Source organism: Aggregicoccus sp. 17bor-14 (assembly GCF_009659535.1).
Classification (GTDB): Bacteria; Myxococcota; Myxococcia; order Myxococcales; family Myxococcaceae; genus Aggregicoccus.
The window spans coordinates 57,672-505,680 of sequence record NZ_VJZZ01000003.1; the positions used below are offsets into that span (position 1 = coordinate 57,672).

Consider the following 448,009-nt stretch of genomic DNA (forward strand, 5'->3'; position numbering starts at 1 on the left):
GCGAGGCTCTCCTGGGTGAGCAGCACCTTCGCGCCCGCGTCCTGGACCATGAAGCCGAGGCGCTCGCGCGGATAGCTCGGCTCCAGCGGCAGGTAGGCCGCGCCCGCCTTGAGGATGCCCAGCACGGCGACCACCGTCTCCACCGAGCGCTCGAGGCACAGCGCCACGCAGTCGCCCACCGCCACCCCGCGCGCCGCGAGCAGGTGCGCGAGCTGGTTCGAGCGCGCCTCCAGCTCCCCGTAGGTGAGCGCCCCCCGCGCGTCGACCACGGCCACTGCGCCCGGGCGCCGCGCCGCCTGTTGGGCGAAGAGCGCGTGCACGGTGGCCTCGTTCTGGTGGTCCACCGGCGCCGGGTTCAGCGCGTAGACGAGGCGTCGCTGCGCCTCCGTCAGGACGGCGGTGCCAGTGCGCTCGGATGCGCTCATGTCGGTCTCCCCCCTCACGAACTGCTCCTTCGACGTTTCCAGAGGCCCCCGCCCCGTCCTGCCGGGCTGGATACTTACGAAGAGGCGCAAACATCCTACCCTGTCGCCTGCCGCCGAGTCGATGCCCCCGGAAAGCGCGGACTTCGGGTGGCGGACAGGGGGGGCCTGCCGGGGCAGCGGGGGCGTTTGGTATACGGCGGGGCCCCCCTCCTCCAGGACCCTTGCGCTGGATCAGCCCTCGAGCGGCAGGCGCCAGAGGCTGAGCGCGGGCGGCGGGCCCTCGCAGGCGAGCGCCGCGGCGTAGCCGGGCAGGGCCAGCGCCACGTCGCACAGGCTCCAGCGCGCGACGGCTGCGGGGCGCGCCGCGTGCGCGAGCAGGCGCGGGGGCTGCTCCGGGTCCACCGTGAGGGTGAACTGGGCGCTGGGCTCGGCGAAGCCGGTGCCCTCGGCCTTGATCAGGGCTTCTTTCCGCGCCCACAGCTGGAAGAAGGCCACGCGCACGCGCTCGGGCGGCAGCGCGAAGAGCGCCCGCTGCTCCTCGGCCGAGAAGACCAGGCGCGAGACGCCCGGCACGTCCACCCCGTCCTTCGCCCGCTCCAGGTCCACGCCCAGCTCCCGCCCCTGCGCGAGCGCGAGCAGCGCGTGCTCGCCGGAGTGCGAGAGGTTGAAGCGCACGGGGCCCGCGTGCGCAGGGGCGAGCGCGGGCTTGCCCCACTCGCCCTCCACCAACTGCAGCGCCTCGGGCGGCTCCCCCAGCGCGGCGCCCAGCAGCCTTCGCAGCGTGCCGCGGGTGAGCACGTAGCGGTCGCGGTCTCGCGCGAAGGCGAAGGCCCCGGCGCGCACGCGCTCGGCCTCCGAGAGCAGCGGCGCCTCGCGCGGGGCGAGCTCCGACGCATGCACCAGGGGCAGGTGGACCAGGTGCACCCGCTCGGGCGAGAGCGCGGGCAGCAGCGCGGGCTCGGCGAGCGGGGTCCAGGTCATGGCGTACAGGCTAGCCCGCGGCGCTGGCCGCGGCCGCCTGGCGCAGCTGGGGCGCGGCGGAGAGGAACTTGAGCTCGGGGTGCTTCTCCTCGGCGTGCTGCAGGGCCCAGTCGTCGCGGAACAGCACCAGGGGCAGCCCGTCGCGGTCCTGCACCGTCTGGCGGTTGCCCTCCCAGTCGAAGGCACGGGGGTCGAAGTTCGGCCCCACCACCCAGCGCGCGTGGCTGAAGGGCAGCCGGTCCAGGGCGATCTTCGCGCCGTACTCGTGCTCGATGCGGTACTGCAGCACCTCGAACTGCAGGGCGCCCACCACGCCGACGATGGGATCTCTCATGCCCATCTGCAGCTGCTGGAAGATCTGCACCGTGCCCTCCTCGGAGAGCTGCTCCAGGCCCTTCTCCATCTGCTTGCGGCGCAGCGGGTCCTTCGAGCGCACCACCGCGAAGAACTCGGGGCTGAAGCGCGGCACGCTCTCGAAGTGCAGGTCCTCGCCGTCCGCGAGCGTGTCGCCGATGCGGTACTGGCCGGGATCGAAGAGGCCGATGACGTCCCCGGGCCACGCGTCCTCGATGGCCGTGCGCTCGGCCGCCATGAACTGGCTGGGCTTGGCGAGCCGCACGTCCTTGCCCAGGCGCGAGTGGAAGGCGTTCATCCCCTTCACGTAGCGGCCGCTCACCACGCGCAGGAACGCGATGCGGTCGCGGTGCGAGGGGTCCATGTTCGCCTGGATCTTGAAGACGAAGCCCGCGAACTTCGGGTTCGTGGGCAGGCGCGGCCCCTCGGTGGTCTGGCGCGAGGTGGGCGCGGGCGCGAGCTCGAGGAAGGCGTCCAGGAAGGGGCGCACGCCGAAGTTCGTCATCGCGCTGCCGAAGAACATGGGGGTGATCTGCCCCGCGTCGCTCTTCTCGCGGTCGAACACGTCCCCGCCGATGTCCAGCAGCTCGATGTCCTCACGCAGCTGGGCGAGCTGCGCCTCGGGGACGATCTCGGAGATCTCCGGCGAGTCGATGGAGATGCTCTTCTCCTCCACCTCGCTCTCGCCGTGGCTGCCGTGGGCGGCGAACACGTGCACCACGCGCGCCTGGCGATCGTACACGCCGCGGAAGTCCGGCCCCATGCCGATGGGCCAGTTCATCGGGTAGGCGCGGATGCCGAGCACCTGCTCGAGCTCGTCCATCAGCTCCAGCGGCGCGCGCCCGTAGCGGTCCAGCTTGTTGACGAAGGTGAAGATGGGGATGCCGCGCATGCGGCACACCTTGAAGAGCTTCTTCGTCTGGGGCTCCACACCCTTGGCCGCGTCGATGAGCATCACGGCCGCGTCCGCGGCGGCGAGCGTGCGGTAGGTGTCCTCGCTGAAGTCCTGGTGGCCCGGGGTGTCCAGCAGGTTCACCGCGTGGCCGCGGTAGGCGAACTGCAGCACCGAGGAGGTCACGGAGATGCCGCGCTCCTTCTCCAGCTCCATCCAGTCGCTCGTCGCGTGGCGGCGCGCGCGCTTGGCCTTCACGCTGCCGGCCAGGTGGATGGCGCCGCCGTAGAGCAGCAGCTTCTCGGTGAGGGTGGTCTTCCCCGCGTCGGGGTGACTGATGATGGCGAAGGTGCGCCTGCGGGCGACCTCCTGGTCGAGCTCGGATGCCATGGCGGTGCAGGCCCTATCATGAGCGCACGGGACGTGCAGCCCTCCCCTGCCGGGCAGGCAGGCAGAGGACCCCGGCCTCCCCCCTCGCCGGGGCTCCGGGAGGCAGGCGGGCGCGGGGCTCGGATGCTCGGACTAGAACGCCCGGCGGCCCGCACGCCCTTCCCGCTGCCCTAGCCTCCCAGCGTGAAGCTCGCGAGCAGCTCCACGTCCGAGCGCAGCTGCACCTCGGCGAAGTCCCACTGCAGGATGCGCTCGCGCAGGCAGGTGGCGAGCGGGGCGGGGAGCGCCGGGGTGGAGGTGAAGGCGACCGAGCGCGTCTTGCCCGCCTGGGCGATGCGCAGGCGGGTGGCCACCCGGCCCGGAGCGCCGGGGGGCAGCTCGCAGCTGCGCAGCTGGGGGGCGCGCTGCTGCACCGCGGCCATCAGGAGCGCCCGCTGGGAGTCGCTCGGCGGGGGCGCTGCCTGCGGCGGGGCCGGCTTCTTGCGCGGCGGGGCCCGGTGCGCCGGCGCAGGCGCCGGAGCAGCGGCCACCGGAGGCGGCTCGGGGGCCGGCGGCGGCGGCGGAGGCGCGGGCCAGAGCAGGAAGAGCGCGAGCGCGAGCAGGGCGAGCAGCAGCAGCCAGCGCCCCCACTTGCGGCGGCGCGGGGCCCCCGCACGCCCGGGGCGAGCGCCGCGCACGGGAGGGACGCCGCGACGCCGGGCCAGCGGGCGCTGTCCGGGGCGCGGGCGCGCCGGGCGGGGCGCCGCGGCGGGCGAGGGCCTGCGGGCCGGGGTGGCGGAGCGGGCCCTCACTTCGTCCCGTCCGAGGGCTGCAGCGCGCTCGCCCAGCTGCGCGCGAAGGCCGACGCCGTGGGCGCGAAGTCCTGGCCCAGGGCGTTACAGAGATCGTAGGAGGTCGCCAGCTCCGAGCGGTGCTGCACCATGGCGCTCGCGAAGGGCCCGTAGAAAGGGTTGGACGAGGGGGCGATGACGTCCAGCGCGCTGCGTGGGAAGGCCGCGAGCGCCGCGCAGCGGCTGCGCTGCGCGCTCGCGCTCTCCGACTCGGAGGTGGAGACGAGCGCGAAGCGCGTCTGCTTCAGCGGCAGGCTCCAGCTGAACGTGGAGCGGTTGAGCCACACCATCTGCGAGCTCGTCTGCACCCCGAAGTAGCTGTCCGGCAGCTGCCCGAAGTGGGTGCAGGCGCCGCCGTAGTAGGACACGGGGCGCGCGCGGTGGTCGAGCACGCCCACCAGCAGCGCGCCGCGCGAGGGTGCGAAGGGCGGGGAGCCACTGCTGCCCGACTCCGGGTAGACGGTGGACAGGCGCGCGCCGAGCCCCGCGAGCGACGCGGTGCTGCAGGCGGTGGGCGCAGCCGTGCTCGCGCTGGCCGCAGCGCTGCTCAGCGCCGAGGAGAGCCCGATGGTGAGCCCGTCCGAGCGGGCCCACAGCAGCCGCTCGTCGTACAGAGAGGCCACGGCCGTGGTGCGCACGTCGAAGCCGGCCGCCTGCAGGCCCGCGTTCATCTTCGCCACCAGCGAGGCGTAGGACTCCGCCAGGTTCGCCGTCCCCGGCTCCACGCGCACCAGCCAGAGCACGCCGGTGCCCGGGTCGCCCGAGAGGCCGCTGCCGGGCATGGGGGTCACGGGCGGCGGGCCCGCGTCCGGCGGAGGCGGGTCGATGGGGCCCGCATCGCCCCCACCGCCGCCACCGCCACCGCCACCGCCACCACCGCCTCCGATACCGCCGCCGCCGCCGCCGTCCCCGATACCTCCACCTCCCCCGCCACCGCCGCCGCCGGTGCCACCCCCACCGCCCCCGTTGCCCGGGTCCACGATGATGATGACCGGCGGGGGCTGCCCCGCATCAGGCTCCGGCGGCTCCGGGATGACCGGAGCATCCATGAGGCAGCCCGTGAGGCTGACGCCCAGCAGCATCGTGGTGAGTGTGCGCATCGACTCTTCCCTCCCCTTCAGTCCGGCCCGGGTGCTTCTCGGTGCTCCTCGGTGTTCCAAGCCCTGCAGCGCTAGACCGCCTTGCGCGCCAGCTCCTCGCGGAGGCTGACGAGCAGCTCGCGGCGCGCCGCGAGGAACTCGTCGCGCGCGCTGCTGCCGCGCAGCTTGAGCTCCTCGCGAAGCTCGCGCTGCAGCTTCGTGGGGCAGGCAGCGAGCAACTGCTCGCGGACCGACACCTCGGCCCCGCCCAGGTAGCTGACGAGCCGCGCGGGCGGCAGGCGCAGCAGCGCCGCGCTGAGCTGCTCCACCGGCGAGCGGGTGAGGGTGGACTCGGTGATGAGCGAGCGGGTGGCGCGCGTGTCGCCCTCGCGCCGCAGCTGCTCCACCAGCCGGTCCTGCTCCTCGAGCGGCAGCGTCTCCAGCAGCTCGCCGAGCATGGCGTCCACCTGGCTCGCGCCGCCGGCGCTCTCGGCGAGGCGCGAGCGCAGCTCCTCGGCCACGGCGAGCGCGTGCGCGGTGCTCACCTCGGGCTGGCGCGCGAGCGCGAGCGCGAGTGCGGTGCGCTGCGCGTCCGAGAGCTCCTGCAGCGCGGCGGTGCGCGCCGCGGCCGGGGCGAAGCGCAGCGCCACCTCGAGCGCCGCGGAGGGCAGCGCCCGCACGGCGGAGGCGAAGCGCTGCGGGGGCACGCCCTGCAGGAAGCTGAAGGCCGCGTCCGCGGAGTCCGCCGCCTGGACGAGGCGCGCGGCGAGCGTGCGGCCCTCGAGCTCCGAGAGCGCCTGGGCGCGCGCCGCGGCGTCCAGCGCCGGGACGCGGCCCAGCTCCGCCGCCACGCCGGCCACCGCGGGGCCGAGGTCCGCATCGCCGCGCAGGTCCTCGAGCAGGAAGTCGCCCAGCTCGCGGGTCCACAGGGCCACCGGGCGCAGCTCGCCGCGGGTGAGCGCCTCGCGCACCACGGCGTTTCGCACCGCGCGCTCCTCGCGCAGCGTGCGCTCGAGCCGGCGCGCGCGCGCCGCCGGGTAGTCCAGCGCGGGTGCGGCCTGCGCGTTCGCGGGCGCGGCCTCGGGCAGCGGCTCGGGCTCGAGCCACGCGCCCCCGCCGCTGCCGTCCGCCGGGCGGCGCAGCGCGAGCACGAGCAGGCCGCCCAGCACCATCAGGCTGAGGGCGAGCAGCAGCACCACCGCGAGCAGGGGCGCCGCGGGCAGCAGGCTCTCCTGCAGGCGCTCACCCATCGTGGGCACCGGGGCGTCCGGCGCGCTGGGCGCGGCCGCGGCGGGCTGCGGCGGCGTGGGCGCGGGCGGCTGCGCCTCCAGGTGCGGGGCGTTGCGCGGCGGGAAGGCGAGCGCCTCCACGTTCACGTTGGACTGGCCCGCGACCTCCTTCAGCCGCTGGGCGACGAGCCCCTTGAGGCGGGTGCGGAAGGGGGCCGGCAGCTGGCTGTCCACCAGCACGCTGGCGTTCACGCTGCGCACGGTGGGCAGCTTCGCGCCGCCCGAGAGGCTCTCGAAGCCGGGGACGGCGCCGCCCACGGCCTCGTCCTCCACGCGCGCCTCCACGGAGACGAGCACGCACTGCTCGGGGCAGAGGGTGCGCAGCAGGTCGTTGACCTCCGCGCGCGAGCGCTCCTCGGCGTCCGCACGGGTGCGGCCCAGGGGGGTGGCGGCGGGGTCCGCGGCGAGCGCGGCGCTCGCGCACAGCGCGGCGAGCAGGACGGAGAAGGTACGGAAGGGCTTGGCAGGGAGCATGGCTATTCGACCCGGATGACCACACGACGGTTGGCGGCGCGCTGCTCCTCGACGGAGAGCGAGCCATTGGCCTTGAGCGCGCGCACGTCGGCGTAGCCGCGCACGGACATCAGCTCACGGGAGACACCCGCGCCCTCGAGCGCGGCGCGGACGTTGATGGCGCGCTGGGAGGACAGCTCCCAGTTCGAGGCGAAGCGCGCGGTGCTGATGGGGCGGTCGTCGGTGTGCCCCTCGATGATGACCGCGCGCGTGGGCAGCGTGGCCACCAGGCGCGCCACCTCCTCGAGCGTGCCCCGCCCTTCCGCGCGGATGTCCGCCGCGCCCGAGTCGAAGAGCAGCGCATCCTTGAACTCGATGGCGAGCCCCTCGTTGTCCTCGGTGGTGCGCACGCGATCCTGCAGGTTCTTCTCCGTCACCAGCTTGTCCACCCGCTCCTTCAGCTCCACGAGCGGCGCCTGCTGGTGGCCGTTCATGGAGGCCGCGAGCTTCTCGAACTGCGCGAGCTTCACCGGCGAGACGGCCAGCAGCAGCACGAAGAAGCCGATGAGCAGGGTGAGCAGGTCCGCGTAGCTGATGAGCCACAGCTCGTCGTGCTGCGGCTCGTTGAGCAGCGCGTCGAAGTCGTCCGCGGCCATGGGCTAGCGGCTCCCGCCCACCGAGACGTCCGGAGACACCGGCGCCGCGGCGGCCTGCGGCGCGCCCGCCAGCTCGAAGAGGCGGCGCACGTCCGACAGCGGCTTGTCCTGCACCGTGAGCACCAGCGCGCGCGTGAGCAGCTTCGCCTCCTCCACCCGGCTCGCGGTCTGCGAGTGGATGACGCGCGCGAGCGGCTGGTACACGGCGTTGGCCAGGAGCAGGCCGTAGAGCGTGCACAAGAGCGCGAGCGCCATGGAGGGGCCCAGCTGGTCGAAGCGCGCCAGGTCCTTGAGCAGGTTGATGAGGCCCAGCACCGTGCCGACGAGGCCGGTGGCGGGCGCCACGCGCCCGAGCGTCCCCAGCACGTCCTCGCTGCGCTTGCGCTCGCTCACCAGGCAGTAGAGCGCGGTGGAGGCGGTGCTCTCCAGCTCCTCGGCGGAGTACTGGCGCACCACGAGCGGGCCCAGCTGGCGCAGCAGCGCGTGCGAGGAGGCGTCCGCCACCTCCAGCGCGCGCGCAGGGCGGCGCGCGCGCAGCTCGGCGGCGAACTGGGTGAGCTCCTCGTAGAGCCGCAGGCGGCTGCGCGCCGCGTCGAAGCGCAGCGCCTCGGCCACCGCCTTCACCGCGTTGAACAGGTCCGTGAAGCGGTAGGCCACCATGGCCATGAAGAAGGGCGCGAGCCCCAGCAGCAGCAGCGAGGGCGGGTGCACCACGCCGGAGAAGCCGGCCGCGTGCCCCAGCTGCAGGATGTAGGCGATGAGCAGGCCCAGGCCCGCGAGTCCGATGATGACGTGCATGGTTGCTACTCCTCGCCCAGGGCGGCGCTGCGCAGCGCTTCGGCCACGCCTGCGTTGTCGGGGTTGATGGTGAGCGCCTTCTCCCAGGCCTCGCGCGCGAGCCGCGTCTTGCCCAGCTTCAGGTACAGCGAGCCCTTCATGGACAGCAGGCGCGCGTCGTTCGGGTAGTCGTTCTCCAGGTTCACCAGCTCGATGAGCCCGAGCTCGTAGCGGCGCGCCGCGTACATCTCGCTCACCTTGGCGATGCCGCCCAGGTAGCTGCGCTTGCGGGCCGCCGCGCGCGCGTCCAGCGCCGCCGGCGCGGAGCCCGCGGCCTTGGCGTCGCCCTTCGCGACCGGGGCCTTGTCGCCCTTGTCGCTCTTCTCGGCCTTGTCACCCTTCTGCGCGAGGGCGTCCGAGAGCATCTCCTCGTCCGCGGCGGTGAGCTGCTCGGCGGGGCCGCCCATGCCGGCGAGCGGCACGCGCACCTCGTAGCCGCCGCTGGCCTCGGGCAGCTCCATCTCCCACACGCGGCCCGCCTCGGCCATGCGGATGACGTACTTGCCGGGCGCCGGGGCGGCGGCGGTGCCCGCGCCAGAGGCCGCGCCTGCGCCAGCGGCCGCGCTCGCGGCGCCGGGGCGGGCGGGGGACGTGGGCGCCGCGGGCTGCGCGGCCTGGCGGCGCATCTCCGCGGGGATGACCAGCGTCTTGGAGGGGCTGCTGGCGCAGCCCGCGAGCGACAGCAGCGCGAGCGCGCCCAGGGCGCGGCGCTTCGTGAAGGTCACCATACGAGTGCAACTCCCGCCTGCGGAACGATGCCGCCGACCTTGTAGGAGCCCGTGTCGCGCTCCACCTTGAAGGGGATGAGGTAGTGGACGCTGGCCTGCAGGGTGAAGCGGTGCGTGAGGGTGCACTCGGCCTGCGGCCCGAAGAAGGGCGAGTTGTTCTCCTTGCCCGTGATCAGCGCGCCCGCCGAGCCACCGAGGAAGCACTGCACCTTGTAGATGTTGTCCTCGGTGAGCCGCGAGAGCATCGTGGCCGCCAGCGTGAGGCCGGCCATGCGGGCCGGGTTGATGAGCCCGCCCACGGTGACGCCCGCGCGCCAGTTGCGCTCCTCGCCGAAGGCCTCGGTGAAGCGCGCCGCCACATAGGCCGCGCCGAAGGAGCCGTCCGGGTGCTCGGAGACGGGCACGTACGCGGCGCCGGTCTGCAGGGAGTACTTCCACTGCGGGCGCGCGTTCACCCGGTCCTCGAGGTCCTTGAGCTTCGCCTCGCGCGTCTGCACGCGGTCCGCGGTGCGGTAGAGCATCGCGGTGTAGGGGTGCACGCGGTAGCCCTCGGCGAAGGCGACCGTGGCGTCGCTCGCGCGCACCATCTCCACGTCGAGCGCGAGCGAGTTGGGGGCGGTGTTGAGCGTGAGGTTGGCCTGCAAGAGCATCTGCGCGCTGTACTTGTCCGCGAGCTGCGACAGCTCCTCCTTGCGGGTGACGCCGCGCTGCACCACCCACTGCCCGTCCTTCACCTCGCCGCGCGTGGCGTAGCACTCGAAGCAGCGCACCACGGCCACGTTGGCCGCGCGGTACACCGCGGCGACCAGCCGGGCCTCGAGGATGGCGGCGAACTCCGGGTTCATGTTGTCCGAGACGCGGATGCGCTCGAGCAGGATGGGCGAGACGCGCGCGGCGCCCATGCGGGCGATGTCCGCGGCGAACTCGTCCAGCATCTCGTCCAGCGCGTCGTTCGCGTCCACGGTGCTGCCGGGAGCGACGAGGCGCCCGTCCTTCGCGAGCGGCTTCGGGGGCGGCGCCTTCTTGCGGTAGATGCTCGCGTTCGCGGGCATCTCCTCGGTGGCGTCGCTGGACGCGGTGGGGCTCTGGGCCTGCGCCGTCAGCGCGCACAGCAGCGCGGGCAGCAGCAGGAGGTGGGGGACTTCACGGCGCATGCGTGACCTCGGTTCCCGCGCCGGCAGCGGGGGTTGCGACAGGGGGAGACCCGGCGGCCCCGGCGGGGGTCGGCGGGCTGAAGCCGTCTCCCGGCGTGCCATCGGGCCGGGGAAGGGAGAGCAGCGAGTAGGGCTCGGGCCAGGGCACGGTGACGGCCGGAGGCGCCACCGCCTCGCGCGGCGCGCCCACCGCCACCTCGCCCACGCTCACGTAGGCGGGCGCGCGGCGGCCCTTCGCGCCCGGCTCCGCCGGACGGTCCGCGAGCGCCGCGTAGAGCGGGATGAAGCTGCGCGCGTTGCGCGAGTGCACCCCCTCCTCCAGCGTCTTGAGGCGCGCGCCCAGCACGGGCTGCCAGCCGGGGCCGGTGAGCCGCGCGCTCGCGAGCACCAGGGCCTGCGCCACCTGCATCGCCACCGCGTCCACCTCGGCCTGCTGGCGGGGGCTCACGCCGGGCGCTGCGCGCAGCGCGAGCAGCGCCGTCACGCTGCGCTCGAGCCGGGGGCGGTCCTCCTGCTGCAGCGAGAGCTCCGCCTGCAGCGCGAAGCCGCGCGCCTGCGCGAGCGCGTCCTTCTGGCGCAGCAGCTCGGCCGCCACCTCCTCGGCGCCGCGCGCGTTGCCCACCGCGAGCGCGCGCCCGCCCAGCGTCACCAGCCGCTGCAGGCGCGCGGAGGTGGGCCCCAGCGCCGCGAGCAGCGCGAGGTCGTCCGCATCCAGGCTGGAGCGCGCGAGCGCCTCGAGCGCGAGCCCGCGCAGGCCCTCGAGCGCGGGGCTGGCCGGGGCGCTGGCGCTGGAGCCGGCGGCACTGGAGGGCGCGGGCTTCGGGGCCTCGGTGATGAGCGCGCGCTGCAGCAGGCTGCGCAGCGCCTCGCGGTTGCCCAGGGCCTCGTAGGCGAGCGCGCGGCGCAGGAGCAGATCCTCGCGCAGCTGCGCCGCGTCCTCCGGCGAGCCCGCGAAGGCGGGCTCGTCCCCGCCTTGCGCGGCGAGGCGCAGGAGCGGCAGCCACTTGCCGCCGGCCGCGAGCGTCGCGGCGGCGCGCTCGTGCACCAGCAGCCGGACGGGCGCGAGCGCGGGCGCGTCCACCAGCGCGAGGTAGCGCTCGGCCGGGTCCAGCCCCAGCTCCAGGCGCATCAGCTGGGCCCACGCGGCGAGCTCCGCGTGCAGGCTCGCGGGGGCGACCGTCTGGGCGGCCTGCAGGGCCAGCTCGCGCTCCCCGCGCGAGAGCAGCCGCACGCTGCGGTGATAGCCCAGCCGGGCACCGGCCTCCGCGGGCAGCGCGCGCTGCAGCTTCGCGAGCTCGGCGGCGCCCAGCTGCGCGAGCTCGTCCCCCGCGGCGACCGGGGAGCCGCAGCTCCAGGGGCGCACGCCCACGTCCGTGGCCTCGTCCGACCAGCGCTCGTCCTCGAGCGGCCAGCGCAGCAGCGGGCCCTGGGCGGCGAGCGCCGAGGTGCGGCGGAAGAAGGTGGGGTCGAGCAGGTCGCGCCACAGGGTCTGGGAGCGGGCGGCGCCCGCCCCCAGGCGCGCGCGGCGCTGGGCCTCGAGCCTCAGCAGGCTGCGCGCGGTGGGCGCGCGCAGCTCCTGCGCCGCGAGCGGCGGCAGGGGCTCGCACTGCGCCAGGCGCACCACGTCGCCGTAGAGCGCCTGGGCCTCGCTCTCGGCCTCGCTCTCCGGGTGCTCGGAGAGCAGCAGCACGAGCGCGTGGAGATCCCGCTCGCCGAAGGCGCGGTCGTACTGCGCGGGCCCTGCGGCCAGCGCGGCGAGGAGCACTGCGTGGATCACAGCTGGAACCCGAGCGAGAAGGCCGGCAGCACCCCGAGCGCCACCGAGCTGCGGCTGCGCTTCTCCAGCGAGCCGACGAAGGGCACGTCCACCTGCAGGAACATCGTGCGGGTGCGCACCAGCAGGCCGGGCCCGAGCGCGAGCGTGGGGTTGGTGGCGCGGTCGGTGAAGGTGAGGCCCAGGTGCCCTGCGAGCTGCAGGTCGAAGTGCACCAGGTTCGTGAGCTCGCTGCCGCCCAGCAGCGCCTTGCCGTAGCCCACGCTCTGACGCCAGCCGGCGGCCGCGAGGAAGACGGGCTTGTGGGCGTCCGGCACCAGTCCCGTGCGCTCGAAGACCTCGCTGCCCGCACCCGTGAGCGAGGAGAAGAAGAGCGCGAGCCTCAGCTCGGGGCCGCCCGACTCGTGCGGGTAGTAGGACGCGGTCGCCGTGAGCCCCGGGCTGCGGTAGTAGTCGCCGCGCGCGAGGTAGGTGGGGCCGACGGTGAAGAGCGCGTGGTGCTCCTTGAGCAGGCGGCGGCGCTCCACCTTCACCGGCACCCCGTCCGCCCCGGGGGGCACCGCGGGCGGCGGAGGGAGGCTCGCCGTGGACGCGAGCACGGGGGCAGGTGCAGCGGCAGCCGGGGCCACGGCGCCGGAGCCCGCGGGACCCGCAGCGGCCGTCTCCGCCGGGGCCGCCGTCGGTGCCGCAGCGGCAGCGGCTGCGGCTGCGGTGGGCGCGGAGGTCTGCGCGGCCGCGTCGGGAGACGCCACCGTGGGCTCGCTCGAGGACGCCGCGGTCGCGGCAGGAGCGGCCGCGGGCGCTGCCGCCGGGGCCTCGGCGCCGGGTGCCGCCTCGGCCGCCGGGCTCGCGGGAGCCGCGGCGTCGGAGGGCGCGGGGGCGCGGGGCGCCGTGGGCGCGGCCGCCTCCGGCGGAGGGCCCGCGGGCGGAGCGGAGGGCGCGGTCGGCACCGAGCCGAGCGCGAGCAGTGCGAGGAAGAGCGCGCTCATGTGGAGGTCTTCAGCATGCAGCCGGAGGTGGTGTTCCAGATGGCGGCGTCGCCATCCGGCGGCTCGTAGGTGCGCTCGCAGTTCGCGTGGCACACCTCGATCTCGTAGCGCGCGGCGGCCTCCTGGAGGGAGCCGTGCGGGGCGGGGAGGCTGGAGGTGGCGGCGGCCGCGAGCGACACGCGCGGCGGCGAGGCGGGGCTCACCTTCACCGCCTTGGGACCGAAGGTGAAGTTCAGGCCCGTCACCTGCCCCGCGCTGCTGCACACCTTGAACTCGCGCGCGGTGCTGAGCTCGCTCGCGCTGAAGACCGGGAAGCCCTCGAGCGGCGGCTGCTGCATCAGGTCGAAGGGGAGCTGCGCACGCGCCACGCGCTCGAGCGGCGAGGTGAGCGCCGCGTCCGCCGAGTAGGTCCACGTCTCCGAGACGTCGAAGGGGAGGCTCGTGCCCGCCCCCGCCTGCAGCGTGAGCGCCCAGACCAGCGGCTGGGTGGCGCTGCTGCGCAGCGTGCGCAAGTCGCCCGCGAGCCCGGTGGGCAGCGGGAGCGCCAGGTTGTTGAAGTACACGAGCACCGGCCGCACGCGCCCCGCGCCGTAGCGCGCCTGGGCCGCGGCAATGGCACGGTTGTAGGCCAGCAGGTCGAGGCGCTGGGTGCCGGGCTGCGCGCTGCAGTCGGGCGAGAGCTCCTGGGCGGCCAGCTCCTGCCCCTCGCGACCCGCGGGCAGCATCAGCGTGCGCAGCGCGCTCGTGAGCTGCTGGTGCACGCGCGCGCACTCGGCGGAGTCCGCCAGGTAGAGGTCGAAGATGAGGCCGTACACCACCGGTGCGGGGGTCACCTTCAGGCTGTGCGTGCGCTGCAGGCGCTCGAGCTCCGCCGGGTGCGGGTCCACGAAGCGCCCCTCGCAGCCCGGCCCGAGCAGCAGTCCGAGCGCGCAGAGGATCAGAGGCCGGAGAGGTGGGAACGCGAGCACAAGGCCGTATACCCCGAACTCCCGGTGCCAGCGCAAGGGGGGTACAAATCTCTACTCGCAGTGCGTGTGAGTCTCACGGCTAGGCGGCGATGTGCGCTGCCACTAGGCTGTTCACCCATGAACTTCGACTTCTCCGGGGTGCTGCACGGCGTGCTGCTGGGCGCCGGCCTCTACCTCTTCCTGCGCTGCGTGGTGGGCGGCTTCTTCACGGTGGACCAGAACGAGCGCGCGGTGAAGACCGCCTTCGGGCGCGCCGAGCGGCTGGGGCCCGGGCTCACCAACCGCACCGGCCCCCTGAGCGAGGGGCTCGCCCGCACGGACGAGGAGCGCTACGACTACCCGCGCCTGCGCGTGATCCCCCCCGGCGGCCCCTACTTCAAGTGGCCCTGGGAGAAGGTGCACAAGGTGAGCGTGGCCACCCGCACGCTCAACATGGCGCAGGACCCGGAGAGCCCGCGCGCGAACCAGGGCGGCAAGGTGCTGGAGGCGGTCACCAAGGACCAGCTCAACACCGGCCTCACCGGGCAGATCCGCTACCGCGTGAGCGAGAAGAACCTGTACGCGTTCCTCTTCGGCGTGAAGCAGCCCATCGTCCACACCATGGCCTACTTCGTGTCCATCCTGCGCGAGCGCATCGCCAACTTCGAGGCGCCCCCGCACTCGCCGGACGAGCAGCGCGCGAGCCAGCCCGCCGAGGCCGCGGTGGTGAGCGGCGTCTCCATCAACGACCTGCGCAAGAACATGCGCGACCTCAACGAGCACATGGACCGCGAGTGCAAGGGCAGCGAGGCGCGCTACGGCATCGTGCTGGACGCGAGCCTCATCACCAGCATCGACCCGCCCAACGAGGTGGAGAGCGCGCTCGCCGCCATCAACACGGCGCACAACCACGTGAGCAGCGAGGTGAGCCTCGCGCAGGCCAGCGCGGACCAGAAGATCGTCCAGTCGCGGCGCGCGGTGGAGATCGAGACCCTGCGCGCGCAGACGGAGGTCGAGCCGCTGGTGGCGCTCTCCAGCGAGCTCGCGCTGCTCAAGCGCAGCGGGCCCGCGGCGCTCGCCGGCTACGTGCGCAACATTCGTCTGGGGCTCTACTCGAAGGCGCAGCAGGTGGTGCTGGGGGTGAAGAATGGCTGAGACGCTCTTCGGGATGGTGCTGGGCTTCGTCGCCACCGCCATCGGGTTGCCGGTGTTCTTCACGCTGCTCAAAATGCTCGGCTTCTACACGGTGGTGGAGGAGCGCACCTGCCGCGTGTACGTGCTCTTCGGCAGCGTGGTGGCGGAGCTGCGCGAGCCGGGCCTCAACTTCCTCTGGCCCAAGCTGGGCTGGCGCGCGCTCATCGTGCACTGGGTGGGCCGCGTGCACGTGGTGGACCTGCGCCTGGACCAGCAGTACCTGCGCAGCCTCGCGGTCAACAGCGAGGAGGGCGCGCCCATGGGCATCGGGGTCTGGTACGAGATGTACGTCAGCGACCCGGTGCGCTTCCTCTTCGAGAACGCGGACCCACGCGGCAGCCTCGCGGCCAACGTGAGCAACGCCACGGTGCGCAGCCTCAGCAACATGAAGCTCTCGGACATGCTGGAGAGCCGGCACACCATGAGCCGCACCGTGCGCGCCGAGGTCAGCCCGCAGAGCCACGCCTGGGGCTACAAGCTGGGCAGCGTGTACATCCGCAAGGTGCACTTCCGCGACACGGAGATGATCCGGCAGATCGAGGAGAAGGTGGTGAACCGGCTGCGCCAGGTGACCAGCGCCATCCGCCAGGACGGCGCGAACCAGGTGAGCATCATCACCAGCACCGCGGACCGGCAGGCGGCGGTGGAGTTCGCCAAGGCGGCCGCCCTGCGCCCGCAGATCGTGGGCGCGGCGCTGCGGCGCATCGGGGAGGACCCCGAGGTGCTGAACGTGATGTTCGAGGTGCTCGAGCTGCAGCGGCTGATGGCGAGCAACGCCGCCGTGACGCTGGTGCCCCAGGAGCCCACGGGCGGCGGGCTCATCGGCCAGCTGCTCGCGGCGCGCGGGGTGCCCGAGCCGGTGAAGGGGCGCTAAGCCCCCGGACAAAGTTTGTGTCCACCCCCAGGACGGACTCGCTGCGGGTGGACGGGGCAGAGCAGGAGCGGCTGCGAGGCATCGGCCACTCCTCGGGGGCATAGGACAAACAGCCCGTGTTTCTCGCGCAGCGGCCCGTCGCGCGCGTGTCCGTGGAGCCCTGCCCTCCGCCGAAGTCCCCGCCTCGCGGCCACCGCACGGGCGTCCTCGGCCAAGCCGCAGGCGCACCTCGGGACTCGAGCGCCCCCGTTGCGCCCGGCCAGCCCACCTGCACTCCACCGCGTCTGCGCGCGGCCCTACTCCCACCCCGGCGGTCCCTGCGCGGCCGCCAGCGGCGGCACCCCCGTCGCCTCGCCCACGTGAGCGAGGATGGCCCGGACGACGGGTGGGTCCGCCAGGTACGACAGCACCCGGCGCTTGCCCCCGCAGCGGGTGCAGAGGAAGACGTCCAGGGCGAAGGTGCGCTGCAGCAGCCCCGCCCAGTCCAAGCGCGGAGCGCGCTCCCGCCGGGCGGCCTCCACCCGCGGGGCATGGACTGTCGGCGCAGTGAGCGCGGATGCTTCGGATAAGGGTACCGGGGTGACGCCCCTGCGCAGCTTCGACCCCGGTGCGAAGACGCCGTGGAAGCGCACCAGGTTGCTGCGGGGCGGCGGCACCAGGGCCGCGAGCTTGCGTAGGAGCTCGAGCCCGGTGAAGTGCAGGTGCGTGCGCCCGCCCGGCATTGCCCGCTTCATCCGGTAGGCAATTCGCCCATCTGCAAGGCGCTCGAAGCGCTCCAGGGCCAGCGGCCCCCCGGGCGCCGTAGCGGCAGAGACGCTCCAGGCCCTCTCTGTCATGCGAGTGCAGGTGCGTGTTGGCGTGGAGACTGAAGCCTTCCTGGAAGGAGCAGCGCGGCTGCTGACGGGGCGGAGCGCGCACGTCCAAGCCCAGCAGCGCCAGCTGCCCGCGCAAGCTGTGGGCCCGGTAGCCCTCGAGCGCATCGTCCTCGGCTTCTCGTTCCAGCACCCCACGCGCGGCGAGGAGCGCCAGCACCCGGCGGCGCACCTGCGCGAGCAGTCGCTCGAGCTCCTCCTGCGAGGGCGCTGGCAACGGGACGAAGGCCGCCTCAGGCGAGAAGACCCCGTCCGGCAGCAGCGCGTGAAAGTGGGGCGTCAGCTGCAGCGCGCTGCCGAAGCGCTGCACGAAGGTGACGGCGCCCGTCTCCCTTGCGCGCACGCCCCGGCGCCGTGCGCGCCGGCGCTGCAGCGCGAAGACGGCGCGCAGGAAGAGTGCGAGCACCTCCGAGAGAAGCCGCGCGTCGCGCGCGAGCGCCAAGCGGACTGCGAAGGGAAAGGACAGCGTCCACTGCCGCCACGGCACGTGGGGTAGCACGCGCTCCACCAGGTGCGCCGCCGTCCCGTGCGCCCGCTTCGCGTTGCACGAGGGGCATACGCCGCGCCCCTTGCAACTGAAGGCCACGAGGAGCTCATCGTGACACGTGTCACAGCGCACGCGTGCGAAGCCGTTCGCCAGCTGACCGCAATCGAGATAGCGCGAGAAGTCGCGCGTCACGTAGCGCGGCAGGCCCCGGCCGACCGCGTCCGCCTCGGCCACGAGCGTGGCCAGGTTCTCCCGCACCGCGGCGTACAGCGGCGTGCCCTCCGGCTGCCTGCGCCGGTAGATGCGTGCGCCCCCCTCGCACGGTCTTGCTGCCCCCGCCTCGCCCATTCCGCTCCAGCCCCGAGCAGGACACTACGGGAGGCGGCCGACAGTGCACCTGGGCGCCCCCCCGCGGCGCCGCCCTCCCCGCAGCGAGTCCATGGGAGGGGGGACAATCCCTCTGTCCGGGGGCTCAGGCGCGCAGGGCCGGCCCGCACATCGAGTCCGCGAGCGCCTGCAAGAGCGCGCCGCCCTCCCCCGCCCACGCGCTGCCGTGCATGCACGCGAGCGTGCGCGGGTCCACCCGGGCGAGCCGCGCGAGCTGTCCCCGCGCCGTGTCCGAGTGGCTGAAGTAGTCCAGCGCGCCGCGAAAGGCCTCGCTGGGCCCCAGGATGTCGCCCTCGGTGAGCGGCGGGCACGCGGCGCCCCCGGGCTGGGTGAAGAGGTCTCCGCACAGGAGCGTGCGGGTGCTCGCCTCGAAGAGGTAGCCGCACTCCCAGCCGTGCGGCAGGTGCGGGGTGTCCAGCCAGGTCACGCTGTGGCGCCCCAGCGACAGGGTCTCGCCGTCCGCGAGCGCGCGCGGCGGCCGGTCCGCCATGTCCTCCAGGGAGGTGAGCGCCGCGACGCGCGAGCACACTGGCTGCGCCTGGGGCGCCACCGTGAGCAGCGCGTTGAGCGCTCCGCACTCGTCCGCCTCCACGTGGCTGACGCCCAGCCAGCGCAGGCGCTCGAGCGGGAGCACGCTCGCGATGGCGTCGCGCACCAGCGGGAAGAAGCGCCGGGGGCCGGTGTGGAAGAGCAGCGGCTCGTCGTCCACCACCAGGTACTGGTTGAAGCTGAAGCCCCCGGGCACCACCGAGGGCGGCAGGGGCGTGCTGATGCGGAAGATGCCGTCCGCCACCTCGTCCACCCGCGTGCCCATCTCCACGTTCACGACGCCCATGGCGCCCTCCTTGCGTCAGAGAGCCCGAGCCTGGGCACCGCGGCGCGCCCGGGCCCATGCCCCTGCGGGACGACGCGGCGGGGCTCGCCCGGCCGCAGGCACGCGGGGCGTGCGGCCGCCTCAGTGCGCCGCGGCCGCCGCCAGGACGAGGAGGTAGTTGAGCCCCACGCCCACCGAGAGGTGCAGGGGGCTGCCGCGCGAGGAGCCCACGGCGAAGTTCAGGTGGCCCAGCGGCCCCAGCGCGAGCTTCACGCCTCCCTCCACCCCGGCGTCGAAGAAGCCGCTCTCGCCGTAGCCGCGGCTCCCCCACCCCGCCTGCACGTTCGCGTAGGGCACGAGCCAGTCGGTGGCGAAGTGCTGGTAGCCCACGAAGCCGGTGAGCTCGGTGGGGTTGGGCGTCAGCGCCCACTGCACCCCGAAGTTGAGCCGCCGCGAGCGGGCCCACATCGGCTGGATGTTCAGGGCGAGCACCGCGCCGGGGCCGTGCGCCTCGCTCGCGCGGTACCACCAGAGGACCTCGGCGTCCGGGTGGTCGATGGAGAGCACGTCGCGGCGCAGCTGGTGCGCCGTGGCGAGGTCCGCAGGCGTGGCGCGCGCCTCGTGCAGGCGGGCCAGGGGCGCATACGCGCCGCTCCACCCCTCCTGCTTCGCGCGCTCGAGCGGCGGCTCGGCCGCATCCAGCTGCCCGTCCTCCAGCAGCAGCTCGCCCTGCTCCACGCAGTCCGTCACCAGGCCCGCGCCGCAGCCGCGGCCCAGCGCCTCGACCGCCTGCGGGCGCTCGCCGCGGGCGAGGTGCTGCGTCGCCTCGAAGCGGCAGAGCCCCGCGTTGCCCTCCGCGCAGGTGCTCGGCGGCGGGCGCGTGGGCACCGTGGCGCAGCCGGCGCAGAGCAAGGAGGCGAGGAGCGCGGGGAGGAGCAGACGCATGCGCCTGCGCAGCCTAGCGCGGGGAGCCCTCGCGTGCTCGCGGGTGCAAGCGGACCCACTGTCCCCTCTCCCCCTGGGAGAGGGACGGGGTGAGGGATGTGCGACTCCGAGCCTCGAGCCTCGAGCCTCGTACGCTCAGGGCGGATGGCGACCCGGTCCTGCTCCCCGCGAGCGCCCTACGCCTGACGCTCGCAGTCGCGCGGCCCCTCGAAGGTCCACGTGGTCTGCAGGAGGAGGCTGAAGGCGCCGAGCACCGCGGCCTCGCGCTCCTCGGGGCGCAGGGAGGGCGAGAGCCACAGCTGCAGGGGCTTCTGCGTCTGCACCACGCCCACCACCTCGCCCCCGCGCAAGAGCTGGAAGCCGGGGTACGGCACGCTCGCCACGCCCTGCGTGTCGTAGCCCAGGCTCTCCGCGCTCAGGTGCACCGCGCCCACCGTCACCTGCCCCTCCACGCGCTCCGTCCCGACCCACGCGCTGCCGGGAGCCGGCTGGAGGTCCACCTGGCCCGCGCCGCCCCTCACGCGGCAGCTCACGCGGTTCTGCGCCGTGCCCATCGTCAGCTCGCCGTGGAACGCCGCGAGCTGCACCTGCTGCCCGGTCATCTGCTCGCGGCACTCCACCTCGAGTGGCGCCGCGCGCCCGGCCGAGGCGAGCGCGAAGCGGTACTCGCGCTCGGTGTGGCACAGCTGCGCGTCGCCCACCCCGAGGCGATTCGTCGTCGCGCCGTCCTCGTCGAAAGCGGCCTCGTACTCACCGGCCTTCAGGGTGCCGCGGGTGGAGAGCAGGTGGCGGTACTTCTTCTCCACCTTGAGGGGGGCCGCATCGCGTGCGAGCGGCTCGGGCACCTCGAGCCGCACGGGCGCACAGCCCGCCATGGCCATCATCCCCACCAGCACTGCGCACAGCCGCTTCGCATCCATGTCCGGCTCCCCTTCCGTGGGTTTCAGGAGGAAGACCGGACGGGGCGCAGAAAATGGGAACCGCCCTACCGCAGCCCCTCCTGCACCAGCCCGCGGCGCATCAGGTCGGCCATCTGCCCGCCGTCGTGCGCCACCACCTGGTGCACTTGGGGCGCGGTGCGCAGCAGGGTGTGCAGCTCGCGCAGCTCGCGCGCCATCGCGTCCGCGTCCTCCTGGCCGAGCCAGTTGGCGAGCCGCGGGTGCATCACCGGCTGCTCGATGTTCTCGCGCTGCCAGGCGACATCGCCCACCAGCAGGAACTCCTGGCCGCCCGCGAGCTGCACGTAGACGAGCTGGCTGCCGGGCGTGTGGCCCGGCGCCGCGATGAGCACCACGCCGGGCCGCAGCCGGTGCAGCCCCTGGTAGCGCAAGGGGGTGAAGTGCGCGCACACCTCGGGGGTGAACCCCGCCCGCTCCGCGTGGTGCCCCACCAGCTGCGCCTCCGTCAGCGCGACGTGCGGGGCGAGCTCGGCAAGGTAGGGCGAGTGGGCGATGCCCGAGGCGTGGTCGAAGTGCTCGTGCGTCACCGCCACCACGTCCGCCTTGCGCATCGCCTCCTGCATGCGCGCCCACGCGGCTGCGTCGAACTCCTTCACGGGGAGGTTCTCCGCGAAGGTCTTCTCGTCCGCCACCGCGTCCAGCACCGCCGTGCGCCCGTCCTCCCAGACGAGCTGATAGGTGAAGAACTCGAAGGTGACCGGCCCGAAGCCGCCGCCCGCCACCGCCAGCACCCGCGCGGGCAGCTCGCCGCTCGCCACCCGCTGGGCGCGCAGCTCCTTCGGCAGGGGCCCCTCGCCGCTGCGGGCGAGCGCGCGCACCGCCTCGAGGTCGAAGAAGGGCGGCGCGTCCTCGGGGATGGACTTCGCGGTCAGCCCCACTGCCAGGAAGAGGCCCAGCAGCACGAGCAGTCCCAGCACTCCCCACCCCAGGCGTTTCCAGATGCGCGATCGGCTCATGCGGGCGGAGATAGCACCGGGCCTCGGGACGGCACAGGAATGAAGCCTCTTCCCTCACCCCGACCCTCGCCCAGAGGGAGAGGGAGGACGCGGTCAGCTGCTCGCGCTCGTGTAGCGCCCGATGCTGCGCAGCCACACGCGGCGGCTGAGCCACGAGAAGGCCAGCGAGCCCACCACCGCCACCACCAGCGAGCGCGGCGGGAGCCGACCCAGCAGCGCCTGCGCCGGATAGGTGGTCATCAGCGCGAGCGGGATGACGAAGGTGAACACCACCGACAGCACCCCGCGGAACACGGTGGAGGGCCAGCGCGCCGCATCGAAGATGGAGGTGAAGAAGTAGGTCAGGTTGTCCACCTTCACCACGTAGAAGGCCGCGCTGATGGTGAGGATCCACAGGGAGTAGAGCAGCAGCACGCTCGCGCACAGCAGCACCAGCGACTCCAGGATGCCGAGCGCGGACGGCAGCCGCCCCAGCCGCGCGAACGCATACGCGAAGAGCCCCAGCGCCGCGACGCCGTTGATGGCGCGCCAGGGCAGGAAGCGCGAGGTGGAGACGAGGAACTGCGCGTCCGCGGGCTTGAGCAGCACGAAGTCCAGCGTGCCCTTGCGGATGTGCTCCACCACCCCCGCGAGCCCCGGGTTGATCGCGCCCTCGAGGATGCCCTGCAGCAGCGTGAACCAGCCGATGACCAGCAGCGCCTCGCCGAAGCTCCAGCCCGGGATGCTCTGCTCGCCGCGGTAGACCACGAAGAGCGGCGCGAGCGCCGTGCCCATCCAGAAGAGGCTGATGACGCCGTCGATGAGGAAGTCGCCGCGGTACTGCATGGCGAGCAGGCTGCTCGCGCGAAGCTGCACACCGAAGAGGCGGAGGTAGCGCTGCATCCGTCTAACCCCCGTACGCCGCGAAGCGCTTGAGCCCGCGGCGCCACAGCACTGTGCACAGCCCCGCCATCAGCGCCACCCACAGCCACTGCCGCGCGAGCAGCGCCGCCGACTCGCCGAACCCGTGCGCCCCGGTGAGCAGCTCCACCGGGAGCCCGATCTGGTAGCGGAAGGGCAGCCAGTCCGCGAGCACCCGCAGCGGCGTGGGGAACACCTCCAGCGGGTAGAGGTAGCCCGAGAGCACGAAGAAGAGCGCGAGCCACACGTCCATCACCTTGGTGCTGCTCTCCATGTAGAGCGCGAGCGTGCCGATGGCCACGTTGGCGAAGAAGGTGATGAGCCAGCCGCCCAGCAGCGCCACGAGGAAGAGCCCCCAGCCCCACGCGTGCGCGGGCACCGCCCTGCCCCCCACCGCGAAGACGCTGAAGAGCAGCACCGGCACCGCCACGATGAGCCGCAGCGGCACCGCCGCCAGGTTCTCCGCCGCGTAGGCCCACAGCGGGCTCACCGGGCGCAGGAGGCGCATCGCGAGCGTGCCCTGGCGCACCTCGAAGTTCATCTGCCACGCGGCCCAGGCGCCGGTGAGCTGGCGCACCACGAAGGTGGCGAGGAAGTAGCCCACGAAGTCCTTGCCGCCGAAGCGCCCCACCGGGCTCACCCGCGCCACCTCCGTCCACAGCGCCATCATCACGAAGGGCATGGTGGTGCTGAGCACCCAGATGAAGAGCTCGGCGCGGTAGGCCACCGCCTCGCTGAAGCCGATGCGCAGCATCGTCGGGAAGGCACGCACCGTGCTGCGCACGCTCATGCCACCTCCGCCGAGGACTCCGCCGGCGCTGCGAGCCGGGCCGCGCGGTTCTGGGAGAACAGCTCGCTCATCACCTCCTCGAGCGGGGCGTTCTCCACGGTGAGGTCCAGCACCGGCAGCTGCCCCAGGGCGCGCGCCACGGTGGCGTTCACCGCCTCCTGGGACACCTGCAGCACCGCCATGCCGGCCTCGTGCGTCACCACCTTGCCCAGGGGCGCGAGCGCGGCCGCGTCCACCTCGCGCTCGAGCCGCAGCACCACCCGCTTCTCCGGCCGCACGCGCTGGGCGAGCGCCTCCAGGCCGCCATCGTAGGAGAGCTGCCCCTTGTCGATGACGACCACCCGCGGGCACAGCGCCGCCACGTCGTCCATGTAGTGGCTGGTGAGGATGAGCGTCGCGCCGGTGCTCTCGTTGTAGGCCTTGATGAAGCGGCGCATCGTCACCTGCATGCTCACGTCCAGGCCGATGGTGGGCTCGTCCAGGAAGAGCACCTTGGGGCGGTGGATGAGGGCCGCCGCGAGCTCGCACTTCATGCGCTCGCCGAGGCTGAGCTGGCGGGTGGGCTTGCCGATGAGGTCTCCCAGCTCGAGCAGCCCCACCAGCTCGTCCACCGTGCGCCGGTACTGCGCCATGGGCACGTCGTAGATGGCGCGGTTGAGCTCGAAGGTCTCGCTGGGGGGCAGGTCCCAGAGCAGCTGCTGCTTCTGGCCCATCACCAGCATGATCTTCTTGAGGAAGGCGTCTTCGCGGTGGCGCGGCACGTGGCCGTCCACCCGCACCTCGCCCTCCGAGGGGTGCAGGAGCCCCGAGAGCACCTTGAGCGTGGTGGTCTTCCCGGCGCCGTTGGGCCCCAGGAAGCCCACCCGCTCGCCGGGGCGGATGTCGAAGCTGATGCCATCCACCGCCTTGACGGTGGTGTAGTCGCGGTGGACCAACGAGCGCAGGGCCGCCTTGAGGCCAGGCGGGCGCTTGTGGACCTGATAGTGCTTGCGCAGGCCTTTGACGGAGATCATGAGCGTGCGTGGGTTTAACGCGGTCGGCCCCTCCGGGCGACCCCAGTTTCGTGAGCGATTGACGGATGAGTGACGCGTACGCCAGAGACCTCGAGCGCTGGATGCCCCGGCTGATCGCCGTGTGGCGCGCGCAGCGCAAGCAGAAGGGCTCGGCCGAGCTCCCCGAGACCCGCCTCACCCCCCAGGAGGTGCGGGAGGTGGCGGCCGGGGTGAAGCAGCTGTCCATGGGGCTCACCCGCGAGCGCCAGCTCGCCGGCGCCCGCTACATGGACGACCCGAAGCTCCTGGGCGCCTACCTGCTCTTCTACTGGCCCGTCTCCTATGCCCAGGCGCGCCAGGCCCTGGGGGAGCTGCCCAGCCGCCCCCGCAGCGTGCTGGACCTGGGCAGCGGCCCCGGACCCCTCGCCTTTGCGGCGATGGACGCGGGCGCCTCCGAGGTGACGGCGGCGGACCGCAGCAAGCCCGCGCTCACGCTCGCGCGCGCCCTCGCGCTGGAGGCGGGCGAGGCGCTGGCCACGCGCGACTGGGACCCGCTCAAGAAGAGCCCGCTGCCCGAGGGCCAGTTCGACCTCATCACCCTGGGCCACGTGCTCAACGAGCTGTACGGCACGGGGGACGGCGCCACGAACCCGCGCGCCGCGCTGCTCGAGAGCGTGCTGGAGCGGGTGAAGAAGGGCGGCAGCCTGCTCATCCTCGAGCCCGCGCTGCGCGAGACGAGCCGCGGCCTGCTCAAGGTGCGCGACGTGCTCGTGGCCAAGGGCTACGCGGTGCGCGCCCCCTGCATGTTCCGCGGCCCCTGCCAGGCGCTGGTGAAGGAGACGGACTGGTGCCACGCGGAGCGCGCCTGGCCGATGCCGCGGGTGGTGGAGGAGCTCGCGCGCGCGGCGAGCCTGCACAAGGAGAGCCTCAAGATGAGCTACCTCGTCCTCGCGCCGAAGGGCGAGGCGTGGGCGGAGCCTCCCTCCGGGCGGCTCTTTCGCATCGTGTCCGAGTCGCTCGAGGGCAAGGGGCGCCAGCGCTACATGGGCTGCGGCCCGGAAGGCCGCGTGGGGCTCGCGCTGCAGGAGCGGCACAAGAACGAGCAGAACGCCCCTTTCTTCAAGCTGCAGCGCGGCGACGTCATCTCCGTCACCGAGACCGAGCCCAAGGGGGATGGCCTCGGCCTGAGCGACAAGAGCGAGGTGCGCGTCGTCGCCCCGGCGGGCCGCGGCGTGCCGCCGTTCAAGCCCTGAGTCCTCCCATTCATGCGCTCCAGTAGCGCTGCGCACAGTCCCGCCCCCACTTCGCTTTGACTCCGCGCGGCGCGGCCGACAACTCTGACCCCTCCCATTCCGACGGCGCAGCGCCTCCCCGGCCTCCCCCTGCGACCGCGTTGACCACAGGCTCCCCGAGCAGCGCACGGGCCTGCGGGCGGGTGGAGGCCGGCGTGGTCGTGGCGTGTGATCGAGCTTCAGGATGTCCACAAGGTGTACCGGCAGGACGGCCGAGAGGTGGCTGCCCTGCAGGGGGTCTCGCTGCAGGTGCGGGCGGGTGAGGTGTTCGGAGTGCTCGGCCAGAGTGGCGCGGGCAAGAGCACGCTCATCCGCTGTGTGAACCTGCTCGAGCGGCCCAGCGCGGGAAGCGTGCGGGTGGAGGGGCGCGACCTGCTCTCGCTCAGCCCGGCCCAGCTGCGTGAGGCGCGGCAGGGAATCGGGATGATCTTCCAGCACTTCAACCTCTTCGGCTCGCAGACGGTGGCCGGCAACGTGGCCTACCCGCTGGAGGTGGCGGGCTGGGACAAGGCGCGCATCCGCGCGCGCGTGGCCGAGCTGCTCGAGCTGGTGGGGCTCCAGGACAAGGCACAGAGCTACCCGGCGCAGATCTCGGGCGGACAGAAGCAGCGCGTGGGCATCGCGCGGGCGCTCGCGGCGGGGCCGCGGCTGCTGCTCTCGGACGAGGCGACGAGCGCGCTGGACCCCGAGACCACGCGCTCCGTGCTGCAGCTGTTGCGCGACATCAACCGCCGCCTCGGCGTCACGGTGCTGCTCATCACCCACCAGATGGAGGTGGTGAAGGCCATCTGTGACTCGGTGGCGGTGCTGGAGCGGGGCCGCGCCGTGGAGCAGGGCCCGGTGCTCGAGCTCATCAGCCGCCCCGGCACGCGGCTGCACGAGCTGTGCTACCCGCCCTTCGCCGCGCGCGACTGGCAGGTGCGCGAGGGCGGGCGCCTCGTCGGCGTGTCCTTCGTGGGCGAGCGCGCGACCCAGCCGGTGGTGACGACGATGGCGCGCCGCTACGGCGTGGACGCGAACCTGCTGGAGGGCTCGCTCGAGCGCGTGGGCGACGCGCGCATCGGCCGGCTCCTCTTCGAGCTGCACGGCGCCCCCGAGGCGGTGGACGCGGCGCTCGGCTTCCTGCGCGAGCAGGGCCTGACTCCAGAGCCTCTGGAGGCGCTCACCCCATGAACGCCCAGCTGCTGCAGTCCCTGTGGGTGGCCACGGGGGAGACCCTGTACATGACGCTCGCCGCGGCGCTGCTGGTGCTGCTGCTGGGCGTGCCGCTCGGCGTGCTGCTGGTGGTGACGGACCGCGGCGGCCTGTGGGAGCGCCCGGCGCTCGCGCGCGCGCTGGGCACGGCGGTGAACGTGGGGCGCTCGGTGCCCTTCATCATCCTGATGGTGGCGATCGTCCCGCTCACGCGCCTGCTGGTGGGCACCACCATCGGCACCACGGCGGCGATCGTGCCGCTGGTGGTGGCGGCGATTCCCTTCATGGGGCGCATCGTGGAGCAGAGCCTGCGCGAGGTGGAGCACGGCAAGGTGGAGGCCGCGGTGGCGATGGGCTCCACGCACCGCCAGGTCATCCTGCGCGTGCTCATCCCGGAGGCCCTGCCCTCGCTCATCCGCGGCGTCGCGCTGATGGTGATCAGCCTGCTGGGCTACAGCGCCATGGCGGGCGCGGTCGGAGGCGGAGGCCTCGGCGACCTCGCGGTGAAGTACGGCTACATGCGCTTTCGCACCGACGTGATGCTCGGCTGCCTCGTGGTGCTGCTGGTGCTGGTGCAGGGGGTGCAGCTCGTCGGTGACGGGCTCGCCTCCCGCTTCGACCGCAGCGCCCGCCGCAGCGCGCGCAGCGACTCCTGATCCTTCCTTCCCTCCCGGAGCACCTTCGATGACGTCTTCTCGCCTCGTCTCCCGCTTCCTCGTCACCCTGCTGCTGGGCCTCTCCGCCTGCAAGAAGCCCGAGGCCGCGGGGCACACGCTGAAGGTGGGCGTGAACCCCGTGCCGCACGGGGAGATCCTGCGCGAGGCGGCGAAGCTCGTGGAGAAGCAGGGCCTGCACGTGGAGATCGTGGAGTTCACCGACTACGTGCAGCCGAATATCGCGCTCACCGACGGGCAGCTGGACGCGAACTACTTCCAGCACGTGCCGTACATGGAGCGCTTCGCGCAGGACCGCAAGCTCGCGCTGCAGAGCGTGGGCGCGGTGCATCTGGAGCCGCTCGCGCTCTACTCCACGAAGTACGCGAAGCTGGAGGAGCTGCCCGAGGGCGCGCGCGTCACGATTCCGGCGGACCCCACCAACGCGGGGCGCGCGCTGCACCTGCTCGCCGAGCAGGGCCTGCTCACCCTGCGCGACGGCGTGGGCGTGGGCGCCACCGTGCAGGACGTGGTGGGCAACCCGCGCAAGCTCGAGCTGCGCGAGATCGACGCGGAGCAGCAGCCGCGCACGCTCGAGGACGTGGCGGCGGCCGTCATCAACGGCAACTACTTCCTCGAGGCGCAGAAGAACCTGCACCTGGACGCGAAGGTGCTCGCGCGCGAGGCCGCGCAGGGCAACCCGTACGCGAACGTGCTCGCGGTGCGAAAGGGCGACGCGCAGCGCCCCGAGGTGCAGCAGCTGCTCAAGGCCCTGCAGTCCCCCGAGGTGCGCCAGTTCATCGAGCGCACCTACGGCGGCGCCGTGACCCCCGCATTCTGAGGCCCGTCAGCGCGGCATCGGCACTTGCGGGCGCAGCAGGAGCTCGGTCATCGCCCGGAACGCGCGCACCCCGTCGCGCGCAGCGCGCAGCGGGGACACGGTGAGCAGGCTCACCTGGGCGCGCAGCACGCGCAGCCGCGGCAGGCGGCGGCGGGAGCGTGGGTGGTTCACCAGCAGGGCGACGTTCATGTGCGGGCTCCTTTGCGGGACGCACCCACCCTGCACCCACCGCGCCACAGGTCCATGGACGCCCTGTCAAACTCCGGTGAACACCTGCGGGCGCTCGGCGGGCCCGGCGGGCGAGCCTGCGAGCAGCCCCGGTAACACTCGCGCGGGACTGCGCTGGCCTCCCGCGCCGCAGTGCGCTGCGCTGGGACCATGAAGCAGGCCTTTCGCCAATTCGCAGACCGGACGGCCCTCATCGCGGGCTCGCCCTGGACCTTTCTCACGATGGTGGTGCTCACGGGCGTGTGGTTGGTGTGCGGGCCCCTCTTCGGGTTCTCGGACACCTGGCAGCTGACGATGAACACGCTCGCGTCCCAGCTCACCTTCCTCGTGGCCTTCCTGCTGCAGAACACGCAGAACCGGGACACGCGCGCGCTGCACCTGAAGCTGGACGAGCTCCTGCGCGCGGTGGACGGCGCGCGCCCCGCGCTCATCAACCTCGAGCGCCTGAGCGACGCGGAGCTGGATCGGCTGCAGGAGGAGTTCGAGCGGGTGCGCCGGGGCCGTCCGGTCGCCGGACCCTAGCGGGCACCTAGAACATGTCCGTCATGGTGGGCGCGGGCCCCGCGAAGAGCGCGGTGGCCTGCGCGAGCGAGCCCTCGTCCGCCTCGAGCGCGCCCACGGCCTGCAGCGCCGCGGGCGAGAGGTGCCCCGTGTAGAGCGGCGCGAGCGCGCGCACATCCAAGCGCAGCCGACCTTCCCCGCCGGGTCGCACGCGCGCCGTACCGTCCTCCACCTCCAGCAGGAAGCGCCCGCTGTTGTGCGGCAGCAGCGCGTCCTCCACCTCCAGGTGCAGGCTCGCACGCGCGGCCGCGGGGTAGCCGCGCGCCACCAGCGCCGCCGGCACGTCCAGCAGCCGCACCATCCACTGGAACACCAGCTTCACCTGCAGGCTCTGCTCCTCGAGCAGCAGCAGCATCGGGTCCTGCGGCCCTGCGTGCCACACCACGTCGCGCGCGAGCGAGCGGTGGTCGCCGAGGAAGCTCAGGAGCCTGCGCGCGGCGCGCGGCGTGAGGGCCACCAGGTCCGGCAACGCGAGCTCCTGGGTGAGGTCCGCCTGGCGCCGGCGCGTGAGGTAGAGGTAGCCCTCCACCTGGCTCCCGTCCTCCACGAGGTAGCCGTACGCCGTCTCGCCGCGTGGGTGCAGCACGCGGTTCCACACGTAGTCGCCGCGATCCAACAGGCCCGGGCGCAGCTGCGCGTGGCGGCGGTAGGCCGCCTGTACCGCCAGGGCGTCCGCGGGCGCGATGGGGCGCAGCGTGAGGGCGCGCTCGCGCAAGGCGAGCGCGGAGCCCGGCACCCGCACCTCGAAGCGCGAGCCGGCCACCTCGAAGCCCACCCGGCGGTACAGCGGCTGGGTCGCGGGGTAGAGCGTGGCGAGCGGCACACCGCGCGCGTGCAGCTCGCGCAGGCCCGCCTGCATGAGGCGCGTGGCTGCGCCGCGCCCGCGGTGCGCCGGCGCGACGCCCACCCCGGCGATGCCGGTCGTCGGCACGCGCCGCCCGCCGAACCACTGCCCCATGTGCACGTAGAGCAGCGTCGCCGCCACCTCGCCCCGCTCGCGCAGCACCCGCACGTGCGAGAGCCCCGACTTCTCCAGCCACGCGGGGCCCTCTGCCGGCGCGAGCGCGAAGGACTGGGCCACCACGTCCCCGGCCGCAAGCAGCTCCCGGTCACGGTCGAGGGGGCCGAAGTCGACGGAGGGGGACAGGGTCACGCGCAGGCTCCCGGGCAGAGGCGGGCGAGCCTAGGGCATGCCGGGGCGCGAAGGGGTGCCGTGATGCCGCCTGCCCCCCGGGGGTGGGGCCGGGTGGACGAAGGGCCCCCGGCTGCGCGCGCAGCACGTCGCGCTCGAGCTCTCGCGCTCGGAGCTCGGCGGGCTGCAGGTGGAGTTCCTCGGCTGACCCGGCGCGGGCGGGACGCGCTATAGCGTGGGGATGCGCCTGCCCGCTGCAGCCCTCGCCGTCGTCCTCGTGGCCAGCGCCGCCGTGGCGCAGCCCGCCTTCGAGCCCCTGCCCGGCGGGCCCGAGCGCTACCGCATCGACTTCGCGCGGCACTTCTACGCGACTCCCGCGGCGCTGGAGGCCGAGCGGCGCGCGCTGGACGCTGCCTTGCGCGCCCTCGCCACGCGCGAGGGCCACCTCGCGGAGAGCGCGCCCGCGCTCGCGCGCACGCTCGAGCAGCTGCAGGACGTGCTCCTGCGCAGCGAGCGGCTCAGCGCCTATCTCACCCTGCGCGCCGCCACCGACACGCGCGATGCGGCCTCGCGCGAGGAGGACGCCGCCCTGGAGGCGCGGGTGGAGGCGCGCACGGACGCGGTGCGCGAGGAGCTCGCCCGCCTCGCGCCCGCGCGCGCCGAGCGCCTCGCCGCCCAGGTCCCCGCGCTGCGCAGCGCCCTGCCCTTCCTCGCCCGCGTGCGCGCGGAGACCCGCCCCCTGCCCGCGGGGGCGCTGAAAGTATTGGAGGCGACGCGGCCCTCGATGGACACCTGGCAGGCGGAGCTGCGCGAGCTGCTGCTTCAGCCTGTACCGCCCCTGAAGCCGGACGCGGCGGACGAGCGCGCGCGGCAGGAGGCCTTCACGCGCCACTACGCCGCGCTGCAGGAGCGCCGCGAGCCCCTGGCCTTCGCGCTCGTGCGCCTCGCGCGGGCGCGCAACGCGCTCGCCCAGCTGCGCGGCTACGCGGACGCGGCCGAGGAGGCGTACGCGCAGCGCGGCTGGAGCGAGGAGCAGGTGCGCACGCTGCTCGCCCAGCTCGCCTCCCGCGCGGACCTCTACGCGCGCTACCAGCGGCTGCGCGCCGAGCCCCTGGGCCACCCGGCGCACGCCTGGGACGTGGGTGCGCGCACGGCTGCCTCCGCGCGCCCGCGCTTCACCTACCCGGAGACGCGCGCGCTCCTGCAGGAGGTGCTCGCGCCGCTGGGGCCCCGCTACGGCGCGGAGCTCTCGCGGCTGCTGGACCCGGAGGAGCGGCGCCTGGACATCGCCCCGGGGCCGAACCGCCAGCGCGGCGGCTTCTCCAAGGGCTTCCCGGGAATGACGAGCGTCTTCTACACCTCGGGCTTCAACGGCGAGTACCGCGACGTGCGCGTGCTCACCCACGAGTCCACGCACGCGGTCCACCGCCAGCTGATGGCCGCGCGCCCCGCCGCGGCGCTTTACGCGAGCGGCCCCAACTTCCTGCTCGAGGCGACGGCCATCTTCAACGAGCTGCTCCTGCCGGCGACCCTCGCCGAGCGCGCCGCCCGTGCCGGAGACCCTGCGCTGCGCCGCTACTACCTGGAGCAGTTCCTGGAGGGAAAGGGGCTCGCGGTGGTGTTCATCACCGCGGCGGAGGCCGAGCTGGAGCAGCGCGTGTACGAGGGCGTTGCGGCAGGAAGCGTGCGCAGCGCGGACGACCTCGACGCACTCACCCGCGAGTGCTTCACCCGCTACGCCGTGTGGCCGGACGCGCGCGCGGAGCTCGCGGCCCACTGGATGGAGATCCCGCTCCTCTACGAGGACCCCTTCTACGACGTGAACTACACCTGGGCCGGCCTGCTCGCGCTGCGCCTCTTCGCGGCCTACGAGCGCGACCCGAAGCGCTTCGCCCCGGGCTACGTGGCGATGATGGCCCAGGGCTTCGATCGCCCGGTGGAGGCGCTCCTGCGCGACTTCGTGGGGGTGGAGCTGCACTCCCCGGAGCTGGTGGAGGCGGCGCTCGCGGCGGCCGGCAGCCGGCTCGAGGCGCTGCAGCGCGTCGAAGCTCCCACCCGGTGAGCGCCCGATTCAGGACGGCCTGAGGGAGCTCCCTCATTCCCATTTTTCCGTCGCCGGAGGATGTTGCGGGCCTTGTTGTTGCGGAGGGCAGGCCGATGGCGACTTCCCAGACCCAGAAGCCGGAGGGCCTCGCTGCGGGCCGCCCCACCCCCCTGCCCCGCCTCCTCATCGTCGAGGACTCGCTCACCATGCGCGAGACGCTGCGCATCCTGCTCTCGCAGGACTTCGACTGCGAGGTAGCGGAGGACGGCGCACGCGGCCTGGTGCTGGCGCTCGCCTCGCCGCCGGACCTCCTCCTCTCGGACGTGGAGATGCGCGGGGTGGACGGCTACGAGCTGGTGCGCCGCGTGCGCGCCCAGCCGACGCTCGCCCACTGCCGCATCGTGCTGCTCAGCGGCCACGCACCGCGCACCGAGGAGCACGGCGCAGACCTCTACCTGGTCAAGCCCGTGCGCCCCGCGCTGCTCATCGAGCGCCTGCACGGGCTGCTGCGCGCGCGCCTGAGCGCGCCATGACCCAGCACACCCTCTCGGACGCGCACCGCCGCGCGCTGCTCCAGGCGATTGCCGAGGCACACGCCCGCGTGGAGCAGGCCTACCCGGAGGGGGCGAGCCCCGCCCTCTCCCAGGGCTGGGTGGACCGGCGCCGCGTGCTGCTGGTGGACCTGGCGCTGCACCTGGCCGAGGAGGCGGTGCGCGGCGAGGCGCTCGAGGTGCGCACCCTGGTGGAGAAGCTCTACCAGGTGCTGGAGGTGGCGCGCGTGCTCGCCCCCGGGCACCACGTGGACCGCGCGGCGGACGCGGTGCTCGAGGGGCTGAGCGAGGGCGCGCCGGAGGGCGAGCTGGACTAGGCCTTGCGCCGGCGCGGGCGCGCCGCGAGGTAGGGGTCCGGCCAGAAGTGCGCGTCGAACTCCTGCATCGCCGCCTCGCGCTGGGTCCAGTTCGGGTCCGAGAGGTGTGGGCGCGCGAGCGCCACGAGGTCCGCGCGGCCCGCGGCGAGGATGCTGTTCACCTGGTCGCCGGTGGTGATGTTGCCCACGGCGATGGTGGGCACCTGCGCCTCGTTGCGCACCTGGTCCGCGAAGCGCGTCTGCCACATGCGCCCGTAGATGGGCTTCGCCTCCGCCACCGTCTGCCCGGTGGACACGTGCACGATGTCCGCGCCGCCGGCCTTGAGCGCGCGCGAGAGCACCACCGCGTCGTCGCCGTCGAGGCCGCCCGGCGCCCAGTCGGTGGCGCTGATGCGCACGGAGAGCGGCTTGTGAGCGGGCCAGGCCTCGCGCACCGCCGCGAGCACCTCGAGCGGGAAGCGCATCCGGTTCTCGAGCGAGCCGCCGTACGCATCCCTGCGGCGGTTGGCGAGCGGGGTGAGGAAGCTGGAGAGCAGGTAGCCGTGGGCCATGTGGACCTCGACCATGTCGAAGCCCGCGGCGAGCGCGCGCCGGGTGGCCTGGGCGAACTGCTCGCGCACCCGCTCCATGTCCGCGCGGTCCATCTCGCGCGGGGCGGGCAGCTGCGGCGCGTAGGGGATGGCGCTGGGCGCGAGGCACTCCCAGCCGCCGTGCTCGGGCGGCAGGGGCACGTCGTCGCCGCGCCAGGGCACCTCGGTGCTGCCCTTGCGCCCCGCGTGGCCCAGCTGCAGGCACACCTTGGCGGGGGAGCGCGAGTGCACGAAGTCCACCACGCGCTTCCATGCCGCCACGTGCGCGTCCGAGTACATGCCGGCGCAGCCCGGGGTGATGCGGCCCTCCGCGGACACGTCCGTCATCTCCGTCACGATGAGCCCGGCGCCGCCCAGCGCGCGCGCCCCCAGGTGCACGAGGTGGAACTCGTCCACCGTGCCGTCCGTCGCGGAGTACATGCACATGGGGCTCACCACCACGCGGTTCTTCAGCTCCATGTCGCGCAGGCGGAAGGGGGTGAACATGGGCGGCGGGGCGGGCTCCTGCCCTCCTGCGAACCAGCCCTGCACCCGCGCGACGAAGGCCGGGTCGCGCGTGCGCAGGTTCTCCCAGCCGATGCGCAAGCTGCGCGTGAGCAGGCTGAAGGCGAACTGCAGCGGGGCCATGTGCCAGTAGCGGCGCACGTTCTCGAACCAGAGCAGGCTGTCCTGCGCGGCCTTCTGGGTGCGCCCCACCACCGGGCGGCGCGCCTCCTCGTAGGCCACGAGCGCCTCGCTCACGCTGCCCGGGTGCTCCTTCAGCGCGGCCGCGAGCGCGATGGAGTCCTCGAGCGCGAGCTTGGTGCCCGAGCCGATGGAGAAGTGCGCGGTGTGCGCCGCATCCCCCAGCAGCACCACGTTGCCCGCGTGCCAGGTCTCGCACTTCACCGTGACGAACTGGATCCACCCCACCTTGTTCATCATCAGCCCCTGGCCGTCCAGGTGCGGGGCGAAGACGCGCTCCAGCTCCTTCACCGCCTCCTCGGGGGGCTTGGTGTCGAAGTCCGCGCGCCGCCAGGTGCCCTCGTCGCACTCGACGATGAAGGTGCTCAGCCCCTCCTCGAAGCGGTACGCGTGGGCCTGAAAGATGCCGTGGGGGGTCTCCTCGAAGGCGAAGGTGAAGGCGTCGAAGCGCTTCTTCGTGCCGAGCCAGATGTAGCGGCAGCGGCGCAGGTCCAGGTCCGGCTTGAAGGTGTCCTGGAACGCGGCGCGCACGCGGCTGCGCACGCCGTCCGCGCCCACCACGAGATCGTACCCGGCGAGGTCCGGCAGGGCCTCCACCTCGGTGGAGAAGCGCAGCCGCACGCCCAGCTCGGCGGCGCGCGCCTGCAGCAGGCCCAGGAAGCTGCGGCGCGAGATGCCCGAGAAGCCGTGCCCGGTGGAGCGCAGCGTCTCCCCCTTGTACTTCACGTCGATCGCGTCCCAGTGCGCGAAGGTCTCGGTGATGGCGCGGCCCGTCTCGGGGTCTGCCTCGAGCAGGTTGCCCAGGGTCTCGTCGGAGAACACCACGCCCCAGCCGAAGGTCTGCTCCGGCGGGTTGCGCTCGAGCACGGTGATGTCGTGGGACGGGTCCGCGCGCTTCATCAGGATGCTGAAGTACAGACCGGCGGGTCCGCCGCCGATGCACAGGATCTTCATGGGCCCTCCGGGCCGAGCCGCCGCTTCACCGCGCCTGCCTGCTGTCATGCCAGAGAAAGCGCCGGGCTCCCAGCGCCGGCGCTCGTCGCGGCGCCGGGAAGGTGCAGCGCACTGCGTCGCCTCCCTGGTCGGCCTGGGATGGAACGAGCGCGCGCAGCTTCCAGCGGCGCGCGCTCCGGCGCGCTGCTACGGTGCGCCTTTGCGTTTTCCCCTCTCCCGGAGGCTCCCCGCGTGACTCCCGCGCCCCTGCGCACCCTCTACCCGCCCCTCGAGCCCTACCGCACCGGCCGCCTGCGCGTCTCGGCGCTGCACGAGCTGTACTTCGAGGAGTCCGGCAACCCCCAGGGCAAGCCGGTCGTCTTCGTGCACGGTGGTCCCGGCGGCGGCACCGAGCCCAAGCACCGCCGCTTCTTCGACCCGAAGGCCTACCGCATCGTGCTGGTGGACCAGCGCGGCTGCGGGCAGAGCACCCCGCACGCGGAGCTGGAGGAGAACACCACCTGGCACCTGGTGGCGGACCTCGAGCAGCTGCGCGAGCACCTGGGCATCGGGAAGTGGCAGGTGTTCGGCGGCTCCTGGGGCAGCACGCTCGCGCTCGCGTACGCGCAGAAGCACCCGGAGCGGGTGACGGAGCTGGTGCTGCGCGGCATCTTCCTCTTGCGCAAGCAGGAGATCGACTGGTTCTACCAGCGCGGCTGCAGCGCCCTCTTCCCGGACGCGTGGGAGGGCTACCTCGCGCCGATTCCCGAGGCCGAGCGCGGCGACCTGCTGCACGCCTACCACCGGCGCCTCACCGGGCCGGACCCCAAGGTGCGCCAGGAGGCGGCGCGCGCGTGGAGCGTGTGGGAGGGCAGCACCAGCTGCCTGCTGCCCAACGCGGACCTCATCGCGCGCACCGGCGGCGACGAGTTCAGCCTCGCCTTCGCCCGCATCGAGTGCCACTACTTCGTGAACCGCGGCTTCATGCGCTCGGACACGCAGCTGCTCGAGGACGTGCCGAAGATGCGCCACATCCCCGGCGTCATCGTGCAGGGCCGCTACGACGTGGTGTGCCCCATGGAGAGCGCCTGGGCGCTGCACCGCGCGTGGCCCGAGGCAGACCTCAAGATCATCGCGGACGCGGGCCACAGCGCGAACGAGCCGGGCATCACCTCGGCGCTCGTCGAGGCCACCGACCGCTTCCGCGGGAAGTAGCGCCCCTGCTCCACGAAAAGTGAGTGCCCGGCCGGAGACCCTCCCCGGCCGGGCACCCTTCGAGCACGCGCGCGGGTGGGCTGCCAGGTGGCTCCGCGCGGTCACTCCCCACAGGAGGAGCGCGCGGCGCAGCGCCGGTGGACGAAGGGGCGCGGGCGCGCGGCCTGCGCCCGCCCGAGCAGCAAGCGGCTAGGCTCCGGCCGTCGGCTGATGGCTCACCACGCGCTCGGCCTGCTTGCCCACGAGCTCCGAGTAGTGGTCCGGCCGCGCGACGAAGCTGCCCAGGCCCGCGGACGCCGAGCGCAGCTCCACGATGAAGCCGGGCAGCTCCGCCTGCGGCACGTAGGCGGCGAGCACGTCCCAGCCGGGAACCTCCGGGTGCACGTCCAGGCCCAGTATCTGCCCGCGCCGTCCCGTCACCAGGCGCTGCGCGCCGGCCGTGGCGCTGCGCGGCACCTGGATCTCCACGTGGAGGATGGGCTCGAGCAGCACGGGCTCGAGGCGCGGCAAGATCTCCACCATCGCGAGCCTCCCCGTGGTGCGGAAGGCCTGGTCCGAGCTGTCCACCGAGTGGTAGGTGCCGCCGGTGAGCGTGACGGCCACGTCCACCACGGGGAAGCCGAGGGGCCCGCGGCGCAGGCCGTCCTTCACGCCCTCCTCGATCGCCGGCACGTACTGCTTGGGCACCACGCCGCCCACGATGGCGGAGCGGAACTCGAAGCCCTCGCCCCGCGCGCGCGGCGCCACGCTCACCACCACGTCGCCGAACTGGCCGTGCCCGCCCGACTGGCGCTTGTGGCGCGCGTGGTGCGTGCCCTGGCGCCGCAGCGTCTCGCGGTAGGGCACCGGCGGCGGGCGCGTGGCCACCGGCAGCCGCAGGTGCGTGCGCAGCCGCTCGAGCGCCTCGCGCAGGTGCACCTCGCCCTGGCCTCCGAGCAGGAGCATCTGCGAGTCCGCCTCCTGGTCCACGACGAGCGCCGGGTCCTCCTCCACGAGCCTCCCGAGCGCCGCCGTGAGCTTCACGTCGTCGCTGCGCCGCTCCGCCGTGATCGCCACCACGTGCATGGGCGGAGCCGGCAAGGGCCAGCCCTCGGCGCGCCGCACGCCCTCGAGGTCCGCGAGCTCCCCGGTGTGCAGCGCCTCCACGCGCCCCAGCGTCACCACCTCGCCCGCGCGCGCGGCGCCACTCCCGCGCGTGCCGGGCGGCCGGTGCAGGCCGTTGATGCGGCTGCCGGCGAGCGTGTCGCCATCCGAGACCTCGCCGCGCCACACCCGCACCAGCGAGTGCTTGCCCACGTGCGCCAGGTGCTGCGTCTTGAAGGCCTGCACCAGCACGCCACCCTCCGCACCGCCCAGCCCCAGCCGCTCGCGGGTCTTCTCCACACCCGGCACCTCGTGGCGCAAGCCCTTGAGCAGCCGCTGCAGGCCGACCCCGCGCGCCGCGGAGCCGAGGAACACCGGCACCAGCCTGTCCTCGCGCAGCGCGTGCTCGAGCTCGCCGTAGAGGGCACCGGCCTCGGGCACCTTGTCCTCGAGCAGCTGCTCCAGCAGGGCGTCGTCCAGGTCCGCGAGCCGCTCGAGCAGCTGCCTGCGCGCCACCTCCTCGCGCGGCCGCTCCGCCTCCGGGAGCTGCAGCGGCACCGCGCGCCCCTCGGGCTCGGCGCCCCAGGCGCGCTCGCTCACCAGGTCCACCACGCCCACCAGCCGCCCGCCGTCGCGCAGCGCGAGCTCGCGCATCACCAGGGGCCGGGAGCTCGCGCCCTGCAGGGCATCGAAGAGCTCGGGCAGGGAGGCGTCCTCGTCGTCCAGCACGTTGAGGAAGAGCAGGTGCGGGATGCGGCGCGCGTCGAGGAAGGAGAGCAGCGGCGCGAGCGCCGCGGCGCGCTCCACTTGCGCGTCGCACACCACCAGGGCCGCGTCGCACACGCACAGCGCGTGGCGCGCCTCCAGCGCGAGCTCGGGCGCGCCCGGGCAGTCCAAGAGCGTCCAGCTCTCCCCGTGGTCCTGCAGCCCCACCGCGGAGAGCCCGAGGGTCATCTCGCGCGGGGGGCCTGCGCCGTGGCCGTTGCCCGCGCCTCCGGATGGGCGCCCACCGTCGCCCCCCGTGGCGCGCAGCAGCGCTCCCAGCAGCGTCGTCTTGCCTACGCCCTGCGGCCCGACGAGGGCCACGACTCTCGGCGAAGCGGGATGGTTCATGGACGGCCTCCCCGGCTCCCGGGAAGGTGGGGCGCGCCCGCGCGCGCGAGAAGAGGCCGTGCAGCCTCGCTCGGATGGCGCCCCCTCTCCTGCTCGTCCCTCCCTTCAGGACGAGCCCTTCGGTACGAGCCCTTCAGGACGAGCCCGGCGTCACTTCGCGAGCGCCGCCGCCAGCTCCTCGTAGATGTGGATGGCGCTCTGGATGCTCTTCTCCCAGTCGCCCAGGTGCAGGCTCTCGTTCTCCGAGTGCGCGTTGGTGTAGGGGTCCTCCACGCCGATGAGCAGCGCGGGCACGCCGCCCAGCTCGCGCGCGAAGGGCTCCACGAAGGGGATGGAGCCGCCGCTGCCCATGGCCACCGCGTCCCGCCCGTAGCCCTTCTTCAGGGCGCGGAAGGCCGCCTGGAAGGCCGGGTGGCTCGAGTCCGTGTACCACCAGCCCGCCGCCTGGTCCTCCTCGACGTGCACCTCGAGCCCCCAGGGCGCGCTCGCCTTGAGGTGCGCGACGAGCCGGCGCTGCACGTCCGCCGGGTCCAGGTCCGGCACCAGGCGGATGCCCACGCGCGCCCAGGCGCTCTCGCAGATGATGTTGCGCGCGTCCTTGCGGCTGCTCGCCTGGATGGCGTTGACCGCGAGCGAGGGCTGGCGCCAGTTCGTCTCCCACGGGTGGCGCCCGCCGCCCATCAGCTCCACGCCGGGCAAGAGCCCCACCTGGCTGCGGAAGTGCGCCTCGTCCCCGGGCAGCGCCTGGATGCTCTTGCGCTCGTCCGCGGTGAGCGGCTTCACCTTCTCCAGGATGCCGGGAATGGCGATGGTGCCGTCCGGGTGGGTGAGCCCCGCGAGCATCTTCGCGAGCCCCATCACCGGGTCCGGGATGGGCCCGCCCCACATGCCCGAGTGCACGCTCTGCTTCAGCGCGCGCACCTCCACGTCCACCGTGACGAGCCCGCGCAAGGAGGTGGTGATGGAGGGCAGGCCCGTGTCGAAGTTCGTGGTGTCGGTGAGCACGATGGCATCCGCGCTCAGCAGCTTGCGGTGCTGCTGCAGGAAGGCGGTGAGGTGCGTGCTGCCGATCTCCTCCTCGCCCTCGATGAGCACCTTCACGTTGAGCGGGAGCTGGCCTGCGCCCTTGAGCCAGGCGTCCACCGCGCTGGTGTGCACCACGATGCCCGCCTTGTCGTCCGCCGAGCCGCGGCCGTACAGGCGGCCGTCGCGCTCGGTGGGCTCGAAGGGGTCGCTCTTCCACGCGGAGGCGTCCCCGGCGGGCTGCACGTCGTGGTGCGCGTAGAGCAGCAGCGTGGGCTTGCCCGGCGCCGAGAGAACCTCGCCGTACACGTAGGGGTGCGCATCCCCCGTCTCCAGCAGCTGCACGTTCTGGAAGCCGCGCTTGCGCAGCAGCGCCGCGGTGGCCTCGGCGCTCTCGCGCACGCGCGCCGGGTCGAAGCCCGGGAAGGACACGCTGGGGATGCGCACCAGCGCCTTCAGGTCCTCGAGGTAAGAATTCTTCTGGGAGGCGAAATGTGTGAGCGCTTTGTCGGTGGGCCCAGTGGTCATGGCGTTTCCATACATCAGCCCCGACGCCTGCGGGCGCGGGCCATGGCTACAATCGGCGGCAGATGAACAGCTCCGACTCGACACCGCCCTGCGTCCTCATCGTGGATGACGATCTCTTCGTCCGTAGGCTCCTGGAGGACGCGCTGAGCGCGAGCGGCCTCGAGCTGCGCGTGCTCGAGGCGGCGGACGGCGAGGAGGGGGTCGCGGTGGCCACGCGCGAGCGCCCGCAGGTCGTGCTCCTGGACCTCTTCATGCCGCGCATGAGCGGGCTGCAGGCGCTCGGGATGCTGCGCGCCGCGGTGCCCGAGACGCGCGTCGTGGTCATCAGCAGCATGGATGCCGAGCCGGTCATCGAGCAGGCGCTGCAGGCAGGCGCCGCGGGCTTCATCGCCAAGCCCTTCCACCCGCTCGAGATCGCCGCGGCCGTGCGCGAGGCACTCGCGGGATGAGCGGCATCGGGAAGCCGCAGGGCTACTGGATCGGAGACAGCTCGGGCCGCGTGCTCGGCCCCCTGAGCCTGCAGGCACTGCGCGACCTGGTGGCGAGCGGGCGGCTCAAGGGCGCCTCGCGCGCCTCGCGAGACGGCAGCGCCTGGGAGCCCTTGCCCGAGTTCGCCGAGGTGCGCGACCTGGTGCAGGCGCCCAAGCCCAATGCCGCCTTCGAGCTCGCCCAGGCCGAGCGCGTGCGCACGCAGCTGCGCGCCCTGCGAGATGCGAACGCGTACGACACCTTCGGCGTGAAGCCGGGCGCGAGCCTCGACGAGCTGCGCGGCGCCTTCTTCCGCCTCGCCAAGCGCTACCAGCCGGACCGCCTTCCCCCGGATGCGCACGCCGAGCTGCGCAGCGCGAACGCCGAGATGTTCGACCTGCTCTCGCGCCGCATGCGCGAGGCCGAGCAGCGCGCGGGCGGGGCGCCCCAGGCCATGCCGCCGGCGTCGCGCCCTTCGTTGACGCCCGTCCCGGGCTCGCTGCCGACGGTGTCCCGCCCTTCGTTGACGCCGGTCCCGGGCTCGCTGCCGACGGTTTCGCGCCCCCCTGGCTCTACGCCCGTCCCAGGCTCGCTCCCGACCGTGCCGCGGCCTCCGGGCGCGACGCCCGTCCCGGGCTCGCTGCCGACGGTGCCCCGGGCCGCGGCGCCAGCCGGCGCGGCAGCGCGCGGCGCGACCCCGCCGCCGCGGTCCACGCCCACCCCAGCACCCCGCGCGCCCGCAGCACCCGCGCCCTTCACCTACGACGCGAGCGAGTTCGTGGGCCTGCAGCGCCGCGGCGAGGAGCGGCTGCACGCGGACATCCGCTGCACCACCCAGAGCGTGGGCATCTTCACGGACCACCGCGTGGTCAACATCTCCTCTGGCGGGATCTTCATTGCCACGCCCACGCCGCTGCGCCTCGGCACGAAGCTCAACGTGACGCTGCACTTCGAGGAGCCGCCCGGGAAGATGGAGCTCCTGGGCACCGTGGTCTGGGAGCACACCCTGGAGGACGGCCGGCAGCCGCGCGGCTACGGGGTGCGCCTCGACGCGCGTGCCGCGGAGCGCAAGGTCCTGGAGGAGTTCGTGCGAAAGCACCGCAAGGACCAGGACCAGGAAAAGAAGTAGGGCGGGCACTCTCGGCGGGCGCGGCGGCGCGGGGACTTGCTCGCGCCGGCATCGCACCCGGGTACTAAGAAACAGCGGAACGGCAGGTGAGTCGGTGAGGCGTACGCTGCTGCGACTGCGACTGCGGGTCCTGCCGCCGCCTTACATCATCGAGCTGAAGAGGCTCGCCGCCGTGACGAAGAAGCCCGCCAGCACCACCGCGACTGCGTTGAGCTCGAGAGCGCTCGGGTTCATCACGTTACCGAAGAGAGAATTGAAGGTCATGGTCCTGCTCCTTGTGAGGGGGCGCCGTGTGTTCAGCGCCTTCGCCCTTTCCTACGGGGAGGGGATAAATCCATTGCGTCGGATCGGATTCGCCCGCGCTTCCGGGCACTTGGCGCTCTCGGAGACCCCGTGAAATTGCCCCCGGAGCACCGCGCCTTCGAGGCCCTCCCGCTCCCGGTGGTCATCCTCGAGGGCCCGCGCGTGGTGCACGTGAACCCCGCCCTGGAGGCGCTGGGGGGCGTGCCGCGCGAGACGCTGCTCACCTGGTCCGCGGAGCAGCTGATGGCGCACTTCCTCCCCCAGGAGCGCGCCTGGATGGAGCCGATGCGCGAGGCGGACGTGCGCGGCGAGCCCACCCCGCAGGAGCTGTGGCTGCGGGTGCGCACCGCGGACGGGAGCCAGCGCCTCTTCTGGCTGCGCTGGTGCGAGGGGCCCCGCGAGGGCGAGCGCACCATGCTGATGCTCGACGCGGAGGGCGAGGCGAACACCCGGAGGCTCACCGAGGCGCTCGCCGCGGCGGCCGGCGAGCTGATGGGCTGCCGGACGGAGGAGGCCGTGCTCGAGGCCACCGTGGAGACCATCCACCGCCAGGGCTTCTGGGTGGCCACGCTGCTCGTGCAGGGCGAGGCGCTGGTGCACGGCCCCATGCGCCAGGACCCCGACACGGTGGCGGCCGGCGAGCAGCTCTACGGCATGCCCATCCAGCAGGTGCGCTTTCCGCGCGGGAGCCTCCCGCACCTCGAGGAGCTCTTCAGCTCCGGGCGCATCGCCTTCCACCAGGACATCCACCGGGTGCTGGACAGCTTCCACTCGCCGGAGGTCGCGGCTCTTTTGAAGCGGACCTTCCCCAGCATGCGCGCCCTGGATGCGCCGCTCTTCGTGGACGGCCGGGCCTACGGCGTCCTCGCGCTGCACGGAGATGCACTCAACCCGGCGAGCGCTGCCACGCTCGGCCTCTTCGCGCGCCAGGTGGGCAGCGCGCTGGAGAACGTGCGCCACCACGCGCAGGCCGCGCGCCAGCTCACGGAGCTGCGGCGGCTGCAGGGAGAGCTCGTGGACCGCGAGCGCCTCGCGGTGCTCGGTGAGGCGGCGGCGGTCGTGGCGCATGAGGTGCGCAATCCGCTGGGCGCCATCCTCAACGCGGCGGCCGTGGTGCGCAGAGACCCCGCGGGGCCCTACGCCGCGCGCGCCGCGGCGATGCTGGAAGAGGAGGCGCTGCGGCTCGAGACCGTGGTGCGGGACCTGCTGGACGTGGTGCGCCCGCTCGAGCCGCGCCCGCGCCCGCTGCAGCTCGAGGAGCTCGCGCGCCGGGTGCTGGGGCTCTTCGTGGAGCGCGGCGAGGCGGCGGCGGACCAGCTGCTGCTGGACGAGGAGCCGCAGTTGCCAGAGCTGCACGCGGACCAGAGCCTCCTGCAGCTCGCGCTGGAGAACCTGGTGCGCAACGCCGTGCAGGCCTCGCCGCCCGGAAGCCCCGTGCACGTGCGCATCACCCGCACGCAGGACGGCGTGTGCCTGAGCGTGGAGGACCGCGGCACCGGCCTCGCGGAAGCCGACGCCGAGCGCGTCTTCGAGCCGTTCTTCACCACGCGCGCCACGGGCACGGGCCTGGGGCTCTCGGTGGTGCGCCGGGTGGTGCACGCGCACGGAGGCAGCGTGCGCGCGGCGCCGCGCGATGGGGGCGGCGCGCGCTTCGAGCTGCGCCTGCCGCTGCGCTGCGCGACCCCTTGAGGGCCCGCGCATCGGAGTGCGCGGCTTCTCGAGTCCACCCGCACAGGAGGCAGCTCCCATGAAGGTCATCCTCTTCGGCGCCACCGGCATGGTGGGCCAGGCCGTGTTGCGCGAGTGCCTCCTCGCGCCGGATGTGGAGCAGGTGCTCGCGGTGGGCCGCAGCCCCACGGGCCAAGAGCACCCGAAGCTGCGCGAGCTGCAACACCGGGACTTCACGGACTTCGCGCCCGTTGCCTCCGAGCTCGCGGGCTACGACGCGTGCTTCTTCTGCCTGGGCGTGTCGTCGGCCGGGATGAGCGAGGCGGAGTACCGGCGCGTGACGTACGACTTCACGCTCGCGGCCGCGGAGACGCTGGTGAAGGTGAGCCCCGCGATGACCTTCGTGTACGTGTCCGGTGCGGGCACGGACAGCAGCGAGCGCGGGCGCAGCATGTGGGCCCGCGTGAAGGGCCAGACGGAGAACGCGCTCTTGCGGCTGCCCTTCCGCGCCGCGTTCATGTTCCGGCCCGGCTACATCCAGCCGCTGCACGGCATCAAGTCGAAGACGCCGCTGTACCGCGCCCTCTACACCGTGATGGGCGGGCTCTACCCGGTGTGGCGCACCGTGTTCCCCAAGTACGTCTGCACCTCGGAGCAGGTAGGCCGCGCGATGCTGCGGGTCGCACGCGAGGGTGCACGGACGCCCATCGTGGAGAACGCAGAGATTGCGCGGCTCGGGAGCGAGGAAGGCCGGGACAACTGAGCCGGTTCCCTCTGAGCCTCCGCACGTCGCGAGCATTCGGAGATGGCGCCAAGGGGGAGCGCGCCCTGCGCTTGCGCCTCCCTGGTGCAACCTGAGTAGGCAAGACGCGGTGTGCCGTCGAAACTGCGGGCAAAAAAGGTGGGCGGCCAATGGACTCACTGCCTTCGCGATGGCCCGCCTGCCAAGATGGCTTCGGTACCGACGCAAGGCGCGGCAGGAAGCAATGACGACGACGCTCGAAGTGTCAGCCCAATTTGGCGGTCGAGACGCCGCTCAGGCAGTCCTTCCCCATTTCCGTGCATTGAAGTCGGCGCTCGAAGGGAAGTCCTTCGAAGGCTTCCCCTTCCCGCAGCTCGCTTTCATCCTGCGCGTAGATGGCGAGATCAGTTCCTTTGATTTCTCGGGCGCAGGAAGCATCGATTTCGACAAGAAGCGTCGGTATGTCTCCGTCCATATCGGCATCACCCGTGAGGATTGGACGGAGCGAAGGCCGGTCGAAGTTTCGGCCCTCGTAGCCGACGCAATCATGTCGAGCGTCGATCTCTTGCGTGGGTGCGGGAACGCCCGGCTGCGAGGAGTTGATTGGATCTCATTGGAGAATGCCCTGAAGGCATTCTCTGCTGCATACAGAGCGCAGTTCTCGCACGCCTAGCAGCGCGACGACACACGGCGCCGCCACTTCAAGATTGGTGACGTGGACCGCCAAGGCTCTGGACGCGCCAGGGTCTAGTCAGCGCCCGGTCTGCAGCAGTACGCAACGCAGGCCGCCGTTGCGCAGGGGTACTCTCGAGGAATCGGGCAGCGCGAGCGCCTGGAGCAGCGCGGGGTCGTCTGGAACGAGCAGTGCTGCACGCCAGCCTGCGAAGGCGCCACGCACCGTGGCGCCGAGCGCGCGGTAGAGGCCGGGCAGGTCCTCCGCCTCCCCTACCCGCTTGCCGTAGGGCGGATTCGCGACGAGCAGGCCGGGCCCCGGCACGGGCGGCGTGAGCACGCGCACGTCCCGGCGCTCGAGCGCGAGCGTGAGCCCTGCGCGCCGGGCGTTGCGCCGCGCAGTGCCCAGTGCGCCCGCGTTGAGATCGAAGCCGTGCAGGCTCCCACGCGGACGCTCCAGAGCCTCCCCCTTCGCGCGCGCTCGGCGCTGCTCCCACGTTGCGGGCACGTGCTGCGGGAAGGACTCGAAGGCGAAGGGGCGCGAGAGCCCGGGCGCGATACCCTGCGACATGCCGCCCGCCTCGATGAGGAAGGTGCCGCTGCCGCACATCGGGTCTACGAGGGGCTCGCTGCCGTCGTAGCCCGCGAGCCGCAGGACGCCTGCGGCGAGCGTCTCGCGCAGCGGCGCGCGGCTCACCTCCTGGCGGTAGCCGCGTCTATGCAGGGGCTCGCCGCTGGTGTCTACGCTGAGGGTGAGCCGGCCCGCGGCCTCGCGCAGCAGCAGCGTGCAGCCCGCGGCCACCTCCTCCGTCTCCCCGCCGTCCAGCCCGCCGGCGCGCGAGAGTCCCGGCGCCCTCCACGCACGCGCGGCCGCTGAGAGTACCGCCGCCGGCGCGAACGCGCGCGAGAGCGCGAGCGAGAGGTGCAGCGGCGTACGCCCGTCCCACACGCGCGCGAGGGACACAGAAGCGAGCGTCCGCTCGAGCTGCGCGGGAGGTGGCGTGGGCAGTTCCGCGAGCCGCAGGAGCACTCGGCTCGCGAGCCGCAGGCGCAGGTTCGCCTCCTCGTGCAGGCCGGGCTCGCCCTCCAGCTCCACGCCGCCCGTCACCGCCCGCACGGCTGCCGGGCGCAGGACTGCTCGCGCCTCGTCGGCTAGTGCGGCCTCGAGGCCAGGGAGCGAGGAGACGAAGAGCTGCTCCCTCTGATGGACGTCATTCACGGGCAGGGGCATTGTGGCCGGGCGCCCCCCGCAGGGCCAGGGGCAAAGGATTAGAGAGACCGCATGAGCGGAGTGATCACGACCGAGCGCAAGAAGGCGGTGGAGTACGAGGCCACCGTCGCCGAAATCCGCATGGAGACCGCCGACACGGCGACCCTGCTGCTGGACCTGGGCGACGCGCGTCCCGAGTACAAGGCCGGGCAGTACCTCAACATCGACCCGCGGCAGTTCCCTGCGCTCGTCGCGCTCACGGCCTTCCTCGAGGACAAGAAGGGGCGCAGGGAGCCCCTGCGTTCCTACAGCATGGCCTCCGCCCCGCACGAGCGGTACGTCGCCATCACCGTGAAAGACGAGCCCTACGTGCCGGGCGAGAGCCAGTATCCGCCCCTGCTCAGCCCGTACCTCGTGCACGCGGGGCTCGTGGGCAAGCGCCTGCGCTTCACCGGCTTCATGGGCCCGTACATCCTCCCGCCCGACGTGGACGAGCGGACGGCCGAGGTGCTGCACCTCGTCGCGGGCTCGGGTGCCGTGCCCAACTTCGCTCTCATCAAGGACGCGCTGCACCGCGGGCTGAAGGTCCGCCACACGTTGATCATGGCGAACAAGACCTGGGGCGACGTGCTGTTCCGCGAGGAGCTGCATGCGCTCGAGCGCGCGCACCCGGAGAAGCTGCGCATCGTGCACACGCTGACCCGCGAGGCGGAGGGCTACGGCTACTCCGAGCGCGTGCGGCAGGGACGCATCAGCAAGGAGCTCATCGGCGAGCTGCTGCCTGCGGATCCCGCGGTTCGTGAGAATCTGCTCGTCTACGCGTGCGGGCCCGCGATTACGCCGTGGGACCGGAGAAAGGCGCTCGAGACGCGGACCACGGCGACGCCGCGCTTCATCGAGGCCGTCATTGCCCACCTGCACGAGCTGGGCGTGAGCGAGAAGCGGATCAAGCGCGAGACGTACGGGTAGAGGCGGCAATCCCTCACCCTGACCCTCTCCCAGGGGGAGAGGGAAGACGCATTACCCGACCTGGCGGCGGCGCGCGGAGCGCAGCGCGGGCGGACGCACCGGGACTCCCGTGTGCGCGGAGACCGCGAGCAGCACGTGCCAGTCCGTGCCGTTGATGCCCTGCCAGCGGCAGCGCACGGGGAGCCCGTTGCGGTCGCGCAGCGTGCGCTCGCCCTGGCCGCCGTTCTGCGCGAGCTGCGCGGGCGTGAGGCTCGCGAACTCGCCGCCCAGTGCCCCGAGGCCCACGTCGTACACGGTGCCCACGGGGGTCTGCGCGCCGAAGAGCGAGGGGTGCGAGACGAGCCGGCCGTCCCCATCCACCACGAACACCAGCTGCTCGTCCGCGAGCTGCTCCTCGTCCTGGGCGCCGTGCAGCCAGCGCACCGGCACGTCCAGCGCCCACACGCCCGCGAGCTCGCCCCGGCCCGGGAAGAGCGCCGGCAGGCACGCCGTCGTCACCAGCCCCTCGCCGCCGCCGTCCACCGTGGGCGGCGTCCAGCGAACGGTGAGCGCGGGGTTCTGCTGTGGGTGCGCAATCCGGTACGGCCGGTAGCCCGTCCAGTCGAAGCGCGAGGGCACGTTGCGCTCGAGCCCAAGGTACGGGTGCACCAGCGCCGCGTTGCCCGCGTCCATGTAGTAGAGCCAGGCCACGCCGGGCAGCCCCTCGCGCAGCTGCTGCAGCTCGGGGGCAAGCTCCGCGAGCGCGCACAGCCGCGCGCGCAGGGCCTCGTCGTGCGCGCGCTCCGCGCTCCAGCCGAACTCCACCGGGGCGCTCGCCTCGGCGGGCTGCGGCCGGAAGAAGCCCGAGGCGTCCTGCCCGAAGCGCTGCTGCACCAGCCACTGCGCCACCTCGTCCGGGGCGCGCAGGCCGTGGCCCAGCTGCCGCTGCGTGAGGGTGCGAAGCCGCGCGAGCGCGCCGAGCACGCGCGAGACCCGCTCGCCCAGGATGCGCGAGGCCCGCTCGAGTGCTTCGGTCGCGAGGTTGCTGCCGGACATGTCGGAAATCCCCTGCACTGCAGAACCGGGCGCGGCCCCCGGTCGCGTGCTTCCGGGGACCAGTGTACCCCAGGCGCGCGCGCCGCGTTCAGCCGGCGCGCGCGAGGCTCAAATCACGTCGGAGGGCTCGGCGGCCGGAGCCACCTCAGGCGCCGGCTCCGAAACGACCTCTGCAGCCGCCGTCGGGGACGCAGGCACCACCCCGAGCACGCGGGTGAGCTTGGGGTTCACCCCGCTCGAGCCCAGGAGCCGCTCCAGCTTCAGGCGCGCGCGCCGGTTGTCGCGGTGCACGCGCCGGCCGAGGATGAGCTCGTTCTTGAGCGAGTGCTCCCAGCCGGTGAGCTCCGTCACGGTCACCTGGTAGCCGAAGGCCTCCAGCGTGAGCGCGCGGATGACGTTGGTGAGGTGGCTGCCGAACTCGCGCCGGTGCCAGGCGTGCTCGTGCAGCAGCGCGAGCGCGGGGTCCGGGCTGCCCTTGTGCTCCTTGAGCTGCTGGGCGACCTCGGCCTGGCAGCAGGGCACCACGGCCACGTAGTCAGCGCCCTTCTGGATGGCGGCCACGAGCGCATCGTCGGTCGCCGTGTCGCAGGCGTGCAGCGCGGTGAGCAGGTGGAAGCGCTCGGGCCACTGCGCGGTCTCGAGGCTCGCGGTCTCGAACTGCATCCGGGAGAAGCCCAGCCGCCCCGCGCGCTCCTTCGCGCGCTGGGTGAGGTCCGGGCGCCCCTCGATGGAGACGAGGCTCCCCCCTTCCGCGTCCTTGAGGAACAGCTCGTAGAGGATGAAGCCGAGGTACGCGTTGCCGCTGCCCGCGTCCACGACGACGGGGGCCTGGGTGCGCTGCTGCAGGTCCTCGAAGGCCGGGCGCAGCAGGCCCATCAGGTGGTTCACCTGCTTGAGCTTGCGCAGCGCGTCCGCGTTGAGGTGCCCCTCGCGCGTGAGCAGGTGCAGCTCGCGCAGGAGCGCGGGGCTCTGCTCCGGCAGCAGCTCCTTGCGGACCGCTGCCGTGCCCTTGACCTGGCGCCTCAGACCGCCACCACCTCGAGCACCTCGGGGATCAGCTCACGCAGCCGCCCCTCGATGCCCATCTTCAGCGTGGCCGTGCTCGAGGGGCAGCCGCTGCAGCTGCCCTTCATGTGCAGGTACACGAGCCCGTCCTCGAAGCGGTCGAGGGTGATGTCGCCGCCGTCCTGCGCGACCGCGGGGCGGATCTCCGTGTCCAGGATGTCCTGGATGCGCTGCTCCACCGAGCCCGTGGCGCCCATCGCCGTGCGCGCGGCCTGGATCGCGGCCTCGTCCACCACCGGCTCGTTCGCCGTGAGGTGGGTGTCCAGCGTGTCCATCACGCGGTCGTTGAGCTCGTCCCACTCACCGTCCTCGCCCTTGGTCACGGTGACGAAGTTCGTGCCCACCATCACCGCCGTCACGCCCGTGATGTCCATCAGGCGCTTGGCGAGCGGGCTCTTCTCCGCCGCCTGCTCCCTGCTGGTGATGTTCACGGCCCCGGACGTCAGCAGCTTGCGGTCCACCACGTACTTCAGCGTGCTGGGGTTGGGGGTCCACTCGAGCTGGATGTTCACCGACATGAAAAAGTCTCCCTTTGCCCCTCCTCTAAGCCCATGGCGCCCCCTTGGCAACCCGCACGCGCGGTGGGGAGGCGGGCGAGGGGGGCCCGGGGGCGGAGGCGCCGAAAACCCTTCGGATTCGCGGGACCGTCTAAGGTTTCGCCGCGGCGCGGCGCGGCCGGTCAACACCTGATCCGGGAGGCAGGTACACGGAGCGCCCCCCGTGTGGGATGCCTTCGTGTAGAGTGCCCCACCCTCTGCCGCCCGCCCGCCGTCACCCCCTGGGACTCCCCTGATGGCCTACCCTCCGCGCCTCTCGCACCTCGCCACGCGTGCCGTCACGGTCGCGAAGCTCGTGCCCACCTTCGCGGCGGCGCACCACATCGACGAGGAGGAGGCGGCCGAGCGCCTGGACGCCGCGCTGCGCGGGCGTCTCCTCGGAGACCTGCTCGACGCCACCTGGACGGCGCTGCTCGCGGGCACCAAGCGCCTGGACGAGGAGGGGCTGCTGGAGAAGGTGGCCACCACGCTGCGCGACCGGCCCCAGCGTCCCGGGCGCCTCGCCACCCTCACCCCCGGCTGGAGCGCCTTCCTGGTGCTCGCGGACCTCGAGGCCGGCACCGCGAGCGATGCGGTGCGGCGCGTGCTCAGCACCGACGAGGGCCGCAAGCGCGCCCTCGCCGGGCTCGCCGAGGTGGGCCGCTTCCTCGCAGCCGAGCTGACCCGGGGGCGCTGACCACGTGAGCGCGCGGCTGCTCCTGCTCACCAGCTGTGCCTGCTGCGCCGCGCTCGCGGCCGGCTGTGACGCCTCCGTCCCCGCCGCCTCCACGCCGCCCCCCGTTCGCCGCAGCAGCGCGGCGCTGCGCCAGGCCTCGGCGGACAGCGGCAAGCTGCGCACCCCGCGGCGCGACCATGCGGCGGTGCTGCTGGGCGACGGGCGGGTGCTGCTCGTGGGCGGAGAGACGGCGAACGGCACGCCGCTCGCGGACGTGGAGCTCTACGAGCCCCTCAGCGGCGAGTGGGTGGAGGCCTCTCCCCTGCTCACCCCGCGCTCGCGCGCCGCCGCGGTGCTGCTGCCGGACGGCCGCGTGCTGGTGAGCGGCGGCCTGGGCCTGCAGAAGGACGGGAGCGTGGCGCCGCTGGACTCGCAGGAGCTCTTCGACCCGGTGACGGGCAGCTGGAGCGAGACCGGTCCCCTCACCCGCCCGCGCGCGGACCACAGCGCCACGCGGCTGCTGGACGGGCGCGTGCTGCTCGCCGGCGGGCAGACCACCGCCGAGCGCACCGGCGTGTCGGACGCCGAGGTCTACCAGCCCGAGACGGGCCTCTGCTCCGCCCTCAAGAGCCCGATGGCGGGCCCGCGCTTCGCCCACTCCGCGCTGCGCCTGCGCTCGGGCGCGGTGCTGCTCGCGGGCGGCGACGTGGACGACATCGTCTACGGCACCGCGCGCGCCGAGCTCTTCCAGCCCGAGGCCGGCACCTTCTCGCTGCTCGCCTCCCTCCCCGACCTGCGCTTCCACCACACCGCCACGCTGATGCCGGACGGCAGCGTGGCGCTCGTGGGCGGACGCGGCTCGGGCGTGCGCGCAGGGGCCAGCACGAACACCACCTTCGACTGGCGCGGCGAGGGCACCTCCTGGACTCAGGGTCCCTTCCTCGCGCACGCCCGCGAGCAGCACACCGCGGCGCTGCTGCCCTCCGGGCGCCTGCTCGTCGCGGGCGGCTGGAGCGTCACCAGCCCGCGCTCCGGCACGCGCTACGCGCAGGTGCCCACCTGGGAGCTGCGCACGGCGGACGGGGGCCTCTGGGAGGAGCACCCGCTCCTGCGCGCGCGCGCCCGCCACTCCTCCACCCTGCTGCCCACCGGCGGCGTGCTGCTCGCCGGCGGGGAGGCGCCAGGGGCCAACGGCACCAGCGCGCTCGTGGTGCCCACCGAGCTGCTCGAGGTTGCGGACGACGGGTGGCAGGCAGCGCCCGGCCCGGGCGCCACGCGCGGGCACGCCCAGAGCCTGCTGCTGCTCGACGGGCGCGTGCTGGTGCTCGGCGAGACGAAGGACGGCGGCCCCGCGGAGCTCGTCTCGGGCGCCTGGGGCAGCGCGCGCCCCGAGGTGCTGCAGCTGCCGGACGCCCCGCCGCAGCCCGAGGCCAGCGCCACCCTGCTGGAGAGCGGCGAGGTGCTCGTCGCCGGCGGGCTCGCCAAGGGCGCGGGGCTCGAGGACGCCGCCCTCTTCCTCCCCTCGGACGCGAGCTTCGTGCCGCTGCCGCCCATGCCGGAAGGGCACGCGCGCCACAGCGCGACCCTGCTGCCCAACGGCAACGTGCTGGTCGCCGGAGGCGTGGGGCCGGAGGGCCGGGCGAGCACGGCCTGCGCGCTCTACGATCCGATGCAGCGCGCCTGGCGCTCCCTCGTGCCGCTCACCGAGGCGCGCGCGGGCCACAGCGCCACGCTGCTGCCGGACGGGCGCGTGCTGCTCGCGGGCGGCGTGGACGCGGACGGCGCCGCGCTGCACAGCGTGGAGCTCTTCGACCCGGGCAGCGAGCGCTGGGAGCTCGTGCCCCTGCCCGGGCTGCTCGGCCGCGAGCAGCACCAGGCGCTGCTCGCCCCGGACGGAAGCCTCCTGCTGGTGGGAGGCCGCGAGGGCGCGACCGCGCGCCTCGAGGTCGAGCGCCTGAGCGGTGCGCCCCTCTCGGCGGACTCGGCCTTCGTCGAGGTGGTGGACACCCTGCCCGAGCCGCGCATCGCGCCTGCCACCATGCTGCTGCTCAACGGCCACGTGCTCGTCGTGGGCGGCGAGGACCTCCAGGGCAACCCCAATCCCTCCGCGCTGCTGCTGGACGGGCGCAGCGGGCGCGTGCTCGGCCCCGCCGCGCCGCCCGCCTACGCGCGCGCCGCGGGCGCCGCAGCCACGCTGCTGCCGGACGGACGCGTGCGCCTGGTGGGCGGCGGCGCCCCGGCCGAGCGCTACGACGAGGGGCGCGGCGCGCCCGAGGCCCTGCGCCCGGCCATCGAGGTGCTGCCCGCGGCGATTCCCCACAAGCAGCCGCTCGCGGTGCGCGGCAGCGGCCTCACCGGCGCGGGCGAGGCCTCCGGCGGCACCGCGCGCTCGAGCGCCACGGACGTGCCCCTGCTGCTGCTGCGCCGCGCGGACGGCAGCCTGCAGGCGCTCGCGCGAACCACCTCCTTCAGCGACCGCGCGCTCTCGGCCCAGCTCCCGCTGCTGCCCGGCGGGCCCCACTGGGTGTACCCGGTGACCAACGCCGTGGTGGGCGAGGCGCGCGCGCTGCAGCTGGGGCTGCCGCGCGGCGAGGCCTGCGAGGCGGACAACGCCTGCGCGAGCCACGCCTGCTCCACCGGCGTGTGCTGCGACCACGCCTGTCCGGACGGCAGCTGCGCCAGTGGCACCTGCCAGGTGGGCTTCGCGCCCACCGGCTCCCTCTTCGACGGCGGCATCGCGAGCATCCCGGGCACCTACGCGCCCACGTTGCCCCCCGACCCCGTCCCGCCCCACTTCGCCTCCGCCGCGGACAGCCTGCAGGCCCACTGCGCCCAGGCGCTCGCGGTGCCCGCGGCGGTGCAGGGGGACGGGCCGCTCACCTTCGCGCTCGGCGGCGAGGTGCCCGAGGGCATGGAGGTGGATGCGGCCTCCGGCGAGCTGCGCTGGAGCCCCTCGCGCGCCCAGGTGGGGCACTACCGGGTGGTGCGGCGGGTGAGCAGCGCCGCGGGCGAGGACAGCGAGGTGCTGGACGTGGACGTGGCCTGCGACGCGATGCAGCTGGGCGTGCGCTGCGGCTGCAACGGCGGGGGCGAGGCCGGCTCGCTCGCCACGGCCGGAGCCCTGCTGGGGCTCCTGCGCCGGCGGCGCCGCAAGCGTGGCCCGGGCGACCTGTCGGCCTGACGGCTGGCGCACCCCCCACTGCCCCCGTTATAGGCTCGCCCACCGCGCCGCGGCCTCCGCGCCCCGTCGCGGAGGCGCGGACGTCGAGTCCCGCCGTCGAGCCCCGCCCGAGAGCCCGCCCCGATGTCCGCCCCGCTGCCCCTCAGCTTGCGCGTGCACCACGCCATCACCGACGTCGCCGAGGCGGCGTGGGATGCGCTGCTGGACGAGGCGGGGCTGCCCTTCCTCGAGTGGGCCTTCCTCGCGGCGCTGGAGGAGACGGGCTGCGTGTCGGCGGCGGCCGGCTGGCACCCGCGCCACCTCACGCTCTGGCGCGGCGCGCGGCTCGTCGCCGCGGCGCCCGCCTACCTCAAGGACGACAGCCACGGCGAGTTCGTCTTCGACTTCTCCTGGGCCACCGCCGCCGAGCGCGTGGGGGTGCGCTACTACCCGAAGCTGGTGCTCGCGGTGCCCTTCACCCCGGCCACCGGCCGCCGCGTGCTGGTGGCCCCGGGCGAGGACCGCGCGGCGCGCGAGGCGGAGCTGTACGCGGCGGCGCTCGAGTACGCGCGCGCGAGCGGCCTCTCCGGCGTGCACGTGCACTTCCCCACCGCGGACGAGGCCTCGCGCCTCGAGGGCTGCGGCTTCGCGCTGCGGCTCGGCGTGCAGTACCACTGGCTCAACGCGGGCTACGGCGGGATGGAGGACTTCCTCGCCCGCTTCCACGCCAAGCGCCGCCACCAGCTGCGCCGCGAGCTGAAGGGGCCGGAGGCCCAGGGCCTCACCGTGCGCACCCTGCGCGGGGACGCGCTCAGCAGCGTGGACCCCGAGGCGCTGTACCAGCTCTACGCCGCCACCGTGGACCGCTACGGCTGGAGCCCGCGCGCGCTCAACGCCCCCTTCTTCCGCCGCATGCTCGAGCGCTTCGGGCACCGGGTGGAGTGGGTGGAGGCGCGGCGGCGGACGGACGGGAAGCTCGTGGCCGGGGCCTTCAACCTCGCCGCCCCGCGCGTGCTCTACGGCCGCTACTGGGGCACCTCCCAGGCGCCCGAGACCCACCCCTTCCTGCACTTCAACGTCTGCCTCTACGAGCCCGTGCGCGCGTGCATCGAGCGGGGGCTCGAGCGCTTCGAGCCCGGGGCCGGGGGCGAGCACAAGCTCACGCGCGGCTTCGAGCCGCAGCTCACGTACAGTGCCCACCGCCTCTTCCACGCCGGGCTGGACCGGGCCGTGCGCGCCTTCCTGCTCCACGAGCAGGCGGCCGTGCGGCAGGGGCTGCCCTTCTGGCGGGCGGAGACAGGTTTCAAGCAGGCCGCGCTCCCCGAGCCGCGTTAACCCTCCCGCGTTACATCCCGAGGACGCCCACACGATGCCGCAGAAGTACGAGCCCGATTCGAACGTCGCCACGGAGCTGGAGCCGAAGCAGAAGCTCAAGCGGCCCACGCGCTACAAGGTGCTGCTGCACAACGACCACTACACGACGCGCGAGTTCGTGGTCGCCGTGCTCAAGGAGGTCTTCCACCGCTCGGAGACGGACGCGGTGCAGATCATGCTCCACGTTCATTACAACGGCATCGGCGTGGCGGGCGTTTATACCTATGAGGTCGCAGAGACCAAGATCAAGGTTGTGGAGGCAGCGGCCAAGGACAATGGCTTCCCGCTGCGCCTCAGCATGGAACCGGAGGAAGGTTAGAACGTGGCGGGACCGCTGATTGCCAAGGAGTTGCAGGTGAGCTTCCGGAACGCGCTCGAAGAGGCGCACCGGATGAACCACGAGTACCTCACGCTCGAGCACCTGCTGCTCGCGCTGACGAAGGACCCGCGCTCGCGCGAGGTCCTCAAGGGGTGCGGAGCCAACGTGAAGCGCCTCCAGGAACGCCTGGAGACCTTCCTCGAGGAGACCGTCGAGCGGCTGCCCGAGGGGGTGGAGGCCGAGCCCCAGCAGACCATCGGGGTGGAGCGGGTGCTGCACCGCGCGGCGGTGCACGCGCTGAGCGCGGAGCAGAAGGTCATCGACGGCGGGGACGTGCTCGTCGCCATGTTCCGCGAGGAGGAGAGCCACGCGCTCTACCTCCTGCAGCAGGAGGGCATCACGCGCCTGGACCTGCTCAACTTCATCAGCCACGGGGTGGGCAAGGACGGCAGCCCCGGCGCCGAGGGCGCGGGCAGCCCCCAGGGCGCCGGCGAGGACGAGGAGGGCGAGCCGCGCCCCAAGAGCCCGCTCGAGGCCTACACCACCCAGCTCAACCTGGAGGCCGAGGCGGGCCGCATCGACCCGCTCATCGGGCGCGACCGGGAGCTCGAGCGCACCATCCAGGTGCTCTGCCGCCGCCGCAAGAACAACCCGCTCTACGTGGGTGAGGCGGGCGTGGGCAAGACGGCCATCGCCGAGGGGCTCGCGCTGCGCATCCACGAGAAGAAGGTGCCCGAGGCGCTCGCCAACGCCGTCGTGTACTCGCTGGACATGGGCGCGCTGCTCGCGGGCACCAAGTTCCGCGGCCAGTTCGAGGAGCGGCTCAAGGGCGTGCTCAAGGAGCTGCAGGAGCAGCCGGACGCCATCCTCTTCATCGACGAGATCCACACCATCGTCGGGGCGGGTGCGACGAGCGGCGGCTCCATGGACGCGAGCAACCTGCTCAAGCCCGCGCTCGCGAGCGGCCGGCTGCGCTGCATCGGGAGCACGACCTACCAGGAGTACAAGTCCGCGTTCGAGCGCGACCGCGCGCTCAGCCGCCGCTTCCAGAAGATCGACGTGCTGGAGCCCTCGGTGGAGGACACCGTGCTCATCTTGGAAGGGCTCAAGGGCCGCTACGAGGAGCACCACGGCGTGAAGTACGCGGAAGGGGCGCTCAGGGCCGCGGCGGAGCTGTCGGCGAAGCACATCAACGACCGCTTCCTGCCGGACAAGGCCATCGACGTCATCGACGAGACGGGCGCGGCCGACCGCCTCAAGCCGAAGGAGCAGCGCACCCACACCGTCACGGTGACGGACGTGGAGAACGTGGTGGCGAAGATGGCGCGCATCCCCGCCAAGAGCGTCACCGCGACGGAAGGCATCGCCCTCAAGAACCTGGAGGGCGAGCTCAAGCAGGTCATCTTCGGCCAGGACAAGGCCATCGAGGACCTGGCGAGCACCATCAAGCTCGCGCGCTCGGGGCTGCGCAGCCCGGAGAAGCCCATCGGCTCCTTCCTCTTCAGCGGCCCCACGGGCGTGGGCAAGACGGAGCTCGCCAAGCAGCTCGCGCAGGTGCTGGGCGTGGAGTTCCTGCGCTTCGACATGAGCGAGTACTCGGAGAAGCACACCGTGAGCCGGCTCATCGGTGCGCCCCCGGGCTACGTGGGCTTCGACCAGGGCGGCCTGCTCACGGACGCCATCCGCAAGGCGCCCTACGCGGTGCTGGTGCTGGATGAAATCGAGAAGGCCCACCCGGACCTCTTCAACATCCTGCTCCAGGTCATGGACCACGCCACGCTCACGGACAACAACGGCCGCAAGGCGGACTTCCGCAACATCGTGCTCATCCTGACCACGAACGCGGGCGCGAGCGACATGGCCACGAGCGCGCTGGGCTTCGGCGCGGGCGTGCCCGGCATGGACGCGAGCCGCGCGAAGAAGGCCATCGAGCGCACCTTCACGCCGGAGTTCCGCAACCGCCTGGACGGGTGGATCCTCTTCAACGGCCTGCCCCCCGAGGTCATCCTCAAGGTGGTGGACAAGGAGGTGAAGCTGCTCAAGAACCTCCTCGCCGAGAAGCGCGTGCAGCTGGAGCTCACCCCGGCCGCCCGCGGCTGGCTCGCCGAGCACGGCTACGACCCGGCCTTCGGTGCGCGCCCCATGGCGCGCCTCGTGGACAACAGCCTCAAGAAGCCGCTCGCCGAGGCGCTGCTCTTCGGGGACCTGAAGGACGGCGGCGTCGCCCGCTTCGACGTGGTGCGCGATGAGACGGACGGCAAGGAGCGCCTGAAGCTGCAGGCCGTGCCGGCGGCGCGCGAGCCCGAGCCCGCGTAGCTAGCGGCTCTTCCGGGGGGCCTCGCCGCAGGCCTCCCGGATGCAGTCGGGCACCTCGCCGAGCGCCAGGATGCGCTCGGCGGCCTGCAGCTCGGCTGCGGCGCGCGGCATCCCGTACACCACGCTGCTCGCCGCGTCCTGGGCGAGCGTGAGGCCGCCGGCCTGCCGCAGCGAGAGCAGGCCGCGCGCCCCGTCCTCGCCCATGCCGGTGAGCACGACGGCGCCCGCGCGCCAGCCGTACACCCGCGCGAGTGACTCGAGCAGCGCATCTCCGGAGGGGCAGGGCCCGGCGCGCGAGCGCGAGAGGCGCGCGACGCCCCCCGGGCCCACGAGCAGGTCGTGGCCATCCGGCGGGAGGTACACGTGGCCCGGCTCGAGTCGCTCACCCTCGCGCGCCAGCTGCAAGCCCAGTGCGGTGAGCCCGTCCAGCCAGCGCACCAGCCCCGGGGTGAAGCCCGCCTGCATGTGCTGCGCGACGAGCAGCGGGGCGGCGAGCTCCCCGGGCAGCCTGCCCAATATCTCCGCGAGCGCCGGGGGTCCCCCCGTGGAGGCCACGAGCGCGAACACGTCCACGCGCGCCGGCCCCGCCGCGGGCAGGGGCGGCCCCACGCGCGGGCGCCGGGTGACGACGGGGATCTCCGACACCAGGCACACGGACTCCGCGAGCTGGCGGCCCCAGCGCCGCAGGTCCTCGAAGCCCGTCGCCGCCGGCTTGCCGATGAGCTCGAGCGCCCCGGCGCGCATCGCCTCGAAGCAGAGGCTCGCGCCGCGCTCGTCTGCGCCCTCCCCCGCCATCGAGCTCACCACCAGGATGCGCGTGGGCGCCTCCGTCATGATGCGCTCGATCGCCGCCGGCCCATCCAGCGCGGGCAGCAGCAGGTCCATGGTGATGACGTCCGGGCGCAGCAGCCGCGCGAGCGCGACGGCGCGCTGCCCGTCGGCGGCGCGCCCCACCACCTCGATGCGCGGGTCCTCGGTGAGCAGCGCCGTGAGCGCGCTCGCCATGGTGGGCGAGTCGTCCACCACGAGCACCCGGACGGGCCGCCTCACCGGCGCCCCGCAGTGCCCGCGTGCGGCGCCTCCGCCTCCCCGTCACCCCTGCGCCTGCTCACGCGCCGTCCACCCTCGCTCCCGCCGCGGATGCGGCCGGGACGCGAGTCTAGCCAAGCCGTGCGCGCGCCCCCAACTGCGGGCCCCGCCGCCCCGCTCCCCCGCCCGGTGGGGCTAGAACTGCCCGCCGAGCGCCAGCGTGGGTCCGCCGCTACCCGCCCCCACGCCGGCCACCAGCCCGCTGTAGCGGTTGGGGTCCTCGCCGGAGAGCCAGAGGTAGGCGGCCGTCACCCCGGCGCCGAGGCCCACCACCGCGAGCCCCGCCGTGCCCCACTGCTGGCGCTGCAGGCGCCCGCTGAGGGAGTCCAGCTTCTGGCGGCAGGCGGTCTCGTCCTGGCCGCACGCGGCGTAGACGGCCTGCGCCTTCGCATCCAGCTCGCCGGGCGAGGGCACGCCGCCCGCCAGCGCGAGCTGACGCGGGTGGAACTCGGTGCGGTACAGCGGCGCGGTGCTCTTCTGGTCCAGCAGGTAGGCGCCCGCGAGCGCGCCGACCGCCGCGCCCGTGGCCAGGTACGCCCCGATGCGCAGGCGCCCGTGGCGCTCGTGCCAGGCCTCTGCGTAGTCGGGCGAGGGCAGCAGCGTCACCTCCTGGCGGGCGAGCTGCGTGGGCTCGATGCGCACCGCGGCGGACTGCGAGATGAAGCCGTCCTTGCGCACCACCAGCCGGTGCACGCCCTGCGCGAGCGGCAGCGGGGCCTTGAGCGGCGTGGAGCCCAGCAGCGCGTCGTCCACCAGCACCTCGGCGCCCTCCTCGCTCGCGTGCACGAGGAGGCTGCCCTGGCGCTCGCGCAAGAGCGGCGCCATCAGCGACTGGGCGAGCCCGGGCAGCACGCCGGCGAGCTGCTCGAGCCCCGGCACCGGCCCGTAGGTCTGCTGGCTCACCACCGCGCCGCCGCTCACGTCCAGCAGGCGCAGCTCCACGCTGAGGCCCGCGCCCGTGCGCGTGAGGGTGCCCACCACGGTGTGCTGGGCGCCCAGCGCGCGGCTCAGCTGCAGGTTGCCCGAGCCCTCGGCGCCGAAGAGCTGCCGGTTGCGCTCGAGCGCGAGCAACTGGCGCACGTCGTCCGCGCTGAGCACCTGGAACACCTCGAGCTGGCGCAGGCCGCGCACCACGCCCAGGGTGGCCGCCTGGGCCTCCGGTGCGCCCGAGCCCTGCGCCGCGAGGTCCAGCACCACCAGGGGCGGGTGCTCTTCGGTCGCGCTCGAGGGCGCCGCGCTGGAGGCCGCCGCGCTCGGGGCGGCGGGCGCGGCGGCGCGCGCGAGCGTGGGCGCGAGGAGCAGCGGGCCCAGGAGAAGGCAAGGCAGGGTGCGGCGCAGCGGGCTGAACACGGTGAAGTCTCCCCCCCCGGTTTGAAGCCCGGGCACTTGGCTGTATATGTCGGAAAGTGTTCGGAGCGCGAGAGGGCGCCCGATGGAGGGGGGCTGTATGCGGAGTCGCATCGTGCGCAGTGCCGCGGGTCTGCTCGGACTCGCCGCGTTTACGGGTCTCGCGGGCTGCCGCGACCTGGATGTACCCCCGCCCGGCCCGGGCGCGCCGCCCGTGGTGCGCTTCGTCAACCCGGACGTGGCGGCCTCGGGTGCGCGCGTGTCGCAGACCCTCCCCGTGACGCTCGAGGCCCAGGACGCCAACGGCATCCGCTCGGTCACCCTCGTGTGCGGCGCCACCCCGCTCTTCAGCTGGACCTCGGCGCCCTACGTGGCCACCGTGGACCTGCGCCCGTGCACGGCCGCCGCTGGCGCGGACGCGGGCACCGTCGCCGTCACGCTGGTGGCGCGCGCGGTGGACGCGACCGGCATGGAGGGCAGCGCGAGCGCCGAGGTGCAGGTGGACGCGAGCGCGCCCGCGGTGGAGCTGGTGCTGCCCGAGCGCGTGGCGCCCGGGCGCGCCTTCACCGTGCTGGTGAAGAGCGACCGGCCCATCGCCGGGCCGCTGGTGAGCGTGGAGGGCGTGGGCGTGCAGGCGGTCCCGGTGGACGCCAACACCTTCAGCGCCACGGTGCCTGCGGCGCCGGGGCTGGGCGTGGACACCTGGGACGCGGACGCAGGCGCCCCGCCGCTCGCGCTGCTCGAGCAGGTGGAGCGCCCGCTGGACGTGGCGGTGGAGGCGCGCGGGCTCAACGGCAACCCGGCGCCGCGCGTGGTGGCGCGCACCTTCGTCTCGCGCATCGCGTGGGAGCGCAGCATCCCGGGCGTGGCGCTGGGGCGCGCGAACGGCGACGGCACGGTCATCCCGCAGCTGCCGGTGGCGACGAAGGAGGGCCTGGTGCTGCCGGTGGTGAGCGCGGGCGGCCGCAGCGGCACGGAGTGGGTGCCGGTGCTGATGCGCGCGGCCGCGGGGGAGGTACGCACCGTGCCCCCCGAGCAGCTGGACGGCGGCTACCTGGGCGCCGGCGTGGACCTGCTCGGGCGCACGCTGCTCGCCAACGGCAACGGCGACGCGCACTACTACGACCTCGTGCAGGGCACCACCGCGCCGAGCAAGCCCCTCTCCGCGAGCGCCGTGCGCGTGCCGGCCGCCGTGGGCGACGAGCTGTGCTTCTCGCAGCTGGGCGCCACCTGCGGCCTGCTCGAGCTGCACTGCCTGCGCCCCGGGGGCAGCGAGCGCATCGCCCAGCTCTCCACGCCGGGGCTCGCGCAGCTGCGCAACCCGAGCGCGATGGTGGTCTCGGGCGGGCGCGTGCTCGTGATGGGCATGGCCCAGGGCAGCAGCATCTGCTGCAGCGGCAGCGCGTGCTCCTCGGAGGCCCAGGACATGTTCGTGGACGCGGACGGGAGCAAGGGCATGGTCACGCTCTTCCCCAGCCCCGGCGGCCAGAGCGTCCCCGCCGTCTCGCGCGCCCTGCCGCTGGGTGGGGGCGCCTTCGCGCTGGGCTCGGAGACGCCGGGCTTCCTCAAGCCGGGGGGCGTCTACCGCTTCGGCAGCGACCGCGCGGTGTCCCAACCCTGGCCCGCGCTGGCGAGCTTCCCGGACTTCAACGCGCTCGTCAGCGGGCAGCTGGGCAGCGAGCAGCTGCTCACGCTCGAGGCGCAGGGGGCGACGCAGACCGCGCTCGCGCGCCACGCGCCTGGCCTCCAGCCCGCGACGAGCCTGCTGCCCGCCTCCTTCGAGCAGGAGACGCCTGCTCCGCTCGAGGCGGACAACAGCGCGGTCCCCACCGCGCAGGGCGTGGCGGTGCTGCTGCGCGTGACCAACGACGTGGGCGCGCTCGCGAGCGTGGACGCCCGCGGCAACCCCCGCTGGATCTACCGCTACGACCGCAGCTTCGGAGGCGACCTGGCGGTGGCCACGCCCGACTCGGGCCTCGTGTACCTCGTGGACCTGCGCCGCCAGCGCGTGGTGGCGCTGTATCCGTGATGCCGCGCGCTGAGCGCCGAACGAACGCTGGCGTGCCGGTGGGAGCGTCAGGACCGGAAAAGTGGCGGAGCGCTGAGGTTCTTCGCGAGGGGGCGATGCCAGTCCGCGGCGCTCAGGGGTGACACGCTGGCCGGCGCGGCCCCTCGCGTGGAGCGAAACGCCCGTTCCACGCACCCATGCTCCGGCCCCGAGCGCAGCTTCACTCTGCGTGTGTCCCCCCTCGGGAGCGGCGGCCCGCGTCGCGCAAAAACGTAAAATAGGATTTTACCTTTCTGCAGCGCGCGCCGGTCCGCGCCCGGGAGGGGCGTCTCTCTTCGAGACACCTGTCCCGCGAGTCTTGGACGGCTTCACCCGCCCTGAGAAGCCCCGTTCCCTCCCGGCCTCTCCCTCTCGAGGCCGTGCCTCTCGCGCCACTCTCGCGCGCCCTGCTCGAAGCGTGCACCGGGGCCGCGAACGCGGCGCATGCGAGCTCGCTCCGTGCATCGATGCGCCCCACGGCCCCTCCGCCGAGTCTCGCCAGGCACGGTGGCCCGAAGCCCGCGAGCCCTGTCCCGGAGGGACGCTACTCCGCCTTCTTCGGCTCCGCCGGGGCCTCGTCGAGGCTGGGGTCCACCGGCGGCGCGCCGATGGCGTGGTAGCCGCCGTCCACGTGGACGATCTCGCCCGTGGTGCTGGGCATCCAGTCGCTCAGCATGGCGCAGGCGGTGCGGCTGACCATGTCGTGGCTGTCCTTGGCGCTCCAGCCCAGCGGGGCCTGGGTGCCCCAGCCCTGCTCGAGGCTCTTGAAGCCCGGGATGCCCTTGGCGGCGATGGTGGCGAGCGGCCCCGCGGCGAGCGCGTTGACGCGGATGCCCTTGGGGCCCAGGTCGCGCGCGAGGTAGCGCACGCAGGCCTCGAGCCCCGCCTTGCACACGCCCATCCAGTCGTAGATGGGCCAGGCGACGTTCTGGTTGTCGAAGTCCAGGGTGACGATGGAGCCGCCCGCGCTCATCAGGGGCATCACCGCCACGGCGAGGTCGCGCAGCGAGAACGTGGAGATGCGGAAGGCGGTCTGCACGCTCTCCCACGGGGTGTTGAGGAAGTTGCCGCCCAGCGCGTCCTCGGGCGCGTAGGCCACTGCGTGCAGCGCGCCGTCCACCCGGCCCCACTTCTGGCGCAGGCTCTCGGTGAGCGCGGTGAAGTGCGCGGGGTTGGTCACGTCCAGCTCGAGCACCTCGGTGCCGGACTTCAGGCGCTTGGCGCTGCGCTCGGTGAGGGAGCGGGCGCGGCCGAAGCCGGTGAGCATGATCTCGGCACCCTGCTCCAGCGCCCGCTCGGCGATGCCGTAGGCGATGGACTGGGGGGTGAGCACGCCGGTGATGAGGAGCTTCTTGCCCTGAAGCAGCATGCGGACTCTGCCTTTCCGTGTGAGGAGCGGGGGTGCGCCTTTATCACCTCTGCCCACCTGCGCGACAAAGCGATTGCGTCCATAACCCGGAGCCCCGGAGGAGCAGGGGCGCAGGGGCCAACAAATCGTCGGGAAAGTCTCCCATCTGCGCCCCCATCCAGTAAAAGACGCAACCGCCATGTCGAACTTCCAGGACACGCACCTCTCCGGTGCCAACATCGACTTCATCGAAGGGCTGTACGCGCGCTTCCTCGAGGACCCCGCGAGCGTGGATCCGAGCTGGCGCGAGCTCTTCGCCGGCAACGCGGGCGCGGGCCGCCCCATCGTCGGCGTGGTGCCCCCCGAGTTCCGCCCGCCCCCGCCCCCGCCGGCCGTCCCCGGCAAGGGCGCCAAGGGCAACGGCGCCGCCGCCGCCGCGCTGCAGCAGGCCGCGGCTCCGGCCGCCGGCACGGCCCCCACGGCCCAGGCCGCGCTGGACATGGACCTGCAGGCGCGCGTCACGCAGACCATCAACGCGTTCCGGCTGCGCGGCCACCTGCGCGCGAACCTGGACCCGCTGGGCCGCCAGCGCCCGCCGCTCGAGCACGTGGCGGACGTGGGGCTGGTGAAGGACAGCGCCTTCAGCGAGCGTGAGCTGGACCAGCAGGTGAACACCACCGGCGTGTTCCCCGAGGAGCGCGTGCGCCTGCGCGACCTGCTCGCGCGCCTGCGCCGCACCTACTGCGGCAGCATCGGCGTGGAGTTCATGCAGATGCTCGACAGCGAGCGGCGCCGCTGGCTGATGAAGCGCATGGAGCACGCGGAGAACCGCACGCAGTTCTCCCCCGAGGACCAGCGCCACATCCTCACCAAGCTCAGCTACGCAGAGGGGTTCGAGAGCTTCCTGCACACCAAGTACATCGGCGCGAAGCGCTTCAGCCTCGACGGCGGCGAGGCGCTGGTGCCGATGATCGACGCGATGATGGAGCAGGCCGCGCCCATGGGCGTGCGCGAGGTGGTCATCGGCATGGCCCACCGCGGCCGCCTCAACGTGCTGACCAACATCCTGGGCAAGCGCCCGGACCAGATCTTCAGCGAGTTCGAGGGGCCCAAGGACCCGAAGGCCTACTTCGGCCGCGGCGACGTGAAGTACCACATGGGCTTCTCCAGCGACCACACCACGCGCGCGGGCACCGGGGTGCACCTGAGCCTCGCCTTCAACCCCAGCCACCTCGAGGCGGTGGACCCGGTGGTCGAGGGGCGCGTGCGCGCGAAGCAGGACCGCGGCGGGGACACCGAGCGCGCCAAGGTGCTGCCGCTGCTCATCCACGGCGACGCCGCGATGATGGGCCAGGGCATCGTGGCCGAGACGCTGAACCTCGCGGGGCTGCGCGGCTACACCACCGGCGGCACCGTGCACGTGGTCATCAACAACCAGGTGGGCTTCACCACCGACCCGGACGACAGCCGCTCGAGCATCTACGCCACCGCGATCGCGCAGATGCTGGACATCCCCATCTTCCACGTGAACGGGGACGACGCCGAGGCCTGCGTGCACGTGGCGAAGCTCGTCGCCGAGTACCGCCAGGTGTTCAAGAGCGACGTGGTGGTGGACCTCATCTGCTACCGCCGCTACGGCCACAACGAGGGCGACGAGCCGCGCTTCACCCAGCCCAAGATGTACGCGCTCATCGACAAGCACCCCACGGTGCGCACGCTCTACGCGCAGGAGCTCGCCAAGGCGCAGCGCCTCAGCGCCGAGGACGCAGAGGCCATCAAGCAGAAGGCCTACCAGGACTTCGACGCGGCGCTCACCCGCGTGAAGCAGGAGAACCAGTACAAGGAGCCCAGCGCGCTCGAGGGCCTGTGGAAGGCCTACAAGGGCGGCTCGGAGAAGACCACCCCGTCTCCCGAGACCGGCGTGGACAAGGCGCGCCTGAAGGACTTCCTGCAGAAGCTCGGCACCGCGCCCGAGGGCTTCCACGTCCACAAGGACGTGGAGCGCACCGTGCTCAAGAGCCGCCAGGGCATGCTGCAGACCGAGACGCTCAACTGGAGCGCCGGCGAGAGCCTCGCGTACGCGACGCTGCTCGCCGAGGGCTACAGCGTGCGCATCACCGGCCAGGACGTGGAGCGCGGCACCTTCAGCCACCGCCACGCCGTCATCAACGACACCCAGACCGGCCAGAAGCACGTGATGCTGAAGCAGTTCGCCCAGGGCAACGGCAGCTTCCACATCTACAACAGCCCCTTGAGCGAGTACGCCTGCCTCGGCTTCGAGTACGGCTACAGCCTGGACGTGCCGGACGGCCTCACCATCTGGGAGGCGCAGTTCGGAGACTTCGCCAACGGCGCGCAGATCATCATCGACCAGTTCATCGCGGCCGGTGAGGCGAAGTGGAAGCGGCTGAGCGGGCTCACCCTCTTCCTGCCCCACGGCTACGAGGGCCAGGGCCCCGAGCACTCCAGCGCGCGCCTCGAGCGCTTCCTGGACCTGTGCGCGGACGACAACATCCAGGTCTGCTACCCGAGCAGCCCCGCGCAGATCTTCCACCTGCTGCGCCGCCAGGTGCTGCGCCCCTTGCGCAAGCCGCTGGTGGTGATGACGCCCAAGAGCCTGCTGCGCAAGGCGGAGGCGGCGAGCCACCTGGACGAGCTCGCGCAGGGCAGCTTCCAGAAGGTCATCTTCGACAAGCCGGAGATCGACCCTGCGAAGGTCACGCGCCTGCTCTTGTGCAGCGGCAAGGTCTACTACGACCTGCTCAAGGCGCGCGACGAGCGCAAGGACTCCTCCGTGGCCATCGTGCGCGTGGAGCAGCTCTACCCGTACCCCGCGGACGAGCTCTCGGGGCTCGTGGCGAAGATGCCGAAGCTCGCCGAGCTCCTCTGGGTGCAGGAGGAGCCGCGCAACGCGGGCGCCTGGCACTTCATGTTCCCCCGCCTGCACGACCTGGCTTCCGCGCGCGCGGGGGGTGTGCCGCTCAAGGTCGGCTACGTGGGCCGTGCGGAGGCCGCGAGCCCCGCCACCGGCTTCACGAAGACGCACGACCTGGAGCAGCAGCTGATCGTCGAGCAAGCCGTCCTCCGAGGAAATACGAATGGCCGTTGAGATCAAGGTTCCGCCCCTGGGCGAGTCGATCACCGAAGCCGTCATCGGCAAGTGGAACAAGAAGGCCGGCGACGCCGTGAGCGCGGACGAGCCGCTCGTCGTGCTGGAGACCGACAAGGTCACCATCGACGTGCCCGCTCCCGCCGCCGGCACCCTGGGCAGCATCGCGTTCAAGGACGGTGACAAGGTCACCGTGGGCGCCGTGCTCGGCACGATCGAGGCCGGCGCCGGCGCTGGCGCTTCTGCGCCCGCGGCCGCCGCTGCGGCTCCGGCCGCTGCGCCGGCGCCTGCGGCCGCCGCGCCCGCGGGCCAGGACGGCCAGCGCATCACCCCCACCGCGCGCCGCATGGCCGAGGACCACGGCCTGGACCCCGCGCAGCTCAAGGGCTCGGGCGCCGGGGGCCGCATCACCAAGGAGGACGTGCTGGGTCACGTGAAGGGCGGCGCCCCCGCTCCGGCCTCCACGCCCGCCCCGGCCGCAGCGCCCGCCCCGGCCGCGCCCTCCGGCCCGCGCGCCAACGCCGCGCGCGAGGAGCGGGTGAAGATGACCCCGCTGCGCCGCCGCGTCGCCGAGCGCCTGGTGATGGCGCAGAGCACCGCCGCCATCCTCACCACCTTCAACGAGGTGGACATGGGCGGGGTGATGGCGGTGCGCAAGCAGTACAACGAGAAGTTCCAGGCCAAGCACGGCGTGAAGCTCGGCTTCATGAGCTTCTTCGTGCGCGCCGCGATCGAGGCCCTCAAGGCCTTCCCGCAGATCAACGCGGAGATCGACGGCGAGGACGTGGTCTTCAAGAAGTACTACGACATCGGCGTGGCGGTGAGCGGCACCCGCGGCCTCGTGGTCCCGGTCATCCGGGACGCGGACCAGCTGGGCCTCGCGGACCTGGAGAAGAAGATCGCCGAGTTCGGCCAGAAGGCGAAGAACGACAAGCTCGCGCTGGCGGACCTGCAGGGCGGCACCTTCACCATCTCCAACGGGGGCACCTTCGGCTCCATGCTCTCCACCCCCATCCTCAACCCGCCGCAGACGGGCATCCTGGGGATGCACAACATCGTGGAGCGCCCGGTGGCGCGCGACGGCCAGGTGGTCATCCGCCCGGTGATGTACCTCGCCCTGTCCTACGATCACCGCCTGGTGGACGGCCGGGAGGCCGTGCAGTTCCTCGTCCGCATCAAGGACTGCATCGAGGACCCCACGCGCATGCTGCTCGAGGTCTGAGCGAGCCGCCTCCTCCCCCCTCGGCCCCCGGGTCGGGGGTCCGATCAAAGCGTTGGCGATCCGGTGTTCTGGAGATGAAGTTTCCAGAAAACCGAAAATCGCCCCGGTGTGGCTGGACTTTCGGCCTCCCGGGTCACTAGAAGAGGGCTGCTCTTCCGAATGTGCGGAAGGGCGTAATGAGGGGGCCGCCCAACGGGCGGGCCCCGGTAGACAAGGAAGCGAAATGGCAACTGGTACCGTGAAGTGGTTCAACGACGCGAAGGGCTTCGGCTTCATCACCCAGGACGGGGGCGGCGAGGACGTGTTCTGCCACCACACCGCCATCCAGACCCAGGGCTTCCGCACCCTGGCTGAGGGTCAGAAGGTGGAGTTCGACGTCGGCCGTGGCCCCAAGGGCCTGCAGGCCCAGAACGTCCGCCCGCTGTAAGGACGTTCAAGCCACGCCTCACGGGCTGGCTTGTCTGAGAGGCTCGGTACCCTTCGGGGCACCGGGCCTCTCGCTTTTTGCAGGAGGGGTTCGCAAGCTGTACGAGCGTGAGGACACCCGCGTGAAGCCACCTGCCTCGCTCAAGGCCCTGGCCGCCCGCCTGGAGGCCTGTGGAGTGGACCCTTCGGGGCTCGCCCTGCTGCCCGGCGCGCGCGAGCCCCTGCCCCGGCTCGTGGTCCCGGGCGCCGGCGCGCGCGCCCTCTGGGAGCGGCTGCGCGAGGCGAGCTCCGACACCGGGCACTACCCGCTGCTGCTCGGCCCCGAGGACGAGCTGGAGCTGCTGCTCGAGCAGCTGGGGGCGAGCGAGGACGAGGACACCGCCGCGCTGCTGAGCGAGGCGGAGCAGCTCGCGCCCGAGCCCGCGGGCTGGGCCGGGGCGCGGCTCGCCGGGCTCGTGCAGCTGATGCAGGCGGCGGGGCTGGAGCCGCAGCTGGATGCGCAGGAGCTCGCGGACGCGGAGGCGGCGCTGGAGGCCGAGGAGGCCGCCGAGGCGGGCGAGGCGGGCGGCGGAGGCCGGGCAGCGGCGGGGGGCCTGCGCTTCACGCACGAGGCGGGCACGGGGGCGCCCTTCGCGCGCGTGGCGCTCGCGCTGGTGCCGGCGTGCGCCGAGCCCTGGCAGGCGCCGGTGCGCCTGCGCTTCGGGGGCTTCAACGAGTGCCCCTCCCCTGCCCAGCACGGCGCCATGCTGCGGCACTGGCAGGGGCGCTACGGGGCGGAGCCGGTGGCGCTGGGCCACGACACCCTGGAGCTGCGCGTGCTGCGCCCGCCCACCGAGCCCGAGGCCTGCCTGCAGCTCGCGCGCGAGCAGGCGGCCTACTGCGCCGAGCTCGCCGCCCCCGGCCCCGAGGCGCTCGCCCAGCTCGCCGGGAGGCTGCAGGGCGCGGGCAGCTGGCGCTTCTGGTGGGAGTGATCAGCAGGGCTGTGCACACATGTGGGCGTGCCCCCCCGGCGCGGTGATAAAGGGAGGGGCCATGAGCCAGCCGAGCTTCGACCCTTCCATCGCCAACGCCTCCTCCGAGCGCATCTGGGAGCAGGAGATCCTGCCCGCGCTCGAGCGCTACATCCGCATCCCCAACAAGAGCCCCGCCTTCGCCCCGGACTGGAAGGCCCAGGGCCACATGGACGCCGCCGTGCAGCTCATCGCTGGCTGGTGCCGCGAGCAGGTGGCGCACATCCCGGGGCTGAAGGTGGAGGTGGTGCAGCTCCACAACGAGAAGGGCGAGGCGCGCACCCCGGTCATCCTCCTCGAGGTGCCGGGCTCCTCCGCCAGCAGCGACACCGTGCTGCTCTACGGCCACCTGGACAAGCAGCCGGAGATGACCGGCTGGCGCAAGGGGCTGAGCCCCTGGGAGCCCAAGCGCGAGGGCGACAAGCTCTACGGGCGCGGCGGCGCGGACGACGGCTACTCGGCCTTCGCGAGCCTCGCGGCGCTGCGCCTGCTCAAGGAGCAGGGCCTGCCGCACGCGCGCTGCGTGGTGCTGGTGGAGGCCTGCGAGGAGAGCGGCAGCTACGACCTGCCCGCGTACATCGAGGCGCTCGCGCCGCGCATCGGCAGCCCCAGCCTCGTGGTGTGCCTGGACTCGGGCTGCGCGAACTACGAGCAGCTGTGGATGACCACGTCCTTGCGCGGCCTGGTCGCCGGCAACCTGCGCGTGGACATCCTCACCGAGGGCGTGCACTCGGGTGACGCGAGCGGCGTGGTCCCCTCCTCCTTCCGCATCCTGCGCCAGCTGCTCAGCCGCGTGGAGGACGAGGCGACGGGCCGCATCAAGGTGGACGCGCTGCACACGGCCATCCCGCCCGAGCGCCAGGCGCAGGCGAAGGCCGTGGCGGACACGCTGGACAAGGATCTCTTCAGCCGCTTCCCCTGGGTCGAGGGCAGCCACCCCGTCTCCACGGACCACACCGAGCTGGTGCTCAACCGCACCTGGCGCCCCGCGCTCTCGCTCACCGGCGTGGACGGCATGCCCCCGCTCGCGAGCGCCGGCAACGTGCTGCGCCCCGGCACCGCGCTGAAGCTCTCCATGCGCATCCCGCCCCGGGTGGACCCGTCCGCGGCGAGCCGCGCGCTGAAGGAGGCGCTGGAGAAGGACCCGCCCTACGGCGCCAAGGTGCGCTTCGAGGGCGAGAAGGCCAGCGCCGGCTGGGACGCGCCGCCGCTCGAGAAGTGGCTCGAGCAGGCCGTGGACGCCGCGAGCCGCACCTACTTCGGCAAGCCCGCCATGGCCCTGGGCGAGGGCGGCACCATCCCCTTCATGGAGATGCTCGGCCGCAAGTTCCCCAAGGCCCAGTTCCTCATCACCGGCGTGCTGGGGCCCGGCAGCAACGCGCACGGCCCCAACGAGTTCCTGCACATCCCCACCGGCAAGAAGCTCACCGCCTGCGTGGCCAGCGTCATCGCCGCGCACGCGAAGCGCTGAGGTCGCAGCCGCCCTCCTCCTTCACGAAGGAGGAGGGCGAGGCGGTCCCCTCTCCCCCTGGGAGCGGGGACGGGGTGAGGGACGTGCGGCCCTACCGCGCTCCCCGCTCCGCCCGGTACGCCGCGAGCACCGCCTCCGCCGAGCGGTCGATGTCCGCCTCCCGGGTGCTCGCGTTGGACACGCTCAGCCGCACCGCGGCGACGCCCTGCCACACGGTGCCGCCGAGCCAGCAGGTGCCCTCCTGCTGCACGCGGGCGATGACGGCGCGGGTGAGCGCATCTGCCTCGGCCGCCGAGAGCCCCGCGGGCGCGAAGCGCACCAGCGCCTGGTTGAGCACCACCTCGTTGAGCACCTGCACGCCGCCTTCCGCCGCGAGCCGCTCGGCGAAGCGCGCGGCGAGCCGGCAGCAGCGCTCCACCAGCTCGGCCACGCCCTCGCGCCCCAGCGAGCGCAGCGCCGCGTACACGGTGAGCCCGCGCGCGCGCCGGGACATCTCGAGCCCGTACTCCAGCGCGTTGCGCTCGCCGCCGCCCTGCGGGAGGTAGGCCGCGCTCACCGAGATGGCGTCCTTCAGCGCGCTCGCGGGCTGCACGGCCACCATCGCCGAGTCGTAGGGGACGTTGAGCCACTTGTGCGCGTCCAGGGCCCAGGACTGGGCGCGCTCGAGGCCGCGCACCAGGTGCCGGCGCGCCGGCGCCGCGGCCGCCCACAGGCCGAAGGCGCCATCCACGTGCAGCCAGGCCCCGCGCCGCTCGCAGGCGTCCGCGATGGGCTCCAGCGCGTCGCAGGCGCCGGTGTTCACGTTGCCCGCCTGGGCGCAGACGAGCACGGGCCCCTCGAGGCGCGCGAGCACCGGGCCCAGCGCCTCCGCGCGCAGCCGTCCCTGCGCGTCCACCGGCACCGCGTGCACGTCCCGCGTGCCCACGCCCAGGTAGCGCAGGGCGCGCTGCACCGAGGAGTGGGCCTCCTCGCCCATCACCACGTGCAGGGGCGGGCTGCCGCGCACCCCGTCGCGCTCCAGGTCCCAGCCCGCGCGGCGCAGCAGGGCGTTGCGCGCGGCGAGCATCGCGGTGAAGTTGGCCACCTGCGAGCCGGTGACGAAGCCCACGCCCGCCTCCTGCGGGATGCCCAGCAGCCCCTTCACCCAGGTGCCCGCCACCTCCTCGAGCACCGAGACGGCCGGGGACATCACCGCGAGGCAGCCGTTCTGGTCCCACGTGGAGGTGAGCCAGTCGGCGGCGAGCGCCACCGGGAGCCGCCCACCGGTGACGAAGCCGAAGTAGCGCGGGCCCGCCATGGCCACCACGCCCGGGTCCGCGTCGCGGGCGAGCGCGGTGATGACCCGCCGTGGGTCCTCGCCCCGCTCCGGCAAGGGCCCGCCCAGCACCTCGCGCAGCGCCGCCACCCCTGCCCGGGGACCGACGTGGCGCTCGGGCAGGCCCTCCTCGTAGGCCGCGGCGAGCCGCAGCACCTCCTCCAGCAACGCACGCGTGCTCATCCCTCGTGCCTCCTCTCGGGGTCCGCGGGCCATTGAGGCAGGCCCCCCGGCCCGCGGCAATCCTCTTCTCGTCCCGCCCTCCCGGGTGAAGACTGCGGAGCGACATGGATGCACGAGACAACGCACGGGACCTTCTGGATGGCGCGGCGCGCGCGGCGCTGGAGGCGCTCTACGCGCAGGCGGACGCGCGTGCCCGGGCGCTCGCCGCCGAGCGCGCCTCCTGGCCCTGCCGCCGCGGCTGCGACCACTGCTGCCGCCACCTCGCGGGTCCCCTGCCCGTCTCGGACGTGGAGTGGGCCTACCTGTGGGAGGGCTTCCTCGCGCTGGACGCAGGCACCCGGGCGGCGGTGCGCGAGCGCGTGGCGCGGATGGCGGAGGCGGGGGCGGCGCGCCCCTACACCTGCCCGCTGCTGGACCCCGCCACCGGCGCCTGCAGCGTCTACGCGCACCGCCCGCTCGCGTGCCGCACCTACGGCTTCGCGCTCGCCCGCGGAGAGGGGCTCTGGTGCCACCTCATCCTCGCGATGCTCGAGCGCGAGGGCGATGAGGGCCTGGTGTGGGCAAACCACGACGCGCTCGAGGACGCGGTGCACAGGCTCGCCCGCCGCCCCGCGCTCGGCTTCTTCGAGTGGTTCGCGGCGCATCCGCCCGAGCCCGCTCCGGAGCCCGGGGGGCCCTGAATGCAGCAGGGGCCCGGCGCTCTCGCACCGGGCCCCTGGGTCCTTCAGTCAGCGGGTCTCGTTACGGCACGAGCTCCCACACGGAGCGGCCGAAGGTGGCCGCGCGCACGAGGCTGGAGTCCGGGAGGATCTCCACGTCCGTCACCTCGACGAGCGGCATGCCGGCGCCGAAGCGGGCCCAGGTGGCGCCCGCGTCGGTGGAGCGGTACACGCCCAGGTGGGTGGCTGCGTAGAGCGTGGTGTTGCTGCCCGGGTCCACCGTGATCTGGTTCACCGGCACGCCCGCAGGCAGGCCGTTGGAAAGCACCGTCCAGCTCGCGCCGAAGTCGGTGCTCTTCCACGCGTGGGCCTTGGTGCCGTCCGGCGCTACCGAGGCCACGTACACGATGTTGGGGTTCGCCGTGTCGAAGGCCACGTCGCTGATGCTCAGGCCGTTGTTGGGCAGCGCGGCGACCTGGGTCCAGCTGGTGCCACCATTGTTGGTGAGGAACACGCGGCCGCTGTTGGCCGCCACGCCGATGATGTTCACGTTGGACTTGGCCACGCCCACGTTGCGGATGAAGAGGCTGGTGGTGGGCAGGCCCGTCACGCCCAGCGCCGTCCAGGTGGTGGCGAAGTTGGTGGTCTTGTAGACCTTCGTGTTGGAGAAGGTGAAGACCGTGTTGCCCGTGGTGTCACCGGTCCAGCGGGTGAGCTTGGTGGTGAAGGGCGCCGTGCTGCTGTTGTTGCACTCGGTGATGCCCGAGCACGCGGAGGCGAAGTCGAGGCCCGCGTTGGTGCTCTTGTACACGCGCGCGTAGTACAGGGTGCCGAGCATCAGGCTCGCGTTGGTCGGGTGGATCTCCACGTCGAAGCCGTCGCCGCCGATCTCCTGGTTGAACACGCTGGTGTTGCCCACGCGCACGCGGGTGCCGTTGTCCTGCAGGCCCACGATGGAGGCGTCGCGGTTGGCCGCCGACATGCCCACGTCGTAGATGAGGTGGCTGGCGATGCCCACGTTCATGCTGTCGCTGAAGGTGGTGCCGCCGTCCTTGGAGACGAAGAGGCCGCCGTCCGAGCCGACGTACAGGTTGCCCGCCGCGTCGTAGGTCGCGGTGTGCATGTCCGCGTGGACGTAGGGCAGGCTGAACTGCGCGAGCCAGTTGGTCACCTGGGAGTAGGTGCCGCCGCCGTCCGTGGTCTTCGCCAGGTGCAGCGCGCCGCCGAAGAACACCAGGTTCGGGTTCGTCGGGTTCACGATGAGCAGCTGGTCGTACCAACCCTGGGTGTTGAACACGGCGCTCACGGTGCGCGCCTCGGTGTTGCCGTTCTTGTAGCGCTTGCTGGCCGCGCCGAGCGCCGTCCAGGTCGCGCCACCGTTGGTGGACTTGAAAAGGTCCGCGAGGTCACCGGCGTGGTTGTCGGCGAGCGCGTACAGCGTGGCGGTGGTGGGGGTGCCGCGCGTGCTGGGGGCCGCGGCCACCGTCATGCGCTCCACGCCGGCGGTCACGCCCGTGGAGCGGGTCCAGGTGGCGCCGTTGTCGTTCGTCAGCCAGATCTGGCCCTCGGTGTTGCCGCTGGTGGCGCTGGGCTCGGCCTCCAGGGTGGCGACGAAGCGGCTCCCGCCGGCCCACGCGATGCTCCAGCCGTACGGGACCTCGTTGTAGCCGGTGGCGAGGCTCACCTGCGCCCAGGTGGCGCCGGCGTCCACCGAGCGGAAGAGGCCGCGGTTGGTGGTGGCCATCACGATGTTGCTGTTGCCCGGGGCCACCTGGATGTCGGTGATCTGGGTGGAGTCACCGAGGTACACGGTGTTCATCCAGGTGTTGCCGCCGTCCGTGCTCTTCACCAGGCCGATGCCGGTGCCGTCGAACGGGTCGCCGAGGCCCAGGTACAGGGTCTGGCTGTTGTTCGGGTCCATCTCCAGGCTGCCCACGCTGAGGCTGCCCAGGGTCTCGGTCTTGGGCGTCCAGGTGGTGCCGCCGTCGGTGCTCTTCCACACGCCGCCGCCCGCGAAGGCCGCATAGATGGTGGAGGGCGCGGAGGGGTCCACGATGATGTTGCGCACGCGGCCCGAGTCGGACTTGGTCAGGCTGGTGCTGCCGTTCTGCTCGTAGTTCGCCTTCGTGGGCCCGATGTTCACCCACGTGGTGCCGGTCGCCGCGATGGAGGCGGTGGGGTCCGTGCTGGGGCTGATGGTGGAGCCGGTGCCGGGCAGCGTGGAGGCGTACTTCGCGCGCTCCTTCGCGGCGGCGTCGTTCATGAACTTCATGAACTTCGGCGAGAAGGGGCCGCCCTTCTTGGGGTTGGCGTTCCCGTGGCCGTAGTTGTCGTTGTACCACTCGTCACGGGCCGCCCGGCGCGCGCCAGGATCATCCGCGTCCTTGTCCTTGTCCTGCTCCTTCGCCACGGCGGGGACGGCAAGGCACAGCGCCACTGCTGCTGAAAGAATACGCTGCCACGAGCTCTGCTTTTGCATCACGCAACTCCCTTGGCCCTTGGGGCCACCCAGGTGAGGGCGCTGAGGGTAAGGGTGCGGCGTTCTGTCGCACCAGTTGCGGGGGCGGTGCGGGCGGTCGAATTGCGACATTCTGCCGCACCGAACGGCCCCGTTGCGGGTTACATCGTCCAGTGCCGGACACTCCACTTCCCGCCTGCGCGGCCCGGCAGCGGCGCCAGGCTTCTGGTACGAGGGCAGTGTCGATGACCGCGCGGCTGCTCAACGTCCGAAGGCTGCTCCGCTGGGCAGGCCCTGCCGAGGAGGCGCTCGACTTCCGCCCCGGCGTGAACGTGCTCGTGGGCGAGCCGAACACCGGCAAGACGCAGTGGCTGCGGCTGCTGGACTACCTGCTCGGGGACACGGGCGGCGTGGAGGACGCGCTGGGCGAGGAGTGCGCGCAGAAGTACGAGCGCGCCCAGGTGCAGCTCTCGGTGGACGGCGAGCCGCTGGTGCTCGAGCGGCGCTGGAAGGAGCGCGGGGCGCGCCACAAGGTGTTCGTGGACGGGCGGCCCGTACCCTCGGCGGAGTTCAGCGCCCTCTTCCTCGAGCGGCTGCGCATCCCCCAGGTGCGCATCCCGCGCGGCAACCCCTACTCGCCGCACACGTGGCCCGAGCTGAGCTGGCGCATGCTGCTGCGCCACCTGTACCGCGCGGAGGGGGCGTGGGGAGACCTCGCGCCGAAGCAGCCGGAGAGCGAGCAGTTCGCCGTGCTGCACCAGCTGCTGGGCACCGCGCCCACCGTCTTCTCGCCGGCCTTCGCGCAGCTCGTGGAGCGCCAGAAGCAGGAGGCGCGGCTCGAGGCCCAGGAGGCGGGCTTCGCCGAGGTGCTCGACGACGTGGGGCGCGAGCTCTTGAGCGAGGCTGAAGCCGAGGGGGGCCTCTCGCGCGAGGGGCTGGGGGCCTCGGTCGCGCGCGTGCAGGCGGCGCTGCAGGAGCTGGAGGCGCGGCGCGAGGCCGCGCTGCAGCGGCTGCGCGAGGAGGCCGGCGCGCAGGCCGCGAGCGCGCTCTCACCCGAGGCTGCGGAGGCGGGCGCGGAGTTCGTCCGTCTGGGCGAGGCGCTGGATGCGGCGCGCGCCGAGCGCGAGCGCCAGGCGGCTGCGCGCGATGCCGCCACGGCGCGCTGCACGCAGCTCACGCGCGAGCTGGACGCGCTGCAGGCCCCGGCGCCCGCGCCCCCTCCCCTCGCCCACTGCCCCGCGTGCGAGCAGGTCGTGCAGTTGGCCTCCACGCCTCCGGGCTGCTGTTACCTGTGCCACCAGCCGGCGGCGAGCGCGCCCGTGGCGCCGGTGCTGAGCGCCGCGGCGCTGCAGGCGCAGCTGCAGGCGGCGCAGGAGGAGGCGGCGCTCGCGTACCGGCGCCTGCTCGAGCAGGAGGAAGAGGTGGCGCGCCTGGAGGGGCTGCTGCGTCCGGTGCGCTCGGCCGCCGCGTGGCTGCTGCCGCCGGAGCTCGGGGTGCTGGAGCAGGAGGCGGGGCGCCTCCAGGAAAGGCTGCGGCAGCTGCAGCGCCTGGAGCGCGCGCTCTCGCGGCGCGACGCGCTGGGCGAGCAGCTCGCAGGCTTGCGCGCGGAGATGGCCGCGCTCGAGGCGCAGGCGTCACGGCGCGACTCCGAACCGGACTTCGTCGCGCTCGGAGACCAGCTCGCGGATGCGATGGCCGGGTACCTGAACGCCCTGGACGCGCGCGACCGCGAGCGCTGGGGCGGGCGCGCGGTCTCGGTGACGCTGACGCGCCAGACGGCGCAGCTGCTGGTGGACCGCAAGCCGTGGAGCCGCAAGCTGGGGGCGAACCTGCGCGCCTACTTCCTGCTCGCGTATCACTATGCGTGGCTGCGGCTGTGCCGCACCGAGCCCTTCACGCACCCCGGGCTCGTGGTGCTCGACTTCCCCGCGAACCTGGGCGAGTTCACCTCGAGCACCTCGGACCAGGAGCGCTACCTGCTCGCCCCCTTCGTCGGGCTGCTCAGCCGCCCGGACATGCAGGGCATGCAGCTCATCGCCGCGGGCCGGGCCTTCACCCGCCTGCCCGGTGCCCACCGGGTGGACCTCTCGCGCCGCTGGCGCTGAGGCGGAAGGACGCACATGACGAGCGACGTGCAGTGGATCTGGAGGCGCTTCGGCGAGCTGAGCGTGGACGAGCTGTACCGCGTGCTCGCCCTGCGCTCGGAGGTCTTCGTGGTGGAGCAGAAGAGCATCTACCAGGACCCGGACGGCTACGACCGCGACAGCTTCCACCTCCTCGCCCAGCTGCCGCGCCCCGAGGGCCCGCTGCTCGGCGCGTATCTGAGGGTGCTCCCGCCCGGGCTCAAGTACCCCGAGGCGAGCTTCGGGCGCGTGGTGACCGCGCCCTCCGTGCGCAGGATGAAGCTGGGCCACGGGCTCGTGGAGCGCGCGCTCGCGTTCCTCGCCGAGAAGTATCCGGGGGCGCCGCTGCGCATCGGAGCGCAGCACTACCTCGTGCGGTTCTACGGCGGGCACGGCTTCCGCCAGGTGGGCGACGTCTACGACGAGGACGGCATCCCGCACGTGGACATGGTGCGCCCCTAGTCAGGGGTGAGGGTGCCGGGCGCAGCTGCGTGAAGGTCCCCGCTCCCCCTGGGAGAGGGACGGGGTGAGGGATGTCCGTCCGCGTGGCGCGCCCCTTCGCGCCCCGGCGTCAGGGCTCGAGAGAGCGCGCGAGCGTGAGCCGCGTCACGCCGCCGAGCGTGACGCGGTCGCCTCTGCGGCTCTTCTCGAGCTCGGCGCAGAGGGCGTCCTCCCATGCTCTGCGCTGCGGCTCTGGCAGCTCCGCGGCGAGCTTCACCACTGGCCCGTTCAACGTGCGCAGCCAGGTGAGGATGCCCGCTGCGTCCGGCGCTTCGACGACCGGGACCTCGAGCTCCTCCGAGGCCTCCACGTGAAAGCCCGTCCGCTCGAGCGCGGCCGTGAGGCGCGCAGGGTCCGCGTAGCGGAAGGCTCCCGGTGCGTCTTCACTGGGCAGCGGCGGGACGTCCCGGAAGCGCGCGAGCACCTGGCGCGGGAGCACCGCGTACGGCACGCGCTCGGGCTCGGCCCACGAGGCGATGACGAGCGCGCCGCCGGGCTTCAGCGCGCGGTGGATGGACTGCAGTGCTCGCTCGGGCGCAGCCATGTACATGAGGCCCCAGCGCACCGTGGCCACGTCGAAGCGCTCGGGCAGCTGCAGCGACTCCGCGTCCGCGGCCCGGAACTCCACGTTCGTGAGCCCCTCGCGCGCCGCGCGCTCGCGGGCCATCGGGAGCATTCCTTCGATGAGGTCCACGCCGAGCACCCTGCCCTGCGGACCCACCCGGTGCGCAGCTGGGAGGGCGGGCTCGCCGCGGCCGCAGGCCACGTCCAGGACGTGCATTCCTTCGGTGAGTCGAGCGAGCTCCAGCATGCGCTCGCTCACCGGCCGCGTGAGCCGCGCCTCCAGCTCGTCGTACTGGCGCCAGGCGTCCACCGTGCGCGCCCACGTGGACTCGACCTGGCGGTGCGGGTCTTCGCTCATGGGCGCAGCCTCGCTAAGCCTCGATGAGGATGCGGTGGCGGTAGAGCTCGAGCAGCACATCCTCCCCGAGGTCCGCCTGCCTCTGCGTGCGCAGGCGCTCGCGGGTCTGGGGCACGCTGTCCCGGCCCGTGAACTCCACCAGCAGCGGGTAGGCCTCGCCCGGCAGCGCCACCGCGTCGTTCTCGCTGTACGAGCCCAGCGCCACGCTGCCGTCCGGCATCCAGCGCACCGTCGCATCGGGGTTGAACTTGAGCGCGCGCGGCAGCGTGGGCTTCACCGACGCCTGGTGCAGGCGCTCGAGCACCGTCTGCTCGATCACCCCGTCGAGTCCCAGCAGCCGCTCGAGGTCCTCGGCCTTCAGGCCCTTCACCAGCGCGTGCGCCTCGAGGAAGAACTGCGCCTCGCGCCCCGCCCATGCGCCCCAGAGCGCGCGGTACTCCTTCTCCGGCAGCCCCCGCTCGTCCAGGTCGTCCGCGCTCAGGAGCGTGCCCGCAGGCTCCGGCTTGTCGCGCCGCGCGTGGATGTACTCGGGCGCGAGCTTCAGCACCGCGTAGCGCGAGAGCTGGATCTCCGCGAGCGACAGGTACGTCTTCAGCGTCATCCAGAACTTGCGCCCGTCCGCCCCCGCCACGTACTTGCAGAAGAACGTGGAGCACACCGCCTCGCGGTAGCGCCAGATGGTGCAGTTGCCTTGGGCCCGCTCGTAGTACGGGCACAAGAGCGAGGTCGAGCGCCCGAACGCGCGGTTCGCGTTGCCGTACAGCAGCGTGTACCTCGCCGGCGGGTTCACCCACTGCGGCGTCACGCCCACGCGCGAGGCGAGCTTCTCGCCGATGCGCCGGCGACCCTCGGCCATCGCGGGGTCCGTGTCCGCGAGGATCGCCCCCACCAGGTAGTTGGGCAGGCGCGGGTGATAGGTGCAGCACTTGGTGTCCGGGCGGAAGAAGCGGCTCACCCCGTCCACCGGCGCCACTGCGTTGCCACACGAGCTCTCGCACATCGCGCACGAGGAGCAGGTGGCCTTCTCCTCCACGGGCACCTCGCGGTGGAAGAACTCGGGGAACAGGTCGCGGTAGAGCTCGGGGAGGCTGTCGAGAATCTGTGGCATCGCAGGGCCACCCGTACCACGCCCCGCGCGCCCCTTCGCCTCCGAAGCTCGCGGCGCAGGCCTGCCCGGCCCACGGGCGGCCCTACTGCGGCGTGCCCTGCAGGCGCGAGAGCAGCGACTCGAGGTGTGCGACCTCCAGCCCCGCCTCGCGCCCCGCCCGCACGTACTCCCCGAGCATCAGCCGGTTCTGCGCACCCACCTTGGTGAAGTGCACGCGCAGGTAGGTCTCCAGGTCGAAGGGCACGAGCCTGCTCGCGCGCGGCAGGAGCCGGAAGACGCCCGGACGCAGCAGCGCGAGCACGGCCCGCGCGCTCGCCCCCGTGCGCGCCGCGGCAGCCCGCGCCGCCTCGCGCGCGGCCGCGTGGGTGAGTGCAAGGTGGGAGGGCTCGAGCAGCGCGGCGAAGCGCCAGCCCGAGAGCTCCAGCCCCGCCACGAAGGCCGTGAGCACGCCCGCGGGCACCGCCACCGCGCGCCCCGCGTCACGGCTGCGCGAGGCCGGGTAGCCTCCCGCGCGCAGCGCCCGCACCACCGCGTCGCGGCGCGCCGCAGGCCCGCTGAACGCGCCGCGCGCGAGCGGCGGGAACCAGTACGCGGTGCCCGAAGAGGGCGATGCGCCCGGGGCGAGCGGCGCCGCGTAGCTCAAGAAGGGAATGGCGCCCGTGACGAGCCGCTCCGCCGGCACGTGCTGCAGGAGGAAGGCGCGGTCCTCGAGCGCCGGCTGCACCATCACCCACGTGGCCTCCCCCGTGCGCGCGGCGAGCGCCTCCACCCAGCCGCCTGCGCGCAGCGCTGTCGAGGAGACGCACAGCCACACCTGCTCGAAGGCGTCCGGGCGCACCTGCTCGGGTGAGGTGAGCACCTGCGCGGCCTGCAGCGTCTCGGTGCGCAGCGAGCGCCCGCGGTGCGCGTGCAGGGTGAAGCCCTCGCGCGCCTCGGCTGCATGGGACTCCTTCACGAGGAAGGACACCTCGCAGCCGCCGGCCTTCAGGAAGCGGGCGTACACCTGGCCGACGGCGCCGGCACCGACCAACAGGACGCGGGGACTCGTGTGCATGAGCCCCCCTCTACACCCTTCAGGGCAGTCGCAGGCGCGCGCCGAACTGCAGGGTGAGGCGGTTCTGGTCGTAGCCGTCCGGCGCCGTGAAGAAGTGGCGCGCGCCCAGCTCGGCGAAGGGCGAGAGCCACGGGTTCACGGCGTACTCCGCACCGGCCGCGCCGCCGAGGCCCACCGCCAGGTCACCGCCGGGGAAGAGCACGGGCAGCTCCCCGGACACGTAGCCGCTGAAGCGCCCCGTCACCGGGACGATCGCCGCGCCGCGCAGGGTGAGGCCGAAGTCGCTGTAGAGGCGTGCGTCCAGCGTGGCGCGCAGGTGCTCGGTCTGCACGCCGCCGCCCACCTCGATGCCCGGGCCCTCCTTGATCTGGAAGGGGTCCAGCGCGAGCCGCACGTCCGCCACCGGGTGGATGGCCTCGCGCGAGAGCGGCACCGGCGCGGGCTCGCTCTGCGCCGCGGGCGCCGGGGCGAGCGGCTGCGCGGGGGCCACTGCCGCGGGCTCGGGTGCGGACTCGGGGAGCGAGAGGGACACCTCGCTGGTGCGCCCTGCGCGCACGAGCACCTGCTCGGAGTCGCGCTGACGTCCATCCGGCGAGCGCACCTCCACCGCGTGCCGCCCGATGGGCACGCTGGTGCGCACCGGGGCGTTGCCTACCGGCCGGCCGTCCACCGTGACGCGGCCCCCGGCGCGTCCGCTCACCCGCACGCGCAGCTCACCGCGGGTGCGCGCGCGCAGGTCCTCCAGCTGCTGCACCAGCGCGGGGTCCACGCGCTCCGGGTCCAGCGCGGCCTCGGGGTCCGCCTCGAGCGCCCGCGCCAGCGCCTCCTCGCTGCGCGCCGAGTCCCGCAGGGCGGCGTAGCACTGGCCGCGCAGCAGGTGGATGCGCCCCAGCGTGCGCTCGTCGCGCGTCTCGGCAGCGGCCGCGTCCAGCGACTGCAGCGCCTGCTCGAACTCGCCGCGGTTGAAGGCGGCTTGCGCCACCTGCAGCCGCGCAGGGGGCGTGCGCGGCGGGCGGGCCCCCGGCGCCGAGAGCAGGAGCAGCGACAACAGCAGCGCGTGGCTCATCGCCGCAGCTCGATGCGCAGGGAGGTCGGCGCGTCCGGGCTCACCGTCACGCGCCGCTCCTCGCGCCGGAAGCCCGCGCGCTGGATGACGATGCGGTGCTCGCCCGCGGGCAGCTTCAGCAGCGCGGGCGTCGTGCCCTGGGGCGCGCCATTCACGAGCAGCGAGGCCCAGTACGGGCTGCCCTCGTGCGTGGTGATCACGTTCACCGTGCCCTCCAGGGGCGGTGCGGGGGGCGGCGCCGGGGTGGGCGCGGCCGCAGTGGGTACGCTGACGATGGCCACGGGCGCGGGCGCAGCGGCGGGGGCCGTGACGGACGGAGGCGCAGCAGGCTTCGCGCCGCGGCTCGCCAGCGCGAGCCCCGCGGCGCACGCGAGGACGAGGCCCGCCACGGCCGCACCGCGCGCGGTGCGCAGGGCGCGCGAGCGGGGCCTGGACGCGGGCGCGGGCGTGAAGAGCGGGATGGGCAGCTCGCCCGGGAGCGAGGGCGTGGGCGTGCCCTGCGCGGCCTCGGCGAGGGCGTAGAAGAGGTCGCCCGCGCTCTCGTAGCGCTGCGCCGGGTCCTTGCTCAGCGCGCGGTGCACCACGTCCGCCACCGCGCGCGGCAGCCCGGGCGCGCGCTCGCAGAGGTCCGGCGGGGGCGCGCTCGCCTGCAGGTGGATGACGGAGAGGTCCGCCGGCGCGTCGAAGGGCAGCGAGCCCGCGAGGCACTCGAAGAGCACCACCGCGAGCGCGTACAGGTCCGCCCGGTGGTCCACCGTGGAGAGGCCCAGCGCCTGCTCGGGCGCCATGTAGTGCGGCGTGCCGATGACCAGCCCCGCGAGCGTCACCGGGTCTCCGGCGCGGCTCGAGCGCAGGATGCCGAAGTCCAGGATGGTGGCGTGGCCGTCCCAGCCCACGAAGAGGTTCGCGCTCTTGATGTCGCGGTGCACGAAGCCGCGCGCGTGGATGAAGTCCAGGCCCGCGCACAGCTGGCGCATCAGCGCGAGCACCTCGCCGAGCGGCAGCGAGCCGCGCTCGCGCACCAGCGCCTGCAGGGTGCGCCCGGACAGGCTCTTCATCACCATGAAGGGCCGCCCGCCCGTGCGGCCCACCGCGTACACCGGCACCACGTGCGGGTGCTCCAGGCCCGCCGTCACGCGCGCCTCGCGCTCGAAGCGCGCCACCAGGTCCGCGTCGTGCAGCAGCGCCGGGGACATGAGCTTCACCGCCACCTTGCGCTCGAGCTGCACGTCGTGCGCGAGGTACACCGTGCCCATCCCGCCCTCGCCCAGCTTGCGCTCCAGGCGCCACTTGCCCTCGAGCAGGCCGGGCTGCAGCGCCTCCGCGTCGAAGCCGGGCAGCTGCGACGCGGGCGTGGGCAGCGTGGGCGCCACCGCGCCACAGCGCGAGCAGGGCGCATCGCCCGCGGGCAGCAGTGCACCACAGCCCGCGCAGGTCACGGCCGCGACGCCTCGGCGCAGCAGGCGCGTGCGCGATGGGAGCTCGGGCGGCGGGAGGGGGACATACCGCCCGCCATCATACTGTTCCGCTGCAGCCAGGGGCAGCTTGCAGCGAGCGGGCGCAGGCCTGCGCGCCACACCCACCTCCACCTCCCTGCGCTACAGGCCTGCAGCCTCGCGCAGGGCGCGGAACATCCGGGCGAGCGCCTCGGGCTGGTAGTGGGCGTTGAGGCCGCTGGGGTTGGGCAGCACCCACACCCGGGTGTCCCCGAGCGGCTCGGGCTGCAGGCCGAGCGCCGCGCGCGGGGCGGCGAAGGCGCTGCGGTACGCCCCCACCCCGAGCACCGCGAGGAAGCGCGGGGCGTAGCGGCGCACCTTGCGGCGCAGCGCCTCGCCGCCGCGGGCGAGCTCCTCGGGCGTGAGCTCGTCCGCGCGGGCGCTCGCGCGGGCCACCACGTTGGTGATGCCCAGGCCGAGCTGCAGCAGCTCCCCCTGCTCGTGGGGCTGCAGCAGGCGGGGCGTGAAGCCGGAGGCGTGGAGGGCGGGCCAGAAGCGGTTGCCCGGCCGCGCGAAGTGGTGCCCCGTGGCGGCGGTGTAGAGGCCGGGGTTGATGCCGCAGAAGAGCACCCGCAGGCCGGGCGCGATGACGTCCGGCAGGGTGCGGTCCACGGCCGCGAGCAGCTCGGCCTTCGTCGGCTTGGGAGGCTTCGGCATGCTGCGGCATGATGCACCCATGCGCGAGCCCCCGGAAGCACTGCTGGTGGGACAGGACGAGGCGCCCATGGTGCCCGTCCCGGGAGGCGAGGCGCGCGTGCACCGCGAGGTGCTGCCCGCGCTGCAGGCGCTGCAGGCGGAGGCCTCGCGCGCGGGCTTCGCGCTCGAGGTGGGCAGCGGCTTTCGCTCCTTCGCGCGGCAGCTGCACATCTGGAACGCGAAGGCCCGCGGCGAGCGCCCGGTGCTCGATGCGCAGGAGCGGCCCGTACAGCTCGCCGCGCTCCCGCCGCTCGAGCGCGTGCACGCCATCCTGCGCTGGAGCGCGCTGCCGGGCGCGAGCCGCCACCACTGGGGCACCGACCTGGACGTGTTCGACCGCGCAGCCCTCGCCCCCGGCGCCGCGTTCGAGATGCGCGCGGAGGAGACCGCGCCCGGAGGGCCCTTCGCGCCGATGCATGCCTGGCTGGATGCGAACCTGCACCGCTTCGGCTTCTTCCGGCCCTACGCACAGGACCTCGGCGGCGTCAGCCCCGAGCGCTGGCACCTGAGCTATGCACCGCTCGCCCTGCCCCTTCAGCGCGCGCACTCGCCCGGGCGACTCGCGCGTGCCCTGGAGGCGGCGCAGGTGGAGCTGGGGGACGTGGTGCTGCGCGAGCTCGATGCTCTCTACGCGCGCTACGTGGACAACGTGAGCCTGCCGGGCGTGGCTTGAGGTCCACCGCGGGTTTGCGCGGCACGCCCTGCGCGGGCAGCATCCGCAGCCCCATGCTCCGCTCCCCCTTCCTGCCCCTGCTCCTCGTCCTCGCGGGCTGCGCGTCGCACCGGCGCGCGCCCGCGAACGCTCCCGCCCCGCGCTACGTCCTGCTACTCGCGCCCCTGCACGCGAAGTCCCCCGAGGCGCAGGCCGAGGCCCAGCGCCAGCAGGAGCAGGTGGCGGCGACCTTCGCGCTGGTGGCCGAGGGGATGCCGGTCACGCTGGTGCAGCGTGCGGCGGCGGCGCCCGCGAGCGAGGCCGAGGCCGCGGCGCTCGCGCGGGCCCAGGGCGTGGACGCCACGCTCTGGGGAGAGGTGGGCGTCACCGAGGGCAAGTTGACGGTGCACCTGCGCTCCACCCTCGCGCGCGGCGACGATCTCGGCAGCTGGATCCCCGCCACCTACGCGCCACAGGACGAGGCCGCTGCGGCCGCGCGCGAGCGAGACAGCATCATCTTCGCGCAGAGCACGCTGTACGGCGTGAACCTCTGGCTCATGCTGCGCGACCAGCCGCGCGAGGCCGCGCAGCTCCTCTCGCAATACCGCGTCCTGCGCGCGGGCGACTTCGTGGACTGGAACCCGGACCTCATCTCGCGGCGCTGGGGGATGCTCGGGCGCCTGGAGCGCGACGGCGTCGCGGCCGAGAAGGCCTACCGGCGCGCGCTCGAGGACATCGCCGAGGTGCACCGCCGCCACCCGGAGACCTCGCCTCCCGTGAACAAGGAGGCCTTCTACAAGGTGGGCCTCGCGCGCGCCTTCCTCCTTCAGGGCCGGGCGCAGGAGGCTGTCTCGCTGCTCCAGGCCGTGCTCGCGCAGCCGCCGACGGTGTACGACGGCGAGGTGCGGCGCATCCTCGGCCGCGCGCTGCTCGCTGTGGGGGATGCGCCCGCGGCCGCGCAGGTGCTCGAGCCCGTGCGCAGCGCCAAGGACCCGGACACCGTGGCGCTCCGGCTGTACGTCGCCACGGGCCAGCCGCGCTTCGAGCGCAAGGACGCGAGCGACTTCGAGCGGCTCCTGCTGGGCATCGTGTGGGGGGACGCAGCGCGGCTCGCCGCGCTCGTGCAGGAGCGTCCCGCGGGCGAGTGGCCCGTGCCGCTCGCGCGCCAGCTTCAGGAGCGCAGGGTGGACGAGCGCGCGCTGGAGGCAGCGGCGCACGCAGCGGACCCGGTCATCGCGCGCGCCCATCGCTGCGAGCTGCACTACCTGCTCGGGGAGGCGGCGCTCGCGGGCCTCGTCACGGGCAAGCGCGACCCCGAGGCGGCGCGGCGCCACTTCGAGGCGGCACTCGCCACGCGCGCCTTCGCCAATGACGGCTACGAGCTCGCGGACGCAGCGCTCGAGCAACTGCGACGCTGAACGAGCGCGTCGCTCTCTCCGTTGCGGCGAAGCCGGAGTCCCCTCTCCCCCTGGGAGAGCGTCAGGGTGAGGGATTGTCTGCCGCCCGCACGCACGGCATCCATGCAGGCGCCTGCCAGACGCACGGCCACTGTGCATCTTGTGCTGCAGCGATGGAGTGCGTGCACCACACCTTCAACCCCTGGTGGGGCTGTACCCGGGTGAGCCCGGGCTGTGACCACTGCTACGCGGAGGGCATCGACGCGCGCGCAGGGGGCGGCCACTGGGGCAAGGGCGCTCCGCGCCGCACCTTCGGAGAGAAGTACTGGGCGGGCCCGCTCGCGTGGGAGCGCGAGGCCGTGCGCCGCGGCGAGCGCCAGCGCGTGCTCTGCGCCTCGATGGCGGACGTGTTCGACGCCGAGGCTCCCGAGGGCGAGCTGCCGAAGCTGTGGGCATTGATCCAGCGCACCCCGCACCTGGACTGGCTGCTGCTCACCAAGCGCCCGGCCCGCATCGCGCGCAGCCTCCCTTCGGACTGGGGCGAGGGCTACCCGAACGCATGGCTGGGCGTGAGCGTGGAGGACGCGGACACGGCTGCCCAGCGGCTACCGGTGCTGCTCTCCGTGCCGGCCCGCCTGCGCTTCGCCTGCTGCGAGCCCATCCTCGGGCCACTGCCCCTGCGCCCCTGGCTCTCCGGCCTGGACTGGGTCATCGCCGGCGGCGAGAGCGGGCCGCACGCGCGCCCGCTGCACCCGGACTGGGTGCGAGACCTCCGCGTTCAGTGCGTGGAGGCGGACTGCCCCTTCTTCTTCAAACAGTGGGGCGAGTACCTGCCGGGGGACCCGCGCTCCGCCGCGCCGGGCCGCCGCACCGGCCTGAGTGCGCGCCACCCTGGCTTCTACCGCGTGGGAAAGGTGCGCGCCGGCAGCGTGCTGGACAGCGTCACCTGGGAGCAGCTCCCCCGCGCCGCGCAGGCGTCAGCAGCGGCGGAGGCCCACGCGTGAGCGGCTGGCGCGACGCGGAGTCCTGGGCCCGGCTGCTGCGCCCCGAGGGCTGCCCCATCTGCCAGGCCGGGGCCCCTCGCGACGTGCTCGCCGAGCTGGAGGCGTCCCGGGTGACGATGGACGAAGGCGCGCCGATGCGCGGGTACTGCTGCCTCGTGCTGCGCCGCCACGCGGTGGAGCTGCACGAGCTGGAGCCGCCCGAGGCCGCGGCCTTCATGCGCGACCTGCAGCGGCTCTCGCGCGCCGTGCAGGAGGTGACGGGCGCGGTGAAGCTGAACCTCGAGCTGCACGGCAACACGCTCCCCCACCTGCACGTGCACGTGTTCCCGCGCTACGTCGGAGACCCCTTCGAGGGCGGCCCCATCGACCCGCGCCGAGCCGGCGGGCCGGTCTACGGACCCGGCGAGCTCGCCCCGCTGCGCGAGCGGCTGCGCTCCCTGCTCTAGCGCGCCGCCTGTACCAGAGCCCCTTTGACGCTCCGCGAGCGCTGTCCTAGGCAATCGCGCAGCGGGGTCCTGCGTAGCCCCTGGCGAGCCGTGCACCCGAAGCCCCCTCGTGGAGGACTCATGAAGCGTCCCTCGTCCCTCGCTCTCGCCGCGCTGCTGCTGCCGGCGCTGGCGCTCGCAGCTCCCCCGACCGCGCCCGCGCCCAAGCGCCCCAGCCGCCAGTACTCCATCGAGCAGTTCATGGCGACCACGCGCGTGATGGGCGCGTCGTTCAGCCCGGACGAGAAGAGCGTGCTGCTCTCCTCCAACCAGACCGGCGTGTTCAACGCGTACACGGTGCCCAGCGCGGGCGGGAAGCCCACGCCCCTCACCCGCTCGAAGACGGACAGCACCTACGCCGTCTCCTACTTCCCCAAGGACGGGCGCATCCTCTACACGCGCGACCAGGGCGGCAACGAGGAGAACCACCTCTACGTGCGCGAGCTGAACGGGCGCGAGAAGGACCTCACCCCGGGCAAGAAGCTCAAGGCGGACTTCCGCGGCTGGACGGGCGACGACAGCGCCTTCTTCGTCGTCACCAACGAGCGTGACCCGCGCTTCTTCGACCTCTACCGCTACGACGCGAAGACCTACGCGCGCACCCGCGTCTTCGAGAACAACCAGGGCTTCGAGGTGGGCGACGTCTCCATGGATGGCAAGTGGGTGGCGCTCGACAAGCCCAACACCACCGCGGACAGCGACATCCACCTGTACAACGTGGACACGAAGGAGACGAAGCACCTGAGCCCGCACAAGGGCGTGGCCAGCTACACCGTCTCCAGCTTCGATCCCGAGAGCCGCGCGCTCTACTTCCTCACCAACGACGGCAGCGAGTTCACCCGCGTGCAGCGCTACGTGCTCGCCACCGGCGCGAAGGAGGACGTGGAGAAGGCCGACTGGGACGTGATGTACACGGTGTTCTCCAAGCACGGGAAGTACCGCATCACCGCCATCAACCAGGACGCGCGCACCGTCATCCGCCTCTACGACGCGAAGACCAACCAGCCCATCGCCCTGCCCGACCTGCCCGAGGGTGACGTGACCAGCGTCGTCGTCTCGCCGAGCGAGGCGCGCATGGCCTTCTACGCCTCGAGCGACCGCAGCCCCTCGAACCTCTACGTGCACGACTTCGCGAGCGGGAAGACCACCCGCCTCACGGACACGCTGTCCAAGGCCATCGACCCCGAGGACCTGGTCGACGCCGAGGTGATGCGCTTCAAGAGCTTCGACCAGATGCAGATTCCCAACATCCTCTTCAAGCCGATGCAGGCCAGCGCCCAGGCCAAGGCCCCCGCGCTCGTGTGGGTGCACGGCGGCCCCGGCGGCCAGACGCGCAAGGGCTACAGTCCTTTCATCCAGTACCTGGTGAACCACGGCTACGTGGTGCTGGGCATCAACAACCGCGGCTCGAGCGGCTACGGGAAGACCTTCTTCACCGCGGACGACCGCAAGCACGGCGCCGAGCCGCTGTGGGACTGCGTCGCGGCGAAGAAATACCTGCAGTCGCTCCCGTACGTGGACGCGGAGAAGATCGGCATCATCGGCGGCAGCTACGGCGGCTACATGACCCTCGCCGCGCTCGCCTTCCAGCCCACGGAGTTCAAGGTGGGCGTGGACCTCTTCGGCGTCTCCAACTGGCTGCGCACCCTGGAGAGCGTGCCCCCCTACTGGGAGAGCTTCCGCAAGGCGCTCTACGAGGAGATCGGCGACCCGAAGACGGACGCGGAGCGCCTGCGCGCGACCTCGCCCCTCTTCCACGCGGACAAGATCCAGCGCCCCCTGCTCGTGCTGCAGGGCAAGAACGACCCGCGCGTGATCAAGCCGGAGAGCGACGAGATCGTCCAGGCGGTGAAGAAGAACGGCGTGCCCGTGGAGTACGTCGTGTTCCCGGACGAGGGGCACGGGTTCACCAAGAAGAAGAACGAGGTGCGCGCGTACTCGACCACGCTCACCTTCCTGGACAAGTACCTGAAGGCGGAGCCGCCGGCCGCGCGCAACTGAGGCGCGGGCTTCCCTCCGCAGAGGACCGTGGGCACCTTCCGGCGTGATGGAAGGTGCCCCCCTCATCGGCGTTGCCGGCTGGAGCCTCTCCAGCTCCGTCTTCGAGCACTTCCCCACCGAGGGCAGCCACCTCGAGCGCTACGCGCAGGTGCTGCCCGCGGTGGAGATCAACTCCTCCTTCTACCGGCCCCACCGCCCCGCCACCTACGCGCGCTGGCGCGAGAGCGTGCCGGCCACCTTCCGCTTCTCCGTGAAGGTGCCCAAGGTCATCACCCACGAGCAGCGGCTGAAGGACTTCCGTGAGCCGCTCGAGCGCTTCCTCGCGGAGGCCGCGCACCTCGAGGAGAAGCTGGGCTGCCTCCTCGTGCAGCTGCCGCCGAGCCTGCAGTTCGACGCGGCCGCCGCGGGCCCCTTCTTCGAGGCCCTGCGCGAGCGCACGGCGGTCGATGTCGTCTGCGAGCCGCGCCACGTGACCTGGACGAGCGACGCCGCGCAGGCGCTGCTCGCGGGCTTCCGCGTGGGCGTGGTGCGCGCGGACCCGCAGGTGGTGCCCGAGGTGCCCGTGGGCGCGCAGGTCGCGTACTACCGGCTGCACGGCTCGCCGAAGATCTACCACTCGGAGTACTCCGAGCCGTACCTGGACGCGCTCTCGCGCGAGCTCGCGGCGCACCGGTCGGCGGGCCGTCGCACCTGGTGCATCTTCGACAACACGGCGAGCTTCGCCGCGGTGCCCAACGCGCTCTCGCTCCTGCGCCGCCAACGCGACAGGGGCGCCCCGGGAGTGAGCCCGGGACGCCCCCTGGAGCCGCATCAGGCGCGGTGAGCTACCAGATCTTCACGCGCTGGTCGGCGGGCAGGAACACCTTGTCGCCCTGCTTCACGCCGAAGGCCTCGTAGAACTCGGGCATGTTGCGCACCACGCCGTTCACGCGGAACTCGCCGGGCGAGTGCGAGTCGGTGAGCAGCAGCTGGCGCAGCGCATCGTCGCGGTAGAGACCGCGCCACACCTGCGCCCAGCCGAGGAAGAAGCGCTGGTCGCCGGTGAAGCCGTCGATGACCGGCGCGGGCTTGCCGCCGAGCGAGAGCTTGTAGGCCTTGTACGCGACGGTGAGGCCGCTCAGGTCGCCGATGTTCTCGCCCAGGGTGAGCTTGCCGTTCACCTTCATCCCGTCCAGCGGCGAGAAGGCGCCGTACTGGTCCGCGAGCATCCCGGTGCGCTGCTGGAACGCGGCCTTGTCCGCGCCGGTCCACCAGTCGCGCAGGTTGCCCTCGCCGTCCGAGCGGCTGCCCTGGTCGTCGAAGCCGTGGCTGATCTCGTGGCCGATGACGCCGCCGATGGCGCCGTAGTTGGTCGCGTCGTCCGCCGCGGGGTTGAAGAAGGGAGGCTGCAGGATGGCCGCCGGGAAGACGATCTCGTTCATCGTCGAGCTGTAGTAGGCGTTCACCGTCTGCGGCGTCATGTTCCACTCGCGCCGCTCGATGGGCCCCCCGAGGCGCTTCACGTCGCGGCGGAACTGGAAGGCGGCCGCGCGGCGCAGGTTGCCGACGAGGTCATCGCGCTTCACCACCACGCCCGCGTAGTCCTTCCACTTCTCCGGGTAGCCGATCTTCACGTTGAAGCGCGCGAGCTTCGCCTGCGCCTGGGCCTTGGTCTCCGGGCTCATCCACTCGAGCCCCTCGATGCCCTGCTGGAAGGCCGCGCGCAGGTTCGCCACCAGCTGCTGCATGCGCGCCTTGGAGTCCGGCGAGAAGTGGCGCTCCACGTAGAGCCGGCCCACCACCTCGCCCAGCGAGTCCTCCACCGCAGCGACGCCGCGCTTCCAGCGCGGGCGGTTCTCCTGCAGGCCCTGCAGCGTCTTGCCGCGGAAGGCGAAGCTCGCGTCCTCGAAGGCCTTGGAGAGGTTGGGCGCCGAGGCGTCCAGCACCTTGAAGGTGAGGTACTGCTTGAGCACGGGCAGCGGGAGCTCGGCGAGCTTCGCGCCGGCGGCCTGCAGGTAGTCCGGCTGGCGCACGATGACGGCCGGGGTCTTCTGCGCCTCGGCGGCCTTCAGGTACTGGGCCCAGCGGAAGCCCGGGGTGAGCTGGTCCAGCTCCGCCACGGTCTTCAGGTTGTAGGTGAGCTCGCGGTCGCGGTTCTTCGCGCGCTCCCACTGCTTCTCCGCGAGCGCGGTCTCCAGCGCCACGATGTCCTTCGCGGCCTGCGCGGGCTGCTTCTCGCCGGCGAGCCCCAGCAGCGTCTCGACGTACTTCGCGTACGCCGCGCGCGTCTCGACGAACTTCGGCTCCTGCTTCAGGTAGTAGTCGCGGTCGGGGAGCCCCAGGCCGCTCTGGTTCACGTAGACGATGTAGCGCGTGGCCTGCTTCGCATCCTGGCCCACGTACATGACGAAGGGGGTCTGGATGCCCACGCGCTGCAGCTCGGCGAAGAGCGCGGGCAGCTGGGCCTTGTCCTTCAGCGCCGCGACGCGCGCGAGGTCGCCCTGGATGGGCTTGAGGCCCGCGGCCTCGATGCGCTCGGTGTCCATGAAGCTGAGGTAGAGGTCACCGACCTTCTGCGTGTCGCTGCCGCCCTTCTTCACCTTCGTGTTGGCGGCCTCCTCGATGATCTCGCGCAGCGCGGCCTCGCTCTTGTCCGCGAGCTCGATGAAGGTGCCGTAGCGCGCGCGGTCCGCCGGGATCTGCGCCGTCTTGAGCCAGGTGCCGTTGACGTAGCGGTAGAAGTCGTCCTGCGGGCGCACGCTCTTGTCGAAGTTCTGGGCGTCCACGCCCAGCGCGAGCGCCTTCTGCGCGGGCACCGGCTGCTGCTGCGCGCCGGCGGCGCTGCCGAGCAGGAGGCAGGCGCCGAGGGCGCCCGAGGTCCAGGGGGTACGGAGTCGCTTGCGAAGGCTCATGGAATCCCGAAGGGTTGAGGTGAGGGGCACACATGCTCCCGCCTCTGCGGGGCCTGCGTCCAGGCCCCGCGAACGGCAGGCCCCCCTGCCCCATTCCCTGCGCGGTTGCTAAGACGGGCGGTGCGCCCATGAGCCCTGCTCTCACCGTCCTGACCCTCGTCCTCACTGCCGCCAACCCGCGCATCGCCGTGCTCCCGCTGGAGGCCGGCGAGGGCGTGAGCGCCCCGACTGCACGCGCCGTCACCGAGGCGGTGGTGGCCGAGGTGCGCAAGCGCCCCGGCACGTCCTTGCTCACCCCGGACGAGGTCCAGAGCCTGCTCGCCGTGGAGCGCCAGCGCGCGGTGCTCGGCTGCGGGGATGGGGCCTGCGCGACCCAGGCGACCAGCGCACTGGGAGTGGACCAGCTGCTCGCGGGCAGTGTGGCGCACCTGGGGCAGAGCTGGCTGGTGAACCTGAAGCTGCTCGATGCGCGCAACGCCGGGCAGGTGGTGCAGGCCACGCGCCGGCTCAAGGACCGCGGCATCGACGACGTGCTGGACGTGCTGCCCGCCATGGTCGCGGAGCTGTTCGGCCCCCAGCGCGCGGACACGGTCGCGGCCGCGCCGAGCGCGCCCGCGCCCACGGCGGAGGCCGCGAAGGCCTCGAGCGGCGGTGAGGACACGCCCTTCACCCCGCGCCCGGAGAAGCTCACGCTGCTCACGGATGGGAGCGGGCACTACGTGGCCGTGGCGCCCTACGGGAGCACGGAGACGCCGCTGTTCGCAGGCGATGCGCAGCGGCTCTACGCCCAGCGCGTCATCGGCTCGAGCGCGAGCGGGGACACGGAGTTCGACTACGTGTTCTGGGATCCGCGCATCCGCGACGGCTGGCAGCGCAGCCTTTCCTTCAAGGAGAAGAAGTACGCGCTGCAGTGCGGGGACAAGGCGGTGGCGTACAAGGCCGTGCCCGCGCCCGAGGCGAAGAAGCTGCTCGCAAAGGCGCAGCTGCTGCGCCCGCGCTGGCGGCGGCAGGTGCACGCGCTCGCCCGCGACGAGAGCGGGACGTACTACCTGGTGGATGCACCTCGCGAGACGGAGGGCGTGCCCACGCCGTCGGCGGACGATGGCGTCGTCTACCGGCTCTTCGTGGGCGCCAAGGGGAAGATGCGCGAGCTCGCGCTCAACGACGCGGTGAGCGATGCGGCGGGCACGCTGCTACTCACGCCCGAGGGCTCGCTGCAGTTCTCTTCGGACGGCGCGAAGGCCACGTGGAAGGCCGGGGGCGCGGTGACGCAGCTCACCCCGGTGCCGCTCGACGAGAGCGCCGCCGCGGTCGCCTACGGCAAGCAGGGCCCCTATCGCGACGACCCGCTGCGCACCGCCTGCGACCCGCACCGGTAGCGTTCGCGAAGCGGTCCCCTCTCCCCCTGGGAGAGGGACGGAAGACCCGATGCCCGACCTTGCCCACTTCACGCAGTCACTCGCGCAGGAGGGCTTCGCGCTCGTTCCCTCAGCGATCTCTCCCGAGACCCTCGCGGACCTCTGCACCGCGCTCGCAGAGCCCCTACACGACGACGACCGTCGCCGCGGCGGACAGCGCGACGTCCTCGACCGCGTCCCCGAGGTGCAGTCCCTCGCGAGCTCCGAGCCCGTGCGCCGCCTCGCCGAGGCAGTGCTGGGCAGCGGCTGCTTTACCGTGCGCGCCCTCTTCTTCGACAAGACGCCGCGAGCAAACTGGAAGGTCCCCTGGCACCAGGACCTGACGATCGCCGTGAGGGAGCGCCGCGAGGTCGCGGGCTTCGGTCCCTGGACGACGAAGGCCGGTGCGACGCACTGCCACGCGCCGCGCGAGCTCCTCGAGCGAATGCTCTCTCTGCGCATCCACCTCGATGACTGCGCCGCGGACAACGGCCCGCTGCGCGTCATCGCGGGCTCCCACCGCGCGGGAATTCTCAGCGCCACGCAAATCGATGCGCTGAAGACCCGGCCCGAATCGGTCTGCACCGCGCAGCGAGGCGAAGTGCTCGCCTTCCACCCGCTCTTGCTGCACGCCTCCTCGCCCGCAGTGAGGCCGGGACATCGGCGCGTACTACACCTCGAGCTCGCGTCCGCATCGCTCCCGGAGGGACTCTCCTGGCGGTGGCAGCACGCCTGAGCCCGGCTGCGGGCCTGGCTCCTCCCCCTCCGCGTCGTCGTTCGCTGCGTCGCGGGGCTCCTCGAATGAGCGGCGCGGCGGGACGTAAAGAAGCATCAGCAGCACGAGCAGGTCCATCGGGTTCTCCGGTCGCCGGGGTGCATACGACGAGAGGAACAATGGACCCGGGCCGTGACAGGGGGATGTCAGGTTTGTGCGCGGAGCGCGGCGCCAGGAGTGCACCTGTCACGCTGCGGCCGGTCGCCTCGTCTCGTGCGTGAAGGGTGCCGGAAGGGCCGGCACCGCACCTCGGGAGGAGCGAGCACATGCGGGTCTTCGTCACGGGCGCCACGGGCGTCATCGGTCGGCGGGTGGTTCCCCAGCTCGTCGCGGCAGGAGTGGACGTCACGGCGGTGGGGCGCACCGCCGAGAAGCGGGCGCAGCTGGAGCGGCTGGGCGCGCGCAGCGTGGCGGTGGACCTCTTCGACCGCGACGCGCTGCGCCACGCGCTCGCCGGGCACCAGGCGGTGGTGAACCTGGCCACGCACATCCCGGCCCCCGGGGCGCGCATGCTCCTGCCCAGCGCGTGGCGGGAGAATGACCGCGTGCGGCGCCTGGGCTCAGCGGCCCTGGTGGATGCCGCGCTCGCGGCGGGCGTGGAGCGCTTCGTCCAGGAGTCCTTCGCGCCCCTCTACGAGGACGGGGGCGAGGCGTGGATCGACGAGCAGTGGCCGATGCGCCCCGTCCGCTACAACCGCTCGGTGCTCGACGCCGAGGCCTCGGCCGAGCGCTTCACCCGGGCGGGCGGCATTGGAGTGGTGCTGCGCTTTGCCGCCTTCTACGGCCCGGACGCCCTGCACGTGCCCAGCACGCTGGACGTGCTCCGCCGCGGCTGGATGCCCCTGCCGGGACGGCGCGAGGCCTTCCTCGCCACCGTGTCGCACGACGATGCGGCGAGCGCCGTGGTCGCGGCGCTGCGCGCGCCTGCTGGGCGCTACAACGTCGTGGACAGCGAGCCCCTGCGCCGCGGCGAGTGGGCCGCGCTGCTCTCGGAGACGCTCGGCGTGCCACCCCCGCGCTTCCTGCCGGCGTGGACCTCGCGCCTGGGCGGCTCACTGATGGAGCTGCTGTCGCGCTCGCAGCGGATGTCCAACCGGAAGCTACGCGAGGCGACCGGGTGGACGCCCCGCTACGCGAGCGCACGCGAGAGCTGGCAGGCCCTGGTCACTCTAGTGACTGCAGGCGCAGCTTCTCCGGATTCACCACGTTTCGCAGGGCGTGGATCTGCGCTCCATCCGTCTCGATCGTGATGACGAACTCCGCGGTGCCGCCCACCCTGCCCACGATGGCGGGCCAGCCGTTGACCTCCTCCGTCCCTACGGTGAGGCCCGTGGGGGCGGGGAACTTCTGGCGCAGGCCCACCAGGAAACGGGCGATGGCGGCGGCACCGTGCACGGGCTTGCTCGCTGCGCCGCGCACCTTGCCGTTGCTGTCTGCCCAGAGCGTGGCGTCCTTCGTCAGCGCGGCCTCGACTGCCTCCACGTCGCCCTTCCACACCGCCTGGAAGAAGGCCTCGAGCATGCGCTGGTGCTCCTCGCGCGAGGGCGCGAAGCGCGGCCGCCCCTCCTGCACGCGCGCGCGGGCCCGGTGCACCAGCTGGCGCACGGCGGCCTCGTCCTTGTCGAGGATGCGCGCAATCTCCGAGTGGCGGTAGTCGAACACCTCGTGCAGGAGGTAGGCGGCGCGCTCCACCGGGCCGAGGCTCTCGAGCAGCACCAGGAAGGCGAGCGAGATGGCGCCGGAGTCCACGGGCTCGCGCGTGAGCACGGGCTCCGGCAGCCACGGCCCCACGTACTGCTCTCGCCTCGCACGCGCCGACTTGAGCTGGTCCATGCACAGCCGGCTGACCACGGTGGTGAGCCAGCCCTCGCTGGACTCCACGGTGGACGGGTCCACCGTGCTCCAGCGCAGCCAGGCCTCCTGCAGCACGTCCTCCGCCTCGGCCTTGGAGCCGAGCATCCGGTACGCGAGCGAGAGGAGCTTGCTGCGGTGCGCGACGAACTCGTCCTGCGTCTGCATCTCGTGCCTCCCTGGCCCCGGGGGCCAGGACACTAGACGAGCGCGGGCGTTTGCACGTGACAGTCCGCCCCTGCAGCCCCCCTCCGGGGGCCGCGTCCCGCGGGGGAATCCTCTGGCGCCACCTCCCGGTCGTCGTTCGCCACGCTCTGCGAGTCCGGGACGCCGTGGCGAGGGGCAGGGGACGGCAGCAACAGCAAGAGGAGCAGGTCCATCGGGTTCTCCGGGAATGAGTCGTCCATTCGGCACCCGCGGATCTAGGGCTGCACCGTGACGCGGGGATGTCCGGACGGTGAAGAAGTGTTGCGGCGGCCCGCACGGTGCCGGTGCCGGTTGCACGCCTACCCCGCACCCGGCCGGCAGGCGCTCCCGAAGTCCATGCGTACCTTGCCTCGTGGCGGCGGACGCGGCGGCCACACCGCACGGGGAGCACGCATGAAGAGCGAGCGCCAGAAGATGCTCGACGGGGAGCTCTACGACCCGATGGACGCGGAGCTGGTCGCGGGGCGCGTGCGTGCGCGCGACCTCTGCCAGGCGCTCAACGCCACCCGCGAGGCGCAGGCGGAGGAACGGCGGCGCATCCTGCGGGAGCTCTTCGGCCGGGGTGGCGACTCCGTGTGGATGCAGCCGCCCTTCTTCTGCGACTACGGCACGAACATCGAGCTGGGAGAGCGCGTCTTCTTCAACTTCAACTGCGTCGTGCTGGACGTGTGCCGCGTCAGCATCGGTGACTTCACGCTCTTCGGGCCCGCGGTGCAGATCCTCACGCCCATGCACCCGCTCGACGCCGAGCTGCGCCGCAAGCAGGAGTACGGCAAGCCGGTCACCATCGGCTCGGACGTGTGGGTGGGCGGCGGCGCCCTCATCCTGCCGGGCGTGCGCATCGGCTCGCGCGCCGTCATCGGCGCGGGCAGCGTGGTGACGCGCGACATCCCGGACGGGGTCTTCGCCGCAGGCAATCCGTGCCGCGTCGTGCGCGAGATCACGGAGTAGCTGCGCTCAGCGCTTCGCGAGTCCGGGCGCGAGCGCGGAGACGCGCGGCAGCACCGCGGCGTGCGCCCACGGCGTGCCCGCGAGCAGGCCGCGCAGGTTCTGCAGCTCGCTGCCGTCGTAGGAGTACGGCTTCCCGGCGAGGTCCGTGAACACGCCACCCGCCGCGCGCAGCAGGGCCTCCGGCGCACACGCGTCCCAGCGGTAGCTCTGGGGGCTCGTGTGCACGTAGATGTCCGCCTCGCCCTCGGCGATGAGGCCCGCCTTGAGGCCCACCGAGCCGCTCTCGCGCACCGCCCCCACGCCCAGCTGCTCGCGCAGGACGGGAGAGGAGACCGTGCGGTGCGAGCGCGAGACGACGAGCCGCGGCGCGCCCTCACCGGTGTCCTGCACGCGCAGGAGCTTCCGCGCACCCTCCGCCTCGAGCCAGCAGCCCTCGCCGACGACGCCCGCGTAGAGCCGGTCGCCCACCGGCCGGTACACCACGCCGAGGCGCGCCTCTCCGTCCACCGCGAGCCCCACGTGCACCGCGAACTCGCCGTTGCGCCGCACGAACTCGCGGGTGCCGTCCATCGGGTCCACGTACCAGCAGCGCGAGAAGCGGCGCGCGTCCGAGGTGTCCTTCGTCTCCTCGGCCACCACGCCGTCTCCGGGGAAGTGGTGGCGCAGGCGCTCGAGCAGCAGCGCGTTCGCGCGGTGGTCCGCCTCCGTCACCGGCCCCTGCCCTCCCGCCTTGTCCACCACGGCGAAGTCGGTCGCGTACACCTCCAGCAGCAGCGCGCCCGCCTGGCGCGCGAGCAGGGAGGCCGTCTGGAGCTCGGTGTCGAGGGAGGCCATGGCTGGGCTCTCTTATGCACCTCGCCCCCGGACCTGTCACCCCGCATCCCGCGGCGCTGGCATCCCGCGTCCGCTCCGCGTCACGATGCTCGGCATGGGTGAGCAGGAGACGCTGGAGCAGAGGGCGGCGCGGGTCATCGCGGGGCTGCGGGCCCGTGGGCTGCGCGTGGCGCTGGTGGAGGCGAGCACCGGCGGGCTCACGGCCGCGAGCCTCGCTGCCGTGCCGGGCGCGTCCGCGGTGCTCGAGCGCGCGCTGGTGCCCTACTCCAACGCCGCGAAGGAGGAGCTGCTCGGCGTGCCGACCCAGCTCTTCATCGACCACGGCGCGGTGAGCGCGGAGGTGGCGCGCGCGATGGCAGAGGGATTGCTCGCCCGGTGTCCCGCGGACGTGGTGCTCGCGGAGACCGGCATCGCCGGGCCCGGCGGAGGGACGGCGCAGAAGCCCGTGGGGCTCACGTTCCTCGCGCTCGTGCACCGTGGCGTGGGCACGCGGGTGGAGCGGTTCCAGTTCGAGGGCGAGCGCCGTGAGGTGCAACGTTCGACGGCGCTCGCGGGGCTCGGCTTGTTGGAGGCCGTGGGGGGCGCGGGGTAGGAACCCGGCACCCTCACCCCGACCCTCTCCCAGCGGGAGAGGGAGGAAACGGTGGTTACTGGGGCTGGGCGTGCCAGGCGTCGACGAGCGGGCCCACCTTGGGGCTCGCAATCGCCGCGTCTCCGGCGAGCAGGGCCTGCACGCGCTCGCGGTGCTGCTCCGTCGCGCTGCCGCGGTGATCGAGCGTGACGAAGCCGTCGAGCCCCGCCGCGCTCGTCCCGCCTCCGAAGGCGAGCCCCTCGCGGGCGACCGCGTCCACGAAGCGCTCGAGGAAGGCATCGCGCCCCGCCGCGTCCACGCCCCCGCGGAACTGCGCCCCCACCTCGAAGCCCAGCTCGCGGAACTCCCCCAGGTACAGCTTCTTGCGAATGCGCTTTTTCATGGCGCGCACCTATACCCGGCCGCGCTCGGCGCGCAATGGTTCAGGTGTCGCCCGCCGCAGCGCGCGCTGCCCGCTCGCGCGGAAGCAGCTCGGCGTAGAGCGCGCCGCACACGGGCGTGGGCACGCCCGACTGCGCGCCGAGCCGCACCACCGCCCCCATCCACTCCTCGAGCTCCGACGGACGCCCCGCCACGATGTCCCGGTGCAGCGAAGCCGTGGCCTCGGGCGGAAGCGAGTCCAGCCGCGCCATCGCCGTGCCCACCACGTCCTCCGGCAGGCGCACCCCGCGCGCCCGGGCGAGCTGGGCGATCTCCGTCATGGCGCCTTCGAGCTGCGCGCGGGTGCGGGGGTCGCTGCGCATGCCGCCCGCAGGCTTGCCCGCCGCCGCGCCCACCGCACCGTAGGGCCCGACGAAGAGCAGCTTGCTCCAGAGCGCCGCCTCGAAGTCCTCGGGCAGGAGCGCGCTGATGCCCGCGCGCTCGAAGAGCTTCTGCAGCGCGGCGAGGCGCGAGGCCTGCGCGGGCTGCAGTGCGCCGAGGGTCACGCTGAGCGGCCGCGCCGACCACCGCACGACACCGGGGGCCTCGAGGTAGCTCAGCATGTGGCACAGGCCGCCGGCCACCGGGCCCGGACCGAGCGCCGCCGCGAGGTGCGCCGCGGCCTCCACGCCGTTCTGCAGTGGCACCACCAGCGTGTCCGGGCCGAGCACGGGCTTCAGGCGCGGCGCCATCGCGGGCAGCTGCCAGGTCTTGAGCGCGACGAGCACGTAGTCCACCGTGCCGAGCTGCTCCGGCGATTCTGCTGCCCTGAGCGGTCCGGTGCGCTGCTCTCCCGCGTCACCGCGCAGCACCAGGCCCTCGGACTTCAGGGCCGCGAGGTTCTTGCCTCGCACCACGAAGGACACCTGCTCTCCGGCGAGGGACAGGAGGCCTCCGAGAAGGCCTCCCACCCCGCCCGCACCGACGATGAGGAAGCGCGCCATGGGCCTCCTTCTATCTCTTACGAGGGACGCGCGCCCACGTAGCGAGAAGCAGGACGGATGAGGCGGGCGAGGGCCCGCTGCTCCTGCACGTGTGCGTACCAGCCCGCCACGCGGCCCACCGCGAAGGTGGGGGTGAAGAGCGTGCGCGGCAGCCCCACCGTGTCCAGGAGGACGGCGGTGTAGAACTCCACGTTCGCGTGCAGCGAGCGGTTCGGATAGCGCGTGCGCAGCACGCCCTCCGCCGCGCGCTCCACCGCCCGCGCGAGCGCGACCCGGCCCGTGGTCACTCCCGCGCGCTCGAGCCGCTCCACCTGCGCCTCCAGCACCGCGGCCCGCGGATCGCGCACCCGGTACACCCGATGCCCCATGCCCATGATGCGCCGCCCCGCGGCGAGCTCGCCCTCGAGCCAGCTCTGCGCGCGCGAGGGCTCCCCGATGGCATCCAGCATGTCCAGCACCGGCCCGGGCGCCCCGCCGTGCAGCGGGCCCTTGAGCGCGCCCACCGCGGCGGTGATGGAGGACACCGCGTCCGAGCCGGTGCTCGCCACCAGCCGCGCCGCGAAGGTGGAGGCATTCATCCCATGGTCCGCCACCGTCACCAGGTACGCGTCCAGCGCCTGCGCGAGCGCCTCGGGCGGCCGCTCCCCCGTCACCATCCGCAGGTAGTCCTCTGCGTGGCCGAGCGAGGCCTCGGGCGCTACTGGCGCGAGCCCGCGCTGCACCCGCGCCCACGCCGCCGCGAACACCGCCACGGCTGCCGTGAGCTGCTCGGCCTCGCCTGCGTCGGGGCGCAGCGGGAGCTGCGCGATGCAGGCGCGCAGTGCGTCCATCCCGTCCGGCATCGCGAGCGCCCCCGAGAGTGCGGGCACCTGCGAGAAGGCGGCCACCCGGGCCGCGCCGAGCTGCGCAGGGGCGAGCTTCCCGGTCCACAGGAGCCCGCTCACCTCCTCGAAGCGCCGGCGCCCGGCGAGCGCCTCGATGTCGTGCCCCGCCACGATGAGCTGACCGCGCTCGCCGTCCACCTCGCTCAGCACCGTCTCGGCCACCACCACGCCCTCCAGCCCACTCGCCACTGCATCCCGTCTCGCTTCCATCGTCGTCCTCCCTCACCAGGTCCTGCGCCTGTGTCTAACGGGAGGCCCTGCTCCATCAACGTTGATTCGACAATCCACCTACGCGGCCTGATACACCCTCCGTGCAGAGTGAGCGCACTGGTCCGCGCAAGGTTGATTCGACAATCCACGTTGGCCGCCGGAGGCACGCCATGGCGAAGGATGACGGTGACGCGGAGCTCTCCTCGGCCGAGGCCGCGGCGCTCCTCGACGTGAAGCTGCCCACCCTCTACGCGTACGTGAGCCGGGGGCTCCTGCACAGCATCCCCAGCCCGGACACGAAGAAGCGGCGCTACCGGCGCGAGGACGTGGTGCGGCTCAAGGCGCGCCACGATGCGCGCTCGGGCCACGGCCCGGTGGCAGCCAGCGCGCTGCGCTGGGGCGAGCCGGTGCTGGACTCGGCCATCACCTCGGTGAGCGGCGGGCGGCTGCGCTACCGCGGCCACGACGCGGTGGAGCTCGCGACGGGGGGCACCCACTTCGAGGCGCTCGCCGAGCTGCTGTGGACGGGAGCGCTTCCCGCGGAGCCTCCCGCGTGGAGCGCACCGGGGCTGGGGCTTCCCGGCGCAGTGCTCGCCTCACTCGTGGGCAACGCCCCCGCGCCCGTCTCCGTGCTGCAGGTGCTGGTGCCGGCGCTGGGGGCGCGCGATGCAGACCGCTTCCTCGCCACGCCCGAGGCGGAGCTGCCCCGGGCGCGCGTGCTCCTCCTGCGCATGGCGGCGGCGCTCGCCCTGCCCGCTTCGCCGTCGCGGGCGCAGGCGGCGCTTCAGGCGCCGAGCGTCGCGCACGCGGCCGTCGTCGCGCTGGGGGCGCGTCCCACGCCGGGGGCGGTGCGCCTCGTGGACCTCGCGCTGGGGCTGTTCGCGGACCACGAGCTCAACGCCTCCACCTTCACCGCACGCGTCGCCGCCTCCACCGGGACGGACCTCTACGCGTGCATCGCGGCGGCGCTCGCCTCGGTGTCCGGCCCGCGCCACGGGGCGAGCTGCGACCGGGTGGAGGCGCTGCTCGCGGAGGTGGGCCGCCCGGAGCGCGCCGCGAGCACCCTGCAGGCACGCGCGCGCCGGGGCGACGCGCACTTCGCCTTCGGTCACCTGCTCTACCCTGCGGGCGACCCACGCACCCAGCCCCTGGTGCAGGCGGCGCTCGCGCTCGCCCCCAAGCTCCCGGCGCTGCGCACCCTGGAGGCAGTGATTCAGGTGGGCGAACAGGCGACCGGGCAGCGGGCTGCGGCGGACTTCGGCCTGGTGGCGGCAGCGCTCGCGGCGGGGCTGCCTCCGGGCTCGGCCACGGCCCTGTTCGCCCTGGGGCGCACCGCAGGCTGGGTGGCGCACGTGCTGGAGCAGCGGGCCGCGGGGTTCCTCCTGCGGCCGCGCGCCCGCTATGTAGGCCCGTGAAGCGGGGTCTCCGAGGCCCCACCCCGTGGCAGGCGGGGGCGAGTGTGATAGAGCCGCGCGCCCCATGCAGTCCATCCTCCTCGTCCTGCTCGGCGCCTGCAGCTACGGCGCGCTCTCCACCCTGGTGAAGCTCGCCTACGGGCGCGGCTTCGGCACGGGCCAGGTCGTCGGCAGCCAGATGCTGCTGGGGGCGGCCCTGTGCTGGCTGCTCGCGCTCGCGAAGGGCCGCTCGCGCGCGAGCCCGCGCCAGGCGCTCGCGCTGATGGCCGCGGGCGCGCCCGTGGGGCTCACCGGCTGCCTCTACTACGCGTCCCTGCGCTACCAGGGCGCGGCGCTCGCGGTGGTGCTGCTCTTCCAGTTCACCTGGATGGGCGTGCTGGTGGAGGCGGTGCAGGCGCGGCGCTGGCCGGGCAAGGAGAAGCTCGCGAGCCTCGGAGTCCTCGCGCTGGGCACGCTCTTCGCGAGCGGCGTGGCGGAGGGCGGGGCGGGGAGCCTCAGCCTCATCGGGCTGGGCCTCGGACTGCTCTCGGCTGTCTCGTACACGGCCGTCATCCTCGCCAGCGGCAAGGTGGCGCTCGCCATCGATCCCTTCGTGCGCAGCGCGTGGATGGTGACGGGCGGGCTGGTGGTGGCGCTCGCGGTGTTCCCGCCGGCCTTCCTCGTGGACGGGTCGCTCACGCACGGACTGTGGCCGTGGGGGCTCGCGCTGGGCTTCCTCGGGATGGTGGTCCCCACGGTGTGCTTCGCGCGCGGGATGCCGCACGTCGGCCCGGGGTTGGGCGCGATCCTCGGCGCCGCGGAGCTACCCACCGCGACGCTGATGGCCACTGCGGTGCTCGGCGAGCAGATGACGGCGCTGCGCTGGGTGGGCGTGGTGCTGGTGCTCGCGGGCGTGGCGCTGCCCGAGCTGCGCGTGCGGCGCGCGGCCGTGCAGGCGTAACCGAGCGCCTTCGGATATTTCGCACCCCGAGGCAGCCGCCCGCTTGCGCTTCCGCTGCGGGCTCGGGCATCGTCGCGCGGGAAAGGGCGGCTCGGGTCGGCGAGCCGCGCAGCTCCATGCGCACGCTGCATCGCTCCCTCGCCCTCGCCTCGCTCGCTCTCGCACTCGCCGGCTGCAGCAACTCCCTCAGCGTCCAGGAGCGGGCTGCGGTTCGGCAGGACGCGCTGAAGTTCATGAGCGGGTCCCGCATGCATCTCGACTCCGGGCTCGCGCTGTACTGGCTCCTGGAGCGCGACCGGGTCCTGCCCACGATGACGCCGGAGCAGGCGCTGGACGCCATCCAGGCGAGGGGAGACACGGGGTGCGAGATCTACACTCGCGCGACCTCGACGACGCTGCGTGTGGAGGATGGGCCGCAGGTCAACGGCTGCTACTTTGGAATCGACAAGGGCGCGCTCTACACGGTGACGGCCGCCCGGGACACCGCGGGCGAGCTGGAGCTGAACGTCCAGGCAGAACTTGCGGACGGGAGCACCTGGTCTGGGCGGCACGTCGTACGCCCCTCGTCTGAGCACTCACCTTTCGAGATCGAGGCACCTTCGCTGAGCTTCAAGGGCACGGCGCGGTGGGCGCCCTCGGGCGGGCGCTTCACGCTCGACGGGACGGGCGAGGCGCTCTGGTCCGGCGCCGCTGCGCGCCCGTACCGCATGGAGGAGTTCATCCTGTCGCCCGGAAGCTGCGCTCCCGCCTGGGGCGACCTGGTCATCGAGTACCAGGACGGGCTCGAGTACGCGGATCTCGATGCCCCGGACCGGCCCCAGCGCATCGACGGCCCGCTCGAAGCGGCCCTGCACTTCGAGCCGGGCGTGGTCGCCGTCACGCTCGATGGCAAGCGCGAGTCGCGCTACTTCGACGAGCTTCAGTGCACCAACCCCTGGGCCTTCTAGGCCTCCCCTCAGGCCGTCTTGCTCAGCACGAAGGCCGCGAGGAAGCCCAGCACGGTGATGAGGCCGCTGAGGTTGTGCGTGCCCTCGAAGGCCTCGGGAATCATCGTGTCACTGAGCATCGCGAGGATGGCCCCGGCCGCGACCGCGTTGGTGACGGCGACGGCCGCGGGGCTCACACCCTGGAAGGCCACGTAGCCCACCAGCGCGGCGAGCCCCGAGGCGAGCGCGATGCCGCCCCACACCCCGAACACGTAGCCGCGGCTGCGCCCCGCGCGCCGCATCCCGGCGCTGCTGGAGAGCCCCTCCGGCACGTTGGAGAGGAACACCGCCGCCACCGCCACCAGGCTCACGGTGCCGCCCGCGAGCAGGCTCACTCCGATGACGATGGACTCCGGGATGCCGTCCAGCAGCGCCCCCAGCGCGATGGCGAGCCCGCCGCCGCCCTCGCCCTGTCCCGAGGCCTTTCGCTCCTCGGCCTGCTGGGTCCCGGAGCGCTTGCGGTGCTTCGCTCCATGGCGCGCGAGCAGGATGCTCGCGGCGCTGTACACCCCGGCGCCCGCGACCGCGCCTCCCCCTGCGCTCCACGCTCCGCCCTGCTGGAAGGCCTCGTCCATCAGCTCGAAGGAGAGCGCCGAGATGAGCACCCCGCTGCCGAAGGCCATGATGCCGGCGATGAGCCGGCGCGGCAGAGGCGCGAAGTAGCCCACCGCGGCCCCGAGCAGGAGCGCGCTGCCCGCGAGCAGCCCCCACAGCCCCGCCTGCAGCCACCCCGGCATCACGCCTCCTGCTCGAAGCTCCACACGGTCTTCACGTCGTCCGGCCGCCGCTCGAGCGCCTCCTGCCAGCGCGAGAGCGGCACCTCGCGGGTGATGAGCCGCGAGAGCCAGGCCGGGTCTGCGCGGGCGAGCGCCTCTGCGCCCTTCTCATAATGGCGCCGGTTCGCGTTCACGCTGCCGAACACCGCGTTGTTCTCCAGCACCAGCTCGCGGTTCAGCATCCCGAAGTCCACCGCGATGTTGCGCCCGCCCGAGGAGACGCCGGTGAGGCACACGATGCCGTTGGGGCGCACGAGCGTGAGCGCCTCCACGACGAGTTCGCCCACGCCGGTGCACTCCAGCACCACGTCCACCTCGCCCACCTCGCGCATCGTGGCGCAGTGGTAGTGCGCCCCCAGCGCGCGCACGAGCCCCGGCTTGGGCCCCTCCTTCACGCGGTCCAGCACGTGCACCTCGAGGCCCCGCTGCACGCCCATCAGCGCGCCCAGCAGCCCGATGGGCCCGGCGCCGGTGATGAGCACGCGCTCGGGCGTCCAGCGCGCGCGCTCGCCGATGCGCTCCACGTGCTCCCACGCCTTGGCGAGCACGCTCGCGGGCTCCAGCAGCACGCCGCGCAGGCCGAGCCCCGGGTCCACCTTCACCGCGAACTCCGGGTGCAGCCGGAAGCGCTCGCTCGCGTAGCCGTGGCGCTCCTTGATGCCGCGCTCGGTGTACTGGCCGTTGCGGCACATGTCCCATTCATTCACGGCGCAGTTCGCGCAGGGCACCGGGTCCGGCCTGCGCACGATGCCCACCACCAGGTCCCCGCGCGCGAAGCCGCTGCCGGGCGGCGCCTCGAGCACCTCGCCGAGGGACTCGTGCCCCAGCACCAGGCGCCTCTCTCCGGGCGGCGCCCAGCCGTAGGTGCCGCCCAGGATCTCCCGGTCCGTGCCGCACACGCCCACGGCCCGGGTGCGCACGAGCAGCGCGCCCTCGGAGGGGGGCGGCTCGGGCACCTCCTCGAGGCGCGCGCTGTTCGGGACCTTCGGCTCGACGGTGAGGGCTCGCATCGCGCGGGTCTCCTTTCAGCACCCGTTGCGCCGCTGCTGCGCGGGCCCAGGCTCGGCCTGGGGAGTGAGGTTGAGGGCGGTGTTGATGAGGCCCACGTGGCTGAAGGCCTGCGGGAAGTTGCCGAGCTGCCGCTTCCCTCGCGCGTCGTACTCCTCGCTCAGGAGCCCCACGTCGTTGCGCAGCGAGAGCAGGCGGCGGAACAGCGCCTCGGCCTCGGCGGTGCGCCCCATCAGCGCGTAGTTGTCCGCGAGCCAGAAGGAGCAGGCGAGGAAGGCGCCCTCCCGGCCCGGGAGCCCGTCCACCGCGTGGCCGCTCGTCTCGGAGTCCTTCGCGGGCGAGTAGCGCATGACGAAGCCGTCCTCCAGCAGCTCGCGCTCGATGGCCGCGACGGTGCTCGCGACGCGCGGGTCCGTCGCAGGGAGGAAGCCGACCAGGGGCATCAGGAGCAGGCTCGCGTCCAGGCGATCCGAGCCGTAGGCCTGCGCGAAGGCGCCCTTCCCGGAGTGGAAGCCCTTCGCGCACACCTCGCGGTGCACCTCGTCGCGCAGGGCGCGCCAGCGCTCCACCGGCCCCTCCAGCCCGCTCTTCTCCACCGCCTTCACCGCGCGGTCGAAGGCCACCCAGGTCATCATCTTCGAGTGGGTGAAGTGCTGGCGGGGCCCGCGCACCTCCCACAGCCCCTCGTCCGGCTGCTGCCAGGCGCCCTCCAGGTACTCCATCAGCGCGACCTGCATGCGCCAGGAGTTCGCGTCCGAGTCGAGCGTCGTGCGGCGCGCCTGGTGCAGCGCGTCCATCACCTCGCCGTAGACATCCAGCTGCAACTGGGTTGCAGCAGCGTTTCCCACCCGCACGGGGCGCGAGCCCGCGAAGCCGGGCAGCCAGTCCACGGTGTACTCGGGCAGGCGCCGCTCGCCGGCCAGGCCGTACATGATGCGCAGCTGCGAGGGGTCTCCGGCCACCGAGCGCAGGAGCCAGTCGCGCCAGGCGGCGGCCTCCTTGCGGTAGCCGTTGAGGATGAGCGCGGTGAGGGTGAAGGTGGCATCGCGCAGCCAGCAGTAGCGGTAGTCCCAGTTGCGCACCCCGCCCAGCCACTCGGGGAGCGAGGTCGTGGCCGCCGCGACGATGCCGCCGGTGGGGGCGTAGGTGAGGGCCTTGAGGGCGACGAGCGAGGAGAGCACCTCGTCCTTCCACGGCCCCCGGTACGTGCACTGGTGCGCCCAGCGCTCCCACCAGTGCTGGGTCTCCCCCACCTCGCGCACGGCATCCAGCGCCGGGGGCAGCGGCGTGTGCGAGGGGTGCCAGGTGAGCACGAAGGGCACGCGCTCCCCTTCGCGCACGCGGAACTCCGCCACGGTGGTGAGCCCCTCGCCGTGGGTGGGCACGGGCGTGCGCAGGAGCAGCGCGTCCGGCCCCGCCACCGCCTGCAGCGCGCCGTCCTCGCGGCGCACCCAGGGGACGACGGAGCCGTAGTCGAAGCGGATGATCAGCTCCATGCGCAGCGTCACCTCGCCGCTCACGCCCTCCACCAGCCGCACCACGTCCGGGTCGTGGCCGCGCGGCGGCATGCAGTCCACCACCCGCACGCGCCCCGTGGGCGTCTCGTGCTCCGTCTCCAGCACCAGGGTGCCGGGGCGGTAGCGGCGGCGGGTGGAGCGCACCTCGCCCACGGGCGCGAGCAGCCAGCGGCCGTGGCCCGGCTCGCCGAGCAGCGCCGCGAAGCAGGCCGCGGAGTCGAAGCGCGGCAGGCACAGCCAGTCGATGGAGCCCTCGCGGCTCACCAGCGCCGCCGTCTGCGTGTCCCCCAACAGCGCGTAGTCCTCGATGCGCGGCGCCATATCCCTCCCTGCGCTAGTGCAGCAGCGGCTTCGTGCGCCCGTTGGGCGCGGGAGCCCCTCCCGTGAGCTCGTCTCCCAGCGCGCGGCGCACCTCGCGCGGCAGCGCGTCCAGCGACGTGGCCACGCCGGCCGGAGCCGCGCTGGCGGTCGCCACGCCGTCGTGCGCAGGGGGCGGCCCCTGCGGCGCGCGCGCGTGCAGGGACATCAGGCGCAGCCCGGGCCGCAGCGCGGCGAGCTGCGCGGAGAGCCTCTCGCGCTCCGCCTCGTCCAGGTCCGCGACCGCGAGCGCCACCCGGCCCCGGTGCGCGCGCAGGCGGGCCTCGGCGTCCGCCGCGTCGTGCGCGGGCAGCACCGTGAAGCCCTCCCCCTCCAGCACCCGCTGCACGAGGGCGCGCAGCTCCGGCTCGCGCTCGATGACCAGCACGGCCTCGGGGGCCGCGGCGGCGCGGGGCGCGGGCGCGGCGAGGCGGGGGAAGTAGAGGCGGAAGGTGGTGCCCTGCCCGGGGGCGCTGTCCACGCGCACGTGGCCGCCGCTCTGGCGCACGATGCCGTACACCGCGGGGAGCCCGAGGCCGCTGCCCTCGCCCAGGCCCTTGGTGGTGAAGAAGGGCTCGAAGAGGTGGCTGCGCGCCTCCTCGCTCATCCCCTCGCCGCTGTCCTGCACCTCGAGCACCACGTAGTCGCCCTCGGGCAGCCCCTCGCGCGCGCCGGCCTCCGCGTGGGAGGTGACGAGCGCGAGCTGGCCGCCGTGGGGCATGGCGTCGCGGGCGTTGGCCGCGAGGTTCACCAGCACCTGCTCCAGCTGCATCGGGTCCACGCGGATGCTGCCCGCCTCGAGATCCAACCGGTAGTCGAGCCGGATGCCCTCACCCAGCAGCGCGCGCAGCGCGGGGCCCAGCTCCCACAGGGCGCTGCTCGCATCCAGCACCACCGGGCGCAGCATCTGCTTGCGCCCGAAGGCGAGCAGCTGCCGCGTGAGCCCCGCGGCGCGCGCGGCCGCGCGCTGGATCTGCCGCGCCGAGCCCTCCACGGTGCGGTTGCCCCCGCCGAGGCGCTGCAGGCGCTCGCAGTGGCTGAGGATGACGGTGAGCAGGTTGTTGAAGTCGTGCGCGACGCCGCCCGCGAGCTGTCCCACCGCCTCCATCTTCGCCACCTGCCGCACCCGCTCCTCGAGCTGCTGGTGCTCGGTGATGTCCTCGGCGAGCGCCACCACGCAGTCCTCGCCCAGCAGGCGCACCTGCACGAAGGAGGCGAGCACCACGCGCTGCTCGCCGCTCTTGCGCCGCAGGTGCATCTCGCGCTGCACGAGCCTCCCCTCGCGCCGCAGCACGCTGATCAGCTCCTCGCGCTCCTGCGGCTCCATCCACAGCGAGAGCTCGCGCGTGGTGTGGCCCAGCAGCTCCGCGCGGGAGTAGCCGCTCGCCTCCACGAAGCTGTCGTTCACGTCCAGCACGCGCCCGTCGTGCAGCGTGGCGAGCAGGATGGGCAGGGGCGCGGCGTGGAAGATGCGGCTGAAGCGCTCCTCGCTCTGGCGCAGCGCCTCCTCGGCGCGCCGGCGCAGCGTCACGTCCTTGCTGAAGCCGCTCACCCCCACGATCTCGCCGCCGTCGCGGATGGGGTAGAGCGAGACGAGGTAGGCGCGCCGCCGCCCGTCCACCACGTACTCCTGCTCGTCCGTCACGTGCTCGCCGGCGCGGGCGCGCGCATACAGCGCCTCCCAGCGCTGGGCGGCCTCCGGGTGCTGGGCGCGCAGCATCTCGGGGAAGGCGCTGCCGGGGCGCAGCTCCACGTCGAAGGCGTCGCGCGCGAGCTCGCGAAAGAAGCTGTTGGCCACCACCACGCGCCCCTCGCGGTCCACCGACCAGAGCGCGTCCTGCGTGTTCTCGAGCAGCGCGCTCAGGTCCGCGCGCGAGCTGCGCAGCTCGCGCTCGCTGCGCTTGAAGTCCGTCACGTCGTGGGCGAGCCCCAGCACGCCAGGGCCCCGCCCGCCCGCGCCCGGCAGCGGCTCGAGCACCACGCGGAAGGTGCGCCCCTGCACGTTCACCTCGGAGCTCACGTGCTCGCCGTTGAGCGCGCGCCGGTGCTGGGCGCGCAGGGGGCGCAGCGCGGCGCCGTCCAGCAGCCCCTCCCCCACCCGCCGCTCCATCAGGCCCTGCGCATCCAGCCCCAGCGAGGCGAGCGCCGTGCCCTGCACGCTGGTGAGCCGCAGCCGCTCGTCCGTCGTCCACAGCACCGCGGGCAGCTGCTCGAGCAGCAGGCGCTGGCGGGCCTTGTCCTCCGCGAGCTCCTGCTCGCGGCGCTGGCGCGCCGTCACGTCGGTGCCCACCACGAGGAAGCCCGCGGGGCGGCCGCCCGAGTCCCTGCGGGGCCGGAAGCGCAGCTCCAGCACCCGCGGGCCCCCTTCCGCCTCCTCCTCCACCACCTCGGTGAAGCGCTCGCCGCGCAGCGCCCGCGGCGCGCTCGCCGCGAGCCAGGGCAGCAGCTCCATCAGCCCCGCGGCCGGCTGGCCCACCAGGCGCCGGGGCGGGACGCGCAGCGCCTCGCCCTCCGCGAGCACCACGCGGCCCCGGCCGTCGCAGGTGACCAGCAGCAGCGGCGCCTCCTGCAGCGCGTCGAGCGCCTCGAGCGCCTCGGGGGCGCGCGCGGGCAGCAGGGCTTCCGGTGCTTCAGCGGTGCGCGGCGCCTCGGGAGCGGGCTCGTCGGCGAGCCGGGGCGCGGCCTCCTGCTCGCGGCGCAGCCCCCAGGCCCCCCAGAGCAGCAGCGCCACCGCGAGCGCGAGCAGGGGTCCCGCGAGCGGCGAGCGCAGGCCCGTTCCGGCCCCCGCCCCCAGGGAGCTGGCCAATGCCACCAGCCCTCCCAGCAGGACGAGTCCGAGCGGGAGCGCCTTGTGCTGCGCCGCACGCGCGCTCATGCATCCGGCCCCAGCACCTCCCGGACGCGGCCGGTGAGGTCGTCGAAGGTGAAGGGCTTGGAGAGCACCTCGGTGCCGTGCGGCAGCTCCCCGTCGTCCGAGAGGGCCCGCCCGCTGAAGCCCGTCATGAAGAGCACCTTCAGACCGGGGCGGCGCTCGAGCAGCCGCTGAGCGAGCGTGGGGCCGTCCATGCGCGGCATGAGCACGTCGGTGAGCAGCAGGTGGATGGGGCGCGGGTAGTCCGCCGCGAGGCGCACGGCCTCTTCGCCGCTGCCCGCCTCGAGGATGCGGTAGCCGCGCTCGCGGAGGATCTCCGCGGTCAGATCCCGCACGTCCGGATCGTCGTCCACGACGAGCAGGGTCTCGTTCCTGTCTGTCTGGTCTCCGACCGAGTGGGTGAGCATGCGCGCAGCTCCAATGGCACTGCGCGTTGAAACTATGAACCCCCGGTGTCGAAGGTGAGCGCCCCCACGCTCCCGCGGGCGCTATTCGCCGCGCCCGGGTGCTCGCCTGCCCTGCCGGGGCCCGCGCTGGCGGGGAATCCCCCTACTCCACGCGCATCGCTTCCACGGGATCCAGCTTCGCGGCGCGCGCCGCCGGGTAGATGCCGAAGCCCAGGCCCACCACCGAGCTCATCAGCAGCGAGACGCCCACGGCCCAGGCGGGCACGGTGGCCGGCAGCCCCATCATCCAGCGGGCGAGGAAGGCGAGGAAGTAGCCGAGCAGCACGCCGAGCACGCCGCCCACCAGGCTGAGCATCACGGCCTCGGTGGCGAACTGGGCGAGGATGCGCCGCTTGCGCGCGCCCAGCGCCTTGCGGATGCCGATCTCCCGGGTCCGCTCCGTCACGCTCACCAGCATGATGTTGAGGATGCCGATGCCGCCCACCACGAGCGACAGCAGGCACACCCCGAAGCTCGCCGCGCTGATGACCCGCGAGATGTTGTTGAACATCTCCGTGCTGCTCTCGTTGGAGAAGAGCGCGAAGTTGTCCTCCTGGTCCGGCTTCAGCCCGCGCCGCCGCCGCATCAGCTGCACCACCTCGTCCTGGGCGCGCTGCATGACCTCCCCGCTCTGGGCGCGGATGCTGATGAACACCGAGCGGTTCTGGCCGTAGAGCGGGTAGAAGGTGGAGAGCGGGATGACCACCTGGTTGTCCATGCTCCCGCCGCCGAGGAAGGAGCCGCGGCGCTTGAGCGTGCCCACCACGCGGAAGGTGCGGCCCTTGATGCGCACGTCCTGGCCCAGCGGGTCCGCGCCGGGGAAGAGCCGGTCGATGACGTCCGCGCCCAGCACCGTCACGCGCCGGCCGTCCAGGTACTCGGCGTCGCTGAAGGCGCGGCCCGTCTCGAGGGACACCGCGTTGGTCTGGAAGCCCTCCGGGGTGATGGCCCACACGCTCACGCCGTTCTGGGTCTCGCGCTCGGCGGTGGAGATCTTCTGCCCGCCCTCGCTGTCCTCGCCCGCCGCCGTGAGGATGTCCGGCAGGCTGAGGATGGCGGCGCGGTCGTCCAGCGTGAGGTTGGGGCGCTTGGAGAGCTTCTCGAAGTCGAAGCGCCCGAAGCCGCGCGGCATCTTCTGGATCTGGAAGGAGTTGGCGCCCAGGTCCGAGAGGTCCGTGCTCACCTTGATGCGCAGCCCCTCGATCATCGCCATCATCGAGACCACGGTGGTGACCCCGATGACGATGCCCAGCAGCGTGAGCACCGAGCGCAAGGGGTTGCCGAGGAAGGTCCCCAGGGCGAGACGGAAGTTGTCGTAGGCGAAGGTGAGCATGGCTACTCGTAGCGGAGGGCTTCGACGGGATCGAGGTGCGCGGCGCGCGCCGCCGGCCAGATGCCGAAGACGAGCCCCACGAAGGCGGAGAAGCCGATGCCGAAGGCCACCGTGCCCGGGCGCACCGTGGCGGCGAGCGGCGTCACCATGGCGAGCAGCACCGCGATGGCGAGCCCCAGCGCGGTGCCCAGCGCCCCGCCCACGGCGGACACGGCGCTCGCCTCCATCAGGAACTGCAGCACGATGGTGCGGCGCTTGGCGCCCAGCGCGCGCCGGATGCCGATCTCCCGCGTCCGCTCGCGCACGCTCACCAGCATGATGTTCATGATGCCGATGCCGCCCACCAGCAGGGTGATGAGCCCCACGCCCAGCGCCGCGCCGAACAGCGCCTGGGTGAGCTGGGCGAAGGTGTTGGCGAGCTGCTCGGGGCGGTTGATGGAGAAGTCGTCGGCCGACTCCGGCGGCGTGTGGCGCGCGCGGCGCAGCGCCCCGATGAGCGCGTCCTCGGTGGTGATGACGTTCTCCGGGCTGTCCACCGCGGCCGTGATGCTCAGGGGCCGCTTCATGCCGAACTGGTTCAGGAAGGTGTGCAGCGGGATGATCGCGGTGAGGTCCTGGCTCTGCCCGAGCACCTCGCCCTTGGGGCTGAGCACCCCCACCACCCGGAAGCTGCGGGTGTCCACGCGGATGCGCTGGCCCAGCGGGTTCACCGTGGGGAACAGGCCGCGCGCCACCTCCGCGCCGATGACGGCCACGCTGCTGCGCGCGTCGTCGTCCGCGTCACTGAGGAAGCGCCCCGCGGCGAGCTCGTAGTTGGAGACCTGCGCGAACTCCTCCGTGGTGCCGGTGATGCGCACGCTCGCGAGTTCCTTGCCCAGGAAGCTCACGTCCGCGGTGCGCCCCGCCGTGGCCGCCACCGCCACGATGTGCGGCTGCGCCCGCACCACGTCCACCAGCTCCAGCTTCAGGTCCTTGCGGTTGCGGAACTCCCACCAGTCCCCCTTCATCACCCAGGGGAACTTGGAGACCTGCATCGAGTTCGCCCCGATGCTCGCCAGCTGGTCCGCGAAGGACTTGTTGAGCCCCTGGATGATGCCGACGATGCACAAGAGCGTGCACACGCCCACCCCGATGCCGATGGTGGTCAGCACGGTGCGCATGCGGTTGGCCCTCAAGGAGAGGGCGGCGATGCGCCCCCCCTCCACCACGTCCACGCGAAAGCTCACGGCCGGCCCCCCGGGGGCGTCAGGAATGGCAACGGGAAGGGTGACGCCCGCGGCCCAACGCCCGGGCGTGCCCTCTGTTCCCGAGATACGCGCCTAGCACAGGGCGATTGCACCTGCCCGAAAGGACGAGGCGACGCCTAGGGCAGGAGCGGCAGCAGCTCCGCTCCGTCCCGCTCCGGGTCCAGCTCGAGCTCCGGCTCCCCGCCCAGCTGCCCCAGCCCGTCCGGCCCCACGCAGGCGGCCACCCGCCCCGGCGGGCAGAGGCCGAAGCAGCCCGAGGCGAGCACGGGGACAGGCCTCCCCGCGGCCGAGAGCGTGTGGCGGATGCGCCGGGGCAGGTCCACCCCGCCCGCCCGGGTGGGCAGCCGGGTGAGGCACTCGTGGCACACGTGCACCGCGGTCTGCGGAGCCCCGGGGGACGCGCCGCTCACGGGCGCCCCAGCGCCGCCGCCACCCCGGCCACCAGCGCATCGAGCTCCTCGGGCGGCGTCCCGGGGTCCAGCAGGAGGTAGCGGTCCGCCCCCGCGCCGCTCGCCACCGCGCAGATGCGGCCCCTGGGGCACACGTCCAGGCAGCTGCTCTGCGCCACGCGGACGCGCTTGCCCAGCGCCCGCTTGAGCCGCTTGCGCAGCGCGCCCGCCCCGCCCGCCTTCTTCGCGCACTTGCGGCACAGCAGCAGGAGGGCCTCGTGGGGCGGCGGAATCTCTCGGAGCGGGGCCATGGGGAAGCGCTTCCCTAACGCGGGCGCGCGGCCGGGGAAACGCCGCAGGCGGCAGAGCGTGCTCCCGGCGGCGGTTCCCCTCCCCAGCGGGCAGGCGTCGCGCCCCGGGCGGCTCGCACCTGCGTGCCATGTGCGGCGCGCCCGGCATTGCCACCCTTGAGGCCCTACGTGCGCCGTCACGACCCGAGGAGACAGGCTCCCCCCGCCGCGCCGGGCGCCTTCCCCGCGAGGTCGAACCCCATGGCAGGCATTCAAGTGAAGCGCTTCAACGCGCCGGACGAGGCGCGCAAATTCCCGCACGGCAACGTCGCGCTGCTGCAGTTCGGCTCGGACACCGTAGGGCTCGCCACCTTCGAGCCCGGCTGGAAGTGGTCCAAGGACGTGATGCCCATCGCCGGGACGTCCAGCTGCAAGGCGGCCCACAGCCTCTACGTGCTCTCCGGACGCATGCATACGGTGATGGACGACGGCGAGACGGTGGACGTGGGCCCCGGCGACTTCGCCACCATCGCGCCGGGCCACGACGCCTGGGTGCTGGGAGACGAGCCCTGCCGCATGCTCGACTTCACCGGCATGGAGCACTACGCCCAGCCGGGCGCGGGCGCCGCGCGCGGTGCCAACGCTCCCCGCCCCGAGGCGCGTCCGCACTAGGCCGCTCCCGAGCGCCCGCCCGAGCGGGGAGGCTGGCTGTCCGCCTCCCCGCCCGGAAGCCTAGAGGGGCGCCTTTTTGCGCTTGTGCAGGGGGCGATTGCTGTAAGTCTCCGTCCCCAGCCCCATGCGCCCTCTCGACAAGAACGTCCTCTCCCAGGCCGCCACGGTTGCTCGCGGCCTTGCCATCGACGCCGTCCACGCCAGCCAGAGCGGCCACCTCGGCCTGCCCCTGGGCTGCGCGGAGATCGGCGCGGTCCTCTACGGCGCGCTCCTGCGCCACTCGCCGGAGCACCCGGCCTGGATGAACCGCGACCGCTTCGTGCTGTCGGCGGGCCACGGCTCGATGTTCCTCTACGCGTGGCTGCACCTCGCGGGCTACCCGGACATGACGCTGGAGGAGGTGAAGCGCTTCCGCCAGCTGGGCAGCCACACCCCGGGCCACCCCGAGCTCACCCACGCCCCGAGCGGCGTGGAGACCACCACGGGCCCGCTGGGCCAGGGCATCGCCAACGCGGTGGGCATGGCGCTGGCCGCGAAGATGGCCGAGGCGCGCTTCAACACCCCCGAGCACCGCATCTTCGACCACCACGTGGTCTGCCTCGCCGGCGACGGCTGCCTGCAGGAGGGCGTGGCGCTGGAGGCGGTGGAGTTCGCCGGGCACCAGCAGCTGGACAACCTCACCCTCATCTACGACGCCAACGCCGTCACCCTGGACGCGATGGCGAAGGTGACCCAGAGCGCCGACACCGCGAAGCACTTCGAGGCCATCGGCTGGGACGTGCAGACCATCGACGGCCACGACATGGACCAGGTCCAGATGGCCGTCACCCGCGCGCGCAAGGCGGGCAGCGGCAAGCCGCAGCTGATCATCGCCAAGACGCTCATCGGCAAGGGCATCCCCGAGGTGGAGGGCACGGCGAAGGCTCACGGCGAGGGCGGCGCCAAGTTCGGCGACGCCGCGCGCAAGGCCATGGGCCTGCCCGCCGAGCACTTCTACGTCTCGCCCGAGGTGCGCCAGTTCTTCGACGCGCGCAAGAAGGAGCTCGCGGCCGAGCACGCCGCGTGGCTGAAGACCTTCGAGGCCTGGAAGAAGGCGAACCCCACGCTCGCCGAGCAGCTCGCGGTGAGCCGCGCCTACGCGCACACGGTGGCCAAGGACACCGACAAGCGCACCCCGGACACCAAGGCGCTGTTCGACGTGATTCCCCCCTTCGCCGCGGACAGCAAGATTGCGACGCGCAAGGCGGGCCAGGACGTGCTGCAGCCGCTCGCCAAGGCGGACCCGCTGCTCATCGGCGGCAGCGCGGACCTCTACGGCTCCACGCTCAACTACATCGGTGACCTGAAGGCGCGCGACGACGACTTCAGCCCGGCGAACCGCACCGGCCGCAACATCCCCTTCGGCATCCGCGAGCACGCCATGTGCTCCGTGATGAACGGCATCGCGGCGCACGGCATCTTCCGCCCCAGCGGCGCCACTTTCCTCGTCTTCGCGGACTACTGCCGCCCGCCCATCCGGCTCGCCGCGCTCAGCCACCTGCCCGTGCTCTACGTCTTCACCCACGACAGCGTGGGCGTGGGCGAGGACGGCCCCACCCACCAGCCGGTGGAGACGGTGCCCGGCCTGCGCGTCATCCCCAACCTGGACGTCATCCGCCCCGCGGACCCCGAGGAGACGGCCGGCGCCTTCGTCGCGGGCCTCGAGCGCACCGACGGCCCCACCCTGCTCGCCCTCACCCGCCAGGCGGTGCCCCTGCTGGACGAGGTGCCCGTGCAGACGCGCCGCGAGGGCGTGCTCAAGGGCGGCTACATCCTGAAGAAGGAGACCGCGCCGCTCGAGCTCATCCTCCTGTCCGCGGGCAGCGAGGTGCAGCACGCGCTCGCCGCCGCGAAGCAGCTGGGCGCGGGCACGCGCGTCGTGAGCATGCCCTGCTTCGAGCGCTTCGACCGCCAGCCGGCCGCGTACCAGGAGTCGGTGCTGCCGCGCTCCTGCCGCCGCCGCGTCTCCATCGAGGCCTCGGTGCCCAGCAGCTGGGCCAAGTACGTGGGCCTGGACGGCGCCACCATCGGCATCGACCGCTTCGGCCTCTCCGCCCCCGGCGCCACCGTCATGAAGGAGCTGGGCATGACGGCCGAGCACGTGGTGCAGGTGGCGAAGAGCCTGCCGAAGAGCTGAGCCGCGCTCCCTTCCGAGCTTCACACCGAGGCCGCCCGTGCCCCCCGCACGGGCGGCCTCCGTATTTTTCAGATGCAACTCTGTTGCAGAGGTCGCTACAGCCGCTCGCCGCCGGGGCTGCTGCTGCCCAGGTCGACGATGTAGCGCAGGCTGCCATCCGCCTCGCGCACCCACACGGAGAAGTACTTCCCGTAGGCCAGGCCGCTGCGGCGCTTCTGCACGAAGGGGCCCACGGTCCAGGCGAGGTCGCCACTGCCCGCGGCGCCGCCCAGCTCGGGCGCCCAGGTGAGCGCGGAGGGCGGGCCGTCGGGCACGGGCGCGCCGCGGTCGCAGGTGTCGCCTCCGTACGTGTCGTCCGCGGCAAAGGTCCAGAAGGCCGCGCCGATCCCGTGAGTGGCCGCGTAGGTGTTGAAGGCCGCGTCGGTGGCGAAGGCCTCCGCCACGTAGGGCGCGGGGTCCTCTGGCCGGCCGTGGTCGCGCTCGCGCGGGTGGAAGGCGGCGCAGCCCTCGGGCAGGTCCGGCAGCGGGCCGGGACCGGGAGCGTGGTCGTTGCTGACGAGGCCGCGCAGCGAGGCGCTCAGCCGCCACGTGTTCCCGTGGTCCCGCTTCCACACCGAGACGTACTGTCCGTACCAGCGCCACACCGTGCCGTCGGGGCGCTGCTCGTCCTGCCACACGCGGCCCGTGGTGTAGCCCAGCGTGCCGTCCGCGCTCACGTCCCAGCGCAGGGGCTCCCAGCTCATGCGGCCGGTGGCGCTCTCCAGGGGCGTGGTGGCGAGCCGCTCGGCGATGGCCTCGCGCCCGCGCAGCGCGTACTCGCCGTCCAGCAGCAGCACCGCGTCCTCGGCGAGGAAGGGCGTGAAGCCCCGCGCGGAGCCCAGTAGCTGCGTCGCCGAGGACTGCGCCACGTCGGTCGCGTACAGGAGCTCCCGCTCGCGCCACAGCCCGTCTCCAGGCTTCCCCCTCCCCTCGCGGGCGGCCGCCGGCAGCGCAGCGAGACACAGCAACAGCGCGACGGCCAGCCGCGCGGTGATCTTCCTCTTCATGTCGAACCCCTCCGTTGCGCGGGGAGAGATGTCCCCGCGCGGAGCACCGTACGGAGAGGCGCGCACACGCTCCGCGACTATCCCGGGGTGCGGCCGGCGCGTGCCGCGAGCCGGCCCGCCGGGGCGGCGAGGCGGTGCGCTCAGCGGCCGGAGAGCAGCGCGTCCAGGCGGTCGCGGAAGCTGCGGCTGAGCTTGAGCTTGTGCCCGTCCTGCAGCACCACCCAGTACTCGCCGTGGAAGAGCGGCTCGAGCGACTTCACCCGCGCCACGTTCACCAGGGTGGAGCGGTGGATGCGCAGGAAGCGCTGCGGGTCCAGCTGCGTCTCCAGCTCGCGCAGGCTCTGGCGCAGCAGGTGGCTCTTCCCGCCCGCGTGCACCTGCACGTAGTAGTCGTCCGCCTCCACCCAGTCCACCTGCTCCACGGGCAGCAGCGTCACCCTTCCCGACTCGCGCACCACCAGGCGCTCGAGGTGGCGCGGCGCGCTCGGCGCGGGAGGTGCTGCGGGCGAGGCGACCATGCCCGCGAGCTGCTGCGCGAGCGCCTGCAGGCGCTGGCCGCGCACGTGCGCCTTGGCGCGGGCGAGCACCGTGGCGAAGCGCTCGTCGTCATACGGCTTGAGCAGGTAGTCCACCGCGCGCACCTCGAAGGCGCGCAGCGCGTGCTGCTCGAAGGCGGTGACGAAGACCACCGCAGCCTGCGTGCCCGCGGCCTCGAGCAGCTCGAAGCCATCCATGCCGGGCATCTGCACGTCGAGGAAGAGCAGGTCCACCGGGCGCTGCTTGAGCAGGCGCACCGCCTCCTGCGGCCGGCCGCACTCGCCCACCAGCTCCACCTCCGCGTCCGCGGAGAGCAAGACCTGCAGGCTCTTGCGCGCGAGCCGCTCGTCGTCCACCACCAGGGCGCGGATGGGGGCTGCGGGGGGCGTCATGCGGCCTCCGGGGTGGCGGCGGCAGGGCGGAAGGGCAGCGCCACCTCGGCGAGATGGCCCTCGCCGCTGGGGCGCAGCGCGAGGTGGTGCGCCTCGCCGTAGAGGTGGCGCAGGCGCGCGCGCGTGTTGCTCAGGCCGATGCCGCCCGGGTCGTCCGCCCCGTCACCCTCCCGCGCCTTCGCGCCTCCTGCGCCCCAGTCCTGCACCTCGAGCCAGAGCTGGTCGCCCTGGCGGCGCACGCGGATCTCCACGCGCCCCTCCCCTTCCGCGCTGGTGCCGTGGTGCACGGCGTTCTCCACGAGCGGCTGCAGGAGCAGCTGGGGCACCAGCGCATCGGCGGCCGCCGGGTCCACGTGCACCCGGGTGCTGAGCCGGTCCTCGAAGCGCGCGCGCTCGATGCGCAGGTAGCGCTCCACCAGCTCCAGCTCCTGGCGCAGGGGCACCTCCTGCACGCCTTCTGCGCGCAGCACCGCACGCAGCAGGTCCGCGAGCCCCGCCACCACCTGCAGCGTGCGCTGGCGCTCGCCCGAGCGCACGAGGCCCGAGACGGTGTTGAGCGCGTTGAAGAGGAAGTGCGGGCGCAGCTGCATCTGCAGCGCGGTGAGCTGGCTGCGCAGGAGCTGCGCCTGCAGCTCGGTCGCGCGCACCTGCCGCTCCACCAGCAACCGGTGGAAGCGCAGCGCGTGGCCCAGGCCCAGCACCGCGAAGTAGCTGAGCAGGTTGGCCATCACCCCGCCGAGCAGCATCGCGAGGAAGCCCGGGCTGCGCCGGCCCATCAGCGCCATCGTCGCCGCGGCCTGGGCGCCGTCCACGGTCCACGCGAGCGCGAACACGCCCAGGTGGGCGCTCACGGCCCGCAGGCTGGGCCGGTCCAGCGGGAAGCGCTCCGTGGCCCGGATGATGAACGGCGTGGCCAGCGCCCACACCCAGCAGCTCTGCAGGACGCTGAGCAGGTAGTCCCAGCGCGGCAGGGGACGCCCCGCCGCGAGGCCCGAGAGCACCGGCTGTAGACAGGCCACGGCGCCCACCGCCGTCCACGCGGCGAACACGAGCAGGGCGCGGCGGAGGCGGGCGGAGGGCGCAGGAGCGGGCATGGCGGGGCCGGGAGGATTCCCGGCGCGGGTGCGCCGAGTCAACCCGGGTGGCCACCCTCCTCCGGGCAGCGGGACGGGAGCGGGACGGGCGCTCCGCTGCGCGGCAGCCACACGCGGAAGGTGCTGCCCTCGGCGGGGCGGCTGTGCGCCTCCACCCGGCCGCCCATCGCGCTCACCAGCTGCTGGGTGATGTAGAGCCCGAGGCCCAGGCCGCCATAGTGGCGCACGCTCACCGCGCGCTCGAACAGGCCGAAGATGCGCGGCAGGTCCTCCGGCGCGATGCCGATGCCCCCGTCCTGCACCTCGAGCAGCGCGCCGCCGTCCGCCGCGGCCGCCACCCGCACCTGCACCGGCGTGCCCGCGCCGTACTTCGCGGCGTTGGTGAGCAGGTTCTCGAGCACCTGCCCCACCCGCATCACATCCCAGCTGCCCTCGACCGGCAGGGGCGCCTCGAGCGACACGGCGCACCCCGCCTGCTCCAGCAGGCCGCCCAGCCGCTCGAGCGCGCCCTGCGCCGCGGCGCGCAGGTCCATGGGCGCGGGGCGCAGCTCCAGGCGCCCGCCGCGGATGCGGCTCACGTCCAGCAGCCCGCCCACCCGCTCGCTCAGGCGCACCAGCTGCCGGTCCACCACCTGCAGCCGCTGCCGCGCCCGCGCGTCCCCCTCGCTCGCGCGCGCGAGCAGGGCCACCTGCAGCTTGAGGCTGGTGAGGGGCGTGTTCAGCTCGTGGCTCGCCACCGCGAGGAACTCGTCGCGCAGCCGCACCGCCTCCCCCAGCTCCTGCACCAGGGCCTCGCGCTCCTGGGCGGCGCGGCGGCGCTCGGTGACGTCCTGCATCGTGCCGGCGAGCCTCACCAGTCGCCCCGCCTCGAGGTGGCGGCGCCCGGTGCCGCGCACCCAGCGCTGCTCCCCGGCCGCGCCGAGGACGCGGTACTCCGCCTCGTAGCGCTCGGGACCGGCCGGGTCGAGCAGCTGGTCCATGAGGCCCTGCAGCGGGGCCCGGTCCTCGGGGTGCACGCACGCGAGGAAGCCCTCGAAGCCACCGATGGGAGCGTCCGGCGCGAGCCAGAAGAGAGACCGGCAGCGCGCATCCCAGCTGTGCTGGTCCGCCCGGACGTCGTACTCCCAGATGCCCAGCTCCGCCGCCCGCACCGCCAGCTCCAGGCGCGTGCGCTCGCGCTCCAGCTCGCGCCGATCCGCCTCCGCCGCCTCGCGCAGCGCCCGCTCGGCGGAGAAGAGCGCGGCGCGCTCGAGCGCCTGGGCACACTGGCGCGCGATCGCCTCGAAGAGGGCGCGCTCCACCGCGGAGAAGGAGCTTGGCGTGTCCCAGCCCAGGGTGAGGAAGCCCTGCAGGCCGCGCTCGCCGAGCAGCGGGAGCATCGCGCGCCGGCCCTCGCCCGTGGCCTCCGCGTGGCCGCTGAAGGCGGGCGCGGTGCGCTCCAGCTCCTCGATGCCCGAGAACCACAGCGCCTCGCCCCGGGCGAGCGCCTGCGCGGTGGGGGCGTCGTCGCTCAGCTCGATGGGAAGCGCTTGCACGGCCTGCATGCCGTAGCCGTGCAGCAGGTGCAGCTGGTCGCCCGCGGGCCTGCGCACCCACACGCCCACGCGCGGCGCGCCGCTCGCACGCTGGGCCTCGGCGACGACCGCGGCGGCCACCTGCTCGGCCGAGACCGCACGGGAGAGGGCACCGGTGAGCGCCTGCAGCCGCTCGGTGCGCTCGCGCGCCTCCTGGGCCTCGCGGTAGAGGCGGGCGCGGGCGAGCGCGTGCGCGCAGTGCGTGGCGAGCTGGCAGAGGAAGCCCTGCTCCTCGGGCTCGAAGGGGTGCACCCCCTCGAAGCTGACCGCGAGCACGCCCGCCACGCTCCCATCCACCAGCAGCGGCAGGCTCACCGAGCTGAACTGCGCGGAGGTGCGGGCCACGGCCACGGCCGCCTCGGGGAAGCGCTGCTCGCAGTCCTCGCGCGAGGCGATCCACACGGGGCCGCCCGTGCGGGCGGCCTCGGCGATGGGAGCGTGCGCGGCGAGCGGCACGCGCCGGAAGCGCTCGAGGGTCGAGTCGGGGTAGCGCGCGGCGCGCAGCAGCGTGAGCACGCCCTCCTCGCGCCCCAGCTCCCACGCCGCCGCGCCTCGCGTGCCCTGCACCTCGAGGGCGTGCTCGAGCACCACCCCGGTCACCTCCAGGGGCGTGGCGGCCGTGGAGAGGGCGGCCGTGAGCCGCTGCAGGCGCAGGGCCCGGTCCGCCGCGCGCTCGGCCCGCTCGCGCGCCGCCTGCTGGGCGGCGTGCAGGCGCGCGCGCTCCAGCGCCTGGGCACACAGGTGCGCGAGCGCACCGGCCACCTCGCGCTCCTCCGGGGAGAAGCGCTGCGGGGCCGCGAAGCCGAACGAGAGCGCGCCCAGCACGCGCCCCTCCAGCACGAGCGGGAGCAAGAGCCAGGCCTCGCGCTCGATGGACGAGGCACCGCGCGCGGCCACGGCGGGGTAGCGCGCGAACAGCGCCTCCCGCGACTCGAGCCACACCGGCGTGCGCCCGAGCATGGCGTCGCCGAGCGGGAAGTCCCGGGTGAGGGGGAGGCGCCGCCAGCGCTCGAAGGCCTCACTGCCGTTGCCGCGCTCGCCCACGGCGAAGGCCGCGTCTCCCTCCGGGGTCGTGGCCCACACCATCCCCGCCGCGCCGCCGAGCGCAGGGACGGCGTGCGCGAGCACCGTGTCCGCCACCTGCTCGGAGGTGAGGGCCTCGGAGAGGGCGGCCGCGAGCTGGAAGAGGCGCGCGGCGTAGGGCCGGGGCGGCTCGCAGGTCCCGGCGGGAGCAAGCGGAAGGGACGCGGTCGTCATGGGGATGGGGGCGGACGCTCGGAGCGCGGGGGAGAAGGCGGCGCACCATGGCCGCGGCCGTCCCCCACGACAAGGCCCCGCCCCCGGGGGTGCCGCACACCCGACGTTCGCCGCCCGCGAGACGCTAGGGCGCGGGGCGGAGCGGGTGCGCCGATGGCGGGGGAGGTGCGGGCTCGGCGTCGTCGTTGGCCGCGCGAGGGAGCGGCCGCGTGGCGGGGGCGAGCGCGGGGCGGAAGTCGGCGAGCAACAGCAAGAGGAGGAGGTCCATCGGGGACTCCGGCGCGCTCCGGGTCGGACGCCGACACCCCTCCGGAAGCGCAGGCGGAGGGACCCGGGGCTGCAGGGCAAGGCGCGTGCCGTACCTGCACCGCGGTGGCGTGCACCCGGTGTCGCAGGGGCGCGTGACAGCCCTCTGTCAGGAAATCCGACGGCGCCGTTCGAAAGGCCTGACACGGCCGTGGTACCGGGCGGCAGGAAGCGATGTTCAGCCCCGCACGGGCGTCGCGCGGCCTGCTTGAAGGGCGCTGCGCCCGGCCCCATTCGGAACGGCATGCGCGCCCCCCTGCTGCTGCTCTCGCTCCTCGTGCTCGCTCCCGGCTGCGGTGACTCCGCGGCCAAGGACACCCTCGACGTCCCCGAGAACCAGTGGACCTGGGTGCCCTTCGCGGAGTCGCGCTGCATGAACGGCACCCCCACGGGCATCGGCGTGTACCGCGCCCCCCAGTCCACCGAGCTGCTCATCTACCTGGCGCCCGGCGGCGCCTGCTTCAACGCGGAGACCTGCGCGCGCGCGAGCTATCCGGATGGCTACGGAGAGCCGGAGTTCCGCCTCGAGGTGCTGCTCGCGGGCAACCGCGGCGTCTTCTCCCGCAGCGCCGCGGACAACCCCTTCCGCGACTGGAACGTGGTGTACGTGCCGTACTGCAGCGGCGACGTGCACGCGGGCCGCAACCCGGCCGGGCCCGAGGGCCGGGTGCACGTGGGCTACGAGAACCTGGGCGCGTACCTCGCGCGCGTGGTGCCCACCTTCGGCGGAGCCACGAAGGTGGTGCTCGCGGGCTCGAGCGCCGGGGGCATCGGCGCCGCGCTCAACTTCGACCGCGTGCAGCAGGCCTTCGGCAACACGCCCGTGCAGCTGCTCGACGACTCGGGCCCCATGTTCGACGAGGCCTTCCTGCGCCCCTGCCTGCAGGAGCAGTGGCGCCAGGCGTGGAACCTCGACGCGGCCTTCCCTGCCGACTGCAGCGACTGCACCGGCCCGCAGGGGGACTACGTGAACCTGTTCGGCTTCCTCGCGCGCAAGTACCCCGAGCGCCGCTTCGGCCTCATCTCCTCCACGCAGGACCAGACCTTCCGCTTCTACCTCGGCTTCAGCGACCTGGGAGACAACCCCGACTGCACCGTGTCCGAGCCCATGGATGCCGCGACCTTCGAGGCCGGGCTCGCGGCGCTGCGCACGCGGCTCTCCGCAGACACGAACTTCCAGTTCTTCTCGCCCGCGAGCGAGAAGCACGTGTACCTGCTGGACCCCTCCCTCTCCGCCACGCAGGTGCAGGGGGTGAGCCTCTCCACCTGGCTCGAGGGGCTCGCCGAGGGCCAGCCGGGCTGGGGAAGCGTCGTCGGCGCCGGCACGGGCAGTCACGAGCGTGCGGCGCCCGGAGCGCCGCGCTAGCGCGCGCCGGTGGACGCCTCCAGGCCGCCGAAGCGGCGCTGGCGCCGGCCGAGCTCGGTGACGGCCGCGCCGAGCGCCGCGGCATCGAAGTCCGGCCAGGCGACGGGGGTGAAGTACAGCTCCGCGTAGGCGCTCTCCCAGAGCAGGAAGTCGCTCAGCCGCTGCTCGCCTCCGGTGCGGATGAGCAGGTCCACGTCCGGCGCGGGACGGTCCGAGCCCGGCGCGAGGCCGCAGGCGAGCTCCCTGCGGCTGCGCGGGCCACTCTCCGCGGCCCTCACGATGGCATCGCGCGAGGAGTAGTCGATTGCCAGCCGCAGGCACAGCACGGTGCCCGCGGCCGTGGCCGCTTCGGCCGCGGCAATCTCCGCCTGCACGCGCGAGGGCAGCCGGTCGCGCCGCCCCAGCACCTCCACCCGCACGCCCTTCTCGACGCAGTTCGCTCGCTCCGTGCGCAGGTAGGTCTCCATCAGGCGCAGCAGCGCGCGCACCTCGGGGCCCGGCCGCTTCCAGTTGTCCGAGGAGAACGCGTACAGCGTGAGCACGGCGATGCGCTGCGCCGGCGCGGCCTCGACGACTCGACGCACGGCTGCGACGCCCGCGGCGTGCCCTGCCGTGCGCGGCAGCCCGCGCGCCTGCGCCCAGCGCCCGTTGCCATCCATGATGATGGCGACGTGCAGCCCGGCGTCCTCCTGCGCCGCGCGTGGAACCTCCGCGACGGGCCGCAGCGGCGCCCTCTGCATCGAGTCCTGCGCATTCGAACCGAAAGCCATGAGCCCTCCCGCGGTGTGTCCTGGAGGGTAGGCAGAGCGCCGCCGCGCAGCGCCCGCGCACTGCGCGAGCGGTCGGCAGCGGCGGCCGAGTGGTCGATGCGTCGGCGTGCTCCGTCCCCTCCCTCGCGGAGAGGGCCGGGGTGAGGGATTGCCTCCCCGGGCTCAGACAGTCCGGCGCGCCACGCGGAAGGGAAGCCGCAGCCTGATTCCGTCCGCCGTGGCCAGCGCGCCCGCCCCTGCCGCCATCAGGTACACGGCGTACTCGGCCTGCGAGAGCCCGGAGAGCACCATCGCCGTGGCGAAGGCGAGCAGCAGCAGCGCTGCGCCCGCTGCGGCAAGGCGCGGGCGCACCCCCAGCAGGAGAAGGACCCCGAGCGCCCCTTCGGCCAGCGTCGCCAGGACCGCGAGCGCAGGCGCCCAGGAGGGCGGGGCGAAGGCGTTGACCTCGGCGGTGTAGGTGACGAAGTGCGCGAAGTCGCCCCACCCCACTCCCGGCGTCCCCGGGGGGCCGCGCAGCCCGAGGCGGTCCGCCACGTTCCACACGAACGAGAACCCGATGAGCAGCCGCGCGGGGAGTGCGAGCAGCGGCACCCGCCCGCGCGAGGCCCACAGGGCGAGCGCCGCAGGAAGGAACAGCAGCGGGTAGAGCAGCTCCGAGGGACGCGCATGGCCACGCAGCAGCGCGTGTGCAGTCCACGCTCCCTGCCCGAGTACGAGCACGCCGAGCAGGCCGAAGGCGAGCGGCCGTGCGTGCTGCAGCCGCGCGCTCACGCCGGCACCCCGGGCGCGGAGAGGTCCCGCGCCTGCAGGCCGTGCTCGGCGCAGTAGCGGCGGTAGGTCTCCACGAGCGAGGCCGCGGTGTCGCGGCGCAGTACCGCCCCGCTCGCATCCAGGTACTCCATCGCCCCGTGCGCGACGATGTGCACCACCACGGGCTCCTCGCCCACCGCGCGCCAGCTGTCCACGTTGCCCGCGGGCTCGTACACGTACCCGCCCGGCCCCACGCGCTCGCCCGTCTCGCACAGCTCCCGGTAGCCCGAGAGGTTCACCGCGTGCACCTCGCCCTGGTGGCGGTGCAGCGGCACGAGCGTGCCCGGCTCGAGCCTCAGCAGCAGCACCCGCCCGCGCTCCTTCTGGAAGATGCACAGGGGCTTGAAGCTCTCCCCGGGGCCGAGCGGAATCCAGGGGAGCGAGGCGTCATCGACGGCGTGGGAGGCGTGGTGCGCAGGCAGGGTCATGGGCGGTTCTCCAGCTTCGGGACACGGCCATGCTGCGCCCGGGCTTGGTTCACCTGAAGGGCCAGGATTGACAATTCCTGCTGGGCCAAGTTCCCTCCCGTCCCATGGAGCTGCACCTCACCCTGCAGGGCCGGGGAGACCTCGTCCGGCAGATCCACCGCCAGCTGCGCGACGCCATCCTCGAGGGGCGCCTCGCTCCGGGCGAGCGGCTGCCGCCCACGCGCGAGCTCGCCGCGCGGCTCTCGGTGGCCCGCAACACGGTGGCGGTGGCGTACGAGTGGCTGAGCGCGGAGGGGCTGCTGAGCGGCCGGGCCGGCGCGGGCAGCTTCGTGGAACAGCCGCCCGGGGCTTCGCGCCCAGCGCGGGTGCGCAGCGCAGCGGGCGCGCCGCTCGTTCCGCGCCCGCAGTGGCGCCACCTCGAGGCCCCGCTCGACCGGGGCCCCGCCCCGCCCTACGACTTCGATGCGGGCGTGCCCGACGCGCGCCTTTTTCCCTACGACGCGTGGCGCAGGCACGTGGCCCGGCAGCTGCGCGCCTCGGCGCTGAGGGGCGGTGACGCGGACCCCGCGGGGCTGCCGCGGCTGCGCGCGGCGCTGGCGCATCACGTCGCCCTCGCGCGCGGGGTGCGCGCGGCCGCCGAGGACGTGCTCGTCACCAGCGGGGCGCAGGGGGCGCTGGACCTCATCGGCCGGGTGCTGCTCGAGCCAGGCGCACGCGTGGCGGTGGAGGAGCCAGGCTATCCTCCCGCACGCCGCCTCTTCGAGTCCCTCGGCGCCCGCATCGCGCCCGTGCCGGTGGATGCGCAGGGCCTGCGGGTTGACGCGCTGCCGGAGGACGCGCGGCTCGTCTACGTGACGCCCTCGCACCAGTTCCCGCTGGGCATGCCGCTCTCCCACGCGCGGCGGGTGGCGCTGCTCGCGTGGGCGGAGCGGCGCAACGCGGTGCTCGTGGAGGACGACTACGACAGCGAGTTCCGCTTCGGGGGCCGTCCGCTCGAGAGTCTGCAGGGCGCGGACCGCACCGGTCGCGTGCTCTACGTGGGCTCGCTCTCCAAGGTGATGCTGCCCTCCCTGCGCCTGGGCTTCCTCGTGGCGCCGGCCTCGCTGCAGCCCGCGCTCCGGGCGGCGAGCGCGCTGGGCGTGGGGCACTGCCCCCTCCCCGAGCAGGCCGCGCTGGCGCGCTTCATCGAGGACGGACTGCTCGCACGCCACGTGCGCCGCATGCGCCGCGCCTACGCCGCCCGCCACGCGCGCATCCTCGCGGCACTGCAGGGCGACTTCGGCGAGTGGCTCGAGCCCGTGGCGAGCGAGACGGGGCTGCACCTCACGGCGCACCTGCGCGCAGGGGGCGTGGCGCGGGAGGCGGACATCGTGCGGCGCGCGCTGGAGGCAGGCGTTCGCGTGGGCCGGCTCTCCGCGCTGTGCGCCGCGAAGGTGCCTGCGGCCGGCCTCGTGCTCGGCTACGGCGCCATCGCCCTGCCCCGCCTCGACGAGGGGCTGCGCCGCCTGCGTGCGGCCTGTGCGGCGGCGGCAGTGTCGCGTCACCCGGCGCGTCCCGCGCGAGGCCCGCGTCGCTAAGGCCCGCCACCGAGGGGCGCTGCGCCCGCCAGCCCCTCGACGAGGAAGAGGCGAGAGAGCACCTCGTTGTAGCTGTACGCGTACGAGGTGCCGTCCGCGCTGAGCGAGAGCGTGAGCACCGAGACGAGCCCGGGCCGCTCGAGGCGCGCAGGCAGGGAGAGGTGGGGCGTCAGGGCGCCAGTGCGCAGCTCCACTCGCGACACGCGCACCGGCAGCGAGATGCTGCGCAAATAGAGCGCGGCGCCGCCCGCCTCCCACCCCACCACCGACTGCTCCGCGAAGCGCCCCGGTACGTGCTCCGGCGCTCCGCCGCGCGTCGGGATGAGGCGCAGCCCACCCTCCTCGTCCACTGCCGCGAGCCGCTCCCCATCCGGCGAGAGCACGGCCTCGGGCGCGAAGCCCTCCTCGGTGAGCGGCTGCGCGGGGCCGCCCGCGAGCCCCTGCACCCACCAGCGCGCGGGCCTCCCGGGCGCGCTGCCGCGCAGCAGCAGGCGCTCGCCGTCCGGAAAGAAGCGCGCCCCGAGCAGGACCTGGAGCGGCGCCATCGACAGCTGCCGCGCCGCGCCGGGCCCCGTGGGCAGGAGCGACAGCTGCGCCTCGTCCCCGTAGCGCAGGGTGAGCGCCCAGCGGCCATCCGGGGACAGGGCGTAGGGGATGCCGTCCCCGAGCCGCACCGGCGGCGCGCCGTCGGTGGTGCCCAGGTACGCGCCGTAGCTCGCCCCCTCGCCGGCGCTCATCTCCGTGAAGAGCAGCGTGCGCCCGTCCGGAGAGAGGTACGTAAAGAAGGAGCCGTCGGCGAGCGTCAGCTCGCGCTCCTCGCCCCCGCGGCCGAACACCATCCCGGTGCGCAGCGCCTGGTGGTCCAGGAGCACGGCCCCGCTGCGGGCGATGTCCTGGAGCACCACGCGCCCGGGTACCCGGTCCACCAGCCGCGGCTCGCCACCGGGGCGCACCGCGTAGAGCGCGTAGTCCACGTCCGTGCGCGAGCCGGTGAACCACACCTCGTCGCCTCCGGGAGCCCACGCGAGGCCTCGCACGCTGGCCCAGCCGGCGGAGAGCTCGCGCGGAGGACCCTCGCCCTCGAGCAGCATCACCGCGCCGCGGTCGTCCTTCGCGTTGGGGTGCAGCAGGAAGGCGATGCGCCCGCCGCGGGGGGCCACGCGCGCGTGGCTGATCCACCCCTCGGACTCGAAGCGCACGCGGCCCACGGGGTGCTCCAGGCGGAAGCGCCCGCCCTCGCGGCGCACCACTGCGAGCTGCCCGTCGCCCCAGTCCGCTTCGAGCACCTCTTCGAGCACGGGGCGCGGCGCGCCGCCGGCGAGCGGCACCTGCGCGAGCGTGCCGCTGCCGTGGTCGGCGTCGAAGGTGCGCGGCGAGAGCAGCACCGCGAGCTCCCCCGTGGGCGAGGTCCCGAGCACGTCCGCGCCGAGCCCCAGCGGCTGCGGAATGGGGCGCTCGGTGCGGGCGCTGAAGAGCTGCGCGGGCTTCCCATCCCAGGCCGCGCCGTACACCACCGTGTGGCCGTCCTGGGAGAAGCGCGCCGAGAGCACGTGCCCACGGCGAAAGGTCATCGGCCGGTACTGGGGCCGCTCGGCGGATGCGGCCGCGGGACGCAGCCTCCACGAGAGCAACGCACCCGCTCCGAGCAGCCCGAGAACGCCGAACGCGAGCAGCGCCGGCCGGCGCCACGCCACGGGGGGCCGGGGAAGCCGCAGCCGGCTGCGCGCCGCGTCCGTGCTCCCGCCGTCGCGCAGCGACTCGAGGACGAAGGCGAGATCCTGCGCGGACTGGAAGCGCTGCGAGGGGGCCTTGGCGAGCCCGCGGGCGAGCACCCGCCCCAGCTCCCCCTCGAGCGCCGGAGGCTCGTCGCGCAGCGTGGCGCCGAGCCGCTCACCCGCGCTGCCGCCCGCGAAGGGAGGGCGCCCCGCGCAGGCCTCGTAGAGCACCGCGCACAGGCCGAAGAGGTCCGCGCGGGGGTCCACCGCCTCGCCGCGGATCTGCTCGGGCGCCATGTAGCCGACGGTGCCGAGTACCTCGCCCGAGCGCGTGCCGGGTTCCTCGTCCTCCACGCTCTCCACGAGCTTCGCGAGCCCGAAGTCGAGCAGGCGGCAGCCGCCGTCCTCGCACAGGAAGATGTTCGCGGGCTTGATGTCGCGGTGCACGATGCCGCGCTCGTGCGCCGCGGCGAGCCCTCGCGCGAGCTGTACGCCCAGCTGCAGCGTGGCCTCGCGCGACAGGGCCCCCTGGGCGAGCTGCGCGCGCAGAGTGCGGCCCTCGAGCCACTCGCTCACGAGATACGGCGTGCCCTCGTGCACGCCCACGTCGAAGACGCGCAGCAGGTGCGGATGCGACAGCGCCCCCGCGGCGCGCGCCTCCTGGCGGAAGCGCGCGAGCCGCATCGGCTCCTGCGCGAGGTGCGCGGGCAGCACCTTGAGCGCCACGTCCCTCCCGAGGCGCGGGTCGCGGGCGCGGTACACGTCCCCCATCGCGCCGCTGCCCGCGTGGGCGAGCACCGCGTAGGGGCCCAGCTGCTGCCCGGGCGCGAGGCGGCTGCGCTCGCGCGTGGACGGCGCGCGCAGCCGCCCCTCGGCGTGCCAGGCCCCGGCCACCGCGGCGAGCAGCGCACCGCAGCTGTCGCAGCTCGCCACGTGCGACTCCGTGAGCGAGCGCTCCACCGGCTGCAGCCGGCCCTCCACGAAGGCGAGAATGTTCTCCTCGGTTGGACAGGCCTGCATCGCGTCTGCCGACTGTACGCCCGCGCGCCGTGGGAGTGCGAGCTAGGGCAGCGCCACGCGGTAGGCGCGGAAGGGCAGCGAGGGGCGGCCCGGAGCGCCGAAGAGGTAGCTGAGCTGTCCCTCCAGCACCCACGCGCTGCCCTGGTACACCGCCGCCGCGGTGGGCTCGGTGTAGCCGTTGGCGAGCACCGCCTTCGCGCCCTTGCCGTCCGCGAGGCGCACGAGCGAGGCCTGTCCCGCCGGGTTCTCCACGGCGAGCAGCGTGTGCGTGTCCACGAGCTCGAGCCCGTCCGGCCCGTCGAGCGCGGGCGTCACCGGCACGTCCACCGCGGTGCCCGCGCTGCCGTCCGCCTGGATGGGCACGTGGATGAGCTTGTTCGTCGTGTAGTTCACCACGTAGAGCCCCTGCGCCCCGTCGTACGCGATGCCGGTGAGGCTGAAGTTGCCGGGCTCGACCTCGTAGAGCGCGCTGGTGGACCAGGTCTGCAGCGCGCTGCCACCGAGCGGCAGGCGCACGATGGCGTTCGCGAAGGAGTCGGTGGCGTACACGTTGCCCGCGGGGTCCAGCGCCACGTCGTTGCAGCCGCCGTTGTCCCCCGGCAGCTTGAAGGAGGCCACCTGCATGCCCGTCGCGAGCGAGTAGCCGGTGAGGTAGGCGGGCTGCGCGGGCGCGAGGTTGTCGTCGTAGGTGCAGGCCCAGAGCGTGTTGTGCGCCGCGTCCACCTCCATGCCGTACACGCCGAAGGCGGCCTTGCCCTCGACAAAGGGCACGGCGCCCAGCGCGTGGGGCGGCACCCGCGCGATGGCCCCCGTGCCGACGCTGCCCACGTAGAAGGTGCCGTCGCTCGAGACCGCCATGCCCTCCGGGTAGAAGGTGGCGCCCGGCAGGTGGATGGCAATGCGTCCGTCCGGCGCGGGCGCACCCGCGGGGCCGGCCGCGCCCTGCGGACCCGCCGGGCCCTCGGGACCCGTGGGTCCGGCGGCGCCCGCCTCCCCGTCGCAGGCGATGAGATTGAGGATGAGCAGCAGGGACAGCGCAGAGGGGCTTCGCATCGGTTCTTCTCCCGGTGGTGGGTGGACCGCGGAGCGCCCCCGGCGGGGTGCTCCGTGTCTCTGACACCGGTCCGGAAAAACTTTGCAGCGCGCCCTTCAGTTTCCCCGGCCGAGCAGCTGCGCGAGGCTCAGGTCCAGCTGGCTGAGCACCAGCGCCGCGAGGCTGTCGGCCTCGGAGGGCTCCAGGTCCAGCCGCTCGCGCAGCGCCTGGGTGGTCTGCTCCGCCAGCCGTGCGCGCGCCCTGCCGAGCCAACGCGAGACCGTGGAGAGGTGGACAGCGTAGAGCGCCGCCAGCGCCTCCAGCGAGAGGCCCTCCAGGTGGTAGAGGCGCAGCAGCGCGCGCTCGCGGTCGCTGAGCTCGCCCACGGAGGCCCGCAGGGCCTCGGCGAAGTGCTCCCGGTAGTGCGCCTTGAGGAAGGCGCGCTCGGGGCCCGGCGTCACCCCGGCTTCCTCCAGCGTCGCGCGCCGCTCGCTGGCGTCCGCGCGCTGGGCGCCGCGGCGCAGGTTGAGCGCGATGCGCAGCGCCGCGACGCGCACCCATCCGCCCAGCGCACCGCTGCCGCCGTACTCCGAGATCCGCTTCTCCCCGGTGAAGAGCCGCTCGCGCAGCGCCTGCCGCACCTCGTCCGCAAAGGCCGGCGTGCGGTCCAGATGCGCGACGAAGGCGCCCACCTCGCGCAGGTGGGCGCGCTCGAAGGCGGCGAGCGCGCGTGGGTCGTCCCGCAGGCAGCCCAGGGCGAGATAGAGGTCCTCGGCCGCGACTGCCTCGAGCGCTGCAGCATCGTCCGGCGAGTCGGAGGGAAGGCGCTCGGCGAGGTGCCGCACGAAGTCCACCGGGTCCACCGAAAGCTCGGGCCAGCGCGCCTGGACGCCCGCCACGAGCCGCTCGAGGGCGCGCTCGTGAGAGGCGTCCAGCGCGACGGCCTCCATCGAGGCGCGCGCCGTCCCCCCGGCACGGGCCTGCAGGAAGGCACGGCTCAGCGGCAGGGTCGGCGCGCTCAAGGTGGGCCGAGCCTAGCAGAGGCTCGCGGGCTGCGGCCTCAGCTGCCGGGCGCGCGGCAGACGTCGTCGTAGGTGGTGCGCTCGAGCAGCACGGCGGGCTCCGCGTCCAGGTTCCAGGTCGCGATCTCGAGGGGGCTTCCGGCAGCGTCGTAGCGGTAGCGCACCTCGCTGTGCAGCACGCTCTGCGGCTCGGGTCGGGAGAGCTGGCGGCGCCAGTCGATGAGCACGAGGCGCCCCGCCGCGTCGTAGCTTCGCTCCTCCACCACGGTGCTGCTGGGCCCGGAGCTCTCCCAGTGGCTCTCCTCGCGCAACAGCTCACCGCGGGGGCCGTAGCTGCGGTTTCCGTGGGTGAAGCTGGCCGCGACGTAGTCGGACGTGCTCCAGGCCACCTCGCGTCCCTCGGCGTCACGCGTGGAGCTCGCCTCCGGTCCCCAGCCGTAGTGGGTGTCGAGGGTCACGCTCCCATCCGCCGCGTAGCTCCAGGTGCGGTGCTGATCCGCAGGCAGCTCGAGCGTGCCGTTCTCGTGGCTGCCGGTGAAGTGCTCGGTCATGCGTCCCTGGGCGTCGTAGGTGTAGAGCTCGAGCCTGCCGACGGCACTTCCCTGCTGTGAGGTCTGCTCGCGCAGCAGGTGTCCTGCGGCGTCATAGGTGTACTCCACTGCGCTCAGGCGGCCATCGATGCTCACCTCCACGCGCTTGCGCCGTCCCGCAGCGTCGTAGGTGTAGCGGCGCGTCTCGCCCGGCTCCACCACGCCGTCGCGAGCGAAGGTGGAGGACTCCTCGAGCAGCTGGCCGCTCGCGTCGTAGCGGAGCATCTCGACCTGCTCCGAGCTGTGACCCGCGTGCTCCCACCGCGTGGTCCTGCGCACGAGGTGGCCCGCAGCGTCGTAGGCGAGCTGGATGCGCTGCACCATGTCCACGGCGTTCGACGCGTCACCGACACTGTTCACGGTGGAGCTCACGCGCCCCGCCTCGTCGTAGACGTACTCGGAGCGCTGCCAGCCCGAATCGTTCCACCGCTCCAGCAGCACCCGCCGGCCACAGGCGTCGTAGGCGTACTGCTCGCGGCCATCGCGGTCCGTCTCCTTCGACGTGACGCGGCCGTTCGCGTCGTAGCCGAAGCGGTCGAAGGCAAGGACCTCGCCATGGGCGTCGTACTCCTGTCGCTCGAGCAGGCGCCCCGCGGCGTCGTAGCGGCGCACGGTGCGCCGGAGCTCCGTGCCGTCCGCGTCGAGCCGGGTCTCGGTGCAGGGCAGCGGGTCGGCCACGGCCGGCGTCGCAGCGACGATGGCGTCCCCAAGACACTGCTGCGCCGGCTCCCCCGGAGGTGCAGGCGGCGTCACGGGCTCCGTGGGCGTCACGACCCCGGGCGTACCGGGCGCCGGGACGACGGGCGGCTCGGCCTCGGGACCCCGGGTGCGATCCTCACCACAGCCGAGCCCGCCGAGCGCGAGCACCACTCCGAGTCCCCACCCCAGTCCCCTGCCCATGCCGACCTCCCTCGCCCCCGCCCACCCTGGAGATGACCCGCGAAACCGGCAAGCCCCGGCTTCCGCTTCAGCCCAGCCCCTGCTCACGGAGTGACGGAGCGCCTCAGCGCAGCAGTCCCCTCCACTCCTGCGCGCGCGGCACTCGCGCTGCTGCAGCACCGCTGCGCATGCCCCGGCGCCCTCGCGAACGAGCAGGCAGCCGTGAAGCGCGAGAGAGGGGACTCTCGAAGAGCGTCACGACGCGCGCGATGCCAGGGCGGACTTCGGGTAGGACCCCCTTGGAGGCCGCACCATGCCCTGGACGACACTCGTCGACGTGGACTCGCTTGCCCGTGCCCTGAATGCTCCGCACGAGCGCCCGCTCGCGCTCGTCGATGCCCGCGTGAACCTCAAGGATCGCTCCGCCGGAGCGCGGCTCTTCGCCGAGGGTCACATTCCGGGCGCGGTACGCGTGGAGCTCGAGACGGACCTGTCCGGCCCCCACTTCCCCGGTGCGGGCCGCCATCCGTGGCCCGAGGGTGCGGCCTTCGCGGCCGTGCTCGGGCGCCTGGGCATCACGCCGCGCCATCAGGTGGTGGTCTACGATGATGCGCAGGGCGCGCTCGCCGCGGCGCGGCTGTGGTTCATGCTCCGGGCCTGGGGGCACCCGGCGGTGGCCGTGCTCGATGGCGGATGGTCCGCGTGGACGGCCAGCGGCGGCCCCGTCGAGAAGGGGGAGGCCCGCGTCCAGGACGTGGGCCCCTACTCCGGTGCCTTCGAGCCGGCGCGCCTGCTGCACACCGCCGAGCTCGAGCCCGCGCTGAGGCGCGGCGGGACCTTGATCGACGCGCGCGCCGCCGAGCGCTACCGCGGGGAGACCGAGCCGCTGGATCGCAAGGCCGGCCACATCCCCGGGGCGCTCAACCGTCCCTTCGCGCTCAACCTGGAGTCCGGGCGCTTCAAGCCGGCGGCGGCACTGCGCGCGGAGCTCGAGCTGCTGCTGAAGGGTCGCGCGCCGGAGAGTGTCATCGCCAGCTGCGGATCCGGCGTCACCGCGTGCCACCACCTGCTCGCGATGGAGCACGCGGGCCTGCACGGCGCGCGGCTGTACACCGGCTCGTGGAGCGGCTGGATCGAGGACGACGCACGGCCCATCGCCACCGGCTGAGGCACGCTTCCGCAAATGAAAAGGGCCCGGCGCGAGGTGCGCCGGCCCGTTCTCTACGCAAGGCTGCAGTGCCCCCCGGGCGCTACTTCGCGGCGCTCACGCCGGGGCGCGGCCCGGTGAGGTGCTCCTTGAAGTAGCCCGCCATGCGCTCGTACTCGCGCTGGATGACCACGGGGTCCGGCACCATGTGGGTGAGGCCCGCGAGCGGCAGGAAGTCATAGGGCTTGCCGGCCTTGAACAGCGCGTCCGCGAGCTTGAGCGAGTGGAAGAAGTACACGTTGTCGTCCGCGGTGCCGTGGATGAGCAGCAGCGGGCGCTCGAGCTTGTTCGCGTACGTGAGCAGGCTGCTCTTCTCGTAGGCCTCGGGGTGGGCCTCGGGGGTGCCGAGGTAGCGCTCGGTGTAGTGCGTGTCGTAGTCGCGCCAGTCCACCACCGGCGCACCCGCCACGCCCGCCTTGAACACGTCCCCGCGGCTCAGCGTCGCGAGCGCCGCCATGTAGCCGCCGAAGCTCCAGCCGTTGATGCCCACGCGGTCGAGGTCCACCTCGGGCATCACGGCGGCGAGCGAGCGCAGCGCATCGACCTGGTCCGCCACGGTGGTGGTGGCGAAGTCGTACTTCACCACCCGCTCCCACGCGGCATCGCGGCCCGGCGTGCCGCGCCCGTCGAACTTCACGACGAGGAAGCCCTGGTCCGCGAGCCACTGGTTGATGAGGTTCTCCCCCATGGTGTGCCGCACCACGGTCGTCGTGGGGCCGCCATACACGTAGACGATGACCGGCAGCTTCTGGCCGGGCTTGAAGTCACGCGGGCGGATGATCTGCGCCTGGTAGTGGCGCTGGCCCACCTCGCGCACCTCGCTGCTCACCTTGAGCGTGGGCTCCTTCGCCACGCTGGGCAGCTGGCCCACGCGGGTGCCGTCCGCGCGCAGCACCCAGGTCTGCGGCATCTGCGTGTCGCTCTGGGTGTTGAGCACGACGAGGTTGCCCGCCTTGGACACGCTGCCCATCTCGTACGCGGGCTCCTTCGTGCCGGTGTTCACGCGCTCAGGAGCGCCGCCTGCGCGCACGCGCCACAGGTAGCTCTGCGTGGGGTTCGCGCCGCCGTTGAAGTAGAGCGTGTCCGTGGCGTCCACGTAGCGCGCGAGGCTGCGGAAGCCCGCCTGCGGCTTGACCACGCTGCCCTTGAGGCTGCCGTCCGCGCCGCGCAGCTCCACCTCGGTGCCGCCGTTGCGCTCGGTGTACCAGAAGAAGCCGGAGCCATCCTCCTTCCACAGCGGGAAGTCCTGGTCCAGGTTGAGCCAGGCCTTGTCCTTCTCGGTGAGCAGCACGCGCGTCTTGCCGGTGGCCACGTCCGCGGCGAGCAGCACCTGCTCGGTCTGCTCGCGGTTCTGCACCAGCAGCGTGAGGGGGCCCTTCTTCGGCCACACCACCGTGGCGAGGTACGGGTAGGCCTTCTGGTCCCACGCCACCCAGGTCGTCTTGCCACCGGCCGCCGGCGTCACGCCCAGGCGCACCACGGCGTTGGGGCGGCCCGCGCGCGGGTAGTGGAAGCTGTCGCCGCCCTTCTCCGGGTGCATGGGGTCCACGATGGTGAACTGCTCCACCGGCGCGTTGTCGGCCTCGGCGTAGGCGACGAACTTGCCGTCCGGGCTCCACCAGTAGCCGGAGAAGCGGCTCATCTCCTCCTGGGCCACGAACTCGGCGAGCCCGTGCGTCTTGGTCTCGGTGCCGCCGCGGGTGACGGGCTGCTCCACGTTGCGCGCGAGCTCGATGCGCTGCAGGTCGTGGTTGCGCACGTAGGCCACCTGGCGGCCGTCCGGGCTGAACTTGGGGTCGATGACGGCGCCCTCGCCCGTCTTGAGCGCGGTGACCTTGCCGCTCGCGCGCTCCACCACGTAGAGCTTGCCGCTGAGCGTGACGAGGATGCGCTCGCCGTCCTCGGAGAGGCCGTAGGCGGTGAAGCCGCGCGCGCTGATGCGCATGCGCTCGAGCCGCGCCTTCTCCTCCACGGAGAGCTCCGCCTGCGCGCCCTTGAGCAGCGTGTCCGGGTTGAGCAGCTCCTTCGCCTGGCCGCTCGCCACGTCGAAGGCGAACAGCGTCTGCACGGGGCTGGTGGCCTGGCCGCGCAGGAAGAGCACGGTCTTCTCGTCCGGGGTGGCCTTGGCGCCCACCGGGCGGCCACTCATGTAGCGGCGGGTCTCGGCGAACTCGCGGAGGAAGGCGTTGTCCTGGGGGCTGTTCATGGCGGCGGCGGGGGCAGCAGGCTTCTGCTGGGCGAGGGCGACCGGGCCGGTGAGGACCGCGAGCGCGAGGAGGAGTCGACGCATGCTGGGAGAGCTCCTGGTGCAGAGGGGGGCGTGGCGCGCCGGAGCCTAGCGTTCCGGGCGCCGCGGGCACTTGGGAAGATGCTCCCCGCGTGCCAGGGTGGCAGGGGTGAACACCTCGTCCGACCCCCTATTCCACCTGCGGCTCGCCGGCGTCATCCGCCTGCAGCTGGGTGGAGGCACCGGGCGCCCGGGCCCCCGGGACGCCTACGTCTTCGACCCGCACCGCCTCGCCCTGCCCTCCTGGGCCTGCGCGCTCGCGGACGGTCCTCCCGCCCTGCTCGTCACCCTGGACCGCCACCACGACCTGGTGGTGCCCGCGCACCCCGAGCGCGTGCCCGACCGCAGCGCGGGGCTGCAGGCGCTGGACGAGCACGCGCGCTGGGGCCTGGACGTGCGCAACTACGATCACGTGCTCGCCGCGATGGAGGCGGGGCTGGTGACGGACGCGCTGGTGCTCGCCCGCGGAAAGCCGCGCGGCACCTTCGAGGGCAGCCTCTACACGGACACGCGCGGGCGACCGCACCGCCTGCTCACCCTGCCCACCGTGGACCGCGCCGCGGAGGCCTTCTCGCTCGGCGAGCCGGTGCGCGCGCTGCTCGAGGACGCGCCGCGCGTGCTCCTGGACGTGGACCTGGACTGCTTCACCAGCCTCTCGGACGCGGACCCCACCACCGTGCTGCCCTGGCCGCGCGCCGTGGTACGCCAGTTCCTCCTGCCCGAGGGCTCCGGCCCCTTCTGGGACGCGGTGCTCGCGCGCTGCGTCGCCCTCACGCTCGCGCGCGAGCCGCACCACTGCGGCGGCCTGCTCGCCTCGCAGGCGCTCTTCGCGGACGTCGCAGAGGTGCTGTTTCGCGAGCTGCTCGGTGTCGAGCCTCCCTAGCACCCGCCTGGCTGCTCGCCCGCCCTGCTCCCCGGTACCCCGGAGCTCTGGAGCACGCTAGGCTGCGCCCCCGTGTGACGCGCCGCCCCTCCCCCGGGGGAGCCGGCGCGCCTTCGAGCCCTAGAAGGACCGTTCTTGATGAAGCTCCGGTTGACGAAGCCCCTCTCCCTGCTCGGCCTCCTCACTCTCGCCAGCTGCTCGCACTCCGCCAGCAACGGCCCCCTGTACGCCGGCGCGCCGGAGAAGCGGGAGGCAGAGCACCTCTACGCCTACTCCGTGGACGAGGCGCTGGAGGCCACGCGCGGCCTGCTCAAGGACCTGGGCTACTACGCGATGCCCTACCGTAGCTCCACCACCGAGCTGATCACCGCGTGGCGCTTCAACGGCCGCAGCGTCTCCTCGAGCTTCAACTCCACCACCGAGCAGGCCTACTACGTCCAGGCCAAGGCGCTGGGGCCCCGCCTCTCCGTGGTGCGCATCTTCCGCATCGTCAACACCGCCGAGGGCAACGCCCCCACCACGGTGGCCGACAGCACGGTGGACCTGGAGGGCCTCCCCTCGATGCTGCCCGGCGCGGGGCGCACCTCGCCGGACGGCCAGGAGCAGACGGAGCAGGAGCTGAACCAGGACCTCGCCACCTCCTCGGCGCGCGAGCGCAACTGGGCCACGGGTGACCGCAACGCGCTCGAGTACGACTCGCGCCTGAGCGGCCAGCACCGCATGCCCAGCCAGGACGACCTGCGCGGGCGCAACGACCGCGGCGTGCGCGACGCCTCGGTGGAGCGGCTGCTGGTGCAGAAGCTCGAGCAGTTCGCCTCGCTCGAGTTCACCGGCGGCGCCTACGACCCGCCCGAGCCCAAGGGCACCCCCGAGAGCCCTCCGCTCACCCGCGAGTGGGAGCAGGAGTTCGGCGGCACGCCCTTCAGCGCGGGCGGCCCCTGCGGCACGCCGGTGCAGGGCGCCGAGGCGCTCGCCACCCCCGGCAGCGCGCTGCTCGTGGGCGAGCAGGTGGGAACGCGCGAGGTGCCCGCCGCGCTGGGCAACCTCGCCTGCCAGCTCGCGCGCGCCGGCCGCCCCGTGCTGCTCTCGCTCCCCATGCCCCGCGACGAGCAGCAGGGCCTGGACGCGTACATGGCCAGCGCCGGCACCCGCGCGGACCAGGACTCGCTGCTCGCCGGCAACTTCTGGCGCCTCACCCCGCGCGACGGCCGCAGCAGCCGGGCGCTCGCGGTGCTGCTCGAGCGCGTGCGCCGCTGGCGCGCCGAGGGGCTCGCCATCACCCCCGTCGCCTACGACGTGAAGGACCTCAAGGGCGACGCGCGCGAGGAGGCCATGGCCCAGCTGATGGCCGAGCGCCTCAAGGCGCACCCGGACGCGGTGCTGCTCGCCAGCGGCGGCAACTACCACATGCGCGTGCAGGACGGCGCGCCGTGGAGCCGCCGCTTCCAGCCCACCGGCTCTCGCCTCGCCAAGGCGGGCCTCGCGGTGAAGAGCCTGGACGTGGCCTTCAGCCGCGGCACCCGCTGGGCCTGCGCGAACAACACCGCCCGCGGCCCCGACTGCCGCATCTACGCGGCGAGCCCCAGCGAGGCGAGCTACTCCGCGCCCACCACGCCGCTCTCCGTGACCCTCTTCCCGCAGCGCTCGCCCGAGGGCTTCGACGGCCTGCTGCACGTGGGCCGCATCACCACCGCGCTGCCCGCGCTCGCCCCGCGCGACGCCTTCTCCGACCCCGCCACGACCGCGAGCAGCAAGAGCCCCGCGGGCACGGACGCCCCCGTGACGCATCCCGAGGCCGGCTCAGCGCAGGGGCGCGTCCAGAAACGAGGGGCGAATCTCGGTAATCTGCTCCGCCCCACCCTGAATCCGTCCGGTGAAGGGGGGACGCGCCCCGTTCAGGACGTACCCCAGGTCGAACCGGAACGGAGCGATGTTGAACTGGGGAAAGAGCAGCCGTAGCCCCACGCCCACGCTGTGCACCGGCGCGGGGGTGGTGTCGAAGGCGCTGCCCGCGTCCCAGAAGAGCACCCCGCCCGCGTGCACCGTGCGCACCACCACGGGCCGCGTGCGGTACTCCAGGTTGAGCAGCGCCACGCGCCTTCCCGCGTAGGCGTCCACCAGGGCGCCGCGCAGGCCGTTGCCGCCGCCCAGCAGGCTCACGCGCTGCTGCAGGTCGTCCACGTTGACGTCCAGCAGCGCGCGCGCCACGAAGCGCCCGCCCAGCACCTTGGGCGAGGCCTGCCAGGCCTCCACCGCCCAGCGCCCGTTCGTCCACCCCGCGTCGCCTCCCGGCTCCGGCTGGCCCTCGCGAAAGGAGCGGCGCACCGCGCCTGCCACGGTGAGCGAGGAGAGCCCGTCGCCCACCTGCACTCGGTAGCGCAGGCTCGCCCCCAGCTCCACGTAGTGCGTGGCCGTGGGCCCCCCGCCCAGCACGGGCGGTGCGTAGCGCGCCGTCACCAGTGCCGAGTGGCCGAGCTGGAAGTCCTCGGACAGCGCGTAGGTGTCCACGTCCCTGAGGGTGACGTAGCGGGCCTCGTAGGAGCGCACCGAGCCGGTGAGGTACACCGCGTCCTCGCTGCGCGGCAGGTAGTGCACGCGGAAGTAGTCCGCGCGGGGCCCGTCCAGCCCTGCGTCCGGCGGGGGCAGGTAGCGGCCGTAGTAGCCGCCCACCCCGGCGCCCACGTCCGTCTTCAGCCGCTCGCCGTAGGAGGAGACGTGCAGCACGCGCGCCTCCACCTCGCGCGTGTCATAGGCGTAGGGGATGGGCTCTCCCTCAGGGTAGGGCAGCTGCCAGAGGCCCGCGCCGCGGAAGATGCGCGAGCGCAGGAAGCGCCAGCTCACATCCGCCTGGAAGCCGCGCGTGACGAGCACCGAGTACAGCGGGCGCGAGAGCGACACCGAGCCGCGGCTGCCCTCGAGCGCCTGCGTGTGCCGGTCGAAGACCAGCAGCGCCTGCTCGCGCAGCTGTAGCCGGCTGCCGAAGAGGCGCCGGTCCACGTAGGTCTGCCCCAGGCTGAGCGAGCCCTGGGTGAGGATGAAGTCCGCCGCGACGCTCTTGTTCAGCCCGAGGAAGTTCAGCTCCGTGGGCTGCAGCTGCAGCAACTGCACGAGCGAGCCCACCACGCTGAAGGTGCTGTTGAGGCGCAGGCTCCACAGGTCCTTGGTGACGATGAGCAGCGCCACCCCGCCGGGGCTGCGCCCGCGCACCGCCACCGCGCGCACCACCGCGAAGGCGCGCAAGCCGCGCAGGTTGCGCACGCTCTCCTCCACCCGTGCGTCGCTCCACGGTGCGCCCACCTCCAGCAGCACCTCGCGCCGGATGACGTGCTCGCGGGTGCGCCAGTGGAAGGCGTTGAGGAAGTTCGGGTAGGGGTCCGACTGCGCCACCACGTCCTCGGCGGAGACGAGCACCTCCTCCAGCCGCTTGCCCTCGGGCGAGGGCTCGAGCTCGCGCCCGTGCTGCGCGAGCCCCCAGGCCACGAGCGCGTCCTCGTAGCCCTTGCCCCGCGGGGCCTCCGCGGCCTCGGCCTCGCCGGGCGCCTGCGCCGGGGCGGGGGGCGCGGCGGCGAGCAACGCGAGGAGCAGGAGGGCGGACACGGGGGCGGCATCCTCGCACCGCCCTGCCCGCCCCCCAAGCCCGCTACCTCACCTGCAGCGGCCCCTCGTAGGCCACCTTGCCGGCAACCTTCGAGGAGGTGCTCTTCGCCCCCTCGCGGGTGACGACCTTCAGCGTGTACTGCCCCGGCTCGAGGCGCACCGCGGCGCGCACCGTGGAGCTGCACAGGCAGCGGCAGCTCTCCCCGGAGAGCGTCTCGGTGAGGGTGAGGGTGCGCCCCTCGATCGCCGAGCTCACGCGGCCCTGCAGGCAGCAGCCGTGGGTGAGCTGGTGCGTGACGAGCGCGCCGGTGCCCAGCGCGCTCACCTGCACCGCGGGCTCCGCGGCGCCCCTGCGCGTGGGAGCAGCCGCGGGCGGCGGGAAGCGGCTGCCGGCCTCCGCCGAGGCCGTGGGCTCGGCGAGGCAGCCGGCGAAGGCCACGTTCGCCTTGCCCACGGTGGAGGGGGGCAGCAGCACCCCGGCGAACGCACCGGCCGGCACCTGCGGCAGGTGCGGCGCGGAGGCGCCGTGCGGGGCCGCCGCCTCGGGACGAGCCGTGGGAGCCTCGCCTTCCGGGCGCGGCGCGCCGGCTTCCAGCCCGGCCAGCTCGGCGCTCGAGGGCGGCGTGCCCCCGTCCGCGAGCGTGCGGGTGAGCGCAGGCGCAGGCGCGCCCGAGCCGCCCTCGCTGCTCGAGGCGTCGCGCGCGTCGGTGTGCTGACGGGTGCCGCAGGCGCCCAGCAGCAGCGCGAGCGAGGCAACAAGAGAGGCGACGGACGTGCGCGCGCTCACGGGACCACCCGGCTGTCGTAGACGCTGTCGCCCTCGCCGGCGTAGTTCTCGGCCGTCACCACGCCGAAGGCCGTGTTGCCGCTGGGCAGCTTCGAGCTGAAGTCCAGGGCGATGGCCTGGGTCGCGTCGAACGCGTCGCCCGAGGGTGCGAAGTCGACCGCGCCCGTGGTGGTGTCCAGCACCTGCACCAGGGGCTGCAGGGTGGAGCCCCCGGGGGCGTGCAGCTCACCGTAGCCGCCCTCGCTCTGCAGGTAGAAGGTGTCCTGCAGGCCGCCCGTCCCGCTCGCGGGCACCACGACGACGCGCAGCGCGAACTGCTGCGGCGCGCTGCTGCTCTCCTGGTAGACGAAGGGGAAGGTGAGCACGAACTCGCTCTGCGTCATGGACACGCTCATGTACACGAAGCCGCTCGCGGCGGTGGTGCCGCCGGCCGCGCGGCCCGAGAGGCGCGCGTAGGTCAGGTCCCAGACCTGCCCCACCGCTCCGGGCGCGGGGTTGGAGACCACCTGCGCGGGCTGGTCGCCGAGCACCACCAGCTGGTCCCCGCTCTGGAAGCCGAAGTACATCGTCGCGCGGGTGATGGCGTTGAACGAGGCGCTGTCCTTCAGCGTGCCGAGCACCGTGAGCCCGTCCGCGTCCATCGCGCTCTGCACGCCCGCGAAGGCGGGCACCGCGGCGGTGCTCGCGCCGCCCTGGTGGTAGGCCGCGAGGAAGTCGCGCCACGCGGGCGCGTCCGTGAGGGTGTTGTAGCTCGCGTCGAAGTACGCGGCGGACCTGGGGAAGTACACCGAAAGGCCCGTGGAGGCAGCCGTCACCGAGCCCGCGGTGTGGGCCTTGACCGCCTTGGCGAGCGCGGCCTGCACCGCGCTGCTCGCCTGGGCGAAGCGGCTGTCGCCCCCTTCCGCCGCGAGCTTCGCGGCGAAGTCGCCGAGGTCCACCATGTTGAGCGACTGGCGCGGGTCCGGCATCTCGCCGAACGCGAGCGCCTTCTCGCGCGCGCGGCCGAAGGCGGTGGCGTTGCTGCTGCCGTAGAGCTTGGCGAGCCCGTCCACCGCGGCCTTCAGGTCATCCAGCGCGTAGAGGTCCGTCACCGCGAGCGTCACGCTCTTGTCCGTCTTCATCTCCACGGCCTGCGCCTTGAAGCCGGTGACCAGCGCCTGGGCGAGCTCCAGCGGGCCCGCTTTGGGGTTGTCCTTCACCACCGAGAGCTTGCGCCAGTCCCAGCCGTGCCCCGGCTCCAGCTCCTCGGAGGCCACCAGGTACTCGCCGTAGGGGCGCAGGCCGAGCGCCACCTCGTAGGTGGACATGAGGCAGGCGTCGAAGCCGATGAGCGAGAACTGCTTCAGGTTCGCCGCCGCCATGCCGTCCTTCAGCCCGCGCTGCAGCTCCGCGATGCTGAGCACGTCCATCTGGCTCGTGGACTCGTCGCCGCCGAAGCCCGGCCACGAGCCGCCGTGGTCCCAGAACACGAGGGCGTAGCGGTCCGCGGGGTAGGCCTTCACGCCCCAGCGGATGAAGTCGCTGAGCGTGTCCGCACTGCCCATGTTCAGCTCGCCCAGGTCCGAGAGCTCCTGGATGGCGCCCGGCTTCACCAGGATGCGCTTGGTGCTGGTCCAGTTGGGGAGCGTGCCCCAGCCGCTCTCGTCGTAGCCCTCGGCGCGGTCGATCTGCACCGCGATCTTCACCTTGTCGCTGCTGCCCACCTGGGCCATCTCCGCGAGGTCGTCGAACGCGAAGGGCTCCAGGTTGTTGTCGCCCACCATGTAGACGAGCACGGTCCAGCTCTCGCCCGTGGTGGGGTGCGTCTTGCCGCCGCCGACGACGACCGGCCCGCCTCCCCCCGTGTCCGGGTTGTCGGTGCCCTTGTCGTCGCCCGAGCAGCCCGCGAGCGCGCCCAGCAGCGCCAGCGCGAGCGCCGCCCGGCGCCATCCGAATCCCTGCAGTGCCATGTGCTCCCCCCTCGAAACGGCGAGCCCCGTCTAACGCGCGGGCCCCGCAAGTCGCGCAAAATCAGCGACGGGAGCATCCTGCGTCAAGAGCCGTGACGGGGGCGTGACCGCAGGGGCCGCTTCAGGCCGTGCGCAGCTCTCCCTCGCGCGGAGGCGGGAGGCGCTCGCCGCGCGCGATGGCGCCCACGATGCGCGCGAGCTGCTCCACCCCGTCGCTCAGCGCCGCGGGGCCCGGCTGCAGGATGAGGCTGCTCTTCACCTCGTAGAGCTGGTCGTCCTTCACCGCCTGGACCTCGGCCCAGCCGGGGCGCTGGCGGATCTTCTCGCGCTTCGCCTTGCGCCCGCACCAGCTCGCGATGACGCCCTCGGGGTTGCGCCGCGCCACCTCCTCGGGCGCGTAGATGCGGCCCTTCGCGCCCTGCTGGCTGCGCGTCTCGGCGCACACGTCCTCGCCGCCCACCAGCTCCACCAGCTCCGAGCACCAGCGGATGCCGGAGATGAGCGGCTCGTGCCACTCCTCGAAGAAGATGCGCGGGCGGCGCGGCAGCGCCCGGGCCGCCTCCGCATGGCGGCGCAGGTTGCCCTCGAGCTCCTGCGCGAGCTGCTCGCTGCGCTCCGGCAGCCCCACCAGCGCGCCCACCACCCGCACGGTCTGGAGGATCTGCGCGAGCGAGCGCTGGTTGAAGAGGTAGACGGGCACCCCGCGCTTGGCCAGCTCGCGGCCCAGGTCCGCCTGCAGGTCGCTGAAGCCCAGCACCAGGTCGGGCGCCAGCTCGAGGATGCGCTCGAAGTTCGCATCCAGGAAGGAGCTCACCCGCGGCTTCTTGCGCGCCTCGGGCGGGCGCACCGTGAAGCCGCTCACCCCCACCACCCGGTCCTCCGCCCCGATGCGGTAGAGGATCTCGGTGGTCTCCTCGGTCATGCAGACGATGCGCTGGGGGTAGCGCGGTGCGGAGGAGAGCAGCTGCTCGAGGCGGGCGTCCATGCCCGCCCCTATGCCAGACCCGGGGCCGCTAGAACACCACGCCGGGGCACGCCGAGGCGCACTTCGCGCCCACCTCGTTGCAGGCGTTGTCCTCGTCGTTGATGCACTTGGCGCAGTCCTTCGCGTCGCACGACTCGTCGCAGCTGAAGCCGGAGGAGGACAGGTTGCACTCCTGCAGCCGCACGCAGGCGTCCTTGCAGCTGTCGTTGTCCCCCGAGCAGCCCGCGAGCGCCGCTCCCAGCACCACCACTGCCATCAGACGCTTCATCACGTTGCTTCTCCTTGGAAAGCCCTGCCCCAGAGGTAGTGCGTGTGCGCCTGCGCGCACAGCGCTGCATCGGCCAGATGTTATGAGGTGCATGCTCCCGGGGGTAAGCTGCGCGCTCTGCCCCACGCACGTGTGCGCACCCGCCCCGACGCGGACGCACCGGACGGAGGTACAGGCGCATCCGGGGGGGCTTTCCGGCGCGTACCGTTGTGGTGGTAGATTTCAATTATTCGCGCGTGGACACTTTGGGTGGGGCCCACTGCGCGCCGGGGACTTCCAGATGATCGAGCGCAACACCATTCCCAAACTCGCTCCGACCGAGGTGGGTGACCCGTTGATCGGGCGCGTGCTCAACGACCGCTTCCGCATCATCGAGGTGCTGGGCTCGGGCGGCATGGGGCGCGTGTACAAGGCGATGCAGGCGCCGCTCGACCGCCTCGTGGCGCTCAAGGTGCTCAACGCGAGCTACGCGGGCAGCACGGACCCGGGCTTCCAGAAGCGCTTCTTCCTCGAGGCCAGCGTCACCAGCAAGCTGCGCCACCCGAACACCATCACCGTCATCGACTACGGCAAGACGGACGACGGCATCTTCTTCATCGCGATGGAGTACCTCGAGGGCAAGACGCTCGCGCAGGTGCTCACCCAGCTGGGGCCGCAGCCCTGGGGCCGGGCGCTGTCCATCGGCATGCAGATCGCGCGCTCGCTGCGCGAGGCGCACAAGGTCGGCCTCATCCACCGCGACCTCAAGCCCGCCAACGTGATGGTGATCAACCAGGAGGAGGCGGACACGGACCTGATCAAGGTCCTCGACTTCGGCCTGGTGAAGAGCTTCACGCCGGACGCGGCGGTGAAGACCCCGAGCGACACCGAGCTCACGCAGAACGGCGTCATCCTGGGCTCCCCGCAGTACATGGCGCCCGAGCAGGCGCGCAACATCTCGGACCCGCGCTCGGACGTGTACAGCCTGGGCGTGCTGCTCTACCAGACGCTCACCGGCCGCCCGCCCTTCCAGGCCGCGCAGAGCATCGACGTCATCATCAAGCACCTCAACGAGCCGCCCCCGCCCTTCAGCAGCGTGTGGCCCAACCACGCCATCCCCCAGGAGGTGGAGGCGCTGGTGATGAAGTGCCTGGAGAAGCGGCCCGACCAGCGCTTCCAGTCCATGGAGGAGGTGCTCGAGGGGATGAAGCGCGCGAGCACCAGCGCGGGGATGAGCGGCGCCTTCAACACCAGCCCGCAGATGATAGGCAGCGGCCCCCTGCAGGTGAACACGGGCGCCCTGCGCGTGAGCTCCACCGCGGCGTCGCGCCTGAGCCAGACCGGTGCGCAGCGCCTGCAGCAGGCGGCGGCCGCTGCGCAGGGCGGCACCGGCGCGCACACGCTCGCGCTGGACGTGTCGCTCGACGACGAGGCCCCCAAGCGCAAGCTGCTGCCGCTCGCGCTCTTCGGCGGCGCGGCCCTGCTGGGCGTGGGCGCGGCCGCCCTCTTCTTCCTGCGCTCGCCGGCCCCTGCGCCCGCGGCGCCTGCGCCGGTGGCCCAGGCGGCTGCCGCGCCCGCGACGCAGCCCGCCGCCCCCGCGCCGCAGCAGCCGGCGGTGGCCGCCGCGGCGCAGCCCGCGTCCACCGAGCCCGTGCAGCCCGCGAAGCCGGTGAAGCCTGAGGTGGTGCCGGTGCGCTTCCTGGTCGCGAGCGAGCCCTCGGGCGCGCGCGTCCTCTACCGCGGCCGCAGCCTGGGCGAGACGCCCGTGCAGCTCGAGGTGGAGCCGGGCGCGCGCGGCCGCGCCGAGGCGGAGCTCACCTTCGTGCTCTCCGGCTACGAGCGCACCGTGGCCACCGCCGAGGGGCGCGGCCCCGAGGTGCGCTTCACGCAGAAGCTGAAGAAGAAAAATGAGGCGAAGCCGAAGCCCGGCTCGCCTGGTTACAAGGACGACCCGTACCAGTGAAACCCTCCCAGGTGGTGAAGAGAGCAGGTCTCGTCGCGCTGATCCTCGGCTCGACGCAGGCCCTGGCGGACGAGCGCCTCGAGGCGCGCCGTCACTTCCGCAACGGCATGGCCCTGGTCGCCCAGGGGCAGCTGGACAGCGGCGTGGCCGAGCTGCAGGAGGCGTACGCCATCAAGCCGCACCCCAACGTCCTCTACAACATCGCGCGCGCCTACCACGACGCGGGCCGCATCCCCGAGGCGGTGGACTGGTACAAGCGCTACCTCACGTACAACCCGGCCGACAGCGAGCCGGTGCGCGTGACGCTCGCGCAGCTGGAGAAGAGCCTGCAGCCGGCAGCGCCCGCTCCCGGTGAGCTCGCCGCCGCCGCCGTGCCGCAGCTGCAGCAGCCGCAGCAGGCCGCCGCTTCCGCAGCAGCGGGCTCGGCCGCGGGCTCCACCACGGGCAGCGCGAGCCTCAAGATGCCTCCGCCCCCGGCGGGCATGACGGCGCTGATGAGCGAGGAGCGCGCGAAGCAGCTCGCGAGCCTGCTCGAGCGCCTGGAGAAGGCCGTGGACCGCGCCGAGGCGACGCAGCAGGCCCAGGCCCAGGCGCAGGAGCCGGCCGCGCCGCTGTTCCCGGTGGTCACCGGCGCCGAGGTGGCGCTGAGCGGCGAGGAGGCGGCGAGCGCGGTGCCCTACGAGGAGCAGGTGGTGACGGCGAGCCGCCGCGCCCAGAGCTCGCTCGAGAGCCCCAACGCGATGACGGTCATCACGGCCGAGGACATCCGCCTGTCGGGCGCCACCAACCTGGTGGAGCTGATGCGGCGCGTGCCGGGCGCGGACGTGATGGCGCTGGGCGTGGGCAGCGCCAACGTGTCCTTCCGCGGCTTCAACCAGCGCATCGCCAACAAGGTGCTGGTGCTGGTGGACGGGCGCAGCGAGTACCAGGACTTCATGGGCACCATCCTCTGGGATGGCTTCACCATCGGGCTCGAGGAGATCGAGCGCATCGAGGTGATCCGCGGCCCCGGCTCCGCGCTCTACGGCGCGAACGCGATGCTCGGCGTGGTGAACATCATCACCAAGGCGCCGGGCTCGGGCCCCCGCGGGCAGTTCAACCTCGCCGCCGGCGCCGGCAACACCGCCAAGGGCTCCTTCGTGAGCTTCGGCGGCGACGGCGCCATGCGCTACCGCGCCAGCGTGGGCTACGGCCAGGCCAACAAGTGGAGCCGCGACTACGCCTCGGACCGCCCGGACATGGAGGAGGTGGCCCCCAGCAGCTGGGCCCGCGACGCGGACATGGGCAGCCGCACCGCGCGCGCCAACGTGAGCAGCCGCATCGCGCTCAACAAGCAGTCCGCGGTGGACCTGAGCGCGGGCGTGAACCGCTTCTACTCCGAGGTCTACCCGCTCGGCACGCTGCGCAACTACAACCTGGACGGCTACAGCATCAACGGCAAGGCTGACCTCTCGGTGGGCCCGGTCAAGCTCAAGACCTTCTGGAACCACCTGGAGACGGACGCGGGGCCCGAGTACGAGGCCATCGGCACGCGCTCGCTCGCCACGCGGCTCAACGCCAACGTCGTCAACACGGAGCTCGTCTACAGCGACGGCTTCCAGCTGGTGGGGGAGCACCAGGCCACGGTGGGCGTGGAGGGCCGCCTCAAGCGCGTGGACTGGGACTACGTGGGCGGCAAGCACCAGGAGAACCACTTCGCGGCCTTCCTCCAGGACGAGTGGCAGCTCTCCAAGACCTTCCGGCTCGTGGGCAGCTACCGCGTGGACAGCCACCCGCTGCTGGACAACGGCAAGCGCGGCCTCGCGCACAGCCCGCGCGTCTCGGCGCTCATCTTCCCCTTCGAGGGGCAGGCCTTCCGCGTGAGCCTCGCGACCGCGTTCCGCGAGCCCACCTTCCTCGAGAGCTACACGGCGCTGCGCGTGCCGGCCCCGGGCGTGAACGGCGCGAGCGTGCAGACCGTGGGCAACCCGGCGCTGCGCCCCGAGCGGCTCACCGCCTACGAGTTCGGCTACCGCGGCGAGGCTCCCACCCTGGGTATGGAGTGGGACGTGGCGCTGTACCAGAACACGGTGAAGGACCTCATCGTGCTCTCGGCGGTGGAGCGGCTGCCGGCCGGTGACTCCTACGATCCGGTGAGCCAGAGCTTCCTCATCGGGCGCTCGGCCTTCACCAACGAGGACGACACGTACGTGGCGCGCGGCGGCGAGGTGAGCCTCTCGGCCGCGCCCCTGGACGGCCTCGGCGTGAAGCTGGGCACGGGCATCCAGAAGATCAGCTCGGACTTCCAGCGCGGGGACGCGTGCGTGCCTTGCCGCCAGGCCCCGGGCCTGAAGCTGTTCGGCGCGCTCACCTACCGCACCCGCCGCGGCCTGGAGCTGGGCACGGACGCCACCTACACCTCCTCCACCCGCTGGATCGAGCGCGAGCCGTCCGCCGCGGACCCCACGCAGATCAACCTCAACGCCAACGCCCTGCCCTCCTACACGGTGATCAACGCGCGCGTGGGCTACGAGGCCATCAAGGACCGGCTCACCGTGGCCCTGGTGGGCACGCAGCTGGGCAACGACCACTTCGAGCACCCGTTCGGCAATCGCATCGAGCGCCGCGTCCTCGGCCTCCTGACGGTGACCCCGTGATGTACGCCATGTCCTCCTCCCGCAGCCTCGTCGCCTCCTCCCTCGCCGCGCTGCTGCTGGCCTCCGCCGGCTGCGACTCGCCCCCCGTGGTGCCCACGGCGGACCTGCGCCAGAACACCGAGACCGCCCGCATCGAGGGGCAGGTGGTGGTGCAGAGCCAGGTGCGCGGCGACGTGATCGTGCTCCTGTACGCGAAGGACCGGCCGCCCCCTCCCGCGGGCAGCGGCCGCCCCATCTCCTTCACCATCGTCCCGATGGAGAAGGTGTTCGGCCAGGAGCTGGACAAGAAGGACGCGACCGGCAAGTACACCGCCGGCCCCTTCGTCGCGCCCTTCGCCTTCAGCCTCGTGCCCGAGGGCAAGTACCTGGTGCGCGGCTTCGTGGACGCGGACACCTGCCGCCGCGTGGCTGCGTCCGCGAGCTGCCACGGCGCGGACTTCAACCCCTTCTACGGCGTCACCGGTGAGCCCAACCAGTTCGACGTGGGCGGCGCCGCGGTGGACCTCAACGACCCCAAGCGCGGCATGCTGGTGGTCAGCGTGGAGCGCGGCTCGGACGGCAAGCTGGTGCCCGCGCTGGGCGTGAGCGTGAGCTTCTCGGACACGGCCACCGTGCCCTTCGACCGCCCGGCCTTCGAGGCCTCCGCGCCGGTGACGCTCGCCCCCGGCACGCAGGGCATCACGCTCAAGCCGCTCAAGGTGGCCGAGGGCGGCGTGAACGAGGCCCCGCCGGCCTTCTTCGTGCGCTACGTGGACGACAACGGCGACGGCGTCCCGGACGATGCCAACGGCGACGGCGCCCCGGACCTCTGGCCGCGGGTGGTGGTGCGCAAGCTGTCCTCGGACAAGAACGCCGTCCCGCTGCTCACGGACGAGAACGACCTGGACCGCAATGGCATCCTGGACGCCGAGGGGGCCTCGTACACCACGACGGACGGCAGCCCGACCGGCCCCGCCCTGGTGGTGATGGCGGCGGGCCTGGTGCCCAACAGCCTGTACCCGCTGCTCAACAACGACGACGGCACGCCGAAGAAGAACCCGGACGGCAGCTTCTACGTCGCCGCGGTGCCCAGCCTCACGGTGGCCGTGCGCAACCTCGCGCTCAACGCCGCGAGCGGCGCGCCCAAGCCCCTGACGTCGGTGCCCGTGGGCAACTACAGCGTGCTGCTGATGAACTTCACCGGCCAGACGTGGAAGGTGCCCAACGAGCTGGCGCCCCCGCTCGCGCCGAACATGGGCTTTCCCAGCGTGCAGACCCAGGCCTTCACCTACGCCGTCACCGCGGCCCCGTGACGCAGCCTCCCCTGCCCCGCCCTCCCTCCGTCAGCCTGCCCGTGCCCGGCGCCCTGCGCGCCGGGCCGGGCGCCCAGCGGGTGCTCGTCGTGGACGACAGCCGCTCCATCCGCACGCTGCTGAAGATCTACCTCGCCGGCCGCGCCTTCGACTTCGTGGAGGCCGAGAGCGCGGAGGAGGCCCTGCAGCTCTTGCAGGCGCAGCCGGTGGACCTGGTGCTCACCGACCTCTACCTCGAGGGGATGAGCGGCGCGGACCTCGCGGCGCGCATCCGCGGGGACGCGCGGCTGCGCCGCACGCCGGTGCTGATGATCAGCGGCGAGCGCGACCCGCAGCGCCTCGCGGCGCTCGCCCGCAGCGCCGGCGTGGACGCCGTCCTGCCCAAGCCCATCAGCTGCAACCAGCTGATGGGGCTGGTGGACCGGCTGCTGCCCCCGCAGCGCCGCGTTTGAAGATCCGGCTCGGCGGAGAAGCCGGCTGTCCCCTCTCGCTCTGGGAGAGGCTCGGGGTGAGGGACGTGCGTTAGTCTGCGCGCCCGTGAGCACCGCCCCTCCCCTGCTGGACGACATGCTGCTGTTCACCGAGGTGGTGGCCGCGGGCATCACCGGCGCGGCCGCGCGCCTGGGCGTGCGCAAGAGCACGGTGAGCCGAAGGCTCGCGGCGCTGGAGGCGCGCCTGGGCGTGCGGCTGCTGGAGCGCACCACGCGCCGGCTGAGGCTCACCGAGCCGGGGCGCGGCTACCTCGCGCAGTGCACCCGCCTGGTGGCCGAGGCGCACGCGGTGAACGAGGCGCTCGCCGCGGCGCGCGGGACGCCCTCCGGCACACTGCGCGTGGCCACGCTCTCGCTGCTGGGCGAGCTGCTCACCCCGCTCGTCTCCGAGTTCCTCCTGCGCTACCCCCAGGTGCAGGTGGAGCTCTCGCTCGCGCCCGGCGCAGTGGACCTGCTCGCCGGGGACTTCGACCTCGCGCTGCGCACCGGGCCCCTGCCGGACTCGTCCCTGGTGGCGCGCCGGCTGGGCAGCGTGCGCACCGGCTACTACGCGAGCCCTGCCTACCTGAGCCGCCGCCCGCCCCCGCGCAGCCCGGACGCGCTGCGCGAGCACGAGTGCGTGCTGCTCGCGGAGGCCGGCACGGACGAGGTGTGGTTCTTCACCGGCCCCCGCCGCGCGCGCACCGTGCCCGTGCAGGGGCGGCTGCGAGTGCCCAGCGTGCGCGCGGGCCACGCGGCGGTGCGCGCGGGACTCGGCCTCGTGCAGCTGCCCACCTCCCTGGTAGCGGAGGACGTGCGCGCCGGGCGCCTCGTGCCCGTGCTCGAGCGCTACACACCGCCGGGCATCCCCGTCTTCGCCGTGTACCCGAGCAGCCGCCACCTGCCCTCCAAGGTGCGCGCCTTCCTGGACCTGCTCGCCGAGCGCCGCGCCGCGCTGCCCTGGGAGGAGACGGCGTAAGGGTCCCTGGCGGAACAATCTGGTGCGCCCCGGCCTCTCGCGCCCGGGCGGGCCCCGCCCTACTCCTTGTGCTGTCCACGGGCCTCCAGCGCACTCCCGCGCCGGGCCCGCAGAGGACGCCGAGGAGCCCATGAGCGACAACATCGTCACCCTGAGCGATGCCACCTTCCAGCAGGAGGTGCTGCAGGCCGAGGGGCCCGTCATCGTCGACTTCACCGCCCGCTGGTGCGCGCCCTGCCGCGTGCTCGGCGTGACGTTGGAGGCGCTCGCGCAGGAGCACGCCGGCAAGGTGAAGGTGACGAAGCTGGACGTGGACGACCACCAGCTCACCGCGCAGCAGTTCGGCATCCGCTCCATGCCCACGCTGCTCTTCTTCAAGAACGGCCAGGTGGTGAACCAGGTGGTAGGCGCCGTGCCGCGCGCGCGCCTGGAGGCGGCGCTGAGCCAGGTGCTCTGAGCCGCCGGGGGTGAGGGAGCAGGCGTGCGCGGCCTACATCCCGCAGCGCTCGCCCGTGCGGGCGGGGCCAGCTACCCTCGGCCCCCTGCCCATGCGCCTCCACGCCCGCTCCCGCCTCGTCCTCGCGCTCGCCGTTCCCCTGCTCGCACTCGCTGGCTGCCGCACCGCCGCTCCGGAGGCCACGGCCTCGCAGCAGCCGCAGTCCCAGCCGCGCATCGCGCACGACCCGCACTCCTTTGCACGGCCCGAGGAGGCGCGCGTGACGCACGTGGCGCTGGACCTGGGCGTGGACTTCGCCGCGCGCACGCTGAAGGGCAGCGCCACGCTGGACCTTCAAGTACAGCCGGGCGCGAGCGAGGTGGTGCTGGACACGGACGGCCTGCGGCTGCGCAGCGTGACGGACGAGGGCGGCAAGGCGCTACCCTGGACGCTGGGCACCGCGCACCCGCGCCTCGGCCAGCCCCTCACCGTGACGCTGCGGCCGGGCACGCGGCGCATCGTGGTGCGCTACGAGACGCGGCCCGAGGCGGGCGCCCTGCAGTGGCTCACCCCCGCGCAGACGGCCGGCAAGCAGCACCCCTACCTCTTCTCCCAGGGCGAGGCGATCCTCACCCGCACGTGGGTGCCCACGCAGGACAGCCCCGGCATCCGGCAGACCTACAGCGCGCGCCTCACGGTGCCGCGCGGCCTGCGCGCGGTGATGAGCGCCGAGCAGCTCACCCCCGAGGGCGTGCCCGTGGACGGGGGCCACACCCGCTTCGACTTCCGCATGCCGCAGGCCATCCCGCCCTACCTGATGGCGGTGGCGGTGGGCGACATCGCGTTCCAGCAGCTGGGGCCGCGCTCGGGCGTGTACGCGGAGCCCTCGGTGCTCGCGCGCGCGGCGTACGAGTTCGGCGAGGTGGAGCAGATGATGGCGGCGGCCGAGCGGCTCTACGGCCCCTACCGCTGGGGCCGCTACGACATCCTCGTGCTCCCGCCCTCCTTCCCCTACGGCGGCATGGAGAACCCGCGCCTCACCTTCGCGACGCCCACGGTGCTCTCCGGAGACCGCTCGCTGGTGAGCCTCATCGCGCACGAGCTCGCGCACTCCTGGTCCGGCAACCTCGTCACCAACGCCACCTGGTCCGACTCCTGGCTCAACGAGGGCGTCACCAGCTACTTCGAGCTGCGCATCATGGAGGCGCTCTACGGCCGCGAGGTGGGCGCCATGCTCTCGCGCCTGAGCCTTCAGGAGCTGGAGCGCACCGAGAAGGAGGTGGGTGAGCAGAGCCCCCAGACCCAGCTCTACGTGCAGCTGAAGGGCGACCCCGAGGAGGGCGGCAGCCGCGTCATCTACGAGAAGGGCGCCGCCTTCCTGCAGACGATGGAGGAGACGGTGGGGCGCGAGCGCTTCGACGCCTTCCTGCGCAGCTACTTCGACCGCCACGCCTTCCAGTCCATGGATACCCGCGGCTTCCTCGCCGAGGTGCGCGAGCACCTGGTGAAGGGCGACGCCGCGCTGGAGCAGAAGCTGCAGCTCGACGAGTGGGTGTACCGCCCCGGCCTGCCCGCGAACGTGTACCGCCCGCAGACGGACCGCTTCGCGCACGTGGAGGCGCAGGTGAAGGCCTTCCTCGGCGGCGCACCCGCGAGCGCGCTGAAGACGCAGGGCTGGCTCACGCAGGAGTGGCAGTACTTCCTCGGCCTCCTGCCGCGCGAGCTCACGCCTGCGCAGCTCGCCTCGCTGGACGGCACCTTCCACTTCACCCAGACGGGCAACAGCGAGGTGCTCTTCGCGTGGCTCGAGAAGACCATCGCGAGCCGCTACGAGCCGGCGCTGCCCGCGCTCGAGCACTTCCTCACCTCCCAGGGCCGCGGCCGCTTCGTGCGCCCGCTCTACCGCGCCCTGATGGACCGCGACTGGGGCAAGCCGCTCGCGCAGCGCATCTACGCCGAGGCGCGCACGGGCTACCACCCGGTGGTGATGGGCGCGCTGGACAAGATGATGAACTAGGGCGCGCGCACGCCCAGCGTGCGCAGGCGCTCGGCGAAGTCCACCTCGGCCTCGTGCCGCGCGAGCTGCGCGCGCACCAGCGCATCGGCGGCCGCAGCATGTTGGCTCTCCAGGTCGGAGAGCCGTGCCTGCAGCCGTCCCTTGAGGTCTGCGGCGCGGCTCTTCGCGAGCGAGCGCAGGCTCTCGCGCGCCTCGTCCGCCTCCTCGGACAGGGTGTCGCCCTGCTCCGTCCACTTCGCCTCCTCCGAGCGCTCCCGGACGATGGCGTCGCGCACCTTCCACAGCGCCGCCAGCGCCTCCTTCGCGGTCCGGTCCGCGCGCGGGTCCTCGAGGTAGCCGTTCACCGCGACGTCCGCCGCCGGGTCGAACCAGTCCGCCTGCACGCGAGCGCTGGTCCGCTCCTCCACCTTCGCCTCGGCGCTCGCGTGGGCCGCCACCTCGGCCGGGACGAGCGCGAAGCCGGCGCCCACCTGCTCCTCGGTCCCCTTGGGGCTCGCGGCGAGCCGCGCCTGCGCACTGCGGGCGTGGCGCAGCAGCACCCGCGCCGGCTTCGCCTCGCCGTTCTGCACGCGGTAGGTGGTGCGCAGCACGGTGTCGCGCTCGAGCGTCAGCACCCCGGCCTCCACGAGCGCGAGGCGCGCGCCCTCCTGCACGCTCTCCGAGCGCGACTCCACGGCGACGCCGCGCTCGAGCGAGAAGGGCACGGTGGCCTGCGCCCCGGCCGGCAGTGACTCGAGCACGCCCTGGCCGAGGAAGGCTCCCTCCTCGAAGACTGCGATGGGACCGCGCTCGAGCAGGCCCGCGCTGTCATTGGTGAAGCGCGCCACGCGGAACGGGTGGCGCGCGGAGTCGGGCGCCCCGGGGTCCGGCGAGAAGAGCAGCACGGCCTCTCCCGGCACGGTGCGCGAGGCGAGCAGCACCATGGAGGCCGACGCGTCCGGGATGCTCACGGGGTGCGGCAGCTCGTAGCGGGTGGTGCCGCCGGCCGCGCTCGCACGGGCCACCGCCGCGAGGGCCTCGAACGAGCGCCCCGCGCCCGCCTTCCCCGTGGGGCGCACCACCGCGATGTTGCGAACGAAGTCCTTGCCGACGTTCACGCCGGTGCTGGTGCTGCCGACGTCCACGGTGGGAGCTTCTCCGGGAACGACGAGGGTCCCGGGCGCCTGGGCGAGCACGCTCTCGCCGCGGGGCACGCCCGCGAACACCTCGCCCGAGTCCTCGAGCAGGGGCCGCCCGGGCGTCACGGGTGCCTCCAGCGTCGCGCGGTAGGCGATGGGCGCTCCGGCCACCAGCGAGAGCTGCACGTCGCGCCAGTCCTCCCCGGAGAGGTTCTGCACGATGCCCCAGGCCTGCAGCTCGAGCCCGCTCTTGCCCACGACCACCCTATACGTGGGGCGCCAGATGGGCTGCTCCACCACGTAGCCCACGGCCAGCTGGTGCGCGCGGCCATCGAGCGCGAGCTCCACCGTGCGCCGCTCGCCCTGGGCGGCGGTGGGAAAGGCCGCGGAGCGCACGGCGCTGCGGCCCTCCTCCATCACGGCGAGCGTGGCGAGGAAGTCGCCCACGTGCTCGCGCTTCACCTGGAAGGCCACCCGCTCGGACTCCACGTGCCCCGCGCGTTCGAAGTAGCCCACGCCGTTGCGGTAGATGACCACGCGCCTCAGGGGCAGGCCCTGCTCGGAGCTCACGGCGGCGTGGTGGGCGCAGCCCGAGAGGAGCAGCAGCGCGGCGAGGGAGTTGAGGTGTCGGTTCATGCGGCTCACGCTACGAACGCCTTGAGAGACGTTCGTCACGGAAGCCGCATGGTCTGCTCATCGTTCTGCGGGGATGCGCCCGGGCCCTGTCACCCGGGCGGCGAAGACCGTCTCCTCCCCTACTCGGTGCGCTTGGCCGGCATCTCGCGGCCGCCCTGCTGCAGCACCAGCGAGGTCGCCTTGTGCGCCGCCTCGTCCACGGCGAACACGAGGCGCGCTGGCACGCCGACGGCCGCGAAGGCAGTGTCACCATCGGCCGCGAGTGGGAACTTCGGCTGCCCGGTGCCCTGCGCCGTGAGCTGGCCCTGCTCCACCGTGACCTTCAGGGCGAAGTTGGGCGCGAGCGCGTAGCTGCCCACGTAGGCCTCGAGCGGGTACTTGGACTTCTTCGCGCTCTCGGGCCTCTGCAGCCGCTCGATGACGCTCTTCGCGTTGCTGTTCTTCGGGTCCAGCTCGAGCGAGCGCTGGTAGTTCTTCAGCGCGAGCTCCTTGTTCCCCGCCGCGAGGTACGCCTCACCGAGGCTGTCGTAGGGGTTTCCGTTCTTCGGGAACATCTCCACGTTGAGCTTGAAGATCTCGATGGCGTCCGGGACGCGCCCCTGCTGCAGCAGCGAGTAGCCCACGCCGTTCAGCGCGTTCTCCTCCTCGAAGTCGTAGGCGTTGGGCTGGCTCGCCTTGAGCGAGCGGTACTGCGCGATGGCCTGCGCGACGCTGCCCCTGGCGGCGGCAGCGCTCACCACCTCTCCGATGGAGCGGCGCGGGCCCTTGGGCTGCACTCCGTGCAGGATGCCGAGCAGGTCCGCGCCCAGGGCCTCCAGCTTGTCGCCGCGCGAGGTGTTGTCGAGCAGCACCACCAGCTCGTGTCGCTCGGGCACGCGCAGCAGCAGCGTGTTGAAGCCGTTGATGCCGCCGGTGTGGCTCACGGTGGCCACCTTCGTCTTGCCGTCCGCGAGCGTGACGTCCTGGATGAACCAGCCGTAGCCGTAGTTCGCGAGCCCCGGGGTGAACATCTTCTGCTTCAGCGCCGCGGGCAGCAGCTTCTCGCCGTAGAGCGCGCGGTCCCAGAGGAAGAGGTCGCCCACCGTGGAGTAGAGCGAGCCCGCGGCGTACGGGATGCTCATGTCGAGGTAGGGCGCGTTGACGTAGCCCTCGGGCTTGAGCACGTAGCCGCTCGCGCGCTTGGGGATGAGGGGCGCCGCGAGGTCGTAGCCCGAGTGCTTCATGCCCAGCGGCGCGAAGATGCGCTCCTGCACCACCTGAGCATAGGGCTTGCCCTCCACCTTTTCGATGATGGCGCCGAGCAGGAAGTAGCCCGAGTTGTTGTACTGGAACTTCGTCCCCGGCTCGAACTCGAGGTCCCCACTCGCGAACTTCTTCACGAACTCGGCGACGGTGTACGGGTTGCGCGACTCGTTCTGGAAGAAGCCCGGCAGGCCCGTGTAGCTGGGGATGCCCGAGGTGTGGTTGAGCAGCTGGTGCAGCGTCACGCGGCTGCCGGTGTCCTTGCGGTAGTCGGGCAGGTAGGTGACGAGCTTCTCGTTCAGCTTCAGCTTGCCCTCGTTCACCAGCTGCATCACCACCATCGCGGTGAACTGCTTGGTGATGGAGCCGAGGCGGAAGCGGGTGTCCAGCGTGTGGGGCAGCTGCCACTCGAAGTTCGCCGAGCCGTAGGGCTTCTGGAAGACGATGCCCTTCTCGTCCGCGACGAGCACGGTGCCGTTGAACTGCTTGAGGGCGTGGTAGCGCGTCACCAGCTCATCGAGCTGCGCCTGGCGGCTCGTGGCCGCCGAGGCGGTCGATGCGGTCGATGCGAAGAGCAGCCCTGCGAGCAGCAGCGCGTGAAGCCCAAAACCCCGGTTGCGGTGCATCCGTGTTCCCCCAGTAGGTCGCCGGCGTGGCGCTCCCCCTGCAAGGAACCCTACTCCGCCTGCGCCGAACGATTGCCAACCTTCGGCGCTGCGGCGGCCCTGGCCGCGCGGGCCCTCGACGCGCGCCACTCCTTGCGCCAGCCGGGAACGCGCAGCGCGATCAGCACCAGCAGCACGAAGCCGTAGAGGAAGGGCTCGGTGTGGTCCTTCTTCACGCGCCACACGAAGTGCACCACGCCCAGCGCGCCCGCCACGTACGCGAGCCGGTGCAGCCTCTGCCAGGCGGGAAAGCCGAGCCTGCGCACCGAGGCATTCGTGGAGGTGAGCGCGAGCGGCAGCATGAGGGCCCACGCGGCGAAGCCCACGGTGACGAACTTCCGCTTCGCCACGTCCTCGAGCAGCGTGCCCCACGCGAAGTGCTGGTCCAGCACCACGTAGGTGAGCAGGTGCAGGCTCGCGTATGCGAAGGCGAAGAGCCCCAGCATGCGCCGCAGCCGCACGGGCCAGGTCCAGCCGGAGAGCTTCTTGAGCGGCGTGACGGCGAGGCTCGCGACGAGGAAGACGAGCGCGAGCAGCCCCAGCTGGTTGAGGGCGCGCTCGACAGGGTTCGCGCCCAGGGTGCCCTGCTGCCAGTCGAGCAGCAGCATCCCGAGCGGGGCGAGCCCGCCCGCGAGCACAGCGGGCTTCAGCCACGGATGCGGAGCGGCCATCAGTAGTTCTTCCGGAGGTCGAGGCCGCGGTAGAGGCTCGCCACCTGCTCGGCGTAGCCGTTGAAGGGCAGCGTGGGGCGGCGCTTGAACTCGCCGATGCGCCGCTCGGTGGCCTGGCTCCAGCGCGGGTGGTCCACCTCGGGGTTCACGTTCGCGTAGAAGCCGTACTCGCTCGGGCCCGCGAGGCTCCACGTCGTGGGCGGCTGCTCCTCGGTGAGCCGGATGCGCACGATGCTCTTGATGCCCTTGAAGCCGTACTTCCACGGCACCACGAGCCGCAGCGGCGCGCCGTTCTGGTTCGGCAGCTCCTTGCCGTAGAGCCCCACCGCGAGCAGGGTGAGCGGGTGCTGGGCCTCGTCGAGGCGCAGGCCTTCGACATACGGCCAGTCGAGCACGCCGCTCTTCTGCCCCGGCATCTGCTCGGGGTCCAGGAGCGTGGTGAAGGCCACGTACTTCGCGCTGCCGGTGGGCTCCACGCGCGCGAGCAGCTTGCCGAGCGGCAGCCCCAGCCACGGGATGACCATGCTCCAGGCCTCCACGCAGCGCATGCGGTACACGCGCTGCTCGAGGGGAAACAGGCGCTTGAGGTCGTCGATGTCCAGGGTGAGCGGGCGGTGGCACGCGCCCTCGATGCGCACCGTCCAGGGATGCGGGCGCAAGCTGTGCGCGTGCTGGGCGGGGTCGTTCTTGTCGAGGCCGAACTCGTAGAAGTTGTTGTAGGTGGTGACGTCCTCGTACGGGGTGCGCGCCTCGTCCGTGTCGAAGGGGCCCCGGGCACCCGCATCCGGTGCCACCGGCAGCTCCGCGAGCCCGCCGTCCGGCACCAGGCGCTCCAAGGGATGGCGCTGCTTGAGCCCCAGCGCCCACAGCGCGCCGCCCACGCCGGCCGCCGTGGCGGTGAACAGCCCCGCGTTCTTGAGGAACTCCCGGCGCCGCAGGTAGAGGCGCTCGGGGGTGTGCTCGGACGAGGGCGGCTCGGGGGGGATCAGCTTGTCGCTCATGCGGCGCTTCCTCCGGAGGGTCTCAGGCAGTACGCGCGGGAGGCCCGGGAGGTTTCACCCGCGCCTCCTTCACCCGCCAGAGCGCCCACCAGGGCGTGCCCGGCGACTCGTGGTGCTCCCAGTGGTAGCCGAAGAAGTAGCAGGAGAGCATCGCCCACAGGTGGTTGGGCACGAGGCTGCGCGCGTGGTGCGGCGCCATCTGCGGGGCGTCCGGCCCGTGCGGCTCGCGGTGGGGCCGGTAGGTGCCGAAGTAGAAGAGCTGCAGCGTGGCGGCGAGGCTGGGGGCGACCCAGAAGGCCCACACCCGCCACTGCGGGACGCCCAGCCACAGCATCACGTTGAAGCTGAGCGCCATCACCGCGAGCTGCAGGAGCGTGGTGTAGCGGCGCATGAAGGCGAAGAACCACACGGGGAAGGAGCCGGGATGGAAGTCCGGGTCGCTCGCGTGCGTGGGGGCCGCGTGGTGGGCGCGGTGGTGCTGCACGAGGCGCCGGTAGGAGAGCCCCGCGAAGAGGAAGCAGGCCAGGGTGCCCACGAGCCGGTTCACCCCCGCGCGCGGACTCACGGTGCCGTGCATGGCGTCGTGGCCGGTGATGAAGAGCCCGGTGAAGAGCCAGGCCTGCAGGGCCGCGTGCAGCCACATGCCCGGGCCCCACGGCGCGAGGCGCGCGAAGCCGAGCAGGTACACGAGGTGCGCGGCCCAGGCGCCCATCACCCCGAGGGCGATGGGGACACCGTACGCGTTGGAGGCCGCGGGCCGCGTCATGGACGTGCAGTAACCCTGGGGCAGGCCCCCCGCCGCGAGCGACGGGCGGCCAGGCAGGCTACGGCTTCGCTGCCACCGCGCCGCTGCCGTACTGCTGCACCAGCTGCTCGGCGGTGACGAAGCGCGGGTCGATGTCCACCGGCACGCGGGTGAGCCTCTCGAGCACGCGCTGCACCTCGGGGCGCACCACGCCCATGCGCTCGAGCAGCGCCTCGGCGCCCGCGCGGTCACCCTTGGCCTGCAGCTGCATCAGGTCGCGGGTGAGGCCCTCGACCGAGGCCTTGATCTTCCCCGGCACCACGCTGAAGGTGCCGTCCTTCGCCACCACCACCGCGCCGTCGTCGAGGAAGCGGTTGAGCTGCAGCGCGATCCCCTTGCCGTGCGCCTCGCCGGTGCCGAAGCGGATGGAGCGGAACGCGCTCGCGAGGAAGGTCGTGTACATGGTGCGCTCCATCTCCTTGCCCAGCACGCCCTTGTCCACCAGGTACTGCAGCGCCCAGAGGCCGGAGATGTCCGCCTTGGCCTCCTCGATGGCGCTGCTGGAGACCTGCAGCGCCTGACGCACGGTGGTCTGCTTGCCGCCCACGGTGATGTTGTGCGGCCCCAGCCCGTGCATCAGCTCGTGCATGAGGATGTGGGTGAAGAAGGCGTCGAAGGACACGTCCTTGCGGTCCTTCGCCGCGAGCGCCACCTGGGTGATGGGCAGCAGCACGCGCTCGAACTTGGCCTCCTGCACGTTCTTGAGCATCACGCGCTTGGTGCCCTTCTCCGCCGCCACGCGCTCGTCGTTGGGCAGGTTGTAGGCGGCCGTCTGCACGCCCTTGTTGCCGTCGCCCGCGCTGAAGAGGCTGTTCACCACGCGGATGGGGGCGAGCGCGCCGAGCTTCGGGTTGCGCAAGGAAGCCGCGATGGGCAGGTGGTTCTCGATGTCCTGCAGCTGGCCGCTGAACTTCTGCAGCTTCGCCGTCTCGGCGTCGTCGCGCACCGCGATGAAGGCCTCGAAGGCGGCCTTGTAGTTGAACCAGTTGTCCTCGTAGACCTCGTAGGGCCCGAGCGTGGGCTCCACGCTCGCGTCCAGCTCCATCCACGCGACTTCGGACGCGTAGTAGTCGTTGCTGAGGAACGCGGCCGCGCGCGCCTCGAGGAAGCGCTTGAGGGTGGGCTGCTGGGTGAGCTCGGCGGCCTCGCGCAGGAGCTTCGCCGCGTGCCCCAGCTCCGCCTGGTACTCGAGGCTGTACGGCACGGTGACGAACTTGCCGTCCGGCCCGCGGCGGAGGGTGGTGAAGAAGCCGGTGGCCTCCTTCGCCTGCGCCTCCGGGAGCCCCTTCACCCACGCCTCCACCTGCTCCTTCGTCGCGCCGGGAGGATAGAAGCTGCCCTCGGCGGGCTTCTCCGGGACGCCGGGGACGAAGGGCGTGTCGTGGTCCAGCCGGCTCCACGGCCCCTTGTCGAGCAGGAACGCGTGCAGCCGCTCACGGCCGAGCGGGCTCTGGTCCGCCACGAGCTGCAGCAGGAGCGCCTCGTTGCCCGCCCACACCTGGCGCAGGAAGAGCGGGTCCATCACCTGCGCCGCCTCGAGGATGCGGGCGAGCGCGCGGCGCTCCACCTCGGGCAGCTTCGAGACATCCACCTTCAGGTCCACCGGCGCAAAGCGGGCGCTCGCCTGCTTCAGCTGGGCGGCCGAGGGGGCGCCCCGCGAGGCAGCAGGGGTGGAGGGTGGGGCCGCGCCGGCGAGCAGCGCCGCGGCCAGGGGCAGGAGGAGCAGTCGGGTCGTTCGCGTCATGCCTCCGCTTGTAGCCCGCCGAAACCCACTTGGGGATTGCGCATCTCTGAGCCGGGAGTTAATTAGGCCGCTAAACAATTTACTTAGGCCCCGTACCAATTCATGTCCGACGCTGCTTTCACCCTCCTGAACCTGCCGAAGTTCGAGACGCTGCAGGAGCACGCCCGGCGCTTCCCGATGCTGGACGCCAGCGCCATCCGCACCAGCCTCGCGCTGCGGCGGGTGGGCCAGGCGCTGGATGACGCCTACGACGCGCACTACGCGCGCCACGGCCTGAGCCCCGGGCGCTTCACGGTGCTGATGATGCTCGCCAAGGCGCCCGAGCACACGCTCACGGCCGGCGAGCTCGCCGAGTGCTCGAGCGTGACGCGCGCCTCGATGACGGGGCTGCTGGACACGCTGGAGGCGGCGGGCCTGGTGCAGCGAGAGTCCTCCTCGGAGGACCGGCGCCGCACGCTGGTGCGCCTCACGCCGGCGGCGCTCGAGCAGCTGGAGCGCATGCTGCCGGACCACTTCCGGCGCACGGCCGCCCTGATGGCCGGCCTCAGCGAGAGCGAGCGCACCACGCTCGTCGAGCTGCTCACGAAGATCGCCGCGGCGGTGCCTGCGGTGCGCGACCCCTGAACGCCTTTCGCATCTCCATCACCTCTTCACCCCGACTCCCCGCTTGAGCCCTCCTATGGATTCCGCTGCCACCCCGTCTCCCGTCTCCACCCCTACCGCTGCCCCTGCGCGCAAGGCGCGCGCGAAGGTGGTGCTCCCGGCGCTGATCGGCGTCGCACTGCTCGCCGGCCTCATCTTCTGGCTGGTGGGCCGCGGCAAGGAGTCCACCGATGACGCCTTCGTCGAGGGGCGCGTGGCCAACGTGTCCGCGCGCGTGGGCAGCCAGGTGGCGCGCGTGCTCGTGAAGGACAACCAGGTGGTCAAGGCCGGCGACGTGCTCGTCGAGCTGGACCGCACCGAGCTGGACGCGCGCCTGCAGGCCGCCGAGGCCGACGCGCTCGCCGCCCAGGCGCAGCTGTCCACCGCCCAGGCGCAGCTCGCGCTCACCGAGCAGACGGCGAACGCCAACCTGCGCCAGGCGCGCGGCGGCGTGACCCAGGCCAACAGCGGCGTCTCCGGCGCGAAGGCGAGCCTCGACCAGGCCCGCGCGGACGTGCAGGTGGCCCAGACGAAGCTCGCGCTCGCGGAGAAGGAGAACGCGCGCGCCGAGTCCCTGGTGGAGCAGAAGGTGATCAGCCAGGCCGAGCGCGACGCGCGCCAGGCCGCCTACGACACGGCGAAGGCCGGGCTGCTGCAGGCCCAGGCGCGCCTGCAGGCCACCGAGGCCAGCGTGGGCGGCAGCTCCGGCGGGCTCGAGCTCGCCCAGGGCCGCCTCACCCAGGCGCAGACCGGCCCGCAGCAGGTGGCCGCGGCGCAGGCCGCGGTGAAGGCCGCCGAGGCGAAGGTGAAGCAGACCGAGGCCGCGCGCCAGCTCGCGCAGCTCAACGTGAGCTACGCGCTGGTGAAGGCCCCGGTCAACGGCACGGTGAGCCGCCGCACCGTGGAGCCCGGTCAGAACGTGAGCCCCGGCACCAACCTGATGGCCCTGGTGCCCACCGACGACGTGTGGGTGGTGGCCAACTTCAAGGAGGACCAGGTGGGCGAGATGCAGCCCGGCCAGAAGGCCAAGGTCGAGGTGGATGCGTTCGGCGGGCGCGAGTTCGAGGCGCACGTGGACAGCCTCGCGGGCGCAGCCGGCAGCCGCTTCAGCCTCCTGCCTCCGGACAACGCGAGCGGCAACTTCGTGAAGGTGGTGCAGCGCATCCCGGTGCTGCTGCGCTTCAACGATCTCCCCAAGGACGTGCAGCTGCGCCCCGGCATGAGCGTGGAAGCCACCGTCTACACGAGCAAGTAAGGGCGGAACGACCTTGAGAAGCGAGCACATCGAAGGCAGCAAGGTGGGCATCACCATCGCGGTGATGCTCGCCGCCCTGATGTCCGTGTTGGACATCTCCATCGTCAACGTGGCGCTGAGCGACATCCGCGCGAGCTTCGGCACGCCGCTGGATCAGATCGCCTGGGTGTCCACCGGCTACATGATGGCCAACGTGGTCGTCATCCCGATGACCGGCTGGCTGCAGCGCAAGTTCGGCTACCGCCGCTACTTCACCTTCAGCATCCTGCTGTTCACCGCAGCCTCGGTGCTGTGCGGGCTCTCGTGGAACCTGCCCTCGCTGGTGGCCTTCCGCATCCTGCAGGGCGTGGGCGGCGGCGCCATCATCCCGACCTCCCAGGCGATCCTCTTCGCCCGCTATCCGCAGGAGGAGCACGGCATGGCCGGCGCGCTCTTCGGCCTGGGCGCCATCACGGGTCCCCTGCTGGGGCCCACCCTGGGCGGGTACCTCATCGAGTGGGCGAGCTGGCACTGGATCTTCCTCATCAACGTGCCGGTGGGCTTGCTCGCCGCGTCCATGGCGTGGAAGGAGATCAAGCAGCCCTACTTCGAGCCCACGCGCGAGAAGGTGGACACCTACGGCATCGGCCTGCTCGCGGTAGGCATGGCCACGCTGCAGTACACGCTCGAGGAGGGCAACCGCGAGGGCTGGTTCGACTCGGTGCTCATCACGGTGACGGCCGCCATCGCCGCCATCTCGCTCATCACCTTCATCGTGCACGAGCTGGAGGCGCCCCACCCGGTGGTGGACCTGCGGGTCTTCGCGAACAGATCGTATTCCGCCGCCACGGGGCTCAACTTCCTCACCGGCACGGCGCTGTTCAGCGCGAGCTTCCTCTTCAGCCTCTACGCCGGCACGGTGATGCGCTACTCGGCGCTCGACATCGGCCTGCTCTTCCTCAAGGGCAGCGCCATCCAGGTCGCGATCATGCCGCTGGTGGGCCGCTTCGGGAACAAGGTGGACGGCCGCTACCTCATCGGCTTCGGCGTGCTGATGATGTGCTGGTCCCTGTGGACGAACGCGCACCTCACCGCGCAGTCGAGCAACCTGCAGATGATGGCGCCCATCTTCATCCGCGCCTGCGGCCTGGGCTTCCTCTTCGTGCCGCTGAGCGTGTTCGCGCTCTCCGGGCTGCCCGCGCACCAGCGCGGCAACGGCGCAGGCCTCTACAACCTCACCCGCGAGCTCGGTGGCAGCATCGGCACCGCGTGGATGAGCAGCGCGCTGGACCGCCGCACCAAGCTCTACCACCTGAGCCTGGGCGAGCACGTGGACGCCTTCAACCAGTACGCGCAGGAGCAGCTGCGCATGCTGCAGGGCGCGTTCACCGGCCGCGTGGCGGACCCCTTCAGCGCGGCGCTGCAGGTGCTGAACCAGAAGGTGAGCGCGCAGTCGCTCATCCGCGCGTTCAACGACAACTTCGAGGTGCTCACCTTCCTCTTCGCGCTCTCGCTCGTGCTGATCTTCATGCTGAAGAAGCCGGTGCCGGGTGTGAAGATCGAGGGCGCGCACTAGCGACTCTGCGCTTCCGTCCGTCGGCCGGGGCCCGTCCATCCGCGAGGTGGACGGGCCCTCTGCCTTTTCAGGGGATGCTGAAGCGGTAGGTCTGCGAGCTGCCCGCGTACTCGAAGTCGCGCACGTTCTTCGTCGCGCCGCGCTCGTTGCGCTGCGCGAGCTTGAAGGAGCCGATGCCGTTGCGCACCTGGAAGCGGAACTCGTAGCTGCCGGGCTCGGTGGGCAGCGCGAGCTCGGACATGCGCGAGACCGCGAGGTTCTCGAAGCCCGCGAGCGGCTCGCCGGCTTCCGCGCGCCGCACGAAGCCCACCGCGCGCACGAACGGAGAGCCTCCCGTGAGCACCAGGAACTGCGGCTCCGCGGCGGGGCGCGCGGGGGCAGCGGGCTCGGAGGACGCCTCGGGCTCTGCCGCCCGTGCGCTCCCCTTCCCCGCGCGCCGGCCCTTCGACTCCTCCGCGCCGGTGTCGGCGGTCTCGTCGGGTGCGGCGGGCTCCGCCTTGCGCTTGGCGCCGCGGCCCGCGCGCGCAGGGGCCTCGGATGCCGCGGGAGCCTCTTCGGACGAGGGGCTGGCGGAGGCCTCCCCGGACGACGCCGCGGCCGCCGCGCTCGCGGAGGCAGCGCCTTCCTCCTCCGGAGCCACCGCACCTGCGGCCTGGGCATCGGAGGCCTCCGGGCCTGCAGGGGGCGCCTCTGCGTGCGATGCCGCGCCCTGGGCCTTGCGCGCCCGCTTCGTCGCCGTGCCCTCGGCAGGCTCCGCGGGAGACGCCGCGGGCCCGCCCTGCTCCGCCGGGGGCGCTTCCGGGGCGGGCGGGGACTCGGAAGCTGCGGGGCTGGCGGCGGACTTCCCCCGCTTCGAGGCCGGGGCCTTCTTCGCCGGTGCCGTCTGCTCCGGGGAGCGCGGCTCTGCGCGCTCGGAGGCCCCCGCCTCTCCGGCGGGCGCCTCCTTGGCCTTCGTGCCCTCCGCCGCCGCGGGAGTCTCCTGGGCCTTCACGCCCTCCGCCGCGGGAGTCTCCTCGACTGCCGCGCCCCGCTGCTCGAAGGTGGTGCCCGTGTCGGGTGCCGCGGCCTTCTTCGGGGCAGCGCCCTTCTTCGCGGCGGGGCTGCTCATGTCAGGGGTGGGAGCCTTCTCCGAAGCGGCGCCCTTCCCGGAGGGAGCCTTCGTCGCGGGTGCAGCCTTCTTCGCAGACGCTGCGTCCTTCGCCGCGGCGTTCCCCTTCTTCGCCGCCGGCGGCCTGCTCTCGGGTGCAGCCTTCTTTCCAGCGCTCGCCCTGCTCACGGGTGCAGCCTTCTTCGCAGCAGCCGGCACCTTCATCGCGGGCGCCGTCTTCTTTGCGGCGACAGCCTTGCCCGCAGGGGCAGCGTTCTTCGCAGCGGGAGCCCTCCCCACGGATGCGCCCTTCTTCGCAGCGGGCGCCTTCTTCGCAGGCGTGGCCTTCCCGGTGGGAGACTTCTTCGCAGCGGGCGTCTTGCCCGCGGGGGAGGCCTTCTTCGCGGTCGGAGGCGCCTTCTTCGCAGGCGCAGCCTTCTTCGCGGCGGGCGGGGCCTTGCGGGCGGTGGGTCGGGGGGTCGGACGACGCTGGGCCACGGAGCTCCTCCTCGGGTGGGGCGGTGCGGGCGGCACCGTCCGCTGCTTCGAGGTGGGTAGTGCAGCGGCCCGGACGCCGCAAGGCGCACGTTCGGCCCGCGTCCGCCCGAGGGCCTTTCTGCCCCCTACTCGCCCGCCTCGCGGCCCGAGGTCGCCCGGCCGGCGTGCCAGGCGCGCAGCTTCTCCAGGTCCACCGCGATGCCGCCACACACGACGAGCAGCGGCCGCTGGAAGGGCGCGAGCACGTCCAGGCGCCCGTAGGCGACCGCGAGCGCCGCCCCGCACGCGGGCTCCACCAGGACGCGCAGGTCATCGGCAAAGCACAGGCAGGCCTCGGTGGCCTGGGCGTCCGTCACGGTGACGCTGTGCACGCGGTGGCGGCGCGTCCACTCGAGGGCGGCCGGCGCCACGCGCTTGGCGCCCAGGGTGGTGGCGATGGAGGTGATGGCCGGCAGGGTGACGAGCGCGCCCGCTTTCACCGAGGCGTGGAACGAGGCCGCGCCCTCGGTCTCCACCGCCACCACCGGCACGTTGGGAAGGCCGTTGCGGTGCAGGCCCTCGAGCACGCCGCACAGGAGGCCGCCTCCGCCCACGGAGCACACCACCGCGTCGAGGCCGCCCTCGGCCTGGCGCACGGCCTCGTCGATGAGCGTGGCATTGCCGTCCCAGATGTCCGGATGGTCGAAGGGCGGCACGTACACGCCGCCCTCGCGGCACAGGCGCAGCGCCTCCTCGTTGGCCTCGTCCCAGACGCTGCCGTGCACCTTCAGCGTGGCACCGATGGCCTGGATCTGCCGGCGCACGGACTCCGGGGTGGTGTGCGGCACCACGATGGTGGTGGGCACGCCGAGCGAGCGCCCCGCGACGGCCGCCGCGAAGCCCGCGTTGCCCCCCGAGGGGCACACCAGGTGGCGCGCGCCGGCCTGCACCGCGCGTTGGCACATGCGCCCGATGCCGCGCAGCTTGAAGGAGCCCGAGGGCTGCAGGCTGTCCATCTTGAGCAGCACCTGCTTGCCGAGGGCGGCGGAGAGCGGGTCGTGGCGCAGCAGCGGGGTCGTGATGTGCAGGTCGGCCATGGGGGCTCACTCTATGTCCGAGGCGAGCCGGGCGCGGCTTCGGTTAGAGTGGGCTGCCCTCCGGCTCCTCTGGTCGGACGGCCGGGGACCCTCCATGCATTCGTCAGCGTCCGGCGCCGCCTCGGTGACAGTCGGCGGCGCAGCCCGTCACTGCACCCAGTGCGAGGCCGAGCTCCACGGCTCCTACTGCGCGCAGTGCGGCCTCAAGCGCTTCGAGCGGCACGACCTCTCGCTCGAGCACTACGCGCACGAGGCCTTCCACGAGATCTTCCACGTGGACGGGCGGCTGTGGCGCACCCTGCGGCTGCTGTTCACGCGGCCCGGTCAGCTCACGCAGGAGGCGGTGTCGGGGCGCCGCGCGCTGTCGGTCACGCCGATGCGGCTCTTCCTGCTCACCAGCGCCCTGTTCTTCTTCGTCGGGCACACCAGCTACTTCACGCTGGACACCATCGTCCGCTACGAGCCGGGCTCGACGCCCGAGGCCTCGATGGCGAAGGCAGAAGGGTTCTACGCCTGGAAGGGCAAGAAGCTCGGCCAGCCGCCGGAGCTCGTGAAGGAGCACCTCGAGGCGCAGTTCGCGAGCCGCAACAAGCTCGCGCAGATCGCGACCGTGGGGCTCTTCGTGCTGCTGCTCGCCGGGCTCTACCTGGGAAGCGGGCACTACTTCGTCGAGCACCTCATCTTCGGGCTGCACGTCTACAGCTTCCGCTTCATCTTCAGCACGCTCACAGAGCCCCTGATCGTGAAGCTGAAGGTGCCATGGCAGGTGAGCCTTCCCATCGGCACGCTCGTGATCGCGAGCTATCTGTTTCTCGCGCTGCGGCGCGTGTATGGCGGCCACCCGCTGGCGACCGCGCTGCGCACGCTGGTGCTGGTCGCTGCGTTCCAGGTGTTCACCTTCTTCGCCGTCTACCTCTCCATCACGAGCGTGATGCACTGAGACGGGCGAGCGCGCTCGGAGGAACCTCGCGTCGTGACGGGTGCGCCTCGTGGATGCCGAGCGCGCTTGGGCGCCGGCCTGCGCGACGCTCCGGGGGTGCGGAGCCGTCGAACGAGCGACTCTCGCTGCGCCCAGGGGTGTTACGGCTTCTCAGCCAAGGGCTCCCGCACCCTGAGGCAGGACTCTCTCTCGCCTGCGAGGTACCTCGCCTGCCACCTCCGCGCGCACCGAGGCCGCACCAGAATCTACATGCACCCTGGTGCGGACCTCATCCCGGAGGAGGGGCCTCGGGGCCCGTAAGACGTACCGGAAAAGCCCCGACATCTCAGAACAGGTGCGCGCGACTCCGCGGCCGGAAGGGTGCCCCTCCCGGGCGCAGGTCGGTGTGGTGCTGAATACGAACCTCGGGACTTTTGAAATCTCCCGAGGTTCGTACACAGGGGCGCGCACGACCGAGCCCGACACCCCTCTGGTGCATCCCCGGAGCGCCTCGAAGGGCAGCGCCCTCTCGCGCTCGGCGCATCCGAGGGGAGCCCGTCCCGTCGTGGCTTCCCCCTGAGCCGGTGCGTGAAGGGCACAGTGCTGCGGATCCACTCCTCTGCCGGGGACAGCTGCGCCCCATTGGCTCAGGGCCAACTCGAGCGAGCGACACAGAGCGACTCCGCGCTCACGGCGTGACGCCCACGCACTTGCCCGCCTCGCAGCGCGCGGAGCCGGGGTTCGCGCAGCGCACCACCGCGCCGCCGCACTCCACGCGCGCCGCCGCGGCGTCCACCTCTGCGGCGCGCGACGCGTTCACCGGCTGCGCGCAGGTGCAGGTGCCCGCACCGGCGAGCGCACACGCCTCTCCCTCACGGCAGGCCTGCGCGGACTGGACGAGGTCCTGGAGCTGCTCGGAGCTCATCGCCCCGCCGCCTGCGTCCTGCTGCACGGCCGCCGCAGGCGCGCTGGCGGGCGCGGCGGTAGGAGCCGGTGCGGTGGGCGCGCTGGCCTCGGGCGCACGCGCCGAGCGCTCGCAGCCCGCGAGCCCTCCTCCGAGCAAGAGCAGCGTCGCGAGTGAAAGGGTGCGCAGAGAGGTCTTCATGGCCGGGCTCCTCGAGCATGCGAGATGGCAGCTGCGGAGGGCAGCTTGTCCCCTCGCTGCCCGGCAAGGAAGCACGCAGCGGCGCCCCGCCCCTTGCTTCGAGGCCCCGGGGCTGGGGCGCACCGTGACGTGGGAGGTGCTTCGGGTGAGGGCCACGGGCACCGAGCGCGGGATGGCACGAGAAACTCCGGGCAATTAGGTGCAGTGGCTTCACCCGCAGTGGGGCCCGCTTGCTCCCACCCGCAGCAACGGGGGAGACTCGCTCCCCTGGACTCAAGTTCCTCCCACGGAGGTCGAAACCAGTCACGGGGTGTTCCCCGTACTCGTAGCCCGCAGCACCTCGTCGCCGAATCCTCGGCGCGAGCCACTCATAGGACCAAGGCACTTCCATGTTGATCGTGATGCGACCCGACGCGACGGCCCAGGACATCGAGCGTGTGAACGACGAGATCCGCCGCCGTGGTTGGCGTCCCCATCCGATCCCAGGAGGCAGCCGCACCGCGATCGGCATCACCGGCAACCCCGGTGCGGTGGAGCCCGAGCCCTTCCGGGTCCTTCCTGGCGTTGCGGACGCAGTGCCGATCAGCCAGCCCTTCAAGCTGGTGAGCCGCGAGGTGAAGCCGGACGACACCCGCTTCTCCATGGGCAACCTGGAGATCGGCGGCAACGCCCTGCACGTGCTCGCCGGGCCCTGCTCGGTGGAGAGCCGCGAGCAGATCCTCTCCACCGCGCACGCGGTGAAGGCGAGCGGCGCCACCTTCCTGCGCGGCGGGGCGTTCAAGCCCCGCACCAGCCCCTACGAGTTCCAGGGCCTGAAGCTGGACGGCCTGGAGCTGCTCGCGGCGGCGCGCAAGGAGACGGGCCTGCGCGTGGTGACCGAGGTGAAGGACGTGGAGACGCTCGCGTCCGTCGCCGAGCACACGGACATGCTGCAGATCGGCGCGCGCAACATGCAGAACTTCTCGCTGCTCGAGGCCGTGGGAGACCTGCGCAAGCCGGTGCTGCTCAAGCGCGGCATGAGCGCCACCCTCAAGGAGCTCTTGATGGCGGCCGAGTACATCGTGGCGCGCGGCAACACCCAGGTCATCCTCTGCGAGCGCGGCATCCGCACCTTCGAGACGATGACGCGCAACACGCTGGACCTCAACGCGGTGCCCATCCTCAAGAACCTCAGCCACCTGCCGGTGTTCGTGGATCCCTCCCACGGCATCGGCGTGCGCAAGGCGGTGCCGGCCATGTGCCGCGCCGCGGTGGCGGTGGGAGCGGACGGCCTCATCATCGAGGTCCACCCGAACCCGCCGATGGCGAAGAGCGACGGCTTCCAGTCGCTCGACTTCGCCGAGTTCGAGCGGACCATGGCCGAGGTGCGCGCGGTGGCGCAGGCCGTGGGCCGCACCGTCGCCCGGCTCGGCGAGCGGCCAGGCGCTGTCTGACCCATCCGGGGCCGGATGCGCTTGCACCGGCCCCGGAATCCGAAGGACACTGACGTCAACCTTCACCTCCTGAAGAGGGAACGAGGCAACTCCATGTCGATCGTGAAGCAGACCCACCCGGCAGCCCAGGACTTCTCGCGTGCGAACGACGAGTTCCGCGGCTGGCGTTGGCGTCGCTAGCCCATCGACTGAGACCCCCGCAGCACCGGCCCGCGCGCCCAGCGCGGGCCTCCCCATCAAGGAAGCACTCGGCAAGGTCGTCTGCCGGCGAGACCTGACCCGCGAGGAGATGGCCCACGTCATGGGCCAGCTGCTCGCCGGCGAGGCCACGCCTGCGCAGGTGGCGTCGTTCGCCACGGCGCTGCGCATGAAGGGCGAGACCGAGGACGAGCTGCTCGGAGCGGCCGAGGCCATGCGCGCCTGCGCCGCGCGGCTCAGCCCCTCGGCCGAGATCGTGCTGGACACCTGCGGCACCGGGGGTGACGGCGCGCACACCTTCAACATCTCCACGGCCGTGGCCTTCGTGGCCGCGGGCGCGGGCGTCACCGTGGCGAAGCACGGCAACCGCGCGGTGAGCAGCCGCTGCGGCAGTGCGGACGTGCTCGCCGCGCTGGGGCTCACCCTGGAGCGTCCCCACGCGGACGTGACCCGGGACATCGACACGCACGGGCTGGGCTTCCTCTTCGCGCCCAGCCACCACTCCGCGCTGCGCCACGTGGCGCAGGCTCGGCGCGAGCTGGGCTTCCACTCGGTGTTCAACCTGCTCGGGCCGCTCACCAACCCCGCGGGCGCGCGCTACCAGCTGCTCGGCACCTTCGCCGGGGAGCGGGTGGAGCAGACGGCGCGCGTGCTGGGGCGGCTGGGCAGCCGGCGCGCCTGGGTGGTGCACGGGCACGACGGGCTGGACGAGCTGTCGCCCTGTGGGCCCAGCGACGTGGCGGAGCTCGGCGAGGACGGGCGCGTGCGGCTGTTCACGCTGCGCCCCGAGGACGCAGGGCTGCGCCCCGTGCCGCCCGAGAGCATCAAGGGCGGTGACGCGGCGGAGAACGCGCAGCGGCTGCGCGCCCTGCTGCGGGGCGAGGAGCGCGACAGCGGCGTGCGCACCGCGGTGCTGCTCAACGCGGCGGCGGCGCTCGTCGTCGTGTCCAAGGCGGTGGACCTGAAGGACGGCGTCGCCCGGGCGGCGCACGCCATCGACTCGGGCGCCGCGGCGGCGAAGCTGCAGGCGCTCGTCTCCGGAAGCGGAGGCCCCACCCCATGACCCCGTCGACCTCCCCCACCGTGGACCTGCTCGCCGCCATCTTCGCCCGCAAGCGCGAGCAGCTGGCCCACCGCGCCCCGCTCCAGGCGCCGCGCGCCGTCCCCGCGCGCCGCCCCTTCCTCGAGGCCCTCACCTCCCCGCGCGCCCACGTGCACGTGATTGCGGAGGTGAAGCGCAAGAGCCCCAGCGGGGGCCTCTTCCCGCACCCGGACCTGGTGGCGGTGGCGCGCGCGTACGCGGCCGCGGGCGCGAGCGCGCTCAGCGTGCTCACGGACGCGGAGGACTTCGGGGGCAGCCCCGAGGACCTCCTGGCCATCCGCGAGGCCGTGGCGCTGCCCGTCCTGCGCAAGGACTTCCTCTGCGCCCCGCAGGAGGTGCAGGAGAGCGCGGCGCTCGGCGCGGACGCGGTGCTGCTCATCGCAGACGCGCTCGAGGACGCGCTGCTGCAGGAGATGCTGCACGCGGCGCGCGAGGCGCGGGTGGATGCGCTCGTGGAGGCGCACACCCTGCAGCACGCCGAGCGCGCGCTCGCGGCCGGGGCGCTGCTCGTGGGCATCAACAACCGCAACCTCGCCACCCTGCGCACCGACACGGCCACGGCGCTGCAGGTGCTGCCGGGGCTGGTGGGCCGGGCGCGCGGGCTCGTGGCGGAGAGCGGGCTGCGCACGCGCGAGGACTTCGCGGCGGCGCGCGCCGCGGGCGCCCACGCGGTGCTGGTGGGCGAGTCGCTGCTGCGCGACGCGGACCCGGGCCGCGCGCTCTCGCGCCTGCTCGGAGGTGCATCTTGAGTGGGCTCATCAGCGGGCCCACCCGGGTGCGCGTGAAGGTGTGCGGCGTCACCCGGCTCGAGGACGCGCAGGACGCGTGGGAGGCCGGCGCGGACGCGCTGGGGCTGAACTTCTGCGCGCGCTCGCCGCGCTGCGTGTCCCCCGAGGCCGCGGCGGCGCTCGCCCGCACGCGGCCTCCCTTCGGCAGCGTGGTGGGGGTGTTCGTGGACGAGGCCCCCGCGCGCATCCGCGCGCTCGTCGCGCAGTGCGGCCTCGGCGCCGTGCAGCTGCACGGGGAGGAGCCGCCGGAGCAGTGCCGGGGCTACGGCGTCCCCGTCATCAAGGCCGTGCGCGTGCGCGGCCCCGCGGACGTGGCGCGGGCGCGCGCGTACGTGGGGGCGGGCGACGTGCGCGCGCTGCTGCTGGACGGCGCCTCGCCCGGCCAGGGCGTGGGCTTCGACTGGGCGCTGCTCGAGCCCTTGCGCGGCTGCGGGCTGCCCCTGCTCGTGGCCGGCGGCCTCACCCCCCAGAACGTGGAAGCTGCCGTGAGGGCCACGCGCCCCTACGGCGTGGACGTGGCCAGCGGCGTGGAGCGTGCGCCCGGCCTCAAGGACCCCCGCGCGGTGCGCGCCTTCGTGCGCGCCGCCCAGACCCCCTTCATGCAGGAACCCCACCCATGAGCACGCAGAACGACCCCCAGGCCACCCCCGGCCGCTTCGGCCCCTTCGGCGGCCGCTACGTCCCCGAGACCCTCGTCCCCGCGCTGCAGGAGCTGGAGCAGGCCTACGACGCGGCCCGCCAGGACCCGCAGTTCCAGGCCCACGTGGCGCAGGTGCTGCGCGAGTTCGTGGGGCGCGAGACGCCGCTCACCCCCGCGCGCCGGCTCACCGAGGCGTGGGGCGGTGCGCAGGTGTGGCTCAAGCGCGAGGACCTGGCGCACACCGGCGCGCACAAGATCAACAACACCGTGGGCCAGGTGCTGCTGGCCCGGCGCATGGGCAAGCGGCGCATCATCGCGGAGACGGGCGCGGGCCAGCACGGCGTGGCCACGGCCACCGCGTGCGCGCTCTTCGGCCTGCCCTGCGAGGTGTTCATGGGCGCCTCGGACGTGGAGCGCCAGGCGCTCAACGTGTTCCGCATGCGCGCGCTGGGCGCCACCGTGCACCCGGTGGAGAGCGGCAGCCGCACCCTCAAGGACGCGATGAACGAGGCGATGCGCATCTGGGTCGCGCGCGTGCACGACACCCACTACGTCATCGGCAGCGCGGCCGGGCCCCACCCCTTCCCCACCCTGGTGCGCGACTTCCAGTCCGTCATCGGGCGCGAGGTGCGGCGCCAGGCGCAGGAGGCCTTCGGGCGGCTGCCGGACGCGGTCATCGCGTGCATCGGCGGCGGCTCCAACGCCATCGGCGCGCTGCACCCCTTCGTGGAGGACGCGGGCGTGCGGCTGGTGGGCGTGGAGGCCGGCGGCCGCGGCCTGCACACCCGCGAGCACGGCGCCTCGCTCACCCTGGGCAGCACGGGCGTGTTCCACGGCATGCGCTCGCTCGTGCTGCAGGACGAGCACGGGCAGATCCAGGAGGCCCACTCCATCAGCGCGGGCCTCGACTACCCGGGCGTGGGCCCCGAGCTCGCGCACCTGGCGAAGGCGGGCCGGCTCGAGGTGCGCTCCGCCACGGACGAGGAGGCGCTCGCCGCCTTCTACGAGGTGAGCCGCACCGAGGGCATCCTGCCTGCCCTGGAGACCAGCCACGCCTTCGCGCGCGCCGCCGAGCTCGCGCGCGAGCTGGGCAAGGGCAAGCACCTGGTGGTGAACCTCTCGGGCCGCGGGGACAAGGACATGGGCATCATCATGAAGCACCCCATGCCGCAGGCCCCCAGCGCCGAAGGGAGGGTGCACTGATGGCGCGCTCGGAGAAGGCGCTCGGACCCCTGCAGGCCGCGTTCGCGCAGGCCCGCGCGCGCGGCGAGTGCGCGCTGGTGGGCTACGCGATGGCTGGAGACCCGGACCTCGCCGCTTCGCTCGAGGTGTTCTGCGCCATGGTGGAGGGCGGCGCGGACGTGCTGGAGCTCGGCGTCGCCTTCAGCGACCCCATCGCGGACGGGCCGGTCATCCAGGCCGCGAGCGAGCGCGCGCTGAAGGCCGGCGCCACCCTGCCCCGCGTGCTCACCGAGCTGGTGCCCGCGCTGCGCAAGCGCTGCCCGCACACGCCGCTGGTCATCATGACCTACGCGAACGTGGTGCTCGCCTACGGTGAGCAGCGCTTCGCGGAGACCGCCGCGGCCGCGGGCGTGAGCGGCGCCATCCTGCCGGACCTCCCGCCCGAGGAGAGCGGCGCCGTGCGCGACCTCTTCGACCGCGCGGGGCTGGACCTCGTGCCGCTGTGCGCCCCCACCACGCCGCCCGCGCGCGCGCAGGGCATCGCCCGCGAGGCGCGCGGCTTCCTGTACTGCGTCTCCGTGGCGGGCGTCACCGGCATGCGCGCGGAGCTCCCGCCGGAGCTGCGCGGGCGGCTGGACCTGGTGCGCGCGGCCTCGCGCGTGCCGGTGGTGGCCGGCTTCGGCATCTCCACGGCGGAGCAGGCCGCCTCGCTCGCCGCCCACGCGGACGGGGTGGTGGTGGGCAGCGCCATCGTGCGCGCGGCCCACGCCGGGGGCCCCGCCGCGGCGCGCCAGGTGTGCGCCGAGCTCAAGCGCGGGCTGCGCCGTGCGCCCTGAGCGCCCGGGCCGGCCGATTGCAGTGGAGGAGCAGCGTATGTCCGATTACCACGTCCCCAAGCGCCGCCTCCCGGTGCAGCTCACCCTGGTGGGCGGCAGCCGCGTGCACGTGCAGCTGTTCCTCTCCGCGCGCGCCAGCGGGCACGGCGGCGAGGAGCGGCTGGAGGACCTGCTCAACGGCCCGCACGACTTCCTGCCCGCGCAGGAGGTGGGCAGTGGTGAGACCCTCCTGATCAACCGCGCGGCGCTGGTGGTGGCGCGCGTGACCCACGGTGAGGTCACCGACCCACCGGAGGAGGTGGGCGCGGGTGCGGAGCACGCGGTGCAGGTGCACCTCCTGGACGGCAGCGTGCTCGCGGGGCGCATCTGTTACGCTCGCCCCGAATCCAGCGCCCGTCTGAGCGACTTCCTCAACGAGCCGGCCCCCTTCCTCGAGCTGCAGACTTCGGAGGGGACGGTGTTCGTGAGCAAGCGGCACGTGGCTCGCATCACCGAGGAAGCACGCTAGTCCCGACCCATGCCCAAGCTCGACGCTGCCATCGAAAAACTCTTCCGCCAGGGCGCCACGGAGTTCGTACTGCGCACCGGTGAGCTCCCCCAGATGCTCTCGCCCTCGGGTGCGCAGCCCGTGCTCAAGCAGAGCCTCAACAGCGCGCAGGTGATCGCGCTCATCGCCGAGCTCGCGCCGTACCCGCTGCAGGAGGCGCTGGCGCGTGAGGGGACGCAGGTGTTCAGCTACGCGAGCACCCCGGGCCGCGTGCGCGTGCAGGTGGAGCTGGTGGGAGGCCACGTCATCGCCTCCGTGCGGCCCGAGGCCATGGCCATGGCCCCGCCGCCGAGCCCCGCGCCTGCGGCCGCGCCCGCGCCTGCGCCTGCGCCCCGGGCAGCCGCCGAGCCGGTGGCGCCGCTGCCGAACGTCGTCGTGCCGGTGGGCGAGCAGTCCCAGCGCAAGCTCCCGCCTGCCGACGCGCGCGGCGCGATGGAGTTCCTGCTCAAGGAGATGGTGAGCCGGCGCGCGAGCGACCTGCACCTCTCGAGCGATACCGGCCCCATGTTCCGCATCGACGGGGACATCTGCGCGGACCCGGCGCTGCGCCCGATGACGCCCGAGCGCCTCAAGGAGCTGCTCTGGAGCATCGCCCCGGAGCGCAACCGCGAGGAGTGGGAGCGGACCAAGGACACCGACTTCGCCCACGAGACGGCGGACGCGCGCTTCCGCGTCAACGTGTTCGCGGACCGCCGGGGCATCGGCGCGGTGCTGCGGCAGATCCCCACCAAGATCAAGAGCGCCGAGGAGCTGGGCCTGAGCTCGCACCTGCTCGAGCTCTGCCACCTCACCAAGGGCCTGGTGCTCGTCACCGGCCCCACCGGCAGCGGCAAGAGCACCACGCTCGCCGCGATGCTCGACTACGTCAACACGCACCGCTCGGACCACATCATCACCATCGAGGACCCGATCGAGTTCGTGCACCCGAACAAGAAGTGCCTCGTGAACCAGCGCGAGATCGGCGTGCACACCCAGGGCTTCAAGAACGCGCTGCGCGCCGCGCTGCGCGAGGACCCGGACGTGGTGCTGGTGGGCGAGCTGCGCGACCTGGAGACCATCTCCATCGCCATCGAGACGGCGGAGACCGGCCACCTGGTCTTCGGCACCCTGCACACCAACACCGCTCCCTCCACGGTGGACCGCATCATCGACCAGTTCCCCACCGACCGGCAGGCGCAGGTGCGCACCATGCTCTCCGAGAGCCTCAAGGGCGTGGTCTCGCAGACGCTGTGCAAGCGCATCGGCGGCGGGCGCGCCGCGGCGCTCGAGGTGCTGCTGGGCACCGGCAGCGTGGCGAACCTCATCCGCGAGGGGAAGACCTTCCAGCTGCCCTCCATCATGCAGACCGGCAAGGCGGCCGGCATGGTCACGCTCAACGACGCGCTCTTCGACCTGGTGAAGCGCGGCGTGGTCGCGCCGGCGGACGCGCTGTCCAAGGCCGTGGCCAAGACCGAGTTCAAGGCCATGCTCGAGCGCGGCGGCTTCAAGCTGGAGCAGGCCGCCGCGGCCTAGCGTCCTCGAGGGTCCCGGGGCCCGCGCGCTCAGCGCCGGGCCGTGGAGCGCTTGCGCGCCGGGGCCTTGCGCGCCGTCGTCTTGCGTCCCGGGGAGGCCGCGCGGCGCTTGCCCGCGGCGGCGCTGGCCGCGCGGCGCTTGCCGCCCGCGGCGCCCTTCCCCTTCGACTTCGTGCGCGCGTAGCGCTCGAGCAGCTGGTGGCCCTTCTGGGCGAGCTTGCGCGCGGCGGCGAGCGTGCGCGGCACGGGCTCGCCCCACGCGTGCGCGGAGAGGGCGAGCCGGGTGGGCTGCCCCTTCGCATCCAGCATGGGGCCGCGCGGGTGGGCGAAGTGGCGGCGCAGGAAGCTGCCCTTGCGCCGCAGCTTCTCCGGCGTGTCCGCCCGGCCCTGCACGCCGGGCTTGAGGTGGGCCCCCTCGGTGCGCCGGAAGTGCGCGCGCCCCGCGGCGGTGAGGCCTCCCTTGGGGTTCTTCAGCGCGCTCCCCGCGCGCTTCGTGCGGGTCTTCGCCCTGCTGCTGCTGCTCGTGCTCCGGCTCCGGCTCGCTCGACGGCTGGCCACGGCGCTCTCCTCCTGAAGGGGTGGGCTCGCACACCAAGGTGGCGGTGCGGGCGGCCTTCGGCAGCGAGGAGGCGTGCGAGCGCGTGCGGGTCTGGCCCTGCGCCAGCGCGAGGAGGAGCCGCGGCGCACGGCGCGCAGATCCGCGCGGCGGGGCAGCTCCGTAGCGGGGGGCCCTGCGCTAGTCCTCGTGCACGAGCACGGCCTCGAGCCGGTGGCCCGCGTCCGCGGGCACGTCCGTGAAGGCGAGGCCCACCTCGTAGCGCGCGGGCGCATCGGCGGGCAGCGTGACGGTCCACACCACGCGCGCCTTGCACTCCATGGAGGTTCCGTCCGGCAGGAAGAGGTCCAGCACCAGCTCGGCGCCGTCGCTCTGCTTCTCGTCCGAGTAGATGCGGGCGCCGCCGAGGCTCACGTCCAGCACCTTGTTCTTCGCCGCGAAGGACAGCCGCGCGGGGCGCGAGTACACGGGCGCCTGCAGGCGGGGGAAGCGGCGACGATCCGGGGGCGTGTCGGAGGGGCTCACGCGCGCGATGCTACGCGAGGAGCGCGCCCCCTGTATCTCCCCCTGCCCGGCGCGGCTTCGACTGCTCGACGGAAGACGCGCCGGGTGGGAGCGAGCCCTACTCCGGGCACTCCTCGACGGCCCTGGCGGGGCTCACCCCGCCAGGGCCGCGGGGCACTACCACATGTGCACGCGCTGCTCGGGCGTCAGGTACAGCGCGGTGCCCGGCTTCACGTCGAAGGCCTTGTACCAGGCGTCCACGTTGCGCACCGTGGAGGCGCGCTGCTCGCCGGGGGAGTGCCCGTCGGTGAGCAGGAGGCGGCGCAGCAGGGGCTCGCGGTACTTGGTGCGCCACACCTGGGCGAAGCCGAGGAAGAAGCGCTGGTCGCCCGTGAAGCCGTCCAGCACCGGGGCCTCCTTGCCGCCCAGCGACATGTGGTAGCCGCCGAACGAGGCCGCGATGCCGCCCAGGTCCGCGATGTTCTCGCCGAGGGTGAGGTTGCCGTTGATCGCCAGGTCCGGCAGCGGGTGGTAGCTGCTGTACTGGTCCGCCAGCTCCTTGCCGGCCGCCTTGAACTTCTCCCCGTCCTCCTTCGTCCACCAGTTGGCCAGCTTGCCCTGCGCGTCGAACTGGGCGCCGGTGTCGTCGAAGCTGTGGACGATCTCGTGGCCGATGACCGTGCCGATGCCGCCGTAGTTCACCGCGGGGTCCGCGTTGGGGTCGAAGAAGGGGGGCTGCAGGATGGCGGCCGGGAAGATGATGGCGTTGAGCTGCGGCGCGTTCAGCGCGTTCACCTCCTGCGGCACCATGAACCACTCGCTGCGGTCGATGGGCTGCCCCAGCTTCGCGAGCTGGCGCTTCGTCTCGAAGCGGCTGTAGCGCTCCAGGTTGCCGTACGCGTCGCCCGGCTTCACCTCGAGGCTCGAGTAGTCGATCCACTTGTCCGGGTGGCCGATGCCCACCTTGAGCGTGGTCAGCTTCTCCTTCGCCTTCACCTTGGTCTCGGGCGTCATCCACTCCAGCCCGTCGATGCGGGCGGCGAGCGCCGCGATCACGTTCTTCACCATCGCGTCCGCCTGGGCCTTGGCCTCGGGCGGGAAGTACTTCTGCACGTAGAGCTTGCCGATGGCCTCACCGAGCGCCTCGTTGGTCAGGTCCACGCCGCGCTTCCAGCGCGCGCGCTGCTCCTTCGCGCCGGAGAGGGTCTGGCCGAAGAAGGCGAAGCTCTCGTCCACGAAGGCCTTGGGCATCACCGCCGCGGCGCGCTCGACCGCGTGGTAGGCGAGGTAGTCCTTCCAGCTCTGCATCGGCTCCGCGCCCACCAGCTTCGCGAGGCCGGTGATGGCGCTGGGCTGCCAGACGATGAAGTGCTGCTGGTCCCCGAGCCCGCCCGCCGTGAGGTACGCGTTCCAGTCCAGCCCGGGGGCGCGGCGCGCGAACTCGCTGCGCTTCCACGGGTTGTTGGTGTGGGCCACGTCCTGCGTGTCCTCCTGCTTCCAGTGCACGCGGGCGATCTTCGTCTCCAGCGCCATCACGCGCTTGGCCGCGGCCTCCGGGTTCTTCACGCCGGCCAGGCCGAGCATCTTCGCCACGTGCTGCACGTACTGCTGGCGCACCTCCTGGAACTTGGGGTTGTTCTCCAGGTAGTAGCTGCGGTCCGGCAGCATGAGGCCGCCCTGCATCAGCACCGGCGCGTAGCGGCTGGGATCGTTGAGGTCCAGGGTCACCCACACGCCCATGAGGCGCTCGGTGTTGACGTCGCCGGTGTTGAGCGCGTCCACGTCCGCGCGCAGCGTGTCACCCAGGTACTGCGAGAGCGCCTTGCGATCCTTGAGCCCCTGGATGCGCGCGAGCTCGGGCTGGAGCGGCTTCGTGCCCTGCTGCTCGATGCCCTGCTCGTCCATGTACGTGTTGAAGTAGTCGCCGATCTTGCGCGTCTCGCTGCCCTCGGGCGCGTCCGCCTTGGCCGCTCCCTCGATGAGCGCGCGGTTCACCTTGGCCGCGTCGTCCGCGAGCTTCGTGAACATCCCGTACGACGAGCGGTCCGCGGGGATCTCCGTGTTCTTGTCCCAGGTGCCGTTCACGAACTTGTAGAAGCTGTCGCCCGGGGGCACCGAGCGGTCCATGCCGGCGGTGTCCACGCCGAAGGTGCCGTAGGTGGGCTTGGGGCTCGCCGCGGGCGGCGGCGGCGCGGGCGTGGCCGGCGCGGCCGCGGGCGCGGTGGAGGCGGTTGCGGCCGAAGCCTTGTCGGCCGAGGCCTTCTCGGCCGGGGCCGAGCTGGCGCACGCGGCGACGAGCGCCGTGGCGGAACCGGCCAGCAGCGCGCGCAGGGCGGCCGTGGCCAGGGGGTTCTTGCGGAGGATCATGTGTCGGGCTCCTGAGGGGAAACGGGACGGCGGGCAGAACAAAGCGCGCCGCGAACAAAGTGCCCAGAGCCTTGTTCCCGCCCTGCTCGCCAGAAAGCACGGCGCCCCGGTCCCATTCGTGGGACCGGGGCGCCATGGCCCGGTGCGTCAGGGCCCGCGGCCTAGAACAGGAGGTAGGGGTCTCCGGCGCTCCAGAAGTAGCCGCCGCTGATCACGTCCGTCAGGTACATCTGCACGCTCTGCACGAGGCCGATCTCGAACTCGCGCTGCGGGTAGTAGGTGCTGCCGATGACGAAGGGCTGGCCCTGGATCCACGACTCCACGTCGTTGGGGTGCACGTCGTACCAGGGCAGCTTCTCGCTCAGGCCCGCGCGGTAGAGGCTGCGGCTCGCGATCTGCCCGCAGTTGCGCGTGATGAGGTTGTACACACCGAAGATGGCGTCCGGCTCGTTGAAGTCGGTGCTCTCGAGCAGCGTGTACTCCAGCTGCGACTCTTGCAGCGGGGTGAAGTCCAGGATGTAGCCGTTGCCCTCGCGGTACTTCTGCGCCTCCAGGTACTCGGAGAAGGGGATGGGCTTCTTCATGCCGCCCGTCTCCCAGGAGTAGGACATGTCGTTGATGCGCATGGAGACGTGGCCGCCCGCGGACTTGTAGTGCTCGATGGCGTAGACGGGCTGCCAGATGATCATCTCCGTGTCGAAGCCGAAGGGGTCGCGGCCGGAGACGGGGTTGCCGCGCGCGAACGCGTAGAGGTTGAAGCCGTCCGCCATGCCGCGCCGGTCCGGCTGGGTCCAGCGGCCCAGGGCCGGGCTCGCGTAGCGGTCGCGGTGGTAGCGCAGGCCGCTCGCGTCGTGCTCGCGGCCCATGAAGCCCAGCGCCAGCTGCGGGCCCCCGCTCGTGCTGCTCGTGCGCTCGCCGAAGGCGTCGTAGCCGTAGCTCTTCACCACGCGGCCGCTCGCGTCCGTGACGGCGTAGATGCTGCCCAGCGCGTCCGCGAGCGGGAAGTAGACGCTGCCCGCCTGCTCGAAGGAGAGCAGCTCGTCGATGGCCTGCGGGTGGCTGAGGTAGCGGGTGCGCGTGGCGCCCGCCCCGTCCAGCTCCGCGAGCACGCTCACGCCGTCGGTGAGGTAGCGCTGGGTGGCCTGCGGGGACTGCTGCGAGACGCGCTGGCCGTTCGCATCGTAGGTGTACTGGTACTTCGTGCCGTCCGGCAGCTGCAGCTCGCGCAGGCGGTCCTCGCGGTCGTACACGTGGCGGCGCACCTGGGTGCCGGTGGTCTCGGTGCTCAGGTTGCCGTCCGGGTCGTAGGCGAAGGCGGTGCTGCTGGTGGCGCCGCCCGCTCCGGAGCTGGTCAGCGCGGTGACCTGGTTGAAGGTGTTGTTCGTGTACGTGGTGGTGCGGGTCTGGGGCGCGCCGTTGAGCACGCCGCTCATGTCCGCCATGGCCTGCCGCGTGCCTTGCGCGGTGAGGGTGTAGCTCACCTTGCGGCCGTTGCCGTAGGACACCGAGGTGAGGCGCAGCGCCTCGTCGTAGCCGTAGGTCTCGAGGCTGCCGTCCACGCTGCGCTTGCTCGCGAGCGTGCCGTCCGCGTTGTAGGTGTACGCGAAGCCCGCGAGCGCCGCGTCCCCGCGGGTGTGCACCAGCGAGAGCAGCTGGCCTGCGGCGTCGTAGGTGTATACCGAGCGCACGCCGTTGGGGCGGCTCACCCAGGCGCGGCGGCCCAGGGCGTCGTAGCCGAAGGTGGTGGCGCGGCCGGCCGCGTCCGTCATGCGCACCAGGCGGTTGTCCGCGTCGTACGCGTAGGTCGTGGCCACGCCGTCCACCGTCATCTTCGTGCGGTTGCCCGCGGCGTCGTACGCGTACTCGATGACGCTGCCCAGGGTGACGTCCTCCACGCGGGTGAGGCGGTCCACCGCGTCGTACTTCAGGTGGCGCTCGTGGCTGGGGGTGCGCTCGAGGGTGCGGTTGCCGTGCGCGTCGTAGTCGAAGGTGTAGACGGTGCCGTCGTCGAAGCGGCGCTCCTTCAGGCGGCCCGCGGCGTCGTACACGCGGGTGTGCACCTGGCCGCTCGCATCCGTGCGCGTCTGGGGGCGGCCCGCGTCGTCGTAGCCGTAGCGGGTCTCGCGGCCCAGCGGGTTCACGTCACTGACCACGCGGTTGGCGAGATCGTACACGCGATGGGTGTTCTGGCCGCCCGCGCGCACGTCCGAGCGGTTGCCGCGCGCGTCGTAGCCGTAGCTCACGCTGAGCAGCGGGCTCGCGGCGGACTCGATGCGCCCCCAGGTATCGTAGCCGTAGGTGACCTGGGCCATGCCCGGGCCGCTCTCACTGGTGAGGCGGCCGCCCGCGTCGAAGGTGCGGGCGGTGAGCCGGCCGAGCGGGTCCACCACGCGGGTGATGCGGCCCGCTGCGTCCAGCTCCGCCTGGGTCACGTTGCCCAGCGCATCCACGCTGGCGCAGGGCTGCGCGCCGACGCTCGCGTTCGCGCAGTACAGCTGCGTGTTGCGCGCGCCGTCCGGCTCCACCGTCTCCACCACGCGGCCCAGCGGGTCGCGCGTCCAGACGGTGCGCCCGCCGCGCGGGTCCACCTGCGCCCGCATGCGGCCCTCGCCGTCGTACTCGTAGCGGGTGACGGCGCCCGTGGGCTCGGTGCGCTTCACCATGCGCCCGCCGGCGTCGAACTCGAAGGTGGTGCGCGCCGTGCCCTGCACCATCGCGGTGCGGTGGCCCGCGGCGTCGTACTCGTACTCGGTGCGCACGCCCGCCGGGTCCACGTGGGCCTTGATGCGGCCCAGCGCGTCCGGCTCGAAGCGCTCCACGCCCTGCAGCGGGTCCGTGCGGGAGGTGAGGAAGCCCGCGGGGTCGTAGGCCATGCGGGTGACCTTGCTGTCCGGGCTGGTGTACGTCTCCACGCGCCCCTCGGGCGTGTACGTGAAGCGCTCCACCGCGTTGCCCGGCGCGGTCACGGTCTCCAGCATCCCGCGCGCGTCATAGGTGTAGCTCGTGGTCTGGCCCGCCTCGGCGCGGGTCTTCAGTCGCCCCGCGCTGTCGTAGGTGAGGAACACCGCGCTCTGGCCCGCGAGCGTCTGGGTGCGCACCACGCTGAAGGTGGAGTCGTAGCTCCAGGTGGAGAGTGCGCCGGTGGGGTCCTTGATGCTCAGCACGTTGCCGCGCGCGTCGTACGTGGTCTGGGTGAGGCCGCCGCGCGCGTCCTTCTGGGTACGCAGCAGGCCCCCCTGCCAGGTGTTCTCGGTGCGGTTGCCCAGCGGGTCCACCACCGCGACGGGGTTGCCGTCCGCGTTGTGGTAGCGCACCCACTGCCCGCCGTTGCGGTCCGTGTACACGCTGGCGCGCTTCACGGCGTCGTAGGTCGCGCTGGTCTGCTCGCCCAGCGGGTTGCGGCTGCCGATCCACCGGTCCTGGAAGTCGTAGAAGTTCTGGTAGCGCTTGCCGCGCTTGTCCACGCGCGCGGTGAGGTTCAGGTCCCCGTCGTACTCGTAGCGCTCGGTCTCGCCGGTGGCGTCCGTGGCGGCCACCAGCGCGTCGCCCTCGTACGCGTAGCGCACGCTGCGGCCCGCGCGGTCCTTCACCTCGGTGAGCTTGCTGCCCACGTGCGTGAAGGTGAGGGCCGGCTGGCCGTGGGTGTCCAGCACCTGCGCGAGCAGGCCGCCCGCATACACGAGCGTGGCCTTGTGGCCGCTCGCGTTCTGCATGCGGGTGAGGCGGCCCGCCGCATCGAAGTCGAACTGCACGCCGTCCGTGGAGCGCAGGTTCCAGCCGCCGCCCGCCACTGCGGCGAGCGCGAAGAACTGGCCCGCGGGGGTGACGAAGGTGCCGTTCGCCTGGCGGTCGAAGCGGATCTCCCGCCAGTCGTCCTGCACGTAGGTGACGTCGCCGTCGGCCTCGGGGCGCAGGAAGACGCCGTAGGTGGAGATCCACCCGTAGCCCAGGTCCGTCAGGCCGCGCGCGCGGCTCGCGTAGGTGCGCTGCAGCAGGAGGGGCAGGCGCAGGTTGGGCAGCTTCAGGTCCACGAAGTACTCGCGCCAGTTGCCGCTCGCCATGTCCACGCGGGAGTTGTCCACCTCCTCCGAGGAGCCGCAGGCGTTGCAGCCGGACTCCGGCGTGGGGCTGGGGCCGGTGGACGCGCCGCCGTTGAGCAGCTGCCCGATGCGGTAGCCGCCCTCCCCCGTCACCGGGTTCTCCAGGATGTAGCCGATCTGCTGCGTGTACTGCAGGTAGTTCACCGGGCGCTCGGGGATGGTGACGCGCCAGCCGGCGGCCAGCGCCTCGTCCACGTGCGAGAGCGTGTCCTGCGGGTAGCCCGTGAGCGCATCGCGCCCGGCGGGGTGCGCGCCGCTCAGGTGGTACACCTTCACGCCCTGGCTCGCGGCGGCCTGCAGCGTGCGCACCGCGGACACGCTGGGGGTGCTCAGCGTCTCCTCCCACGTCTTGTGCTCGAGCGCGCTGCCCTGGTGCCCGATGAGGCGCAGCAGCGCGGGGATGCCCGAGCTGTCCGCGTCACGGCTGAGCAGCGCCTGGTAGAAGTTCACGTCCAGCACGTAGAGGCCGCGCGCGAGCGCCACCGGCGTGCCGTTGCTGCTGCCGCCCGTGGCCACCTTGAGGTCGCGCCCCGCCATGCCCTCCACCGCGAGCGGCACCACCACGTGGCCCTGCATGCCGGTGATGCGGCGGCTCGCAGTGTTGAGCGACTGCGCGTAGCGCGCGAGCGCGAGCTGCGCCTGCGCGTCCTCGCGCTCCTCGCCCTTCGCGTCCGTCGCCTGCTGGCGCAGCTGGGTGATGCGCTCGGCCGTGGGCGTGCCACCCACCGAGCCCAGCGCGTACACCGAGCCCGCGATGGGCTGGTGCGCGGAGAGCGCGGGGCTGGTGCCGGGCAGCGTGGTGCGCACGGTGAGGCTCTGGGTGATGCCGGGCATCACGGGGGCGAAGCGGCGCACCTCCACGCCGTCCACGCGCAGGGAGGGCGCCACCTTCACCTGGTAGGGAGCCACGTTCTCGAGGCCCCCGGCCTGGCTGATGCGCGCCTCGTCCGCCGGGGTCGCACCGGGGTAGCGCAGGGAGAGCGAGCGCCCCTCGAGCTCCGCCATCTCGAAGCGCTGCGCCTGCCCGTCCAGGGTGAGGTCCACGAAGTGGCGCATGTTCTCGGGGGGCCGGGAGAAGAGCAGCAGGCTCTGCTCCACCTTCGCCGGGTGCTCCGCGGGCAGGAGGCGCAAGGGCTCCTGCACCATCTGCGCGTGCAGCAGGGCGTCATCCAGCGTGTTGCACAGGTTCTTCGCCTGCGCGGCCGCGAGCAGCTGCGCTTCGAACACGTCCAGGGGCGTCTCGGCCTTCGTGCCGGAGAGGTAGGCGTCGAAGTCGAAGGTCACCAGGCCGCGCAGGTTCACCCGCTGGGTGTAGGCCATGCGCTTGAGGCCGGGGTCGAGGCGCACCCACAGCCTCTCCGCGCCGCTGCCGCCGCCCGTGCCTCCGCCGCGGTACTGGCCGTAGGAGACGAAGGCGCGCACCCACGCGCGCTCCGCGAGCACGCCCTTGCCGTCCTCCGTCACCTGCGCGGGGATGCCCGCGCGGCTCATCAGCGAGGCGGCGAGCGCGGGGGCCTCCAGGCCCGTGAGCGACTGGGCCTGCGCCGCGGAGAGGCGCACCGCGCCGTACTCGTAGCGCGCCGGCACGCCCGAGGCGCGCAGGAGCGCGATGAGCAGCGAGGCCTGGTCGAAGTCGTTGCCGCGCGCCTCCGCCAGCGTCGCCGCGGCGCCCTTCTTGCTGCCGTAGTACAGCTCCGGCTCCACGCGGGTGTGCACCCAGTTGTAGAGCGCGAGCGGCGTGCCGCCGAGCTTCGCGGCCAGGGCCTTCACCTCCTCCGTCTGCAGCGTCTCGGGCGTCTGGGCGAGGTCCTCGTCCGCCGGGGTGGGCAGCGCGGCCATCACACCCGCGAGCGCACCGGCCCCGTACGAGGCCACCTGCACGCGCGGCGCGCCGTGGCCCTGCAGCACGTCCTGCACCGGCACCAGCGCGCCGTTCCACTGCTCCACCCAGGTCTGCCCGCCCTGTGCCTCGGCGTAGAGCTCGCGCAGCTGCGGGGTGAGCGCGCCGTGGCGCGGGGCGAGCCGCGGCGTGCGCTGCTGCACCTTGAGCTGCTGGGCGCGCGAGGGCGCAAACGAGCGCTCCGGCGGGCGCGGGGCGCCGCGGCGCAGGGCCTCGCCGAGCCCGGGGGCATTGAGCGCCGCGAGCTTCGCCTGCGTCTGCGCGTCGCTCAGGCGCTGCGCGCGCGCCTCGGCGAGGGCGCGCAGCACGGGCGCGTCGGGGTCGGCGGCGCCCACGCGCTGGGCCTCGGCCTTCGCGCGGGCGAGCCGCTGCTGCTGCACCTGCGCCTGGGCGTAGGTGCGCGCCTCGTCCAGCGCCGCCTTGCGCCGCGCGGTGGCCTCGCTGCGCTGCTGGGCGAAGTAGGCCTCGGGGTCCGCGAGCTGCGCGGGCGAGAGGCCCAGCTGCTGCGCCGCCTCGGCCAGGGACTGGCGCTGGGCGCGCTCGGCGGCGAGCGCCTGCGAGAGGGGCTGGCCGCTGAGGAAGAGGGTGGTGAGGACTGCGAGGGTGGACGTCAGGGCCCGGAAGCTGGCCGTCTTGCGATTGAACATGGCGCTGCCTCTGTGTGGGGAGCTGGGGCGCCCCCGCCCGCTCGGGAGCGGGGGCGCCCACAGGAAGGTGGGAGAAGGGAGGGGAGCTACTCGCAGCGCAGCCGCGGGGCGCCTGCGGGCGCTGCGGGCGTCTGCACCAGGGCCTGGCTGCCGCGCACGGCCACCTCGTTGGCGACCACCGCGCCGAAGATGCGGCCGTTGCTCGCGAGGTCGAGGTTGGCGGTGGGCGCGTAGACCTGCAGCGCGATGTCGCCTGCGTGGGGCACGGTGACGTAGTCGCCATTGCGCTCGAGGTCTGCCGCGGACACCAGCACCAGGCTGCTGCCCTCGGCGGGACGCGCCTGCAGCCGCGAGTCTCCGCTGACGGCGAAGCTGCCCTCCACGTAGAGCTCCACGTGCGCGCCCGGTGCGGCGCCGAGGGTGGAAGTGCCGTCCACCCACACGTAGGGCAGGAAGTAGCGCCCCGAGGGCAGCAGCAGCGTGCGCTTGCCGCGCACCACGAGGCCGCCGTCCCACCACAGCCACTTGCTGCTCTCGGGCAGGGTCTGCAGCTTCGCGTTGTCGTTGCTCTCGCGCACGCGCAGCATCGCCGCCTGCACGTCGTAGCCGCAGCCGCAGGGGCTGGGCGCCGGCGTCACCCGCTCGGAGCCCAGCGCCAGCTTCGCGGTGCGCGCCACGGCGAGCTGGTTGCCGTAGTAGGCGCGCCCGTCCACCCCGCTCGCGCCCTGCAGCGAGAGGCTGCCGCCCACGACGAAGTCGCCGCCCAGGTGCGCAGTGCTCAGGATGTTGGCCGCACCGTTGGCCCCCGCGCTCGCCTTCTGCCCCGGCTCCGCCGCGCTCAGGTTGGCCCGGTCCTTGATGGCCAGGTTGTTGAGCGCACACACCGCGTAGTCGAAGCGCGGCAGCGTGCCGCCCTTGACGGTGAAGCCGATGCGCTGCTCCCGCACGTTGCCCGCGCGGTCCTCGGCGCGCACCCGCAGCTCGTGGGCGCCCGGGGCGCTCACCGTGTCACCGCTGTTGAAGGGGCTCCCGTCCAGCGTCGCGGAGACGCCCAGCAGCGCCGCGTCCGTGGCGGCGAAGGTGATGGTGAAGCCCTCGGCCACCTGGCCCTCGCTCACGCCCGTGACGTTCAGCTCGGGCAGGGTGAAGTCCAGCGTGAAGGCGAGCTGCTGGGCCGTGCGGTTGCCCGCCGCATCCAGCGCCTCCACCTCGAGGGTGTGGGGGCCCTCGGCGGACACCTGCGCGCCGGGGGCGAGGGGGCTGCCGTCCACGCGCACCGTGGTGGTGCCCGGGTGCGCATCCGTCACCTGCACCGTGGGCTGCACGGGCAGGCGGTAGGAGGCACCTGCGCTCACGCCGGCCACCTGCAGGGTGGGCGGGGTGGTGTCGAGCGCGAAGGCGCGCGAGGCGGTGGCGCTGTTGCCCGCCGCATCCGTCGCCGTCACGGTCCACAGGTGGTCGCCTTCGGCCGACACGCTCGTGCCCGAGGAGAAGTCCCCCGTGCCATCCAGCGTGGACTTCAGCGTGACGCTCAGCGCGTCGCTCGCGCTGAAGGTGAGCGTCACCGGGCCGTGCACCACCGCGCCCTGGGCCACGCCTGCGAGCAGCAGCGCGGGCGCCTGGCGATCCAGCGTGAAGCGCAGCTGCAGCTCGCTGGCGTTGCCCTCCACGTCCACCGCCTCCACCGCGAGCACGTGCGTGCCCTCGGCGCTCACCGGGGTGCCGTTCGCGTACGGCAGGCCGTCCAGCGTCATCAGGGCGCTGAAGCGGCTCTCGTCCTCCACCTGCACGTCCGGAGTGACGGCGGCGGCGTTCGTCGCCTGGCCGTCGCTCACGCCCGCCACCCGGATGGTGGGGGGCGTGGTGTCCACGTGCAGCGCGGCGGAGACGAGCACGCGCTCCAGCGTGCGCCCGTCCAGCTCCACCACCAGCAGCTTCTGTCCCTCGGTGACGGCCGCGGTGGGCACGCTCAGGGTGCTCACCGCCGTGCCACCCGCGGGCACGTCCACGCCCTGCGCGGCCGCGCCCTGCTCGGCGAGCGCCGCGGCATCCAGCAGCCGCACCTTCAGCGTGCGGCCCGCCACCGGCAGCGCGCCCGTGTTGCTCAGCGTCACCTTCACGGGGAGCGTCGGGCCCAGCGGGAAGGGCGAGCGCACGCTCACGGCCGCGCGCACGGTCTCCTCGGCCGCGTACTGCAGCGCGAAGGTGGCCTCGCGCGAGTCCATCACCCCACCCTGCGCATCGCGCACCTCGGCCTGCACGGTGTACGTGCCGGGCGGGAGGCTCGCGGAGAGGGCGAAGAGCTCGTTCGTGTCGAAGTGGCCCGCGGGCGGCAGCGGCGGCACAGGGCGCGTGGAGGCGAGCAGCTGCGCGCCTGCGGCATCGCGCACCGTCACCCGCACGGTGGCGCCGTTGAGCCAGGTGTTGAGGCTCAGGTTGCTGGTGCGCTGGCTGATGAGCACGTCGCGGCCGGGGGCGTACACGCCGCGGTCCGTCACCACCTCGGTGCTCGCGCCCGCTGCGCCCGTCACCGCCACGCGCGCCTCGGCGCGCGCGAGCAGGCGCCCGCTCTCCGTCGCCTCGGCGACGAGGCGGTAGGTGCCCGGGGGCAGCCGGCCCGTGTTCCAGGAGAGCGGCTGCCGGGCGCCGCCCTGGGGCTCGAGCAGCAGCTGCGTCGCGGGCAGCAGCGTGCCCAGCACGGTGCCGTCCTCGGCGAGCGCCCGGGCGCTGAGCCACACCTCCCGCGCGGAAGGCAGCACGTTGGTCAGCTGCACCTCGCCCGCGATCGCCGTCTCCGGGCCCGCGGAGGCGGGATTCGCCGCCACCGCGAGCGCGAGGCCCGAGGCCTCCACGGCGAGCGGCAGCGCCGCGCGGTTGTTCGTCTCGAGGAACTCCGGCACCTGGTCCGCCGGGTCCACCTCCAGCAGCACCTGGTTGCTCGCGGAGGGCGCGCTCAGCTCGGCCGAGAGCGCCACCGACTCGCCGTCCAGCAGCGCGGGCAGCACGCCCTCCTGCACCACGGCGCCGTCCATCACGAAGCGGTAGGCCGCGGCGGGCGCGCTCGCGCCCTGGTTGCGCACGGTGGCCTGCACGCTCACGCGCTCACCCTCGCGGGCCGAGCGGGGGCTGAGCGACACGAGCTGGGCGACGAGGTCCGGAAGCTGTGCGTCCGCGACGTCCAGCAGGAAGACGGCCTGGTTGTTCGAGCGGTCGCCGTCCAGCGCGAGCCCCTCGGGGTCGGCGGCGAGCTGCAGCTGGCGCTGCGAGGGCAGCGCGGTGAGCTGCACCGCCACGCGCGCGGCCTCACCGGCAGCGAGCGCCGGCAGCGCCGTGCGGCCCTGGCCCTTCACCTCGAGCGCGCTCGCGGCGCAGGCCTGCTGGCCCACGTTGCGCACGCTCGCGGCGAGGGACACCGGAGCGCCCGCGGCCGGAGCGGCGGGGCTCGCCTGCAGGCTCGCGGCGTCCAGCGCGAGGTCGCACACCGCGGTGCCCGCGCCCACGAAGAGGCGGAAGGAGGCGGTGTTGTTCTCGTGGCCGGACTCCTCGATGGCGCCCTCGGCCTCCTCGGGGTTCACCACGGCCCAGATGCGGTGCTCGCCCTCCGGGTACGCGTCCCAGAGGAGGCTCGCCGCCGCCTGGCCGGTGCGCGGAGCGAGCGGCCCCGCGGCGCGCGCCTCGCCCAGGCGCTTGCCGCCCTGCGCGGGGTCACCGTCGTAGAACACCACGCGCACGTCGGAGGCGCTGAGCCCGCCCACGTTGCGCACGTTCGCCGTCAGCTGCACCTGCGCGCCCACGCGGCCCTGCGCGGGCAGCGCGGTGAGCGGAGTGGCGGCGAGCGCGAGGTCCGCCAGCAGGCGGCTCGGCTCCTTGTCGAACTGCTGGTTGTAGGTGTTGCCCTCGGGCTTGAGCCACCAGCGCAGGTCCGGGCTCACGCGCAGGTCGTCGCCCACCTGACCGCGGCGCAGGCTGCGCGTAGGCCAGGTGCTGGGCAGCTTCTTCCAGTGCGGGCTCGCGTACACGAGCACCTGGTTGCAGCCGTACACCGGGAACTGGTTCGCCTCCCACACCGCGCCGTCACCGTTGAGGCAGTCGCTGCTGCGCGAGACCACCACCTCGGCGCGCGCCTCGGCGTCCGCGCCCAGCGCGGCCACCACCGGCACCTGCCGGTCGCTGTAGGCGAGGTCCCCGTCGATGGCGCCGCCGCTCACCGGCATGGGGCTGGGGAAGGCGGTGAGGGGGCGGCCGCTGCGGCCGTCCAGCAGGAAGAGGCCGCGGTTGAGCGACTGCGGCAGCAGCTGCGGGCGGCCGAGCCCCAGCAGGTCCGCCGCCGAGGCCACCGACACGTCCGTGGACTCGAAGGGGACGATGGGCGTGTTCCACAGCGTCTGCAGCTCGGGCGAGAAGGCCGCGAAGTTCGGCTGCGTCGAGTTGTTGCTCACCGCCGGGTAGCTCAGGCCGTCCTGGCGCAGGGCGGCCGCGAGCATGCCGCGGTCGGAGGCCTCGTAGGCCACGCCCTGCCACTTGCGGTTGCCGGTGCGCAGGTCGTAGGCCTCGAGCGCGCCGCGGTACACGGGGATGACCAGCTCCGGCTGCCCGTCCAGGTCCAGGTCCACGATGGCGTGCTCACCCGCGCTGCTCACCGCGTCGCGCTTCCACAGCAGGCTGCCGCGGTGGTCCGTGAGGAACAGCTGCTGCGCGGCGACGAGCAGCTCCACGTCCCCGTCGCCGTCCACGTCCAGCGCATCCACGCGCACCGGGCTGCCGGTGCACGAGGCCGGCACGGGAGCAGCGTCCACGAGCGCGTGGCCGTCCTTGCCCGAGAAGCCGCGCAGGCGCTCGCCGTCGTAGTCCACCAGGTCGCTCACGCCGTCGGCGTCCAGGTCCGCGAGGCCGAGCGTGGCCCGGCGGCGCCAGCAGGCCCCCGCGTTGGAGACGGTGTCCTGGCTCCACTTCACCTGCCCGTCCGCGTCCAGCACGCTCAGGCGCTGGGTGCGCGCGGTGCCCGAGAGCCGCTCGGAGGCCACCACCACCTCCCCCTGCCCGTCACCGTCCAGGTCCGCGAGCACCACGTCGTCCAGCATGCTCAGGGCCTGGTGGCGCCAGCGCAGCGTGTGCCCGCCCTGCGCCGTGGGCGCGTACACGACGACGCCGCCCGAGACGCCCGCGGGGTCCAGCGTCACGGGCACGCTCGCGCGGTAGCCCACCACCAGGTCCGGCGCCGCGCCCGGGTGCAGGCGCCCCACGCGCACCTCCTGCCCCGTCACGTAGCGCACGCCCGCGTAGGCGGGGCCCAGGTCCAGCTTCAGCAGCTCGCGCAGGAAGAGGTGGCGGCCGGCGAAGGTGCCGGTGGTGCTGTCGGTCAGCTGGCGCGCGCTGAAGCGGGTCAGCTTCGCGAACACCTCCACCGGGCCCTCCTTGCGCAGCCAGTCGAAGCTCGCGCTCGCGCTGCCGCTCGCGGGCACGGTGAGCGGGCTCTCGCCCAGCTTGCGCCCCTCGGAGAGGCCGGGGCGGCCCTGCCACCACTCCACGACGGTGCTGCCGGCGGTCGCCGCCCGGTTGTGCACCGTGGCGCTCAGGTGCACGCGCTCGCCCACGTCCGCGCCGGCGGGCGCGAAGGCCAGGTCCTCGGGCTGCAGGCTGAGCTGGATGGCCTCGGGCGAGACGGTGAGCTCCGCGCAGTTGTCGTTCTCGTTCTGCTCCTGCAGCGCGTTCTCCACGTCCACGCAGGCGCGCAGCGAGGGGGCCTGCGCGGGGCGCACCAGGGAGCCGAAGTCCACGCGCGCGCTGTCCCCGCCGGCGAGCTGCACCGGCAGCCGCGCCCACACCCGGCCGTCCACCTGGTTCACCAGCTCCACGCTGCTGCTCACCGGCTCGCGCCCGCTGTTGCGCACGGTGGCGGTGAGGGCGAAGGTCTCCCCGGCCTTGGCGCTGCTGGGGTTCGCGCTGAGCTGATCGAGCGCCACCTCCACGCCCGGCTGCAGGCTCACGCTCACGCTGTGGGTGGCGGAGTTGTTGTTGCGGTTGGTGTCGTTGAGGCGGCGCTCGGGGTCCACCTCCACGCGCAGGCTGGTGCTCTTCTCCAGCGCGAGCTGCAGCTCCGCCTGAGCGCTCCCGCGCGCGGGCACGCTGGGCAGCTCCACCAGGCCCAGGGGCTGGGTGCTCACTCCGCCGGACTCGTACACGCCCACTGCCACGCGGTTCGCGTCGTTGGCGCCGGGGTTGGTCACCTGCACGCGCAGCGTGAAGGGCTGGCGCGCGCCCACCTCTCCGGGCGCGTGCGTGATGCCCGCGCTCACCACGGCCAGGTCCACCGGGAGGCTGGTGCCGGGATCGTAGAAGCGGAAGGCCGCGTTGTTCGTCTCGTCGCGCTCGGCGAGCACGTTGGCCGGGTCCACCACCGCGTGGATGGCCGTGGCGCCGTTGGCCCCCGCGGCATCCCAGAGCACCGACACGGTGGTGCTCGCGTTGGAGGCGAGCCCCGCCGCCACGGTGGCCGTGCCCAGGCGCACCCCGCCCACCGAGCCCTTGTACACGTCCACCGCCACGTCGCGCGCGAGCGTGCTGCCCACGTTGCGCACGGTGACGTCCACCCGCACCTGCGTGCCGCTCTGCTGCACGAAGGAGAGGGAGGTGTTGGAGACGCTGAGGTCCGAGCCGCGCTGCACTTCCATGCGCGCGGAGGCCGTGTTGTTCAGCTCGTCGAACTCCACCACGCTGCGCTCCGGGTCCACGAGCGCCTGCACGGTGTACGCGCCCTCGAGCCCATCGGTGGGGAGGCTCGCCGTCACGTGCGTGCGCGCGCCGCCCGCAAGCTGCGCGAGCGCGGCCTCCGCGAGCACCACCGGCTCACCGCCCGCGACGCTCGTGGCCACGAAGCGCACGCGGCCCGCCGGGGCGGCGAAGCCCGAGCGGTTCTCCACGTCCAGGCTCGCGAGCACGGGCTGCCCCTGCAGGGGCGCGGTGGGGCTGAGCAGCACCACGCCGCGGCCCGACTCGTCCGGCACCACGCGCCAGTCGGGGCTCGCGCTCGCGAGCGCGCGCACCGCGATGGCGGTGAGCCGCACCGAGCCCGCCCAGCTGCCGTCCAGCGCCTGCAGACCCTCGAGGTTCGCGCGTGCGCGGGCAATGGCCTGTGCGTGGTCGCCGGGCGCGCCCACCAGCGCCACCACGGCCATGGCCGTCGCATCCGGCGTGCCGAAGGCGCCGTCCGCTCCCTGCGCGGCCTTCATGCAGGTGAGGGCGTGCTGCAGGGCGCCGTTCACCAGCACGTCGTGGGTGAAGTGGCGCAGCGCGAGCACCACCTCCGCGGTGAGCGGCACCGAGGCGCCGTTGTCCGCGTACGCGTAGCAGCCATCGGGGCGCGCGGAGAGCGCGAGCTGCCACGCGAGCGCGGAGTAGCTCGCGTACGTCGCCTGGGGCAGGCCGCGCAGCGCACGCAGCGTGAGCGCGAGGTGCAGCGCGTCCGGCGCGTCGAAGCCGTCCGCGTGGCTCGTGCGCGCGACGACGTAGGGGGCGAGCCCCGCCACCGCGAGCTGCTGGCGCAGCACCAGCTCCGCGTCCACCTGGGCCGGCAGGTGGGTGAGGTACTGCTCGGCCCACAGCGCGGGCTCGCCCTGGCCCTGGCCCACGGCGCGCAGCGCCTCGAGCACGTCCGGGGTGGTGAGCGCCGGGTCCTCGCCGAGCGAGGCGCCGTAGCTGCCCGTCTCCGGGTCGCGGTACTGCTGCAGGAAGGCGAGGCCTCCGTCGATCGGCGCGGCGGCAGCGCCCGTCGCAACGGCCAGCGCCAGGCCGGCGGCTCCCCACAGCTTCAGTCCCTGCAGCGTCCTCGTCCTCACGGGTGCATCCCCCCTCGGCTGGCTCCAAGCGCGCGCACTCCCTTGGCGCGGCGCCCCTCTGGGCCAGCAGGCGGGCGGCAAGAAACAGTGTGCGGATGTGCGGGGAAAGGGGCCCCGGCAGTCCGGTCCTGGGGTGCGCCGAAGTGGCCGCAGCGCGCGCCCAGGCGCACCGCCCCCTCGGCGCCGGGGCAGGGAGGCGCGCGAGCGAGGGGGCCTCACGCGGCGCCCCACGGGGGCTCCCTGCCCGCCTAGACTGCCCGCCCATGACGACCGGCTACCTGTGCACCCGCTGCCGCGAGCAACACGCGGAGCTCCCCTTCTCCTACGAGGCCCCCGCTCCCACCGCCTGGAGCACCATCCCCGAGGCGGACCGCGCCAAGCGCGGCGTGCTGGGCGGCGAGCAGTGCGTCATCGACGGGCAGCACCACTTCGTGAAGGCGCGGCTGCTGCTGCCCGTGGCGGACTCGAAGGTGCCCTTCGAGTGGGTGGTGTGGGTGGCGCTGGACCCGAACGACTTCAAGCGCATGAGCGACCTGTGGAAGAAGTCGGGCCGCGAGAAGGAGCCCGGCTACCCGGCGCTGCTCGCCACGCGCCTGCCCGGCTACGCGCGCGACACCGTGGCGCTGCAGGGCCTGCTGCGCACGCGGCCCGTGGGCGAGCGCCCCGTGCTGGAGCTCGAGCAGGTGGACCACCCGCTCGTGAACGAGCAGAAGGGCGGCATCACCCGCAAGCGCGTGCAGGAGCTCGCCGAGCTCGTGCGCCACGGGCCGCAGCAGTAGCGGCCGTGTCCTCCCTCTCCCCTGGGAGAGGGTCGGGGTGAGGGAATCTCGCCCTACCCCGCCACCCGCAGCACGACCTTGCCCACTGCGCGCCGCTCCTGAAGCTCGCGCAGTGCCTCCGCGCCCCGCTCGAAGGGAAACACGCTCCCCACCAGCGGCCTCACCACGCCCGCGGCGGCGAGCTTCGCGAGCTCTGCGGCAATGTGCGGCGTGAGCGCGGGGTCCTGCGCGGCAAGGGCCCCCCACGCCACGCCGACCACGGACACGTTCTTGAGGAGCAGGCGGTTCACGGCGACCTCGGGGATGCGCCCACTGGTGAAGCCCACGACGAGGAGGCGGGCCTCGGGGGCGAGCACCTTGAGGCTGCGGTCGAACACGTCCCCACCCACCGGGTCCAGCACGAGGTCCGCGCCGCGCCCCTGCGTGAGCGACTTCACCTGGGCCACCCAATTCCCGGTGGACAGCACCACCTCGTGTGCACCGGCGCGCCGGGCGACCTCGGCCTTGCGCTCGTCGCTCACCACGGCAATCACGCGCGCCCCGCCGCCGCGCGCCACCTGCACGCTCGCGGTGCCCACGCCACCCGCAGCGCCGTGCACCAGCACGGTCTCTCCCGCGCGCAGGCCTCCGCGCCGGTGCAGCGCGAAGTGGGCCGTGTGGTAGTTCATCACCACGCCCGCGGCCTCCTCGAAGCTCCAGTCGGCGGGAATCGGGAACACCTGCTCGGGCGCGGCGACCACCTGCTCCGCGAAGCCGCCGAGCCAGGTGAGCGCCATCACCCGGTCACCTGGGTCGAAGCCCGAGCCCGCGGGCGCCTCGCGCACGGTGCCCGACACCTCCACGCCCGGCACGAAGGGCAGCTCCGGCTTCATCTGGTAGCGGCCCTGGGTGAGCAGCAGGTCCGGGAAGCTCACGCCCGCGGCCGCGACATCGATGAGCACCCCGCCCGAGGCGTCCGGCGCGGGCACCTCCACGAGGCGCAGGGAATCGGGTCCGCTCAGCTCGGTGCAGTGCAGGGCGCGCATGGGTGCCTCCCGGGTGCGTGGGGCCCGGAGCATGCGCGGGCCCCGCATCGCCCTGCCAGCGACTTCTGGCGCGCCGCGCTCACGGCTTCACGGACGAGCCTGGGAGCAGCATGAAGATGCAGAGCGGTGGGGCATCTCTGACAGGCGTGTCGGGGTTCGCGTCGCGCCGGCGCCTTCTGGAGACCCGTGTCACCTCTGTAGGTGCCTCGGCGCAGCTCTTGCTGAAAGCGGGAGTTCCTCACCTCCCGGAGCCTCCATGTTCAGAGCTTCCTCGCCGTTGCTCGTCGTGCTCGCACTGGTCGGCTGTGGCTTCGAGCCACTGGAGCCGGAGGGGCCACAAGAGCTGCGCAGCCCCGAGTGTGACCAGGGACTGCCCGTCATCGCCTCGGGGCAGATCGCCGTCGGGGAGCGCTACACTCGCGCCGAGGATGCAACGCAGGTCGATCTCGAGCTGGTCAAGACAGACGGCGTCGATAGGCCGAAGACTTTGACCCGCGCAGTCTTGAAGAAGCCGCGAGCATTCCCCATCTCCTTCACGCTGTGCGCGGACTCGAGCGGCCTGAAGCCGGAAGACACCATCAACTGGGTGGTCGAGGTGCACGACGCACCCGGCGAACAAACGACCAGGGTGTACTCCAATCAGCCGTACAGCGGCGCACCCTTCACGGATTACGTGATCACCATCAACTATGATGGGTGGCCCTTCACGGACACGGTCGGGGGCGCCGGGGGGGCGGACCCGGGGCGCCCCTCGTCGAGGTGAGTGCGAGGGCCGCCTAGAGCCGCCCCTCGAGGAAGTTCCTCTCCCGCCGCGGCCCTTCGGGCGTGAGCACGCTCAGTGGATGGAACTGCACGCCCACCCCTGGGCACTCGCGTTGGCGCGGCGCCATGACCGGCCCCACCCTCGCGCGCGCCCCGCAGCCTCCCGCCAGCGCCCTCTCGCACCCGCGTTGCGCGCTGCGCCCGCGCGCGCTCAGGGCCCGAGGCGTGGGAGCAGCCAGTACGCCACGCCGTTGAAGTCGGCGAGCGAGACGCTCACGAAGAAGTTGCTGCTGCCCAGGGGGAAGTCGCGCGTCCCCAGCGCCAGGCCGAGCCGGTCCTGCAGCACGCTCACCCGCAGCTCGGCGCCCGTGGCGATGCGCCCGTCGCGCCAGTACACCGAGGCCCGGGGCCCTGCACTCAATGACGTGCCGCGCAGGTGCAGCGTGGGGAGCAGCCCCACGGTGGACGAGTACCGGCTGCGGCCGATCTCGAGGTCCAGCGGGGTCACTGCCGAGAGCACCGAGACGTGCGGCGAGAGCCGCAGCGCGGGCTCGAGCCAGGAGAGCGAGACCCCACCGTTGCTCACGTCCAGCCCGATGCGGTACGGCAGCAGGTGCGCGAGCGCCCGGCGCCCCACGTCCGGCGCCGCGAGCGAGGCGCCGGGGATGGTGGAGGGGTCCAGGTCCAGCCGGGGGTAGCGGCCCCCCGGGCCCGGCCCCCGCATCCACAGCTCCCCCAGCCCGTGCGCGCGGAGCACCGCCCCCGAGAAGGGCGCGTCGCCGTGATACCTCCGCTCGGTGTCCAGCGAGCGGTCCAGCACCTTGCGTACGGTGTCGCGCGACCAGCCCTCGCCCTGCGCGAGCAGCTCGGACATGTTGCGCTCCACCGGCCGGTAGCCGCGCTCCCGGAGCGCCTGCACCAGCGCAACGAAGGAGACGTCGCGCACGCACAGTGGCTCCCGGGACTGCGGGTGGCAGGGCGTGCGCGCGGCGAGCAACGCGTCCGCCACCGCCGCGACGTTCGCGTCCGCGGGGCGCGGCGGCGCCCCCTGCTCGAGCCAGGCCCACGCGGGCTCGGCGAGCAACGCTGCGGCGCGAGCACGGTCGTCCAGGGCCGCTGCCAGCTCGGCGCGCGCGAGCCGGCGCAGCACCAGGCTCGCCGGCGGGGAGGCCGTCAGGCCGAGGCTGCGCGCCACCACCTGCATCGCCTCGCCGAGGCAGCGCTGCGTGTCGGGCTCGGCCAGGTCCAGCGCCTGCGGGGCCTCGCGCCTGCGCACCGGCGCGGTGAGCCGGGGCCAGGCCGCGGCGCCGCACACGCTCTCCGCGATGGCGTGGGCCGCGTCGTACACGCCCGCGTAGTAGTCGAACTCGCGCAGCGGCCGGTCCAGGAACGCCCCGAAGTAGCCCAGCTGCGCGCCGGCGATGGGCGCGAAGCGGCTGGAGGAGACCAGCACCCGCTCTCCTCCGCGCTGAGCGCCCAGCGCCTGCGCCTCGCGCGCGAGCGCATTCACCCGGGTGATGGCCCGCTGCAGCGGCGGACCCAGCTTCGCGAGCGCGCGCACCCGCTCGGCCGCCTCTGCCGGCGCACCTGGCACCTCCTCGAGGGCCTGCAGCGCCGGCTGCAGGTCGCGCGCGGTGAACAGCTCGCCGAGCGGCACCGCGGCCACCGCCGCCCGCACCCGGGCCGCAGCCTCCGCGTGCGCGGGCGAGCGCGCCACGTCCGCGAGCGCTGCATCCAGCAGCGTGTGGGCAGCCTCGGCGCTGAGCACCCCGAGCACGCGGCCCGCGCGCACCGTGCGCAGCAGCTCGTCGCGCAGGCGCAGCAGGCGCCGGGCATCGAAGGGCCCGCGCGACACGCGGACCATCTCCTCGCTGAGCACGTCGAAGGCGGTGGCCGCCAGCACGAGCCGCGCCGAGATGGCCTCGCTGTCGGCGAGCAGGTCTCCCGAGCCGTCACCCAGGCGGGCCAGCTCGCGCTCCGCCCGCGCCGCCACCTGCTGCGCGAGCTGCTCCACCTCCTCGTCCGTGAGCGGCGCAGCCTCCGCCACCCGCGCTCCGCCGGCGATGGCCGATACCGCCTGCGCGCAGGCCTGCAGCCGCTGCTGCTCCTCGCGCGCCCCGGCCGCCCCATCCGCCTGGCATCCGAGCAGCATGCGCCCCACCGCAGCGCGCAGCCCCCGCCCGGACAGGCCGCGCGGCACCGCGAGCATCGGCAGGGGCGCGGGCTTGCCCACCGAGAGCGCCTGCAGCTGCTGGGAGAGGTCGATGAAGGGCACCAGCGCCACGCTCGCCTGCAGCAGCAGGCTGCGCGTCGTGCGGTTCCAGCCGCCGGCGCGGATCGCCCGCGCGAGGTCCGCGCTGCGTCCGGTGCTCACCAGCTCTCCGAGCAGCTGCAGCGCGCCCTCCACCCCCTCCCGCGAGGGGGCCGGCGCGCTGGCGCCCCCGGGCGCGAGCCGGCGCAGCTCCGGGTCCACGAAGAGGTAGGTGGCGGGCTGCAGCGGGGCGGGCTCGAGGCTGGACTCGGTGAGATCGATGGCGAGCCCCACCGGCGCGTTGTCGAAGATGCCGCCGTCCACGTAGCTGCGCCGACACAGCGTGAGCGGCTCGCCGCGCACCGAGCGCGCGGGACAGGTGAGTGCACCAGAGCCTCCCGCCGGCGTCGGACAGCGCTCGGGCGTCACCTGCTGCGAGGCTGGGCAGCGCGCGCTGCAGTCGCACAGCACCCGCGGCGCGAAGGCGGCCGGAAAGGCGGCCGAGGCGAGCACGCCCTGCGACACCTGGCTCCACGGCAGCGCGCTGCCCCCGCCCGGCTCGGGGCGCTCGGCGAGCCACAGCACGTCGTCCTCCTCCTCGCGGGCCTGCTCGAGCGGCAGTCCCCCGAAGCGGGGCCTCCCGTCCGGCGTCACCTCGAGCCGCCAGGGCACGACGAAGCGCTGGGTGCGCACGGAGATGCCCGCCACCTCCCGCTCCTCGGCGCCGCTGCGGGTGACGGTGATGCCCACGGGCAGCTGGCAGCCGGGGCGGAAGGTGCGCCCGCCGCGCGCGGTGAGCAGCGAGGCGCCGAGCGCGTCCAGCGTCTGCACCAGGGGCCGGCTCGCGAGCAGCCCGTCGCCGGGCTGGTACGCCGAGGCCTGGTCCGGCAGCAGCCGGTCCAGGCCCACGGGCACCCACGTGTCACGCAGCAGGTTGTGGTCCACGGAGCTGTCGGCGCGCGACTGCGGCGCGGCGCACCAGAGCAGCGCCGAGAGCAGCGCGTTGATGCTGCCGGCCGAGGCGCCCGTCGCCGCGACGAGGCGCGGCCGCCCGGCGCGCGCGTCCATGGTGAGCTCCGGCACGCGCCGCGCGAACTCCACCACCGTCCAGCCCAGCCCCGCCTCGTAGGAGCCCAGGCTCACCCCGCCGCTCAGCACCAGGGTGAGCGGCAGGTCGGTGCGCTGCGCCGGAGCGGCCGGCGCCGGCGCTGGCTGCGCCCCAGCCGCCAGCGCTCCGCCGAGCGCCAGCGCGAGCGCGAGCGCGAGCAGCGTGTGCCGGCCGGTCATGGTCGCTCCCTGTCGGCGCGGGTCCGGAAGCCGGGCGCCGGCCTCCGCGCGCGCCCGCCCTACCTATGCCGGCCCCAGCCGCGGTGCAATGGAACCGCGCGGAGCTACAGCCGCCCCTCGAGGAAGTTCTTCACCAGCCGCGGTCCCTCGGGCGTGAGCACGCTCTCCGGATGGAACTGCACGCCCACCACCGGGCGCTCGCGGTGGCGCAGGCCCATGATGAGCCCGTCCTCGCTCCACGCGGTGGGCTCGAGCTCCCGGGGCAGGTCCTCGGCGCGCACCACCAGCGAGTGGTAGCGCGCCGCCTCGAAGCCGGGGCTCAGGCCCTCGAAGAGCCCCTTCCCGCCGTGCCGGATGTGCGCGGACTTCCCGTGCACGGGCTCGGGCGCGCGCACCACCTGGCCGCCGAAGGCCGCACCGATGGACTGGTGCCCGAGGCACACTCCGAGCACTGGCACCTGCGCCTCGCGGATGGCCTCCACGCTCACCCCGGCCTCGTGCGGCGTGCAGGGGCCGGGAGAGACCACGAGGTGGCTCGCGCCGCTCGCGCGCACGCCGGCCGCGTCGATCTCGTCGTTGCGCACCACCTGCACCTCGGCGCCCAGCGTGAAGAGCAGCTGCACGAGGTTGAAGGTGAAGGAGTCGTAGTTGTCGATGACGAGGATCACGCGCCCTCCTCCTCGCGCGCGAGCCGCAGCGCGGCCGCGAGCGCTCCTGCCTTGTGCTCGGTCTCGTCCGCCTCGTGCGAGGGCACCGAGTCCGCGACGATGCCCGCGCCGGCGGTCCACATCGCGCGCGTGCCCTCCACGAAGAAGGTGCGCAGCGCGATGGCCAGGTCCAGCGTCCCGCCAAAGGAGAGGTAGCCCACGGCGCCCGCGTAGGGGCCACGACGAATGGGCTCCAGCTCGTCGATGATCTGCATCGCGCGGATCTTCGGCGCACCGGACACCGTGCCCGCGGGGAAGGCGCACGCGAGCGCATCGAGCGCATCCTTCCCCTCGCCCAGCCGCCCGCGCACCTGACTCACGATGTGCATCACGTGGCTGTAGCGCTCCACCGTCATGAGCTCTTCCACACGCACGCTGCCCGGCGCGGCCACGCGGCCCACGTCGTTGCGCCCCAGGTCCACGAGCATGGTGTGCTCGGCGCGCTCCTTCGGGTCCGCGAGCAGCTCGCCCTCGAGCGCCCGGTCCTCCGCCTCGCTCGCGCCCCGCCGCCGCGTGCCGGCGATGGGGCGCACCACCACGTCGCCGTCGCGCACCTGCACCAGCAGCTCGGGCGAGGCGCCCACCAGCGCCCGCGCCTCACCGCGCGGCTCCCCGAGCTCGACGAGGAACAGGTACGGGGACGGGTTCACCCGCCGCAGCGCGCGGTAGAGCGCGAGCGGGCGCGGCGCCCCGCGCGCCTCGAAGCGCCGCGCGAGCACCACCTGCATGCAGTCGCCCGCGCGGATGTACTCCTGCGCGCGCGCCACCGCGGCCTCGAAGCCCGGCCGGTCCCACGTCGCCTGCGCTCCCTCCGCGCCCGCGACTCCGCCCGCGGCGCGATAGGCCTCCTCCGGCAGCGGCCGGCGCAGGCGCGCCACCAGCTCCTCCACCTGTCCCTCGGCGGCCCGCAGCGCCCCCTCCGCGCTCGCATGCTGCGCGGGCCTCGCGAGCGCCGTGACCTTGAGCGTCTGCGCGCGCGAGTCGAGCGTGACGAAGGCGTCCTGCAGCATCCACTCGGAGTCGGGGAAGGCGAGCGTGTGGGGGTGGCGGTCCGGCACGTGGCGCTCGAACCACGAGGCGCAGTTGTAGCCGAGGTAGCCCACGAGCCCGCCCACGAAGGGGGCCTCGCCCGGCAGCGTCGCCACCGCGTGCTCGCGCCAGAGAGCGCGCAGCACCTCGAGCGGTGCGCCCTCGCGCCGCTCCTCGCGGCCTCCGCGGATCAACGTGGCGCCCTTCGAATCCAGCCGCACGCGCCCCGAGGGCGAGGTGCCCACGTAGCTGTAGCGGCCGAAGCGCTCGCCGCCCACGCAGCTCTCGAGCACGAAGCCGCGCTCGTGGCCTCCGCCCAGCTTCAGGTAGGTGGAGAGGGGGGTGTCCAGGTCTGCGGGCAGCTCCCGGGACACGGGAACGGCCTCGCCCTTCAATGCGCGCTCGCGGTACACCCGCGCGCGCTCCTGCTGCGCTGTCATGAGAGCCCCCCTCGCCCCCTGCGCACGCAGGGGGACGGGGTGAGGGGTTGGCGCCTCACGTCGCAGCGCTGGGGGGGATCCTCAGCGCCGCCGCGAGACGAGCACCACCGCGCACGCCGCGTGCTGCGCCCGCCAGCGCGCCCACGCACCGCAGGTGGCGAGCGTGAGGCACAGCGCAGGGAGCAGGGTCGTGATCACGGGGCACTCTCCAGGAGGCGAATCAGAAAGAGGCGAACCAGCAGAACCGCAGGACCAGATGATGACAGAGGCGAGCGCCGCATTGGAAGCGCCCGTTGCAATCCCGTTGCGTGCGAGTGACTGGAATCGGATCTCCTACCTGCACCGCTGCTCGCCTGCCCGCTCGCTCTCCCCCATCCGCGGCGCCGCTCCTGCTGGAGCACCGAAGCCGAGCAACCGTGGGCACTTGGAGCCTCGCGCGCCTCGGGAGCCTGGGTCTCAGTGCTCCGGGGCCGGCTCGCTGCGCAGCGCCCTCAGCTGCCTCTCCAGGGCATCGCGCGTGCGCGTGGGCACCTGCACCCGGCTGAGGTCCTCCGCGTACGTGAGCGCCTCCTCGAGGGTGCGGATGGCCTCGGCGCGCCGTCCCGCCATCTCCAGGAGGGTGGCACGGTCCCGGAGCACCCGCAGCCGCCGTGGGCCCTGCACCTTCGTCACGGCGCGGCCGCTCGCCGCAATGGCGTCCGCCAGCCGGCCCTGCGCGTGGTAGAGCCCCGCGAGCCGCGTCGACGTGTTCGGGTCGCCGGGAAGGTCGCGCTCGCTCTGCTCGAGGGCCGCCACGGCGCGCTCCGGCGCGCCGAGCGCCACCGCGGCGCTCACCCGGTGCGAGTCGAGGGCGGCGCGCGCCTCGGCGGTGGGCGCGCGCGCCGCCTCCTGCTCGAGGAAGCCGAGCCACGCCTCCGCCGCCGCGCGCACGCCGGGCGCGTCGCTCGCCGTGCGGCGCGCGCGCACGAGCGACTGGTGGAGGGCGGAGCGGTCCTCCGGCACCAGCTCGATGAGGGGCGGGGCGAGCGCCTCGCGCACCCGGGCCTCGAGCGCGCCCTGGAGGCCCGCGTCCTTCGTCTCCAGTGCGCAGCCGAGCCCGCTCGCCGCGACGGCCGCCCACCGGGGCGAGCGCTCCAGGCGCGCGAGCTCCGACTGGGCCGTGCGCGCACAGGCCTCGTGGGCGCCTGCACGGCCCTGCGCGGAGAGCAGCGACTCCAGCGCGCGGCCGCGCCGCTCCCAGTCGGGAGGGGCGAGCTGCAGCGTGCGGGCGTAGGCGTCCACGGCCTCCGCGACGTGGCCCGCCCCGAGCAGCGCATCGGCGCGCGCGAGCTCGGCCTCGAGGCCTGCGCCCGGGCCCCAGTAGGCGCGCTCGCCGCTCTCCAGGAGCGCGGCGACCTGCGTCACCGTGGCGCTGCCGGGCGAGCGCACCAGCACCTTGCCGCTGCGGGGGTCGAGCACCGTGAGGGTGGGCAGCACGTCGAAGGGGTACTCCTCCAGGAAGGCCGCGTTCTGCGCCAGCTCGGTGTTCAGCTCGAGCCACACGAAGCGCCGTCCGTAGCGCGCGAGCGCCGCGTCCGTGAACACGTTCGCGCGCATCGCGAGGCAGGGGCGGCACCAGGGCGCCCACAGGTCCACGAAGAGCGGCACCCCCTGGGCCTTCGCCGCCGCGAGCGCCCGCTCCGCGTCGTCCACCACGAAGGGCAGCGCGTGGGCGGCTGTCTCGACCGGTGCCTCCGGGGCCTGCACGCGCGCCGCGGTGCAGGCGGGTGCAGTGGCGAGCAGCAGCAGCGGGAGCAGTGCGGAGCGCATGCTGCGCAGCATAGCGCCCGGCGGCCGGCGGCAGCAGGCCCCCCCGGGGGAGGCCGCGCTTCCCTGGACGCTGCCTTCCTCCAGTCCACGGGCAGGCTCCTGCCGGGAAGGTGACCCCGGAGGGGCGCCCGCGCTTAGATGGCTCCGATGAGACCCCTCTCCCCTGCCCTCCTCGCCCTACTGCTCGCGCTCTCCACCGCTGCCCTCGCTGCCGCGCCGAAGAAGAAGGCCAAAGCCCCGGAAGCCAAGGCCTCCCCGGTGCGGGTGGTACTCCAGACCGAGAAGGGTGAAATCGAGCTGCAGCTCGACGCGGCGCGCGCGCCGCAGACGGTGCGCAACTTCCTCGCCTACGTGGACGCGGGCCTCTACGACGGCGGGCTCTTCCACCGCACGGTGAAGCCCGACAACCAGCCGAACAGCGCGGTGAAGATCGAGGTCATCCAGGGCGGCACCGACCCGGCCCGCGAGGCCGAGCTGCTCCCCCCGATTCCCCTGGAGCGCACGCGGGTAACGGGACTCAAGCACCTGGACGGTACGCTCTCCATGGCGCGCGGTGCGCCCGACAGCGCCCAGGCGGACTTCTTCATCTGCCTCGGCGCTCAGCCCGAGCTCGACTTCGGCGGCAAGCGCAACCCGGACGGCCAGGGCTTCGCGGCCTTCGGCAAGGTCGTGAAGGGCATGGACGTGGTGCGCGCCATCCAGCAGGCCCCTGCGAGCGGGCAGCAGCTCACCCCACCCGTCCGCATCCTGCGCGCGGCGCGAAAGCCGTAGGCGCGGGCGCGTCCCAGCGGAGACAGTCGGCACCCGCGTCCACGTGCACGCCGCCCCCCGGGAGGCGCTACAACCGGCCTTGCCATGACGCCCTCACCGCTCGACCTCCCGGAAGCCGACTTCCGCCGCCTCAGCCAGCGCGTCTCGGAGCTCGCCTCCGGCTGGCTGCAGGGGCTGGACGCGCGCCCCATCACGCCCGCGGCGCGCGGGCAGGAGACGGAGGCGCTGTTCGACGGGGCGCTGCCGGAGGAGGGGCTGGGGGACGCGGCGCTCGACGCGCTGCTGCCCCTGATGGACGCGTGCCGCGCCTACAACGCGCGCTTCCTCGGCTACGTGTTCGGCGCGGGCAGCCCCATGGGCGCGCTGGGCGACTTCCTCACCAGTGTGCTCAACCAGAACACCACCGCGTGGCGCAGCGCGCCCGCGGCGGTGAGCCTCGAGCGCGCGCTGGTGCGGGAGCTGGCACGCGCGGTGGGCTGCGAGGGCTTCGGCGGCAGCCTCTGCGGAGGCGGCTCCGCGGCCAACCTCATGGGGCTCGCCCTGGCGCGCGAGGCGCGTGCGCCCGCGAACGAGGACGGCGTGCAGCCGGGCGGCGTGGTGTACGCCTCCAGCGAGGTGCACATGTCCATCCCCAAGGCCATGGCGCTGCTGGGACTGGGCCGCAAGGCGCTGCGCCTCCTGCCGGTGGACGCCGGGATGCGGCTGGTGCCCGGGGCGCTCGCGCGCGCGGTGGAGGAGGACCTGGCTGCGGGGCGCCGCCCCATCGCGGTGGTGGCCAGCGCGGGCACGGTGAACACGGGCGCGGTGGACCCGCTCGAGGCGGTGGCGGACGTGGCCGCGGCGCACGGGCTGTGGCTGCACGTGGACGGAGCCTACGGAGGGCTCGCCGCGCTCGCGCGTCCGGAGCTGTTCCGGGGCCTGCAGCGCGCGGACTCGCTCTCGCTGGATGCGCACAAGTGGCTGCACCAGCCGGTGGACTGCGGGCTCTTCCTCTTCAAGGACGCGGGCCGCGCGCGCGCTGCGTTCAGCCACACGGGCGACTACGCGGCGGTGCTGGGCGGCGCCGGGGACGTGGAGGGCTTCGCCTTCTTCGACGAGTCCCTGGAGCTGAGCCGGCGCTTTCGCGCGCTCAAGCTGTGGCTCTCCCTGCGCTACCACGGGCTCGCCGCCTTCCGCGACGCCATCGGGCGCGACCTTGCGCACGCGCAGGCCCTGGGCGAGGCCATCCGCCGCGAGCCGCGTCTGCAGCACGTGGGGCAGGGTCCCTTGAGCGCAGTGTGCTTCCAGTACGTGGGGCGCGTGCCGGAGGCGCAGCGCGACGCCTTCAACGCGTCGCTGCTGCCCCGCCTCAACGCGCGCGGACGCGTGTACCTCTCCAACGCCGTGCTGGGCGGGCGCTTCTGCCTGCGCGCCTGCTTCGTCAACCACCGCACCCGGCCCGCGGACGTGCAGAGCGTGGTGGACGAGGTGCTCGCCACCGGCGCGGCGCTCGAGTCCGGGAGCTCCGCGTGAGCGCGTCCGAGGCCTTCGCCACGGGGCGCTGCGTGACGGAGGGCCGATGACACGGAGGACGAGCCTCGGGGTTACCTGCCTCCTGGCGGTGGCCCTGGGCGCGCTGCCGGCGGCCGCGCGCGACGCCGGAGCTGCGGCGAGCATCGACGGGCCCTACGTGTTCCTGCAGGACGGCAAGCGCGAGCAGCTGCGCGTGCGCCGCAATGACCAGGGCGTGGTGGAGGCGACGCGCAGCGCGCTCGCGGGGGCCGAGGTCGAGGTGGAGGTCGACTCCGCCGGGGCGCACCGCTTCGAGGTCCCGCTGCGCAAGGCCCATCCCCGCGGGGCGACGCACTTCCCGATGCCGTCCCGCCTGCTCGTCGCCTCCGACCTGGAGGGACAGTTCGACGCCTTCACCTCGCTGATGCAGCACAACGGGGTGCTCGATGCGCGGCTGCACTGGCGCTTCGGCAGGGGCCACCTCGTGCTGGTGGGCGACCTGGTGGACCGTGGCCCCCACGTGCTGCCGCTGCTCTGGCTCGTCTACCGGATGGAGGCCGAGGCGCGCGCCGCAGGGGGCGCCGTGCACTACGTGCTCGGCAACCACGAGCAGATGCTGCTCACCGGCCAGACCCGCTACCAACACCCGAAGTACCTCGAGACGCTGCGCCTCACGGGGCAGGCGCCGCAGGCGCTGTGGGACGAGCACAGCGAGCTCGGCCGCTGGCTGCGCAGCAAGCCGGTGCTCCTCAGGGTCGGCGACTACCTGTTCATGCACGGGGGCCTCAGCCCCGAGGCGCTGGCGCTGCGGCCCACGCTGGACGAGGTCGACCGGCTCGCGGCAACGTCGCTGACCCGCGACCCGCGCGAGCTGACCGATGCCCGGGCGAAGGCGGTCATCCGGGGGCCGCTCGGGGTGCTCTGGTACCGGGGCCTCGCCATGGACATGCCCGGCATCCCGAGGGCCACCCCGGCGCAAGTGCAGCAGGTGCTGCAGCACTTCGGCGTCCGCCACCTGGTCATCGGCCACACGCTGGTGGAGCACGTCGGCTCCGACTACGGCGGCGCCGTCCTGCGCGTCGATGTCGGGCATGCCGCGGGCACGCGGGAGGCGCTGCTCATCGAGAGGGGGAAGGCGTTTCGAGTGGATGCGAGCGGCCAGCGCGGCGCGCTGGAGCAGGCGGTCAACGCCGACTGAAGCTCCGCGGACGCACAGCACTGGAGCGCCGTGCTCAGTCGTTGCGGCGCAGCGCCGCTCCGAGAGCCCAGCCCTTCGCCTCGTCGAAGCAGCTGTCCACGGAGAAGAGCAGCATGTCGTCTCCCTGGCGCAGGCCGATCCAGCACCGCTCACGCGCGGGCTCCGCGCCGACGAGGCTCATCACGAAGGCGTTGCGGTAGCGCTGCTTCCAGCGCCAGAGCGCGCCATCTGCCGTGCGGGCGGTGCCGTCACCCTGGAAGGTCACGGCCTCCCGCCCTTCGCCCCAGCTGCCCACGAGGTCCTGCGCGGAGACGGCGCGGCTGACCCTCGCGGGGTCGTCGATGCCTGTGTCCGGGGTCATCTCCCTGACGAACCGGACGACGATGGAGACGGCGAACGTCAGCGCACAGAGCGACGGCACGGCGAGGAGGGCCACCGCCACCCGGTGCCGCCTGCGGAAGCAGACGACCGCCGCCACGGCGTAGGCCACGCCCATCAGCGACAGGCCGAACAGGAGAAAGCCGGTGAGGACGACGCCGAAGGCGAAGGACATCGCCTCAGCGTAGCCAGCCTCACGGGGGGGCGCACGCCTCTCGCTGCACGAGCACACATTGCACCCCGCGCGCCGCTCGCGAAGGAGGGTCGTCCACTTCAGGCGCTTGGTTCCGGACCGCGGTGAGCACGGCTCCCGGTCGTCACGCTGGACGACGTGCCGTGGCCCGAGCGGATTCTCTGCACGCAGGACTGCGTGGAAGAGGGCGTCCTCTTCCCGGACATGGACCTTCGTACCAGTCTTCGGGGGCAGCGCAGCGCTGCATCCAGAGCTCTGCCGACGCAGCCTCGTGCGAGCGGCGAGCCGGTCCTCACCTCCTCAGCTGACTGCGTGCACGTCCGGACGCAACCTGGGGGCATGGCACTGACTCAGAGAGAGCAGCAAGAGGTCGAGGCTGCGAACGCATCGGGGCGGACGCCGGTGGTGTTCGTGCATGGGCTGTGGTTGCTCGCCGGAAGCTGGAAGCCCTGGCGCGAGCACTTCGAGAAGCAGGGGTATGCAACGCTGGCACCGGACTGGCCCGACGACCCACCGAGTGTGGAGGAGGCGCGCGCCCACCCGGAGGCCGTCGCAGGACAGTCGCTCGGCAGCGTCACCGCTCACTTCGAAGAAGTGATTGGCCAGCTCCGCCAGAAACCCATCGTGATCGGTCACTCCACCGGCGGCCTGATCACCCAGATCCTCGCGGGCCGCGGCCTGGCCGCCGGCGCGGCGGCGATCGATCCCGGGCCGTTCCGCGGCGTGCTGCCGCTGCCGTACTCCTCGTTGAAGGTGGCATCGATCGGCTTGCGCGATCCCCGGAACCGGCATCGCGGGGTGCCGCTGACGTACGAGCAGTTCCGCTACGGCTTCGCCAACGCCCTCCCCGAGGAGGAAGCGAAGGTCCTCTACGAGCGCGAAGCGGTCCCCGCCCCCGGAATGGCGCTGTTCCAGATGGCGTTCGCGAACCTGAACCCACGCACCGAGGCGCACGTCGACACCCGACGGAGCGACCGCGGCCCGCTGCTGGTGGTCTCGGGGGAGCGCGACCACACGGTCCCGTGGGCCATCGCCCATGCGTCGTACGGGCGCTACAAGCACAACCCGAATCCCACCCGCCTCGTGAAGATCCCCGGCCGAGGCCACTCGCTCACCATCGACCACGGCTGGCAGGAGGTCGCCGACACGGTGCTGCGCTTCCTCGACGAGAACGCCGTGCGGCACTGAAGAACGCCCGGGCGCCCTCGTCGTGCGCGAGCGGCGCGCCTCAGTGCACCGTGGGCTGCGGGGGCAGGCTGGAGCTGAACATGTCGCGGTGCATGCGCCACGTGCCGTCCGCCTCGCGGTGCCACACGACCAGGTACTTGCCCTCGTCCGTCACCTGCGCGCCGCCCGGGGGCGCGAGGGTGAGCCGGTAGCGCCCGGTCTCCACGGCGAGCGCGCCGCCGGCCTCCACGTCCAGCGTCTCCAGGCGCCCCGCCTTGAAGCCGGCCTGGATGAGGCCTGCCCAGAACGCCTCGATGTCTCGCGGGCCCTGGACGGGTCCCGCGTTGGCGGGCAGCACCTGGGCCTGGGCGGTGTAGAGCGCCGCCAGGGCGCCTGCGTCCCCGCGCGAGACCGCCTCCATGAAGCGCGCATTGTTCTGCGCGATCGCGGCGCGGGCATCGGTGGGCTGGGACGCGGTCATCGGCTCGGCAGTGGACATGGCATCCTCCTCGGCAGTGAGCCCGGGTGGGCCCGCTGCGGCCGCTAGCACCGTGTGCGGCACCTGCCCCTCACCCCTTGGTTCAGGTGCCCGCCCGCGCTCGCCCTCACGCAGGGCAAGGGGCGCGCGCAGCCCCGAACCCACGCCACACTGTTCACCGTCAGGGAAGACGCGGTTCACGGCTTGTGCCGCTCCCGGGCAGTATCTACCTCGCAGCGTCCACGTCCGTGGAGGGGAGCTGCTCGTGAATCGGTGCGGTCTGGGAGTGCTGGCGCTCGTCGCAGCGGTGCTGTCGGGGTGCGGGGGGGGGGGGGGGGGGGGCGGCAGCCCGGAAGGAGCGGACGGTCGTCAGACGCAGCGCCTCATCGTGAGCGGAAGCGGACAGACGGGCCGCATCGGTGAGGCCCTGGCGGAGCCGCTCGTCGCGCGCCTCGTCGACGAGCGTGACGAGCCCATCGCGGGTCAGACCATCTCCTTCGTGGTGACGTCTGGCGGCGGCAGCGCGTTCGCAGGTGCGGGGACCACCAACAGCGATGGTTACGTGCGCGAGCGCTGGACGCTGGGCATGACCACCGCCGAGCCCCAGAAGGTGGAGGCGCGGATGGTGGACAGCGGCACCGGCGAGGCGCGGGTCCTCGCAGAGTTCACGGCCACGGCGCTGCCGGGCCCCGCGGTCGGGCTCCGGGTGGCGCCTTCGTCGCCGTCGACCGGGCCCGCCGGAGGCACTGCCACGCTGGCGGTCGAGGTCCTGGATGCGCACGGCAACAGGGTCCCCGACGTCCAGGTCGGCTGGGAGCGTGTCACCGCCGATGCGACGCCTGCTGCCGCGACGAGCGTGTCCGGTGCGGACGGCGTCGCGCGCATGGACTGGGCGCTCTCGGGGACGATCGGTACGGCGGGTGCCGCGGCGACGCTCGGTCAGGTACGCGCGAGCCTCAGCATCTCGATCATGCCCGGCCCGGGCGTCCGCTTCGAGCACGTGGTCACCGAGCTGGTGGGCGGCGCTCCCGGCGGCAAGCCTGCGGTCGCGCCGAACTTCCGGGTGTTCGATGCCTTCGGCCACGCGACGAGCACGGACGTGACGCTGACCGTACTCGAGGGGGGCGGGCACCTGGCGCTCGAGGGGAACCCGACGCGTGCGACCGTGCGCACTACCTCCCTCGGCTGGCTGGTGGAGGACGCGTGCGTCCCGGGCTCCTGCAACCCGCTACAGGGGAACAGCTACTGGGTGCTGGGGCCGACGCCGGGGCGGAACGTCCTCGCTGCGACGCTGGCGAATGGAGAGGAGATCCGCTTCACCACGTACGCGCAGGCCCCGATGGCTGCGTTCGCGCGGCGTGACGACGGCCAGCCGAATGGGTGGATCGACTGGGAGCGCGACGTCCTCACCTTCCGCGTCCACGCCTGTCAGACGGACACCTCGTTCCGGCGCACCCTGCAGGTGGGGGATCGGATCTCCGAGATCGTCTTTCGCCAGGGCATCCCGTACTTCGACGCACCGGTGCACCTCGAGGCGACGCCGTGCCACTGGGTTGCGCAGGTCGACGTCACGGGCCTGCCGCCGCCGTGGACCGTGACCCTGCGCGCCGAGGACGCGGGCAACGCCTCGAGCACGGAGACGGTGAAGGTTGCACGCTGCACGGACAACAGAATCCAGCTCTGCCCCGTGCCGTAACCCAGGGCAAGAGGGCCCGCTGCGCCGCCCGCGCTCACTCGCGGGCGAGCAGCTCGGCAGGCGGGATGCGGGCGGCGCGGCGCGCCGGCACCCAGCAGGCCAGCATCGCCACCCCCAGGAGCGCAAGCGCCGCGGCGGCGAGCGCCAGGGGCTCCGTGGGCCGCACCTCGAAGAGGACGGACTGCAGCGCGCGCGTGCCCGGCAGCGCCGCGGCGAGCCCCAGCACCAGGCCCGCCAGCGCGCGCAGCGCCCCCTGCCTCATCACCCCGCGCACGATGGCCCCGGGGGCTGCCCCCAGCGCCATGCGCACGCCGAGCTCCCGGCGCTGCTGCGCGACCGCGTACGCCATCACGCCGAAGACGCCCAGCGCCGCGAGCGCGACCGCGACCGTGGCGAACGCGCCCACCAGCCACGTGAGCCGCAGCGGCGTGGCGACGGAGGTGGCGAGCCGCTCCTCCATTGGCGAGAGGTCGCGCACCGGCGCGTCCGCGTCCACCGCGCGCACCGCCTCGCGCAGGGGCCCCGCGAGCGCTGCGGCGCTCAGGCTCGAGCGGAGCACGAGGTTCATGGTCCGGAAGGGGCCGCCGCGCGCCGGCTCGTAGACGGCCTCCGCGCCCTGGGCGAGCCCCAGGTACTTCACGTCCCCCACCACGCCGACCACGGTCGTCGGCGGGCAGTCGCTGCACCCACCGGAGCGGAACTGCCGGCCCAGCACGCTCTCCCCCGGGTAGTGGCGCTGCGCCCAGGCGCGGCTCACCAGCGCCACCGGCGGCCCGTTCGCTCCCCCGTCCCCGGCCTGCAGCGCGCGGCCGTCGAGCAGCGGTACGCCCAGCGTGGGCAGCAGCCCCGGCGTCACCCAGGCCCACGGCGCGGTGGGCTCGGACTCGTCCGGGCCGACGGGCCGGTCCACGAGGTTGAAGTTGTTCACGTCGCCGCCGTTGTCGGGCGGCAGCGAGGTGGTGAGCGCTGCCGACTCGACGCCCGGCTCCGCCTGCACGCGCTCCAGCACCGCGGCCCAGAAGCGCTCCAGCGCCACCGGGTCGGGCTCGCCCTTCCCCGGCTCGCTCACCGTGGCGGTGAGGATGCGCTCGGGCGCGAAGCCCACGTCCACCTGCTGCAGCCGCAGGAACGAGGCGAGCAGCAGCCCCGCCCCCAGCAGCAGCGGCAGCGCGAGGCCGAGCTCCCCGACGACGAGGCCGCCCTGCACCAGCCGCGCGCCGCGCGAGGCGCCCGCGCGCGCATCGCCCGAGCGCATGGACGCGGCCAGCGGCCGGGTGAGCCCCAGCGCCAGCGGGTAGAGGCCGACGAGGGCCCCGCTCACCAGCGCGAGCACGAGCGCGAAGCCCACCGCGCGCGCGTCCAGGCCCGCGGTCTCCAGGCGCGGCAGCGCTGGCCCCACCGCACGCAGCGCCGCGAGCCCCGCGACCGAGAGCGCGAGCCCCGCCAGGCCTCCGAGGCCCGCGAGCACGAAGCTCTCGGTGAGGAGCATCCGCGCCAGCCGTCCCCGCCCTGCGCCGAGCGCCGCGCGCACCGCCAGCTCCCGCTCGCGGCCCGCCGCGCGCACCAGCACGAGGTTCGCGACGTTGGCCACCGCGATGAGCAGCACCAGCCCCACCGCCCCCGCGAGCACCCCGAGCGGCCGCGACGCGTCGGCGGTGAGCACGTCGTGCAGGCGGTAGGGCGTGAGGCGGGCGTTGGCGTCGCGGAAGCTCGAGGCCCACAGGGGGAAGAGGCGCCGGCTGAGCACGTCGAGCTCGCGCGCGGCGGCGTCCAGCGTCGCGCCCTCGCGCAGGCGGGCAATGGCCACGAAGCCGAAGGGGCCGCGGCGCTCGGGCGCGGACAGCTGGAGCACGGGCCACAGGTCCGCGAGCACCCCGGCGTGCCGCTGCGCCCCGCCCGGCAGCACGCCCACCACGGTGTGCGGCACCCGGTCCAGCACCAGCGTGCGCCCCAGCGCGTCTCCTCCACCCAGGTGCTGCGCCGCGAAGGCCTCGCTCACCACGACGAGAGGCGGCGCGCCCGGCCGGTCGTCGCCCTCGCGCAGGCCAGGGCCCCGCGCCATCGGGACCCCCAGCGTCGTGAAGAAGCCCGCCGTGACGCGCGCCACCCGCACCCACTGCGCGCCCGAGGGCGTGGACAGCGCCGCGCCTCCCGCCTGCAGCAGCGCCACCGAGGCGAGGCTGGGCGGGCGCTGGTCGCGCAGCGCCTGCCAGTCCGCGTTGCTCACCGTCCAGCGGTTGGTGGGCGAGCTCTGCTGGAAGATGCGGACCAGCCGCTCCGGCGCCGGGTACGGCAGCGGCGCGAGCAGCACGGCGTGGGCCGCGCTGAAGACGGCCGTGGACGCCCCGATGCCCAGGGCCAGCGTGAGCACTGCCGCCAGCGCGAAGCCGGGGCTGTGGCGCAGGCCGCGCAGGGCGTAGCGCGCGTCGGCCGCTGCGTCCTGCAGCGGTCGGCGTCGAAGACGGTGCCAGGGCATGGGACCTCCTCGCGGCCGCCTTCCACGGTCGCTGACGGGACGAGCGTTCTCCCGTCACTCCGCGGGCGTCAAGCGACGCGAGGTCCAAGGCGCGCGTGGGACGCGCGGCCCGGTGTGTCCCTCTGCCTCCGGACCGAACTGCCGGGCGGCGCCTACCAGTCGTCGCCGAGCTTCACGGGCTCGCCGACCGGAGCCCACATCCCCTCCCACCACGTGTAATCGTAGCGGGTGGTGCTCACGAGGTTGTCGCCGTCCAGGTCGCCGTCCACCAGGAGCGTCAGCGTGCCGGTGGTGCCGCTGAAGGTGGCCGTGCCCGAGTAGCGCAGGTAGAGCTGGCCCGAGGGGAAGAAGCCGAGCTTGTCCCAGCCCGCCATGCCCGCCGCGCCCGACGGGAGGTTCTGGCTGAAGTTGGCGCGCCCGGTGGTCGGGTCACTCACGGGGTTCTGCGCGAGGAGCACCCCGTTGATGCCGGGCAGGTCCTGCGTGCGCAGCTGCTGCACCGCCATGACGATGGAGTGCACGATGATCTCGCGCTCCGCGCGCTTCGCGCGCAGGGCGAACAGGTGCATCTGCGGGACGGCCACGGTCGCGAGGATGCCGGCGATGGCCACCACGATCATCAGCTCGACGAGGGTGAAGCCGCGTGCACGGAGGAGCGCGCGGCGCAGGACGGGACGGGACATGGTGGAGGGACCTCGCAGGGCGGACATCAGTGGGCGGCGCCCACGGGCGCCGGCTCGAGAAGGAAGGTGGAGGGGCTCATCGGCACGACGCGCAGGCCCTGCTGCTCCTGCGCGTGCAGCCAGGCGCGCAGCTCGGGCGAGGGGGCGCGGCCGTCCTGCGTGCGCACGATGCGCCGCGCGCCCTCGGTCTGCAGCAGGCCGAGCCCGGCAGGCGCTCCGGGGACGCTCTGGTAGGGCGGAGCGCCGGACCCGCGCATCTCCCACAGCTGCAGGCCCGCGCCCGTGATCAGCACCGCCCCGAGCACCGCGAGCGCCACCTTCTGCTTGCGCTGGCGCGCGCCGTCCGCCCGCGAGAAGAGCACCACCTTGCCCGCGCCCTGGGCGGCCGCGGCGTTCGACTTGGAGGCAAAGCCGGCGGGCTGCGCGGCGGGCTGCGCAGCCGGCACGCCCTTCACGCGCACCTCGGAGAGCGCTACCGCGTCGCGCACGAGCGCGTCGCGCACGGCGCTCACGCGCGCGAGCACCTCGGGCGTCGCCTTGCCCTCGTAGCCGCGCAGTGGGTCCAGCGCTCCGTCCACCTGGGCGAGCAGCACGTTGAGCGCCTCGGGCTCGGGCACGCCGGCGCGCGCCGTGTGCTCGAGCGCCAGCGCGAGCCGCAGCTGCGTGCCCAGCGCGGCGCGCAGCGGCGCGGGGTCGAAGGACAGCGCGTCGCCGCGCAGCGCGTCCTCGTCGATGGCCGTGAGGGCGCTGCGCAGCTGGCGCACCACCGTGGCCGCGGCCGCCGGCGCAGCCACCTCGCCGCGCAGCAGCTGCAGCGCGAGCTCCGGCGGGGGCGCCCCGAGCGGCCAGCGCGGAGCGGCCTCCGGGGGCTTCATCCAGTTCGAGGGCAGAGCCGTCTGGGCGGGGTTCGCGTCACTCATCGTCCCATGAGCGTAAAAAAATATACGTTTGGTGACAAACACAGCTTCCCCTACGTCCGCTTACAACTCTGGAGAATCAGGGCGTTCCCGGGGAGAGGAGGCCACCCGGGCCACCCTCACGCCGCAGACCCGGGCAGGGACGGCCCCCCGGCGGGGCGTCGGGGCCCCCATGCCGTGCGCATGAACAGCACCCCCACGGGCGCGCAGCTGGGCCCGCCCCCCGTGCAGCTCTTTCCGCTGCCCTCGCGTTGAGGGTGAGCCCGCAGCCCTCCGCTCCGCAGGTCTGCCCCGGGGTACGGGGCTGCACTCCCGTACGGTGGCGGCTGCAGGGCGGGTAACGAATCTGGCCAGGTGGGTTCGGTGGTCCCGTAATCATCCGCCTGGGCTGGTGGACAGGAGGCCCCTGTGCGTACGGCAGCCGGTGTCGCGTTCCTGCTCCTCCAGCTCGTCTGGATGCTCGTCGAGCAGCGTGGGCCCACGCGCTACTTCTGCTGGGCGCCGAACGACTACATGACGCGCTACCACCTCGAGGTCCGCGTGGCGGGGCGTGCGCTCTCCCCGGCGGAGATCCAGCAGCGCTACCACCTGCCGGCCGAGGACCTGTCCGAGAACGTCCCCCAGCACCTCATCGACATCCTCGAGCAGCGCGAGCGGACCTCCGGACGCGGGGAGGAGGCCGCGGTGGCGCTGCGCTACCGCGTGAACGGCCGGGAGGAGCGGACATGGAGTCGCCCCTAGAGGAGTCGCCCCTAGAGGAGTCGCCCCTAGAGCACGGCCCGGTGCCGTCCCCAGACGTGCTCGCGCGCGAGCGCCCGGTGCGGGCCTCCTGGAACCCGCTCGCGGTGAGCGGCACGGCGCTGCCGCCCAACGTCCTGCTCGCGGCGAAGCTCATCGCCGTGAGCTTCATTGCCACCGGGCAGGTGCAGGCGCTCCCCTCCCCCTTCCTCCCCTTCGTCGCCGTGCTGGACGGGCTGCCCCTCCAGCCCGTGCTCCAGGCGCTGTTCCTCACGGCGACGACGGCTCTGCTGCTCAACCGCGCCGTGCGCACCTGTTGCCTGGTGCTGGGCGCGACCCTGTTCGTCGCGCTCCTGTCGTCGCGCCTCTACTTCGAGAACAACAGGACCTTCACGGCCTGCGTGCTCTTCCTCACGGGCCTGTACGAGCCACGCCAGAGGCACTCGCTCATCCGCCTCCAGCTCGTCGTCCTGTACTTCGGTGCGGCGCTCAACAAGGTGCTGGACCCCGACTGGCGCTCCGGCCAGTTCTTCGAGAACTGGGTCACCCACGTGCTGCAGTACCCGGGCTACGCGCGCTTCAGCGCCCTGCTGCCCCCGCTGGCGCTCTCCGCCCTCCTGGACTGGCTGGCCATCGCCACCGAGGCGGCGCTCGCGCTCGGCTTCCTCGTGCCCCGGCTGCGGCGCCCGGCCATCGTCCTCGGAGTGCTGTGGCACACCGGGCTCCTGCTGATCACCGGCCGCACGTTCGGGATGTTCTACTACGCGCTGCTGAGCAGCTATGTCGCAGTGGCCGCCTGGCCTCGGGCACCGCTCACCCTGCTCTACACGCCGGCGCGCCGCGGGGCGGGCGGGCTGCGCTCCCTGCTGCAGCGCCTCGACTTCGACCACGCCTTGCACTGGGTCCGGAGCGACGCCGCCGCGGCGCGCGGGCCCGGCGTGCGCGCCAACGCCTACCGAGGCCTGGCCGCCTACGTGGCAGCCCTCCGGTACACGCCGGCCACGTACTTCGTCCTCCTGCTCGGAGTCCTGATGCTCCGTCCCCTCAGCCAGGTGTACCGCAGCCTCCTGATGAAGCTCGCCTGACGCGCTGCCCTTCCCGCTGGAGCCCGCATGCAGCTGCTCCCGTTCCTCGAGCCCTCCGCCGCAGCCCCGGCCGCCCGCGCCTACCAGGCGAGCGTGAACGCGCAGTTCGCACAGGAGGCCGGGTACTGGAAGGGCGTGTACGCGCAGCAGTCTCTCGCCGGCCTGATCTACCAGCTGCGCCACGCGACCGCGCTCGCGTGGATCGACGCGCTGGCGCTGCCTCCGCTCTCGGCCGTGCTGGAGATCGGCTGTGGCGCCGCGCTCATGTCGGTCGCGCTCGCCCGGCGCGGACACCGCGTGGCGTGCATCGATGCGAGCGCGGAGATGGTGAGGCAGGCCTGCACCGGGGTCCAGGAGGCGGGCGTGAGCGACCGGGTCACCGTCCACGAGGGCGACGCCCATGCGCTGCGCTTCGCCGCGGGCTCGCAGCGCCTGGTGGTCGCGCTCGGCGTGCTGCCCTGGCTGTACTCGCCGGCCCTGGCGCTCGCCGAGATGGTGCGCGTGCTGCGGCCGGGAGGCTACGTGCTCCTGAGCTCCGACAACCGCCTTCGCCTCGACCACCTGCTGGACCCCCGGCGCACGCCGGCGCTCGCCCCCGCCAGGCGCCTCCTGCGTCCGCTGGCGCGCGCGCTCGGAGTCCGCCGGCCCGCAGGCCTCGCCTCCCTGATGACGTATCGGAAGCTCACCCGGCTGCTGCGGGGCGCCGGGCTCGAGCCCCTCCGGCACCGGACCTTCGGCTTCGGGCCCTTCTCACTGCTCGGCAGGCCCCTGCTGCCGGGCCCGCTCGGGATCCGCCTGCACCAGCGCCTGCAGGCGCTCGCGGACCGCGGCGTCCCGGTGCTCCGGGCCACGGGGGCCCAGGACCTGGTGCTCGCGCACCGTGTGTAGCAGGGCAGGCGTGCGTGCATGCGAGACGGGGGCGGACCCACGCACGACCAGAGTCCAGTGCCCGTGCACTCGGGCAGACCCTATCCCAGGGAGGCCTCACGGCACCGTGGCGAGGCGCCGCGCGTTCCAGGGGGCTCCGCGGTCATCCCCTCTGGAGTGACCGGGACTTGCAGAGACTCTCTGGCGCAGCCACGAGGCACCGCGCATGGACGGCATGACGAAGCGGCACGGCACCCAGCAGTACCTGCACCTCATCGGGGTGCGAGAGCTCCCGCGGCTGACCAGCCCCTTCGACCCGGGCTACGATCCCCTGACGGTCGAGGCGCACCTGGCGCAGAGCGCGCACCTGATGGCCTCGCTCAAGATCTCCATGGCCTGCTGGCTGATCGCCGACGAGGCCACGACGCGGCGGAAGATCGCAGCGGCGCGGGCCCACGGCGTTCCGACGGTCACCGGCGGGGGCCCCTTCGAGGTGGCGGCCGCCCAGGGGCAGCTCGAGGCCTACCTCGACCTGTGCGCGGAGCTGGGGGTGACGCGCATCGAGTGTGGCGAGGGCTTCACGCACCTGGCCGGTGAGCCGGGCGCCATCGTCCGGAGGGCCCACGCGCGGGGGCTGGCCGTGCAGTTCGAGCTCGGCAAGAAGCACGAGGGGCCCTTCACCGAGGCCTCCCTGCGCGAGGCGCTCTCGCTGGGGCGGGTCTGGCTGGACGCCGGCGCCGAGCAGCTGGTCGTCGAGGCGCGCGAGAGCGCGCGGGGAGTCGGGGCCTTCGGTGACGACGGGTCCCTGCGCTTCGAGTACGTGGAGCCCTTCGCCGAGCTGTTCGGGTTGGGGCGGGTGATCTTCGAGGCGCCCACCAAGGCGAGCCAGTTCGCCTTCCTCGAGCACTTCGGGCCGCAGGTGCAGCTCGGGAACGTGCGCCTGGAGGAGCTGCTGCGCGTGGAGATCTTCCGGCGCGGGCTCCACTCGGACGCGTTCGCCCTCCCCAACCTCCGTCCGGCCCACCCATGAGCGCACGCAAGACGGTCGCGATCCACTGCTTCCAGGACGGCGCCGCCCCCTCCTTCTCCAGGTCGAAGGGCCACGCCATCGTGGCCGTGGACGTCATCCGGGCGACGACCACGGCCGTCACCGCCCTCGCCGCCGGCCGCCGCTGCTTCCCCGTCGCGACGGTGGACGCCGCGGTCCGGCGCGCCCGGCAGCTCGCGAGCCCGCTCCTGGTCGGCGAGCTCGGCGGGAACATGCCGTACGGCTTCGACCTCACCAACAGCCCGGCGGCGCTGGCGGCGCGCACGGACGTGGGGCGGCCCATGGTCCTGCTCTCCACCTCCGGCACCCCGCTCATCTGCGCGCCCGGGACCTCGCAGCCGACCTATGTCGCGTGCCTGCGCAACTACCGGGTGCAGGCCCGGCACCTGGCGGCGCACCACGACGCGGTCACCGTCATCGGCGCGGGGGCGCGCGGCGAGTTCCGCGAGGAGGATCAGCTGTGCTGCGCCTGGATCGCGGAGCAGCTGCTGCGCCTGGGCCACGAGCCGGAGGACGAGAGGACGCGGGCCCTGGTCGAGCGCTGGAGCGGAGCGCCGGTGGAGGCCCTCCTCTGCAGCGCGAGCGTGGCCTACCTGCGACGCACCGGCCAGCTCGCGGACCTGGAGTTCGTGCTGTCCCACGTCGACGACGTCGGCGAGGTGTACCGCCGCTGCGGGCGCGAGCTCGTGCGCGCGCCCGTCCTCCCCCTTCCGCTCACCCGGTCGCTCGAACATGCGCAGGCGTGAGGCAGCGCCCGTGGACCTGGCCCCGGCGCCCCTGGACACCTCCGTCCCGGTGGTGGTCCTGTCCACGGGCTACTGCGGGATGGGCATCGCGCGCACCCTGGGGCGTCTCGGCGTCCGGATGCACGGCGTGCACCGCAGCGCGGATGCGCCCGCGGCCCACTCGCGCTACTGGCGGGAGCGGCTCACCTGGCCCTTCGACCCGGAGCGGGAGGGCGCGCTCGCGTGGCTGATCGGGATCGGCAGGCGCATCGGGGCGCGCCCCATCCTCATCCCCACCGACGACCGGGGCAGCATCTTCGTGAACGAGCACGCGGGCGCGCTGCGCGAGGTGTTCCGCTTCCCGGAGAAGCCCGCCGGCCTCGCGCGCACCCTCGCGAGCAAGAAGAGCATGTACCAGCTCTGCAAGCGGCTCTCGATCCCCACCCCCGAGACCGTCTTCCCGCGCTCGCGCGACGACGTGGCGGCGTACGCCCGCGCCGCGCGCTTCCCCGTGATGCTCAAGGGGATCGACACGGTCCTGCTCTACGAGCGCACCGGCACGCGGATGGTGGCCGTGCAGAGCGCCGACGAGCTGCTCTCGCTCTACGAGCGGATGGAGTCCCCCGAGGCGCCGAACCTGATGCTGCAGGAGCTCATCCCGGGAGGCTCCGAGCAGGTGTGGATGTTCAACGGCTACTTCGATGCGCAGTCCCGCTGCCTGTTCGGGCTCACCGGCAAGAAGCTGCGCCAGTACCCCGCGTACGCCGGCGTGACCAGCCTGGGCGTCTGCGTGGCGAACGAGGCCGTCGCGCGCCAGACCTGCGAGCTCATGCGGGCGGTGGGCTACCGCGGCATCCTGGACATCGGCTTCAAGTTCGACGCGCGCACGGGCGAGTACAAGCTCCTGGACGTCAACCCGCGGGTCGGCGCGACGTTCCGGCTCTTCGTCGACTCCGCCGGCATGGACGTCGTGCGGGCGCTGTACCTGGACCTCACGGGGCAGCGCGTCCTGCCGGGCCGTCCGCTCGAGGGACGCAAGTGGATCGTGGAGCCCTACGATCTCTCCTCCTCCGTGCGCTACCTGCGCGACGGGGTCATCGGCCCGCGCGAGTGGGCCCGCTCCTTCCGCGGGCTCCAGGAGGGCGCCCTGTTCGCGTGGGACGACTTGGGTCCCCTGTTCGCCGCAGGGGGGCGTTCGTTGAGCCGGGGACTGCGCAGGCTGCGCGCGGGCATGGCCCCGGCGCTGCCGCCACGCCGCCGGGTGCAACAGCTCACGGAGGCTCACGGGGCTGCGGTCCTCCAGCCAGCCCGTCCCCGGCCCTCCCCTCTGCCGGCGCCAGCGGGGACGGGGGGCCGGCGCGCGCGCCCCAGCGGCGCTTGAAGGTGGCGCGGTGCGCCTCCCACCACTCGCGCCACTCGCGGATGGCGGCCTCGCGCTCGGCCCGCGGACCCGCGGGCTGGAAGTGGAGTCAGGTGCTGGTGGCGTCGCGCAACACCATCTCCGCGAGGAAGCGCGTGCGCAGGTCCTCGCTCTCCAGGAGCGCGATGAGCTCGGGAATGGTGCGCGCTCCGAGCGCCGCGCGGTCGTGGGCAAAGGTGTCGTCCATGCGGGGAGGGTAATGCCCGCGCGGGGCGCCTGCCGGCCGGCCGCCACCGCGTGGCGGTGTTCGTGCTCGATGCCGCGCTGCAGCTCGTGCTCGCCGGCGCCTGGGGGCTGCGAGGGAGAGCGCTGCGCGTTAGGCCTGGAGGGTGAGCGCCCCGCACCCTGCCGAGAAGCCCTGCCTTCGCTGCGGCCGCCGCATCACCTGGCGCAAGAAGTGGGAGCGCGACTGGGACGCGGTGCGCTACTGCTCCACGCGCTGCCGGAGCGCAGGCGCGCCGGACGACGGGCTGGAGGCGGCCATCCTCGCGGCCCTGGCGGCGCGTGCGCGCGGGGCGACCTGCTGCCCCTCGGAGATTGCCCGCGCGCGCTGGCCCGCGGACTGGCGCGCGCACATGGAGGAGGTGCGCGAGGCGGCGCGCCGGCTCGTGGCGCAGGGGCGGCTGCACATCGTGCAGGGCGGCCGCGTGGTGGACCCCTCCGATGCGCGCGGTCCCATCCGGCTGCGACTCGCGCGCGGAGGCCCGCAGGCGTCCGGCGATGCCGCGGGGCAAACCTGAGCCGGGAGTCAGACGGTCTCGGCTGCAGGTCCGCGCGCCCTGCAGTGCCGAGAACCGGCGTGACGCGCCCCGCCGCTCTATCCGGTGACGAGGTCGCGCAGGCGCAGCACGTCGTCCAGGACGGGCTGCAGCACCTCGGGGCGCTCGTACACGTCGGAAGGCATTCCCGTGAGCTCCATGACCCACTGAACGGAGGGGGCCCGTCCGGCCTCGATCCGCACCTCGCGCTTGACCTTCACGGTCGAGTACGCGCGGGGAAAGACGCGCGGAAGGTACGCCGCGAGCTCCGGGTCGGACAGCTTGCGCGCAATGGCAGCGTGCGCCGGCCCGGTGACGAGCAGCCGGGTGGTGCCCGCGGTGACCCAGCTGTGCCGCGCAGGAACGGAGAAGGCGTACACGTATTTGACTGCCTCGGCTGGCGCGATCACGGCCCCTGGACCGCCATCCAGATCGAGCACCAGGCTGCAGTAGTAGCCACCACCGCCGACTCCCCCGCCGCCCGCCAGCCGGCGCAGCGTGCACCGGGCCCCGCCGTAGCGAAAGGACACCGCGTCGGTCAGCCAGGAGGTCGTGCCCTGAAAGTGCGCGGCGAGCGGCGCGGCCTGCTGCCTTGCCCTGCGGGTGAGGAGCACGAAGACGAGGCCGATGGGCGCGAAGATGATGAGCGACAAGGGGAGCGAGATCACAGCCGGCTTCTCCGTTTCCAGGGGTCAGCCCCGGAGGGCGCCCGCTGCCACCTTGGCACTGACCTCCCGGACAAACCAATGCCCTTGCTGCTCCGTATGAGCGACAAGGAGGCGCGCCAGGGCGGGCGCCGGACCCCGCCCTCGAGCGGAACGAAAAGGTGGATGGACACGTGACTCAGCCCATTGTTGCGCTCGCGGGTAGCACGGGGGATCTCGGTGAGCGGCTGTGCAAGGCCCTGGTCGCACGCGGTGCCTCGGTGAGGGCGCTGCTGCGCCCGGAGGCTGCCGAGGCGGACGCAGCCCGGCTCCTCGAGCTCGGCGCCACGCCGGTGCGTGCAGACCCGCAGGACGTCGCCGCCCTGGCGACCGCGCTCGAGGGCGCCTCGTGCGTCGTCTCGGCGCTCAACGGGCTGCGCGAGGTCATCGTCGGGCGTCAGGGCGTGTTGCTCGATGCGGCGGTCCGGGCGGGCGTCCCGCGCTTCATCCCCTCCGACTACGCAGCGGACTTCACGAAGACGCGGCCGGGGGACAACCGCAACTTCGACCTGCGCCGGGAGTTCATGGCGCGCGCGGACCGCGCTCCCCTGCAGGTGACGTCCATCCTCAACGGCGCCTTCATGGACATGCTGGGCCGCGAGATGCCGCTCATCCAGCCCGCCATCCACCGCGTCCTCTACTGGCAGGACGCGGACCAGCTCCTCGACTTCACGGCGAAGGACGACGTCGCCGCGTACACCGCCGCCGTGGCGACGGACGCGCGGACGGCGCCGCGCTTCCTGCGCATCGCGGGCGAGAGCCTCAGCGCGCGCGGCCTCGCCGCGGCGGTGAGCGAGGTGAGCGGCGAGCGCTACCGCACGCTCTGGGCGGGAAACCTCGCCACGCTGGGACTGATGATCCGCGTCGCGAAGCGCCTTGCGCCCCAGCCCGACGCGGTGTTTCCGCCCTGGCAGGGCATGCAGTACTCACGCGACATGTTCAGCGGCCGGGGCAAGCTCCAGCCGCTCGACAACGCGCGCTATCCCGAGCTGCGCTGGACCTCCGTGCGGCAGCTGCTCGCGCAGAGGCCGCGGTGACTTCACGGCACGGATGCCTCGGCGCTGTCACGCCTCCGAATCGAAGGTGATTCGGACACCGTCGCGTCCGATGGCCTTGCGCGCCAGCTCTGTGGCGGTGGCGAGGTCGAGGTTGAGAAGGCGTGCGACCTCGGAGATCGCGATGCCGGGCCGCGCCCTCGCGAGGTCCGCAATCGTCGCGTTCATCGACGACGTCATCGGCTCGGCGAAGCGAACCCTCCTTCCCCTGTCGAACCCGATCCGGAGCAGCGTCTCGTAAGCATCGAAGTCGCTCGGCCACTGCTGCTGCGCGACGATGTCTTGCAGCTGGCGTGCATCCAGGCGCAGCATGCAGAAGACGTCGTTCTGTCGCTCCTCCTGCCCGATGAGCCAGCCCTGACCGCACAAGCGGCAGCGCGCGGCCCACAGCCACCAATACGGGTCCCCCCGCTGCGCGACCTGCTCCAGGCTGCGAAAGACGTCGCCATCCGACCACTCCCGCCCCGCCTCGAACGCGGGTGCCGGTGCCTGGAAGTGCCCCATGTCCACGACGTCGAGCGTCCTCAGCCGGATGCAGCAGCAGTCGGGCGAGGGACGCCCCCGGGCGTGGGCCGCGAGCGCGCACCGCAGAGACCAGACTTCCGCCCGGTCGGTGAAGTGGGTCGAGATGGCCATCAGGAAGAGCGCCTGCCCCAGCTCGCTCTCGAGCCGCGGCTCGGCGTAGACCCACCTCTCGAACTCGGGCACGGGAACGTCGCCTCGAACGAAGGCCCAGAGCCGCTCGGTGATGTCGTCGGGGGTTCGCATTGCCAGCTCGCGGGGAGCATAGGACGAGGAGCCCCTGGGCGAGGGACTGCAGATGGCGCCCGTGGCCGCACCGGGAGGTGTCAGGGCCGGGCCACCGAGGACGGCGCCGCTGAAGGCACCTGCGAGGTGAGGGCGCGCAGCTCGCCGGCCAGGCGGGCCGAGTCGTGGTCCGGCCCCACGCCCTCGATGAGGAGGAGCTCGCCCTCGAGGTGGCGCGTGCGCAGTGGGAGGATGTGCCGGTAGGCCGGCGAGTCGTACCAGGCGCGCGCGGCCGCCATGGTGGGGAACTCGATGAGCACGGGCGTACCCTGCCAGGTCCCCTCCTTCACCTCCGGCGCAGCGCCGTGGATGCGGAAGCGCCCGCCGAAGGGGTCCAGCGTCGCCTGGATCCTCTCCATGTACTCGAACACCTCCGGGTGGGGCTGGGCGCTGCGCAGGTGCGCCAGGGCAAATGCGGTCATGGTTCTCTCCTTCGCTCCTTCGGACGCCGGCAGGGGCGCCGCTGTCCGGAGCTGCGCCTGAACATGCGCCACGCGGGGAGCCCGGGCGATGACCTGCAAGGTAAGGCCGGCTCGTTCGAGCTCAGCGCCGCGCCTGGCGCATCCCTTTGGACACGCGCTGTGCGGCGGCGGTCACTCTCTCGGCAGATGTCGGCCCCGCTCGAGGCCGCTCGGGCATGGTTCCCTCACGAGGTGACGATGGACGGAGTGAGGGCACTGCCGAGGAGCGCCTTCGGGCTTCTTTGCCTGACGTCGTACCTCGCGTGCGAACCACAGGAGGCGCCTGACTCGCGCGAAGTGGCCGAGCCGCGAGGAGTCCTGGCCGTCGCAAGCGCGAGCGCACAATGGTTGCGTGACCGCTACGCAGCCCATCTCTGCGAGCGCGACGGAGGGAGCTGGGACTCAGAGGACGGCTACTGCGCTGGCCCCGCATGGTGTGAGGCGGCCGGAGGCACTTTCATCCGCGAAGCTCCGGGTTACGTCTGCGAGAGCAGCCGCGCGGGTCCTGCCTGCGGGACCGACAACGACTGCGCCGCGGGAGCGGAGTGCATGCGCCACCACGGTGGCTTCGCGGGCGGGATGACCGAGCGTCGCACGTGCGAGGTGCCGTGTGCTGCGGACGGGGCCTGCCCATCGCGGATGAGCTGCGTCCACCACCTGTGTGGCGGCCCGAGGTCGAGGACCTCGAGCGGTGCTGTCTGCGCCCCATGGTTGGACGCGCCGCGCGGCGCTGCGAAGTGAGGGCCCCGAGCGCGAAGTTCCCGCGCCGGAATACGGCCTCAGCGCCGCGCCTGGCGCACGTGCCAGCACACGCCGGCCAGGTCGATGAGGTGCAGCTCGCGGCCCCACGGGAAGTCGGTGGGCGCTCGCAGCTGCACTCCCGGGAAGCGCTCGGGCAGCTGCTTCTGCGCGAGCGCCGCCGCGTAGGCCTCGAGGTCCTCCACCTCGTAGACGATCATCTGCTGCGCGGCCCACTGCGCCCCGCTGTGCTCCTGCAGGATGAAGTACGCGCCGCCGAAGCGCAGGCCGGCGTAGCCGCCCTCCTGCCACTCCGGCGCGAAGCCCAGCTCGGCGAAGAGCGCGAGCGCCTGCGCGAAGTCGGGCCCCGAGGGGGCGAAGGGATAGAGGGACGTCGCGCGCACCGTCATGAGGCGAGCAGCCTGTCGACGAGCGCGACGTAGCGCCTCATCGCCTCCTCGCGGCCCACGCCCTTCATCCCCGTCCAGGCGTCGAACTTCGCGCGGCCCTTGAGGTCCAGCATGCCAGGGCGCTTGCCCTGCACGTCGCCTTCCGTGCCCTGCTTGTAGAGCGCGTACAGCTCCAGCAGCGTGTCGTTGGAGGGACGGGTGCGGAGCGTCTTCACCCGCTGCTGCGCCGACGCGAAGTCTTCCGGGAGGGCCATGCGCCCATCTTGCCTCGCCGGCGCCGGCTTTGCGTCCCCCCTTGCGTCCTGGCCTATCGTGGCCGCGTGACTCCGCGCCTCGTCTTTCAACCCACCATGCAGAGCCTGCTGCATGCGCTCGGCCCCCGGCTCGACGCCGGCTGCGCGGCGCGGCTGCTCCAGGTGGGGGTGAACACGGAGGCCCCGCTGCTGGACGCCTACCCCGTCTCCGTCTTCGCTGCCGCGCTGCGCGTAGCGGCCGGGGCGCTGGCGCCCGGACTCCCGGAGGAGGAGGGCGTGCGGCGCGTGGGCCGCTGCTTCGTCCAGCGCTTCAGCGAGACGCGGCTCGGCCGCGCGGGGCTCACCCTGGCGAGGCTGATGGGCCCCGAGTACCTCGTGCGCCACTTCGGCCAGGCCATCCGCCTGGGCGACAACTACACGCAGGTGCACGCGCAGCAGCAGGCGCCGCGGCACTTCCTGGTGACGGTGCATCCCGCGCAGCTGCCCGGCTTCTACGTGGGCTTGTTCGAGGAGGGCCTGCGCGCCCTGGGCGCGAGCGCGGTGGAGGCCCAGCTGCACGCGCTGCACGGCGAGGGCTTCGTCTTCTCGGTTCGCTGGAGCTGAGCGGGGCGAGCAGCCCGCGGGCCCCACCTGCCGCTTCGAGAACGGGCGCTGCGCCGCCCGGACGCTTGCGCGGCGCTTGCTTCCGGAGCCCTCTTGGGCCCTAGTGCCCCCCGCCCCCGCGTCACATGGCTGCGTCCCCCGACTACCAGGCGCTCTTCGCGCTCTCGCCCAACCCGTACTGCCTGCTGGACCGGCAGCTGCGCTACGTGACGGCCAACGCCGCCTACCTGCAGGTGACGGCGAGCCGGCTCGAGGACCTGGTGGGCCGCGGCCTCTTCGACGCCTTCCCCCACGACCCGGCGGACCCGAACAACGCGCCGGCCCTGCAGCTGCGCGCCTCGCTCGAGAAGGTGCTCGCCACGCGCGAGCGCGACGTGCTCGCCCTCATCCGCTACCGGGTGCCGCGCCTCGAGGGGGGGCACCCCGTGGTGGAGGACCGCTACTGGAGCGCCACCCACACCCCCGTGCTCGATGCGCACGGCGAGGTGGCCTTCATCCTCCAGCACACCACGGACGTGACGGAGCTGCAGCGCCTCAAAGAGGCGAGCGCCGCGCCGCTGCAGGTGGAGGCGGGGGTGCTGCAGCGGGCGCACCAGGTGCAGCTCGCCAACCACCTGCTGGACGCGGAGCGGCGCCACCTGCGCGCGCTCTTCGAGCAGGCGCCGGGCTTCGTGGGCGTGCTGCGCGGCCCCACCCACGTCTTCGAGCTGGCCAACGCCGCCTACCTGCAGCTGGTGGGCGGGCGCCCGCTGGTGGGCAAGCCGGTGCACGAGGCGCTGCCCGAGGTGGCCGAGCAGGGCTTCCTCGAGCTGCTGGACCGGGTGCTGGCCACGGGCGAGCCCTACGTGGGGCGCGACGTGCCGGTGCACCTGCTGCGGCACGCAGGGGAGCCCGCGGAGCAGCGCTTCGTGGACTTCGTGTACCAGCCCATCTTCGACGCGCAGGGCCGGGCCTCGGGCATCTTCGTGCTGGGCCACGACGTGACGGAGAAGAAGCGGCTGGAGCTCGCGCGCGCGGAGCTGCTCGAGCGCGAGCAGGCGGCGCGCCGCGAGGCGGAGGAGGCCAACCGCCTCAAGGACGACTTCCTCGCCACCGTGAGCCACGAGCTGCGCACGCCCCTCACCGCCATCCTCGGGTGGGTGCAGATCCTGTGCACGCAGGGCTTCCCGGAGGAGCGGCGGCGCCGGGCGCTGGAGACGGTGGAGCGCAACGCGCGCGCCCAGGCGCAGCTCATCGACGACCTGCTGGACATCAGCCGCGTGCTCGCCGGCAACCTGCGCCTGGAGCCGCGGCCCGTGGCGCTGGGCGCCGTGGTGGAGGCGGCGCTGGAGAGCGTGCGCCCGGCGGCCGAGGCGCGGGGGCTACAGCTGGAGGCGGCGATCGAGCCCCACGCCCAGGTGCTGGGGGATGCGGCGCGGCTGCAGCAGGTGGTGTGGAACCTCGTCTCCAACGCGGTGAAGTTCACGCCCCCGGGAGGCCGGGTGCAGGTGCGGGTGGCCCCGCGCGACGGCGCGCTCGAGCTGCGGGTGGCGGACACGGGGCAGGGCATCCCGCAGGACTTCCTGCCGCACGTCTTCGAGCGCTTCCGCCAGGCGGACGGCTCGCCCACGCGCCAGCACGGCGGCCTGGGGCTGGGGCTCGCCATCGCCAAGCACCTGGTGGAGCTGCACGGCGGCAGCATCGGGGCGGAGAGCCCCGGCGACGGCCAGGGTGCCACCTTCCGCGTCACGCTGCCGCTCGCCGCCGAGCGCCTCGCCGCGCTCTCCGCCGTGCCGCCCACGCCCGCGCAGGTGCCCGCGCCGGCTGCCCAGCGCGCGAGCACCCCGGCGCAGCCCTTCACCTGCCCGGCGCAGATGGACGGGCTGCGGGTGCTGGTGGTGGACGACGAGGCGGACGTGCGCGAGATGCTGCGCGTGGTGCTGGAGAGCTGCGGCGCCCAGGTGCACGCCGCGGGCTCGGTCGAGGAGGCCTTCGCGCTGTTTCGCCGCACGCGCCCCGACATCCTCCTGTCGGACGTGGGGATGCCGGGCGAGGACGGCTACGCGCTCGTGCGCCGCATCCGGGCGCTGGGCGCCGCGGACGGGGGGCGCACACCCGCCGTGGCCCTCACCGCCTACGCGCGCGCCGAGGATCGCACGCGCGCGCTGCTCGCCGGCTTCCACGCGCACGTGCCCAAGCCGGTGGAGCCCGCGGAGCTGGTGGCGGCCCTGAGCGCGCTCGCGCCCGAGCGGGCGTAGGACGTCGGCAAGGCAGGCTCGGGCAAGACGCCGCGGGTGCGGGCGCTCGCGGCTCGAGCGCGCGAGGCTTTCGAACCCGACTCAGACGGGCCACGTGTGCACGGGCTGCCCTGCCTCGCTCAGCGCGAGGTAGCGCTCCAGCAGACCGCGCAGTGCGGTCTCGCGCGGCTGCGTGCGCTCGAGCGCCGCGAGCGTGCGGCGCTGCCACGCGGCGCCGGTGAGCCCGGAGGCCGCGCGCTGCGCGATGACGTCCAACAGTCCGTCCGCCTCCTCCGCCGCGACGCCCGCATCCACCAGGCCGCGGTGCGCCACCGGCAGCAGCAGCGGGATGAGCTCGCGCGCGGGCAGGTCGCGCGGTGAGGGCGCCACGGGCGAGGGCCACGCGAGCCGCGCCTCGAGGCCGTAGCGGGCAGCGGCGTAGAAGCTGTCGCGCGCGGCCGTGAAGGGCAGGCCCGGCAGCAGCGCGTCCACCTCCGGCGCCAGGCCCAGCGTCAGCCCCACGAGGAAGGCCGCGTTCGCGAGCATGTCCTGCACCGTGGGCCCCGCGGGCAGCGCGCGCAGCTCGATGCGCACGTGGCCCTCACCCTCCGGGTCGTACACCGCGCGGTTCCAGCTCCACACGGTGCTCTGGTGCAGCCGCAGCTCCTCGAGCCCGGGCACCGCGCCCGCCCTCACGCGCGCGAGCGGCTCCTCCTCGCCCACCACTGGCAAGAGCGGCGCAAAGAGGGCCACGCTCTCGGCGAACAGCTCCAGCGCCCCCTCGCGCACCCAGCCCTGCCCGAAGCCCACCCGCGGCGCCTCGTGCACGCTGTCGCGCGTGTCGAGCGACTGCTGGAACAGCGCGACGCGCGTCTCGTCCCACAGCCGCCGGCCGAGGAAGAGGGGCGAGTTCACGCTCGCTGCGAGGGCGGGTGCGGTCGCGAGCTGCGCGGCGTTGAAGAGGCGCGCGAAGGTCCGCGGCTCCACCCGCAGGTGGATCTGGAAGGAGGTGTTCGCCGCCTCCAGCGTGACGTCGTCCCACGCGAGCTCCAGCAGGTCCTCTCCCTGGATGCGGATGCGGAAGGGCTCGGGGCTCGCCTCGCGCAGGCTGCGCGAGAGGGCGCGGTAGCGTGGCAGGTCCGTGAGCGCCTGACTGCCCAGGTCCTCGCGCCGCACCGTGGGCACGAGGCCCACCACCGCGATGCGCCCGCCCTGCGCCGCGGCTGCGCGCCGCGCCTCGCCGAGCCCGTGCTGCAGCTCGCGCTCGAGTGCAGTGAAGGGCCGGCCCGCGAGCAGCGTGGGCCGCAGGTTGAGCTCGAGGTTGAAGCGCCCCATCTCCGGCGTGACACGTGGGTCCGGCGTCGCATCCAGCACCTGGCGGTTGCGCGGCAAGGGCAGCCCGCGCGCATCCACCAGCGACAGCTCCAGCTCCGCGCCGAGTGACGAGGGCCCCGCGCCGAAGCCCGGCCGCGCGAGCAGCACCTGCAGCGCGCGCAGCGAGTCCTGCAGGCGCTGAGCGAAGTGCGCGTGGTCGGCCTCCGTGAAGCGCGTGCGGTCGATGGGCAGTCCCATGTTTGAAGGGGGTAGGCCGCCGCGCCGTGCGCGGGAAGTCCTCGGGCCCGCGCCGCCCGCCTGCTCGCTCAGCCCCGGTGGCGCCGTCGGGCTGGCCCCGGAGCTGCGAGGCCCCGCATCGGGCGCGCAGGCGGCCGGAGAAGCGCTACCCGCCTGCCCGCCTGCTCTCCCGCCGGCACCCTCCCGCCCGCTGCGCCGCCTCCGCCCGGTCGCTAAATCTCTGGAACTGTGGGCACTTACCCCTTCCAGGACCGGCCGCCGTTGGTGGCCGTTACACCGCAGGGGATGTACTGCGCGGCCGGGGACTTCCACATCGACCCCTGGCGCCCGGTGCCCCGCGCCCTCATCACCCACGCGCACGGCGACCACGCGCGCACCGGCAGCGAGCACTACCTCGCGGCGGAGCCCGGTCGGCCCCTCCTGCGCAAGCGCCTCGGCGACGTGGCGCTGCAGACGCTGCCCTACGGCGAGAAGCTCGAGGTCAACGGCGTCACCGTGAGCTTCCACCCCGCGGGGCACGTGCTGGGCAGCGCGCAGATCCGCCTCGAGCACCGCGGTGAGGTCTGGGTCGTGAGCGGCGACTACAAGCGCACGCCGGACCCCACCTGCGCGGCCTTCGAGCCGGTGCGCTGCGACACCTTCATCACCGAGGCCACCTTCGGCCTGCCCATCTACCGCTGGGACGACCCGCGCCTCGTGGCGAAGGACATCCTCGCCTGGTGGGAGGGCAACCGCGCCGCGGGCAAGAGCTCGGTGCTCTTCTGCTACGCGCTGGGCAAGGCGCAGCGCATCCTCGCGCACCTCGGCGAGCTCTCGGACGGCTACGCGTACCTGCACGGCGCGGTGAACGCGCTCGTCGCCTGCTACCGCGAGGCGGGCGTGCCCATGCTGCGCACCCAGCTCGTCTCCGAGGCCGACAAGGCCAACGCCTTCCACGGCGCGCTCGTGCTCGCGCCGCCGAGCGCCGGCGGCAGCACCTGGATGCGCCGCTTCGGCGAGTACGAGACGGGCTTCGCCTCCGGGTGGATGCGCGTGCGCGGCAACCGGCGCCGGCGCGGCTTCGACCGCGGCTTCGTGCTCAGCGACCATGCGGACTGGCCCGAGCTCTTGCAGAGCATCGCCGAGAGCGAGGCGAGCCGCGTGCTGGTGACGCACGGCTTCAGCGAGCCGCTCGCGCGCTACCTCAAGGAGAAGGGCGTGGACGCGGCGCCGCTCGCCACCCCCTTCGAAGGCGAGGCGGAGGACTAGTGCGCGCACTCGCGGACCTCTACGACGCGCTGGACACCACTACCTCCACCAACGCGAAGGTGGAGGCGCTGGTGCGCTACTTCGAGCGCACGCCGCCGCAGGACGCCGCGTGGGCGCTGTACTTCCTCACCGGGCGGCGCCTCAAGCGGCTCATCGCCACGAAGTACCTGGTGGGCTGGACGCTGGAGCTCTCCGGCATCCCCGAGTGGCTCTTCGACGAGACCTACGCGAGCGTGGGCGACCTGGCCGAGGTCATCGCCCTGCTGCTGGACGCGCAGCTCCCCGCGCACGCGGGCGAGGACATGCCGCTCTCGTGGTGGCTCGAGGAGCGCATCCTCCCCCTGCGCGAGCTCGGCCCCGAGGAGCAGCGCGAGCGCGTCACCGCCTGGTGGAAGGTGCTGCCGCGCCGCGAGCTGTTCTTGCTCAACAAGCTGCTCACGGGCGAGCTGCGCGTGGGCGTGAGCGACACGCTCGTCGTGCGCGCGCTCGCGCAGCGCGCGGGCCTGCCGCCGGCCACCGTGAGCCACCGGCTGATGGGCACCTGGAGCCCGTCCCGCACCTTCTTCGAGCGGCTCGTCTCGCCGGACGTCTCGGATGCGGACGGCAGCCGCCCCTACCCCTTCTACCTCGCGAGCCCGCTCGAGCAGCCGCCCTCGGAGCTGGGCGCGCTCGAGGACTGGCTCGTCGAGTGGAAGTGGGACGGCATCCGCGGGCAGCTCATCCGCCGCGGCGGCAGCGTGTACCTGTGGAGCCGCGGCGAGGAGCTCATCACCGAGCGCTTCCCGGAGATCTCCGAGGCGGCGCGCGCCCTGCCGGACGGCACCGTCATCGACGGCGAGGTGCTCGCGTACGAGAACGGCCAGCCTCTGCCCTTCGCGCGACTGCAGCGGCGCATCGGGCGGCAGAAGCTCACCGCCAAGGTGCTCGCCGAGGCCCCCGCGGCCTTCATGGCCTACGACCTGCTCGAGGAGGCTGGAGAGGACCTGCGCGAGAAGCCCCTGCGCGAGCGCCGGGCGCGCCTGGAGCGGCTGCTCGAGGGACGCACCGCCTTCCCCATCTCGCCCGCCGTCGCGGCCGAGAGCTGGGAGCAGCTCGCCCAGGTGCGCGAGGAGGCGCGCTCGCGCAGCGTGGAGGGCTTCATGCTCAAGCGCCTCGAGTCGCGCTACCAGCACGGGCGCAAGCGCGGCGACTGGTGGAAGTGGAAGATCGACCCCTTCACCGTGGACGCGGTGCTGCTCTACGCGAACCCGGGCCACGGCCGGCGCGCGAGCCTCTACACCGACTACACCTTCGCGGTGTGGAACGGCCCCGAGCTGCAGCCGGTGGCCAAGGCCTACTCGGGCCTCACCGACGAGGAGATCCTCAAGCTGGACCGGTGGATCCGCGCGCACACCCGCGAGAAGTTCGGCCCGGTGCGCTCGGTGGAGCCGCACCACGTCTTCGAGCTGCACTTCGAGGCCATCGCCCCGAGCCCGCGCCACAAGTCCGGCGTGGCGCTGCGCTTCCCGCGCATTGCGCGCTGGCGCACGGACAAGAGGCCGCAGGACGCGGACACGCTGGACCGGCTCAAGGGGCTCCTGCATGCCCCGGTTTGAGCGCGTGGACGGCAAGCTGCGCCCGGTGGTGAAGGGCGCGAAGCGTCCGCGCGCCCAGAAGCGCCCCGCCCCTCCTCCCGCCCCGCCCGGTGACGCCACGCCGCCCATGGACGCGCTGCGCGCCTGGTTCTCGGAGCGCGGCTGGAAGCCCTACCCCTTCCAGGAGGAGGCGTGGAGCGCGTACGCGCGCGGCGAGAGCGGGCTCATCCACGTGCCCACCGGCGCAGGCAAGACCTACGCGGCCTACCTCGCCCCGCTCGCGGAGGTGGCCGAGCGCGGCGAGCGCGGCCTGCAGATCCTCTACCTCACGCCCTTGCGCGCGGTGAGCCGCGACATCGAGCTCGCCCTCCATGCGCCCCTCACGGCGCTGCAGGCCGACATCGACGTGCAGAGCCGCACGGGCGACACCTCGAGCAGCCTGCGCGCGCGCCAGCGCGAGCGCCTGCCCGAGGTGCTCATCACCACGCCCGAGTCGCTCTCGCTGCTGCTCGCGGGCGAGCGCGCGGCGGAGAGCTTCTCGCAACTGCGTTGCATCATCGTGGACGAGTGGCACGAGCTGCTCTCCACCAAGCGCGGCACCCAGGTGGAGCTCGCGCTCGCGCGGCTGCGCCACTTCGCGCCCGGGGTGCGCACCTGGGCCCTCTCCGCCACGCTCGCGAACCTGGAGGAGGCGGCGCAGGCGGTGGTCGGTGTAGGCGCAAAGGCCACCCGCGTGCGCGCCACGCTCGAGCGCCCGCTGGAGATCCAGACGCTCATCCCGGAGCGCGTGGACGCCTTCCCCTGGGCGGGGCACCTGGGCTTCAGCATGCTGGAGAAGGTGTCCGCGTGGCTGGACCCCGCGCAGAGCACGCTGCTGTTCTGCAACACGCGCAGCCAGGCGGAGCGCTGGTACGAGGGCCTCCGCTTCCAGCACCCCGAGTGGGACGACCTGCTCGCGCTGCACCACGGCTCGCTGGACCGCGCGGAGCGCGAGCGCGTGGAGGCGGGGCTCAAGGACGGGCGGGTGCGCCTCGTGGTCTGCACCTCGTCCTTGGACCTGGGCGTGGACTTCGGGCCGGTGGAGCGGGTGGTGCAGATCGGCAGCCCCAAGGGCATCGGCCGCACGCTGCAGCGCGCCGGGCGCAGCGCGCACCGCCCCGGCGCGACCAGCCGGCTGCTCTTCGTGCCCACGCACGCGCTCGAGCTGGTGGAGATGGCGGCCGCGCGCGAGGCGCTCGCGCGCGGCGAGGTGGAGGCGCGCGCGCCGCTCTCCAAGCCCCTGGACGTGCTCGCCCAGCACCTCGTCACCTGCGCGCTGGGCGGCGGCTTCACGCGCGAGGCCCTGCGCGCGGAGGTCCGCACCGCGCTCTCCTACCAGCACCTCACGGACGAGGAGTTCGAGTGGACGCTCGCGCTGGTGAAGGAGGGCGGCCCCACCCTGCGCGCCTACCCGGACTTCCGCCGCGTGGTGGAGACGGCGGACGGGCGCCTCACCGTGGCGGACGCGCGCATCGCGCGGCTGCACAAGCTGAACATCGGCACCATCTCCTCGGACGCCACCGTGCTCCTGCAGTACTGGAACGGGGCGAAGCTGGGCTGCATCGAGGAGGGCTACGTCGGGCGCCTTCGCGCAGGGGACGTGTTCCTCTTCGGCGGCCGCGCGCTCGAGTTCCAGCGCATGAAGGACATGACGGCGTACGTGCGCCCTGCGCGCAAGCGCCCCACCCAGACGCCGCGCTGGCACGGCGGGCGCCTGCCCCTGTCGCCCTCGCTCGCCGCCGCGCTGCGCCGCACGCTGCAGGCGGCGCGCGTGGGGGACGTGACGAGCGACGAATTGGCCGCGGCCTGGCCGGTGCTCGAGGCGCAAGCGCGGCTCAGCCGCATCCCCGGCGAGGGCGCGCTCCTCGTCGAGACGCTGCGCACCCGCGAGGGCCACCACCTCTTCCTCTACCCCTTCGAGGGCCGGCTCGTGCACGAGGGGCTCGCGGCCCTGCTCGCGCTGCGCCTCACCCGCGTGCAGACCGCCACCTTCAGCCTCTCGGTGAACGACTACGGGCTCGAGCTGCTCACCCCCACGCCCTTCCCCTTCGAGGAGGCGCTCACCCCGGCCCTCTTCAGCCGCGAGCACCTGACGCAGGACATCCTGGAGAGCGTGAACCTGGGCGAGCTCGCGCGCCGCACCTTCCGCGACATCGCGCGCGTGGCGGGCCTCGTGCTGCCGGGGCTCCCGAGCGCGCGCAAGAGCACCCGCCAGGTGCAGGCGAGCAGCGGCCTGCTCTACGACGTCTTCCAGAAGTACGACCCGGAGAACCTCCTGCTGCAGCAGGCGCGCCGCGAGGTGCTCGAGCAGCACTTCCAGCAGAGCCGCCTCGCCTCCGCGCTCGCCCGGCTGGAGGGCAGCGCGCTCGAGCGCGTCACCCTGCGCCGCCCCACCCCGCTCGCCTTCCCGCTCCTGGTGGAGCGCATCAGCGCGAGCCTCTCCAACGAGTCCCTCCTCGAGCGCGTGGAGCGACTGAAGGCCCGATGGACCCGCGACGAACCTCCGAGCCTGGCCGCCCCTCAGGGCGACAGCCTCTTCGCGTGAAGGGCGAGGCCCTGGAGCTGCTCGCCGCGCGCGCCCTGTACTGGCCCGCGGGCGGGGGCGGCGCGGGCGTGCTCGCCGTCGCGGACCTGCACTGGGGCAAGACGGAGAGCTTCCACCAGCACGGCATCGCCCTGCCCACCGGCGTGCTCCAGGACGACCTGCAGCGCCTCTCGGCCGCCCTGCAGGGCACGGGCGCCCGCCGCCTCCTCCTGCTCGGAGACCTCGTGCACTCGCGCGCGGGGCTCACCCCCGCCGTCGTCTCCGAGGCCGCCGCCTGGCGCGCCCGCCACCCCGAGGTGCAGGTGGTGCTGGTGCGCGGCAACCACGACCGGCACGTGCCCCGGCTTCCCGAGGCCTGGGGCATCGAGGACGTGCCCGGCCCGCTGGACGAGGGCCCCTTCCGCTTCGCCCACCACCCCGAGCCCGCCGAAGGCCGCTACGCCTGGGCCGGGCACCTGCACCCCACGGTGCGCCTGGGCGGGGGCGCGGACCGGCTGCGCCTGCCCTGCTTCCACCTCGGCCGCGAGGTGGGCGTGCTGCCCGCCTTCAGCGCCTTCACCGGCGGCCAGGACGTGACGCGCCGCGCCGGCGAGCGCGTGTACGCCGTGGCCGGGTCGGAGGTCGTGCGGGTATGAGCCGCGCCAAGCGCCGCCGCATCCTGGACATCATCGCCACGGACGCCACCTTCGCGCGCGTGGAGCACCGCGGCCGCGAGGTGTGGCAGGGCAAGTGCCTGCACTGCGGGACGCACCTGGTGGTGGGCACGGACGGCGAGCCGGTGAGCCGCGCCACCATCGAGCACATCGTGCCGCGGGTGCACGGCGGCACGGACGCGCTGGAGAACCTCGGGCTCGCCTGCGCGCGCTGCAACGCCGGCAAGGGCGTGCGCCACGATCGCAACTACCTGCGCGACCCGCGCGCCCGCGAGCTCGTGGAGCGCCTGCTGCAGCGCCGCCGCGAGCGCTGGCGCGCGCCCGACCTTCGATAGACCCTGAACCTTGGACAGCCGCACCCGCGCATCGGGCCCGGGTGCTACGTCCGCCGGACGGGGTGTAGGAGGGAATGGCACGCGCAGGCCCCGCTTCGCGCGGGCTCTTGGAGCCCCCTGCGCACGCCCCTCCGCATCGCCGGGCGGGCCCGATTTACCGGCCCTGCAACACCCTCCCGCACTCGGGGTGCGGGATGCCCGTCAGCGCTCAGCCGAAACTGTTGACACTGCCGGAACGATGGTCGATGGTCCGCGCGCTTTTTCGGGCAGGGAGGGTCGAGGGTCCTGCCCGCGGCGACAACCCGTAATGATCTTGAGAAGCCAGACGTGATCGCCACTCGTGCGCCAGCACTCGGAGCCATCGCAACGTCCGGCGGCTCATGGCATATGCGGTCCGCGCTCCTTCCGCGCAACTCGAGTCGCTGCGTAAGCCCTTCCGGTCTGAAGTCATTGAAGAAGACATCTCCCGAAGTGGTCCACTGCTTGCCCCCGGTCCTGGTATGAGCGGTCCTCTCTTCCCACGCTGGACGAACACGGTGTCGCGGCTGTCTGCCGCGGCCCTCCTTGCGATCCCCGCCATCGCGATCGGCGGCCTCATGGCCTACGTCCGCTCGCCCTTGGTGACCAACCAGTTCCACCCGGTGGAGCAGCCCATCGAGTTCGATCACCGCCATCACGCGGGTGACGAGCAGATCGACTGCCGCTACTGCCACTGGACGGTGGAGAACTCCCCGTCCGCCGGCATCCCGTCCACCACGGTGTGCGTCAGCTGCCACGCGCAGGTGTGGAACAAGAGCCCGTACCTCAACGAGGTGCGCAAGGCCTTCTTCACCGACCAGCCCATCCCCTGGGTGCGGGTGCACAACCTGCCGGACTTCGTCTACTTCAACCACTCCATCCACGTGAACAAGGGCGTCGGCTGCGTCACCTGCCACGGCCGCGTGGACCAGATGGGCGCCGTGTACCAGCAGGCCCCGCTCACCATGGGCTGGTGCCTGGACTGCCACCGCAACCCCGCGCCGAACCTGCGTCCGGCCGAGGCCATCACCTCCATGACCTGGAAGCCGCCCGAGGGCGTGGACCCGGTCGAGTACGGAAAGACGCTCGCGGCCCAGTACGACGTCCACTCGCGCACGAGCTGCACCACGTGCCACCGCTGAACCCGAAGCACCCTGGCGCCCCCATGAAGGACACCTCCCCTACTTCGTTCGCGCTCCCTGTCGTGAGTGACGCGACCCCGGCCCCCGCCAGCAGCCATGGCGCGGACCACACGCACGACGCCGTCGGCGAGATGTTCGACGCCGCCGCCAGCGTGCCCGCGGCCTCCGGCACCACGCCGGCCGGCTACGGCAAGACCTACTGGCGCTCCATCGAGGAGAAGCTGGCCACCCCCGAGTTCCTCGAGGCCACCCGCCCCGAGTTCCCCGAGGGCGCGGACCTGCCCCCCTCCGGCTTCATGCGCCGCGAGTTCATGCAGCTGCTCGGCGCGAGCCTCGCGCTCGCCGGCGTGAGCGCCTGCAGCACCCGCCCCGTGAACGAGAAGATGCTGCCCTACACCAAGACCCCCACGGGTCTGGCGCCGGGCAACCCGCTCACCTACGCGAGCGCCTTCACCTTCGGCGGCCACACCAGCGGCCTGCTCGTCACCGCCTGGGAGGGTCGCCCCACCAAGGTGGAGGGCAACCCCCAGCACCCGGTGAACCAGGGCGCCGCCGGCCCCTTCGAGCAGGCGCTGCTGCTCAGCCTCTATGACCCGCAGCGCGCCCGCGTGCTGCGCCAGGGCAAGAGCCCCAAGGCGCTGCGCACGCTCGCCGAGGACGTGGCCGCGCTGGTGAACAAGGCCGCCGCGACCGACGGCGGCGCGAAGATCCGCTTCCTCGTGGAGCCCAACGCGGGCCCCACCCTGCAGGACCTGCGCAAGCGCATCGGGCAGAAGCTGCCCCAGGCCAAGTTCGTGGAGTTCGTGGGCGTGACCCAGGACCCGGCCAGCGAGGGCGCCAACGCGCTCTTCGGCCAGAGCCTCACCGCGCTCTACGACTTCAGCCAGGCGGACGTCATCCTCAGCCTGGACGCGGACTTCCTCGAGAGCCGCCCGGCGAACCTCGCCTACGCGCGCGCCTTCGCCAACCGCCGCGACCCGAACGTGGGCGAGCTCAACCGCCTCTACGTGGCCGAGCCCCGCATGACCATCACCGGCGGCATGGCGGACCACCGCCTGCGGGTGAAGAGCGCCGAGGTCGCCGCCGTGGCGGCCGCCGTGCTGCAGGCCGTGGGCGGCCCCGCCGCGCAGCTGGCCTCCGCCGCGGGCAAGTTCCCGCTCCCGCCCAGCGCCCAGAAGTTCGTGGCCACCGTCGCCGCGGACCTCAAGAGCAAGGCGGGCCGCAGCGTCGTCGTCGCCGGCGAGCGCATGCCGGCGGCCGTGCACGCCATGGCGCACGCCATCAACGCGGCGCTGGGCAGCGTGGGCAAGACCGTCACCTTCGTGCCGGCCCCGGGCAGCCAGCCCACCGGCCCGAGCGCCCTGCGCGCGCTCGCCGAGGAGCTCAAGAGCGGCGCCGCGGACACCCTGGTCATCACCGCCTGGAACCCCGTGTACGCGGCCCCCGCGGACGCGGGCCTCGCCGAGCTGCTGGACGCGACGAAGAACGCGAACCGCGGCAACCTGCGCGTGCTCTACACCAGCATGCACGAGGACGAGACCAGCGCCCACGCGGACTGGTTCGTCCCGGCCGCGCACCCCATGGAGACCTGGGCGGACGGCCGCTCCATCGACGGCACCGTCACCCTCGGCCAGCCGCTCATCCAGCCGCTCTACAACGGCGTCTCCGAGAGCGAGCTGCTCGCGCTGTTCCTCGGCAACAACCCGAACGGCGCGCTGCCCAGCAGCTACGCCCTGCTGCGCGACTACTGGCGCACCCAGGCGGGCGCCGGTGACTTCGAGACCGCGTGGGAGACCTGGGTGGGCGAGGGCTTCGTGCCCCGCTCCGCCGCCCAGGCCGTGCAGGTGACCCCGGACTACGGCCGCGCCGCCCAGGCGCTCGCCGCCTACCAGCAGCCGGCCGGGGGCGAGCTCGAGATCAACTTCGTCCCCGACTACAAGGTCTACGACGGCCGCTTCGCCAACAACGCCTGGCTGCAGGAGCTCGCGCACCCGGTCACCAAGATGACCTGGGACAACGCCGCGCTGCTCAGCCCGGCCACCGCGGGCGCGAAGAACCTCGAGGCCGGCGACGTGGTCACCATCCAGTACGGCGGCCGCAGCCTCGAGGCCCCCGTGTGGATCGTGCCCGGCCACGCGGACGACACCCTCACGCTCGCCATCGGCTACGGCCGCACCGGCCTGCACGAGACCGTGGCGCAGGGCGTGGGCGTCAACGCCAACCTGCTGCGCCGCACGGACGCCCCCTGGTTCGACGGCGGCGCCACCGTGACCAAGGTGCGCAAGAGCTACAAGTTCTCGCTCACCCAGATCCACTGGCGCATGGAGGGCCGCCCGCTCGCGCTCGACATGAGCTACGACGAGTTCAAGAAGGAGCCCAAGGTCCTCGAGCGCGTGCGCGGCGAGCAGGTGAACCTGCTCGCGGACTACCCCTACGAGGGCTACAAGTGGGGCATGGCCATCGACCTGGCCCGCTGCACCGGCTGCGCCGCGTGCGTCGTCGCCTGCCAGGCCGAGAACAACATCCCGGTCGTGGGCAAGGAGCAGGTGGGCAAGGGCCGCGAGATGGCCTGGCTGCGCATCGACCGCTACTTCTCCGGTGACGAGCGCGACCCGGAGATGGTGATGCAGCCGGTGATGTGCGTGCACTGCGAGAAGGCGCCCTGCGAGTACGTGTGCCCCGTGAACGCCACCGTCCACTCGGACGAGGGCCTCAACGAGATGGTGTACAACCGCTGCGTCGGCACCCGCTACTGCTCGAACAACTGCCCCTACAAGGTCCGCCGCTTCAACTACCTGCACTTCACCGGCGGCAAGACCGCGCCGGAGAAGATGCTGATGAACCCGGACGTCACGGTGCGCGCGCGCGGCGTGATGGAGAAGTGCACGTACTGCGTGCAGCGCATCGAGCGCACCCGCATCAACTCGCGCATCGAGAAGCGCAGCATCCGCGAGGCGGAGCTCAAGACCGCCTGCCAGCAGACCTGCCCCACCCAGGCCATCGTGTTCGGCACGCTGCAGGTCCCCAAGGGCGAGAAGCCCTGGGCCGTGGCGGCGCTGCACGAGGACCCGCGTGCCTACAAGCTGCTGCACGAGCTCGGCACCCGCCCGCGCACCAGCCACCTGGTCCGCGTCCGCAATCCCCACCCGGACCTCGTCGCCGAGGCTCCCCAGGCTGAGCACGAAGGAGGCCACTGAGTCATGGCCGAGATCGCTACCGTCCCCTACGCGGTCGACCCGCTGGAGCCGCGCCACCTGGTGGCGCCGCACCACGACGACGCCACCCTCAACGAGACCCTGCTCGACCACGTCTGGCGCAAGCCCGGCAAGGGCTGGTTCATGTTGATGGGCTGCACCCTCACCCTGCTCGGTCTGCTCGTGGTCGGCGTGACGTACACGCTCGCCCGCGGCATCGGCGTGTGGGGCAACAACCAGCCGGTGGGCTGGGGCTTCGGCATCATCAACTTCGTGTGGTGGGTGGGTATCGGCCACGCCGGTACCCTCATCAGCGCCATCCTCCTGCTCTTCCAGCAGAAGTGGCGCACCTCCATCAACCGCTTCGCGGAGGCCATGACCCTGTTCGCGGTCATGTGCGCGGGCCTCTTCCCGCTGCTGCACACGGGCCGCCCCTGGTTCGCGTTCTGGCTCTTCCCCTACCCCTCCACCCTGGGCGCCTGGCCGCAGTTCCGCAGCCCCCTGGTGTGGGACGTGTTCGCGGTGTCCACGTACATCACCGTGAGCGCCCTGTTCTGGTACGTGGGCCTCATCCCGGACCTCGCCGCGCTGCGTGACTCGTCCAAGAGCAAGGTCGCGCGCACCGTGTACGGCATGTTCAGCCTCGGCTGGCGCGGCAGCGGGCGGCACTGGCACAACTACAAGATCGCGTACCTGCTGCTCGCGGGCCTCAGCACCCCGCTGGTGCTCAGCGTGCACACGATCGTGTCCTTCGACTTCGCCACCAGCCTCATCCCCGGCTGGCACGCCACCATCTTCCCGCCCTACTTCGTGGCCGGCGCCGTGTTCAGCGGCTTCGCCATGGTGGTGACGCTGATGGTGCCCGCGCGCAAGTACCTCGGCCTGCGCGACGTCATCACGGACCGCCACCTCGAGAACATGAACAAGGTCATCCTCGCGACCGGCCTGCTCGTGTCCTACGGCTACATGATGGAGCACTTCATCGCCTGGTACTCCGGCAACGAGTACGAGATGTGGACCTTCTACGTGAACCGCGCCACGGGTCCCTACGCGCCGGTGTACTGGCTGATGATCACCTGCAACGTGGTCACGCCGAACATCTTCTGGTTCCGCAAGTGCCGCCAGTCCATCCCCATCATGTGGGTGGCCAGCATCGTGGTGAACATCGGCATGTGGTGCGAGCGCTTCATCATCATCGTCACCTCGCTGAGCCAGGACTTCCTGCCCTCCAGCTGGGACGTGTACGCGCCCACCTGGGTGGACTGGTCCATCTACATCGGTACCCTGGGCCTGTTCGGCACCCTGTTCCTGCTGTTCCTCAAGTTCGTCCCGGCCGTGGCCATCAGCGAGGTGAAGGAGCTGCAGCTCGAGCTGCGCCACCACGCCGAGCACGCCGCGCACGGCGGTGGCCACGCTCACGGCCACGCTCACACCGAGGGAGCGCACTAAGCCCATGGAAGCCAAGGTCCTCGATAGCTGGGTGCTCGCCGAGTTCCCCACCCCCACCGCCCTGGTGGAGGCCACCAACACGGTGCGCCTCAAGGGGTACACGAACCTCGACACCTACTCGCCCTACCCGCTGCACGGTGGCTCGGAGGCCCTCGGCCTGCCGCGCTCCAAGGTCCCGCTCATCGCGCTCACCGGCGCGATGACCGGCCTCATCACGGCCTTCGCCATGCAGACGTACATGAACACCTTCGACTACCCCATCAACGTGGGTGGCCGTCCGCTGTTCAGCCTGCCCTCGTGGTTCCCCATCATGTTCGAGCTCACGGTGCTCATCAGCGCCCTGAGCATCGTGTTCGGGCTCTTCGGCCTGTCGCGCCTCCCGCAGCCCTACCACCCGGTGTTCGAGAACGAGGCCTTCCGCAGCGCCTCCACGCACGGCTACTGGCTGAGCGTGGGGCACGCGACCGGCACGGACGCCACCGAGGTGATGAACCAGCTCACGGCCCTGGGCGCGACCCAGGTGTCCGTCGTCACCGGAGAGAAGGAATGAGGCGGCTCCTCCTGCCAGTCGCGGCGCTCGCGCTCGCCGGCTGTGACATCTCCTCGGACTTCCTGCAGCGCATGGAGTCGCAGCCGCGCTACAGCTACTACGAGGAGTCCGAGTTCTTCGCCGACGGCCGCGCCATGCGCCTGCCGCCGGACCACACGGTTCCGCGCCAGCGCCCGGTGGGCAACCCCGCGCTCACCACCGGCCGCATGAACGGCCAGTTCGTGGTGGACATGCCCATCGAGCTGAACCAGGCGGTGCTCGCCCGCGGCCAGAAGCGCTACAACATCGTGTGCGCCCAGTGCCACGGCGTGCTCGGTGACGGCAACAGCGTGGTCGCCGAGAACATGGCGCTGCGCCTGCCGCCCAGCCTGCTCGAGCTGCAGAACAAGCCGAACGGCCACTTCTTCGCCGCCATCACCGAGGGCTACGGCGTGATGCCCAGCTTCTCCGGTGAGATCGACGTCCAGGACCGCTGGGCCATCGTCGCCTACGTCCGCGCGCTGCAGACCGCCCGCAAGAGCGGCCCCTCTGCCCCCGGCGCGCAGCCCCCCCCTCAGGAGAACCGATGATTTCCATCGAGCGCTTCACCGGCGGCTCCAAGGCCATGCTCGTCTCGGGCGTGATCGGCCTGGCGGGCCTGCTGCTCACGGCCGTGGGGTTCTTCATGAACCCGCAGGCCACCATGTTCAGCTACCTCCTCGCGTTCGCCTACTGGTGCGGCATCGCGGTGGCGTCCATCATCCTGCTCTGCATCTTCCACACCGCGAAGGCCAAGTGGCCCACGGTGGTGCGCCGCGCGCTGGAGACCCAGGGCGTGAGCGTGGGTGTGTTCGCGGTGCTCATCCTGCCCATCATCTTCGTGGGCATGAAGTACCTGTACCCCTGGCACACCACGCCGGACACCTACAACGCGGAAGAGCTGCACCAGCTCGCGCACAAGCAGCACGGCTACCTGAACATGCCGTTCTTCATCGCGCGCCAGGTCATCTACTTCCTCGTCTGGATCTTCGTGAGCAACCGGCTCTTCGGCTGGAGCACCCGCCAGGACGAGACCGGTGAGCTCGAGCTCACCAACAAGGCGCGCCGCCTGGGTCCGGGCAGCCTCCCCTTCCTTGGGCTCACCATTACTTTTGCTGGCTTCGACTGGCTGATGAGCCTCACGCCGCTCTGGCAGTCCACCATCTACGGCGCGTATTACTTCGCCGGCAGCTTCCTGGCCGCATTCGCGGTGCTGACCATCGCCACCGTGAACGCGCGCGGGGACAACCTGTACGGCAACCTGGTGACGACGCACCACCTGCACAACCTGGGCAAGTTCCTGCTCGCGTTCGTCGCCTTCTGGGCCTACATCGGCTTCAGCCAGGCGCTGCTCGTGTGGATCGCGAACCTCCCCGAGGAGGCCGCCTGGTACTCGGTGCGCATCTTCGGCGGCTGGCGCCCGATGTCGATCGCCCTGTTCTTCGGGCACTTCGTCATCCCCTTCTTCGTGCTGCTCAGCCGCGACATCAAGCTGCAGCCCCGGCCGCTCGCGGTCATCGCCACCTACATCCTGGTCATCCACTTCATCGACCTGTACTGGCTCGTCTGGCCGGCCTACAGCGCGGGCAGCCCCACCTTCCACTTCACGCTCGTCACGGCGTTCGCGGGCGTGGGCGGCCTCTCGGTGGCCTACGGCCTCTTCCGCTTCCGCGGCCAGTACAGCCTGCCGGTGAAGGACCCCTACATCGCTGACTCGCTGAGGTACGTGCAGCCATGAAGAAGACCCAGAGTGAGCTCGAGTCGCGCATCGTCACCGGTGCGCACGGGGTGGCCGCGGAAGAGGACCACTTCAGCATGGGCAAGGTGCTCGCGGTGGGCATCGGCTCGCTGGTGCTCTTCGGCATCGGTGGGCTGGGCGCCTACGGCATCCTCACCCACGCGGAGAAGGAGGCGCAGCCGGACGGCCCCGCCCCCACTCCGGCCGCCATCGGGCAGTACGAGATCGGCATCGTGAACCAGCGCCTGTTCGACGTCGACAGCCACGCGCTCACCAAGATCAGCGCCCAGCAGCTGGCGCTGAAGAACGGCTGGGGCGAGAAGCCCGGCCAGGTGGTGCACATGCCCATCGACCAGGCCATGGACTCGGTCATCGCCGCCAAGGGCATCCCCCCGGTGCCCGCGGTGCAGTCGCCGCCCTCCACGCCCCCGGCCCCGCCTCCGCAGAGCAAGCGCAACCCCTACTGACGCGCTCCACCCCCTCGCCCTCCCCCTTCCCGCTGCAGGCCCCCCATGCGCTCCCCCCTCTCGAACCTCGCTGCCGTCCTGGCCCTGCTGGCGCTCGCCGCCACGGCGCCCGCGCACGCGCTGCCGGGCAAGTTCGAGTCGGATGACGTCATCCGCCGGGCCCAGAGCGGCGAGCCGCCTCCGCTGCAGGGGGTGGACGTGGTGGAGAAGCTCGGGGAGCCCGTGGCGCTGCAGGCCCGCTTCACGGACGACACCGGCCGCGAGGGTCCCTTCGCAAGCTGGCTGCAGCCGGGCAAGCCCGTGCTGCTCACGCTGGTGTTCTACCGCTGCAAGATGCTCTGCAACCTGGTCGTCAACGACCAGGTGCGGGCCATGAAGGAGCTGGGCCTCAAGCTGGGCCAGGACTACAGCGTCCTCACCGTCAGCATCGACCCCAAGGACACCCCGGCCGAGAGCCAGGAGCGCCGCGGCCGCTACCTGCAGAGCATGGGCAAGCCCCTGGACGCGGACTGGCGCTTCCTCACCGGCACCGAGCAGAACATCCGCGCGCTCGCGGACAGCGTCGGTTTCAAGTACACGTACGACGAGGCGACGAAGCAGTACGCCCACCCCGCGGTGGTCCAGGTGCTCAGCCCCACGGGCACCGTGTCCCGCTACCTCTACGGCACCTCCTTCCGCACCCAGGACGTCGGGCTCGCGCTGGTGGAGGCCCGGCAGAACAAGGTGGGCCTCAGCCTCGAGCGCATCATCCTGTCCTGCTTCAAGTATGACGCCGCCTCGCGGCGGTATGGCTTCTACATCTTCGGATTTCTCCGGCTGGGCGCGCTCGCGGTCTTCGGAGCCCTCTCCGCGATGCTCGTGGTCCTCTGGAGGCGCGAGCTGAAGAAAGGCACGGCGGTATGAACGATTTCCTCCACAACCTCCTGTTCCTCCCGGAGCAGGCCTCCACGTTCGCCGAGAAGGTGGACTCGCTGCACTTCTTCGTCGTCGGCGTGACCATGCTCATGTCGATCGGCGTGGGCACCGCCGCGATCTTCTTCTTCTTCCGCTACCGCCGGCGCGAGGACCACCAGCACACGGACTACGTGGTGCCGAGCCTCAAGACCGAGGCGCTCTTCATCAGCGTGCCCCTGGTGTTCTTCCTCACCTGGTTCGCCATCGGCCTGCGCGACTACGTGCACATGACCCAGCCGCCCAAGGACGCGATGGACGTCTACGTCATGGGCAAGCAGTGGATGTGGAAGTTCTCCTACCCGGAGGGCCCCAACGGCGTGAACGTCCTGCACGTTCCCGCCAACCGCGACGTGCGCCTGCTGATGACCAGCCGCGACGTCATCCACTCCTTCTTCGTGCCGGCGTTCCGCATCAAGAAGGACGTGCTGCCGGGCCGCTACACCCAGGTGTGGTTCAACGCCACCAAGCCGGGCACCTACCAGGTGTTCTGCACGGAGTACTGCGGCCTGTCCCACTCGAAGATGCTCGCGGAGGTGGTGGTGCTCGCCCCCGAGGACTTCGACACCTGGGTGAAGGAGCAGCGCAAGGGCAGCCTGCAGAACCGCCAGGACGCGCTGGCGGACGTGAGCCTGGTGGACCCGCCCGCGCGCATGGCCGAGCAGGGCCAGGCGCTGGTCGGCAGCCAGGGCTGCCTCAAGTGCCACAGCGTGGACGGCACGCCCCACATCGGGCCCACCTTCCGCGGCCTCTATGACCGCGAGGAGAGCCTCGAGGGCGGCCAGAAGGTGCACGTGGACGAGGCCTACATCACCCAGTCGATGATGGACCCCGGTGCGCACATCGTCACGGGCTTCGGCAACGTGATGCCGAGCTACCAGGGCAAGCTGCACGGCGCCGAGAGCGCCGCCATCGTCGAGTACATCAAGACCCTGCGCGCCGAGCAGTAAGGGCGCGCCCCAAGGACTTCCCGAGGGACCTTCTCATGAGCCTTCCCGTCACCGGCAGCACCAGTCCCGAGGCGGTCGCCGCGCACGAAGGTGCGCATGGCGATGCGCACGGCGAGCACGCCCACCCGAGCTATCTGACCGACGGCACCACGATCAAGTCGTGGCTGCTGACGGTGGACCACAAGCGCATCGGGGTGATGTTCCTGTTCTTCGTGCTGCTCTTCTTCTTGGTCGGCGGCATCTACGCGCTGCTCGTGCGCATCGAGCTGCTCACGCCCGGCCCCACCATCATGGACGCCATGGCGTACAACCGCGCCTTCACGCTGCACGGCGTGGTGATGGTGTTCCTGTTCATGATCCCGGCGATTCCCGCCGTGTTCGGCAACTTCATGCTGCCGCTCATGGTGGGCGCCAAGGACGTGGCCTTCCCGCGCCTCAACCTGCTCAGCCTCTACATCTTCCTCACCGGCGCCTCGCTCGCCATCTGGGGCATGCTGCACGGCGGCGCGGACACGGGCTGGACCTTCTACACGCCCTACAGCACCCAGACGACCACCACGCTCGCGCCCATCCTCTTCGGCGTGTTCATCACGGGCTTCAGCTCCATCGTCACGGGCCTGAACTTCATCGTGACGGTGCACACCATGCGCGCGCCGGGCATCACCTGGTTCAAGCTGCCGCTGTTCGTGTGGGCCATCTACGCCACCAGCATCATCCAGGTGCTCGCGACCCCGGTCATCGGCCTGCTGCTGCTGCTGGTCATCGGTGAGAACGTCTTCAACTTCGGCATGTTCGACCCGGCGCGCGGCGGCGACCCGGTGCTCTTCCAGCACCTGTTCTGGTTCTACAGCCACCCGGCCGTGTACATCATGGTGCTGCCGACCTTCGGCGTGATGTCCGAGATCGTGAGCGCCTTCAGCCGCAAGAACATCTTCGGCTACCGCGCGGTCGCCTACTCCTCCATCGGCATCGCGTTCGTGGGCTTCTTCGCCTGGGGCCACCACATGTTCGTGAGCGGCCAGAGCACCTTCGACGGCGCCATCTTCAGCGTGCTGTCCATGCTGGTGGGCGTGTTCACCGCCATCAAGGTGTTCAACTGGGTGGGCACGGTCTACCGCGGCGCGGTCGACTTCAAGACCCCCTTCGCCTACTTCTGCGGCTTCATCTACTTCACCGTGTTCGGCGGCATGACCGGCATCGCGGTGGCGACGATGAGCCTGGACGTGAGCTGGCACGACACCTACTTCGTCGTGGCGCACTTCCACTTCATCATGGTGGGCGGCACGGTGATGGGCTTCCTCGCCGCGCTGCACTACTGGTTCCCCAAGATGTTCGGGAAGACCTACCACGACGGGTGGGGCCTGGTGTCCGCGGCCCTGATCATCCTGGGCTTCAACTTCACCTTCATCCCCCAGTTCCTGCTGGGCAACTCCGGCATGCCGCGCCGCTACTACGAGTACCCGGCGCGCTTCCAGGCGCTGCACGTGGCCAGCACCGCGGGGGCCACCGTGCTCGCGCTGGGCCTGGTGATCGTGGCCATCTACCTCATCCACTCGCTCGTGGCCGGCAAGCGGGCCGCCGCGAACCCCTGGAACAGCAAGGGCTACGAGTGGATGACCGCGAGCCCGCCTCCCACGCACAACTTCGTGGGCCCGCAGCCGGTGTACCCGGAGGAGCCCCACTTCTACGTCGACCCCAAGAAGGCCGAGGCCCCCGATGCAGTCTAGCGCTCCCGTCGTGTCCGTCCCCGAGGGAACCCAGGCGCCCAAGTTCGCGGCGCACTTCGCCACGCTGGACGTGCAGAACCACGCTGCACGCCTGGGCATGTGGCTGTTCCTCAGCACCGAGATCCTGCTCTTCGCGGGCCTCTTCGTCTGCTACGGGTTCTACCGCTTCAACTTCCCGGAGGCGTTCGCCGAGGGCAGCCGCCACCTGGACCTGTTCCTGGGCACGGTGAACACCATCGTGCTGATCACCTCGTCGTTCACCGCCGCGATGGCGGTGCACTACGCCAAGGCGAGCAAGAACAAGATGGTGACGCTGATGATCGCGCTCACCCTCCTGATGGCGCTCGGCTTCCTCGTGATCAAGGGCTTCGAGTACCACCACAAGTTCGAGCAGGGCACGCTGCCGGGCAAGTACTACCACTTCGCCGGCATCCAGGTGCCGGGCATCACCCTGTACTTCACCGTCTACTTCCTCTCCACCGGCCTGCACGCCTTCCACGTCATCATCGGCATGGGGATCCTGGCCTGGGTGATGTCGCGGTCGATGAAGAACCACTTCAACTACGCCAATTTCACCGCCGTGGAGCTGGGCAGCATGTACTGGCACCTCGTGGACCTGGTGTGGATCTTCCTCTTCCCGATGCTGTACCTCATCTGAGGCGCTGACCATGGCGATCGCAAACGAGTCCAAGCGGGAGTCCCGCGAGATGCACCACGAGGCCCACAGCGGCCCCGCGAAGTACGTGATCATCTGGGTGGTGCTGATGGTCCTCACCGTGGTCACGGTGCTCACCGGCCGCATGCACCTGCCCAACTTCGGCCTCGCCCTGGCGCTGCTCATCGCCACGGTGAAGGGCACGCTGGTGGCGCTGTACTTCATGCACCTCGCCGAGCACCAGGGCGCCAACCGCCTCATCATCGGCGTGTCCGTGCTCTTCGTCGTGCTGCTGATGACCATGGCCCTGACCGACAGCGCCACGCGCTTCCCCCTGCAGAACGCGCAGGGCTCGCGCCTGAGCGACATGCCGGTGACCGAGGACTTCCTCAAGGCCCAGTTCCCCGAGGGGAACCAGCAGAACGAGAAGGCGGGCAGCTCCACGCATCCCAAGGAGGAGCAGGAGCCCGCGCAGGGGCACTGAGCCTCCCGCGCCACCCGTGCAGCACGCCGCGGCGCCGCGGACCGTCCCCTTCCCGGGGCAGGTCCCGGCGCCGTCGGCTTTTGGGGAGGCCCCGGGCGGAGCAGCGCCGCCGCCCTGCCCGCCAGGGCCGCCGCCCGGTGAGGCCTAGAGCCCCAGCTCCACGCCCACGCTCAGCGCGGTGTCCGTGGGGCGCTTGCCCACGGCCGGCTTGCTGTCGTGCTGCACGAGCAGGCTCGCGGTGAGCGCGAGCGAGTCGGTGAGGCCCGCGGAGAGCTTCGAGGTGCTGTTGGCCAGCACGCGCGCATCACCGATGACGTTGGGCAGGATCTCCGCCTCCTCGCGGAAGGCCACCCGCTCGCTCAGCGCGTAGCGGAACGCGATGCCCAGGCGCGGCGCTCCCAGCGTCACCCCGTCCAGGTGCTGGCGGGTGGGGTAGTACTGGAAGCGGGTCTCGCGCGCGACGCGGAACGCGAGGTCCGTGCGCAGCGCGCTCGCCCCGCCCCCCTCGCGGGTCTCGTCCCACCAGAGGATGCCGGTACCCGCCTCGCCGAAGCCGCGCGCCTCCACGCTCTTCACGTGGTCCGTCTCGGCGCCGACCAGCACGTAGCCGCTCACCACCTGGGTGAAGCGCCGGTCGCCGCGCAGCTGCGCGCCGGCCGCGAGCGCCACCGTCTGGGTGTCCCCCGTGCTCCCCGCCTGCTCCGGCAGCCGGCTCTGGCCGTACACGCCGTAGGCCTTGGCGCTGGCGATGTAGTGCTCCGTCTTGTACTCGCCGCTCGCGAGGCTGTTGAAGGTGAGCGTGGAGGAGTTGCCGGTGAGCGAGATGAGCCCGATGCCCACCGTGCCCTTCCACGGGCTCGGCTTCACCGCGGGCACCGTCGCCTCCGCGGCCGGAGAGCCCTGGGCGGGCGCCGGGGCGGCGGCAGCACCGGCCGCGCGCTGCGCCTCGACCGAGGCGGCGAGCTTCTCGGCGGCCTCGGCGAGGCGCGCGCTCGAGGCGGCGGAGCTCTCGGCGGCGGCCGCGGCACGCTCGGCGGCGGAGGCGGCGGCGCGCGCGGCCTCGGCGGAGGCGTCGGCGGCGGGGGTGGCCGCGGCCTTCGAGGTGGAGGCAGCAGGGGCCTGCGCCTGGAGCGCGGCGGCGACAAGGAGGGCGGTGTGGAGCATGGGTCCTCGGGGAGGGGGCGCGGAGGTGCGCCCGGGAAAAAAGGGCGCCACGCTGCCCGCGGCCCGCCCCGTTTTCAACTCCCACCCCACCCTTCCCATGGGTGGGCCCGCCCAGCCCCCGCCGAGCTGTTCGCTACCTGCACTTCCCTGGCGCGCCCTAGCCCCCGAAGAGGGCGTCGAAGGCGTAGGTGTCCTCGAGGAAGAGCTGCGCGCGGCGCACCAGCCCGCCGCGGAAGGTGAGCGAGAGGCAGTAGTCGCCGGCGTACTGGCGCTCGGCGAAGGTGCCGCGCGAGCGCGCGATGACCACGGCGCCCGCGTCGCTGCCCAGCACGTCCAGCACCGTGGCCTGGAAGTTCCCCAGGGTCTTGAGGCGCGCGAAGTAGTCGAGCACCGCGGCCCGGCCCCGGTGGCGGCCCGCGAGCTGGCTGCGCCCGGGCACCTCCCAGACGGCGTCCTCGGCGATGAGCCGCTCGAGGCGCGCGACGTCCGCGGCGCCGTAGGCCGCGAACAGCTCCCGCGCGAGGTGGGCGTGGGTATCGGAGAGCCTCATGCGTTGTCGTTCCCCCGTTGAATCCTGGCGGCCCCCCTCTCACGCCCGGCGCCCCCTGGCAAGGGGACCCGCTCGCGCCGCCCCCAGCTGCGCTGATGCGCGCTAACCTCCCGCCTCGCCATGCACCTCTCGCTCGCCACCGAGGCCCAGAAGCAGCAGCGCGACCGGCTCACCCACGCCGCCTGGGGCCAGACGCTCAGCGTCCCGGACTTCTGCGCCCGCGAGCTGCGCCTGCGGGCCCACCCCTGGACGGCGCGCGGGATGCAGACCTGGCTGCTCACCACCGGGGCCGGGGGCGCAGGCGAGGTGCTCGCCTCCTGCGAGACCTTCCACAACGACTCCTTCCTGCGCGGGGCCGGAGGCGCGCTGGAAGCGGGCGACAGCTGGTCCATCGCGAGCGTGTACACCGAGGAGCGGCTGCGCGGCCGCGGCTACGCCACGCGCCTCATGGACCTCGTGGCCGCGCACCTCGAGGGCCGGAGCCCGCGCGGCCACGCGGTGGTGCTCTTCTCGGACGTGGGGACCCCGCTCTACGAGCGCTCCGGCTACCGGGCCCAGGACGCCTTCGACTGGGTGCTGCCCCCCGCTCCGGGCCGCGCCGGGGAGGGCGTGGACGCGCTCGTCCAGGAGGCGGAGGCGCCCGCGGTGCTCGCGCGCATGCGCCGCCCGGACGCGCCCTTCTTCCTCTGGCCCAGCGCGGCGCAGGTGGACTGGCACCTCGAGCGCGAGCGCATCTACGCCCAGCTGCACGCGCGCGCGCGGCCCCGGGCCTGCGGGGCGCGCGTGGGGGACGCCTCGGCGCTCTGGGCGATGGTGTCCAAGAGCAACCAGCTGGTGGTGCTGATGCTCGATGCGCGAGAGCCCGCGCAGGCCCACGCGCTGCTGGGCGCGGCGCAGCGGGTGGCGCACGAGGTGGGCCTCGCGCGCGTGGTGCTCTGGGAGGAGCCGGGCACGGCGGCGCGCGTCGAGGGCGTGTCCGGCGCGCGGCGCGAAGCCCGCGAGGACTCGCTGCCCATGCTGCGCCCGCTGCGCCCGGGGCTTCCCCCCGTGCAGCAGGTCCCCTTCCCCCGCGCGCTCTGGGTCTAGCGCCGCATGGGCACGCGCACGCGCATCATCGAGGGCACCTGGCGCTGCACCTCCTGCGACACGCAGGGCATCCTCGGGCGCCACAAGAAGTGCCCCACCTGCGGCAACCCGCGCGAGGAGACGGGCGGCGAGTCCGACTTCGACTTCGGCGCGGTGGACCCCGCCACCGGCAAGAGCCTGCGCGAGGGGGTGCAGGACGCCTCGGCGCGCGAGCTCGCCGGCGCCGGCGAGGACTGGTTCTGCCCCTACTGCCAGGCCTCCAACCGCGGGGACGCGCCGCGCTGCCGCGGCTGCAACGCCGAGCGCCCCGAGGACCCGGCAGAGCGCCGCCGCGCGCGGGCGCCCTCCCCGCCGCCCCAGCCCGAGCCCGTCGCCACCGCGCCCCCGAAGAAGCGCCGCGCCGGGTGCCTCCCGGTGCTGCTGCTCCTGCTCGCGGGCTTCGGCGTCTACCGCTGGTGGGGCGGCCAGACGCACGAGGTGCGCGGCGAGGTGGCGGACCTCACCTGGACGCGCACGGTGCGCCGCGAGACCTTCCGCCCCGTGCAGCGCCAGGACTGGGAGGACGCGCTGCGCCGCCAGGCCCCGCGCATGCCGGTGCAGGGGGCAGGCGAGGTGGCAGGCGTGGCGAACGTGCGCGACTGCGTGCGCCGCCAGCGCGGCACCCGCCGGGTGGCGGACGGCACCGAGCGCGTGTGCAGCACCCGCAGCCGCAAGGTGGCCTGCGGCTCCGAGGAGCGCTGCACCCGCCGCGACAAGGGCAACGGCTTCGCCGAGGAGACCTGCCAGGACGTGACGAAGTACTGCAGCGAGTCCTACGAGGACTGCCGCGACCGCACCCGCTACCGCGAGGAGCCCGTCTACGGGCGCCAGTGCACCTACGACACCTTCGCCTGGGCGCCCTCGGACACGCGCACGCTGAGCGGCCATGCAGACGCGCCCCGCTGGCCGGAGCTCGCGGCGGGCCCCCTGGACCGGCTGCGCCGCGAGGAGGGCTACCAGGTCAGCGTGCGCTACGAGGGCAAGAAGGGCCCGCACACCCACCTGCTCGAGCCCCACGGCGAGGCCGAGTTCGGGCGTTGGCGGATGGGCGATCGCGTGCGGCTCACCGTGACAAACCTGGGCGAGGTGACGAAGGTAGACCGGGCCCCCTGACCCGAAGCCCTCCAGATGGGCCGCCTTGACGGAAGGGACCCGGTGTTAGAAGGAGGAACCTTGAGCAACGGCACTCCGTCATCCCCCACCCCCGGCGTCGGCTTCGACGCCCTCGGCATTCTCCCGCCCCTCCTGTCGGCGCTCAGCGCCCTGGGCTACGAGGAGGCCACTCCCATCCAGAGCGCGAGCATCCCCTCGCTGCTGCAGGGGCGCGACCTGCTGGGCATCGCCGCCACCGGCACCGGCAAGACGGCCGCCTTCGCGCTGCCGATGCTCCAGCGCATCGTGCCGGGCGCCGCCGAGCCCTTCAGCGCCAGCGCGCTGGTGCTGGTACCCACCCGCGAGCTCGCGATGCAGGTGGCCGAGGCGGTGCACCGCTACGGCCAGGCGCTGGGCATCCGCTGCCTGCCGCTCTACGGCGGCCAGGACATCGGCCAGCAGCTGCGCGCGCTCAAGCGCGGCATCGACGTGGTGGTGGCCACCCCGGGCCGCGCCATCGATCACCTGGGGCGCAAGACGCTCAAGCTGGACAAGGTGAAGACGGTGGTGCTCGACGAGGCGGACGAGATGCTCGACATGGGCTTCGCCGAGGACCTCGAGACGCTGCTCGACGCGACCCCCTCCGACCGCCAGACCGCTCTCTTCAGCGCCACCCTGCCGCCGCGCATCGTGGGCATCGCCGAGCGCCACCTGAAGGACCCGGTGCGCGTGAAGATCGCCAAGGAGAAGCTCGCGGCGGGCGCCATGCCCCGCGTGCGCCAGACGGCGTACATCGTGCCGCGCGCCTACAAGGCCGCCACCCTCAGCCGCGTGCTGGACGTGGAGGCGCCCACCAGCTGCATCATCTTCTGCCGCACCCGCACCGAGGTGGACGAGCTCACGGTGAGCCTCAACGCCCACGGCTGGCGCGCCCAGGCGCTGCACGGCGGCATGAGCCAGGAGCAGCGCGACCGCGTGCTGCGCCAGTTCAAGGCGCACGGCGTGGAGCTGCTGGTGGCCACGGACGTGGCGGCGCGCGGCCTGGACATCGAGAAGCTCACCCACGTGGTGAACTACGACGTGCCCAACGCCCCCGAGGCCTACGTGCACCGCATCGGGCGCACGGGGCGCGCGGGCCGTGAGGGCGTGGCCATCACGCTCGCGGAGCCCAAGGAGAGCCGCCTCCTCAAGAACATCGAGCGCGTCACCGGCCAGCGCATCGAGCTCGCGACCGTGCCCACCGTGGCGGACCTGCGCGCGCGCCGCCTCGAGCTCCTGCGCTCGAGCGTGCACGAGGTGCTCATCGCCGGCGAGCTGGACTCCTTCCGCGGCGTGGTGGAGAGCCTCTCCGCGGAGTTCGGCGCGCTGGACGTGGCGGCCGCCGCGATGAAGCTGCTGCACCAGCAGACCCAGGACGGCGCGAAGGAGGAGGACGAGCAGGACATCCCCACCGCCGCACCGGCGCCCGAGCGCGGCGAGCGGCGCACGGGCAACATGCGCGTGGGCGAGTACCCGGGCCGCGGGCCCCGCCGCCCCGAGCGCGGCACCCGCCCGGACGCGGAGGACGGCGGCGCCGAGCGCACCGGCCCGCCGCGGCGCAAGGGCCCTCCCGAGACGAACCTGGTGAAGCTCTTCGTGGGCGCCGGGCGCAAGATGGGCATGCGCCCCGCGGACCTGGTGGGCGCCATCGCCGGCGAGGCGGGCCTGCCCTCCAGCCGCATCGGCGCCATCCAGATTGCAGACGGCTACTCGCTCGTCGAGGTCCCCGACGACGCGGCGGATGCCGTGGTCAACGCGCTCAAGAGCGCCACCCTGCGCGGCAAGCGCGTGCCGGTGCGCCGCGAGCGGGGCTAGGAGCGAGGGCGCGATGGAGTGCACCTGCTGCGGAGCCTGCTGCGTCGCGCCGGACATCGCCGCGCTGGACAAGCCGCTGGGGCTGCGCTGCCCGCACCTGGGCGAGGACAACCTCTGCACGGTGTACGAGCGCAGGCCCCAGGTGTGCCGCGACTACGCGGCGGACCAGGTGTGCCGGATGATCGAGGCGCCCACGCTGGAGGAGCGCGTGCACAAGTACCTCTCGCTGTTCGGGCTCGCCGAGGAGGCGCAGGCGGTGCGCGCGAGCGGCTGCCGCACGCTCACGGCTGCGCGCAGGGTGGAGGCGCTGCGTGGGCGCTGAGCTCCCGCCGGCCTTCGAGCCCAGCGCGCCCTTCGTGCCCGCGCCCCTCCTGGGCAACCCGCACGCGCAGACCATCTTCGCCTCGGTCTTCCGCTCGAAGGACCTGCCCGAGAGCCGCCGGGAGCGCTACGAGACCCACGACGGCGACTTCGTGGACCTGGACCACTGCGAGGGCAGCCGCGCGGGCGCTCCGCACGTGGTGGTGCTGCACGGGCTGGAGGGCAGCTCACGCGCGGGCTACGTGGCGGCCGTGGTGCGCGGCGCGCACGCGCTCGGCTGGGGCGCCACTGCGCTCAACTTCCGCTCCTGCTCCGGAGAGCCGAACCGGCTCGCCCGCTCCTACCACTCGGGCGACACCGAGGATGCGCTCGAGGTGCTGCGCCGCGTGCGCGCCCAGGTGCAGGGGCCCCTCTTCGCAGTGGGCTTCTCGCTCGGGGGCAACGTGCTGCTCCGGCTGCTCGAGGAGACCGGGGACGCGGCGCCCGTGGACGCGGCCGCCGCGGTGAGCGTGCCCTACGACCTGGAGGCCTGCGCGCGGCGGATCGACGCGGGCGGCGGCATCCACCGCGTCTACCGCGAGCGCTTCCTGCGCACGCTCAAGAAGAAGGCGCGCGAGAAGGCCCGGCGCTTTCCGGGCGCCTTCGACGTCGCGGCGATGGAGCGCGCGCGCGGGCTCGTGGCTTTCGACGACGCCGTCACCGCGCCCCTGCACGGCTTCACCAGCGCGCGCGACTACTACGCGCGCGCCTCCTCGGGCCCGCACCTCGCCGCCATCCGGCGCCCCACGCTGCTGCTCAGCGCGAGCGACGATCCCATGGTGCCTCCTCCCGGCATCCCGCAGGACGCCGCGAAGAACCCGCGCCTCCGCGTCCTGAGGACCGAGCGCGGAGGCCACGTGGGCTTCGTGGGAGGCGAGCTGCACGCCCCCGACTTCTGGGCCGAGGCGCAGGTGCTGCGCTTCCTCTCCCAGCAACTCTCCGGTTGAGGTGAACCGGTCCTCGCGCTCGGACGTCCCGCGCTGAGGACCGGCCCCCCCCCTCTTCCACCCCCGGGCCGCTCGACCTGGGAGGGCCGTGCTGCGCCCTGCCCAGGGACTCGTGCCCGTCCTGCGTGCTGCGAACTGCCCCTCCCCCGTGCTGCTCACGGCCGTCCCCCCGGCCCGCCGTGTCCTGCCCCGACCCCGTCCCGCCCGTACGACCCGACTCCCCGTGCCACCCCGTGCTGCTCAGCCCAGCCCGACCCCGTCCCGCCCGTGCTGCCCCGTACCGCTGTGCTGACCCGTGCTGCCGTGCTGCCCCGTACCACTGTGCTGCCCCGTGCTGCGCGCTCCCCGTACTGCCCGCGACCGACCCCGACCCGCCCGTCCTGCGCTGCTCCCCGTGCTGCCCCGTACCGCCCTGCGACCGCCCCGACCCGCCCGTCCTACCCCGTGCTGCCGTGCTGCCCCGTGATGCCGTACCGCCCCGTGTTGCCGTACCGCCCCGTCCTGCCGTGCTGCCCCGACCCGCCCGTCCGACCCCACTGCCCTGCCCTGCCGTACTGCCCAGACTCCCGAACTGCCCCGTCCTGCCACCCCGCCCGACCCGCCCATCCTGCCGTGCTGCCCCGACCCCGTCCCGCCCGTCCTGCCCTACCGCCCCGTCCTGCCCCGACCCCGTCCCGCCCGTACCACCGTGCTGCCCCGTCCTGCCCCGTCCCGCCCGTCCTGCGTGCTGACGTGGCGCTGCCTTAGCAGGCGGCGTGCCGCGCCCTCGCGGTCAAGAAATCTCCTGCGGCGGCGGGCACTTGGCGCATGTACCCCTTCCGGGTGGGTGCGGGTGCCCCCCGCCTGGCGGAAATAATTAGCGTGCCGTGCGGGGCGCCCCGGAGCGCCCTACCGGAAGTGGGAAAACTCTTTCCACTCCCGCCCGCGCGGCACGCGGGCGCATCGGCCTGCGGACTAGAGGCTCGGTCGGTACGTGGACACGGCCCAGGCCATGCGCGCGGCCTGGTCGCCCGTGAACTCGTTCATGCAGGCGTCGTCCGTGTAGTCCATGTAGTTGCTCGTCGGGTCCAGCCCGGGGCTCGGGCAGGTGTCGCGGCCCACGGGGCAGCCGAAGGCGGGCGAGGCCTCCGCGGGCGTGTCGTCGCAGAAGTCGCCGTCGCCGGTGCACCCGCCCTCGAAGGTGTGCGCGAGTCCGAGGTAGTGCCCCACCTCGTGCGTCGCCGTGCGGCCGAGGTTGTACGGCGCTGCGCTTCCGCCCGGCAGCGAGCTGTAGAGGATGACCACGCCGTGCATGTAGTTCGTCTCCTCGAAGCTCCACGGGTAGTACGCGAAGCCGAGCAGCCCCTTGGAGAGGTTCGTCGTGTAGATGTTGAGCGTGTGCGCCGGGTCGGTCGCGAGCGCCTTCTTCATCTGCCGCTCGTCGCCGCTGCCGCCGTTGAGCTTGAACCAGGCGTCGTTCGCCGTGCGCGTCACCACCGCCTTGCGGAAGCTGAAGCCGAAGGTCGCGTAGTCCTGGTTGAGCACCTGGATCTGCGCGTCCAGCTGGCGCTCGGGCACGTTGCCCTCGCCGCTCGAGGAGGTGACGACGTGGAAGGCCACGTCGATGCTCTTCGTGCGCGAGGAGCTCTTGAGCTGCGCGAGCACCCGCGCGTCCGGGCGCCGCGACTTCGCCGCCGGCCCGAAGTCCACCGCCCCGCAGTGGCCGCTCGCCGTCGCGAGCAGCGCCTCCAGGTTGCCCACCGCCTCCACCTCGGCGTCCGCCGCGGCCTCCGCCGGCGAGCCCTCGCCCGAGGTGGGGCCGCACGCCGCGAGCCCCAGCGCCACCGCGGCCCACAGTCCGACCGTTCCCCATCGCATCGTCATGTCCCCTCCCACTGCCGTGAAGCGCTGCAGGCCCGGGCGGCGCGCGCCGCGCACGTCTCCCGGCCGGCGCTGTGCGCTGGGCAGCGCCGGACCCAGGCGAGGGTCTACGGCGCGCGCGGGCGCTGCGGCAGCGGGGCGCTCCCGCAGGACGAGGGGGCTGTCCTGCCGCGGGCAGCTTCGGCGCGAGGGGATGTCCTTCAGCGAGCGCCCGGCGCTCAGGCCTGGCCCACCGGCGGGCGCAGGATGCGCAGCAGCGAGGTGGACAGCACGTCGTGCAGCGCCTGCTGCAGCGCGGAGAGCAGCTGGCGCAGCTCGTCGGGAGAGGAGGCGCCCACCTCCTCGACGCGCTCCTGCACGCCCTCCGTCACGCGCAGCCTTCCGGGCAGCAGCGAGATGACCGGCAGGCGCGGCTGGCGGCGGCGCAGCAGCCCGAGGAAGAGCGGGTCGTCCTCGCCGGGGCGCCGCAGGTCCACGATGACGAGCGCGGGCAGCTGCACGGCCATCGCCGCGAAGGCCTCGTCCCCATCCGCCACCGCCTGCAGCACCAGCCCCGGCTCCGCGAGCATGCGCGCGAGCAGCACCCGCGAGGGGGGGTGGGGGCTGACGATGAGGACGCGGCGCATCACCGCGCAAAGATAAGACGGCCCCGGGCCCTGCGCAGCCCGGCCCCGGAGCGCGTGAGGGGCGCCCCCTAGCGCGCGGGGAGCAGGTTGCGGCGGGCGAGCACGATGTCCAGGTAGCGGCTCGTGCTGCTGCGGGGGGCGAACCACATCCGCACCTCCCCCGCCCGGTCCGTGGGCTCGGCGCCCTCGCGCACCTCGGTGGCGCGCGGGCCCATCGCGCGAGGCTCGTGACCCGGGTCCTGCGTGCTGCTGGGCAGCGGCTGTGGCATCTGCATGTCCCCCCTGCGGGAAGCCCCCTGGGCCTCCCTGTCGCGCACCTGCTCCGGACCTCCCGGCCAGCCCGAGCGCTGACGGCCACTCTAGCGGGCCGCGCGCCCCCTCACAACCCAATCCCGCCTTAACGCCCGAGAGCAGGAATTCCCGACGGCGGTGGGACCGCCTCCGGGCCCGGGGACGCGAGCGGGAGCGGCGCCTGCTCGAGCTCGGGAGCGCGCAGGGGGCGGGTCACCGCGTCCACCGGCAGCAGCGCCGGCAGCTCCTCGCCCCCCGCGGCCCCCAGGTCGCGGAAGCGCCGCGCGCCGGGCAGCACCCGGCTCTCCAGCGAGCCCACCGCCTCGTTGTACGCGCCCACCGAGCGGTCGAGGCTGCGGCCCAGCTCGCTGAAGTGGCGCGCCAGGGTGCGCACGCGCTCGTAGAGGCCGCGGCCCAGCTCGCGGATCTCCGCCGCGTTCTCCGCCACGCGCTCCTGGCGCCAGCCGTACGCCACCGCGCGCAGCAGCGCGATGAGCGTGGTGGGCGTGGCGAGGATGACCTGGCGGTCCACTCCGGCCTCGATGAGGCCGGGGTCGTGCTCCAGCGCAGCAGAGAAGAAGGTCTCTCCGGGCAGGAACATCACCACGAACTCCGGCGTGGCCTCGAACTGCTCCCAGTAGGCCTTGTCCCCGAGCTGCTTGAGGTGCGCGCGCAGCTGCCCCGCGTGCTCGCGCAGCTTCGCCACGCGCGCGCCCTCCTCCTTCGCCTCGAGCGCCTGCAGGTAGGCCTGCAGCGGAGCCTTGGAGTCCACGACGACGCACTTGCCGCCGGGCAGGCGCACCACCAGGTCCGGCCGCAGCGCGCCGCGCTCGCCCGTGCGCTGCTCCTGCTGCACGAAGTCGCAGGCCTCCACCATCCCGGCCATCTCCACCACGCGCCGCAGCTGGATCTCCCCCCAGCGACCGCGCGCGTTGGGGGCCTTGAGCGCGCCCACCAGGCTCGCCGTCTCGGCGCGCAGCGCGTCCTGGGTCAGCGCGAGCGACTGCAGCTGCTGGGCGAGGCTGCCGTAGGCCTGGGCGCGCGCCGTCTCCAGCTGCCCCACGTGCTGGTCCACCTTGTCGAGGCTCTCGCGCAGCGGCTTCACCAGCGCCTCGATGGCCTCCTGGCGCCGCCCGAGCTCGCCGGCCGCGCCCTCGTTGAAGCGCGCGAGCTGCACCTGGGCGAGCTCGAGGAAGGCCTGCGCGTTGCTCTGCAGCGCGTCCGCCGAGAGCGCGCGGAAGGCCTGCTGCAGCTCGGCGCGCGCCTGGGTGAGCAGCTGCAGCTTCTCCTCCATCCCCCGCCGCTCCTCGGCCTGGGCGGAGAGGGCCGCGCTCAGGCGCACCTCGAGCCTGCCGGCCTCCGCCTGGAGTCCCTCCGCGCGCCGGCGCTCGGCGTCCAGCGCGCGCCGCGCCTCGAGCAGCTCCGCCTCCCGCCCGCGCAGCCGCTCGGCCACCGTGGCGCGCTCGGCGTCCGCGCGCGCCCGCTCGAGCGCCGCGGCCTGCAGCGCGCGCGGGCGCAGCAGCAGGAACGCGAGGCCCGCGCCGAGCAGCGCGCCTGCGAGGAGACCGAAGAGACCGAGCGCGACGCCGAGCGTGTCCATGCAGGGCCGCATCCTCGGCGGCCAGGCTGACATCCGCCAGCGCTCGCGGCGCCGCGGCCTCAGGGGTCCTGCGCCGCGCCCTCCACCAGCTCCTTCCCCCGCAGCTCCGGCAGGAGCAGGGTGCCCGCCACCGCGACGCCGAAGAGCAGCGCGAAGCTGCCGAAGGCGGCCGGGACGCCGCCCCACGCGAGCAGCGGAGGCACCGACAGGGGCGCGAGGATGGAGGCGATGCGCCCGAAGCCCGCCGCCCAGCCGCTGCCCGTCGCGCGCACCTCGGTGGGGTACACCTCGGGCGTCGCCGCGTAGAGCGCGCCCCAGGCCCCCAGGTTGAAGAAGGAGAGGAGCACGCCGGCGGCGAGCAGCGTGGCCCCGGTGTGCGCGGCGGCGAAGAACAGCGCGGAGCCGGCGCTGCCCACGAGGAAGGTGGTGAGCGTGGGGCGGCGCCCCCAGCGCTCGATGAGCCATGCCGCCACCGCGTAGCCCGGCAGCTGCGCCAGGGTCATCAGCAGGGTGAACTCGAAGGAGCGCACCATGGAGAACCCGCGCTGGACGAGCAGCGTGGGCAGCCAGATGAAGGCGCCGTAGTACGCGAAGTTGATGCCGAACCAGATGAGCCAGAGCGCCAGCGTGCGCCGGCGGAACGGGGTGCGCCACAGCGCCGCGAGCCCCACGGCCGGCGCGGCCGGCTCGGCCACGGGGGCCGCGCTGCTGCGGGCCTCTGGAGAGGCCTGCCCCGCCGAGGCCTCCAGCCTGCGCACCACGGCCTCCGCCTCGGCGTGGCGCCCGCGCCGCTCGAGGTAGCGCACGGACTCCGGAAGCGAGCGGCGCACCACCACCGAGTAGAGCGCGGGCAGGGCGCCCACCCCCAGCGCCCAGCGCCAGCCCTCCGCCGAGCGCGAGACGACGAAGGTGCCGACCAGCGCGGCGAGGATCCACCCCGCGGCCCAGAAGGCCTCGAGCAGCACCACGAGCCGACCGCGGATGCGCGCGGGGGCGAACTCGCTCACCAGGGTGGCCGCGACGGGCAGCTCCGCGCCCAGCCCCAGCCCGATGAAGAAGCGCAGGGCGAGCAGCATCTCCACCGAGGTGGACGCGGCCGCGAGCGCCGTGGCGAGCCCGTAGACGAGCAGCGTGCCGGCGAAGACGAAGCGGCGGCCGAAGCGGTCCGCGAGGCTGCCGCCCACGCTCGCCCCCAGCGCCATCCCGATGAAGCCCACCGCCCCCACCCACGCGAGCGTCCCGGGAGCCAGGCCCCACTGCCGCGCGAGCGCCGGCATGATGAAGGACACCAGCCCCACGTCCATCGCGTCCATCGCCCAGCCCAGCCCCGAGACGAGGAGGAAGGTGCGGTGCAGGGGGGTGAAGGGCAGGCGGTCGAGCCGCTCGAGGCGCGAGGGAGTGCTCACGCGCGGGGAGCGTAGTCGCCCCGCTCTGCCGGGCCGAGCGGGCTCCCGACCGGAAGTGCCCCAACCAACGCCTGCGGGACTAGAGTCCTCGCGCCCCATGTCCCTCCCGCCGCCCAGCGAGCGCCTCGAGCTGCACTTCGACGGGGGCACCCTCGTGGCCCCGGTGCTTCCGGCGGACGCCGTGCTCGCGCGCCTCTTCCAGCGCGACCCGCGCACCGGCGTGCACCGCGCCCCGGCCTACCTCTACCGGGATGCGGTGCTGCGCCTGCGCGCGCTGGGGCTGCCCTTCGAGGACCGGGCGCGGCGCTTCGAGCCCCTGCCGCTCGCGCTCACCCAGCCCGTGGCGCCCTACCCCCACCAGGCCGCGGCGCTCGAGGCGTGGAAGCGCGCCGGAGGCCGGGGACTGGTGGAGCTGCCCACGGGCGCCGGCAAGACGCTGCTCGCGGTGCTCGCCATCGCGCACGTGCAGCGCCCCACGCTGGTGGTGGTGCCCACGCTGGACCTGATGGCCCAGTGGCAGGGCGTGCTGCAGAAGCACTTCGCGCAGCCCGTGGGGATGCTCGGCGGCGGCGTGAGCGACCGGCAGCCCCTCACCGTCACCACCTACGACTCGGCGGCGCTGCAGACGGAGTTCCACGGCAACCGCTTCGGGCTGCTCGTCTGCGACGAGTGCCACCACCTGCCCGCCCCCAGCTACCGCTTCGTCGCCGAGGGCTCGCTCGCCCCGTACCGCCTGGGGCTCAGCGCCACGCTCGCGCGTACGGACGGCGGCGAGCGCGTGTGCGAGGAGCTGCTCGGGCCGCTCGTGCACCGCTCGGAGATCACCGAGCTGCAGGGGCAGTACCTCGCCCCGTACGAAGTGCGGCGCGTGGAGGTCGCGCTCGAGCCGGAGGAGCAGCTGCTGCACGACGCGGCCCGCGCGCGCTACCTCGCCTTCGTGCGCAAGAGCGGCGTGCACTTCGGAAGCCCCGACGGCTGGGCGCACTTCCTCGCCGAGAGCCAGCGCAGCGAGGAGGGACGTGCGGCGCTGCGCGCCTACCGCGAGCAGCGCCGCATCGCGCTCACCTCGCGCGCGAAGGTGGCGGTGCTCTGGCGGCTCCTGCTCGAGCACCGCGACGAGCGCACCCTCGTCTTCACCGACGACAACGACACGGTCTACACGCTGGCGCGCGCACTGCTCCTGCCCGCGCTCACCCACCACACGCCGGTGCCGGAGCGCAAAGCGCTGCTCGCCGCATTCGCGAGCGGCGAGCTGCCCGTGCTGCTCACCAGCCGCGTGCTCAACGAGGGCGTGGACGTGCCGGAGGCGCGCGTGGGCGTGGTGCTCAGCGGCAGCGGCAGCGTGCGCGAGCACGTGCAGCGCCTCGGGCGCATCCTGCGCAAGAGCCCGGGAAAGCGCGCCCTGCTCTACGAGGTGTGCAGCGCGCAGACGGCCGAGAGCGGCATCAGCGAGCGGCGCCGCCAGCACCGCGCGTACGGGGCAGACTGACGCGCCCCTCGCCTCCCCGCCCTCCGGGCCGGCGCCCCTGCAGCCCCGCACTCACAGTGCGCGCCTCCGGGCCTCGCGGGCGCTCGCGCTTGGCGCCTGCCGCCGCCCGATGCGATGTTCCCGTCCGGAGGTATTCATGGCGTACATGCTGCTGATGGTCGAGCCGCGCGGGCAGCGGCACACCCGCACGCCCGAGGAGGGCCGCGAGGTCTACGCGCGGATGGTGCGCTGGGGCGAGAACCTCAAGGCCCGCGGGCTGCTCATCGCGAGCGAGTCGCTCTCCCTGGAGGACACCCCGCGCGTGCGCGTGCGCGCGGGCAAGGCCCAGGTGGTCGACGGCCCCTTCGCCGAGGCGAAGGAGATGGTGGGCGGCTTCTTCCACGTGGCCTGCAACACGCGCGAGGAGGCGCTCGCGCTCGCCGCCGAGTGCCCCGCAGCCGAGTGGTGCGACGTGGAGGTGCGCAGCCTCATGCCCTGCTACGAGGACGCCGAGGCCCTGAAGGCCGCGCCGCAGCGCCTCGCCAGCAAGGGCTGAGGCGCGCACTCGCCCGCGCGCACGGGGCTGGAGCGGGCCGCGCGGTGTGGACCCGGGTCCACCGTCCGCATCGCCCCGAGGCACCCCAGATTGCGGGCCTCTGGGGGTGTGCCATGGAGACGTCGCGAGCGCAGCGCCGGCTGCAGAGGGTGGAGGAGCACGTGCGCCAGGAGAACGCGCACGACCTCGACGGGCTGATGGCCACCTTCGGCTCGGACGGCTTCTACGACGACGAGCCCTGGAGCGAGCACCACGCGGGGCTCGCCGGCGTGCGCAGCTACTACCGCGACCTGCTGCGGGCCTCGCCCGACTTCCACATCGAGGTGAAGCAGCGCCACGTGACCGAGGAGGCCGTCATCCTCGAGGTGCAGCTGAGCGGCACCCACCAGGGCGCCTGGCGCGGGCTGCCCGCCACCGGCCGCGCCTTCAGCTTCCCGCTCTGCGCCGTCTTCACCTTCGACGCCGAGGACCGGCTCGCGGGCGAGAAGATCTACTACGACCGCGTCACCGTGCTGCGCCAGCTCGGCGTGCTCTCCGAGCCCACCAGCCTCAGCGGCCGCATGGGTGCGCTGCTCATGCACCCGGTGACGGTGGTCTCGGCGCTGCTCCACCTGCGCCACGGCGTCCGCCGGCCGCTGCAGCTGCCCGCGCAGTCGCCGCGCGCCTGAAGCGCGGGCGGGGTGGCGCGGGCGGGGAATTCCCGCTACTGCTCGGACCCCTGCACGCCATGCCTCCCCTCTCCTCTCCATGCTGACGCGCGAGCTGCTGCTCTTCCGCACGCGCGAGGGGCGCCTGCGCCCGAGCTTCGTGAGCCGCGAGGACCCCGCGCTGCTCGCGCTCGCCGAGAGCCTGCGCGCCGAGCTGCAGGACGCCGTGGGGCGCACGCGCGAGGACCTCGAGGAGGCGCTCGCCCTGCACGCAGGCGCGTGGAAGCGGCCCCGGGTGGCGCGCGGCCTCGTGAAGCTGCTGCTGGACCGCATGGACTTCGGCGAGCCCGAGCCCGCGGTGGCCGAGGCGCGGATGGACGCCCTGCGCACCGCCGCGCGCGTGCTGCGCAGCCTTCCCCCCGCGGCGACCCAGGACCAGTACGCCGCGGCCCTCGCCGCCGCGCTCCCCGCGCCCCTCGCGCAGGTGCGCGAGGGGCTCTACGCGGACCTGCCCCCGCAGCGCCGCCTCGTCGCGCTCGAGGTACCCGAAGCGGGCGAGCTGCTGGACCGCTACAACCTCGCGCTCGCCCAGGGCCACCTCCTCGGCGCGCGCCGCCTGCACCTGCGCGCCCGCGCCCCCGAACTGCTGCGCGTGCGCAAGGTGCTGCGCTGGCTCAAGTTCTGCCGCCTCGTGGCCAGCGTGCACCGCGAGGACGAGGACTGGGAGCTCAGCGTGGAGGGCCCCGCGGCGATGCTCTCGCTGCAGAAGAAGTACGGCCTGCAGCTCGCGAGCTTCCTCACCGCCGTGCCCCTGCTGCAGCGCTGGGAGCTGCGCGCGGAGGTGAGTACGGGGCGCAAGAGCGTCACGCTGGTGCTCGACCACAAGGACCCGCTCGTCTCCCCGCACGCGGGCAGCGCGCTCGGCCACGTGCCCGAGGAGGTGCAGGCGCTCGCGCACGCGCTGGAGGAGGCGCAGGACTGGGAGCTGGACCTCACCCCGCTGCCGCGCCACACCGGCGCCTCGGGGCTGTGCGTGCCGGACCTCACCCTGCGCCACCGCCGCAGCGGGCGCACCGTGGCGCTCGAGCTGTTCCACGCGTGGCACGCGGGCGCCCTGCGCCGGCGGCTGGAGGAGCTGCGCGCGCGGCCCGACCCGGAGCTGCTGCTGGGCGTGGAGCGCGCGCTGCTGAAGGACAGCGCCGAGCGGGAGGCGCTCGAGGCCCACCCCCAGGTGCTGCTGTTCCGCGGCTTTCCCAGCGCGAAGCGCGTGCTGGCGTGGCTGGACGCCCGCTGAGGGCGTCCGGCGCGGTGGATCCCCATCCGCGCGCCGGAGGACGGGTCACCTTCGTTCCCGAGCAATTCGGGCCCCTTCCATCAGGCATGTCCGCTGCTCCGGGCGCTGCGCTCACCCGCACGCCCGCCCGAAGGAGGCGCCATGCCCCGCATCACCCCGCTCCCGCTGCAGGACGTCCGCTACGAGCCGCTCGAGCCCGAGCTCGCCCCCGACGTCCCTCCCGACGCGCGCACCGCGCGGCGTGAGCGCGCCAGCATCGTGCACCTCTCGCTCAACCCGGACGGCCTCTACGAGGCGCGGGCGCTCGCCGAGCGCACCCCCGTGTACGCCATCCACAACGCGCCCGAGCCCGGGGCCCTCACCCTGCCGGGCCCCGACGGCCGCCCCCTGCACTTCGAGCTCACCACGCGCGGGGGCGTCGACGCGTTCGCCGCCACGCTCCCCCTGCCGCCCGCGCAGCAGGCCGCGGTGGCCGCGACGCTGGCCCAGGGCGATGTGCTCATCCGCGACGAGCTCGCCCAGCTCGCGCTGCTCTGGTCGCGCGCGGAGGGCGGCGCGCCCCTGCCCTCGCGTCTCGTGCTCTCCGGGCACGGCTACTCGGCAGCGCTGGTGGGCGAGGACAACGGGCGGCTTCCCTGGGAGCTGCTCGCCTCGCTCGCCCATGCGCTGCCGCGCGCGGCAGCGCAGATCCAGGACGTGCACCTGGCCGGCTGCAACACCGCGGGGCCGCACGCGCTCGGCGTGCTGCGCGAGGCCTTTCCCCAGCTGCGCAGCCTCTGGGCCTACGCGGGCACCGCCCCGGGCGCGGTGAGCGGCGCCGCGACGCACCAGCTGCGCTGGGAGAGGGCCACGCGCGAGGGAGGCGAGCCCACGCGCGAGGCCGCGGCCCACACCCGCCTGGGCGAGAGCGTGGCGGTGTGGACGGCGGCGCACGGCTACGACGACGGGCGGGCGCCCGAGCCGCTCTCCCAGGTGCGCGAGCGCGTGCAGCTGCTCTCGGTGGTGCTCGAGTGGGCGGACGGCGGCGGCCTCGAGGTGCCCGACCCGCAGCGCGGCCCCCTGCGCGACTTCTACGACGCGCTCAGCGCGCTGCTGCGCCACCCGGAGCTGCCCGCGGCCGAGCGGCCTGCGCTCGAGGCCCAGCGCGACCGCGCGCTGCGGCTGCTCTACTTCGAGGCGCGGGTGACGGGCGCCTTCGCGCGCACGCACGCCCAGGCGCTGCAGCAGGGCTACGCGAGCCTCGGGCTCGCGGCGCCGGACTTCGCCCACCTCTCGCGGCGCGACGCGCTGTGGGAGGTGGACCGCTTCTGCGAGGCAGCCGCGGCGCGCCAGCCTCTGCCGGAGCCGGCGCGCGCGCTGCTGCCCTTGCTGGTGCGCGGCCTGCGCAACCTGGAGCCCGGCTTCGTGCCGGACGCCTGGTTGTAGGCCGTGAGCTAGTGCGCCGCCGCGGCCGCGGTGGCCGCCGGCTCGCCGCCCAGCTGGTACATGAGGGTGCAGGGACCCTGGCCGCCGCCGATGGCCGCGCACAGGTGCTCGCCCTCGGCGAGCTTGAACTGGTGCGCGTGCGAGACGTCCTTCGCGCCGTCGGGCTTGGTGCCCGGGCAGATGGCGGTGGTGCTCACGTACATGGAGAGCGAGCCCTCCTTGCAGCTCTGCTTCACGTCCGTCAGCGTCGCCGCGCCGGCGAGGATGTGGTCCCAGGTGGCGCCGGTGGTGCGGGTGGAGACCAGGCGCTCCTTGGCGCCGGGCGCGCTGTTGCCGCCGGAGGAGCCGCCGCCCGTGGCGCAGCCGGCGCCGAGCAGCAGGGTGCAGCCCAACAGCATCGAAGAGAGCTTCCGCATCGTGAGGTGTCCTTGAGGGGGTTGTGTGCGCGCGCGAGGGGCGCGCGAGCGCTCCTTCTAGCCGGATGCAGGCGCGCAGGGGAGCAATCCCGTACGCCGCGCCGCGTCGCCATTCTCCCGCGCGGGTCACCGGAGCGTGTAGGGTGCGCCCTCGCCCATGAACTTCACGCTCGTTGCACTCGGCCTGGTCAAGGTGGCCTTCGGCGGTGCGGTCGCCGCGGTCGGCATCCTGCTCGCGTTCCGCGGCCTCAACCGCATCCTCGGCACGGACCCGGTGGGTGACCTGCGCTCGGGCAACACGGCCGCGGGGCTGGTGCACGCGGCGAGCCTGCTCGCGCTGGGGCTCCTGGTGCACAACGCCGTGCAGGCCACCTTCGACGCGGTGGACCTGACCTTCCGCGCGCCGCCCCTGCCCTGGGGGCAGGTGCCGCGGCTCTTCCTCTTCGCGCTGCTGCACGTGACGGTGTCCCTGGGCGTGGGCACGGGCGTGCTGGGCGCGGGCGTGCTGCTCTTCGACCGGATGACGCCGGGCCTGGACGAGCTCGCCGAGGTGCGCCGCGGCAACGTCGCATGCGCGCTGCTGCTCTCGGCCATCCTCGTGGTGCTCGCGCTGCTCACCGGCCCCGGCCTGCAGGCGGCGCTGGACGGCCTCATCCCCTTCCCGCACCTGCCGCCCAACACCTACGTCTCGCCCCGGTGAAGCTGCTGCTCCAGTGGGCCCTGGGCCTGTGCGCGCTCGCCGCGCTCCTGTTCTGCCTCCTGGCGGGGACCTTCAACTGGGATGCGCTGCGCGTGGCGCTGTGGCCCCTGCCGCTGCCTGAGCCCGCCCCGGCTCCGACGACGAACCTGGGCGTGGTGCTGCTGCCTCCCCAGACGCCGCCCGAGGCCGCGCGCCACTACGACTGGCGCGCCGCGGCGCTGCGCCCCTCGGACTACCAGGTGGGCTACGGCTTGAGCGCCGCCATGGCGCAGCACTACGCGCGCGGGCTGCAGGACTACGCCGCCGAGCTGCACTACCGAAGCCTCGCCGAGGACCGCTTCAGCTTCCGCGCGCCGCCCGGCTGCGAGCGCCTGCCGATGGCCTGCGTGTACCAGGAGCTGATGCGCAGCAACGCGAAGGCGGTGCACGCGCTGGGGGAGCGCTTCGCCGCGCGCGTGCGCTCCGAACACCTGAGCGCGCCCGAGGCCGCCGAGCTCGTCATCACCTTCGTGCAGCGCATCCACTACGACGTGCCGCGCGAGCAGCCCTTCGGCGTGCTGCCGCCCGCGCTGGTGCCCGCGCAGGACCGCGGCGACTGCGACTCCAAGGCGCTGCTCGCCGCCATGCTGCTGCGCCAGCTGGGCATCGACGCGGTGGTGCTCTCCAGCGAGCAGCTGGGGCACGCCGCCGTGGGGGTGGGGCTGCCCGGCCCGGGCACGCAGCTCGAGCTCGCCGGGCGCCGCTACCGCTACGCCGAGGTCACCGCGGAGGGCTGGCCCATCGGGATGGTGCCGCCCAAGTACGACCTGCCGCGGCTGTGGACGCCGATGCCGGTGGACCCGCGCGTGAGCCCCCTGGGGGCCTCGCCGGGCGAGTCCGCGCAGGACGCGGCCGACCGGCTCGCGCCTTGAGGTAGACAAAGGTGCGACACGGGTTTTTCTTGTCCCGCAAAGCAGGCGAGCCCTAGCTTGCCCGCCCATGAACACTCGCACTGCCCTCCTCGTCGCAGCCCTGCTCGGCGCCACCTCCGCTCTCGCGGAGACGCCCATGAGCGCCACCCACCTCAGCCTGCTCTCCGGCGCCTCCGAGGCGCAGGGGTACGCGGCCACCGGCACCACGCACGCTACGCGCGGCACCGGCCACCTCTTCCTGGGCGGCTACGTCGGCCTGCTCACCAACAGTGGCACGGTGCCGAACCTCGGCATCGAGCTGGCGGGCCCCATCCCCGCCGCGCTGCCCAACAACCTCCACCTCGAGTGGACCGGCGCGCTGGACACCTGGTTCGACAGCGGGGGCGGAGCCTCGGTCTTCAACCTCAGCCTCATCCCCGGCGGGCGCATCGTGATTCCCCTCATCCCCGAGGTGCTGCTGCACGGTGACCTCGGCATCGGGCTCGGCTTCACGCACGTCTCGCTGGACACGGGCTTCGCCGGCTTCGACGGCAGCAGCACGGACGTGAGCCTGGTGTTCCGCATCGCCGCGGGCGCCATCATCCCGCTCACCGACCGCGTGCGCCTGGACGTGGCGCCGCTGGGCCTGCAGACCTATACGACCGGCGGCACGGGCTTCTCCATGCGCGTCGGCCTCTCGGTCGCGCTGGACTAGTCGCTCCCGCTGGCCCGTTGAGCTCCATGGAAGGCCCGCCTGGCGTGCCTTCCATGGCGCTTCGCTTGCCGTTGCTGCTCGCGTTGGCGCTGGGGTCCCTCTCCGCACGCCAGGAGTACGCGCGGAACCGAGCGCCGGAGGGGACCGATCGGGCCGCCTGCCGGACAGGCAGGGCAACCGGGGCCCGCATGGCCTTTGTTTGCTGGAGGCGGCGGGCCTGCTCCGTTAGAAGGCGCCTGCATGCTCCAGATTCCCGGTAGCCCCGCTCTCTCGTCCTTCCGCATCGACAAGCTGCTCTCGCGCCTGCAGCAGCAGGTACCGGAGGCGGGCGTGCTGGGCCTCGCCTCGCGCTACGTGCACTTCGCGGAGGTGGAGGGCGGGGACGCGGCGCTCGGCGCGCAGGAGCGCGCGCTGCTGGAGCGGCTGCTCACCTACGGCCCCCGCATGGCCGAGGAGCGCGCCGCGGCGGAGCGGGCCGAGGGCACGCTGCTGCTCGTGGTGCCGCGCTTCGGCACCATCAGCCCCTGGTCGAGCAAGGCCACGGACATCGCGCACAACACGGGCCTCACGAAGGTGCACCGGCTCGAGCGCGGGGTCGCCTACTACGTGCGCACGAAGGGGGCGCTGGGCGACGCGGCGCGCACGCGGCTCGGGGCGCTCTTGCACGACCGGATGACCGAGGCGGTGCTGCCGCGCCTGGAGGACGCCGCGGGGCTGTTCTCGCACGAGGCGCCGCGGCCCCTGCGCCACGTGGACGTGCTCGCGGGCGGCCGCAGCGCGCTCGAGCGCGCGGACAAGGAGCTGGGGCTCGCGCTCTCGGCGGACGAGCTGGACTACCTCACCCAGAACTTCACGCGCCTGAAGCGCAACCCCACGGACGTGGAGCTCATGATGTTCGCCCAGGCGAACAGCGAGCACTGCCGGCACAAGATCTTCAACGGCGAGTGGGTCATCGACGGGCAGAAGCAGGACACCAGCCTGTTCAACATGATCCGCGCCACCCACCGCGCGAACAGCGAGGGCGTGCTCAGCGCGTACCGCGACAACGCCTCGGTCATCGAGGGCAGCCGCGCGGCGCGCTTCTTCCCCCGCCCCGAGGACGGCGTGTACGCCCCGAGCGAGGAGGACGTGCACATCCTGATGAAGGTGGAGACGCACAACCATCCCACCGCCATCAGCCCCTTCGCGGGCGCCTCCACCGGCAGCGGCGGAGAGATCCGCGACGAGGGCGCCACGGGGCGCGGCGCCAAGCCCAAGGCGGGCCTCGTGGGCTTCAGCGTCTCCAACCTGCGCGTGCCCGGTTTCGAGCAGCCCTGGGAGGTGGACCACGGCAAGCCGGGGCGCATCGCGAGCGCGCTGGACATCATGATCGAGGGCCCGCTGGGCGCGGCCGCCTTCAACAACGAGTTCGGCCGCCCCGCGCTCTGCGGCTACTTCCGCACCTACGAGCAGAAGGCGGCGCAGGGCAGTGAGGTGCGCGGCTACCACAAGCCGATCATGATCGCCGGCGGCCTGGGCAACATCCGCGCGAGCCACGTGGAGAAGCACGACATCCCGGTGGGCGCGAAGATCGTGGTGCTCGGCGGCCCCGCCATGCTCATCGGCCTGGGCGGCGGCGCGGCCTCGTCCATGGCGAGCGGCAGCAGCCACGAGGATCTGGACTTCGCCAGCGTGCAGCGCGGCAACCCGGAGATCGAGCGGCGCGTGCAGGAGGTCATCGACCGCTGCTGGCAGCTCGGGGACAAGAACCCCATCCTCTCCATCCACGACGTGGGCGCCGGCGGCCTCTCCAACGCGGTGCCGGAGATCGTCCACGCGAGCGGGCGCGGCGGCCGCTTCGACCTGCGCAAGATCCCCAACGACGAGCCGGGCATGAGCCCGATGGAGATCTGGTGCAACGAGGCCCAGGAGCGCTACGTGCTCGCCGTGGCCCCCGAGAGCCTGCCCACGCTCGCCGCCCTCTGCGAGCGCGAGCGCTGCCCCTACGCGGTGCTCGGCGAGGCCACGGGCGACGACACGCTCACCGTGAGCGACCCGCAGTTCGGCAACGCCCCCGTGGCCCTTCCCATGGAGGTGCTGCTGGGCAAGCCGCCCAAGATGCTGCGCGACGTGAAGCGCGTGGCGCCCGCCGGCGACACCCTGGACACCCGCGCGCTGGACCTGAAGGACGCCGCCTACCGGCTGCTGCGCCTGCCCACGGTCGCGGACAAGGGCTTCCTCATCACCATCGGCGACCGCACGGTGGGCGGCATGTGCAGCCGCGACCAGCTGGTGGGCCCCTGGCAGGTGCCGGTGGCGGACGTGGCCGTCACGGTGGCCGGCTACGACACCTACGCGGGCGAGGCCATGAGCATGGGCGAGCGCACGCCCGTCGCCGTGCTGGATGCGCCGGCCTCGGGGCGCATGGCCATCGGCGAGGCGCTCACCAACATCGCCGCCGCGGACATCGGGCCGCTCAAGAAAGTGCGCCTCTCGGCCAACTGGATGGCCGCCGCGGGTCACCCCGGCGAGGACGCCGCGCTCTTCGACACCGTGAAGGCCGTGGGCCCGGAGCTGTGCGCGACCCTGGGACTCACCATCCCGGTGGGCAAGGACTCGCTCTCCATGCGCACCGCGTGGGAGCAGGGCGGTGAGAAGCGCCAGGTGGTGGCGCCCCTCTCGCTCATCATCTCCGCCTTCGCCCCCGTGCGCGACGTGCGCAAGACGCTCACGCCGCAGCTGCGCACGGGCAAGGGCTTCGAGGAGACGGACCTGGTGCTGGTGGACCTCGGCGCCGGGCAGAACCGGTTGGGCGGCTCCTGCCTCGCGCAGGTGTACAACCGGCTCGGCGAGCGCGCCCCGGACGTGGACGCGCCGGCCACCCTCAAGGCCTTCTTCGACGGCGTGCAGGCGCTCGTGGCGGACGGGCTCGCGCTCGCCTACCACGACCGCTCGGACGGCGGCCTCTTCGTCACGCTCGCCGAGATGGCCTTCGCCGGCCGCTGCGGCGTGCGCGCCTCGCTCGACGGGCTGGGCGCTGACGCGGCCGCCGCCCTCTTCAGCGAGGAGCTGGGCGCGGTGATTCAAGTCCGCCGCAGCGAGCGCGCGCGCGTGCTCTCCGTGCTCGAGGGCGCGGGGCTGCGCGGGCTCGTGCACGTCATCGGCAGCGTGACCGCGGAGGACCGCGTGAGCATCAGCGCGGGCGGCAAGGAGCTGCTCTCCGAGAGCCGCACGCAGCTGCGCCGGGCGTGGAGCGAGACCAGCTTCCAGCTGCAGGCGCTGCGCGACAACCCCGAGTGTGCGCGCGAGGAGTTCGAGGCGAAGCTGGACCCCCAGGACCCGGGCCTCACCCCGCGCCTCACCTTCCCGCTGCAGGACACGGCCCCCGCGGTGCACACCGGCAAGGCGCGCCCGCGCGTGGCCATCCTGCGCGAGCAGGGCGTCAACAGCCAGGTGGAGACGGCGCTGACCTTCACGCGCGCCGGCTTCGAGGCCGTGGACGTGCACATGAGCGACATCCTCGCGGGGCGCACGAAGCTCGAGGGCTTCAAGGGCCTGGTCGCCTGCGGCGGCTTCTCCTACGGCGACGTGCTGGGCGCCGGCGAGGGCTGGGCCAAGAGCGTGCTCTTCAACCCGCGCGCCCGCGACGAGTTCAGCCGCTTCTTCGCGCGCACGGACGCCTTCGCGCTCGGCGTGTGCAACGGCTGCCAGATGATGTCCGCCCTGCACGAGCTCATCCCGGGCACCCAGGGCTGGCCGCGCTTCGTGCGCAACCGCTCCGAGCAGTACGAGGCGCGCTTCAGCATGGTGCAGGTGGAGAAGAGCCCCTCGCTCTTCTTCCAGGGCATGGAGGGCAGCCACATCCCCATCGCGGTGGCTCACGGCGAGGGCTACGCGGAGTTCGCCCAGCAGGGCGGCCCCGAGGCCCTGGGCAGGGCGGGGCTCGTCTCCTTGCGCTTCGTGGACAACCGCGGCCAGGTCGCCGCGCGCTACCCCGCCAACCCCAACGGCAGCCCGCTGGGCATCACCGGCATCACCAACGCGGACGGCCGCATCACCCTCACCATGCCGCACGCCGAGCGCAGCTTCCGCACCGTCATCAACTCCTGGCACCCGGACGAGTGGGGCGAGGACGGGCCGTGGATGCAGATGTACCGCAACGCGCGGCGCTGGGTGGGCTGAGCAGAGGGTCGGGGTGAGGGAATGACGTTCCCATCGAGCGGGCCCATCGGAATCCTCGGCGCCATGCCGGAGGAGGTCGCCCACCTCGTGGAGGAGATGGGCGCCTCGCGCCGCACGCACGAGCGCGGAGGGCGCACCTACCACGCGGGGCGCCTCTTCGGCCGCGATGCCGTGGTGGTGTTCAGCCGCTGGGGCAAGGTGGCCGCGGCCTCCACCGCCACGCACCTGCTCGCCGAGCACGGCGTGCAGGAGCTCGTCTTCACCGGCGTTGCCGGAGGCGCGGACCCCTCCTTGCGCGTGGGCGACGTGGTGGTGGCGAGCGGCCTCGTGCAGCACGACATGGACGCCTCTCCCCTCTTTCCCCGGCACGAGATTCCCCTGCTCGGCGTCACCCGCTTCGCCGTGCCGGAGGCCCTGCAGCAGCGCGCGCTCCAGGCCGCGCGCCGCTGGCTGCAGCGCCCCGAGGCGCTCGCGCCGGAGTTCGGCGTGACGGCGCCGCGCGCCGTGCTGGGCGAGGTGGCCAGCGGGGACAAGTTCTTCGCCCGCGCGGACGAGCTGCAGGCGGTGCGCGCGCGGCTGCCGGGGCTCGCGTGCGTGGAGATGGAGGGCGCGGCGGTGGCGCAGGTGGCGCACGAGTACGCGGTGCCGCTCACCGTCATCCGCACCCTCTCGGACGCGGCGGACGAGCACGCGCCGGTGGACTTCCTGCGCTTCGTGCAGAGCGTGGCCGCCCGCGCCTCGCACGGCATCGTGCGCGAGCTGCTGGAGCGCGCGTGAGCGAGGCGCCTCCGCCCCGGCGCGGGCAGGGGCGGCCTCCGGGCGAGGCGCGCGCGGTGCTCGAGCAGCTGCGCCGCGTGGAGCGGCTGCGCAAGGGCGGCCACGTGGAGGACGCGCTCGCGCTGCTGGACACGCTCATCGGCCAGTTCCCCAAGGATGCCCGGCTGCAGCTGGAGCGCGGGCTCACGCTCGCCATCGGGAAGCGCGCGCACGCCGAGGCCCTCGCGCCCTACTCCGCCGCCATCGCGCTCGCCCCCAGCATGCTCTCGGCCCGCCTGCACCGCGCCGTCGCGCTCGCGGCGCTGGGACGGCACCCGGAGGCGCTCGACGACCTCGACGCGCTCGAGGCCGCGCACTACCGCAACCAGACCGTGGTGGAGCTCTTGCGCGCGGAGTCGCTCGAGGCCCTGGGCCGGCTCGCAGACGCGGAGGGCGCGTGGACGGCTGCGCTCGCCGCGGACCCGAAGAGCCCCTGGCTGCACGAGCAGCGTGCGCGGGTGCGGCAGGCCCTGGGGCGCTCACACGAGGCGCTCGCGGACCTGGACGCGGCGGTGCACCTCACCGGGGAGGAGCTCCCGGACCCCGAGCTGCTGCGCGACCGCGGTCTGCTCCTCTTGCAACGGGGTGACACGAGGCGCGCAGGCGAGGACTTCCGCGCGGCCCTCGCGGCGCTCGGGGGCAGCGAGGAGCCGCTCACGGTGGAGCTGCGCGGGCTCCTCGCCGACGGCTGAGCCCGGAGGCCCCTACTGCGCGGGGATGCGGTACGCGCGCAGGGTGCCCTCGAAGCTCAGCCACAGCACCAGGCCTTCGCTCACGGTGGGAGCGGCGTAGGTGGGGCCAGCCGAGTCGAAGCGGGCAAGGGCCTCGCCGCTGCTCGCGTCCAGCAGCTCGAGGCTGCTGTGGGTCGAGTCCGGCGTGGTGGACTCCACCACCAGCACGTCTCCGACGAGCGGCATCCCGGCCATCACGAAGCCCGGCGGCGTGTGGCGCCAGCGCACGGCGCCCGTCGCCGGGTCCAGCGCCAGCACGCTGCCCTCCGCCCCGTCCTCGGTGCGGCCGCCCGCGGCGTAGAGCGTCCCGCGCGCGAAGGTAGGCGCGACGAGGCTGCCGAGGCCCGCGAGCGGGTCTCCGCCCAGCGCGAGCCGGCGCGTCCACGCAGGGCCCGCGGCGAGCGCCTCGCGGCGCAGCGCGTACAGCACGCCGTCCTTGTTCGCCGCGGCCACCATGCCCGTGCCATCCGCGAGCCGGTACAGCGTGGGCGAGGCGCCGAAGTCGCTGTTGTCCTCGGGCGCCGGGGTCGGGTTCTGCCAGGAATCGCGCACCTCGAGCGTGCGCGCATCGAGCCGCAGGAAGGCCTGGGCGTACGGGATGCTCGCGAGGGCGTTGCCATGCGGGTCGCCCGTGGTGACGTGCAGCTCGCCCCGGGCCGCATCCACCGAGATGCTGCTCCACACCGAGGCGCCTGCCATCCCCGGCGCCGTGAGCGACACCGAGCGCGAGGTGAAGGTCTCGAGGTCCACCGCGATGACCCGGCCGCCCACGGACGCGCACTTGAACACCGAGCCCACGCCCACGTAGAGCGCGCCCAGCTCCGGCGAGATGACGGGCGAGGACTGGATGAACTCCGGAGGGTCCGCCACGGACGCGAGCGTCACCTGGCGCAGCGTGCGCCCCGTCGCGGCGTCCAGCGCGTAGAGCGCTCCGTCCGGCGCCGCCACGTACACCGCCCCCTGGTAGACGGCGGGCGCTGCGTAGAAGCCCGACTGGTCCTCCTTCTGCGAGCAGGCCGCGCGGAAGGTGTGCGGGAAGACGCGCTCCCAGCGCACCCGGCCCGTCGCCGCATCCAGCGCCAGCACCTTCGCCGAGAAGCCCATCGTCACGTAGAGGGTGTCCCCCACCCGCACCGGCTGGGTGACGCCGTAGGCGCCGAGCTCCGCGGTCCACGCGGGCGTGAGCGCGCGGGCCTGCGCCGCGGTGAAGGTGCCCGGGTTGTGCCAGGTGCCCTCGGGCCCCGCGCGGTACTGCCCCCAGGGGCCTCCGCCCACGGACCCTGCATCCGGAGGCCCCGCATCGGGCTCGCCCGCGTCAGGCGTTCCCTGGTTCGGCACGACCTCGCCGGGGCCCGCGTCCGGCAGGTCCGGTGGATCGTGAATGGGCAACGGCGGCGGCGGCTGCCCCGGACCGGAGCAGCCGATGACCAGTACTGCCCACAGCCATCCCCACGTGCGCTGGTCGAGCATCCGCTCCCCTCCTCCGAGACGCGGCAAGCTGGGAATGGCGGTGCAGGCTGACAACCCCGGTGCGTTGCGCAGTGCCATGCGGTGGACCCACCGGGCCGTGACGGAGCGCGCTATCACCCGGGGATGCCCCCCATGCCCCAGAGCCCCCGGCCGTGAAGCTCGAGCGCCACGTCGGAGGCCTCTCGCTCGCGCGCAAGGCGAACTACCTGCGCGCCCGCGGCTGGCGCGAGGAGGAGCGGGGCCGCTGGACGAGCGAGGTGTTCGGCCCGCACCCGCTCGCCAAGGCGCTGCACCACCAGCTCACCGACGACCTGAGCCAGGCGCTGCGCGAGCGCGGCTGGCAGGTGCTGGGCTTCTCCGAGCGCGGCTACGTGCAGCTGCGCGAGGGGGAGCGCGGCCGCCCCTGCTCGCTGCCCAAGGCCCTGCGCACCCAGGCGCGCCGGGAGGGACGCCCCGTGGCGGAGCTCACCTACGCGCTCTTCCTCGCGGCCCTGGTGGGCCCCGAGGAGGGCGGTCCGGGGTGAGCGATGTGCGCGGAGGGCCCGTTCGCCCCCGGACGCGCCGCAGCCCCGTCCCTTCGCTCCGGGGCGTGAAAAGGCGCAGACTGCCTTCGATACGCGCGCACGGGAGGAGCTGACCCATGAAGCACAAGGCCCCCACCACCACCACCGTCGCCGGCGCTGCCGGCAAGCTGATGGCCACCTCGGAGGGCGACGGCGGGCTGCCGCTCCTCTTCGTCCACGACAACGCCGCGGACCACACCCACTGGGCCGAGACGCAGCACGGCCTGCAGACGCGCACGGTGGCCTTCGACCTGCGGGGCCTGGGCGACAGCGGCGGCGGCCACGGTCCCTTTGGCGTCGAGGCCGCGGTGGAGGACGTGCTCGCGGTGGCGGATGCGCTGCTGCCGGAGAAGTTCGTGCTGGTGGGCCACGGCTTCGGCGCGGCGGTGGCCGGCGCCTTCGCCACCTACTACCCCGAGCGCCTCGCGGGGCTGCTCTACGTGGAGGCGGCCGGAGACCTGCGCCAGGTGCCGCAGGCCGAGCGCGACGCGCTGCTCGAGAACTTCGCCCCGGCGAAGTACGGCGCCTTCCACGAGCACTGGCTCGCCCCGCTGCTGCTCGAGGCCAAGCCGCCCACGCGCACCCTGGTGATGAAGACGCTGCGCACCTCGCGGCGCGAGGCGATTCTCGGCAACCTCGAGTCGCTCTACCACCACGACCCGGGCGAGGCCTTCGAGGGCTACACCGGCCCCACCCACGCGCTCGCGGCGACGACTGGCCCGGGGACGCTGGTGGGCCAGCGCCCCTCGCTCTCGCGCTCGGTGGCGCCGCACGCGAGCCACTGGCTCATGCTGGACTCGCCTCAGTGGTTCCACGCGGAGCTGGTGCGCTTCCTCGGGCAGTGCCGCCACGGGCACTGAGGCGCTTGCCCTAGCGCAGCAGCCCGCTCCACCAGCGGTGCGAGCAGGTGCAGGTGGCGCCCGTGCAGGTCTCGTTCGCGCGCTGCAGCACCAGCGTGCCGTCCCAGCCCACCTCCACGTCGCGCGTCGTGCAGGCCGAGGGGCCCTGGTACAGCTGCACGCTCGCGCACAGCGCCCCCGAGGGCGCGTGCACCTCCACCGTCTGGCGGCAGGGCGTGGCGGCAGCGCCCTCGAAGGGCAGCAGCGCGTAGCCGCCGCGCGCGTGCACCAGGCGCAGCGTGTGGTTGGGCCGCGCGGCGAGCCACGCGGGCGCCGGGTCCACGGCGGTGCTGCCCGGCGTGAAGCGTGCCACCCACGCGCCGTCGCGCTGCAGCACGAGCGAGCCGTCCAGCAGCGGCACCAGCTCCAGGTGCGTGGGCACGGTGGGGACGAGCTCGTCGTAGAACTCACCGGTGAGCAAGGTGCCGTCCGCGGCCACCCAGCGCGCCACCGCGTGCGCGCGCCACTCCCAGATGGCGAGCGCGGGGCCGGTGGTGGACACGCCCACCACCATCCACGCCGGCCGGTCTCCGATGACGCCGCTCGTCACCTGCACGGCGGGCCCGCGCGGAAGCGCCGCCGCATCGAAGCGCCGCAGCGCCACCGTGAAGGGGTGGTTGCCCGTGGGCAGCACGCGCCGGTACAGCGTGGCGCTGCCGCCCAGTGGATCCTGCGCGAGGGTCCAGCGGCGCTCGACGTCTCCATAGTCGCTGAGCCCCGTGAAGGGCCCGGGCCCGAGGTCCGGCCGGAAGCCATCCAGCACGGTCGCGTCCGAGGGGCCCGGCTCGAGGAAGCTGGTGATGGCCTGGTACCCCACCGGCTGGGGCACGAGCGGAAAGCGGTTGATGCCGCCGGACGTGGCGACGGGGCTGCCCGCGGGCGTGCGCGAGTGCCAGTTGAAGCGGGTGTCGAGGCCCTCCACGTTCGTGTCCACGAGCGCCACGTAGCCCGTCCCCTCGCTGGTGCCCCCGCGGCAGGTGTTGGCAGCGGGGATGTCGTAGCGGTCGTCGATCATCCGCGCCGAGGACGAGGGCACGAGCCCGGCGCACTCGGGGCTCGTCGACGTGGGCTCGACCGTGAGCGGCGCGGGACAGCCGGCGGAGAAGACGGCGAGGCCTGCGAGCAGCAGCAGCGCGCGGGCGGACACGGCGGGCGTGGGCGTGGACAAGGTTCCCCTCCAGAGCTGTGGGGCGAGCGGGCGAAGGACCGCTGGCCCGGCAGACTGGCCGCGAACGCCCCCGCTCCCCACTGTCCTTCGGGGGAGCCGCAGCGCTCGCTGGCGCACAGCAGGGGGGAAGCGCCTAGCGCGTGTACCAATACGCCCACGCGATGAGCACGAGCTGCAGCGGCAGCCGCGCCCACAGGAGCCACAAGGGCCCCGGGTCGCGCCCGAAGCCGATGTGGTTCACCGCCATGTTGATGTTGGCGGGGAACACGGCGACGTAGAGCGCGATGAGCCCCCACGCGCTCCAGCGCTGGGTCGCGGGGAAGAGCAGCCCCAGCCCGAGGAGAATCTCCGCCGCGCCGCTCACGTAGACGAGCGCGAGCGGCGCGGGGAGGAACTTCGGCACGATGCGCACGAAGCCCTTCGGCCTCACGAAGTGCATCACGCCGGCGAACACCATGAACAGCGCGAGCAGGACCTTGAGCGCGAGCTTCATGCGCCCGGACCCTACTCCAGTGCGCTAGCCCAGCGCCGGGGAACGCTGCAGGCCCGCGTACTGCGCCAGGGCGAAGCCCGCCACGACCACCGCCTGGAAGAGCACGAAGGCGCTGCCCAGCGCCGTGGGGCTCACCCAGCCGAGCGCGAGCAGCAGCACGCTGTCCAGCGCCCACAGCCCGTTGTAGAGGACCACGGCCCACACCGCCGCGCGCGGCGCCCGGGCACTTCGCGCGAGCAGCAGCACGAGGAGGGCGAAGGGCAGCAGGCTCACGCCTGCCCAGCGCAGCAGCGGCTCGGGCATCCCGAGCAGCGCTGCGAGCAGCGGCGCGCCCAGCGCGAGCAGCAGTCCGGTGGCGGCGGTGACGACGGCGTCGAGGGTGAGGCTGAGGCGCAGCATGGGAGCTCCAGGGGAGAGGGGTTCGAGCGCCCGGCCACGGCGGCCGGGACAGGAGCACGATGCGCCCCGCCCGGGGGCTGCGCGATTACCTGCGAGGTAATGGAAGCGCAGCCCCTCCCGGGGCATCGTCTGCGCCATGGCCCCTGCCCACCGTCCCGTCGGAGACCTGCTGCGCGAGTGGCGCCAGCGCCGTCACCTGAGTCAGCTGGAGCTCGCGGGCGTGGCGAGCGTGTCCGCGCGCCACCTGAGCTTCCTCGAGACCGGCCGCTCCCAGCCCAGCCGCGAGATGCTCCTGCTGCTCGCGCGCCGCCTGGAGGTGCCGCTGCGCGAGCGCAACGCGCTGCTCACCGCCGCGGGCTACGCCCCCATCTACCGCGAGCGCTCGCTGGATGACCCGGCGCTCGCGCCCGCGCGCGCCGCCGTGCAGCTGGTGCTCGCGGGCCACGAGCCCTCGCCGGCGCTCGCGGTGGACCGGCACTGGAACCTCGTCGCCGCGAACCGCGCGCTCGCGCCGCTGCTCGAGGGCGTGGACCCGGCGCTGCTGCAGTCCCCTGCGAACGTGCTGCGCATCGCGCTGCATCCCCACGGCCTCGCACCGCGCATCCTCAACCTCGCCCAGTGGCGCGAGCACCTCCTCACGCGCCTGCGCCACCAGGTGGACGCGAGCGCGGACGCGCAGCTCGAGGCGCTCCTGCACGAGCTCGAGGCGCTGCCCTGCCCCGTGTCGCGTGAGCAGGAGGCGCTGCCGCTCGGAGACGCGGAGGGCTTCGTCGTGCCGCTGCGGCTGCGCGTGGGCGAGCGCGTGCTTACCCTCTTCAGCACCACCACGCTGTTCGGCACGCCGATGGACGTGACGCTCGCGGAGCTGGCCATCGAGACCTTCTTCGCCGCGGACGCCGAGACCGCAGGGGCGCTCGCGCAGCTGTGTCCTCCTGCCCCCGCGCGAGCCGCTACCCCACCCCACTGACCCCGAGCCGTTTCATCATCGTGCGCACCGTGCCGCCGGGGTCCTTCGCCGCGCCTCTGCCCACCTCACCGAGCAGCCGTGCAGCTTCTGCAGCATTGCCCCCGGCGCGCCGCAGCGCGGCCTGAAGCGCCACGCGCTCGAGCATCTCCAGCTCGGCGCGGAGGTTCATGCTCCCGGCCGCGACCTTTCGCTCCACCTCCTGCACGGAGACCACGCCCGTGCCCGCGCCTGCGCGCTCACGCCGCCACAGCCGGCGCGGGAGGTCCGACACCAGCAGCTCGTCGCCCGCGCGCTTGGCCACCAGCGCGCCGTAGATGACGTTGCGCAGCTCGCGGATGTTGCCGGGCCAGGGGTAGGCGCGCAGCACGTCGAGCGCCTCGGGCGTGGCGCCACGCACCCGCGGCCGCCCCTCCGTCACCTCCTCCTGCGCGTAGTAGCGCTCCATCCACTGCAGCACGAGCGGCTCCAGGTCCTCGGGGCGCTCGCGCAAGGGGGGCAGCTCGATCTGCACGGTGGACAGGCGCTCGTACAGGTCGTCGCCGAAGGTGCCGCGCTCGATGAGCTTCTTCAGGTCGCGGTTCGTGGCCGCGAGGATGCGGAAGTCCACCTTGTGCCAGGTGCTCTCGCCGAGCCGCGACACCACCCGGTCCTCGAGCACGCGCAGGAGCTTCGTCTGCAGCGCGAGCGGCGTGTCGTCGATCTCGTCGAGGAACATGGTGCCGCCCTCGGCCGCCACCACGAGCCCGTCGTAGCTCTTCACCGCGCCGGAGAAGGCGCCCTTCGTGTAGCCGAACAGCTCGCCCTCCATCAGCTCGTTGGGGATGGCCGCGCAGTTGATGGGCACGAAGGTGCGCGCGCGCCGCTCGGACCACTGGTGGATGAGCCGCGCGGCCACCTCCTTGCCCGTCCCCGTCTCGCCCGTGAGCAGCACCGGCATGCTGGTGCGCGCCGCCTGCGCGATGCGCGCGAGCAGCACCTTCGCCGCTGCGCTCCTCGCCGTGAAGGTCTCCGGCACCGGCGGCGCGAGCTCCTCCACGAGGCACTCGGAGAGCCGGCGCAGGAGCCGCGCCTCCCAGCCCTCGGCGCCCGTCCACAGCGCGTCCACCGCCCCCTGCTCCACCGCCGCGCGCAGCGCCTCCACGGGCAGGGGCCGCGCGCTCAGCCACACCCAGCGCCCCGCGGGCAGGCGCCCCGAGAGCCGCGCCTGCGCCGTGTGCACCACGTGCGCCCGCGCGCCCTCCTGCCCCAGCCGCCAGCCCGCCTGCTCGAGCCGCTGCCGCAGCTCGGGCCCCGGTGCGGCGCCCGTCCACTCGAGGATGTCCATGCCCACGAATTGAACACGGAAGCGACGCGATTCCAATCGCGTCCCGCTCGGACGAGGGCCCGGGTTCCGGGTACTTGGCCCTGGCCTGGGCGGTGCAATCCAGGGGGGTAGCGCCGCGATCCTCGCGGCGCGCTGCAGAAGGAACTCCATGGAACCCATCGTGCTGTTCGGCTTGCTGGCGTTGCTCGTGCTCCTGGTCGTGGCAGTGATGACGCTCAGCGGGCTGCAGGTCATCGGCGAGGACGAGAGCGGCCTGGTCATCCGCAAGTTCGGCGCGGCGCTGCCGCCGGGCCACATCGTCGCGCTCAACGGTGAGGCGGGCTACCAGGCGGAGATGCTGCCGCCGGGGTGGCACTTCGGCTACCCGTGGTTCCGCTTCAAGGTGGTGAAGGTGCCGGTGGTGCGCGTGCGCCCGGGCCACATCGCGCTCGTGGTGGCCAACGGCGGCGCCAACATCCCGCCCGAGCGGATCCTCGGCCGCGAGGTGGCGTGCGACAAGTTCCAGGACGCGCGCCGCTTCCTGACCGGCGGCGGTGAGAAGGGCCGCCAGCTCGGCTTCCTCACCGCCGGTACCTACCGCATCAACCCCGCCCTCTTCACCGTCATCACCCCGGAGAACGCGAAGAACTTCGAGCTCGGCCCGCGCGCGCTCGAGGTGTTCAAGGTGGAGGCGGACAAGGTCGGCATCGTGACCACCATGGACGGCAAGCCCATCCCCGCGGGTGACCTCGCGGGCGCCCCCGTGGAGGGCCACGACTCCTTCCAGAGCGCCCAGCGCTTCCTGGACGCCGGCGGCTGCCGCGGCCTGCAGGAGCAGGTGCTGCTCTCCGGCGCGTGGAACCTGAACCCGTGGTTCGCGCACGTGGAGCAGATCCCGATGACCGAGGTGCCCATCGGCTACGTGGGCGTGGTGGTGAGCTACGTGGGCCAGGAGCACGTGGACGTCTCGGGTGACGACTTCACCCACGGCGACCTGGTGGAGCGCGGCCGCAAGGGCGTGTGGATCGAGCCCCTGCTGCCCGGCAAGCACCCGCTCAACACCCGGGTGATGAAGGTGGAGCTCGTGCCGACGACCAACATCGTCCTCAACTGGGCCCAGCGCACCGAGCAGCACAAGTACGACGAGAAGCTCAGCCCCATCACCGTGCGCTCGCGCGACGGCTTCAGCTTCACGCTGGACGTCTCGCAGATCATCCACATCGGCATGCGCCAGGCCCCGCGCGTCATCTCGCGCGTGGGCTCGATGCAGAACCTGGTGGACCACGTGCTGCAGCCCACCGTGGCCAACTACTTCCGCAACAGCGCGCAGCAGGTGACGGTGCTCGAGTTCCTCTCCGCCCGCACGGAGCGCCAGCGCGAGGCGTACGAGGCCATCCGCGGCGCCCTCAGCGCCTACGACGTCGAGTGCATCGACACCCTCATCGGTGACATCCAGCCTCCCGCGGAGCTGATGAAGACCCAGACGGACCGCAAGATCGCCGAGGAGCTGCAGCGCACGTACGAAGTCCAGCGGGAGGCCCAGATGCGGCGCCGCGAGCTGGAGCGCGAGACCAGCGTCGCGAACATGCAGGGCGAGGTGGTGCGCAGCGAGCAGATGGTGAGCATCAGCGCCAAGAACGCGCTCGCTGCGGCCGAGACGGCGAAGGGTGAGGCCGCCCGCACGCGCCTGCACGCCGAGGCCGAGGCGGATGCGATGCGCCAGCGCGCCGACGCCGAGGCCCATGCCCTGCGCCAGCGCGCCGAGGCCGAGGCCGCGGGCCAGCGCCTGCACGGCAGCGCCGAGGCGGAGGCCACCCGCCTGCTGGGTGACGCCAAGGCCGAGGCGTACCGCACCGGTGTGGCGGCCCTGGGTGGCCAGGCCTTCACCGCGGTGCAGCTCGCCACCGTGCTCGCCCAGCACGGCGTGAAGCTGGTGCCCGACATCGCGCTCGCGGGCGGCGAGGGGGGCGCGAGCGCGCAGCCGCTGCTCGGCGCGCTGGTGGCGAAGATGCTGCAGAACGGGGGCACGCCCAACGTGCTGCAGCGCCCCGCCGCTGAGCTCTCGCCCAAGCGCGAGGAGGCGTAGTTGAGCGCGAGCGCCGCAGTGCTGCAGGCCCTGAAGAGGCTGCCCCGGGGGGCGGGGCCCGCGGCGCTGCGCGCGCTCGCGCCGCTGTTCGAGGAGGCCCTGGCGGAGACGGTGTCCGCCCGGGTGGAGCTGCACGAGGAGCTGGTGCGGGTGCTTGGCGCGGTGATGGCCGAGCGCACGCCCGCGACGCTGGAGGAGGCGGCGGGGGTGGCCACGGGGGTGGCGCCCGAGGTGCTGGAGGCCGAGCTGCTGCAGCTGCGCGCGGCGCAGGAGGGGCTGCGGGCAGCAGAAGGGGTGGAGCAGGTGCGGGCGCTGGAGGAGGCGGAGGCGGTGCTCGCCACGACGGGCGCTGCCGCCCATACCCGCGCGCAGCTCGCACTGGCAGCTCAGGAGGTGCGGGAGCGGCTCGCGCGGGCGCTCTCGCGCGAGCACGCGCCGGTGATGGTGACGGCGGAGGAGGCGCTCGCGGTGGCGCGCTGGCGGCTCGGGGTGGGGCCGGCTCCGCGCGGAGCGGCACTGCTGGAACTCGCGCGGGAGGTGGAGGGGCTGTGCGCGCGAGGGCCGGCAGTGGGAGAGGAGCGGGAGAGGCTGCGCGCGCTGGCCCGGCGCGCAGATGCGGAGCGGGAGCATCCCGGATGGCGCGCGCTCTTCGCGCGCATGCGTGACGTGCGGCCGAGGCTCGTGGGCGCTGTGCGACGGGTGCCGCTGTACGCGTCGCTGCAGCCGCCAGTGCGGGTACGGCCAGTGCAGTCCATGGAAGCGTTGTTCGACGAGGAGAAACGGTCGTGACCGAGACGCGGTTGAGCAGTGCGATGACGTACGTCACCAAGTTCGTCCTTCCCATCGTAGGGGTGGCTGCAGGAAGCATCTGGGTGTGGCTGCTGTGGTTTCATGAAGATGGCTGGCAGCTCAACCGCCCCAGCCTCGGTTTCCGCGCCCTCTTCACGGCCCTGATGCTGCTCAGTGTCTCGCTGAGCTGGGTGTTCACCCGCCAGCTGAAGGCGGTCTTCCTCGTCGAGGGCGGCCTGCGCGTGAGTGACTTCCGTGAAGAGGTGTTCATCCCCTTCGAGGACATCGCGGAGGTGCGCGAACGGAAGCTCTCGAAGCACCGCGACATCCGGCTCGTGCTGCGCCAGCCCTGCCGCTTTGGGTCCCGCATCCGCTTCATCCCCTACACCCAGCACTTCCTCCTCTTCGGCGACCACCCGGTGGCCACGCTGCTGCGCGAGCGCGCGGGGCTCGTGGCGCCCAGCGCGAGCTGAAGGCCGCGTCCCTTACGCTGGTCCTCTCTCACTCAACTATGGGATGAATCGGCCATGTACCGGGTTGATGATCGTGACGTCGTGGTTCCGCTGACGGATGCGCCCCAGTCCAACGTGGGTGCACCACTGCCGCACGTGCTCCAATCCGGCCACGGGTTCCTCCTCGCCTACTACATGCACGAGCGTGACCCGCACTGGGACGGGTCCTATGCGCGCATGGTCGATGCCGAGACGAACGAGGACCCCGTCGCGCTGGTCCAGTTCGACCTCGCGAGGGCCACCTACTTCGGCGCTCCGAACGACGAGGCCTTCGAGGGGCATCCGCTTGCCGCGCGCGGACTGCGACCCTACGGCGCATACGAGGTTCGTGATTCGTCCTGGATCCGCGCGCTGGAGCGGATGAACTCGGTGCACCGCGCGCACTCACCGAAGATGTTCGAAAACCTCCGCCACTTCATCTTCGCCTTCCACGACGAAGTCTTCGAGTGCGTCGCTCGTGGTGTCTCGTGGTCCATCCATCCGGGTCCGCTCAAGAGCCTCCTTCCGGAGATGCAGGCGAGGCTGCGCTCATGCCCTCGACCTTCCCATGCGCACCCGTCCGGGTGACGAGCAGCGACGAGGTATCCGCGTGGTGGGCCGCGCGCCGGCGGCACTACAACTTCGGCCTCGTCATCGCCGGACTCGCGGCCTTCGTGCTCTACGTGGCCGTCGTCATCGTCAAGATCGCGCCCGTGGATCCCGAGGCCGAGGTGACGCTGTTCACCACGGCCGCTCAGGGGATGGGTTACCTCTTGATGATGGGCATCGCGAACCTCTGCTACGGGCTGGGACCGCTGCTCGAGAGGCGCCTCGCTCCGGCGGATGTGCAGCGCTTTCGCCGCCGCGCGTATGCGCTGGGCTTCGGCTTCTCCGTCGCGCTGCCCTTCTGCATCCCGCTGCTGCTGTGCGTCCTGCCGGTGGTTCCCGCCGAGCCCATGTGACGCGGGCTGGAACGCTCTTCCCTCACCCTTTCCCTCTCCCAGAGGGAGAGGGGACGGATGCTCAGTGCGTGCCCTCGGTGCCCGAGGCCTGGCCGCGCTCGTCGGTGAGGCGCTCGTCGGGGTCCGGGCGGCGCTCGCGCATGGTGACGAACTCCTCGGCCGCCGTGGGGTGGACGCCGATGGTCTTGTCCAGCTGCTGCTTCGTCAGCCCGCAGCGCAGCGCCACCGCGAAGCCCTGGATGACCTCCGGCGCATCGGCCCCCACCATGTGGAAGCCGAGCACCTTCTGGCTCGCGCGCTCCACCACCAGCTTCATCAGCGCGCGCTCGTTGCGTCCCGAGAGCGTGTGCTTCAGGGGCCGGAAGGTGGAGACGTAGACGTCCACCTCGCCGCAGCGCGCGCGCGCCTCGCGCTCCGTGAAGCCCACGCACGCGAGCGGCGGCTGGCTGAATACCGCTGAAGGCACCATCGTGTGATCCGTGGGCGTGGGCTGCTTGCGGAACAGCGTGTCCGCCAGCGCCCGCCCCTCGGCAATGGCCACCGGCGTGAGGTTGAGCCGGTCCGTCACGTCCCCCACCGCGTAGATGCTCGGCACCGAGGTGCGCGACCACTCGTCCACGCACACCGCCCCGCGCGCATCCAGCTTCACCCCCACCTCCGCGAGCCCCAGGTCCTGCGTCTTGGGCACCCGCCCCGTCGCGCACAGCACGTGGTCCGCCTCGAGCACGTCTCCGCCGCGCACCATCACGCTCACGCCGTCGCCGCGCTTCTCGATGTCGCGCACGCCGGTGTCCACGTGCAGGTCGATGCCCCGCTTGCGCAGCTCGCCCGTGAGGAAGGCGCGCAGGTCCTCGTCGAAGCCCGTGAGCACCGTGGGGCCGCGAAGGATGAGCGACACCTTCGTCCCCAGCCCCTGGAACACCCCCGCGAGCTCCACGCCGATGTAGCCGCCCCCCACGATGACGAGCCGGCGCGGCAGCGCCGGGAGGCTCAGCGCCTCGTCCGAGGTGATGGCGTGCTCGATGCCCGGCACCTCGGGCAGGAAGGGCCGGGAGCCGGTGGCCACCAGGATGTTCTCCGCGGTGTAGCGCTGTCCCTCCACCTCCACGGTGTGCGCGTCCACCACCCGTCCCCGCCCCTTCACCACCGTCACGCCCGCGTCGCGCACCAACCGGCCGTACACATCCTCCAGCCGGTGCAGCTCCTGCTTCTTTGCCGCCTGCAGCGCCGCCCAGTCGAAGGTGGGCGCGTCCACGCGCCAGCCGAAGCCCGCCGCGTCTTCGAAGTCGTGGTGGAAGTGCGAGGCGTAGACCAGCAGCTTCTTCGGGATGCAGCCGCGGTGCACGCAGGTGCCGCCCAGCTCCTGTACCTCGCACAGGGCCACCCGCGCGCCTGCGGCCCCCGCCCTGCGGCTCGCCGCGACGCCGCCCGAGCCGCCGCCGAGGGTGAAGAGGTCGAAGTCGTAGGCCGCCACGGTTGCCTCCCCTTTCAGCGCGTGTCGCCCGAGAGCCCTGCGCTCGCCACCCCGAGCAGCGCCGCGCGCGGGTGCAGGATGACGTGCACCGGGAGCCGGTGCATGAAGGCCTTGAAGCGCCCCTTGTCACAGAAGGTCCGCAGGAAGCGTCCGTCCTGCAGCATCGACTGCAGGTGCAGCGACATCCCGCCGCCCAGGTACACCCCACCCGTGGCGAGCGCGGTGAGGGCGAGGTTGCCCGCGACCGCGCCCAGGATGTCCACCATCAGCTCCAGCGCCCGGCGGCTCAGGGGGTCCGGCGTGCTGTCCATCCCCGCCTGCACGATGAGCGGCGTGCGGTCCTCCACGTCCGCGAGCAGGCGCGCGAGCTGCGGGCTCTCGCGCGCCTCGCCGCGCTCGCGCAGGAAGGTGTAGAGGTCCGGCACCGCCATGCCCGAGCACACCCGCTCGTAGCTCACGTGCCCGTGGCGCGCCTCCATCCACGCGAGCAGCTCGCGCTGGAGCGCGCCCTGGGCGCCGAAGTCGGTGTGCCCGCCCTCCGAGGGGTGCGCGTGGTAGCGGTGCCCGTCCCACGTGAGGTAGGCCTGCCCCAGCCCCGTGCCGGGCGCGACCACCGCGATGGCGCCCCCGGGCACCGGCGCCCCCGCGTTCACCGGGGCCAGGTCCGTGGGGCGCAGCAGCGGCACCGCGCGAGCCACCGCCGCCAGGTCGTTCATCAGCCGCACCGAGCGCAGCCCCAGCGCGGAGGCCAGCTGCTCCTCGTCCAGCACCCAGGGCAGGTTCGTCACGTTCGCCCGCCCGCTCACCACGGGGCCGGGCACCGCGAACACCGCCCGGGTCACGGGCTGCTGCGCCTGGGCGAGGAAGGCCTGCACCAGCGCCTCGAGGCTCGCGTAGTCGCCGCTGGGCAGGCGCGCCTCGGCGAGCGCCGCGTGCGGGCCGGACTCCTCGGCGAAGACCGCGAGGTCGGTCTTCGTTCCGCCAATGTCTGCGACCAGCAGCATCCAGGGGGCTCTCTTTCAGGTGCCGCGCGGGCGGCGCCCGTGCCCTCGATGTAGTGAGCCGGTGCCCCGCTGACGAGCCCTCGGGCAGGCGCATGACCGGCAGAGGACGCCTGCTCGCAGCCCCCGCAGGCGCCGCCCGTCCCCGGCCCCATCCTGCCCCCGCCCCGGCCCCGGGCAGGGCATGCTGGGGCCATGGCCACCGCCCACCGCCCACCGCAGGTCGTGCTCGTCCGCCACGGGGAGACCGAGTGGAGCCGCACGCTGCAGCACACCGGCCTCACCGACCTCCCCCTGCTGGAGGAGGGCCGGCGCATGGGGCGCGCGCTCGCGGGGCCCCTGGGAGCGTGGCGCTTCGCGGCGGTGTGGACCAGCCCCCTGCGCCGCGCCGAGGAGACCTGCGCGCTCGCGGGCTACGGGGACGTGGCGCACACGCGCGCGGGGCTGCGCGAGTGGGATTACGGCGCCTACGAGGGGCGCACGGGGGCGCAGATCCGCGCCGAGCGCCCGGGCTGGAACCTCTGGGAGCACGGGGTGCCGGAGGGCGAGACGCTCGCCCAGGTGGCGGCGCGCGCGGACGCGGTCATCGCCGAGGCGCGCGCACTGCAGGGCGACGTGCTGCTCTTCAGCCACGGGCACCTGCTGCGCGTGCTCGCGGTGCGCTGGCTGGGGCTGCCACCTGCCTGCGGAGGCCTGCTCGCGCTGGGCACCGCCTCCATCAGCGTGCTCGCGTGGGATGCGTCCGGGGAGCGCCCCGTGCTCGAGCGCTGGAACGACACCACCCACTGGCGGTGAGGGAAGGTGCTCCCCTCCTGCGCCCCATCGCACCCACACACGCACTCCCTTTGCCAACGGACCGAACCCGCGCTTGAGTGCGCGCCCCGTGCGTCACGCTCTCCTGTCCCTGCTTCTCCTCGCCGCCGGCAGCGCCTCCGCGCAGGCCGACGCGCCTGAGCCTTCCACGGCGCCCGTGTCTCACGACGCGCCCGCGTCGCCCGGGGCGCCCGCGTCGCCGGGGGCTCCCGCGTCGCCGGGGGCTCCCGCGTCGCCGGGGGCTCCCGCCTCGATCGTCACCCCGCTCTACCCGCTCTGGGAGGGCACGGGCCGGGTGCTCGCGCACCGGCAGGTGCTGCTGGGCAGCTCCAACCTGGACATCGGCCTCCTGGACCGCGCGCAGGTGGGCGTGCACCCGGTGTCCTTCCTCTTCCGCACGCCCAACGTGCACGCGAAGCTGAAGCTGCTGGAGCGCGGGCCGCTGCAGGTGGCGGCGCAGGCGGAGCTCGTGGTGTTCCTGCCGGGCGCGAGCGAGGCCTTCGTCTCGAGCAACTACGTCTCGCGCCTGGACAACACCGGCCTCACGGTGACGGTGGTGCCGGTGAGCGCGGCGGCGTCCTACGCGGTGACGCCGTGGCTGAACCTGCACGCGCAAGCGACGCTTGCGGGCATCTTCGACAACGGGCCGCTGAAGGAGCGCGCGGTGCCGGGGCTCACGCTGGTGGCGGAGGCGCTCGCGCTCGAGCACCACTCGCTCTTCGCGCACCTGGGCGAGGTGGGCTTCTGGGACCACGACCAGGCGACGGTGGGGCTCAGCTACCGCTACCACCGGGCCTGGTTCGAGCTGCGCGCGGGCTACGTGTACCGCTTCATGAAGGACGGCACGCAGGGCAGCCCGCTTGTCTCGGTCGGAGCCTTCCTGTGAGGGCGCCCCTCGCCGCGCTGCTGCTGCTGCTCGCGCTGCCCTCCTGCGACTGGGAGCACTACGCGCTGATGAACAGCGTGCCGGTCGAGGGAGACCCCTCGCAGAACCCCGTGGTGCACGTGTACCTGGGGCTGGACGGCCTGAGCCACCAGGAGGTGGAGCAGGCGCGCGCGCTGGGCGCCTTCGCGGGGCCGGGCTGGAGCCTCGCCCGCCTCATCCCGATGTTCCCTGCCACCAGCGACGCGAGCTGGACGCGCATGCTGCACGCGCCGCGCTTCAGCGGCTACGAGTTCGGCTACTACGACCCGACGAAGGACAAGGTCTACAACAAGGCCGTGGGCGGGCTGCTGGTGCACCTGGTGCCGCCGCTGGAGGGGCTGCCCTTCGACCTGCCCGGCTACGTGCAGGCGCCCGCCTACTACCGGGCCTTCGACTACCACGCGAGCGCTTACCTCGATGCGCTGTGGAGCTACGACAAGCCGCTGATGAGCTACTACAACGCGCTGGACAACCTCTTCGCCGCGCTCGCCGGGCACGCGGAGACGCAGTCCACCTTCGCGGGGTACGTGCTCGAGGCGGACGTCATCGGGCACCTGCTCTCCGACCGCGAGGTGGCGCAGTCGCTGCTCGTGCTCAGCGACCGCATCGAGGACTTCAAGCGCCGCCACCCCGAGCGCACCTTCGTCTTCACGCTCTACGGCGACCACGGCATGGACGGCGTGAAGAAGCCGCCCGAGGCGGTGGTGGACCTGCGCGACCAGCTGCGCGCGGCGGGCGTCGCCACCGTGGGCTCGCTCGAGGAGGCGGACAAGGTGGGCGGCCCCGCGGCCATCGCCATCCTGCACACGCGCACCACCTACGTGGCGCTGCACGCGCGGCCCCAGTGGGTGGAGGAGGTGGCGTCGCGCGCCTCCACCTGCCCGGCCGCGGACCTCGTCTTCGCGCGCACGCAGCCGCATCCCGCTGCGCCCCCGGGGCTGGTGTGGACGGGCGCGTGGCGCGAGGGGAGGCAGGTGGCGCGCTACGGCTACGACGCCGCGACGGACCGCTACTGGCTGCCCGCGGACGTGGACTGGGCGGCGCTGGACCTGCCGGTGGCCTTCGCGCCGGGCGAGGACCACGCGTCCCTCACCGACGAGGCGCTCTTCGCGCTCGCTGCCGAGCGCACCTACCCGGACTTCTTCTTCCGCGCGCGCACCGCCTTCGAGCCGGTGAGCGTGAAGTGGCCCGCGGACGTCGTCGTGTCCTTCCGCCACCCCTACATGTCCGTGGGCTACCGGGTGCCGGTGGGCGGCGGCAACGACATCGGCACCGAGGGGAGCCACGGCGCGATGGACCGACTGGGCAGCACCGGCGCCGTCCTCACCGAGGAGCGCACCCTGCCCTCCACCGTGCGCTCGGACAACCTGCTCGAGCTCTTCCCCCTGCTCGCGGAGCACGCCGAGGCGAACGGCGTGGAGCTGCAGCCGGGCGCGGTGGGCGCGGAGCTGGACTACGCGCAGCTGCCCTGAGGGGGCTAGGGTTCGAGGGTGAAGCGGGTGTCCGCGCGCTCGCGACCGTCCGCGCCGACGAAGCGCGCGTGCACCTGCAGGGGCCCGGTGAGCCACTGCGCCGTCACCGGCGTGCTGAAGGACAGGGGCACGTCCGTGCCCGCGGGCACCTCGCGCTCCCCACCCTCCTGGGGGAAGAACTGCAGGGGCTCGGGGCTCTCGCCCACGATGCTCAGGCGCGCCGCCTCGGGCGCCGTGTAACTCAGTTGCAAGGAGTTCCCCACCGCGCAGCGCAGCGTGCCTCCGGGCGCGGCCTCCGCGAGCACCTGGCCCTGCGGCGAGACGCAGAAGGCGCGCACGCCCCAGGTGCTCACCGCGGCGCCCCCGCGCGCACCCCACTCGGAGCGCTGCTGCAGCCGCGGCAGCACGACGAACATCGCGAGCCCCGCGCACGCGACCACCGGCACCGCGACGCGCAGCCAGGTGGGCATGCGCCAGGGCGCGCGCGCCGGCGCCGGCTGCGGGCGCGGCTGCTGCTGGGCGAGGCGCTGCATCAGGGCGTGCTCGAGCCCGGCCTCCCGCGCGCGCGGCAGGGCGCGGCGCTCCAGCACCTGCTCCACGCGGCCCTGCGCGTCGTAGCGGGCGCGGCACTCGGCGCACGCGGCCACGTGCTCGCGCAGGCGCGCGTGGGCCCCGGGCTCGAGCGTGCCCAGGAACAGGGCCTCCAGCGCCTCGTGCGCCTGTGTGTCCTGACAGCTCATGAGCCCTCGGTTCTCCTCAGGAAGCTCCACCCGCGCGCCACCAGCCCCTTCAGGTAGCCGCGCCGCTGCAGGAAGTGCAGCAGCTCGCGCTTGAGCGCGAACTCGCGCCGGCGCACCTGGATGCGGGTGAGCCCCAGGCTCTCCGCCGCCCGCTCCTGCGGCAGCTCCTCCACGAACCTCAATGCGTACAGCCGCTGCTCCTCGCTCGGGCGCCCCTCGAGGAACTCGCGCAGGAGCCCCTCCACCTCCCGGTCCTCCACCGCCTGCGCGAGATCTCCCTCCGGCGGCGCGCCGCCGGAGGCCTCTTCCTCGGGACTGAGGCCCACGGCGAGCTCTCGCTCGCGCGAGCGCTCGAGCATCACGATGCGCGCGATCCCCATGAGGTACGCCCCGTACGGCCGCTCGCCGTCATAGGCGCTCCGCGCGCGCGGCTCGAAGGCCCGGCTGAACACCTCCAGCACCATGTTCTCCAGCTCCGAGGGAGCCCGCAGCCGCTCGAAGCCGCGCCCCTGGAAGGCCGCCGAGCGCAGGCTGCGCGCGAGCGGCTCCGCATGTGTGCGGAACACCTCCTCGAGCGCCGGCTGCTCGCCTGCTCGGAAGCGCTCCAGGAGGTGGCTGTCCCACGGCATTGCCCTCCACTTAACTCCGCTCTCCCCATCCCCGTCATCCCTTCCTTGTCGGAAGGGTGCGAGGGTGGATCGTCCCGCGCGGGCCGTGGCAGCATTGCGTCCGCTTGCGCCCCGTAACCTCTCCCCGACGCCTGCTCCCCGCGCTCGCTGTCCTGCTCCTGCTGGGCACCGCTGCCTCCGCCCAGGAGCGCGTGAGCTATGCGCTCATCGTGGCGAACAACGCGAGCCTCGACCCCGCGCGCCCCGCGCTGCGCTACGCGGACGACGACGGGGCGCGCTACTTCGAGCTCTTCGAGCCGCGCTCGCGCGAGGTGCTGCTGCTCAGCGTTCTCGACGACGAGACCCAGCGCCACCACCCGGGGCTCGCCGCGCGCACCCGACCGCCCACCCGCGCCGCGCTGAAGGAGGCGCTCGCGCACCTGCAGAGCCGCATGAAGGAGGACCGCGCGCAGGGCAAGAGCCCCGAGCTCTTCTTCGTCTTCACCGGCCACGGCCAGCGCGGCGCCGCAGGCGAGGGCAGCGTGAGCCTGCTGGACGGCCCCTTCACCCGCACGGACCTCTTCCAGCAGGTCATCGCCCCCAGCGCCGCGAGCTTCCTGCACCTCATCGTGGACGCGTGCGACTCGTACTACTTCGTCAACTCGCGCGGCGGCAGCCTCCCCGTCGGCCCCAGCCAGGCGGCGGCCGTGACGGCGCAGCTCGCGTCGCGAGACCTCGCGCGCTACCCGCAGGTGGGGGCGGTGCTCAGCACCACGCGCGAGCAGGAGAGCCACGAGTGGAGCGCGCTGCAGGCCGGCGTCTTCAGCCACCAGGTGCGCTCGGCGCTCGCGGGCGCGGCGGACGTGAACGGGGACGGCCGCGTGGAGTACTCGGAGCTGCGCGCCTTCCTCGCCGCCGCGAACCAGGGCGTGGAGGACGTGCGCGGCCGCGTGGACGTGTTCACCCAGGCGCCCGCGCTGGACCGCTCGGCGCCCCTCGCCGACCTGCGCCGCCCCTCCCGCGAGGCCTTCCTGCTCTTGCCCGCGGGCCTCGAGGGCCGGCTGTGGGTGGAGGATGCGCGCGGCGTGCGCCGCCTGGACGTGAACAAGGAGCGAGAGCGTCCCATGGCGCTCGCGCTGCCTCCCGGCGGGCCCTACTTCCTGCGCGGTGCGACGCGCGAGGCGCGCTTCAGCCTCGCCTCCGCGGGCAGCGTCGTGGACGCGCAGGCGCTCACCTGGAGCGAGACCGCGCTCGCCGCGCGCGGCCCCGTGCAGGAGGCCTTCCGCGAGCGCCTCTTCGCGGTCCCCTTCGGTCCGCGCTTCTACGCAGGCTTCATGGCTGGCCAGCCCGAGGCCCCGGTGAGCTTCGCCGAGCTCTCCCCTGACCTCTCTCCCTGATGCTGCTCCTGCCCCTGCTCGCGGCCACGCTCGCCGCCTCCGCCGCGCCCTGCCCGGGAGAGACGGTCGCCCTGCTGCCGCTGGAGCCGCTCGCCCTCTCGCGCGCCGAGGCCCGCGAGGCCGAGGAGGCCGTGCGTCGTGCGCTCGCCGCCACCCCGGGCATCTGCCTGCAGCCGCGCGCCCAGACGCTCGCGCGGCTCGGAGGCCAGGTGCCCCCGGCGTGCGAGGAGCGGGCGTGCGCGAGGCCGCAGCTGGAGGCGCTCGGGGCGCGCTGGCTCGTGCGCGGCACCGTGCTGGGGGTGGGCGGCAAGCAGGCCTCCTCGCTCGCGCTCGTGGGTGCACAGGGGCGGGTCGCGAGCCGCTCGGTGGCCCCCGCGGACCCGCAGCTCGGCGCGGAAGTGGCCGCGCTGTGGGGTGCGCGGGGCACGGCGCCCGTCGTGGTCCGCAAGAGGAGCCCCTGGCCCACGGTGACGCTCGCCGCGGGCGGTGCGGCGCTCGCGAGCGGCGTGGTGATGGGGCTGCTCGCCCACGGCAGCGAGCGCAAGGTCGAGCGCGCGGACCTCTGTGCGCAGGCGGGCGCGGACTACGGCACGTGCCTCGAGCGCGAGCTCGCGAGCGGCCAGCGCAAGGCCCGCACGGCGAACGTGCTGCTGGGCGCGGGCGCGCTGCTCACGGCAGGGGGTGGGCTGTGGCTCGCGTGGGAGCTGCCATGAGGGCGCTGCTGCTCCTGAGCGCGGGCCTGTTGGCTGCGTGCAGCTTCCAGCCGGACCTCTCGCGCTTCGCGGCCTGCGGCGAGGGCGACACCTGTGCGGCGGGCTTTCGCTGCCTCGCAGCCGAGCAGCGCTGCGTGCCCGAGTGCGTGGGCGAGGGCTGCGCCGCGCCCGGGCCGGACGGGGGTGCGCCGGATGGTGGCGAGGCGCTCGCGCTGGTCACGCCCGCCCTCCCGGCTGCGGTCGAGGACACGCCGTACTCGCAGACCCTCGAGGCCGATGGCGGGGTGGCGCCCTATAGCTTCCGTCCGATGGGCGTGCTGCCCGCGGGCCTCTCCCTCAGTGACGCGGGCGTGCTGTCCGGTACGCTCGCGGCCGACGCGGGAACCTACGCCGTGGCAGTGGAGGTGGCGGACGAGGCCCGGCCGCCCGCGACGGCGCACCGCGAGCTCTCCCTGGAGGTACGTCCCCGCCTGCGGCTCGCGGGCCCCGGCGAGCTGACGCAGGCGCGCGAAGGGCGGGCGTACACGGAGCAGCTCTCGAGCACGGGCGGCGACGGACGCTTCCACTATGCGCTCGCGGCCGGCAGCCTCCCCGCGGGGCTGACCCTTGCCGACGACGGCCCGATCACGGGCACCGCGGGCAACTCCGCCGAGGGCACCTACGCCTTCACCGTGCGCGTCAACGACGAGGCCGTGCCACCGCAGAGCGTCCAGCGCGCGCTCGAGCTGACGGTCGCGGCGTCGGGGCTCACGGGGCCTTCGCTCGGCATCACCACGCGCTCGGTACCGGAGGCACGCGTCGGGACACCGTACCTCTACCAGCTGCGCTACGAGGGCGGCACCGGCAGCGTGACGTGGCGCTTCAGTGGCGGCGCCCTTCCGGACGGCATCACCTTCGACGTGGCGACGGGGGTGCTGTCGGGCACACCGACCCAGCGCGCCTCCCCGCAGTTCTTCGTCGAGGTGAGTGACGGTCTCGGGACGACGGACCAGCGCGGCTTCTCCCTCGTCGTCCGCTGAGTGGACCGGCGAGCGCCTCGGTCGAGCCGTGCAGAGCTCGGGCGTAACAGGCAGGTGGGAAGCCGGGACGGGACGGTTCCTGTCGCCCTCGCCCAGCGCGTCGGGGCGCCGCCCTGCGAGGCGCTCCGGGGAGGCGCCAGCGGGGGGTGTCGGGCCGAGTGCTGTGCGGTCCTAACTACAAACCTCGGGGGTTTTCAGAAGTCCCGAGGTTTGTCGGCGCTCTCAATCGGTGAACGCACCAACCTGCCCCCGTCCAACCCGCACGCGCGTGCTTTTCGGTGAAGCGAAGCACGGGCCCCTTGAGGCGCCTCGCCGTCCCTGCCGCAAGTGGGTCCTCACCGAGGCTCCCCGGAGCGCCGCGCGGGCCGGCGCCCGGGTGCGCTCGGCGCAGACGAGGCGCTTCCGTCCCATCCGGCTTTCGCTCCGAGCGCTGTGACGTGCCGGGCTCGACGGGGCACACGGACTTCACGCTCGACGTTCGCCGAGCGAGCAGCCGATGTCCCGTGCCGGCTCGGCTGCTCCACGCGATGGCTCCGCTGAGCGTGCGCAGGGGCTGTCGATCTTTCCCACGTGTGTTCGTCGCCTCAAGACCGGACTGGACACTCCGCCCCGCCATCCACAGGAGCATGTGATGCAACCCCTTCGGTACTCGATCAACGTCACCCTGGACGGGTGCTGCGCGCACGACACGATCATCCCGGACGAAGATCTGCATCACCACGCGGCCGAGGGCATCGCCCGGGCCGACTCCATGCTCCTGGGACGGGTGACCTACGAGATGATGGAGTCGGCGTGGCGAGCGCCGGCCCAGACGGGCGTGCGGCCCGACTGGATGGAGCCCTGGATGCTGCCCTTCGCGCGCACGATCGACGCGGTGAAGAAGTACGTCGTGTCGAGCTCCCTGGAGAGCGTGGACTGGAACGCGGAGCTCGTGCGTGGAGACCTCGCGCAGGCCGTCCAGCGGCTCAAGCAACAGCCGGGAAGGGGCATCGCCCTGGGCGGCGTGAAGCTCCCGCTCGCGCTGGCGGAACTGGGCTTGATCGACGAGTACGAGCTCATCGTGCATCCCAGGCTCGTGGGCCGTGGGCCGACCCTGTTCGCGGGAATCTCGCGACCGGTGGACCTGAAGCTCGTGAGCCGGCGCGAGCTCGCTTCCGGGGCGGTGGCGCTGCGCTATGAGCTGAAGCGCTAGCCAGACCGCGCTCAGGGATTGCGGTAGCAGGTGGTGTCCGCGCGCCAGTCCACGGGCGTGCCCGGCTCCACCACCTCGAAGTCCGTGACCTTCAGCGCGCTGAGCGAGCGGTTGTTCACGTTGAGCGAGGCCCACGTGTGCTGGGCGAAGCGGTCGCTCGCGAGCGTGAGCGGGAGGTTGCCGCCGTCAGAGAGGAACATGCCGTAGCGCTTGAGGGCGCGCGCGAGCACCCGGGCACCCTCGCTCGGCAGCTGCGCTTCCTCGTAGGAGGCCTTGAGCCGCAGGCGCACGCCGTACGGCGGCAGCGAGGCGCCGCCGCTCGTGGCGAAGGTGGAGTGCGTGGCAGGGGCCACGTAGATGCCGCGGCGGATGCGCTCGTTGGGGAGGATGAAGCGCAGCGCATGCCGGACCTCTCCCGCTGCGACCTCGTCCGCGGTCGCGAGCATCGCGGTGAGCGGGAAGCCCGCGCCGTCCGCCGAGGAGCAGCCCTTGCCGCGCAGCGTGTCGCCATACGCGCGGCTGAGGTCCCACACCGCCGTGCAGCCTCCGAGGAGGCGGCCGCCGCTCAGGTCCGCGCGCCACATCTCGTAGAGCCGGTGCGCTGCCGGGTCCACGACGAGCAGGTGGCAGTCCCCGTCGCTCGTGCACGCGTAGCCGCTCTCCCCTTCCAGCGCGCCACCGCTCGGCAGCGGCACCTGCACCTCGTCGCAGTCGGGACGGTAGAACTCGGCGAGGTCCGGGTCTCCGAGCTCCGCCTGCGCCCACGCGTCGTCCTTCGGCGTGAAGCTGCGGTGCGGCGTGCTCGCGTCCGCGCGCAGCACCACGGGGCTGAAGTCGGTGCGGAAGTCCCCCGTGCCCCACCCGCCCGCGGCCTGCAGGGCGTTGATGATCGTGTCCGACTGCGCCGCCTTCGCCACGGCGCTCACGTCGCGCGTCCAGGGCATCGGCTGCGTGAAGAGCGCCGACGAGGTTCCACCCGGTGAGGGCCCACCGTCCGGTGAGCCGCCGCCCACCACGCTCCCGTCGGGCCCGCCCTCCCCGGTGTCATCCGGAGGCGGCGTCGAGCTTCCGCCACTGCAGGCGGAGCCGAGGACGAGGAGCAACAGGACAAGGAGCGCACGGACGGACATGCGTCGGAGAAACACCCATCCGGCCTACCCGTGCAATCCGCAAAGGGACGGAGGGAGACCTGTCCCCGGAGGTGGCCCTCGTCCGCCTGCCCGCAGTGGGCTGCGCTCCGCACAGTGCTGCCCTAGCTTTGCAGCAAGCTCGAACGGAGGCGCACGATGCTGCAGGTGAAGTACTGGGACGACTTCCTCTGACCCTGGTGCTGGGTGGCGGCCGTGCGCCGTCGACAAGTGGAGCGCGAGTTCGCAGGACAGGTGCGCTTCGAGCGGCGGGTGTACCTGCTGCTGCCCGGTGAGGGGCAGCGCCCCGTCTACGACGACTACCTCATCCAGCACCGGCTCGCGGCGCGCTCGCGGGAGCCGTCACTCGGCTGGACCATCCCCGAGCCGGGCTTGCCCTACCCGAAGTCCAGCGTCCCGGCGCAGCTGCTCGCACTGCGGGTACAGCAGCGCACGCCGGAGCGCCTCGAGGCGCTGGAGGATGCGCTCTTTCGCGCGGTGTTCGTGGAGCTCGCGGACGTGGCCGCGCCCGAGGTGCTGCGCCGCTGCTGCACGCAGGCCGGCGTGGACACGTCCGAGGTGGAGGCCGCGCTGCAGGACCCCGCCCTGCGCGAGCAGGCCTTCGCCGAGCACGCGGAGTCCCAGGCGCACTTCATCCAGGGCATCCCGGCGCTGCTGCTGCCCGGGATGCGACCCATCACCGGCGCCGTCGACACCGAGGTCTACCGCCAGGCGCTGCGCTTCGCGCTCTCCGCCCGGCGATGAGCGTCGGAAGCCCGCAGAGGCACGCCTATCGGGCGCTGCGGGCCGACGCCGTGGCCGGGTCCGGCACGAGCTCGGCCAAGCGCTGAGACTCCTCCGCGGCCTTCCCCACCGCACGCCACCACGGCGTGGGACCGTCCAGCTGCGCGGGCTCGAAGGGCCGGCCCAGCAGCGGAGTGAGCACACGCGCGCGCTGCTGCTCGGCCAGCGCGAGCAGCTGCTCGGCAGGTTCGGCCCACGGGTGCAGGCCGAGGTCGAAGGTGCCCCAGTGCACGGGCAGCAGCGTGCCGCCGCCGAGCATCTCGAAGGCCTTCAGCGCGTTCTCCGGTCCCAGGTGGATGTCGCCCCACGCCGGGTGCCAGGCGCCGATCTCCAGCATCGTCACCTCGAAAGGGCCGAGGCGCTCGCGGATGGTCTTGAACTCCTCGGTGAGCCCGGTGTCCCCGCTGAAGAAGAGCTGGCGCTTCGCCGTCTTGAGCACCCAGCTGCTCCACAGCGTGCTGTTTCGGTCCCCGAGGCCGCGGCCCGAGAAGTGCTGCGCGGGGGTCGCGGTGAACGAGAGCCCGCCGCCGGGCAGCGTGTGCTCCTCCCACCAATCCAGCTCGGTGATGTTGCCGGGCTCCACGCCGAAACGCTCCAGGTGCGCGCCCACGCCGAGCGACGTCACGATGGGGACCCGCATGCGCGCGAGGGTGCGGATGCTCTCGCGGCACAGGTGGTCGAAGTGGTCGTGCGAGAGCAGCACCGCATCCAGCTTCGGCAGCTGCGCTAGCGTGGCGGGCACCTCGTGGAAGCGCTTGGGCCCCGCGAAGGTGAAGGGTGAGGCGCGCTCGCCGAAGACGGGGTCGGTGAGCACCCGCACCCCGTCCACCTCGATGAGCAGCGTGCTGTGCCCCAGCCAGGTGATGCGCAGGCCCGAGGAGGACACGGGCTTCGTCCACGCCTCGAGCGGGCTCTCCACGTGCAAGGGCCCGGGAGGCAGGCGGCTCTTTCCACCGAAGAAGAACTCCCCCATCACGGAGAGCGAGGAGCTGTCCTTCTTGAGACCCGGCCCCACGCCGGAGGTGTTGCGGAAGGTCCCATCGCGCCACTGCCGCGAGGCCTGTGAGCGCTCGCGGCGCAGTCCAGAGAGCGAAGCCATCAGACGAACCTCTCCACGAGCACCTGCAGCCGCCGGCGCAGCACCCGCGCCGAGGGCAAGTCCACTCCCAGTCCATCCACTGCCAGCATGAAGACCTCGCTGAGCTCCTTGGAGCCGAGCACCGCCTGCGTGTACTTGAGCCGCAGCCGCTCGTGCTTCGCCTCGACCTCCGGCAGCACCTTCGAGCAGGCCTCGTAGAACTCGGCGGCCATCGGCGCGCCCTCCAGCATCTCCCACGGCTCCATCAGCAGATGCTCGTACACCCCGAGGAGTTTCTCGCGCGGGCTGCCCCGCCCCGCGAGCACCTGCTCCACGCGCGGGTAGAGCGCCTCGAGCAGCTGCTCGTACACCGCGGTGAACACGTCCTCCTTGTTCTTGAACTTCCGGTAGATGAGTGGCCGCGAGATGCCCGCGCGCTTCGCGATGTCGTCCAGGGACGTCTTCGCGTAGCCGAACTGGAGGAAGCACTGGCGCGCCGCCTCGACGATCTCCCGGCGGCGCTCCGCGTCGCGCGCCTCGCTGGATCCATCTGCCATGCGGACACATTGACAGCCGATACCCATTTTGTCAACTTGTCCAGCCGGCGCCACCCGGGTTGCGCCAGGGGAGCGAGGCGCGCGTGAGGGCAGAGACGAAGCGGGGCTGGGCGCGCATCGCCTGGGGCGCGGGTGCCCTGCTGGGGCTCACCCTCGTCGCCGTCGCGGCGAGCGCCTGCACGGCGATGGGCAAGGGGGCGAGCGGCGAGCGGCTCGCGCGCATGCAGCACTCCCCGCACTGGCGCGACGGGCACTTCGAGAACCCCGAGCCCCTGGTCAACGACGTCTGGGGCTCCCTCACGACGATGCTGCAGGCGAGCCGGGACGTGAGCCTCTCGGGTCCCGTGCCCGTGGTGCAGGGCACGCGCGAGCGCTTCGACACGCCTCCCCTCACCGGCCTGCGCGTCACCTGGCTCGGCCACTCCTCCACCCTGGTGGAGCTGGACGGCTACCGCATCCTCACCGACCCCGTGTGGAGCGAGCGCGCCTCGCCGCTCTCCTGGGTGGGGCCGCGGCGCTGGTTCGCGCCGCCCATTCCCCTCGCGGAGCTCCCGCACGTGGACGTGGTGGTCATCTCGCACGACCACTATGACCACCTCGACTACCCCACGCTCGAGGCGATGAAGGACTGGGACACCACCTTCGTGGTGCCGCTCGGCGTGGGGGCGCACCTCGCGGCGTGGGGCGTGCCGGAAGCGCACATCGTGGAGCTGGACTGGTGGGAGCGCACGCGGGTGCGCGGGTTGGAGATCGTGGCCACGCCCGCCCGCCACGCCTCGGGGCGCACGGGCCTGGACAAGGACCGCACCCTCTGGGCGGGCTACGCGCTCGTGGGTCCCCAGCACCGCGCCTTCTACTCGGGGGACACCGGGCTCTTCCCCGCGATGCGCGACATCGGCGAGCGGCTCGGGCCCTTCGATCTCACGCTCATCGAGGTGGGCCAGTACAACCGCGCGTGGCCGGACTGGCACATCGGCCCCGAGCAGGCGGTGCAGGCGCACCAGCAGCTGCGCGGCCGCGTCCTGCTCCCGGTGCACTGGGGCCTCTTCGCGCTCGCCGCGCACGGGTGGACCGAGCCCATCGAGCGCGTGCTCGCCGCGGCGCACCGGAGCGGTCAGCGGGTGCTCGTGCCCAGGCCCGGCCAGAGCGTGGAGCCTGCCGCCCCGCCGCCCTTCGAGCGCTGGTGGCCCCGGCTCCCGTTCAAGACGGCGCAGCAGGACCCCATCGTCTCCACCCAGCTGGGCGCGCCGTCGCCGTGAGGCACCCGGCGCGCCCGGGGGCCACTACGAGAGCGTCTTGAGGTCGATGACGAAGCGGTAGTGCACGTCGCCCTTGAGCATGCGCTCGTAGGCCTCGTTGATCTTCGCCATCGGGATGACCTCCACGTCCGCGCCGATCTCGTGCGCGCCGCAGAAGTCGAGCATCTCCTGCGTCTCCGCGATGCCGCCGATGAGCGAGCCCGCCACGCGCCGGCGCCCGCCGATGAGCGCGAAGGCGTGCAGGGTGGGCGCCTCGGGCGGGACGCCCAGCAGCACCATGGTGCCGTCGCGCTTGAGCAGCCCCACGTAGGTGTTGAGGTCCAGCGGCGCGGAGACGGTGTTGAGGATGAAGTCGAAGCTGTTGCGCACGCTCTTGAGCTGCGCCGGGTCCTTCGTCACCACGAACTTGTCGGCGCCCAGCGCCTTCGCGTCCTTCTCCTTGTTCGGAGAGGTGCTCAGCACCGTGACCTCGGCGCCCATCGCCTTCGCGAGCTTGACGCCCATGTGGCCGAGGCCCCCGAGGCCCATCACGGCCACCTTCTGGCCCTTGCCCACCTTCCACTGCCGCAGCGGCGAGTAGGTGGTGATGCCCGCGCACAAGAGCGGCGCCACGCGCTCGAGCGGCAGGTTCTCCGGGACGCGCAGCACGAAGGCCTGCTCGACCACGATCTGCTTCGAGTAGCCGCCCTGCGTCGCGGCGCCGGTGCCCTTCTCCTTGCTGTTGTAGGTGCCCACGAAGCCGTTCTGGCAGTACTGCTCGAGGCCCTCCTTGCAGCTCTCACAGCTGCGGCAGGAGTCCACCATGCAGCCCACGCCGGCGCGGTCGCCGACCTTGAAGAACTTCACCTTGTCGCCGACCTTGGAGATGCGGCCGACGATCTCGTGCCCCGGCACCATGGGGAACACGGACCCGCCCCACTCGTCCTTCACCTGGTGGAGGTCGGAGTGGCAGACCCCGCAGTACTCGATGTCGATGAGCACGTCCGTCGGGCCGACGTCGCGGCGCTCGAACGCAAAGGGGGTCAGGGGAGCTTTGGCAGCGGGGGCGGCGTAGCCTTGGGTCTTGATCATGGCCCCCTAGATGCACACGCCCGCGGGGGGTTTCCAGGGTTTCGACCAGGCAGGCGACTCAGCGTCCGCCATCCACTCCGAACACCCGCAGGAGCTGCTCGAGCCGGGGCAGGCGCAGCTGCGTCCCCGGGGGCACGGCCTTCGCCAGGTCGAGCCGCAGCCAGCCCGCCTCCAGCGCCACCCCCACCTCGCGGGCCACCGTGAGGTCCACCCCCTGCCCCACCGCCCGCAGCAGGGCAGACTCCTGCAGGTCGCGCACGTAGGTGAGCTGCCGTCCCTTCAGGGTCACCCCCGGGAGCCGGTTCGCCGCGCGCTCGGCCACCCCGAAGAGCCCGTCCAGCGACGCGGCCACCACGCCCGCGAGGAAGCTGTCGTGCTCGAAGGAGACCCCGGCCGGCAGCGTCGCGTGCAGGGTGAAGGCGCGCGCGTCGAGCTCGAGCCGGTGCGGCACCACCGTGGTCTTCACCCGGAAGCCCGCCTTCGCGCGCGCCTCCACGTGGATGCCCTCTGCGTCCATCCGCACCTGCGCCTCCTCCACGGGCGCCTTGCGCAGGAGCGCCGCCCTTACCGCTGGCGCGACCACCGTCGCGGCCACCCGCAGCTGGCGCGTCTGCGGGTCGAAGTCCACCACGTGCTCGCTCAGCTTCTCGAGCGCCTTCGCCTTCAGCCCCTTCAACGCATCGCGCAGGCTCATCGCGCCTCCTGCTCGCACCAGGTGAGGACCTGCGCGAAGGGCCACTCCTCCAGCGCACCGAAGAGGCGATGTCCCCCGAGCCGCGCCTTCGAGGTGGCGGGGCTGCCCAGCCCGCAGAGGAAGCGCGCGGCCTGCCGCGGAGAGCCGAGCGCGTCGGGGTGGCGCTGCTGCAGTGCACGCAGGCCCGCGACGTCCAGGCCTGCGGGCAGCGCGGGGCGCTCGTGCGGCGGCGGCAGCACCTGGGCGCGCCCGGTGCGGCAGAAGGTGCAGTGCCCGCAGGGCCTGGGCCGCCGCTGCCCGAAGTGCGCGACGAGTGCGTTGTTCTGACAGCCCGCGTGTGTCACGAGCTCGAGCACCTGCTGGATGCGCGCCACCTCCGCGCGCTCGCGCTGCTCGAAGCGCTCGAGCAGCCCGGTGACGAGTGCGCGCGCATCCTCCTTCGGCCGCAGCCGCGTGTAGCGCTGGCGCGGCTCGGACACCTGCGTCTGCGCGAGACCCTGCTCCTGCAGGTAGTCCAGCGCCTTCACCACGCGCTCGCGCGGTTGGCCCAGCGCCTCGGCCACCGCGCGCGCATCCACCGTGTACCAGGTGCGCCCCTTCTTGCTCTTTTGGAAGACGGCCTCGAGGAAGCGGCGGCGCTCGCCCTCGAAGCGCGCGAAGACCTGCTCCAGCGGCACCAGCGGCTGCACCTTGTAGCCCGCGTAGAAGGGTGTGCCCTGCCGCAGCACCCCCTGCAGCTCCAGGTAGGTGAGCGCGGTGCGCAGCACCAGCGGGCGCAGGTCGTGGCGGTTGGAGAGGGCGTAGAGGTCCACCTCCAGCTCCGGGCCACCGGACAGCAGCTCCTCCACCAGGCCCTGCAGCGCCTCGGGCGTGGGCGTGTCCCCGTGCGCGAAGTTCTCCAGCGTGGGCACGTCGTCGGGGCAGGCGAGCAGCTCGACGACGGAGGGCTTCCCGTCGCGCCCCGCGCGGCCCACCTCCTGGCTGTAGCTCTCCAGGCCCTTGGGCAGGTTGTAGTGGTACACGGCGCGCACGTCCGCCTTGTCGATGCCCATGCCGAACGCGATGGTGGCCACCACGATGCCGCGGTCCGAGGCCATCCACGCCTCCTGCACGCGCGCGCGGTCCTCGGCCTCCATGCCCGCGTGGTAGGCCGCCGCCGGAAGTCCCGCAGCCTTCAGGAGCTCCGCCACCCGCTCGGCCGTCTTCTGCAGCGTGACGTAGACGATGGTGGGCCCGGGCGGACGCGAGCGCAGCCGCTCGAGCAGCAGCGCGTCGCGCGCCTGCGCCGCCACGGGCGTGGTCTCCAGGGTGAGGTTCTCGCGGTAGAAGCCGGTGACGACCGCGGCCTCCTCCGGGATGCCGAAGCCCTCGCAGATGTCCTTCACCACCGCGGGGGTCGCGGTGGCGGTGAGCGCGAGCACCCGCTCGGCCTTGAGGTCTCGTGCGGCCTGCGCGAGCTTGAGGTAGTCGGGGCGGAAGTTGTGGCCCCACTCGGACACGCAGTGCGCCTCGTCCACCGCGAAGAGCGAGAGGCGCAGCTCGCGCAGGAGGCCCGTGAAGCGCTCGTTGTTGAAGCGCTCGGGGGCGACGTAGAGGAGCTTCAGCTCGTTGCGGCGCAGCGCCTCGGTCACCTCGCGCGACTCATCGAGGCCGAGCGAGGAGTCCAGCCGCGCGGCGCGGATGCCGCGGCGGCCCAACGCGTCGATCTGATCCTTCATCAGCGCGATGAGCGGGCTCACCACCAGCGTGAGCCCGGGCAGAAGCAGCGCGGGCAGCTGGTAGCAGAGGCTCTTGCCTCCACCGGTGGGGAACACCGCGAGTGCGGCCCCTCGGGGACCGAGCAGCGCATCGAGCACCTCGCGCTGCCCCGGCCGGAACCCGCTCAGTCCGAAGCGCTCCTTCAGCGTCGCCTCCAGCTCCCCCTGCCCCATCACCTCGGCCATGCACGCTCCCAGCTCGCTGATTCGGTGGAGGGGCCACCCTGCCCTGCCCCCCTGACTTCGTACAGCGGGTGTTAACGATTGTGTGCGCGGGGGGAGGAGGCGTCCTTGGCTCGTTAGAGTGAGGGCCATGACGCTCACGCCCCACACCGAAGGCGAGCCCTGCCGCGTCCTGCTCATCGAGGACGATGACCGGCTCGCCCAGCTCACCGCGCGCTACCTGGAGAGCCATGGGGTGGCCGTGACGTGGGTCGCCGACGGGCGGGACGGGCTCGCCGAGGCGCTCAAGGGGCAGGCGGACGTCGTCGTGCTGGACCTGATGCTGCCGCGGCTCGGAGGCCTCGAGCTGGTGCGCGAGCTGCGCGCGCGCCTCGACGTGCCCGTCATCATGGTGACGGCGCTGGGCGAGGAGGCGGACCGGGTGCTGGGGCTGGAGAGCGGCGCGGACGACTACCTGCCCAAGCCCTTCAGCGCCCGCGAGCTGCTCGCCCGGGTGCGCGCGCTCGTGCGCCGGGCGCGCGGGCGTGTGGGGCCCGCGGGCGAGCGCGCGCTCGCGGCCGGGGGCCTGGTGCTCAACCCCAAGGACTACAGCGCGAGCCTCAACGGCGAGCCGCTGCGCCTCACCACTGCGGAGTTCAACCTGCTGCGCGCCTTCGTCGAGCGCCCGGGCCGGGTGCTCAGCCGCGAGCAGCTGCTGGACCTGACGAAGGGCAGCGCGGACGAGGCCTTCGACCGCTCCATCGACGCGCACATCTCGCATCTGCGCCAGAAGCTGGGCGACAACCCGAAGAACCCGCGCCTGCTCAAGACGGTGCGCGGCATCGGCTACCTGCTCACCGAGGGCGGCCGGATGGGAGAGACCTGATGCCGCCGCGCTCCGTCTTCGCGGGACGGCTGGTGTTCCGCATCTACGCCTTCGGCGTGGCGGCGCTGGTGCTGCTCTCGCTGCTGGGAGTCGTCGTCGCGCGGCTCGCCGACGAGGGCGCCCCACGCGAGGGCCAGGTGCCGCGCAGCGCGTACCTGGTGAACAAGATTGCGGAGCACTGGGGCGACGTTCCCGCGATGCAGGCGGAGCTGGACCAGGTGCGCGAGGCGTACCGCTCGAGCCTCAGCCTCTACGCCGCGGACGGCACGCTGCAGGTCAGCTCGGGGACGCCGCCGCTCGCTCCGCTCTCGGCAGAGCAGCTGCAGCAGCTGCGAACGCAGGGGCCTGCAGTCCCGGGTCGCAATCCGGTGGTGCTGCGCGAGGACGCGTGCGGAGCACCGGCGTGCGAGCTCGCGCTGCCCATCTACCGGGGCGCGCAGCTGGTGGGCTACGGCGTGGTGCAGCCCTACCGGCCCAACGTGGCCCGCCCGCTGCTGACGGCGCTGGGCGTGGCCCTGCTGGCCTTCGCCATCGCGGCGCTGCTCGCGGCGCGCAGCCTCGCGCGGCCGCTCTCGCGCATCGCGGACGTGGCGCGGGCACTGGGCAACGGAGACCTCTCGGCGCGCACGGGCCTGAAGCGGCGCGACGAGCTGGGCGAGGTGGCCCGCGCGGTGGACGAGATGGCGGAGCGGCTCACGGGGCTGCTGCGCGCGCAGACGGAGCTGCTGGCCAACGTGTCGCACGAGCTGCGCACCCCGCTCTCGCGCATCCGCGTGGCGCTGGAGCTCGCGAGCGAGACGGAGGGCCCGCTGCCCGAGGAGTTCCTGGGCGAGGTGGGCCGCGACCTCGAGGAGCTGGAGCAGCTGGTGACGGAGATTCTCGCGACCGCGCGCCTCGACCTTGCGCATGGGCGAGCGAGCGGGGCTTCGCCGCCCCTGCAGACGCGGCCTACGAAGGTCTCGGAGCTGGTGCGGTCGGCGGCAGACACGCTGCGCACGCGCCACCCGCAACGACCGGTGGAAGTCGAAGTCGCGTCGGGCCTACCGGACCTCGACGTCGACGGGGTGCTCTTGCGCCGCGCGCTGGGAAACCTCCTGTCCAACGCGCACAAGTACTCGGACGCAGGCCAGCCCATCCAGCTGCGTGCGCGTGCCGAGGGCAACGAGGTAGCGCTGAGCGTGGAGGACCATGGCATCGGCCTGACGCCCGAGGACCGCGCGCAGCTCTTCACGCCCTTCTTCCGAAGCGACCGCAGCCGCACGCGCGGCACGGGCGGCGTGGGGCTCGGCCTCACGCTGACCAAGCGCATCGTGGAAGCCCACGGCGGTCGCGTGGAGGTGCAGAGCGAGGCAGGTCACGGCTCCACCTTCACACTGAAGCTCCCTGTTCCACCCGCGTGAGTGTCCCCTCTCCCCCTGGGAGAGGGTCGGGGTGAGGGATGTGCGCCTCTGCCGCGCCCCCTGAAAACCCCAGTCGTTCCGGCTCGTTGAGGCCGCTCACAATCGTTCACAATCGGGGCAAGCCCCCCGCACATGGCGAGCGCATTCATAGAGGCGTCCCATGAAAACGCCCTCCAAGAAGACGCTCTCGGTAGTCGCAGTGGTGGTCGTGCTGGCCGTGGCCCTCGGCGCGTACCTGCACTTCAAGGGCGCCTCGGCGGCGCCGATCTCCTACGAGACGGCGAAGGTGGAGCGCGGTCCCCTGTCGGCCAAGGTGACGGCCACGGGCACGCTCTCGGCGCGCGTCACGGTGCTGGTGGGCGCGCAGGTGAGCGGGCGCATCCAGAGCCTGAGCGCGGACTTCAACTCGCACGTGAAGAAGGGCGACGTCATCGCCCAGCTGGACCCGGCGCTCTTCGAGGCCGCGCGTGACCAGGCCCGCGCGAACCTGACCTCGGCCACGGCGAACGTGGAGAAGGCCAAGGCGCAGGCGCTGGACTCCAAGCGGCAGCTCGCGCGCACGCAGGACCTCTTCACCCGCAACATCGTCTCCAAGGCAGACGTGGAGACCGCGGAGACCACGCTCGCGGTGAACGACTCCGCGGTGCGCCAGGCGCAGGCGGCGCTGGAGCAGGCGCGCGCGAACCTGCAGCAGGCGAACGTGAACCTCACCTACACCACCATCCGCTCGCCCATCAGCGGCACGGTCATCTCGCGCAGCGTGGACGTGGGGCAGACGGTGGCGTCGAGCCTGCAGGCGCCCACGCTGTTCACCATCGCGGAGGACCTGGCGAACATGGAGATCCACACCAGCGTCGCCGAGGCGGACGTGGGGCGGCTCGCCTCCGGAATGCCCGCGACCTTCACGGTGGATGCCTTCCCCAACGAGCGCTTCCCGGGCCAGGTGCGCGAGATCCGCAACGCGGCGACCACGGTGCAGAACGTGGTGACCTACGACGCGGTGCTCAGCGTGGACAACCCGCAGCTCAAGCTGCGCCCCGGCATGACGGCGAGCGTGACCATCGCCTACGCCGAGCGCGACAACGTGCTCAAGGTGCCCAACGCGGCCGTGCGCTTCCAGCCCTCGGCGGCGGTGCTCGCGCAGCTGCGCGCGGGGCGTCCGCAGCGCGACGCGGCGGCGGGTGGCAACGGCGGTGGCGCGGGCTTCCCGCCCAGCGCCCAGGCGGCCACGCCTCCCGCGGCGCAGGGCGGCAGCGGCGGGGCTGGAGCGGCCCAACCGGGCGCAGGCCGGGGCATGCGCAACCGTGCGGCCGGCGAGAAGGCCCTCTGGGTGATGCGTGACGGGCACCCTGTGCGCGTGCCGGTGAAGGCCGGCCTGAGCGACGGGCGCATGACCGAGGTGGAGGGCGACCTGAAGGAGGGCGACACCGTGGTGACGGCGGCGAGCGTGAAGGGCGAGAGTGCGGCGCCCACCGGTGGCATGCCCGGAATGGGCGGCCCCGGCGGCATGGGCGGGCCGGGCGGCGGTGGCGGCGGCGGCCGCCGAGGGGGCTTCTAGATGAATCCCGCACTCGAGACCGCGGGCGCTCCGCTCTTCGAGCTGGAGAACGTGACCCGCACGTACAAGGTCGGCGACACGCTGGTGCATGCGCTGCGCGGGGTGTCCCTGAAGGTCGCGCGCGGCGAGTTCGTCGCCATCATGGGCACCTCGGGCTCGGGGAAGACGACGCTGATGAACGTGCTCGGCTGCCTGGACAAGCCGAGCACGGGCACCTACCGGCTCGCGGGCACGGACGTGAACAAGCTCAGCCGCGACGAGCTCGCCGAGCTGCGCAACCGCACGCTGGGCTTCGTGTTCCAGAACTTCAACCTGCTCAGCCGCACCAGCGCCGAGGACAACGTGGAGCTGCCGCTGGTGTACGCGGGCGTGCCGCGCAAGGAGCGCAAGGCGCGCTCGCGGGCGGCGCTCGAGCGCGTGGGGCTGGGCCACCGCATGGACCACCACCCGACGCAGCTCTCCGGTGGCCAGCAGCAGCGCGTGGCGATCGCGCGGGCGCTCGTCGGTGAGCCCAAGGTCATCCTCGCGGACGAGCCCACGGGCAACCTGGACTCGCGCACGGGCATCGAGGTGATGGCGCTCCTGCAGCAGCTCTCGGCGTCCGGCATCACCATCGTGCTCGTCACGCACGAGCCGGACGTGGCGGCGTACGCGCAGCGGGTGGTGGTGGTGCGCGACGGCAAGGTGCGCGCGGACCGGCGCCAGGAGCCGCTGGTCGCGGTGGTGCCGCCGCTCGAGGTGGAGCCCGACGACGCACCGCAGGAGGCTGCGTCATGAACGTGCTCGAGACCTTCCTCATCGCGTTCTGGGCGCTCAAGCGCAACAAGACGCGCTCGGCGCTCACCACGCTGGGCATCGTCATCGGCGTGGGCGCGGTCATCGCCATGGTGGGCATCGGCGAGGGCGCGAAGCGCAAGGTGCAGGAGACCTTCGAGTCGATGGGCGTGAACCAGCTCGTCATCCTGCCCGGCAGCAGCAGCGCGGGCGGCACGCGCGGGGGCTTCGGCAGCAAGCCCACCGTCACGTGGGACGACCTGCGCGCCATCAAGGAGGGCGTGTCCTCGGTGAAGTACGCGGCGCCCGTGCTGCGCGCGAGCCAGCCGGTGGTGAGCGACATCACCAACTGGACCACCACGGTGTACGGCACCACGCCGGACTACTTCAGCATCCGCAACTGGGCGCCCGCCTCGGGCAGCCTCTTCGCGCCCGAGGATGGGGACTCGAAGGTGGTGGTGCTGGGGCAGACGGTGGCCGAGAAGCTGTTCGGCTCGGGGACGAACCCGGTGGGCCAGGCGGTGCGCATCGGGAGCACGCCGTATGAGGTCGTGGGCGTGCTGCAGAGCAAGGGGCAGAGCGCGGGCGGCGGCGACAACGACGACGCGGTGTTCATCCCCGCGCGCGCCTTCCAGTCCAAGGTGCGCGGCGGCCTGGGCAACTTCATCGACGGCATGGTGATGGTGGGAGCGACGAGCCCCGAGGCCACGCGCTTCGCCGAGACGCAGATCACCGACCTGCTGCGCGAGCGCCACCACCTGCAGGACGGCGAGCCCGAGGACTTCAGCTTGCGCAATCTCGCGGACGTGGCGAGCTCGCGCGAGGAGAGCACGCGCACGCTCACCCTGCTGCTCGCGAGCATCGCCGCCGTGTCGCTGCTGGTGGGCGGCATCGGCGTGATGAACATCATGCTGGTGAGCGTGACGGAGCGGACGCGGGAGATCGGCGTGCGCATGGCGCTGGGGGCGAAGCCGCGCCACATCCTCGCGCAGTTCCTGGTGGAGGCGCTCACGCTCACGGTGGCCGGCGGCGTGCTGGGCATCGCGCTGGGCGTGCTGGTGGCCGAGCGGCTCGCCACGCAGTTCGGCTGGCCCACGCTGGTGCAGCCGCAGATCATCCTCGTCTCGGTGGGCTTCAGCGCGGCCGTGGGCGTCATCTTCGGGCTCTACCCCGCGAGGCGCGCGTCGATGCTCGATCCCATCGAGGCCCTGCGTTACGAGTAGCCGCACGGGCGCCTGGCCGCATGCCCGGGCGCCTGCGCGCGCGAGCCTCCGCCGCTAGATGCGGGGGCTCGCATGAGTGACAACACGAAGATCGAGTGGACGGACGCGACGTGGAACCCGGTGCGGGGGTGCACGAAGATCACGCCCGGCTGCAAGCACTGCTACGCGGAGACCTTCGCGGAGCGCTTCCGGGGCGTGCCGGGCCACCCGTACACGCAGGGCTTCGACCTGAAGCTCATCCCCGAGAAGCTCGCAGACCCCTTCCGCTGGCCGAAGCCGCGCCGCGTCTTCGTCAACTCGATGAGCGACCTGTTCCACGCGGACATCCCGGACGACTACATCGTCGAGGTGGTGCGCGTGATGGCGCGCGCCAACTGGCACACCTACCAGTTGCTGACGAAGCGCTCGGAGCGCATGCGCGACCTGCTGCGCACGAAGCTGCAGGACGTGGCGCAGGCGCCGCACATCTGGTGGGGCGTGAGCGTGGAGGACCGCAAGTGGGGCGTGCCGCGCATCGCCCATTTGCGTGACGCCCCGGCGCGCACGCGCTTCCTCTCGGTGGAGCCGCTGCTCGAGGACCTCGGGACGCTGGACCTCACCGGCATCCACTGGATGATCGTGGGCGGCGAGAGCGGCCACGGCGCGAGGCCCCTGGGCCCGGACTGGGTGCGCTCCTTGCGCGACCAGTGCGTGGCGAGCGGCACGGACTTCTTCTTCAAGCAGTGGGGCGGCGTGCGCAAGGGCGTGGCGGGGCGCGAGCTGGACGGGCGCACCCACGACGCGCAGCCGCGGCTCGAGCCCGGCCCCTTCCCAGACCGCGCCACCCGCAAGCGGCTCGAACAGGAGACGGATGCCGCCGCCGCGCCCTGGCTCGCGGGCCCCACCCTGCTCTGGGGCCACGCCTCCGGCGGACGGGCGCCGCCACTTTCGCTCGACAGCCCGCCCGGCGCTTCTTAATAGGAAGCGCCGCATTCCACTTCGGAAACCTGGAACCCTGGAGGTCCCCGCACATGAAGCTCTTCTACTCCCCTGGCGCCTGCTCCCTCTCCCCGCACATCGCCCTGTCCGAGGCCGGCCTGAAGGCGGACCTGGTGAAGGTGGACCTGCGCGCGCACAAGACGGAGGGCGGCGAGGACTTCTACGCCATCAACCCCAAGGGCTACGTGCCGGCGCTGCAGCTGGACAACGGCTACGTGCTCACCGAGGGCCCGGCGATCGTGCAGTACCTCGCGGACCAGGCGCCCGAGAAGAAGCTCGCCCCGGCCAACGGCACGGTGGAGCGCTACAAGCTGCAGGAGTGGCTCACCTTCATCGGCACCGAGCTGCACAAGAGCTTCAGCCCCCTCTTCAACCCGGCCGTGACCGAGGACGTGAAGAAGGCGAGCCTGGAGAAGATCGCCAAGCGCTTCGAGTACGTGGCCAAGCACCTGGAGGGAAAGCAGTACCTCTTCGGTGACCAGTTCAGCGTGGCGGACGGCTACCTCTTCGTCATGCTCAACTGGGCGCGCGCGAAGGCGCCGGCGGCCCACGAGTCCCCGGTGCTCAAGGCCTACTTCGAGCGCGTCATGGCGCGCCCGGGCGTGAAGGCCGCGATGGTGGCCGAGGGCCTGCAGAAGGCCTAGCGCTCGGCGCAACGCGCCACGGGCTCGCACATCGAGAGGGGCGAGGCGGGGACTGCTCCCTGCCCGCCCCTTTCGTCTTTCGTCTATCGTGGCGGTCTCCCGCCGCCGCTCGCCCCCGAGGGTCCCCGTGAAGCTCGTCAGCGCCTGGTTCCGCATCCCCTTCTGGCAGCGCGTGATGGGCGGCTTCGTGCTCGGCGCGCTGGTGGGCTGGCTCGTGGGCAAGCCCGCGGAGCCCCTCTTCCAGCCCCTGGGGGACATCTACGTCACGCTCATCCGGATGATCGCCACCCCGCTCGTCTTCTTCGCGGTGGTGAACGCGGTGAGCAGCCTGCACGGGCAGAAGAGCGTGGCGAAGCTGGGGGCGCGCACCTTCCTGTGGTTCGCGGTGACGGCGGCGCTCGCGGTGGGCGTGGGCCTGGGCGTCGCGCTGCTGCTGCAGCCGGGGCGCGGCCTGGGCGGCACGCTCGCGGTGGCCGAGGGCTACACGCCGCGCGAGGTGCCCACGCCGGTGAAGGTCCTGCTGGACGTGGTGCCGTCCAACCCGTTCAAGGCGCTCACCGAGGGGAAGATCCTCCAGGTCATCTTCTTCGCGGGCCTGCTCGGCTTCGCGCTGGTGAAGCTCGGGGACAAGACGGCGCGCCTGCGCGTGCTGGTGGGCGAGGCGAGCGACGCGATGATCCAGGTGACGCGCTTCGTGCTGCAGTTCACCCCCATCGGCACCTTCGGGCTCATCGCGGCGCTGGTGGGCGCGTACGGCTTCGAGAAGCTGCTGCCCCTGGGCACCTTCGTGTTCGCGCTCTACCTCGCCTGCGCGCTGCACATCGCCGTCACGTACAGCAGCCTGCTGCTCGTGCACGGGCTCAACCCGCTGCGCTTCTTCCGGGGCGCGGCGCCCGGCATGCAGGTGGCCTTCGTGTCCTCGAGCAGCTTCGCGAGCATGCCGGTGGCGCTGCGCAGCGTGGTGCAGAACCTGGGCGTGAAGCAGGAGTACGCGAGCTTCGCGGTGCCGCTGGGGGCGAGCATCAAGATGGACGGCTGCGGCGCCATCTACCCGGCCATCACCTCGGTGTTCGTGGCGCAGTACTTCGGCCTGCACCTCTCCGCGTCCCAGTACTTCATCATCCTGCTGGCGAGCGTGCTGGGCAGCTTCGGCACGGCCGGGGTGCCGGGCACGGCGATCGTGATGGTGACGCTGGTGCTCAGCAGCGCGGGGCTGCCGCTGCAGGGCATCGGCTACATCGTCGCCATCGACCGGGTGCTGGACATGATGCGCACCATGACGAACGTGACGGGCCAGATGCTGGTCCCCGTGCTGGTGGCAAAGGAGGAGGGGCTGCTGGACCGCAGCGTCTACGACAGCGCCTCGTCTACCCGCGTCGTGCAGGAGGGCCCGGAGCAGGAGGCCGCCTGAGCCCGTCCGCCTGCCCTGCGCTCGGGCAGGACGGGGCGCGGCGGCCGTGACGCTCCGCGACGCGCGCCGCATCTTGTCCTCCAGGGCAGCCCAGGGAGTCCGGTCCGGGCGGGCCGCCCCTTCCCCGAGGACAACGCGAGGCGCGACGTGGAGCAAGCTCCCCCCCACCCCCGGGTCGTCACTGCGCTGAGGGGCTACGCGCTCCTCGCCGCGCTGCTCTCGGGACTCCTGGGGCTCGCGGTCCTGGCCGGCTGGCTGCTGGGCGTACCGGCGCTCAAGAGCGTGCTGCCGGGCCTGGTCACCATGAAGGTCAACACGGCCCTGGGCCTGGTGCTCCTCGCCGCCGCGCTCGCGCTGCTGCGCGAGAACACGCTGCGCCGCCGCCTGGCCGCGCCCCTGTGCGCCGTCGCGGGGCTCATCGCCCTGGTCTCGCTCGCCGAGTACGCGCTGGGGCGCTCCCTCGGGCTGGACCAGCTGCTCATCCGGGACCTGGACACCCCCGTGGACCTCGCCCCACCCGGGCGCATGTCCGTGGTGACGGCCTGCTGCATGCTCGCGCTCGCGGTCGCGCTGCTCTGCCTCGAGGTGCGCACCTGGCTCGCCGGGTGGCCTGCGCAGTACCTCGCCTTCATGGTGTGGGTGGTGAGCCTCGCCTCGGTGGTGAGCTACGTGTACGGCCTGCGCGAGTACATGGGGGTGATGCGGAGCGCGATGGCGCTGCACACCGCGCTGGGCTTCATCCTGCTGTCCACGGGGGTGCTCGCGGTGCGCCCGGACCGCGGGCTGATGGCCCTGGTGACCAGCAGCAGCGTGGGCGGCACGCTCGCGCGCTGGCTGCTCCTGCCCGCGCTCACCGTCCCCGTGGTGGTGGGGCTCCTCACCATGCTGGGCTACCGCGCAGGTTTCTACGCGCTGCCGGTGGCCGCGGCGCTGATGGTGACCTGCAACATCGTGCTCTTCAGCGCGCTGGTGTGGGCGTGCGCCCGGGCGCTGCACTTCGCGGACGTGTCGCGCCGCAGCGCGGAGGCCGAGCGGGTGCAGCTGCGCACCCGCAGCGCCGCCGAGGCCGAGCAGTCGCGCACGCTCGCCTTCCTGGATGCGGTGAGCTCGGCGCTGGTGGGCTCGCTCGAGTACACCACCACCCTGCAGCGCATCGCCCAGCTCGCGGTGCCCACGCTCGCGGACGGCTGCCTCGTGGACGTGCTGGAGCCGCGCGGGGGCCTGCGCCACGTGGCGGTGGCGCACATGGACGGGGCCCTGGAGGCGAAGGCGCGCGCCCTGCTCGAGCAGGACGCGGACGCGGTGCAGCCCGCCGGGGACATGGCCGAGGTGCTGCGCACCGGCGAGCCCCTGCTGCACGCCGGAGACCCGCTGCCCCCGGGCGCACCCTCGCTGGTGCGCGAGCTGGGCGGGCAGTGCTACGTCGTCGTGTCCCTGCGCGCGCGCGGCCGCAGCCTCGGCGCGCTCACGCTCTTCAGCCACGCGGACCGCTGCATCGCGAACGCGGACGTGGGCCTCGCGCTGGAACTCGCGGGCCGCGCGGGCTTCGCGCTGGACAACGCGCGCCTCTACCGCGAGGCGCAGGAGGCGGTGCGCACCCGCGAGGAGGTGCTGGGCATCGTCAGCCACGACCTGAAGAACCCCCTGGGCGCGATGCGCCTGTCCGCCGCGCTGCTCGCGCAGATGGCCCCCGCGGACGAGGCGGGCGCGCGCATGCGCAAGCACCTGGCCACCATGGAGCGCTCGGTGGAGCGCATGGACCGCCTCATCCGGGACCTGCTCGACTTCGCGCGCCTGCGCGGCGGCCGGCTCGCCCTGGAGCCCCACCCCCAGGACGTGGGGCGCCTGCTCAACGACGCGCTCACCCTGCTCGAGCCGCTCGCGGTGCAGAAGGGGCTGCAGCTGCACATCGCGCCCACCGCCCCCGGCCTCGAGGTGTCCTGCGACCGCGACCGCACCTTCCAGGTCTTCAGCAACCTGGTGGGCAACGCCATCAAGTTCACCCCCGAGGGAGGCCGCGTGGAGGTGCGCGCGCGCGGCGCGAGCGGCTGGGTGCACTTCCAGGTGAGGGACACCGGGCCGGGCATCCCGCAGTCCGCCCAGCCCCACCTCTTCGAGCCCTACTGGCAGGCCGAGGAGACGGCGCACCAGGGCGCGGGGCTGGGGCTCTACATCACGCGCGGCATCGTGGAGGCGCACGGCGGCACGCTCTGGGTGGAGAGCACTCCGGGCGAGGGCGCCACCTTCCACTTCACCCTGCCGCGCGCGGACGCGGTGGACCTGGACGAGCTGCAGACCCTGGATCCGCGCACGCGCACGCTGCAGTAGGCGGCAGAGCGCGCAGCGCTCAGGCGAGCGTGTGGAACACGCGCTGCACGTCGTCGTCCTGCTCGAGCGCGTCCACCATCTTGAGCACCTCGGTGGCCTGCTCCTCCGGGAGGCTCACCGGGTTGAGCGCCACGTACTCGCTCTCGGCGGAGAGCAGCGCGAGGCCCTTGGATTCGAGGTGCGCCTGCAGGTGGCCGAAGTCCGCGAAGGCGCAGCGGATGACCACCTGGCGCTCGCCCTTCTCGCCGGTGCTCTCGCCCATCTCCTGCAGGCCGTGGTCGATGAGCTCGAGCTCGAGCGCCTCGAGGTCCAGCCCCTCGGGCGCGAGCCGGAACACGCCCATGTGCTGGAAGAGGAAGCCCACGCTGCCCGTGGTGCCGAGGTTCCCGCCCCAGTCCTTGAAGTGCATGCGCACGTTGGCCACGGTGCGCACGGTGTTGTCCGTGGCCGTCTCCACCAGCACGGCGATGCCGTGCGGCGCGTAGCCCTCGTACAGCACGACCTCGTAGTCCTTCTGGTCCTGGCCGCTCGCACGCTTGATGGCGGCATCGACCTTGTCCTTGGGCATGTTGCCCGCGCGCGCGTTCTGCAGCGCGCGGCGCAGCGCCGGGTTGGTGTGCGCGTCCGGACCGCCCGCCTTCACCGCGATGGCGATGTCCTTGCTGATGCGCGCGAACAGCTTCGCCATCGCGTTCCAGCGCTTGAACATCGTCGTCTTGCGAGTCTCGAAGATGCGTCCCATGCCCCCGGACTTCGCCTCAGCCGCGGGAAAAGTCCAGAGCAAGCGCTCGGATGGGGGGTGGCCCAGCCGAGGCGGCCTCCCGCCTGCCCGTGCGCTCAGTGGCGCGCGTTCCCGAGGGAGAAGGGCCCACGGCGCGCTATTCCCGCCGGGGCCCCCGTCCCAAGTCCAATGCCACTCGGGCCCCCCCGTCCCCAGCCTCGTTCTGAACACTTTTCACGCACGGAGAGCGCGAATGACGATGAAGCTGACGAAGCGGTTGGTGATGGTGGGTCTGCTCGGTGCAGGGATGGCGGCGGGGCCGGTGTTCGCTCAGACCACGGGCGGAAGCAGCACGGGCTCGACGGGGAGCAGCACGACCGGCACCACCAGCGGCGGCTCCGGCTCCACCGCCGGGTCTACGGGATCCTCGACGGGCTCCACGGGCTCCACGGCGGATGACCCGGGCGCCGAGGACGGCACGGGCGGCTCGGGCAGCACCGGCACGAGCACCAGCACGCAGGACACGGGCACCGGCGGCTCCGGCTCCTCCAGCACGTCCGGCTCCTCGTACGGCACCACGGGTGGCTCGACCCAGAGCGACACGAGCGGCACCGGCGGCTCGGGCTCTTCCTCGGGCTCGATGAGCGACACGAGCGGCACCGGTGGCTCGGGCTCCATGAGCGACACGAGCGGCACGGGTGGCTCGGGCAGCATGAGCGACACGTCGGGCACCGGCGGCTCGGGCTCGACGGGTTCCTCCTCGGATTCCTCTTCGGGCTCGATGAGCGACACGAGCGGCACGGGTGGCTCGGGCAGCAGCACCAGCACCGGCGCGAGCGACACCGGCAGCGCCACGGGTGGCTCGGGCAGCGCGAGCGACACCAGCACGACCCGCTAGCGGGCAGCCTCCACCGCGACACCTTTGCGCGCCCGGCGTTCCCACGCCGGGCGCGCTAGTGTTCTGGGCCTATGCGCTATTTCGAGGATTTCGAGCCGGGCCAGGTGAGTGAGTCGGGGCCGTACGTCATCACGCGCGAGGAGATGCTGGAGTTCGCGCGCCGCTACGACCCGCAGCCCTTCCACCTCGACGAGGAGGCCGGCAAGGCCACGCACTTCGGCGGCCTGGTGGCGAGCGGCTGGCACACGGCGGCCGTGAGCCACAAGCTGCTCGTGCAGGGCGTCCTCAACGACGCGGCGAGCCTCGGCTCACCCGGCGTGGACGAGCTGCGCTGGCTCAAGCCGGTGCGCCCGGGCGACGAGCTCACGCTGCGCATGGAGGTGCTGGAGCTGATGCCCAGCCGCAGCAAGCCGGACCGCGGCTCCATCCGCATGCTCTTCTCGCTGCGCAACCAGCACGGCGACACGGTGATGACCCAGCGGGGCATCGGCATGTTCGCGCGCCGCCCGCGCTGAGCGCGCGCCGCCGTTCCCTCCCCCCTTTTCACGAAGCCAGCGGATCGGGGTGGGGGAAGGACCTGCCGCGCTGTGCCCTTTGCGTACGGGCTCTGTGGGGAGGCCAGGACGGAACGGGCTCCTTTCGTATGCGCCAAGCCCGCGCTGGCGCTGCCCTGCGATACGCTCCGGGGGTCCGCAGGAGGGGAGGGGGGTGTCGGGCCGAGTGCTGTGCGAAGCTAAAGACAAACCTCGGGGGTTTTGAAATCTCCCGAGGTTTGTCGTTAGCAGCGCACCGGCCTGCCCCCGCCGAACCCGCACGCGCGTGCACTTCGGCGAGAGAGGGCGCGGGGGACCTCGACGCCTCGCCCCCGGCGCAAGTGGGTCCGCCCCGCGCCTCCCCGGAGCGCTGCGCAAGCCGGCGCCCCGCCGCGCTCGGCACTCACGAGGCGAGCCCGTCCCTCCGCACTCCCTTCGGGCCGCTCCTCCGGAGCACGCGCGTCGCACGCGTCACGGGCAACTGCAGTGCACGTCCACGCGCGGTTCCGCCTCTCGCACTGCGCTGCGCTCCTCAACCGCGCGGCATCAGCGCCTGCAGCGCGCCGTACGACATCGCCTCCTCGACCAGGGGCGCCGACGCCCCCGTGCGCAGGAAGCCGCTCGCGAGCGCACCGAGGCGCCCGTACAGGCTCTCCGCGAGCGAGGAGCCTGCGCTCAGCCGCCGCACGCCCAGCGCCTGCAGCGCCGGCGCCTCGGGCAGTCCCGCACGCGCGAGCACGTTGAGCGGCAGCGGCTGCCCGGAGGCGATTGCGCGCATCTCGTCGGGCGCCGTCACGCCGGGAACGAAGAGCCCATCCGCACCGGCCGCGCGGTAGCGCTCGGCGCGCGCGAGCACCTCCTGCACGCGGCGCTCCGGAGGCACGAGCCCCTTCAGGTACACGTCCGTGCGCGCGTTGGCGAAGAGCCGCACGCCCACGCGCTCGGCGGCGCGCCGCGCCTGCTCGAGCTTGCGGCACAGCAGCTCGGGCGGCTCGCGGCCGTCCTCGATGTTGATGCCCACCGCGCCTGCTTCGAGCACCGCGGCGACCGTCTCCCCCACGCGCACCGGGTCCTCCGCGTAGCCGCCCTCGATGTCCACCGAGAGCGGCACGGAGAGCACCCGCGCCATCTCGCGCACGCTGCCCAGCAGCGCGGCCACCGGCAGCTGGTCGCCGTCCGCATAGCCGTGCGCCCACGCCACCGCGGCGCTGCTGGTGGCGACGGCGCGCGCGCCGAGGCTCTCCACCAGGCGCGCGCTGCCGGCGTCCCACGCGTTGGGCAGGAGCAGCAGACCTTCGGAGTGAAGGCGGTGGAACAGCGCGGCGGCCTCGGGATTCGCAGCGTTCATGGCCCACCCTTCTAATGGGCCCGGGCCGCCGCGCGCTGGCCCTTTTCGGACGCGACCCCTCAGTAACTCCAGGGGAAGCGCTTGAAGTTGCGCTTGCGCTTCTGCACGAACGCGTCGCGCCCCTCCTGGGCCTCCTCGGTGCCGTAGGCGAGCCGCGTCGCCTCGCCGGCGAAGAGCTGCTGGCCCACCATCCCGTCGTCGGGGAGGTTGAAGCCGTACTTGAGCATCTTGATGGCCGTGGGGCTCTTGGTGTTGATCTCCGCGCCCCACTCGAGCGCGAACTCCTCGAGCTGCGCGTGCGGCACCACGGCGTTCACCATGCCCATCTGGAAGGCCTCGTCCGCCGAGTAGTTGCGGCCGATGAAGAACACCTCTCGCGCGCGCTTCTGGCCCACCTGCCGCGCGAGCAGCGCCGAGCCGTAGCCCGAGTCGAAGCTGGCCACGTCCGGGTCGGTCTGCTTGAACACCGCGTGCTCCTTGCTCGCGAGCGTGAGGTCGCAGACCACGTGCAGGCTGTGGCCGCCGCCCACCGCCCAGCCCGGCACCACGGCGATGACCACCTTGGGCAGGAAGCGGATCTGCCGCTGCACCTCGAGGATGTGCAGCCGGCCCAGGCCCGCGGGGTCCAGGCGCCGCTCCTCCTCGCCCTCGTACTTGTAGCCGTCCTTGCCGCGGATGCGCTGATCGCCGCCGGAGCAGAAGGCCCAGCCGCCGTCCTTGGGGCTGGGGCCGTTGCCGGTGAGCAGCACGCAGCCCACGTCGGTCATGAAGCGCGTGGCCTCGAGCGCCTGGAACAGCTCGTCCACGGTGCGCGGGCGGAAGGCGTTGCGCACCTCGGGGCGGTTGAACGCGATGCGCACCGTGCCCTGGTCCACCGCGCGGTGGAAGGTGAGGTCCTTGAACTTGAAGCCCTCGACGGGGCGCCAGCGGGCCGGGTTGAAGAGGTCCGAGACCATGGAGGTGTTCATGCGACCCCCTATAGCAGCGCGGCCCCGCGGCGGGGGGGACTGTTGGGCGGGGCGCCTCGCCCGCTAGAGTGCACGGCTCTCCCCGCTCTTCCGAGGATCTCCCGCCCATGAGTGAGACGCCCGCAGCCGCCCCCGCGGCGGACGCCCCCCTGCAGTTCGACCACGCGGAGGCGAGCCCCCCGCCCACCTGCGTCGCCTGCAGCAAGCCCGTGACGGAGAGCTACTGGGAGGCCAACGGCAAGCTGGTGTGCACCCCGTGCCGCGACCTCGTCGTCGCCTCCCGCACGGGGGGCTCGCGCGTGCTGCGGGTGCTTCGCGCAGGCGGCCTCGGACTGCTGGCGGCGCTGGCAGGAGCGGTGGCGTACCACGTCGTGCGCAAGGTCACGGACTACGAGCTCGGGCCGCTCTACGTGGGCGTGGGTTGGCTCGTCGGGACGGCCGTCGCGCGCGGTGCCCACCGACGCGGGGGGCTCGGCTACCAGCTCTTCGCCGTGGCCTTCACCTGGGTCGCGGTCTCCTGGTCCGCGGTGCCCACCATCGTGGAGGGAATGGGCGAGGGCGAGAACGCCGTGCACGGGCCCCTGGTGTGGATCATCTCCTCGGTGCTCTCGCTGGCAGCGCCGGTCTACCTGGGACTCGGCAGTCCGATCATGATCCTCATCATGGGCTTCGCCTTCTGGCAGGCGTGGAAGGTGAACCGCCGGCCCGCGCTGGCGCTCGTGGGCCCCTTCGCCCTCACCCCGGCCGCCGCCCTCGCGGACGCCGAGGCCTCCGCGCAGCCCGAGCCCGCCGTTGGCTGAGGCACTCGCCGCAGCGCTCCCGCGCCGGTGCGCGGGCTGCCACAGCGAGCTGTCGCCCGCGCTGCGTGCCTGCCCCGGCTGCGGCCGCCTCGTGCACGCGCAGCGGCTGCAGGCGCTCGCCGCAGAGGCCACCGCCGCCGAGGGGGCGGAGCCCGCCCGGGCGCGCACGCTGTGGAGCGAGGCGCTCGAGCTGCTGCCCGCGGAGGCGGCGCAGGCCGCGCGCGTGCGCGAGCGGCTGCAGGCGCTCACGCCGGTCGCAGAGGCCCCGGCGGCAGCGCCCGCAGCGCCTCCGCGGCAGATGCCCCGCGCCCTCGCGGCGCTGGGCACCGTGGGGCTGCTGCTCTGGAAGCTCAAGGGGCTGCTCCTTCTCGCGCTGACGAAGGGCAAGCTGCTGCTGCTGGGGGTCGCGAAGCTCAAGAGCCTCGCCACCCTCCTCGTCTTCTTCGGCGTGTACTGGCGCCTGTGGGGCTGGCGCTATGCGGCAGGCTTCCTCTTCTGCCTCTACCTGCACGAGCTGGGACACGTGTGGGCGCTGCGCCGGCGCGGCCTCGCGGCGGATGCGCCCGTGTTCATCCCCTTCGTCGGCGCCTTCGTGCGGCTGCGCCAGGCGCCTGCGAGCCCCGAGGAGGACGCGGAGATCGGCCTCGCAGGACCCCTCTGGGGCCTGGGCGCGACGGTCCTCACGTTCGCCGCAGCGAAGCTCACCGGCAGCAGGCTGCTGGACGCGGTGGCCCACAGCTCCGCGGTGCTCAACCTCTTCAACCTCATCCCCGTCTGGACGCTGGACGGGGCGCGCGGCTTTCGCGCCATGACGCGCGCGCAGCGGCTGTGCGCCGTCGCGGTGCTGGGGCTCGCCTTCTACGCCTCGCACGAGGGAATCCTCTTCGTCGTCGGGCTCGCGGCGCTGGCGCGCTGCTTCGAACAGGACGCGGCGCCGCAGCGGAGCTGGCGCGCCACGGCCACCTACGTGGGCCTCGTCTTCGCGCTCGCCGGGCTCGCCTGGGCCGCGCAGGGGGCGGGGCTCCCGCGCTGAGGCCTGCCGTCCGCTGGGCACCCGGGCGGCGCACACCCGGCGCACGACGCGCTCCCGCCCGGGCTCCGCGCCGTCTAGCGTAGGGGCCTGCTTCATCGACCTGCTTCATCGAGGAGGACGGCACATGGCGGGCAGCGCGCAGGGTACGGCGGTGGTGACGGGCGCCTCGGCGGGCATCGGGGCGCTGTACGCGCGGGCGCTCGCGGCGCGCGGCTACGACCTGGTGCTGGTGGCGCGGCGCGAGGAGCGCCTGCGCGCGCTCGCCGCGGAGCTGGAGAGGGCGCACGGCATCCGCGCCGAGGTGCTCGTGGCCGACCTGGGCACGAGCGCGGGCGTGCTCTCCGTGGCCGAGCGCGCAGGGGGAGCGGACGTCTCCTTCGTGCTGAACAACGCGGGCATCGGCGGCTACGGCCCCTTCGCCGAGACCGACCCGCGGCTGCTCGAGCAGCTGGTGAACCTGCACGTCACGGGGCCCCTGCTCGCCACGCGCGCGGCGCTGCCCGGCATGCAGGCGCGGGGGCGGGGCAGCGTGGTGAACGTGGCGAGCCTGCTCGCCTTCAGCGCGGCGCTCCCTCCCAACCCCCTGCCCGCGCGCGCCACCTACGCGGGCGCCAAGGCCTTCCTCGTGCACTTCACCCGCACGCTCGCGAGCGAGCTGGGCGCAGGCAGCCCCGTGCAGGTGCAGGTGCTCTGCCCCGGGATGACGGCCACCGAGTTCAACGGCGGCTACACCCGCGGCGCCATGGCCGCCTCCGACGTGGTGCAGGCCTCGCTCCTCGCGCTCGAGCGGGGAGAGAGCGTGTGCGTGCCCGGGCTCGAGTCGATGGACGCGCTCCAAGCGCTCGAGGCCGCCGAGGCGCAGCTGCGCCAGGGCAGCCGCCCCACCCTCGCCGAGCGCTACCGCGGCTAGGCCTCAGGCCTTCTCCGGCCGCACCCGCATCAGGCCCTCCTGGGCCACCGAGGCCACGAGCCGCCCGTCGCGCGTGAACACCTGCCCGCGCGCGAGTCCCCGCGCCCCGCCCGCCCAGGGGCTGTCCATGGTGTAGAGCAGCCAGTCGTTCACCTTCACGTCGCCGTGGAACCACAGCGCATGGTCGAGGCTCGCCGCCTGCAGCGTGGGCTGCATCACCGAGAGCCCGTGCGGCAGGAGCGCCGTGGTGATGAGGTTGAAGTCGCTCGCGTACGCGAGCAGGTAGCGGTGCACCTGCGGGTCCTGCGGCATCGGCCCGTCCGCGCGGAACCACACGTGCTTCACCGGCGCGGTGGGCTCGGGGTGCAGCGGGTCCACCTGCGTCACCGGGCGGATCTCGATGGGCTTGTCGCACAGCAGCTTCTCGCGCAGCCGCGCCGGCACCAGGTCCGCGTAGCGCCGCCAGCGCTCCACGTCGCTCGGAAGGCCCTCGGGCCCGGGCACCAGCGGCATGGGGGCCGCGTGGCTCGCGCCCGGCTCCTCCCCCTGGAAGGACGCCATCAGCGTGAAGATGGGCTGCCCCCTCTGGATGGCCACCACGCGCCGGGTGGTGAAGCTGCCGCCGTCGCGCACCCGGTCCACCTGGTACACCACCGGCAGCCCCGCGTCCCCGGGGCGCAGGAAGTAGCCGTGCAGCGAGTGCACGTGGCGCGCGGGCTCCACCGTCTGGCTCGCCGCGCTCAGCGACTGCCCCAGCACCTGCCCGCCGAACAGCGCCCGGAAGCCCAGGTCCTGGCTCGCCCCGCGGAACAGGTTCTCCTCGATGGGCTCCAGCTTCAGCAGCGCGAGCAAGTCCTCCAGCACCTGGCTCATCACGTCCTCCTGTGGGGCAATGTGGAGGATCTGCCGCAGCGAGCCAAGGGCCGCGTGCTCCTCCCTTTCCCTACCCCGGGCCCGCACCAAAGAAGGGGGTGGGTACGTGCTGACACTGCAACGTCTTGAACACACGGTACCGACTAGACGACCATGCGGCCTCCGATCCGCACCGCGTCGCTTCGCACATCTGGGGTCTCCACATCATGTCCGCACCTGCGCTCGCCCACCCTGCTGCCACCCCTGCCGTCGAGCCCCTGCTGGGGCGGGACGAGGAGCTGCAGCGCGCGCTGGGCGCCTCTCAGGAGGCCGAGCGCGCGCGGCGCCTCGGGGCGCTGCTGCTGCGCGGCGCGGAGGGCAGCGGCAAGAGCCACCTGCTGCAGACCCTGCTCGCCTCGCTCGGGCAGCCCGAGCGCGTCACCCGGGTGAGCTTTGCCCCGGGTGAGCCGCCGCCCGCGCACGGCCTGGACCGGCTGGTGCGCAGCGTGCTCGGCCTGGGCGAGGAGCTGAGCGGCGCGCCGCTGCTCGCGGCCCTGCGCGCCTCGCTCGCGGAGGGCCCGGACGCGGACCCCGACGGCCTGCGCGCCGAGTTCCTCGCCTTCGTGCTGGGCGTGAGCGCGCCGGACTTCCGCAGCGCGCGAATGGACGCGAAGAGCCGCTGGGAGGGCGCCTTCGCGGAGCTCAAGCGGCTGCTCGAGCGGCGCGTGCAGAAGGCGGGCGCCCCGTGGGTCTGGGTGCTCGAGGACGCGGAGCGCGGCGACCTGCAGACGGCGGACTTCCTGGACTGGGCGCTGCCGCTCAAGTGGGAGGCGCCGCTGCTGCTGGTGCTCACGCTGCGCAGCGGCGGCGACGCTGCGGAGCCCGGCGGCTCCGGCGGCGGGGGCAGCACCAGCGCCTGGGAGGCGCGCGCCGAGCGCTGGCGCAAGCTCGAGGCCGTGGTGGACGTGCCGCTCGCGCCGCTGCCCACCGCGCAGCTCTCGCGCCTGGTGCAGGAGATGGCGGCGGGCGCGCTCTCGGCCGCGCAGGTGGCGCGCGTCACCGAGCACGCGCGCGGCAACCCCCTCTTCGCCCGCGAGCTGGTGGGCTGGCTCAAGGGCGCGAGCGCCGCGTCCCCGGCACTCGCCGCGGGGCCGCTGCCCGCGGGGCTGCTGCAGGCGCTGGACGCGCAGCTCTCGCGCCTGCCCGCCCCGGCGCTCGAGCTGCTGCGGCGCGCCGCCACGGTGGGGCCCCGCATCCCCTTCGACGCGCTCGCACACCTGGCGCCCGAGGCCTCCACCGAGGCGCTCGAGCAGCTGGTGGCGGCGGGGCTCGTCACCCGCATGCCCAGCCTGCTGGTGCCGGGCACCGTGGACGTGGTCTTCACGCGCGCCCCGCTGCACGAGGCCGCGCTCGCTCGCAGCAACGAGCAGGAGCGCCAGGGCTGGCTGCAGCGGCTCGAGGGCTGGGCCTCCGCGCGGCTCGCGCTGGACGCCGCGCGCTGGGGCGGCGCCGAGGTGCAGCTCGCGGGCCTGCTGGTGCGCGCGCTCAGCGGCCGCGGCGCCGCGTCCGAGGCCAGCCTGTGGCTGGAGCTCATCGCCCGCGTGCACCTGCGCCACCAGCGCCGCCCCGAGGCGCTGCGCGCCCTGCGCGCCGCGATGGAGAGCGCCACCGGCACCCGCCGCGTGGTGCTGCAGCGGCGCCTGGGCGAGGAGGAGAACGTGGCGGGCGAGAGCCAGCGCGCGCTCGCCACCTTCGCCGCGCGCCCCGCCTCCTTCGCGCCCCCCTCTCCCCTGCCCTCCGCGCTGGTCGCGCGCGTGGCGGCGCTCATCGAGGACCCGCTCGAGCGCTGGGACAGCCTCAGCGTGGACGAGGCCTCCATCTCGCTCGAGCTCGCGCGCTCCGAGGCGCTGAGCCACATCGGCAAGAGCGAGGACACGGCGGCCGCCTTCAGCCTCCTCGAGGCGCGCCTCAAGCGCCTGCAGGGCGGCGCCGCGCCCTACCTGTGGACGCGCTGGGCGCGCACCTGGTCCTGGTTCCTCGCGGAGCTGCTCGGCCGCCCGCGCGACGCGCTGCGCGTGTGCGAGCAGGTCCGCGCGCGCCCCGACGTGCAGGCGGCCGGCCTGGACCGCACCAGCGAGGCGCTGCTGCGCGCCGAACAGGTGGCGGCGAGCCGCACCGGTGAGATGGACCGCGCGCGCCAGCTCGCGGACGCGCAGCTGGAGCTCGCGCGCGCGCGCGGCAACCTCGCGGACGAGGTGGTGGTGTGGAACGCGCGCGCCATCATCCACATGAGCGTGGGCGACCTGGAGAAGGCGCGCCGCGGCTTCGACACCTCCGCGGAGATGGCGCGCAGCATCGGCTTCAAGCGCCGCGAGGCCATCGCCCTGCACAACCTGGGCATCGCGCTGCTCGAGCAGGGTGACAGTGCGGGCGCCCGCAGCGCGCAGCTGCGCTACATGGAGATCAGCCGCGACATCGGCAACAAGCCGGCGAGCGCGTACGGCCCCGCCTCGCTCGCGGCCGGCGCGGTGGCCGAGCGCGACTGGCCCGAGGTGGACCGCCAGCTCGCCGAGGCGCGCGCCGTGGCCGAGGCGAACAAGTGGCCCTTCATCCTCGCCTGGGCGCGCGGGCTCGCCGGCCGCGCGCGCCTGCTGCGCTGGGTGGAGGGGCAGGACGCGCTGCTGCTCAAGCAGGCCAAGGGCGACCTGCTCGCGTGCCTCGATGCGCTCGAGGAGCGCGGCAGCGCGTGGACGGAGGAGCTGGACCCGGGCGAGTACCACGTGACGTACGCGCTGGTGGAGTGCGCGCTCGATGCGCAGGTGCTCGCGCGCCAGGCGCTGCAGCAGGGCCGCCGGCTCATCTCGCGCTCCTGCGCCGTGTCCCACGCGTGGCTGGACGTGGGCGAGGCCCTGGTGGAGGGCCGCCCGGTGGCCCCCGCGCTCTCCTGGTTCAGCCAGCGCGGCCACGCGCGCGCGCTGCTCTTCGTCGAGGCGATGCAGGCCGCGCTCAACTAGAACGCGTACCGCACCCGGCAGTACGGCAGGTGCTTCTCGAGCAACGCCGTGAACTCCGCCACCGCGCGCCCCTTGAACCCGGTGCGGTAGCGCACGTTCACGCCGCGCCCGCTGCTGGGCTTCGCCTCCTGGCTCTCCGGGGTCCACAGGAGCTGCTCCGCCCGCGGGTGCCAGCGCAGGTTCACCTCGTGCAGCGCATCGTTGTGCGTGAGGAGGATGACCTCGGCGGCGAGCTGGCGCTTCGCCGCGGGGCCGAGCCGCGCGTCCACCTCCTGGAACAGCTCGGCGTACTCCTGCTGCCAGCCCTCGTAGAGGACGACGGGGCTGAAGTTGAGGTGCACCTCGTACCCGGCAGCCACGAAGTCATCCACGGCCGCGATGCGCTCGGAGACAGGGCTGGTGCGCACGTCGAGCAGCTTCGCCTTGGCGGCAGGCATGAGGCTGAAGCGGATGCGCGTCTTGCCCTGCGGGTCGTAGGAGAGCAGCTCGCGGTTGACGAGCTTCGTCGCGAAGGTGCCCATGGCGTTGGGCACGCGGGTGAAGAGGCGCACGAAGTCGCGCACGTTGTCGCTCAGCGCCGCGTCCGCCGAGCAGTCGCTGTTGCAGCCGATGTCGTAGGCCCAGTAGCGCGGGTCCACGCTGTTGGCCTCCGCCTTGGGGCCGAGGCGCTCGGCGTGGCGGCGCACCGCACCGAGCAACTGCTCGATGTTCACGAAGAGGGTGACGGGGTTCGCGTAGCCCTTGTTGCGCGGCACGTAGCAGTAGGCGCAGGCCATGACGCAGCCGTTGGCGGCGGACGGGGGGATGAAGTCGCAGGAGCGCCCGTTGGGCTCGAAGCGCAGGCCCTTCTTCACGCCCAGCACCAGGGTGCTGCCCTTGATGCGGTTCCAGCTCTCGGCGCTGCCCTCGTTGCCGTGCAGGCCGGGGATGTTCCAGTGGCTCGCCACCTCGATGCGCTCGGCGTCCGGAAAGCGCGCGAGCACCTCCTGGCCCCGCGCGTACTCGCGCACCGCGGGCTCCAGGTAGAGGCGCTGCACGCGCAGCAGGTGCTCGAGGGCGCCCCCGTGCTGGGTCGCGGGGGCGGGCGGTGCGCCGAAGTCGAGGGTGCCTTGCTGGGGCATGGGCCCTCTCATAACGGGCCCGCGGCGGGGAGGCACCCCTCCTTCACCGGGAGCGCTACGCGAGCGCGCCCGTGGCCTCCTCGGCGCGTGGCTTGAGGATGATCTTGGTGAAGCCCGGGGCGCGCTGGTCGAACTTCTCGTACGCGTGCGGCGCGTCCTTCAGGGCGAGCCGGTGGCTCACGATGAGGCTGGGCTTGGCGCGCCCCGCGATGATCAGGTCGCGCAGCATGAGCACGTAGCGCTTCACGGGCGTCTGCCCCATGCCCACCTGGATGCCCTTCTCCCAGAGCGAGGCGAAGGGCAGCGTGAACACGCCCTTCTTCGCCGCCGCGTTCACGCCGCCCGGGTCCTCGGGCAGGTACACGCCCACGCTGCCCACGCGGCCCGTGGGGTTCACGATCTCGGCGAGCCACTCGAGCACCTGCACCGGCTTCTCCTTGTCGGGCTTCTTCTCGTCGAGCGCCTGGTAGCCCACCGCGTCGATGCCGCACATCACGCCGGCCATCTTCTCCTCGCCGGGGCGCATGGCGCCGCGGATGAGCGGGTTCTTCAGGCGCAGGTCGCGGATCTGCTCCACGGGGTTGCCCTTGGTGAAGTCGATGGGGATGGCGCCGTAGCGCTGCGCCACGTGGAGGCGGTCCGGGTGGTGGTCCACCACGAAGACCTCGGCGGCGCCGCGCAGCATGGCGCTGTGCGCGGCGGCGAGCCCCACCGGCCCCGCGCCGAACACCGCCACCGTGCTGCCGGGCTCCACGCCCGCGAGCTCGGTCGCGTGGTAGCCCGTGGGGAACACGTCCGAGAGCAGGAGGAAGTCGTCCTCGAGGTCGTCGCCGGGGTTGCCCGGCAGCTTCACGCAGTTCACGTCGCCGTAGGGCACGCGCAAGAGCTCCGCCTGGCCGCCGCGGTAGGGCCCCAGCCCCACGTAGCCGTAGCCCGCGCCCGCGGACTCGGGGTTGAGCACGAGGCAGGCGCTGGTGAAGCCGCGGTTGCAGTTGAAGCAGGTGCCGCACGCGATGTTGAAGGGCAGCACCACGCGGTCGCCCACGCGGATCTGCTGCACGCCCTTCCCCACCGCCTCCACCACGCCCATGTTCTCGTGTCCCATCACGAGCCCGGACTCGGCCGCGGTGCGCCCCTCGTACATGTGCAGGTCGCTGCCGCAGATGCCGGTGGAGGAGATGCGGATGAGCACGTCCGTGGGCTGCTCGATGCGCGCGTCCTCCACCTCGTCCACGGCCACCTTGCCCTTGCCCTTCCAGACGACGGCCTTCATGAGCGACTCCTCGGAATCTCGGGTTCAGGCCAAGCTGCGGGCCCGCACCCGGGGTGGCAACGCACCGCAGGAGGGGTCTCCCCTGCACGCCTGTCGCCCGGGCGGGACCGGACGGGCGCGCACGGCGCGCAGATCCACGGCGCCCCCTGCTCCGTGCCGCCCATGGCGTGCGCGGGACGCAGCGCCCGGCTGCACGGCCGCCCACTCCCTGCGTGCAGGAGGGCGTCCCTAGCCTCACTGCACCCACGCTCCCCTTTCCGAAAGAGGCCTCATGACTCCCGCCCTCCGCTCCCTCGCCGCCGCCATCCTGCTGGGCGCCGCTGCGCCCGCGCTCGCGCAAGAGGCCCCTGCCGGCCCGCAGGGCTCCGCCGCGCAGAGCCTCGAAGTGGCCGGCCACTTCGACAACATGCCGGTGGGCGTCGCCGTCTCCAAGGACGGGCGCCTCTTCCTCGCCTTCTCGCGCGCCATCGACGAGAAGGAGCCCCTCAGCCTCGCCGAGGTGAAGGACGGCAAGCCGGTGCCCTTTCCCCAGGGGCTGAAGCAGGAGAACGGCGCGCCGGGCAAGGACCGGCTGCTCTCGGTGCAGGCGGTGGCGGTGGACGGAAAGAACCGCCTGTGGATCGTGGACTGCGGCAAGGTGGGGGCGAACCCGGTGGTGCCGGGCACCGCGAAGCTCGTCGCCGTGGACCTGGCGACGAACAAGGTGGTGAAGACGGTGACCTTCCCGGCGAAGGTCGCGGGCGCCACCTCCTTCGTCAACGACGTGCGCTTCGACCTGACCAAGGGCAAGGAGGGCACGGCCTTCCTCACCGACGCCTCGCCCGAGGGCCCCAGCGGGCTCATCGTCGTGGACCTCGCGAGCGGCAAGAGCGTGCGCCGGCTCGACGACCATCCCTCCACGAAGGCCACGCCCGGCTTCGTCGCGCAGGTGGAGGGCCAGCCGCTCATCCAGAAGAAGGGCCCGCAGGCCGGAAAGCCCTTCACGGCGGGCGCGGACGGCATCGCGCTGGATGCGGACGGCCAGCACCTCTTCTACTCGCCGCTCAGCAGCCACCACCTGTACCGCGTGAGCACCGTGGCGCTGGTGGACGCGAAGAAGTCGGACAAGGAGGTGGCCGCCACGGTCGAGGACCTCGGCGACCGCGGCTTCGCCTCGGACGGGCTCATCGGTGACGGCGCGGGGCGGCTCTACCTCACCGACTACGAGCACAACGCCATCGTGCGCCGCGACAAGGACGGCAAGATGGAGACGGTGGTGAAGGACGCGAAGCTGCTGTGGCCGGACACGCTCGCGCTCGCCCAGGACGGCACGCTCTACATCACCGCCACGCAGATCCACCGCGGCGAGCGCATGCAGGGCACCGACAAGCGCGAGCGCCCCTTCACCCTCTGGAAGCTGAGCACCGACTCGCACCCAATGACCCTCAAGTCGCTCAAGAAGTGAGCGCTAGGGCTTCACGAACTTGAGCACGAAGCGGTCGCTGGTGCCGCGCTTCTCGCCAGCCGCCCCCGGGGACGCGCTCCACTGGCGCGTGTCCTGGGGGTTGCGCAGGAAGGGGGCCTCGTCGTCGAGGCGGAAGCCCGCGGCCTGCACCTCCTGGCGCACCGTGTCCTCGTCGATGCGGTGCAGCGTCTGCACGTCCTGCACGCCGGTACCGGGGCGCGCGCTGGAGTCCACCACCACGTAGATGCCGCCGGGGCGCAGCGCGCGGAAGACGGCCGCGTTCATCTTGGCGCGGTCGGCGCCGAGCCACACGCTGTCGTGGTAGATGGCGTAGCTGAACACCGCGTCCAGGTCCTTCGCCTCGGGCGGCAGCGGGTCGTCCAGCTCGCGGTCCACGCGCACCACGTTCGCCATCACCGGCTTCTGCAGGCGCTCGGCCCAGGGCTTGGCGGCGAAGCGCTCCAGCACCCAGCGCGAGTTCTGCGCGTACACGCGGCCCTCGGGGCCCACGGCGCGTGCGAGCAGCTCCGCGGTGTAGCCACCGCCGCTGAACAGCTCGGCCACGCGCTGGCCGGGCCGCACGCGGGCGAAGTCCAGCAGCTCGGCCGGCTTGCGCCCCGCGTCCAGCGCGCGGTCCGCCTCGCTGCGGTCGGGCGCGGCGAGCAGCGCGCGGTGGGCCTTGGCCAGCGCCTCGTTCGCCTTCGCCTCGCGGGCCAGGGCCTCGGGCGAGACGCCGGAGGGACCCTCGGAGTGCTTCGGGGCGCAGGCGCACAGCAGCAGGCAGGAGAGGAGGAGAGAGCGCATGGCGTGGGGTTCTGGCGCAGCAGGGCGAGCTGCGCAAGCAGGCAGGCGGGGCCCGGGGCAGCGGGGGCTATAGTGCGCCCCCATGACGATGGACTCGCTCCGCCGCCAGCTCTCGCGCGCGCGCCGCCGCGACCTCTGGCTCACGCTCACGCCCACGCTGCTGCTCATCGCGCTCGCCTTCTCGGCCACGCTGTACTTCGTGAAGCCCGCGCCCCCGAAGCACCTGGTGCTCGCGCTCGCCCCGGACGAGGGCGGCGCGCGCTACTACGCGCGGCGCTACCAGGAGCTGCTCAAGAAGGACGGCATCACCGTGGAGCTGCGCAACACGGAGGGCTCGGCGCACAGCGTGGCGCTGCTCACGGACCCCGCCCAGCACGTGGACGTGGCCTTCGTGCAGAGCGGCCTGCGGGACGCGGACAAGGTGAAGCACGTGGTGTCGCTGGGCAGCCTCTCCTACGTCCCGCTCTGGGTGTTCTACCGGGGCGCGCCGGTCGAGGACCTGCGCGGGCTCGCGGGCAAGCGCATCGCGGTGGGGCCCGAGGACAGCAGCACGCGCGCCCTCGCGCTCACGCTGCTCGAGGCCAACGGCATCGCCAGTGGCACTGAAGGCGCGCCCACCCAGCTGGTGCCCGCCGAGCGCGACGCGGCGATGGAGGCGCTCAAGGCCGGCACGGTGGACGCGGCCTTCGTGCTCGCGCCGGCGGAGAGCCCCGCGGTGAAGAAGCTCGCGGCGGTGCCCGGCATCCAGCTGCTGAGCTTCGCGCGCGCGGACGCGTACGTGCGCCGCTACCCCTACCTCTCCAAGCTGGTGCTGCCGCGCGGGGTGTTCGACCTCGCGAAGGACGTGCCCGCGCACGACGTGGTGCTGCTCAGCCCCACCGCGAACCTCGTCGCGCGCGACTCGCTGCACCCGGCGCTCGCCTACCTGCTCATGCGCGCGGGCAGCGAGATCCACGGCGGGGCCGGGCTCTTGGACCGGGCCGGTGAGTTCCCCGCGCCCCTGGAGGCGGGCTTCCCGCTCAGCAGCGAGGCCAGGCGGTACTACCAGGCGGGCGTGCCGCTGCTGCAGCGCTACCTGCCCTTCTGGGCGGCGAACCTGGTGGACCGGCTCTGGGTGATGCTGGTGCCCATCATCGCGGTGGTGGTGCCCTTGGGGCGCGCGGTGCCCGCGCTCTACCGCTGGCGGGTGCGCAGCCGGGTGTTCCGCTGGTACGCGCGGCTGAAGGAGATCGAGATCCAGCTCGAGGAGAACCCCGGGCGCCCCATGCTCGAGGACATGCTCAAGCGCCTGGAGGAGACCGAGCGCTCGGTGAACCAGATCCCCACCCCGCTCGCCTACGCGGAGAACCTCTACTTCTTCCGCGAGCACGTGGACGTGGTGCGCCGGCGCCTCGTGCGCCGGCTCGCCGGGGTCGTGGACGACTCACCGGCGGAGACCCAGGCGACCGGCTGATCGCCACGCCGCGCACCGGGGCCCTGCCTGTACGGTCGGCCAATGGACTGAGGGTTTCCCTGGGGAATGACAGGGGCGCCCAGGGAGGTACTCTGCTTCTCGATGGGCAGCCCGATCTCCAGGAAGCCGACGACCGTGAGCGCGGGTGATGCTGCGATCGCGAGGGCGCTCAGCTCTCCCGAGGCAAGCGACCAGCTCCGCCTGCTGATCGACTCGGTGCAGGACTACGAAATCCTCACCCTGGACACCCACGGCGTCATCACCTCGTGGAACGCGGGCGCCCAGCGCCTCAAGGGGTGGAAGGCCGAGGAGATCATCGGCCAGCACTTCTCGCGCTTCTACCCGCCCGAGGACCTCGCCTGGGACAAGCCGGGCATGGAGCTGGAGGTCGCGGCGCGCGAGGGGCGCTTCGAGGACGAGGGCTGGCGGGTGCGCAAGGACGGCACGCGCTTCTGGGCCAACGTGGTCATCACCGCGCTGCGCGACCCCGACGGGCGGCTGCGCGGCTACGGCAAGGTCACCCGCGACTTCACCGAGCGCAAGATGGCGGAGGAGGAGCTGCGCCAGAGCGAGGAGCGCTTCCGGCTCATCGTGGACAGCGTGCGCGACTACGCCATCTTCATGCTGGACCCGAAGGGGCACGTGGCCACCTGGAACCAGGGCGCCCAGCGCATCAAGGGCTACTCGGCGGACGAGATCATCGGCTCGCACTTCTCGCGCTTCTACCCGGCCGAGGACCTGGCCTGGGACAAGCCCGCGATGGAGCTCGAGGTGGCCACGCGCGAGGGGCGCTTCGAGGACGAGGGCTGGCGCATCCGCAAGGACGGCAGCCGCTTCTGGGCGAACGTCATCATCACGGCGCTGCGCGACAAGACGGGCGAGCTGCGCGGCTTCGCCAAGGTGACGCGCGACTTCACCGACCGCAAGCACGCCGAGGAGCAGCGCGAGCTGCACACGCTGCGCGAGGCCGTGCGCGCGCGCGACGAGTTCCTCTCCGTGGCGAGCCACGAGCTGAAGACCCCCCTCACCCCCATCCAGCTGAAGCTCTCCGGGCTGCTGCTCGCGCTGCACCGCAACCCGGGCGAGAGCCCGCCGGCCGCGCGCCTCGAGCGCGACCTGGAGATGGCCAACCGCCAGGTGCGCAAGCTCTCGGACCTCATCGAGGAGCTGCTCGACGTCTCGCGCATCAACTCGGGGCCCCTGCGCCTCGACCCCGCCCCCATGGAGCTCGGCGCGCTCGCGCGCGAGGTGGTGGCGCGCTACGCGCCGCAGGCCAGCGCCCTGGGCTCCAGCGTGGAGCTGCACTGCGAGGGACCCGTGCAGGGCACCTGGGACCGGCGCCGGCTCGAGCAGGTGGTGACGAACCTGCTCTCCAACGCCATCAAGTACGGCGCGGGCCAGCCCATCCGGGTGGAGGTGGCCCAGGAGGGCACGCAGGCCGTGCTGCGCGTGGCGGACCGGGGCATCGGCATCCTGCCGGAGCACCTGCCACGCATCTTCGACCGCTTCGTGCGCGGCGTGTCCGAGCGCAACTTCGGCGGCCTGGGGCTGGGGCTCTTCATCGCGCACCAGATCACCGAGGTGCACGGCGGCACCATCGAGGTGCAGAGCGCGCCGAACGAGGGCTCCACCTTCACCATGCGCCTGCCGCCGCGGCCGCCCCCGCCTGCCGTGATGTCCTCCAGCGCGGGCAGCTAGCGCAGCGCGTCCTGCGCCGCGGCCCGCAGGCCGGCGAGGTCTCTCAGCTCGATGCGCCCGTAGGTGAGCTGCACGAGGCCGCGCGCCTCCAGGTCCTTGAGGATCTGGTTCGTGGTCTGGCGCGAGAGCGCGAGCATCCGCGCGAGCTGCTCCTGGGACACGTCCAGCACGCGGCGCTCGCCCTCGCGCAGGCCGCCGTAGCCCTCGGCCATCAGCACCAGCCGGTGGGCGAGGCGCGCGGCGGAGGGCAGCAGCGAGAGGTCCTCGAGCGCGACGAAGGCGAGGCGCAGCTTGTGGCATAGGAGCAGCGCCAGCTCGCGCCACCACTCCGGGCGCTCGGCGAGCAGCGCGAGCAGCTCCGCCTGCGGGACCTGGAGCACGCGCGTGGCCCCTTCCGCCACGGCGTCGTGGGTGCGCGGCTGGCCGTCGAAGAGGGAGATCTCCCCGAACCAGGCAGGCGGCTCCACCAGCGTGAGCAGGGCCTCGCGCCCGCTCTCGCTCACCCCGCTCGCCCGGATGCTGCCCTCCAGCACGCAGTAGAGGCCGCAGGGCGGGTCTCCGCGCGAGAAGAGGCGCTCCCCTGCGCGCAGCGTGCGCACGCGGGCGAGGCTCAGCAGCGCCTCACGCAGGGGCTCCGGGAGGGCGCCGAACCAGCGGCCGGTGAGCAGCAGCGCTCGGGAGGCGTGCGGGCGCTCGTCGTTCATGAGGTCCCCCTGACTGTGTCGGGGTGGCGACAGACTCCGCGCTGGGGCACGGCCATGGTGGTGGCTCCCTCGTCTCCGTCTGCCCGGGAGCCCATGCCATGAAGACGCTCGTCGAGCACCTCGCAGGATACGCCGCCTACCACCGCGACCGGCGCAACATCGCCACCCACTTCATCGGCATCCCGATGATCGTGCTCGGCGTGCAGGTGCTGATGTCGCGCACGGCGCTCACGGTGGCGGGGCTGGCGCTCACCCCGGCGCTCGCGGCGAGCGCCGCCGCGCTCCTCTTCTACCTGCGGCTGGACCGCCGCTACGGCGCGGTGATGGCGCTGCTCCTCGGCCTGGGGCTGTGGGCGGCGAGCGGCGTCGCAGCGCAGGCGCACGCGACGTGGCTGGGCACGGGCCTGGGGCTCTTCGTCGTGGGCTGGGCGGCGCAGTTCGTCGGCCATGTTTTCGAGGGCCGCAAGCCCGCCTTCGTGGACGACCTGGTGGGCCTGCTGGTGGGCCCGCTCTTCGTCGCCGCGGAGGCCGGCTTCCTCCTCGGCCTGCGCACGGAGGTGCAGCGCGAGATCGAGGCCCGGCTGTCCCCGCTCCCCGCGGCAGGCAGGTAGTCAGCCGCAGCGAGGCCCCGCCTCCACGCGCACGAAGAACTCGAGCCGGTTGCCCGCGGGGTCGCGGGCAAAGAGCCGCCGCATCCCGATGACCGGCGAGCCCTCCTCCAGCGGCACCCCGGCATCCTCCAGGTGCTCGCGCAGGGCGTCCACGTCGCGCACCTCGAAGGCCACGTGGCGCTTGGACTCGGCGTTGCGCGGGGCGGGCTCGTGGGAGAGGTGCAGCTCGAGCGCGCCCAAGCGGAACCAGGCCCCGGGGCGGCGCTGACCCTCCGTGCGCGGGATCTCCTCCAGCCCGAGCAGCTGCCCGTAGAAGCGGCGGGCGGCCTCCACGTCATCCACCGAGAGGTTCACGTGTGAAATGCGCTTGAGCATGGGCCCGGCCTAGCACATCTAGTCGCCCCGCCATGTCGCCCGCCCGTCGCGCCCTCTTCCAGATCCACTTCTGCGTCCTGCTCTGGGGCTTCACGGCCATCCTCGGCAAGCTCATCACGCTGCGCGCGCTGAGCCTGGTGTGGTGGCGCATGTGGATCGTGACGGCGGCACTGCTGCTGGTGCCGCGGGTGTGGCGGGGCCTGCGCGCGATGTCCGGACGGCTGTGGCTCGCGTACGCGGGCGTGGGCGCGGTGGTGTCCCTGCACTGGCTGACGTTCTATGGGGCGATCAAGCTGGCCAACGCCTCGGTGGCGGCGACCTGCATCGCGCTCGCGCCGGTGTTCCTCGCGCTGGTGGAGCCCTACATCGCGGGGCGCAGGTTCGCGCCGCGCGAGCTCGTCCTGGGAGTCGCAGTAGTACCCGGCGTGGCGCTGGTGGTGGGCGGGCTCTCCCCGCAGATGCGCGTGGGCGCGCTGGTGGGCGCAGTGTCCGCACTGCTGGTGGCGGTGTTCAGCTCGCTCAACAAGCGGCTGGTGGAGCACGCGGATCCGCTGGTGGTCACCTGCGTGGAGATGGGCACCGGGGCCCTGTTCCTCACGCTGCTCACGCCCCTGATGCCGCGAGACCCGGGGGTGGCGCTCTTTCCCCTGCCGAGCGCGCACGACGCGGGGCTGCTCTTGCTGCTCGCCATCGGCTGCACGCTGGTGCCCTTCGCGCTCTCGCTCGTGGCGCTGCGCCACCTGAGCGCTTTCGGGGCGCAGCTCGTGGTGAACCTCGAGCCGGTGTACGCGATCCTCCTCGCCATCCCCCTGCTGGGCGAGCAGCGCGAGCTGGGGCCGAGCTTCTACGCGGGCGTGTGCATCATCCTGGGCGCGGTGTTCGCCGAGCCCCTGCTCGAGCGCGCCCGCAAGCGCCGCACGCCGGCCGCAGGGAGCACCGAGGGAAGCCAGCTCGGGCTGCGCGAGTAGCCTGCCTCAGAGCCGGTCCAGCGCGTCCTTCCCGATGGTGGGCGCCCAGGGCAGCAATTCGTACTGGGCAATCCCGCGCAGGGTGAAAGGATCACCGTCCCGGATGCGGTCGAGGCTCGCCTGCACGTCCCCATCCGGCACGCGCAGCAGCAAGGCCCCGCCGCTGCGAGGGTCAAAGGGCCCCGAGGCGAGCAACAGCCCCTTCTCGGCGAGCCCGCGCAGGTACGCGCGGTGTTCATCGACGACGAGGAGGACCTCTTCGAGGGGACGGCGGTAGCGCAGCAGGGCGAGGGCGTACATGGCGTGGGGAGATTCGCCCCATTCGTCGGACGCGTCACCCGTGAAGTGTCGACCGCGAAGCTGTGCGCGAGGGCAAGAGGAGTCGTCGCCTCGGGTGGGAATGGCTATTGCTTCCGAGGAGCCGGAGCCCTCGAGGAGAACGTCATGCCTTCAACCCTCATCCGTGTCGCGCTGCTGGAGCCGCAGGCGCTCGTGCGCGAGCTGCTGGTGATGCGGCTGCGCGCGGCAGGGATGCAGGTGGCCGTGGCGGAGGCGCACCCGGAGCGGCTGGACGTCGCGCTCGCGCACGCGCCGGCGGACGTGGCGCTGCTGTGCGTGCGCGCCGCGCCCGGCAGCGTGGAGCTGATCCGCGGACTGCAGGCGCGCCACCCGCGGATGCGGCTGCTCGTGGTGGCGCCGGACCCGGAGCCCGTCTTCATCGAGAGCGCGTGGGCGGCCGGCGCGCGCGGAGTGCTCTGCCGCCGCAACCACGGCCCCGCCGAGCTGCTGCGCGCCCTGCGCACGCTCGCGCGTGGTGAGGCTCGGCTGGGAAGCGAGCTGCCGCACGTGCCGCCCATCGTCGCGGCGCGCGGGGCCATGGGACTGCTGCCGAACTGAGCGCCCTCGAGCCGGGGCCACAAAAGACAAAGCCCCCGGAATCACTGAGGATTCCGAGGGCTTCCGATGGTCGGGGAGACAGGATTTGAACCTGCGACCCCTTGGTCCCGAACCAAGTGCTCTACCAGGCTGAGCCACTCCCCGATATCTCGCCGCGCCCCCTGGGTACGTCTCGGGTGGGGCGAGGCCGGGCGGATGTATCCGAGCCGCCCAGCGGAGTCAACGCTCCGCTCAGCCCTTTTCCTCCAGCCCGCCTGCCAGGGGGTCACACCTGCCTCCCTGGTCACCCTCGACCCCACCCCACCCCGGCCAGGTGCCTGGATTCACGGGCAGTCTCCGCGGCCCGGCGCTTGCTCTGTCAGCCAGGCGACTTTCTGTTGCGCCTCTTCCGGAGCCCTCCCCGTGGCCACTCGACCCCTGGTCCTCATCTCGGACGATGAGCCCCTCATCGTCTCCAGCTTTGCCCGCAATGCGCGGATGTTCGGCCTGGACGTCGTCTCCGACACGACCAGCGAGCGCGTCGTGGAGCTCGCGCGCCTGCACAAGCCCAAGGTCATCGTCCTGGACATCCACCAGCGCGTGGATGGCCGCGACCTGCTCGCCCGCCTGAAGCAGGACCCGGAGACCCGCGACTCCCACGTCATCGTGCTCACGGGCGTGGAGGACCAGTTCACCCGCCACGTGTGCTTCGACCTCGGCGCCGTGGACTACGAGGTGAAGCCCTTCGACTCCACCTTCCTGATGAAGGTGGCGCGGCTCGCCGGCGTGGACCCGTACGTGCCGCTCGCGGCGGCCCATGCGGCCCCGGGCCACACCGCGTAGCAGCCCGCTACTTCGAGGGACGAAGGCTCGCGATCGCCTTCGCGTAGTCCTTCGCGCCGAACACATACGAGCCCGCGACGAGCACGTCCGCGCCGGCCTCCACCACGCGCTTCGCGGTCTCGGCGTTGATGCCGCCGTCCACCTCGATGTGGGCCTTCACGCCGCGCGCATCCATCATGCCGCGCAGCCTGCGCACCTTGTCCACGGTGCTCTCGATGAAGCTCTGCCCGCCGAAGCCCGGGTTCACGCTCATCAGCAGCACCATGTCCACGTCCCCGAGTACCTCCTCCACCATCGCGAGGGGCGTGCTCGGGTTGAGCACCACTGCGGGGCGGGCGCCGGCCTGGCGGATCTGCTGCAGCGTGCGGTGCAGGTGCGGACAGGTCTCCGCGTGCACGGTGAGGATGTCCGCCCCGGCCTTGGCGAAGGCCTCGATGTACTTCTCCGGCTCCACGATCATCAGGTGCACGTCGAGCGGCTTCGTCGCCGCCTTCTTGATGGCCTGCACGATGACCGGGCCCAGGGTGATGTTCGGCACGAAGCGCCCGTCCATCACGTCCACGTGCACCCAGTCCGCGCCCGCGGCCTCCACGGCGCGCACCTCCTCCGCGAGGCGGCCGAAGTCCGAGGAGAGCAGCGACGGGGAGATCAGCACGGGTCGGGTCATGCGCGCCTTCTAGCCGCTCGCCCCGCGCAGCGAAACCACCCTGTGTGCGCGCAGCCAGGCAGCCGGGCCCCCCCTCCCTCGGGGCTCCCGCGCCCTCCGTGCTAGAACCCTCTCTCCCCCCTTCCCGGAGCTCGCCCCGGTGCTCACTCAGCCCGCCGCCGCCCCCGTCCCAGACCTCACCCGGCGCCTGGCCAAGCTCACGTCCATCCTGGACGTGGCCAAGGCGATGAGCGCCGAGCGCGACCTCGAGCTGCTGCTCCCGCTCATCCTCTTCGAGGCGAGCAAGGTGGTGGAGGCGGACCGCTGCTCGCTCTTCATCCTCGACCGCGAGAAGAACGAGCTGTGGAGCAAGGTGGCCCAGGGCGCCAAGAGCGAGATCCGCCTCCCGGTGGGCAGCGGCATCGCGGGCGCGGTCGCGGAGACCGGCGCCGTCATCAACATCCCGGACGCGTACCAGGACGAGCGCTTCAACCGCACCTTCGACATCCAGAGCGGCTACCGCACCACGGCCATCCTCGCGGTCCCCATGCGCGATGCGAACGGGGACGTGACGGGCGTCATCCAGGCGCTCAACAAGCAGGGCGGCGGCACCTTCGACGCCGAGGACGAGGAGCTGCTGCTCGCGCTCGGCTCGCAGGCCGCGGGTGCCATCGAGAACGCGCTGCTGCACGAGGAGATCAACCGCCTCTTCGAGGGCTTCGTCTCCGCCTCCGTCGTCGCCATCGAGTCGCGAGACCCCACCACCGCGGGTCACTCGGGGCGCGTGGCGGACCTCACCGTGGGGCTCGCGCAGGCGCTCGAGCACCTGTCCACCGGCCCCTACGGCGGCACGCGCTTCAGCGGCGTGGAGCTGCAGGAGCTGCGCTACGCGAGCCTCCTGCACGACTTCGGCAAGGTGGGCGTGCGCGAGCCCGTGCTGGTGAAGGCCGAGAAGCTCTACCCGCAGGAGCTCGAGGTGCTCAAGGCGCGCTTCCAGCTCGCGCGCAAGGACGTGCAGCTGCAGAGCTACCGCCGCCGCCTGGAGGCCGTGTCCGTGCGCGGAAACGGCGCGCTCGCGGACATCCACGCCGAGGAGGACGCGCGGCTTGGGCAAGAGCTCGCGCGGCTCGACGAGGTGCTCGACTTCGTCCTCTCCTGCAACCGCCCCACGGTGCTCGCGCAGGGCGGCTTCGAGCGGCTCGCGGAGCTGGGGGCGCAGCGCTTCCAGGACGGCTACGGCCGCGAGCAGCCGCTGCTGCTGCCCGCCGAGGTGCAGTCCCTGAGCATCGCGCGCGGCACCCTGAGCGAGCTGGAGCGCAAGGAGATCGAGAGCCACGTGGAGCACACCTTCCGCTTCCTCTCGCAGATTCCGTGGACGCGCGCGCTGCGGCGCGTGCCGGAGATCGCCTACGCGCACCACGAGAAGCTCAACGGCAAGGGCTACCCGCGCGCGATTCCCGCGGTCACCATCCCCGTGCAGAGCAAGATGATGGCCATCTCGGACATCTACGACGCGCTCACCGCGAAGGACCGCCCCTACAAGAAGGCGGTGCCGCACGCGCTCGCGCTCGACATCCTGGGCAAGGAGGCCTCCGCGGGCCACATCGACGGCGACCTCTTCACCGTCTTCGTGGAGGCGCAGGTGCCCCAGAAGTCGCTCGCCGCGGTGAAGCTCCCGTGAGCGGCCTCGTCGACCAGCTGGTGGACAAGGCAGACCCCGCGCTGCCGCTCCTGCAGTCCTGGGTGAAGGCGGCGGCGCACCCGGTGGAGCTGCTGCCGCCCACGCGCTCGCAGGCGGAGGTCGTGCTGCTCTCGCTCGGCGTGAGCACCCGCTCGGTGCTGGGCACGGTGGCGTACGAGACGGGCGGACTGCTGGTGGGCGGCGGCTGGCTGCGCGTCCTCGGCGCGGGCCACGAGCGGCTGCCGCGCGACCTCGCCGGGTGGAACGGCATCGACGCGTCTCCGCCCGAGCCGCGCCTGCCCGGCGCGCTGCTCGTCGCGGACGACGCCGTGGGCGGCTTCTTCGCGGTGAACGGAGGCCGCTTCAAGGGACCGCACGGCCACGTGCACTACCTCGCGCCGGACACGCTCGCGTGGGAGAGCCTCGAGCGCGGGTACTCGGAGTTCGTCCACTGGGCGCTCACCGGCGACGTGGACGGCTTCTACGAGAACGCGCGCTGGGAGGGATGGGACGCGGACCTGCGCGGCTTGAGCGGCGAGCAGGGCTTCAGCGTGTACCCGCCCCTGTGGGCGCCGCTTCCGGACGGCAGCGTGCGCAGCCGCAAGCCCGCATCCATCGAGGAGCTGTGGAAGGCGCACTCGGCGCCTCCCAAGGGCAACGGCTGAGCCCTCACTCGTAGCGCAGCAGCCGCGCGCCGTAGCTCAGCGTCGGCGCCTGCCCGCGCAGGTGCTGCAGCAGCTCCTGCGTGGGCAGGCCGTTGAACCCGGGCAGCAGCGAAGCGAGTGACTCGCGGGCCTCCTGGGAGAGCACGAGCCGCCCCTCCACGCGCCAGAGGCTGCGCAGCTGCTCCCGGCGGAAGGCCTCGGGCGGTGGTGCGCCGGCGCGCCCGAGCGCCTCGGGCGCGACCTTCAGCACGAGCGAGTCGAAGAGGCGGTTGCCCGAGCTCTCCACCACGGCGGCGTCGAGCAGCGTGCCGTCGCGTCCCTGCGTGAGCTGCAGGGTGAGCGCGAGCAGCGGAGCGCGGGCCATCACAGCGTCGCGCGTCTCGGTGATCTGGATGAGCGCGCGCAGCGCGGTCGACTCGGGAGCGGGGAGCAGCTGCGCCACCTTCTCGCCCTGCGTGGGGCCGCTCGGCGCCGCGAGGCCCGGCGTGCCGGTGCGGCCGTACTCCTCGGCAGCCGCCCGGTAGTTCTGGTTGAACTGCTGCAGCGCCGGCGCGAGCCCCTTGCCGTAGCCCAGCGCCTCGGGCGACGCGGGCGCCGCGGCGGTGAGCCCCGCCTGCAGCGCCTCGCGCACCTGGACGAGGTAGGGGTGCGGAAGGCCTCCGCGGGCGCGCGCGATGGAGAAGGCCTCGTCTCCGAAGCCCTGCAGCCGCGCCTGCACGCGCGCGGCCTCCTCCGCGCGCTGCGCCTCGAGCGAAGGCGTGGGGTCCCCTGGGCGCAGCGTGCGTCCGCCCGAGCGAGGCGCGTCGCCCGCGGCCAGCGGGGCCTGCGGTGCATGCGGCAGCAGGTCCAGCGCGCGCGGCGCGCGGGGCGCGTCGCTCGCGAGCGGCGCCGGCGCCGGGGGCTCGGCGGGGTGCGGCGCGGAGGCCTCGGCTTGCGGCGGCGCCGCTGCGGCACGAGGCGTCGGTGCGTTGGCGGGAGGCGCGCTCGCGGGCGGCAGAGGCGGAATGCGGCGACGAGCAGGGGTGGCGGGCGACGGCGCGGCCCGCTCGACCACCTCGAAGACGAGCGGCGCAGGTGGCTCGGGCACGGCCGTGCGCGGCGGGGCCGGCGTCCTCCACAGCAGGAGGAGCAGCACCGCGTGCACCAGCAGCGAGGCGCCGAGCGCGACCGCAATCCGACGCATCGTGTGGCGACCCCTCGCAGACCTTGCGGCCCTTCAAGCTCTGCGGGGGGCCTTTATTCCAGGGAAACGGGCGCCCTCTCCCAGCGGGAGAGGGAGGAGACGGCTACGCGCCGATGGTGTGCAGGCGCAGGCTGTTGATCTTGCCCGGCTGGCCCACGGGCGCGCCGTACACGATGACGACCTTGTCGCCCTGCAGCGCGAGGCCGCGGCTGAGCAGCTCCTCCTCCACGCGCTTGACCATCATCTCCTGGTCCTGGATGGGCTCGAGCACGCGCGGCACCACGCCCCAGTACAGGGCGACGCGGCGGCGCACCTCCTGGTTGGGGCTGAACGCCACGATGGGCACCGGCGGCCGGTAGTGCGCGAGCAGGCGCGCGGTCACGCCCGAGAGCGTGAAGGCCGCGATGAGCGTGGCCCCCGCCTCCTTCGCCGCGAGGCAGGCCGCCTGCGCGATGACGTCCGGGTTGGTGGCCGGCATCAGGCCGCGCCCCTCGAGGTTCGAGCTCAGGCCCACCGCGCGCCGGCTGCTCTCCGCCGCGAGCACGATGCGGTCCATCATCTGCACGCTCTCGATGGGGTAGCGGCCGCTCGCGGTCTCGCCCGAGAGCATCACCGCGTCCGCGCCGTCGTACACGGCGTTGGCCACGTCGCTGGCCTCGGCGCGGGTGGGGCGCGGGTTGTCGATCATCGAGTTGAGCATCTGCGTGGCCACGATGACCGGGAGCCCGCGCAGGTTGCAGCGGCGGATGATGTCCTTCTGCACGCTGGGCACCTCCTCGGGCGGGATCTCCACGCCGAGGTCGCCGCGCGCCACCATCACGCCGTCCGTCTTGTCCAGGATGGCGTCGAGGCGGGCGATCGCCTCGGGCTTCTCCAGCTTCGCGATGATGGGCGCCTGGCGGCCCAGGTCCGCCATCGCGCGGCGCGCGAGGTCGATGTCCGCCGGCTGGCGCACGAAGGAGAGCGCCAGGTAGTCCACCCCGGCCTTGATGCCGAAGATGAGGTCCTCGCGGTCCTTGGGGGTGAGCGCGTCCGCGCGCACCGCCACGCCGGGCAGGTTGATGCCCTTGTTGTTCTTGAGCGTGCCGCCGTGCACGACCTCGGTGCGGATGAGCTGCTTCTTGTCCGTGCTCTTCACCCGCAGCTCGAGCAGGCCGTCGTCCAGGAGGATGCGGTCGCCCACGTTCACGTCCGCCGCGAGGTGCGGGTACGTGGTGCTGACGATCTCGTCCGTGCCCGCCACGCTCTCGTCGGTGGTGATGGCGAACTCGCCGCCCTCCTTGAGCTCGGTGGAGCCGGTCTTGAAGCGGCCGGTGCGGATCTTCGGCCCCTGCAGGTCTCCGAGGATGCCCACGGCCTTGCGCACCTTCAGCGAGGCAGCGCGCAGCTTCGCGATGTTCTCGGCGTGCTGCTCGTGGGAGCCGTGGGAGAAGTTGAGGCGGGCCACGTCCATGCCGGCCTCGAGGAGGTGCTCGAGCATCTCCTGCGACTGGCTCGCAGGACCCAGGGTGCAAACGATTTTCGCGCGTCTCATAGACCTTCGAGGATCCGCCCCCGAGCGCAGAGGGGTCAAGGATTCGCTTTCGAGCCCGCACGCCTGCCTTGCACGGGTGCGTCCGGTCACGCACCGCAGCAAAGCGGGAAAAATCAGGCGCGCAGGAGCGAGCGCAGGTTCTCCCGCTCCCAACGCAGCGCGGCAGCGTAGAGGGGGTAGGCCTTCTCCCGGTCGCGGAAGGCGCGCGGGTGGTGCACGCGCCGGCCGCCGCGGCCGCTGCTGGGGAAGAGCTGGTGGAGCATCTCGTGGAAGACGATGAACTCCACGAAGAAGGCGGGGACGTCCGGGCGGTCGAGCGCCGGGTGGATGCGGATCTCGCGCGTCTGGTGGTCGTACACGCCCAGGCGGATGCTCTTGCGCCGGCGCCGCGGCGGCATGCGCCCCCAGCCGATGCGCGCCTGGATGCCGCCCTGGAAGAAGAGGCCGTTGACCCGGTCGAACATCTCCTGCAGGTCGAAGCAGCGGCCGCGAGGGTTGAGCTCCGCGTCCTGCCCGCGCCGCTGCTGGCGGATGCGCGGCTGCATCCCGCGGATGAAGTCGTCCAGCACGTCGCCCGCGTGGCGGTGGCCGCGCCCCGCGTAGTCCGCCACCGCGCGCACTACGGCCTCGGGCGCGTCCAGGAACATGTGGTGCAGCCGCAGCTGCAGCACGCTGCCGCCGCGCCGGAAGCTCACCATGGTGGAGCGGTTGTCCGTCACCGAGAGGCGCACCGGCAGCCCCAGGTTCGCCGAGAGCTGGTAGGCGAGGGACTCGGCGCGCGCCCACATCTCCTCGCGCGCGGGCAGCGCGACCCGGTTCGCCTCGTCCACGCGGTTGCGTACCGGCGGCTGCACGGGCGCGGAGGGCTCGGCGGCGAGCGGCTGCTCCTGCAGCTCGCCCTCGGCGGCCTCGGGAGAAGGCTCGCGCCTCGCGGGCGTCGCGTGCGGAAAGAGGTTGAGCTGGAGCAGGGACTCGGCCGACACGCGAGGGGCAATGCTACCCGCCACGGCCCAGGACTCAAGGCCGGCGGCCCCTGCCCGCCTGCCCTCCGTCTCGCCGTCAACCCCGGCCGTGCGCCGCCGCGTCCCGGGCGAGCTCCGCGCCCAGCGCCTCGAGCGCCTCGGCGCAGGTGCCGAAGGCGCGCAGCAGCGCCTCCCACGCGCCCTCCCCTTCCGCCGGCGCCTCCTCCACCGCGAGGCAGGCGCTGCCGCCCGCGCGCGCGGCCTCGAGGCTCCCGTGGCGCCCGGGCATCACGCCCCAGCTGCCGTCCATGAAGCGCTCGAAGGGATAGAGCCTGCACGCGAGCGGACGCACATCGGAGGGCAGCGCGCAGCCCGTCCCCGCGCGGTGGAAGACGCAGGCGCTGCCGCCGCCCCCTTGCGCGCGCTGCTGCAGCGTGAGGCGCACGGGCGCCTTGCGGAAGTAGCCGCGAAAGAGGGGCCGCGAGCGCTCGTACGCGGCCGCGTCCTCCTCGCTCAGCCCCTCCTCCTCCACGAAGCGGCGCGCCGAGAGCCCCGTGTGCTGGGCGATGCGCTCCACGTCCGCGCGGGTGAGGGTGGCGAGCGCCTCGCCCTCGCGCACCTCGCAGCAGCTCGCCCCGAGCAGGCGCGGGCAGCGCGCGCAGACAGGTTCACCCGCGCCGCTCAATGCGCCCCCGTCTGGCTGTCCAGCAGCCGCTTGAGGCGCTCGGGCTCGAGCCGCACCACGAAGGTGCGCTCGCGGCTGTAGAGGACCTGGCCGGGCGCCCCGCCCTTCATCTTGCGCACGAACTTCACCGGCACGTAGCTCACCTCGCCGCGCGGCTCGCCCTTCGCGCCCGAGTGGTGCAGCGCGAGGTGGGCCGCATCCAGCAGCACCTCCTGGCTCACCTCCTGCTCGCGCTCCAGGGGCACCACCACGTGGCTGCCGGGCAGCCCGCGCGCGTGCAGCCAGAGGTGGAAGGGGCGCGCGAGCTTGAAGGTGAGCTGGTCGTTGCTCTCCGCGCCGCGCCCCACCCAGATGCGCTGCCCGCCGTGGCCGAGGTACTCCTTGTAGGGGCGCCCCTCGCCGCTGGGCCCCTCCTCGCCCGCCTGCCCCAGCACCTCCACCTGCGCAATCAGGTCCTCCTCGGAGAGCCGCTCGAGCTGCGAGAGCGCCTCCTGCGCGTGGGCCACCTCGCGCGCGAGCGTGGCCTCGCGCGCGCGCGCCGCCTCCACCCCGCGCAGGAGCCGCCGGTACTGGTGGAAGTGCCACTCCACCTCCTCCTTGGGGCTGCGGCGCGGGTCCAGCTTCACCTCCACCTGCTCCTCGCCCGCATCCGTGTAGGCGCTCAGGGTGACGGCGGTGTCGCCGCGCTTGAGGCGCCAGAGGTTCTGCGCGAGCAGCTCGCCGAGCCGCCGGTGCTCCTCGGCCTCGCTCCCGCGGGCGGCCTCCGCGCGCACCTTCTCCAGGGTGCGCCCCGAGCGCTTGAGCCGCGCGCGGTAGGGCTGGGTGAGCCTGCGCCGGATGCTCTCGGCGCGCGCGCGCCGGTCTCGCACGCCCAGCAGCGCCTCGGCCGCTTCCAACCGCGGCGCGAAGGGGGCCTCGTCCGCGCCCTCGGCCGCCGGGGGCACTGCGCCCAGGCGGCTGGGCTGGGCGAGCGCGCGCGCGAGCGCCTCGGGCGGCAGGGGCTCCGGCTCCTTCCAGGTCGCACCCGGGTGCAGGGCGCGGCGCTGCGCGAGGCCCTCGCCGCTGAGCATCAGCACGCGGGCTTCCGGGGTGAGCAGCAGCAGGCCCCCGGGCGCGCTCAGCTCGAGCAGCAGGGTGCGGCGGTGGGGCGCTTCGCCCGGCTCCTGCCGCTCGAAGTCCAGCGCGACGAGGCGCAACGGGGCCTCGTGGCGCGCGCGCACGAGCTTGAGCCCCGTGAGCTCCTGGCGCAGCCAGCGCTGGAAGGGGGCGGGCTCGCCGGGCGTGGGGAAGCGCTCACGGGCGAGCGACACGCGCGCGAGCTCGCCTTCCGCGCACACGCAGAGGAAGAGCGAGCGTCCGGGCACGCGCAGCTCGAGGTACGCGAGGCGCGGCAGGGGACACCACGCCTTCTGCGCCACCGCGCCCACCACGCGCGCGTTCAGCTCCTGCACCACCTCGTCGAGCTCTGCGGGACGCACGCTGCCTCTCTCTCCTTCCTCTGCCCTGAGCACCCGGGAGGGGGGGCGAAATTCCCCTGCGGGACAGGGCCGCGGAAATGAAAACGGCCCGGCGTTTCCGCCGGGCCGTTCTCAAGGGCTCTCCGTGAGGAGCGCCCTGCGCTGAAGACCCAATTACATCGCAGGGGTCGCAGCGGCCTTCTTGGCGGCCGACTTGCGAGCGGTCTTCTTCTTCGCGCCGCCCTTCTTCGCAGTGGTCTTGCGCGCGGTCTTCGCGGCAGCGCCCTTCTTGGCGGTGGTCTTCTTCGCGGTGGACTTCTTCGCGGCGGTCTTCTTCTTGGCGGCCATGCAAACCCTCCGTTGTGAGTTGCCTCCACTCGCAAACGCGAGTGAGTGCTTGAGCGCGTCAGCCGCTTGGGAGCGACTGAGTGCTTGACGTGAATGGTAGGGATGCGTAGCGCGAGTGTCAACGATCACTGATGCAGCGCACACGCGCGCGAGGCCGATTTTCCGCATCCGCGCGCGTTTCGAGGGTGCGTCGAGCGCTTCGCACCCCTCTGGAGCAATCGCTGCGGAGGCTGAAAATCGGGCCTCCGCGCGTTCGCGAGCGCGCGCGTTCAGCAGCGTGCATCTGCAGTGCGACGAGCCTGTAGCGCCTGCGCGAGAAGTGCGCACGAGCGCGACCTGCGCGCGTGAGCGATGCGCTCGCGAGCGCATTTCTCCTCGGAGAAACGCCTCGAGCCCGCACGCGCGAGCTCCGCGCACGCGAGCCGCGGCGGCGCTGCAGCTGCGCTACGCCTGCGCTACGAAGGGCGCATGCCGAGCGAGACGACCCGCTTCCCGGACCCCTTCACCTTCGGAGTGGCCACCAGCGCCTACCAGGTGGAGGGCGGAATCGAGAACGACTGGAGCGCGTGGGAGCGCGCGGGGCGGCTGAAGGAGCCCCACATGCGCTGCGGGCGCGCGGTGGACCACTGGCGGCGCTACCGGGAGGACTACCGGCTCGCGCGCGAGGTGGGCGCGCGCGCCTTCCGCCTCTCGCTCGAGTGGGCGCGCATCGAGCCCGAGCCAGGACGCTTCGATGGAAGCGTGCTCGAGGGCTACCGCGAGCGCCTCCTCGCGCTGAAGGCCGAGGGCCTGCGGCCCGTGGTCACCCTGCACCACTTCACCCACCCCACCTGGTTCCACGCGCGCTCGCCCTGGCACCGGCCCGAGAGCATCCCCGCCTTCCGCGCCTACGCGCGGGTGTGTGCGCGCCTGCTCGAGGGGCTGGATGCGCTGGTCATCAGCTTCAACGAGCCGATGGTGCTCTTGCTGGGCGGCTACCTGCAGGGACTGATGCCTCCGGGGCTGCAGGATGCGGCCGCCTGCATGCAGGCCCTGGAGAACCTGGTGCGCGCGCACGTGGCGGCGCGCGAGGAGCTGGGGGAGGTGCTGGGGAGGGTGGAGCTGGGCATCAGCCAGAACCTGCTCGCCTTCGCGCCGGACCGGCGCTGGCACCCGCTCGACCGGGCGCTCGTGCGGCTCGGGGCCCATGCCTACAACCACGCCCTGCTCGAGGCCCTCTCCACCGGGAAGCTGCGCGTGAGCATGCCGGGCGTGGCGAGGGCGCGCGCGGACGTGCCGGGGGCGCAGGGCAGCTGCGCTTTCGTCGGCGTGAACTACTACACCCGCGCGCACCTGCGCTTCCTCCCGCAGCGCCCCTTCCTCGCGTTCCGCTTCAAGGACCCGCGCGGCCGCGGCCTCACCGACATCGGGTGGGAGCAGCACCCGGAGGGGCTGGGGCAGCTCTTGCGCGAGGTGCAGCGCTACGGCCTGCCCATCTGGGTGACGGAGAACGGCATCGATGACCGCACCGGCACGCGCCGTCCCCATTACCTCCACGCGCACCTCGCCCAGGTGCTGGGCGCGCTCCGCGACGGCGTGGACGTGCGCGGCTACCTCCACTGGAGCCTGCTCGACAACTTCGAGTGGCTCGAGGGCTGGGGGCCGCGCTTCGGGCTCTACCGGGTGGACTTCGACACCCTCGAGCGCCACGCGACGCCCGCGTGCGGCTACTTCCGGCAGGTGAGCGAGGGTCGCGTGCTGGTGGCGCCGTGAACGGGCGCGCTCAGCCCAGCGCGGCGCGGTAGTCCACGTCCTGCTCCTCCAGGGTCGTGGGGTCCGCCTCGGTACTCACGAAGAAGCGGCGCACCGCGTCCTCCACGGCCTCCGCGCTCTCGAGCGCGTTGACCTCGGCGCGGAAGGTGGCGGCGCCGCGCAGGCCGTGCGCGTACCAGGCCAGGTGCTTGCGGAAGCTGCGCACCGCGCCCACCGGGTCGCCCACGAACTCGAGGTGGGCCGCCAGGTGGGCGAGCACCGTGTCGCGCCGCTCCTCGGGGCTGGGGCCCTCGCCGCCCGTGAGCTCGCGGAAGATCCACGGGTTTCCGAGCGCCGCGCGCCCCACCATCACGTAGTCGCAGCCGGTGGTCTCGCGCATGCGGTGCGCGTCCGCCACGCTGCGCACGTCCCCGTTGCCGATGAGCGGCAGCGTGGGGAAGTGCCGCTTGATGTCGCGGATGCAGCTCCAGTCCGCGCTGCCCGCGTAGCCCTGGTCGCGGGTGCGCGGGTGCAGCGCGAGCGCCGCGACGCCCGCCTCCTGCAGCACCTCCGCCATCTGCAGGTAGTTGCGGCTCTTCGCATCCCACCCGGAGCGGATCTTCGCCGTGACGGGCAGGCCCGTGGCGCGCGTCATCTCGCGCACCAGGGCGGCCGCGCGGTGCGGCTCGCACAGGAGCGCGCTGCCCGCCCCGTTCTTGGTCACCTTCTTCACCGGGCAGCCCATGTTGATGTCCAGCAGCTGCGCGCCGTGCGCCTTGCCGAGAATGGCCGCCTGCACCATCGCCTCCACGTCCCCGCCGAAGATCTGCAGGCTGTAGGGCCGCTCCACCTCGGGGTCGAAGCGCAGGTAGCGGAGCGTGCGCGCGTTGGCGCGCATCAGCCCCTGCGCGCTCACCAGCTCGGTGGGGCAGAGCGCCGCGCCCATGCGGAAGGCGATGACGCGGTAGGGCCGCTCGCTCACCCCCGCCATGGGCGCGAGGATGTACGGGTTGGGCAGGGTGTAGGGACCGATGGGCAACATGCGTGAGAGGTCCGCCCTATACCCCAGCGAGGTTCTTCCTGCAGGGGTCAACGGCTCGCCTGCGCGGCTGCACCCGGGGGGTTAAGGTCCTCCGCATGTTTCGCTTCCGACTCGGCCCCATCCCGGTGGAGGTCCAGCCCAGCCACCTCATCTTCTCGGCGCTGCTCGCCTACCAGAGCGTCCCGCGCGGCCGCTTCGCCGCACAGGGCTGGCCCTTCGAGGGCCTCACCTCCAGCGCAGATCCGGGCTTCGGCCGCGCGGTGCTGGGCTACGTGCTCGCCTGGATGTTCATCGTCTTCGTCTCGGTGCTCGTCCACGAGCTGGGCCACGCCGTGGTCAGCCGGCTCTTCGGCTACCAGCCCACCATCGCGCTCGCCTGGCTCGGCGGGCACACCCAGCCCAACGCCCCGGGCCCCATCCCGTGGAAGCGCGACTTCGCGCTCACGCTGGCAGGTCCCCTCTTCGGCCTCGCGCTCGGCGTGGCGAGCTACGCCGGGCTGAGGGTGCTGCACGACCCGGCCGGCATGGCGGCCTTCCTGCTGCGCTACGGCATGTTCGCGAACTTCTACTGGGCGGTGCTCAACCTCGTCCCCATCCTGCCGCTGGACGGCGGAAGGCTCGCGCTCGTGCTCAGCCAGCGCGTCTTCGGCGCGGTGCGCGGCTTCACCCTCGCGCAGGGGCTCGCGCTGCTGATGGCCGTGCTCGCGGTCTTCGTCGGGCTGCGCACCGGCTCCTTCTTCCTCGTCGTCATGTTCGGGCTCTGGGGCTTCCAGGCCCTGCAGGCGCTGCTCAGCCTGCGCCGGCGCGCAGAGGCCCCGGCGCCCGAGGACCACCCGCTCGCCCGCCCGCTGAAGGAGGCCCAGGAGGCCCTGCGCGCGGGGCACCTGGAGGAGGCGCGCCGGCTCGCCGAGCCGCTGCTCTCGCCGGAGTCCGGCGCGGGGCTCGACCTGCGCAGCCGCGCCCACCACCTGCTCGGCTGGGTGTGCATCAAGGAGGGAAAGGGGCGGGCCGCGCTGGACCACTTCTCCCAGGTGGGCGGCAGCGGCCGGCCGGTGGAGGCGCACGCGCTCGCCGCGGCCTTCAGCCTGGCGGGCGACGAGGCGCGCGCCCTCTCGCTGTGGGAGCTGGCCTGGCGCGAGAGCGGGGACCGCACGGTGCTGCACGAGTACGCGGGCAGCCTCATCCGCGCCGAGCGTGCGGGCGAGGCCCTGCGCCTGCCCGGGGTGGACCCGGCCGCCGCCTTCGCCTGCGCCGAGCGGGTGCTCTTCATCCGGGGCGCCTACTCGGAGGCGGCGAGCGTGAGCGAGGCGGCCCTCACCCACGCCCCGCGGCCGGACATCGCCTACGACGCGGCGTGCGCCTACGCCCGCGCACGCAACGTGCGTGACGCGCTGCGCCTGCTCGAGCGGGCGCGCGAGCTGGGCTACCGCGACGCGGCCTACGCCGCGAGCGACGAGGACCTGCTGCCGCTGCACGGCGAGCCCGCCTTCGAGAGCTGGCTGACAGCCGTGCGCCAATCCGCGAGCGGCTGACAGGGCCGTGACACGCGAGGGTGTTGATGGGCGGTGAGGCTGAGCAGCTTGCCCGGCTCCACTCCTTCCGCACCTGTCGCCTCGAGGCCCGCATGGATTCCGCCGTCTCCGCCCCCGCCGCAGCCCAGACGGGGCGCGCCCCCGACGAGAAGATCAACTGGCTCGCGTCCATCCCGTTCATCGGGGTGCACCTGATGTGCCTCTTCGTCCTCCAGGTGGGCGCGCGGCCGCGCGACGTGGCGGTGTGCCTGGGGCTCTACGTGCTGCGCATGTGGGGCATCACCGCGGGCTTCCACCGCTACTTCAGCCACCGCTCGTTCAAGACGGGGCGCGTGTTCCAGTTCATCCTCGCCTTCGTGGGCACGCTGTCCACGCAGAAGGGCGTGCTCTGGTGGGCGGCGCACCACCGCCACCACCACCGCTACTCGGACGCGGAGCAGGACATCCACTCGCCGGTGCAGAAGGGCTTCTGGTGGAGCCACGCCGGGTGGATCCTCTGCGACAAGTACGGCGCGACGAAGCACGACAGCATCAAGGACTTCGGCCGCTTCCCCGAGCTGCGCCTGCTCAACCGCTTCCACCTGGTGCCGCCCGTGGCGCTCGCCGTGGCGCTCTACTTCATCGGCGGCTTCAGCATGCTGGTGTGGGGCTTCTTCGTGTCCACCACCCTGCTGTGGCACGGCACCTTCACCATCAACTCGCTCAGCCACGTGTTCGGCAAGCGGCGCTACAAGACCACCGACACCAGCCGCAACAACTGGCTGCTCGCGCTCATCACCCTGGGCGAGGGCTGGCACAACAACCACCACTACCACCAGAACACCGCCAACCAGGGCTGGTTCTGGTGGGAGGTGGACCTGAGCTACTACTCGCTCAAGGTGCTCAGCTGGTTCGGCGTGGTGAAGGATCTGCGCGTGCCCAGCGAGAGCGTGAAGTACGCCCACCTGCGCTACACCCCCGAGCAGCGCGCGGCCCTGGACGCGAGCACCTCGTACTGGAGCTGGGGCAAGAAGAACGCCCAGGCCGCGGGCGAGCGCGTGCGGGAGGCCTTCCACACGGCGAAGGACGCCGCGAAGGATGCCGCCCAGGCCGCGAGCGAGAAGCTGCCCGCGCCGGCCCCGGCGCTCGAGCGCACCTGACGTCCGCTCCCCCGCGGGGCCTGCTGTAGCGGCCCCGCGCGCCTCAGCGCACGAGCGCGAGGCGCGGCGCGCTGCTGGTGCTGCTCGCACCGAGCGCGGGCACCGGGCGCGCGCTGCGCACGGCCGCACCGCGCAGCAGCGTCTCCACGCGGGCGCGGAACTCCGTGAGCCCGAAGGGCTTGGAGAGGAAGGCGTCCGCCCCGGCCTCCAGCGCCTCGGCGCGGTCCTCGGGCAGCACGCGCCCGCTGATGACCAGCACCGGGACGTTGCGGTGGGCCTCGGCGCTGGAGGCGCGCAGCGCCTCGCACACCTCGTAGCCGGACACCTGCGGCAGCACCAGGTCCAGCACCACCAGGTCCGGCGCGCGGCGCGTGAGCTCCTCCAGCGCGGCCCGCCCGTCGGCGGCTTCCCGCACCTCGTGGCCCAGCGCCTCGAGGCAGCGGCGCAGGGCACTGCGCACCGCGGGGGCATCCTCCACGAGCAGTACGGTCTTACGAGACTGCGTCATCTCCACTCCCTGCCTTCGCGGGCTGCAGGCCCAGAGTCGGCCGCCTGATCCCGCAGCCCAAGGTAGGGAGGCACTCCGCCGATGCAAGTGCGCCTATCCGACACCGCGGCGAGCACCGGGTCCTAGCCCTCCGGTGCGCCCCCGCGCGCGCCGCAGGCAACGGGTGCGCGCGGGTGCGCGCCTGCGGCACCCCGGGGCACATCGACGCAGATTGCGCGGCCTTGCTCAGCGTTGGACGATGCATAGGTTGGCGCACGACCGAGGTCCGCCCGCTCCGTGATGTCACCGCTCCTGCTCACCACCGCTCCCTCCAGTGCCGCACCCCGGACGCCCGGCAGCGCGCCGCAGAGCGCCGCCGTCGAGACGGCAGCGGTCGCGACCGCGGCTGCACCCGCGCGCTCCTCCGAGGCGCTGCTCGCGCTGCAGCAGGTGTGGACGCGCGTGCGGGCAGCGGGCGCCTGGCGCTCGCTGGTGCTGGTGAGCCCCGGCGGCTCGCTCCGGGCGCACGCAGCCGCCGAGGCGCTGGTCCAGGCCGCCTCGCTCTCCTACCCCGTCGAGGCGCTGCAGCTGCTCGATGCGCGGGGCCTCTCGCTGGAGAGCTTCACCGCCTGGCGCGAGGCGCACGCGGCGCAGCTCGCGGGCGGCGCGCGCTCGCTGCTGGTGGTGGATCCGCCGCTCGAGAGCCCCGCCGCGCTCGCGCTGGTGCACGGCGCGCAGGCCGCGCTCCTGTGCAGCGCGCTCGGCGACGACCTCGAGGCCTCGCGCCGCACGCTCGCGCTGTGCGGCCGCGAGCGCTTCCTGGGCAGCGTGCTGCTGCCCTGAGGCGGCGCGCGCCCGTGTCCTCCTGAGGCAGGTCGGTTGCGGCTCCGCGAGGCCGTGCCGTCAGCGACGCGCTCGGCTCGCGGGACGCGCGAGAGTGGCGCGAGCGGCACGGCCTCGAGCCGGAGAGGCCGGGAGGGAACGGGGCTTCTCTGAGTGGGAGAAGCCGTCCACGACGTGCGGGACGGCTGTCTCGAAAGGAGACGCCCCTCCCGGGCGCGGACCGGCGCGTGATGCAAAAAGGTAAAATCCTATTTTACGTTTTTGCGCGCCGCGGGCCGCCGCTCCCGAGCGTGCCCACACGCAGAGTGAAGGGCCCGGCCCGGAGCCGGAGAGCGCTCGCGTAGAACGGGCGTTTCGCTCCACGCGAGAGCCCCGCGCGGGCGGCCGTGGAAGGAGGCTTCGGTCCTGGCGGTGCGCCGCGAGGGGCTCGCCCTCATGCACGCATCGCCAACGTGTCACCCCTGAGCGACGCATCGCTGGCGACGCCCCACCGCGAGCGGCCGCAGCGCTCCGTCACCCTTTCGGTCCCGACGCCCCTCCAGGCCCGCGGAGCCCGTGCAGGGGTGACGCACGCGAGCACAGGCACTGGCCGAGCCTCTGTGCGCTGCGCCCCGGGTGTCATGCCGGCGCAGCACCCGCAGCGCTCAGCTCGCGCCGCGCCCGGTGAGCACCACCGGCACGGTCTTCAAGATGAGACCGATGTCCTGCGAGAGGCTCCAGTGGTCGATGTAGCGCATGTCCAGGTACATCCACTCCTCGAAGGAGATCTCGTTGCGGCCGCTCACCTGCCAGATGCAGGTGAGGCCGGGGCGCACGGAGAGGCGGCGGTACTGCCAGGCCTCGTACTGCGCGACCTCCTTCGGGATGGGCGGGCGGGGCCCCACGATGCTCATGTCCCCGCGCAGCACGTTGATGAGCTGGGGCAGCTCGTCGATGGAGTGCTTGCGCAGGAAGCCGCCCACGCGCGTGATGCGCGGGTCCTTCTTCATCTTGAAGACGGGCCCCGCCTGCTCGTTGAGCGCGAGCAGCTTCTCGCGCAGCGCCTCGGCGTTGACCACCATGGTGCGGAACTTGAACATGTGGAACTGCCGCCCGTGCAGCCCCACGCGCACCTGCTTGAAGAAGATGGGCCCACGGCTGGTGAGCTTCACCAGCGCGGCCACCACCAGGAGCAGCGGCGCGAGCGCGAGCAGCGCGCTCGCGCTCACCACGATGTCGAAGAGGCGCTTGAAGGCGCGCGGCAGGTGGTGCGGGGCGTGGGTGACGTAGTGGATGTAGCCGTCGCGCGAGCTGCCGGGCAGCAGCGCCCGCGCGCGCCCCAGCCGGAAGGAGCAGGCCGGCAGCGCGAAGGGCACGCCGAGCCGCTCGCAGGTGCGGATGGCCGCCTGCAGCGCGTCCGCGTCCCGGGCAGCGTGGCCCGCGAGGTAGACCTCGCTCACCGGGCGGGTGCGCAGCACCTGCTCCAGCTCCTCGGCGCGTCCCAGCACCGGCACGCCCTCCACCGTGTCCGCGCGCGCGTCGCTCGCGAAGGCGAGGAAGCCCACCACGCGCCGGCGGGCGCGGGGGCGCAGCTGCAGGTCCTCCGCGGTGCAGCGCCCGAGCGGCCCCGCCCCCACCACCAGCACCTCGTCCAGGGGCTGCTCGCGCAGGGCGAGGCGGCGGAAGAGCAGCAGCCGGGGGGCGAGCACCATGGGCCAGAGCACCAGCAGCAGGTGGCTCACCGCCGGCAGCTCCACGTAGCCATCCAGGCTCACCTGCAGGAACCAGAGCACCACGGCGACCGCGAAGGAGAGCAGCAGCAGCAGCGCGCTCTCGTCCAGCGCCTCGCGCTCGGCCCAGGGATCGTAGTAGCTCACCACGAAGCTGCCGGCGCTCCACACCGCGAGCGCGAACAGCGTGAAGGCGCCCAGCTGCGGCCCGAGGTGGTCTCCCTCGAGCACCGCCGTCCCCACCGTCGCCAGCGTCACTGCCACCAGATCGTAGACCCGGTTGAGGGCCATGCTCAGCCCTGGCCGCCAGTCCGCACCGCTCGTCGCCATCCCGCCTCCCTGCACCTCGCCCGTGGGAGCGGAGGTAGGACAGGGGGGTGGATCACGGCAAGGGCGATGTACCGGGAGACAGGAAAGCTCCAGGATCTTTGGTCGCTGAAGGACGCTCGCCTGCTGGGCAGCAGGGCGCTCTGCTGCGGGTCGGACAGTGACCTGGTTCCGGGTACAGGTCAGGTCGGAGGGGGCGGGCGCTGCATGCGGCTCCACACGTGGGCCGCGGCCTCGCGCGCCTGATCCGCCACCACGTCCGGATTGACGGAGAGCGGACGGCGGGCCCACACGCGCCAGCCGCCCTCCACCATCACCGCCTCCACGTGGCGCGCCGAGAGGCCGAACACCACGTGCCAGGCGAGGTTCTCGGGCGCCATGGGGGTGCTGGGGCGGTAGTCGAGCACCATCAGGTCCGCCGCCGCGCCCGCGCGCAGCGGCCCCACGGGCAGGTCGAACACCTGCGAGGCGAGGCGGTGGCCGTTGGCGAGGTAGCGCAGCACGTCGATGGGCTGGCCGGCCTCGCGCGAGCGCAGGTAGGCGGTCTGGGCCTCGGCGAAGAGGTCCGCGCCCAGCGTGTCCGCGCCGAGGCTCGCGCGCGCGCCGAACTTGAGCGCCGGCGCGTAGCCCACCTCGTGGCCCATGTTCGAGCGCGGCGTGTGCACCACCCACGCGCCCGTGGTGAGCACCTGCGAGAGCTCGGGCCAGGCGAGGTGCCCCACGTGCGCGAGCACGCTGCTCGGGCCCAGCAGCCCCGCGCCCACCAGGCGCGACACCGGCGCGGCGCCGTAGCGCTCCTGCGAGAGCTTCTCGTCCAGCGGGTCCTCGGCGAGCGGCAGGTGGATGCCGCGCCCGGTCATGGCCACCGCGTGCGCGAGCGCCTGCAGCGCATCGTCCGCGAGGTAGCTCAGGGGCCCCGCGCCCACCTGGCCGCGGAAGCGCCCGCGCGCCTTGCGCGCGAAGGTGACCGCCTCCTCCAGCCCCTCCTCGCGCCCCTGTGGCCCGGCCGCATCCGTCACCGCGTAGGAGAGCACGCTGCGCACCCCCACCTCGTGCAGCGCGCGCGCCACGCGCACCAGGCTGCCGCCCACGGCGCGCGGCGAGCTGTGCAGGTCGAAGAGGCAGGTGGTGCCGCTCTGCAGGGCCTCGAGCGCGCCCGCCTGCGCCGCGGCCTGCACCGCGTCCAGGTCCAGCGCGCTCACGTAGGGCCACCACACGCGCTCCTGGTAGGCGCCGTAGCCGTCCGGCGGCGGCTGGGGCTGGGGCAGGCCGCGCGCGAGGTGCGCGTGCAGGCGGCTGTGCGCGCTCACCAGGCCGGGCAGCACCAGCTTTCCGGACAGGGCAATGACCTCGTCGCCCGGGCCGGGCTGCAGCTCCGGGGCGCGCTCCACGATGCGCTCGCCCTCGATGCGCAGGTCGGCGCGCTCCACCGTGGCTGGCTCCAGCTCGACGACGACGCCACCTTTGAGGACGGTGCCCAACGACCCTCCGGGGGAAAGGACAGGCTGAGCGCGCCCTGCCCGCCCCCGACGGTCAGAGCCCACGCGCAACGCCTCCGGACGTTAGCATCCCGACAGCCGCGCGAGGAGCCCGAGCGTGTGCGCCCGGAGGCAGCCCGGCAGGCGGGCGCAGCGCGCGCCGCCCCGGGGCGGCCCCGGGCCGGGCGGTGTGCCTGGACGCGCGCCGCCAGATGTGGCGTCCTGACCCGGAAAGGCCCTGCCCTTGCCCGCGCGCGCGCTCATCCTCAACGCCGACGACCTCGGCTACGACCCGGCCGTCACCCGCGGCATCCTGCGCGCGCTGCGCGAGGGCGTGGTCAGCAGCACCACCTTCATGGTCAACACGCCGCACTCCCTCGCCGCGGCGCAGCAGGTGCGCGAGGGCGGCGGCGCTCTTGCAATCGGGTTGCACCTGAACCTGGCGCGCGGCGCGCCGCTGAGCGCGGGCTTCCCGGAGCACCTGCTCTCGCGCGGGCAGCTGAGCGAGGCGCAGGCGGCGGCGCTGCCGCCCGAGGTGGTGGAGGCGGAGGCGCACGCGCAGCTGCAGCGCCTCGAGCAGCTGCTGGGGCGGCCGGCCACGCACGTGGACGTGCACAAGCACCTGCACCGCCATCCGGACGTGCTGCAGGGGCTCGCGAGCGCGGCGCGCGCGGCGGGGCTGCCGGTGCGCTCCATCGACCCGGCCATGCGCGCGGCGCTGCAGGCGCGCGGCGTGCGCACCAACGATCACTTCATCGGAGACGCGGGCGCCGAGGCCTACTGGACCCTGGACGAGCTGGAGCGCCGGCTCGCCGCGCTGCCCTCAGACGGCGTGGTGGAGCTGATGTGCCACCCGGGCTACGCCCCCGAGACGCTGCAGAGCGGCTACGCGCAGCAGCGCGAGGTGGAGCTGCACACCTTCCTGCACCCGCGGGCGCGCGCGCTGCTCGCCGGCGCGGGCGTGCCGGTGGCGGACTTCCGCGTGCTGCACGCGGCCTGAGGCGCGAGGGCGCCCTCGTCCCCGGGTCCACCCCTCGCGTCCGGCGGCCAGCAATGCGGCGCGCGAGCGCGCACTGGGCGACGCTCCGGGTGCGCGGTGAGGTGGGGCCTCGCTGCGGGCGGTGACTATGTCCTCCCGGCCATGAACACCCACTCGCGCGTCCTGCCGCTCGCCGCGGGGCTCCTGCTCGCGGCGCACGCCGCCGCCTGGGCACAGCCGCTGCTCCCCCCTGCCCCCCGCGCTCCGGCGCCGGCTTCGGTGCCGAGCGCGGCGCTGCGCGCGGACCCACCGGTGAAGCGCCCGCTCACGAAGCAGGAGCGCGAGGTGATGCGCCGCCGCAACCTCCGCCACATCGCCCTGCTGGGGGTGTCGGTCGTTCTCGCCGGAGGAGGCCTCTTCTTCGGCGCGCGCTCCAAGAACACCCACGAGGAGGCCCTGAAGGAGGCCTACCAGGTGGCCGCCTACGACAAGCTGGTGGAGGCGAGGCGGCAGGCGATCATCGCGGACCTCGCCTTCGGTGGCGCCGCGCTCTCGCTCGCCGGTGCCGCGGTGAGCTACTTCTTCTTCCGCAGCCCGCCCCCGCCTCCGGAGACGCCGTCCCCGCAGGCGTCGCCGGAGCAGCCCTCCTCTGGCCCGCCCCCGCCGCTCGAGCTCCCGCCGCCCCCGCCAGGAGGCGCGCGATGAGCGGCCCGCGCCGCGGCCGCCGCATCACCGGCCTCGCCTCGCTGCAGCTCGCCCTGCTGCTCGCGCTGGGCGCCTGCAAGCCGGTGGACCCGCACGAGGAGCTCACCAAGGTCCCTCCCGTCTGCATCGGCAACGGCCAGTGCGCCCCGGGCTTCACCTGCATCGAGCAGGTCTGCTACCTGCTCCCGGGCGAGGCCTGCAACGACGCCTTCCAGAACCTGCCCTGCAAGCTGCGCGAGGGCGTGTGCGCGGGCGCCCTGCGCCCCTGCGTGGACGGACTCGTGGCGCAGCAGTGCACGGAGGCGGACTACGGCCCCGACTACGAGCTCGAGGAGACGCGCTGCGACGGGCTCGACAACGACTGCGACGGGCAGGTGGACGAGGGCAGCGACGGCGGCCTCTGCCCGCCGGTGCCCGACGGAGGGCCTTGAGCGGGACGTCCGGGGCTCAGCGCCTCAGGGCCCCCGGGCGCGCAGCTGCTCCCACGCGAGGTTGAGCCGGCGCGTCTCCTCCAGCGCCAGCGCCTGCAGCTTCGGCCCCAGCTGCGCCACCTTGTCCGGGTGGTACTGCGCAACGAGCGCGTGGTAGGCGCGCCGTACCTCGGCGAGCGGCGTGCCCGGCGCCACGCCCAGCACCTCCCACGGGGAGAGCGGTGCCTCGGCGTGCGCGTCGCCGTGCCCCCCTGAGGCTTCGTCCGGAGCTTCGTCCGGAGCTTCGTCCGGAGCCTCGTCGCGCGCCGCGTCCGGCGCCTCGTCCGGCTCCTCGTCCGCAGCCTCCTCGGCCTCGTCCGCGCCGCCGCCCTCGGGCTCCTCCTCCAGCGGCGCGGCGGCCGTGGCGCCGAGGCGCTCGGCGCAGTCGGCGCACAGGAGGGAGGGCTCCGCGGCATGGGGCAGGAGCCACTCGGAGAAGCACCCGTCGCACACGAGGAGGCGGCAGCCCTCGCAGCGCGCCGCCGCGTCCGCCTGCGCGAGCGAGGCAGCGCAGGCGGCGCAGGCCTCGGGCAGCGGGGCCTCCTCGCCGCACGCCGCGCAGCAGGCCCAGTGCGGCTCGAGCAGCGCCTCGCACGCGCTGCAGGCGAGCGCCGGTGCCGCCTCGTCCTCGGCGGGCCAGCGCTGCGGCTCGCCGCACCACGGGCAGTGGGGCATCTGCCACCCGACGCTGCCGCCGCAGCCGCGCGCGTCGCATGCGTAGTCCAGCGCGTAGCCTCCCGCGGCGTCGCCCGCGGGGTGGTGCTCGCCGAAGGACTCACCGCACGCGAAGCAGGCGTTGAAGTCCGCGTGCGAGGGCGCGCCGCACGCATCGCAGCGAGGGTCGTCCCCCTCGGGCTCCCAGCGCGACGGCTCGCCGCAGTCCGGGCAGTGCAGCATCCAGCGCACCCGCCGCGCGTGCGGGCAGGCGCGCCGCCGCGCGCGCTGGCGGTGGCCCGCGGGCTCCTCGCAGGGCGGAGGCTCCCCTCGCGCCAGCGCGCGCGCGTAGAGGCACGCCGCGCACGCGAGGCCGCGGCGGCGCGCGGGGGCGGCGCTGCGCAGGGCGGTGGCTGCCGCCGGCGCCTCGAGCAGCGCGGGGCGCAGGCAGGCCTCGCACACGCGCTCGGCGCACAGCGCGCACGCGGTGGACGCGAGGCGCCGGCCGCCCAGCCCGAGGAAGGCAGGCTTCAGCGCCTCGAGGCAGCACGGACACGCGGACATGCGCGCGAGGATACCTGCTCCACCCGGGCGCGCACGTTCGCGACCGCGCGCCCGCACCCGGGGTGCGGGCGCGCCTCAGTCCTGCGAGAAGGACGCGCCGAGCTGCTGGCGCACCGCGCGCGCGAGCTCCTCGGCGCGGTAGGGCCGGGGGCAGAGGGGCGCGGCGGGGCCGGCCCAGCCGGGGCGCTCGGTGCCTGCGAGCAGCAGGGGCACGGGGCGCGCGCGCGGCAGCGTGGCGAAGGTCTCCAGGAACACGCCCGCCTGGGTGGGCTCCGCGCTCGCGCTCAGGAGCACCAGGTCCACCGCGCCGGTGGCCGCCTTGCGCAGCGCCTCGGCGCCGTCGCGGGCGACGAGCACCTCGTAGCCCTGCGCGCGCAGCACCCGCTCCGCCTCGGCCTCCTGCTCCCGGTCCTCGTCCAGCAGCAGCACGCGCCGGGGCAGCGCCGCCACCTCCACCGCCGGGAGCCGCGGCAGCGTGAGGGTGAAGGAGGCGCCGGCGCCCTCGGTGCTGGTGAGCGCGAGCTCGCCGCCGTGCATGCGTGCGATGGAGCGGCTGATGAAGAGCCCCAGCCCGAGGCCGCCGAAGTTGCGGTGGCTCGCGTTGCGCGCGCGGTAGAAGCGCTGGAACACCTGGGACTGGTCCGCGCCCGGGATGCCGATGCCGCGGTCGCGCACGCGCAGGCACACGTCGCCCTCGCCCCCGGTCCCGTCCGGAAGCGCCCCCACCTCCACCGCGATGGGCTCGGCCGCGGGGCTGTACTTGTGCGCGTTCTCCAGCAGGTTCACCAGCACCTGCTCGAGCCGGTCGCGGTCGCCCTGCACCCAGAGCCGCTCGGCGGGCACCGCGAGCGTGATGCTGCGGCCGAAGGCGTGGCGGAACTGGTCCACCACCTCGGCGACGAGCTGCGCGAGCTCCAGGGGCGCGCGCTGCAGCGAGAGCTTGCCCAGCTCGAGGCGGCTCGCGTCCAGCAAGTGGTCCACCAGCCCCGCGAGCCGGTCCACCTGGCGCTTGCACTTGAGCACCGTGGAGAGCTCCACGGGCTGGCCCGCGGCGAGCCGGCGCTCCATGCCCCAGAGGCTGAGCTTCAGCGGGGTGAGGGGCGTCTTGAGCTCGTGGCTCGCGATGGACATGAACTCCTCGCGCACCTTGAGGGCGCTCTGGGCCTCGCGCAGCAGCCGCGCGTTCTCCACCGCCACCGCGAGCTGCCCCGCCGCGGCGCTCCACAGGTCCAGCTCGCGCACGCTGAAGGCCGTGCCCTGCGCCTTGTAGAGCAGCAGCAGCCCCACCGTGCGGCCCTGGGCCACCAGGGGCAGCGCGGCGAAGAGGCAGCCCATCGCATCGCCGTAGCCGCGCTGGATGCCGATCTGCGGCTGCCCGGTGGCGAGCGCCTTCTGGAACGCGTCCGCCTCGGGCTCGAGCGGGGACTCGGGCGCGGCCCCCGGCGCCGCCAGGTCGCTCACCGCCACGCGCCGCAGGCCCTGGCCCGCCTCCGAGAGGTAGACCTCGGCGCGCTGCACCTGCGCGCAGCGCACCAGGGCGATGACGGCCGCGGCGCACACGCTGTTGACCTCCAGCGTCTCGCTCACCGCGCGCGCGATCTCCTGCAGCGCGCGGCTGAAGGCCACCTCGTCGTCCACGCCGCTGGGCTCGAGGACCAGCAGCGCGCCGCCGCCCTCCGCCGCCCCCACCGGCTGCACCTGCACCCGCACCTGGCGCAGCGCGCAGGTGAGCACGTGCCCCGCGTGCGCGCGCCCCTCGCGCACCGCGTGCTCCAGCGCGTCGCGGCCGCGCCCCTGCTCGAGCGCATCCAGCAGCGCGCCGCCCACCTCCAGCACCACCCCCGTCTTGCGGGTGAAGTCCGCCTCCACCCAGGTCACGTTCAGCCGGCCGTCCACGCGCAGCACCGCCTGGGGCAGCAGCGGCAGCAGGCGCGAGAGGTCCGAGTGGGGCATGGCAGGGGGGGCCGGGGGAGGCGGGGCGCTGGGGCAGAGGACAGCGCGTTCCCCCGGCCGCGGCCAGGGCCGCCGGGCAGCGACGTCCGCCCCTCGACAGGCGGGGCAGACAGGCAGCCGAGGGGAGCGCAGGGAGCCTGGAAATCTCCAGCCGCGCGCGCCTCCGGATGCCCTGTGGTAAACGCCCGCGCCATGCCTTCGCAGCGTCAGCCCCAGACCGTGACCCAGCCCACCAAGGAGCTGCAGGTCTTCCCCAACCCCAACCCCGAGCGCGACTACGAGATCACCTTCGAGTGCCCGGAGTTCACCTGCCTGTGCCCGCTCACGGGCCAGCCGGACTTCGCGAGCTTCGAGATCCGCTACGTGCCGGACCAGCTGTGCGTGGAGTCCAAGAGCCTCAAGCTCTACCTCTGGAGCTTCCGCAACGAGGGCGCCTTCCACGAGAAGGTGACCAACGACATCGCGAACCACATCATCGAGGCGGTGGACCCGCGCCACCTCACCATCGAGGGCACCTTCTTCGTGCGCGGCGGCATCACCACGCTGGTCACCGTGCGCCACGACAAGGCGGGGCGTGCCGCCTCCGCCCCGCGGCCCGCCTCAGCCAAGCGCCGCGCGCCGGTGGCGCTGCCCGGCCGCGGCCGCCTCGTGAAGGCCGGCCGCTAGCGCGCGCGCCTACTGCCCGGCCGGCGCGTCCGAGGCGGTGCGCTGCAGCGCCTCGTCCGCGCGCTGCTGCGCGCCCGTCTCGATGCGCGAGGCCGCCTCGCGCACGTTCTGCAGCTGCCGGGTGGGCACCTCGGGGGACGCGGCGGGCGCGCGCGTCTCCAGCCCGTAGTGGGCCACGGTGAGCACCGCGGCGAGGGCAAGCACGAAGAGGACGACCTTGGCCACGGGGCCTCCGGGTGGGGACTGCGGGGTCAGTGCTGCAACAGCGTGTGCACCAGCGGCAGCCACTTTGCCTGGGTGGCCCAGAGCCCGGTGCCCGCGCCGCCCAGGGCGAGCAGCGCGGCCGTCCACTTGAGCCGGCGCAGCAGGCGCTTCACGCGCCCGCGGCCCTCGAGCCGCTTGAGCTCCGCCTGGGTGAGGTGCGCGAGCGCCTCGGTCTCGGTGAGCTTGCCGCGCTCGCGCAGGAAGGCGACGAGCAGCGCCGAGTGGCTCACCTTCACCGCGCGCACCAGGTAGGCCTCGAGCGCGCGGCGCATGGCGGCCGCGTCCGCGTAGCGGTCCTTGGGCTTCGTCTGCATCGCGCGGCGCACGATCTCCGCGAGCTCGCGCGGCACGTGCGGGGCCACCTTGGAGAGCGGCAGGTAGTGGCCGTCGCGCACGCGCGCGAAGACCTCGCCCGCGGTCTTGCCCTGGAAGGGGCGCGCGCCGCTGAGCGCCTCGTAGAGCAGCACGCCCAGCGAGAAGAGGTCGGTGCGCCCGTCGATGGCGCCGCCCGTCACCTGCTCGGGGGACATGTACGAGGGCGTGCCCACCGCGAAGCCCTGCTTCGTGAGCGCCTCCAGCCCCGCGTCCTTCGCGATGCCGAAGTCCATCAGCTTCACCTCGCCGGACTTGGTGAGCATCACGTTGCCGGGCTTGAGGTCGCGGTGGATGATGTGGCGGAAGTGCGCGTGGTCCAGCGCGCTCGCGATGCGCGCGCCCACCACGGCCGCCACCTCGGGCGAGAGCGCGCCCTCGCGGATGAGCCCCTGCAGCGTGGGCCCGTCCACGTACTCCATCACCATGAAGGGCAGGTCGTTCTTCTCCACCAGGTCGTAGAGCGTCACGATGTTCTGGTGGCGGAAGGCGGCGAGCGCGAACGCCTCGCGGCGGAAGCGGCTGAGGGCCTCGCGGTCCGCGAGCACCTCGGGCAGCAGCTCCTTGATGGCCACCTCGCGCTGCAGCCCCTCGTGCAGGCCGCGGTACACCAGGGCCATGCCGCCGCGGCCGAGCTCACCCAGCACGCGGTAGGCGCCAATCTTGCGATGCTTCGTCTGTCGTTCGGGAGCGGCCACGCGGGCCGCAGGCTACAGGGAGTGGCGCCGGCAGGTCGACCCCGCTGCCCCGTGTAGGCAGATGAAGGCGCGCGTCCGCAGCAGGCGAGCGGGCCCGGCGCCACCCACTCCTCACGCGCGCACGCGTTGGCTAGGGTTCGCGCCCGCCATGAAGACCTCTCTCAAGACGACCCTCCTGCTCACCACCACCACCGCTGCGGCGCTGCTGCTCGGCGGCTGCTCGAACCACCGCTGGAGCGAGGTGGGCCGCTCGCGCCAGTCCGTGACGTCCTCCTCCTCGAGCAAGGAGTGCAAGCCGAGCCAGTACTGGGACGGCGAGACCTGCCGCCACAAGGGCAAGGGCAAGGGCGCGCGCAAGCACGACGACTGACGCCGCGCGCTACTTCTTCGGCGCGGGCGGCGGCGCACCGCCGCTGCCGCCCTGCGTGCGGTCGTCCTTCGCACCGAACAGCTCGCGCAGCTCCTGCGCGAAGCCATTGTCCTTCACCCCCTGGCGCGCCATCGCGGCCATCACCGCCGCGAGCGTCTCCTTGTCCGAGAGCAGCAGCGCGCTGATGCGGTCCTTGCGCTCGCGCATCGCCTGCAGGAAGGCGCCCTGCGCCTCGGGGTGACGCCCCAGCGCGTCCACGATCGCCACCATGGTCGGCACGAGCGCCTCGGGGCGCGCGAGCACCGTGTCCGCCACGAGCCCGGGGCGCTGCATCATCGCTCCGGCCATGGCCTTGCGCGCCTCGGGCGCGTCCTTCGAGGCCTCGAGCAGCTGCACGAAGACCTCCGCGAGCGACTTGGGCTCCTTCACCAGGTGCCGGGCCATGAGCGCGGCGAACTGCGGGTCGTCCAGGCCGCTCGCGCTCACCGTGAGGAAGCGGTTGAGGCTCGTCTTGTGGTTGATCATCAGCTTGAACATCTCGTCCACGTACTCGGGGTTCTCGTCGAACACGCGGATGGTGGCCTCGAGCGCCTGCTTGCGCTGACCCTCGTCCTCGATGGCCGTGGAGATGAGGGACTTCTTCTGGGCCGTGGTGCAGCCCGTGGCGAGCGCCGCGAGCAGCAGCCCCTGCAGCACCCGGCCTGCCGTCCTGTGCACGCGCTCCCGCATGCCGCATGGGTAGCCACCCCCGCGCACCGCCGGCACCCCCTCCCGCCGGCCAGGCTGCTGCGCCGGGCCGCCAGACGGGCCGCCGAGCCCCGCGAGGAGGCTCAGGCGCGCGGGGGCGGGGAGGCCTGGGGCAGCAGCCCCTGCAGGTCGGTGGAGAGCCCGGCGAGGCGCGACACGGTCGTGGCCACGTCGGTGCTCATGCGCGCGTGCGCCTCCACCAGCGCGCGCAGCCGCGCCCCGGCCTCGCTGATGGCGGCGGTGTCGCGCGCCTGGCGGCCCGCCTCGTCCACGCTCGCGTGCGAGTCCGTGCTCTGGCGCCCCACGATGCCCTGGATGGCGTTGAGCGTGCCGCGCGCCGTCTCCAGCAGCGGCAGGAAGCGCCCGGTGGTCTCCGAGATGTGCTCCGCGGAGGCGAGCGCCTCCTGGATGTGCTGCGCCATGCGACTCACCAGCCGGCCCACCTCGGAGCTCTTGCGGCCGCTCTCCGCGCTCAGCCGGCGCACTTCCGCCGCCACCACCGAGAAGCCGCGCCCGTGCACGCCCGCGTGCATCGCCTCGAGGCCCGCGTTGAAGGCGAGCACGCTGGTCTGCGCGGAGATCTCCCGGATGACCTCCACGAACTGCAGCGCGTCCGTGGAGTAGCCCTCGAGCCGGCGCACGCTGGTGGTCGCGCTCTTCACCGCCTCCTCCACCGCGGCCATGCCGCCGGTGAGCGCCGCCACCAGCTGGTCGATGTCCCCGGTGTGCCGCTGCGCCTCCTGGCTGTGCTCGGCGCTCGTGCGCGCCTGCTCCGCCAGCGCATCCGCCGAGCGCGCGAGCCGCTCGCCCGTCTGCGCGATGCGCTCGGCCTCCTGGCGCAGGTCCGAGGCCTGCGTGCTCAGCGCGCGCGTGGTGCCGTCCAGGTCCTGCGCGGAGCCGGCCAGCAGCCCTCCGGCCTCGGCCACCTTGGTGCGCGAGGCCTCGAGCGAGTGCAGCGTCTCGGTCACCTGCGCGCGCAGGTAGAACTGGCGGCGGTGGCCCTGGAAGTGCGCCTCGAGCACGAAGTAGATGGACGCGTACGTCGCCAGGCCTGCGAGGTCGAAGGCCAGGGCGTTGATCGAGCTGGCCTTGCCCGACCCCAGGTCCAGCCCCAGGTGCGCGAGGAACATCAGCGCGGCGTAGGACTGGCGCCCGCGCCGCCCCACCGGCAAGAGCGACAGGCCCGCCATCGCCGCCAGCACGAAGTAGAGCGCGTGGATGGCCGTGCCGTTGAGCCCCTGGACGTAGAAGGCCGCCTCGTTGCCCACGGCGAACAGCGCCGTGAACCAGAAGGCGCCCCGCATGAGCGCGCGCCCGCGCACGACGTACGAGAGCGCGATCCACGCGAGCGGGATGAGCAGCAGCGGGAGGCGCACCAGCGCCGCCTCCCACGCCGTCATCGCCAGGGGGTGCATCCCGGCGCGCACGTAGAGCAGGTCCAGCGCGAGGCACCCCACCCCCGCCGCGAAGCCATCCAGGCAGATGAGGCGCACGCGCCGGGGCGCCGCCCGCAGCAGCGACTCGCGGTAGGCCGCGCGCGCGGAGGGCTGGGACGGCAGAGTGCTCGGCGGCGGGCCCTGCAGGATGCTCATCGGGGACGTTCATCTACGCGGCCCTCCAGGCGCCGGCAATGTGGGCCTGCGCGCTCCCGGTGTGCGCTCTCTCGCCCAGCAGACAGGTTCGCCCGGCTTGCCCACCTCTCCCTTCACCCGCGGGGCCGCCGCCCTCCGCGGTGCGAAGCGCGTGGAGCTCCCCGGCGTGGGGCACCCCCGGGCGCGCGCGGATGGGGGTTCCTCGCGCCGCTGCCGCACATTGCCTCACCTCGCTGCGCTCCTCGCCTCCACGAGGCCTTGCGCGAGGATCCCGGACCCATTTCAATTCGGGACTTCCGGTGTGGTGCCGGTAGGAAAATGCCGTGAGGTTGCGGGCCGTGAGGCCTGCCGTTGCACAGGGAGCGGGGCACTCGTGGAGAGCGTGAATCTGGGCTGGCGCCTGCAGCTGCTGGGCGGCGTGGTGCTGCGCGGGGCAGGGACCGAGCTCACCCCGGAGCGCAAGACAGCGGGCCTGCTGGCCTACCTCTGTTTCGAGGGCCCCACGCCGCGCGCGCGGCTCGCGCAGCTCCTGTGGCCCGAGTCCGAGGAGCCCACGGCGCGCAACAACATGCGCCAGCTGCTGCGCCGGCTGCGCGTGGCCACGGGCACGGACCTGGTGGAGGGCCGCGACATCCTCGAGCTCACGGGCGTCGGCGAGGTGGACGCGCTCGCCTTCGAGGAGGCGGTGGAGGACGGGCGCAGCGTGGCGGGGCTCGCGCTGGAGGGCACGCTCGAGGGCGAGCTGATGGGCGCCCACGACTACTCGGACCTGCACGAGTTCGACGCCTGGCTGCAGCGGGTGCGCGAGCGCATGGCGGCGCTGCAGCGGCGCGCGGCCGGCCGCGAGGTGGAGCAGCTGGAGCTCGCCGGCGAGTACTCGCTCGCGCTCAGCCTCGCCGAGCGCATGCTCGCGCGCGAGCCGCACTCCGAGGACGCCTACCGCCGCCTCATGCGGCTGCACTACCTGCTCGGTGACCGCATCGCGGCGCTCGGCCTCTACGCGCAGTGCCGCGAGATGCTGAAGCGCGAGTACGAGGCGGAGCCCATGCCGGAGACGGCCGCGCTCGCGCGCGACATCGAGCGGGCGCGCGGCAGCGTGCAGAGCGTGCCGCGCCCCTCGCGCGCCGCGCTGCCCGCCACCGTGCTGCGCCCGCCGGTGCTCGCGGGGCGCGAGGCCGCGTGGCGCCAGCTCGAGGCCGCGTGGGAGGCCGGGCAGATGATCTTCCTCAGCGGCCCGCCGGGCATGGGCAAGAGCCGGCTCGCGCGCGACTTCGCCGCCACCAAGGGCGCCTACCTCGTGCTCGAGGGGCGCCCGGGCGACGTGCACGTGCCCTACGCCTCCACCTCGCGCCACGTGCGCCGCATGTACCAGCAGCGCCCGGATTTGGTGATGGAGCCCTGGGTGCGCCAGGAGATGGCGCGGCTGCTGCCCGAGCTGGGCACGCAGCCGCTCGCCATGGCGAGCGAGGAGGAGCGCATGCGCTTCTTCGAGGCGCACAACCTCTTCGCGCGCGCCTGCATGGAGGGCATCAGCAGCCAGGTGGTGGACGACCTGCAGTACCAGGACACCGCGAGCAACCTCATCGGCGCCTACACCTTCGCGGGGCACTTCCCGCTCGGCCAGAACGGGCTGCCGCACGTCATCATCTGCTTCCGCTCGGGCGAGCTGCGCCCGGACGCGCTGGAGCAGGTGGACGCGCTGGTGGAGGCGGGCGTCGCCGCGCACGTGAAGCTGGAACCGCTCACGCAAGGCGAGGTCGCCACGCTGCTCGAGGGCCTGGGCATCGCGGGCCTCACCCGGCTCTCGGAGCACATCGCGCGCTACACCGGCGGAAACCCCCTCTACGTGGCGGAGACGGTGAAGCACCTGCTGGAGACCGGAGGCCTGGGGCGCGAGTGGCCCGAGCGCCTGCCGCCCCCGGGCAAGGTGGCCCCGCTCATCCAGCAGCGCCTCGAGCGCCTCAGCCGCCCCGCGCTGCAGCTCGCGCAGGTGGCCGCCATCGCCGAGTCGCGCTTCGAGCTGGAGCTCGCGGCGGAGGTGCTGGAGGTGGGCGCGATGGACCTGCTCCAGCCGGTGGAGGAGCTGGAGGCGGCGCAGGTGTTCCGGGGCGAGGGCTTCTCGCACGACCTGGTCTTCGAGGCGGTGCACGCGGGCGTGCCCACCACGGTGCGCAGGCTGATGCACCGGCGGCTCGCGCAGGCCTTCGAGCGGCGCAAGGCGCCTCCGGCCATCATCGCCCAGCACTGGCAGGCGGCCGGTGAGGAGCGCAGCGCCGTACCCTTCCTGCTCGAGGCCGCGGTCATCGAGGACAGCACCCTGCGCCACGACGAGGCCGCGCAGCTGCGCCGCCACGCCGCCCAGCTGGGCAGTGCCTAGCCCGCCGTCTGCGCCGCCACCACGCGCAAGCTCTCGCTCGGGGCCTCGGGCGCGGCCGCGTGGCGCAGCAGGCTCTCGATGGGCTTCTGGTCCTGGGTGCGGCGCGCGAGCTCCAGCAGCACCATCTGGCTGCGCACCGGCGGGCCCACCCCGTCCACCGGCACGTAGCGGCCGTCGCGCTGCAGGCGCCAGGCCTTCACGTTGTCGCGCATGGAGATGCCCAGCACCTCGTCCAGCAGGCGCGCCTTGAGCACCGGGTCCTCCACGGGGCTCATCGCCTCGATGCGCCGGTGGAAGTTGCGCGGCATCCAGTCCGCGCTGGAGATGTACACGTCCGTGCCCTCGCCCACGCCGAAGGCGAAGACGCGGCTGTGCTCGAGGAAGCGGTCCACCACGCTGGTCACCCGGATGCGCTCGCTCACACCGGGGACTCCCGGGCGCAGGCAGCAGATGCCGCGCACCAGCAGCTCGATCTCAACGCCCGCCTGGCTCGCGGCGTAGAGCGCGCGGATGACGGGCGGGTCCACCAGCGAGTTCATCTTCGCCACGATGCGCGCGGGCTCGCCCTTCTTCGCCCGCTCCGTCTCGCGGCGAACCAGGGTGAGCACCCGCTCTTGCAACCCCATGGGCGCCACCGCGAGCCGCTTCCACTGCGGGGCCACCGAGTAGCCGGTGAGCAGGTTGAAGAGCGCCGTCACGTCGTCGGCGATCTCCTGGCGGGCGGTGAAGAGCGAGAGGTCCGTGTACTGGCGCGCCGTGGTGGGGTTGTAGTTGCCCGTGCCCAGGTGCACGTAGCGGCGGATGCCGTTGCCCTCGCGGCGCACCACCATGGCCACCTTGCAGTGGGTCTTCAGGCCGATGAGCCCGTAGACCACGTGCACGCCGCTCTCCTCCATGCGCCGCGCCCAGGCGATGTTGTTCGCCTCGTCCAGGCGCGCCTTGATCTCCACCAGCACCGCCACCTGCTTGCCGTTCTCCACGGCGCGGCTGAGCGCGCGGAAGATGGGGCTGTCCCCGCTGGTGCGGTACAGCGTCTGCTTGATGGCGAGCACGTTGGGGTCGTCCGCCGCCTCCTCGATGAAGCGCACCACCGGGTCGAAGGACTCGTAGGGGTGGTGCAGGAGCACGTCGCGCGTGGCCACCACGCTGATGATGCTCTCCGCGTCGCGCAGCGCGTGGGGAACGGCCGGGGTGAAGCCCTCCACGCGCAGCTCGGGGCGCGGGTCCATGCTGCCCAGCGCCATCAGGTCGCTGGGCTGCAGGGGGCCGTGCACCCGGTACACCTCCTGCGGCAGCAGCTTGAGCGCCTGGGTGAGCTGCGCCTCGAGCTGGGGGCTCGCCGCCGCGTCCAGCTCCAGGCGCACGGCGGTGCCGCGGTCGCGCCGGCGCAGCTCCTCCTGGATGGTGGAGAGCAGGTCCTCGCTCTCCTCCTCGTCCACGTTGAGGTCCCAGTTGCGCGTCACGCGGAAGGTGGCGGTCTGGTCCACCGTGTAGCCGGGGAAGAGGTCCGTGGCGTAGAGCACCAGGAGATCTTCGAGCAGCAGGTAGGACTGGCCGCTCGCGCTCGGCAGCGGCACCAGGCGCCCGAGCACGCTGGGCACCTGCACCACCGCGAGGCTGCTCTCCTGGCCACTGCGCCGCCGCCGCTTGCCCTCGCGCCGCAGGAACACCGCCACGTTGAGCGACTTGTTGCGCAGGTGGGGGAAGGGGTGGCCCGGGTCCACCGCGAGCGGGGTGAGCGTGGGGAACACCGTGGACTGGAAGTAGGTGCGCGCCGCCGCCTTCTGCTCGGGCGTGAGGCGCTCGCGCGCGAGCAGCCCCACCCCGGCCGCCGCGAGCTTCGGGCACAGGTCCTCGCGCCATACGCAGTAGGCCCCGTCCACCATCCGGTGCACCCGCTCGCTGATGGCGTTGAGCTGGTCCGCCGGCAGCATCCCGTCCGCCGCCGTCTCCGCCACCCCGCTGAGCAGCTGCTGCTTCAGGCCCGCCACGCGGACCATGAAGAACTCGTCCAGGTTGCTGGAGGCGATGGCGAAGAACTTCAGCCGCTCGTACAGCGGCAGCGCCGCGTCCCGCGCGTCCTCGAGCACCCGCTCGTTGAAGGCGAGCCAGCTCAGCTCGCGGTTGATGAAGAGCTGCGGGTCGCTCAGGTCGGAGGGTTCCACGGGAGTCACGGAGGAGGAAGAGTCGGGCATGGAACGCTCTGCGTCACGTGACGGGGATGTAACAACCGCCACCCCGAGCGGCCAGGCGTGCTCCGGTGCAGCGCGCTCTGGACGTTCGCGCCTAACATTCCCGGATATGGCCGCTGCCCCTCCCCTGCCGCCCGTGCTCGCCGCCATCGACGTGGGAACCAACGCCGTGCGCCTGGAGCTCGCACGGGTGGACAGCGGCGGCGCGCTGGAGACGCTGCACCAGGAGCGCGACGCCATCCGCCCCGGCGAGGGCGTGTTCGCCACGGGGCTGATGCCCGAGGAGACGGCGCAGCGGCTGCTCGCCACCCTGAGGCGCTACGCGGCCCTGTGCAAGCGCCACAAGGCGCGCGTGCGCGCGGTGGGCACCAGCGCGCTGCGCGAGGCGCGCAACCGAGACGCCATCGTGCAGCGGGTGCGCGAGGAGTCGGGCCTCGAGCTCGAGGTGGTGAGCGGGCAGGAGGAGGCGCGTCTCATCTGCCTCGGCGTGCTGCACGGCCGGCCCGCGGGCTCGCGCTCGCTGCTGGTGGACATCGGCGGGGGCAGCACCGAGGTGGCCACCGCCGTGGGCGAACGCCCCACCCAGCTGTGGAGCCTCTCGCTGGGCGCGGTGCGCCTCACCGAGCTCTTCGAGGCCTCGGGCAAGGTGAGCCCGAAGCGGCTGCGGCTCATGCGCTCGTACGTGCGCGAGGCGCTGCAGAAGACCCTGCCCAAGCGCGCGGACGGGATGCCGAAGGTGGCGCTGGGCTCCTCGGGCACCATCAACGCGGTGGTGGGCTTCGCCGCGAGCGAGGGCACGGCGCACGCGAGCGCGCGCCAGCTCACGCAGGCGGTGGAGGCGCTGGTGGAGCTCCCGCCGGAGCGGCGGCGCAAGCGCTTCGACTCGCGGCGCGCGGACATCATCGTCGCGGGCGCGGTGGTGCTCGAGGGCGTGGCGCGCCACCTGAAGCTGGACGCGGTGACGGGCGTGAACCGGGGCCTGCGCGACGGGCTGCTCGTGGACCTGCTGCACCGCCAGGACACGGCGCACGAGGACCACAGCCTGCAGGACGCGGCGCTCGCCATCGGGCGGCGCTTCGGCTTCGAGGAGCGGCACTGCCGCCACGTGACGGCGCTCGCGCTCACCCTCTTCGACGAGCTCGCGGCGCTGCACCAGCTGCCCGTCTCCACCCGCCCCTACCTGGAGGTGGCCGGGCTGCTGCACGACGTGGGCAACGCGGTGAACTACGAGCGCCACCACAAGCACACGTACTACCTGGTGCGGAACTCCGAGCTGCCCGGGCTCTCCGAGGCGGAGCGCGATCTCGTCGCCCGCGTGGCGCGCTACCACCGCCGCAGCCCGCCGGACCCCGCGCACTCGGGGATGCAGGGCCTCTCCGCGCAGGACGCCCGCACGGTGCGCAGGCTGGCCACCCTGCTGCGGCTCGCCAACAGCCTGGACCGCAGCCACCACCAGCTGGTGCGCAGCGTGCGGGCGACCACCGGCCGCGACGCGGTGAGCCTGCACCTCAAGGCGCGCGCCCCGGTGGACCTGGAGCTGTGGAGCGCCGAGCACGAGGCCCTCCACTTCCGCCGCGTCTTCGGAAAGCGCCTCACCCTGCACCTCGGGCGCTAGCCTGCCCTCCGTGCACGCGGCCGTGACTCGCGGCTCCGGCTTACCCCCGCGCCCCGCCGTGGCCACCTCCCTGCAGAGGTCCCCCCTCTACGAACCCGGGACGTGAGCGGCTCCGACCGGCTCACGCCGAAGGAGACGCGCAATGAAGGCAGTGGTCTTTCACGGTATCGGCGACATCCGCCTGGACGACGTGCCCGAGCCCAAGCTGGAGCAGCCCACGGACGCCATCGTGCGCCTGAGCGCGAGCGCCATCTGCGGCACGGACCTGCACATGATCCGCGGCACCTTCACCGGCATGAAGCCGGGCACCATCCTCGGCCACGAGGGCGTGGGCTACGTCGAGGCGCTGGGCGAGGACGTGCGCAACCTGAGCGTGGGCGACCGCGTGGTCATCCCCTCCACCATCGCCTGCGGCAGCTGCAGCTACTGCCGCGCGGGCTACTACGCGCAGTGCGACGTGGCCAACCCCAACGGCAAGCTCGCAGGCACGGCCTTCTACGGAGGCCCCGCGCCCACCGGACCCTTCCACGGCATGCAGGCGGAGAAGGTGCGCGTGCCCTTCGCGCACGTGGGCCTGGTGAAGCTGCCAGACAACGTGACGGACGAGCAGGCCATCCTGCTCTCGGACATCTTCCCCACCGCGTACTTCGGCGCGGAGCTCGCGGAGATCAAGGACGGCGACACCGTGGCGGTGTTCGGCTGCGGGCCCGTGGGCCTCTTCACCATCCTCAGCGCGAAGCTGCAGGGCGCGGGGCGCGTGCTCGCGATCGATCACCACGAGGACCGGCTCGAGGCCGCGCGCAAGCTGGGCGCGGAGACGATCAACTTCGACGAGGAGGAGCCCATCGAGACGCTGCTGCGGCTCACCGGCGGCATCGGCGTGGACCGCGCCATCGACGTGGTGGGCGTGGACGCGGAGCAGCCGCACCACGGCCCGGCCGCGAAGGCCGCGAAGAAGGAGGCCGCGAAGTTCAAGGCCGAGGTGAAGGAGGTCGCCCCGAAGACGAACCCGGACGGCGACAACTGGGTGCCCGGAGATGCGCCGAGCCAGGCGCTCACCTGGGCCGTCACCGCGCTCGCCAAGGCGGGCACGCTCTCCATCATCGGCGTGTACCCGCAGACGGCGCGCACCTTCCCCATCGGCGTGGCGATGAACAAGAACCTCACCGTGAAGATGGGCAACTGCAACCACCGCAAGTACATCCCCAAGCTGGTGGAGCTGGTGCGCACCGGCGCGGTGGACCCCACGGCCATCCTCAGCCACGTGGAGCCCATGGGCAGCGCCATCGACGCCTACCGCAACTTCGACCTGCGCAAGCCCGGCTGGCACAAGGTGGAGCTCGAGCCGCCGATGCTCACCTGAGCGCTCAGCGCAGCAGATCCTCTCGCGGTGGGGTCCAGGGCGGCACGTGCTCGGGGCAGCGCGTGTCCGCGGGGCCCAGCGCCAGCTCCGCGAAGCCGCGCCCCTCCTCGCTGTCGTAGCGCGCATCGCCCACCCACGGGCCCTCCGGCTCTCCGGGGACGGAGGGGCCCGGGTCCATCGCGAAGGGGATGCGCGCGAAGTGCGAGAAGGCGCGCGCGACGCAGCGGTCGCGGAACACGCCGCGCAGCTGCGCGAGCTTCTGCACGTGCTCGTCGCGCCACACCACCGCGCCCGTGGGCGGGGTGGCGAGCGCCGCGTAGGGCAGCGTGGTGGGGCGAGAGAAGGCGAAGCGCGGGCAGCCTGTGGCCTCCCCGAGCGGAGGCCACGGCGCGAGCTGCGCGCGGCGCAGCGCGTACTGCTCGCCCTGCACCATCACCGCGATGGCCTCCCAGCACAGCGGATTCGCAGGCAGCGGCGTGAGCACCGCGTCCTGCACCCGCCAGCCGGGGAACGCGGTCGCCGCGCTCGCCTCCAGTGAGGTGCGCGCGCGCACGGAGCCGAGCCCGAAGGCCGCCAGCGCCGCGAGGCTCAGCCCCACCGCCCACGCCATGCGCGCGTGCGCGCTGCGCCGCCAGCCCACGGCCAGCAGCGCCACCCCGAGCAGCGTGACGAAGAGCGCCGAGCCGCGCGAGACGAAGGGCAGCACCCAGCACGTGACGGCCATGCCCGCGAGCAGCACGCCCCACACGCCCTGCGCGAGGCGCGAGCGCATGGAGGGCAGCAGCAGCGCGAGCCCGCCCACCCAGAACAGCGGCTCCACGATGAAGATGGTGTCGCCGTAGAGCCAGCCGTCCCACACCGGCCAGAAGGGGTGCACGCCGTAGTTGTTCGAGCTGTCCAGCGCGAGGTGCAGCGCGGGGCCCAGCAGCGCGAGCAGCACCAGCAGCGCCCAGCCCTCGCGTCCCGGCGAGCGCCCCGTGCGGCGCGCCCACAGCCAGGGCACGGCGAGCGAGAGCAGCCCGAGCGGCAGCCCCAGCGCGAGCGTATGCGTGTGGCCGCGGTGGTGGAGCACGTAGGCGAGCGGGCTGCGCTCCAGCGCCGTGTACAGGAGGTCCGCGTCCGGCAGGTTGTTGGCCAGCGCGGACGTCACCCACGCCACCCGCCCGTAGCCAGCGAGGCTGCGCAGGCGCTCGGAGCCGCGCGCCGCGAGCAGCGTCTCCGCCGCGAGCATCCCCGCCACGCTGTGACTCACGTTGTCCATTCGCAGACCGTCCGGGAAGGGGGAGCGGCGCAAGAAAGCGGACCCCCGGCGGCAGTGCAAGCCCGAGCCGGACCCGCGGGCCAGGGTGAATGCCATGTCAGCCCCGCCGTCTACACTTTGAGCTGTGGACGGGCCCCGCCAGACGGGGACGCCTCACGGGCAGGAGGTGAGCAGCCATGCGCGGGGTCATCACCGGGCGCGAGGTGGCACACAACGTCGGGCTCATCCGGCGCGAGTTCGGCGTGCGGTGCCTCGTGCGCTGCCTCTGGGCGCTCGCCACCGGTAAGCCGACCACCTTCCTGGAGGTCGCCTGCTCGCGCGCTTCCGAGCAGGCCCGCGCCTCCGAGCCGCCTCGACCGGGGCCATGACGAAACCGTGAAGGGAGCATGTGGGGCCGGTGCCACCCCATGTCAGCCCCGGCGAGAGGATGCGAAGCATGACCGCGCCCCCGCCCCGCCCTGGCTGCCTCCTCGAGTTCCCCGCGACGAGCCCCACCGGAACGCTGGTGGGCACCGTGCACGACGCCCGGACGCAGGAACCCCTCGCCGGGGTGCGGGTGAGCGTGAGCTCGCCGGAGCTCCCCGCCGAGCGCATCGCCGTGACGGATGTCTTGGGCTGGTACCGCTTCGCGGAGCTCGCGCCGGGGAGCTACGGGCTGCGCTTCGAGCGGCGGCACTTCGAGCCGTGCGCGCGGGCCCGCGTGGAGCTGAGCGGGGGGCGGCTCGTGCATGTCGTCGTGGACCTGCGGCCTGCAGACGCGGAGGAGCACAGCATCGGCGGCGATGAGATGCAGGTTCTGGAGATGGACCCATGAGCGACCGGGTGCTCGGAGTACTGCTGGTGCTTGGCCTTTCCTCGGGGGCACGCGCTGCGGAGGTGCGCGGGCAGGTGACAGAAGCGACGACGAAGCAGCCAGTCGCAGAGATTGTCGTGACGGCTACCTCTCCCAATCTGCAGGGCGAACAGGTCGTGGTCACCGATGCTCAGGGCGAGTACCGCATCAGCCAGCTGCCCGTGGGCGAATACACCCTGCGCTTCGAGCACGAGCGTTTCATGCCATATGAGCGTGCGGCGCTCCCGGTGCGAGACGAGTACACGCTCCGCGTGAACGCAGAGCTTCTGCGATCTCGCTTCCTGGAGGCAGTTACGACCAACTGCCGTGCGCCCACCATCGATATCCAGTCCACGAGCACGGGCGTGAACGTGGGAGCGGACTTCCTCCGCAACGTGCCCCTCCTCCCCGGCCACTGACCGGCCGCGCCTGCGGGCCTGCTTTGCACTACGCTCCTGCGCCCCCTCGGACAGGAGCTCTCGTGTCTCGCCTTCTCGCGCTCTCCCTGCTGCTGCTCACCCCTGTCGCGTTCGCGCAGGGCCTCCCGCCTGACCTGGACACCACGGTGCGCCGCACGCTCGAGACCTTCGAGGTCCCGGGCATGGCGATTGCCGTGGTGAAGGACGGCAAGGTGGTGCTGGCCAAGGGCTACGGCGTGAAGAAGCTCGGGCAGAAGGCGCCCGTCACGGCGGACTCGCTCTTCGGCATCGCGTCCAACTCGAAGGCCTTCACGGCCGCGGCGCTCGCGATGCTCGTGGAGGAGGGCAAGCTCAACTGGGACGACCGCGTCATCGACCACCTGCCCTCGTTCCAGATGTACGACCCGTACGTCACGCGCGAGCTCACCGTGCGCGACCTGCTCGTGCACCGCAGCGGCCTGGGGCTGGGCGCGGGTGACCTGCTCTACTTCCCCGCCTCCACCTTCAGCGAGGAGGAGATCGTCTCGCGCCTGCGCTACATCCGCCCGGCCACCAGCTTCCGCAGCCGCTACGCGTACGACAACATCCTCTACCTCGTGGCCGGCAAGGTCATCGAGCGCGTGAGCGGCCAGCGCTGGGAGGACTTCGTGCGCAGCCGCATCTTCGCGCCGCTCGGGATGACCTCGAGCAACCTCACCATCAAGGAGCTGCGCGCGAGCCGCGACATGGCCTCGCCGCACGCGAAGGCGGACGGAGTGCTCACCGCCATCCCGCCCATGGCCTTCGACAACAACCCGCCGGCGGCGGCCATCAACTCCAGCGTGAACGACCTCTCGCGCTGGATGCTGCTGCAGCTCGCGCGGGGCGAGGTCCCCGGCTCGGGCGGCAAGAAGCGCCTCTTCAGCGAGAAGCAGTCCGAGGAGATGTGGAGCCCGCAGACGCTGCTGCCCATCACCGCGGCCTCGCCCTCGCTGGCGGCGCTCAAGCCGAACTTCTCGGCGTACGGGCTGGGCTGGACGCTGCGCGACTACCGCGGGAAGAAGATCGTGGCGCACACCGGAGGCCTGCCCGGCTACTACTCGCGCGTGACGCTGGTGCCGGAGCTGAACCTGGGCATCGTGGTGCTGACGAACCAGGAGATGCGCAGCGGCTTCGAGGTCCCGACCTACGCGCTGCTCGACGCCTTCCTCGGCGCGCCCGCCACCGACTGGGTCGCGGCGTTCAAGGCCGCGGACGCCGAGCGCAACGAGAAGGCGGAGAAGAAGGTGGCGGAGAAGCGCAGCGGGCGCAGCACCACCTCGCGTCCCTCGCTGCCGCTCGAGCGCTACGCGGGCACCTACCGCGACCCCTGGTACGGCGACGTCACGCTGAAGCAGGAGGGCGGCAAGCTGGTGCTGCGCTTCAGCCACACGCCCTCGCTCACGGGCGAGCTGGAGCACTGGCAGTACGACACCTTCGTCGCGCACTGGAAGGACCGCTCGCTCAACGCGGACGCCTACGTCAGCTTCTCGCTGGAGCCGGACGGCAGCATCGGCGGCATGCGCATGCAGCCGGTCTCCTCGCTCACCGACTTCAGCTTCGACTTCCAGGACCTGCAGTTCACGCCCGTGCCGGCGGGCGGGGCAGCGTCGACGACCGCGCAGCACTGAGGCGGGCGTGAGGAAACCGTGAAGGAGCGATGCGGCGTGCGTGCCGCATTGCTCCGCGGGGAGCAGGAAGATGTGGCCATGAGCTCCCAGACCTTGCGTCTCGCGGCAGTCCTCCTCCTGCTACCGGGTGCGGTGCACGCGGGTTCCATCCTCGGCACTGCGCTCGATGTCGACACCCGGCGGCCCCTGCCCGGCGTGACCGTGAGGATCTCTTCGCCGAGCCTCGCCTTCGAGCAGGCGGTTCTGACGGACGCGGACGGCCGCTATCAACTCGCAGGGCTGCCGCCCGGCCGGTATCGGATGCGGTTCGAGGGTCCCAGCGTGGACCCCTACTCCAGGTCCGGCGTCCAGCTGCATGCCGAGGGAACCCTGCGCATCAACGTGGAGCTGCTCCGCGCGTCCAACGCTCGTGGGGAGTGCGTGCTCTGGGTCTTTGGTCCCGCTCCCATCACGGACGTGGGCTCCGCACAGCAGGGGATGAGCTTCAACAGGAGCTTCACCGACAACCTCCCGCTCCCGCGGCTCTGAGCGGATCGGCTTGCACCAGCACGCATCGGACTGCATCGAAGAGCCCGCCCATCTCGAGGCCTCCGCATGCGACTGACCCCTGTCCTCCTCCTCGCGCTGCTCCTCGCCTCCGGCTGCGCGAGCGCGCCGCACCCCTCGCCCACGGCCGACCTCGCGGCCGTGCAGCACGCCGCCACCGACCCCGCCTTCCTCTGGGAGGCCAAAGGGCCCGAGGGCCGCGGCACCGCGTACGTAGTGGGCTCCGTGCACTTCGCGAAGGCCGGCGCGCTCGCGCTGCCCGCCTCCATGCTGGACGCGTTCGCGCGCTCGGACGCGCTCGTGGTGGAGGTGGACCCTTCGCAGGTCTCCCCTGCGCAGACGCAGCAGCTGGTGCGCGCGCTGGGGCTCTTGCCGGGAGGCCAGCGGCTCTCGGCGCGGCTGGACCCGGCGACCCAGCGGCTGCTGGAGCTCGAGCTCAAGCGCGCGAGCATCCCCCGGCAGAACCTGGAGCCGCTGCGCCCCTGGCTCGCCGCGGTGACGCTCTCCGTCGTGGAGCTGCAGCGCGCGGGCTTCGACGGCGACGCCGGCGTGGACCGCCTCTTCCTCGCCCGGGCGCAGGCGGCGAAGAAGCCGGTGCTCGCGCTGGAGACGGCCGAGTCGCAGCTGCGCATGTTCGCGGAGCTCTCCGAGCCCTTGCAGCAGCTGATGCTGCGCGATCAGCTGGTGAGCATGGGCAAGGGGGGTGAGCAGCTCACCTACTTCATGCGCGCCTGGGATGCGGGAGACGGCGACGCGGTGGACGCGGCGCTGCAGCAGGGCGCGAAGGACCCGGAGCTGCGCCCCTTCTACGAGCGCGTCTTCTACGCGCGCAACGCGCAGATGGCCGCGGCCCTCGACGCGCAGCTCACGCAGGGCCGCACGCTCTTCGTGGTCGTGGGGGCCGGCCACGTGGTGGGCGCACGTGGCGTGCTCGCCTACCTCGCCGAGCGCGGCTACGCCGTGCAGCAGCTGCGGCGCGGTCCCTGATATCCTCGGGCGATCGTTGCGAATTGCAGTCCTCTGGCCTTTCGACCCCCGCCCCTTGTGTGGGCAGGTGTCATTCCTGGTAAATAACGCTTTCCATGAAGACCTCCCCCCTCCCCCGATCCTTCCGGCTCGTGGCGCTGCTGCTGCTGGGCGCGCACGGCTCGGCGTGGGCACAGGACGCTGCGGCGCCTGCTGCGCAGCCGGCGACCCCTGCGGCCACCGAGCCCGCGCCTGCCGCCTCCACCGAGCCCGCGGCCGCGGCCGCCTCCGACGCGCCGGTGCAGGCTCCGGCGGCGACGCCCCCCGCTCCGGCCACGGGCCTGCCCCAGTACACGCCGCGCCCGATGACCCGCGCGCAGCGTGAGCTGCAGCGCCGGCTCAGCCTGCGCCACTACGCGCTGATGGGCACGTCGCTGGTGCTCACCGGCGGCGGCCTCTACTTCGGGGCCAAGTCCAAGGGCAGCTTGAATCGCGCGCACGCGGCGCAGACGCAGATCGCCGCGCAGGATGCGCTCAAGAGCTCGCGCGAGCAGGCGCGCGCGGCCAACTGGGCCTTCATCGGGGCGGGGACCGCGGTGGTCGCCGCGGTGGTCACCTACTTCATCAGCCCGCCCACGCCGCCGCCGGAAGAGCCGGGCTCCAGCCCCTACAGTGGCTCGCTCTACGGGGTGTCGCGATGAGCGCGCGCACTGCCTCCCTGGTCCTCGCCCTCGCCGCCGGCGCGCTGGGCTGCAACGTGGTGGACCCGGTGGCCTCGCTGCACGAGTTCACGGACAGCTGCACCGTGCGCGAGAACTGCTCGGACGGCTTCGTCTGCGCGCAGGGCCACTGCGTCACGGGCCCGGGCGACGAGTGCCGGGAGGGCTTCAAGGTGGCTCCCTGCGAGCTCACGGCGGGCGTGTGCGCGGGCGTCGAGCGCGTGTGCCTGCCCAGTGGCCGAAGTGAGGCCACCTGCAGCGGGGTCTCCTACGGCCCCACCTACGAGGTGCGCGAGACCACCTGTGGCGACGGTCTGGACAACGACTGCGACGGCCTGCCGGACGCGCGCCGCGGCGTCCAGCTCGCCGTGACCTCGGACTCCAGCCTCTACCTTCGGATCCTGGACGCACGCGTCGTGCGCTTCGGCGCCGGCTACCTCGCCGCCTATGTGGATCATGTCTGGCTCGCCCCGACCAACAGCACCCCCATGCGCAAGTCGGTGGCCTACCGGGTGCTGGACGCGAAGCTGGGCCTGGCCGGCAAGTTCGCGCAGACGCTGGGGCTCTACGCCGCCACCATGGAAGTCCACAACCTGCAGGTCATCCCCTACGACGCAGGCGCCTTCATCACCTGGACGACCGACGTGCCGGACCCGGCGGATCCGAAGGTTCAGCACCGGGTGCGCAAGGTGAGCCGCGTCGACGTCGGCGGCGCCGTGGACGGGTCCTCGGTGGGGATTGCCGAGCGCGAGCTGTCGCTCCCCACGGCGGACCCGTACGCCCCGGTGCGCGCGGCCGTCGCCAACGACCACTCGTCGGTCGTGTTCACCTGGCTCGAGAACGGCGTGCTGGTGGGCCAGGCCTTCGGGATGGACCTCAAGCCGCTGAGCGGGAAGGTCACGCTGAGCGCTCCGGGGCCGGGAGATTCCTCCAATCCCTCCCTCAACCTGCAGGACATCTCGCCGCAGGGCAGCTCGGGCTATGCACTGGGCTGGAGCGTGGCGGGGTGGAGCAATGGCTCGCGCAACGCCGTGCGCTTCCGCACTGCCTCCAGCAGCCTCGACCAGCTCGGCGAGGTGACGGGCGCGGATGCCCCCGGCACGGTGAACGACCTGCGCCTGCTCGCGACCCTCGCTCCCTCCGACGAGCCGCTCGCGGCCTGGCTCACGACCTCCTCCACGCAGGGCGTCACGGCCTCGGCGGTGGGCACCGGCGTGGTGGTGGCCCGGCCCTTCAGCCCCGAGGGGACCATCCGCCCGCCCGTGGGGCTGGAGGGCGTGTCCCAGCTCAACGTCGTGCGCGTAGGCGACGGCCTGCTGATGACCTACCCCGAGCCCCAGGGCGACTCCGAGGTCCAGTTGGTGCGGCACATCGCGGCGGATGGAACCACGTCGGTGCGGCAGCTCGACTCGGGGAGTGTGACCGGCACCGTCACGCTGCTGCCCGACGTGGACGCCTCCATGTGGACGGGGGCGTACATCCAGAGCGATCGCCTCCGCATCGGCGCTACCTGCCACTAGGGCGCTGAGTCGCAGTCCTGTTCGAGAGGGCCCTGCGCGCAGCCCCTGCTGCACGCAGGGCCCTCCCCTCTTTCGGGCTCCCGGCGCATGGGCCAGGCCCACCGTCGGAGCAAGGAGCAGCACGGATGCACCCGTACGCGCAGTACCAAGTCCTGATGTCGCAGCACGCAGCGCACGCGCGAGGCTCGCGCGCCACCGCCCTGCTCCTCGCGCTCGCCGCCGGCGCGCTGGGCTGCAACGTGGTGGACCCGGTGGCCGGGCTGCACGAGTTCACGGACGCGTGCGTCGTGCGCGAGAACTGCTCGGACGGCTTCGTCTGCGTGCAGGGCCACTGCGTCACCGCCCCCGGCGCCGAGTGCGTCGAGGGCTTCAAGGCCGCGCCCTGCGAGCTCACGGCCGGCGTGTGCGCGGGCGCCGAACGCGCATGCCTGCCCAGTGGACGCAGCGAGGCCACCTGCAACATCGCTGCGTACGGTCCCCACTACGAGCCCGTCGAGCTCAGCTGTGACGGCCTGGACAACGACTGCGACGGCGTCGCGGACGCGCGCCGCGTCGTCTCGCTGCCCATCCTCACGTACTCCTCGTTCTCCGGAACCGCCACCGAGATGCACGCCGTGCGCTTCGGCAGCAACTACCTCGCTGCGTGGCTCGACAACAAGCGCAACGTCGGCGTCACGGGCCGCAGTGCAATCTCCTATCGTGTCCTCGACGCGCGCTTGATGCCCATGAGCAGCGGGACGGTGGAGCTGGAGGGCTACGACGCCAGCATCGACAACAACACCGGCCTTCCCCGCTCCACGTCCTCCCGGGTGGCCGGCCTGCAGCAGGTGCGCTTCGCGGGAGGCGCATTCATCCTGTGGTCCAGCTTCGATGCGTCCACGAGCCGCAACGTGCACAAGATGGTTCGCCTGGATGCCGTCGCCGCGGCATCGGGCGCGGTGGTGGGTGCTGCGCCGCGCGCGCTGACGCTGCCGGGCTCCCCTGCCCCCTCGCTCGACGGCGTCCGCGCGGCCGTGGCCGCCGATGGCTCGAGTCTCCTCGTCGCGTGGCTGACCGGCACGCAGGTGATGGGGCAGTCGTACAATCTGGACCTGACCCCGCGCGCGGAGCCCGTGGTGCTCAGCGCGTCGCTCGCCTCTGACGACTACGAGCCCTCCCTCGGCCAGCTGGACGTCTCTCCCCACGGCAGCTCGGACTTCGCGGTGGCGTGGGGCAGCACCGCGTCGGACGGGACGAGCCGGCGCGTGGTGCGCTTCCGCACCGTGTCCGGGGACCTCGCGCAGCTCGGCGAGGTGGTGGGCTCGGACGTCAAGGGCGCGCTCTCCGGCCTGCGACTGCTCGCCGGCACGACTCCCAGCGAGCAGCCGCTCGCGGCGTGGCTCACGCAGGCGGAGACCTCCAGCAGCAGCTCGGTGCATGCGGCCGCCTCGACAGGGGGCGACCTCGTCGTCGCGCGGCCCTTCACGCCGTCGGGCCCGGCGGCTCAGCCGGTGGGCGTGACGGGCGTGCGGCGCCTCGATGCGGTGCGCGACGGCGACGACCTGCTGCTGCCCTACGTGGAGGGCAGCTCGCTCGTGGTGAGGCGGATCGGGGCAGACGGCACCACCGAGGTGCACTCGCTCGGCGCTCCGGCGGACGCGAGCGCCTTCGCGGTGCTCACGGACGTGGACCCTGCGCTCTACACGGTGGCCTTCACCCAGGGAGGCACCCCGCAGGTGGGCGCGACCTGCCGCCACTGAGCGGCCCTGCCGCGCACCCTGGAGGGCCCTGTGTGCCTTGCACGCAGGGCCCTCTGTCTTTCCGGGCCCGCGCGCGCCTGCGCTAATCTCCCGCGGCGGACGCAAGGAGCGAGGCACACATGCGGGCAGTGGTGTACCAGCACGCGGAGCACGAGGGCCTGGGGCTGCTGGGCCCGGCGCTGCAGCGCGCAGGCTTCGAGGTGGTGACGCGCATGCGCCAGGTGCGACACCACGAGGACGCGGAGGCGCCGCTGCTGGTGGTGCTCGGCGGACCCATGGGCGTGTACGAGGCGGACCAGCACCCCTTCCTGCACCAGGAGCGCGCGGTGCTCGCCGAGCGCCTGGGCGCGGGGCGCCCCAACCTCGGCATCTGCCTGGGCGCGCAGCTGCTCGCGGCGGCCGCGGGCAGCGAGGTCTCTCGAGGCAAGAACGGGCTCGAGGTGGGCGTGGCCCCGGTGCGCTGGACGAAGGACGGGCTCGCGGACCCCGTGCTCGCACCCGCCGCCCCGCGCAGCACCGTGGCCCACTGGCACTCGGACACCTGGGCGCCGGTGCCGGGCGCCGCGCTGCTCGCCTCCACGGACCGCTACGCCCAGCAGGGCTTCCGGCTGGGGCCCTCCTACGGGCTGCAGTTCCACCTGGAGCTGGGCGCGGAGGCCTTCGACCACTGGCTCTCGCTGGGAGAGGGCGAGCTGCAGGCCGCCGGCCGCGAGCTCGCGCCGCTGCGCAAGGACCTGGGCAAGCTGCGCGCCGCCGAGGCGGAGAACACGGCGCTGCTCACCCGGCTCGCCGAGCACTTCGCGCACGCGGCACGCTGAGGGGACCGCACCGCACTCCATGGCACGGCTCGCGAAGTGGATGCTCCGCGCGGGCGGCTGGCGGCTCCTGGGCCAGCCCCCCGCGCTCGACAAGTACCTCGTCGTCTTCTACCCCCACACGTCCAACTGGGACTTCGTGCTCGGCATCCTCGCGGGCTGGGGCCTGGGGCTGGACGTCACCTTCCTCGGCAAGCACACCCTCTTCCAGGGCCCCCTGGGCCCGCTCATGCGCGCGCTGGGCGGCCACCCGGTACGCCGCGAGGAGCGCTCCAACATGGTGGAGCAGGTGGCGCAGCTGGTGCGCAGCCGCGAGCGCATCGTGCTGGCGCTCGCGCCCGAGGGCACGCGCAAGCGCGCCGAGGCCTGGAAGAGCGGCTTCTATTACATCGCGCGCGAGGCCCACCTGCCCGTGGTGCCCGCCTTCCTCGACGCGCGCACCCGCACGGTGGGGCTGGGCCCCCCGCTCTACCTCACCGGCGACGTGCAGGCGGACATGGCGGTGCTGCGCGACTTCTACGCGGACAAGCAGGCCCTGCGTCCCGAGGGGGCGGGACCCGTTGTCCTGCGCTGAAGGCCTGCGCTAGCCCTGCGAGCGGGGCTTCGCGCCCAGGCGCTCCATGGCCTGGCGGAAGGCGGGGTACTCGTGCGCGCCCTGGATGGCGAGGCGGTCGCCGAGCACGAAGGTGGGCACGGCGCTCACGCCCATCTCCTGCGCCTCGCGCACGGCCTCCTCCACCAGGGCGCGGTAGGTGCCCGCCTCGAGCGCGGCCTGCAGCGCGTCCGGGTCCAGGCCGCTCTCCTCGGCGGCGCCGCGCAGGGTGGCGTACTGCCAGAGGTCCTCGCCGTCGCTCCAGTAGCGGCGCAGCAGCGCGGCGTGGAAGGGCTCGAGCTGGCCGTGGGCGCGCGCGAACTCGGCCGCCTCGTGCGCGCGGCGCGTGGAGGGGATGACCTCTCGCTCCACCATGGTGAGGCCGGCGGCGCGCGCGCGCAGCTTGAGGGGGTTGTTCGGGTCCTTCATCCGCTCACGCACGTAGGCGGGCAGCGGCAGGCCCTCCGGCGGCGTCTCGGGGCGCAGGAAGAACGGCCTCCAGTCCACCTGGACGTCGAACTCCCTCTTCAGCTTCTCGACCTCCACGAGGCCGACGTAGCACCAGGGTCAGACGAAGTCGGACCAGACGCGGATGACGACGGGGGCGGGCGTGCTCATGGCGCTACCTCTAGCGCCGTGCGGCGGCCCGCGCCACCGCGAAAAGCGCGGGGCCGCCCGCCTACTTGTCGCGCCCGCCCCACTGCACCACCTGCAGCAGGTTGCTGTAGTCGTCCGTCCAGGCGCGCCGCTCCAGCGGCGGCTTCGGCTTCGTCACGCGGCCCTGGAAGGGCGGGGAGACGAAGAGCCCGTCGCGCGCGGAGAGCAGCACCCAGGTGGAGCCGTAGCGGTGCAGGGTCTCGTCCGGGTCGTCCTCGGCGTCCACCACCGCGGCGCGCAGGCCCACCTCGCGCGCGGCGAGCGCCACCACCGGGGTGAGCTCGAGGTGGCGGTTGCTCACGTGCACCGCGAGCACCCCGCCGGGCGCCAGGTGGCGCCGGTAGAGGAGGAAGGCCTCGCGGGTGAGCAGGTGCACGGGGATGGCGTCGCTCGAGAAGGCGTCGATGGCGAGCACGTCGAAGTCCTGGGGCGGCTCGCGCGCGAGCGACAGGCGCGCGTCTCCCAGCACCACCTTCACCTCGGCGGGGCAGTCCGCGAGGAAGGAGAAGTCTTCGCGGGCCACGCGCACCACGAGCGGGTTGAGCTCGTAGAAGCGGTAGTGGTCGCCCGCACGCCCGTACGCCGCGAGCGTGCCGGTGCCCAGCCCCACCACGCCCACGCGCGCCACGGGGCGCTGGGCGGCCTCCTGCAGCGCGAGCCCCACGCCCGAATCCGGGCCGTAGTACGTGGTGGGCTGGCGGCGCTGCAGCGGGTCCAGCAACTGCTCGCCGTGGGTGATGGTGCCGTGATTGAGGACGCGCGCGCTGAAACCGTCCATCACCCGCAGCGTGCCGTAGAAGTTGCGCGCCTCGCGCCGCGCGGAGTGCTCCGGCGCGAGCATCCGCTGCGCGAGGCACACCGTGACGCCCACCGCCACCAGCGCCGAGCTCGCCCAGCGCACCTGCGTGCGGGCGCGCAGCGAGTCCGCCCCCAGCGCCGAGGCCAGCGCGAGCAGCAGCGTCAGCGCGCCGAGCAGCAGGGGCAGCTCCCACTCGTGGGTGAGCAGCGCGGGGGCGGCGAGCGCTACGAGCGCCCCGCCCAGCGCGCCCCCCAGCGAGGTGAGCAGGTAGAAGCCCGTGAGCTGCGTGGGCGGCGGCCGCAGCCGCGCGAGCTCCGCGTGCGCCGCGAGGCAGGCGAGCAGCAGCGCCGCGCAGAACAGCGGCACCAGCAGCCCCACGGACAGGTTGTCCTCCTCGCGGCCCAGCGCGTACGCGACCCCCAGCACCGCGGCCTGCAGCAGCGGCAGCATCAGCCCGGGGCGGTAGCGCGCGCCGCGCGCGAAGCACACCACGTAGCTGAGCAGGTAGAGCGCGAGCGGCACCACCCAGAGGAAGGGGATGGGGGCCACGTTCTGCGTCAGGTGCGCCGTCACCGCGAGCAGCAGCCCCGAGGTGCAGGCGCTCAAGGCCACCCACAGGAGCCGGCGCCCCGGGCCCGCGGGCGCCTGCGCTGCGGCCTCGTGCTCCTCGGGCGGGGACGGCGCGGCCTCCCCTCCCCGGCGCGCATCCCACGCGATGAGCCCGCACACGACGGCGAAGACGGCGTAGCCCGCGCTCCACAGCAGCGCCTGCAGGTGGGTGGGCACCCAGGGCTCCACCAGCACGGGGTAGCCCAGCAGCGCGCAGAAGGAGGCCGCGTTGCTCACGGCGTAGAGCCAGTAGGGCATGGGATCGCCCGTGCGCCGGGCGTACCAGGCGGAGAGGAGCGGGCTCGTCGCGCTGAGCACCGTGTAGGGCAGCCCCACGCACGCCGCGAGCAGCAGCAGGATGCGCAGCACCGGCTGCCCCGGGTCCCCGGGCTGCCAGCGCGCGCTGGGCGCGATGGGCAGCGTGAGCAGGCTGAGCGCAAGCAGCCCCAGGTGCACGCCCGCCTGCGCGCGCGGGGAGAGCAGGCGCACGAGCAGGTGCGCGTAGAGGTAGCCGAGCAGCAGCGCCACCTGGAAGAAGAGCACGCACGCGGTCCACACCCCCGCCGCCCCGCCGAACCAGGGGAGGATCAGCTTCGCGAGGATGGGCTGGACCTGGAAGAGGAGGAAGGCTCCCAGGAACACGGCTGGAGCGGGGCGGCTGGCGCGCAAGCGGGGACTCCAGGTGGGAGGCGCGGCCCTCGAGACTTACCCCATCCGGCCCGGGAGCGCGGGGGTAGGATGCCCCCCTGCCCGTGCCCCGACGCCCGCCTCCTCCACGCCCTGCCCTGGCCGACGTGCTGCCCGACGTGCGCGACGGCCTCACCCGCCCCGAGCGCCTGGTGCTCCATGTCCTGGGCGAATTGCAGCGCGAGTACGGCGAGCGCCACGTGCCCAGCGCCGTGCTCTACGGCCGGCTCTCCGAGCACCTGAGCCTCTCGCCGCGCGACTTCGAGGCGCTGCTCGCCCGGCTCGTGGGGCGCCGCGGCTGAGGTCTCTCCGTCCGCGGGGAGAGGGCCGAGGTGGGATTGCGGCGCCGCGGGGACGGCGTGCCACAATGCCTCCGCATGTCCCCCTCCACGCACCGCGTGCAGCTGCTGCGCGCGCCGCCGCCGGGCCCCGCCGTGGGGCCCGCGACGCTGGCCCTCGCGCGCACGCTGCAGCTCTCGCGCACCGAGGCCGGGCTGCTGCTGGGCGCCGCCCCCTGCGTGCTCCCTCGCGGCCTCGCGCCAGACGCCGCCGCGGGGCTCCTGCGCGCGTTGCAGGCCGCGGGCGCCGAGGCGCGCGTGCTCGAGGCGCCCGCCTCCGCGGGGCGCTGCAGCGACCACGCCGCGCTCGAGGACGACGGGAGCTGCGAGGGCTGCGGCGCGCGCACCTGCGCCCTGTGCACGCTCGTGCGCGGGGCGCGCCGCTGCGCCGCGTGCGAGCGGCGGCGCTCGCGCGCGCGGCACTTCAAGGCCCTGCGCGTGGCCGTGCTGCTCGGGGTGCTCTGCGTCGCGGCGGGCTGGGCGTTCTCGGTGCAGCGCGGGCGGGATGCGCGCACGGCGTGGGTGCGCCCGCTGCGGGTCGCGGTGGTGCTGGTGGGCGAGGACACGCGGGGCTCGCGGGCACTGGCCGACAGCGCTCCCGAGCTCGAGGACTGGTTCGCGCGAGAGCTGCGGCGCTACCGCCCCGAGGGGCTCGAGCGGCCGGTGCAGCTGCAGGTGTTCGGGCCCGTCGTCGCGGGCACGCCGCTGCCGTGGCCCGCGGAGGACGGCGGGTGGCTCGCGCGGCTGCGCTATGCGCGGGCGCTAGACGCGGCGCTCGCGCCGGTGAACGCCGCCGTGGGGCTCACGCCGCGCGGCTACGACGCGCGCCTCTACGCGGTGGTGGAGCCCGGCGGCGCGGGCAGCTTCGCGGAGGGCATCGGCGCCGCCGGCGGCGAGCTGGGCCTCGTGCGCGTGCGGGTGGATGGCGCCGACGCGACGCTCGCCCTCACCGCGCTCGCGCACGAGCTGCTGCACTGCCTCGGGGCCACGGACAAGTACGACGCGGGAGGCCACGCGCGGCTGCCCGAGGGGCTCGCGGAGCCGGAGCGTGCACTTCCCCAGCGCAGGGCCGAGGTGATGGTGGGCGAGGTCCCGCTCGCCGCGGGCAGCGGCCGCCTCCCGGAGAGCCTCGAGGAGGTCTCGGTGGGACCGGTGACCGCTCGCGAGGTGCACTGGTCCGACGTCGCGCCCTGAGCAGGCGCTGCGGCGCGGAGCGCACGTCCGGCAGCTATGTGCCGGAGGCGGGGAGGCAGTGGCGCCCCACCAGCTCCAGCAGCTCGGTGAGGTCGTAGGGGGCTCACCAGGTCTCCCTTCGGACACGCGCAGGCGCTCCGGCCGATGCTTCCACGGGACCCGGCCGCCTGCGCAGCGGCCACTTACGTCCCGCCGCCATCCGCTTGCGCGCACGCGCCCACGGGCCCTCTCGCGCCTGCGCCGGGCGCTAGACTTCGAGGTGGGGCACGGGGGGACACGGCGGGAGCGGACGGATGACGCACCTCAGCGACGAGCGGCACGAGCGCCTGGCACAGGAGCGGGCCAAGCTCTCCCTGGACCTGGCCATGCTCTGCGAGCACCAGGCCCACCTCGAGCAGCTGCTTCGCGACGGCGCGCAGCCGCGCAGCGCCTCGCCCGCGGCCATCGCGGAGGCGGCGGAGGACCTCCAGGCCGCCATCCGCTTCGTGAGGAGCCGCCTCGCGGGCCTCGAGCGCGTGGCGCTCGCGTAGTCGCCCTCCCCGCCCGCCTCAGCGCGAGTCTCAGCGGGACTCCAGATAGGCGCGCAGGTCCGCCTGCGCCTGCGCGTCCAGCGCGCCTACGCGGCCGTGCACCTCTCCGCCCGCGCACGCGCCGAAGACGTCCTGGAGCGAGAGCGCGCACCCGTCGTGCAGGTAGGGTGCGCGCAGGGCGAGGCCCTCCAGCGGCGGCGCCTGGAAGCTGCCGCCCGTGCCGATGTCCGCGCTCACCGCCTGCACGCCGCGCGCGCCCGCGTGACAGCTGTTGCAACCCAGTTGCGTCGAGCCGAACAGCGCCTCGCCCCGCGCGACCGCCGCTGCGTCCAGCGGGAGCGGCGCGGGCTCGGCGGGCAGCGTCTCCAGCCAGCGCGAGAGCGCCGTCACGTCCTCCGCCGGAGGGACGGGCACGCCCATGCGCACCACCAGGGTGTCCTTCAGCGCGGAGGCCACGTCCGGCACGGCTCCGTCCCAGTGGAAGGGGGCCGTGGCCGCGAGCCCCCCGCCCAGCGGCGGCGTGCGCCGCGCGCCCAGCGACTCGAGGTGCCACACGCGCCCGTCCTGCGTGCCCTCGGGGTGGCAGGAGGCGCAGGAGATGCCGCTGGGGGCGGGCTCGTAGAAGCGGCGGTGGCCGGCGTCCCCCGCGAGGTGCTCGCCCAGGGTGAGCGCCTGGTACTCGGGTGTGCCCAGCAGCCGCACCAGCCCCACCGGCTCGCGCGTCTGCACCAGCAGCGTCCCCGCGGGGGAGAACGCCGCGGCGATGGGCTGCGCGTAGAGCTGGAAGCTGCGCTCGCCGGACAGCGCGCAGTCGCCCTGGCGTCCGCCCGCGAGCCACGCGCGGCTGCCCACCATCACCCGCCGGCTGCCGGCCGCGACCGCCACCACCCGGTCTCCCGCGGGCGAGAACGCGAGGTCTCCGGGCAGCACGCCGAGCGCCGCCTGCAGGTCGCGTCCCTGCGCCGCGCCGGAGGCCGAGCGCTGGTAGAGGGCGCTGTGCACCACGCCGTCGCCGCAGGTGGGGTCGCCGGCGAGCGGCTCCAGGCCCGCGTACGCAGGGCGCCCGGAGGTGGCGTGCAGCGGCAGGGTCGCGGTGGAGGCCAGCTGGTGCAGCAGCAGCAGCCCGCCCTGCGGGTCCGCCACGAGGCGCGAGGCCACGCCGGGCTCGAAGGCCACGTAGGCCGCGGAGCCGGGCGCGCCCACGGGATGGAGCGCTGCGGGCCGCACGCGCTCCGCCACCTGCCCGTTGACGTCCACCCGCAGCAGCTCCGCGCTGCGGAAGCGGCTCACCCAGAGCTGCTCGCCGTCGAAGACGACGTCGCGCAGGTCCGCCGCCAGGTGCAGCGTGCTCAGCGGCGCGCCACCCTCGGGCAGCAGCGCCACCAGCTCGCCCCCGGCGCAGGCCACGTACAGCCGCCCGAAGCCATGGGTGAGCCCGCGCGGCGCCGGGCACACCGCGCGCCGCGAGAGCACGCTGCCGCGCTCGACGTCTAGCGCCACGACGCCGCCGCCGCGGCGCAGCAGCACGTGCACCCGGCCCGCTTCGTCCTCCACCAGGCGCCCCGGCTCGTCGCCCGGCTGCAGCGCGAGCTGCGCGTGCACCTGCCACGCGGCGAGGTCCACCACCCACACCGCGTCGCGGTCGGGGTCGGCCGCCACGGCGTAGCGTCCGTCGTGGGTGACCAACAGCGTGCCGCCGCTCACCGGGCGCGGCACGGGCTCGGCGGCGGGTACCTCGGGCGGCGGCGGCGGCTGCTCGGGCACGGAGGGAGCGCTCCCCGTGCACGCGAGCAGCAGCGCCCCCAGCAGCGCTGCGAGCGCTCTACTCACCGTAGACAAACAGGTGGCCCGCGTTCATCGAGTAGATGCGGCCCTGCGCGTCCAGCACGGTGGGCGTGTAGCCCGAGCGCAGCGAGCGCTGGAGGAAGGCGCGGGCCTTCTCCTGACCGCCCTGGGCAATCTGGTACAGGTTGCCGTCCTCGCTCGCCACGTGCACGGTGCCGTTCTTGTCCACCGCGGGAGCGTTGATGCACCACTCCTGGCCGTCGCCCTCCACGGTCTGGCAGGTGACCTGGCCGTCGGCGCCGCGCTCGCACACCTTCGGGTTGTTCGCCTTGTGCTGCCACTCCACCTGCAGGTCGCGCGAGAGCTGGGTGATGAAGAACTCCTCGTCCGCGGGCAGGTTCGCGTAGTGGTTGTCCTTGAGGAGGATGGAGTAGGTGTCGTCGTGCCACCACACCGCCGGGGTGATGTCCCAGCCGAACCCGTAGAAGCCCATCACCTCGCCGCTCTTGCCGTTGAACTTGATGAGGTGGCCGCGCGAGCCGTTGTAGCCGGAGTAGCTGCCGTAGAGCACGTGACCGTCCGGGAGCACCACGGGCGAGGCCGTGCTGCTGTCGTTCACCCGCGCGGCGGGGCGCTGGTTGGTGTTCGGGTCCACGCCCTTCGTGGCCCCCGAGCGGCAGCCCTCCACCGTCACGCCGCAGCCGTCATCGAAGAGGTCGCGCAGCGAGCGCGCCCACTTCGGGGTGAGGTCCGGGTTCACCGCGACCAGGTACGAGTAGCGGTCGTTGCGGTGCGCGCGGCTCACCACGTACACCGTGCCGTCCGCCCCGATGGCCGGCGAGGAGTTGATGCCCGGGCGCTGCGAGAAGCAGGTGGCCTGGGGAGGCTGCGCGGGCGAGCCGTCCGCGTTGGGCGGGGGCGGCAGCGGCTTCGGCGCGTTGCTCGAGAAGGCGGTGTAGCAGAGGGCGCCCGGCTGCGGCGCTCCGGGCACCAGGTCCTGGTAGCGGGCGCTGCTCACCTGGTCCGAAGCGGATACGCGCACCAGCCAGCTCTCCGCATCCGCGGTGGGGTTCGTCAGGTCGAGCTGCACCACGTTGTAGAAGACGTTTCCCGCGCCATCGATGGCCGGCGGCCCCGCGACGTGGGCCTTCGCCCCCACGCTCGGCGGGACGAGCCGCTTCACCAGCGCGCCCGAGTGCCGGTCCACCTTGTGCAGCGCGCCGCCCGCGCCCGGCACGTAGAGGAAGTCGCCGAAAGCGGCCGCGTGGAACATCTGCTCGAAGCCGACCCCTACGATGGGCTTCCAGTCGCTCGCGTAGTCCCACTGGTGCACGAGCTGGCCGTTCACCCACTTGAAGTAGCTCTCGTTCCACACCTGCGAGTCGTAGTCGGCGGCGCTGCAGGAGGCCGGCGAGGACTGGCAGGGCGTGTACGCGCCGGACTTCACCTCGGTGTAGACGTCATCGCCCATCACCAGCGGCGCCTGGTAGTGGATGAGCAGGTCCCCGTCGGTGGTGAGCGGGTCCGTCTCCTGCCCCACGAAGGGGTCGTAGACCACGTCCGCGAGGATGCGCGCGGGGCGCTTCGCCACGGCGTCGATCACGCCGCGGTGCGAGCTGTCCCCGCCCACCTGGGTCCACTGCGTGAGGGGCGCCGGCGCGGGCACCTTGTCCCCGGTGGAGGGCTCGTCGGACATGCAGGCGGACGTGGCGACCAGCAGGCCCAGCGCCGCAGTAGCGGACGTGGCGATGGCGAAGCGGAGACGTGAGCGCATCGGTGCGGTACCCCCTCCGTCCTCCGGGGGAAGCGCGCGCGGCCGCGCTCCCTGACTCCGGGGACTGACGAGCTCCCAGGATAACCCGAAGGCTTCCCGAAGGGCGAGTCCGGCCCGTCGTTCAGCGGCGCGCTGCGCCCCGCGCGCGCGGCGGCGGAGGCTGCAGCTCGGCGAGCGCCAGGTCTGCCACCGCGCGCACGCGTGGCAGGGCGAGCGCGCTCTTCGCGCACACCAGGTGCAGCGTGGACTCGCGGTGCGGCCCCAGGTCCACGTCCAGGGAGACCAGCTCCATGGGCAGCGAGAGCCGGTGGCGCGGTCCTCCGAGGATCATCGCCCCCAGCCCCGCCTCGCAGGCGCGCCACTGCACCAGGTAGTTGTCCGAGGTGAACGAGGGCCGGAAGTCCGGGATGAGCGCCTTGAGCTGCGGGGTGGGCGGGATGTCCTCGAAGGGCGCGGCCCAGGAGATCCAGTCGAGCTGCTGCAGCGTGGGGCGACGCGGCAGGCGCTCGGCGTAGCTGCGCGCCACCACCACGCGGTTGGGAGTGGTGAAGCTGCCGAGCACCGCGAGCTCGCTGGACACGGTGGGCTGCAGCCGCAGCGCGAGGTCCGCCTCGCCACGCGTGAGATCCAGCCGCTGCACCGCGGAGAGCACCTCGAGGCGCAGCTCGGGGTGGCGCTCGCGCACCCGCGCCGCGAGCGGCGCCACGAAGTCGAAGGCCAGGCCCGGTGGTGCCGTCACCCGCACCACGCCTCGCAGGCCCGCCCCCTGGCCCAGCTCGGAGGCGCGCTCCACCTCCGCGGCCCACTCCGCCATGCGCCGCGCCGGCTCCAGCAGCCGCTCGCCCGCGCCGGTGAGCGCGGCCCCTTCCGCGCGCCGCTGGAACAGCTGCGCCCCCAGCCGGTACTCGAGGTCCGCGAGCCGGCGGCTCACCGTGGGCTGCCCCACCTGCAGCCGCCGCGCGGCCCCCGAGAGGCTCCCGGCCTCCGCGACCGCGAGGAAGAGCTGCACGTCGTCCCAGGCGAGGCTCATCGGGCACCCATCCATTTCCGCATGGCTCCATGCCTTCTTAGCGGATTTCCATCCACGGTCGCATGGCTACGATTCACCCATCACCCGCTGACGAAGGACCCGCCGCCATGCGCCACCTCCTGCTCCCCGCCCTCCTCCTGCTCGCCGGCTGCACCGCGAGCAGCCACGCCACCCAGCCGGCCGCGCTGGGCCAGCCCAGCCGCAGCAGCGCGCTGCTCGCGGTGCTGGAGCAGCCCGGTCCCATCGAGGTGCAGACGGTGCGCTCCACCTCGTGGGCGGTGACGCGCGCGGGGATGATCAACCTGAACAATCCCCGGGCGAAGGCCGCCGGCCTCACGGACGGCGAGGAGCCCATCGAGGTGGACTTCCACGTGCTGCGCCACCCGCGCTTCGGCACCTTCCTCATCGACACCGGCGTGGAGCGCGCGCTGCGCGATGCGCCCGAGCGCGCGGCGGTGCGCGGGCTCGTGGCGCGCGAGCTGCACACGGAGAAGATGGGCTTCGAGCACCCGCTGGGCGACTGGCTCGCGCAGCAGCACGTGCAGGTGCAGGGGGTGCTCTTCACCCACCTGCACCTGGACCACGTCTCGGGCGCGCCGGACCTGCCGCGCGGCACGCCGCTCTTCGCGGGCCCCGGTGAGACGCGCCCGCGCGCCTTCCTCAACCTCTTCACCCGCGGCAGCATCGACCGCGCACTCGAGGGCCTGCCGCCGGTGGGCGAGTGGCGCTACGCGAAGGACCCGGACGGGCGCTTCGACGGCGTGGTGGACGTGTTCGGCGATGGCTCCCTCTTCGCGCTCTGGACGCCCGGCCACACGCCCGGCAGCACCGCGTACCTCGCGCGCACGCCGCAGGGGCCGGTGCTCTTCACCGGCGATACCTCGCACACCGCCTGGGGATGGGAGCACGACGTGGAGCCGGGCACCTTCACCGGCGACCCGAAGGAGAACGCCCGCAGCCTCGCCGTCCTGCGCACGCTGGTGCGCGAGCACCCGGCCATCCGGGTGCGCCTCGGCCACCAGCAGCTCCCCGAGTAGGCGAGCCGGACGGGGCTGCGCCGCCGCCCAACCCATGTAGACTGCCCTTTACGTCCAGGCCGCTCACCGGGCGCGCCCACGGGGGGAGCACACATGCAGCTGTTCGAAGAGCCGGGAATCGCCCGGGCGCACTGGGAGCCGAGCGCGCGCGCGGTGCGGGTGGAGTGGCTGGCCTTCACGCCGTCTGCCCTCATCCGCAAGGTGGCCGCGCGCGGCATGAAGGAGTGCCAGACGCACGCGGCCCGCGCGTGGATCGCCGACACGCGCAACACGCGCGGCGCGATGCTGCTCGAGGACCAGGAGTGGCTCGCGAAGGCAGGGCTCCCGGCGCTGCGCCAGGTGGGCATCCGCGCGGTCATCACCATCACGCCCACCAGCGCGCTCACCGCCGCCTCCAACCGCCGCTGGCAGGCGAGCCTGCAGAGCCCCGAGTGGAGCGTGGTGGAGGTGGCGACGCTGGAGGAGGCGCTCGCCCTCTGCGCGAAGCTCTGAGGGCTCAGGGCGCTCGCCGTGTGCGCCCCAGCGCGAGTGCCACGCAGAAGCCCAGCACGCACAGCGCGGCGACGTAGTGCGCCGGGGCGAGCGGCCAGCGCGCGAGCAGCAGCGTCACGGCGAGCGGGGTGAGCCCGCCGAACACCGCGTAGGCCACGTTGTAGCTGAAGGACAGGCCGCTGAAGCGGACGGCCGCGGGGAAGGCGCGCACCATCACCGTGGGCACCACGCCCACCACGCCCACGCACGCACCCGCGAGCGCCGAGAGCGCCACCAGCTGCTGCGGCGCCGCGCCCACGCCGCGGTACAGCGCGTACGCCGCCCCGAGCAGCAGGAGGCACCCTGCCCCGAGCGCGCGCGCCGTGCCGAAGCGGTCCACCGCGAGCCCGAACAGGACGCAGCCGAAGGTGAGGCACAGCGTGGCCACGCTGCTCGCCGCGAGCGCGTGCGCGGGCGCGATGCCGTGCAGCCGCTGCATCAGGGTGGGCGTCATCAGGATGACCACCACGATGGCGGCCGTGAGCACCCAGGTGAGCAGCATGGACAGGGCCACCGCGCGCCCGTGCCCGCGCAGCGCGGCCCCCAGCGGCAGGCCCTGCACCAGCGCCTTGCGCTCGCGCAGTTCCTCGAAGACGGGCGTCTCCGCGAGCCAGCGGCGCAGGAACACCGCGAGGAAGCCGAAGAGCCCGCCCACGAGGAAGGGCAGGCGCCAGCCCCAGGCGAGCACCTGCGCCGCGCCCAGCGCCCCGTTCACCGCCGTGGCCACGAGCGAGCCCAGCAGGATGCCCAGGGTGAGCCCCGCGGTGAGGATGCCGCAGGCGAGCCCCACGCGCTGTGCGGGGACGTGCTCGGAGACGAAGACCCACGCCCCGGGAACCTCGCCGCCCACCGCCGCGCCCTGCAGCATGCGCAGGAGCAGCAGCGCGAGCGGCGCTGCGTAGCCCGCGCTCGCGTAGGTGGGCAGCAGGCCGATGAGCAGGGTGGGCACCGCCATGAGCAGCACGCTGAGGCTGAACATGCGCTTGCGGCCCGTGCGGTCCCCGTGGTGCGCCATCACGATGCCGCCCAGCGGCCGCGCGAGGTAGCCCGCGGCGAAGAGCCCGTAGGACTGCAGGTCGCGCAGCCAGGTGGGCGTGTCCGGCGGGAAGAAGAGCTGGCCGATCACCGCCGTGAAGAACACGAAGATGATGAAGTCGTAGAACTCGAGCGCGCCGCCCAGCGCCGCGAGCGCGAGCGTGCGCGCGTCCTGGCGGGTGAGCGGGCGCGGCGGGGCGGACTCGAGGGCGGCAGGAGCGTGCACGGCGCGCGAGCATAGGCGAGGCGCACCTTGCACGGGGTGCGCCGTCGCGCCGAGACTCCGCGCGCCATGAAGCCCTCCCTGCAGCCCGTGCTCGACCCGGCCAAGGCCGTGCGCGCCCTGAAGCGCGCGGACCCGCAGCTCGCGCGCGTCATCGCGCTCGCCGGGCCCTGCACGCTCGCCCCTACCGAGCACCCGCCCTTTCGCGCCCTCTTCCGCTCCATCGTCTTCCAGCAGCTGAGCACCAAGGCTGCGAGCACCATCCTGGGCCGCGTGGTCGCGCTCTACCCCGGGGACTTCCCCACGCCCGCGGCCGTGCTCGCCACGGCGGACGAGACCCTGCGCGCAGCGGGCCTGAGCGCGAACAAGGTGCGCTCGGTGAAGGACCTCTCCGAGAAGGCGCTCGCGGGCATCGTGCCCTCGCGCGAGGCGCTCGCGGGGCTCCCGGACGCGGAGGTCATCCAACACTGCACGCAGGTGCGCGGCGTGGGGCAGTGGACCGTGGAGATGATGCTGATGTTCCACCTCGGCCGCCCGGACGTGCTCCCGGTGGACGACCTGGGCATCCAGAAGGGCGCGCAGCGCGTGTACGGCCTGCGCAAGCTGCCCTCCGCCGAGCGCCTCACGAAGCTCGCCGCCCCGTGGCGCCCCTGGCGCAGCGTGGGCAGCTGGTACCTGTGGCGCGCGCTCGAGCTGCCGGAGGGTGCGCTCGGAGCTGCGGTGCGCCCGCCGCGCCCGCGCTGAGCACGGGCGCGGCAGGACGCGAAGGCGCGGCTACTTCGCCGCCGTGCCGAACACTTCCTTGAACATCTTCGTCGTCGCCGCGAAGGACTCCTTGTCCGCCTTCGGGTTGTAGGCGAGCGCGGGCATCTTCGCCTTGGCCGCCTCGGGGTTGGTGAAGCCGTGCTTCGCGCCGGGGTACTGCACCACCTCGGCCTTCACGCCGGCGTCCGCGAGCGCCTTCTTGTAGGCGTTCACCACCTCGGGCGGGTTCATCGGGTCCGCCTCGCCGTTGTTCACGAGGATGCGGGTCTGGGTGCCCTGCTTCGGGGCGGGCAGGTCCTTGAGGCCCGCGTGGAAGGTGGACACCGCGTCCAGGTCCTCGCCGGCCGCGACCATGGACAGCGCGATGCTGCCGCCCATGCAGTAGCCCACCGCGGCGATCTTCTCCCCGTCCACGTGCGGGTCGCTCTTGAGCTGCGCGAGCGCCGCGTCGAAGCGGGCCTTCGTCGTCGCCGGGTCCTTCATCGCCTCGGCCGCCATCGCGCCCGCGTCCTGCGGGTGGGTGGTCACCTTGCCGTTGCCGTACATGTCCAGCGCGAAGGCCACGTAGCCCGCCTTCGCGAAGCGCTTGGCCTGGTTGAGCGCGTGCGCGTTGTTGCCCCACCACTCGTGGATGACGAGCACGCCGGGCCGCTTGCCCTTGACGGCGTCGTCCCACGCGAGCGTGCCCTTGAGCACCGTCTCGCCCTGCTTGTACGTCACCGGCTTCGTCTTCACCGCGGCGCTCGCCACGCCCGCGACGAGCATGGACACCGCGAGCAAGGCCATCCGAATCCCAGAAGTGCTGCGCATCGTGTGTGCTCCTTCTCCTGTGTGACTGCCACTCAGAGCCGCTCCCGACCCGGACGGGGAGAGCGCGCCCTCTCTCTGCGCCGCTCTGCGTCAGCGCGCAAGCCGTTCAGCAGGCAGGCGCCATGACCGGGCGCGTCAACTGCGCCCTCCTGACGTACGCATGACAGGCGGGCCGCAGATTGGCTGTTCCCCTCTCCGCCGGCAGTTTCGCCGCGCCACCCACCCAGGACTGCTCCCAGGCATGGACCACGCCACCAGCACCGACTACGGCCGTCCCCCCCAGAGCGAGGCCGAGCGCCGGGCCGCCGAGCGCGCGCTCATCGCGAGCACCCGCCCCTTCGCCGCCCAGGACGCGGCGCGCAGCTGGTTCCACGTCCTCAGCACCCTCGCCGTGCTCGCCGGCGCGCTCGTGCTGGCGGCGCTCGCCCCCTGGTGGCCGCTGCGGCTGCTGGGCGGCGTGGTGGAGTCGCTGGTGCTGGTGCGCGGCTTCATCCTCGTGCACGACCACCTGCACGGCTCGCTGCTCGCGAGCAGCCGGCTGGGGCGCGCCCTGTTCAACACGATGGGCGTGCTGATGCTCACCCCGCCGCGCGTGTGGAACGAGACGCACAACCACCACCACGCGAACACCGCGCGGCTCGCGGCGCCCGCCTCGGGCACCTTCACCACCTGGACCTCGCAGCAGTGGCAGGAGGCGAGCGCGCTGGAGCGCCTGGCCTACGTGGCCGAGCGCCACCCGCTCACCCTGCTCTTCGCCTACCCCTTCGCCTTCTTCGGCGCGCTGAGCCTCGTGCCCTTCCTGCGCAACCCGCGCCGCTACTGGAGCGCGGGGCTCGCCGTGGCGCTGCACCTGGCGCTCAGCGCCGCGCTCGTGCACTTCGCGGGCGTGGGCGTGTACCTCTCCGCGATGCTGCTGCCCTTGTTCGCGGCGTACGCCTTCGGGGCCTACCTCTTCTACGCCCAGCACAACTTCCCGGACGTCGTGCTGCGCGAGGACGCATCCTGGACGCACGCGGACGCGGCGCTCGAGGCCAGCAGCTACCTCGCCTGCGGCCCGGTGATGGCGTGGTTCACCGGCAACATCGGCTACCACCACATCCACCACCTCAACCCGCGCATCCCCTTCTACCGGCTGCCCGAGGCGATGGCCGCGCTGCCCGCGCTACAGTGCCCGCGCGTGACGACGCTGCACCCGCGCGACGTGCTCGCCTGCCTGCGGCTCGACGTGTGGGACGCGGCCCGCGCACGCATGGTGGCCGTGCGCGAGCTGTGAGCGCCCTGCGCTAGTTGTGGGGCGGGAAGGCCGCGGGCTTGCCCGTGCCGCCGTTGCCCTCGGGCTGGGGGCCGCTCTCCTTCTCCTCGAGCGTCTCGCGCCCGCCGCCCTTGTGGCGCAGGGACTCGTCCTGCTCGGAGCCGGCCTGCTGCTCGCGCTTGTTCGCGTCGTCCTGGTTCGGGTCCTTCATGGCGTCACCTCTGGGTGAGGGGTTGAACGGCGTTACGGAGGGCTGAGCAGCACAGGGCCGGTGGGAGTCGCGCGCGGGGTGGTGTCCTGCACGAGGCGCGGCGAGGTGTCCGGCTCGCGCACGCCCTCGGCACCGCGCGCGAGGGGCTCCTCGCCAGAGACGAGCCGGCCCACGCGGCCCAGCACCCAGCGCAGGCCCGCGGCCGCATCGCGCACGAGCGCGGCGGGGGCCTCGCGGCTGAGCAGGGGCGGGCCCTTGAGAGTGCCCTGCGGCTGGGTGCCCGGCATGGGGTTCACCCCCACGCCCAGCTCGTAGACCATCTTCCCGCCGAGGCTCGCGGTGTACATCGCGGCCCCCACCGCCCCGAGCGCCACCGCACACTGCACGGGCGAGGGGCGGTTCGCCTGGCGCCAGAGGGTGACGCCGATGGCCCCCAGGGTGATGAGCGCGTTGCCTGCGCCGTGCAGGAAGGTCATGTCGCGCGCGTGCGGCTCCTCCATGCGCACCTCCTGGCTCGCGGCGAGCCCCGCCACGCCGGCGAAGAGGGCGCTGAGCGTGCCCGCCACCCACAGCCTGCGGCCCACGCGCTCCCAGGCCCGGTCGCCGGTGGCCACCGCGATGAGGTCCGCGACGGTGGCGGTGGGCAGCAGCGCCAGCGGCGCGTGGACGACCGAGGGGTGCAGCTCGTGCAGCAGCATCTTGCTCATCGCTGGGTCTCCTCTCCAGGGGCTGCGGTCCGGCGCGGGGTCGACGCCCGCCCGTGCCCGGTGAAGCTACGCACCGCGTCCGGAGGCGTCCGCGCCGCATGTCCGCCCGGCTGCCCTCTCCCCGAGGGGGCCTGCACGCGCGGGTATGGCAGCCCCTGAACGCTTGGCCCGAGCGCCGGGCGCCCACGGCGGCGCGGGAGGACTAACGTTGAGGGTGGTACGCGCGGCCTGCTGCGCACCCCGGACCGTCTCTCCGCTCGCCACAGGAGTCGACCATGAGCCCCCCCTCCCCCTCCTCTCCCCCTGCCAGCGCGAAGGGCCCCCTGATGCGCGTGCGCGACATGGAGGAGTACCAGGCGCTGTACCGCCGCAGCCTCGAGGACCCGCAGGGCTTCTGGGCGGAGCAGGCGCAGCGGCTCGACTGGTTCCATCCGCCGCGCAACGTGATGGACGTGGACATGAGCGAGGTGGACTTCAGCTGGTACGGCGGCGCCCGGCTCAACGTCTCCTACAACTGCGTGGACCGGCACCTGGAGAAGCGCGGGGACAAGACCGCCATCCTCTGGGTGGGCAACGAGCCGGGGCAGACGCGCCACATCACGTTCCGCGAGCTCAAGCACCAGGTGGCCCGCATGGCCAACGTGCTCAAGGCGCACGGGGTGAAGAAGGGCGACCGGGTCATCATCTACATCCCGATGATCCCCGAGGCCGCGTACGCGATGCTCGCCTGCACGCGCATCGGCGCGGTGCACTCGGTGGTGTTCGCGGGCTTCAGCTCCGAGTCCCTGCGCGATCGCATCCGCGACTGCGGCGCCCAGGTGGTCATCACCAGCAACGAGGCCTTCCGCGGCAACAAGGCAGTGCCAGTGAAGGCGCTGGTGGACGCGGCCGTGGACGGCCTGGACCAGGTTCGCACCGTGCTCGTCGCGCGGCGCACCGAGCGCGAGGTGCCGATGCGCGCGGGCCGCGACCTGTGGCTCGACGACGAGATGGCCCGCCAGCGCTCCACCTGCCCCATGGAGTGGATGAGCGCGGAGGATCCGCTCTTCATCCTCTACACCTCGGGCAGCACGGGAAAGCCCAAGGGCGTGCTGCACACCACCGCGGGCTACCTCGTGTACGCGGCGATGACGCACCAGCTCGTGTTCGGGCTGCAGGAGGACGACATCTTCTTCTGCACCGCGGACGTGGGCTGGGTCACCGGCCACAGCTACCTGGTGTACGGCCCGCTCGCCAACGGCGCCACCACGGTGATGTTCGAGGGCACGCCCATGTACCCGGACGCGGGGCGCCTCTGGCAGGTGGTGGACGAGGTGAAGGCCACCATCCTCTACACGGCCCCCACCGCGCTGCGCTCGCTCATCCGCGCGGGCGACGAGCACGTGAAGAAGTACAGCCGCAAGAGCCTGCGCGTGCTGGGCAGCGTGGGCGAGCCCATCAACCCCGAGGTGTGGCGCTGGTACCACGAGGTGGTGGGCGAGAAGCGCTGCCCCGTGGTGGACACCTGGTGGCAGACGGAGACGGGCGGCATCCTCATCACCCCGCTCGCAGGCGTGACGCCACCCAAGCCCGGCAGCGCCACCCTGCCCTTCTTCGGCGTGGAGCCCCTGCTGGTGGACGAGGACGGCAACACGCTGAAGGGCAACGACGTGAGCGGCAACCTCTGCCTCAACCGCACCTGGCCCGGCCAGGCGCGCACCATCTGGGGCGACCACCGCCGCTTCAAGGAGACCTACTTCACGCGCTTCCCGGGCCTCTACTTCACGGGCGACGGCTGCCGGCGCGACGAGGACGGCTACTACTGGATCACCGGCCGCGTGGACGACGTGCTCAACGTGTCCGGTCACCGCCTGGGCACCGCGGAGATCGAGAGCGCGCTCGTCTCCCACGAGAGCGTGGCCGAGGCCGCCGTGGTGGGCTTCCCGCACGACATCAAGGGCACCGGCATCTACGCCTACGTGATGCTCAAGGCGGACGCGGCCGAGGGCAACAACCGCGAGCAGACCGTGGGCATGCTCAAGGAGCACGTGCGCAAGGTCATCGGACCCATCGCCACGCCGGACCGCATCCGCGTGGTGAGCGGCCTGCCCAAGACGCGCTCCGGGAAGATCATGCGCCGCATCCTGCGCAAGGTCGCCGAGGGCCACACCGAGGACCTCGGCGACACCAGCACGCTCGCCGACCCCGGCGTGGTGGAGGAGCTGCTCAAGGCAGACGCGCACTGAGCCGGGCAGCGATGAAACATGGAGGGAGAGGGCGACGCGGTCCCCTCTCCCCCTGGGAGAGGGATTACCCGCCGCCCGCCGCGCGCCCGTAGAACCACGCCGTGAGCGCGAGCCGCGGCGCGTGCGAGGGCAGCACCTCGTGCTCGAGCCGCTCGCTCAAGAAGACGACGAGCCGGTCGAGCACGGGCTCCGCGTCCACGGGGCCCGCCTCGGTGAACAGCCGCAGCTGCCCGCCGTGCGCGGGCTCCCACGCAGGATTCAGGTAGAGGATCGCCGTCAGCCGCCGGTTGTCCCCCGCGGCCCCCGGGAACGCGTCGCGGTGGCGCACGTAGCGCGCGCCCTCGCCGGGGTAGAGCGCGAGCTGCACGTCGAAGCGACCGAGTCCCAGGTACGCCGCGCGGCTCACCTCGTCGCCGAGCTGGCGGAAGGCGTCGAAGGCCTCGCCCAGCACCGTGCCGGGCGCAGTCTCGAGCCACGCGATGAGATCCTGCCGGGTCTGCGCCTCCACCCGCCGGTCCGCACCGCGCCGCACGCCTGCGGGCGCGAGCTCTCCGGCCCGTGCGAGCGCGGCCTCGCGCACGCGCAGCGCCGCCGCCTCTCCGAGGAACGCGGGCCGCACGAAGTAGCCCTGCTCTCCAAGGGCCTGGACCTCGGCGTCGCTGAGGGTGAAGGTGGGCATCACGGCCCTGCTCTAGCGCAAGGGGGCGGCCCGCGTCGCGGACGCAGTACACTGCAGGGCCATGACGCCCTCTCCCACCCCGCCCCGCGCCCTCTCGCGCCTGCTGCTCGTGCTGCTGGGGCTGGGAGCCGGAGCGCTCATCGCCTGGCTCGCGCTGAGACCCGCGCCGCAGCGGCTCCCGGACGGCCCCACGGTGGTGGAGCAGATGCGCGAGGTGGCGCGGCTCGAGACGCTCGAGGTCTCGCTCTACAAGAAGGTGGACTTCACGCCGGAGCCGCCGCCGCCGGGCTCGCTGTGGCGCGACGTGCTCACCTGGGGCCGCTACTCGGTGAATCCGCCGCGCGGCAAGGTGCTGGTCTTCGCGGACGCGCAGCTGGGCTACGACTTCGGCGCCTTCGACGCGCGCTCGCTGCACGTGGAGGGCACGCGGGTGGACGTGAAGCTGCCGCCGCTCAAGGTGCAGGTGCAGCTCAAGCCGGCGGAGACCGAGGTCATCGGCTCCAACCTGGACACGGCGGAGACGGCGCAGCTGCTCGAGCATGCGCGCGCGGCGTTCGAACAGGAGGTGTCCCAGGACGCGCGGTTGCGCGAGCGGGCGCGCGGCTCGGCGGAGCGCTCGCTGCGGGGGCTGCTGCTCTCGCTCGGCTACCGCGAGGTGCGCTTCGTGGAGCGCCTGCCGGATGCGGGCGGCGCGGGGTAGCTGGGGCGCAGGTCCTCCTGCACGTAGCGCTGCGCCTCGGCGAGCACCCAGGTGCGGAAGGCCGCGAGCCCCGCGTGCGACTGCGAGCGTGGCGGGAAGACGAGGTAGTGCGCGTACTCGGAGCGCAGCCGCTCGGGGAAGAGGCGCACGAGCCGGCCTGACTCCACCAGCGGGCGCATCAGCGTGAGGCGGCCCAGCGCCACGCCGAGCCCCTCTGCGGCGGCGCGGTGCAGGGTCTCCGAGTCGTCGAAGTTCGCCACGTAGCGCGGCGGTGGCGTGCCGCCGTGTGCGGCGAACCACTCGTTCCAGGTGCCGCCCGCTGCCCCCAGCAGGGGAAAGCGCGAGAGGGTGCGCAGCGTGGGCCGCCCGAGCCGCTCGAGGAGCGCGGGGCTCGCGGAGGGGGTGACCCAGTCGTCGAAGAGGTGCACGGCCTGCAGGCCCGGCCACTGCCCGCGCCCGAAGCGCAGGCCCGCATCCACGGAGGTATCGCGCTCGAAGTCCACGAGGTCCGTGGTGGACTGCAGGTTGATCTCCAGCTGCGGGTGCGCCGCGAGGAACGCAGGGAGCCGCGGCACCAGCCAGCTGGAGGCGAAGGAGGGCATCAGGGTGAGCGTGAGCACCTCGTCGCGCCGGGCGCGGTAGGGGCGCAGCGCCTGCTCCAGCGCGTCCAGGTGCACGTCCACGCGCTCGAGCAACTGGCGTCCGTCGGGGGTCAGCTCCACGCCGCGCGCCTGGCGCGTGAAGAGGCGCTGGCCAAGGTGCTCCTCGAGGCCGCGGATCTGGTGGCTCAGCGCGCTCACCGTGAGGTGCAGCGACTCGGCCGCGCGCGAGAGGTTTCCGCGGCGGGCGGCGGCGACGAAGCCCTGGAGGGCATTGAGGGGTGGCCGGCTCATGGGGTGACCTGCCTTGAAGAAAGCTCAACCCTGGGTTGCAAAACTCTCGCTTTTGCCTCTGAAGGCACCTCCTTACCTTGAGCCCAGCTCAACGGCCAGGGGCGCTTCGTCCCGGGCGAGTGGAGCGCGGGGAGTCAGCGATGAGCACGTACAAGGACTTGCTGTTCCTGCAGGGCTACATGGGTGCGGCCAGTGTCGAGGCCGAGCGCGAGACAGGTGCGCTCGAGGCGCCAGCGTCCGCAGCGAAGGTGCGTCGTCTCGAAGCGGTGCCTCAGCCCCGGCGGCTCACGCTCGTCCGCACGAGCGTCGACGCCCGCGAGGCCGGAGGCTGCTGCTGACCGCGTCCTCCCTCTCCCCCTGGGAGAGGGCCGGGGTGAGGGTGCCGGGCGAAGCTCACGCGCCCCGGCGCAACCCACCGCGCTCGAGCACGAAGCGCCCGGCGATTCCGTCGCCAGAGCCCTGCAGTCCATCAAGCCCCTCGCGCGTGCGCGACAGCACCGCCAGCTCGCGCCAGCCGAGGAAGGCCCACAGCGCGTCCTCCCCCACCTGCAGCGCGAGACGCGCCTGCAGCTCGTGGGTGAGCAACCGCGCAGCGTCGCTGCCATCTCCAGCCGCCACGGCCCACAGCCCCGTTGTCTCTGACGCCAGCGCCACGCCGCCCTGCTCATCGCGCTGCACCGGCCGCAGCGCGGCGGGACGCGCCTCGAGGTTCCGCCACGCGGCCGCATCCACGGTCTCGGGCGCAAGGCCCCAGGCCTCGCGCGGCACGTAGCGCACGAGCTCCGGGTCTTGGAGGACGTAGAAGACGCGCAGCCCCGCCGGGCCCTCGCGATGGAGGCTGCCGAACGCGCGCGTGACGAATCCGTCGGGCCGCAGCACCGGCAGCACCTGCGCGAGCAGCTCGTCCGCGGAGGCCTCGCCTCCTCCTTCGCGCAGCCTTGCGGCAAGCGCCGAGACATGCCCCTCCAGCGCCTCACCACTCGCGACGAAGCCTGCGTGCAGCGAGGCAAGGTCCACACGTGACAGAGGCCCCTGGCGCGGCTGCACCCAGAGCTGCTCTCCCTCCACGCGGTGGAGGGCACCTTGCCCCCGCAGCGCTCCGATGAGCGCATCCACGAAGCTCGCCCGACTGGCCGCCGACATGTCTCGCCCTGCAGCGGCCTCGCTCGGAGCCCGCGTGCCCGAACGCACGCTCTCCCCGCGCGCCACGACCGATTCCGTCGTGCCTCCCGCCTCGCACGATTCGCCTGGCGTTCCTGCCAGCTCCGCCTCGAGCAGCCGCGCCTCCTCATCCAGCGGGTCCGCGCGGAGCACGCGTGCCACGAGTTCTGCCGCGCGCGCCCGCTCCCCGCGGCGCAGCGCGAGCACGGCAAGCACCTTGAGGGCCTCGGGGTCCTCGGGAGCGAGCGCGAGCGCCCTCTGCAGCGCGGCCTCCCCCTCGCGGTAGCGCTCGAGCGCGAGCAGGGCCCGCGCGTGGCCCAGGTGCACCTGCAGCTCGCGCGGGAAGTCGCGCACGAGCGCCTCGAGCAGCCGCAGCGCCTCGAGCTCGGCGCCGGCATCGATGCGCGCGTGGGCGAGCGCGAGCCGCAGCGTGGGCCCGCCCTCGCGCGCCGCCGCCGCCTCGAGCAGCGCGAGCTCCGCCGGGGAGAGCCGCTCCCCCGCCTCCACCTTGCGGCGGACGGCCTCGAGGTTCATCGGCCCCTGCGCCTCAGTGCGTGCCCGCGCGCTTCTCGCCGGCCTCCACGCGCACCGCGAGGCGGTTGTCGCGCGGGGGCAGCGGGCAGGTGGCGAAGGAGGTGAACGCGCAGGGCGGGTTCGTGGCGCGGTTGAAGTCGAGCACCGTCTTCCCGTTCTTCGGCAGCGGCGCGTAGAGGAAGCGCCCGGGAGCGTAGGTGTCGGTGCGGTTGGTCTGGTCCGCGAAGATGATGAAGAGCTGGTCGTCGCCCGGCTCGATCACCGGCGTCAGGTGGTACTCCTTGCCCTGGAAGCGGAAGACGAGCGTGCCCGGCGAGGGCATGTCCTCCACCGCGCCGAGCACGTTGGGCACGGCGACGGACTTCTGCCCCCGCCCCGGCTCGAGCCGCGCCTCGACGCGCCAGGCCGGGTCGTAGGGGAAGAGCGGGATGCCCTTGAACTCACGGCGCGCGGGCGAGGCCGTGTCGCGCACGCGCAGGCCGAGCTTTCCCTGGCGCGAGATGACGTGGAACTGGATGGTGCCCACCTCGAGCACGTCCGGCTCACCGGCCGCGTCCGAGTGCAGCGCGCCGCCCGTGAAGGGCTGGTCCTTCGCGCTCACGCTCACGCCCTTCGCAGGGGTGAAGCTGAGGCTCGTGCCGTGGCGGGTGAGCGTTCCCACCAGCGGGGGCGCGCTGGGGGGCAGCGGGATGTCGCTGTCGGGCGCCGAGCCCACGCGGCTGTCGCCCTCCTTCAGCCAGTGCAGGCCCACCAGGCTGAGCCAGCCGTCCTCGGCGGTGAGGCGGCGCACCCGCTCCTCGTGCCACGCCTGCTGCTCGGAGGCGGGGTCCGTCTTGGAGCTCTTCTCGGAGCCCTTCTCGGCGGTCTTGGCCGGCTGGGCAGGGGCGGCGCTCACGAGCAGCGACAGGGCAAGCGGCAGGGACATCGACGGCATGGAGACTCTCCGGGTTCTCGAGAACGGCGGGGAAGACTTCAGGCGCGCGGCGCGGCCTTCTGCTCGATGAGCTCGACGCGGTAGCCGTCCGGGTCCTCGACGAAGGCGATGACGGTGGTGCCGTGCTTCATCGGCCCCGGCTCGCGCACGATGCGGCCACCCGCGGCGCGCAGCCGCTCGCAGGTGGCGTAGATGTCCTGCACGCCGAGCGCGATGTGGCCGTAGGCGTTGCCCAGCTCGTACGCCTTCGTGTCCCAGTTGTGGGTGAGCTCGATGGCGGTGTGGGTGTCCTCGGGGCCGAAGCCCACGAAGGCGAGCGTGAAGCGCCCCTCCGGGTACTCGTGGCGGCGCAGCAGGCGCATCCCGAGGATGCGCGTGTAGAAGTCCAGGGAGCGCTCGAGGTCGCCCACTCGCAGCATGGTGTGGAGGATCCGCATGGTGTGCAGGGTTCTAGCGCCCGGCGGCTCGGCGTGCAGCCGCTTCGCACAAAAGGTTCAGGCCTGGTCGCCTCCCCCTGGCCCGCTTGCCGCCGCGCCCGCGCAGGCTTAACGGTCGTCCATGCGCGCCATGGTCATCCCCCGCTTCGGCGGTCCCGAGGTCTTCGAGGAGCGGGAGGTGAAGATCCCTCCGCCCGGTCCCTACCAGCTGCTCGTGCGGGTGCGCGCGAGCGGCACCAACCCGGTGGATGCGAAGCTGCGGCAGGACGGGAGCTGGGCGGGGCTGAAGCTGCCCGCGGTCATCGGCTACGACGTGTCGGGCACGGTGGAGGCGGTGGGCCCCGGCGTCACGGACTTCCACGTGGGCGACGCGGTGTTCTACACGCCGGAGATCTTCGGCAACCCCTGGGGCAGCTACGCGGAGCTGAACCTGGTGAACGCGAGCATCGTCGCGCCCAAGCCGATGAACCTCTCGCACGAGGAGGCGGCGGCCGTGCCGCTCGCGGGGGGCACGGCGTGGGAGGCGCTCGCCCGGCGCATCCAGCTTCATCAGGGAGAGACCATCCTCATCCACGGCGGCGCCGGCGGCGTGGGCAGCTTCGCGGTGCAGATGGCGCGCGCGGTGGGCGCGCGCGTGCTCGCCACCGCGGGGACGGAGAACCAGGAGACGCTGCGCCGCCTGGGCGCGCACGTGGCCATCGACTACCGCAAGGAGGACCCGGCGGAGGTGGCGCTGCGCGAGACGGACGGCACGGGGGTGGACGCGGTGTTCGACACCGCGGGCGTGAACATCCTGCCGAGCCTGCGCGCCACGCGGACCTCGGGAAGGCTCGCGACGATTCTCGGCGTGCAGGGAGACCTGAGCCTCCTGTACCAGAAGAACCAGACGCTGCACGGCGTGTTCCTGCTGCGCGAGCGCGAGCGGCTGGAGGAGATGACCCAGCTCATCGAGAAGGGCGGCGTGAAGCCGCTGGTGGAGCAGGTGCTGTCACTCAACCAGGTGGCCGAGGCCCACCGCCGCCTCGACTCGGGCCACGGGCGCGGCAAGCTCGTGCTGAAGGTGGCGCCGTAGAGGGAACGAGGGTGAGGGTGCCGAGCGCCACCGGGTTGCATCTGCGAGGAGCAACCCGGCGTCCGTGAAACCCTCACCTCGACCCGCTCCCGGAGAGAGCTCGTCTCAGTACGCGTAGCTCGCCACGTCCGCGCGCACCTTGGAGACGATGCCGCCCCAGTTGCCGTTCGCGTAGTGGTTGTAGCTCTCGCCGTCGTCGCGGAAGTCCACCGTGTGGTAGCTCCACTTCGCGCGGCCGCCCTCGCACGCGTTGGTGCCCAGCGTGAGGTCGTTGCAGAACCAGTCGCTCGGGTTGCAGTAGCTCCCGCCGCTGCTGCCCGAGACGCCGCCGGTGGAGTGGTACGCGACCACCTCGTCGTCCTGGCCCGGGAGGATGCCGGAGTACAGCGTGCCCTTGGCGCCCGCGAACATGTAGAACCAGCGCCCGCCGGTGACGTTGTGGTTGTAGAGCGCGCGCGCCGTGGTGGTGACGAGGTCGCTCACCAGCGGCTCGCTCAGGAGCCAGTCACCGTCGTCCGCGAGCTCGCTGCCGCCGCCCGCGCCGCTCGCCACGTCCACCCACTTGATGTTCCACCCGGTCTGGGTGGTGCCATCCGTGTTGCCGCACTGGCCCGCGCTGTTGGGCACCGCGTTCTTCTTGTAGCGCTGGCTCGTGCCGTACAGGCTCAGCGCGTAGCCGATCTGCAGGTCGCCCGCCGAGTGCACCGCCACGTAGCACCAGTTGCTCCCCGTGCAGAAGCAGTCGAGCGCATCGCGGATGCGGCCGTTCTCGCTGCCCACGTGCTGGCTGCCCACCCAGTTCACCGCGCGCGGGTTCACGCCGGTGGCAGAGGACGCGGGGCCCCAGTAGCTGAAGTCCGCGTAGTTGCCGGGCTGGGTGGTGCCGCCGTTGCGGCCGTGGATCCACAGCGTGTAGTTCGTCGCCGAGGCCTCGGTCGCACCAAGGAGGCTCAGGGAGACGCACAGCAGGACGAACGCGGGGAACAGGGACTTCGCAAGACGCGGCATGGGGAGGCCTCCGGCTCAGGCACTGCGTTGAGTGAGCCCCACACCGGCAACCTGCTGCACACCTTCGCGCCGACCTGCGGGGCGGCGCGTACTTTGACCCCAAAATCAGCGGGGCCCGACGCAGCACGCGTGGGCCCCGCAGACTAATCGACACTCAGTTGCATGACGCCCAGCGTCACTGCGGCGTACTGGACCCCTTGGCCGCGGGCTTGCCGCCCCCCTTCGTCCAGCGGTCGATCCACGCGAGCACCGTCTCGTGCCACTTGCGGCTGTTGGCCGTCTTGAGCACCCAGTGGTTCTCGTCCGGGAAGTAGAGCAGCTGGCTGGGGATGCCCTTGCGCTGCAGCGCGGTGAAGGTGGAGATGCCCTGGGTCTCCACCACGCGGTAGTCCTTGCCGCCCTGCACCACCATCATCGGCGTCTTCCAGTTCTTCACGAAGTTCACCGGGTTGTGCTTCTCGAAGGCCTGGGGGTGCTCCCACGGCGTGCCGCCGTGCTCCCACTCGGGGAACCAGGTCTCCTCGGTGTCGTAGTAGCCGATGCGGGTGTCGAAGATGCCGTCGTGGTTCACGAGGCACTTGAAGCGGTCGCTCCAGTTGCCGGCGATCCAGTTGATCATGTAGCCGCCGTAGCTCGCGCCCAGCGCGCACATGCGGCTCTCGTCGAGGAACGCGTAGCGCTTGAGCGCGGCGTCCAGGCCCTTCTGCAGGTCCTCGAGCGGCTTGCCGCCCCAGTCGTCGCGGATGGCGTCCGTGAAGGCCTGGCCGTAGCCGGTGGAGCCGTGGAAGTCGACCATCACCGCGGCGTAGCCGGCGCCCGCGTAGAACTGGGGGTTCCAGCGGTAGCTGAAGCTGCTGCCGAAGGAGCCCTGCGGCCCGCCGTGGATGAGGAAGGCGACGGGGTACTTCTTCTTCGGGTCGAAGCCCACCGGCTTCACCACGTAGCCGTGCACGGTCTCGCCGTTCCAGCCGGGGAAGCTGAACTGCTCGTACTCGCCGAAGCGGATGTCCGCGAGCGCCTCCGCGTTCATCTTCGTCAGCTGGCGCGGCTCGCCGCCGTCCGCGCCCACGCTCCAGAGGTCCGCGGGGGCCGCGAGGCTGTCGAGCGCGAAGAGCACGCGCCCGTCCGCGAGCGGCTGCGGGTCACCGGCGTGGCCGTCCTTCACGAGGCGGCGCGCCTCGCCCGTGGCCACGTCCAGCGCGAAGGCCGGGTGGTTGCCCACGTCGTCCGCGGTGGTGAACAGCGTCTTGCCGTCCGCGCTCCAGGAGAGGGCGCCCGCGCTGCGGTCCCACTTCTGGGTGAGCACGCGCTCCTTGCCGTCCGGCCAGCTCCGCAGCACCACGCGCAGCCGGTCGCTCTCGTACATGGGGCGCTCCATCGCCAGGTACGCGAGCGTCTTGCCGTCCGGGCTGAAGGAGGGGCTCGTGTCGGTGGCGCGGTTCTGCACCGTGAGCTTGCGCGGAGCGGCGGCCTTGGCCGCAGCGGCCGTGGTCGACGCGACGAAGAGGTCCAGGTCCGTGCTCCACGCCTCGGTGCGGCCCGCGTCGCGCGCGGTGAAGACCACGCCGGTGCCGTCCGGGGTGAAGGTGAACTCCTCGCTGCCGCCGAAGGGCTTGGTGGGCGCGTCCGCGTCCATGCCGGGCATCAGGTCGCGAGGGGTGCCGGTGCCGGAGGCAGGGAGCACGAAGAGGTGCGAGCGGGTGCCGTTGGACCAGGTGTCCCAGTGCCGGTAGAGCAGGTGCTCGTAGAGCCGGCCCGAGCTCTTGTCCTTCTCCTGCGCGCTGAGCCGCTCCGTCGTGCACTGCAGCGTGGGGCAGTCGGGGAACACCTCCAGGGCCACCGCGAGCTGCTTGCCGTCGCGGCTGAGGGCGAAGGCGCCCACGTCCAGGGGCAGCTTCGTCACCTGCGCCTCCTCCCCGCCGGCGAGGCTCGCGCGGTACACCTGGTTGGAGCCCGAGCGGGTGGAGAGGAAGTAGAGGCTCTGGCTGTCCGGGCCCCAGACGGGCTGGTCGTCGTTGGCCTCGTGGCGGGTGAGCTGGCGCAGGCCGCTGCCGTCCGCGTTGACCACCCAGACGTCGGTGCGGCCCTTGTTCGCGGCGAAGTCGGTGGTGCGCAGCACGAAGGCCACGCGCTTGCCGTCCGGCGAGACGGTGGGGCTCGAGACGCGGCGCATCGCGAGCTGGTCCTGGATGGAGTACGGGTGCGCCGCCGTGAGGGCGAGCGCGGCGAGGGCGGAGAGGATCAAGGCAGGGGACCTCCGGAGCGGTGGAAACGCAGCGACAGGCGACGCTGCCGCCTTCGCCGGGCGCTGTCCACCGCAACCTCGCCCGCCGCCCGCCGCCCGCAGCGGGCGCGGGCGCCGGATTGGCGCAAGGCGCACACCTGGCATAGACCTTGGGGGGCATGCCCACCGCCGAGCCCCTGTTGCCGGACCTGCTGGACGCAGCGCTGCAGCAGCAGCGCCAGCGCGCGGTCGCGATGGGTGCGCGCGTGCGGCTGGTGGGCGCGGCGCTGCTCCTGCCGCTGGTGAGCGCGCTGTGGCTGCTGGGGGGCGAGGACTGGAAGCCCTACGTGCTGCCGCTCGCGCTCTACTTCGCGAGCGCGCTCGCGCTCTTCCTGCTGCGCGAGCGCCGCGGCGTGGCGGTGCGCGCGCTGGTGCAGTCGCTCCTGGACGTGGTGCTCGTCTTCTGGGTGCAGCACGAGGCGCTGCCGGTGAGCCCCTTTCCCGCGGGCGTGGCGGGCTTCAGCCTGGGGCTGTTCGGCCTGCTGGTGGTGCTCAGCGGCCTGACGCTCTCGCTGCGCGTCACGCTGCTCACCGCGGCGCTGGGCACGCTCGCGCAGGTGGCGCTGATGCGCGAGGCGGGCGTGGGCCTGGGCGCGCAGCTGGTCGCAGGCGTGGTGCTCTTCCTCATCGCCTCGGTGAGCCAGTTCGGCGCGCTGCGCGTGCGCTCGCTGGCGCTGGGGCTCACGCGGGTGGAGGTGGAGCGGCAGCTGGAGCACCGGCGGGTGGAGGAGGTGGAGGCGGCGCACGCGCAGCTGCAGCGCCTGCAGCGCGAGAAGGACGCGCTGAGCGAGCTGGTGGTGCACGACCTGCGCAGCCCCCTCACCGCGGTGCTGCTCAACTTGGAATGGCTCGCCTCGGAGGTGGGCCCGGAGCGCCCGCAGTGGGCCGAGTCCCTGCGCGACTGCGAGGCGCTCGCGCGCCGCCTCACCGGCATGGTGACGGACCTGCTCGAGGTGAGCCGGCTCGAGGAGGGGCGGCTCACCCTCAAGCGCACGGCGCTGTCCGCGGCGCGCCTGGTGGACGAGGTGCGCCGCCAGGCCGCGCCGCTCGCGCGCACGAAGGGGCTGCAGGTGGAGGCCTCGGTGCCTCCGTCGCTCGAGGTGGTGGCGGACCGCGCGCTGCTCACCCGCGTGATGGAGAACCTCGCCGCCAACGCCGCGCGCCACACCCCGAAGGGTGGACGCATGCAGCTGGAGGCGCAGCTGCGGGACGACGAGGTGCTGCTCGCGGTGCACAACGACGGGCGGCCCATCCCGCCGCCCGCGCGCGAGCACCTCTTCGACAAGTTCGCGCAGGGCAGCGACGAGAAGAACGCGCGCAGCGGCTGGGGCCTGGGGCTCTACTTCTGCCGGCTCGCGGTGGAGGCCCACGGCGGCCGCATCCAGGTGGAGGACGTGCCCGGCTGGAGCACCTCCTTCGTCGTGCGGCTGCCAAGCGCTCCCCCCTCACCCGGGAGAGGGGCGGGCTAGGGCTCCACGCGCACCAGCGTCGCCGGAGGCACGGCCTCCACGGGCTTGCCCTTCTCGTCCAACGGCTGGAGCCTCAGCCCGCCCTGGAGCACGACGAAGCCGCGCACGCCGCCCTCCCCCTCGAGCTCCAGCCGGTACACCGTGGCCTCGGGCTTTCCGGGCACCCCGTGCGTCTCGCGCCAGTGGCCGCGGTGCTCGTAGCGCCGGTCGCCGTCCCAGCTGTGCCGGTCCTCCTCCTGGAGGAGGCAGCGGCCGTCCGGCTCCAGCGTGAGACGGGTGAGGATGATGCTGCAGTTGTCGCAGGGCAGGCGTCCCTCGTAGACGGTGTGGACCGTGAGGGGCGGCGGCCGGGTATCCGGGCGCGTGGCGCAGGCGAGCGCCAGCAAGCCGAGGCAGAGGAGCGCGCGCATGCGCAGAAGGTGCGCACCCCGCGTCAGGCGCGCACGCCGACGATCTCCAGGTACGCGACGTCCAGCGCCAGCGTGCCGTCCTTCGCGAGGTTGCTGCGCTCGAACACCTCGCGGAGATCCTTCTCCAGCGCCCCCGCGCCCTCCCCCAGCGTGCGGAAGGCCGAGAGCGTGGGGCCGTACCAGGTCCGGAAGTAGTCCACGCAGGCCTGCGGCGACGGAAAGCGCCAGGGGCAGGTCTGCCGGGTGAGGCGAAGCTCGCGGCAGTGCGGGCCGAGCAGCTCCTTCACCCGCGCCTCGTTGCCCCACATCACCGCGGGCTGCACGCCAGCGGGCGGCGGCACGTGGCGCGCGACGGCGCGGAACATGTCCCCCACCGTGCTCTCCGGCGTCCAGTTCGCCATCCCGATGCGCCCGCCCGGGCGGCACACGCGCGCGAGCTCTCGCGCCACCGCCTCCTGGTCCGGCGCGAACATGGCGCCGATGGTGGACATCACCACGTCGAACTGGCCGTCCTTGAACTGCAGCTTCTGCGCATCCGCCACCTCGGTGCGCAGCGCGAGGCCATCCACCTCGGCGCGCCGCTTCGCCTCCTCCAGCAGCTCGGGCACGTAGTCGGTGGCGAGCACGTCCGCGAAGCGCCGGGCCGCCGGCAGCGACGCGTTGCCGTTGCCCGCGGCCACGTCGAGCACGCGCTCGCCGGCGTGCACGTCGAGCTGCCGCACCAGCGACTCGCCGATCCAGTTGAGCAGGCTCCCCACCCTGCCGTAGCCGAGGCTCCAGACCTTCTGCTGCTTCCCGGTGATGCCTGCGAAGTCCACGCTCATGCGCGCTCTCCCCCGTGTGGTGGTGACCGAAGGGCGCAGGGTGGGCGCCTGCGCGAGCAGGGGCGAGCGCACTCCGGTACACAGACTTCGGTACAGGAGGGGGCGCCTCGAGCGGCGGCGCTCGCTCGTCCGAATGAGGGCCGGCTCTGTCCTATTGCCCCCGCACGCTGCCTCCGAACCCCGCTTCTGGAGGCACCCATGCAGGCCCTCTCCGTCCTCGGACTCCTCGCCGCCCTCGGCGCCACCCCGCACGCAGACACCTGCTGCCGGGTGCTCGAGCTGCGGCAGTACACGCTGTACCCCGGCAAGCGCGACGTGCTCGTGGAGCTCTTCGAGCGCGAGTTCATCGAGAGCCAGGAGGCCGAAGGGATGCGGCTCGTCGGCCACTTCCGCGACGCCGGGCGCCCGGAGCGCTTCGTGTGGCTGCGCGGCTTCCCGGACATGGCGTCGCGCGAGCGCTCGCTGAAGGCCTTCTACGGCGGGCCGGTGTGGAAGGCGCACCGCAGCGAGGCCAACGCGACGATGCAGGACTCCTCGGACGTGCTGCTGCTGCGCCCGCTGAAGGAGGACACGGCCTTCTCCCTCCCGCCCACTCCGCGCCCGCCGGTGGGCACGCGCGAGCGCCCCGCCTCCCTCGTCGTGGCCACCGTGCTGCTCCTGAAGCAGCCGGTGGACGCGGAGCTCACGCAGCTCTACGCGCAGCAGGTGGTACCGGCGCTGAGGGCTGCGGGGGCCGCGCCGGTGGCCGCCCTGCAGACGGAGTACGCGAAGAACACCTTCCCCGCGCTGCCCGTGCGCGAGGGCGAGCACGCGCTGGTGTGGCTGTGCCGCTTCGAGAGCCTCGAGGCCTACCGCGCCTTCCAGGAGCGGCTCGCCCACTCCGAGTCCTGGAGCAAGCGAGTCCTCCCTGCGCTGCAGCCGCGGCTCGCGAAGCCCCTCCAGACGCTGCAACTCGAGCCCACCGCGCGCTCCCTGCTGCGCTGACCGCGTCCTGCCTCTCTCCCTGGGAGAGGATCGGGGTGAGGGATGAGCCGCCGGCGCAAGCACGTGCGCCGGCGGCGAAACCACACGCTACGGCGTCGGCATGGTCGCGTGAGCCGGCGGGCTCACGGGACGCTCGGGGCGCTGCGGCCCATGTCCGCCGTTGCCCGGTTGCTGCGGACCACCCGCCATGCCGCCGCCCTGCTGCACCGGGGTCATCCCCACGTACGAGCCCGGCTGGCGCCCGTCCGCCGCGGCGGTGCCGAGGCGCAGCGCGAGAATCGAGCGGCCCTGCAGGGTGACCTCGGCACGACCCGCGAGCTCCTTCACCGGAACGTCCACGGTGCCGATGGTCTGCGAGCCCTGCGGCCCGTCCGCGAGCACGCGGAAGGTGATGCGCCGCTCGTCGAAGCCGTTGGTCACGAGCACCATCTCCGCGTCATACGAGGCGAGCACGCCGTTCTGGGTCCCCGTGGTGAGCAGCGCGCCCTCGGGCAGCTGCGTCTCGATGCGCACGTTGGGGCGGTTCTCGGCGGGCAGGCTCATGGCGAGGTCCTCGACGAGCCCCATGCTGCCGCGCTTGTCCGCCTGCTGCACGATGCGGTTCGCCAGGCGCAGGAAGAGCGGCGAGGAGGTGCCCACCCACGCGTCGCCGTCCGGGCGCACCGGGGACACGAGCACCGAGCGCACCTGCACGCGGTAGGGGCGCGGCTCCACGCGCTCGAGCTGGTCGCGCGCGTAGCCGTCGTCCTGGCCGGTGGTGAGCGCCTGACGGAAGCCCTGCGCGGCGCCCGCCCAGTCGCGGTTCTGCACCCGCTCCTCGGCCTGGCCCACGCGCCGCACGTACTCGAGCGCCGCCTCCGCGCGGCCACCGCCGTGCATCGCGAGCGCCGCCTGGTAGCGGTCTTCGGCCGCGCGCCAGTCGTGGGCGTGGCGGGCGGCGTCGCCGTCGCGCGCGAGGCGCTCGTACTCGGCCTGCGTGAACTGGGCGTACTCCTGCTGGATGCCGTTGGCCCACGCAGCCGAGCCGCCGTCCTGCGCGGCGACGAGGCTCGCGAGGTTCGCGGCGGCCTGCAGGTTGCCCTCGCGGCGGTAGCCCTCCACGCGCTCGTGGCCGCGCTGGACGAAGGCCTGGCGCACGGCCTCGGCGCGCGCCTTCACCTCGGGAGAGGAGGAGAGCTGCAGGGCGCGCTGCACCGAGGCCACCGCCTCGGGGAACTGGCCGCGCGCGGTCGCCGCATCCGCGGCCTCCAGGTGCGAGAGGGCCACCTGGTTCGCGGCGTTGGCGCGGAAGGAGGCGAGCTCGGCGTTGCCGCCGTCGATCTGCAGGGCGAAGTCCGCCTCCTGGAGCGCGCAGTTCCAGTCGTTCACCTGGGCGCAGGCCTGGGCGCGCTTCTGGGTGTCGGCCATCGCGTGGTCGCGCGCCTCGGCGAACTTCTTCTGCAGCTCCGGCGTGGGCTCGTCCCCGAGCGCGGCGCGGTAGCTCATGTACGCGCTCTTCCAGTCCCCCACCGCCGCGGCGCGGTCGCCGCTCTTCTCGTGCGCGGTGCACGCGCCCAGCAGCATCGAGGACACCAGGATTCCGAGGACGATTCGCTTCATGGGGTGCAGCTCCCGTGGGGACAGGGGACGTGGGGGAGCGCGCAGGATAGCGGAAGGCGTGCCCCTGGCCGAATGGACGGCCTGAGAGCACGTGCATTCAAGCAGGCGAGCAGGCATCTAGAGTGGCAGCCAGAGTAGGCGCCGCACCCACAGCCCCACGCCTATCCCGAGGAGCTCCCGTGATCGACCACCTGAGCGTCGTCGTCAGCGACTACGCGAAGAGCAAAGCCTTCTACCTCAAAGCGCTCGCCCCGACCGGCCACTCGCGGCTCGTCGAACTGCCGGCCGCGCATGGCACTCAGGGAGAGAGCGCAGGCTTCTGCCACGAGGACGGCTCGGACTTCTGGATCCGCCAGGGAGAGGCGATCAAGCCTCCGATCCACGTGGCTTTTCGAGTGAGCTCTCGCGCCGCAGTGGACGCGTTCCACGCCGCGGCCCTCGCGGCGGGCGGACGGGACAACGGCGCACCGGGCTTGCGACCGCAGTACCACGCCCACTACTACGGCGCTTTCGTGCTCGATCCGGACGGCCACAACATCGAGGCCGTCTGCCACGAGCCGGAGTAGCCCGGAGGCCCTCTCTCACGAGGCGTGCGTGGGCGGCGGAGGCGTGTCCCCCGCGCCCCCCGGGTCCGCGAGCGCGTGCGCGCCGGACTGGCCGAGGAACTCGTCCAGCGCGCCCACGTCGATGGGCTTGCGGAACACCGCGTCCACCAGCGCGAGGTTCGCGCGGTTCTGCCCGCGCACGTCCATGCCGGTGACGATGGCGAGCAGCACCTGGGGACTTCTCTTGCGCAGCTCGCGCGCCACCTCCCAGCCGCTCATGTCCGGCATCAGCGCGTCCAGCAGCGCCGCGTCGTAGCGCTGCATCTCCCACATCTTCAGCGCCACGTCGCCGCTCGGGGCCACGTGGACGTTGTAGCCCTCCTCGCCCAGCACCTCGGCCATCATCCGGGCGTTGTCCGCGTCGTCGTCCACCACCAGCACCTTGCGGGTGAGCTGGAAGCGGCGCGGGACGGGCGTGCGCGCGGCGGCGGGCTGCTGCTCGCGCCCCACCTCGAGCGCGCGCGGCAGGCGCACCACGAAGGCGGCGCCCTTCGCGTCCTTCACGCCCTCCTCGGGCTTCACGTTCTCCACCGTGAGCTCGCCGCCCCAGCGTTGGACCTGGTGGCGCGCCACGGCGAGCAGCAGCGAGACGTGCGGCGTACTCGAGGCGCGGTTGAGCGGGTCGAAGAGCTGCGCGAGCGCGTCCACGGAGTACGGCGGCCCCATGTCCTGGATGCGCAGGGTGAGCCAGCTGTTCTCCTCGGTGCGGCTGGAGAGCATGAGGCGCCCGCCCTGCGGCATGCGATCTCTCGCGGCGAAGAGCAGGTTCACCACCAGCTCGCGCAGGAAGCCCGCGTCCACGTGCACCTTGGCGCTGTGCGCCGAGAGCCGCACGTCCAGCTCCACCGGGTGCTCGCGGTTCTCCAGCTCGGAGCGCGCGAGCTCGAGTGCCTCGCGCACCACGCCGTCCAGCTCGGCGTCGGTGAGGCTCTCCTCGGTGCGCTGCACGCTGAACTCCTGCAGCCGGCTGATGAGGTCGCCGATGTTGCCCACGGTGCGGTCGAGCGCGTCCAGGTGCTCCGGCTTGAACTCGCGGCGCAAGAGCGTGATGCGCAGGCGCAGCACGTTGAGGAAGTTGTTGAGCGCGTGCGCGGCGCCGCCGGCCAATTGCCCCAGTGCCTGCGTGCGCGTGCGCTGCAGCAGGCGCCCCTGCAGGCGGCGCAGCTCGTCGTGCGCGGTGACGAGCGCGGCCGTCTTCGCGGCGGCCTCGGTGCGGTCGCTCACCGTCTGGATGGCGCCCACCAGCTCCCCCGAGCCGCCCTCCTCCCACAGCGGCGTCGCACTCAACTCCAGGATCGCCTCGCCCGCGCCGGGCCGCTGCACGCGCATCTTCACGGTGCGCACCGGGCGGCGCTCCTTGAGGGCGCGCTGGTAGGGCAGGTCCTGGACCTTGAAGGGCTCGTTGCCCGGGTAGTGCTTTGCCTGCAGCTGGGTGAGCAGCGCGCCCAGGAGGCCCGAGTCGCGGCTGCCCACCACCATGCGCAGGGGCACCCCGAGCAGCCGGCTCACGGGGGGCGTCACGAAGGACACGGTGCCGTCCGTCTCGGCGAGCAGGATGCCCACCTCCACGTGGTTGAGCACGCTCTCCATCACGGCCGCCTCGCGGAAGCGCACCTCCTCGGTGCGCAGCACGCGGCTGAAGGAGGCCTGCGCGCTCGCGTGCGCCTCGCCCACCAGGTTCGCGATGAGCTCGGCCACCTCCGGCTCGAGCCCGCCGCTGTAGCGCGCGTACACGCGCAGCAGCACCTCCTGCAGCGCCTTGAACTCGCGCGCGAGATCCTCGGCCTCGAAGCGCTGGTCGTAGCGGCGCGCGCCGTGGTTGCGCACCACCTCGGGCCACAGGCGCAGCGCGTCGTCCCCCCGGTCCCTGAGCAGGCGGACGAGCTCGTCGATGAGCCGGGCGAGCGGCGCGCGCAGGTCGCGCCCCGGCAGGTCCACCTCGTAGGTCTCGGCGCGCAGGCGCTTGCTCCACAGGCGCACCACGCGCTCGTGTTCACTCTCCAGCATGTCGGCCAGGGCCGCGATGGGATCGAGGTTCGCCACGGGTGCCCCACACGGTGGCCACGCGCCGCCTGCCCGGCCACCCTCCCCTCTCCCCGTGTGTCCACCGCCTGGCGGGCGCCGTTGCCCCGGGGCGCGCGAGGCCTCACCTTCCCGCGTGGGAATGGGGTCCAGCGGCCGCGGACAGAACGAGCTGAGCGAGCGGGGCGCGGAGCGCCTCTCGGATCAGACCATGGTGCAGCTGTACCGCGGCGAGCTGGGGCGCGCGGACCGCTGGCGCACGCGCCTGGACACCACCACCAACTGGGCCATCACCACCACCGCGGCCGTCATCTCCTTCGGCTTCGCGAGCCCCGCGAGCCCCCACGCCATCCTGCTCGTGGGGCTCTGGATGGTGGTCACCTTCCTGCTCATCGAGGCGCGCCGCTACCGCTACTACGACCTGTGGAACCGCCGCACCCGCCTGCTCGAGGACGGCTTCTGGGCCCCGAAGCTGCGGCACGAGCCGGTGGACCCGGACGCGATGCGCGAGCTGGCCATCGAGCTGGAGCGCCCGCAGATCACGCTCAGCCTCTTCAGCGCCATCAGCACCCGGCTCAACCGCGCCTACGGCCCCATCTTCCTCGTGCTGCTGCTCGCCTGGTTCGTGAAGGTGTACACCCACCCCGCCCCGCCCGAGCACTTCCAGGACTTCGTCGCGCGCGCCCACATCGGGCCGGTGCCCGGCTGGTTCGTGATGGCCACGGTGACCTTCCTGTGCGCCCTGGCGACTTTCTTGTTCGCCAACTCCTTCCTCGGGCGCGCGCCGCTGGGAGAGCTGCGCACGCGGCCCCGCGGCCCCCGGCGCGCCCTGCTCAGCACCCTGGTGCGCCCCTACGCCGTGCGAAAGCCGCGCCGCCAGGGGGGCCCCCGCCGGGTGGGGCCGCCGCCTCCGCCCCCCTCCACGCCGCCCATCACGCACTGAGCCGCACACCCACATCTGCGGGGTGATGGCCCCGTTAACCCGCGCTGCTGCGCGCTGGGGAGCAGGCGGGCACCCGGGCGCGCTTTCGGGCTTCTCCCCTCGGGGCGCTTGGCGCTAAAGACTCGGCCACCATGGCTTCTACGCGCACTGTCACGATCATCAATGGCGACGGCATCGGCCCCGAGGTGATGGCCGCCACCGTCCGCGTCCTCGAGGCGACCAAGGCCCCGCTCGAGTTCGAGTACAAGGACGCCGGCACCGAGGTGGTCGCCAAGTACGGCACCAACCTCCCGCACGAGACGGTGGAGGCCGTCCTGCGCAGCAACGTCGCCCTCAAGGGCCCCACCGGCACCGTGGTGGGCGGCGGCATGGCCAGCGCCAACGTGGGCCTGCGCAAGCGCCTGGACCTCTACGCGAGCCTGCGCCCCGTCAAGAGCGTGCCCAGCGTGAAGACCCGCTACGAGGAGGTGGACCTCATCGTGGTGCGCGAGAACACCGAGAGCCTCTACGCCGGCCTCGAGCACATCATCGTGCCGGGCGTGGTGGAGAGCCTGAAGATCATCACCGAGAAGGCGAGCACCCGCATCGCCCGCTTCGCCTTCGACCACGCGAAGAAGATGGGGCGCAAGAAGGTGTCGGCCGTGCACAAGGCCAACATCATGAAGCTCTCGGACGGCCTCTTCCTCGACTGCTGCCGCAAGGTGGCGCGCGAGTACCCCGAGCTGCAGTACGAGGAGGTCATCGTCGACAACCTCTGCATGCAGCTGGTGAAGAACCCCAACCGCTTCGACGTGCTCGTCACCGAGAACCTCTACGGCGACATCCTCTCGGACCTGTGCGCGGGCCTGGTGGGCGGCCTCGGCCTCGTGCCGGGCGCCAACATCGGCGAGCGCACCGCCGTGTTCGAGGCCGTGCACGGCACCGCCCCGGACATCGCCGGCAAGGGCATCGCCAACCCCACCGCGCTGCTGATGAGCGCGGTGATGATGCTCGAGTGGCTGGACCTGCGCGACGAGGCGAAGAAGATCGAGCTCGCGCTGCAGAAGGTGTACGGCGAGGGCAAGGTGCGCACCGGCGACCTCGGCGGCGGCGCCACCACCCGCGAGTTCACCGACGCGGTCATCGCCGCGCTGTAGTCCCCCGGGGCCGGCGGGCGCGCTTCAGTGCGGCGCGCCCGCGTCCTCTGCTTCCGTGCGCCGGCGCTCCTCGAGCGCCCGGCGCACCCGTTCCACCAGCTGGGCGATGTCGTAGGGCTTGAGCAGCAGCTCGAGCACTCCGGGCCCGGTGAGCGCCTCCGCCCCCTTGCGGTTGGTCGTCGTGAGCACCACCGGCACGCCCCGCATCTCGGGCAGCGCGCGGAAGCTCGCGTAGTACGCCCAGCTCACGTCGAAGGGCACGCTGATGTCGTAGACCACCACCTCCGGGCGCACGAGCTGCAGGAGCGCGCGCGGCTTCACCCGCCCGTGCTGCAGCTCCCACGCGCGCACCCCCCAGGTGCGAAAGCCCTCTCCTTCGAGCAGCTGCCCCATCAGCGCGAGCGCATCCTCGCTCGCGTTCACGATGAGCACCGCGGGAAGCTGCGCCTCTGCGTCGTGCGCCTCGGCCATGGAGCCCTCCTGAGGGGAAAGGGTAGCCCCCGGCCCCACCGGCCACAGCGCGCGTCGGGTACGGGTTTCCCCGCAAGGCCGGGCGGCGGCGGGGCAGGCGGGGGCAAGGGCGCGGGGCCCCGCCCGCCGGCGCTAGCCCACCGTCACCTTGCGCACGCCGCGCGCGCTCAGGAGGCCCGGCAGCCGCTCGCGCTGGTCGCCCTGCAGCACCAGCGCGTCCTCCTCGCGGGTGCCGCCGCAGCCCAGGCTCCCCTTGAGCGCCTTGAGCCAGACCTCCAGCTCCGCGTCGCGCAAGCCCAGCCCCTCCACCACCGTCACCTCCTTGCCCCCGCGCCCCTTGCGCTCCATGCGCACCACGGCGCGCGCGGGGCCCTTCGGCTCAAGAGGGGGCGCGGCCTCGCGCGGAGGCGGCCCGGGCGGCAGCCCCTCGCGCGCGCCGGCAAGCTGCGCGAAGGGGTTGTGGAAGGGGGCCGCGGGCGGCGGCGGCAGCGTCTTGTCCTTCTTCGACACGGCAGAGGCCTCCGCTCAGTGCTCGTGGCCTTCGTGTGCCTCGGGGGCCGGCGCCGCGGGCAGCCGCGCGAAGGCGGGCGCGTCCGGGTTACCGCCGGTCATGATCAGCGCGTAGAGGAAGGGCGGGAAGGCCATCGCCTCGCGGCCGTTCACCACGACCAGCGGGGTGCCCTTCAGGTCGTGCTTCATGGCGTAGTCGATGTCCTGCTGCAGCTTCGCCTGCGTGTCGGCGCTGTCCATGCAGGCCTGCAGCTGGGCGCGCGGCACCGAGCCCGCCGAGGCGATCTCCACCACGCTCTCCGGCGTGAGCCCCACCTGGTTCGCGAAGAGGCGCTCGCGCAGGGACCAGAAGTCCTCCGCGCCCTCCAGGCAGATCTGCGCCTTGGCCGCGAGGCAGCGCACGTTGGTGCCATCGGTGGCCCGCGGCGGCATCTTCGGGTTGCACGCCGAGTCGAGCGGGAACTGGCGCGCCTCGAGCGAGAAGCTGCCCGGGGGCGCGCGGCGCTTGAGCTCCGCCACCGCCTCCACCAGCGCCTTGCAGTGCGGGCAGCGGCTGTCCGTCCACTCGACCATCTTCACCGGCGCCTCCTTCGGGCCGTAGAGCCGGCGCGCGGGGGCGAAGGCCGCCTGCGGCTTGGAGGCGCGGTAGGCCGCGAGCGCGGTGGCCATGAACTGCTTCTCGCGCGGGCCGAGCTCGTCGATGTACTCCTCGAGCGAGCCCGGGGCGGCCGGCCCCTGCTGCGCCTGCGCGGGGAGCAGCGACCCCGCCCCTTCCGCGCTCGCGCTCGGCGTGGCGAGCCCCGGCCCCAGCAGCGCGAGGAACGCCGCGAGCGCGATGCCGCCGCTCCAGCCCAGCGCCTTGCCCCACTCGCCCGCGAGCGGCGCGAGCGGACCGGGCAGCCCCTTGAGGGCCACCGCCGCGAACGCGAGCACCAGCACGTAGGTGCCGAGGCAGGTGGGGCACAGCGCGCCCGCGTTCGCGCTCGCCACCGCGAACACCAGCGTCCCCACCACGCCCGCAGCCGCCGTGAGGCGCAGCCCGTTCACCGCCGGGCGCACCGCCTGCCGCTTGCGCGCCCAGACGAGGTAGAGCGCCGCGAGCGCGCTCGCGGTGAGGCCCCACACCAGCCCCAGCCCCGCCACCGGCATCCCCAGCACGTGGTGCACGGCCGAGGCGAAGGGCGAGTTCCACACCGTCTCGCAGTTCACGTGCTCGGACACGCCACACACCGTGGCGCCGCCGGAGCGCAGCGTGAGCAGCTGCATCCACTGGAACACCGCGAGGGCCGTCTCGGCGAGCCCCAGCACGAGCAGCGCCGTGGCGGCGCGGGTGGGAACGGGCGACTGGGTTTGGGCCTTCTGACGCATGCGTGCTTGCTCCGTGGCAAATGCCGTGGGGGCTCTATATAGCGACCGGCATGGAACCGCTGAGCCTGCATTTTGTTCACGAGAAGGCCCAGGCCCGCTTCTCGGAGGTGGGAGGCCGGGAGCTGGTGGCGTCTTACGGCGCCCCAGGTGGGCCCGAAGCCGAGTACCGCGCCGCCCGCGAGGCCGTGGCCGTGCACGACGCGTCCTACCGCGAGTGGGTGCGCCTCACCGGGGAGGACCGCGCCAGCTTCCTGCACGGCATGGTCACCCAGGACGTGAAGGGGCTCGCCCCCCTCGCCACCGCCTACGCCACGCTCGTCACGGTGAAGGGCAGCATGGTGGCGGACGCGCGCCTGGTGCGCCGCGAGGAGGACCTGCTCCTGGACGTGGAGCCGGGCGCGGGCGCCCGCGTGCGCGAGTTCCTGGAGAAGTACCTCATCAGCGAGGACGCCGAGCTGCACGACGCGACGGCCCAGCTGGGGCTGCTGCGGCTGCTCGGCCCCCAGGCCCCCGGGCTGCTCGGCGGCCTGACGGAGGGCCCCCTGCCCTCGCCCGGCACCAGCCGCCCCGCCACCGTCGCGGGTGTTCAGCTCCTGCTGGTGGGGCCTCCGGCCACCGGGGGCTTCGGCGTCCCCCAGGTGGACCTGCTCTGCCCGCGCGAGGGCCTGGAGCCGGTGTGGGCAGCCCTCACGGCCGTCGGCGCCAGGCCCCTGGGCTACGAGGCGCTGGAGCTCTTGCGGGTGGAGGCGGGCACGCCGCGCTTCGGCCAGGACCTGGTGGAGACCACCATCCCGCTCGAGGCGAACCTCCAGCACGCCATCTCGTACAACAAGGGTTGCTACATCGGGCAGGAGGTCATCGCCCGCGCCACCTTCCGCGGCCACATGAACCGCACCCTCGCGGGCTTCCTCCTCGGGGACGCGCCGGCCCCCGCCGGCAGCGACCTCATGCGCGAGGGCAAGCGCGTGGGCTGGCTCACCAGCGTGGTGCACTCGCCGCGGCTCGGCCAGTGGGTGGCGCTTGGCTTCGTGCGGCGCGAGGTGGAGCCGGGCACCGCCCTGCAGCTGGGCGAGGGCCCGCGCACGGCCACCGTGCGGGCGCTGCCCTTCGGCTGAGGGGCGCACGAAAGGACCCTTGTGCGGGCGCGCCCTGCGCCCCACCGTGGGCTCGAGGAGGAGGCAGCACATGCGGACGGCGTGGATGCTGGGGCTGGGCCTGGGGCTGTTCGTCGCCGCGGCCGCGGGTGCGCAGCAGATGCCGCCCACTGCCCTCGGGCTGCGGCTCAACCTGAGCGCGGGCGTCGAGGTCTACACCGGAGAGCTGGGCAACGCGTACACCGTGGGGCCCGCCGGAGGCGTCTCGCTCTCGATGCAGCCCCTGCCCTTCCTGGGCGCGGAGGTGGGCTACGTCGCCGGGCTGCACCAGGTGGACAGCACCCTCAACGACGGCGGGCTCGTGAAGGGCTACGACATCGTGCACCACGGGCTGCACCTCGCCGCCACGCTCGGCCCCTGGCTGCACGGCGTGCGGCCCTATGCGCTCGCCGGCGGGGGCGTGAGCCTCACCGACGTGCGCGGCCCCAAGAACCCCGACTTCCGCGACGACGTGGACTTCTTCGTGCCCGTGGGCGCAGGCCTCATGGTGAGCGCCGGCCGCTTCGCGCTCGACGCGCGCCTGAGCTACCAGTTCCTCTTCGACCAGGAGAGCGTGAGCGCGCCGGACGGCAACGGGGGCGCGAGCGGCGGGCGCTACCAGGCGATGGTGGGCCTGAGCTTCGCCCTCTAGCGCTCAGGGCGCGGCGGTGGCCGCCACCTTCCCCGCCGCGGGCGGCGCGGCGTGCACCTGGCCCACGTAGAAGTAGCCGTCGAAGCCGCGCGGGTAGCGGTCCGGCGCCATGGGCAGGACGAAGAAGCGCTCCGGGCCGTAGCGCTGCAGCGCGCGCTGGTAGCGCTCCTGCAGTCGCACCCCGGGGCCCGCGGCGCTCGTCAGCACCTGCCGCTCTCCATCCTCGTGCACCCCGGGGCGCGAGTCCTGCCCCGCGTCAAGCTTCACCGTGTGCACCACCCCGCCCTCCGACGAGGTGCGTGTGCCGCCCTGCGTGGGGTGCGCCCCGCACGCGAGCGCGGCCCTGGGACCGAGCCGGCAGTCCCACGCGCTGCCGTGGCGGTAGAGCACGTCGTAGGAGTGGAAGGGGACGCCCGCGCGCGAGAGGTGCCAGCCCATGGGCACGAAGTCCCGGTCCCACGGCACGCCGCGCTCGTTGCTCGCGTGCACGTTGCCGGTGAGCACGATGAAGCTCGCGCGCGGCTGCTGCTTGCGCGCTGCGAGCAGCCGCTGGGCCATCGCCGCGTCGTGGGCGCTGCCCTGCAGCCCCTCCACGTCGAAGGAGAGCACCGCCACCCGCAGTCCCTGGCGCCCCAGCGTCCGCGCGCGCTCGATGAGCTCCACCAGCGCGCGGCTGCTGCGCCCGTCCTGCTCCGGGCGATGCCAGAAGGGCCCCGCGGTGAGCGCCTCCACGTCCTCCTCGTCCCCGTCGCTCTGGAGGTAGCGGTCCAGCGCCCGCTGCTCGCGCACGGGCAGCTCGAGCGCGAGCACCACCGGCGCGCCCAGGTGCGCCGCGTGGCACACCGCCTGTCCCACGAAGCGCGGCACCTCCTGCGTGCCGTGCACCTCGCCCAGCACGAGGAAGCCGCCGGGCGCGAGCGCGCGGTCGAAGCCCTCGTCGAGGCCCGGGATGGCCGGCCCGCAGCGCGTCTCGCGCACGTCTTCGGGCACGGGCACGGGCGGGAGCGACGACCCCAGCGCCACGGCGGCCTGCGCCGCAATCGGCCCCGCGCTGGGCAGGCCGCCAGTGAGCGCGAGGGCGGCAGGGCCTCCCTGCAGGCGCGCGCGCAGGGCCTGCTCCACGGAGAGGTCTCGGAAGAAGTTCTGCTCGAAGCGCTTGTCCGAGGGGTCCAGCGGATGCGGCGGCGGCGGGGTGGCGGGCTCGGCGTCCTCGCCCGCGCCCTCCTCCTCGCTCACCAACTGCTGCGACGTGGGCACCACTGCCCAGACCTGCGGGCCGAGCACGGTGTGGCGGAAGACGCGCAGGTGCGTGCCACCGCGAAGGTCCGGCTGCACCTGCGCGTAGTAGCGCACGCGCGCGCTGAAGCCCTCGCCCAGCGTGGCCTCCTTGAAGTCGGTGCGCAGCGCCATCACCTCGGGCTTGTCGCCGTGCTGTACGTCGAGCGCGAAGCCGCGCTCGCGGAAGTACGCCTCCACCGCGGGCCACACCTGCGCAGGGGGGCGCGGGTACACGTACCGGGCCGTCTCGAGCAGCGCATCTCGCTGCTGCGCCTGCGCGCGCTGCGCCTGCACCGAGGCACAGCCGGAGGAGACCAGCGACAGCAGCGCGCACAGCAGGGCCAGGCCGGGAGCTCGCATGCCCCTGCAACGCTAGACGCAGGCCCCGCATAGCGGCAACGCGCTGCGCCACCCTCGTCCTGCACTTGTCCTGGAGGACGCCCCCCGTGTGCGCTTCCCCCCGGCTGCTGTAGGCTGCCGCGCCGCCGCGACCGCGGCGGAAGAGGGGGCCACCCGATGCGCACAGCGAGCAACCTGACGGTGAGCCAGTACCAGCTCGCGGCCCTCAACCGCATCGCCTTCCTCGCCGCCACGGCCGCGGACGTGTGCACGCTCTTCCAGGAGGCCGGCACCGAGCTGATGCACGCCTTCTCGGCGGACGGGATGGGCGTGCTGCTCTTGGACCCCGTCACGGGCGAGCGCGTGGTGGCGCACCGGCGCGGCCTCACGCCGGAGGGCGAGGCGCTGTGGGCGGCGCTCCCCACGCGCGACACCCTCACTGCCCAGGTGGTGGCGGACGGCCGCGCCCGCTCCTGGCTGCGCGAGGACTTCGCCCCCGCCGCGCAGGCCATCCTCGCGCACACCGGCTACTGGGCCGAGGCCGCGGTGCCCCTGCAGATCCACGCGCGCGTGCTCGGCTGCCTCAACGTCACCTTCCGCCAGCCGCGCCGCCTGGACCCCGCCCAGCTCGAGCTGCTGCACGCCATGGCCAGCCACTTCGCCGCCGCCGTGGAGAGCCAGCGCCTGCTCGCGCGCCAGCGCGCGGTGAGCGCCGAGAACGCCCAGCTCTACGAGGAGCTGCGGCTCGCCAGCGCCGAGCTCGCGCGCAACCAGACGCAGCTCGCCCAGCGCGGCCACCTCGCCTCGCTCGGTGAGATGACGGCGGTGCTCGCGCACGAGCTGCGCAACCCGCTCGCCATCCTCGGCAACGCGCACGCCCTGCTCGAGCGGCGCGAGAACGCCGAGCCGGAGCTGCGCCGCCAGGCGCTGCGCGCGATGGGCCAGGAGCTCAAGCGCATGAACCAGCTGGTGGAGGAGCTCCTGCACTTCGGGCGCCCCACCGCGCCCAGCTTCGAGCCGCTGTGCCTCTGGGCCCTGGTGGAGGAGGTGAAGGAGGCCGTGAGCGCGCACCTGCCGCCGCAGGTGGAGGTCAGCGTGGAGCTGCACGGCGAGATGCCCCGCATCTCCTTCGACGCGCGCCTCATCCGCCAGGCGCTGGTGAACCTCGCGCTCAACGGCGCCCAGGCCATGCCCGCCGGAGGCCGCCTCACCCTGCGCCTGCAGGAGACCTCGCGCGGCGCCCAGCTCGAGGTGGAGGACGAGGGCATGGGCATCACCCCCGAGGTGCGCGCGCGCATGTTCGAGCCCTTCTTCACCACGCGCGCCACCGGCACCGGCCTCGGGCTCGCGCTGGTGCAGCACGCGGTCGTGCAGCACCAGGGACACCTCGAGGTGCACAGCGCCCCCGGCGAGGGCACCACCTTCCGCATCGAGCTGCCCCGGAGCCCCAGCGCTCCCGCGCCGAGCGCCTGAGCGCTACGCGCGCGCGCCGTCGGTCTCGCGCCACGGGGCGAGCAGCCCGCGGCTGCTGCGCTGCGCGAGCGCGAGCAGCTCCGAGAGCCGCAGCGGGTGGCGCATGCTCAAGGACTCCTCGGACTCCTGCGCCGAGCTCTCGCTGCCCAAGATCGCCGCCAGGGTGCCCAGCGCCTCGTTGCGGTGCAGCCGCGGGACGAGCTCGTCGTCCGCCGGCTGCAGCAGCCGCACGTCGTGCACCACCAGCCGCGGCAGCGCGAGCCCCTCCATGCGCTCGAGCGCCTCTCCGAGGTCCACGGCGGTGTGCACCTCGTAGCCATGCGCGGTGAGCGCGAGGCACAGCGCCTGCTGCACCTCACTGCGGTGGTCGACGACGAGGATGCTGGGGAGCAGGCCAGAGGAAGACGTTGCCATGGTGTGGCTCCTGCGAGGTGCTTCAGGAGCATCCTACGCAATTTTCCGCCCTGGGTGAATACCCACCCTCCCCCTGTCGCCTGGAGGACCTAGGCGGGCACCGCGTCCGGCTGCCGGCTCGCGTGCGCGGCCTGGAAGGCGGGCAGCTTCTCGCACTCGGCCTCGATGCGGGCGAGCAGCGGGTAGGACGCCACGTCCACCCCGAAGCGGCGCGAGGCGAAGAGCTGCGGGACGAGGCACACGTCCGCGAGGGTGACGCTGTCGCCCACGCAGTAGCGCCCCGCGCTCGCGCCCAGGCTCTGCTCCAGCGCCGTGAGCCCGCGCGAGATCCAGTGCGCGCTCCACGCCTTGTCGTCCTGGCCCAGCGGCCCCTTCACGTGCTGCATCACCGAGAGGTTCTGCAGCGGCTGGATGCCCGAGTTCACCATCTCCGCGAGCATCCGCACCCGCGCGCGCGCGAACGCGTCCGTGGGCAGCAGCGCGGGGCTCGGGTGCCGCTCCTCGAGGAACTCCAGGATGGCGAGCGACTGCGAGAGGTACTGCGTCTGGCCGCTCGCGTCCTTCAGCTCGAGCACGGGCACCGTGCGCATCGGGTTCTTCGCGCGGTAGGCGTCGGTGTGCTGCTGCCCGCCGTCCTGCAGCAGGTGCACCGGCACGTACTCGTAGGAGAGCCCCTTGAGGTTGAGCGCGATGCGCACGCGCCAGCTGCAGCTGCTGCGCCAGTAGCCGTGCAGCCGCAGGGACTCCGGGCCCGCGCCGCTCACGCCGCCACCACCGTGTTGTCGATGCGGCCGAACACGCTGGTGCCCGCGGCATCGAGCATCTCGATCTGGATGCGGTCCCCGGGCTTCATGAAGGGCGTCTTGGGCCCCCCCTGCTCGATGGTCTCGATCATCCGCACCTCCGCGAGGCAGGAGATGCCGCGCGCGCGGTCCTCGTTGGACACCGTGCCCGAGCCCAGGATGGTGCCCGCGGTGTAGCCGCGCGTCTTGGTGATGTGCTGCACGAGGTCGAAGAAGGAGAAGTGCATCTCGGGGCCCGCGTCCGTGTCCCCCACCACCTTGCCGTTGAGCGTGCAGCGCAGCCGCAGGTGCACGCGCCCGTCGTGCCAGGCCTCGCCCAGCTCGTCCGGCGTCACCGCGAAGGGGCTGAACGCGCTCGCGGGCTTGCTCTGGAAGAAGCCGAAGCCCTTCGCCAGCTCGTTGGGGATGAGGTTGCGCAGGGACACGTCGTTCACCAGCATCACCAGGCGCACGTAGCGCCCCGCATCGCGCGCCTTCGTGCCCTGCGGCACGTCGCCGAGCACCACCGCCACCTCGCCCTCGAAGTCGAAGCCCCAGCTCACGTCCGCGCAGCGGATGGGGCCGGTGGGGTCCAGGAACTCGCTGCTGCCGCCCTGGTACACGAGCGGGTCGGTCTCCAGCGTGGGCGGCGGCTCTGCGTTGCGCGCCTTGCGCACCAGGCGCACGTGGTTGAGGTAGGCGCTGCCGTCGATCCACTCGTAGGCGCGCGGCAGCGGCGAGCGCAGCATGGACACGTCCACCGGCTCGCCCTTCACCTGCCCGGCCTCCAGTTGCTGCGCGAGCGCGCGCAGCTTCGGCTCGGTGGCGTCCCACGCGTCCAGCGCGGCCTGCAGGTGCGGCGCGATGCCGGTGGCGGGCGCGTAGCGCGCACCGTCGCGCGTGACGACGATGAGCTTTCCGTCGCGGGTTCCGTCGTGCAGGGTGGCGAGCTTCACGGGCAGGGCTCCTGGCGCGCTGCCGCCGGAGCTCTCACGGGAGAGCGGGCGCGCGCCTGCGCTGGCTTTTCGGCCTCCCCTCCCTGCCTGTCAAGGGCGCAGCGCACGCACTGGACGCGCGTGCGCTCAGGCCTTCATCGGGGGTCCGCCCTTGCCCGGCTCCTTCACGGGCTTCGCGCCCCCGGTGGGCTCCTTCACCGGAGGCTCGGGGGCATCCTCGTCCGGCGCGGGCGGCGCCTCGGCGGGGGCGCGCCGCTGGGCGGGGTCCTCCACGGTGGGCGTGCGGTGCGGCGGCTCCTTCGCCGGCGGCTCCTTCGACTCGGGGCGCTTGTCCTTCGTGGTCATCGCCTCTCAGGTATGCACGGCGGGAGGGCGCGGCCACCTGCTGAACGTTCCCCGTGCCGCGAGTGTCCAGTGCTCCGGCGCGCGAGCGCCGTGGCGAGCACGCGCCCCGGGCACTTGCTACCCCTCGCCCCGATGCGTTCCCTGCGCACGACCGCGGCGGCACTCTGGATGGCCCTGGCGAGCGGCCTCTTTGCCTGCGGCTTCTATGACGCCGTCCCCTCCCCCGGTGGCCCGCCCCTCCCGGGTGCGCCCGTGCCGCCCGTGCCCGACCCGCAGGCCGGCACGGGCGGAGGGAGCGGCGGCGGCGGCGGTGCGGGCGGTGGAGGGGGCGGAGGCAACGTCGATCTGCCGGATGGCAGCATCACCCTGCCCGACGGCGGCATTCGCGTTTCGGACGGGGGCATCACCCTGCCCGACGGCGGCGGCCACACACCAGATGGGGGCACGCTCGCCGACGGAGGCGCACTCGACGCAGGCGCCCCCGCGGGGCTCGACGGTGGCACGGACGCCGGGACGGACGGCGGAACAGACGCCGGCTGTCTCGACGCGCTCTGCTCGGTGCAGGTGCTCGCGGAGGGCGAGGGCGTGCCGATGGGCCTCGGGCTGAGCGACGGCGAGGTCTACTGGGTGAACCAGGGCCCCTCGGCGGTGCGCCGCGCTCCGAAGTCGGGCGGCCCGGCCACGACCGTGCTGAGCGGTCCCAGCCTGCAGCCCGTCATCGCCGTGGACGCGCCCCGCGTGTTCGTCGTCGCCTCGACGCCGGAGGGCGACGCCCTGCTCGCAAGTCCCTTCGACCCGCCCTCCTGGGAGGTCCAGGCCCGCTGGAGCCCGGGCCCGCTGAGCATGAAGGCGCTCACGCTCGGGGACGGCGCGCTCTACGTGGACACGCCGGACGGGCTCCTCGAGGTCTCGACGTGGAGCGGGACACCGCAGTCCCTGCTGGGCCCGGGTGAGGGCCGGGTGCTCGCGGGAGCAATGGGGGGCGTCTACCTCGCGGATCGGCAGGCGCGCCAGCTCACGTACCTCTCAGGTGCCGGTGGATCCGAGACCGCTGCCTCGATTCCAGAGGGCATGGTGGTCGCGACGCTGTCTCATCAGCCAGTCTCCGGCGCGCCGCTGTGGGTCGCGCTGCGGCCCGAGGCGCAGGACCCGAACAGCTGCCCCGGAGGTCCCATCCAGGTGCGGTGGAGCTCGTACGGTCCGCTCGTCCCGTTCACCTCCTCGCCGGGCTGCGTGGTGGCGCTCGCCTCGGACGACACCCACCTCTACTGGCTCGCGGTGCTGCCCGAGCGCGGCCTGGCCGTGCTGCGCGCGCCGCTGACGAGCGGCATCGCCGAGACCGTGGCGCAGACGCCCGGCTTCGGCTGGGGCTTCGCGATGGACGCCACGCACGTGTACTGGAGCGAGCGCACCACGGGCCGCATCCTTCGGGCGGCCAAGCCCCCGCGCGACACAAAGTTGGACCCTCCGCCGAACTGGCCCTAAGGGGTCCGGGTGGCGCGTCGAGGGGCCAGAGGGCCGGGCATTCCGTGGTGGCTGTGGCTGGGGGCGCTCGTGCTCGCGCCGCTCGTGCTGCTCAACCTCGCCGTGGCCTTCTTCGGCGGCACGGTGGTGAGCCCCCTCTCGCCCTTCTTCCTCGAGGCCAAGGTGCACGCGCTCGGAGCCTACGCGCGCCACCGTCCAGGCTGCCTCGTGGTGGGCCACCCGGACCTCGAGCCCCTCATCGATGCCGCCGAGCGCCGCCACCACCTGCCGCGCGGGCTGCTGCAAGCGCTGGTGGAGGTGGAGAGCGAGAAGCGCGTGCACCGCATCTCGGCCGCTGGCGCCATGGGCCCCGGCCAGCTCATGCCCGGCACGGCGCGCCTCATGGACGTGGAGGACCCCTTCGACTCCACCCAGGCCATCGACGGCAGCGCGCGCTACCTCGCCGAGCAGCTGCGCCGCTTCGACAGCCTCCCGCTCGCCATCGCCGCCTACAACGCGGGCCCGGGCAACGTGAACGGCCGCGTGCCGCGCAACGGCGAGACCGAGTACTACGTGGCCAAGGTGCTGCGCGCCTACGGCCGCACGCGCCCGCCGCCCGAGCGCGTGGTGAGGCCCTCCCCGCCCCCTGCGGCCGCGCCCGTGGCCGCGGTGCTGCGCCCCGCTGCGTCCGGGACTGCGGTCGTGCGCCCGGCGCGCGCGTCGGCCGCACTGCGAACGGATACCGCAGCGAAGCGCGCGGTGCCGGCGCGCGGCACGACGCCGCGCGCCGCCCCGGTGAAGCGGGCACCGAAGCGCCGGGCGCAGGCCGCTGCGCCCGGCAAGCTTCCTGCGCGCTAGACCTTCGCCTTGGCCTTGTTCGCCTTGGCGGTCATCTCGAGCATCATCGTCTCCACCGCCTTGAGGTCCTCCTCGGTGATCTCGAACACCTGCTTCTTGCCGATGCGGGCGTGGATCGCCTCGAAGAGCTCCTCGGAGAGGAAGGGGATGACCTTGCCCGAGCGGTACTCGCGCTCCTTCTCGCCGTAGAGGCCGAGGAAGGTCTCGTCGCGGAACCAGCTCTGCTTGTTCGCCTTCTGGATCTCCGCGAGCGCGTCGTCGCTGGGCTCGCGCTGCAGGAACTCGAAGAAGAGGCCGGTGGGCTTGCTGCCCGGGAAGTACCACTCGCCGGAGAACACCTGGATGAGGTTCTCCTCCGGGTCCTTCAGGATGGGCGTGACGAACTGCACGCCGCGCTCGCCCGCGTGCTTGTGGAACGCGATGAGGTCCGGGGTGCGCAGCGCGATGTGCTGCCAGTGCGCCACGGACTCGTGCCCGTCCAGCATGTCGCGCACGTGCGACTGCTCGCCCTCGGGCTCCGAGGGCTGCACCACCGCGAAGATGGTGTTGAGCGGGTCCGTGTCCTTGCCCGAAGGCTTCCACTGCCCCATGCGCTGCGCGAAGGTCATCGAGACCTCCTTGCCGCCCGCCTTCGCCGGACGCCGCTTCTCGTAGAGCAGGTCCTCCGGCGTGGTCCCGAAGATGATCCGGAACGCGGCGTAGGCCACGTTGTAGAGCTTCGGGTGCAGCAGCAGCGTCATGTGATCGACGGTGAAGTTCAGGAACGGGGCCTTGGCAGCCATGGGGACCATCCTCTTTCCGGCCGGCGCTCCCCGGAGCGGGGGCGCAGGAATCCAGCCACCATTGACCGGAGAGAGGGGGCAGAGGGAAAGCACAATATTTCGTCAATGACTGTGAGTTGGATGCACAATGTGCCTCCGCCATGCACGTCAGCCTCGAACAGGCCCGCGCCCTGGACGCGCTCGCGCGCCACGGGACCTTCATGGCCGCGGCCGCAGCCCTGCACAAGGGCCACACCGCGGTGCTCTACGCGGTGCAGTCGCTCGAGCGCCAGACGGGGCTCGCGCTGCTGGACCGGCATGGCTACCGCACCCGCCTGAGCGCCGAGGGCGAGCGCGTGCTCGCCCACTGCCGCCGCCTCCTCGCCGCCGAGGCCGAGCTGCTGGTGGCCTGCGAGGAGATGAAGACCGGCTGGGA

General features: G+C 73.2%; 392 protein-coding genes, 1 tRNA gene and 2 pseudogenes (2 of these 395 only partly in view). 205 read left to right on the top strand and 190 right to left on the bottom strand.

All coding sequences use genetic code 11. The features are described 5' to 3' along the window. The 13 genes from FGE12_RS06710 to FGE12_RS06775 form a co-directional block, all read right to left on the bottom strand. A protein-coding gene (locus tag FGE12_RS06710; protein WP_153865567.1) for a polyketide synthase crosses the window boundary here: on the bottom strand, positions 1–425 show its 5' end (the start). It extends 4,327 nt beyond the left edge of the window; 425 of the gene's 4,752 nt are visible here — the first part of the coding sequence; the start codon lies at positions 423–425; its stop codon lies beyond the left edge, outside the window. Between the two features lie 231 nt (positions 426–656). After that, positions 657–1,406: a 4'-phosphopantetheinyl transferase superfamily protein gene (locus FGE12_RS06715; protein ID WP_153865568.1), complete on the bottom strand. Its 750-nt coding sequence runs from the start codon at positions 1,404–1,406 to the stop codon at positions 657–659. A gap of 10 nt (positions 1,407–1,416) precedes the next feature. Further along, on the bottom strand, positions 1,417–3,042 hold the full coding sequence (locus tag FGE12_RS06720; RefSeq protein WP_153865569.1) for a peptide chain release factor 3: 1,626 nt from the start codon (positions 3,040–3,042) through the stop codon (positions 1,417–1,419). A 170-nt stretch (positions 3,043–3,212) separates the two neighbouring features. Continuing rightward, the gene (locus FGE12_RS06725; RefSeq protein ID WP_153865570.1) at positions 3,213–3,719 is read right to left on the bottom strand and encodes a hypothetical protein; all 507 of its coding nucleotides are present in this window, start codon (positions 3,717–3,719) and stop codon (positions 3,213–3,215) included. Between the two features lie 110 nt (positions 3,720–3,829). Further along, the gene (locus FGE12_RS06730) at positions 3,830–4,972 is read right to left on the bottom strand and encodes a hypothetical protein (RefSeq protein WP_194797661.1); all 1,143 of its coding nucleotides are present in this window, start codon (positions 4,970–4,972) and stop codon (positions 3,830–3,832) included. A gap of 71 nt (positions 4,973–5,043) precedes the next feature. Continuing rightward, entirely contained in the window at positions 5,044–6,714 is a 1,671-nt protein-coding gene (locus FGE12_RS06740) for a hypothetical protein (protein WP_153865573.1), read from the bottom strand. 2 nt (positions 6,715–6,716) lie between these two features. Next, positions 6,717–7,349, bottom strand: a complete 633-nt coding sequence (locus FGE12_RS06745; protein WP_153865574.1) for an OmpA family protein — start codon at positions 7,347–7,349, stop codon at positions 6,717–6,719. Between the two features lie 3 nt (positions 7,350–7,352). Further along, positions 7,353–8,147 (bottom strand): MotA/TolQ/ExbB proton channel family protein, encoded by a 795-nt coding sequence (locus tag FGE12_RS06750; RefSeq protein ID WP_153865575.1) that lies wholly within the window; start codon positions 8,145–8,147, stop codon positions 7,353–7,355. A gap of 5 nt (positions 8,148–8,152) precedes the next feature. After that, positions 8,153–8,914, bottom strand: a complete 762-nt coding sequence (locus FGE12_RS06755) for a tetratricopeptide repeat protein (protein WP_153865576.1) — start codon at positions 8,912–8,914, stop codon at positions 8,153–8,155. Further along, positions 8,908–10,068, bottom strand: a complete 1,161-nt coding sequence (locus FGE12_RS06760) for a hypothetical protein (RefSeq protein ID WP_153865577.1) — start codon at positions 10,066–10,068, stop codon at positions 8,908–8,910. Before FGE12_RS06760 ends, FGE12_RS06755 begins: the two co-directional genes overlap by 7 nt. Continuing rightward, positions 10,058–11,845, bottom strand: coding sequence for a hypothetical protein (locus tag FGE12_RS06765; RefSeq protein ID WP_153865578.1), 1,788 nt, complete (start codon positions 11,843–11,845; stop codon positions 10,058–10,060). The genes FGE12_RS06760 and FGE12_RS06765 overlap by 11 nt, the downstream gene beginning before the upstream one ends. Then, a complete protein-coding gene (locus tag FGE12_RS06770) occupies positions 11,842–12,831 on the bottom strand; it encodes a hypothetical protein (protein WP_153865579.1) in 990 nt (329 codons plus the stop codon). Before FGE12_RS06770 ends, FGE12_RS06765 begins: the two co-directional genes overlap by 4 nt. After that, positions 12,828–13,718 carry a hypothetical protein gene (locus FGE12_RS06775; RefSeq protein WP_153865580.1) on the bottom strand — a complete coding sequence of 297 codons (891 nt, stop codon included), beginning with the start codon at positions 13,716–13,718 and terminating at the stop codon, positions 12,828–12,830. The genes FGE12_RS06770 and FGE12_RS06775 overlap by 4 nt, the downstream gene beginning before the upstream one ends. A gap of 198 nt (positions 13,719–13,916) precedes the next feature. On the opposite strand from FGE12_RS06775, the gene FGE12_RS06780 reads away from it, so the two are divergent. Then, a complete protein-coding gene (locus tag FGE12_RS06780) occupies positions 13,917–14,933 on the top strand; it encodes an SPFH domain-containing protein (protein WP_153865581.1) in 1,017 nt (338 codons plus the stop codon). Beyond that, on the top strand, positions 14,926–15,846 hold the full coding sequence (locus FGE12_RS06785) for an SPFH domain-containing protein (RefSeq protein WP_153865582.1): 921 nt from the start codon (positions 14,926–14,928) through the stop codon (positions 15,844–15,846). Before FGE12_RS06780 ends, FGE12_RS06785 begins: the two co-directional genes overlap by 8 nt. Positions 15,847–16,142: 296 nt before the next feature. On the opposite strand, the gene FGE12_RS30640 is transcribed toward FGE12_RS06785, so the two are convergent. From FGE12_RS30640 to FGE12_RS06830, 9 genes and pseudogenes are all read right to left on the bottom strand, one after another. Further along, on the bottom strand, positions 16,143–16,682 hold the full coding sequence (locus FGE12_RS30640; protein WP_194797662.1) for a transposase: 540 nt from the start codon (positions 16,680–16,682) through the stop codon (positions 16,143–16,145). Positions 16,683–16,692: 10 nt separating this feature from the next. Then, positions 16,693–17,553 (bottom strand): annotated as a pseudogene (locus tag FGE12_RS30645) (transposase zinc-binding domain-containing protein); the annotation flags it as partial. A gap of 124 nt (positions 17,554–17,677) precedes the next feature. After that, positions 17,678–18,427, bottom strand: coding sequence for an MBL fold metallo-hydrolase (locus FGE12_RS06800; RefSeq protein WP_153865584.1), 750 nt, complete (start codon positions 18,425–18,427; stop codon positions 17,678–17,680). 120 nt (positions 18,428–18,547) lie between these two features. Next, positions 18,548–19,351, bottom strand: coding sequence for a hypothetical protein (locus tag FGE12_RS06805; RefSeq protein WP_153865585.1), 804 nt, complete (start codon positions 19,349–19,351; stop codon positions 18,548–18,550). Positions 19,352–19,527: 176 nt separating this feature from the next. Continuing rightward, complete coding sequence (locus tag FGE12_RS06810; RefSeq protein WP_153865586.1) at positions 19,528–20,271, bottom strand: hypothetical protein; 744 nt, start codon at positions 20,269–20,271, stop codon at positions 19,528–19,530. Between the two features lie 65 nt (positions 20,272–20,336). Continuing rightward, on the bottom strand, positions 20,337–21,227 hold the full coding sequence (locus FGE12_RS06815; RefSeq protein WP_194797664.1) for an MBL fold metallo-hydrolase: 891 nt from the start codon (positions 21,225–21,227) through the stop codon (positions 20,337–20,339). Between the two features lie 132 nt (positions 21,228–21,359). Then, positions 21,360–22,148 (bottom strand): ABC transporter permease, encoded by a 789-nt coding sequence (locus tag FGE12_RS06820; RefSeq protein ID WP_153865588.1) that lies wholly within the window; start codon positions 22,146–22,148, stop codon positions 21,360–21,362. Positions 22,149–22,152: 4 nt separating this feature from the next. Further along, positions 22,153–22,956, bottom strand: a complete 804-nt coding sequence (locus FGE12_RS06825; RefSeq protein WP_153865589.1) for an ABC-2 family transporter protein — start codon at positions 22,954–22,956, stop codon at positions 22,153–22,155. Then, on the bottom strand, positions 22,953–23,969 hold the full coding sequence (locus FGE12_RS06830) for an ATP-binding cassette domain-containing protein (protein ID WP_153865590.1): 1,017 nt from the start codon (positions 23,967–23,969) through the stop codon (positions 22,953–22,955). Before FGE12_RS06830 ends, FGE12_RS06825 begins: the two co-directional genes overlap by 4 nt. A 65-nt stretch (positions 23,970–24,034) precedes the next feature. Between FGE12_RS06830 and FGE12_RS06835 the strand changes: the two genes are divergently transcribed. From FGE12_RS06835 to FGE12_RS06850, 4 genes are all read left to right on the top strand, one after another. Continuing rightward, on the top strand, positions 24,035–25,201 hold the full coding sequence (locus FGE12_RS06835; protein WP_153865591.1) for a small ribosomal subunit Rsm22 family protein: 1,167 nt from the start codon (positions 24,035–24,037) through the stop codon (positions 25,199–25,201). A 207-nt stretch (positions 25,202–25,408) separates the two neighbouring features. Next, entirely contained in the window at positions 25,409–26,413 is a 1,005-nt protein-coding gene (locus tag FGE12_RS06840; RefSeq protein ID WP_194797665.1) for an ATP-binding cassette domain-containing protein, read from the top strand. Then, positions 26,410–27,090, top strand: coding sequence for a methionine ABC transporter permease (locus FGE12_RS06845; RefSeq protein WP_153865592.1), 681 nt, complete (start codon positions 26,410–26,412; stop codon positions 27,088–27,090). Before FGE12_RS06840 ends, FGE12_RS06845 begins: the two co-directional genes overlap by 4 nt. Before the next feature lie 28 nt (positions 27,091–27,118). Beyond that, positions 27,119–27,928, top strand: coding sequence for a MetQ/NlpA family ABC transporter substrate-binding protein (locus tag FGE12_RS06850; protein WP_153865593.1), 810 nt, complete (start codon positions 27,119–27,121; stop codon positions 27,926–27,928). 6 nt (positions 27,929–27,934) lie between these two features. On the opposite strand, the gene FGE12_RS06855 is transcribed toward FGE12_RS06850, so the two are convergent. Next, positions 27,935–28,117, bottom strand: a complete 183-nt coding sequence (locus FGE12_RS06855) for a hypothetical protein (protein WP_153865594.1) — start codon at positions 28,115–28,117, stop codon at positions 27,935–27,937. A 189-nt stretch (positions 28,118–28,306) separates the two neighbouring features. Between FGE12_RS06855 and FGE12_RS06860 the strand changes: the two genes are divergently transcribed. Further along, positions 28,307–28,678, top strand: coding sequence for a low affinity iron permease family protein (locus FGE12_RS06860; RefSeq protein WP_153865595.1), 372 nt, complete (start codon positions 28,307–28,309; stop codon positions 28,676–28,678). Positions 28,679–28,685: 7 nt separating this feature from the next. Here FGE12_RS06860 and eis read toward each other — a convergent pair whose 3' ends face one another. Then, complete coding sequence (gene eis / locus FGE12_RS06865) at positions 28,686–29,870, bottom strand: GNAT family N-acetyltransferase (protein WP_194797666.1); 1,185 nt, start codon at positions 29,868–29,870, stop codon at positions 28,686–28,688. 220 nt (positions 29,871–30,090) lie between these two features. On the opposite strand from eis, the gene FGE12_RS06870 reads away from it, so the two are divergent. The 3 genes from FGE12_RS06870 (at position 30,091) to FGE12_RS06880 (ending at position 32,761) form a co-directional block, all read left to right on the top strand. Further along, a complete protein-coding gene (locus FGE12_RS06870) occupies positions 30,091–31,911 on the top strand; it encodes a M3 family metallopeptidase (RefSeq protein ID WP_153865596.1) in 1,821 nt (606 codons plus the stop codon). 95 nt (positions 31,912–32,006) lie between these two features. After that, the gene (locus FGE12_RS06875) at positions 32,007–32,426 is read left to right on the top strand and encodes a response regulator (RefSeq protein ID WP_153865597.1); all 420 of its coding nucleotides are present in this window, start codon (positions 32,007–32,009) and stop codon (positions 32,424–32,426) included. Next, the gene (locus FGE12_RS06880) at positions 32,423–32,761 is read left to right on the top strand and encodes a hypothetical protein (RefSeq protein WP_153865598.1); all 339 of its coding nucleotides are present in this window, start codon (positions 32,423–32,425) and stop codon (positions 32,759–32,761) included. The genes FGE12_RS06875 and FGE12_RS06880 overlap by 4 nt, the downstream gene beginning before the upstream one ends. On the opposite strand, the gene FGE12_RS06885 is transcribed toward FGE12_RS06880, so the two are convergent. Next, the gene (locus FGE12_RS06885) at positions 32,758–34,989 is read right to left on the bottom strand and encodes a bifunctional salicylyl-CoA 5-hydroxylase/oxidoreductase (protein WP_153865599.1); all 2,232 of its coding nucleotides are present in this window, start codon (positions 34,987–34,989) and stop codon (positions 32,758–32,760) included. The genes FGE12_RS06880 and FGE12_RS06885 overlap by 4 nt on opposite strands. A 231-nt stretch (positions 34,990–35,220) precedes the next feature. On the opposite strand from FGE12_RS06885, the gene pip reads away from it, so the two are divergent. Further along, complete coding sequence (pip, locus tag FGE12_RS06890) at positions 35,221–36,183, top strand: prolyl aminopeptidase (protein ID WP_370458902.1); 963 nt, start codon at positions 35,221–35,223, stop codon at positions 36,181–36,183. 189 nt (positions 36,184–36,372) lie between these two features. On the opposite strand, the gene FGE12_RS06895 is transcribed toward pip, so the two are convergent. Both FGE12_RS06895 and FGE12_RS06900 read right to left on the bottom strand, forming a co-directional pair. Beyond that, a complete protein-coding gene (locus FGE12_RS06895) occupies positions 36,373–38,379 on the bottom strand; it encodes an elongation factor G (RefSeq protein ID WP_153865601.1) in 2,007 nt (668 codons plus the stop codon). A gap of 150 nt (positions 38,380–38,529) precedes the next feature. Next, the gene (locus FGE12_RS06900) at positions 38,530–39,930 is read right to left on the bottom strand and encodes a M20/M25/M40 family metallo-hydrolase (protein ID WP_153865602.1); all 1,401 of its coding nucleotides are present in this window, start codon (positions 39,928–39,930) and stop codon (positions 38,530–38,532) included. A gap of 62 nt (positions 39,931–39,992) precedes the next feature. On the opposite strand from FGE12_RS06900, the gene FGE12_RS06905 reads away from it, so the two are divergent. Next, a complete protein-coding gene (locus FGE12_RS06905) occupies positions 39,993–40,379 on the top strand; it encodes a response regulator (RefSeq protein ID WP_153865603.1) in 387 nt (128 codons plus the stop codon). After that, complete coding sequence (locus tag FGE12_RS06910) at positions 40,376–41,527, top strand: TIGR02266 family protein (protein WP_153865604.1); 1,152 nt, start codon at positions 40,376–40,378, stop codon at positions 41,525–41,527. Before FGE12_RS06905 ends, FGE12_RS06910 begins: the two co-directional genes overlap by 4 nt. Before the next feature lie 141 nt (positions 41,528–41,668). On the opposite strand, the gene FGE12_RS30650 is transcribed toward FGE12_RS06910, so the two are convergent. Further along, positions 41,669–41,791 carry a hypothetical protein gene (locus tag FGE12_RS30650; protein WP_255449856.1) on the bottom strand — a complete coding sequence of 41 codons (123 nt, stop codon included), beginning with the start codon at positions 41,789–41,791 and terminating at the stop codon, positions 41,669–41,671. Between the two features lie 129 nt (positions 41,792–41,920). Between FGE12_RS30650 and FGE12_RS06915 the strand changes: the two genes are divergently transcribed. The 3 genes from FGE12_RS06915 to FGE12_RS06925 all read left to right on the top strand — a co-directional run bounded on the left by FGE12_RS06915 (position 41,921) and on the right by FGE12_RS06925 (position 44,913). Then, entirely contained in the window at positions 41,921–43,519 is a 1,599-nt protein-coding gene (locus FGE12_RS06915) for an ATP-binding protein (RefSeq protein ID WP_194797667.1), read from the top strand. Between the two features lie 58 nt (positions 43,520–43,577). Then, entirely contained in the window at positions 43,578–44,261 is a 684-nt protein-coding gene (locus FGE12_RS06920; RefSeq protein ID WP_153865605.1) for an NAD(P)H-binding protein, read from the top strand. A gap of 223 nt (positions 44,262–44,484) precedes the next feature. Further along, a complete protein-coding gene (locus tag FGE12_RS06925) occupies positions 44,485–44,913 on the top strand; it encodes a hypothetical protein (RefSeq protein ID WP_153865606.1) in 429 nt (142 codons plus the stop codon). 78 nt (positions 44,914–44,991) lie between these two features. Here the strand turns inward: FGE12_RS06925 and FGE12_RS06930 are convergent, their stop codons facing one another. Next, the gene (locus tag FGE12_RS06930; protein ID WP_153865607.1) at positions 44,992–46,143 is read right to left on the bottom strand and encodes a class I SAM-dependent RNA methyltransferase; all 1,152 of its coding nucleotides are present in this window, start codon (positions 46,141–46,143) and stop codon (positions 44,992–44,994) included. Between the two features lie 51 nt (positions 46,144–46,194). Here FGE12_RS06930 and FGE12_RS06935 point away from each other — a divergent pair, with 51 nt between their 5' ends. Beyond that, positions 46,195–47,091 (top strand): oxidoreductase, encoded by an 897-nt coding sequence (locus FGE12_RS06935; protein ID WP_153865608.1) that lies wholly within the window; start codon positions 46,195–46,197, stop codon positions 47,089–47,091. Positions 47,092–47,142: 51 nt separating this feature from the next. Here the strand turns inward: FGE12_RS06935 and FGE12_RS06940 are convergent, their stop codons facing one another. The 3 genes from FGE12_RS06940 to FGE12_RS06950 all read right to left on the bottom strand — a co-directional run bounded on the left by FGE12_RS06940 (position 47,143) and on the right by FGE12_RS06950 (position 49,709). Next, on the bottom strand, positions 47,143–48,126 hold the full coding sequence (locus FGE12_RS06940; protein WP_153865609.1) for a cache domain-containing protein: 984 nt from the start codon (positions 48,124–48,126) through the stop codon (positions 47,143–47,145). Between the two features lie 108 nt (positions 48,127–48,234). Further along, on the bottom strand, positions 48,235–49,152 hold the full coding sequence (locus tag FGE12_RS06945; protein ID WP_153865610.1) for an SAM-dependent methyltransferase: 918 nt from the start codon (positions 49,150–49,152) through the stop codon (positions 48,235–48,237). Further along, positions 49,149–49,709 carry a NifU family protein gene (locus FGE12_RS06950; RefSeq protein ID WP_153865611.1) on the bottom strand — a complete coding sequence of 187 codons (561 nt, stop codon included), beginning with the start codon at positions 49,707–49,709 and terminating at the stop codon, positions 49,149–49,151. The genes FGE12_RS06945 and FGE12_RS06950 overlap by 4 nt, the downstream gene beginning before the upstream one ends. A gap of 274 nt (positions 49,710–49,983) precedes the next feature. Here FGE12_RS06950 and FGE12_RS06955 point away from each other — a divergent pair, with 274 nt between their 5' ends. The 5 genes from FGE12_RS06955 (at position 49,984) to clpA (ending at position 57,572) form a co-directional block, all read left to right on the top strand. Next, positions 49,984–50,424 (top strand): hypothetical protein, encoded by a 441-nt coding sequence (locus FGE12_RS06955; protein WP_153865612.1) that lies wholly within the window; start codon positions 49,984–49,986, stop codon positions 50,422–50,424. A 4-nt stretch (positions 50,425–50,428) separates the two neighbouring features. Then, complete coding sequence (locus FGE12_RS06960; RefSeq protein ID WP_153865613.1) at positions 50,429–53,584, top strand: kelch repeat-containing protein; 3,156 nt, start codon at positions 50,429–50,431, stop codon at positions 53,582–53,584. Positions 53,585–53,707: 123 nt separating this feature from the next. Then, entirely contained in the window at positions 53,708–54,898 is a 1,191-nt protein-coding gene (locus FGE12_RS06965) for a GNAT family N-acetyltransferase (protein WP_153865614.1), read from the top strand. Between the two features lie 34 nt (positions 54,899–54,932). Further along, on the top strand, positions 54,933–55,256 hold the full coding sequence (locus tag FGE12_RS06970; protein ID WP_153865615.1) for an ATP-dependent Clp protease adaptor ClpS: 324 nt from the start codon (positions 54,933–54,935) through the stop codon (positions 55,254–55,256). 3 nt (positions 55,257–55,259) lie between these two features. Continuing rightward, positions 55,260–57,572: an ATP-dependent Clp protease ATP-binding subunit ClpA gene (gene clpA, locus FGE12_RS06975; RefSeq protein WP_194797668.1), complete on the top strand. Its 2,313-nt coding sequence runs from the start codon at positions 55,260–55,262 to the stop codon at positions 57,570–57,572. On the opposite strand, the gene FGE12_RS06980 is transcribed toward clpA, so the two are convergent. After that, positions 57,573–58,622 (bottom strand): chemotaxis protein CheB, encoded by a 1,050-nt coding sequence (locus tag FGE12_RS06980; RefSeq protein ID WP_194797669.1) that lies wholly within the window; start codon positions 58,620–58,622, stop codon positions 57,573–57,575. Positions 58,623–58,796: 174 nt separating this feature from the next. Continuing rightward, positions 58,797–60,011, bottom strand: coding sequence for a PEGA domain-containing protein (locus tag FGE12_RS30880; RefSeq protein WP_153865616.1), 1,215 nt, complete (start codon positions 60,009–60,011; stop codon positions 58,797–58,799). A 97-nt stretch (positions 60,012–60,108) separates the two neighbouring features. On the opposite strand from FGE12_RS30880, the gene FGE12_RS06990 reads away from it, so the two are divergent. Next, on the top strand, positions 60,109–62,037 hold the full coding sequence (locus FGE12_RS06990) for an Ig-like domain-containing protein (protein WP_153865617.1): 1,929 nt from the start codon (positions 60,109–60,111) through the stop codon (positions 62,035–62,037). 562 nt (positions 62,038–62,599) lie between these two features. On the opposite strand, the gene fabI is transcribed toward FGE12_RS06990, so the two are convergent. Further along, a complete protein-coding gene (fabI, locus tag FGE12_RS06995) occupies positions 62,600–63,424 on the bottom strand; it encodes an enoyl-ACP reductase FabI (protein WP_153865618.1) in 825 nt (274 codons plus the stop codon). Between the two features lie 178 nt (positions 63,425–63,602). On the opposite strand from fabI, the gene FGE12_RS07000 reads away from it, so the two are divergent. The 5 genes from FGE12_RS07000 to FGE12_RS07020 all read left to right on the top strand — a co-directional run bounded on the left by FGE12_RS07000 (position 63,603) and on the right by FGE12_RS07020 (position 70,641). Continuing rightward, the gene (locus FGE12_RS07000) at positions 63,603–66,512 is read left to right on the top strand and encodes a 2-oxoglutarate dehydrogenase E1 component (RefSeq protein ID WP_153865619.1); all 2,910 of its coding nucleotides are present in this window, start codon (positions 63,603–63,605) and stop codon (positions 66,510–66,512) included. Beyond that, positions 66,502–67,734: a 2-oxoglutarate dehydrogenase complex dihydrolipoyllysine-residue succinyltransferase gene (gene odhB, locus FGE12_RS07005; protein ID WP_153865620.1), complete on the top strand. Its 1,233-nt coding sequence runs from the start codon at positions 66,502–66,504 to the stop codon at positions 67,732–67,734. Before FGE12_RS07000 ends, odhB begins: the two co-directional genes overlap by 11 nt. A 223-nt stretch (positions 67,735–67,957) precedes the next feature. Then, complete coding sequence (locus FGE12_RS07010; RefSeq protein ID WP_153865621.1) at positions 67,958–68,161, top strand: cold-shock protein; 204 nt, start codon at positions 67,958–67,960, stop codon at positions 68,159–68,161. Positions 68,162–68,282: 121 nt separating this feature from the next. Beyond that, positions 68,283–69,131: a DUF4253 domain-containing protein gene (locus FGE12_RS30885; RefSeq protein ID WP_153865622.1), complete on the top strand. Its 849-nt coding sequence runs from the start codon at positions 68,283–68,285 to the stop codon at positions 69,129–69,131. A 61-nt stretch (positions 69,132–69,192) separates the two neighbouring features. Then, positions 69,193–70,641, top strand: a complete 1,449-nt coding sequence (locus FGE12_RS07020) for a M20 family metallopeptidase (protein ID WP_153865623.1) — start codon at positions 69,193–69,195, stop codon at positions 70,639–70,641. A gap of 91 nt (positions 70,642–70,732) precedes the next feature. Here FGE12_RS07020 and FGE12_RS07025 read toward each other — a convergent pair whose 3' ends face one another. Beyond that, on the bottom strand, positions 70,733–72,139 hold the full coding sequence (locus FGE12_RS07025; protein ID WP_153865624.1) for a pyridoxal-dependent decarboxylase: 1,407 nt from the start codon (positions 72,137–72,139) through the stop codon (positions 70,733–70,735). 104 nt (positions 72,140–72,243) lie between these two features. Between FGE12_RS07025 and FGE12_RS07030 the strand changes: the two genes are divergently transcribed. Then, complete coding sequence (locus tag FGE12_RS07030; RefSeq protein WP_153865625.1) at positions 72,244–72,819, top strand: YkgJ family cysteine cluster protein; 576 nt, start codon at positions 72,244–72,246, stop codon at positions 72,817–72,819. 61 nt (positions 72,820–72,880) lie between these two features. Here FGE12_RS07030 and FGE12_RS07035 read toward each other — a convergent pair whose 3' ends face one another. Further along, a complete protein-coding gene (locus tag FGE12_RS07035) occupies positions 72,881–75,277 on the bottom strand; it encodes a hypothetical protein (protein ID WP_153865626.1) in 2,397 nt (798 codons plus the stop codon). 224 nt (positions 75,278–75,501) lie between these two features. On the opposite strand from FGE12_RS07035, the gene FGE12_RS07040 reads away from it, so the two are divergent. Then, positions 75,502–77,361 carry a hypothetical protein gene (locus tag FGE12_RS07040; RefSeq protein WP_153865627.1) on the top strand — a complete coding sequence of 620 codons (1,860 nt, stop codon included), beginning with the start codon at positions 75,502–75,504 and terminating at the stop codon, positions 77,359–77,361. 15 nt (positions 77,362–77,376) lie between these two features. Beyond that, positions 77,377–77,841 carry a GNAT family N-acetyltransferase gene (locus FGE12_RS07045; protein WP_153865628.1) on the top strand — a complete coding sequence of 155 codons (465 nt, stop codon included), beginning with the start codon at positions 77,377–77,379 and terminating at the stop codon, positions 77,839–77,841. Between the two features lie 109 nt (positions 77,842–77,950). Here FGE12_RS07045 and FGE12_RS07050 read toward each other — a convergent pair whose 3' ends face one another. The 6 genes from FGE12_RS07050 to mug all read right to left on the bottom strand — a co-directional run bounded on the left by FGE12_RS07050 (position 77,951) and on the right by mug (position 84,183). Next, positions 77,951–78,802 carry a class I SAM-dependent methyltransferase gene (locus FGE12_RS07050; protein ID WP_153865629.1) on the bottom strand — a complete coding sequence of 284 codons (852 nt, stop codon included), beginning with the start codon at positions 78,800–78,802 and terminating at the stop codon, positions 77,951–77,953. A 13-nt stretch (positions 78,803–78,815) separates the two neighbouring features. Beyond that, on the bottom strand, positions 78,816–79,910 hold the full coding sequence (locus tag FGE12_RS07055; protein WP_153865630.1) for a hypothetical protein: 1,095 nt from the start codon (positions 79,908–79,910) through the stop codon (positions 78,816–78,818). A gap of 82 nt (positions 79,911–79,992) precedes the next feature. Further along, positions 79,993–80,964 carry a ketopantoate reductase family protein gene (locus tag FGE12_RS07060; RefSeq protein WP_153865631.1) on the bottom strand — a complete coding sequence of 324 codons (972 nt, stop codon included), beginning with the start codon at positions 80,962–80,964 and terminating at the stop codon, positions 79,993–79,995. A gap of 19 nt (positions 80,965–80,983) precedes the next feature. Next, the gene (locus FGE12_RS07065) at positions 80,984–82,030 is read right to left on the bottom strand and encodes a PEGA domain-containing protein (protein ID WP_153865632.1); all 1,047 of its coding nucleotides are present in this window, start codon (positions 82,028–82,030) and stop codon (positions 80,984–80,986) included. Beyond that, positions 82,027–83,469, bottom strand: coding sequence for a serine/threonine-protein kinase (locus FGE12_RS07070; protein ID WP_153865633.1), 1,443 nt, complete (start codon positions 83,467–83,469; stop codon positions 82,027–82,029). The genes FGE12_RS07065 and FGE12_RS07070 overlap by 4 nt, the downstream gene beginning before the upstream one ends. Before the next feature lie 159 nt (positions 83,470–83,628). Beyond that, complete coding sequence (gene mug, locus FGE12_RS07075; RefSeq protein ID WP_153865634.1) at positions 83,629–84,183, bottom strand: G/U mismatch-specific DNA glycosylase; 555 nt, start codon at positions 84,181–84,183, stop codon at positions 83,629–83,631. A gap of 19 nt (positions 84,184–84,202) precedes the next feature. On the opposite strand from mug, the gene FGE12_RS07080 reads away from it, so the two are divergent. The 6 genes from FGE12_RS07080 to FGE12_RS07105 all read left to right on the top strand — a co-directional run bounded on the left by FGE12_RS07080 (position 84,203) and on the right by FGE12_RS07105 (position 90,584). After that, positions 84,203–84,895, top strand: coding sequence for a M15 family metallopeptidase (locus tag FGE12_RS07080; RefSeq protein ID WP_194797670.1), 693 nt, complete (start codon positions 84,203–84,205; stop codon positions 84,893–84,895). A gap of 53 nt (positions 84,896–84,948) precedes the next feature. After that, positions 84,949–86,292 (top strand): tetratricopeptide repeat protein, encoded by a 1,344-nt coding sequence (locus tag FGE12_RS07085; protein WP_153865636.1) that lies wholly within the window; start codon positions 84,949–84,951, stop codon positions 86,290–86,292. 161 nt (positions 86,293–86,453) lie between these two features. Further along, a complete protein-coding gene (locus FGE12_RS07090) occupies positions 86,454–87,275 on the top strand; it encodes a phage Gp37/Gp68 family protein (RefSeq protein ID WP_370458903.1) in 822 nt (273 codons plus the stop codon). Continuing rightward, positions 87,272–87,721: an HIT family protein gene (locus tag FGE12_RS07095; RefSeq protein ID WP_194797671.1), complete on the top strand. Its 450-nt coding sequence runs from the start codon at positions 87,272–87,274 to the stop codon at positions 87,719–87,721. The genes FGE12_RS07090 and FGE12_RS07095 overlap by 4 nt, the downstream gene beginning before the upstream one ends. A gap of 120 nt (positions 87,722–87,841) precedes the next feature. Further along, entirely contained in the window at positions 87,842–89,761 is a 1,920-nt protein-coding gene (locus FGE12_RS07100; RefSeq protein WP_153865638.1) for a S9 family peptidase, read from the top strand. Positions 89,762–89,807: 46 nt separating this feature from the next. Then, complete coding sequence (locus FGE12_RS07105) at positions 89,808–90,584, top strand: DUF72 domain-containing protein (RefSeq protein WP_153865639.1); 777 nt, start codon at positions 89,808–89,810, stop codon at positions 90,582–90,584. A 1-nt stretch (position 90,585) separates the two neighbouring features. On the opposite strand, the gene FGE12_RS07110 is transcribed toward FGE12_RS07105, so the two are convergent. Next, entirely contained in the window at positions 90,586–92,652 is a 2,067-nt protein-coding gene (locus FGE12_RS07110) for a M13 family metallopeptidase (protein ID WP_153865640.1), read from the bottom strand. Positions 92,653–92,780: 128 nt separating this feature from the next. On the opposite strand from FGE12_RS07110, the gene FGE12_RS07115 reads away from it, so the two are divergent. The 3 genes from FGE12_RS07115 (at position 92,781) to FGE12_RS07125 (ending at position 96,074) form a co-directional block, all read left to right on the top strand. Continuing rightward, the gene (locus FGE12_RS07115; RefSeq protein WP_153865641.1) at positions 92,781–94,031 is read left to right on the top strand and encodes a hypothetical protein; all 1,251 of its coding nucleotides are present in this window, start codon (positions 92,781–92,783) and stop codon (positions 94,029–94,031) included. Positions 94,032–94,080: 49 nt separating this feature from the next. Next, positions 94,081–94,785 carry a phytanoyl-CoA dioxygenase family protein gene (locus FGE12_RS07120; RefSeq protein ID WP_153865642.1) on the top strand — a complete coding sequence of 235 codons (705 nt, stop codon included), beginning with the start codon at positions 94,081–94,083 and terminating at the stop codon, positions 94,783–94,785. A gap of 305 nt (positions 94,786–95,090) precedes the next feature. Then, a complete protein-coding gene (locus FGE12_RS07125) occupies positions 95,091–96,074 on the top strand; it encodes an NAD(P)-dependent oxidoreductase (RefSeq protein ID WP_153865643.1) in 984 nt (327 codons plus the stop codon). Here the strand turns inward: FGE12_RS07125 and sigJ are convergent. Continuing rightward, positions 95,989–96,843, bottom strand: a complete 855-nt coding sequence (gene sigJ, locus FGE12_RS07130; RefSeq protein WP_153865644.1) for an RNA polymerase sigma factor SigJ — start codon at positions 96,841–96,843, stop codon at positions 95,989–95,991. The two genes, FGE12_RS07125 and sigJ, sit on opposite strands and share 86 nt — an antisense overlap. Positions 96,844–97,275: 432 nt before the next feature. On the opposite strand from sigJ, the gene FGE12_RS07135 reads away from it, so the two are divergent. Then, on the top strand, positions 97,276–97,833 hold the full coding sequence (locus FGE12_RS07135; RefSeq protein WP_153865645.1) for a sugar O-acetyltransferase: 558 nt from the start codon (positions 97,276–97,278) through the stop codon (positions 97,831–97,833). 6 nt (positions 97,834–97,839) lie between these two features. Here the strand turns inward: FGE12_RS07135 and FGE12_RS07140 are convergent, their stop codons facing one another. After that, a complete protein-coding gene (locus FGE12_RS07140) occupies positions 97,840–98,667 on the bottom strand; it encodes a 3'(2'),5'-bisphosphate nucleotidase CysQ (protein ID WP_153865646.1) in 828 nt (275 codons plus the stop codon). Positions 98,668–98,761: 94 nt separating this feature from the next. Between FGE12_RS07140 and FGE12_RS07145 the strand changes: the two genes are divergently transcribed. Next, entirely contained in the window at positions 98,762–99,259 is a 498-nt protein-coding gene (locus FGE12_RS07145) for a CinA family protein (protein ID WP_153865647.1), read from the top strand. A 55-nt stretch (positions 99,260–99,314) separates the two neighbouring features. On the opposite strand, the gene FGE12_RS07150 is transcribed toward FGE12_RS07145, so the two are convergent. Genes FGE12_RS07150 through FGE12_RS07160 form a run of 3 tightly spaced genes read right to left on the bottom strand, consistent with a single transcriptional unit; the run spans position 99,315 to position 101,717 of the window. Beyond that, positions 99,315–99,641, bottom strand: coding sequence for a YggL family protein (locus FGE12_RS07150; protein ID WP_153865648.1), 327 nt, complete (start codon positions 99,639–99,641; stop codon positions 99,315–99,317). 40 nt (positions 99,642–99,681) lie between these two features. After that, entirely contained in the window at positions 99,682–100,623 is a 942-nt protein-coding gene (locus FGE12_RS07155; protein ID WP_153865649.1) for a 2-dehydropantoate 2-reductase, read from the bottom strand. Between the two features lie 17 nt (positions 100,624–100,640). Beyond that, positions 100,641–101,717, bottom strand: a complete 1,077-nt coding sequence (locus tag FGE12_RS07160) for a citrate synthase (RefSeq protein ID WP_153865650.1) — start codon at positions 101,715–101,717, stop codon at positions 100,641–100,643. Positions 101,718–101,887: 170 nt separating this feature from the next. On the opposite strand from FGE12_RS07160, the gene FGE12_RS07165 reads away from it, so the two are divergent. From FGE12_RS07165 to FGE12_RS07175, 3 genes are all read left to right on the top strand, one after another. Next, positions 101,888–103,132, top strand: coding sequence for a citrate synthase (locus tag FGE12_RS07165; protein ID WP_153865651.1), 1,245 nt, complete (start codon positions 101,888–101,890; stop codon positions 103,130–103,132). A gap of 64 nt (positions 103,133–103,196) precedes the next feature. Further along, positions 103,197–104,072 carry an EamA family transporter gene (locus FGE12_RS07170; RefSeq protein WP_153865652.1) on the top strand — a complete coding sequence of 292 codons (876 nt, stop codon included), beginning with the start codon at positions 103,197–103,199 and terminating at the stop codon, positions 104,070–104,072. A gap of 248 nt (positions 104,073–104,320) precedes the next feature. Continuing rightward, positions 104,321–105,019 (top strand): hypothetical protein, encoded by a 699-nt coding sequence (locus tag FGE12_RS07175; protein ID WP_153865653.1) that lies wholly within the window; start codon positions 104,321–104,323, stop codon positions 105,017–105,019. Between the two features lie 8 nt (positions 105,020–105,027). Here FGE12_RS07175 and FGE12_RS07180 read toward each other — a convergent pair whose 3' ends face one another. The 9 genes from FGE12_RS07180 to FGE12_RS07220 all read right to left on the bottom strand — a co-directional run bounded on the left by FGE12_RS07180 (position 105,028) and on the right by FGE12_RS07220 (position 115,314). Beyond that, on the bottom strand, positions 105,028–105,795 hold the full coding sequence (locus FGE12_RS07180) for a ZIP family metal transporter (RefSeq protein WP_153865654.1): 768 nt from the start codon (positions 105,793–105,795) through the stop codon (positions 105,028–105,030). Continuing rightward, on the bottom strand, positions 105,795–106,844 hold the full coding sequence (locus FGE12_RS07185) for a glucose 1-dehydrogenase (RefSeq protein ID WP_153865655.1): 1,050 nt from the start codon (positions 106,842–106,844) through the stop codon (positions 105,795–105,797). Before FGE12_RS07185 ends, FGE12_RS07180 begins: the two co-directional genes overlap by 1 nt. A 15-nt stretch (positions 106,845–106,859) precedes the next feature. Then, complete coding sequence (locus FGE12_RS07190; protein WP_153865656.1) at positions 106,860–108,680, bottom strand: glycoside hydrolase family 15 protein; 1,821 nt, start codon at positions 108,678–108,680, stop codon at positions 106,860–106,862. Between the two features lie 13 nt (positions 108,681–108,693). Next, positions 108,694–111,591 (bottom strand): PAS domain S-box protein, encoded by a 2,898-nt coding sequence (locus FGE12_RS07195; protein WP_153865657.1) that lies wholly within the window; start codon positions 111,589–111,591, stop codon positions 108,694–108,696. Next, complete coding sequence (locus FGE12_RS07200) at positions 111,588–111,995, bottom strand: response regulator (protein WP_153865658.1); 408 nt, start codon at positions 111,993–111,995, stop codon at positions 111,588–111,590. The genes FGE12_RS07195 and FGE12_RS07200 overlap by 4 nt, the downstream gene beginning before the upstream one ends. Before the next feature lie 142 nt (positions 111,996–112,137). Then, positions 112,138–113,367: an ABC transporter permease gene (locus FGE12_RS07205; RefSeq protein WP_153865659.1), complete on the bottom strand. Its 1,230-nt coding sequence runs from the start codon at positions 113,365–113,367 to the stop codon at positions 112,138–112,140. Between the two features lie 2 nt (positions 113,368–113,369). Continuing rightward, complete coding sequence (locus FGE12_RS07210; protein ID WP_194797672.1) at positions 113,370–114,593, bottom strand: ABC transporter permease; 1,224 nt, start codon at positions 114,591–114,593, stop codon at positions 113,370–113,372. Between the two features lie 137 nt (positions 114,594–114,730). Beyond that, complete coding sequence (locus tag FGE12_RS07215; RefSeq protein WP_153865660.1) at positions 114,731–115,024, bottom strand: hypothetical protein; 294 nt, start codon at positions 115,022–115,024, stop codon at positions 114,731–114,733. Next, positions 115,021–115,314 carry a hypothetical protein gene (locus FGE12_RS07220; protein ID WP_153865661.1) on the bottom strand — a complete coding sequence of 98 codons (294 nt, stop codon included), beginning with the start codon at positions 115,312–115,314 and terminating at the stop codon, positions 115,021–115,023. The genes FGE12_RS07215 and FGE12_RS07220 overlap by 4 nt, the downstream gene beginning before the upstream one ends. Positions 115,315–115,554: 240 nt before the next feature. On the opposite strand from FGE12_RS07220, the gene FGE12_RS07225 reads away from it, so the two are divergent. Next, entirely contained in the window at positions 115,555–115,965 is a 411-nt protein-coding gene (locus tag FGE12_RS07225) for a cupin domain-containing protein (RefSeq protein WP_153865662.1), read from the top strand. 124 nt (positions 115,966–116,089) lie between these two features. Then, a complete protein-coding gene (tkt, locus tag FGE12_RS07230) occupies positions 116,090–118,141 on the top strand; it encodes a transketolase (RefSeq protein ID WP_153865663.1) in 2,052 nt (683 codons plus the stop codon). A 95-nt stretch (positions 118,142–118,236) separates the two neighbouring features. Here tkt and FGE12_RS07235 read toward each other — a convergent pair whose 3' ends face one another. From FGE12_RS07235 to FGE12_RS30000, 5 genes are all read right to left on the bottom strand, one after another. Next, entirely contained in the window at positions 118,237–119,187 is a 951-nt protein-coding gene (locus FGE12_RS07235) for a DUF4440 domain-containing protein (protein WP_153865664.1), read from the bottom strand. 140 nt (positions 119,188–119,327) lie between these two features. Further along, the gene (locus FGE12_RS07240) at positions 119,328–120,116 is read right to left on the bottom strand and encodes a LytTR family DNA-binding domain-containing protein (RefSeq protein WP_153865665.1); all 789 of its coding nucleotides are present in this window, start codon (positions 120,114–120,116) and stop codon (positions 119,328–119,330) included. Beyond that, entirely contained in the window at positions 120,113–121,210 is a 1,098-nt protein-coding gene (locus FGE12_RS07245) for a sensor histidine kinase (protein WP_153865666.1), read from the bottom strand. Before FGE12_RS07245 ends, FGE12_RS07240 begins: the two co-directional genes overlap by 4 nt. A 38-nt stretch (positions 121,211–121,248) precedes the next feature. Beyond that, the gene (locus FGE12_RS07250; protein WP_194797673.1) at positions 121,249–124,041 is read right to left on the bottom strand and encodes a GAF domain-containing sensor histidine kinase; all 2,793 of its coding nucleotides are present in this window, start codon (positions 124,039–124,041) and stop codon (positions 121,249–121,251) included. Between the two features lie 124 nt (positions 124,042–124,165). Next, positions 124,166–124,309, bottom strand: a complete 144-nt coding sequence (locus tag FGE12_RS30000; protein WP_194797674.1) for a hypothetical protein — start codon at positions 124,307–124,309, stop codon at positions 124,166–124,168. Positions 124,310–124,591: 282 nt separating this feature from the next. Here FGE12_RS30000 and FGE12_RS07255 point away from each other — a divergent pair, with 282 nt between their 5' ends. Beyond that, a complete protein-coding gene (locus FGE12_RS07255; RefSeq protein ID WP_194797675.1) occupies positions 124,592–125,713 on the top strand; it encodes a pectin acetylesterase-family hydrolase in 1,122 nt (373 codons plus the stop codon). On the opposite strand, the gene uppS is transcribed toward FGE12_RS07255, so the two are convergent. From uppS to FGE12_RS07270, 3 genes are all read right to left on the bottom strand, one after another. Further along, the gene (uppS, locus tag FGE12_RS07260; protein WP_228530641.1) at positions 125,710–126,483 is read right to left on the bottom strand and encodes a polyprenyl diphosphate synthase; all 774 of its coding nucleotides are present in this window, start codon (positions 126,481–126,483) and stop codon (positions 125,710–125,712) included. The two genes, FGE12_RS07255 and uppS, sit on opposite strands and share 4 nt — an antisense overlap. Before the next feature lie 162 nt (positions 126,484–126,645). Beyond that, positions 126,646–127,254, bottom strand: a complete 609-nt coding sequence (locus FGE12_RS07265; RefSeq protein ID WP_194797676.1) for a DoxX family membrane protein — start codon at positions 127,252–127,254, stop codon at positions 126,646–126,648. Then, positions 127,251–127,721, bottom strand: a complete 471-nt coding sequence (locus tag FGE12_RS07270; RefSeq protein ID WP_153865668.1) for a cupin domain-containing protein — start codon at positions 127,719–127,721, stop codon at positions 127,251–127,253. The genes FGE12_RS07265 and FGE12_RS07270 overlap by 4 nt, the downstream gene beginning before the upstream one ends. Before the next feature lie 104 nt (positions 127,722–127,825). Here FGE12_RS07270 and FGE12_RS07275 point away from each other — a divergent pair, with 104 nt between their 5' ends. After that, positions 127,826–129,298: a PLP-dependent aminotransferase family protein gene (locus FGE12_RS07275; protein WP_153865669.1), complete on the top strand. Its 1,473-nt coding sequence runs from the start codon at positions 127,826–127,828 to the stop codon at positions 129,296–129,298. Here the strand turns inward: FGE12_RS07275 and FGE12_RS07280 are convergent. The 4 genes from FGE12_RS07280 to FGE12_RS07295 form a co-directional block, all read right to left on the bottom strand. Beyond that, a complete protein-coding gene (locus FGE12_RS07280; RefSeq protein WP_153865670.1) occupies positions 129,295–132,033 on the bottom strand; it encodes a serine/threonine-protein kinase in 2,739 nt (912 codons plus the stop codon). The two genes, FGE12_RS07275 and FGE12_RS07280, sit on opposite strands and share 4 nt — an antisense overlap. A 42-nt stretch (positions 132,034–132,075) precedes the next feature. Continuing rightward, positions 132,076–133,086, bottom strand: a complete 1,011-nt coding sequence (locus FGE12_RS07285; RefSeq protein ID WP_153865671.1) for a hypothetical protein — start codon at positions 133,084–133,086, stop codon at positions 132,076–132,078. 96 nt (positions 133,087–133,182) lie between these two features. After that, positions 133,183–134,088 carry a sigma-70 family RNA polymerase sigma factor gene (locus FGE12_RS07290; RefSeq protein WP_153865672.1) on the bottom strand — a complete coding sequence of 302 codons (906 nt, stop codon included), beginning with the start codon at positions 134,086–134,088 and terminating at the stop codon, positions 133,183–133,185. A gap of 38 nt (positions 134,089–134,126) precedes the next feature. Next, a complete protein-coding gene (locus FGE12_RS07295; RefSeq protein WP_153865673.1) occupies positions 134,127–135,578 on the bottom strand; it encodes an RHS repeat domain-containing protein in 1,452 nt (483 codons plus the stop codon). 292 nt (positions 135,579–135,870) lie between these two features. On the opposite strand from FGE12_RS07295, the gene FGE12_RS07300 reads away from it, so the two are divergent. After that, positions 135,871–136,725 carry a sulfurtransferase gene (locus tag FGE12_RS07300; RefSeq protein WP_153865674.1) on the top strand — a complete coding sequence of 285 codons (855 nt, stop codon included), beginning with the start codon at positions 135,871–135,873 and terminating at the stop codon, positions 136,723–136,725. Between the two features lie 82 nt (positions 136,726–136,807). Here FGE12_RS07300 and FGE12_RS07305 read toward each other — a convergent pair whose 3' ends face one another. After that, entirely contained in the window at positions 136,808–139,054 is a 2,247-nt protein-coding gene (locus FGE12_RS07305) for a S9 family peptidase (protein ID WP_153865675.1), read from the bottom strand. A 106-nt stretch (positions 139,055–139,160) separates the two neighbouring features. On the opposite strand from FGE12_RS07305, the gene FGE12_RS07310 reads away from it, so the two are divergent. Further along, positions 139,161–139,934 (top strand): UPF0489 family protein, encoded by a 774-nt coding sequence (locus tag FGE12_RS07310; RefSeq protein WP_194797677.1) that lies wholly within the window; start codon positions 139,161–139,163, stop codon positions 139,932–139,934. 1,800 nt (positions 139,935–141,734) lie between these two features. Here the strand turns inward: FGE12_RS07310 and FGE12_RS07315 are convergent. The 5 genes from FGE12_RS07315 to FGE12_RS07335 form a co-directional block, all read right to left on the bottom strand. Next, complete coding sequence (locus tag FGE12_RS07315; protein ID WP_194797678.1) at positions 141,735–143,531, bottom strand: BamA/TamA family outer membrane protein; 1,797 nt, start codon at positions 143,529–143,531, stop codon at positions 141,735–141,737. A gap of 43 nt (positions 143,532–143,574) precedes the next feature. Continuing rightward, positions 143,575–144,318 carry a hypothetical protein gene (locus FGE12_RS07320; protein ID WP_153865677.1) on the bottom strand — a complete coding sequence of 248 codons (744 nt, stop codon included), beginning with the start codon at positions 144,316–144,318 and terminating at the stop codon, positions 143,575–143,577. Next, positions 144,315–146,267, bottom strand: a complete 1,953-nt coding sequence (locus FGE12_RS07325) for a clostripain-related cysteine peptidase (RefSeq protein WP_153865678.1) — start codon at positions 146,265–146,267, stop codon at positions 144,315–144,317. The genes FGE12_RS07320 and FGE12_RS07325 overlap by 4 nt, the downstream gene beginning before the upstream one ends. Before the next feature lie 121 nt (positions 146,268–146,388). Further along, the gene (locus tag FGE12_RS07330) at positions 146,389–147,252 is read right to left on the bottom strand and encodes a cobalamin-binding protein (protein ID WP_153865679.1); all 864 of its coding nucleotides are present in this window, start codon (positions 147,250–147,252) and stop codon (positions 146,389–146,391) included. A 28-nt stretch (positions 147,253–147,280) separates the two neighbouring features. After that, a complete protein-coding gene (locus tag FGE12_RS07335) occupies positions 147,281–147,523 on the bottom strand; it encodes a hypothetical protein (protein ID WP_194797679.1) in 243 nt (80 codons plus the stop codon). A gap of 277 nt (positions 147,524–147,800) precedes the next feature. Here FGE12_RS07335 and FGE12_RS07340 point away from each other — a divergent pair, with 277 nt between their 5' ends. The 7 genes from FGE12_RS07340 (at position 147,801) to FGE12_RS07370 (ending at position 157,292) form a co-directional block, all read left to right on the top strand. Beyond that, complete coding sequence (locus FGE12_RS07340) at positions 147,801–149,462, top strand: serine/threonine-protein kinase (RefSeq protein ID WP_153865681.1); 1,662 nt, start codon at positions 147,801–147,803, stop codon at positions 149,460–149,462. Between the two features lie 14 nt (positions 149,463–149,476). Continuing rightward, positions 149,477–152,098 carry a TonB-dependent receptor domain-containing protein gene (locus tag FGE12_RS07345; RefSeq protein ID WP_370458904.1) on the top strand — a complete coding sequence of 874 codons (2,622 nt, stop codon included), beginning with the start codon at positions 149,477–149,479 and terminating at the stop codon, positions 152,096–152,098. Positions 152,099–152,106: 8 nt separating this feature from the next. Then, positions 152,107–153,390, top strand: a complete 1,284-nt coding sequence (locus FGE12_RS07350) for a hypothetical protein (protein ID WP_153865682.1) — start codon at positions 152,107–152,109, stop codon at positions 153,388–153,390. After that, a complete protein-coding gene (locus FGE12_RS07355) occupies positions 153,387–153,842 on the top strand; it encodes a response regulator (RefSeq protein WP_153865683.1) in 456 nt (151 codons plus the stop codon). Before FGE12_RS07350 ends, FGE12_RS07355 begins: the two co-directional genes overlap by 4 nt. Positions 153,843–153,957: 115 nt before the next feature. Continuing rightward, positions 153,958–154,839, top strand: a complete 882-nt coding sequence (locus FGE12_RS07360; RefSeq protein ID WP_153865941.1) for a LysR family transcriptional regulator — start codon at positions 153,958–153,960, stop codon at positions 154,837–154,839. A gap of 130 nt (positions 154,840–154,969) precedes the next feature. Beyond that, positions 154,970–155,296, top strand: coding sequence for a thioredoxin (trxA, locus tag FGE12_RS07365; protein WP_153865684.1), 327 nt, complete (start codon positions 154,970–154,972; stop codon positions 155,294–155,296). Between the two features lie 91 nt (positions 155,297–155,387). Next, entirely contained in the window at positions 155,388–157,292 is a 1,905-nt protein-coding gene (locus tag FGE12_RS07370) for a M1 family metallopeptidase (RefSeq protein ID WP_153865685.1), read from the top strand. Here FGE12_RS07370 and FGE12_RS07375 read toward each other — a convergent pair. From FGE12_RS07375 to FGE12_RS07400, 6 genes are all read right to left on the bottom strand, one after another. Further along, the gene (locus FGE12_RS07375; RefSeq protein WP_153865686.1) at positions 157,289–159,046 is read right to left on the bottom strand and encodes a DUF4139 domain-containing protein; all 1,758 of its coding nucleotides are present in this window, start codon (positions 159,044–159,046) and stop codon (positions 157,289–157,291) included. The two genes, FGE12_RS07370 and FGE12_RS07375, sit on opposite strands and share 4 nt — an antisense overlap. Before the next feature lie 119 nt (positions 159,047–159,165). Next, complete coding sequence (locus FGE12_RS07380; protein WP_153865687.1) at positions 159,166–160,914, bottom strand: serine hydrolase domain-containing protein; 1,749 nt, start codon at positions 160,912–160,914, stop codon at positions 159,166–159,168. A gap of 50 nt (positions 160,915–160,964) precedes the next feature. Beyond that, positions 160,965–161,624 carry a sulfite oxidase heme-binding subunit YedZ gene (locus FGE12_RS07385; protein WP_370458905.1) on the bottom strand — a complete coding sequence of 220 codons (660 nt, stop codon included), beginning with the start codon at positions 161,622–161,624 and terminating at the stop codon, positions 160,965–160,967. After that, positions 161,624–162,625, bottom strand: coding sequence for a protein-methionine-sulfoxide reductase catalytic subunit MsrP (msrP, locus tag FGE12_RS07390; protein ID WP_153865688.1), 1,002 nt, complete (start codon positions 162,623–162,625; stop codon positions 161,624–161,626). Before msrP ends, FGE12_RS07385 begins: the two co-directional genes overlap by 1 nt. A gap of 22 nt (positions 162,626–162,647) precedes the next feature. Further along, positions 162,648–163,391 (bottom strand): fatty acid desaturase, encoded by a 744-nt coding sequence (locus FGE12_RS07395; RefSeq protein ID WP_153865689.1) that lies wholly within the window; start codon positions 163,389–163,391, stop codon positions 162,648–162,650. Between the two features lie 58 nt (positions 163,392–163,449). Beyond that, positions 163,450–165,174 (bottom strand): hypothetical protein, encoded by a 1,725-nt coding sequence (locus tag FGE12_RS07400; protein ID WP_153865690.1) that lies wholly within the window; start codon positions 165,172–165,174, stop codon positions 163,450–163,452. A gap of 102 nt (positions 165,175–165,276) precedes the next feature. Between FGE12_RS07400 and FGE12_RS07405 the strand changes: the two genes are divergently transcribed. Genes FGE12_RS07405 through FGE12_RS07415 form a run of 3 tightly spaced genes read left to right on the top strand, consistent with a single transcriptional unit; the run spans position 165,277 to position 168,626 of the window. After that, positions 165,277–165,798, top strand: coding sequence for a MarR family winged helix-turn-helix transcriptional regulator (locus tag FGE12_RS07405; RefSeq protein ID WP_153865691.1), 522 nt, complete (start codon positions 165,277–165,279; stop codon positions 165,796–165,798). A 55-nt stretch (positions 165,799–165,853) separates the two neighbouring features. Continuing rightward, the gene (locus FGE12_RS07410; protein WP_153865692.1) at positions 165,854–167,071 is read left to right on the top strand and encodes an HlyD family secretion protein; all 1,218 of its coding nucleotides are present in this window, start codon (positions 165,854–165,856) and stop codon (positions 167,069–167,071) included. 13 nt (positions 167,072–167,084) lie between these two features. Then, positions 167,085–168,626, top strand: coding sequence for a DHA2 family efflux MFS transporter permease subunit (locus FGE12_RS07415; protein ID WP_153865693.1), 1,542 nt, complete (start codon positions 167,085–167,087; stop codon positions 168,624–168,626). Between the two features lie 67 nt (positions 168,627–168,693). Here FGE12_RS07415 and FGE12_RS07420 read toward each other — a convergent pair whose 3' ends face one another. Both FGE12_RS07420 and FGE12_RS07425 read right to left on the bottom strand, forming a co-directional pair. Then, the gene (locus tag FGE12_RS07420; protein WP_153865694.1) at positions 168,694–170,211 is read right to left on the bottom strand and encodes a hypothetical protein; all 1,518 of its coding nucleotides are present in this window, start codon (positions 170,209–170,211) and stop codon (positions 168,694–168,696) included. Between the two features lie 125 nt (positions 170,212–170,336). Beyond that, the gene (locus FGE12_RS07425; protein WP_153865695.1) at positions 170,337–171,287 is read right to left on the bottom strand and encodes a pyridoxal-phosphate dependent enzyme; all 951 of its coding nucleotides are present in this window, start codon (positions 171,285–171,287) and stop codon (positions 170,337–170,339) included. Positions 171,288–171,381: 94 nt separating this feature from the next. Here FGE12_RS07425 and FGE12_RS07430 point away from each other — a divergent pair, with 94 nt between their 5' ends. Continuing rightward, on the top strand, positions 171,382–172,227 hold the full coding sequence (locus FGE12_RS07430; RefSeq protein ID WP_194797680.1) for a DUF3667 domain-containing protein: 846 nt from the start codon (positions 171,382–171,384) through the stop codon (positions 172,225–172,227). A 667-nt stretch (positions 172,228–172,894) separates the two neighbouring features. Here the strand turns inward: FGE12_RS07430 and FGE12_RS07435 are convergent. After that, on the bottom strand, positions 172,895–173,311 hold the full coding sequence (locus FGE12_RS07435) for a hypothetical protein (RefSeq protein ID WP_153865697.1): 417 nt from the start codon (positions 173,309–173,311) through the stop codon (positions 172,895–172,897). Positions 173,312–173,700: 389 nt separating this feature from the next. Here FGE12_RS07435 and aroF point away from each other — a divergent pair, with 389 nt between their 5' ends. The 8 genes from aroF (at position 173,701) to FGE12_RS07475 (ending at position 181,549) form a co-directional block, all read left to right on the top strand. Next, entirely contained in the window at positions 173,701–174,744 is a 1,044-nt protein-coding gene (gene aroF, locus FGE12_RS07440; RefSeq protein ID WP_153865698.1) for a 3-deoxy-7-phosphoheptulonate synthase, read from the top strand. Between the two features lie 235 nt (positions 174,745–174,979). Beyond that, entirely contained in the window at positions 174,980–176,005 is a 1,026-nt protein-coding gene (gene trpD / locus FGE12_RS07445; RefSeq protein WP_194797712.1) for an anthranilate phosphoribosyltransferase, read from the top strand. Further along, a complete protein-coding gene (locus FGE12_RS07450) occupies positions 176,002–176,793 on the top strand; it encodes an indole-3-glycerol-phosphate synthase (protein WP_153865699.1) in 792 nt (263 codons plus the stop codon). Before trpD ends, FGE12_RS07450 begins: the two co-directional genes overlap by 4 nt. Beyond that, a complete protein-coding gene (locus tag FGE12_RS07455; protein ID WP_153865700.1) occupies positions 176,790–177,452 on the top strand; it encodes a phosphoribosylanthranilate isomerase in 663 nt (220 codons plus the stop codon). The genes FGE12_RS07450 and FGE12_RS07455 overlap by 4 nt, the downstream gene beginning before the upstream one ends. After that, positions 177,449–178,675 carry a tryptophan synthase subunit beta gene (gene trpB / locus FGE12_RS07460; RefSeq protein ID WP_153865701.1) on the top strand — a complete coding sequence of 409 codons (1,227 nt, stop codon included), beginning with the start codon at positions 177,449–177,451 and terminating at the stop codon, positions 178,673–178,675. The genes FGE12_RS07455 and trpB overlap by 4 nt, the downstream gene beginning before the upstream one ends. Next, positions 178,675–179,490, top strand: coding sequence for a tryptophan synthase subunit alpha (trpA, locus tag FGE12_RS07465; RefSeq protein WP_153865702.1), 816 nt, complete (start codon positions 178,675–178,677; stop codon positions 179,488–179,490). Before trpB ends, trpA begins: the two co-directional genes overlap by 1 nt. Positions 179,491–179,527: 37 nt before the next feature. Then, the gene (locus FGE12_RS07470; protein WP_153865703.1) at positions 179,528–179,998 is read left to right on the top strand and encodes a hypothetical protein; all 471 of its coding nucleotides are present in this window, start codon (positions 179,528–179,530) and stop codon (positions 179,996–179,998) included. 9 nt (positions 179,999–180,007) lie between these two features. Beyond that, positions 180,008–181,549 carry a type IV pilus twitching motility protein PilT gene (locus FGE12_RS07475; RefSeq protein WP_153865704.1) on the top strand — a complete coding sequence of 514 codons (1,542 nt, stop codon included), beginning with the start codon at positions 180,008–180,010 and terminating at the stop codon, positions 181,547–181,549. Positions 181,550–181,578: 29 nt separating this feature from the next. On the opposite strand, the gene FGE12_RS07480 is transcribed toward FGE12_RS07475, so the two are convergent. The 5 genes from FGE12_RS07480 to FGE12_RS07500 all read right to left on the bottom strand — a co-directional run bounded on the left by FGE12_RS07480 (position 181,579) and on the right by FGE12_RS07500 (position 199,457). After that, complete coding sequence (locus FGE12_RS07480) at positions 181,579–182,106, bottom strand: DUF6321 domain-containing protein (RefSeq protein ID WP_194797681.1); 528 nt, start codon at positions 182,104–182,106, stop codon at positions 181,579–181,581. Between the two features lie 178 nt (positions 182,107–182,284). Further along, positions 182,285–182,629 carry a PilZ domain-containing protein gene (locus tag FGE12_RS07485; RefSeq protein WP_370458906.1) on the bottom strand — a complete coding sequence of 115 codons (345 nt, stop codon included), beginning with the start codon at positions 182,627–182,629 and terminating at the stop codon, positions 182,285–182,287. Between the two features lie 156 nt (positions 182,630–182,785). Next, positions 182,786–184,975, bottom strand: a complete 2,190-nt coding sequence (locus FGE12_RS07490) for a M13 family metallopeptidase (RefSeq protein ID WP_153865705.1) — start codon at positions 184,973–184,975, stop codon at positions 182,786–182,788. Positions 184,976–185,136: 161 nt separating this feature from the next. Continuing rightward, on the bottom strand, positions 185,137–191,622 hold the full coding sequence (locus FGE12_RS07495) for an RHS repeat-associated core domain-containing protein (protein WP_153865706.1): 6,486 nt from the start codon (positions 191,620–191,622) through the stop codon (positions 185,137–185,139). A gap of 86 nt (positions 191,623–191,708) precedes the next feature. Beyond that, a complete protein-coding gene (locus FGE12_RS07500; RefSeq protein ID WP_153865707.1) occupies positions 191,709–199,457 on the bottom strand; it encodes a CARDB domain-containing protein in 7,749 nt (2,582 codons plus the stop codon). A gap of 263 nt (positions 199,458–199,720) precedes the next feature. Here FGE12_RS07500 and FGE12_RS07505 point away from each other — a divergent pair, with 263 nt between their 5' ends. After that, positions 199,721–200,236, top strand: coding sequence for a DUF2199 domain-containing protein (locus tag FGE12_RS07505; protein ID WP_153865708.1), 516 nt, complete (start codon positions 199,721–199,723; stop codon positions 200,234–200,236). 53 nt (positions 200,237–200,289) lie between these two features. Here FGE12_RS07505 and FGE12_RS07510 read toward each other — a convergent pair whose 3' ends face one another. Continuing rightward, positions 200,290–201,261: an NADPH:quinone oxidoreductase family protein gene (locus FGE12_RS07510; protein ID WP_153865709.1), complete on the bottom strand. Its 972-nt coding sequence runs from the start codon at positions 201,259–201,261 to the stop codon at positions 200,290–200,292. 256 nt (positions 201,262–201,517) lie between these two features. On the opposite strand from FGE12_RS07510, the gene FGE12_RS07515 reads away from it, so the two are divergent. Then, the gene (locus FGE12_RS07515; protein WP_153865710.1) at positions 201,518–202,024 is read left to right on the top strand and encodes a hypothetical protein; all 507 of its coding nucleotides are present in this window, start codon (positions 201,518–201,520) and stop codon (positions 202,022–202,024) included. 210 nt (positions 202,025–202,234) lie between these two features. On the opposite strand, the gene FGE12_RS07520 is transcribed toward FGE12_RS07515, so the two are convergent. The 4 genes from FGE12_RS07520 to FGE12_RS07535 form a co-directional block, all read right to left on the bottom strand. Continuing rightward, positions 202,235–205,561 carry a patatin-like phospholipase family protein gene (locus FGE12_RS07520; protein WP_153865711.1) on the bottom strand — a complete coding sequence of 1,109 codons (3,327 nt, stop codon included), beginning with the start codon at positions 205,559–205,561 and terminating at the stop codon, positions 202,235–202,237. Between the two features lie 104 nt (positions 205,562–205,665). After that, positions 205,666–206,229: an aminodeoxychorismate/anthranilate synthase component II gene (locus tag FGE12_RS07525; RefSeq protein WP_194797682.1), complete on the bottom strand. Its 564-nt coding sequence runs from the start codon at positions 206,227–206,229 to the stop codon at positions 205,666–205,668. Continuing rightward, the gene (locus FGE12_RS07530) at positions 206,226–207,737 is read right to left on the bottom strand and encodes an anthranilate synthase component I family protein (protein ID WP_153865712.1); all 1,512 of its coding nucleotides are present in this window, start codon (positions 207,735–207,737) and stop codon (positions 206,226–206,228) included. Before FGE12_RS07530 ends, FGE12_RS07525 begins: the two co-directional genes overlap by 4 nt. A gap of 456 nt (positions 207,738–208,193) precedes the next feature. Next, entirely contained in the window at positions 208,194–209,546 is a 1,353-nt protein-coding gene (locus FGE12_RS07535) for a thioredoxin family protein (protein WP_153865713.1), read from the bottom strand. A 147-nt stretch (positions 209,547–209,693) separates the two neighbouring features. On the opposite strand from FGE12_RS07535, the gene FGE12_RS07540 reads away from it, so the two are divergent. The 3 genes from FGE12_RS07540 to FGE12_RS07550 all read left to right on the top strand — a co-directional run bounded on the left by FGE12_RS07540 (position 209,694) and on the right by FGE12_RS07550 (position 213,006). Continuing rightward, the gene (locus FGE12_RS07540; protein WP_153865714.1) at positions 209,694–210,317 is read left to right on the top strand and encodes a peptidylprolyl isomerase; all 624 of its coding nucleotides are present in this window, start codon (positions 209,694–209,696) and stop codon (positions 210,315–210,317) included. Between the two features lie 84 nt (positions 210,318–210,401). Further along, positions 210,402–211,829 carry a pyridoxal-dependent decarboxylase gene (locus FGE12_RS07545; protein WP_153865715.1) on the top strand — a complete coding sequence of 476 codons (1,428 nt, stop codon included), beginning with the start codon at positions 210,402–210,404 and terminating at the stop codon, positions 211,827–211,829. Positions 211,830–211,875: 46 nt separating this feature from the next. Beyond that, complete coding sequence (locus tag FGE12_RS07550; protein ID WP_153865716.1) at positions 211,876–213,006, top strand: metallophosphoesterase; 1,131 nt, start codon at positions 211,876–211,878, stop codon at positions 213,004–213,006. Between the two features lie 34 nt (positions 213,007–213,040). On the opposite strand, the gene FGE12_RS07555 is transcribed toward FGE12_RS07550, so the two are convergent. Beyond that, positions 213,041–213,559, bottom strand: a complete 519-nt coding sequence (locus FGE12_RS07555) for a hypothetical protein (RefSeq protein ID WP_153865717.1) — start codon at positions 213,557–213,559, stop codon at positions 213,041–213,043. Positions 213,560–213,916: 357 nt separating this feature from the next. Between FGE12_RS07555 and FGE12_RS07560 the strand changes: the two genes are divergently transcribed. Then, positions 213,917–214,765, top strand: coding sequence for an alpha/beta hydrolase (locus FGE12_RS07560; RefSeq protein ID WP_153865718.1), 849 nt, complete (start codon positions 213,917–213,919; stop codon positions 214,763–214,765). A gap of 40 nt (positions 214,766–214,805) precedes the next feature. On the opposite strand, the gene FGE12_RS07565 is transcribed toward FGE12_RS07560, so the two are convergent. Next, on the bottom strand, positions 214,806–215,243 hold the full coding sequence (locus tag FGE12_RS07565) for a DUF4440 domain-containing protein (protein WP_153865719.1): 438 nt from the start codon (positions 215,241–215,243) through the stop codon (positions 214,806–214,808). A gap of 367 nt (positions 215,244–215,610) precedes the next feature. Between FGE12_RS07565 and FGE12_RS07570 the strand changes: the two genes are divergently transcribed. Then, on the top strand, positions 215,611–216,918 hold the full coding sequence (locus FGE12_RS07570; protein WP_153865720.1) for a hypothetical protein: 1,308 nt from the start codon (positions 215,611–215,613) through the stop codon (positions 216,916–216,918). A gap of 34 nt (positions 216,919–216,952) precedes the next feature. Here FGE12_RS07570 and FGE12_RS07575 read toward each other — a convergent pair whose 3' ends face one another. The 3 genes from FGE12_RS07575 to FGE12_RS07585 all read right to left on the bottom strand — a co-directional run bounded on the left by FGE12_RS07575 (position 216,953) and on the right by FGE12_RS07585 (position 220,997). Further along, positions 216,953–219,394, bottom strand: coding sequence for an ADOP family duplicated permease (locus FGE12_RS07575; RefSeq protein ID WP_153865721.1), 2,442 nt, complete (start codon positions 219,392–219,394; stop codon positions 216,953–216,955). A 152-nt stretch (positions 219,395–219,546) separates the two neighbouring features. After that, positions 219,547–220,077 carry a type IV pilin protein gene (locus FGE12_RS07580; protein WP_153865722.1) on the bottom strand — a complete coding sequence of 177 codons (531 nt, stop codon included), beginning with the start codon at positions 220,075–220,077 and terminating at the stop codon, positions 219,547–219,549. A gap of 26 nt (positions 220,078–220,103) precedes the next feature. Continuing rightward, positions 220,104–220,997, bottom strand: a complete 894-nt coding sequence (locus FGE12_RS07585; RefSeq protein WP_153865723.1) for a hypothetical protein — start codon at positions 220,995–220,997, stop codon at positions 220,104–220,106. Between the two features lie 405 nt (positions 220,998–221,402). Here FGE12_RS07585 and FGE12_RS07590 point away from each other — a divergent pair, with 405 nt between their 5' ends. From FGE12_RS07590 to FGE12_RS07615, 6 genes are all read left to right on the top strand, one after another. After that, on the top strand, positions 221,403–221,735 hold the full coding sequence (locus tag FGE12_RS07590; RefSeq protein WP_153865724.1) for a hypothetical protein: 333 nt from the start codon (positions 221,403–221,405) through the stop codon (positions 221,733–221,735). A gap of 41 nt (positions 221,736–221,776) precedes the next feature. Continuing rightward, entirely contained in the window at positions 221,777–222,817 is a 1,041-nt protein-coding gene (locus FGE12_RS07595; RefSeq protein WP_194797683.1) for an HTTM domain-containing protein, read from the top strand. Positions 222,818–222,844: 27 nt separating this feature from the next. Then, positions 222,845–223,705 carry a class I SAM-dependent methyltransferase gene (locus FGE12_RS07600; protein ID WP_153865726.1) on the top strand — a complete coding sequence of 287 codons (861 nt, stop codon included), beginning with the start codon at positions 222,845–222,847 and terminating at the stop codon, positions 223,703–223,705. 205 nt (positions 223,706–223,910) lie between these two features. Beyond that, a complete protein-coding gene (locus FGE12_RS07605; protein ID WP_153865727.1) occupies positions 223,911–224,714 on the top strand; it encodes a phosphosulfolactate synthase in 804 nt (267 codons plus the stop codon). After that, positions 224,711–225,478, top strand: coding sequence for a 2-phosphosulfolactate phosphatase (locus FGE12_RS07610; RefSeq protein WP_153865728.1), 768 nt, complete (start codon positions 224,711–224,713; stop codon positions 225,476–225,478). The genes FGE12_RS07605 and FGE12_RS07610 overlap by 4 nt, the downstream gene beginning before the upstream one ends. A gap of 10 nt (positions 225,479–225,488) precedes the next feature. After that, complete coding sequence (locus tag FGE12_RS07615) at positions 225,489–226,838, top strand: carboxylate--amine ligase (RefSeq protein ID WP_153865729.1); 1,350 nt, start codon at positions 225,489–225,491, stop codon at positions 226,836–226,838. A gap of 88 nt (positions 226,839–226,926) precedes the next feature. Here FGE12_RS07615 and FGE12_RS07620 read toward each other — a convergent pair whose 3' ends face one another. Next, complete coding sequence (locus FGE12_RS07620; RefSeq protein WP_153865730.1) at positions 226,927–227,064, bottom strand: hypothetical protein; 138 nt, start codon at positions 227,062–227,064, stop codon at positions 226,927–226,929. 142 nt (positions 227,065–227,206) lie between these two features. Here FGE12_RS07620 and FGE12_RS07625 point away from each other — a divergent pair, with 142 nt between their 5' ends. Then, positions 227,207–227,617 (top strand): DUF2256 and DUF3253 domain-containing protein, encoded by a 411-nt coding sequence (locus FGE12_RS07625; RefSeq protein ID WP_194797684.1) that lies wholly within the window; start codon positions 227,207–227,209, stop codon positions 227,615–227,617. 77 nt (positions 227,618–227,694) lie between these two features. On the opposite strand, the gene FGE12_RS07630 is transcribed toward FGE12_RS07625, so the two are convergent. Continuing rightward, positions 227,695–228,303, bottom strand: coding sequence for a hypothetical protein (locus FGE12_RS07630; protein ID WP_153865731.1), 609 nt, complete (start codon positions 228,301–228,303; stop codon positions 227,695–227,697). A 170-nt stretch (positions 228,304–228,473) separates the two neighbouring features. Here FGE12_RS07630 and FGE12_RS07635 point away from each other — a divergent pair, with 170 nt between their 5' ends. Next, positions 228,474–229,376, top strand: a complete 903-nt coding sequence (locus tag FGE12_RS07635) for an NmrA family NAD(P)-binding protein (RefSeq protein ID WP_194797685.1) — start codon at positions 228,474–228,476, stop codon at positions 229,374–229,376. 27 nt (positions 229,377–229,403) lie between these two features. Here the strand turns inward: FGE12_RS07635 and FGE12_RS07640 are convergent, their stop codons facing one another. The 4 genes from FGE12_RS07640 to FGE12_RS07655 form a co-directional block, all read right to left on the bottom strand. Further along, complete coding sequence (locus FGE12_RS07640; protein WP_153865732.1) at positions 229,404–230,162, bottom strand: hypothetical protein; 759 nt, start codon at positions 230,160–230,162, stop codon at positions 229,404–229,406. A gap of 80 nt (positions 230,163–230,242) precedes the next feature. Continuing rightward, entirely contained in the window at positions 230,243–230,623 is a 381-nt protein-coding gene (locus FGE12_RS07645; RefSeq protein WP_153865733.1) for a DUF1330 domain-containing protein, read from the bottom strand. An 818-nt stretch (positions 230,624–231,441) separates the two neighbouring features. After that, positions 231,442–231,810: a bleomycin resistance protein gene (locus FGE12_RS07650; protein WP_153865734.1), complete on the bottom strand. Its 369-nt coding sequence runs from the start codon at positions 231,808–231,810 to the stop codon at positions 231,442–231,444. Then, on the bottom strand, positions 231,807–232,064 hold the full coding sequence (locus tag FGE12_RS07655; protein ID WP_153865735.1) for an acyl-CoA-binding protein: 258 nt from the start codon (positions 232,062–232,064) through the stop codon (positions 231,807–231,809). Before FGE12_RS07655 ends, FGE12_RS07650 begins: the two co-directional genes overlap by 4 nt. A gap of 66 nt (positions 232,065–232,130) precedes the next feature. On the opposite strand from FGE12_RS07655, the gene FGE12_RS07660 reads away from it, so the two are divergent. Continuing rightward, the gene (locus tag FGE12_RS07660; RefSeq protein ID WP_370458907.1) at positions 232,131–232,667 is read left to right on the top strand and encodes a DUF2378 family protein; all 537 of its coding nucleotides are present in this window, start codon (positions 232,131–232,133) and stop codon (positions 232,665–232,667) included. Between the two features lie 125 nt (positions 232,668–232,792). Then, positions 232,793–234,904 (top strand): PAS domain-containing sensor histidine kinase, encoded by a 2,112-nt coding sequence (locus FGE12_RS07665; RefSeq protein WP_153865737.1) that lies wholly within the window; start codon positions 232,793–232,795, stop codon positions 234,902–234,904. 81 nt (positions 234,905–234,985) lie between these two features. On the opposite strand, the gene FGE12_RS07670 is transcribed toward FGE12_RS07665, so the two are convergent. Further along, complete coding sequence (locus FGE12_RS07670; RefSeq protein WP_153865738.1) at positions 234,986–236,455, bottom strand: glutamate--cysteine ligase; 1,470 nt, start codon at positions 236,453–236,455, stop codon at positions 234,986–234,988. Between the two features lie 264 nt (positions 236,456–236,719). On the opposite strand from FGE12_RS07670, the gene FGE12_RS07675 reads away from it, so the two are divergent. The 17 genes from FGE12_RS07675 to FGE12_RS07755 all read left to right on the top strand — a co-directional run bounded on the left by FGE12_RS07675 (position 236,720) and on the right by FGE12_RS07755 (position 256,192). Continuing rightward, on the top strand, positions 236,720–237,703 hold the full coding sequence (locus FGE12_RS07675) for a ligase-associated DNA damage response exonuclease (RefSeq protein ID WP_370458926.1): 984 nt from the start codon (positions 236,720–236,722) through the stop codon (positions 237,701–237,703). Continuing rightward, positions 237,703–239,298: an ATP-dependent DNA ligase gene (locus FGE12_RS07680; protein WP_194797686.1), complete on the top strand. Its 1,596-nt coding sequence runs from the start codon at positions 237,703–237,705 to the stop codon at positions 239,296–239,298. Before FGE12_RS07675 ends, FGE12_RS07680 begins: the two co-directional genes overlap by 1 nt. Beyond that, the gene (locus FGE12_RS07685) at positions 239,285–241,861 is read left to right on the top strand and encodes a ligase-associated DNA damage response DEXH box helicase (RefSeq protein WP_153865739.1); all 2,577 of its coding nucleotides are present in this window, start codon (positions 239,285–239,287) and stop codon (positions 241,859–241,861) included. Before FGE12_RS07680 ends, FGE12_RS07685 begins: the two co-directional genes overlap by 14 nt. Beyond that, positions 241,801–242,496: a ligase-associated DNA damage response endonuclease PdeM gene (gene pdeM / locus FGE12_RS07690; protein ID WP_153865740.1), complete on the top strand. Its 696-nt coding sequence runs from the start codon at positions 241,801–241,803 to the stop codon at positions 242,494–242,496. Before FGE12_RS07685 ends, pdeM begins: the two co-directional genes overlap by 61 nt. After that, a complete protein-coding gene (locus FGE12_RS07695) occupies positions 242,493–242,849 on the top strand; it encodes an HNH endonuclease (RefSeq protein ID WP_153865741.1) in 357 nt (118 codons plus the stop codon). Before pdeM ends, FGE12_RS07695 begins: the two co-directional genes overlap by 4 nt. A 500-nt stretch (positions 242,850–243,349) precedes the next feature. After that, a complete protein-coding gene (locus FGE12_RS07700) occupies positions 243,350–244,009 on the top strand; it encodes a cytochrome c3 family protein (protein WP_153865742.1) in 660 nt (219 codons plus the stop codon). A 23-nt stretch (positions 244,010–244,032) separates the two neighbouring features. Further along, entirely contained in the window at positions 244,033–247,206 is a 3,174-nt protein-coding gene (locus FGE12_RS07705) for a TAT-variant-translocated molybdopterin oxidoreductase (RefSeq protein ID WP_228530644.1), read from the top strand. 3 nt (positions 247,207–247,209) lie between these two features. Next, complete coding sequence (gene nrfD, locus FGE12_RS07710; RefSeq protein WP_153865743.1) at positions 247,210–248,652, top strand: NrfD/PsrC family molybdoenzyme membrane anchor subunit; 1,443 nt, start codon at positions 247,210–247,212, stop codon at positions 248,650–248,652. 4 nt (positions 248,653–248,656) lie between these two features. Next, on the top strand, positions 248,657–249,202 hold the full coding sequence (locus FGE12_RS07715; protein WP_153865744.1) for a DUF3341 domain-containing protein: 546 nt from the start codon (positions 248,657–248,659) through the stop codon (positions 249,200–249,202). Further along, positions 249,199–249,771, top strand: a complete 573-nt coding sequence (locus tag FGE12_RS07720) for a cytochrome c (protein ID WP_153865745.1) — start codon at positions 249,199–249,201, stop codon at positions 249,769–249,771. Before FGE12_RS07715 ends, FGE12_RS07720 begins: the two co-directional genes overlap by 4 nt. After that, positions 249,768–250,958, top strand: a complete 1,191-nt coding sequence (locus tag FGE12_RS07725) for a hypothetical protein (protein ID WP_153865746.1) — start codon at positions 249,768–249,770, stop codon at positions 250,956–250,958. The genes FGE12_RS07720 and FGE12_RS07725 overlap by 4 nt, the downstream gene beginning before the upstream one ends. Next, entirely contained in the window at positions 250,955–251,425 is a 471-nt protein-coding gene (locus FGE12_RS07730; protein ID WP_153865747.1) for a hypothetical protein, read from the top strand. The genes FGE12_RS07725 and FGE12_RS07730 overlap by 4 nt, the downstream gene beginning before the upstream one ends. Before the next feature lie 45 nt (positions 251,426–251,470). Beyond that, a complete protein-coding gene (locus tag FGE12_RS07735; protein WP_153865748.1) occupies positions 251,471–252,328 on the top strand; it encodes an SCO family protein in 858 nt (285 codons plus the stop codon). Continuing rightward, on the top strand, positions 252,325–253,326 hold the full coding sequence (gene coxB, locus FGE12_RS07740) for a cytochrome c oxidase subunit II (protein WP_153865749.1): 1,002 nt from the start codon (positions 252,325–252,327) through the stop codon (positions 253,324–253,326). Before FGE12_RS07735 ends, coxB begins: the two co-directional genes overlap by 4 nt. Positions 253,327–253,361: 35 nt before the next feature. Beyond that, the gene (locus tag FGE12_RS07745; protein WP_153865750.1) at positions 253,362–255,053 is read left to right on the top strand and encodes a cbb3-type cytochrome c oxidase subunit I; all 1,692 of its coding nucleotides are present in this window, start codon (positions 253,362–253,364) and stop codon (positions 255,051–255,053) included. Further along, positions 255,043–255,711: a cytochrome c oxidase subunit 3 family protein gene (locus FGE12_RS07750; protein WP_153865751.1), complete on the top strand. Its 669-nt coding sequence runs from the start codon at positions 255,043–255,045 to the stop codon at positions 255,709–255,711. The genes FGE12_RS07745 and FGE12_RS07750 overlap by 11 nt, the downstream gene beginning before the upstream one ends. Before the next feature lie 10 nt (positions 255,712–255,721). Then, positions 255,722–256,192, top strand: coding sequence for a cytochrome C oxidase subunit IV family protein (locus tag FGE12_RS07755; RefSeq protein ID WP_153865752.1), 471 nt, complete (start codon positions 255,722–255,724; stop codon positions 256,190–256,192). Between the two features lie 144 nt (positions 256,193–256,336). Here the strand turns inward: FGE12_RS07755 and FGE12_RS07760 are convergent, their stop codons facing one another. Beyond that, positions 256,337–257,356, bottom strand: coding sequence for a DUF481 domain-containing protein (locus FGE12_RS07760; RefSeq protein WP_153865753.1), 1,020 nt, complete (start codon positions 257,354–257,356; stop codon positions 256,337–256,339). Positions 257,357–257,513: 157 nt separating this feature from the next. Further along, positions 257,514–257,906, bottom strand: a complete 393-nt coding sequence (locus FGE12_RS07765) for a nuclear transport factor 2 family protein (RefSeq protein ID WP_153865754.1) — start codon at positions 257,904–257,906, stop codon at positions 257,514–257,516. 120 nt (positions 257,907–258,026) lie between these two features. Between FGE12_RS07765 and FGE12_RS07770 the strand changes: the two genes are divergently transcribed. Genes FGE12_RS07770 through FGE12_RS07790 form a run of 5 tightly spaced genes read left to right on the top strand, consistent with a single transcriptional unit; the run spans position 258,027 to position 263,284 of the window. Beyond that, complete coding sequence (locus tag FGE12_RS07770) at positions 258,027–258,992, top strand: GNAT family N-acetyltransferase (RefSeq protein WP_153865755.1); 966 nt, start codon at positions 258,027–258,029, stop codon at positions 258,990–258,992. A 6-nt stretch (positions 258,993–258,998) separates the two neighbouring features. Then, positions 258,999–260,144: a hypothetical protein gene (locus FGE12_RS07775; protein WP_153865756.1), complete on the top strand. Its 1,146-nt coding sequence runs from the start codon at positions 258,999–259,001 to the stop codon at positions 260,142–260,144. 60 nt (positions 260,145–260,204) lie between these two features. Further along, positions 260,205–261,977: a DEAD/DEAH box helicase gene (locus FGE12_RS07780; protein WP_228530645.1), complete on the top strand. Its 1,773-nt coding sequence runs from the start codon at positions 260,205–260,207 to the stop codon at positions 261,975–261,977. Positions 261,978–261,990: 13 nt separating this feature from the next. Further along, the gene (locus FGE12_RS07785) at positions 261,991–262,299 is read left to right on the top strand and encodes a YkgJ family cysteine cluster protein (RefSeq protein WP_153865758.1); all 309 of its coding nucleotides are present in this window, start codon (positions 261,991–261,993) and stop codon (positions 262,297–262,299) included. Next, a complete protein-coding gene (locus tag FGE12_RS07790) occupies positions 262,289–263,284 on the top strand; it encodes a hydrolase (protein WP_194797687.1) in 996 nt (331 codons plus the stop codon). Before FGE12_RS07785 ends, FGE12_RS07790 begins: the two co-directional genes overlap by 11 nt. A gap of 954 nt (positions 263,285–264,238) precedes the next feature. On the opposite strand, the gene FGE12_RS07795 is transcribed toward FGE12_RS07790, so the two are convergent. The 5 genes from FGE12_RS07795 to FGE12_RS07815 all read right to left on the bottom strand — a co-directional run bounded on the left by FGE12_RS07795 (position 264,239) and on the right by FGE12_RS07815 (position 269,067). Then, positions 264,239–265,147, bottom strand: coding sequence for a zinc metalloprotease (locus FGE12_RS07795; RefSeq protein WP_153865760.1), 909 nt, complete (start codon positions 265,145–265,147; stop codon positions 264,239–264,241). A 215-nt stretch (positions 265,148–265,362) separates the two neighbouring features. Further along, positions 265,363–265,770 (bottom strand): response regulator, encoded by a 408-nt coding sequence (locus FGE12_RS07800; RefSeq protein ID WP_153865761.1) that lies wholly within the window; start codon positions 265,768–265,770, stop codon positions 265,363–265,365. A gap of 68 nt (positions 265,771–265,838) precedes the next feature. Next, a complete protein-coding gene (locus FGE12_RS07805; RefSeq protein ID WP_153865762.1) occupies positions 265,839–266,045 on the bottom strand; it encodes a hypothetical protein in 207 nt (68 codons plus the stop codon). A 122-nt stretch (positions 266,046–266,167) separates the two neighbouring features. Next, on the bottom strand, positions 266,168–267,661 hold the full coding sequence (gene rmuC, locus FGE12_RS07810; protein ID WP_153865763.1) for a DNA recombination protein RmuC: 1,494 nt from the start codon (positions 267,659–267,661) through the stop codon (positions 266,168–266,170). 59 nt (positions 267,662–267,720) lie between these two features. After that, on the bottom strand, positions 267,721–269,067 hold the full coding sequence (locus FGE12_RS07815; RefSeq protein ID WP_370458908.1) for an MFS transporter: 1,347 nt from the start codon (positions 269,065–269,067) through the stop codon (positions 267,721–267,723). A gap of 97 nt (positions 269,068–269,164) precedes the next feature. Here FGE12_RS07815 and FGE12_RS07820 point away from each other — a divergent pair, with 97 nt between their 5' ends. The 5 genes from FGE12_RS07820 to FGE12_RS07840 all read left to right on the top strand — a co-directional run bounded on the left by FGE12_RS07820 (position 269,165) and on the right by FGE12_RS07840 (position 274,457). After that, a complete protein-coding gene (locus FGE12_RS07820) occupies positions 269,165–270,556 on the top strand; it encodes a DEAD/DEAH box helicase family protein (RefSeq protein WP_153865765.1) in 1,392 nt (463 codons plus the stop codon). A 136-nt stretch (positions 270,557–270,692) separates the two neighbouring features. After that, entirely contained in the window at positions 270,693–271,091 is a 399-nt protein-coding gene (locus FGE12_RS07825; RefSeq protein ID WP_153865766.1) for a YciI family protein, read from the top strand. 113 nt (positions 271,092–271,204) lie between these two features. Next, positions 271,205–271,759: an ester cyclase gene (locus FGE12_RS07830; protein WP_153865767.1), complete on the top strand. Its 555-nt coding sequence runs from the start codon at positions 271,205–271,207 to the stop codon at positions 271,757–271,759. 79 nt (positions 271,760–271,838) lie between these two features. Beyond that, complete coding sequence (locus FGE12_RS07835) at positions 271,839–273,032, top strand: DUF790 family protein (protein ID WP_153865768.1); 1,194 nt, start codon at positions 271,839–271,841, stop codon at positions 273,030–273,032. Between the two features lie 141 nt (positions 273,033–273,173). Beyond that, positions 273,174–274,457: a hypothetical protein gene (locus FGE12_RS07840; RefSeq protein ID WP_153865769.1), complete on the top strand. Its 1,284-nt coding sequence runs from the start codon at positions 273,174–273,176 to the stop codon at positions 274,455–274,457. 8 nt (positions 274,458–274,465) lie between these two features. Here FGE12_RS07840 and FGE12_RS07845 read toward each other — a convergent pair whose 3' ends face one another. Next, positions 274,466–274,873, bottom strand: a complete 408-nt coding sequence (locus FGE12_RS07845; protein ID WP_153865770.1) for a hypothetical protein — start codon at positions 274,871–274,873, stop codon at positions 274,466–274,468. 157 nt (positions 274,874–275,030) lie between these two features. Here FGE12_RS07845 and FGE12_RS07850 point away from each other — a divergent pair, with 157 nt between their 5' ends. The 6 genes from FGE12_RS07850 to FGE12_RS07875 all read left to right on the top strand — a co-directional run bounded on the left by FGE12_RS07850 (position 275,031) and on the right by FGE12_RS07875 (position 282,847). Beyond that, a complete protein-coding gene (locus tag FGE12_RS07850; protein WP_153865771.1) occupies positions 275,031–275,573 on the top strand; it encodes a DUF350 domain-containing protein in 543 nt (180 codons plus the stop codon). Continuing rightward, positions 275,570–276,484: a transglutaminase domain-containing protein gene (locus tag FGE12_RS07855; protein WP_153865772.1), complete on the top strand. Its 915-nt coding sequence runs from the start codon at positions 275,570–275,572 to the stop codon at positions 276,482–276,484. The genes FGE12_RS07850 and FGE12_RS07855 overlap by 4 nt, the downstream gene beginning before the upstream one ends. Positions 276,485–276,551: 67 nt before the next feature. After that, positions 276,552–277,178 (top strand): hypothetical protein, encoded by a 627-nt coding sequence (locus FGE12_RS07860; protein WP_153865773.1) that lies wholly within the window; start codon positions 276,552–276,554, stop codon positions 277,176–277,178. Between the two features lie 240 nt (positions 277,179–277,418). After that, positions 277,419–281,339, top strand: coding sequence for a phosphoribosylformylglycinamidine synthase (gene purL, locus FGE12_RS07865; protein ID WP_153865774.1), 3,921 nt, complete (start codon positions 277,419–277,421; stop codon positions 281,337–281,339). Between the two features lie 21 nt (positions 281,340–281,360). Next, a complete protein-coding gene (locus tag FGE12_RS07870) occupies positions 281,361–282,116 on the top strand; it encodes a 5'-methylthioadenosine/adenosylhomocysteine nucleosidase (protein ID WP_153865775.1) in 756 nt (251 codons plus the stop codon). After that, complete coding sequence (locus FGE12_RS07875; RefSeq protein WP_153865776.1) at positions 282,113–282,847, top strand: tetratricopeptide repeat protein; 735 nt, start codon at positions 282,113–282,115, stop codon at positions 282,845–282,847. The genes FGE12_RS07870 and FGE12_RS07875 overlap by 4 nt, the downstream gene beginning before the upstream one ends. A 12-nt stretch (positions 282,848–282,859) precedes the next feature. Here FGE12_RS07875 and FGE12_RS07880 read toward each other — a convergent pair whose 3' ends face one another. Beyond that, on the bottom strand, positions 282,860–284,356 hold the full coding sequence (locus FGE12_RS07880; protein ID WP_153865777.1) for a PQQ-binding-like beta-propeller repeat protein: 1,497 nt from the start codon (positions 284,354–284,356) through the stop codon (positions 282,860–282,862). A gap of 152 nt (positions 284,357–284,508) precedes the next feature. Between FGE12_RS07880 and FGE12_RS07885 the strand changes: the two genes are divergently transcribed. Both FGE12_RS07885 and FGE12_RS07890 read left to right on the top strand, forming a co-directional pair. Continuing rightward, on the top strand, positions 284,509–284,880 hold the full coding sequence (locus FGE12_RS07885; RefSeq protein WP_194797688.1) for a hypothetical protein: 372 nt from the start codon (positions 284,509–284,511) through the stop codon (positions 284,878–284,880). Between the two features lie 116 nt (positions 284,881–284,996). Further along, positions 284,997–285,779, top strand: coding sequence for an alpha/beta fold hydrolase (locus FGE12_RS07890; protein ID WP_153865778.1), 783 nt, complete (start codon positions 284,997–284,999; stop codon positions 285,777–285,779). 10 nt (positions 285,780–285,789) lie between these two features. Here FGE12_RS07890 and FGE12_RS07895 read toward each other — a convergent pair whose 3' ends face one another. From FGE12_RS07895 to FGE12_RS07905, 3 genes are all read right to left on the bottom strand, one after another. Then, positions 285,790–286,986: a hypothetical protein gene (locus tag FGE12_RS07895; RefSeq protein ID WP_153865779.1), complete on the bottom strand. Its 1,197-nt coding sequence runs from the start codon at positions 286,984–286,986 to the stop codon at positions 285,790–285,792. Positions 286,987–287,119: 133 nt separating this feature from the next. Continuing rightward, complete coding sequence (locus FGE12_RS07900) at positions 287,120–287,479, bottom strand: DoxX family protein (protein ID WP_153865780.1); 360 nt, start codon at positions 287,477–287,479, stop codon at positions 287,120–287,122. A gap of 24 nt (positions 287,480–287,503) precedes the next feature. After that, positions 287,504–287,878, bottom strand: coding sequence for a hypothetical protein (locus tag FGE12_RS07905; protein WP_153865781.1), 375 nt, complete (start codon positions 287,876–287,878; stop codon positions 287,504–287,506). A gap of 136 nt (positions 287,879–288,014) precedes the next feature. On the opposite strand from FGE12_RS07905, the gene FGE12_RS07910 reads away from it, so the two are divergent. After that, complete coding sequence (locus tag FGE12_RS07910; RefSeq protein ID WP_153865782.1) at positions 288,015–288,845, top strand: helix-turn-helix domain-containing protein; 831 nt, start codon at positions 288,015–288,017, stop codon at positions 288,843–288,845. Here FGE12_RS07910 and FGE12_RS07915 read toward each other — a convergent pair. Then, on the bottom strand, positions 288,829–290,169 hold the full coding sequence (locus tag FGE12_RS07915) for a sigma 54-interacting transcriptional regulator (RefSeq protein ID WP_153865783.1): 1,341 nt from the start codon (positions 290,167–290,169) through the stop codon (positions 288,829–288,831). The two genes, FGE12_RS07910 and FGE12_RS07915, sit on opposite strands and share 17 nt — an antisense overlap. 148 nt (positions 290,170–290,317) lie before the next feature. Between FGE12_RS07915 and FGE12_RS07920 the strand changes: the two genes are divergently transcribed. Genes FGE12_RS07920 through FGE12_RS07940 form a run of 5 tightly spaced genes read left to right on the top strand, consistent with a single transcriptional unit; the run spans position 290,318 to position 294,476 of the window. Continuing rightward, the gene (locus tag FGE12_RS07920; RefSeq protein ID WP_153865784.1) at positions 290,318–292,234 is read left to right on the top strand and encodes an SPFH domain-containing protein; all 1,917 of its coding nucleotides are present in this window, start codon (positions 290,318–290,320) and stop codon (positions 292,232–292,234) included. Further along, on the top strand, positions 292,235–293,023 hold the full coding sequence (locus tag FGE12_RS07925; protein ID WP_153865785.1) for a hypothetical protein: 789 nt from the start codon (positions 292,235–292,237) through the stop codon (positions 293,021–293,023). Then, positions 293,020–293,496 carry a hypothetical protein gene (locus FGE12_RS07930; RefSeq protein WP_153865786.1) on the top strand — a complete coding sequence of 159 codons (477 nt, stop codon included), beginning with the start codon at positions 293,020–293,022 and terminating at the stop codon, positions 293,494–293,496. The genes FGE12_RS07925 and FGE12_RS07930 overlap by 4 nt, the downstream gene beginning before the upstream one ends. Before the next feature lie 54 nt (positions 293,497–293,550). Then, on the top strand, positions 293,551–294,102 hold the full coding sequence (locus tag FGE12_RS07935) for a hypothetical protein (protein ID WP_194797689.1): 552 nt from the start codon (positions 293,551–293,553) through the stop codon (positions 294,100–294,102). Beyond that, positions 294,099–294,476 (top strand): hypothetical protein, encoded by a 378-nt coding sequence (locus FGE12_RS07940; protein WP_153865787.1) that lies wholly within the window; start codon positions 294,099–294,101, stop codon positions 294,474–294,476. The genes FGE12_RS07935 and FGE12_RS07940 overlap by 4 nt, the downstream gene beginning before the upstream one ends. A 61-nt stretch (positions 294,477–294,537) precedes the next feature. On the opposite strand, the gene gor is transcribed toward FGE12_RS07940, so the two are convergent. Both gor and glk read right to left on the bottom strand, forming a co-directional pair. Beyond that, positions 294,538–295,950: a glutathione-disulfide reductase gene (gene gor, locus FGE12_RS07945; RefSeq protein WP_194797690.1), complete on the bottom strand. Its 1,413-nt coding sequence runs from the start codon at positions 295,948–295,950 to the stop codon at positions 294,538–294,540. Positions 295,951–295,964: 14 nt separating this feature from the next. After that, positions 295,965–296,954, bottom strand: a complete 990-nt coding sequence (gene glk / locus FGE12_RS07950) for a glucokinase (RefSeq protein WP_153865789.1) — start codon at positions 296,952–296,954, stop codon at positions 295,965–295,967. A gap of 192 nt (positions 296,955–297,146) precedes the next feature. Here glk and FGE12_RS07955 point away from each other — a divergent pair, with 192 nt between their 5' ends. The 3 genes from FGE12_RS07955 (at position 297,147) to FGE12_RS07965 (ending at position 300,161) form a co-directional block, all read left to right on the top strand. Beyond that, a complete protein-coding gene (locus FGE12_RS07955) occupies positions 297,147–297,746 on the top strand; it encodes a histidine phosphatase family protein (protein WP_153865790.1) in 600 nt (199 codons plus the stop codon). A gap of 175 nt (positions 297,747–297,921) precedes the next feature. After that, a complete protein-coding gene (locus FGE12_RS07960) occupies positions 297,922–298,650 on the top strand; it encodes a hypothetical protein (RefSeq protein WP_194797691.1) in 729 nt (242 codons plus the stop codon). Then, complete coding sequence (locus tag FGE12_RS07965; RefSeq protein WP_370458909.1) at positions 298,647–300,161, top strand: alkaline phosphatase family protein; 1,515 nt, start codon at positions 298,647–298,649, stop codon at positions 300,159–300,161. Before FGE12_RS07960 ends, FGE12_RS07965 begins: the two co-directional genes overlap by 4 nt. Before the next feature lie 5 nt (positions 300,162–300,166). On the opposite strand, the gene FGE12_RS07970 is transcribed toward FGE12_RS07965, so the two are convergent. Further along, on the bottom strand, positions 300,167–300,901 hold the full coding sequence (locus FGE12_RS07970) for an anti-sigma factor (RefSeq protein WP_153865792.1): 735 nt from the start codon (positions 300,899–300,901) through the stop codon (positions 300,167–300,169). Then, positions 300,898–301,530: an RNA polymerase sigma factor gene (locus FGE12_RS07975; RefSeq protein ID WP_153865793.1), complete on the bottom strand. Its 633-nt coding sequence runs from the start codon at positions 301,528–301,530 to the stop codon at positions 300,898–300,900. The genes FGE12_RS07970 and FGE12_RS07975 overlap by 4 nt, the downstream gene beginning before the upstream one ends. Positions 301,531–301,721: 191 nt before the next feature. On the opposite strand from FGE12_RS07975, the gene FGE12_RS07980 reads away from it, so the two are divergent. From FGE12_RS07980 to FGE12_RS07995, 4 genes are all read left to right on the top strand, one after another. After that, positions 301,722–302,906, top strand: a complete 1,185-nt coding sequence (locus tag FGE12_RS07980) for a hypothetical protein (RefSeq protein ID WP_370458910.1) — start codon at positions 301,722–301,724, stop codon at positions 302,904–302,906. Continuing rightward, positions 302,906–303,619, top strand: a complete 714-nt coding sequence (locus FGE12_RS07985) for a hypothetical protein (RefSeq protein WP_153865795.1) — start codon at positions 302,906–302,908, stop codon at positions 303,617–303,619. The genes FGE12_RS07980 and FGE12_RS07985 overlap by 1 nt, the downstream gene beginning before the upstream one ends. Beyond that, on the top strand, positions 303,616–304,638 hold the full coding sequence (locus tag FGE12_RS07990; protein WP_153865796.1) for an Ig domain-containing protein: 1,023 nt from the start codon (positions 303,616–303,618) through the stop codon (positions 304,636–304,638). The genes FGE12_RS07985 and FGE12_RS07990 overlap by 4 nt, the downstream gene beginning before the upstream one ends. Positions 304,639–305,269: 631 nt before the next feature. Then, a complete protein-coding gene (locus FGE12_RS07995) occupies positions 305,270–305,830 on the top strand; it encodes a dihydrofolate reductase family protein (protein ID WP_153865797.1) in 561 nt (186 codons plus the stop codon). Positions 305,831–305,841: 11 nt separating this feature from the next. On the opposite strand, the gene FGE12_RS08000 is transcribed toward FGE12_RS07995, so the two are convergent. Further along, positions 305,842–306,960, bottom strand: a complete 1,119-nt coding sequence (locus FGE12_RS08000) for a hypothetical protein (protein WP_153865798.1) — start codon at positions 306,958–306,960, stop codon at positions 305,842–305,844. A gap of 204 nt (positions 306,961–307,164) precedes the next feature. Here FGE12_RS08000 and FGE12_RS08005 point away from each other — a divergent pair, with 204 nt between their 5' ends. Further along, positions 307,165–307,722 (top strand): DsbA family protein, encoded by a 558-nt coding sequence (locus tag FGE12_RS08005; RefSeq protein WP_370458911.1) that lies wholly within the window; start codon positions 307,165–307,167, stop codon positions 307,720–307,722. A gap of 25 nt (positions 307,723–307,747) precedes the next feature. Here FGE12_RS08005 and FGE12_RS08010 read toward each other — a convergent pair whose 3' ends face one another. Further along, positions 307,748–308,860 carry an MBL fold metallo-hydrolase gene (locus FGE12_RS08010; protein WP_153865800.1) on the bottom strand — a complete coding sequence of 371 codons (1,113 nt, stop codon included), beginning with the start codon at positions 308,858–308,860 and terminating at the stop codon, positions 307,748–307,750. Further along, positions 308,860–309,396, bottom strand: coding sequence for a TetR/AcrR family transcriptional regulator (locus FGE12_RS08015; protein WP_153865801.1), 537 nt, complete (start codon positions 309,394–309,396; stop codon positions 308,860–308,862). Before FGE12_RS08015 ends, FGE12_RS08010 begins: the two co-directional genes overlap by 1 nt. Before the next feature lie 83 nt (positions 309,397–309,479). Here FGE12_RS08015 and FGE12_RS08020 point away from each other — a divergent pair, with 83 nt between their 5' ends. Then, positions 309,480–310,655 (top strand): MBL fold metallo-hydrolase, encoded by a 1,176-nt coding sequence (locus FGE12_RS08020; protein WP_370458912.1) that lies wholly within the window; start codon positions 309,480–309,482, stop codon positions 310,653–310,655. Positions 310,656–310,679: 24 nt separating this feature from the next. Here FGE12_RS08020 and FGE12_RS08025 read toward each other — a convergent pair whose 3' ends face one another. The 3 genes from FGE12_RS08025 to FGE12_RS08035 are packed head-to-tail and all read right to left on the bottom strand — an operon-like array spanning position 310,680 to position 314,363. Further along, positions 310,680–311,726, bottom strand: a complete 1,047-nt coding sequence (locus tag FGE12_RS08025) for an NAD(P)-dependent alcohol dehydrogenase (RefSeq protein ID WP_153865802.1) — start codon at positions 311,724–311,726, stop codon at positions 310,680–310,682. 58 nt (positions 311,727–311,784) lie between these two features. Continuing rightward, entirely contained in the window at positions 311,785–312,420 is a 636-nt protein-coding gene (locus FGE12_RS08030) for a hypothetical protein (protein ID WP_153865803.1), read from the bottom strand. Then, a complete protein-coding gene (locus FGE12_RS08035; RefSeq protein WP_153865804.1) occupies positions 312,417–314,363 on the bottom strand; it encodes an ATP-dependent DNA helicase RecQ in 1,947 nt (648 codons plus the stop codon). Before FGE12_RS08035 ends, FGE12_RS08030 begins: the two co-directional genes overlap by 4 nt. A gap of 127 nt (positions 314,364–314,490) precedes the next feature. Here FGE12_RS08035 and FGE12_RS08040 point away from each other — a divergent pair, with 127 nt between their 5' ends. From FGE12_RS08040 to FGE12_RS30890, 9 genes are all read left to right on the top strand, one after another. Further along, complete coding sequence (locus FGE12_RS08040) at positions 314,491–315,225, top strand: response regulator transcription factor (RefSeq protein ID WP_153865805.1); 735 nt, start codon at positions 314,491–314,493, stop codon at positions 315,223–315,225. Then, entirely contained in the window at positions 315,225–316,625 is a 1,401-nt protein-coding gene (locus tag FGE12_RS08045) for a HAMP domain-containing sensor histidine kinase (protein ID WP_153865806.1), read from the top strand. Before FGE12_RS08040 ends, FGE12_RS08045 begins: the two co-directional genes overlap by 1 nt. 160 nt (positions 316,626–316,785) lie before the next feature. Continuing rightward, positions 316,786–318,183 carry an efflux RND transporter periplasmic adaptor subunit gene (locus FGE12_RS08050; protein ID WP_153865807.1) on the top strand — a complete coding sequence of 466 codons (1,398 nt, stop codon included), beginning with the start codon at positions 316,786–316,788 and terminating at the stop codon, positions 318,181–318,183. Next, positions 318,184–318,960, top strand: a complete 777-nt coding sequence (locus FGE12_RS08055) for an ABC transporter ATP-binding protein (RefSeq protein ID WP_153865808.1) — start codon at positions 318,184–318,186, stop codon at positions 318,958–318,960. Next, positions 318,957–320,180 carry an ABC transporter permease gene (locus FGE12_RS08060; RefSeq protein WP_153865809.1) on the top strand — a complete coding sequence of 408 codons (1,224 nt, stop codon included), beginning with the start codon at positions 318,957–318,959 and terminating at the stop codon, positions 320,178–320,180. Before FGE12_RS08055 ends, FGE12_RS08060 begins: the two co-directional genes overlap by 4 nt. Positions 320,181–320,252: 72 nt before the next feature. After that, complete coding sequence (locus tag FGE12_RS08065) at positions 320,253–321,137, top strand: DUF5131 family protein (protein ID WP_153865810.1); 885 nt, start codon at positions 320,253–320,255, stop codon at positions 321,135–321,137. Between the two features lie 53 nt (positions 321,138–321,190). Further along, positions 321,191–321,802: a glutathione transferase GstA gene (gstA, locus tag FGE12_RS08070; RefSeq protein ID WP_153865811.1), complete on the top strand. Its 612-nt coding sequence runs from the start codon at positions 321,191–321,193 to the stop codon at positions 321,800–321,802. Positions 321,803–321,929: 127 nt separating this feature from the next. After that, entirely contained in the window at positions 321,930–323,213 is a 1,284-nt protein-coding gene (locus FGE12_RS08075; protein ID WP_194797692.1) for a dicarboxylate/amino acid:cation symporter, read from the top strand. A gap of 147 nt (positions 323,214–323,360) precedes the next feature. Further along, positions 323,361–325,541 carry a HAMP domain-containing sensor histidine kinase gene (locus tag FGE12_RS30890; protein ID WP_153865812.1) on the top strand — a complete coding sequence of 727 codons (2,181 nt, stop codon included), beginning with the start codon at positions 323,361–323,363 and terminating at the stop codon, positions 325,539–325,541. A gap of 19 nt (positions 325,542–325,560) precedes the next feature. On the opposite strand, the gene FGE12_RS08085 is transcribed toward FGE12_RS30890, so the two are convergent. Both FGE12_RS08085 and FGE12_RS08090 read right to left on the bottom strand, forming a co-directional pair. Then, positions 325,561–326,283, bottom strand: a complete 723-nt coding sequence (locus FGE12_RS08085) for a YebC/PmpR family DNA-binding transcriptional regulator (RefSeq protein WP_153865813.1) — start codon at positions 326,281–326,283, stop codon at positions 325,561–325,563. Positions 326,284–326,592: 309 nt separating this feature from the next. Next, positions 326,593–327,150, bottom strand: a complete 558-nt coding sequence (locus FGE12_RS08090) for a hypothetical protein (RefSeq protein WP_153865814.1) — start codon at positions 327,148–327,150, stop codon at positions 326,593–326,595. An 81-nt stretch (positions 327,151–327,231) separates the two neighbouring features. Here FGE12_RS08090 and FGE12_RS08095 point away from each other — a divergent pair, with 81 nt between their 5' ends. Then, positions 327,232–327,675 carry a MaoC family dehydratase gene (locus tag FGE12_RS08095; protein WP_153865815.1) on the top strand — a complete coding sequence of 148 codons (444 nt, stop codon included), beginning with the start codon at positions 327,232–327,234 and terminating at the stop codon, positions 327,673–327,675. Positions 327,676–328,225: 550 nt separating this feature from the next. Here FGE12_RS08095 and FGE12_RS08100 read toward each other — a convergent pair. Together FGE12_RS08100 and FGE12_RS08105 are read right to left on the bottom strand one after the other, a co-directional pair. Continuing rightward, positions 328,226–329,041 (bottom strand): isocitrate lyase/phosphoenolpyruvate mutase family protein, encoded by an 816-nt coding sequence (locus tag FGE12_RS08100; protein WP_153865816.1) that lies wholly within the window; start codon positions 329,039–329,041, stop codon positions 328,226–328,228. Between the two features lie 59 nt (positions 329,042–329,100). Continuing rightward, complete coding sequence (locus FGE12_RS08105; protein WP_370458913.1) at positions 329,101–330,009, bottom strand: 1,4-dihydroxy-2-naphthoyl-CoA synthase; 909 nt, start codon at positions 330,007–330,009, stop codon at positions 329,101–329,103. 107 nt (positions 330,010–330,116) lie between these two features. Between FGE12_RS08105 and FGE12_RS08110 the strand changes: the two genes are divergently transcribed. From FGE12_RS08110 to FGE12_RS08120, 3 genes are all read left to right on the top strand, one after another. Continuing rightward, positions 330,117–330,809, top strand: coding sequence for a hypothetical protein (locus FGE12_RS08110; protein WP_153865817.1), 693 nt, complete (start codon positions 330,117–330,119; stop codon positions 330,807–330,809). After that, positions 330,802–331,842 carry a site-2 protease family protein gene (locus FGE12_RS08115; protein ID WP_153865818.1) on the top strand — a complete coding sequence of 347 codons (1,041 nt, stop codon included), beginning with the start codon at positions 330,802–330,804 and terminating at the stop codon, positions 331,840–331,842. The genes FGE12_RS08110 and FGE12_RS08115 overlap by 8 nt, the downstream gene beginning before the upstream one ends. Before the next feature lie 124 nt (positions 331,843–331,966). Continuing rightward, on the top strand, positions 331,967–332,752 hold the full coding sequence (locus FGE12_RS08120; protein ID WP_153865819.1) for an SDR family oxidoreductase: 786 nt from the start codon (positions 331,967–331,969) through the stop codon (positions 332,750–332,752). Between the two features lie 3 nt (positions 332,753–332,755). Here the strand turns inward: FGE12_RS08120 and tesB are convergent, their stop codons facing one another. Next, positions 332,756–333,625 carry an acyl-CoA thioesterase II gene (gene tesB, locus FGE12_RS08125; RefSeq protein WP_153865820.1) on the bottom strand — a complete coding sequence of 290 codons (870 nt, stop codon included), beginning with the start codon at positions 333,623–333,625 and terminating at the stop codon, positions 332,756–332,758. Between the two features lie 206 nt (positions 333,626–333,831). On the opposite strand from tesB, the gene FGE12_RS08130 reads away from it, so the two are divergent. Beyond that, positions 333,832–336,618 carry a tetratricopeptide repeat protein gene (locus FGE12_RS08130; RefSeq protein ID WP_153865821.1) on the top strand — a complete coding sequence of 929 codons (2,787 nt, stop codon included), beginning with the start codon at positions 333,832–333,834 and terminating at the stop codon, positions 336,616–336,618. On the opposite strand, the gene FGE12_RS08135 is transcribed toward FGE12_RS08130, so the two are convergent. Continuing rightward, entirely contained in the window at positions 336,615–337,739 is a 1,125-nt protein-coding gene (locus FGE12_RS08135; RefSeq protein ID WP_153865822.1) for a spore photoproduct lyase family protein, read from the bottom strand. The two genes, FGE12_RS08130 and FGE12_RS08135, sit on opposite strands and share 4 nt — an antisense overlap. Before the next feature lie 55 nt (positions 337,740–337,794). After that, the gene (locus FGE12_RS08140) at positions 337,795–339,012 is read right to left on the bottom strand and encodes a glutathione-independent formaldehyde dehydrogenase (RefSeq protein ID WP_153865823.1); all 1,218 of its coding nucleotides are present in this window, start codon (positions 339,010–339,012) and stop codon (positions 337,795–337,797) included. Between the two features lie 271 nt (positions 339,013–339,283). Between FGE12_RS08140 and FGE12_RS08145 the strand changes: the two genes are divergently transcribed. Next, positions 339,284–340,456 carry an L-dopachrome tautomerase-related protein gene (locus FGE12_RS08145; RefSeq protein WP_153865824.1) on the top strand — a complete coding sequence of 391 codons (1,173 nt, stop codon included), beginning with the start codon at positions 339,284–339,286 and terminating at the stop codon, positions 340,454–340,456. A 3-nt stretch (positions 340,457–340,459) separates the two neighbouring features. On the opposite strand, the gene FGE12_RS08150 is transcribed toward FGE12_RS08145, so the two are convergent. Beyond that, positions 340,460–341,260 carry a class I SAM-dependent methyltransferase gene (locus FGE12_RS08150; RefSeq protein WP_153865825.1) on the bottom strand — a complete coding sequence of 267 codons (801 nt, stop codon included), beginning with the start codon at positions 341,258–341,260 and terminating at the stop codon, positions 340,460–340,462. 82 nt (positions 341,261–341,342) lie between these two features. On the opposite strand from FGE12_RS08150, the gene FGE12_RS08155 reads away from it, so the two are divergent. Beyond that, positions 341,343–342,713, top strand: a complete 1,371-nt coding sequence (locus FGE12_RS08155; protein WP_153865826.1) for a TAXI family TRAP transporter solute-binding subunit — start codon at positions 341,343–341,345, stop codon at positions 342,711–342,713. Positions 342,714–342,848: 135 nt separating this feature from the next. Continuing rightward, the gene (locus FGE12_RS08160) at positions 342,849–344,411 is read left to right on the top strand and encodes a PAS domain S-box protein (RefSeq protein ID WP_370458914.1); all 1,563 of its coding nucleotides are present in this window, start codon (positions 342,849–342,851) and stop codon (positions 344,409–344,411) included. Here FGE12_RS08160 and FGE12_RS08165 read toward each other — a convergent pair. Further along, positions 344,408–345,115 (bottom strand): Crp/Fnr family transcriptional regulator, encoded by a 708-nt coding sequence (locus tag FGE12_RS08165; protein WP_153865828.1) that lies wholly within the window; start codon positions 345,113–345,115, stop codon positions 344,408–344,410. The genes FGE12_RS08160 and FGE12_RS08165 overlap by 4 nt on opposite strands. A 98-nt stretch (positions 345,116–345,213) precedes the next feature. Here FGE12_RS08165 and FGE12_RS08170 point away from each other — a divergent pair, with 98 nt between their 5' ends. Further along, positions 345,214–345,726 carry a DUF962 domain-containing protein gene (locus FGE12_RS08170; RefSeq protein ID WP_153865829.1) on the top strand — a complete coding sequence of 171 codons (513 nt, stop codon included), beginning with the start codon at positions 345,214–345,216 and terminating at the stop codon, positions 345,724–345,726. Here FGE12_RS08170 and FGE12_RS08175 read toward each other — a convergent pair whose 3' ends face one another. Then, positions 345,727–346,101, bottom strand: coding sequence for a VOC family protein (locus FGE12_RS08175; RefSeq protein ID WP_153865830.1), 375 nt, complete (start codon positions 346,099–346,101; stop codon positions 345,727–345,729). Positions 346,102–346,133: 32 nt separating this feature from the next. Between FGE12_RS08175 and FGE12_RS08180 the strand changes: the two genes are divergently transcribed. Next, entirely contained in the window at positions 346,134–347,069 is a 936-nt protein-coding gene (locus tag FGE12_RS08180) for a DMT family transporter (RefSeq protein ID WP_153865831.1), read from the top strand. Between the two features lie 6 nt (positions 347,070–347,075). On the opposite strand, the gene FGE12_RS08185 is transcribed toward FGE12_RS08180, so the two are convergent. After that, on the bottom strand, positions 347,076–347,369 hold the full coding sequence (locus FGE12_RS08185; protein ID WP_153865832.1) for a YciI family protein: 294 nt from the start codon (positions 347,367–347,369) through the stop codon (positions 347,076–347,078). A 144-nt stretch (positions 347,370–347,513) separates the two neighbouring features. On the opposite strand from FGE12_RS08185, the gene FGE12_RS08190 reads away from it, so the two are divergent. Next, positions 347,514–347,966, top strand: coding sequence for a response regulator transcription factor (locus FGE12_RS08190; RefSeq protein ID WP_153865833.1), 453 nt, complete (start codon positions 347,514–347,516; stop codon positions 347,964–347,966). Between the two features lie 67 nt (positions 347,967–348,033). Here the strand turns inward: FGE12_RS08190 and FGE12_RS08195 are convergent. Continuing rightward, positions 348,034–348,110 (bottom strand) — tRNA-Pro (locus tag FGE12_RS08195). A 258-nt stretch (positions 348,111–348,368) separates the two neighbouring features. Between FGE12_RS08195 and FGE12_RS08200 the strand changes: the two genes are divergently transcribed. After that, positions 348,369–348,788, top strand: coding sequence for a response regulator (locus FGE12_RS08200; protein ID WP_194797693.1), 420 nt, complete (start codon positions 348,369–348,371; stop codon positions 348,786–348,788). A gap of 7 nt (positions 348,789–348,795) precedes the next feature. Here the strand turns inward: FGE12_RS08200 and rpe are convergent, their stop codons facing one another. Next, positions 348,796–349,455 (bottom strand): ribulose-phosphate 3-epimerase, encoded by a 660-nt coding sequence (rpe, locus tag FGE12_RS08205; protein ID WP_153865835.1) that lies wholly within the window; start codon positions 349,453–349,455, stop codon positions 348,796–348,798. Positions 349,456–349,594: 139 nt separating this feature from the next. Between rpe and FGE12_RS08210 the strand changes: the two genes are divergently transcribed. After that, on the top strand, positions 349,595–351,115 hold the full coding sequence (locus FGE12_RS08210) for an HD family phosphohydrolase (RefSeq protein WP_194797694.1): 1,521 nt from the start codon (positions 349,595–349,597) through the stop codon (positions 351,113–351,115). Beyond that, the gene (locus FGE12_RS08215; RefSeq protein WP_194797695.1) at positions 351,112–351,780 is read left to right on the top strand and encodes a DUF2625 family protein; all 669 of its coding nucleotides are present in this window, start codon (positions 351,112–351,114) and stop codon (positions 351,778–351,780) included. Before FGE12_RS08210 ends, FGE12_RS08215 begins: the two co-directional genes overlap by 4 nt. Positions 351,781–351,784: 4 nt before the next feature. Here FGE12_RS08215 and FGE12_RS08220 read toward each other — a convergent pair whose 3' ends face one another. The 6 genes from FGE12_RS08220 to FGE12_RS08245 form a co-directional block, all read right to left on the bottom strand. Then, the gene (locus tag FGE12_RS08220; protein ID WP_153865837.1) at positions 351,785–352,963 is read right to left on the bottom strand and encodes a hypothetical protein; all 1,179 of its coding nucleotides are present in this window, start codon (positions 352,961–352,963) and stop codon (positions 351,785–351,787) included. 103 nt (positions 352,964–353,066) lie between these two features. Beyond that, positions 353,067–354,497: a pyruvate kinase gene (pyk, locus tag FGE12_RS08225; protein ID WP_153865838.1), complete on the bottom strand. Its 1,431-nt coding sequence runs from the start codon at positions 354,495–354,497 to the stop codon at positions 353,067–353,069. Between the two features lie 113 nt (positions 354,498–354,610). Beyond that, complete coding sequence (locus FGE12_RS08230; RefSeq protein ID WP_370458915.1) at positions 354,611–355,480, bottom strand: hypothetical protein; 870 nt, start codon at positions 355,478–355,480, stop codon at positions 354,611–354,613. 76 nt (positions 355,481–355,556) lie between these two features. Beyond that, positions 355,557–356,078 carry a hypothetical protein gene (locus FGE12_RS08235; protein WP_370458916.1) on the bottom strand — a complete coding sequence of 174 codons (522 nt, stop codon included), beginning with the start codon at positions 356,076–356,078 and terminating at the stop codon, positions 355,557–355,559. Between the two features lie 62 nt (positions 356,079–356,140). After that, on the bottom strand, positions 356,141–357,622 hold the full coding sequence (locus FGE12_RS08240; RefSeq protein ID WP_370458917.1) for an NFACT RNA binding domain-containing protein: 1,482 nt from the start codon (positions 357,620–357,622) through the stop codon (positions 356,141–356,143). 153 nt (positions 357,623–357,775) lie between these two features. Continuing rightward, on the bottom strand, positions 357,776–357,949 hold the full coding sequence (locus FGE12_RS08245) for a hypothetical protein (RefSeq protein WP_194797698.1): 174 nt from the start codon (positions 357,947–357,949) through the stop codon (positions 357,776–357,778). Positions 357,950–358,417: 468 nt separating this feature from the next. On the opposite strand from FGE12_RS08245, the gene FGE12_RS08250 reads away from it, so the two are divergent. Then, positions 358,418–359,701 carry a glycoside hydrolase family 1 protein gene (locus tag FGE12_RS08250; protein WP_153865840.1) on the top strand — a complete coding sequence of 428 codons (1,284 nt, stop codon included), beginning with the start codon at positions 358,418–358,420 and terminating at the stop codon, positions 359,699–359,701. Between the two features lie 10 nt (positions 359,702–359,711). On the opposite strand, the gene dusB is transcribed toward FGE12_RS08250, so the two are convergent. Further along, positions 359,712–360,722 carry a tRNA dihydrouridine synthase DusB gene (gene dusB, locus FGE12_RS08255; protein WP_153865841.1) on the bottom strand — a complete coding sequence of 337 codons (1,011 nt, stop codon included), beginning with the start codon at positions 360,720–360,722 and terminating at the stop codon, positions 359,712–359,714. 95 nt (positions 360,723–360,817) lie between these two features. On the opposite strand from dusB, the gene FGE12_RS08260 reads away from it, so the two are divergent. Continuing rightward, complete coding sequence (locus FGE12_RS08260; RefSeq protein ID WP_153865842.1) at positions 360,818–362,254, top strand: site-2 protease family protein; 1,437 nt, start codon at positions 360,818–360,820, stop codon at positions 362,252–362,254. Positions 362,255–362,346: 92 nt separating this feature from the next. Next, a complete protein-coding gene (locus tag FGE12_RS08265; protein ID WP_153865843.1) occupies positions 362,347–363,393 on the top strand; it encodes a fatty acid desaturase in 1,047 nt (348 codons plus the stop codon). 43 nt (positions 363,394–363,436) lie between these two features. On the opposite strand, the gene FGE12_RS08270 is transcribed toward FGE12_RS08265, so the two are convergent. Then, on the bottom strand, positions 363,437–363,901 hold the full coding sequence (locus FGE12_RS08270) for a response regulator transcription factor (protein ID WP_153865844.1): 465 nt from the start codon (positions 363,899–363,901) through the stop codon (positions 363,437–363,439). Between the two features lie 276 nt (positions 363,902–364,177). On the opposite strand from FGE12_RS08270, the gene FGE12_RS08275 reads away from it, so the two are divergent. Then, positions 364,178–364,723, top strand: a complete 546-nt coding sequence (locus FGE12_RS08275; RefSeq protein ID WP_153865845.1) for a hypothetical protein — start codon at positions 364,178–364,180, stop codon at positions 364,721–364,723. A gap of 644 nt (positions 364,724–365,367) precedes the next feature. On the opposite strand, the gene FGE12_RS08280 is transcribed toward FGE12_RS08275, so the two are convergent. Together FGE12_RS08280 and FGE12_RS08285 are read right to left on the bottom strand one after the other, a co-directional pair. After that, the gene (locus FGE12_RS08280) at positions 365,368–366,762 is read right to left on the bottom strand and encodes a sugar transferase (RefSeq protein WP_228530646.1); all 1,395 of its coding nucleotides are present in this window, start codon (positions 366,760–366,762) and stop codon (positions 365,368–365,370) included. A 179-nt stretch (positions 366,763–366,941) separates the two neighbouring features. Next, complete coding sequence (locus FGE12_RS08285) at positions 366,942–368,240, bottom strand: amidohydrolase family protein (RefSeq protein WP_153865846.1); 1,299 nt, start codon at positions 368,238–368,240, stop codon at positions 366,942–366,944. Between the two features lie 241 nt (positions 368,241–368,481). On the opposite strand from FGE12_RS08285, the gene FGE12_RS08290 reads away from it, so the two are divergent. From FGE12_RS08290 to FGE12_RS08300, 3 genes are all read left to right on the top strand, one after another. Further along, a complete protein-coding gene (locus FGE12_RS08290) occupies positions 368,482–369,237 on the top strand; it encodes a carbohydrate deacetylase (RefSeq protein WP_153865847.1) in 756 nt (251 codons plus the stop codon). A gap of 141 nt (positions 369,238–369,378) precedes the next feature. Beyond that, complete coding sequence (locus FGE12_RS08295) at positions 369,379–369,921, top strand: hypothetical protein (RefSeq protein ID WP_153865848.1); 543 nt, start codon at positions 369,379–369,381, stop codon at positions 369,919–369,921. After that, positions 369,918–370,352, top strand: coding sequence for a hypothetical protein (locus FGE12_RS08300; RefSeq protein WP_153865849.1), 435 nt, complete (start codon positions 369,918–369,920; stop codon positions 370,350–370,352). Before FGE12_RS08295 ends, FGE12_RS08300 begins: the two co-directional genes overlap by 4 nt. 24 nt (positions 370,353–370,376) lie before the next feature. Here FGE12_RS08300 and FGE12_RS08305 read toward each other — a convergent pair whose 3' ends face one another. Together FGE12_RS08305 and FGE12_RS08310 are read right to left on the bottom strand one after the other, a co-directional pair. Further along, a complete protein-coding gene (locus FGE12_RS08305; RefSeq protein WP_153865850.1) occupies positions 370,377–371,609 on the bottom strand; it encodes a DnaJ family molecular chaperone in 1,233 nt (410 codons plus the stop codon). A 75-nt stretch (positions 371,610–371,684) separates the two neighbouring features. Then, positions 371,685–373,562: an ATP-binding protein gene (locus FGE12_RS08310; protein WP_153865851.1), complete on the bottom strand. Its 1,878-nt coding sequence runs from the start codon at positions 373,560–373,562 to the stop codon at positions 371,685–371,687. A gap of 192 nt (positions 373,563–373,754) precedes the next feature. On the opposite strand from FGE12_RS08310, the gene queF reads away from it, so the two are divergent. Further along, complete coding sequence (queF, locus tag FGE12_RS08315) at positions 373,755–374,228, top strand: preQ(1) synthase (protein WP_153865852.1); 474 nt, start codon at positions 373,755–373,757, stop codon at positions 374,226–374,228. 9 nt (positions 374,229–374,237) lie between these two features. Here queF and FGE12_RS08320 read toward each other — a convergent pair whose 3' ends face one another. Both FGE12_RS08320 and FGE12_RS08325 read right to left on the bottom strand, forming a co-directional pair. Further along, positions 374,238–374,453 (bottom strand): hypothetical protein, encoded by a 216-nt coding sequence (locus FGE12_RS08320; protein ID WP_153865853.1) that lies wholly within the window; start codon positions 374,451–374,453, stop codon positions 374,238–374,240. 26 nt (positions 374,454–374,479) lie between these two features. Next, positions 374,480–375,484: a serine/threonine-protein kinase gene (locus FGE12_RS08325; protein WP_153865958.1), complete on the bottom strand. Its 1,005-nt coding sequence runs from the start codon at positions 375,482–375,484 to the stop codon at positions 374,480–374,482. A gap of 226 nt (positions 375,485–375,710) precedes the next feature. On the opposite strand from FGE12_RS08325, the gene FGE12_RS08330 reads away from it, so the two are divergent. Beyond that, positions 375,711–375,932: a hypothetical protein gene (locus FGE12_RS08330; RefSeq protein ID WP_153865854.1), complete on the top strand. Its 222-nt coding sequence runs from the start codon at positions 375,711–375,713 to the stop codon at positions 375,930–375,932. Positions 375,933–375,941: 9 nt separating this feature from the next. Here the strand turns inward: FGE12_RS08330 and FGE12_RS08335 are convergent, their stop codons facing one another. Together FGE12_RS08335 and FGE12_RS08340 are read right to left on the bottom strand one after the other, a co-directional pair. Next, positions 375,942–376,649 carry a hypothetical protein gene (locus FGE12_RS08335; protein WP_153865855.1) on the bottom strand — a complete coding sequence of 236 codons (708 nt, stop codon included), beginning with the start codon at positions 376,647–376,649 and terminating at the stop codon, positions 375,942–375,944. 113 nt (positions 376,650–376,762) lie between these two features. Continuing rightward, complete coding sequence (locus tag FGE12_RS08340; protein WP_153865856.1) at positions 376,763–378,271, bottom strand: methyl-accepting chemotaxis protein; 1,509 nt, start codon at positions 378,269–378,271, stop codon at positions 376,763–376,765. A 373-nt stretch (positions 378,272–378,644) separates the two neighbouring features. Between FGE12_RS08340 and FGE12_RS08345 the strand changes: the two genes are divergently transcribed. After that, the gene (locus FGE12_RS08345; protein WP_194797700.1) at positions 378,645–380,648 is read left to right on the top strand and encodes an AAA family ATPase; all 2,004 of its coding nucleotides are present in this window, start codon (positions 378,645–378,647) and stop codon (positions 380,646–380,648) included. Here the strand turns inward: FGE12_RS08345 and ppk1 are convergent. Then, positions 380,645–382,813, bottom strand: coding sequence for a polyphosphate kinase 1 (gene ppk1 / locus FGE12_RS08350; protein WP_370458918.1), 2,169 nt, complete (start codon positions 382,811–382,813; stop codon positions 380,645–380,647). The two genes, FGE12_RS08345 and ppk1, sit on opposite strands and share 4 nt — an antisense overlap. Before the next feature lie 136 nt (positions 382,814–382,949). On the opposite strand from ppk1, the gene FGE12_RS08355 reads away from it, so the two are divergent. Next, a complete protein-coding gene (locus FGE12_RS08355) occupies positions 382,950–384,455 on the top strand; it encodes a Ppx/GppA phosphatase family protein (RefSeq protein WP_153865859.1) in 1,506 nt (501 codons plus the stop codon). 142 nt (positions 384,456–384,597) lie between these two features. Beyond that, the gene (locus tag FGE12_RS08360) at positions 384,598–385,818 is read left to right on the top strand and encodes a zinc-dependent alcohol dehydrogenase (protein ID WP_153865860.1); all 1,221 of its coding nucleotides are present in this window, start codon (positions 384,598–384,600) and stop codon (positions 385,816–385,818) included. Positions 385,819–385,822: 4 nt separating this feature from the next. Here the strand turns inward: FGE12_RS08360 and FGE12_RS08365 are convergent, their stop codons facing one another. Next, entirely contained in the window at positions 385,823–387,079 is a 1,257-nt protein-coding gene (locus FGE12_RS08365; RefSeq protein WP_194797701.1) for a metal-dependent hydrolase, read from the bottom strand. Positions 387,080–387,255: 176 nt separating this feature from the next. Here FGE12_RS08365 and FGE12_RS08370 point away from each other — a divergent pair, with 176 nt between their 5' ends. The 11 genes from FGE12_RS08370 to FGE12_RS08420 all read left to right on the top strand — a co-directional run bounded on the left by FGE12_RS08370 (position 387,256) and on the right by FGE12_RS08420 (position 396,858). Next, the gene (locus FGE12_RS08370) at positions 387,256–387,447 is read left to right on the top strand and encodes a hypothetical protein (RefSeq protein ID WP_153865862.1); all 192 of its coding nucleotides are present in this window, start codon (positions 387,256–387,258) and stop codon (positions 387,445–387,447) included. 68 nt (positions 387,448–387,515) lie between these two features. Beyond that, a complete protein-coding gene (locus FGE12_RS08375; protein WP_194797702.1) occupies positions 387,516–387,893 on the top strand; it encodes a carboxypeptidase-like regulatory domain-containing protein in 378 nt (125 codons plus the stop codon). Then, entirely contained in the window at positions 387,890–388,330 is a 441-nt protein-coding gene (locus FGE12_RS08380) for a carboxypeptidase-like regulatory domain-containing protein (protein WP_153865864.1), read from the top strand. The genes FGE12_RS08375 and FGE12_RS08380 overlap by 4 nt, the downstream gene beginning before the upstream one ends. 62 nt (positions 388,331–388,392) lie before the next feature. Beyond that, on the top strand, positions 388,393–389,979 hold the full coding sequence (locus FGE12_RS08385) for a serine hydrolase (protein WP_194797703.1): 1,587 nt from the start codon (positions 388,393–388,395) through the stop codon (positions 389,977–389,979). A gap of 78 nt (positions 389,980–390,057) precedes the next feature. Then, positions 390,058–390,507 carry a carboxypeptidase-like regulatory domain-containing protein gene (locus tag FGE12_RS08390; protein ID WP_153865865.1) on the top strand — a complete coding sequence of 150 codons (450 nt, stop codon included), beginning with the start codon at positions 390,058–390,060 and terminating at the stop codon, positions 390,505–390,507. A gap of 66 nt (positions 390,508–390,573) precedes the next feature. Next, on the top strand, positions 390,574–391,512 hold the full coding sequence (locus FGE12_RS08395; protein ID WP_153865866.1) for a TraB/GumN family protein: 939 nt from the start codon (positions 390,574–390,576) through the stop codon (positions 391,510–391,512). Between the two features lie 95 nt (positions 391,513–391,607). After that, the gene (locus FGE12_RS08400) at positions 391,608–392,192 is read left to right on the top strand and encodes a hypothetical protein (protein WP_153865867.1); all 585 of its coding nucleotides are present in this window, start codon (positions 391,608–391,610) and stop codon (positions 392,190–392,192) included. Next, the gene (locus FGE12_RS08405) at positions 392,189–393,730 is read left to right on the top strand and encodes a hypothetical protein (RefSeq protein WP_153865868.1); all 1,542 of its coding nucleotides are present in this window, start codon (positions 392,189–392,191) and stop codon (positions 393,728–393,730) included. The genes FGE12_RS08400 and FGE12_RS08405 overlap by 4 nt, the downstream gene beginning before the upstream one ends. A gap of 125 nt (positions 393,731–393,855) precedes the next feature. Then, positions 393,856–395,469, top strand: coding sequence for a hypothetical protein (locus tag FGE12_RS08410; RefSeq protein WP_153865869.1), 1,614 nt, complete (start codon positions 393,856–393,858; stop codon positions 395,467–395,469). Positions 395,470–395,588: 119 nt separating this feature from the next. Further along, positions 395,589–396,287, top strand: a complete 699-nt coding sequence (locus FGE12_RS08415) for a glutamine amidotransferase (RefSeq protein WP_153865870.1) — start codon at positions 395,589–395,591, stop codon at positions 396,285–396,287. Between the two features lie 19 nt (positions 396,288–396,306). Then, positions 396,307–396,858, top strand: a complete 552-nt coding sequence (locus FGE12_RS08420; protein ID WP_153865871.1) for a lysophospholipid acyltransferase family protein — start codon at positions 396,307–396,309, stop codon at positions 396,856–396,858. Between the two features lie 9 nt (positions 396,859–396,867). Here FGE12_RS08420 and FGE12_RS08425 read toward each other — a convergent pair. Beyond that, a pseudogene (locus FGE12_RS08425) lies at positions 396,868–397,431 on the bottom strand (DsbA family protein); the annotation flags it as partial. 124 nt (positions 397,432–397,555) lie between these two features. Beyond that, a complete protein-coding gene (locus FGE12_RS08430) occupies positions 397,556–399,610 on the bottom strand; it encodes a spermidine synthase (protein WP_153865873.1) in 2,055 nt (684 codons plus the stop codon). An 83-nt stretch (positions 399,611–399,693) separates the two neighbouring features. Between FGE12_RS08430 and FGE12_RS08435 the strand changes: the two genes are divergently transcribed. From FGE12_RS08435 to FGE12_RS08445, 3 genes are all read left to right on the top strand, one after another. Next, entirely contained in the window at positions 399,694–399,930 is a 237-nt protein-coding gene (locus FGE12_RS08435) for a hypothetical protein (protein ID WP_370458919.1), read from the top strand. A gap of 75 nt (positions 399,931–400,005) precedes the next feature. Beyond that, the gene (locus tag FGE12_RS08440; protein WP_153865874.1) at positions 400,006–401,160 is read left to right on the top strand and encodes a hypothetical protein; all 1,155 of its coding nucleotides are present in this window, start codon (positions 400,006–400,008) and stop codon (positions 401,158–401,160) included. Positions 401,161–401,453: 293 nt separating this feature from the next. Then, positions 401,454–401,690: a hypothetical protein gene (locus FGE12_RS08445; RefSeq protein ID WP_153865875.1), complete on the top strand. Its 237-nt coding sequence runs from the start codon at positions 401,454–401,456 to the stop codon at positions 401,688–401,690. Between the two features lie 30 nt (positions 401,691–401,720). Here FGE12_RS08445 and FGE12_RS08450 read toward each other — a convergent pair whose 3' ends face one another. The 3 genes from FGE12_RS08450 to FGE12_RS08460 all read right to left on the bottom strand — a co-directional run bounded on the left by FGE12_RS08450 (position 401,721) and on the right by FGE12_RS08460 (position 406,279). After that, positions 401,721–403,520: a cytochrome-c peroxidase gene (locus FGE12_RS08450; protein ID WP_153865876.1), complete on the bottom strand. Its 1,800-nt coding sequence runs from the start codon at positions 403,518–403,520 to the stop codon at positions 401,721–401,723. Continuing rightward, entirely contained in the window at positions 403,513–405,249 is a 1,737-nt protein-coding gene (locus tag FGE12_RS08455) for a hypothetical protein (RefSeq protein WP_153865877.1), read from the bottom strand. The genes FGE12_RS08450 and FGE12_RS08455 overlap by 8 nt, the downstream gene beginning before the upstream one ends. 121 nt (positions 405,250–405,370) lie before the next feature. Further along, a complete protein-coding gene (locus tag FGE12_RS08460; protein ID WP_153865878.1) occupies positions 405,371–406,279 on the bottom strand; it encodes a LysR family transcriptional regulator in 909 nt (302 codons plus the stop codon). A gap of 107 nt (positions 406,280–406,386) precedes the next feature. Between FGE12_RS08460 and FGE12_RS08465 the strand changes: the two genes are divergently transcribed. Both FGE12_RS08465 and FGE12_RS08470 read left to right on the top strand, forming a co-directional pair. Beyond that, entirely contained in the window at positions 406,387–407,316 is a 930-nt protein-coding gene (locus tag FGE12_RS08465) for an MBL fold metallo-hydrolase (RefSeq protein WP_153865879.1), read from the top strand. Positions 407,317–407,409: 93 nt separating this feature from the next. Further along, a complete protein-coding gene (locus FGE12_RS08470; protein WP_153865880.1) occupies positions 407,410–407,808 on the top strand; it encodes a hypothetical protein in 399 nt (132 codons plus the stop codon). Positions 407,809–407,812: 4 nt separating this feature from the next. On the opposite strand, the gene FGE12_RS08475 is transcribed toward FGE12_RS08470, so the two are convergent. After that, complete coding sequence (locus FGE12_RS08475) at positions 407,813–409,108, bottom strand: MFS transporter (RefSeq protein WP_194797704.1); 1,296 nt, start codon at positions 409,106–409,108, stop codon at positions 407,813–407,815. 66 nt (positions 409,109–409,174) lie between these two features. Here FGE12_RS08475 and FGE12_RS08480 point away from each other — a divergent pair, with 66 nt between their 5' ends. After that, complete coding sequence (locus FGE12_RS08480) at positions 409,175–409,849, top strand: DNA-3-methyladenine glycosylase (protein ID WP_153865881.1); 675 nt, start codon at positions 409,175–409,177, stop codon at positions 409,847–409,849. Positions 409,850–409,879: 30 nt separating this feature from the next. Here FGE12_RS08480 and FGE12_RS08485 read toward each other — a convergent pair whose 3' ends face one another. After that, on the bottom strand, positions 409,880–410,680 hold the full coding sequence (locus FGE12_RS08485; protein ID WP_228530647.1) for a dienelactone hydrolase family protein: 801 nt from the start codon (positions 410,678–410,680) through the stop codon (positions 409,880–409,882). A gap of 241 nt (positions 410,681–410,921) precedes the next feature. On the opposite strand from FGE12_RS08485, the gene FGE12_RS08490 reads away from it, so the two are divergent. Further along, positions 410,922–411,953, top strand: coding sequence for a fatty acid desaturase (locus FGE12_RS08490; RefSeq protein ID WP_153865882.1), 1,032 nt, complete (start codon positions 410,922–410,924; stop codon positions 411,951–411,953). Positions 411,954–411,963: 10 nt separating this feature from the next. On the opposite strand, the gene FGE12_RS08495 is transcribed toward FGE12_RS08490, so the two are convergent. Together FGE12_RS08495 and FGE12_RS08500 are read right to left on the bottom strand one after the other, a co-directional pair. After that, the gene (locus tag FGE12_RS08495; RefSeq protein WP_153865883.1) at positions 411,964–412,143 is read right to left on the bottom strand and encodes a hypothetical protein; all 180 of its coding nucleotides are present in this window, start codon (positions 412,141–412,143) and stop codon (positions 411,964–411,966) included. A gap of 32 nt (positions 412,144–412,175) precedes the next feature. Then, on the bottom strand, positions 412,176–412,850 hold the full coding sequence (locus tag FGE12_RS08500) for a DUF2231 domain-containing protein (protein WP_153865884.1): 675 nt from the start codon (positions 412,848–412,850) through the stop codon (positions 412,176–412,178). A 275-nt stretch (positions 412,851–413,125) separates the two neighbouring features. Between FGE12_RS08500 and acs the strand changes: the two genes are divergently transcribed. After that, positions 413,126–415,075: an acetate--CoA ligase gene (gene acs, locus FGE12_RS08505; RefSeq protein WP_153865885.1), complete on the top strand. Its 1,950-nt coding sequence runs from the start codon at positions 413,126–413,128 to the stop codon at positions 415,073–415,075. A gap of 64 nt (positions 415,076–415,139) precedes the next feature. On the opposite strand, the gene FGE12_RS08510 is transcribed toward acs, so the two are convergent. After that, entirely contained in the window at positions 415,140–415,754 is a 615-nt protein-coding gene (locus tag FGE12_RS08510) for a 2OG-Fe(II) oxygenase (RefSeq protein ID WP_153865886.1), read from the bottom strand. A gap of 61 nt (positions 415,755–415,815) precedes the next feature. Here FGE12_RS08510 and FGE12_RS08515 point away from each other — a divergent pair, with 61 nt between their 5' ends. Continuing rightward, entirely contained in the window at positions 415,816–416,454 is a 639-nt protein-coding gene (locus tag FGE12_RS08515) for a DUF4230 domain-containing protein (RefSeq protein ID WP_153865887.1), read from the top strand. On the opposite strand, the gene FGE12_RS08520 is transcribed toward FGE12_RS08515, so the two are convergent. After that, positions 416,400–417,347, bottom strand: a complete 948-nt coding sequence (locus tag FGE12_RS08520; protein WP_153865888.1) for a LysR substrate-binding domain-containing protein — start codon at positions 417,345–417,347, stop codon at positions 416,400–416,402. The two genes, FGE12_RS08515 and FGE12_RS08520, sit on opposite strands and share 55 nt — an antisense overlap. A 140-nt stretch (positions 417,348–417,487) precedes the next feature. Between FGE12_RS08520 and FGE12_RS08525 the strand changes: the two genes are divergently transcribed. After that, positions 417,488–417,685 carry a hypothetical protein gene (locus tag FGE12_RS08525; RefSeq protein WP_153865889.1) on the top strand — a complete coding sequence of 66 codons (198 nt, stop codon included), beginning with the start codon at positions 417,488–417,490 and terminating at the stop codon, positions 417,683–417,685. 55 nt (positions 417,686–417,740) lie between these two features. Here FGE12_RS08525 and FGE12_RS08530 read toward each other — a convergent pair whose 3' ends face one another. The 3 genes from FGE12_RS08530 to gloA are packed head-to-tail and all read right to left on the bottom strand — an operon-like array spanning position 417,741 to position 420,413. After that, on the bottom strand, positions 417,741–419,042 hold the full coding sequence (locus FGE12_RS08530) for a tetratricopeptide repeat protein (RefSeq protein ID WP_153865890.1): 1,302 nt from the start codon (positions 419,040–419,042) through the stop codon (positions 417,741–417,743). 13 nt (positions 419,043–419,055) lie between these two features. Continuing rightward, positions 419,056–419,976 (bottom strand): DUF1684 domain-containing protein, encoded by a 921-nt coding sequence (locus FGE12_RS08535; protein ID WP_153865891.1) that lies wholly within the window; start codon positions 419,974–419,976, stop codon positions 419,056–419,058. 38 nt (positions 419,977–420,014) lie between these two features. Then, positions 420,015–420,413 carry a lactoylglutathione lyase gene (gene gloA, locus FGE12_RS08540; protein ID WP_153865892.1) on the bottom strand — a complete coding sequence of 133 codons (399 nt, stop codon included), beginning with the start codon at positions 420,411–420,413 and terminating at the stop codon, positions 420,015–420,017. A 121-nt stretch (positions 420,414–420,534) separates the two neighbouring features. On the opposite strand from gloA, the gene FGE12_RS08545 reads away from it, so the two are divergent. After that, positions 420,535–421,485, top strand: coding sequence for a zinc-dependent alcohol dehydrogenase family protein (locus FGE12_RS08545; protein WP_153865893.1), 951 nt, complete (start codon positions 420,535–420,537; stop codon positions 421,483–421,485). A gap of 105 nt (positions 421,486–421,590) precedes the next feature. Here the strand turns inward: FGE12_RS08545 and FGE12_RS08550 are convergent, their stop codons facing one another. Both FGE12_RS08550 and FGE12_RS08555 read right to left on the bottom strand, forming a co-directional pair. Next, positions 421,591–422,493, bottom strand: coding sequence for a hypothetical protein (locus FGE12_RS08550; protein WP_153865894.1), 903 nt, complete (start codon positions 422,491–422,493; stop codon positions 421,591–421,593). Positions 422,494–422,668: 175 nt separating this feature from the next. Continuing rightward, a complete protein-coding gene (locus tag FGE12_RS08555; RefSeq protein ID WP_153865895.1) occupies positions 422,669–424,738 on the bottom strand; it encodes a S9 family peptidase in 2,070 nt (689 codons plus the stop codon). Positions 424,739–424,896: 158 nt separating this feature from the next. Between FGE12_RS08555 and FGE12_RS08560 the strand changes: the two genes are divergently transcribed. Further along, a complete protein-coding gene (locus FGE12_RS08560; protein WP_153865896.1) occupies positions 424,897–426,246 on the top strand; it encodes a sensor histidine kinase KdpD in 1,350 nt (449 codons plus the stop codon). Here the strand turns inward: FGE12_RS08560 and FGE12_RS08565 are convergent. Both FGE12_RS08565 and FGE12_RS08570 read right to left on the bottom strand, forming a co-directional pair. Beyond that, entirely contained in the window at positions 426,243–426,656 is a 414-nt protein-coding gene (locus tag FGE12_RS08565) for a copper resistance protein NlpE N-terminal domain-containing protein (protein ID WP_153865897.1), read from the bottom strand. The genes FGE12_RS08560 and FGE12_RS08565 overlap by 4 nt on opposite strands. Positions 426,657–426,679: 23 nt before the next feature. Then, positions 426,680–427,480, bottom strand: a complete 801-nt coding sequence (locus FGE12_RS08570; RefSeq protein ID WP_153865898.1) for a class I SAM-dependent methyltransferase — start codon at positions 427,478–427,480, stop codon at positions 426,680–426,682. Positions 427,481–427,678: 198 nt separating this feature from the next. Between FGE12_RS08570 and FGE12_RS08575 the strand changes: the two genes are divergently transcribed. Further along, positions 427,679–428,464: an NIPSNAP family protein gene (locus tag FGE12_RS08575; protein ID WP_153865899.1), complete on the top strand. Its 786-nt coding sequence runs from the start codon at positions 427,679–427,681 to the stop codon at positions 428,462–428,464. An 87-nt stretch (positions 428,465–428,551) separates the two neighbouring features. Here FGE12_RS08575 and FGE12_RS08580 read toward each other — a convergent pair whose 3' ends face one another. After that, a complete protein-coding gene (locus FGE12_RS08580) occupies positions 428,552–430,063 on the bottom strand; it encodes a hypothetical protein (RefSeq protein ID WP_153865900.1) in 1,512 nt (503 codons plus the stop codon). A 179-nt stretch (positions 430,064–430,242) separates the two neighbouring features. Between FGE12_RS08580 and FGE12_RS08585 the strand changes: the two genes are divergently transcribed. Then, on the top strand, positions 430,243–430,629 hold the full coding sequence (locus tag FGE12_RS08585; RefSeq protein WP_194797705.1) for a VOC family protein: 387 nt from the start codon (positions 430,243–430,245) through the stop codon (positions 430,627–430,629). 15 nt (positions 430,630–430,644) lie between these two features. Here the strand turns inward: FGE12_RS08585 and FGE12_RS08590 are convergent, their stop codons facing one another. Continuing rightward, positions 430,645–432,675, bottom strand: a complete 2,031-nt coding sequence (locus FGE12_RS08590; protein ID WP_153865964.1) for a response regulator — start codon at positions 432,673–432,675, stop codon at positions 430,645–430,647. Positions 432,676–432,832: 157 nt separating this feature from the next. On the opposite strand from FGE12_RS08590, the gene FGE12_RS08595 reads away from it, so the two are divergent. After that, complete coding sequence (locus FGE12_RS08595) at positions 432,833–433,633, top strand: DUF2270 domain-containing protein (protein ID WP_153865965.1); 801 nt, start codon at positions 432,833–432,835, stop codon at positions 433,631–433,633. 131 nt (positions 433,634–433,764) lie between these two features. Next, positions 433,765–434,769, top strand: a complete 1,005-nt coding sequence (locus FGE12_RS08600) for an isocitrate dehydrogenase (NAD(+)) (RefSeq protein ID WP_153865901.1) — start codon at positions 433,765–433,767, stop codon at positions 434,767–434,769. Between the two features lie 24 nt (positions 434,770–434,793). On the opposite strand, the gene FGE12_RS08605 is transcribed toward FGE12_RS08600, so the two are convergent. From FGE12_RS08605 to FGE12_RS08615, 3 genes are all read right to left on the bottom strand, one after another. Beyond that, positions 434,794–435,240, bottom strand: coding sequence for a two-component system response regulator (locus FGE12_RS08605; protein ID WP_153865902.1), 447 nt, complete (start codon positions 435,238–435,240; stop codon positions 434,794–434,796). A gap of 132 nt (positions 435,241–435,372) precedes the next feature. Further along, positions 435,373–435,750, bottom strand: a complete 378-nt coding sequence (locus tag FGE12_RS08610) for a translation initiation factor (protein ID WP_194797706.1) — start codon at positions 435,748–435,750, stop codon at positions 435,373–435,375. A gap of 15 nt (positions 435,751–435,765) precedes the next feature. Continuing rightward, entirely contained in the window at positions 435,766–437,118 is a 1,353-nt protein-coding gene (locus tag FGE12_RS08615) for a thioredoxin domain-containing protein (protein WP_153865903.1), read from the bottom strand. Positions 437,119–437,168: 50 nt separating this feature from the next. On the opposite strand from FGE12_RS08615, the gene FGE12_RS08620 reads away from it, so the two are divergent. Together FGE12_RS08620 and FGE12_RS08625 are read left to right on the top strand one after the other, a co-directional pair. Then, a complete protein-coding gene (locus tag FGE12_RS08620; RefSeq protein WP_153865904.1) occupies positions 437,169–438,233 on the top strand; it encodes a folate-binding protein YgfZ in 1,065 nt (354 codons plus the stop codon). A 70-nt stretch (positions 438,234–438,303) separates the two neighbouring features. Continuing rightward, complete coding sequence (locus FGE12_RS08625) at positions 438,304–438,903, top strand: outer membrane beta-barrel protein (protein WP_153865905.1); 600 nt, start codon at positions 438,304–438,306, stop codon at positions 438,901–438,903. A gap of 3 nt (positions 438,904–438,906) precedes the next feature. Here FGE12_RS08625 and FGE12_RS08630 read toward each other — a convergent pair whose 3' ends face one another. Next, the gene (locus FGE12_RS08630) at positions 438,907–440,541 is read right to left on the bottom strand and encodes a hypothetical protein (protein WP_153865906.1); all 1,635 of its coding nucleotides are present in this window, start codon (positions 440,539–440,541) and stop codon (positions 438,907–438,909) included. A gap of 156 nt (positions 440,542–440,697) precedes the next feature. On the opposite strand from FGE12_RS08630, the gene FGE12_RS08635 reads away from it, so the two are divergent. Beyond that, complete coding sequence (locus FGE12_RS08635; protein ID WP_153865907.1) at positions 440,698–441,993, top strand: ATP-binding protein; 1,296 nt, start codon at positions 440,698–440,700, stop codon at positions 441,991–441,993. A 3-nt stretch (positions 441,994–441,996) separates the two neighbouring features. Here the strand turns inward: FGE12_RS08635 and FGE12_RS08640 are convergent, their stop codons facing one another. The 4 genes from FGE12_RS08640 to FGE12_RS08655 form a co-directional block, all read right to left on the bottom strand. Further along, on the bottom strand, positions 441,997–442,407 hold the full coding sequence (locus FGE12_RS08640; protein WP_153865908.1) for a hypothetical protein: 411 nt from the start codon (positions 442,405–442,407) through the stop codon (positions 441,997–441,999). Between the two features lie 89 nt (positions 442,408–442,496). After that, the gene (gene maiA, locus FGE12_RS08645) at positions 442,497–443,171 is read right to left on the bottom strand and encodes a maleylacetoacetate isomerase (protein ID WP_370458920.1); all 675 of its coding nucleotides are present in this window, start codon (positions 443,169–443,171) and stop codon (positions 442,497–442,499) included. Beyond that, positions 443,168–444,145, bottom strand: coding sequence for a fumarylacetoacetate hydrolase family protein (locus FGE12_RS08650; RefSeq protein ID WP_194797707.1), 978 nt, complete (start codon positions 444,143–444,145; stop codon positions 443,168–443,170). Before FGE12_RS08650 ends, maiA begins: the two co-directional genes overlap by 4 nt. Positions 444,146–444,271: 126 nt before the next feature. Then, positions 444,272–444,490 carry a hypothetical protein gene (locus FGE12_RS08655; RefSeq protein WP_153865910.1) on the bottom strand — a complete coding sequence of 73 codons (219 nt, stop codon included), beginning with the start codon at positions 444,488–444,490 and terminating at the stop codon, positions 444,272–444,274. A 168-nt stretch (positions 444,491–444,658) separates the two neighbouring features. On the opposite strand from FGE12_RS08655, the gene FGE12_RS08660 reads away from it, so the two are divergent. Both FGE12_RS08660 and FGE12_RS08665 read left to right on the top strand, forming a co-directional pair. After that, positions 444,659–445,975 (top strand): hypothetical protein, encoded by a 1,317-nt coding sequence (locus tag FGE12_RS08660; RefSeq protein WP_153865911.1) that lies wholly within the window; start codon positions 444,659–444,661, stop codon positions 445,973–445,975. Positions 445,976–445,984: 9 nt separating this feature from the next. Further along, positions 445,985–446,812: a lytic transglycosylase domain-containing protein gene (locus tag FGE12_RS08665; RefSeq protein WP_370458921.1), complete on the top strand. Its 828-nt coding sequence runs from the start codon at positions 445,985–445,987 to the stop codon at positions 446,810–446,812. On the opposite strand, the gene FGE12_RS08670 is transcribed toward FGE12_RS08665, so the two are convergent. Beyond that, positions 446,809–447,594 carry a hypothetical protein gene (locus FGE12_RS08670; RefSeq protein ID WP_153865912.1) on the bottom strand — a complete coding sequence of 262 codons (786 nt, stop codon included), beginning with the start codon at positions 447,592–447,594 and terminating at the stop codon, positions 446,809–446,811. The genes FGE12_RS08665 and FGE12_RS08670 overlap by 4 nt on opposite strands. 140 nt (positions 447,595–447,734) lie before the next feature. Here FGE12_RS08670 and FGE12_RS08675 point away from each other — a divergent pair, with 140 nt between their 5' ends. Further along, positions 447,735–448,009: the beginning of a LysR family transcriptional regulator gene (locus FGE12_RS08675; protein WP_153865913.1), read on the top strand. It continues 628 nt past the right edge of the window; 275 of the gene's 903 nt are visible here — the first part of the coding sequence; its start codon is at positions 447,735–447,737; the stop codon falls past the right edge of the window.

What these genes read in the sequence shown, in the direction of transcription:
- FGE12_RS06715 (WP_153865568.1), bottom strand. Translation starts at nt 1,406, where the DNA reads ATGACCTGGACCCCGCTCGCCGAGCCCGCGCTGCTGCCCGCGCTCTCG.
- FGE12_RS06720 (WP_153865569.1), bottom strand. Translation starts at nt 3,042, where the DNA reads ATGGCATCCGAGCTCGACCAGGAGGTCGCCCGCAGGCGCACCTTCGCC.
- FGE12_RS06730 (WP_194797661.1), bottom strand. Translation starts at nt 4,972, where the DNA reads ATGCGCACACTCACCACGATGCTGCTGGGCGTCAGCCTCACGGGCTGC.
- FGE12_RS06740 (WP_153865573.1), bottom strand. Translation starts at nt 6,714, where the DNA reads ATGCTCCCTGCCAAGCCCTTCCGTACCTTCTCCGTCCTGCTCGCCGCG.
- FGE12_RS06745 (WP_153865574.1), bottom strand. Translation starts at nt 7,349, where the DNA reads ATGGCCGCGGACGACTTCGACGCGCTGCTCAACGAGCCGCAGCACGAC.
- FGE12_RS06750 (WP_153865575.1), bottom strand. Translation starts at nt 8,147, where the DNA reads ATGCACGTCATCATCGGACTCGCGGGCCTGGGCCTGCTCATCGCCTAC.
- FGE12_RS06755 (WP_153865576.1), bottom strand. Translation starts at nt 8,914, where the DNA reads ATGGTGACCTTCACGAAGCGCCGCGCCCTGGGCGCGCTCGCGCTGCTG.
- FGE12_RS06760 (WP_153865577.1), bottom strand. Translation starts at nt 10,068, where the DNA reads ATGCGCCGTGAAGTCCCCCACCTCCTGCTGCTGCCCGCGCTGCTGTGC.
- FGE12_RS06770 (WP_153865579.1), bottom strand. Translation starts at nt 12,831, where the DNA reads ATGAGCGCGCTCTTCCTCGCACTGCTCGCGCTCGGCTCGGTGCCGACC.
- FGE12_RS06780 (WP_153865581.1), top strand. Translation starts at nt 13,917, where the DNA reads ATGAACTTCGACTTCTCCGGGGTGCTGCACGGCGTGCTGCTGGGCGCC.
- FGE12_RS06785 (WP_153865582.1), top strand. Translation starts at nt 14,926, where the DNA reads ATGGCTGAGACGCTCTTCGGGATGGTGCTGGGCTTCGTCGCCACCGCC.
- FGE12_RS30640 (WP_194797662.1), bottom strand. Translation starts at nt 16,682, where the DNA reads ATGACAGAGAGGGCCTGGAGCGTCTCTGCCGCTACGGCGCCCGGGGGG.
- FGE12_RS06800 (WP_153865584.1), bottom strand. Translation starts at nt 18,427, where the DNA reads ATGGGCGTCGTGAACGTGGAGATGGGCACGCGGGTGGACGAGGTGGCG.
- FGE12_RS06805 (WP_153865585.1), bottom strand. Translation starts at nt 19,351, where the DNA reads ATGCGTCTGCTCCTCCCCGCGCTCCTCGCCTCCTTGCTCTGCGCCGGC.
- FGE12_RS06810 (WP_153865586.1), bottom strand. Translation starts at nt 20,271, where the DNA reads ATGGATGCGAAGCGGCTGTGCGCAGTGCTGGTGGGGATGATGGCCATG.
- FGE12_RS06820 (WP_153865588.1), bottom strand. Translation starts at nt 22,148, where the DNA reads ATGCAGCGCTACCTCCGCCTCTTCGGTGTGCAGCTTCGCGCGAGCAGC.
- FGE12_RS06825 (WP_153865589.1), bottom strand. Translation starts at nt 22,956, where the DNA reads ATGAGCGTGCGCAGCACGGTGCGTGCCTTCCCGACGATGCTGCGCATC.
- FGE12_RS06830 (WP_153865590.1), bottom strand. Translation starts at nt 23,969, where the DNA reads ATGATCTCCGTCAAAGGCCTGCGCAAGCACTATCAGGTCCACAAGCGC.
- FGE12_RS06835 (WP_153865591.1), top strand. Translation starts at nt 24,035, where the DNA reads ATGAGTGACGCGTACGCCAGAGACCTCGAGCGCTGGATGCCCCGGCTG.
- FGE12_RS06845 (WP_153865592.1), top strand. Translation starts at nt 26,410, where the DNA reads ATGAACGCCCAGCTGCTGCAGTCCCTGTGGGTGGCCACGGGGGAGACC.
- FGE12_RS06850 (WP_153865593.1), top strand. Translation starts at nt 27,119, where the DNA reads ATGACGTCTTCTCGCCTCGTCTCCCGCTTCCTCGTCACCCTGCTGCTG.
- FGE12_RS06855 (WP_153865594.1), bottom strand. Translation starts at nt 28,117, where the DNA reads ATGAACGTCGCCCTGCTGGTGAACCACCCACGCTCCCGCCGCCGCCTG.
- FGE12_RS06860 (WP_153865595.1), top strand. Translation starts at nt 28,307, where the DNA reads ATGAAGCAGGCCTTTCGCCAATTCGCAGACCGGACGGCCCTCATCGCG.
- FGE12_RS06870 (WP_153865596.1), top strand. Translation starts at nt 30,091, where the DNA reads ATGCGCCTGCCCGCTGCAGCCCTCGCCGTCGTCCTCGTGGCCAGCGCC.
- FGE12_RS06875 (WP_153865597.1), top strand. Translation starts at nt 32,007, where the DNA reads ATGGCGACTTCCCAGACCCAGAAGCCGGAGGGCCTCGCTGCGGGCCGC.
- FGE12_RS06880 (WP_153865598.1), top strand. Translation starts at nt 32,423, where the DNA reads ATGACCCAGCACACCCTCTCGGACGCGCACCGCCGCGCGCTGCTCCAG.
- FGE12_RS06885 (WP_153865599.1), bottom strand. Translation starts at nt 34,989, where the DNA reads ATGAAGATCCTGTGCATCGGCGGCGGACCCGCCGGTCTGTACTTCAGC.
- FGE12_RS06895 (WP_153865601.1), bottom strand. Translation starts at nt 38,379, where the DNA reads ATGAACCATCCCGCTTCGCCGAGAGTCGTGGCCCTCGTCGGGCCGCAG.
- FGE12_RS06900 (WP_153865602.1), bottom strand. Translation starts at nt 39,930, where the DNA reads ATGACCACTGGGCCCACCGACAAAGCGCTCACACATTTCGCCTCCCAG.
- FGE12_RS06905 (WP_153865603.1), top strand. Translation starts at nt 39,993, where the DNA reads ATGAACAGCTCCGACTCGACACCGCCCTGCGTCCTCATCGTGGATGAC.
- FGE12_RS06910 (WP_153865604.1), top strand. Translation starts at nt 40,376, where the DNA reads ATGAGCGGCATCGGGAAGCCGCAGGGCTACTGGATCGGAGACAGCTCG.
- FGE12_RS30650 (WP_255449856.1), bottom strand. Translation starts at nt 41,791, where the DNA reads ATGACCTTCAATTCTCTCTTCGGTAACGTGATGAACCCGAGCGCTCTC.
- FGE12_RS06920 (WP_153865605.1), top strand. Translation starts at nt 43,578, where the DNA reads ATGAAGGTCATCCTCTTCGGCGCCACCGGCATGGTGGGCCAGGCCGTG.
- FGE12_RS06925 (WP_153865606.1), top strand. Translation starts at nt 44,485, where the DNA reads ATGACGACGACGCTCGAAGTGTCAGCCCAATTTGGCGGTCGAGACGCC.
- FGE12_RS06930 (WP_153865607.1), bottom strand. Translation starts at nt 46,143, where the DNA reads ATGCCCCTGCCCGTGAATGACGTCCATCAGAGGGAGCAGCTCTTCGTC.
- FGE12_RS06935 (WP_153865608.1), top strand. Translation starts at nt 46,195, where the DNA reads ATGAGCGGAGTGATCACGACCGAGCGCAAGAAGGCGGTGGAGTACGAG.
- FGE12_RS06940 (WP_153865609.1), bottom strand. Translation starts at nt 48,126, where the DNA reads ATGTCCGGCAGCAACCTCGCGACCGAAGCACTCGAGCGGGCCTCGCGC.
- FGE12_RS06950 (WP_153865611.1), bottom strand. Translation starts at nt 49,709, where the DNA reads ATGTCGGTGAACATCCAGCTCGAGTGGACCCCCAACCCCAGCACGCTG.
- FGE12_RS06955 (WP_153865612.1), top strand. Translation starts at nt 49,984, where the DNA reads ATGGCCTACCCTCCGCGCCTCTCGCACCTCGCCACGCGTGCCGTCACG.
- FGE12_RS06965 (WP_153865614.1), top strand. Translation starts at nt 53,708, where the DNA reads ATGTCCGCCCCGCTGCCCCTCAGCTTGCGCGTGCACCACGCCATCACC.
- FGE12_RS06970 (WP_153865615.1), top strand. Translation starts at nt 54,933, where the DNA reads ATGCCGCAGAAGTACGAGCCCGATTCGAACGTCGCCACGGAGCTGGAG.
- FGE12_RS06990 (WP_153865617.1), top strand. Translation starts at nt 60,109, where the DNA reads ATGCGGAGTCGCATCGTGCGCAGTGCCGCGGGTCTGCTCGGACTCGCC.
- fabI (WP_153865618.1), bottom strand. Translation starts at nt 63,424, where the DNA reads ATGCTGCTTCAGGGCAAGAAGCTCCTCATCACCGGCGTGCTCACCCCC.
- FGE12_RS07000 (WP_153865619.1), top strand. Translation starts at nt 63,603, where the DNA reads ATGTCGAACTTCCAGGACACGCACCTCTCCGGTGCCAACATCGACTTC.
- odhB (WP_153865620.1), top strand. Translation starts at nt 66,502, where the DNA reads ATGGCCGTTGAGATCAAGGTTCCGCCCCTGGGCGAGTCGATCACCGAA.
- FGE12_RS07010 (WP_153865621.1), top strand. Translation starts at nt 67,958, where the DNA reads ATGGCAACTGGTACCGTGAAGTGGTTCAACGACGCGAAGGGCTTCGGC.
- FGE12_RS07020 (WP_153865623.1), top strand. Translation starts at nt 69,193, where the DNA reads ATGAGCCAGCCGAGCTTCGACCCTTCCATCGCCAACGCCTCCTCCGAG.
- FGE12_RS07025 (WP_153865624.1), bottom strand. Translation starts at nt 72,139, where the DNA reads ATGAGCACGCGTGCGTTGCTGGAGGAGGTGCTGCGGCTCGCCGCGGCC.
- FGE12_RS07030 (WP_153865625.1), top strand. Translation starts at nt 72,244, where the DNA reads ATGGATGCACGAGACAACGCACGGGACCTTCTGGATGGCGCGGCGCGC.
- FGE12_RS07035 (WP_153865626.1), bottom strand. Translation starts at nt 75,277, where the DNA reads ATGCAAAAGCAGAGCTCGTGGCAGCGTATTCTTTCAGCAGCAGTGGCG.
- FGE12_RS07040 (WP_153865627.1), top strand. Translation starts at nt 75,502, where the DNA reads ATGACCGCGCGGCTGCTCAACGTCCGAAGGCTGCTCCGCTGGGCAGGC.
- FGE12_RS07045 (WP_153865628.1), top strand. Translation starts at nt 77,377, where the DNA reads ATGACGAGCGACGTGCAGTGGATCTGGAGGCGCTTCGGCGAGCTGAGC.
- FGE12_RS07050 (WP_153865629.1), bottom strand. Translation starts at nt 78,802, where the DNA reads ATGAGCGAAGACCCGCACCGCCAGGTCGAGTCCACGTGGGCGCGCACG.
- FGE12_RS07055 (WP_153865630.1), bottom strand. Translation starts at nt 79,910, where the DNA reads ATGCCACAGATTCTCGACAGCCTCCCCGAGCTCTACCGCGACCTGTTC.
- FGE12_RS07060 (WP_153865631.1), bottom strand. Translation starts at nt 80,964, where the DNA reads ATGCACACGAGTCCCCGCGTCCTGTTGGTCGGTGCCGGCGCCGTCGGC.
- FGE12_RS07065 (WP_153865632.1), bottom strand. Translation starts at nt 82,030, where the DNA reads ATGAGCCACGCGCTGCTGTTGTCGCTGCTCCTGCTCTCGGCGCCGGGG.
- mug (WP_153865634.1), bottom strand. Translation starts at nt 84,183, where the DNA reads ATGCCGAAGCCTCCCAAGCCGACGAAGGCCGAGCTGCTCGCGGCCGTG.
- FGE12_RS07080 (WP_194797670.1), top strand. Translation starts at nt 84,203, where the DNA reads ATGCGCGAGCCCCCGGAAGCACTGCTGGTGGGACAGGACGAGGCGCCC.
- FGE12_RS07085 (WP_153865636.1), top strand. Translation starts at nt 84,949, where the DNA reads ATGCTCCGCTCCCCCTTCCTGCCCCTGCTCCTCGTCCTCGCGGGCTGC.
- FGE12_RS07100 (WP_153865638.1), top strand. Translation starts at nt 87,842, where the DNA reads ATGAAGCGTCCCTCGTCCCTCGCTCTCGCCGCGCTGCTGCTGCCGGCG.
- FGE12_RS07105 (WP_153865639.1), top strand. Translation starts at nt 89,808, where the DNA reads ATGGAAGGTGCCCCCCTCATCGGCGTTGCCGGCTGGAGCCTCTCCAGC.
- FGE12_RS07110 (WP_153865640.1), bottom strand. Translation starts at nt 92,652, where the DNA reads ATGAGCCTTCGCAAGCGACTCCGTACCCCCTGGACCTCGGGCGCCCTC.
- FGE12_RS07115 (WP_153865641.1), top strand. Translation starts at nt 92,781, where the DNA reads ATGAGCCCTGCTCTCACCGTCCTGACCCTCGTCCTCACTGCCGCCAAC.
- FGE12_RS07120 (WP_153865642.1), top strand. Translation starts at nt 94,081, where the DNA reads ATGCCCGACCTTGCCCACTTCACGCAGTCACTCGCGCAGGAGGGCTTC.
- FGE12_RS07125 (WP_153865643.1), top strand. Translation starts at nt 95,091, where the DNA reads ATGCGGGTCTTCGTCACGGGCGCCACGGGCGTCATCGGTCGGCGGGTG.
- sigJ (WP_153865644.1), bottom strand. Translation starts at nt 96,843, where the DNA reads ATGCAGACGCAGGACGAGTTCGTCGCGCACCGCAGCAAGCTCCTCTCG.
- FGE12_RS07135 (WP_153865645.1), top strand. Translation starts at nt 97,276, where the DNA reads ATGAAGAGCGAGCGCCAGAAGATGCTCGACGGGGAGCTCTACGACCCG.
- FGE12_RS07140 (WP_153865646.1), bottom strand. Translation starts at nt 98,667, where the DNA reads ATGGCCTCCCTCGACACCGAGCTCCAGACGGCCTCCCTGCTCGCGCGC.
- FGE12_RS07145 (WP_153865647.1), top strand. Translation starts at nt 98,762, where the DNA reads ATGGGTGAGCAGGAGACGCTGGAGCAGAGGGCGGCGCGGGTCATCGCG.
- FGE12_RS07150 (WP_153865648.1), bottom strand. Translation starts at nt 99,641, where the DNA reads ATGAAAAAGCGCATTCGCAAGAAGCTGTACCTGGGGGAGTTCCGCGAG.
- FGE12_RS07155 (WP_153865649.1), bottom strand. Translation starts at nt 100,623, where the DNA reads ATGGCGCGCTTCCTCATCGTCGGTGCGGGCGGGGTGGGAGGCCTTCTC.
- FGE12_RS07160 (WP_153865650.1), bottom strand. Translation starts at nt 101,717, where the DNA reads ATGGAAGCGAGACGGGATGCAGTGGCGAGTGGGCTGGAGGGCGTGGTG.
- FGE12_RS07165 (WP_153865651.1), top strand. Translation starts at nt 101,888, where the DNA reads ATGGCGAAGGATGACGGTGACGCGGAGCTCTCCTCGGCCGAGGCCGCG.
- FGE12_RS07170 (WP_153865652.1), top strand. Translation starts at nt 103,197, where the DNA reads ATGCAGTCCATCCTCCTCGTCCTGCTCGGCGCCTGCAGCTACGGCGCG.
- FGE12_RS07175 (WP_153865653.1), top strand. Translation starts at nt 104,321, where the DNA reads ATGCATCTCGACTCCGGGCTCGCGCTGTACTGGCTCCTGGAGCGCGAC.
- FGE12_RS07180 (WP_153865654.1), bottom strand. Translation starts at nt 105,795, where the DNA reads ATGCCGGGGTGGCTGCAGGCGGGGCTGTGGGGGCTGCTCGCGGGCAGC.
- FGE12_RS07185 (WP_153865655.1), bottom strand. Translation starts at nt 106,844, where the DNA reads ATGCGAGCCCTCACCGTCGAGCCGAAGGTCCCGAACAGCGCGCGCCTC.
- FGE12_RS07190 (WP_153865656.1), bottom strand. Translation starts at nt 108,680, where the DNA reads ATGGCGCCGCGCATCGAGGACTACGCGCTGTTGGGGGACACGCAGACG.
- FGE12_RS07195 (WP_153865657.1), bottom strand. Translation starts at nt 111,591, where the DNA reads ATGAGCGCGCGTGCGGCGCAGCACAAGGCGCTCCCGCTCGGACTCGTC.
- FGE12_RS07200 (WP_153865658.1), bottom strand. Translation starts at nt 111,995, where the DNA reads ATGCTCACCCACTCGGTCGGAGACCAGACAGACAGGAACGAGACCCTG.
- FGE12_RS07205 (WP_153865659.1), bottom strand. Translation starts at nt 113,367, where the DNA reads ATGCTCACCTTCGCCTACGACAACTTCCGTCTCGCCCTGGGGACCTTC.
- FGE12_RS07220 (WP_153865661.1), bottom strand. Translation starts at nt 115,314, where the DNA reads ATGGCCCCGCTCCGAGAGATTCCGCCGCCCCACGAGGCCCTCCTGCTG.
- FGE12_RS07225 (WP_153865662.1), top strand. Translation starts at nt 115,555, where the DNA reads ATGGCAGGCATTCAAGTGAAGCGCTTCAACGCGCCGGACGAGGCGCGC.
- tkt (WP_153865663.1), top strand. Translation starts at nt 116,090, where the DNA reads ATGCGCCCTCTCGACAAGAACGTCCTCTCCCAGGCCGCCACGGTTGCT.
- FGE12_RS07235 (WP_153865664.1), bottom strand. Translation starts at nt 119,187, where the DNA reads ATGAAGAGGAAGATCACCGCGCGGCTGGCCGTCGCGCTGTTGCTGTGT.
- FGE12_RS07240 (WP_153865665.1), bottom strand. Translation starts at nt 120,116, where the DNA reads ATGACGCCCCCCGCAGCCCCCATCCGCGCCCTGGTGGTGGACGACGAG.
- FGE12_RS07245 (WP_153865666.1), bottom strand. Translation starts at nt 121,210, where the DNA reads ATGCCCGCTCCTGCGCCCTCCGCCCGCCTCCGCCGCGCCCTGCTCGTG.
- FGE12_RS07250 (WP_194797673.1), bottom strand. Translation starts at nt 124,041, where the DNA reads ATGACGACCGCGTCCCTTCCGCTTGCTCCCGCCGGGACCTGCGAGCCG.
- FGE12_RS30000 (WP_194797674.1), bottom strand. Translation starts at nt 124,309, where the DNA reads ATGGACCTCCTCCTCTTGCTGTTGCTCGCCGACTTCCGCCCCGCGCTC.
- FGE12_RS07255 (WP_194797675.1), top strand. Translation starts at nt 124,592, where the DNA reads ATGCGCGCCCCCCTGCTGCTGCTCTCGCTCCTCGTGCTCGCTCCCGGC.
- uppS (WP_228530641.1), bottom strand. Translation starts at nt 126,483, where the DNA reads ATGGCTTTCGGTTCGAATGCGCAGGACTCGATGCAGAGGGCGCCGCTG.
- FGE12_RS07270 (WP_153865668.1), bottom strand. Translation starts at nt 127,721, where the DNA reads ATGACCCTGCCTGCGCACCACGCCTCCCACGCCGTCGATGACGCCTCG.
- FGE12_RS07275 (WP_153865669.1), top strand. Translation starts at nt 127,826, where the DNA reads ATGGAGCTGCACCTCACCCTGCAGGGCCGGGGAGACCTCGTCCGGCAG.
- FGE12_RS07280 (WP_153865670.1), bottom strand. Translation starts at nt 132,033, where the DNA reads ATGCAGGCCTGTCCAACCGAGGAGAACATTCTCGCCTTCGTGGAGGGC.
- FGE12_RS07285 (WP_153865671.1), bottom strand. Translation starts at nt 133,086, where the DNA reads ATGCGAAGCCCCTCTGCGCTGTCCCTGCTGCTCATCCTCAATCTCATC.
- FGE12_RS07295 (WP_153865673.1), bottom strand. Translation starts at nt 135,578, where the DNA reads ATGGGCAGGGGACTGGGGTGGGGACTCGGAGTGGTGCTCGCGCTCGGC.
- FGE12_RS07300 (WP_153865674.1), top strand. Translation starts at nt 135,871, where the DNA reads ATGCCCTGGACGACACTCGTCGACGTGGACTCGCTTGCCCGTGCCCTG.
- FGE12_RS07305 (WP_153865675.1), bottom strand. Translation starts at nt 139,054, where the DNA reads ATGCGTCGACTCCTCCTCGCGCTCGCGGTCCTCACCGGCCCGGTCGCC.
- FGE12_RS07325 (WP_153865678.1), bottom strand. Translation starts at nt 146,267, where the DNA reads ATGGCACTGCAGGGATTCGGATGGCGCCGGGCGGCGCTCGCGCTGGCG.
- FGE12_RS07330 (WP_153865679.1), bottom strand. Translation starts at nt 147,252, where the DNA reads ATGGACGCCCGCCTCGAGCAGCTGCTCTCCTCCGCACCGCGCTACCCC.
- FGE12_RS07340 (WP_153865681.1), top strand. Translation starts at nt 147,801, where the DNA reads ATGATCGAGCGCAACACCATTCCCAAACTCGCTCCGACCGAGGTGGGT.
- FGE12_RS07350 (WP_153865682.1), top strand. Translation starts at nt 152,107, where the DNA reads ATGTCCTCCTCCCGCAGCCTCGTCGCCTCCTCCCTCGCCGCGCTGCTG.
- FGE12_RS07360 (WP_153865941.1), top strand. Translation starts at nt 153,958, where the DNA reads ATGCTGCTGTTCACCGAGGTGGTGGCCGCGGGCATCACCGGCGCGGCC.
- trxA (WP_153865684.1), top strand. Translation starts at nt 154,970, where the DNA reads ATGAGCGACAACATCGTCACCCTGAGCGATGCCACCTTCCAGCAGGAG.
- FGE12_RS07370 (WP_153865685.1), top strand. Translation starts at nt 155,388, where the DNA reads ATGCGCCTCCACGCCCGCTCCCGCCTCGTCCTCGCGCTCGCCGTTCCC.
- FGE12_RS07375 (WP_153865686.1), bottom strand. Translation starts at nt 159,046, where the DNA reads ATGAACCGACACCTCAACTCCCTCGCCGCGCTGCTGCTCCTCTCGGGC.
- FGE12_RS07380 (WP_153865687.1), bottom strand. Translation starts at nt 160,914, where the DNA reads ATGCACCGCAACCGGGGTTTTGGGCTTCACGCGCTGCTGCTCGCAGGG.
- FGE12_RS07385 (WP_370458905.1), bottom strand. Translation starts at nt 161,624, where the DNA reads ATGGCCGCTCCGCATCCGTGGCTGAAGCCCGCTGTGCTCGCGGGCGGG.
- msrP (WP_153865688.1), bottom strand. Translation starts at nt 162,625, where the DNA reads ATGAGCGACAAGCTGATCCCCCCCGAGCCGCCCTCGTCCGAGCACACC.
- FGE12_RS07395 (WP_153865689.1), bottom strand. Translation starts at nt 163,391, where the DNA reads ATGACGCGGCCCGCGGCCTCCAACGCGTACGGTGTCCCCATCGCCCTC.
- FGE12_RS07400 (WP_153865690.1), bottom strand. Translation starts at nt 165,174, where the DNA reads ATGACGCGAACGACCCGACTGCTCCTCCTGCCCCTGGCCGCGGCGCTG.
- FGE12_RS07405 (WP_153865691.1), top strand. Translation starts at nt 165,277, where the DNA reads ATGTCCGACGCTGCTTTCACCCTCCTGAACCTGCCGAAGTTCGAGACG.
- FGE12_RS07410 (WP_153865692.1), top strand. Translation starts at nt 165,854, where the DNA reads ATGGATTCCGCTGCCACCCCGTCTCCCGTCTCCACCCCTACCGCTGCC.
- FGE12_RS07425 (WP_153865695.1), bottom strand. Translation starts at nt 171,287, where the DNA reads ATGGCCGACCTGCACATCACGACCCCGCTGCTGCGCCACGACCCGCTC.
- FGE12_RS07430 (WP_194797680.1), top strand. Translation starts at nt 171,382, where the DNA reads ATGCATTCGTCAGCGTCCGGCGCCGCCTCGGTGACAGTCGGCGGCGCA.
- FGE12_RS07435 (WP_153865697.1), bottom strand. Translation starts at nt 173,311, where the DNA reads ATGAAGACCTCTCTGCGCACCCTTTCACTCGCGACGCTGCTCTTGCTC.
- aroF (WP_153865698.1), top strand. Translation starts at nt 173,701, where the DNA reads ATGTTGATCGTGATGCGACCCGACGCGACGGCCCAGGACATCGAGCGT.
- FGE12_RS07450 (WP_153865699.1), top strand. Translation starts at nt 176,002, where the DNA reads ATGACCCCGTCGACCTCCCCCACCGTGGACCTGCTCGCCGCCATCTTC.
- trpB (WP_153865701.1), top strand. Translation starts at nt 177,449, where the DNA reads ATGAGCACGCAGAACGACCCCCAGGCCACCCCCGGCCGCTTCGGCCCC.
- trpA (WP_153865702.1), top strand. Translation starts at nt 178,675, where the DNA reads ATGGCGCGCTCGGAGAAGGCGCTCGGACCCCTGCAGGCCGCGTTCGCG.
- FGE12_RS07470 (WP_153865703.1), top strand. Translation starts at nt 179,528, where the DNA reads ATGTCCGATTACCACGTCCCCAAGCGCCGCCTCCCGGTGCAGCTCACC.
- FGE12_RS07475 (WP_153865704.1), top strand. Translation starts at nt 180,008, where the DNA reads ATGCCCAAGCTCGACGCTGCCATCGAAAAACTCTTCCGCCAGGGCGCC.
- FGE12_RS07490 (WP_153865705.1), bottom strand. Translation starts at nt 184,975, where the DNA reads ATGATCCTCCGCAAGAACCCCCTGGCCACGGCCGCCCTGCGCGCGCTG.
- FGE12_RS07495 (WP_153865706.1), bottom strand. Translation starts at nt 191,622, where the DNA reads ATGTTCAATCGCAAGACGGCCAGCTTCCGGGCCCTGACGTCCACCCTC.
- FGE12_RS07505 (WP_153865708.1), top strand. Translation starts at nt 199,721, where the DNA reads ATGACGACCGGCTACCTGTGCACCCGCTGCCGCGAGCAACACGCGGAG.
- FGE12_RS07510 (WP_153865709.1), bottom strand. Translation starts at nt 201,261, where the DNA reads ATGCGCGCCCTGCACTGCACCGAGCTGAGCGGACCCGATTCCCTGCGC.
- FGE12_RS07515 (WP_153865710.1), top strand. Translation starts at nt 201,518, where the DNA reads ATGTTCAGAGCTTCCTCGCCGTTGCTCGTCGTGCTCGCACTGGTCGGC.
- FGE12_RS07520 (WP_153865711.1), bottom strand. Translation starts at nt 205,561, where the DNA reads ATGACCGGCCGGCACACGCTGCTCGCGCTCGCGCTCGCGCTGGCGCTC.
- FGE12_RS07530 (WP_153865712.1), bottom strand. Translation starts at nt 207,737, where the DNA reads ATGACAGCGCAGCAGGAGCGCGCGCGGGTGTACCGCGAGCGCGCATTG.
- FGE12_RS07535 (WP_153865713.1), bottom strand. Translation starts at nt 209,546, where the DNA reads ATGCGCTCCGCACTGCTCCCGCTGCTGCTGCTCGCCACTGCACCCGCC.
- FGE12_RS07540 (WP_153865714.1), top strand. Translation starts at nt 209,694, where the DNA reads ATGAGACCCCTCTCCCCTGCCCTCCTCGCCCTACTGCTCGCGCTCTCC.
- FGE12_RS07545 (WP_153865715.1), top strand. Translation starts at nt 210,402, where the DNA reads ATGACGCCCTCACCGCTCGACCTCCCGGAAGCCGACTTCCGCCGCCTC.
- FGE12_RS07550 (WP_153865716.1), top strand. Translation starts at nt 211,876, where the DNA reads ATGACACGGAGGACGAGCCTCGGGGTTACCTGCCTCCTGGCGGTGGCC.
- FGE12_RS07555 (WP_153865717.1), bottom strand. Translation starts at nt 213,559, where the DNA reads ATGTCCTTCGCCTTCGGCGTCGTCCTCACCGGCTTTCTCCTGTTCGGC.
- FGE12_RS07560 (WP_153865718.1), top strand. Translation starts at nt 213,917, where the DNA reads ATGGCACTGACTCAGAGAGAGCAGCAAGAGGTCGAGGCTGCGAACGCA.
- FGE12_RS07565 (WP_153865719.1), bottom strand. Translation starts at nt 215,243, where the DNA reads ATGTCCACTGCCGAGCCGATGACCGCGTCCCAGCCCACCGATGCCCGC.
- FGE12_RS07575 (WP_153865721.1), bottom strand. Translation starts at nt 219,394, where the DNA reads ATGCCCTGGCACCGTCTTCGACGCCGACCGCTGCAGGACGCAGCGGCC.
- FGE12_RS07580 (WP_153865722.1), bottom strand. Translation starts at nt 220,077, where the DNA reads ATGTCCCGTCCCGTCCTGCGCCGCGCGCTCCTCCGTGCACGCGGCTTC.
- FGE12_RS07585 (WP_153865723.1), bottom strand. Translation starts at nt 220,997, where the DNA reads ATGAGTGACGCGAACCCCGCCCAGACGGCTCTGCCCTCGAACTGGATG.
- FGE12_RS07600 (WP_153865726.1), top strand. Translation starts at nt 222,845, where the DNA reads ATGCAGCTGCTCCCGTTCCTCGAGCCCTCCGCCGCAGCCCCGGCCGCC.
- FGE12_RS07605 (WP_153865727.1), top strand. Translation starts at nt 223,911, where the DNA reads ATGGACGGCATGACGAAGCGGCACGGCACCCAGCAGTACCTGCACCTC.
- FGE12_RS07610 (WP_153865728.1), top strand. Translation starts at nt 224,711, where the DNA reads ATGAGCGCACGCAAGACGGTCGCGATCCACTGCTTCCAGGACGGCGCC.
- FGE12_RS07620 (WP_153865730.1), bottom strand. Translation starts at nt 227,064, where the DNA reads ATGGACGACACCTTTGCCCACGACCGCGCGGCGCTCGGAGCGCGCACC.
- FGE12_RS07640 (WP_153865732.1), bottom strand. Translation starts at nt 230,162, where the DNA reads ATGCGAACCCCCGACGACATCACCGAGCGGCTCTGGGCCTTCGTTCGA.
- FGE12_RS07645 (WP_153865733.1), bottom strand. Translation starts at nt 230,623, where the DNA reads ATGACCGCATTTGCCCTGGCGCACCTGCGCAGCGCCCAGCCCCACCCG.
- FGE12_RS07650 (WP_153865734.1), bottom strand. Translation starts at nt 231,810, where the DNA reads ATGACGGTGCGCGCGACGTCCCTCTATCCCTTCGCCCCCTCGGGGCCC.
- FGE12_RS07655 (WP_153865735.1), bottom strand. Translation starts at nt 232,064, where the DNA reads ATGGCCCTCCCGGAAGACTTCGCGTCGGCGCAGCAGCGGGTGAAGACG.
- FGE12_RS07665 (WP_153865737.1), top strand. Translation starts at nt 232,793, where the DNA reads ATGGCTGCGTCCCCCGACTACCAGGCGCTCTTCGCGCTCTCGCCCAAC.
- FGE12_RS07670 (WP_153865738.1), bottom strand. Translation starts at nt 236,455, where the DNA reads ATGGGACTGCCCATCGACCGCACGCGCTTCACGGAGGCCGACCACGCG.
- FGE12_RS07685 (WP_153865739.1), top strand. Translation starts at nt 239,285, where the DNA reads ATGCCCCGGTTTGAGCGCGTGGACGGCAAGCTGCGCCCGGTGGTGAAG.
- pdeM (WP_153865740.1), top strand. Translation starts at nt 241,801, where the DNA reads ATGGACCCGCGACGAACCTCCGAGCCTGGCCGCCCCTCAGGGCGACAG.
- FGE12_RS07695 (WP_153865741.1), top strand. Translation starts at nt 242,493, where the DNA reads ATGAGCCGCGCCAAGCGCCGCCGCATCCTGGACATCATCGCCACGGAC.
- FGE12_RS07700 (WP_153865742.1), top strand. Translation starts at nt 243,350, where the DNA reads ATGAGCGGTCCTCTCTTCCCACGCTGGACGAACACGGTGTCGCGGCTG.
- FGE12_RS07705 (WP_228530644.1), top strand. Translation starts at nt 244,033, where the DNA reads ATGAAGGACACCTCCCCTACTTCGTTCGCGCTCCCTGTCGTGAGTGAC.
- nrfD (WP_153865743.1), top strand. Translation starts at nt 247,210, where the DNA reads ATGGCCGAGATCGCTACCGTCCCCTACGCGGTCGACCCGCTGGAGCCG.
- FGE12_RS07715 (WP_153865744.1), top strand. Translation starts at nt 248,657, where the DNA reads ATGGAAGCCAAGGTCCTCGATAGCTGGGTGCTCGCCGAGTTCCCCACC.
- FGE12_RS07720 (WP_153865745.1), top strand. Translation starts at nt 249,199, where the DNA reads ATGAGGCGGCTCCTCCTGCCAGTCGCGGCGCTCGCGCTCGCCGGCTGT.
- FGE12_RS07725 (WP_153865746.1), top strand. Translation starts at nt 249,768, where the DNA reads ATGATTTCCATCGAGCGCTTCACCGGCGGCTCCAAGGCCATGCTCGTC.
- FGE12_RS07730 (WP_153865747.1), top strand. Translation starts at nt 250,955, where the DNA reads ATGAAGAAGACCCAGAGTGAGCTCGAGTCGCGCATCGTCACCGGTGCG.
- FGE12_RS07735 (WP_153865748.1), top strand. Translation starts at nt 251,471, where the DNA reads ATGCGCTCCCCCCTCTCGAACCTCGCTGCCGTCCTGGCCCTGCTGGCG.
- coxB (WP_153865749.1), top strand. Translation starts at nt 252,325, where the DNA reads ATGAACGATTTCCTCCACAACCTCCTGTTCCTCCCGGAGCAGGCCTCC.
- FGE12_RS07745 (WP_153865750.1), top strand. Translation starts at nt 253,362, where the DNA reads ATGAGCCTTCCCGTCACCGGCAGCACCAGTCCCGAGGCGGTCGCCGCG.
- FGE12_RS07750 (WP_153865751.1), top strand. Translation starts at nt 255,043, where the DNA reads ATGCAGTCTAGCGCTCCCGTCGTGTCCGTCCCCGAGGGAACCCAGGCG.
- FGE12_RS07755 (WP_153865752.1), top strand. Translation starts at nt 255,722, where the DNA reads ATGGCGATCGCAAACGAGTCCAAGCGGGAGTCCCGCGAGATGCACCAC.
- FGE12_RS07760 (WP_153865753.1), bottom strand. Translation starts at nt 257,356, where the DNA reads ATGCTCCACACCGCCCTCCTTGTCGCCGCCGCGCTCCAGGCGCAGGCC.
- FGE12_RS07765 (WP_153865754.1), bottom strand. Translation starts at nt 257,906, where the DNA reads ATGAGGCTCTCCGATACCCACGCCCACCTCGCGCGGGAGCTGTTCGCG.
- FGE12_RS07770 (WP_153865755.1), top strand. Translation starts at nt 258,027, where the DNA reads ATGCACCTCTCGCTCGCCACCGAGGCCCAGAAGCAGCAGCGCGACCGG.
- FGE12_RS07775 (WP_153865756.1), top strand. Translation starts at nt 258,999, where the DNA reads ATGGGCACGCGCACGCGCATCATCGAGGGCACCTGGCGCTGCACCTCC.
- FGE12_RS07785 (WP_153865758.1), top strand. Translation starts at nt 261,991, where the DNA reads ATGGAGTGCACCTGCTGCGGAGCCTGCTGCGTCGCGCCGGACATCGCC.
- FGE12_RS07795 (WP_153865760.1), bottom strand. Translation starts at nt 265,147, where the DNA reads ATGACGATGCGATGGGGAACGGTCGGACTGTGGGCCGCGGTGGCGCTG.
- FGE12_RS07800 (WP_153865761.1), bottom strand. Translation starts at nt 265,770, where the DNA reads ATGCGCCGCGTCCTCATCGTCAGCCCCCACCCCCCCTCGCGGGTGCTG.
- FGE12_RS07805 (WP_153865762.1), bottom strand. Translation starts at nt 266,045, where the DNA reads ATGCAGATGCCACAGCCGCTGCCCAGCAGCACGCAGGACCCGGGTCAC.
- rmuC (WP_153865763.1), bottom strand. Translation starts at nt 267,661, where the DNA reads ATGGACACGCTCGGCGTCGCGCTCGGTCTCTTCGGTCTCCTCGCAGGC.
- FGE12_RS07820 (WP_153865765.1), top strand. Translation starts at nt 269,165, where the DNA reads ATGTCCCTCCCGCCGCCCAGCGAGCGCCTCGAGCTGCACTTCGACGGG.
- FGE12_RS07825 (WP_153865766.1), top strand. Translation starts at nt 270,693, where the DNA reads ATGGCGTACATGCTGCTGATGGTCGAGCCGCGCGGGCAGCGGCACACC.
- FGE12_RS07830 (WP_153865767.1), top strand. Translation starts at nt 271,205, where the DNA reads ATGGAGACGTCGCGAGCGCAGCGCCGGCTGCAGAGGGTGGAGGAGCAC.
- FGE12_RS07835 (WP_153865768.1), top strand. Translation starts at nt 271,839, where the DNA reads ATGCTGACGCGCGAGCTGCTGCTCTTCCGCACGCGCGAGGGGCGCCTG.
- FGE12_RS07840 (WP_153865769.1), top strand. Translation starts at nt 273,174, where the DNA reads ATGCCCCGCATCACCCCGCTCCCGCTGCAGGACGTCCGCTACGAGCCG.
- FGE12_RS07845 (WP_153865770.1), bottom strand. Translation starts at nt 274,873, where the DNA reads ATGCGGAAGCTCTCTTCGATGCTGTTGGGCTGCACCCTGCTGCTCGGC.
- FGE12_RS07850 (WP_153865771.1), top strand. Translation starts at nt 275,031, where the DNA reads ATGAACTTCACGCTCGTTGCACTCGGCCTGGTCAAGGTGGCCTTCGGC.
- FGE12_RS07860 (WP_153865773.1), top strand. Translation starts at nt 276,552, where the DNA reads ATGAACACTCGCACTGCCCTCCTCGTCGCAGCCCTGCTCGGCGCCACC.
- purL (WP_153865774.1), top strand. Translation starts at nt 277,419, where the DNA reads ATGCTCCAGATTCCCGGTAGCCCCGCTCTCTCGTCCTTCCGCATCGAC.
- FGE12_RS07870 (WP_153865775.1), top strand. Translation starts at nt 281,361, where the DNA reads ATGACGTTCCCATCGAGCGGGCCCATCGGAATCCTCGGCGCCATGCCG.
- FGE12_RS07880 (WP_153865777.1), bottom strand. Translation starts at nt 284,356, where the DNA reads ATGCTCGACCAGCGCACGTGGGGATGGCTGTGGGCAGTACTGGTCATC.
- FGE12_RS07890 (WP_153865778.1), top strand. Translation starts at nt 284,997, where the DNA reads ATGAAGCACAAGGCCCCCACCACCACCACCGTCGCCGGCGCTGCCGGC.
- FGE12_RS07900 (WP_153865780.1), bottom strand. Translation starts at nt 287,479, where the DNA reads ATGAAGCTCGCGCTCAAGGTCCTGCTCGCGCTGTTCATGGTGTTCGCC.
- FGE12_RS07905 (WP_153865781.1), bottom strand. Translation starts at nt 287,878, where the DNA reads ATGCTGCGCCTCAGCCTCACCCTCGACGCCGTCGTCACCGCCGCCACC.
- FGE12_RS07910 (WP_153865782.1), top strand. Translation starts at nt 288,015, where the DNA reads ATGGCCCCTGCCCACCGTCCCGTCGGAGACCTGCTGCGCGAGTGGCGC.
- FGE12_RS07915 (WP_153865783.1), bottom strand. Translation starts at nt 290,169, where the DNA reads ATGGACATCCTCGAGTGGACGGGCGCCGCACCGGGGCCCGAGCTGCGG.
- FGE12_RS07920 (WP_153865784.1), top strand. Translation starts at nt 290,318, where the DNA reads ATGGAACCCATCGTGCTGTTCGGCTTGCTGGCGTTGCTCGTGCTCCTG.
- FGE12_RS07935 (WP_194797689.1), top strand. Translation starts at nt 293,551, where the DNA reads ATGTACCGGGTTGATGATCGTGACGTCGTGGTTCCGCTGACGGATGCG.
- glk (WP_153865789.1), bottom strand. Translation starts at nt 296,954, where the DNA reads ATGCTGCTGGTCGCAGACATTGGCGGAACGAAGACCGACCTCGCGGTC.
- FGE12_RS07955 (WP_153865790.1), top strand. Translation starts at nt 297,147, where the DNA reads ATGGCCACCGCCCACCGCCCACCGCAGGTCGTGCTCGTCCGCCACGGG.
- FGE12_RS07970 (WP_153865792.1), bottom strand. Translation starts at nt 300,901, where the DNA reads ATGAGCTGTCAGGACACACAGGCGCACGAGGCGCTGGAGGCCCTGTTC.
- FGE12_RS07975 (WP_153865793.1), bottom strand. Translation starts at nt 301,530, where the DNA reads ATGCCGTGGGACAGCCACCTCCTGGAGCGCTTCCGAGCAGGCGAGCAG.
- FGE12_RS07985 (WP_153865795.1), top strand. Translation starts at nt 302,906, where the DNA reads ATGCTGCTCCTGCCCCTGCTCGCGGCCACGCTCGCCGCCTCCGCCGCG.
- FGE12_RS07990 (WP_153865796.1), top strand. Translation starts at nt 303,616, where the DNA reads ATGAGGGCGCTGCTGCTCCTGAGCGCGGGCCTGTTGGCTGCGTGCAGC.
- FGE12_RS07995 (WP_153865797.1), top strand. Translation starts at nt 305,270, where the DNA reads ATGCAACCCCTTCGGTACTCGATCAACGTCACCCTGGACGGGTGCTGC.
- FGE12_RS08000 (WP_153865798.1), bottom strand. Translation starts at nt 306,960, where the DNA reads ATGTCCGTCCGTGCGCTCCTTGTCCTGTTGCTCCTCGTCCTCGGCTCC.
- FGE12_RS08010 (WP_153865800.1), bottom strand. Translation starts at nt 308,860, where the DNA reads ATGGCTTCGCTCTCTGGACTGCGCCGCGAGCGCTCACAGGCCTCGCGG.
- FGE12_RS08015 (WP_153865801.1), bottom strand. Translation starts at nt 309,396, where the DNA reads ATGGCAGATGGATCCAGCGAGGCGCGCGACGCGGAGCGCCGCCGGGAG.
- FGE12_RS08025 (WP_153865802.1), bottom strand. Translation starts at nt 311,726, where the DNA reads ATGATCAAGACCCAAGGCTACGCCGCCCCCGCTGCCAAAGCTCCCCTG.
- FGE12_RS08030 (WP_153865803.1), bottom strand. Translation starts at nt 312,420, where the DNA reads ATGAGCCTGCGCGATGCGTTGAAGGGGCTGAAGGCGAAGGCGCTCGAG.
- FGE12_RS08035 (WP_153865804.1), bottom strand. Translation starts at nt 314,363, where the DNA reads ATGGCCGAGGTGATGGGGCAGGGGGAGCTGGAGGCGACGCTGAAGGAG.
- FGE12_RS08040 (WP_153865805.1), top strand. Translation starts at nt 314,491, where the DNA reads ATGACGCTCACGCCCCACACCGAAGGCGAGCCCTGCCGCGTCCTGCTC.
- FGE12_RS08045 (WP_153865806.1), top strand. Translation starts at nt 315,225, where the DNA reads ATGCCGCCGCGCTCCGTCTTCGCGGGACGGCTGGTGTTCCGCATCTAC.
- FGE12_RS08050 (WP_153865807.1), top strand. Translation starts at nt 316,786, where the DNA reads ATGAAAACGCCCTCCAAGAAGACGCTCTCGGTAGTCGCAGTGGTGGTC.
- FGE12_RS08055 (WP_153865808.1), top strand. Translation starts at nt 318,184, where the DNA reads ATGAATCCCGCACTCGAGACCGCGGGCGCTCCGCTCTTCGAGCTGGAG.
- FGE12_RS08060 (WP_153865809.1), top strand. Translation starts at nt 318,957, where the DNA reads ATGAACGTGCTCGAGACCTTCCTCATCGCGTTCTGGGCGCTCAAGCGC.
- FGE12_RS08065 (WP_153865810.1), top strand. Translation starts at nt 320,253, where the DNA reads ATGAGTGACAACACGAAGATCGAGTGGACGGACGCGACGTGGAACCCG.
- gstA (WP_153865811.1), top strand. Translation starts at nt 321,191, where the DNA reads ATGAAGCTCTTCTACTCCCCTGGCGCCTGCTCCCTCTCCCCGCACATC.
- FGE12_RS08085 (WP_153865813.1), bottom strand. Translation starts at nt 326,283, where the DNA reads ATGGGACGCATCTTCGAGACTCGCAAGACGACGATGTTCAAGCGCTGG.
- FGE12_RS08095 (WP_153865815.1), top strand. Translation starts at nt 327,232, where the DNA reads ATGCGCTATTTCGAGGATTTCGAGCCGGGCCAGGTGAGTGAGTCGGGG.
- FGE12_RS08100 (WP_153865816.1), bottom strand. Translation starts at nt 329,041, where the DNA reads ATGAACGCTGCGAATCCCGAGGCCGCCGCGCTGTTCCACCGCCTTCAC.
- FGE12_RS08105 (WP_370458913.1), bottom strand. Translation starts at nt 330,009, where the DNA reads ATGAACACCTCCATGGTCTCGGACCTCTTCAACCCGGCCCGCTGGCGC.
- FGE12_RS08110 (WP_153865817.1), top strand. Translation starts at nt 330,117, where the DNA reads ATGAGTGAGACGCCCGCAGCCGCCCCCGCGGCGGACGCCCCCCTGCAG.
- FGE12_RS08120 (WP_153865819.1), top strand. Translation starts at nt 331,967, where the DNA reads ATGGCGGGCAGCGCGCAGGGTACGGCGGTGGTGACGGGCGCCTCGGCG.
- tesB (WP_153865820.1), bottom strand. Translation starts at nt 333,625, where the DNA reads ATGAGCCAGGTGCTGGAGGACTTGCTCGCGCTGCTGAAGCTGGAGCCC.
- FGE12_RS08130 (WP_153865821.1), top strand. Translation starts at nt 333,832, where the DNA reads ATGTCCGCACCTGCGCTCGCCCACCCTGCTGCCACCCCTGCCGTCGAG.
- FGE12_RS08135 (WP_153865822.1), bottom strand. Translation starts at nt 337,739, where the DNA reads ATGCCCCAGCAAGGCACCCTCGACTTCGGCGCACCGCCCGCCCCCGCG.
- FGE12_RS08140 (WP_153865823.1), bottom strand. Translation starts at nt 339,012, where the DNA reads ATGAAGGCCGTCGTCTGGAAGGGCAAGGGCAAGGTGGCCGTGGACGAG.
- FGE12_RS08145 (WP_153865824.1), top strand. Translation starts at nt 339,284, where the DNA reads ATGACTCCCGCCCTCCGCTCCCTCGCCGCCGCCATCCTGCTGGGCGCC.
- FGE12_RS08150 (WP_153865825.1), bottom strand. Translation starts at nt 341,260, where the DNA reads ATGCGCTCTCTCCTCCTCTCCTGCCTGCTGCTGTGCGCCTGCGCCCCG.
- FGE12_RS08155 (WP_153865826.1), top strand. Translation starts at nt 341,343, where the DNA reads ATGACGATGGACTCGCTCCGCCGCCAGCTCTCGCGCGCGCGCCGCCGC.
- FGE12_RS08165 (WP_153865828.1), bottom strand. Translation starts at nt 345,115, where the DNA reads ATGAACGACGAGCGCCCGCACGCCTCCCGAGCGCTGCTGCTCACCGGC.
- FGE12_RS08170 (WP_153865829.1), top strand. Translation starts at nt 345,214, where the DNA reads ATGAAGACGCTCGTCGAGCACCTCGCAGGATACGCCGCCTACCACCGC.
- FGE12_RS08175 (WP_153865830.1), bottom strand. Translation starts at nt 346,101, where the DNA reads ATGCTCAAGCGCATTTCACACGTGAACCTCTCGGTGGATGACGTGGAG.
- FGE12_RS08180 (WP_153865831.1), top strand. Translation starts at nt 346,134, where the DNA reads ATGTCGCCCGCCCGTCGCGCCCTCTTCCAGATCCACTTCTGCGTCCTG.
- FGE12_RS08185 (WP_153865832.1), bottom strand. Translation starts at nt 347,369, where the DNA reads ATGTACGCCCTCGCCCTGCTGCGCTACCGCCGTCCCCTCGAAGAGGTC.
- FGE12_RS08190 (WP_153865833.1), top strand. Translation starts at nt 347,514, where the DNA reads ATGCCTTCAACCCTCATCCGTGTCGCGCTGCTGGAGCCGCAGGCGCTC.
- rpe (WP_153865835.1), bottom strand. Translation starts at nt 349,455, where the DNA reads ATGACCCGACCCGTGCTGATCTCCCCGTCGCTGCTCTCCTCGGACTTC.
- FGE12_RS08220 (WP_153865837.1), bottom strand. Translation starts at nt 352,963, where the DNA reads ATGCGTCGGATTGCGGTCGCGCTCGGCGCCTCGCTGCTGGTGCACGCG.
- pyk (WP_153865838.1), bottom strand. Translation starts at nt 354,497, where the DNA reads ATGAGACGCGCGAAAATCGTTTGCACCCTGGGTCCTGCGAGCCAGTCG.
- FGE12_RS08245 (WP_194797698.1), bottom strand. Translation starts at nt 357,949, where the DNA reads ATGGCCGCCAAGAAGAAGACCGCCGCGAAGAAGTCCACCGCGAAGAAG.
- FGE12_RS08250 (WP_153865840.1), top strand. Translation starts at nt 358,418, where the DNA reads ATGCCGAGCGAGACGACCCGCTTCCCGGACCCCTTCACCTTCGGAGTG.
- dusB (WP_153865841.1), bottom strand. Translation starts at nt 360,722, where the DNA reads ATGTTGCCCATCGGTCCCTACACCCTGCCCAACCCGTACATCCTCGCG.
- FGE12_RS08260 (WP_153865842.1), top strand. Translation starts at nt 360,818, where the DNA reads ATGTTTCGCTTCCGACTCGGCCCCATCCCGGTGGAGGTCCAGCCCAGC.
- FGE12_RS08265 (WP_153865843.1), top strand. Translation starts at nt 362,347, where the DNA reads ATGGATTCCGCCGTCTCCGCCCCCGCCGCAGCCCAGACGGGGCGCGCC.
- FGE12_RS08270 (WP_153865844.1), bottom strand. Translation starts at nt 363,901, where the DNA reads ATGACGCAGTCTCGTAAGACCGTACTGCTCGTGGAGGATGCCCCCGCG.
- FGE12_RS08280 (WP_228530646.1), bottom strand. Translation starts at nt 366,762, where the DNA reads ATGGCGACGAGCGGTGCGGACTGGCGGCCAGGGCTGAGCATGGCCCTC.
- FGE12_RS08295 (WP_153865848.1), top strand. Translation starts at nt 369,379, where the DNA reads ATGAACACCCACTCGCGCGTCCTGCCGCTCGCCGCGGGGCTCCTGCTC.
- FGE12_RS08300 (WP_153865849.1), top strand. Translation starts at nt 369,918, where the DNA reads ATGAGCGGCCCGCGCCGCGGCCGCCGCATCACCGGCCTCGCCTCGCTG.
- FGE12_RS08305 (WP_153865850.1), bottom strand. Translation starts at nt 371,609, where the DNA reads ATGTCCGCGTGTCCGTGCTGCCTCGAGGCGCTGAAGCCTGCCTTCCTC.
- FGE12_RS08310 (WP_153865851.1), bottom strand. Translation starts at nt 373,562, where the DNA reads ATGCCCCACTCGGACCTCTCGCGCCTGCTGCCGCTGCTGCCCCAGGCG.
- queF (WP_153865852.1), top strand. Translation starts at nt 373,755, where the DNA reads ATGCCTTCGCAGCGTCAGCCCCAGACCGTGACCCAGCCCACCAAGGAG.
- FGE12_RS08325 (WP_153865958.1), bottom strand. Translation starts at nt 375,484, where the DNA reads ATGGCCCTGGTGTACCGCGGCCTGCACGAGGGGCTGCAGCGCGAGGTG.
- FGE12_RS08330 (WP_153865854.1), top strand. Translation starts at nt 375,711, where the DNA reads ATGAAGACCTCTCTCAAGACGACCCTCCTGCTCACCACCACCACCGCT.
- FGE12_RS08340 (WP_153865856.1), bottom strand. Translation starts at nt 378,271, where the DNA reads ATGAGCATCCTGCAGGGCCCGCCGCCGAGCACTCTGCCGTCCCAGCCC.
- FGE12_RS08355 (WP_153865859.1), top strand. Translation starts at nt 382,950, where the DNA reads ATGGCCGCTGCCCCTCCCCTGCCGCCCGTGCTCGCCGCCATCGACGTG.
- FGE12_RS08360 (WP_153865860.1), top strand. Translation starts at nt 384,598, where the DNA reads ATGAAGGCAGTGGTCTTTCACGGTATCGGCGACATCCGCCTGGACGAC.
- FGE12_RS08365 (WP_194797701.1), bottom strand. Translation starts at nt 387,079, where the DNA reads ATGGACAACGTGAGTCACAGCGTGGCGGGGATGCTCGCGGCGGAGACG.
- FGE12_RS08370 (WP_153865862.1), top strand. Translation starts at nt 387,256, where the DNA reads ATGCGCGGGGTCATCACCGGGCGCGAGGTGGCACACAACGTCGGGCTC.
- FGE12_RS08375 (WP_194797702.1), top strand. Translation starts at nt 387,516, where the DNA reads ATGACCGCGCCCCCGCCCCGCCCTGGCTGCCTCCTCGAGTTCCCCGCG.
- FGE12_RS08380 (WP_153865864.1), top strand. Translation starts at nt 387,890, where the DNA reads ATGAGCGACCGGGTGCTCGGAGTACTGCTGGTGCTTGGCCTTTCCTCG.
- FGE12_RS08390 (WP_153865865.1), top strand. Translation starts at nt 390,058, where the DNA reads ATGAGCTCCCAGACCTTGCGTCTCGCGGCAGTCCTCCTCCTGCTACCG.
- FGE12_RS08395 (WP_153865866.1), top strand. Translation starts at nt 390,574, where the DNA reads ATGCGACTGACCCCTGTCCTCCTCCTCGCGCTGCTCCTCGCCTCCGGC.
- FGE12_RS08400 (WP_153865867.1), top strand. Translation starts at nt 391,608, where the DNA reads ATGAAGACCTCCCCCCTCCCCCGATCCTTCCGGCTCGTGGCGCTGCTG.
- FGE12_RS08405 (WP_153865868.1), top strand. Translation starts at nt 392,189, where the DNA reads ATGAGCGCGCGCACTGCCTCCCTGGTCCTCGCCCTCGCCGCCGGCGCG.
- FGE12_RS08410 (WP_153865869.1), top strand. Translation starts at nt 393,856, where the DNA reads ATGCACCCGTACGCGCAGTACCAAGTCCTGATGTCGCAGCACGCAGCG.
- FGE12_RS08415 (WP_153865870.1), top strand. Translation starts at nt 395,589, where the DNA reads ATGCGGGCAGTGGTGTACCAGCACGCGGAGCACGAGGGCCTGGGGCTG.
- FGE12_RS08420 (WP_153865871.1), top strand. Translation starts at nt 396,307, where the DNA reads ATGGCACGGCTCGCGAAGTGGATGCTCCGCGCGGGCGGCTGGCGGCTC.
- FGE12_RS08440 (WP_153865874.1), top strand. Translation starts at nt 400,006, where the DNA reads ATGTCCCCCTCCACGCACCGCGTGCAGCTGCTGCGCGCGCCGCCGCCG.
- FGE12_RS08445 (WP_153865875.1), top strand. Translation starts at nt 401,454, where the DNA reads ATGACGCACCTCAGCGACGAGCGGCACGAGCGCCTGGCACAGGAGCGG.
- FGE12_RS08455 (WP_153865877.1), bottom strand. Translation starts at nt 405,249, where the DNA reads ATGCGCTCACGTCTCCGCTTCGCCATCGCCACGTCCGCTACTGCGGCG.
- FGE12_RS08460 (WP_153865878.1), bottom strand. Translation starts at nt 406,279, where the DNA reads ATGAGCCTCGCCTGGGACGACGTGCAGCTCTTCCTCGCGGTCGCGGAG.
- FGE12_RS08465 (WP_153865879.1), top strand. Translation starts at nt 406,387, where the DNA reads ATGCGCCACCTCCTGCTCCCCGCCCTCCTCCTGCTCGCCGGCTGCACC.
- FGE12_RS08470 (WP_153865880.1), top strand. Translation starts at nt 407,410, where the DNA reads ATGCAGCTGTTCGAAGAGCCGGGAATCGCCCGGGCGCACTGGGAGCCG.
- FGE12_RS08480 (WP_153865881.1), top strand. Translation starts at nt 409,175, where the DNA reads ATGAAGCCCTCCCTGCAGCCCGTGCTCGACCCGGCCAAGGCCGTGCGC.
- FGE12_RS08485 (WP_228530647.1), bottom strand. Translation starts at nt 410,680, where the DNA reads ATGCGCAGCACTTCTGGGATTCGGATGGCCTTGCTCGCGGTGTCCATG.
- FGE12_RS08490 (WP_153865882.1), top strand. Translation starts at nt 410,922, where the DNA reads ATGGACCACGCCACCAGCACCGACTACGGCCGTCCCCCCCAGAGCGAG.
- FGE12_RS08495 (WP_153865883.1), bottom strand. Translation starts at nt 412,143, where the DNA reads ATGAAGGACCCGAACCAGGACGACGCGAACAAGCGCGAGCAGCAGGCC.
- FGE12_RS08500 (WP_153865884.1), bottom strand. Translation starts at nt 412,850, where the DNA reads ATGAGCAAGATGCTGCTGCACGAGCTGCACCCCTCGGTCGTCCACGCG.
- acs (WP_153865885.1), top strand. Translation starts at nt 413,126, where the DNA reads ATGAGCCCCCCCTCCCCCTCCTCTCCCCCTGCCAGCGCGAAGGGCCCC.
- FGE12_RS08510 (WP_153865886.1), bottom strand. Translation starts at nt 415,754, where the DNA reads ATGCCCACCTTCACCCTCAGCGACGCCGAGGTCCAGGCCCTTGGAGAG.
- FGE12_RS08515 (WP_153865887.1), top strand. Translation starts at nt 415,816, where the DNA reads ATGACGCCCTCTCCCACCCCGCCCCGCGCCCTCTCGCGCCTGCTGCTC.
- FGE12_RS08520 (WP_153865888.1), bottom strand. Translation starts at nt 417,347, where the DNA reads ATGAGCCGGCCACCCCTCAATGCCCTCCAGGGCTTCGTCGCCGCCGCC.
- FGE12_RS08525 (WP_153865889.1), top strand. Translation starts at nt 417,488, where the DNA reads ATGAGCACGTACAAGGACTTGCTGTTCCTGCAGGGCTACATGGGTGCG.
- FGE12_RS08530 (WP_153865890.1), bottom strand. Translation starts at nt 419,042, where the DNA reads ATGAACCTCGAGGCCGTCCGCCGCAAGGTGGAGGCGGGGGAGCGGCTC.
- FGE12_RS08535 (WP_153865891.1), bottom strand. Translation starts at nt 419,976, where the DNA reads ATGCCGTCGATGTCCCTGCCGCTTGCCCTGTCGCTGCTCGTGAGCGCC.
- gloA (WP_153865892.1), bottom strand. Translation starts at nt 420,413, where the DNA reads ATGCGGATCCTCCACACCATGCTGCGAGTGGGCGACCTCGAGCGCTCC.
- FGE12_RS08545 (WP_153865893.1), top strand. Translation starts at nt 420,535, where the DNA reads ATGCGCGCCATGGTCATCCCCCGCTTCGGCGGTCCCGAGGTCTTCGAG.
- FGE12_RS08550 (WP_153865894.1), bottom strand. Translation starts at nt 422,493, where the DNA reads ATGCCGCGTCTTGCGAAGTCCCTGTTCCCCGCGTTCGTCCTGCTGTGC.
- FGE12_RS08560 (WP_153865896.1), top strand. Translation starts at nt 424,897, where the DNA reads ATGCCCACCGCCGAGCCCCTGTTGCCGGACCTGCTGGACGCAGCGCTG.
- FGE12_RS08565 (WP_153865897.1), bottom strand. Translation starts at nt 426,656, where the DNA reads ATGCGCGCGCTCCTCTGCCTCGGCTTGCTGGCGCTCGCCTGCGCCACG.
- FGE12_RS08570 (WP_153865898.1), bottom strand. Translation starts at nt 427,480, where the DNA reads ATGAGCGTGGACTTCGCAGGCATCACCGGGAAGCAGCAGAAGGTCTGG.
- FGE12_RS08575 (WP_153865899.1), top strand. Translation starts at nt 427,679, where the DNA reads ATGCAGGCCCTCTCCGTCCTCGGACTCCTCGCCGCCCTCGGCGCCACC.
- FGE12_RS08580 (WP_153865900.1), bottom strand. Translation starts at nt 430,063, where the DNA reads ATGAAGCGAATCGTCCTCGGAATCCTGGTGTCCTCGATGCTGCTGGGC.
- FGE12_RS08590 (WP_153865964.1), bottom strand. Translation starts at nt 432,675, where the DNA reads ATGCTGGAGAGTGAACACGAGCGCGTGGTGCGCCTGTGGAGCAAGCGC.
- FGE12_RS08595 (WP_153865965.1), top strand. Translation starts at nt 432,833, where the DNA reads ATGGGGTCCAGCGGCCGCGGACAGAACGAGCTGAGCGAGCGGGGCGCG.
- FGE12_RS08600 (WP_153865901.1), top strand. Translation starts at nt 433,765, where the DNA reads ATGGCTTCTACGCGCACTGTCACGATCATCAATGGCGACGGCATCGGC.
- FGE12_RS08605 (WP_153865902.1), bottom strand. Translation starts at nt 435,240, where the DNA reads ATGGCCGAGGCGCACGACGCAGAGGCGCAGCTTCCCGCGGTGCTCATC.
- FGE12_RS08615 (WP_153865903.1), bottom strand. Translation starts at nt 437,118, where the DNA reads ATGCGTCAGAAGGCCCAAACCCAGTCGCCCGTTCCCACCCGCGCCGCC.
- FGE12_RS08620 (WP_153865904.1), top strand. Translation starts at nt 437,169, where the DNA reads ATGGAACCGCTGAGCCTGCATTTTGTTCACGAGAAGGCCCAGGCCCGC.
- FGE12_RS08625 (WP_153865905.1), top strand. Translation starts at nt 438,304, where the DNA reads ATGCGGACGGCGTGGATGCTGGGGCTGGGCCTGGGGCTGTTCGTCGCC.
- FGE12_RS08630 (WP_153865906.1), bottom strand. Translation starts at nt 440,541, where the DNA reads ATGCGAGCTCCCGGCCTGGCCCTGCTGTGCGCGCTGCTGTCGCTGGTC.
- FGE12_RS08635 (WP_153865907.1), top strand. Translation starts at nt 440,698, where the DNA reads ATGCGCACAGCGAGCAACCTGACGGTGAGCCAGTACCAGCTCGCGGCC.
- FGE12_RS08640 (WP_153865908.1), bottom strand. Translation starts at nt 442,407, where the DNA reads ATGGCAACGTCTTCCTCTGGCCTGCTCCCCAGCATCCTCGTCGTCGAC.
- FGE12_RS08655 (WP_153865910.1), bottom strand. Translation starts at nt 444,490, where the DNA reads ATGACCACGAAGGACAAGCGCCCCGAGTCGAAGGAGCCGCCGGCGAAG.
- FGE12_RS08660 (WP_153865911.1), top strand. Translation starts at nt 444,659, where the DNA reads ATGGCCCTGGCGAGCGGCCTCTTTGCCTGCGGCTTCTATGACGCCGTC.
- FGE12_RS08670 (WP_153865912.1), bottom strand. Translation starts at nt 447,594, where the DNA reads ATGGCTGCCAAGGCCCCGTTCCTGAACTTCACCGTCGATCACATGACG.